The sequence below is a fragment of the Priestia megaterium genome (genome assembly GCF_023824195.1).
GTDB classification, from domain to species: Bacteria; Bacillota; Bacilli; order Bacillales; family Bacillaceae_H; genus Priestia; species Priestia megaterium_D.
Window position 1 is genome coordinate 1,505,201 of record NZ_CP085442.1, and the last position, 461,373, is coordinate 1,966,573.

Sequence of the window (461,373 nt, forward strand, 5' to 3'; positions counted from 1 at the left end):
GATAGAAGGGCACTCCTTTCCAAAGCTCATGATCAATCCATACCCGGACTGCTATAAATGTGTCATTAACGGAAGCAGCATTGATGCCGGGCTCTTCTTTATATCCTATAACGGAACGATCTTGGATTTTTCCCGCTTCATATTGACCTCTTATGACGTTCGAATGAATAAACTCTTTTTGTAGAGAGCGAAGGCTTTTCATAATTTTTATCTTTTGTTGGCGAGTTTTTGCGATGTTAAGCGTCTTTGGTAGCTGCATGGCAGTCATCATAAGCATTTGAAGCATATGGTTTTGGAACATATCCCTAATTGCACCGGACTGATCATAGTAATGCGCTCTTTCTTCTACACCAACTGTTTCACTAGCTGTAATTTGAACATTTGCAACGTAGTGATGATTCCATAGTGCTTGTAAAATAGGGTTTGCAGATGCTAAAGCCTCCAAATTTTGAATCATCGGTTTTCCTAGATAGTGGTCGATACGGTAAATCTCTTCTTCATTGAACGTTTCAGTAAGCTTTTGATTTAACACTTGAGCAGATTGTAAATCGTGTCCGAAAGGCTTTTCGATAATAAGACGTTTCCAGCCTTTTGTAGATCCTAATCCGCCGCTATTTATATTTGAAGCAATAACATCTACAAATTCAGGAGCCACTGATAAATAGAAAAGACGATTTTCAGGAATATTTAATTCTGCTTCGCCTTCTTGAATGGCATGAAGCAACTGGTCATATCCATCACTATTGTTGACATCCATTTTATGATAGCGAACTGTCTGAAGAAATTCTTTTATCTTGGATTCACCTTGTCTAAAGCGCCTTGAAAAAGTCTTTACTGATTCTTCTACATAGATTTGAAAGGCATCATCAGACCAGTTGCTTCTACCAGTACAAACAATAGAAAAGGAAGAAGGCAGCTTTTTATCTAAAAATAAATTATATAACGCAGGAAAAATTTTTCTTTTAGCCAAATCTCCTGTTGCTCCAAATAAGATAAAGGTCATAGAATCCACTTCTAACGCTTGTGGTGAATGAGACTTAAGACAATTATTACGTGAACGAGCTACACTGCCCAATTGATCTCCTCCTTTATTTTAACGGTCTATTGCAGTGAATATAGTCTTTTACCATCTTTACAGATTACAGTATAGCAGGTACAATTTTCCTTTATAAGTAGACACTTTATTTTCATATAGTGTCTAAAACTATACTATTACGCATAAAAAGGGAGGAAAAAGGATTGAGCAGACTTTTTAACAAAACGTTTAACTGTGAAAAGGAATTAACGTTAACGATTATTGGAGGCAAGTGGAAAATGTTGATTATGTGGCACTTAGGAAAAGAAGGGACGAAACGGTTTGGTGAGTTAAAGTCCATGATGCCGGGAATTACTCAGCGAATGTTAGTAAGTCAGCTGCGAGAATTAGAAGAAGATCAAATCGTTCACCGAAAAGTCTATCCGGTTGTACCTCCAAAAGTTGAGTATTCCTTGACTGAACACGGAAGAAGCTTGATGCCCATTCTTGAGAGCATGGATGAGTGGGGAAAAAATTATATGCAAACCGTTATAGAGCCTGAAATGAATAATTCCAGCCATATGGGTTAAAATCTTTTGTTGAAAAGATAAAACTAACCTAATTATTCAGAATTTTCTAAAATAAACACAAATGATACGCTGCATCGAAGCGTCCATAGTATATTTTTAGTGACTATATGTTTTAAAAGTGCCTACTTCTTTTTTGAAAGTAACGGTTTTACAATGAATTCATGCTAGACAACCCCATTTAATGAAGGAGTGAAGTAGGTATGGAACTTCAATTAGCATTGGATCTTGTAAATATTTCAGAGGCAAAAGAAGTAGTGCAGGAGGTTCAAGAGTATATCGATATTGTAGAAATTGGTACTCCAGTTGTGATTAACGAAGGGCTAAAAGCAGTCAAAGAAATCAAGGAAGCCTTTCCGTCTTTAAAGGTATTAGCTGATTTGAAAATTATGGATGCAGGTGCTTATGAAGTAATGAAAGCTTCTGAAGCGGGTGCTAGTATTATTACCATTCTTGGCGCTACTGATGATTCGACTATAAAAGGCGCTGTAGAAGAGGCCAAAAAACAAGGAACACAAATTCTTGTTGATATGATTAATATAAAAAACCTTGAACAACGTGCAAAAGAAGTCGATGCACTCGGTGTAGACTATATTTGTGTACACACGGGATATGATCTTCAAGCCGAAGGAGAAACCCCGTTCGAGCAGCTGCAAACGATTAAACGAGTTGTGAAAAATGCAAAAACAGCGGTGGCAGGAGGCATTAAACTGAATACACTTCCAGAAGTTGTGCAGTCAAAGCCTGATCTTGTGATTGTAGGCGGGGGGATTACAAGTGAAAAAGACAAAAGAAACGTTGCAGAAGAAATGAAAAAAGTAGTCAAACAAGCAACTTTGGTCTAAAAATAAGCAAAAGTATTTAAGCGTTCAAAATCAATTAATCGGTAAATGGTTTAAAAAGAAGATAGCTAAGTTATTTTAGCTATCTTCTTTCCGGCATTTTTAGTATAACCATTCATTGATAAGAGTCATTTTGACAGATAGATAGTTTCTTTAAAATTCGTTATTCGAAAGAAAAAAACGGCGGTTTTTCTGAGATTTTAAAGTTAAGAAAGCGTTATCCGAACATTAGCGGAAGAAAGTGCAAAAAAAATCTATGTCACACTTTTTAACAAAATACTTTAAAAATTCTTAATATTAAAAATATAATTAACTATCGACAATATTTAACATCTTTAAATGAAAAAAGGAGGGAGATATGAAGTGATGGAACATAAGAGGATAGTAGTGATAGGAGCTGGAATTGTCGGGTGCAGCATTGCCTACTATTTAAGTAAAATGGGGCAAAGAAACATAACAGTGATTGAGCAAGGCCCTTTGTTTGAAACGGGAGGATCTACTTCTCACGCTCCGGGGCTTGTATTTCAGCTTAGCTTTTCAAAAATCCTGACAACACTAGCTTCTCAAACAGTCGAGACCTTTAAAGAGTTGAGTATAGATGAACAGCGCTCTTTTTACCCAGTCGGCAGTTTAGAAGTTGCCCGTACACCCGAGCGATTAGAAGATCTAAAGAGAAAGGCTGGTGTTGCCAGCTCATGGGGAATCGAAGCTTTTCTTCTTTCACCGCAGGAATGCGCGGAAAAAAATTCGCTGATTTGTCCTGAGCGTATTTGCGGAGGTCTCTATGTTCCGTCAGACGGTATTGCCAAACCTTTGCATGCTGTTGATAAAATGACTCGCTTTTCTAAGGAATGCGGCGTAGAATTTTACGGTCATACAGAAGTGACGAATATTGAAGTGGCAAATGGTCAAGTAAAAGCAGTGTACACGAGTGCTGGAAAGTTTGAAGCAGATGTAATCGTCTGCTGTGCCGGATTTTGGGGGCCACGCATCGGAGAAATGGTCGGTGTAACAATCCCTCTTCAACCAATGGCTCATCAATATGTGTTTACAAATGATTTACTTGAATTGAATGGAGAAACGGAAGAAGCTGCGACTCCTCTTATTCGAGATCAGGATAATGCAATTTATTTTCGTCAGGTAGACAAAGGGCTTGGGATTGGATCATATCAGCATGACCCGTTTCCGGTCGAACTCAGTGACATCACCAAATACGGAGAAACAAAAGAAATGCCTTCTGTTAAACCTTTTACGCCAAAAGATTTTGAAAAACCATGGGAAGATGCAATGGAATTAATTCCGGCATTAAAACAAGCGGGAATAAAAAAAGGAATGAATGGTATTTTTTCCTTCACGCCCGATGGCATGCCGCTGCTTGGCGAAGCACAAGCAGTAGGGGGATTTTGGGTAGCCGAAGCCATATGGGTAACGCACTCTGCAGGTGTCGCGAAGCAAATGGCTGAATGGATGATGAATGGTGCACCGACTGTGGATTTAGAGCTATGCGATATTAATCGTTTCGATACGTATGCATGCAGCCCAGTTTATTACAAACAGCGGTCTATTGAAGAGTATGAAGAAGTTTATAGCATTCATCATCCATTTATGCAGCGAAAAGTATCGCGAAACATGCGCGTAAGTCCATTTTATATGCGTCAGCAAGAACTAAAAGCGTATTTTAACGAAAAAGCAGGGTGGGAGCAGCCGCAGTGGTATGAAGCTAACTATTCGCTTATATCCATATATGAAAAGATGATGTTAATAAGAAATGGGTGGTCCGCTGAATATTGGTCACCGATTATCGAGGCTGAACAGTTGCATACTCGTCAGTACGCAGCGATTTACGATACAACGGCAGCAAAGAAAAGGTTGGAAATTAAAGGGAAAGGAGCTCTCCAGTTTTTACAGAAACTAACGACAGGAAATATAGACATTGCAGTAGGTCAAAGCATACGTACATGTATGTTGCATGAGCTAGGCGGCATAAAAGATCAAATAATGGTTATTCGCAAAAGTATATCAACTTTTTTGATTGTTTGTACAGGAGCTGTAGAAGCAAGCTGGATTCAAAAACACGTGCCTCAAAACGGTCAAGTTGTTTTTCAAGATGTAACGTCAGGGACATGCAGTGTAGCATTAATCGGCCCTAAAGCTACAGAAGTAATGGAGTCCGTGATTCAGCGTTCAGACCTTCGTGGCGATTGGATTCAAGGGCAAGCGAAAACCCTGTTTATTGAAAATAGTTCAGTTCTTGCTCTGCGTGATTCCTACGGGGGAATGGAGAGATGGGAATTGATTACTACTTCTGATCAAGGCCTGAATTTATGGGATTTATTAATTGAACAAGGACAGCCTTATCAGCTGATTGCTGGGGGAGACCGAGCTCTTGAAAACCTTCGAATTGAATTTTTTTCGTTAAAAAGCGGGAAAGACTTTTGGAGCGAACATCATCCATATGAAGTCAACCTTCATGAAATGGTTGATTTAACAAAACCAGTTTTTATTGGAAAAGAAGCATTACTTGATCGTCAGCGAAAAGATTCTGAAACAGTATTAGCGACGCTCATATTAGATGATCCTTCAGCGATAGTAATGGGATATGAACCGGTCTTTTATGGAGAAACGGCCCTCGGATTTGTGACAAGTGCTGGCTATTCATACAGCTTAGGCAAAGGAATTGTACACACCTTATTATCTCAAGCTGTAAATGAAGAAATGGTTTTAGAAGTTGAATACTTTGGTCAGCGTTATAAAGCAACAATGATGACACACTCCCCAGCGGTAGTTTAATTGATCAATCGAAAGGTAGGAGGAATGCAGATGTCAACATATTATGATGTCATTATTATCGGATTAGGAGCTATGGGGAGTACGGCTGCTTATCAGCTCGCCAAAAAAGGTCAGCGGGTATTGGGGTTAGAACAATACGGTCCCGCCCATGACCTGGGATCGAGCCACGGCGGCTCTAGAATCATTCGACAGTCGTATTTTGAAGACCCTGCTTATGTTCCATTATTGCTTCGCGCCTACGAATTGTGGGAGGAAATTGAAAGAGAAAGCGGTCAAGAAATTCTGACGGTTACCGGTGGACTTATGATGGGACCTACTGATAGCTTGACGGTCTCTGGAAGCATTGAAAGCTCTAAACAGTGGAATCTTGCGTATGAGATTCTAGAAGCAAAGGATATTTACAAACGGTTTCCGGCGTTTACACCTTCACCTGCTACAATCGCCCTGTACGAAGAAAAAGCTGGATTTGTTAGGCCGGAAGCGAGCGTATATACTCACCTTCTTCAAGCAGAAAAGTACGGAGCTGAGCTTCACTTTTTTGAGGAAGTGGTGTCGTGGGAAGCTCATCCTTCTGGTGAAGGTGTGCGCGTTGTAACAGCTAATGGAATATATGAAGCTGGAAAAATCATTATTTCTGCAGGCGCTTGGGCACCCGATTTATTACGAGATTTAGGCGTTAGCTTACAAGTAGAGCGTCATGTGCAAATGTTTTTTGAACCAACACAAGGAATAGATGTTTTTTCAGTGGGAAAACAGCCGATTTATATTTGGGAAGCAGATGATTATGTGCAGTTGTATGGTTTCCCTTCTTTTGGATTAAAGGCTGAAGGAGCAAAAGTGGCGTTTTTCCGAAAAGGAACAGCGTGTACGCCGGAAACGATTGATCGAAATATATATGAAGACGAAGTGAACATGATGCGGCACTATCTAGCTCAAGGTCTTCCGCAGCTTAACGGTCGATTTTTACAAGGGAAAACGTGCATGTATACCAATACACCAGATGAACATTTTGTCATTTCACTGCATCCTGAATATCCTCAAGTAGCGATTGCAGCGGGATTTTCTGGACATGGGTTTAAGTTTGCAAGCGTAGTAGGAGAGATTTTAGCAGATTTAGTGATAGAGGGAAAAACCAATCACCCAATTGATTTGTTTACTCCGCAGCGATTTGCGGCGAATAAAATAGTATAAATCGTCGTCAGCTCTTGCGAATGGTTCTATTTAAATGTTTCTAAAGAAGCGAAGGAGGAATAGTAGATGGTTATGGAACATGGTTTAGTGAATGATAATGGGAGACTTGAGCCCACGTTGAAAGGAGAGCTGTATACATCTTCCGACATTTTTAAGTTAGAAAAAGATCATATATTTTCTAAATCATGGAGTTTAGTTGCATTTGAATACGAAATAGCAGAACCAGGACAATATATTACGACGAGAGTTGAAGGCGAAAATATTTTAATTACTAGAGGAAAAGATCACGTGCTGCGTGGATTCTTGAACGTATGTCGGCATCGAGGAGCTAAGCTGTGCAGCCAAGCATCCGATAAAGCAGGTGTCATTCGCTGTCCATATCATTCATGGAGCTATAGCTTAGATGGTGATTTAGTAGGTGTTCCTAACACAAGCCACTGTCGAGAAGAACTCGTGCATAACGAAAATTACGGACTAACATCCGTTCACATTGAAGTGTGGCACGGCATGGTTTGGGTTAATTTATCAGACAATCCTATGTCTGTTGAATATCAGCTAGACACACAAATTTTTGATCGTTTTGGAGAACTTTATACGTTTGCTAGATATGAAATTCAAAACTTAAAATCCGCTCATCGTGAAGAATATGAAGTCGAGGCAAACTGGAAGCTTATTGTAGAAAACTTTCAAGAGTGTTATCACTGTTCCTCTATTCACCCTGAACTTACGGCAACGCTGCCTGAATTTCGTTCGGGAGTCGGTACTCAAAGTTCCGTGGGAGGCGGAGCTAAGTTTGGGGATGAATTAGAAGCTTTTTCAATCAGCGGGAAAGGAAGCCGTCCTATGTTAAAAGGATTGCTTCCTGAAGATGACCGCACGTATTTTGGCATTACCGTTCTGCCGCTTGTATTTATCAATTTAACACCGGATCACGTTATTATTCATCGTATTATTCCAATTAGTGCGGAAAAGTCTAAAGTGATTTGTGAATGGTTATTCGACCCGGAAGAAATGGCTAAGCCTGATTTTGACCCAAAAGATGCCGTGGAATTATTTCACCGCGTTAATTTACAAGACTTTGAAGCGTGTGAGTGGTGTCAAGAAAATATGAGTTCAAAATCTTATAAAGAAGGAGGTATTTTAGTACCTATCGAACAGCACGTTTCTCATTTTTACAATTATGTATTGGAAGCAATCGGTATGAAGGTCGAATAGTAAGTAGAAGTGGCCTGACACGTTACCTCGAGGTGTCAGACCACTTCTAACAATCTAATTTAAAATAAGGGGGAAATAAATTGAGTACAAGCTCTAAACTAACAGAACCCATTATCCGCGTTACCGATGTTTCAAAAGTATTTGGTCACCAAAAAGAACAGGCTCTTAAGCTACGAGAAGCTGGACAAAGTAAATATGAAGTCGAACAAGCTACTAAGACAACCGTTGCTATTTACAATGCTTATTTCGAAGTGAAAAAGGGAGAAACCTTTGTGTTAATTGGATTATCAGGAAGCGGTAAATCTACTTTACTTCGATGCTTGAACGGGCTTGTAGAACCAACAGAAGGGACGGTATATCTAGAAAATACAGATATTTCTCATATGCCAAAAAGGCAGCTTCAGGAAGTCCGGAGAAATAAAATTGGGATGGTCTTTCAAAATGTGGGCCTCCTTCCAAACCGCACCGTGATTGACAATATTACGTTCGGTCTAGAGATACAAGGCGTATCGGCAAACGAAAGGGAAAAGCGAGGTAAAAAGGCGCTTGAAATGGTGGGCTTAAATGGACAAGCTTATAAAAGAGTTTATGAATTATCAGGAGGTATGCAGCAGCGGGTTGGATTAGCAAGAGCTCTTGCTTCTGAACAGGAGATTTTGTTGATGGATGAGCCTTTTTCAGCTTTAGATCCTCTTATTCGAAGAGATATGCAAAAGCTATTTCTTGATATTCAGGGAGAAGTACAAAAAACAGTTATTTTTGTGACGCATGATTTGGATGAAGCATTAACTTTAGGCCACCGGGCTGCCGTGATGAAAGACGGGGAAATTGTACAACTTGGAACCGCTGAAGATATTTTAAGTCAACCGGCAACTGATTATGTAAAGCTGCTTGTTCAAGACGTTAATTACGGCAAAATTCGCCTTGCTAAAGACGCGGTGGTTCCGGTAGAAACGGCAGCCTATGAGTATGAATCACCGCAAGTTGTATTAAGAAGAATGAGAACCAATCATTTATCTACTATTTTTGTTCTTGATAGTGCTGACCGCTTATTGGGCTTAATGAGCATTTATACAGTGATGGAGCTGATAGAAGCTCATAAGCATGATTTAAAAGGAAAAGAAATGACACAGCCGCATTGTGTTAATCCTGATATGTCTTTACAAGAAATGATTCCTCTATTTACAGACAGTCATTCGCCTGTAGTTATTGTTGATAATCATCATCGCCTACAAGGTATGATTTCCCCAAGCACTCTTATTGCAAATCTCACTGAACGCACTGCAGTGACCGAGCAACAAGAAGTTAAGTCATATCAAATGGAGGTCCGATAAATATGATGGTAAATTCCGCGACGATTCCTCGTATTCCTTTAGATAAATGGGCAAACTCATTTGTTGATTACATGATTGATAGTTTTTCAGGTGTATTTACTGGAATCAACCAGATAATGACGAGCTTAATAAGCAGTCTCGAATGGGTATTGACCGCTTCTCCTCCGCTAGTAACGGTCGTTGTTTTTGTTCTATTAGCGCTATGGTTAACAGATTGGAAGATAGCTGTATTTACGGGTTTTGGTTTACTTCTTATTATTAGCTTAAATTTATGGGAAGCATCGATGCTGACCTTATCTCTCGTTTTAGCTTCTACTATTATCTCACTTCTATTTGGCGTTCCTTTAGGCATATTATCACACCGCTTTAACAAAGTTGGAGCAGTGATAAAGCCCATTCTTGATATTATGCAAACAATGCCTGCTTTTGTTTACTTAATTCCGTCCGTACTTTTATTTGGATTAGGGAATGTTACAGCTCTTATTGCTACTTTTATTTTCGCAATGCCGCCTGCCGTTCGTCTGACACTGCTTGGACTTCAGCAAGTTCCCCAAACTACTTTAGAAGCGGCAGAAGCTTTTGGAGCGACGGAATGGCAAAAATTAATTAAAGTCCAGCTGCCGCTCGCTTTGCCTATGATTATGTCGGGTATAAACCAAGTTATTATGCTATCTCTTTCGATGGTTGTTATTTCTTCAATGGTCGGTGCAGGAGGCTTGGGTGCTGAGGTGTTAAGAAGCATCAGTATGTTGGATGTAGGCTTAGGATTTATCGGTGGGATTGCTGTTGTCATTATTGCCGTTATTTTAGATCGTCTGACGCACCTTTCTACTCAAAAAAGAAAAGGTATTCAATCAAGTAAATAAAATGAATAAAGGTGGGAGTATATGAAACAATCAAAAAAAGTTTCTTTTATTATGCTAACAATCGTCATTATGCTGCTTGTCTCCGCATGCGGCAATAGCAATACGGCAAGCAGCACGACGACTAAAAAAGAAATTACAATTGGATACATACCATGGGACGAAGCCGTAGCTGTTACGTTTTTATGGAAGGAATTATTAGAGGAAAAAGGCTATAAAGTTAAAGCAGTTCAAAGCGACGTAGCTCCGCTTTTCTCAGGAGTTGCTCAAGGAAACATTGATTTATTTTTGGATGTATGGATGCCGACCACCCATAGTTCTTATATGGAAAGATTTGGAAAACAAGTTGACGTTCTCGGCACTTGGTATGATCAAGCAGATAGCGGATTGGCCGTTCCCGACTACGTAGACGCGCAGTCAATAGCTGATTTGAAAAATAAGAAAGATGAGTTTAACGAAAAGATTATTAGTATTGAACCGGGATCTGGAATAAACGGTCTTACTAAAGATCATGCGATGCCAAGCTATGGGTTAACAGACTGGAGTTTAGTAGAAAGCAGCACAGCCGCCATGTTATCGGAATTAGATAAAGCCATTGCTAATGAAGAACCCATTGTTGTTACGTTATGGCGCCCGCACTGGGCTTTTGAAAAGTATAATCTCAGATACTTAAAAGATCCCAAAAATACGATGAATCCAACTGGACCTGAAAAAATACAGTCGATTAGCAAAAAGGCATTTAAAGAAGATTATCCAGAAGCAGCAAAGTGGCTGAAAGATTTTTCTATTAGTGCTGATCAATTGGCATCGTTGGAATCAGAAATTAACAGTGCAAAAGACGAAACAAAAGGCGTAAAAAACTGGATTTCTAAAAATAAAAAAGTGGCTGGAAGCTGGGTGAAATAAAGAAGAGAACGAAAATAAAAGAGCTGTCTCATAAGTGAAGCTATTGACTTAGAGACGGCTTTTTTGTGGGAATATAACTATTTTTATATGAAGCTTATCTCTTTCATTGAAGTGGGCATCCTATGTTAAAAGGATGGTGAAAGGCGATGGCAATCGACCGAATCTGTACAATTGGGCCTGCTAGTAATAAAGAAGATGTACTAGCGAAACTGTTAGAAAAAGGAATGACAATAGCTCGGCTGAACCTATCTCATGGGTCGCATGAAAGCCACAAGAAAATTATAGATACAGTAAGGTTTTTAGATCCCTCTATTCAAATCCTAGGAGATTTGCAAGGTCCTAAAATTAGGCTTGGAGTGATGAAACTAAAAGAAGTGGTGTTAAAAGAAGGAACCTCTTTTGTTTTGTATACAGAGGAGGTATCAGGAAATGAAAAGGGAGCCAGCGTTGATTACAAGGGTATCGTGCAGGATGTTCAAAAAGGAAGCAAAATCTTAATGAATGACGGCCAAGTAGAGCTAATTGTTGAAAGAGTAGAAGAAGATAAACTTGTCACAAAAGTAAAAAAAGGCGGCGTTATTTCTTCACATAAAGGAGTAAATTTACCAGCTACTCGCGTGCGTTTACCAGCCATTACTGAAAAGGATAAACAAGATATCAGATTCTTGGTGAAAGAAAAAGTAGATTTTCTTGCTTGTTCATTCGTAAGAACCCCTGAGCATTTAAAAGAAATTAAAGATTTTATCCATTTAAAACATCCAAATACCCCAAAGCTAATTGCAAAAGTAGAAACGATGGAAGCTATAGAAAATTTTCAGAGAATATGTGAAGAAGGCGACGGAATTATGATTGCACGAGGAGATTTAGGAGTAGAGCTTCCATATGAATGGATTCCCTTACTGCAAAAAATATTAATTCACGAGTGCCGGTTGCACGATAAATACGTAATCACAGCGACACAAATGCTTCAATCAATGGTAGACAGCACGATTCCCACAAGAGCTGAAGTGACAGATGTGTTTCAAGCGGTGTTTGACGGAACGAATGCAGTGATGCTTTCTGCTGAAACAGCAGCTGGAAAATATCCGATTGAAAGCATAGAAACTCTTTATAAAATATCTTATTTTGCTGAAACTATTTTAAATAAAAACGCCCCTAGCCTCTCAGAGTTTTTAACAATGTTAAAGAGCTCGAGATAAAAAGTGCAGCAAGTAAATATGTAAATTAAAAAAAGTGGCATTGCTTTCTACTGTCCAAGTACAATTTAAATAATGAATGCTTTACGTTTCGTATGTAAGTATTTATTTATACCTATGTTGTCATAATTTATGTGATTCCCCAAAGCATAAATTACTTTTCATTACCTTATTGTGTACAAATATATTACGAGATAAGCCTATGCCTTTAAAGGCATGGGCTTATCTTTATATGGAGTTTTAAAACGTCAATTTCTAATTGGGGAATTAATCTTCACCTCTTGCACAATAAATATTCTTCTGTACAAAAATAGAGTGTATAATAGGAATGTTGACTTGATAGGAAAAAGAGAGAAGCCTTATCAAGTAAAGGAAGATGGAGTGGAGAGTGTGTACTGAAAGTGAAATTGTCCAGCGGCAAAAATAAACATGTTTTTCGAATGCTTCTAGAAGAATATCTAGAATGAAAGTAGGAACATTATGGAAAAGAAAATGAGGTTTGGCATCAAATCCAAAATTATTATTGGATATTTAATTGTTATTGTCTGTTTATTTATTGCATTTATTGTTTTAAACAGTCAAATTTCATCTTTGCAAAAAGAGCGAAATTTTATCATTGATCATGATATTGAAGTGCATGATCTGACCAATCGAATTGAAAAACACCTGCTCGATATGGAAACCGGACAAAGAGGCTATATTATTACAGGAGAAGCGAGTTACTTAGAACCTTATAACAGCGCAGCATCAAGTTGGGAAAAAGATTATAATGCGCTGTATCAGCTTCTAAATAATAATCCAAATCAGCAGGAGAAACTGGAGAAGATTAAAGGGAGCATTCAAGACTGGATTGAAGCTGCTGGTGAACCGACCATTGCATTAAAAAAAGAAAATAATACAAAAGAGCTTCAGCAATTTTTTGAGAAAGATCCTGGGCGCCAGTATATGGACGATATACGCAGCCAGTTTACTTCTTTTAGAAATGTAGAGAAAAAATCGACTGAAACAAGAGCAGCAGAGTTAGACGAGAAAAATAAAAAAATTAAAATTGGACTTTACGGTTTGCTGTTATTTGTTACGCTTATTTCACTTGCTATCGCTATTGTTTTGTCCAATTCCATTGTGAATACGATTAAAGAAGTTACGCAAACGATCAAACGAATTACGGCTTCAAAAGGCGAGTTAAAAGGAAGAATTAAAGTTAGATCTAATGATGAAATTAAAGATTTAGGGCTAGCCACGAACGCGTTGTTAGAAAATATTGAAGAGCGAAACTGGCTTCAAACGAACATTGCTCATGCTGTAACGATGTACCAAGGCATAGCATCTGTAGACAAGCTTGCGGAAAAATTTCTCTTTACGGTTTCAGAAATGACAGGAGCTTCTTTCGGAGCATTTTATGTTCGAGAGGAAAATGATAAAGGAAACCTATTCGTCAAACAAGCTGCTTTTGCAGATAGAAAAGGCGACGCGGGAAGAGAGAGCTTTTTGATAGGCGAAGGGCTCATTGGACAAGCTGCTTTAGAAAAAAGAACCTTTGTCATAAACGATGTACCTGACACGTACCAGCTCATTACTTCAGGATTAGGAGACGTAAAACCTAAGAGTATTTTTATTGTACCCGTCTTGTTTGAAAATGAAGTAATTGCTGTTATCGAGCTTGCATCGCTGCACGAATTTACAGTTTTAGAGCAAGAACTTATTAGTCAAGTGATTGAAACGTTTGGTCTCACTATCAATGGTGTAATCAGACGTATGGAAATTGCTCGTCTATTAAAAGAATCTCAGGCGATGACAGAAGAGCTCCAGGCTCAGTCTGAAGAACTTCAAACACAGTCAGAAGAACTGCAAATGCAGTCTGAAGAGCTGCGTATGATTAATGAACAGCTAGAAGAAAGAACAAAAGATGCAGAAGAAAAATCGGTTGAATTAGAGGCTGCAAAAGAAGATTTAGAAGAAAAAGCGCATCAGCTGGAATTGAATTCTCAATACAAATCTGAATTCCTTGCTAATATGTCGCACGAGCTTCGAACACCGCTTAACAGCATTCTTATTCTGTCTGAAATGCTTGAGGAAAACGCGGCTAAAACGCTATCTGAAGATGAAGAAGAATATGCTCGTATTATTCATTCTTCAGGAAAAGACTTGTTGGCATTAATCAACGACATCTTGGATTTATCAAAAGTAGAGTCTGGAAAACTAGATGTCTTGCTTGCTGAGATGAATATGAGTGAGCTTCCAGATCAAATTGAACGTAATTTCAGCCACGTTGCTGAACAGAAAAAAGTACAATTGAAAATTAATAAAGCACAAGATGTACCGGACATCATTCACACAGATGAAAAGAGATTCCAGCAAATTGTGAAAAATCTTTTATCAAATGCATTTAAATTTACGGAATCGGGATCTGTCACAGTATCCATTCAACGAGTAGCTGACCATCGTCTTACAACAGCTATGCGTACAGTCGATACGGATTGCTGGCTAGAAATAGCTGTAGCTGATACAGGGATTGGTATACCAAAAGAAAAGCATCAGCTTATCTTTGAAGCGTTTCAGCAGGCGGATGGAGCTACGGTTCGCAAGTACGGAGGAACGGGACTTGGCTTATCTATTTGCAGTGAGTTTGCAAAATTATTGGGGGGCTGGATTTCCCTAAGCAGTGAAGTAGGAAAAGGAAGTACGTTTACCCTCTACCTTCCTAGTCTCTCTAACGGTCTTATTGACTATGAGAAAGTGAATTTTGCATATGAAGAAGTAGCAGTATCTGTAGAAGAAGCTGAACCTGAAGCAGAAATAACTGAAATTGATCATCCTGTACAACCAGTTGAACCTCCATTGCAAGATGATGAAAATGTGTTTCAGGATAAGCGAGTGCTCATCGTAGATGATGACCAGCGCAACATCTTTGCCTTAAAAACTGCGCTAGCTAAACAAGGTATGACCATTATGACAGCTCATAACGGAATAGAGTGTCTTGAAATGATGGAGAATAGTGAACCATTTGATCTCATTTTAATGGATATTATGATGCCGCAAATGGACGGGTATGAAGCGATGCAGAAAATTAGAGGAGAGCTAAAGCTTGTTGATTTGCCTATTATTGCACTAACCGCTAAAGCGATGAAAAATGATCGTGAAAAATGCTTGGAAGCTGGAGCATCAGATTATATCAGCAAACCTTTAGATTTAAATCAGCTGTTCTCCGTTATGCGTGTATGGCTAGTAAATTAAGCGGGGTATGAAACATAAATGGATATGAAGCACCTAGATTTAAGTGAAGACTTAGTTATGAATAAAAAAACAGATTTAGAGATAGATTTACTGCTGACGGCTATTTATCGATTAACAGGATTCGATTTCAGACAGTACGCTAAATCTTCTATCTGTCGCCGAGTCTATAATCGAATGAAAATTGAACGTATTCCAACCGTGTCTCGATTGTTAGAAAAAGCGATTCACGAAGAAGAATTTATGAACCAGCTTTTAAATGATTTTTCGATAAATGTAACAGAGATGTTTCGCGATCCAAGCTTTTTTAAAGCATTTCGCACAAAAGTGATTCCGGTATTAAAGGATTATCCGGAAATTCGCATTTGGCACGCTGGCTGTGCAACGGGCGAAGAGGTATTTTCTATGGCGATTCTTTTAGAAGAAGAAGGGTTAATGGATAAAACGGTCATTTACGCAACCGATATGAACGAAGATGTATTAGAAAAAGCAAAACAAGGTGCCTTTTCTTTACGTAAAATGAAGTCATATACAAAAAATTATATTCAAGCCGGTGGAAAGAATGCCTTCTCGGAATATTATCAGACGGATCATCACTATGCATATTTTCATCCGTCGCTGTTAAAAAATATTATCTTTGCTCAGCATAATTTAGTGACGGATCAGTCATTTAATGAATTTCACGTCATCATTTGCCGAAACGTCCTTATTTATTTTACAGCTCAGCTGCAAAATCAAGTGTATAATTTATTTTCAGAAAGCCTGTGTGCAAAAGGATTTCTTGGGCTTGGCGATAAAGAAACGCTTCGCTTTGCTGAAGGAGCAGCTTCTTATATCGAGTTTGCAGGGAACGAGCGCATCTATCAAAAGCAATAAAAAAAGACCTCATTTGTGAGGTCTTTTTTTATTGCGCTTGTGCTTGAATCATAAGCACGCACATGTCATCAGGCTGATTTAACTTTTGTTCTTCTGAAAAAATTTCATTCATAAATGCCTGCGGATTTGTCCATTTTTGTTCAGTAAGTTTTTGAAGACGAAGAGCAGATTCATTTTCGCAAGGGCCCATCGATTCAAGAGCTCCGTCTGTAAATAGCAAAATTTGCACATCGTTCTCAAAGCTGACAACAGATTTCTGAACGTCCATTTCTTCAAAAAACCCTACAGGGCAGCTTCCTCGTTGAAGAGGAACGAGCGTATGTTCATCCACTAACATATAACCTTCTGGGTGCCCGGCATTCACATATTCTACTGTCTTAGCTTCCGTATCAATCACTAAATAAATAGCAGTGAAATAGTAAGGGATCTCATCTTTTTCGCTGTGCAATAATTCCATGTAGCGATTCAACTCTGTAATAACCTGCTCAGGGTCTATGAGGGACTTGATAGCTTCTCTGAGCACAGACGAAATAAACATACAAACAAGCGAGGCAGAGATGCCGTGCCCCATCATATCAAAAAGAATAACTCCGTACCGGTGCTCGTCAATTTTGTGCCAATAGTACATATCACCTGCTAATTTAAAAGAAGGATAATATGAAACTTCCATTTGAATATCTTTCTCTCGTAAAGGAGGACTAAGTAAGTTTTGCTGTACGTGCGTAGCTAAATCTAACTCAGTTTGAATTTTCTTTTCATGTTCCGTGTGCCAGTCAATTTCTGCTTTAAGGCGTAAGGCTACCCGCATACGAGCCAGCAGTTCCACTTTATTAATCGGCTTTGTGACGTAATCTGTTCCACCGGCGTCTAGAGCTTCTACTAATTTGCTGCTGTCTTCTAGGGCTGTGACAAAGATAATTGGAATATGTTTTAAGCGTTCTACCTGTTGAATTCGCCTGCAGGCTTCGATTCCATCAATTTCGGGCATCATAATATCAAGTAAAATCAAATCGACCGAATTCGTTTTTGAGTTCTCATCGTCCAGGTTAAGATAGTCAAAAAGGGCATGGGCAGACGTAAGAGACACACAGTTATCGTAGCCAGCGCCTTTTAAAATTTTTTCAATCACAAATAGATTGACTTGATTGTCATCTACTAGAAGAATGGTCATGCGTTATTTCCCCTTATTATGTTTGAAGACTAATGATTGAGTATGTAGTTTTCAAGCATATTTTATACTTTTTCTGTTTTTCTATTTATCTATTATACAGAAAACACAGCGTTTAGGGTATTTTTTAAGATTATTCTTTTCTATTTAAAAAGTCATTCGTCCCCGTAAAAGGAGAAAAATGACTTTTTATAGCAACTTGTATAACGCAAATATCCCGAAAGTCAGTACAACGGCTCCCGAAATACGATTTACCCAGATCAAGCTGTTATTCGTAAACTTCGACCGGGCAAGACTAATAGCAAAACTGAGCGAAAGCCACCAGCAGGCCGATCCTAAAAATACGCCTGCAACCATTGTCAAAGCAGAAGCAACATCAAATGCTGATTTACTAATGCCTACACCAGAAAACACGCCAATAAAAAATAAGATCGTCATTGGATTCGTAACCGTTAAAAAAAGAACGGATGTATAAGAACGAAGCAAACCTTCTCCTTTAGCAGCAGCAGCGTGCTCTGCAGGTTGAGAACGAAAAGTTTGTACACCTAAATAACATAAAAATAATCCCCCAATCAGCTGAAGCCAAATCTTTTGGGTTAGTAAAAAGGTTGTAATGAACGTTAGGCCAAACGCAGCGATGCATCCATAAAGAGCATCTGCTGTAGCTGCTCCCAGCCCGGATACAAATCCGTATAATCGCCCTTTAGATAACGTGCGATTGATACATAAAATACCAATGGGACCGACGGGAGCAGCAACGGAAAAACCGATCACTAACCCCTTTAGAAAATAAAATAAGTTCATCTTTTACGTCGCTCCTATAAATTTTTTCTTTAGTATAGTACAAAAGCAATCGTGAATGAAGCCAATTTTGAGAAAGTTGTTAACACATGTTTTTAGTCTGTTCGGGTACATCATAGTGGGATTATAAAAAACATCACTAGCGAATTTATTTTAATCATTAAAAAGTTAAAAAACTAAATTATTTTACACAGAAAATTAAATGTAGTAAAATAATTCACTGTTGCATATATAGAAAGATCTACCACTAAAAAGTAGTCATTCGTAATGAGATGAAGAGAGGTTAGTCATCATGAGTAATCTGTTTGCAAAAAAAGATGTTAACAAGCTGTTAGAGGAAAATGCAGCAAAAGAATCAACTAAGACACTAGGGTTATTTGATGTGATTTTGATGGGAGTAGGAGCAACTATTGGGACAGGAGTTCTGGTTATAGCAGGGCTAGTTGCCGCCAGGGATGCAGGGCCGTCGGTCTCCATTTCCTTTGTTATTTCTGCAGTAGCCTGTATTCTTGTTGCGCTGTGTTATGCAGAATTTGGTTCAGCTGTTCCAAGTTCAGGAGGCGCATATACATACATATATGTTTCATTAGGAAAATTTGTAGCGCATTTGATAGGATGGTCTATTGTGGGCTGTTACACGGTATCTTTAGCTTCTGTAGCGGGCGGATGGTCATCTTATGTGAATAATGTGCTTACTGAATTTGGTATTAGACTTCCTGAATCGTTCACGGCTATACCGAGCGATGGAGGTATTATTAATCTTCCGGCAGTATTTATTGTACTGTGCATGTCGTTTTTATTAACAAGAGGGGTAAAAGAAAGTAAAAAAATAAATAACTTAATGGTTTTAATCAAGATAGGTATTGTTCTTTTATTTGTAGCCGTCGGCGTCTTTTTTATTCATACAAATAACTGGCACCCATTTACCCCTTTTGGTGTGAAAGGAATCTTTGCAGGCGCAGCTTCCGTCTTTTTTGCTTATAACGGATTTGATGCCATTTCTACTTCGGCAGAAGAAGTGAAAAATCCGCAAAGAAACTTGCCGCTAGGCATTTTGATTGCACTAAGTGTTTGTGCAGTCATTTACGTAGTAATTGCATTAGTATTAACAGGAATGGTTTCTTATAAAGAGCTAAACGTAGGCGATGCGTTGTCATATGCGCTCAATAGTGTAGGACAAGAATGGGCAGCGCTCATTGTATCTATAGGAGCGGTTATTGGTATTATGGCCGTCGTATTTGCTTATTTGTTTGTGGTGCCTCGCATACTGATGTCAATGAGCCATGATGGATTACTGCCGTCTCTTTTTGCGAAAGTAAACCGAAAAAACAGCGAACCTGTTATATCCACATGGCTTGTGGGCGCGTTAGGCGCTGTTGTAGCTGGTTTTGTTGATTTAAAACAGCTGGCAGATTTAGCGAATATGCTAGCGATTGTCACGTTTGCTGCCGTTTCATTTTCGATTTTGGCTCTTCGAAAAACTCAGCCTAACCTAAAGCGCGGTTTCAAAGTACCTTTTGTGCCATTTATTCCAATTCTTTCTATTCTTTGCTGTATCTTTCTTATGTTCAACTTATCAATAAAAACGTGGATGTATTCAATCGGCTGGATGCTGATTGGCGTCTTTATTTACGTTGGATACGCCAGAAAGAACAAGAGCGCTTAACAAAAAGACTCTAAGCCACGGGCTAGAGTCTTTTTTGTGTATATATTTCTCTTGAAAGTGAGCTATGAACATAACGTGAAAATTAAAATTTTATTTGAGACATATGTCCTTTTTATTTTAGGAAGTGTTATTGTTTAATAAAAAGAAACCGTTATGATGGAGAGGAAAACATGAGGGAAATTACGAGTGAGAAACAGCTGATGGAGTATATAAATACTTATAAATTAGAGTCGGTTTTCAAGAAAGAGTTAATACCGCATTTGTCACTGTATGATGTCGAGGCAGGAGAGCGTCTTTGTTCTCAAGGAGATGCGTCTCACTGTTTGTACATATTGATGAAAGGCAAGGTTAAAGTTTATACCATATCGCCCGAAGGCAAGACGCTTGTTCTTTCCTTTAAACAGCCCCTTGAAGTAATAGGCGATATTGAGTATGTACAAGATGTTGATATTATGAATACGGTTGAAGCCGTTTCACCTTTAGTTGTTATCGGTATACCATACAAACGATTAAAACAGCATGCGAGCAATGATCCACAGCTGCTGACGTTTTTACTGGAAATGCTCACAAAAAAGTTTTGCGCAAAATCGAACTCGCTAAGCTTTAATTTAATGTACCCAGTTGAAGTGCGGCTGGCTAGTTATTTGCTCTCTATTTTTTGTGAAGAATCGCATTTGGTTATGAACCAAAAAACAGAAAGCTTAAAAGATATAGCTAATTTAATCGGAACGACTTACCGGCATTTAAATCGTGTTCTTCAGAAATTTGTAGCACAAGGAGTTATTGAAAAAAAGAAAGGCTCCATTATTCTCAAAGATAAGGAAAAACTGAGCTGTCTAGCAAACGACAATATATACGAGTAGAAAAAGTAATAGATTAGTTGAAGGGGAGAGAGAAGAATGAAAACATACCGAACACTGCTATTTGACATTGATAATACGCTTTTAGATTTTAACGCAGCCGAAGAGCAGGCTTTACAGCTTCTTTTTGCTAACCACGATATTCCGCTGACTGAGGAAAGCAAAAAACGTTATAGTTTGATAAACCAGGGGTTATGGACAGCTTTTGAAGAAAATAAAATAAGCCGTGAGCAAGTTGTAAATACTCGCTTTTCTACTCTATGTAAAGAATATGGAATAGAGAAGGACGGAAAGCTACTTGAAGCGGAGTACCGAACGTATTTGAACAATGGCCATCAGCTAATTGACGGAGCAATTGAGGTAATTAATAACCTGAGCTGTCACTATGAGTTATATGTTGTTACAAATGGCGTATCGGCTACGCAATATAAGCGCCTTCAGGACTCAGGTCTATATCCTTATTTTAAAGAAGTATTTGTTTCAGAAGATACGGGCTTTCAAAAACCTATGAAGGAATATTTTGATTATGTTTTTTCACGTATAAAAGAGCTGTCCGTACATGAAACACTAATTGTTGGAGATTCTTTGAGTGCAGACATTCAAGGCGGGCAGCTAGCGGGTATTGATACGTGCTGGTTTAATCCTCAGGAAAAAAAGAATGATACAAATTGGAATTCAACCTATGAAATAGGAAGGCTTCAAGAGCTTTATGACCTGCTGAACGTAAATAATGAAGTAGCTTCGGTACAAGTGTAAAAGTGTATAAACGTTAGAAAACGCAAAAAGTGCTAACCTTTTCTTTAAACAAAAAGGGTTGGCGCTTTTTCTATTTTATGGCTTTCAAAGGCTTAAAATACTCTAGGGATATTGGTCTATAAATAGGATGGCCAAAGTAATCAATACAAATTTAAACAGTTTTATCTCAAAAGCAATAGGGTATTTTACCAATATCCCAGATAAAGTAAGTAACTAGGAGGTCGTAAAAGATGATTAATGGAAAAAGTTTATCTCGTTCAGGAAAGAGTTCATATAGAAGAGAAACAGCGGTTGGAAAAACAGGAATGGTAGCCAGTGCTCATCCAATTGCAACAGACGCCGGAGAACAGGTGCTAAGAGCTGGAGGCAATGCAATTGATGCAGCAATTGCTGTTCAGTTTGGTCTCAACGTTGGAGAACCGATGATGACCGGTATTGGAGGCAGCGGCTTTTTTATGGTATACCACAATGAAAGCAAAACAACTAAAATTTTTGACGGGCATTCTCAGGCTCCTAAAGCAGCTTATCCTGAAATGTTTCTTGATGAAAATAAAGAAGTTATTCCGTTTAGAAAGCGTTCCACTCATGCAACAGCAATTGGAATTCCAGGGATTTTAAAGGCGATGGAAGCAGCTCGTAAAGAGTATGGAACAAAACCCCTTGCTGAATTAATTGAACCGGCTGCCAAAGCAGCAGAAGCAGGTGTGGAAACAAACTGGGTTCTTGGAGATATTTTAAAAACATATGCCTATCGACTAGGAGAACATGCTAAGCAGCTATATTCCCCAAATGGCAAGCCTATGCAAGAAGGAGATATGATCAATAAAAAAGATCTTGCTAAAACATTCCGCATTCTTCAAGAAAAAGGTATCGAGGCTTTTTATGAAGGTGAAATTGCAGAAGCCATTATTTCAACGATCAAAGAGCACGGCGGTTTTATGGAACTGTCGGATTTGAAAGAATACCAGATTAAGATCGATGAGCCCGTGTGGGGAGATTATAAAGGATACCGAATTGCTTCTTCCAACATGCCTAGCGCAGGAGGAACCACCGTGCTGCAAATCTTAAAGCTATTAGAGGACTTTGATGTGTCTCAGTACGACGTGAAATCTTGGGAAAAGTATTATTTGTTTGCAGAAGCTATGCGCATTGCATTTTCAGATAAAATTGCATTCTCTGGAGATCCAGCCTACAGTGACATTCCATTAAAAGGGCTTTTAAATGACGAATATATAAAGGAACGTCAAAAATTAATTAATTGGAAGCATAAAAATGAGAAAGTTGATTTTGGCAACCCGTGGGATTATGAGAAAGGCCAAAAAGTGAACGTTGTGCGTCAGCCTTATGAACCTGAACGTGAGCTTAGCGAAACAACTCACTTCACGGTAGTTGACCGCTGGGGCAATATTGTCGCTTGTACATCGACTGTGGAACATCCTTTTGGTACAGGAATTATGGTTAAAGACCATGGATTTTTACTTAACAACGAGCTTACTGATTTTGATGCTATTCCTGGAGGATTAAATCAAGCGGATGCAGGAAAGCGTCCGGTTAGCTGTAAAAGTCCAACCATCGTTTTTAAAGACAGTGAACCCGTACTCACTTTAGGGTCTCCAGGCGGACCAACGATTGTAGGGTCTGTGTTTCAAACGCTTATTAATGTCTTAGACTATGGAATGGATATAAAAGAAGCGATTGAAGAACCAAGAATTTTTAATAGTACAGGATCACTTATCGGTTGGGAAGCCGGAGTGGACATGAATGCCAAAGGAGAGCTAGAAGCCATGGGATTTAATTTTGGAGATGAGCCATTCCCAATCGGAAATGTTCAAGGTATTCAAATTGATAAAGAAAACGGCCGTTTATTTGGAGCAGCTGATTCCAGCCGTGAAGGAAAAGCAACCGGCTTAGACTCTTAATATTTAAAAAATGCATTATACGCTCTCTCTTTTGTAAAAAGGGAGAGCGTATAATGCATTAAAAAAGATAAAAATGAGTAGGTAAAAAGAAGGAATATTTTTTTTCGAAAACATACTTTAGACCTTTATTATTATCATCCTAATATCCAGAAAGGAAAAAGAATAGAACGTTTTCATGTCCGAATAATAAAAAAAAAGTACTGATTTTTCAAGGGATTGATGAAAACATAATGGTCGGAAAGCATAAAAAACGGAATAGCGCTTTCAATGCCGGAAAGATAAAGTGTTTAATCATGTAAAAAGTATAAAACGCAACGACTGGAAATCGTGGTTTGGAATGTAAAAAAAGCCGTACACTTTTTTTGAAAAACGGTTACATAAAAAAGGCTCTTACACGTAAACTTTGGTCCTAGTTACAGCTCAATGAAAAAGATGAAAATGAGAAATAGCTACATTTGGCATGTTTGACTTTCGTCATTTATCCAAGTAATCTTTTGGTTGAACGGAACCGGTTCTGTTTTCGGATTTTTGATAGCTAATTGAATTAATAAATTTATATTCTTTACTAACACAAAAGGAGAAAACATATGAAAATGAAACGAGTTGCTAAGCATACAACTGCTGCTACATTGGCTGCAGCCCTACTAGTAGGCGGGGGATATCAAACATTTGCTAAAGGAAATGACAGCAAAGACTTTAATAATAGCTACGGAATTTCGCATATTACTCGCGATAATATGGTGAAAATTCCACAGCAGCAAAACAGTGATCAGTTTAAAGTTCCTGCTTTTGATGAATCAACTATTAAAAACATTGCTTCTGCTAAGGGGAAAGATGCATCGGGAAATACGATTGACTTAGATGTATGGGACAGCTGGCCATTACAAAATGCTGATGGAACAGTAGCAACTTATCATGGATATCAAATTGTGTTTGCCCTAGCAGGTGATCCAAAAGATTCGAATGACACGTCTGTTTATCTTTTCTATAAAAAAGCTGGAGACAAATCTATTGACAGCTGGAAAAACGCTGGAAGAGTGTTTAAAGACAGCGATAAATTCGTTCCAAATGACCCGCATCTTAAAAATCAAACACAAGAATGGTCTGGTTCTGCCACGTTAACGAAAGATGGTAAAGTTCGTTTATTCTACACGGATTATTCAGGTAAACAATATGGAAAACAAACGTTAACGACAGCTCAAGTAAACATGTCTCAGCCAAACGATAATACGTTAAAAGTTGACGGAGTAGAAGATTACAAGTCAATCTTTGACGGTGACGGAAAGATTTATCAAACGGTTCAGCAGTTTATTGATGAAGGCGGTTATGACACAGGGGATAACCATACGCTAAGAGATCCTCATTACATAGAAGACAACGGACATAAGTACCTTGTTTTCGAAGCTAACACTGGAACAGAAGATGGCTACCAAGGTGAAGACTCTCTATATAACAGAGCATACTACGGAGGAAATAATCCTTTCTTCCAATCTGAAAAGAAAAAGCTTCTTGAAGGATCTAATAAAGAAAAAGCTTCTTTAGCAAACGGGGCTTTAGGCATTATTGAGTTAAATGATGACTATACGCTCAAAAAAGTAATGAAGCCGCTTATTACATCAAACACAGTTACAGACGAAATTGAACGTGCAAACATTTTCAAAAAAGATGGAAAATGGTACTTGTTCACCGATTCTCGCGGATCTAAAATGACGATTGATGGAATCGGACAAGATGACGTTTATATGCTAGGCTATGTTTCAAATACGTTAACAGGAAAATACAAGCCTTTAAATGATACGGGATTAGTTCTTCACATGAATTTAGATCCTAAAGATAAAACATTTACGTATTCTCACTTTGCCGTACCGCAAACAAAAGGTGATAATGTCGTTATTACAAGCTACATGACAAACAGAGGCTTTTATGAAGACAACCACTCTACATTTGCACCAAGCTTCTTAGTAAATATTGACGGTTCAAAAACATCTGTTGTAAAAGATAGTGTTCTTGAACAAGGTCAGTTAACAGTGGATGAAGACTAAGCGCTTTGCAATAGCAACAAAAGAAAATGGTGATTGTAATCACCATTTTCTTTTGTTTTATTCGATGTAGACAAAAAAGAGAAAGGCGGGGTTTGTTTGAAGAAAAAAGGTGCTTATAAATGGCTAACGCTTGCCGTTCTTTTAGTTGTAATAGCTGGACTCATTATAGCAGCCGTATCCAAAAAAGAGGATACAAAAGACCAAGGAAAAGAAAAAGAGAATAAAAGTGAATCCACTTATCGCCCCGTGTATCACTTTAGCACACCTGATAAATGGAAAAATGATCCTCAAAAGCCCATTTATTTTGACGGGAAATATCATTACTATTACTTATACAATCATGATTATCCTAAAGGGAACGGGACGGAATGGCGACATGCAACATCTAAAGATTTGGTTCATTGGAAAGATGAAGGAGTAGCTATTCCAAAGTATACAAATAAAAATGGCGATATATGGTCCGGATCCGTTGTAGAGGATAAAGAGAACACAGCAGGCTTTGGTAAAGGCGCAATTGTAGCGATTATGACCCAGCCTTCTGCCGATGGACAAAAGCAAGAACAGTATCTATGGTATAGTACCGATAGAGGAAAAACCTTTAAATCATATAGCGAAAATCCTATCATGCCTAATCCAGGCACCAAAGATTTTAGAGATCCCAAAGTCATATGGGATAATGAACATGACAAGTGGGTTCTCGTCATGTCAGAAGGTGAAAAAATCGGATTTTATGAATCTTCTAATCTAAAGGATTGGACGTATACGGGAGGATTTGTAACTAAAGATATTGGCATTACCGAATGTCCAGATCTTTTTCAAATGAAGGCAGATGACGGGACAGTTAAGTGGGTTCTCGGGACAAGTGCAAATGGAAAAGAAAGCGGAAAGCCAAATACCTATGCTTATTGGACAGGAAATTACGATGGAACAACATTCACTCCCGATATGGACGAGCCGCAATGGCTCGATCATGGCTTCGATTGGTACGGAGCAGTCACGTTTGAAGACGGTAAAAATAAAGGTTCCTTAGAAAAACGCTACGCTTTTGCATGGATGAACAACTGGGATTATCCAGATAAGTCGCCAACGATGAAAGAAGGGTTTAACGGCTTCGATTCAGTAACCCGTGAAATTACGCTTTCAAAACAAGACGACGATCAGTACAGCCTGTTATCAAAGCCTGTAGAAGAATTAAATCAGCTAACTGATTCAACAAACTCTCTTGAACAAGTAGAAGTAAACGGAGAGAAAAAGTTAAAGATAAAAGGTGAAGCTTATCAGCTTGATACAGATATTTCATGGTCAGATGCAGAAAATGTAGGCTTACGACTTCGGGAGTCCGCAGATCAAAAGCGGCACATTGATGTGGGCATTTTTGCAAAAGATAACGTCTTATATGTGAACAGAAGCTATAGCAATCAGCCTGATAAAAGCAAAAAGTATGTGGAAAGCCGTGATTACTTTGATGCAGGCAAGAAAAATGTTCATTTGAAGATATTGGTAGATAAAACAAGCATTGAAGTCTTTGTTGATGATGGAAAAACCGTGCATTCTAGCGAGGTGTTTCCGCGTCACAACGACCAAGGAATTACGCTTTTCTCTCAAGGAGGAACGTCTCTCTTTAAAAATATAGAAATCAAACATCTGCGCTCCATTCAGTAATTTCCCTATTTTTAAAAAGGAGGAGCAGAATATCGCCTTATTGTGGTTTAGGACTAGGCAGAAAGGGTACATGTCTACTAACAGCAAATGAAAGGGTGTTTATTCAAATGGAAGAGAAAATGAGACAACTAATAGAGGGACTTAATACCGATTTAGCGGGTGAATATTCGGCGGTTATTCAGTACACTTACTATGCGTCTACAGTAACCGGCCTAGAATATCAAATTTTAAAACCTTTCTTTGAAGGAGAAATTCCTGACGAGCAAGGACATGCCCTTTATTTATCAGAAAAAATCAAAAACCTTGGCGGTGAGCCAACAACAAAGCCGGCTGAGGTGAAGCACGTCTCAAACGTGACGGAAATGCTTAAAGAAGCGAGCAAGGCTGAAAAAGAAACTATCCAGCGCTACGAAGAGCGTAAAAAGCAAGCAGAAGAGTTAGGGTTAACAGAGCTTGTTGTAAAGCTTGAAGATATGATTGCAGATGAAACAAATCATATGGAAGAAATGGAACGTTTATTAAAAGATCCCCGACTAAGTTAATCATACAAAATACGTAAAAAGCATCCCGTACTAGGTGTTACGGGATGCTTTTTTGTAATTTAAAAAGGAAATAAAACATCATGTACGCATGTTTCTATCAATGAGAGGAAAGTAATATTTTTGAAATTATCTATCGCTTTGAAAAAATTTATAGTAAAATAATTATTTGGCTGCATATGGCAGCAACTATTTGCGGGGCATCACATACATATAAAGGCTAAAAGGGTATCCGTATATTGAAACCGCTTTTATCTTCTGTAAGAAAAACCATGGTATGCCCGCAGTTGCAAGGAGAGAGAAAGATGAGGAAACGAATCATGACAGCGCTGCTGCTTGTCACTGTTTTAGCTGCAATGGAAGGAACCATTGTCAGTACGGCTGTTCCAAGAATTACAAGTGATTTGTCGGGCATTGAGCTAGTTAGCTGGGTATATGCCATTTATATGCTGACAACTGCTGTATCTACACCTATATACGGAAAGTTAGCGGATCTATTCGGCCGCAAAAAAGTTATGCTTGTTGGAATCATTATTTTCTTAATCGGATCGATACTTTGCGGACTTAGCTTTTCGATGCAACAATTAATTGTCTATAGAGCTATCCAAGGGCTAGGCGCCGGGGTCGTTATGCCGCTTACAATGATTATTATTGGCGACTTGTATGAAGAAGCAAAAGAAAGAGCCAAAGCGCAAGGATGGATTAGCGCAGTTTGGGGAGTTGCGGGAGTTCTCGGGCCTCTTCTTGGGGGATTCTTAGTGGATACGCTGTCTTGGCGCTATATTTTCTTTTTAAATATACCGTTTGGACTAATGGCTTTTTTTGTTCTTTTAGTAAACTATAAAGAAGAAGTGGTAAAAGAAAAACGCTATATCGATTATATTGGAGCGGTGACGTTTTCAGTGGGAACAATTGCGTTTTTATACGCGCTTTTAACCGGAAGTCAGCATCAAAACTGGGGAGATCCGACCATTATAGGGTTATTTGTTCTAGCTGTTCTAACATTCATTGGCTTTATTTATATAGAAAAGAAATCGCCCGAACCTCTTATCCCGCTTGAACTGTTTTCCATTCGAAGTGTATCTGTTATAAACTTATTAACACTTCTTGTCGGATCAGTAGTTATTAGTATTACGGTCTACCTTCCAATTTGGAGTCAAGGAGTTCTGGGGAAAAGTGCAACCGCTGCAGGTTTTGTGTTAATGCCTATGCCCGTATGCTGGACGATTGGTTCATTGCTTTCAGGGAATTTAGTAGGGCGTCTTAAAACGCACTCCATTCTTACGCTAGGTACGGCAATCGTAAGTACGGCATGTTTTATGCTGTTTTTAGTCTCCACCCACTCACCCGTATTTTTAATTTATGTAGCCGTTGGGGTCCTTGGGTTAGGAATGGGTATTATTACGCCTATTTTTATGTTAGTTATTCAATCAGCGGTCCCAGCTAGCAAAAGAGGAGTAGCGGTGGCTCTTAATACGTTTACAAACACATTTAGTCAAACGCTAGGTTCCGCAGTGTTTGGTACAATCTTCAACTTAGTAACGCTGTCGCAAGCAAAGAAATTAGGGCAAGAAAATTTAAATGCTTCGTTTGAGACAGGCGGGGTACCAGCAGAAGAACTGTCAAAGCTGCATGAAATTCTTGCATCAGGTGTTCATATTATTTACAGTGGAACGTTTTTAGCTGCTTTACTAAGTTTTGCTGCCTCATGCTTATTAGTAAGAAACGAACATAAAAAAATAAAGACCATATCTATGCAAAAGTAACGGAAGAGGCTGTTACAAAAGTATTTTAGTTGAAGGACAAACCGAACGAGTTTGATTGAGAATCAAACTCGTTCGGATTTTTTTATGGGTATGGTGAATGTAGCTTTCATGCATATAGTTGCTTCTAGCTGTTGATTGGAGGGCAAGACGAAGACTCCTGCGTGGAAAGCGGAATAGGTGAGACCCCGCAGGAGCATATGCGACGAGGAGGCTCAGCGCCCGCCCGCGGAAAGCGAAGTCTTGCACGGAAATCAACAGCGGTGTAACAAGCGATTCATACGAACTTATTTATCCCATTTGTTCGTCTTTAGATTGGATTGATTTAGTTATGTCTCAGTCTCTTTTTTTAAAGAATTATTAAAGAGAGAAAAGAAAAAAGATATTGTCTAATAACGTTCTCGAAAGCTCATTAATAGAAACAAGGATTTTTATCAGTACAGAAAATTTTTTATTTTTTGTTTTTTTAGTATGGACATTTACCTAGTTGTTTATTATTATGAATTCTATAAGTATTGAATTTTAAGCGCTTTCAAAATAAACATTTGTCTTTCTCAGGAATACACTTGATTTTTAACTCATATACTGTAAGTGCTTAGATTAATCTTTTAATGGGGAAAAGAGAAGTTTATAAGAGGTGTTGAACAATAATGAGGGGGTATAGAAGATGACAAGCAGACGTTTAAAAGAATTCTTGAATAATAATTTAGAAGATTTAAAAGATAAAGGGCTATACAATGTCATTAATCCGGTAGAGGGGCCAAACGGACCTGTGATTCAAATTGACGGAAAGCAATTAATTAATTTATCATCCAACAATTATTTGGGTCTTGCTACAGACGAAAGGCTTATTAACGCGTGCAACGAAGCCACTGAAAAATACGGAGTGGGGGCTGGCGCTGTCCGAACGATTAATGGAACTCTAGATATTCATATTAAGCTAGAGGAAAAGCTAGCCGAGTTTAAGCATACAGAAGCAGCTATAGCTTACCAGTCTGGCTTTAACTGTAATATGGCAGCCATCTCCGCGGTTATGGATAAACATGATGCGATTTTATCAGATGAGCTGAATCACGCTTCAATTATTGACGGATGCCGGCTATCAAAAGCAAAAATTATTCCTTTTAAGCATTCGGATATGAAAGATCTTCGTGCAAAAGCAGGCGAAGCACAAAAATCCGGTTCATATAATAAAATAATGGTAATTACCGATGGTGTATTCTCAATGGATGGAGACATTGCTAAGCTTCCGGAAATTGTAGAAATCGCAGAGGAATTTGACTTAATCACATACGTAGATGATGCTCACGGGTCGGGCGTATTAGGGAACGGCATGGGCACAGTCAAACATTTTGGCTTATCTGAAAAAGTAGACTTCCAGATTGGAACATTGTCAAAAGCGATTGGAGCTGTAGGTGGGTATGTAGCGGGAAAAAAAGACTTAATTGACTGGTTAAAAGTAAGAAGCCGTCCGTTTTTGTTCTCGACTGCTATTACACCAGGCACGGCTGCTGCTTGTATTAAAGCAATCGAAATCCTAAGCACAAGTACAGAGCTGCAGCAGCAAATGTGGGAAAACAGTCGTTATTTAAAGCAAGGATTAAAAGAACTAGGTTTTAACATTGGAGAAAGTGAAACGCCTATCACTCCGTGCATCATAGGAGATGAAAACCAAACGCAGATTTTTAGTGAGAAATTAATAGAAGAAGGGGTATACGCTAAATCAATTGTTTTCCCAACCGTTCCAAGAGGGACAGGACGCGTTCGCAATATGCCGACGGCTGCTCATACAAAAGAAATGTTAGATGAAGCACTTCGTATCTACAAAAAAGTAGGCAAGGAAATGAAATTAATCTAAACGTTGAATCTAGGCAGTACACGAGGAGGATATTGACATGAAAAAAGTATTAATAACGGGTTCTTTAGGGCAAATCGGTTCTGAGTTAACGGCGAAAATGAGAGAGATATATGGTTCAGAAAATATTATTGCCACTGATATTCGCAAAACGACGAGCGATGTCGTGACTTCAGGTCCATTCGAGATTTTAGATGTAACAGATCAGACTGCGTTATTTACGATCGCTAAAAAGCATAAAGTCGATACTATTATTCACTTGGCTGCGCTGTTATCAGCGACAGCCGAGCAAAAACCGCTTCTAGCTTGGAATCTAAATATGGGCGGATTAGTAAACGCGCTCGAAGTAGCGCGCGAGCTTCAGTGTCAATTTTTTACTCCAAGTTCTATTGGCGCATTTGGTCCAACGACTCCAAAAGACTGGACGCCGCAGGATACAATTCAACGTCCTACCACGATGTATGGGGTTAATAAAGTAGCGGGTGAATTACTTTGCGATTACTACCACCATAAATTCGGAGTAGATACACGAGGGCTACGTTTTCCAGGCTTAATTTCATATGTAACGCCTCCAGGTGGAGGAACAACGGACTACGCTGTTGAAATTTATTATGAAGCCGTTAAGCATAAGCGATATACGTCTTATATTGACAAAGGAACATATATGGATATGATGTATATGCCTGATGCATTAAATGCTGTTATCCAACTAATGGAAGCAGACGGTTCTAAGCTGAAGCACCGAAATTCATTTAACGTTTCTGCCATGAGCTTTGATCCAGAACAAATGGCGACTGAAATCAGAAAAACGATTCCGGAATTTGTGCTGAATTATCAAGTAGATCCTGTTCGACAAGCAATTGCTGAAAGCTGGCCTAACCATATAGATTCCAGCTGTGCGATAGAAGAGTGGGGATTTAAAGCAGAATATAACCTAGAAAAAATGACGAGAGAGATGCTGGGAAAGTTAAAAGTTGAATCACAGCTTGTCTTAACGTAAGTAGAGAAAAATGATTTCTTCCTTGAAAATAAAGTAAGCGCTTACCAAAAGGTGGGTTACTTATTTATGCAAGTTCTACTTCGTAACAGTGGTGGACAGTACAAGTAGATCTCCTAACCCTTTAAGTGAGCGCTCGTTCGTTGAATAATCAGCACCCTTTTAGGTACCGTCTGTTAAAATAATAAGGGGATAGAAGGGAGGGAATGACAGTTGAGCAATAAATTTCAACAAGTTAATGATTTTTCAATGGGAAGATTAACATCTTTACTCGTTCTTTTACATAATACGGAACTAGCTGAAGGTATTGAAAAGGAAATCAATGAGAGAGGATACAGCTACACAGTAGGAAAAGTCGGAGCGATGGAGCTGTCTAAAGTCGTGGCGGCAATTGAAACGAGCGCCAAGACAAACAAAATTATTAATGCCCAGTCGTACCGGGAAGTTCACGCTCTTTATCATGCTATACTTGAAGCCATTCAAGGAGTTAGTCGAGGAACGCTGCAGCTGGGTGATATTTTACGGACGGTAGGACTCACATTTTCAATCGTGCGCGGAAAAATTGAGTTTTCAGGATCAAGCGACGAATGGATTAGCGTTTGTGTGTATGGAACGATAGGTGCGCCTAAAAAAGGCTTTGAACATGATACATTAGGCTTTGGTTTTAACCATATTTAAAAAATAATGAACGAAATAGTATGAATGTAAAAAGTGAGAGATGTACATAGCTGCTTTAAAGAAGATATTTTTCTTATTGAAAGGTTCTGTGCGGCGTGTTAACATAATGATTAATATAATAACTGCCTTTAAGACGGTCCAGAGAGGCCGAAAAGGACGGATCACTCATTTACTGCTTCTATGCCTATCTGTGCCCTTTTGCCCTCTGCGACAAAAGGGCTTTTATGTGTTACTTACCTCTTTTAAACGAAGTCCAGAGAGGCTTCAAAAGAGAATGGAGATATGTTATTTATCCATTCCTTCAAAAAAGAAAGAGCGTTGATACAGAAAGAATACACTGGAGGGTGGAACAACATGAATTATCGTAACAAGACAGTTGTAGCATCAGTAGCAGGTTTGACGTTAGAAGGGATGGACATTATGTTTATCTCGTTTGCTATGTCAATGATTATTGCTGAATTTCACATTGATTTAGCAACAGGTGGACTTATTTCTTCTATTACGAATATAGGAATGCTGATAGGTGGAGTCATCTTCGGAATTTTAGCAGATAAATTTGGAAGAGTACGGGTTTTTACCTACACGGTTCTTCTATTTGCAGTCGGAACGGCATTAACAGGTTTTGCAGCAAATGTTGAACAAGTGTATGCTTCACGTTTTATTGCCGGAATTGGGGCTGGAGGAGAGTACGGGATCGGTATGGCTCTTGTTGCAGAAGCGTGGCCGAAACATAAGCAAGGACGAGCTTCATCCTATGTTAGTATTGGCGCACAATTTGGAGTGATCCTTGCGGCGCTTTTAAGTTCTCTGATCCTGCCGATTTTCGGATGGAGAGCGCTGTTTTTTGTCGGAATTATCCCCGTCATTTTCGCTTTTATCGTACGAAAAAATTTAAACGAATCTCCTGAGTGGCTAAAAGCTCAAAAAGAGAAAACAGCGGTTGTTAAAAATAATGGCAAGCTTCGTCAATTATTCGCTACGCCTAGGACGGCGATGACGACTATTTCGCTGGCAGTGATGGCTACAGTTCAAATTGCAGGCTATAACGGACTCATGATATGGCTTCCGTCTATGCTTCAGCAATCACAAGGCCTTTCTGTTTCAAGTTCAGCTCTTTGGACAATCAGTACAGCCGTTGGAATGATTATAGGCATGCTAACATTTGGTCAATTTATGGATCGTTTTGGATCGAAACGTACTTTTGGAATCTTTCTTCTGGCTTCAGCTTGTGCGGTATTTTTATACTCTTATGCCGAAGGAAGTGCAGGGCTGCTTATAGGAGGAGCTGTGGTCGGATTTTTCTCAAACGGAATGTTCGCGGGATACGGAGCATTGATAAGCAGCCACTATTCAGTAGAAGTTCGCAGTACTGCAACGAACACCATTTTTAACTTTGGGCGAGCGCTCGGAGGATTATCACCCATTCTTGTCGGCTATCTTTTGCAAAGCTATGACATGACGGTAGCGATGACGTACTTGGCGGGGCTGTACTGTATTTCGTTTATTTTTATGGTGAGTCTTAAAAAAACGGGCGAAAAGAAAGTGAAACAAATGAACGCTCAATCTGTTCTTTAAAATAAAAGATAGATTCTATGCTTTTCTGGAAAAACCGCGCTTACTCAAAAGGGCGGTTTTTTGAGTGTATAAAAAAATAAGTTTAGGTGTTGTATCGTTGTTTTTTTCGCAGATACTTTATTAACAAAGACCTCTACATTATCTATAAAAATATTTATGGATAGGCAGATATTTTCTAATTTGTATTATAGTAATTTCTCTCTTACAATATGTTGTGTAAGGCGGAAACAGAAAATACTATCTTTATTTACAGGAGGACGTTACTATGTCTAAACATATATTAATGGTCGTAACAACGGCTGACAAAATGAAAGAAAATCATCCAACAGGTCTTTGGCTTTCAGAATTTGGTGAAGCGTACGTAGAGTTTGAAAAAGCTGGATTTACGATTACTGTAGCAAGTCCTCTAGGAGGAAAAGCGCCGGTGGATGCTCGCAGCCTTGAAGGAGAGACTTCTCAAGAAATCTTAAATACAGCTAAGCATCTAGAGAATACCCTAAAACTTGATACAATTACAGACAGTGCTAAATTCGATGCTGTTTTCTTACCAGGCGGTCACGGCACAATGTTTGATCTGCCAGATAATCAAACGCTCCACGCTTTAATCCGTGAACTATACGAAGGAGACAAAGTAGTAGCCGCTGTATGCCACGGACCCGCAGGCTTAGTAGGTGTTACGTTATCAGATGAAAAGCCGTTGGTCGAAGGAAAAGATGTCGCTGCGTTTACAGATGATGAAGAACGTGAAACAACATTGGACCGCTTCATGCCGTTTCTTTTGGAAACACGTCTGCGTGAACTTGGGGCAAATGTAGTAACTGCTCCAAACTGGACCGATAATATACAAGCAGATGGCAATCTAATAACAGGTCAAAATCCTCAGTCAACAATCAGTGTAGCAAAAGCAGTCGTTAACCAACTATTGAAATAACATGTAAAAAATCCTGTAGACTAATCAGCCTGCAGGATTTTTTAATAGTAGCAAGAAAAGTAGCTGCATATAGCGCGTACGCTTTATTACATTCAGCTAAAGAAATCAATCATCATGCAAAAAATGATAATTGTCAGTGTAATGAATACAAAAAGAGGGAAGCTTTTTACGGAGAATATTTTTTAAGAAATGAGGAAAAACAATGTCAGAAATTATTATCAACGCCATTTTGCAAGCTAAACCAGGAAAAGAAGAAGAGCTTCGATTAGAGTTAGTAAAAGTCATTGAACCGTCAAGAGAAGAAAAAGGATGTGTTCAATACACTCTCCACGAGGATACAGACAAAACAGGCTCGTTTGTTTTTTATGAGAAATGGAAAAGCAAAGAAGATGTTGAAGCGCATCTTGAAACACCTCATTATCAACAATACAGACAGCAAACGGAGCCATTAATTGAAAGCAGAGTGGTACATCGTTTACAAGAAGTACGTTGATGCGTAAACACCGTTCATATATGAACGGTGTTTTTTATGTAGAGAGTTAAGAAGTTATAAAGTAAAAATAGTTTCAGCTATGAAAAGCCGATCGGAAAAGGGATAAGACAGTGAAAAAAACGAAAAATCATATAAGCGGTGTTTGAGAAGCAGACAGGCGGGTAGATAAAAACTAGATGACATAGTTCAACAATTAACAAACTAAAAGGAGAGATCAAATCAATGCGTACAAACTTAAAACACTTTATTAACGGAGAATGGGTTGAATCAACAGGAAACGAAACGTCAGATGTGATCAATCCTGCTACTGAAAAATCAATTGGTAAAATTAGCTTAGGTACAAAAGAAGATCTAGATAAAGCCGTGGCAGCAGCTAAAGCAGCTCTTCCAACATTTTCAAGAACAACAAAAGAAGAGCGAATTAAAATGCTTCGCAATATTGCAAAAGGGTATGAAAAGCGTAAACAGGAGCTTATTGAGGTTATGACTGAAGAGCTTGGCGCTCCTTTAAAGATTTCAGAAGAAGTTCACTATGAAATGGGACTTAGCCACTTTAAAGAAGCAGCTAATGCACTTGAAGATTACACATTTGAAAAAGATCATGGAAGCTACAAGGTCGTGAAAGAATCTATTGGAGTAAGCGGACTTATTACACCATGGAACTTCCCAACAAATCAGACGTCTACTAAAATTGCAGGAGCTATCGCAGCAGGAAGTCCAATGGTATTAAAACCATCAGAACTTACACCGTATGCAGCGATGATATTAGCAGAGATCATTGAGGAAGCTGGTGTACCAAAAGGTGCCTTTAACCTTGTAAACGGAACGGGAAGCACAATTGGTGACGGTATTAGTTCTCACCCGGACATTGATTTTGTATCATTTACAGGATCAGGTGCTGTAGGCGAGAAAATTATGCAAAACGCGGCTAAAACAATCAAAAAAGTAGCGCTTGAGCTAGGCGGGAAATCACCGCTAGTTGTATTAGAGGATGCGGATGTAGAAGAAGCGGCTAAAATAGCAGTTTCACACATTGCAATGAATACAGGGCAAGTATGTACGGCGGCAACGCGCATTATCATTCCTGCCTCTATGAAAGAAAAATTTGAAGAAGCAGTGAAGAAGGTTCTACCATCATTCCCAGTTGGTGATCCGTTAAATAAAGACAACGTAACTGGACCGCTCGTAGCGGAAAAACAGTGGGATCGCGTACAGGATTATATTAAAAAAGGAATGGACGAAGGTGCAAAGCTTCTTACTGGCGGAACGGGCAAACCAGACGGCTTAGAGACAGGATACTTTGTTAAACCGACAGTCTTTACTGACGTTTCAAATGATATGGTTATTGCACAAGAAGAAATCTTTGGACCTGTAACAACTATTATTACGTATGATGATCTAGAGCAAGCTCTTGAAATTGCAAACGATACAATTTATGGACTTGCAGGCTATGCCGTCGGAAAAGACCAAGAAACACTTGACTATGTTGCTAAAAATATTAGAGCTGGTCAAATCATCGTCAACGATGCCGAGCAAGACAGAGCTGCACCATTCGGTGGATTCAAACAATCTGGTATTGGACGCGAGTGGGGAGCATTTGGTATTGAAGAATATCTAGAGCCAAAAGCGATCATGGGCGTTAAAGTTCCGGCAAAAGTATAATTGATGTAAAAAAAGAAAGGAGTTTTTCTCCTTTCTTTTTTTATGGATACATAAAAGAGAGCTATTTAAAAAAAGAATAACGAAAGCAAAGGTGGATAGCATAAACGTGTATCACGTATATGAAGTGACACGCTAAAGGAGGGAATTATAAATTGAATAGGGATATGCACGGAAGTTCATCAACGGAAAGTTTTATTCCCATGAGCTCTATAGCCAGTGGAAAAGGAGTCGAAGTGACGCCGGACGTCTACAGCTATACTACACAGATTGTTAACGTATGTTTTATAGGAAATCCAGACAAAGACAATAGTTTTGTACTTGTGGATGCGGGAATGCCTAATTCGGCTTCTATGATTATCAAAGAGGCAGAGGAAAGGTTTGGAAAAGGAAAAAAACCAAAAGCAATTATTCTTACACATGCACATTTTGATCATATTGGATCTATTATTGAACTAGTGGAGAAGTGGAAAATACCGGTATATGCACATCCACTTGAACTTCCATATGTGACGGGTAAAAAAAATTATCCTACACCAGATGGCACAGTCGAAGGCGGGCTTGTAGCAAAGCTTTCTCCACTATTTCCAACGGAAGCCATCGATTTAGGCTCTCATGTGCAAGCTTTACCAGCCGACGGCTCTGTACCCCATATGCCGCAATGGGAATGGATTCACACCCCTGGTCATTCTCCAGGACATATTTCTCTTTTTAGAAAGCAAGATCTTGCGCTTATCGCTGGAGATGCTTTTGTTACCACTAAGCAAGAATATTTACTGGATGTACTAGAGCAAGAACTGGAGATTAGCGGTCCTCCTCGTTATTTAACTACGGACTGGGCATCTGCCAAAAAATCAGTTGAAGTGCTTCAGTCACTTCATCCGTCTGTGGCGGTGACAGGACATGGAAAACCGGTTTCCGGCGAATGGCTTTCAACTAATTTATTGAGGCTTACGAAGAATTTCAATGAAATTGCTCGTCCTGATTACGGAAAGTATGTATAAGACTAAAGAAAAAATGTTAATCTTTACGCAGCTTTTAAAAGCTGCAGGTGAAGATCAAAAGCTCTACGAACTCAGTGAGTTCATAGAGCTTTTTTTATTTTTCGTATAAAAGTGAAAAAAGGTGGTTATTATCCTTATTAAAAATTTTGTTGAATAGCCTGCTGCGCTTCACGTAAATGTCTTAAGTGTTCTTCCATTCGTCTTAATTCTTTATCACCAGACGCCGCTTCTTTTTGTTCATTAATTTGCTGCTGAACCATATTCAAATGCATTTGAGCTTTTTGAAAATTGGCTGCATCCAAATTCATCTGCCCTTGATAAACAGCCTGTTCAGCTAATTGTAATGCTTCTTTAATATGAGTGTATGAATTCATGCTTCTCATCCTTCTGTATAGTATTTACAGTTAACATGCGCTGGTTTTTCGTAGCTATACAAAAAGATTTAGAAATAAAATAAAAATTACGTAGTACAAGCTAAGTAGGCTGCATACATTTATCATAGTTCAATTTATAAAACCTCAGAAGCAGGGAGGGATGCATGTGGGAGCTTTTTTCAGCTATATGTTATTAGGGCTATCGTTAGCCGCACCAATCGGTCCAATTAACGCCGCTCAGCTTGATAAAGGAATCAAAAATGGTTTTTTACATGCTTGGTTCTTAGGGATAGGAGCAACATCGGTTGACGCTCTTTATATGCTTGTGGTTTATTTTGGGTCCGTTCATTTTTTAAGCAGCGATTTTATGAAAACGTTTCTTTTTTCGTTTGGATGTTTCGTATTAATTTATACCGGTATTGAAGGGTTAATGAGCACAGGGAAAATTACACAGCATCGGAACGCAAAAGGAGATTCGGTATTAAAGTGTTTTTTTTCAGGTTTTTTAATTTCATTAACAAACCCGCTTACTATTCTTTTTTGGCTTGGTATTTATGGCTCTGTTTTAGCCAAAACAGCTAATACATACGAAACAGAACAGCTCATTTTATACAGCTGTGCTATTTTTACAGGGATTTTATGCTGGGATATTGCTATGGCAGCTTTAGCAAGCACTTTTCGAAGGTACTTAGCAGCGACATTTTTGACTGCAGTTTCCGTTATATCCGGCCTTTCTCTAATAGGATTTGGTATATATTTCGGCTGGCAAGCTGTACAGCAATTCATTATTTAAAAGGGGAGAAAGCAGAACTGAATTTAAAGCGTTTTCTATCTGCTGAAAAATAGTAGAAAGCTGCCTCTTTTTACGCATAAATTTTTCAAACTATCACACACTACATCGAGGTGTAAGGAGTGATAGTATGAAAAAGAAAATAGGCTGCGGAAGTCAGGTTGAAGGGAAATTAAAATGGTGGCAGCTGTCTTTAATCGGAGTAGGGTGCATAATCGGTACAGGCTATTTTTTAGGATCAAGTATTGCAATAAAAGCCACGGGTCCCTCTGTATTAATTGCTTTTTTACTAGCAGCAGTATGTACATTTATTGTATTTGACGCTCTGGCTAAAATGAGTGCTCAAGATCCTCAAAAAGGTTCGTTTCGCTCCTATGCTAAAAAAGCTTATGGAAGATGGGCAGGATTTAGCAGCGGATGGGTGTACTGGAGTTCAGAGATGCTGATCATGGGGAGTCAGCTCACGGCTTTATCTCTTTTTACACGTTTTTGGTTTGACGGTATTCCACTGTGGGTCTTTGCCTCTATTTATGCTGTTTTAGGCATTGCTGTTGTATTAATCGGAACAAAAGGCTTTGAACGAATGGAAAATGTATTTGCTGTCACAAAAGTGGCTGCCATTTTAATGTTTATTGTATTAGCTAGTCTCGCTTTATTTGGATTTCTTGACCAAGGTGCCAAACAAGGATTGCCGCGAACGATAAGTGAAGTACTTCCTCACGGGTTTTTAGGTTTATGGGGCGCTTTGCTTTATGCCTTTTATGCTTTCGGCGGCATCGAAGTCATGGGGATCATGACGGTTCGTTTAGAAAAAAAAGAAGACGCACCGAAAGCGGGAAGAAGTATGCTTATTCTCCTTGGAATTATTTATATTGTTTCACTGAGTTTAGCTATTTTAATTGTGCCATTTCATGATTTTCATGGAAATCAAAGTCCATTTATAACGGCTTTAGAAACATACCATCTTCCATTTTTTCCTCATGTTTTTAATGGAGCAATGATTGTTGCTGGGTTTTCAACAATGTCGGCGTCTTTCTTTTCTGTAACAACAATGATTGTCACTCTTTCAGAAGATGGAGATGCTCCTGCATTGTTTTCAAAACAAAAAAAGAAAAAGCTGCAATTTCCTTTACCGGCTTTACTTTTAACAACAGCGGGATTAGTTGTTTCTATTGTTCTTTCCTTGCTATTGCCCGGGAAAATTTATGAGTACATTACAACAGCAGCGGGACTGATGCTGATTTATAACTGGTTCTTTATTTTAATTTCTTTTCATCGCTTAATCAAACAAACCGTTTGGGATAAAGTAAAACAAGCTGTTGGCCTCTTATTAATCCTGCTTGCAGTAAGCGGTACGCTGTTAGAATCTGCAAGCAGGCCAGGTTTCTTTGCAAGCTTAGGCTTTTTAATTGTTATAAGCCTCGTTATTTTAAAACTGCGCCATAAGTGGAAAGAAGAAGAAGCCGCTAGCTAACATATATTTAATCTTTATGAGGGACACTATGCACGTTGTACAATTACAAAAATAAAAGGTGGTTATGATTATGCCAAAAAACAAGCAGACTCCTTCTTCACAAGTAGATCAAAAACAAATAGTAGATGACAAAGCAAAAGCGCTACGAGAAAATAATTATGAAGATGGTCATATTCGCAAGATAACTCAAAGCGGGGCAGACGGCCAATAATAAAAAAAAAGACGCGTTCGCGTCTTTTTTTGTTGAAGTGTATCCTTACCAACGATGAGCTTTTGCATTACTTCGCAAGATGATGTTCGTTTGAGACATCTCTGTATGTCCATTTACTTGGGACTTTGAACGCTTCGGTCTCGTCCAGTTGTGGCGGAATAGTTCTGAATGCTGATCTACTTGATTTTTATCATTCATCATAATCACCTCAAGGATAGGATACTTTCACAAGATATTCACGGTGAAATATCTCTCTTATAGAATGGGATAAAAAAGAAGAAATACACCTAACACTTTTAACCATACATATAAAGGGAGTGCCTATTCATAAACTATAAAGGGCAACTTCTAACTTTGGGCTAAGCTTCGGATTTATAAAGTAAAACTGCCTTAGTGGGGACTAAGGCAGTTTTACTTGAGTAATCAAACTTCAATAATGATGGGAAGGATCATAGGTCTTCTTTTGGTTTGGTTATATAAAAATTGGCCAAGCGTTGTCTTGATTTCTTTTTTCATAATGCTCCATTGGTGAACATGAGTTTTTTGTAATTGATTTACAATTTTAGTCACTTGTCGATTAACATCTTTCAATAACTGCTCTGAATCTCTTGTATAAACAAAGCCTCGTGAAATGGTATCTGGACCAGACACAATTTTCCCTTCCGCTTTATTCAGAGTAACAACAATAACCAGCATACCATCTTCTGAAAGCTGTTTGCGGTCACGTAAAATCGCGTTGCCAACATCTCCAATGCCAAACCCATCTACATATACATTGCCTGCAGGGATTTTTCTTGTTTGAACAGCTGTTTCGCCCTTGATGTCAACAATATCACCGTTATTTATAATAAAAATGTTCTCTTTTTCCACCCCTACAGATTCTGCTAATAAGCTGTGGTGATGAAGCATTCGAAACTCACCGTGAATCGGGATAAAGTACTTTGGTTTCATCAATGTAGCCATTAATTTTAGTTCTTCTTGATAGCCATGTCCTGATACGTGCATACCTGTTGCGCTTCCTGAACCATAAATCACATGAGCCCCGAGTGTGAAAAGACTGTCGACAATACGAGAGATATTACGTTCATTGCCAGGAATAGGCCCTGCTGATAAAATGACCGTGTCTTCAGGAAGAATCTCTACTTGTCGATGATTTCCGCTGGCTAATCTAGATAGAGCGGCCATCGGCTCGCCTTGGCTTCCAGTGCAGAGAATAGCGACTTGTTCAGGCGCAAGTGAATGTACTTCATAAGGTTCAATTAGCATCCCTTCAGGAATGGTTAAATACCCTTTCTCTAACGCAACTGATACAACGTTAACCATGCTTCTTCCTAGCAGCGCAAGTTTTCTGTTCGTTTTAATCGCTGCATCTACAATTTGCTGTACGCGGTTAACATTCGAGGCGAAAGTAGAAATAATTACTTTTCGCTTTGCTTTACGAAAAGCTTCTTCTACATGTTTGCCAACTAGCTTTTCTGAAGGCGTAAATCCAGGGCGTTCAGCATTTGTACTTTCTGATATTAAAGCCAGTACACCTTCACTGCCGATTTTTGCCATTTTATGAAGATCTGGATATTGGTCGTTAACAGGAGTTAAATCAAACTTAAAATCCCCGGTATGCACAACAGCTCCTTCAGGCGTATGAAAGACAATTCCAAGACAATCTGGAATGCTGTGATTCGTTTTAAAAAAAGAAAGCGGAATATTGCCTAATGTAATTTCTGACTCTTCGTTGATTTCAATAAGCTCCGTCTCTGCAGATAATTGATGTTCCTGGAGTTTAATGTCAATTAATCCAAGGGTAAGGCTTGTTGCATAAATTGGAAGGTTCAACTGTTTTAAAAGATAAGGAATACCTCCAATATGATCTTCATGGCCATGCGTAACAACCAGTGCTCGAACTTTTTCTCGATTCTCTTGCAAGTATGTAATATCAGGTATAATCAAATCAATTCCTAATAAACTTTCATCAGGAAATTTAGAGCCGCAGTCGATTACAATGATGTCATCATCATATTGAACGGCATACATATTTTTTCCTATTTCATTAATGCCGCCTAAAGCAAAAATGGATAGTGTGTTTCTATTTGTACTCAAACTTATTTCCTCCTATATTTTCAAAATGAATATGCAGAATTTCTACTCTTAGTATGAACATTTATTTCTGGTGCATTCTGTTAAATATGGAGATTTTATTTTTTATTCAATTTGAGGATGCAAGCAAAAAGAAAAGCAGGTCATTTTCCTAATACTACCTCTTATTTTCTTTTTATAACTCCATAAAATATAGATGTTACACATGGAGGTGGATGGAATGAGTAAACAAAATAAAAGCACAAACCAAGGAGTCAGCAGCAGTGCAGCTGCTGTCGATAATGTGAATAAAAGTATTTTATCAAACGATATTCATACAGATGAGCTTCAAAAAGCAAAGGTAAGCCGTCATAACAAATAAAAGATTGACAACAAAAAGAGCAGCTTTGAGCTGCTCTGGATAAAATAGAGATAGGGAAGTGAAAAAACGTGTCAGAAAACAAAAATTCTCAATATAAAGAAGAAAATAAGTCAACTCCTAGTCGCCCTCTTGAATATAAAGAACGCACAAATGAATCACAGAGTACAAGTCAAATGCTGCGCAGCATTCTCGAATATTCGAGTCGATATCGTTAATAAAATTTTACATATAAAACTGTAAGGATACGTGGGCAATATAAAAGTTGAAGCACCGCTTTAATACATAAAAAAGCAAGCAGCCATGCTTGCTTTTTTTTATGTATAGCTGTGTACATATTGAAAAAAAACCATACATACGTTATTTTAGATAAACGTATGTATAATGGTAAACCTGTACATGTATTTTTGGGAAAAAATTAAAGTTTGGAGAAAAGAAGTGGGGGATTTTATGAATTTACATGATTTTGTTCATGGAGTAGATCCAACAATAAAGCTAGTTATTGAAGATGAGTTTCCTGGAACGCGGTGTGTAGGCGGAAAGTACGTTCCTAGCACGCATTCTATTTTTTTATATGAAAAAGATATTAAAATACAGTGTCGGCACTTGTTTGGTTCAAATGAGTGTTTAGAATCTTATCAATGGATTATTTTAGCTCACGAATTAGGTCATGCGCTAGATGAAGACCTTTTATCTTTGAGTGCAAAATTTGATCAGACAGAAGATATAGGGCTTTTGTATCAAATTGAATGTAATGCTTGGAAGATAGGAAAGAAATTGATTCCTTTTATTAATTCAGAGCTATTCTCATCCATAAAAGATCAATCGTTAGCCCATTACCATAAAGAGATGGAGAAGATTAGTTAGAAGAAGAAAAGTTCCTGTGGCTTATACTATAAGGAACTTTTCTTCTTCGAGTTGTTTATATACTTCAAATACTAGTTAATTATTACGCTGGCTGCTGCTGGATCTGCCGCCTTTTTTTCCAATTTCCTCGTAAAATTCTTTACCTTGATTTTTGGAAGTAGCTTCTCCGCCTTTTTCACCAATTTCTTGGTAAAACTCTTTGTCATGATTTTTGGAAGTAGCTTTTCCACCTTTTCTTCCTGCTTCTTCACGGCTCATTTTTTCATTCTTTTTATTAGTTGCCATCTTGCATCCCTCCTAATAAATTTGAATTCATAGTCTGTCTTCCCGGTCAAAAAAGGATTAAACTGGTTATTTTATATTTTTTCTAAAAATTAGATTTTTCTCAAAATTATCAGACCACGAAGCCCTGTATAGTAGTATTTATTAAGTTAAAATTAATCTTAAAAAAATTTATATGAAATATGATATGGTTAATAGAAATAAGAAAAAGGAGCTTAGAAACATGTCAAAATATGTAGAAATGGATAACGCATCGCTGCGACAGAAAATACAAGAATACAAAGAATTAATTTGGAGAGTAGGGCCAGGAAGTGAAAGAACTATAGAAGCTGTTCAAGAGATTCAAGGAATGGAAAAAGAGTTAAAAGCACGCAATGCAGAATTTGAAGCTACGGATTGGAAAGCTTTTACTCGGGAAATAAAAGAAAACTACGATTTTACTTATTAAGAAGACACATTCATAATAATGTGATTAGGATAAATGTCTCCAAGTAGAAGGCTTTCTGCTTTCTACTTGGAAACGATAGAAGTAGTATGAAGACGATTAAGAAAAATGATCCAGTATCAGTGAAGCAAGTAATCCAAGTGCAGCAATTAATCCTGTAATAGAACCTCCTTCTTCATAGGCCTCTGGCATCATTGTAGAACCTACCATAGCAATAATACCACCGCCGGCAAAAGCAGCAATAGCAGCCATAAGTGTCTCAGATGCATGGTCTAAAAAAACAAATCCTGTCCATGAACTAAAAGCTGAAATGAACAAAACAGCTGCCCATAGTAAAAAAATTTTCTTTTTAGAGAATCCGCTTTTCACTAGACCGGTCGTACTGGACAGTCCTTCAGGAATATTACTTATAAAAATAGCGATAACAAGAAGCCAGCTAACGGTTGCATTTTCAATTAAGCTAGCTCCAATCATAATGGACTCTGGGATTGCATCCATTACGGTTCCTATAAATATAGCAATTCCAGAACTATTCGCAGCCATTTGTTTTGTAGACCTCTTTCTTTTATTCGCTCCTTGACGTGAAATTAGATAGTCTAAAAAAGTAAAAACGACAGCCCCCCCAAGGAACCCAAGAGAAGTAGCTTTTAACCCGCCGTTATGAACCGAGTCTCCAAGCAGCTCATAGGTAGATGCTCCGATTAATACACCCGTCCCAAAAGCCATAATATAACCAATTATCTTTTTGCCGATGGGCAAAAAAACTGCTGCCAAAGCACCAAGAAGGACAGCTGATCCTGAAATTCCGCCCCACATCGCAGCTTGCCACATGAAAAATCCCTCCTCATCTCTATTTTCTATGGATACTTTCCCTAAGAAGAGAAAGAAAAAACGTAAAAGTAGAAGAAAGGAATTTGTTCGATTAAGTAGCGGTTTCATTTCCTTATCTTTAAGAAATAGAGTGTTCCAGCATCCTACGCCTGTATTTATTTTTAATATTCATAAAATTTAAATTATACTGAAATAAAAAACTATTTTACTGAGATGATTGATTTAACAAAGGTGAAAGGTTTTGTTGAGTGTTTTTCTGAAAAAAACAATTGTATTTCTGGGGAAAATTTATTATTATAAAATAAGTAATTATACAGTCGAATAGCTAAAAATAGAAAAAATAGTTTAGTTGTAAAGGTACTAGGTAAAAATGGAAGGTTTTAAAAACGATAGCTGTTCCATCAGACACAAAAAGTATCTTTCCTAACAGAGCTATAACAAGTTTAGGAGGAGGAAATGGAATGGCAGACAAAGAGCTAAAAAGAGGCTTAGAATCCCGTCACATTCAAATGATCGCGCTAGGCGGAACAATTGGCGTTGGATTATTTATGGGATCAGCAAGCACAATTCAGTGGACGGGTCCATCGGTATTACTTGCTTACGCAATCTGCGGAATGTTTATTTTCTTTATCATGCGTGCAATGGGCGAAATGTTGTACATGGAACCAAGTACAGGTTCATTCGCTACATTTGGCCACAAATATATTCATCCATTAGCAGGTTATATGACTGCATGGAGCAACTGGTTTCAATGGGTAATTGTAGGGATGTCCGAAATTATAGCGGTAGGAGCATATATGCAGTACTGGTTCCCGCATCTACCTGCTTGGGTACCAGGTATTATCGCCATGTTGATTTTAGGCGCAGCAAACTTAATTTCAGTGAAATCATTTGGAGAATTTGAATTTTGGTTTGCGATGATTAAGATTGTAACGATTATTTTGATGATTATTGCAGGCCTCGGGTTGATTTTCTTCGGCTTTGGAAATGGCGGAGACGCAATTGGGTTATCAAACCTTTGGGCGCACGGCGGCTTCTTTGCAGGCGGATGGTCAGGCTTTTTCTTTGCACTATCTCTTGTTATTGCAGCTTATCAAGGAGTCGAGCTAATTGGTATTACAGCTGGTGAAGCAAAGGATCCTAAAAAAACGTTAACAAGCGCGATTCAAAGCATCATTTGGCGAATCTTAATTTTTTATATTGGAGCAATTTTTGTCATCGTGACGGTATATCCGTGGAATGAGTTAGATTCTTTAGGAAGTCCATTTGTATCTACATTTGCTAAAGTTGGCGTTACGGCAGCTGCAGGTATTATTAACTTCGTAGTTATTACAGCAGCGATGTCAGGCTGTAACAGTGGAATCTTTAGTGCAGGACGCATGCTTTATACGCTTGGTGTAAACGGTCAAGCACCTAAATTCTTTACAAAAATTTCCCGTAACGGTGTTCCAATTTACAGTACACTCGCTGTTATGATTGGATTAGTAATTGGCGTTATTTTAAACTACATCGCTCCACCGAATGTATTTGTTTATGTATACAGTGCTAGCGTGCTTCCGGGAATGATTCCTTGGTTTATTATTCTTATCAGCCAAATTCGTTTCCGTAAAGCTAAAGGTGCTGAAATGGACAGTCATCCTTTCAAAATGCCTTTTGCGCCTGTAACAAACTATGTAACCATTGCTTTTTTACTAATGGTGCTTGTAGGCATGTGGTTTAATGATGAAACGCGTATTTCACTTATTGTAGGGATTATTTTCCTCGCTCTCGTTGTCATTAGTTTTTACGCATTCGGAATAAATAAGCGTATGATACCCGATACAGAGAACGGTCAAATAAAGAAATAAATATGCTTTTTCATAAGTGAAAGGCAAAACAAAAAAACGGCTGAGAAAAGCCGTTTTTTTGTTTTGTTTAAATGAAAGATACAAGAAAAATGTCATTGAGCGCTGATAGTTTGGATAAACTATATTCGTTCATATAACGTAAAGGAGCGAATGTTATGAGAAGCCACAGATATATTATCAAAGATTCACTAAAAGCTGATGAAGTTGCCAGAGATTTGGAACTGCAGCTGGATATAAACCGAATGTCGGATGTCAGAATCCTTTCGGTAAATGCACAAAACGAAATACTCGTTCAAATGCAGGAGGAGAACGAGGAAGCAGGAGATGTTATTGATGTATTTATGAAAGAGTATAAAACAGGAGAAATTATTGAATAGCATGTAATTGAGAAGAATATTGAGGGGTTTCGTTGAATAAATAAAAAGAAAACACCTTTATTTTTTATTGAAAAAGGAACGCACGAAGAAAACTTCTTGTTTATCAAGAAGTTTCTTTTGTATCTGAACATTCGTTTGTATAGGTAGGGAGAGGTGATGAAGGTGAAAAGAAATAGTGAGGGTCACGTCTTTTTTATTATTCTCGGAGGCCTGTTTATTTTAATAGGCACACTCTTTGCAAATACTTCCGTTTATTTTCTCATCTCCGGATGGATAGCAGCTGTCTGTTGTTTAGGAATCAGCGCTGTACTAAAGAAAGGAAAAACAAAATCAGTCAGTAAAGAGGAGGAAGAATAATAATTTTTATATAAAGATGGAAAGTAAATATATGAAAAGGAAGAATGGATATCCATTCTTCCTTAAGTCATGGTGTGTATGAAATTGTCTTAGAAACGTCCGCCGCCAAGTTGTTGCTCAGCTAATTGTACAAGACGTTTTGTGATTTCGCCGCCTACTGATCCGTTTGCACGTGCAGTAGTGTCAGCTCCTAAATTTACTCCGAACTCGCTAGCGATTTCATATTTCATTTGATCGATTGCTTGTTCAGCTCCGTATACTAATAATTCATTATTATTGCTGCTTTTGTTGTTTGCCATTGTATTCAACTCCTTTCTGTAACGTTAAGGTGTGAATAAAGGAAGAAGAATATGCAACAAACTGATATTTATTTTATAAAAAACGTATTTTTACGTTGTTTTTCCTTCTAGAAGCTTAACTGGAAGACAGATTTCATGGGGTACATTACTAAATTCTCCTTCAATTTCTTTGAGTAAAATATCAATGGCTGTTTGAGCAATCGATTCAATGGGCTGTTGAATTGTAGTTAGACCAGGTAACAAAGTCTGACTGGCCTCCGTTCCGTCATAGCCCACGATTTTTAAATCTCTTGGGATGTTTTTTCCTCTTTTTTGTGCTTCCGCAACTACTAAAGCTGCAAGTAAGTCATCACTTGCAAAGATCCCATCTACTTCCGGATTTTCTTCAAAAACCTTAGAAATAGTTTCCCGCTGGATGTTGCGGTCGAAGGTATTTGAAATTTCATACGTAATAGGATGTTTTCCGTACTTTTTCATCACGTTTTCATAAGCTTTCCTTCTTAAGTTAGCTGGAGTTTCGAGTTTAAGGGGGCCGTTAATATGAATAATATGCTTACAATCTTTTGAAATGAGCAATTCCGTGGCTTGTTTTCCTCCAGAATAGTTATCAGAAGATACGGTAGGAATATTTTTTGATAAATAATGATCCACTGCTACCACAGGAAGACTTTGACTTTCTGAATCAAAAATACCTCTATTATAAGTAACGGCAATAACACCATCTACCTGATTTCTGATGAGCATCTCTACATATTTTTTTTCTTTATCAATTCGATTAAGGCTGTTACAAAGAAGTACTTTGTAGTTAAGGGAAGCACATATACTTTCAATGTGAAAGGCTAACTCTCCGAAAAAAGGATTGCTCGTTTGCGGAACAATCATACCGATTAAATTTGTTCGCTTATTAAATAATGAACGCGCAATATCATTTGGGAAATAATTAATTTCTTTCATTGCTTTATAAACATTTTCTCGCGTTTCTTTGCTTATGTAACCACGGTTATTTAATACACGAGAAACGGTAGTCGGTGAAACACCTGCAATTTTTGCTACATCACTAATTTTGGCTTTCATCTAGTTTCCTCCTAATTTCTCCAAAACCTTGCTTTTATAGTATATATCAGACATGTAAAAGCCTTAAAACAAATGCAATCAAGCAAGCAGCTTTCCAGTCGTTACGTTTTATTTTGATTGATAAAAATCTATGTAATAATTGTAAACGGTTTATTAAACAATTTAAACATACCACAAAGCCTACTTTTACACCTAATACAATCTTTTTGCAATATAAAATATGAAACCGGTTGACATATGAAACCGGTTGACATAAAATCAAATTGAAAGTGCTTTCATTTTGTTAGATAAAAGATTTTATATCTTAAGCTAAAGGGGTAACTAAAATGAAAAGTTCAAAAAGTTTATATTGGAAGCTGAGTGCATATTTTTTCTTCTTCTTTTTTACGTGGTCGTCGAGCTACTCTTTATTTTCTATTTGGTTAGGGCAAGAGATTAAGTTGAACGGATCAGCTACAGGCTTAATCTTTTCTGTAAACGCTATCTTTGCTTTGTGTATGCAGCCTTTGTACGGATATATATCTGATAGGATCGGTTTAAAGAAACACATTTTATTTTTTATTAGCTGTCTTTTAGTGTTTGTAGGACCATTTTATATTTTTGTTTATGGGCCTTTGCTTCAATACAATGTGTTGATAGGAGCTATTATTGGAGGCTTATATTTAGGAGTAGCGTTTTTGGCGGGCATCGGAGCGATTGAAACATACATAGAGAAAGTCAGCCGAAAATATAAATTTGAGTACGGGAAATCTAGAATGTGGGGGTCATTAGGCTGGGCTGCAGCTACATTTTTTGCAGGACAACTATTTAATATTAATCCTCATATTAATTTTTGGGTGGCATCCGTTTCAGCGGTTATCCTAGTGGCTATTATTTTTTCTGTGAAGGTAGAAATGAGCAGCTATGAAATGGAAAAAGCTGAATCCGTCACGCTGAGAGATGTAGGTAATTTATTCTTATTGAAGGAATTTTGGTTTTTTATGATTTATGTTGTTGGCGTTACGTGCGTGTATGGGGTATACGATCAGCAATTTCCTATCTATTATGCATCTTTGTTTCCTACTGAATCGATAGGTAACCAAGTATTTGGCTACTTAAATTCGTTTCAAGTATTTTTAGAAGCTGGAATGATGTTCGCAGCACCGTTTATTGTAAATAAGATCGGTGCAAAAAATAGTTTAATTTTAGCAGGATTTCTAATGGGATTTCGTATTATTGGGTCAGGGCTTGTTGTTGGTCCAATTGGAATATCTTCGATGAAGCTTATTCATGCATTAGAACTTCCTATTATGCTTATTGCCATCTTCAAATATTTGGCAACTAACTTTGACACGCGCCTATCTTCTATACTTTATTTGGTGGGATTCCAATTCGCTTCACAAATAGGTGCTTCAGTTCTTTCACCCATAGCGGGAGGATTATATGATAGCGTAGGTTTTTCCCGTACCTATTTAATTATGGGAGGTATGGTTTTGGTATTTAACGTTATTTCCATGTTTACACTACTAAACTCTAAAAAACATAGATTTATAAGAAAAGATGTACAAGAAAACACGCAGATTATATAGGGGGATATGATGATGTTAACGATAAATAAAATCGAGCAAGCTCAAAATTCATTAAATGAAGCAGAGAAAAAGGTAAATCATCAATATCGGTTAGGGTATCATATTATGGCGCCAGCGAACTGGATTAATGATCCGAATGGGTTGGTTCAGTATAAAGGAGAATATCATGTTTTTTATCAACATCATCCTTATGACGAGAATTGGGGGCCGATGCATTGGGGGCATGTAAAAAGCAAAGATCTTGTCCATTGGGAGCATTTACCGATTGCTTTAGCTCCTGGCGATACATTTGATAAAGATGGATGTTTTTCGGGAAGTGCTGTGGATAACGAAGGAGAGCTTACGTTAATTTATACTGGACATAATTATATAGACAAAGAACTGGATACTTTTTTTCAAAACCAAAATATAGCTGTTAGTAAAGACGGCATTACCTTTGAAAAAGCAGAGGCTAATCCAGTTATTGCGGAGCCACCAGCAGACAGCTCTCATCACTTTCGAGACCCTAAAGTATGGAAGCATAAAGATTTATGGTATATGATTCTAGGAAACTCAACAAAGAAACAAGAGGGACGTGTTATCTTATACCGTTCTTCGAATCTACGAGAATGGGAATATGTTGGTGTCCTTGCTAAAAGCGATGGGAATCTAGGATATATGTGGGAGTGTCCAGACTTTTTTGAGTTAGATGGAAAGCATGTTTTAATGATTTCTCCTCAAGGGATAGAAGCAAAAGTTGATTCCTATCACAACCTTTTCCAAACGGGATATTTAGTTGGAGAATATAGTTATGAAACCAATACATTTCATCATGGGTCATTTACTGAATTAGATTACGGCCACGATTTTTATGCTGTTCAAACGCTTTTAGATGATAAAGGGCGGCGAATTGCAATTGGCTGGATGGACATGTGGGAAGCTAATATGCCAACGAAAGAGGATGGATGGTGCGGTGCGCTAACGCTTCCGAGAGAACTAACTTTAAGAGGGGATAAAGTGTTAATGAACCCCGTCCAAGAGCTTACATCACTTCGGAAAACTCAATATAATATGCTAACCAATAAAGCTCTTTCTGAAAGCTATATAGTAGAAGTAAATGAGGACTTGCTAGAGATACAAGCTGTATTTGATTTAGCGGAATGCCAAGCTTCATCAGTAGGAATAAAAATTCGTGGAATAAACAATGAAGAAACGCTTATGTATTATAACCTTAATGAGCAAAAGCTATTGCTTGACTGTACTCACTCGGGAAAAGAAGATGGAGTTAGGAAAGTAGCGTTACAAGCAGGTGAGACACTAGCTTTACGAATATTTGTGGACCGTTCTTCCATTGAAGTATTTGCAAACGAAGGACAAGCTACCATGACGAGCCGTATTTATCCAAAAGAAAGCAGGCTTGGAATTGAGTTATTTATTGAAGGAGGAGATGTAATCGTAAAAGAGTTAACGTATTGGAATTTAAAAGATATTTGGAAGTAAAATATAGAGGAGGCTGGGACAAAAAGTATTTTAGCTAAAGTGAATGACGAACTATTGATCAAAATGTTTGATTAATAGTTCGTTTTTTGTTGGTATGGTGAACGTAGGTTTCATCTGTTTCGTTGCTTCTAGCGGTTGATTGGAGGGCAAGGCGAAGACTCCTGCGGGAAAAGCGGAATAGATGAGACCCCGCAGGAGCGAAAGCGACGAGGAGGCTCACCGGCCGCCCGCGGAAAGCGAAGACTTGCACGGAAATCAACCGCGGTGTAACAGGCGATTCATACTAGAGTATTTATTCCTTTTGTTCGTCTTTAGATGGGAGTAATTTAGTTATGTCTCAACCTCTTTTTTTGAGTATTTAATAGTCTTTTATCGAATTGGAGATAAATAAATGGATAAGGCACTTTAGATTAAAAGTATGTGCAAATGCGATATAATAATAAAAGACATATTGAAAGAGAAAATATCGTGCTTGAAGATGCCCAGAAGAAAGCAGGACAGAGAAGGGCTGCTGCGCTTATAAAACAACGATCAGTAATGAAAAGAATTATGTTTTAAGACACAAGAAGAAAAGGAGATACGATGACTAATCAAAAAGAAACAGGATGGAATTTACGTAATAGCTATGCGGAGTTACCAAACATTTTTTTTACGCCTCTTGATCCTAATCCAGTGAGTTCACCTAAAATAGTTAAATTTAACGACTCTTTAGCCGCATCTCTAGGGTTACAAAAAGAACAGCTGCAAAGCCAAGAAGGAGTTAGCATTTTGGGTGGAAACAGTGTCCCAAAAGGTGCTTTCCCACTTGCACAAGCTTATGCAGGGCATCAATTTGGCCACTTTAACATGCTAGGAGACGGACGGGCTATGCTGATAGGGGAGCAAGTTACGCCTTCGGGTGAGAAAGTAGACCTTCAGCTTAAAGGCTCAGGCCGAACTTCGTATTCCCGCGGAGGAGACGGTCGGGCAGCTCTAGGACCTATGCTGCGTGAGTATATTATTAGTGAGGCCATGCATGCTTTAGGTATTCCGACTACTAGGAGCCTAGCGGTTGTAACAACAGGCGAATCCATTGTTCGTGAAAAAGAACTGCCGGGGGCGATTTTGACGCGTGTAGCTTCCAGCCACCTTCGTTTTGGCACATTTCAGTTCGCTGCAAAATGGGGAACGGTCGAAAACCTTCAAGCTTTAGCTGACTATACATTAGAACGTCACTTTTCCCACATAGAAAAGAATGAAAAAAAATATTTATCATTGCTTCAAGAAGTGATTAAGCGTCACGCTACCCTAGTTGCTAAATGGCAGCTTATTGGTTTTATTCATGGCGTCATGAATACGGATAATATGACAATTAGTGGAGAAACAATTGATTATGGACCATGTGCATTTATGGATACCTATGATCCAGAAACTGTATTTAGTTCAATTGATGTACAAGGGCGCTATGCATATCAAAATCAACCAGGCATTACAGGGTGGAATCTTGCGAGGTTCGCTGAGGCTTTATTACCGCTATTGGATCAAGATATAGAAAAAGCAGTTGAAATAGCGCAAAGCGCCGTGACGGAATTTCCAAAATTCTATCGGGAAAACTGGCTGGCAGGTATGCAGGCTAAACTTGGGCTTTTTAACGAAGAAAAAGAAGATGAAGCATTATTCCAAGAGCTTCTTACAATAATGAAAACCTATAAAGCTGACTATACAAATACGTTTCGTGCATTAACTTTCGATAAGCTAGGAAATAGTGATCTGTTTGAAAGCAAAGAATTTGCACAGTGGCATGAGTTATGGCAGAAAAGACTAGGTAGACAAAAACAATCTAAAGCGGAGTGGCAAGAGCTTATGAAAAATAACAATCCGGCTGTCATTCCTCGAAATCACCGAGTGGAAGAAGCGTTAGACGCAGCACAAAAAGAAGACTACAGCGTCATGGAAACCCTTCTTGAAGTGCTTTCTAGCCCATATGAATCTCCGGGGAAGCCAGAGTATTGTACACCGTCTGCTCCGTCTAATCAGCCTTATCAAACGTACTGCGGAACTTGATTTGTTTAAATAAGAACTGCTATTTAAAAACAGCATAAATGACATCAAAAAGAGCTCTTTATAAAGAGCTCTTTTTGATTTTCTGAAAAATGTATTATTGATTCATTAAAATGATAGCGTTTTTTTTGTGAAAAGCTACATAAAATTTAACAGTATAAAAGAATCAAAATAAAAAGTAATTATCTGATTCTTTTGTCTCTTATTATTGCCAATAGAAACTATTATATAATAAATTATTCCACTATTTCACAAAAAATACATTAACGATATTTTTTTGCAAATGGCTTACTTTAACAGCTGTAGAAGAGCTTATAAAAAATAGCAGGTTAAATATGATGATGAATTTGCCTATTTAATCAAAAAGTTGAAGGTTTAAGACTTTATAACCAAATTAAAAATATAAGGGGAGAAAAATGAGAAGAGTACTCCATTTTACCTATTTGACTTTTCAATATTATGCAAGTAATCTTGGAAAGGTAATGGAACCGGTTCTGTTATTTCGCCAGATTGATATGACTTCTCGATACATAGAAAATGAATTGCTTGTGAGTGACACAAGACAAGGTATTATACAAAAGGGAGAAAAACAGATGAATATTAAGAAAATCGCAAAGCAAACTACAGCTTTATCTTTTGCTACAGCTCTGTTAGTAGGTGCTGGATCTCAAACATGGGCTGCTGAAAGCAATCATAAAGATACCAATAATAATTATGGAGTTTCCCATATTACGCGTGATAACATGCTGAAAATTCCTCAGCAGCAAAAAAGCGAACAGTTTAAAGTTCCAGCTTTTGATAAATCAACAATCAAAAATATTGCCTCTGCAAAAGGGTATGATAAATCGGGCAATTTAATTGATTTAGACGTATGGGACAGCTGGCCTCTGCAAAATGCTGACGGAACAGTAGCCAACTATCATGGTTACCAAGTTGTATTTGCACTAGCAGGTGATCCGAAAGATGCTGATGATACATCTATTTATGTGTTTTATCAAAAAATCGGTGAAGATTCGATTGACAGTTGGAAAAATGCAGGAAGAGTGTTCAAAGACAGTGACAAATTTGTACCGAATGATCCTCATTTGAAAAAGCAAACACAAGAATGGTCAGGATCTGCTACTTTAACATCAGACGGAAAAATACGCTTATTCTATACTAACTTTTCAGGTACAAACTATGGAAAACAAACCTTAACAACAGCTCAAGTAAATGTATCCCAGCCAAGTGGAGATACGTTAAAAATTGAAGGTGTTGAAGATCATAAATCCATTTTTGATGGTGATGGTAAAAAGTATCAAAATGTTCAGCAGTTTATTGACGAAGGCGCATATGGTTCAGGAGATAATCATACGTTGAGAGATCCTCACTATGTAGAGGATAAAGGGCATAAATACCTTGTGTTTGAAGCAAACACAGGAACTGAAGATGGTTATCAAGGTGAAGATTCCCTTTACAATCGAGCTTACTACGGTGGAAATAATCCATTTTTCCAATCAGAAAAAGAGAAATTACTGCAGAGCTCTAATAAAAAGAAAGCCTCTTTAGCAAACGGTGCATTAGGCATTGTTGAACTAAATAACGATTATACCTTGAAAAAAGTAATGGATCCACTGATTACTTCAAACACGGTGACAGATGAAATTGAACGCGCAAATGTATTTAAAAAAGATGGGAAATGGTACTTATTCACAGATTCTCGCGGATCTAAAATGACTATTGATGGTATCGGCCAAGATGACGTATATATGCTAGGGTACGTATCAAATACGCTGACAGGAAAATACAAACCGCTAAATGATACAGGACTTGTTTTACATATGAACCTCGATCCTAATGACAAAACGTTTACGTATTCACATTTTGCAGTTCCACAAGTGAAAGGAGACAATGTCGTAATTACAAGTTACATGACAAACAGAGGCTTCTATTCAGAGGAACATTCTACTTTTGCTCCTAGCTTCTTGTTAAATATTAAAGGATCAAAAACAGCTGTTGTGAAAAATAGTATTTTACCACAAGGGCAATTAAGTACGGATAAATAATTTTTAAAAACGAAAGAAGATGGCGGTAACTGCTGCTGTTTTCTTTCGTTTTATTATTTAATCAAAAATGTGCTGTAACCGCAGTGCTGATTAAAATAAAAAAGCAGTATATACATTAATAGTTATTTAAAGAAAATGAAACATTCAGACAGACTATAACTTTAAGAATGAAACCGGTTGACATGCAGGATTGACTAACTTAATATATTTACATATAATGGTTTGAAACGTTTTCATAGATTAGTATGACATGAGGGTACTTGTAGATGAAATAACTTGTAGTAGTAGGGAATGATCATTTCTTTGAAAGAGAAAATCCCAATCGTGAACTGAAAATAAAGAAGGTGCTTCTAATGAAACGAATTGATAAGGTATACAATCAGCTGTTGAGTAATTTTCAAGAGTTTACAGAAGTGGAACTTTTACATAAACAAGGAAGCTCAGCGATTGAAATTGCTGAACAGTTAGATTTAGAGAGATCTAATGTAAGCCTTGAACTTAACAAACTTGTCCGCATGCAAAAAGTAATCAAAATTAAAATGTTCCCCGTTCGCTACGTTCCGCTAGAGGTTGTCGAAACAATTTGTCGTCAAAAGTGGGATACGAATAAGATGGAAGTAGAAAAACTAGAGCAGCTATCTAATGGGGGAAAAGAAGAAGCTCTTCCTGCGAATCCTTTTGAATTAATGATTGGAGCTACAGGCAGTTTGAAAAAATCGATTTCTCAAGCAAAAGCTGCTGTTCTTTACCCGCCCAATGGATTACATATGCTGCTATTAGGTCCCACGGGATCAGGAAAATCTCTTTTTGCAAAACGAATCTATCAATTTGCCTTATATTCAGAGAGGCTAAAAACAGATGCCCCGTTCATTACCTTTAACTGCGCTGATTATTACCATAATCCTCAATTACTTCTTTCTCAGTTATTTGGTCATAAGCAAGGGAGTTTCACTGGAGCAACTGAAAGTAAAGTAGGTTTAGTAGAACAAGCAAATGAAGGTATTCTCTTTATGGATGAAGTACACCGGCTTCCTCCCGAAGGCCAAGAAATGCTTTTTTACCTCATTGATCAAGGTACGTACAATCGCCTAGGGGAAACAGATCATAAGCGAACGTCTAAGGTATTAATTATTTGTGCTACAACTGAAAATCCCGGTTCAGCCTTACTGCAAACTTTCTTAAGAAGAATTCCGATGACTATCCATATTCCTTCATTAGAAGAGAGGTCTTTAAAAGAAAAAATTCGCCTCACCACGTTTCTTTTAGAACAAGAAGCTAAACGAATTAATAAAAAGCTAAGTGTCCACATTGATGTATTAAATGCTTTAATCCACACTGAAAAATTCGGGAATGTAGGGCAGTTAAAGTCGAATGTGCAGCTCGTTTGCGCACACGGATTTTTAAATAACCTTGATAGTAAACATATGGTGGAACTTACAGTGCGAGATTTGCCTGATGATATTAAACAAGATTGGATTTCGAATAGTAAAAATATGGAGCGCAGCAAAAAAATTTCTGAATATGTAAACCTTAAAACGATTATCTCCCCGGCTATGGAGAGCCAAGAAATAAAAATGGAGGAAGACGTATCATTTAATTTATATCAGTTAATAGAAGAAAAAGTAGATGTTTTAACAAAAGAAGGTTTATCTCAAGAAGACATCAATCAGTATATTCTTACCGACATTCATTTGAATGTTCGGAGCTTTTTTAATCAGAAAAATGGCCAGAGCTCTAATTTAATGAAATTCGTAGAAGACGATGTGATTCAGCTTACAAAAGAATTAAAACATTTGGCTGAAAAAGAATTGAACTGTAAATTTGATCGCAGGTTTATTCATTTTTTAAGTATGCATATGGAATCCTTTTTAAAGCGAAAAAAACAAGTAGACGTATTAAATACAAAGGAGATAGATGAAATTCGCGAAACATATCCAAAAGAATATGCGGTAGCACTGCTTTTTAAAAATCGAATTGAAAAGTGGTTTAACATTATCGTGCCAGAAATAGAAGTCATTTATCTCACAATGGTTATTCAATCGATTCGAACGTTAGAAGAAAATAAACGAGTAGGGATTGTAGTTGCTGCGCATGGAAACAGCACGGCAACTTCTATGGTTGAAGTTGCTACGGAGCTTTTAGGAAGCACTCCTATTATAGCAATTGATGTGCCTTTGACGGTATCTCCGGTTGAAATTGTAGACAGGTTAATCCAAGGAATTAAGAAAGTAGATGAAGGAGAAGGCGTATTAATGCTTGTGGACATGGGTTCGCTTGCCATGTTAGAAAGCAAGTTGGAACAAAAAACAGGGACTAAAATTAAAACGATCAGCAATGTGACGACGTCTATGGTGTTAGACACCGTTAGAAAAGTAAATTATTTAGATTTAAATTTATATGCCATATTTGATTCGGTGCAAAAAGATTTTATGGAATTTATAGATAAGCAGCAGCACGTGTTTGGAAAAAAGAAAGCACTTGTTTCTATTTGTACAACAGGAAGCGGTACAGCAAAGCAATTAGAAAAAATCTTAACGATTATTTCACGCAAAGTATCTCAAGAACCTATTAAAATTCTAACCGTTTCTTCTATTAAATTAGCAGCAAACATTCGAGAAATTCAAAAAGAATATGAAATTGTTGCAACGGCAGGTACTAAAAATCCAAAGATTGATGCGCCTCATGTATCACTAGAAGTCCTCATTGAAGGGCAGGGAGAGCGAATACTTCAACAGGCAATTACAAAAGAAACGATACGCTATGATGACGAGAAAACCGAAGCGAATATTGTGGTGCGTGAACTTTGCGAGGAAAACTTGCGAAAGTACCTTCTATTTATTAATCCGTACCTCATAAGTGAAATTCTGTTAGAGTGGCTAAGTCACGTACAAGATGAGTTAGAAATGGAATTAAGCAACACCGTTATGATTCGAATTGTGATGCATACAGCCTTTGCTTTAGAAAGAATGATAAAAAATGAACCTCTTACTTTTCCAGAGGATGAAGAAATCACTCATCAATTAGAAAATATTTATCATAAAACGGAAAAAACATTACAAGTCGTCGAAAAAAAGCTGAAACTTACCTTAACAAGAGATGAAAAATTATTTATTGCCACTATTTTTGCGGATGAAATGTAAAAATCATATTATAACCCTAAGAAACTAGTTTGATTTATATGCCACTAGTTTCTTTTTTTATCCCACTTTTTAAATAACAGAAAAACCTGTATTAAAACGCATGACGTTTTGATACAGGTTTGTTTATTTTAAGAAACCTGTATCAACAACAAAGAAAAAGGTATTGAAAAATAAATGAAAGCGCTTAATACTCTTTGTTGGCACGATACTTGCAATAAATAAGTATAGAACGTAAAAGAGAGGAGCAAGTGTACATGATTTCAGTCATTATTAGTGGACATGGTGATTTCGCGCCAGCGTTAGAGGGGTCTTCCAAAATGATATTTGGTGAAGAGAATCACGTAGTAGCCGTACCTTTTCTAAAAGGAGAGGGTATCCAAACCCTTGAAGAAAAATATAAGCAGGCACTAGAGGAAATGCCCTTAGAAAATGAAGTGCTTTTTCTAGTCGATATTTTCGGAGGTACACCCTACAATGCGGCTACTCCATATATCCTTAAAAATAAAACAGCGGATATGGTATCCGGAGTTAACTTGCCTATGCTATTAGAAGTGTTAGCCATGAGGGAACACGTTACATTAAAAGAGATGCTAGGAAGATTAAAGCAAGTGAATGAAGAAAGTTTTCAAGTGTGCAGTGAACATTTGGAGAAAATCCAGCAAGCAAACCAAATCGGAGAGGATGGATTATTATGAAAATCGTTTTAGCAAGAATTGATGACCGCTTTATTCACGGGCAGGTATTAACAAGATGGATCAAAACAAATGCAGCAGATCGAATTATCATTGTTTCAGATGAGGTGGCAGCGGATGAAATGCGAAAAACGCTTATTCTTTCTGTGGCTCCTTCGAATGTAAAAGCGAGCGCTGTCTCGATTTCTAAAATGACAAAAGCATTTCACAGCCTTCGTTATCAGGATACAACAGCCATGCTGCTGTTTGAAAACCCCACAGATATTGTCGCTCTTGTTCAAGCGGGCGTACCTATTGAGACAGTAAACGTAGGGGGCATGCGTTTTGCTAATGACCGAAAACAAATCACTAAATCTGTAAGCGTTACCGAAAAAGATATCGATGCTTTTGAGAAACTGCAGGAACTAGGCGTAAAGCTTGAGCTGCGCCAATTACCTTCAGATTCTAGTGAAAATTTTATTCAACTACTGAGAAACGAAACAAAAATCAAATAAGGAGATGAGTTTATGTCTTCCATACAAATTATTTTATTATTAGTCATTGCAGCGGTAACTGGCATCGCAAGCGTGTTGGACGAAGGGCAATCCCATCGTCCTCTCATTGCCTGCACGTTAGTAGGCTTGGTGCTTGGAGATTTAAAAACCGGCATTATTTTAGGTGGAACACTGGAATTAATGGCTCTTGGATGGATGAATGTTGGATTGGCGATGGCACCTGATACGGCTATTGCTTCTGTTATTTCAACTATTTTAGTTATCACAGCTGGTCAGGGTATTGGTGAAGGCATTGCGGTAGCCATAGCTTTAGCAGCTGCAGGGCAAGTACTCACCATTTTTGTTCGTACCATCACAGTATTTTTAATTCATCGAGCTGATAAGTACGCGGAAGAAGGAAACTTTAAAGGAATTGAAATTATGCATATTACTGCTATGGGTTTTCAGGCTCTCCGCGTTATGATTCCAACTTTAATTGTTACATTAATCAGCGTAAGCGCCGTGCAAACTTTCCTCGGAAATATTCCGGAAGTTATTACAAAAGGCCTGCAAATTGGAGGAGGCATTATCGTGGTCGTAGGATATGCCATGGTTATCAATATGATGAACATTCCTCATTTAAAGCCCTTTTTCTATATCGGGTTCTTATTGGCGGCATTTACAGGGTTTAACCTGGTAGGATTTGGGGCGCTAGGTCTTTGTTTAGCACTTCTTTATCAGCAAGTAATGCAGCAGCGAAATCAAATGCAGCCGGCAGGCGTTCCCGCAGCTACAGGGAGCGAACAAGTATATGATGATGACGATGATGATTTAGATGCCTAAACGGCAAACTTAAGGGAGGGATAGAGATGGAAAATGAAAAAAGATTAACGAAAAAAGATATCTTTAGCATGTTCATTCGTTCGAATTTTTTACTCGGTTCATTTAACTTTGAGCGTGTTCAAGCAATGGGCTACTGTTATGTTATGATTCCAGCAATCAAGCGCTTATATGGACCAGGAGCTCAGCGAAATGCAGCATTAAAGCGTCATTTAGAATGGTTCAATACACACCCATGGATTTCCGCACCTATATTTGGCGTCACGGCAGCAATGGAAGAAGAAATGGCAAACAAAAAAGATTTTGATGAAAAAGCTATCAGCGGAATGAAAATTGGATTAATGGGCCCGCTTGCTGGTGTAGGAGACCCTATTTTCTGGGGAACGCTTCGACCAGTTCTCGCAGCCCTAGGCGCATCTCTTGCGTTAGGCGGGAATATTGCCGGGCCACTGCTGTTTTTCATCTTAATTAATGCAATTCGATTAAGTACAAAATATTATGGATTAAAATATGGCTACTTAAAAGGAACAGAAATTTTAAAAGATTTAGTAGGCAATCGAATTCAAAAACTGACGGAAGGTGCATCCATTTTAGGACTCTTCGTAATGGGAGCGCTGGTTTCGAAATGGACCACTATTAATATACCAGTGGTTGTTTCTAGGATCAAAGATGATTCTGGTAAAGTTGTGGTAAAAACCGTGCAAGACGTACTTGATAGTATTCTACCGGGGCTGCTTCCTTTAGCGCTGACTTTATTAGTAGCATGGATGCTTCGAAAAGGTACAAATCCGCTGCTTATTATCTTCGGTATTTTCTTAATTGGTATAGGGGGTTATTGGATCGGCTTTTTAGGGTGATAAATAAGAGGAGTCATCTATTCTTCTAGCATCTGCTGGTGAAAATGTTTTACATAACCAGTATGCAAATAAAGGAGGAAAGGAAGATGAAAAGAACCGTCAGAAAGTTATTGATGATTGGAGTCGCTTGTTCCATAAGCTTGTTTTCTGCATGCCCTGTATTAGCTGATAATACAGGGTATTATCAAGAAAAATACCGGAATCAATTTCATTTTTCTCCAGAAGCGAACTGGATGAACGATCCAAATGGAATGGTCTATTATAACGGAGAGTATCACCTTTTTTATCAGTATTATCCTTACGGTACCACTTGGGGACCTATGCACTGGGGGCATGCAGTTAGTACAGATTTAGTGAAATGGAAACACCTGCCGATTGCTCTTTCTCCAGACGAGAACGGAGAGATCTTTTCAGGAAGTGCCGTTATCGATTGGAATAATACCGCAGGGTTTGGAAAAGAAGCAATGGTAGCTATCTTTACACACTCGGGCAGCAAAGGACAAGTGCAAAGTCTAGCATACAGCAAGGACAGCGGAAGAACGTGGACCAAATATGAAGGAAATCCTGTTATGCCGAATCCCCCAGTTCCTGACTGGCGCGACCCAAAAGTGTTTTGGCACGAACAAACCAAGCAGTGGGTGATGTCTTTAGCAGCTAAAGATAAAATTATGTTTTATACATCACCTGACTTGAAAAATTGGAAATACGCAAGTGAGTTTGGACCTGATGGAGGCATCCAAGCAAACGGTCAAAGCGGTGCCTACTCATATACTTTATCCGAACAAAAAGGTCAATCCTTTACTCTAGAGGGAGAAATTACGCTTGTAGAAAAGAATGGACGCGCAGGCGCAGGCGGTCTTGTTTTTCGTTCTAATAAAGACGCAACAAACGCATATACCGTCAATTTAGATGCTGAAAAGAACCTCTTAACACTTAACAAAGTAGAGAAAGGAAACGTAACGCCCGTTGTTTCAAAGTCGATGAGGCTTGATACATCACAAGCATATCATGTAAAAGTAGAAGCAAACAGTCACTACTTTAAGGTATTGCTAAATGGAAAACAGGTTCTAGAAGGCAGTGATGCATCTTTTGAAAATGGTCAGTTTGGATTAACAGCATGGAATTCCACAGCTGTCTTTCGTCATGTTAAATTTACGAATCAATCTAATTTTATAACCAATCTATCTAACTGGAAACCTGTTACTGGAACGTGGAATGATACTGCTGCTGGAAAACTCGGTAAATCTGACAGTGATGGATATATTATAAGTGAAGAACAGGGTGTCCAGTTCATTTACGAGTCAAATATGACATTTTTAGATGCAAATGGTTCAGGTGCACTACTCTTTCGAGCAGACGCGGAAGCCAAAAACGGATATATAGCTAGCGTGGATGCTTCTAAGGATACAATCAAACTAGTAAAGCTTCAAAATGGCATTTCAACTGTCCTTGCCGAAACAAACGAAAAAATTGATACGAGCAAATCACATCAAGTGAAAATAACTGCATCGGGAAATAAACTTGATTTGCATATAGACGATAAATTCACTCTTACTGCAAAAGATGAAACTTTTTCAAAAGGATTGTTTGGATTACATGTTCATCAATCTTCAGTCCGGTTCCAAGACGTTAACATGACCAAGTTTATTGATACAGATGAAAAGGAAATTAAAAATGAAAGTTTTGAAACAGGCGATCTCACCGGCTGGAAAACGATAAAAGGAAATGCATTCACAAACGATCATATAACGGATGCAACCGCAAATTGGAGCGGTCTCTTTGAACAAAAAGGAAAGTATCATTTATGGGGGTTTTCTGATAAGCAAGATGGCGATAATGCCACTGGAGAATTACATTCATCTTATTTTAAATTGAGCGGCTCAGGTGAAATCAATTTGTTAATGGGAGGCGGAAACGACCCCACAAACCGCTATGTCTCCTTAGTCAGGGCATCTGACGGTAAAGAATTGATTCGTCAAGCGAATACAAAGTTTGCAGATGAAAAGTATCAGCGCTACGTGTGGGATGCTTCTAAGTATAGAGGAGAAGTACTGTACATTAAAGCCGTTGATCAAGCTGTAGGCGGATGGGGGCATATTAATCTAGATGATGTTAATGTATTTAATACAGAAAAAATGCCGGAGAAAGTAGACAGTGTAGCAAAAGAACCGGAGGAAGTTAAACAAAGGGAAGGGGGAGAGCTTTCAGATTGGAATACGGTGTCAGGAGAATGGGTGAATTCAACTCATGGAAGCAACGGAGGCATTTGGGAGTGTCCTACTTTACTCGAACTGCCGGTTGATGGAGACAGCATGAAGAAAAAATGGGTGCTGCAAGTAAGCATTAATGATGGAGCGGCAGCTGGAGGTTCAGGTATGCAGTACTTTGTTGGTGACTTTGATGGGAAAATGTTTAAAAATGAAAATCCACCAGAGGAAGTGCTGTGGACAGATTATGGCGCTGACTTTTATGCTGCTGTAGATTGGAGCGGAGTTGAAGCAGATAACGGAGAAAAGTATTGGCTAGGATGGATGAGTAACTGGCAATATGCAAACAATACCCCAACTACTACTTGGAGAAGCTCTATGTCAATTCCAAGAAAAATAGAACTAACCAACACAGCAGAAGGGCTTCGTTTAAAACAAATCCCTGTTTCAATTGATTCAATTCGCAATAAGCAAGAAAAAAAGGTGTTGAAGAATCTGATGGTCGTTGAAAATAAAAATCTTCTTTCAGGCATACAGGAAAACAAATATGAAATCATTGCAGAATTCGATGTTTCTAATATAGATGCACAAGAATTTGGTTTTCAAATTCAAAAAGAAGGCAGTGAAAATACAAAAGTCAGCTATAACGTAAACAAGCAGCGATTATTTGTTGACCGAACAAACTCTGGAAGTTTTGATTTTGGTGAAAATGTGAAAGGCAAACACTCTGCTTCTATGCTTCCAAAAGACGGAAAGGTTAAGCTTCATATGTTTGTAGACCAGTCATCTGTAGAAGTATTTGGTAATGACGGCACGGAAGTAATAACAGATCAGCTCTTTCCAACGCTTTCAAGCAATAAAATAAGGCTTTATAGCAAAGGAGGAGCTGTAAAATTGAATTCTCTGAAGATGTATCCATTAAAATCTATTTGGAATAAAAGTCCTGTTGAGACAAACTTATCAGGATGGAAAAGCATTAGCGGACTATGGGCCGATACGATTAATGGAAAACAAGGACGAAGCAAAGAAGATGCCTTTGCTTTATCATCAGAAAAAGCAAAGAATTTTATATATGAGGCAAAGATAAAGGTGTTAGACGATCCTGTTTCAAATTCTACAGGAGCAGGAGCGCTAGTATTCCGTTCGGATGAACAGGCAAATAATGCTTACGCTGCGAATGTAGATGTGCTTAATAATCAAGTGAAACTAATTGCGTTTAGAGACGGAATAGGCAAGGATCTCATTATTTACGATGATGGGGGAAAGCTGGATTTAAAGACAAATACGGATTATCGCTTGAAAGTAACGGCTGAAGGGGAACACATCCAAGTTTATCTCGATGATAAGCTTGTGATTGATGCAGTGGACCATACCTTTTCAGAAGGCTATGCGGGGTTGAATGTGTGGAATTGTACTAGTTTGTTTAATGAAGTGAAGTTTGAAACAGTGGATTAAGGGATTGTGAAAGCTGCCATGTACTAAGGCAGCTTTCTTAATCAGTTTATAGTAATTTTTCTAGGGGAATTAAGAAGCTGAACGCACTTCTTCTCTTAATTCATAATAACTAAGTTTTTTCTCAATGACTACAAATAGCCTTTCAAAGAAAAAGCAAAGAATCCAGTAAATAAGTGAAGCGACCAGATACATTTCTAAATATCTATACCCATCATTGGCGATGACTTTAGATATCGCCATAATTTCAACTACTTTTACCGCAAAAGCAAGAGAAGTGGCTTTAATTAAACTAATAAAAATGTTTCCAAGGTTAGGAATAGCGGCTACTAAAGACTGAGGGAAGATAATTCTTTTAATAGCTTGAAAAGTAGTCATTCCTATTGAATATGCAGCTTCAAATTGACCACGGTCAATGGTTTGAATAGAAGAACGGAATACCTCTGATTGATAAGCAGAGGTATTTAATGTGTACGCAATTAAAGCATAAATTAAAGGTGAAATAGTATCCCCACCTAAGTCCCATCCTTGAGTCTCGTTTAGAAATTCTATAAAAATAGGGATTCCGTAGAAAAATACATAGAGCTGTACGAGCAGTGGAGTGCCTCTCATAAATGAGACGTATATAACAGCTGTTTGCTTTAGCAGTGGAATTTTATATATTCTGCATAGCGCAATGAAAAGACCAAAAATACTTCCTAACGCCATTGAAATGATCGCTATGGTTAGTGTTAAAGGCACACCTTTTAAGACTTCAGGAGTTTGCTCCAAAGCAAATCGCAAATCAATAATAGGCAATCATGTTCACTCCTTTACTAGTGCAGGTTATTTAGAGATGCTGACGCCGCCTTTTTTAAAATGTTTCTCTAAGTAACTGACCGTGATTTCAATTACGATACACATGCTCCAATAAACAAGTGAGATCGTAATATAAATTTCAAACATTCCTATTCCATAGTTGTTGCCCAAGATAAGGCGAACTTGCCCCATGATATCAATAATCCCGATAGTAAAAGCAAGTGCAGTATCTTTTAATAATGAAATCGTAGCATTTCCTAAATTAGGTAGTGCTGCTACAAACGCTTGAGGAAGGATAATTCTTCTTAAGGTTTGAAAATAGTTCATGCCAATACTATAAGCTGCTTCGAACTGCCCTTTATCAATCGAAAAATATGCTGAACGAATAATTTCTGATAAAGGGGCGGCAGTATGTAATGAAAAAGCAATAACCAAGAAAGTGATGCGGCTCCAGCTGTTAATGTCGATATGGACAAGCAGCAGCAGCTGAGGAAGGCCAAAGTATACAAGAAACAGCTGAACAAGCAGCGGTGTACAGCGCATAAAAGATAAATAGATGGTTGCCATTTTAGAAAGAACAGGCTTTTTTTGAATGCGTATAAGGGCAATCAAGAAACCTAAAAGCAACGAAAAAAGTAGAGAAAGACCTAACATAAATAGTGTTAAAGGAAGTTTATCTACCACTTGCCACAATAGTTTTAACCAATCATGAAAATCAGTACTAATCATATCTCACCCCGCCTTAATGATGAATTCTTTTACTCATTTAATCTTGGAAATTGAAGTTTTGTTGATTAATATACTTTAAGTCTTTAAAGAAATTTACTTTAAACCATTCTTTAGCCAAGCTTTCTAGCGTTCCGTCATTTTGTAGTTTGACTGTCGCTTTATCAATCTCGTCAGCAAGTTTTTGATTATTTTTATTAAAGACTAACCAAGTTGGTTCTTTTGATACAATGCCCCCTACTTTTAAATTTAATTTGAGCTGTTTTTGTACTTCGTTAAATGTTGTTACGTTTAAAAAAATAGCATCCGATTTACCTTTATTTACCAACTTTAAATTTTCTGCCGTAGAAGGGTTATCAATGCTTTCTAATGTTAAAGGCTTAGTGGCATGTTCTTTGTTATAAGCATTCAAAATAGCGCGCAATCCACCCGTAGCCGATACAGGTGGAAACTTTTTACCTACCATATCGTCAAGTGTTTTGATATCGTTTCGTGATTTTTGTGTCACTAAAGCCGTTAAAGAATAACCATATTCATGTGCAGGATAAAGAAACTTTTCTTCACGTTCAGGGTTTTTAAAGAACCAGTTGATGGCGAAATCATATTTTCCCGTCGAGACACCTACCAAATTTGTTTCTTCTTCTCCAAGGGTATATTCAAATTTGTACTCTGGAAGCTTTTTTTCAAGCTCCTTTAAATAATCCATATCATATCCAATGGGCTCATTCTGTTCGTCCGTAAATAGAAAAGGCGGATTTACTTCATCACTCAAAGCAACTTTGACTACTTTTTTATCGCTATTTTCTGAGCTAGAGCTTTGAGAGCATCCTCCTAAAGCCATAATAAGTCCAATTGCCAAAGCTAAAGTAAAACATAATTTTTTCATCGTTTTATTCCTCCCGATACTAATTTCTGTGTGACGAATAATAAAAAAGCTTTTTCGGTGCCATTGGTGATCCCAGTAGGCAAGCATACTTTAGATTGCAAAACAAAAGAGGCTCCTCAAACGCTATGGATACGTTTGAAGAGCCTCTGGTTGACCAGACGGCCTGATTAATATGAAGTCTATATTAAGTTAATTATTCCTATTTGTAAAGTCAGTTTTTTGGGTAACATAAACATTTTGGTTAGGTTTTTTAGACTTTCTATCTAATGCTCGATTGAGGCACTCAAGTACAGCCAGCACAAATAAAATATGTAATCTCAAGGTTTAAAAATACTAAATTGACAGTCAAAAAGATGTTTGGTATATTTTTCAAAAGATTTAAAATTCTTATTGGAATTATCGGATTTAAAAATGTTTGTTAAACCTATAGCGGAAATAGAACAGTCGACCAGACGAATGGAGACAAAAATGACGGGGATTACCTCAGATTTTTTGTCTTTTTTAGTGGCCGCAGATTAACGCCATATGTTTAATACATCACAAATGATGGAGGTAGAGAGAGAAATGAAGAAATTTGTATGGCTTTTTGCATTATTAGCAGTGATTACTGTTGTGGGAGGGTGTGGAAATAAAGAAAAAGCATCTGGCCAAAATAGTGACAAGAAAGAAGATATAGTTCTTAAAGTGGGAGCAGCTTCCACGCCGCATGCCGAAATTTTAAAGTATGTGGAACCCGATTTGAAAAAAGAAGGTATAAAGTTGGACATTGTAAATATTAAAGACGGCATACAGACAAATGAACAAACAGCAAATGGAGAATTAGATGCCAACTATTTTCAGCATACGCCATACTTAGAGCAAACGAATAAAGACAGTGGATTGAATCTTGTCAGCGTGACAAATGTTCATATTGAACCGTTTGGAGTGTATTCTAAAAAAATAAAATCAATTGACGATTTATCCAAAGGAGCAAAGGTTGCTGTTCCTAATGATCCGGTGAATTTTTCACGTGCACTAGAGCTTTTCGAGGCTAATGGAATTATTAAATTAAATAAGAAACCTGGTGGCAGTTCTTATACGGTTGAAGATATTTCAAAGAATAAAAAGAAGCTAGACTTTGTTGCAGTAGATGGTCCGCTTCTTGTCCGTTCTCTTGATGATGTAGAAGCTTCAGCTATCAATACGAATTACGCTCTTGAAGGCGGATTTAAACCAACTAAAGATGCGTTAATTATTGAAAAGAAAGAGTCTCCTTATGTGAACATTCTAGTGACTACGAAAGAGAAAAAAGATGATAAAAATATCCAACGTTTAGCAAAAGCACTTACGACAGACAAGGTTAAAAAGTTTATTAATGACAAATACGATGGCGCAGTCGTTCCAGCTTTCTAAGTATAGGAGTAAAAGAGAAATAGGAATGACAGTTTGAAAGAAAAGGAGGGGTTCTTTTGATAACGTTTCAAGGTGTTTCAAAAGTATTCGAGAGTGGTTCAAAGAAGGTTGAAGCTCTCAAAGACATTGAATTAACCATACAAAAAGGAGACATATTTGGGGTAATTGGATTAAGCGGGGCAGGAAAAAGTACACTTCTTCGAACGATTAATCTGCTGGAGTACCCGACGTCAGGTGAAGTGATCGTAGATGGAGAAAACTTAGCAACGTTGTCTGAAACGGAGCTAAGAAAAAACAAAAAAAGAATCGGCATGATCTTTCAACACTTTAATCTATTAAATTCAAAAACGGTGTTTGAAAATATAGCAATGCCGCTTATATTAAGTGGAAAACCAAAAAAAGACATAAAGCTACGTGTAGAAGAACTTCTTCATTTTGTAGGTTTAGAAGACAAAACAGGTGTATATCCCGATCATCTGTCAGGAGGTCAAAAACAGAGAGTGGGCATTGCACGTGCATTAGCAACAAACCCTTCTATTTTATTATGTGATGAAGCAACTTCGGCATTGGATCCGCATACAACAGAATCTATTTTGAAATTGCTGAAAAGAGTTAATGAAGAATATCAAATTACGATAGTAATAATCACACACGAAATGGAAGTCATTAAGCAAATTTGTAATCGTGTCGCTGTGATGAAAGACGGGAAAATTATTGAAACAGGAAATGTATTTGATATTTTTTCAAATCCACGTACTGAAATTGCTAAAAATTTTGTTCAGTCCGTTGTTCGAGATGACATTCCGCAAAACGTGTATGAATTAGTACAAACTACAAATTCAAATCAGAAGATTTTTAAGATTAACTTTCTCGGCAGCAATTCTGGTCAATCTGTGATTTCAACCTTATCAAAGCGCTTTAATGTACAGGTGAACATTTTACTTGGAAACATTACGGAGCTACAGGGCATTCCATTTGGGCATTTAATTATTGAATTAATTGGCACGCAAGAAGAAATAGACAGAGCTGAACTATATGCACTGCAGCAAAATATAAAAATGGAAGAGGTGGTTGCAAATGTTAGAAGTAAGCCAAGAGTTGATATTAGCGGCTTTGTGGGAAACACTGTACATGGTTAGTGCTTCCCTGCTTTTCGGGGCTTTAATTGGAATTCCTTTAGGGATTTTACTTGTTGTAACACGCAAGGGTCATATTCTTGAAAATCGAGTTATTTTTTCAATTCTAAATCCTATTGTAAACATTTTTCGTTCGATTCCGTTCATTATTTTACTTGTAGCAATTATCCCATTTACAAGGTTCGTCGTCGGAACAACTATTGGTACAACGGCGGCTATTGTTCCGCTGGTTTTACATATTGGACCTTATATGGCTAGGCTCGTTGAAAATTCTTTGCTTGAAGTAAATGAAGGCATTATTGAAGCAGCGCAAGCGATGGGCGCTTCTAAAACCCAAATTGTATTCCGTTTTTTAATTCCAGAGGCCTTTCCCTCTCTTATTTTAAGCTTAACAACTGTCACAATTGGGTTAATTGGAGCAACTGCAATGGCCGGTGCTATCGGAGGCGGGGGGCTTGGTGATTTAGCTATTACTTACGGCTACCAGCGCTTCAGCACGATTACGATTGTAGTCACCGTTGTGCTCCTTATTATTATTGTTCAAGGTATTCAATCTTTAGGAAACGTTATCGAACGCAAGATTAGAAGAGTGTAAGGACGTATTTGAAGCAAGCTTTTTAAAAGGGGAGTTATAAATGAAAAAACCGATATTCCTGCTTTTGCTGTTGTTCATCCTCGCCATAACAGGATGTTCTAATTCCCTATCTAGTGCCGATAGTAAAGAAGCTAAAATTAAAATAGGCATCCGAAGCTCTGAACTTAGGACGTGGGAATTTATAAAAGAGAAAGCAAAAAAACAAGGGCTGGATATAGAACTTGTGAATTTTTCTTCAGCTTACGATCCTAATCAAGCCTTAGCTGAAGGAGAAATAGATGTAAATGCGTTTCAGCACGTTGCGTATTTAGATTCATTTAATCAAAAGAACGGAACGGATATTGTGCCAATCGGAACGACGATCATTGCGCCTCTAGGTCTTTATTCCGAAAAATATAAATCATTAAAAGACATTCCAAATGGTGCTCAAATTGCTGTTCCAAATGATCCTTCCAACTGGGGAAGAGCATTAGTTTTGCTGCAAGAAGCGGATTTAATTACGGTGGTCGAAGGCTTTGACGGTAACGGAGGAGAGGATAAAATTAAAAGCAACCCTAAAAATTTAAAGATTGTTCCCGTCGATTCTGCAAGCACTCCCCGCGTTATGCAAGATACCGCGGCTTCCATTATTAACAACGGTGTAGCTGTGGAAGCGGGTCTAAGCTTAAAGGACGCACTTATTCATGAAAATAAAACAGCGAAGCCCTATATTAATGTCATCGCTGCAAGAAAAAAAGATCAGGATAAAGCGTATTTAAAGAAGCTAGTAAAAGTGTATCAATCAAAAAATACGGCTGCCTTTATTAAAAAAGCATACAAAGGAAATTATATTCCGACGTTTATTAGTTTGAAAGAATTGAATACGTACAAAGACACGTATAAAACAAAATAAGTACTAAATAGGGGGTGGAAAAATGGCCAAGGAACGAAAAATGAAACTTGCCGCTTATTTGATTGGCACAGGCATGCATGTAGCTTCATGGCGTCATCCTGATTCAAAGCCTAACGCAAGTATCGACGTTTCTGTGTATCAAAAGCTTGCACAAACCGCTGAAAGAGGAAAATTTGATATCGCATTTATTGCCGACAGTTTAGCAGTAAATACGGAGTCACATCCTCAGATTTTAAATCGATTTGATCCTATTGTAATCATTACAGCAATGGCAGCAGCTACTGAGAAAATTGGCATTGTTGCCACATCTTCAACTACTTACAATGAACCTTATACACTAGCGCGACAGTTCGCCTCTGTCGATCATGTAAGTGGAGGGAGGGCGGGCTGGAATGTTGTGACGACAGCAGATGCAACAGGTGAAACGGCGTTAAACTTTAGCCGGGATACTCATTGGGAACATGATCACCGTTATGAACGTGCGGAAGAATTTATTGATGTTGTTCAAGGGTTATGGGATTCGTGGGAAGATGCTGCCTTTTTATATGATAAAGAAAACGGAGCGTTTTTTGATGCTAAAAAGGTACATGAACTTAACTATAAAGGTAAGTATTTTTCTGTAAAAGGGCCGTTAAATATCGCTCGTTCCGTCCAAGGACAGCCAGTTATCGTTCAGGCCGGTTCTTCTGAGCCGGGACAGCGCTTAGCGGCAAGAACGGCAGAAGTGGTATTTGCTCACCGAGATAACATAGAAGAAGCCAAAAGTTTTTATAAATCCCTTAAATCAAGGCTTTCTGAATACAATAGAACAGAAGCGGATTTACATATTCTTCACGGCATTTCCCCTATTGTAGGAGAAACAGAAGAAGAAGCGATTCAAAAATACAACGATTTACAAAAGCTAGTGAATCCGTATGAAGGATTAAAGTTCGTTTCTGGGTATATGGGGAACGTTGATTTTACGAAGTATACCCTTAATACTCCTGCATCAGAGGTGGAGTTTTCATCGGTGAATGGCATCCAAAGTCAGTTTGATGAAATGCTAAGAATTATAGCGAAAGAAAAACTAACGGTAGGGGATCTTTACACGCGATTTTTCGGTGCTGCAAGAAGAGATAACTTTGTAGGGACCCCCATTCAAATTGCGGACGAAATGGAAAAATGGTTTCAGGAAAAAGCAGCGGACGGATTTATGCTGCAGTTTCCTTTGCTTCCAGCTGGCTTAGATGATTTTGTGAATTTTGTTGTACCAATCTTACAAGAAAGAGGTTTGTTTCGGATAGACTACGAAGGAAACACTTTAAGAGATCATTTGGAGCTTAAGAAACCTAGAAATAGGTTTGTTGGTGAAAGTGTAAGACCTATAGTGTAGAGAAGAATGCTGCCTTATAGCAGCATTCTTTTCTTTGTGAATTTAATCGGTTAAGAAACGAAAGTTTAACATATGATAAATATCTTACTAGTCTAATTAATCGTACATTTTAGTTCTTAAAAGGTCTTTTGAAAAATCCTCATAAAAATATGATAAAATCGGATAGGATATATATTTCGAGGAAGGAAAGTGTTTTTTTATGATTATTGGTAACGAACAAGATTTAGAAAGTTTACGTAAAATTGGACGCATCGTTGCACTTGCACGCGAAGAGATGAAAAACCAAGCAAAAGCTGGCATGACAACGAAAGAGCTTGATATGATCGGTAAAAAAATATTGGATGAACACGGTGCTACTTCTGCACCTGAAAAAGAATATAATTTCCCAGGTGTAACGTGCATTAGTGTAAACGAAGAAGTGGCTCACGGTATTCCGGGAGATCGAGTATTACAAGATGGCGATTTAGTAAATGTGGATGTATCTGCCGTACTTGATGGCTATTATTCAGATACGGGCATTTCATTTGTCATTGGGCAAGACGAAGAAAAAGAAAAGCTGTGCCAAGCTGCAGTTGATGCATTTTGGGCAGCCATGAAAAAAGTAAAAGCTGGTTCAAAACAAAATCAAATTGGTCGTGCTGTATCTAACTTTGCACACAAAAACGGATATGCTGTTATTGAGAACTTAACAGGTCATGGTGTTGGCCGCAGCTTGCATGACGCTCCTAACCACATTTTAAACTATTATGATCCAATGGATAAAGCACTTTTGAAAAAAGGTCTTGTTATTGCTGTCGAGCCATTTATTTCTATGAAAGCTGATCATATCATTGAACGCGGAGACGACGGCTGGACATTTGTTACGCCGGATAATAGTCTTGTGGCACAATGTGAACATACCATTGTTGTCACAAATGGTGAACCAATTATTCTAACTGAACTATGAGAGTGCAGCATATTACCCCACGCACCTGCTAATTTCTAAAGATTTTATTAGCAAAAGCTACCTCACTGCAATGATCGTTCATTGCAGTGAGGTGGCTTTTTTCAGGAAAACTTAAAATGTAACTTCTTATTCAAGTGGTCTGCTCCGCATCAAGTAGACACTAGTAAAAAACTACACAGATATTTCGATGTTGATTAATTAATAAAACTCCCTTCGTTCGAATAATAGACAGATATTATATACTTTGTTCTCGGAACCTGTGTTTACACGTTACCTGTTAAATAACGATGGATAGAAGTAAACACTTTTTCTCTTATCAGCTCTTTTTCATTAAATAAATGATGTTTTCCATTCTCTATAAGTTCAATATCTATATTTGGAAACTTCTTCAGTAAGAAACCAACATTATACCTCCAATCCACTGTTGTATCTTTTTTTCCTTGAAGGATGAGAATAGGAATAGGACTGGGGCTCCCTTCCTTAATTAATTCATTCCATCTTATCAAGGCTTCTACCCAACCGAGGGGGAGCTGATCATACTGTAACGGATCATTCTTCACAAAATGCAAAAACTTTGAATCTGATGAATTGTTTCGAATTATCCTTTTCAAATTCGTGGTGAACACTTTTAAGAACTTTATACAAATGGTGATTGCATTCCAGTGATAAGGACGAACGAGGGGACAGACAAGGACCGCCTTTCGAACTTGAGATGCTTCATGGTTATTCAGTATATAATCGACTGCAGCAGCAGCGCCAGTACTATGAGCTACAATATAGATAGGTAGAGAGCTTGAAGACAGGTGTCTACGCATGACTTCTCGAATACTTTCTACATAGAGAGAAAACTCCGATACGGCTCCTCGTTCTCCTGTTGACAATCCATGTCCTGGTAAATCAAATGTCAACACATGAAACCCTTTTTGAATCAAAAAACGAATAACCGTACTTAGTACTCCAGCATGATCATAATAGCCATGAAGAAGGAGTATATGAGCTTTTATCTGTAAGGGACGAAAAGATTGGATAAACAACCGTTCATGAGCAACCGTTTCAAATCCGTAGCGATACATTAGCCCCTCTGTTGGAAGATTGTAAAACTCACTGTAACGTTTCATATTTTCAGTCATGGGGCGTGAATCGTATGTAAAAAGCAAATGCTGATCGTTTTGAATATTTTTAATAACTTGTTTCATATTCCACCTCTGTATCTCAGTAATTTATCTCATTGAATAATATTATATTCCCCATTTAATAACAGAAAATGAAGAACCAAATGATTGTATTAGAGAATAAAAAGTTTAAGTAAGTTTGAAAAGCCCCTAGATTTAACAAAAATCTAGGGGCTTTTATTTTTTGTAATCAGCATGGTGAACTATTAATACAGGTGTACATTAAGTATATTATTCCCATAATTAAACTGATCGTTAGTCTTTAATTTATATATCGTAGAGAAAGTATGAGTGTCTATTATTGGTTAGATAAACCGTTTTTCATTTGGCTTCTACTCTTCATTGTTTGCATGGTTGGAGATGCCATTTTGTTCCCCGTCCCTCTTATTAGCCAAATGGCCAAAGTCCCAATTCCTACACCTAAAAGTGAAAGTAGTATGCCTCTGTTATTATTTCTCTTTCCAAACATTCCATTAAAATTAAATAAAGAAGTTAGCCACTGTAAGTTGTTCATTATGCAAATCCCTCTTTTATAGTTGTTTGAAAGAAACCGTTCTTCCAACGGCTTTATTTTTTGACGATGTTACTTATATATACGCGGAAAATGATACTATCCCTATTTGGGATTTTAAATTATTACCTGTAATTATTAAAAGAATAATGTGGATCTTAATAGATATACGACTACTGTAAGGGGTGAAGAATAAGTGAAGAAAATATTTATTTGGTCTCCTATCAACCATTTTATCAGTAGGGTTTCTTTTTGGTTGTAATGATAAAAAGGATGAAGCTGAACCTGATCCAACTGAAGAACCTTCTGAACAAAAGGCAGAAAATGCTCGTAACAACAATGGACCACGAGATGTTGGATACCAACCCGATAGGGATCAGAATGATAATTTAGATAATGATAACCAAATACGATTAGAGGTAGCGGATGAGGCTGCAGATCGTATTGCTAAATTAGACGAAGTAGACAGTGCGAACGTGATCGTTACAAACCAAAATGCCTATGTGGCAGTTGTTTTACAGGATGGAACAAAAGGAGAAGTAACAGATCGTTTAGAAAAGAAGATTGCAGATCAAGTAAGAGCTACAGATCCAGATATTCGGGACGTATTTGTATCATCCAATCCTGATTTCGTGAATCGTATGAAAGATTATGGAAATAAAATTAATAAAGGTGCTCCAGTAAAAGGGTTATTTGAAGAGTTTACTGAAACCGTTCGAAGAGTATTTCCTAACGCTCGTTAAATAAAAACGATTAAGCGTAACAAGTCAATTTACTATGTTCTAGAAAAGGAAACCTCCTTATAAATTAAGGAGGTTTCCTATGTATTTATCTCTACGTTAAATGTAATATTCTAACAATTATTTTGTGTTCAACTCTTTTTGTCGTCGTAAAAACACAGTTCATATAACAGGTTCCTCTTCAGAAAAAAAATCTTACATATAACTAAAAAGTAAGGAGAAAATGTTTATGGATTATAAAGTATTTAGGACAATCAATCAACTGGCTGGTCGCTATTCTTCATTAGATATGCTGATGATATTGATTTCAAAAAAGGTTCGTTATGTTTTCATGTTTGTGTTGATTTTTATGTGGTTTCGAAACTATTCACAAAAAAAAGTGACATTATATGCAGTGATATCTGCGGCCTTTACGTTATTTATTAATACGTTGATTAAATGTTTTTATTTTAAGCCTCGTCCATTTATGGAGCGCCGTGTCGGTATACTCATTCCTTCAAAGATGGATTCTTCATTCTTAAGTAAACATACGTTGCTTGCTTTTGCTGTATCCACTTCTATCTTTCTCCATAAACGTATTCTTGGGTCAGTTATGTTGGGATTGTCCTTGTTAACGGGATTCTCAAGGATTTGGCTAGGACATCATTATCCTTCTGATATTATCCGAAGCGTCTTCATTGGTAGCTTGACAAGCACTATCGTTGACAAATTCCCAGGTGCTTTAAAGGTAATGAAACGAAAAATAAAAGTATCATCATGTTCCAATATATAAATGAAGCGTTTTGAATATCTAATTGTGGTAGACTCGGTTCTGGATTAGCTTTATAAGTCACATTGTTTATCCTTTTAGTGATTATTATATAGTTGTTATGGTGGAGACTTTTGTGGATAGTGATGATAATAAGCTAAAGCGGCTAAGGGATTTTCCGAAGCGTCTTATTTTTAATTGTGAAATATATATTCAGACTGATGAGCTGAGCAACCTTATCAGTCTTCGTAGTTTATCATCCGTTCTTATACATATGAGATTTTAGGATTCTTCATTTTTTAAGTGCCTTTTAGCTTTATAAACTGGATTTATTTAAGACAAACCCTGTAATTAGTTCATTAAACTGAATCCCTTTTTTTGTAGGCAGTTGGTGACCCTGCTGTGTAAAAATAAAGAATTCAGCATGTTTACATTTATTTTTATACTCTTTCATATAGCGGATAGTCCAATCCTTTTTTCCACCATACATAAACAACAAAGGTACTGTTAAACGATGAAGTTTGTCTAAACAGTTATATTGTAATGAATGATTATAATACTGATACCATGATTCTTGATCGGCTTTTTTCATATAATTAACTAGGTTTCTTCTTAGTGTCTTGTCTCTGGTATGACTTCTAGCAATGCTTGTTATTAATATATTTAGGTGTTCTCTTACCATATATAATCCTATTTTATGTAATAATTGTCCAGGCATATCTCTTACTATAGGATATGCTCCTGAGAAAATTAATAATTCTATTCTATCGGAATGATAAATAGCAAGCTCTTGAGCAATTAGACAGCCAGCAGAATAGCCACATATAATGGCCTTGTTTAAATGTAATGCATCCATAAAGCGTAATATTTCGTTTGCGTAGAAGGGAATTGATACAGTTTGTGCAGCTTTTGGGCTTTGTCCATGACCACTTAAATCAGGAAAGATGACTCTCATATGCTTGGATAAATCGTATTGATAGTAAAACACTTTATTTCCCATCCCAGGTGGATGAATAAAGATGATAGGTATACCCTGTCCATACTCTTCATAATACAAATATTGATTAGTGTCTATTTCAACAAAAGGCATGCTTATTTCTCACTCCAAAATCGATTAATAACTACTTTTTAGTTAAAGTTAATTCGGTTGATGAAAACTGAAATTTTTCTTCATCTTACATTTAACTTAATACAATTAACTATTTGTTCTGTATTGTTTAATCTCAAATAACTTCTTTTAGTATTTAGTATGGGATTAGTATAGTGGCACTATACACACTAAAAAAGATTTAGATTTAACAATTACTAATAAGATTTCCTATAATGTCCATTATACAGATTGGAAATAAATACTTTATACAGGCTAAAAATAGAAAAAACTGCTCTTATCTAAGCTTTACTATCTATATAATTTGTAACGAAAAAACATACAAACAGAGTTAAGTTTTAATAATCAATGAAATTTTTAACTAGATATAATAATTTTGGAAAATACAACAAAAGATAAGGATAGGTTTCATTACGCTTTTCTATGCAACCTTACATAAAAGGAAGGAGCTGTCTATGTTGTTTCGAAAGGTTCGAAGAAGATTCCATAAGCTAAAACAACTCTATACGGATCAACAGATTAACGAGCAACAAGTACTGCTTTCTTTAGACTTAGATGAAAACCTACAGGTTCTTCGCTCCATCTATCAGGACTGTTTTGATGTAGTCTTTCGGACGTTTTTAATAGGTGGACAAACAAAAGCCGTCCTTATCTATATAGAGGGTTTATCTAATATTGAGGAGATTGATGAGAATGTTCTCGCCCCACTTACGTCAGAAACAGAAGAAAGGGTTCGTAGTTTACGTGAAATGTTAAAGAAAAAGATACACATTTCAAAGATGAAAGAAGTTAAGACGTTCGCAGATTGTATAGAGAATATCTCCATCGGGAACCCTGTGCTTTTCGTACAACATGAAGCATCTGGACTTGCCTTGGGGTTGGCAAAGTGGGAAAAGAGATCGATTGAAGAACCAACCGCAGAAAGTGTTGTACGGGGACCAAGGGAAGGTTTTGTGGAAACATTAGGAGTCAGTACTTCCCTCCTCCGACGGAAGATCAAAAGTCCTCACCTCAAAATGAAATCGATGAAAATCGGGAGTTATACTAACACCGATGTTGTAATTGCCTACATAGAAGGACTTGCGGATCACACCCTTATTGAGGAAGTCGAAAATCGATTGCAGCGCATCGAAATAGATAGTGTATTGGAAAGTGGATATATTGAAGAACTGATTGAAGACAATTCCTATTCTCCTTTTCCTCAACTTGTCAATACAGAACGGCCGGATGTAGCTGCTGCTAATCTCTTAGAGGGGCGTGTAGTGATTCTAGTGGATGGTACTCCTTTTGTCTTAATTGCGCCTATTAGTTTTTTTTCCCTACTTCAGTCGCCAGAAGACTATTACCAACGCTACATGATTAGTTCAATCATCCGCATTTTACGCTTTGTATTTATGGTACTTTCTCTTCTTTTACCTTCGCTCTATGTAGCAGTCCTTACCTACCATCAAGAGATGGTGCCGACGGCCTTGCTGATTAGCGTGGCATCCTCACGGGAAAGTGTTCCCTTTCCAGCACTTGTTGAAGCATTAATGATGGAGGTTACATTTGAAGCACTACGTGAAGCAGGAGTCAGACTTCCAAAACAGGTCGGTGCCGCTGTTAGTATTGTCGGTGCTTTGGTCATCGGTCAAGCTGCAGTTCAGGCCGGTCTGGTTTCTGCTCCAATGGTCATTGTTGTTGCGATTACAGGAGTTTCGTCCTTTATGGTGCCACACTATACGCAAGGAATTGCGTTAAGAATGCTACGCTTTCCTATCATTCTGCTTGCTGGAACGTTGGGTTTGCTTGGAGTTATGCTTGGGGTGATTACAATCGTCGTTCACCTATGTACGTTGCGTTCTTTTGGGATTCCATACTTGACACCAATCGCTCCGATGAAGGGGCGTGAGTTGAAAGATGCCTTGATTCGAGCTCCATGGTGGAAAATGGACACACGCCCCCATTTAACCGGGGAGTTCAACTCATACCGACAGTCCCCTGGACAAAAACCAAATTCCAGTAAAGGAGACGAATAGTAGAGTAAATACATGATGAGAAGGATGTGAACAAGAATGAATCTCTTTCTATCTCGAAACGTCATAAAAACGTTGACCATTCTTCTCTTTTTTTTGGCTAGCTTTCTACTGAGCGGTTGCTGGGACAGAAGGGAAGTAAATGACACAGCGCTTGTGTTAGGGGCTGCTATTGATAAAGAAAAAGGGGGGGGAATTAGGCTTACTGTTCAAATTTTGATTCCTAAGGCTGTGAATGGTCAGCAGCAGGGAGGAGGAGCAGCAGGAACAGGCTCCGAGAGCTTGGTGAGATCGGCAATTGGAGAAAATATAGCAGATGCTATGTCAAAGGTGCAGACAAAAATCCCACGTAAAATCTTCTGGGGTCACTGCAAAGCGTATATTATCGGTGAGAAGTTTGCTAGAAATGGTGGTATTCATAAGCAAATTGACTATTTACTTCGCCATCCAGAACCTCGGGAACGTGCTCATTTGTTTGTCAGTTATGGAGAGGCAGCCGATGTTCTAGCATTACAGCCACCTTTAGAATCATACGAGGGAGAAGTGCTACGAAAGTTATCTGAGATGAAGATTGGTATGGATGTTACAGTGAAAGATTTTGAACAGATGTTAACAGGGGATTCTGGAGTGGCTCTCCTACCTTTAATTAAAAAGTTACCGCCGTTTCTTGGGAGGAAACCACAGGAAACGATTGCTTATATAATGGGGACTGCTATTTTTAAGAAAGATAAAATGATCGGTCAAGTTGATATTAAGGCTACCAGAGGACTTTTATGGTTACGAAATGAAATCGAAGTGACTTCGGTTACAGTAAACCCTAAAAAAGGAGAATCCATCTCGCTAGACCCTATTCGACAAACGACGAAACTCATCCCTATCCTTAAGAATGGAAAATGGAAGATCCTAGCGAAGATTACATCGGAAGGGACAATTGTGCAAAATGGCAGTGATCTTGATGTTATGAGTCCACAAATTACGAAGAGAGTGGAGAAAGACGTAGAAAAAGATATCAAAAAACGCATTAACCAGTCTCTTAAACAGGTGAAGAAAGGGATGAATGTGGACGCATTTGGTTTCGCAGATGCGTTTCATCGAAAATACCCTAAAGAATGGTCGAAAGTCAAAGATCATTGGGATACAGTCCTTCCGGATGTGGAAGTGAAAATAGATATTAAAACGCGTGTACGCCGACCTGGTTTATCTACTACGCCGGCGGGCTTGAAAGAAAAAGAGGTAGAAAAGAAATGAAGTGGATAACGGTAATAGGAATAACCGTATGCGTGGTTCTTATCTTTTTGTATGAATGGCCAAAAATGGATCGAAATCAGAAAAAGGAGAAAGCAGCCTTTGTGATCTTAACAACGATGGGATGGCTGCTTGCCATCCTCCTTCTGTTCTTTCCGGATATGCCAGGTCCTACACAGATGATTGACATGCTTTTCAAACCACTTGGTAAGATGTTGGAGAAATAGCAGGGGCATAGAAGATACGGAAAAAGAAGGAGAAAAGAGAATGATCGAAAAAGGGAAAATTTCTTCATTTCAGATGGCGCTTATGATCGTACCAACGATAGTAGCAACCGCTATTCTTACCATCCCAGCCATTACGGGCAAGTATGCAGGGCGTGATATGTGGATTTCGCCAATTTTAGGTTCACTCAATGGATTTTTTACGGCGTTTATTGTGTATCAATTACATAAACTCTATCCGAAGGAATCGATCATCCAATACAGTAGACATATTATTGGTCGGATTCTAGGAAAAGTGCTTGGGTTTGTCTACTTGTTCTTTTTTTTGCATATATGTGGCACCATATCCAGGCAGTATATAGATTTCATTATTAATGCTTTTTTGCCTAAAACCCCGATGATTGTAGTTATTGGGAGCATGGTTCTTGTATGTGCTTTCGCTGTACGAGGCGGCGTGGAAGTATTGGGAAGATCTGCCCAACTGTTCGTTCCAATCTTTATACTTCTTCCCCTGTTACTATTTATACTACTCATACCTCAATTCAAACCAGAGAATATGTTTCCAATTATGGAGCATGGTATGATGCCTTCGATCCTTGGAGCAGCTGTACCACAGTCTTGGTTTAGCGAAATGTTTCTTATCTCCATGCTTCTTCCTTTTTTGACAGATCATAAAAAAGGAAAGAAGTGGAGTATGATCTCGGTGGTTATCACTATGTTAGTCATGGTTTACACCAATATAGTGAACATATTCTTATTTGGAGAATCAGCAACCAGTTATATCTATCCGGTGTTTACTGCTTTCCGATACATTAGTGTTGCTACTTTTTTTGAACATCTTGAAGCCTTTGTAATTACTATTTGGGTAATGGGAATATTTATTAAACTTTCAGTATTTTACTATGCACTTGTCTTAGGAACGGCCCAATGGCTACATCTATCTGACTACCGCCCCCTTGTATTTCCACTTGGTTTTCTGGTGATTATATTCGGTATATGGGTAACTCCTAGCATGTATGAATTAACTCGATTTTTAGGTAATATATTTCCTTTTTACGGAACATTCATTATGACGTTCATTCCGGTTTTACTACTACTCATCGCTATTATCCGGAAAAAATAATTAGAAAGGAAAATGTAATCATATGCCTATAAATCAATAACATACACAATATTTTGTCGATTTAAATATTTGTTAGAGATAATAAAAAAATAGAATGGGGTAAAAAGAAATGATTGAAAAAGGGAAAATATCATCTCTTCAGATGGCGATGTTACTATACTTTATTGTATTAGCTACAGCTATTCTGACTCTTCCATCAGTCGCCGGAAAAGATGCGAAGCAAGATCTTTGGCTATCACCAATATGGGCCTCCCTCATTGGTTTTCTGACATTAGGTATTTTTTTAAAATTAAACAAGTTTTATCCTAATGAAAATATTATTCAGTACAGTGAGCGTATTATTGGAAAGCTTGCCGGAAAGACTCTTGGATTTATATATTTGTTTTTTCATCTTTATTTGAATGGTATTGTTCTACGACAGTACGCGGAGTTCATTGCAAACTTTCTTCCGAAAACCCCTATACCTGTAGTAATAGCCAGTATGGTGTTAGTTTGCATGTTTGTTGTATACGGAGGAGTAGAGGTGCTAGCACGTGCCACACAAGTTTTTCTTCCATTATTTATTCTTCCTCTTCTTCTGATGGTACTTCTACTGCTACCTGATATAGAAATTGATAATATATTTCCTATCATGGGGAATGGTGTTTTACCATCTCTACAAGGAGCTACTTCTATTCAGTCATGGTTTAACGATTTTTTTTATATTTCTTTTTTTCTTCCTTTTTTGAAAGATCGAAGTAAGGCAAGAAAATTGGGTGTGATTTCTATTGTAGCTGTTGTACTAACTATGGTGATTACAAATTTAATTACCATTCTTGTATTAGGCAGCACTACTCAAGAGTACATTTATCCCGTAATAAGTGTTTCAAGGTATATCAGCATAGCTAATTTTTTTGAACATGTCGAATCAATGGTGATGGCAGTCTGGGTTACAGGTATTTTTGTTAAAGTTTCAGCCATTTATTATGTACTTACACTTGGGACAGCGCAGTGTCTAAACGTACGTGATTATAAGCCATTTGTGCTTCCATTTGGTTTTCTCCAAGTTATAGTTGCTTTGTGGATATCTTCTAATTTTCAACAACTTGTTTCCTTTTTGTCTACAAGTGGCATTGTTTTCTTTTTTTCTCTAGAAATTGTAATTCCACTTTTTCTCCTCCTTATTGCTTTTATAAAAAAAGGGAGAAATGGGGGGCTTAATAGCAATGGAACTAAAAATCAAAAGAATCATTAGCGAAGATTTGGTAAAGCAGCTGCTTTCTGCAGAAACCCGGCGCTTTGCTTCTACACGTTATAAAAGAATTGAAAAATAGAAAGACCAGAAAAATCCATGAAAAAGTTACGCGGAAAAAATGGTCAAGAGACGTGAACTACGTACTTCTACTTCCTCGATTCTCCAATCCTTGTGTTTCCACGCAATTCCGTAATCCTCTTCATGTAAACAGATTGCATCAGAAATCGTTTTTATAGTGCCTTTACTACCTGGCATCTTAGTGTCGAAATAGCGAATTCCCCCTAGACAGCCACAGCCAAGCATTAAAGAATCAGCTACTTGCTCATCTTAATTTTTTAACTCTTTATAAAACCTTAAAAGTTAATAATAGGGTCATTTTGCTTGATATTTGTTTTATACATTTAATGAAATTGATTCTTACTTTACACTAGATAAGAAGAAAATTTATTCTAAACAAGGTTAGTATATTTATTTGCTGAGAAACTGAGGGAGTTAGATGGCAAATGTTCTTTTTTTCAACTTTCCCGGTGAAGGGCACGTTAATCCTACCATTGCATTAGTAGAAGAGCTTGTGAAAAAGGGAGAAAAGGTGGTCTATTACTGCATAGAAGAATATAGACACAAGATTGAAAAAACAGGCGCTTTATTTCGTCCTTATGAAAACTTTCTACTCCATATAAATACAGAAAAAGGATGGCAGAGAAAATAGATCCTCTTGAAATGCTTTTGCATATGGGAAGGGCTATGGATAAGATTATAGAAGAGGTTTTAAAAGAAATAAGAGCGGAAAAGTACGATTATGTTATTTATGATAATAATTTCGCTGCCGGATGGATTATAGCTGATATATTACGAATACCCAAAGTATGTTCTTGTACAACTTTTGCAATTAATAGCCAAATTTTTTCTGTGTTTATGAAGAACAGGGGAGAAATAGATAAGGAATCTCCAAGATACATGGAAATCGAACAAATTTCAAAAAAGTGGAAAGGTCAATATGGAGTTATTCTTACTGATAGAAAAAATACCATGACGTGTCCTGGAGATATAACGATTGTATTTACCTCCAAGCTATATCAACCCATGGCCGAAGAATTTGACGACTCTTTCATATTTGTTGGCCCTTCTATTGCGCCAGGTAAAGATGTCGAAGCTTTTACGTTGGAGAACATTCGACAAAACAAACTCATCTTTATTTCGATGGGAACGGTATTTAATCATCAGCCTGAATTTTATACTACTTGCTTTGAAGCATTTGGAGATACTCAGGTCACAGTCATTCTATCTGTAGGAAGGCAGACAGATATTTGCCAATTTAATAATATTCCCCCTAATTTTATAGTGCGTAATTATGTACCCCAATTAGAAATTCTACAACAGGCAGACGTTTTCATTACCCACGGCGGAATGAACAGCTCCAGTGAAGGACTCTATTTTGGTGTTCCTCTTGTTGTCATTCCTATCATGGCCGATCAACCAATAGTAGCCAAGCAAATTGAAAATTTAGGAGCTGGATTACAGCTTAATCGTAAAAAGTTAGACGCTGCTACATTACGAAATACAACAGAAAAAGTGTTACTAAATAAATCATTTAAAGAAAGCAGCTGCAAAATTGGAGAATCTTTAAAAGAGGCTGGAGGATATAAAAAAGCAGTAGAAACAATTTTAAAATTCAAGAAGGGCATTAACAAAAACACCTCTAGTTAACGAAATAAAGTGTATTAATTTATTTTTTTATATCAATTATCAATTATAAACAAATGTGCATTTTGAATGAAGAATCCTTTGGTAATAACGTTTTTTTCCTAAATTAATATAATATTATTAAAACGAGGAATAGCAAAAGTTTTAAAAAACTTAAAATCGCTTGTAATGGGTTATCCTGCTGTTCCCACAGAGTATGGTCTTTATTTATATGTGAAAACGAAAGTTTAATAACGATGAGAGTTATTATAAAGCGTTAATCCGTCATATTAATAAATAGCCTGTTTTGATCAATTTTTTCAAAGCAGGCTTTTCTATTTGTTCTTTTATCAGGTATGAGTAAGATAACGAAATTTTTCTTTAAATTAGAGAAAAATAAAAAGGTCTTTGTATTACATTTTTTGTAGTCAAATGCAAAAAATAAGTATATAATCAATATTAAATTTGTACCTATAAATTTAATATATTGGAATGAATTTAAAAAGTCAGTATGAAAATAAGGAGTGCTATAATGAAATTCGCAAAGGATTTTTTATTTGGAGCTGCATCAGCTTCTTATCAAATAGAAGGAGCTTGGAATGAAGACGGTAAAGGCGAAACAAACTGGGATGTTTTTTCAAAGATTCCTGGAAAAACATATAAAGGCACAAACGGAGATGTAGCCATTGATCATTACCATCGCTACAAAGAAGATATTAAGTTAATGGCAGAGATGGGACTAGAATCGTACCGCTTTTCTATTTCATGGGCACGTATCTTGCCAACTGGCGATGGAGAAGTGAATGAAAAAGGCTTGGAATTTTATAATCAAGTGATTAATGAATGCTTAAAGTATGGAATTGTTCCATTTGTAACGCTGTATCACTGGGATCTGCCTTTGACGCTTGAAGAAGACGGCGGATGGACAAATAAACGAACAGCCGATGCTTTCGTTAAGTATGCAGAGGTTTGTTTTAAGGCATTTGGAGACCGTGTTAAACATTGGATTACGTTCAATGAAACCGTTATGTTTTGCGGATTAGGCTATTTAAAAGGAGCACATCCGCCTGGTATCCAAAACGATGAAAAAAAGTACTTTCAAGCTACACATTATGTGTTTTATGCACATGCAAAAGCCGTAGAGATCTATAAGCAGCTGGAGCAGTATGGAGAAATTGGTATTACACATGTCTTCTTACCGGCTTACAGTGTTGATGATAAAAAGGAAAATATCTTAGCTGCTAGACACGCGAATGAATACGAAACGTTTTGGTATTATGATCCGATTTTAAAAGGCGAATATCCATCTTACGTCGTACAGCAATTAAAAGAAAACGGATGGACCCCAAGCTGGACGGAAGAAGAGCTAGATACATTAAAAAGAAATGCCGAAAACAATGATTTCATTGGTCTTAATTATTATCAACCGATTCGAGTAGAGAAAAATCAAGAAGTTGTTTCGTCTATGGAGCACTCGAGGGAAACATCTACTTTAGCTCCTGGAAATCCATCGTTTGACGGCTTTTATCGCACAGTAAAGATGACAGATAAAACCTATACAAAATGGGGATGGGAAATTTCACCTCAAGGATTTTTAGACGGGCTGCATATGTTAAAAGAGCGTTATGGTGATATTAAAATGTACGTAACAGAAAATGGTCTTGGTGATGAAGATCCGATTATTGATGGTGAAATTGTAGACGTTCCCCGTATTAAATATATTGAAGAACATTTAAAAGTGATTAAGCGCGCAATAAAAGAAGGCATTCATCTAAAAGGATATTACGCTTGGTCTGTTATCGATTTATTAAGCTGGTTAAATGGTTATAAAAAACAATACGGATTCATTTACGTAGATCATGACGATAACTTAAATCGAAAGAAAAAACTGTCGTTTCATTGGTACAAGCATATTATTGAAACGAGAGGAGAAGAGCTATAAGTAAAAAGAAAACCTCTTGATTTTGATCAAGAGGTTTTGTATATAATAGAAGCAGTAAATGATTGAGAATGTAAACTAGGGAGATTATATGGCTATAAAATATAAAGAAATTGCAGATCGTTTAGAAAGGGAAATTCGAGAAGGGACGTTTGATCAAACAAAAAAGCTACCGACGGAAGAAGAACTGATAAAAAAATTTGAAGTGAGCCGTAATACAATTCGAAAAGCAGTGACTCAGCTCGTCAATCGCGGCTATATCTATCAAGTCCAAGGAAGCGGCATGTTTTTGCGTGAGGAATCAGTCACAGATTATATTAATTTAGGCAGTCTTAGAGGATTAACGAAAGACTTAACGTCGAAAACAATTGAGACAAAAATTCTTTCTTTGCACGTGGTAGAAGCTGATGAATTAACCGCAAAAGGTTTACGGTGTGAAGGAGGAACCAAGCTATATTATGTGAAGCGGCTGCGAATTGTAGATGAAGAACCTTTTTCTATTGAAATCAGTTACTTTAAAAAAGATGTGGTACCTTATCTAAATGAAGATATTGCATCAAATTCTATTTATAGTTACCTGATAGATCACTTAAAATTAAACATTGGGTTTGCTGACAAAGTCATTAACTGCGAAAAAATTGATGAAGAAAGTGCTGAACTCCTTCATATCGACCCATTCGACCCAGCACTGATTATCGAAAATACGGTGTGCTTAACGAACGGAACGATCTTTGAGTTGTCAAAATCTATCTTTCACTTTCAAAAAGCAAAAATCTTAAATCGTATCAATTTTAAATAACATCAGCATTAACCGGTTAAGTTTATTTTTCTTAACCGGTTTTTGATTGTTTAAGAATGGAATGAGGTCGTGGATATGAGGGTCTTTTCTATGATAACTAATTGGAGATACGAAAGAGAAAAATGATTTTTCTTTACAAGAAGGTAAGAGGAGGTAGATTAAATTTCTTTATATCAAATGACAAGCCGTAGCTTCTTTAATGCCGATACAGGGGAAATTTCACATAATGAATGGTTTGAAATATAGTGTAATTGAATATGTTCAAGGGAATGCTAAACATAAATCAAAATGAAAAGGGGTATAAAATGTGGAATATGTAAGAAGAGAATCGGCTATAAATGAACTGACCCATCATATGGATGACATTTTAACCAAATACAACCTTCAAGGCGTCTCCGTATATGAAGAAGAAGGAGAAGGTAATCACTATTATCTTGGCTACACAGTAAAAAAGAATGATCATGTGTTTATGATTAACAGACCTTATATAAAAGATAAAGACGGGAAACTAGCAATAGAAAAGCAAGAATGGACCGTTCAAGGTAACGAAGGAGAAACAGATGGACACACTTCACTTGAAGATGCATTTCAAAAAATTGATGAAATCATACATTAAATAAATTTGATGAATTTCAGTACGGATGTTCTTCTTTGAATGCGTGAGTATGAGCAGTAGAGGCGCTAATAGTTGACGTGCTTCTTTCACCTATAATATTTAAATGGTCTTTGCTTTGAAGTCTAGAAAATTACATGTAATAAAAAATTGTTTTTTAAGGTTTTACTATATAAATACGGGGTACATATATAGTACAGCAGCTATCATGCAAATGGTTGTTGTGAAAGGTTAAATACTTAGCGTATGAAGGGACTGATTGGTTTTGAAAGGCTTAACAGCGACTTCAGCAAACGTATTACCGCAAATTGAAAGTAGATATTCGTATCTCACGCAAGGCACTTTGGTTATGAACCGATATACGTAACGAAAGGGCCTGACTAGGCAAACAAAGGAAAGACTGAATCAACGAGAAGAAGCCTGCATCTAAAAATGTAGGCTTCTTCTTTTTTACAGATGAAACTAAGATGATGAATGAGTACATAACGGGTATAAATTAAGAAGATTCACATTCAGTCAATTTTCCGTGCACGTTTTTCTTGAAAAAAGGTCATAAGTTGAAGATACTGTATATAACTATGTAAAAGAATTTTTGAATGCAAAATAGTAAATCTGCTTGAGGTGAAAAGGATGAGAAAAGCAAATAAAAGTGAATTTCTGTGGAATACGTTAGACGGCTGGCTTTTTATCCCTAGGAACATTCCTTTACTATTTCTTTTTGTATTTCTCTTAGGGGTTTCTTACCTAGGTTGGGTTAAGCTGTTTCATAAATTCGTTTAGATACACCAATGAGCTGAAACAAAAAACTGTTTCAGCTTGTTGGCGTGCTGATTGATTTATTTATTTTCTGTATAGCTGTACCGTAATTTACCTAAATTATTCATTCCATCCCTTGCATACATCAACCCATTTTAAGTATTTCGAAAATTCTTCTAGTTCGGGTATTGTTAATTCGATTGCACTGTTTCCACTTCCACAGGCAGGGAAAACGGTGACAAAACGTTTCAGCGATTCGTCTAGATACACGTTAACACCTTCATTAACGGCAAACGGGCATACTCCGCCTACAGCATGACCAATCAGAGTTTCTACTTCACTTGCTCCAAGCATTTTTGCTTTGGTTCCAAACTCTTCTTTATATTTTCTGTTATCAATTTTCGCATCTCCTGCTGCCACAATCAGTAAAACAGTTCCTTCTGCGTTAAAAGAAAGACTTTTTGCAATCCGTTGCGGCTCGCATTTTAAAGCTTGCGCTGCCAGTTCTACAGTAGCACTGGACTCATCCATTTCGATAATTCGATTCTCCATACCATATTGTTTAAAATATGCTTTTACTTTTTCAATCGCCATTTTTTATATCCATTCCTTTCGTTAACTCGGGTAAATATGTATGATTGCCTTACAGAGAATGTGCAGTTGTTCTTTACAGTGAAAAATTCTTATTATTTTAATATACAGAAATTATACACAACTTTGAAGCTAAAAGCACATATTCGTTTTAATTAAAAAAGTTACGTAGGTAAAGTATTTTTAACTGATTAAAGCAGGATTACGGAACCCTTTGACGAATGTAACTATGTCGGCTGCGAAAACATAGGCATTAGAACGAAAGATAAATGATGAAATTGAAAAGGCGCAAACGTTCTAGTGAAATGAGGAGAAGTAATGCCAACTTTACACACTGTCGTCAGTTTTTTTAGCAGTACATGTATGGCAACGATGAGTATGATTTATTTGTTTTCCCTTGTGCCGCGCGCATGGTCTTTTAAATTTCGATTTGGAGCCATGATTATAGGAATCCCAGTCGGCATTATAATGGGACAGGTTGCTATGCTGATCGGCTGGCACCATCATTAAAACTTTGAACTTTTTAACAAAAAAGGAGACGTGTAAAATGAATATTGTTACATTAAACAACGGTTTAAAAATGCCTCAGCTTGGATTTGGCGTATGGCAAGTAGAAGATAACCAAGCAGCCTCTGCAGTGTCAAAAGCAATTGAAGTTGGGTATACCTCTATTGACACAGCCATGATTTATAAAAATGAAGAAGGAGTAGGTCAAGCGATTAAAGAATCTTCTGTTCCTCGAGAACAGCTGTTTATTACAACAAAAGTTTGGAACAGCGACCAAGGCTATGAAAATGCATTACGTGCGTTTGATGAAAGCTTAGAACGATTAGGACTTGATTATGTCGATTTATATTTGATTCACTGGCCTACGCCTCAATATGATGAGTATGTGGAGACGTATAAAGCATTAGAAAAGCTTTATCACGATGGAAAAGTAAAAGCAATTGGCGTCTGCAACTTTGAAATTGAGCATCTGGAGCGCTTGTTAAACGAATGTGATGTAACGCCTGTTTTAAACCAAATTGAGTGCCATCCGTATCTTGCTCAAAATGAATTAAAAGAGTTTTGTGCCAAACATAACATTTTCGTGGAAGCATGGAGTCCTCTTGATCAAGGAGGAGAAGTGCTACAAGACGAGGTTATTCAAAAAATTGCTGAAGTACATAGCAAAACTCCGGCTCAAGTTGTATTGCGCTGGCACTTACAGAACAACACAATTGTCATCCCTAAGTCAGTTACACCGTCTAGAATAGAAGAAAACTTTAACGTGTTTGATTTTGAACTAACTGCCGATGATATGGCAGATATTAATGGATTAAACCGCAATCGCCGCAAAGGTCCGCACCCAAGTGACATGAACGTCCGATAACGTTTAAAGAAATAAGAATGTGCAGCCGTGAATCATCGCTGCTATAAGAAATAACGATTTTATTTCAGATTATTTTAAATTTTCTTAAAAAACAATTGACAAATGATTAATTCGACGTAATACTAAGTGTAAGTACCCTAGTTGCTTTAAGTTGTACAGCTTAAAGTTTATAGTGATTTAGTCATTTAGCGATTGTTTGTATGTATAAGGTGAAATGCTGATTATTAATAAAAGCCCATAGTGTAAGTAGGTTAGTTTATAGGGGGCTATATCAAAAGGAGCTTGTTTCCTCTTTGATATAGCCCCTTTTTGTGTTCAAAAAGAAAAGGTAGTCTACAGTTTAACAAGGGAGCGGGTATGATGTTTATTCAAATCGACGGAAATTCACTGACGTTCGACCAAATCTACAAAGTTATTTATCAAGGATACTCCGTAAAAATTAGCGATCACGCAGTTGAACATATACAAAAAAGCAGAACGTTAGTTGAAGAGAGTATTACGAACAACAACGTAATTTACGGAGTAAATACTGGATTTGGAAAGTTTAGCGATACGGTTATTTCAAAAACGGACTTAGCTGATCTGCAGATTAACTTGATTCGCAGTCATGCCTGCGGACTAGGAGAACCATTCTCTTTAGAGGTAAGCAGAGTCATGCTGCTGTTACGAGCGAATGCATTAGCTAAAGGGTATTCAGGCATACGACTGGAAACCCTGCAGCTGCTTATCAATTGCTTAAACCAAAATGTAGTGCCGGTTATCCCAAGTCAAGGTTCACTTGGAGCTAGCGGTGACTTAGCTCCATTATCACATCTAGCGCTGCTGTTAGTTGGAGAAGGAGAAGCTGTATATAATGGTCAGCGAATGCAAGGAGAAGAAGCTTTAAAGCTAGCGGGGCTTGAACCTATCCAATTACAAGCGAAAGAAGGGCTAGCTTTAATCAACGGGACTCAGGCAATGACAGCTGTAGGAGTAGTTTCGTACCTTGAAGCTCAAAAGCTAGCAGATCTTGCTGACGGGATTGCAGCACTGACGTTAGAAGGTCTGCGAGGCATTTTAGATGCATTCATGCCCGAGTCTCATGCGGTAAGACCTTATCCGGAACAACAGCAGATAGCTGCCCGAATTCTTTCGTATTTAGAAGGCAGTCAATTAACTACTTCTCAAGGTCAAATAAGAGTGCAAGATGCGTATTCACTGCGCTGCATTCCTCAAGTTCATGGTGCTATTTATCAAGTTTTAAATTATGTAAAAGAAAAGCTGTTAATTGAAATTAATTCAGCAACCGATAATCCGCTCATCTTTGCCGACAGCGGCAAAGTAATTTCTGGAGGGAACTTTCACGGGCAGCCCATTGCGTTTGCTATGGATTTTCTAGGAATTGCAATGGCGGAGCTTGGGAATATTTCTGAACGGCGCATTGAACGAATAGTAAACCCTCAGCTTAGCGGGCTGCCGGCATTTTTAAGTGCAGATCCTGGTTTAGAGTCCGGGCTCATGATTACTCAATACGCTGCTGCTTCATTAGTTTCCGAAAATAAAGTATTAGCGCATCCATCAAGTGTCGATTCTATCCCTTCTTCAGCGAATCAAGAAGATCATGTCAGCATGGGAACGACTGCTGCACGTCATGCTTATCAAATTATCCAAAATACACGAAGAGTTCTATCGATTGAAGCAATTTGTGCGGCTCAAGCAGCCGATATTCAAGGAGTGGATAAACTTGCTTCGGAAACAAGAAAAGTTTATTCGAAAATTAGAAAAACCGTACCAACCATTACTAAAGATCGAATTTTCTCACGTGATATTGAGGCGTTAGCAGCTGATTTCAAAACCTTTGTACAAGATACTAATTATGAACTAGCGCTGTAATAAAAATGTTAGTTTAACAGTTTTTCATTTTTATAGAGGAGGAAAACAAAATGGAGACAAAACAAAGTGGAATGAAGGCACCTCGTGGAACAGAACTAACGACAAAAGGCTGGGTACAAGAAGCTGCTCTTCGCATGCTTTTGAACAATTTAGATTCCGAAGTAGCGGAGCATCCAGAAAAGTTAGTCGTATACGGAGGAATAGGAAAAGCAGCCCGGAACTGGGAAGCATTTGATCGTATCGTTGCAGCGTTAAAAGAACTAGAAAAAGATGAAACGCTTCTCATACAGTCCGGCAAGCCTGTTGCGGTTTTTAAAACGCACAGTGATGCGCCTCGTGTTTTATTAGCAAATTCAAACCTTGTTCCCGCTTTTGCAAATTGGGAGACGTTCCATGAGCTTGATAAAAAAGGGTTAATGATGTACGGACAGATGACTGCAGGAAGCTGGATTTATATTGGAAGCCAAGGCATTGTTCAAGGAACGTATGAAACATTTGCTGAGTGTGCCAACCAGCATTTTAACGGAAGTTTGAAAGGAACGATTACGGTAACAGCTGGATTAGGAGGAATGGGAGGTGCACAGCCATTAGCCGTTACGATGGCAGGCGGCGTTGTAATTGGAATTGATGTTGATCGCACGCGTATTGAAAAACGTATCGAAACAAAATATTGCGATATGGTAGTCGAAAGTGTAGCTGATGCAATCACGTTAGCTGAAGATGCAAAAAGATTGGGCAAAGCGCTTTCCATTGGATTAGTTGGAAATGCAGCCGAGATTCTTCCTGAAATGATAGAGCGAGGATTTATCCCAGATATTGTGACGGATCAAACATCGGCACATGATCCGCTTAACGGATATTTGCCGATTGGAGTCAGCTTAGCAGAAGGAGAAAGATTGCGGAATACAAATCCAAATGAATATATAAAACAATCAAAAGCGAGTATGGCTATTCACGTTCAAGCTATGTTAGAGATGCAAAGAAAAGGCGCGGTTGCTTTTGACTATGGCAATAATATTCGCCAAGTGGCGTTGGATGAAGGTGTCACGAATGCATTTGATTTCCCGGGATTTGTCCCAGCGTACATCCGCCCGCAGTTCTGTGAAGGAAAAGGACCGTTTCGATGGGTCGCTTTGTCAGGAAATCCAGAAGATATTTATAAAACAGATGAAGTCATTTTACGTGAGTTTTCGGATAATACGCATCTTTGCAACTGGATTAAAATGGCGAGAGAAAAAATTGAGTTCCAAGGATTGCCGGCTCGTATTTGCTGGCTAGGCTACGGAGAAAGAGCGCGCTTTGGAAAAATTATTAATGATATGGTAGCAAACGGAGAACTGTCAGCGCCTATCGTTATTGGCAGAGATCATCTAGATGCCGGTTCTGTGGCGTCGCCAAATCGTGAAACTGAAGCAATGAAAGATGGCAGTGATGCAGTAGCAGACTGGCCTATTTTAAATGCATTAGTAAATACGGCAGCAGGCGCAAGCTGGGTATCTGTTCACCACGGAGGAGGAGTAGGTATGGGGTATTCTCTTCACGCTGGAATGGTTGTAGTAGCAGATGGGACGGAAGAAGCCTCCAAACGTCTAGAACGTGTTTTAACAACAGACCCAGGCATGGGTGTTGTTCGTCATGTAGACGCCGGCTATGATAAGGCCATTCAAACTGCAAAAGAAAAAGGAATACAAATTCCCGCGTTAAATGAATAAAAAAGGAGGGATACGTATGACTATTACGTATATCAAATGCGCTGAACAAGTCATTACGCTTAAAGGAGGAAGTCAGCCTAGACGAGCGGAGGAAATGTCAGATCTAGGAATTATTGAAAATGGCAGTGTACTCGTGAAAAATGGAAGAATTGTATTTGTTGGGCCTGACGTCAAAGCACAGGAATACCTTGAGCATATCCATGAACCTATTAATATAATTGATGCCGAAGGAAAAATCGTAACGCCTGGGCTGATTGATCCCCACACTCACCTTGTGTTTGGCGGCAGTCGTGAAAAAGAATTAGAAATGCGCTTAAACGGGGCAAAGTATATTGATATTTTAAAAGCGGGAGGAGGAATTTTACAAACAACCGTTAGTACACGACAAGCAACAGAAGAGGAGCTAATCAAGCAATCTACAAAACGTTTAAATAAATTTCTGCAGTACGGAGTTACAACTGTCGAAGCCAAAAGCGGGTACGGTTTAAATCTTAAAGATGAAATCAAACAATTAAAAGTAGCGAAGAAACTGAATGAACAGCATCCAGTAGATGTTGTTTCAACCTTTATGGGAGCTCATGCGGTGCCAGTTGAGTACAAAGGAAATGAAGATGAGTTTGTTCGTTTGGTTATCGAAGAAATGATACCAGTCGTTGCAAAAGAAGCGCTAGCGGAGTTTTGTGATGTATTTTGTGAAGAAGGCGTGTTTACAGTTGAACAGTCAGATCGTATTTTACAAGCTGGAAAAGCATACGGACTAAAACCTAAAATCCACGCCGATGAAATTGTGTCTTTTGGCGGGGCAGAATTAGCGGCTAAAGTGGGAGCTGTGTCCGCGGATCATTTGTTAAAAGCATCAGATCAAGGAATTAAGCAAATGGCTGAAAGCGGAGTTATAGCCGTCCTATTGCCGGGTACTGCATTCTTTTTAATGGAAGAGCCGGCGCGTGCTAGAAAAATGATCGAAGCAGGAGTGCCTGTTGCTTTGTCTACAGATCGAAACCCAGGGTCTTCTCCTACGGAATCGCTGCCGTTTATTATGAATTTAGCTTGTTTAACGATGAAGATGACGCCAGCAGAAGTCTTAACAGCCTGTACGATTAACGCGGCTCATGCCATTTGCAAAGCAGATCAAATCGGAAGTATTGAAGTAGGTAAAAAAGGCGATTTAGTGCTATTTGATGCTCTCAATTACCAAACGTTGCAATACAACTATGCAGTAAATCTTGTAGATACGGTATTAAAAGATGGAAAAGTAGTGGTTAAAGGCGGTGCGTTGCATGAACTATCCGTACCCACAGCTTGATCGTCCGCCTTTTTGCTGGCAGCGTCAAAGCACTCATGACCCAAAAGTAAGCGACTGGATTCAAACAGTTGAAGACCCAAGTAACTTCGACTTTACACCGGTAGATATTACGGTCTTGGGCGTACCTCTTTCAAGATCTTCCATTAGCGCTTCTGGAGCCAGTGAGACGCCAATGGCCATGAGGAAGCTCTGGAAATCCTTTAACCCGTATCATATTGAGTATGATACGGATTTGACTTCCTTGTCAGTGTTGGACTTAGGAGACGTCAAACAGCACGTAACGGATATAGGGAAGTCTCATCAGTATATAAAAGAAGCGATGATGTCTATGCGGAAATGTCATCCGCATGCGCTGCCTATTATGCTTGGAGGAGATCATTCTATTACAGCTATGTTGGTAAAAGGGTGGAAAGAGTCACATCCCGAACAGAAAATAGGGATTTTACAGTTTGATACGCACTTTGACTTACGCAGCTTAGAAGACAATGGACCTTCTAACGGCACGCCTATACGAAATTTAATCGAAAGCGGCACTATTGACGCAAGACATGTATGGAATATCGGGCTTCATGGATTTTATAATTCAAAATCTTTAAAGGAATATGCAGATAGCAAAGGCGTTCATTATGTAACGTTACTGCAAGCAAGAAAAGCAGGAATAAATCATACCGTGAAAGAAGCATTAAAACAGCTGAGTAAAGAGGTAGACATGATCTATTTAACAGTTGATATGGACGTGTTAGATATTGCTTACGCACCGGGAGTTCCAGCAGGAACGACAGGCGGAATGAGGACAGATGAGTTGTTTGAAGCAGTATACACCGCCGGGAGTCATCCGTTTGTTCAAGCGATGGATATTGTTTGTTTAGATCCGCTGCGTGATGTAAGAGAAATTACCGTGAAAGCAGGCGTACACGTATTTTTGAATTTTTTAACGGGCGTTGCGAACAGAAAGTAAGAATGTACGTACTATCACTTGGTTATTCCTATAAGTGTTTCATTAAAAAGTTAGGTGGTATGGCTGAACGGGAGAAAGGCAGCACTAGCAAGCCGTGAATACGGCTATCTGGTGCTGCCTTTCTGCCATGAAAATTTATTGTCTAAATGAACTTTACGAAGCAGAATACTTTCTAAGAGCTTCAAGCATTAGATTCCAAAACCCATCTACATCAAGGGTTAAACCAAACTTCGCATTGGTTTTCCTTCCTGTAACTCCAAGCAAATCAACTGAAGTCGTTCCAGCCGTGTATTCTCCGCGTGTTTCTACTACAATATTAACTTCTTTGAGCGTAAATAGTTCTGGAGCTACACAATAAGCAACGGTCAACACATCGTGAACGGGAGGGCCGTCAAAGCCAAAGGTTTCTTTATAGGTAGATTTAAAAAATGCTAATAGTTCACCGACCTTTTTTGCTACATTATTATTAATGCTTATCACTTGGTTAATAACGTCATCTGTTGCAACAGCTTGATGCGTAATATCTAATCCCATTACTACGAGTGGAATGCCACTATTGAATACTTTTTTAGCAGCTTCTGGATCTGCCCAAATATTAAACTCAGCCGTTGGCGTCCAGTTTCCGAATGTTCCACCGCCCATAAGGATAATCTCTTCAATGTTTTCTTTAATTTCTGGAGCTTTCATTAAAGCTAAGGCAATGTTTGTTAAGGGACCGGTAGGCAAAAGCGTAACAGGATCTTTTGACTCTTTTACCATTCTTATAATAGTATCTACCCCGTGTTCTTCGCTCCAACTGCGAGAGAGCTCAGGGAACTCAGGGCCATCTAATCCTGAATCACCGTGTATGCTAGGCGCGTTTTCACGCATGCGAATTAATGGTTCGCTTGCGCCTTTTGAGACAATCACGTTATGTAACGATACTAAATCACAAACTTTCAAAGCATTCATCGTCGTTTTTTCTATTTCTGCATTTCCTGAGACAGTTGTGATCGCTAAAATATCTAATTCTGGTCTTGCGGCTGCTAAAATAATTGCGATGGCATCATCATGACCTGGATCACAGTCCATAATAATCTTTCTTTTTTTCATTATGATCACCTCTATAGAATGGATAAATTACTGTTAATTTTGCAGGAATTTTATTTTTTCTAAAATAGCTTCTGTAAACTCCGACGTAGAGGCATGTCCGCCTAAATCTTTTGTTTTTACTTCATCTTGGAGCGTTTCATAAAGAGCGTGTTCTACTGTGGTTGCCACTTCTGCAAGTTTGTGATCCGTATGTTTTTCAGCAAGCCATTTCAGTAGCATGACCGCTGAAGAGATAATACCGGTTGGGTTTGCTATGTTCAAACCTGCAATATCCGGTGCAGAACCGTGAGCTGCTTGTGCCATAGCGATACGTTCATTTGAGTTAAGAGAAGGAGCTAACCCTAAACTGCCTACAAGCTCGCCAGCTAAATCTGACAGAATATCACCGTACATGTTTTCGGTTACAATGACATCAAAATCGGCTGCACGGCGTACTAGATGAGCAGCCATGGCATCAATATGATAGTCATCCACCTGTACTTCAGGATATTGGGCAGCTATTTCTCGACAAACGTTTAGAAATAATCCTGTACTTAATCTCAAAACATTTGCTTTATGTACGATTGTTACTTTTTTACGGCGCTGCATAGCCAACCTAAAAGCTTCATGCGCAATTCTTTCTACGGCTTTTCGCGTAAATACGCCTGATGTCACCACGACGTCTTGTGTAATTTGCCATTCCCCGTGTCCAGAAAACATATTACGATCGGCATAAAATCCTTCTGTATTTTCTCGGACAATCACTAAATCAGCTTCTTTCACGACGCTTTTAATGCCTGGCATTGTTTTAGCAGGCCGTATATTTGCGTAAAGATCTAAACTGTGACGAAGCTCTCCGCTAGGATTACGCTTTTCTTTGTGCTCGGGAGGGTAAGTTGCAGAATCGTGCGGGCCAAGTATCCAACCATGCGTATGTTTTAAAGCATTTATCGTTATTTCTGGAAGAGGATTGTTGTATTGTTTAATTCCTTCCCATCCCATAGGCAGATAAACCCATTCAATTTTAACTCCTGCTTTGCAAAAAGCATTTTTAACTATCTTAACTGCGGCGTCAACAATTTCTGGCCCGATACCATCACCGGCCAATACCCCTATACGATAAACAGTCACTTTTTTGAACACCCTTTCATTATGCGCAATGCCTTTATAAATAGATTGAAGGTTTATAGTATTAATCTACTTAAAGAAAAGACAATAATAAAATAGTATTTTTTTATGTTTATAGATTGAATTTTTTTATTGTTCTTTCGGCTGCTTATGGAAAGAAAGAACTAGCTAACGCTTATGCTCTAGATTTTCTATCAATCAGCTTCTTAATTGGCGCTATTCCATTAAACAAAACACCCAATTACCACCTAAAACACGATTTAATTATACCATAATTCAGAAAATTAAGCGGTTATACGATTGGCACGAAAATTGCTTGTACTATATATGAAGAACACAAAAGAAAGGGGACATAGATAGTTGCAGACAGGAAAGCTATTTTTAAAGAATGAGGTATCTGCTTAAAGTTGTTATTTGATAACGAAGGGGAGAAGAAGAATGAGTGAACCGCAAAAGGAAATGAGTTCATTAAATAAGGTAAGAAAAAAAGAGAGAAAAATAAACGTTTTTGCTTTATTGTTAGGTTTTCTTGTAATTGCTACTATTTTAACGTATATCTTGCCAGCTGGAGAATACGCACGTGTGGAAGTAGACGGACGAACAACGGTAGATCCTCAGTCGTTTAAATGGATTGATTCTACGCCAGTTGGATTCTTTGATATGGTCAAAGCGATACATACAGGAATGGTAGAAGGAGCCGACATTATCTTTTTTGTATTAATTATTGGCGGTTTCTTTGGTGTACTAAGTGCTACGGGTACAGTAGATGTATTAATTACAACGATGGCTAAAAAGCTTGCTACCCGAGAGAAGTTATTAATTCCTGTTATGATGCTATTTTTTGCGGTAGGGGGCTCTTTAATGGGAATGGCGGAAGAAACGCTAGCCTATATTCCTCTTTTAATTCCGCTCGCACTTGCTCTTGGGTTCGACGCATTAACGGGAACTGCCATTGTTTTAATTGGAGCATCAGCTGGTTTTACTACGGCAGTTATGAATCCGTTTACAGTGGGTGTTGCACAAGGAGTAGCAGAGCTTCCTATGTTTTCTGGAATGGGCTTTCGCCTTATCTTATTCGTAGTTGTTTACGCTGTTTCAGTATGGTTTGTCTATCGATATGCCATGAAAGTTAAAAAAAGTCCTTCGATTGGAACATACGGAAAATACAGCATAACTAATGCAAATAAACTTTTAAATTCCGATGCCAAGTTAACTAGAAAGCATAAATGGATTATGGCAGCATTTCTTGTTAACTATGTAATTCTTGCTTTTGGCGTTATTAAGTATAAATGGTACATTACTGAAATTGCTTCTTTATTTGTGATTTTGACAGTTGTGATTGGGATTATTGGAAGACTCTCTGTCGAAAATACGGTTAAGCCATTTACAAACGGGGCAGCGGCACTAGTTGGAGGAGCGCTAGTTATTGGAGTTTCCCGTGCGGTTCTTGTTGTTTTAAATGAAGGTCATATTGTAGATCCCATGCTTCATCAAGTATCTGGAGCCATTCAACATATTCCAGGATATTTAAGTGTCATCGGAATCTATAACTTCCAAGCATTGATTCATCTTATCTTAGCATCTGGAACAGGTCATGCGATGCTGACAATGCCTATCATGACGCCGCTTGCAGATTTGCTTGATATTACGCGACAAACGGCTGTATTATCTTTTTCTTTTGCAGACGGTATCGGAAATATTATCTTCCCGACGGCTGGAACATTGATGGCTGGTTTAGCTATTGCGGGAATTTCGTGGACAAAGTGGGCAAAGTGGGTGCTCCCGTTAGTCCTCATTCAATATGTAATTGGTCTAATAGCTGTTGTGATTGCTTATTTTATCAATTATGGGCCATTTTAAAAGTTGGAAGTATATAGAAAAATGTTATTCGTAAGTCGAGCTTACTAGTAGGAGGAATAGAAGTTGTTAACCTTAATTAAAAACGCAGAAGTATATGCACCAGAGTATTTAGGAAAAAAAGACGTATTACTTGCAGATAGCAAAATCATACTGATAGAAGATTGTATTGATCATTTAAATACGTCCATTCCAATTGATGTTGTAGACGCCGATAATCACATTATAGCTCCTGGCTTTATTGACTCGCACGTTCATATTATTGGCGGAGGAGGAGAAGGAGGATATAAAACACGCACGCCTGAACTCATGTTAACCGATGCAACGACTGCTGGTGTTACAACTATTGTAGGTGTACTTGGAACAGACGGTACAACAAGAAGAATGGAAAATCTTCTGGCCAAAGCAAGAGGATTAGAAGAAGAAGGGATTAGCTGCTTCATTCACACAGGTTCCTATCAAATACCAGTAAAAACATTGACCAGCAGCATCGAAGAAGATCTTATTTTAATTGATAAAACTATTGGAGTAGGTGAAATTGCAATTTCTGACCACCGCTCCTCCGAACCGACATTTGAAGAACTGGTAAAGGTGGCTTCTGCTGCCCGCAATGGAGGGATTTTATCAGGAAAAGCCGGGATATTAGAAGTTCACGTAGGAGACGGAGAAAGAAAATTATCTTTATTAAATCAAATCGCAGATGAAACAGACCTGCCAATTCGTCAGTTTCATCCTACACATATTAATCGAAATGAAGAACTGTTTAAAGAAGGAATTCAATTTGCAAAACGAGGCGGATATGTAGATTTTACGACCAGCACCATTCCCCATTTTTTAGAAGAAGGCGAAGTTAAGTGCAGCAAAGGGTTACGCATCATGCTTGAAGAAGGAGTTTCGATCTCGAGTATTACGTTTTCATCCGATGGACAAGCGAGCCTGCCGTTTTTTGATGATAACGGAGACTATAAAGGTCTTCAAGTTGGAAAAGTGTCTTCTTTATTTCACGAAGTCCGAGATGCAGTACTAGAAGAATCAGTACCGTTAGAAACAGCTCTTCAAGTCATTACATCTAACCCGGCCAAAGTATTAAAACTGTCCAACAAAGGGCATATTCAACCCGGGAAAGATGCAGATTTAGTCCTTTTAGATAAAGAAACGCTAACGATTAAAACGGTTTTTGCTCAAGGTAAGATGATGCTAAAAGATGGTGTTCCTCTTGTGAAAGGAATGTTTGAATAACAGATTTTAGACTCTAAGCAGCGAAGCATCATTTAACGAGCGTATCGCGGAAAGGATACGAGCTAACTAGAAAAAGCTATTAAAATTTGCGTGGAAAGGGGCTTTCGAATGAAAAAGAAACTTGTTTCATGTCTTATCAGCTTTACGTTGCTTTCTTCTTTAAGTACACCGCTTCTTGCAAAAGCACAAGAAAATACCGGGGACATTAAAGGTAGCCTTGTTATTGCAGGCGGAGGTGTAGGAACATCCAATCACGATATATATGAAAAATTTCTCTTGCTTGCTGGGGGAAAAGAAAAAGCCAAAGTAGGGATTATTCCAGCTGCTAGCACAACGCTGCAGTCTTCTGAAAAGTTTAAGGAAGACCTCGTGAAATACGGAGTAAACTCAGATTCTATTAAAATTCTTCCCGTTTCCAATCACGATTTTTCTGACACACAAAAAGATGAATCAACTTGGAAGAATCAAGTGAACGACAAGAAGTTATCCCGTACGATTAAAGGACTAACGGCAGTTTGGTTTGTTGGAGGAGACCAAACAAAAATTGTGGATTCCCTTCGTCAAAATAATGGAAACGATTCTGAAGCGTTAAAAGCTATCTGGGATATATATCGTAAGGGAGCAGTTATCGGAGGTACAAGTGCAGGAGCTGCAATTATGAGTGACGTCATGATTACAGGAGGAGACAGTCTAGGAGCTTTAAAAGAAAGTATAGGAAGCAAGGAAAATAAACATGTAAACGAAAACCAACACAATAAAAAAGAATACGAGCCTCTATCAGTTCAAAAAGGGCTGGGATTTTTCCAACACGGCATAATTGATCAGCATATGGATGAACGAGCACGACTTGGGCGACTTGCAGTAGCTGCGTATAATTCTGAACGCGACAAAGAAAAAAACTTTGCATACGGTGTAGACGAAGATACTGCTATGGTCGTTAACAATAAAGATCAAAAGGTTGAAGTCGTTGGAAGAAGCGGATTAGCTGTATTAGATATGAGCAAAGCTAAGCTTATATCTAAGCAAAAAGCGCGTTCAGGCTTAGAGAACATAAAGGTTAGTTACTTATCTCCTGGAGATAAAATTAACTATCATTTAAAATCATTTGAATTTCCAAAAGAGAAAGTAGAAACGAAGGGATTTGAATATTACTCGTTTAACGCACTACCTGCTACTGGTGTTTTTACGCCATATGGAAGATTAAAGGCTTATTTATCATATTCTTTCGTTGATAATAAATTGATGAAATCTGCCAACAGCTATGTTTATGACAGTAAAGGGTCTGGGTACGAAATTGCTTTTCAAAAGGACAATGATACAAACGGCTACTGGCGGTATACTGATGGACAAAAAGATGACTATTCTATTGTCAATGTAAGAATGGATATTACGCCCAAGACCGTCAAATTCCAACCGGATAAAAAAACTAGTTTAACTTATAAAAAATCTACCTTTTCTCCATCTGAAAGTCCTGCATACGATTCGATTAAAGGTAATCTCTTAATTGCAGGCGGAGCGCTTGGCAGCAGCAATTCAAGCGTGTATAACAAGTTTATTAATCTTGCAGGAGGAAAACAGGCCAAAATAGGAATTGTGCCTGCAGCCAGTACTAAGTTCGACTCTTCTAATCAGTTTAAAGCTGATTTAGTTAAATACGGATTGAAAGCGGAAAATATAGAAATTTTACCTATTTCAAATCACGACTTCAAAGGAACTTCTGAAAATGAGTCGGATTGGAAAACAAATATGAACAGTGATAAACTAGCGCAAAAAGTTAAAGGGCTAACAGGCATTTGGTTTGTAGGAGGAGATCAAACCTTGATTACGAGCTCGTTGCGTAATGAAAATGGTTCGGACTCAAAAGTCTTACAAGCCATATGGCATACGTATAAGAACGGGGCAGTACTTGGTGGCACGAGCGCTGGAGCCGCGATTATGAGTAATACTATGCTTGCTGGCGGAGATAGCTACGGAGCTCTTTCGTACGGGTTTACAGACACATACGATGATATGACTCAGCAAGAAGGCGGGCCTGCTTATTTAGAAAAAGGTCTTGGCTTTTTTCAATACGGTCTTGTAGATCAGCATTTTGACAACAAAGCAAGACTGGGACGTCTTATTGCAACAGCATATGAAAAAGGAAATAAAAATCAGCTTGCTTACGGAATTGATGAAGATACTGCCATGGTGGTGAACAATGAAGAAAAACAAATAGAAGTTGTTGGAAGAGGCGGTATTACACTAGTTGATTTAGCAAAGGTACAGGCAGATGACAAATTTCCGAGTGACTACAAAAATATTCTTATCTCTTGTATTACTCCAGGTGACAAAGTAAATATTACAACAAAAGAAATCGTAATAAACCCAGCTAAAACATCTACTAGAAAAAATGAATATTACAGTGAAAAGGTTGGACCAAATACGGGTCTTTTCTCTTCGCATGGTGTATTAAGAAAATTTTTAGCTTACGATCTTATTGATAATGCTCAGAGCAAAGAAATAAAAAGCTATACGTTTAACCAAAACAAAGGTTTTGAGCTTACCTTCCGAAAAAGCGCTGAAAGCAATGGGTATTGGGCTTATACCGACGGTCAAAAAGACGATTACTCCATTGTAAAAGTAGCCTTAGATATCAAACCAATAAACGTAGACATTAAATAAAAAGAAAGTAATTTAACTAGCACTTTAGCATATCGTGCCTCCACCTATTAAAGGGGAGGCGCTTTTTTCTACTTATTTTTATTTACAATAGGGACAAACGTCCGCTAGATGAAATGCACAGCAAAGTATAAAATGATAGGTACAGTATTCCAAAAGCTAATCTCTGAAGGCAAGTCAAGTTAAAGGCCTGTAGAAAGGTGTCCATACGATGAAAAAGAAATTAGTTTTAATAACAGGAAGCAAGCAAACTAGAATCATTTTACACAATCAATTAAAAGAGTTACTGGGCGATTATATTTCCATTGAATGTTTTGCGATTGATGAAGAATTACCCGCAAAAATTGATGGCGATGTTGTCATTTATTCATCAGAGAGTATAAAGCACGAAATGAAGGACAGATTAGACGTTCAGCATGCACATGAAATTGTAGGAAATAGAACGATTCACCATAAACATATAAATGAATTGCTGCAAATCCCTGCCCATACAAAAGTATTAATTGTAAACGATGACGATAAAGAAACCTTTAAATTAATAGAATCTCTCTATCAAGTAGGTATTAATCATGTTCAGTTTATTCCTTTTAAAAAACAAAAGACCTATTACGAAGGTGTTGAAATTGCTGTTTCTCCAGGTGAGATTCACTTATGCCCGCCATATGTAAAACATGTAATTGATATAGGCGTTAGGCTTTTTGATATGGCGACCATTTTTGAACTTATAAAATCATTTGGTTTTAATCAGTCTAATCATTCAATTATTTGGGATCGCTATTTACGAAATATTATTGAGCTGCAAAAAAAACTAATAGAAGCAGAAGGGCAAATGAAAGAACTTCACCTCCATGTAAAGAGTGTTGTAAATGTAGTAGAAGATGGTATTCTTGCCGTGGATTTCAATAAAAGAATTACGTTATTTAATAAAAGGTTAGAATCATTGTTTCAGCTATCTTCTTCTGATGTTGTAGATCGTGAAATTCAACATGTCATTTCTAACGAAGGCCTTGTGGAGTTTATTACATCGTCCGACGAGAAAAGTCAGTACTTTAACGTAAACGGGTACGAAATGGTTATCTATAAGTCTATGATTCAGGAAAGCAATACTACGGTAGCAACGTTTAAAAGTGTTAATCAAGCTGTTGAAATAGAAGGAAAAGCACAGTCAGAACTTAGAAAAAACGGCTTTTCTGCTAAGTATGATTATCAAGATATTATCGGAGAACACCCAGCTTTGCTTAAAACGATTGAAATTTCCCGGAAAATGGCGGTTACTGAGTATCCTATTTTAATTCAAGGAGAAACCGGTACAGGAAAAGAGCTGTTTGCTCAGGCTATCCATAATTATTCCACACGTAAAAATGGACCGTTTCTTGCCGTGAATTGTAGTGCCATGACCGATACATTGCTAGAAAGTGAGCTGTTTGGGTACGAAGAAGCCAGCTTTACAGGAGCCCAAAAAGGCGGCAAAAAAGGGCTGTTTGAGAGCGCTGATAAAGGTACGATCTTTCTGGATGAAATTGGTGATATCAGTCTGCGTTTACAAACTCAGCTTTTAAGAGTGCTTCAAGAAAAAGAAATTAGACGGGTAGGAGGGACAAGAGTTATTCCGATCAATGTAAGAATAATAGCAGCTACTCACAACAATTTACTACATAAAATGAAAGAAGGGTTGTTTCGAGAAGATTTGTACTATCGTTTACATGTATTATCTTTAACGATTCCTCCTTTAAGATATAGAAGAACCGATATTCCTTTACTAATTCATCATTTTATTTCTAAATCAAAAACGTGGACGCATATCCATCCAGAAGCGCTGAAGCTGCTTATCGAATATGAATGGTTAGGAAACATAAGAGAATTAAAAGGAGTCATCGAGTATTTGCTTACTGTCTGCGATGAAAACGAAGTGAAAGCAAAAGACGTAGAGTATAGGCTTAGTAGTCAAAAAGAGGAGCATACTTTACATGAAGTTGAAAATGAATCGGTTGACTTAATCGAACTTCAAGAAAATCACGCTCTGTTAGAAACGATAAAACAGTGTAATGATACAGGAAAAGCAGCAAGCAGAAAGTGGATTACACAGCATCTAAAAGGCTTTACTCTTACAGAACAGCAGGTGAGAAATCGTTTGGATGTACTAGAAGAAAAAGAGTATATTATAAAACGCAGAGGCAGAGCAGGAACGAAAATAACAGAAAAAGGACTGCATTATCTATATTATTTAAAAACAAAACAGCACTTAATCAATCCTTAATATACGGAAGAAAGGGAAACTTCACTAATCAAGTTTCCCTTTTCTATAAAATAGTGTCGTCATAGACTTGGCGTTTACGGCTGATTTCCTCCGTATACTTTTCCTGTAGAGGAAGTAATGACACCGCCGTTTACGTTTAAAGTATAAGCTAACCCTCCAGAACCCGTCCAAGTGGAAAGATTAAAAGTGCTGCCATTAAATAGTTTATAGATAGAAATATTATTAAACGTCAGCGGCTGACCACTTATACAAGTAGTAGGCGCCTTATTCGTTTTAGCTAGATAAACAGCTGCGTTTGTAGAGCCTGGCTGTGTTACTACTTTAGCTGAACCATCTTTTTCTACCAGAAGCGCTGACTGTTCATTAACAGCAATTCCTTTGGCGCTTGTTCCAGTTTCTTCTCCGTCTTGGATATTACGTGCAAGAAATGTTAAAAAGCGTCCCATTCTATCTCGTTGTTCAAAATGAGTGTCTGTTTGAATGTTATTATTATGGGGTGTTTGAATCAAATAATCTGTAAAAGAAATAAGAGAACTATAGGGATTGTTTAGCGCTGTTTTCGAATCTAAAGTTGTAGAGCCTGCTGAGATAGAGTCATAAATGTGATCACCTTGAATCATGGTGCCAGCACTCGTTCCTCCAAAAGGAATGCCTTGGTTAATACGATTATTTAAGGCTGTAAGAGCCGGGGATCCTTCTAAGAAATCTACGTAATCAGCTTGATTGCCTCCAGCAAAAAAGATGCCTTCTGCTTTGTTAATTTTATCAATCAAAGAAGAGTCTGAGCCTGCTCTTATTAAATCATCAACAACAATTGTGCTAACAGAGTTAAGGGGCTTACCTATGCTTTTGGCTAGGTCATAGATATATGAATTATAGGCATCAGTACCCGTCGCTCTTATAACCAAGAAATCACCGCCGTTTGCCTTTTGAATCATCCATTTGAATGCTTCATCTACATCGGTGCTTCCTCCCATATAGACTTGTCCAAAGCTTGTACTAGTCGCTTTGTCTGCAGTACTTCCGACTTGATAAAGCGTATAAGGTGCAGAAGCAGCAGAAGCTGAAATGGGGAGTAAAAGAGATGTTGCGAGAACAGCACAAGTAATGACCTGCTTTTGAATGCTTTTTTTACGTTTAGTTTCTTTCATAAAGCGCTCCTCCTTTAATAGGTGTTCATACATGAATATGCAAGTTTTATACCAACTTATTGAACACCGGCAAAACAGTGAAAGAAGGATTTTTTTAAAAGCTCTATGCGTAATATAGGTTATTTATGGGTCATTATTAAGTTTTTTTACACCCGAAAAATGGCGAGAACGACTCTAACTTGGATGTCTAATAGTGAAAAGAAAATTGTAAAAGGTATATTACAAGATTACATCCCTCATTGAAAAATAACGTTTAAAAACTTAAAATTATAATAGAAAGGAAAAACAAGGATAAAAAGAAGAGCTGTCCGCAATAGCGCCTTATTTATCAAACAGACCTTCATTCTATCAATATCTTCATCTCTTAAACGTTTTCCACCAGCATTTCTACGCAGAAAAAATTATACATGAGAGGATCTGTCAAAATGAACAAACAGGAAAGTAGCTACAGATGGGTTGTTTTTGGAACCGCTTTATTGGCATATTATTTGATTGTCAGTCAACGAACAGCCCCTGGACTTATTACAGAACAGTTAATGAAAGATTTTCACGTTTCAGCGTCTGTTATAGGATTAATGACTAGTATACAATTTTTAGCATATGCAGGTCTTCAGATTCCTATTGGTTTACTTTCTGACCGATACGGTCCCAATCGATTTTTGATTATAGGGTCGCTTTTAACTGGAATAGGAAGTCTTATCTACAGCACGGCTCCTAATGAATATGTGTTAATTTGCTCTCGTTTACTAGTCGGTACGGGAGACTCAATGATTTTTGTCAATTTAGTGTTAATTTTAAGTCAGTGGTTTAAGGGAAATGAGTTTGTAAAGCTATTAGGTTTAATTGGGCTGGTAGGAAGTGTAGGTTCATTATCAGCTACCGTGCCTTTGTCTATGTGGATTTCATTTTCAGGCTGGAGAGTTCCTTTTCTTAGCATAGGTCTAGTTTTAATGGCGGTATGCTACCTGCTTTATGTCGTTTTAGTGATAAAACCTAAACGATTATTTCAAGATGATGCTAAAACAAATAAATCCTCTGTTAAGACTCCAGAAAGCGTATGGGCGATCCTAAGGAGAGTGATGACGACTCGTCAAGCCTGGGCAACATTTCTTTGTCATTTTGGTGTAGTCGGTACATATATCGGTTTTATTGGTTCTTGGGGAGTTCCTTATGGAATGAATGTGTTCCATTTATCTCGCGCTGATGCAAGTCAGCTTATTATGTATGGTCTGTTTGGCGCTATGATCGGTGGACCTTTAATCAGCTGGATAACAAGCAGGTTAAATTCTATTAAAAAAATCTACTCACTTGTTCATCTTATTGTGGTGCTTAGCTGGACTGGATTATTACTGTCCGGCGTGAAACCTTCATTCATGCTAGTAGTTATTTTGCTTTTTATCATCGGCTTTGGAAACGGCGCAAGCGCTTTGACATTTGCCGTAGTACGTCAATCCTTCTCGGTAAAAGAAGTAGGGGTTGTATCAGGTTTTGCCAATATGGGAGGATTTTTAAGCGCCGTATTATTACCTAGTATTTTCGGAAATGTCCTGGATTTATTCCCCGAGCGTTCGCTGCATGTTGGTTATCATTATGCTTTTATGATTCCCATTTTGTTTTCACTGATGGGGTTGTTAGGTGTCTTACTAATTAAAGAAAAGGGAAAAAAGGAGCAGAAGGTGCTGAAGGCTTCTTAATGTCTTTAAATAAGCAATTTTTATCCAATAAGTTTGTATTTGTAGTATAAGACATATATTTTGTGTAGTTATTCGTTCTCGATATAGATCATAAAAAGCGTAACAGGTAAAGCTTACTTTAATGTATAGCCGGGGAGACAACAGAAAATGGCGAGCTAAATGTAAATGAAAGGAATCTGTAAGAAGTCAAAAAGGTGTTTGTCAGAAGAAAAACAGCAGGTCATAGACTTGCTTTGCTTCAGGATAAAAAGAAAGTGGAAGCTGACATGTCGCAAACCTATCTGCATATAGAACCAATTAATTATAAATTAGCGCTGTATGACACATTGGAAGCCGAGTTGAACAATAAACAAATAAAAATTTAGATGCTGATACTAATGGGGCTTCAACTTATACACAAGCTATAGATCTCAGGTGTGAAAAGCTACGAACCAAACAAAACAAGATAACTGCGCAGTTATCTTGTTTTGTTTGGTCTATTTTAGTATGTACTGCTTAAATAAAGAGCTACATCGCGAATTGCTTTATCAGTTTCACTTTCTATTAACTCTCTGTTCTTTGTATACGAATAAAGAGTATCACCGTGAAGAAGGTGGTCTGATAAATTTAATAAGCCGACAGCGCGCTTGTTGAATTTATGAGCAATGGCTAAAGTGGTAGCTGTCTCCATATCCACGCCGAGAAAATTTGCAAGCGACCATTCTTTAACCATGTCATGCGTCTCCATAAGCATGGCGCCCATACTGACCACATGTCCTTTTATATATTTGTAGCCTTTTTGTTCACAATATCTACAGGCGGCTTCCACTAACTCTTTGTCAGCTTCTACAAGCGTTTGTTCTGGCAAATACCAGTGTGATACGCCATCTTCCATTTGTGCTGCAGATACAATTAAGATATCTCCATATTGTATAGTAGAAGATAAGCCTCCAAAATATCCCGTTTGAATAAATAAGTCGGTCCCGCTGCCGGCAAATTGATGTACAATGTTTGATGCCATCGGACTGCCGTATACATTCGCAAATCCTATATTTCTGTTATTGAACTTGCCTATTACCGTGTTCCATTTAGGCGTATGAACATTAGTGGATAAGATCTCTTTCCATAAATTTATATTATCTTGGAATTCCCACTCACCATGAATAATAAATGCATTAGGCACCTCTTTTTCTGATAGCTTTAATACGTTTAGCCAATCTTCTTTTTCAAAATCGCCATACAGCTTCATCTTTTTCTCCTTATTTTCTCATTTAGACTAGTTAGAAAAGAATTCTTCATTACTAGCTTTCATTCCTTTAATTTTTAGAACTAACAAATATAAAAGAAATGACGGTTCTGATTTAAAAATGAAGTTATGCGTGCTTTTTTTTACTCATTTCTCGACAAATATTTAGGATTAAAAAGGAATTCAGTAATAATAAAAGAAATTTCTTACTAACGGTTATTTAAATTAGATAAAGCTGTGAGAAAAGCTCCGTTTAGTTAATGAATGGATAAGAGGAGGGAAGGTACAGGTGTCAAATTATTTTCCCATAATTAAAACAAAAAGGCTTACCCTAAGGGAAATTGTAGCAGAAGACGCAGGCAATATTTTAAAATACCTATCCGATAAAGAAGTAATGAAACACTACGGTTTAAAGCCTTTTACAACGGTTGAGGATGCTTTAAATGAGATTGCATGGTATAAATCGATCTTAAACGAAAAATCTGGAATAAGATGGGGTATTACTCTTAAAGAACAGGATGACATTATTGGCAGCTGCGGGTTTCTTAATAGAGTTCATAACCATTACCGTACAGAAATTGGATATGAGCTAAGCAAAGATTACTGGGGGAATGGGATTGCTAATGAGGCATTGGGCGCTGTCATAAAATATGGCTTTACACATTTTTATTTGCGGAGGATTGAAGCATTAATAGAACCTGCTAATGCTGCTTCACAAAAATTAATAAAAAAACAGGGCTTTATAAAAGAAGGCTTATTAAGAAGCTATGAATTTACGTGTGGAAAATTTGATGATTTGTATATGTATTCTTTATTAAAACAAGATTTTGACAGGCTTCAACCACATGAAGGGAATATCTAGACATTGTTATTAAGAATACGGATAGCACAATGACAGATAAGGGGAAAATGTATGGCCCATTTTAATTTTGATATTGTTCACTATCATCCTCAATTTGCTGAGCAAACGGTAAAAATGTGGAGAGATAGTAAAGAAAAAGCGATTGGACAAAAGGAAATGCACAGTTTTGAGGGTCATGTTTATTTTTTAAATCATATATTGTCAGCACACTATAAAATTGAATTAGCTTTAATAGATGAACAAATAGTAGGAATGATTGCTTATAATGCTGACGAAATTAGCCAGCTGTACGTTCATGTAGATTATCAAGGAGAAGGAATTGGACAGCGTTTACTCGAAAGAGCCAAAACAGAATCAAATGGAAAATTAACATTACGTACATTTGAACGAAATAAAAACGCCCAGCGATTTTACGAGAAGCACGGATTCAGTATTATAAAGAGAGGATGTGAAAATGAAGAGAAATTACCTGATATTACATACGAATGGACAAATAAATGAAAAATACGTAATTCTAATGAAGGAGAGGTTATTGTGAATAAGTTGGCGCATGAAACATAACAACGCTGCCTGTATGTTCGTGGCCCGCCTTTTACTAGTTTAGGATAGATGATTAATCTGACTATTAAAAGGAGGAGTTTAACATGATAACAGACAAACATTTTTTAAACGCTGTAAACAATACAAATATTGATTTTACTGGATGGGATTTTTCTGCTATCACTCAGACTGGTCGTATGGATAGTGACATACTTTCGTGGTCATATGGAAGTGAAGCTTTTCACCTTATTCAAAACGCTCACGCTGCTTTAGATATGGGAACAGGAGGAGGAGAGTTTTTATCTCTACTACAACCTTTCCCTCATGTTATGTATGCTACAGAAGGATATAAACCTAACGTTCCAATCGCTAAAAAACGTTTAGAACCGCTTGGTGTCAAAGTTGTTGAACGAACTGAAGACACAAATTTACCGTTTAAAGAGGGTACATTCAATTTGATTTTGAACCAGCATGAATCTTTTTGTGCTTCGGAAGTACGCCGAATTTTATCAACCCAAGGCACGTTCTTCACTCAGCAAGTGGGCGGGTTAGACTGTTCGCGAATTAATGAATGTGTAGGAGTTCCAATAAATAAAGAGTTTTCTAACTGGAATTTAAAGAAAGCAATAGAGGAGCTTAGACAAAGTGCTTTTAACATCGTCTTTTGCAAAGAAGAGTTTCCTGTACAGAGATTTTATGATATTGGGGCGTTAGTTTTTTATCTAAAAGCAATTCCTTGGCAAGTTCCTAATTTTGATGTAGAAACACATATCGAAGGATTGTATAACATACATGGCATTATACAGTCTCAAGGTTTTTTTGACGTAAAACAACATCGTTTTATTATCAAAGCTGAGGCAAAATAAATAGTGTAAGCTGATCATATATAAAAATCGGATCTCTAACTGGAGATCCGATTTTTATATATGAATGATGATTGTACATAAACGTTCTATTTCAGTTATGTAATGGAGCGTTTATGATCTTTAGTATGATTTTGTGATATACGAGAGTTTGTTAAAATGCATTCTAATGCTCTGTTAGTAATGGGCATAAAAAAATTAAGCAGCACGCCGCCTAAAAATACGGTTAATAACGTTCCGACACCAATTGGTCCGTTTAAAATCATTGCAGCTAGTAAAAATGTGAAGTAAATCAATGTTCTTGAAAGCAATAAATTTGTTTTAGCTAGTTTTTGTATGATTAATGTTAAGCGGTCAATTGGAATGGGTGCAAAGTTTGTATGTAAATAGGCTGAGGTTCCTACTCCTATGATAATTAAACCGATTCCAAAACAACATACTTTGCTGTACCAACTTTCGAACGTAACCCAGTTCTGTAATAAAAAAAGCCATACATCAATACCAAGACCCGTTATGAATGCTGTTAACAGTCCCAGTACTTCTGGCTTTTGTTTGCTTAAAAGGGCATTACCACAAATTAAAACACATGCAAGTATAATTTCCCAGCTTCCAACGCTAAGACCTACGTTTAGGGATAGTCCAACTAACAGTGCATCAAAAGGTGAAGCTCCTAGGTTGGATTGTATCGTCAAAGCAATTCCCAGAGTTAATAGTAAAATTCCTCCTACATAAACAACATATTTCACTGTAATCAGCTCCTTTATTCATTATTTTTTGTTGCAAATGCAACTATTTTAAGGTACATTAAACTTATATTATTTTTATTGTATTTGCAACAAAAATATGCACAAAGGAGACATTTATGAGTGAAATTCTGCGTGAAATTGGAATGATAGCAAGAGCATTGGATTCAATTAGTAATATAGAATTTAAAGAGTATGACCTGACAAAGGGGCAGTATTTGTATTTAGTGCGAATATGTGAAAATCCCGGAATCATTCAGGAAAAATTAGCTGAGATGATAAAAGTAGATCGAACAACAGCGGCTCGGGCTATAAAAAAGCTTGAAATGAATGGTTTTATTGAGAAGAAAGACGATCTCCACAATAAAAAAAATAAAAACCTTTTTCCCACTGAAAAAGGGAAGAACGTATATCCGTTTATAAAAAGAGAAAATGATTATTCGGATAAAGTGGCATTAGAAGGTTTTACCCAGGAAGAAGCAGATACCATTCTTAAGCTGGTTCAAAGAGTAAGAAAAAATATAGAAACAGACTGGGAGTTTGTCAAAAAAGGAAACAAGAGAAATTATTGATGATATAAAGGAGAGGCGCATGTCAGTGATGATGCATATAAAAAAGTGTACTCTTGAAGATGTAAAACACCTTCAAGATATTAGTTACAAAACATTCAATGAAACATTTAAAGATCAAAATTCACCTGAAAACATGAAAGCTTATTTAGAAAAAGCATTTACAGTCGAACAGTTAGAAAAAGAACTATCAAATACGTCCTCGCAATTCTTTTTTATGTATGTCAATCATGAAATTGCAGGTTATTTAAAGGTTAATACGGATGATGCTCAGTCTGAAGAGATGGGGAAAGAAGCGCTTGAAATTGAAAGAATTTATATAGGTAACAGCTTTCAAAAACAAGGGCTTGGTAAACATTTATTTAATAAAGCAGTAGAGATAGCAACGACACTTAATAAAAAGAAAATTTGGTTAGGCGTATGGGAAAAAAATGAAAATGCGATTGCTTTTTATAAGAAACAGGGATTTGTTCAAACTGGATCTCACTCGTTTTATATGGGAGACGAAGAACAAATAGACTTCATTATGGTTAAAACACTTTTATAGTTTTTTTAAGATAAATAAAGTACGATAAGGATTATTCACTAATTTAGCTGGTAGAGAATAATCCTTATTACAGAGATTTTATGAATTTTTTAAAGCTGATGCTCGCAGGGTAATACTCGTGGAAGCGTAATAGCTATCAAGATAATTCCTAGTGAGCTCTTTACGTGTAAGTAATTAACTGCATGCCATTGTTCAGCGGTTACATACATGAAAATCGAAAGGCTTGAGAACATGTTTGCCACCCATAAATAAATAAATAAATAAATAAATAAACTTTCCGTGCCAGACGCTCGTTATAATGTTAGCTTCTTTCGTTTTGGAAATCACATTTGCACCTCAACTTTATTCGAAATGATGACAAACTAATTAGATGTGTATCGAATTAGAAAGCTTAAAAAATGAACTTTTTTACGTTCATTTTAAAAAATAACGGGCCACATCTCTTTCGGATTTAACTCGTATTCTCCATTTTGCCTATACATAAAATGCTGCATAATTAACTCTCTGCGAATAGTTGCATAATCTTCATGGTATTTTTTTATATATTCATTTAATTCTTTTTCTGGATACCTTTTTCCATGCTGTAAATCACGTATTAAATAAGCTAATATCACGTTCTTTTTCTTTCTTTGGCTCGGAATGATTTTTAAAGTGCCATCACTATTTATAAAGTTTTTAACAATAGATAATTTATCTTTATCGTGTAATTGATTATCTTGATTTTCCATCACGTCATCTCCAATCCTCAAAATAGCCTTTGAGTTATATTCAAGCCTTTCAAGATTTAGATAAAAATAAATAATATTTCCTTGTCTTCTTTGATAAATGATTCCTACATCTCTTAGCTTTGAAATATGATGAGTAATAGTTGAAGGCTGCAACCCCAATTTGTAAGCAATTGCTTGCCCGTGAAGAGGTCCTTTTTTTAATAGTGAAATAATTCTAATTCTGGTCGGATCGCCAACGGCTTTATGGTAATTCACCAACTTATCCAATTGCATAGCTTAATACCTTCTTTCTTTAATTCGATATGCATCTAATTAGATATTAATCGAATTAGATGTATATGTCAAAAAAGTGAAAATATTTAATGTGATTACTTGTTACATTGCATATATATAAAATCTGCTCCACATGATCTTCAAACTTTTTTGAAAAAAGAGCCTGTTTCTTCGTATAATTTAACCATTATTTTTACCTGCTTTTTTATTATAAAGAAAAAGTTACCACGTTTTCATCAAATGATACCGGGGAACATATTCAAAGAGATAAATGCGGAAAGCTTAAAAATGGTGAATCAATTGTAAAAGGAAAACGTATTACAGCTTTTACAGACTCAGAAGAGAAAGATACAGCCTTAGATAAATACATGCCGTTTCTTCTTGAAACAAAACTTCGTGAGTTAGGCGCTGAGTTTATTGCAAAAGATAACTGGACGGATTACATTGAAGTGGATAGAAAGCTTTTAACAGGGCAAAATCCAAAATCTACAATCAGCCTAGCAAAAGAATTTGTACGTGCTTTAAATGCGTAAAAGTGTATAACCCTAATGTGGATGTCTCATAATTATTTGAGACATCCCTATTTTCTTTGGGGTGAAATAATAGGGGATTTTAGGGAATTAAAAAGGCGGCTATATATAAATAGCTACCTTTTAATTATTAGAAGATTTATTTCTGAAAATGTAGGTAGTAATTCCTGTTACAATTATAACAGCTACAATACAAATGATCAGACGCACAATCTGTGTCACAAGAATATTATCTGCAATGCTCATGTTTTTCGTTAGAATTAACGTTCCATAGGCAGCTAAAACAGATAGAAACATATTGACGATTCGTTGGGCCATGTTGTCATTACTCCTTTCGTTCCACTCCTTTACACTTTAACATATGTGTTCACTATAAAAAATATTGAATTACAAGTAGGTTATAAATAAGAACTCTAGTAAAAGAATCTACGTCAAAAAATAATTTTGTAATGTATTCATTGAGATTATATTAGCTGTTCCGACTAATCGGAGTACAAAGGAGGAAATGAGAGTTCTTCACTGGAATTTTAACATGCTTATATTACTTTTTAGGTAGGTGGAAAAATTTGTTTGGTGAATTAAAAAAGCTATTTATGGATAAAGATGATCTCGAAACAAATGACAAATACATTTCAGTCCCAGAGAGTGAAATGAATGAGAATTTAAAAAGAGATATAGTGAAGTTGGAAAGATTAGGAGAAGTATATAGTGAAAGTCTGCAAAAAAAATATAAAAGTAAATTTGAGCGTGATGGTAAGCGGAACTTAAAAATATGGGTGTGTAGAGATATTGATGGCGACCACATATCAAATCTAAGTTCAGAGCAGTGTCTAGAAAAAGAATACCGTTCTCAGGTTGCGATAAACTTTGAAGGTTTTACAGATGAAGAAGATGCATACATTTATTACATTCAATTGTGGTATTACTTTGGTGGTTATTTTAAAGGGTCAGGCGCTTTGTATGATCTGTCAAAAAATCATTTAGAAACTGATATTAAAGAAAAGGTGGAAGAAATACTTAAACAACAGTAACCACGGAAAACTGGTACGATTCTTTTCATCGTGCTAGTGGAGATCTGAAATGGGTATCTTTGCATACAATGCCGTATAGGACCGGCTAGGTCATAACCCCAGCTGATAAAGAAAATTATCGTATTTACGATGGACACTGTTGGGCTTACCGAGAAAAGTAATAATAACTATACAGTAAGGAGAAAACGAATGAAAAAGCATTGCTGCGATTATATGGATTATCATGCGAACTTTACATGTGACATTCATAGTGATCCATTTGAGTGTCCAGATAACTTTATTTTATTTAATCAAACAGACAACGAATACGGTTTAATTGTCCATGATGGCGGTTCGTCCATTATTGGGATTTCATTTTGTCCATGGTGTGGTACGAAGCTATGAATTAAGAAATGAAGAGGTATCTTTTGCTTTAGTACTGTTGATAAACGGTATTATGTAAACGAAAAACCTGTTGAATATGTAGCAGAGAAATAAAAAAGAAAATTATATGTTATAATACTTATAAATATCCAAATAAAGGAACTGGAATCTTTAATAGACTACGGGAGCGGTACTGGCTTAGTTAGCTTAGAATTGTCGGATTTAGTTGATTCTATTTTGTTGGTTGATTCATCTCAACAAATGTTGGAAGTTGCGAAAGCTAAAATTTTTCACAAAGGAATCACGAACTCAAAAGTCCTTTGTTCAGATTTCACTGAAGAAACCCCTGAATTCAAGGCAGATATAGTTTTAATGTCATTAGTCCTCCTTCATATCCCAGATACTAAAAAAATCTTACAAGAATTATTTGATATTTTAAATGATAACGGGAAGCTAATTATTGTTGATTTTGATAAAAATCTTAGCATTAGTCATCCGAAAGTTCACAATGGTTTTTTACATAATGAACTGAAAGAATTCTTAGCTGAAGTTGGGTTTAAATCAATAAAAATAAAGACCTTCCATCATGGTCATAAAATCTTTATGAATCAAGATGCTTCTATGTTTATTTCTAGCGGTATAAAGTAATTCTTCAATATAGGTGTCTGTAATTTTATAGAATTTATGATTGGGTGAAAGGCTTAATAATTTAGAGAATAAGAGCATTTTGGGAATTATATTATTGACAATAAAGGTTCCGTTAGAGCTAATGTATGTATTAATTCAATAAACATTAAAAAGGATCTTCCATTGAAGGTTCTTTTTTACGTTTATTTAACATCCACCATATTAAATAAACGTTTATATCCTATACAAGAATAGAATTACGATGACCTTTAAGTGTAAATCCTTTAATTACCATTTTAACAATAATATGTTATAATGTTTTAAAAATGGTGGTGTGACAATGAGCGAAAATAAAGAAGCGCCTGAAAAAAGAAGAGAGAGGCTGAAACAAGAAGAGTTAAACAAAAATCCAGCGGGGGATATTAATGATGCATTTAACAGAAATGAAGCCGGAAACCTATCTGGTTTAGCAGGCAGCTTAGGATGGAAGGGGCTAGGTATACTTATTGCTGTAATAATTATAGGTTTTATCGTGGCGTCCCTATTTTTAAAATAATATGAGGTTTATAAATTAAAAGTACTGGAGGAGTCATTTTGAAAAATTATGCAGTGTTTATTGGTAGTTTTATAGTGTTACTGTTTGCTTTTCAAATTGTTTCTGGGCTATTTCTTACACTTACATATGTACCTGAAACTTCACAGCATTTGAGTAGCTCAACGGTCAGTATTTTTTCTTTTAATTATCCATTTTTAAGTTCTATTATAGCGGCCACCTTTTCATTTATTATTTCAAACAAAGTATGTAAAGTTAAAAAGAGTACCTACAAATAATTAGGTGCTTTTTTTGTGTGCTAAGAACATTGATGACGGTATTGATTACAATAGTATTTTTTACAAGATTTCTATTTCCTTTTTATGGTATTGTATAGATGCGTATTCAGTACTGCCGAAAGAAGGGGATAATTAATGTTGCAATCACTGATTTTTGATATGGATGGAACGCTGTTTCAAACAGATAAAATTTTAGAATTATCGCTTGACGATACCTTTAACCATTTACGTGCACTCAATCAATGGGATACTGGTACTCCTATTGATAAGTATCGTGAGATTATGGGTGTACCTTTACCAAAAGTATGGGAAGCTTTATTACCTATTCATTCAGATGAAATAAGAAAGTATACGGATGACTATTTTTTGAAAAGCTTAGTGGAGAATATAAGAAAAGGGAAAGGTGCTTTATATCCCAATGTAAAAGAGGTTTTTAGCTATTTAAAAGAAAATAATTGTTCCATTTACATAGCAAGTAACGGTTTAAAGGAATATTTAGAAGCTATTGTAGAACATTACAATTTGAATAATTGGGTAACAGAGACATTTAGTATCCAACAAATCCAAACCCTCGATAAAGGAGATTTAGTCAAAACGATTATAAAGAAATATGATATTAAATACGCAGCCGTAGTGGGAGACCGTCTATCTGACATAAATGCTGCAAGGGATAATAGTTTAATGGCAGTGGGGTGCAATTTTGATTTTGCTCAAGAGGGTGAGCTTGCGCAGGCTGATGTGGTAATAGATGATTTGAAGGAATTAAAAACTATTGTATCTAACATAAATAGTAGCTTGTCAATCTAATAGACTGATCCTCGAACATAATCATTATAGATGGTTAATGTCGCAATTTTATTAAGAGAATAAATTTTTTATATGCTATGTAAAAGGATAGGCCTTTAAAGGGCTATCCTTTTAATTTACCTTACAGTATTGGAATCCACTTGATTTTGAATCTTCACTGCAGTTTCTGCTCCGTCAATGAACTCACACATATATAGACCTAAATCTACTGAAGTTGAAACATAAATAATGAGCGGTTCCCCTGCAATTTAAAATGTTTACATAATCTTTTCTTGTCATTAATAAATGGTTTACAATCCTGAGCTATGCTTAGGTTAAGATTTCCAAAATAGTTTTATATTAAAAATAATTCTATGAGAAAGGAGATTTTTGATTATGACTTCGCATATGATTCGTAAATCTGATAGCGCTCACTTATGTATTAGGGGGTATAAGATAAAATTGACACTCAGCCAGTGGAAGCTTGTAAGCACTCCGAGATAATGGTTAACCCAACTATAAAAAGAGGAAAACCTCCATCTTAATTTAGATGGGGTTTTTTGCATTTCTTTTATTAACCTTTTAATTAGCTAACTATTTAGACTTTATAATAAAAAAGACTAATAAAAGTTAAAAAATGTAATAAAAAAGAGGAATATTATTTAAGTGAAATTAAAATAAAGCACAACTAAATATGCATTTTTTAAATGTTTTACCACTTTTTATTGACCATAAAAATTTAAAAGAATTAAAATAAATATAAAGTAAGTGATTACTTACATTTTAAAATTGTTTTGTAGGAGGATGAATATTTTTAATGTATAGTTTAAGTTTTCAAAAGGTGGACGAGGCGAATGAAAAAGTTGGAGCAAAAGCTTTAAACCTTATAAAAATGAAAAGAAAAAATTTACCGATTCCAGATGGGTTTGTTATTCAAACGGAAGCTTTAAAGCGATATATCGAATGGAACGGGATTGATCGTCAAACGGATAATATACACGAGAGAATTTTACACGGGGAAATTCCTATTGAAATTGAATCGGATCTCATAGAGGCATTTCGAAACCTAAAGTGCTCTTATACGTCAGTAGCTGTTCGTTCATCATCTAGTGCTGAAGATTTAGAAGGTGCATCTTTTGCTGGCCAGTATGAAACCTATCTTAATGTGAAAAGTACCGAGGATTTTTTGAGTAAAGTGAAAGCGTGCTGGGCCTCATTTTTCACTGAAAGAGTCGAACAATATACTCAAAATATGTATGCTGATTTTGATGAAGTTTCAATGGCAGTTGTTGTTCAAGGGTTAATTGAGTCCGAAACATCGGGAGTCATATTCAGTCAAAACCCCGTCACTCATAATACAAAAGAAATGATGATTAATGCCAGCTATGGACTAGGAGAAGCAATCGTATCGGGCTTAGTAACACCTGATGTTTACCTGGTTAATAAACAAACCTTTGAGATAGAGAAAGAAAAAGGGCTAAAGGAAGTAAAAATAATTCCACTTGTTGAAGGCGTTGAAGAAATCGAAACAACGGAAGATGAGCAGCAAAGGTTTTGTTTAACAGACGAGAAAATCATTGAATTGACCGAAATAACAAAAGAAGTAGAAGCTCTTTACCAACATCCCGTAGACATAGAGTTTGGTGTTCAAGACAATCAAGTATATCTATTACAGGCAAGAGCTATTACCACATTAACAGAGGCCAAAGAATTAACTCCTTTCCAAAAAGATATATCTTTAAGTTTCGAGGATATGGAAGAGTTTTGGATTTTAAATGACACAAGTTTTTCTCATGCTGTTAGTCCATTGTACGCTTCATTTATTATTCCGGCATTTTCTGAAGGAACAGCTTCTAGTTTTCAAAAGTTAAACTTTATATTTAATAGACTTAATTTAAAAGTGTATAAAGGACATATCTATACAAGAACGGAGCTTTTTAAAGGAGATTCTGATAAGAGAAGCCAAGAACATAAGGAATTAATGGAAAGTATTTATCCAGTCTTAACAAAGCGAATGAATCAAATTATTAAGGAACAATTTTTACCTTACTATGACAAATTAGATAGCTCTACCTGGGAAAATCTCAACCTTCAGAGAGGAAAAGAGATTCTTCAAAGTTTGACTGATTTTTATAAAACGGCATATGATTTGCATTTTGACATTGTTATGCCTCAAATGTCTTTAAATACTATAGTTGAAGAATACTATAAAAACCTTACAAATAAAAAATCCGGACATGATGTTTATGAGCTATTGACTGGGAAAATGAACAAATCGTTGGAAACGGATCAACAACTTTCTAGACTTGCTTTAACAGTTAAAGGCGATGCGGAACTTACTAAGATCTTTCAAGAAGAATGCACAGAAACTTTATTAAAGAAATTAGAGGGAAATAAAGCAGCAAAAAGCTTTATGGCTGAAGTAGATACTTTTCTAAAACAGTATGGATATCGAAGCGTTGTAAGTCACGATTTTGTAGGAGAAACTTGGCTAGAGAACCCTCTTCACGCATTGTCCCTTATTCAAGGATATGTTAATGACGGTTACAACTTTGATGAGAATTTCAAACAGACGGTCAAGAAACGTGAACAGAACTATAATGAGTTTCTGGAACAGATAGCGGATAGCAAACACAAAGAAGAGTTTGAAAAATATTATCAGTGGGCATTAGATGCATCCGTTATAAGAGATGACCATCATTTTTATATCGATGCAATGTTGGATGCAAAAGCCCGTTTATTCCTACTCAAGCTAGGTAATTTACTAGTTAATCATCATGTTTTTCTAGTGAAAGAAGATATTTTCTTCTTATATCTTGATGAGCTAGAGTCTCTTTTAGAAAATCCAGTAGACATGACAGAATTAATTGAGAAGCGTAAAAAAGAACACGCAGAACATGAGCAAATGTCTAATTTGCCTAGATACTTCGGCGTCCCTGAACCAGCTCAGCTGAAAGAAGCTGAGAAATATATGGGAGCTATTGAGGAAAATGACGCTAACAGCGAACATTCTATTAAAGGGTTAGCCTCTTCCTCGGGAACATATACCGGAAAAGTAAAAGTCATTTCAAATACGAAGGAATTTTCCAAGCTGGAAAAAGGTGATGTTTTAGTATGTAAGACCACTACTCCACTTTGGACTACTTTATTTCAGACTGCGGGGGCTGTTATTACTGACGCTGGAGGTATTCTTTCTCATTCGGCAATAATTGCACGTGAATATGAAATTCCTGCAGTGGTTGGTACGAAAATAAGTACGGATAAGCTAAAAGATGGCGATATTGTTATGGTCGATGGTACAAATGGAATTGTCACGCGCTTAAATGAATAAATAATTCTCTTCGATTCCATTTGACAACAGCTCTTTTTCCTTTATATACTGCCTAATGGAAAGTAAATACTTACATTCAGGAAGCATAAAGGATGATTAACATGAAAAAAGATGAAACAAAAAGGAAGATAACAAAAGCTACAATAGAACTGCTTAAAGAAAAAGGCTATAAAGGTACTACCACTAGAGAAATTGCAGAACAAGCTGGCGTTAATGAATTGACTGTTTTTCGCCACTTTGGCAATAAAGAAGGCATTATTCAAGCTATTGTCAAAACAACAAGCTTTTCACTTGAGATCTTTGATAAATCAATTGAATGGGAGCTTGAAAAAGATTTGACGAATTTCGGTTACCTGTTACTAAAAGACTTTGATAATAACCGAGACATGATTTCAATTGCTTTAAAAGACCCTTTAATTTTCTCACAGGCGCACGAAGAAATTATAAAAAAAATTAATGATGCGAAAGAAATACTAAAAGAATACTTTGAAGAAATGCAAAAGAAAGGATATATCAAAGAATTAGATTGCTGTACACAAGCGGAGCTTTTCCTAAGTACGTATTGGGGATATTTTATGTATAAACTAAATTTTGGAGACAAAGCCTTACATGCAGATTATCAAGATATGATAAAAAACAGTATAAAAACGTTTATAAAAGGAATTTCTGTCCATTAAAAGGAGGCAATAATGTTTGGGTAAACATAAAGAGCTTATCTTGATTATTTCATTACTAATTGGGACATTTCTTGTACCAATAAATTCGACAATGATTGCCGTTGCTCTATCAACCATATCAGCTCATTTTAATGAACCACTTGCAAATATTTCTTGGGTAGTAACTATTTATTTAATTGTAATGGCTGTTACTCAGCCTATCGCTGGAAAGCTAGGAGATCTATATGGGAACAGAAATATCTATTTATGGGGCGTAGTGTTCTTTCTTATAGCATCTTTAGGCTGTATATTTTCAACTAATCTCATTTCCCTTATTATCTTTCGATCACTGCAGGCAGTAGGAGGAGCTTTACTTACTCCAAACACTATAGCAATCATTAGATATGTGGTACCAAAAGAACGACTCCCTAAAGTTTTAGGTATATTTGGAATGGGGATGGGTTTGGGTGCTGCAATTGGACCTTTACTAGGGTCTGTACTGCTTGAAAACTTCAACTTGGAAGCTATATTCTGGGTCAACGTTCCTTTTCTTTTCTTAGCTTTAATCAGTGGAATAGTGATGATTCCTAAATTTAATGTTAAAAAGCAAACAAGTACTTTAGATATTCAAGGCTCCATTTATTTAGCAATTAGCATTTCTTTATTGATCTTGTTGACACACGGTATGGAATTTACTAAGGCTTTAATAATGGGAATAATATTTATTCTATCTACAATCTTGTTTATCAAAAGAGAAAATACGGCAGAAAACCCGATTATCGATTTTTCTTTATTTAAAAATTCCACCTTTACAAGCGCTAATTTATCTATTATGCTTAGCAATTTTGTTATGTATGTGATTCTGTTAATTATGCCTCTGTTGATGAAGTCTCAATTTCACTTATCTACAGCGCAAACAGGGCTTATTTTATCGGTTTTTTCGATTTCAATGTCTTTAAGCGGCTGGATAGGAGGATTATTAAACAATAAGTTTAGTTCTAAAAAAGTTATTGGATTTTCTTTTGCTATGATCCTTTTCTCCAATATTGTCTTTCTATCCTTAGAGAGCGTTGGATCTATTCTTTTTCTTATAGTGGCTTTAATTATTGGAGGTTTTTCTACGGGAGTAGGTTTAACAAGCATGCAGGTTGCCTCGCTTGACTCCGTAAGTAAAGAGCAATCAGGCACAGCATCTGGCATTTACTCAACGTTTCGCTATTTCGGAAGTATTATTTCGTCCACGCTTATTGCTCTCGTTACAAGCTATAACTACATCTTTATTATTTTAGGGATATCAGGGATAGTAGGTTTACTAGTAGCTAGAAGCATTAAATCTAGTAGCCAAGATGTAATAAGCAGCAATAATTCTAGTGCAAAAGCATAGTCGGTTTTTATAAAGCTGCTGGTTATATATACGATTTACTAATTAATCGATAAAAAATAAGTAATGCTTCTGAAATAGGAGCATTACTTATTTTTTTGCTTAAAAATCTTAGAGAAAACGGCAGATGAATTCATCTGTTGCTCTTCAAAAATTAATTTATTTTAAATAAAAAATTCTAATAATTCAATCTTGTTATTGACGAACTCGCATTTCAGATGTACACTTAAGTCACAAAGCTACTTAGTATACAAGTTACCTAAGTATACTAAATTATATTTTAATGGATATATCATTTGGAAAACAGCAAGTCATAAATTAATGAGGTGACTAAAATGAAAGAAATTAGTATTGAAGAATTAAAAGAAAAAGCCATTCAATTAAGAAAAACAGCTCTTACAATGATTTATGGAGCACAATCTGGCCATCCAGGAGGTTCACTTTCTGCAGCTGATATTATGGCAGCGCTTTATTTTAAAGAAATGAATGTTGATCCACACAATCCTAACTGGGAAGATCGCGATAGATTTGTACTTTCCAAAGGTCACGTTTGTCCCATTCAATATTCAGCTTTAGCTTTACGAGGGTTTGTACCCTATGAAACGATATACACGTTGAGAGAATATGGTTCTCCGTTTCAAGGGCATCCAGATATGAAAAAGTGCAAAGGTATTGATATCTCAACAGGTTCACTAGGACAAGGACTTTCTTGTGGCGTAGGTATGGCAATAGCAGGGAAACGAGATTTTAAAGACTATAGAGTTTTTGCCTTAGTAGGCGACGGAGAATGTCAAGAAGGACAAATTTGGGAAGCTGCTCAAACAGCAGTTAAGTACCAATTAGATAATTTAGTTGTATTTGTAGATAATAACAGACTTCAAATCGATGGATTTTGTGATGAAATTATGCCATTGCAAGATTTAGAGAAAAAATTTGATGCGTTTGGTTTTGAAACAAAGCGAATTAATGGACACTCCATGGAAGAGATTGTAGAAACATTGGATGAAGTAAAAGTAGCGAAGAATGGAAGACCAAAATGTATCATTTGTGACACGGTAAAAGGTAAAGGAGTTTCGTTCATGGAGGATGTGGCTGATTGGCACGGGGTTGCTCCTAATGAAGAGCAATATCATCAAGCAATGGAAGAAGTAGCAGGAGGTTTAAGATAATGAGCATACTGGAAAAAGATCTTACAGTAAAAAAAGCTACGAGAGAAGCCTTTGGAGATGAAATCGTAAAATTAGGGAAAGAAAATAAAAATATTTATGTCATTGATGTGGATATTGCAAAGTCTTGTAAAACAGTAAACTTTATCAAACAATTACCTGACCAGCATATTAATGTCGGGATCGCAGAACAAAATGCAGCTGGGTTAGCAGCTGGACTTGCTACGACTGGTAAAATTCCTTTTGTAAGCACTTACGCGGTCTTTGGTTCATTAAGAATGCTTGAACAAATTAGACAAGAAGTCTGCTATCCTAACTTAAATGTAAAGATTGCTTGTTCACACGGTGGTCTAACGCCAGCTAATGATGGAGGAAGTCATCAGGCTATAGAAGATATGGGTGTATTGAGATCGGTTCCTAATATGACTGTCATTATGGGAGCTGACTATTATTCTACTAGAAAGTTAGTAGAACAAGCTGCTAAAGTATATGGACCTGTATATCTTCGTTTCACTCGAGATACGGTTCCAATTATTTATGATGAAAATGAAGAGTTTACAATTGGAAAAGCAAAGAAAATTAAAGATGGAAGCGACATAGCTATTATTGCCAATGGCGATACAGTACGACTCGCTTTAGAAGCAACTAAAGAATTAGAAAAACAAGGAATATCTGTAAAGCTACTAGATATGCATACTATTAAGCCGTTGGATCGAGAAGCAGTAGTTGACTGCTTAAATATCGGGAAAATTATCACGGTTGAGGACCATAACATTCTAAATGGCCTTGGCAGTGCCGTATGTGAAGTAGTTGCAGAAGAGGGAAAAGGTACAGTTCGAAGAATTGGTGTACAGGATCAATTTGGACAATCTGCGCCTTATGAAAAACTATTAGAGTTAAATGGAATTACTACAGAAAATATTATCAAAACAGCTAAAGAACTGATTTAAGACTAACTATATTAAATAGACAAAGCTAACAAGATGGGGGAAATATAATATGTTTGATTTAAAAGAGAGAGTAGCAATTATTACTGGTAGCGGTTCCAAAAAAGGGATTGGACGTACAATCGCCCTGACACTTGCAGAACAAGGAGCTGCAGTTGTTATAGCAGATATCAATTTTGATGGTGTACAGGATACAGTAAATGAAATAAAAGAAGCTGGTGGCAAAGCCTTAGGAATAGAGTTAAATGTAACAAGTAAAGATTCTTGCGATGCGATGGTTAGAAAAACACTTGAAGAATTCGGCAGAATTGATATTTTGATTAATAATGCAGGAATTTCTCAAAAAGTTACAGTTCAAGATATGACGCTCGAGGATATTACAAGAGTGTTTAACGTCAATATGTTTGGATTGTTTCTATGTACGCAAGCAGTATTAGAAACAATGAAAAATCAAAAGTATGGTCGAATTATAAGCCTGTCCTCTGTTTCAGCTAAAAGAGGTGGAGGAGTGTTTGGCGGACCGCACTACTCGGCATCTAAGGCAGCGGTATTAGGTTTTTCAAAGAACTTAGCGCGCGAGGTAGCTTTAGATGGTATTACAGTTAACTGCGTAGCTCCTGGATTGGTTAATACAGAAATTTGGAAGTCCCTTCCCGAAGAAGATGCAAAGTCTGTGATCGATAGTATTCCTATGGGGAGACCAGGTGAAGTGAAAGAAATCGCGGCTACAATTGCATTCTTAGCTTCAGAAGAAGCTTCGTATATTACAGGAGAAGAAATTGATATAAACGGTGGCTCACATATGGATTGATATTCAAGTTCGTTATACAGGCATGCCATTATGGTATGCCTGTATGGCTGTTTATTGATAAAATCATTAGTAAAATGGGAAACTGACTACATAAATAAGGATTTTTTTGCTAGAAGATGCTAGGCTTGTTGCCCCTAAAAATAGAACAGTATATAATAAATTATGTCTACTTAATTATGAATAAAATGAGTTAATAATTATAGAGAGAAGTGATTTCCATTAGTTTTAATCCAGTTTCCAATAATAAATTATATATTCAAATTTATAATCAAATTCTTTCTGAAATTCAATCTGGAGCGTTTCAAGTAGGAGATAAACTCCCTGCTGAAAGGGAGTTGTGTGAACAATTTGGTGTAAGTCGAGTGCCTGTTAGACAAGCCCTTAGCGCCCTAGAATTGAACGGTTTTATTTATTCTCGTCAAGGAGAAGGTGTATATGTTAAAGAGTTTCAGACAGAAGCTGAAAATTCTCAATCAACACTTTTAACGGAGTCTACCTCCCCTGAAGACATTGTGGAAGCAAGAATGAACATAGAGCCTCTTATTGTACGCTTTGCAGCTTTGAGAGCTACAGAAGAAGATATTAAAGAACTGCGTGCAACAATTGATAAGATGGAGGAAGAAACGAACGCAGGTGTGTATGTACCAGAAACAGATGAAGCGCTACATAATGGTATAGCGAAGGCTTCTCATAATGATTTATTTATTAGTATTATGGCAGCTATTAGCAATGCGATGAAACAGCAGGAAATGTGGAAGTTTATAAGAGATCGAACCGTCACTAGACCTGACTACCGAGAAGTTAATTTTAATGAGCATAAATTACTCATTAATGCAATTGAACAACATAACGAAGAAGAAGCTGTGAGAATTATGAATTTTCACATGCATAATTTGTATGATCGTTATTGGAAAGCTTAATTCCAACTAATTTTTTATTAGAATAATACCAAATATAGAGTTAAAAGGCAGCTAAAGTGTAGCTGTCTTTTTGCTGTTGAAAAGACAGCATAAAATGAGCAAGATTCAGTGTTTTCTTTCCAAACAAACTGTATATTCCTTTTTCTTTTTAAGAAAGTTAAGAAAATATTTAATCTAATAATTATATTGACAATTGGTAGGTATGTAAGTACACTGTTTATATAAGGTAACTTAGTATACAAGTAGCTAAATCTATAAAACGGAGGTAATGTAAATCTTAAAATTCATTATTCTTTACAGCTCGATATTTTTTGAAGAGATTAGCAGAAGGGTTCGGAAATGTAAGCGTTTTTTACCGTTATTGTGCATTACAAATGTTTTGGATTATTAGGATAGAAATTAGAAAGTAGATTTATAGTGTTTGCATATCGCTAGTAAGGTTTTGGTGTATGATATTTTCTAATAGTTCTTACTTTTTTAAATGATAAATAATACAGGGGGATACTTCGCTTTTTCATTTTTTATATTTCCATATGAAAGGGATTACAGAAATAGGGACTAGATTTACTGAGACTTAGAAATAGATCAATCATCTTTTATATAAACTTTTAATTCTTTCTGTCAATTAGCCTAGAGTAAAGACTCGGGGCAAAGACCGAAGAACATGAAGAGTAGAAAGATGGCAACCCAAGGGAGGAATTATTTTGGATCCAATTAACTTAGAACGTTCAACTACTAAAAAAGTAACGTTAAGGCTCATTCCATTTCTATTTTTATGTTTTACCATATCTATACTTGATCGAGTAAATATTGGATTTGCTGCATTACAAATGAATGAAGATTTAGGTTTTTCTAATGCTGTTTTTGGATTAGGGGCAGGGATTTTCTTTCTTGGCTATTTCCTTTTAGAAGTACCTGGCAGTGCTATGATGACGAAGGTCGGGGCTAGAAGATGGATTAGTAGAATAATGATTACATGGGCTGTAATTGCTATTTTAATGGCTTTTATACAAACACCATGGCAGTTTTATACAGCAAGATTTCTTTTAGGAGTTGCTGAAGCTAGCTTTTATCCTTGTATGGTCTTTTATCTAAGTGGTTTTTATCAAACAAAACATCATGCAAAAGCAATTGCTGGATTTATGATTGCGATCCCTGGTGCTAATGCAATAGGATCTCCTCTTTCTACTTATTTATTAGGTATTGACTGGTTAAACATGGCTGGATGGCAATGGCTTTTCATTTTGGAAGCGATTCCAGCTTTAATCTTAGGTATTATATGTTTCTTCTATCTTGACGATAAGCTTGAGGATGTAAAATGGCTGACTAAAGAGGAGAAGAAATGGCTAATCGACGTTACAACAAAAGAAAAGTTAGAAAAACAGGAAGCCAAACACTATACATTCGCTCAGGCCTTAAAAGACCGTGACGTATTAACCTTATCCTTAGGGTACTTTTTCTGGATGGTTGGCTACTATGGCATCGTCATGTTTTTACCAACAATCTCAGAAGGTTTATCTAAAACTACTTCTCTTAGTACGCATGCTATGGGTTGGATTTTAGGATTAATGTATGTTTGTGCAATGGTAACAATGATTTTGGTTAGTAATCACTCTGACAAGAAAAATGAAAGACGCTTTCACGTAGTTGCTTGTTTAGTAACAAGTGGAGTGGCATTGATTATTAGTAGCTACGTTGCAAGTACGAACATTGTTTTATCATTTGTATTCTTAACGATCAGCCTTTGCGGAGCGTTCGGAGCATATTCTCCGTTTTGGGCAATTCCACCGTCTTTCCTAACGGAAGCTGCTGCTGCAGGTGCCATTGCCCTTATTAATAGTATTGGTAATCTAGGCGGTTTCTTCGGACCTTACATCGTGGGATATATTAAAGATATGACAGGATCTTTTAATGCTAGTATGACATTTCTAGGTATTAGCATGTTTGTAGCTTCCTTTATAGTAGCCTTTTTACTAAAACAGTCAGGAAGAGCTATTAAAAAAAATACAATCGATCCATTAGAAAAAACTAGTTGACTCTTGTTTGAAAGAAAATTTGTGCTACTAGGAGGGGCCGACAATTGGTTTTTAGCATCTGTCGGCCAACTTTCTTAAATGGATAAGAATAGCAGGGGTGTATGGCAATGATGAAGCTAGGAGTTTTAACAAGTGGCGGAGACGCTCCAGGAATGAATGCTGCTATTAGAGCAGTAGTAAAAACAGCTAACTATCATAGCATAGAGGTAATGGGAATCGAGGGTGGTTACCAAGGGTTAATAGAAGGTAAAATTCATAGATTAACCTCTACAGATGTAGATTATATTGCGGATAAAGGAGGGACATTTTTAAAAACCTCCCGGTGCGCAGAGTTTATGAAAGAGTCGGGCAGAATGAAAGCCTTAATTATATTAAAGGATTATGGAATTAATCATTTAGTGGTAATCGGTGGTGAAGGCTCTTTTAAAGGAACACAAAAATTACATCAATTAGGTGTAAATGTCATTGCTATACCGGCAACGATTGATAATGATTTATCTTACACAGATTATTCAATTGGATTTGATACTACATTAAACACGATATTAGAATGCCTCGGTAAAATTAAGGATACAGATTTATCTCATGAAAAGACTACGATTGTAGAAGTTATGGGAAGATATTGCGGAGATTTAGCCCTGTACTCTGCTTTAGCAGGAGCTGGAGAAATTATTTCAACCCCAGAGAGAAAATTGGGCTTTGAAGAGATCTGCTTCAAGCTTAATGAGAAAATTAAAAATGGTAAAAAAGATAACCTAATCCTGATTACTGAAAAAATGTACGATATTCAAGACCTACAAAAATATGTCGAGGATAGATTAGATATTAGCGTAAGGACAAGTATATTGGGTTTCATTCAAAGAGGAGGACAACCGTCCGCATTTGATCGTATATTAGCAAGTAAAATGGGGATCACAGCAGTAGAATTATTACTCAAAGGGTATTCTGGTAGAGCTGTAGGAATCAAAGAAAATGACTTAATTAATGTAGATATTGAAAAAGTTCATTCGAAGTTATCTAGTAACGATGATAAATACAGCTTACTGGATACCATTCTAGCTTAAGGATATCTTTTCTAACATACAATGATTTATCAAAATAGAGATAAAACGAATTTGTCTCTAAAGAAATGTATTTGAATACAAACGAATTTTTCTAATAAAAAGGAGGAAATAGACATGAATAAGCAGGTTAATGTAAAACAGGGAACTATCGTTTGTCAAGTATGTGGGAAAGTTATTGAGAATGTAGACAACTCTGAAGGGGTTAAAACATGGTACGGGAAGTGTTCTGAGGATTGTTCTAGGAAATAACGTATCGGTAAAAATAGACTCCAAAAATCATTAGAATTTTAATTAAGACTATAGCTGAACAAGGAGAGTAATCTTATGAAAGTCATAATTGCTTCAGATCATGGTGGAATAAACATTCGTAAAGAGATTATAAATCTACTAGAAGAAATGTCCATAATATATGAAGATCTAGGCTGTGAATGCAGTAGTTCAGTCGATTATCCGGATTATGCGATTCCAGCTGCCCAAAAAGTAGCAAATGGAGAAGCCGATTTTGGAATTTTAATCTGCGGTACAGGAATTGGCATGAGTATTGCCGCTAATAAAGTAAAAGGAATTCGTTGCGCACTCGTTCATGACGTGTTTTCAGCTAAAATGACGCGTGAACATAACGATACGAACATTTTAGCCATGGGGGAACGAGTAATTGGACCAGGTTTAGCTCGCAAAATTGCGAAGACTTGGTTAACAACCCAATTTGTCGGGGGCCGTCATGAAAATCGCATCTGTAAAATTACAGAATACGAAAATGTATCAGAATCTTCTCTTGAAAGAAAATAAAGACAGAAAAGGCAAGAATCAATTTGATTCTTGCCTTTTCCTATTATTTCACTTACTGATATGATGATTATAGACCCTAACAGAATAGCAAAACTAACCATTCCAATTTCCATACCAGTTAACCTTCCGTAAAAGCAGCTTATTATGACAACACTGAGACTAATTATTTTTGCAATTAAAATAGATGTAATAAAATATGCCTGATTTATTCTTGGGAGTTAAAGAAGTTTGTTTGCTGATGAAGAAATCTGTACGGTTAGTATCTACATATAGGAGGAAGCGAATATGCAGGATAAAACGATTATAACAAAAGTTATGGCTTACATAACTAGGTTTAATGGTCATCATACAGAGTTATTAGTTTGCAAACACAAAGATTATCCAGAAGCAGGAATTCAAGTTCCAGCAGGTACTGTAGAACAGGGAGAAACAATTGAAGAAGCTTTATATAGGGAGGTCAAAGAAGAATCTGGATTAATGGAGTTTTTATCGGTAACAAAATTGAAAACATATGTTTATCATCATGAAGGTAAAAGCCAGTATCATGAACGACATGTTTTTCAGTTAGAAGTTAAAGAAAAAACTGCAGAACGGTGGGAATATAAGGTTAATTCTAAAGGGGAAGATGCAGGATTAATCTTTTCGTACTATTGGGTTCCTATTCAAGCTATTCCCAAACTAGCTGTAAATCAAGATGATTGCATTAATCAGTTATTTTTATAGTTCTAAATTTATTAATAAGAGAAATATGTAGGTATCAAAGAGAATAAAAGTAATTTTTATATTACATCAAACCGTCCAGATATACAGCAACGTTTTTTATCCATTTTCAATAAATTAGTGATGTTAAAAATGGTGTCGCTAAGTCAAATGATTACCAAAATAAATGCAATGTTTTCTTAAGTTGTAAAATGAAAATATCTATCTCTTGATATACTTATCTAAAATCCCTACTAAAAGGAGAATAGGAAACATGCTTAATCAATTAAAGCGGTGGGCTAAAAAGTTAAAAAAGCAGCTATTTATCTTATACTTAGCTTATAAAGATGAACGAGTATCTTGGTATACCAAATTATTTACTGCTTGTGTTGTTGCATATGCCTTCAGTCCAATCGATTTAATTCCTGATTTTATACCGGTTTTAGGCTATATTGACGATATAATCATTGTTCCTTTAGGAATTATGCTTGCTTTGAAGATGCTACCTACAAGTGTAATAGAGGACTGCGCAATAAAAGCAGAAGAGCTCATTCAAAATGAACGACCTAAAAATTGGGTTGCGGGTTCAATTATTATCATAGTATGGCTACTTATTTTTACGTGGAGCTGTTTTACTGTTTTTAAATTATTAAATTGAATGAACTCTTATCAAGAAAAAATATATTAGGTTTACTATCGATCGTTATGATACAAAAAGGAAGCTAAACAATCTCTAGAGAGTTTATTTAGATATCAGGAAAACGTTAATGCGAAAAAAGACAGCCTGTTATTGCTGATTTTGACTCTTTATTCCGTAGTGGGTCAAATGCTTGGAATGGGGCTTGTAGTAAATGATTTTATCGGGAGAATCAAATGGAGAAATATACTTGCATACAATCCTGTAGAATATTTTGCATTAATCCTAGCAGCTAGCGGTGTCATAATCTCTCTGATACTAGGTATACAAAGTTTGTATGGATGGATAATTGATCAAAGAAACCGAAAAAAATGGGTGAAACAGACTGTATTATCTTCAACAAAGGAATGAGAGCAGTCCTTTATTTCCTCCATATTTATCTTAAAACAGAAACAAAGATCGTACCTTAACCCATAGTTGATAACCATAGATATCAATTATGGGCTAATTTATCTCTATCCCTTTTTAAAAAATGTTCAGTTATATCGCTTTACAATTAAAAATAAATGTTGAAATTGAGCTAATAATCCGTTTTTTTAGTGCGTTTTTTTACTATCCATTTCTTATAGATGTAGTGTAAGAGGAAGCCTCTGAGTAACTAACAATATAAAGTATACTTCCAAATAAGAAGCTATTAAGAACCATTCCTGTTAAAAAATTCTTTCCTAATTTTGCTCCTAGTTCTAGTCGATTATCCAAATCTTCATCTGCATTCTGAAGCAAAGTTTGATCAAGGTCGATTGGAAATATATATCCTCCAACTACTGTATTCAAGTAAAACATCAACGGAAAGGCCCACATAAAAAACATTCCACCAATGAGGCCTGCTATGCTGTTTCCTTTACATAATTTAGCTAAACCTACGGATATTATAAGGCCCAATCCAAAGGTAGGAACAAAGTTCACAACAGAACCTAGACTAAAACCTAGCGCAACTTTATGTGAATGATCTTTTAATCTTAATAGTTTAATAAGTAAGTATTTAAACCGGCGCTTCAAAAACACTAATTTGCTCACATTATTCCTCCTATCTCTTTACGCTGGCATCCTATCTTTCCTTTAGGTGTCCACCATTATAGAAAGGTGTTTTATTGTATTCAAGATTTAGCGTCATATAAGTAAAAAGAAAAATGAGGTTAAAGAACAACAGGCTTAACCATTATAAGTATATTTATACTTTATATGACAAAACAAATAATTACCTCCTAATAAATCAAGTGATTTTTGAAAATGTCACAAAAAATTCATAAATAGGTTGTTTCTTTTCTATTTCTCCCTGCTAAAATTTTATAGTCAAGAACAAGAAAAATATAACATCGGGGGATATACTTAGTGAAAAAGATAATTTCTTCATTAGCTCTATGCTCGTCATTAATTGTTTTACCAACAATAAGCCATGCAGCTTTAGGAGACAAGCTATTAAAAGAAGGTATGACAGATCCAGACGTAAAAGAATTACAGGATGTTTTAAGACAGAAGGGGATATTTCCAGCTACTTCGACTGGCTATTTTGGTTCAATTACAAAAGATTCAGTTCTAAGCTTTCAGCGTTCTCATAGTTTAACCGCTGATGGAATTGTAGGATCTAATACATATCAAGCGTTAATAGCTAATTCAACAAGTACGGTTACAAACGGTACACTTTTAAAATATGGAATGACTAGTAATGAAGTTGAAAAAGTACAGCAATTGTTAAAGGAAAAAGGTTACTTTAATGCCACACCAACAGGATATTTTGGTACAATTACTCAAACTGCGGTTATGAATTTCCAACGGGATTATGGCTTAGCTGTGGATGGAATAGTAGGTCCGGCTACTTTAAATGCCTTAAATAAAGTATCTAGCAGCTCCACTGGTTCTTCAACTGTCAATAGTTCAACGCAAGCGACAGCTAGTGATATTGTTGCTTATTCTAAAAAATTCATAGGTGTACCATATGTTTGGGGAGGAACGTCACCGAGTGGTTTCGATTGCAGTGGTTTCATTTATTATGTATTTAAAAATGGAGGTGGAGTAACTGTACCGCGAACAGTAGCTACCTTGTATCAGTCAGGAAAAAGTACATCTACTCCAAATGTAGGGGATATTGTGTTCTTTGATACTACTGGAGGGCCTTCACATGCTGGAATTTATATTGGAAACGGGCAGTTTATTCATGCTGGAAGTTCAACTGGTGTAACTATTGCATCGTTAAGCAATTCTTACTGGGCCCCTCGTTATTTAGGAAGTAAATCTGTATTCTAATAAACTACAAAGCACTAGTTACCAAGAACGAGAAAACTAAGACCAAGGTTAAGAATTAAAATTTTTTTGAAGATTACCTTTTTATTTTTATGAATATTGAGCTTTATGATACGATATGAAGTGAACTTTTTAAATGAGGGTCTATATGCAAAAAATTAAAGGTAAAAGGATAAAAATTAGTATATTTATGCTGGGATTAGGGATTATTTTTTTTCTGTTTGCCGGGAAAGAGCTTGTGGTAAACGAAAAGCCTGTAAAATCTGACGTGATTATTGTGTTAAGTGGTGATAATGATCGACTGGAGAAGGGAATTGAATTATATAAAAAAGGCTATGCGGCTCATTTAATCCTTTCGAATGGTCAAGAGAATAATTTTTATCATCAAGCCAAGGACTCAGGGATACCTGAGGATTCAATTATATTAGAAAATCACGCTACAAGTACTACGGAAAACGCTAAATTCACAAAAAGGCTAATGATGAACTATCATTTTCAATCCGCTATCGTTGTTTCTTCCAACTATCATATGAAAAGGGTAGAAAAAAATTTTAATAAAGAATTTAAGGATACCCAAATACAATTAACCTATTGTTCTAGTGGAAGTCGTTATTATAATCCAAAGAGATGGTGGGAAACTGCTTTAAATAGAAAAGTTACCTACACAGAATACGTCAAACTTATTGGCAATTATTTTGGTTTTAGCGGAAAGAAATCGAAAGAATTATTAAGAGAATTTATCTAAAAAAATCGCAAAAAAAGTCCATAGGGATGCCTCTATGGACTTTTTGCTTTTTGAGATTACGAGGAGTAGTTCAACATAGTCCTGTGAGGATAGATTATTTGTTTAAAATAAAGGAAAGCACGGTGCCCCATATAAAGATTACTAAATAGAATAATCTTTGCAGCAGACCGGTAGGCATAGGAACAAAAAATACAAAAATAATGAGTATAAGGATGACTAGTAAGGAGAGCAAGCAGCCATAAGTCCAATACTTGCCGCTTGTTAAGGATGATGCATATATCCAAAGACCAGCTAAAATAGTAATCATGCCAAGTTGAGCGAGTATTGAATGCCAAAATAAATTTATATCAGCCGGTATAAAACCTGAAACAATGTTACCTAAAGCTAATATAAGGATAAAAGCTGTTGCTAGTTGGGTTATTTTTGTTTTCTTTAGGCTTTGTGAAATGTACAAAACACCAATTGAAAGTGTTAATCCGTTTATAATAAACAATAAGTTCATCCAAAAATGGTGAGGAGAACAAATTTCATGAGGTGCAATTGAATAGGTGTAGTTTCCACAAGAAGTTACGCCAAGATCACTCATTGCGTGATTTAAAAAACTGTAGGGAGCGGTTGAAGTCAAAATGAAGAACGGTTCAATTAAAAAATACAAGCAAGTAGCAAACCAGCTTAAAATGCCAAGCTTTTTCGATATATACAGAATCATCACCTCTTAAAAAGCGTTATATATGAATTATATATCCAAATAATGTTAAATGAAATGGTCTTGGAGCCTATTTTTAAGTAGGGCTCGAGGTTGATGCAAGGAAGGAGGACAAAGTGTTTAAACTTGGAGGTGCTTACAGTAGGTTAAGAATGGAAGGACCTCTTTACTAATTCTTTGTAGCAGTAAAGAGGTCCGAAAGCGTCTTAATTAGAAATGAATAACTGCTGATTGTGCGGCCTTTTTATAAAACATACATAAAGTTAATGTATTCTAAACGTAGTGACATTCAAGATGTTTTCTCTAGAATTTTATAATCTGATGTTTTTTGAATATCTACATTATTTTCACCTGCAAATGTTTCTAACTCCTTAAAAATATTTGGTGGATTAAATAACGATATCCGCATATTCCAGCCTTTTTCCACTCGGACTATGGCCAATTTTGCTTTCCAACTTAAGCGCTTAAATACGATTTTTTTAATGTCCATAGGTTTAACTGTTTTTTGATATACTTTAAGCCTTAAAATATACGTTCTATAGGTTAAGGTATCTTTGTCTATCTGAAATTCATATCTGAGGAAAAGGGCAAGAAACGAACAAAGGATAGCAACAAGAAGTAAAAAAGCACCTATTTTATTATGTTGAAACATTTGAACAAATAGTAAAACCTTTAACAGCAATAAAGGAAAAATTATATTTTTTTGAGTAGCAGCTTTAAATAACATAGAGTCTCCTTCCTTTAGTAAATAAGACAACTTATTTTTCTTCTATGATATTATTTAATTATCAATTTAGATTAGATTTATATTGGGAGGTCTTTTACATGTATAACACCATTTCAGATTTTATCAAAGAATGGAACAACGAAGCCATGCTAACTCAAAAAGTTTTGGATAGCTTAACAGATGATTCGTTAGAACAACAAGTGTATCCTGAAGGACGTACGTTAGGGAGAATTGCTTGGCATTTTACAACAAATATTCCAGATTACCTAACTGAGTTTGGATTGAACATAGACAGAATAGAAAGTACAGCAAGCGTTCCATCTTCTGCACAGGAAATTGCTATAACTTTCAAAAATGTAAGTTCTCACGCTGCTAAAATTATCGAACAGCAATGGACAGATGAATCCTTAGAACATATACAAGAAGCGTTTGGTAGAAAGCAATCAAATGCTGCAATCTTAATGGGGCTAATCAAGCATATTGTTCATCACCGAGGTCAGATCACAGTTCTTATGCGTCAAGCAGGAATAAAACCCCCTGGAGTTTATGGGCCTCCAAAAGAAGATTGGGCTCAGTTAGGTGTGGAAAATCCACCGCTTTAATAATATCAAATAAATAAAAAAGAGGTTGTCCATAGAAAATGCTATAAAACTATTTTCCGGATAACCTCTTTTTACGTAAAACCTAATTAATTAGTTAGTACTTATTCTGAAAAAGGCTTTGAATAATGCACAACACCTTGCGCATTTTTTAGTGATCCCTCTGTTAACTCTAAGGCCATAAAGAATTCTTCAGGTACGTCAAATGGAGCATATATATTCCATAAGCTAGCTGGTTTAAATCCAAACTTTGGATAGTAATCTTTATGTCCTAAAACGATTACTGAATGATAACCAAGCTCTTTTGCACGTTTTAACGCAGCGTGAATTAATTGACTTCCAACTCCTTGTTTCTGATACTGAGGAAAAACGGAAATTGGAGCAAGTGCCAAAGAATCGATAGCGGTATCAACATCTATAATTGTTATTTTAGATAAAAGAATATGACCTACAGGGTCTGCATTCTGATTGAATGCGACCAATGAAAGTTCAGGAATAAAGGCATCTGACTTTCTAATCCGTTTTACAAGTAAATGTTCTTTCTTATCGCTGTATTCTTCATTTAAAAAAGCGCTTTTAACAACTTCTTCAGTTTTATTATATTCTTCAGTGAGTTCTTGTTTAATTAAGATATCCATTTATAGTCTCCTGTTCATTTGGTAAATTACCGCTTTTTATACTCCATAAATGGGACTTCCTTTATGCACACAGTCATCAAGGAAGCTTACTCACCCAGCTCTAAAAATAAGTTTAACAACCAAAAACCTCCAAAATTAGTATGTATATATTTTATAGTGTTATATTTTATGAGTTCACCTTTAATACATAATATTTGTAAGTTATTTATGGTAAAATATACTATATATGTTAAATGAGAGTGTGTAAAGAAGAGGTAATATCTGATGTTGAACGTATTATTTATATGTTTAGTAAGCTGCTTCATTATTTATATTGGGAAACGTGTATGGAAAAAAGGTAGTACTAATTTCATTGCTGGGTATGGAAAGGTATTTACACCTAGAAATGAAAAACAGCTCGCTAAAGGAATTGGGCTTATTATTATGTTATTTGGCTTTGAATCTATGATATTTCCTATTCTCTCTTTGTTTTTTGAAGGGATTGGCTTTTATTATGGATTGCTGGTTGTTTTGAACTTCTTCCGGAAGGTCGTTGTGTAGTTATGACAAAGACGACTTAAGGCATCCAATCTCTTTTTAGGAGAAGTCAATTCAAATAATATTCGTTGCTGTATCCTCTTTTCAAAAAATGCTTTAACAATTATTTCTTCTTGCTCTCTGTTCATTATACTGCCCCCCTAGAATGCGAACATGATAGAGTTTGTTCCATACGTCGAATACACATTAACCTTACAAAAAGTGATTTTGTATGCTGATGCTGTGATCGCTTTTTAGTACGCTTCAAAATGATTCAAAAATCAAGAAAATAATAGCAAGCTCTAAAAATCCTAAGGTTATAGAAGCCATGTATTAGTAGAGCGGATAAGCCATGCACCAGCTAGTATGACCATTAATTACTTTGAAACAGTCTGATTTACATGCAAAATTTCAGGTGAAATATAAATGGATAAATAAAAACCAAGAGCTAATATCTAAGATTTTCTAAATAAAACTAACAATTATTAAGTTAATTTATTATACAGTGTAATGGTAAAATGAAACAATACTATTACAAATGAAGAAATTTATGTAATTATTTTCTTCTAATTAACTAAAGATAAGAATACAGGAGATACTTTATACCTAAGTATAGAGTTAAACTAAAGAAAATTTAGGAAGATAAAACGCTACTAGAATTAAATATGATAATTGATGATTTTGTATATAAAGTAGAGGGATTAATAGACGGGATTACAGATAGTCTAGAAAGTATATCAGAAGCAAGAATATGAAGTTTATGAACATCAGATTAAAGAAGGTGAAGTTTTGAAAAAAGAATTTTATCAGGGAGATAGTTTTTGGAGCGACGATAGTGAATATGAGCGTATAGATTATCCGATAAATGATGAAATCATAAAGCAAGCTGAAGCTAGTTTAGGTTTTAAGTTACCTAGTTCATTATTAGATTTAATGAAAATAAAAAATGGTGGGGGATTAAACTACCCATACTTTATGTTACCTGATGGAGATACCGAAAGTATTCCTTATGGGCAAAGAACAAGGATTAGTGATATTGACCCTATACATTTTGAAAATGATGATATGAGTATCTTATCTTCCGAAGAATTATTAAAAGAAGTGGAACTCTCCGGTGAATTTGTGGTTTTGTCGACAGACTTTCACTATTGGGTCGTGTTGGATTATCGTAATAGATTACAAGATCCCGCTGTAATGTATATCGCAGAAAACTATGCGGCTTCAACATATGATAATACAGAATGGGAGTATATCAAAATAGCAGACACTTTTGATGATTTTCTAAAGCAATTATTTCGTGTACCACCATTAGATTCAAAACAATTAAAAAGTAGCTATAGTCGCAAATAATGATTAAGGTAAAGCAACTACAAGCTAATGCATTAAAGGGTCCACTCATTATCTCCCAAGATGGCAAGGATATTGCGAAGTATAGGTTAGATTCAAACCAATGAACATGATTATAAATTTAATTAGATTAATAGCTTGCTAACTCTGAGGGTATTCAGAATTACCAAGCTATTGTTTTTATATTGAAACGTTTGTATGTCGATTTACTTTATATAGCTTTTTTAAGCAAAATAAAATTGATTAGCCCAATTATTTAGTCACGATAAGCGCTCGAACAATTTCATTCCAATAGTATTTGAAGTTTTTTTCACTGGTATCTTTTTGCGTTAGACTCATTGATTCCTTTGTATTCTCTTTTTTTATAGACATTATGATTTCCCCTTATCTCTTTATATTTAGTATGTTGTGGTTTGATTTACCATATTTTATAATGAAATTAACAATCGTTACAGATGAACATTACGATTGAATCGATCGGAATATCCGATTATACAGAGGTGAGGACAATCGAAATAAAACAACTAATTACATTTAAAACAGCTGCAGAAAATTTAAATTTTACATATACAGCTAAAATTTTGAACTTTGCTCAATCAAGCGTTACCGCTCAAATAAAAGCTCTTGAGAATGAACTTGAAACGCCTTTATTTGAACGTTTAGGGAAGCGCTTGGTTTTAACAGAGGCAGGTAGAGAATTTAAAAGGTACGCCGATAAAATGATTCAACTGACTAAGGAAGCAAAAAACGCTGTAAGTGGAGTGGAGGAACCTGCGGGTACGCTTATTATTGGATCTTCTGAAAGCCAGTGCACGTATAGATTGCCTCCAATATTAAAAGAGTTTAAGGATCAATTTCCAAAGGTTAAAATGATTTTTAAACCCATTTACTCTCAAGAACAAACGAGAGCGCAGCTACTAGATGGAACTCTTGATATTGCCTTTACATTGGAGCCTATTCAGCATGAGGATGCAAATCTACATACGCAATGTCTTGTTGCAGAAAACTTAAAAATTATAGCTTCTCCTCAGCATCCTTTAGCTGATAAAGCGGAAATCTACTTAGAAGACCTTGAGGATGAGACTCTTTTGTATACTGAGTCGGGGTGTTCATATCGGGTAGTATTGGAAAACTTGTTTCGTGAAGCGGGTATTTGTACATCAACTAAATTTGAATTTGTAAGCGTAGAAGCTATTAAGCAGTGTGTAATGTTAGATTTAGGTATTGCCATACTACCTGAAGTAGTAGTAAAAGCGGAGGTTGAGAAAGGTATATTAAAAGAATTAGTGTGCACTAAAGTTGATACACCTCTTTATACACAAATGTTTTGGCATAAAGATAAATTCATGTCTCTTCCTTTGCAATCTTTTATTCAATTAGCTTGTAATACCTTTGGGTTAAATTATAAGGGGATTGAAAGTAAGAATCTCTAAGTACATTACACTGACTAAAGACTTATAAAGGGTATATAAAATAATCTCACATTATTTTTAATAAGATAAGAGGTGAAGGGAATTTTCATTACTTCACTAATATATAGATGAACCTTAATAATCTAGATTTTAATCGATGAAATCTGAGTTAGGAGTTGATCTGATTTGGAAATGAGAGTAAATAAAATTGAACTAAATGGTTTAACATTTCAATATCGAGAGGTTGGAGAAGCTTCGGCACCTGCCATTGTTGCACTTCATGCTTTGGGAATGAGTGCAGAGTCTTGGGACGAAGTAGCAGGTGTATTAGGAAAGGAATATCGGTTTTTAGCTTTAGATCAGCGAGGACACGGTGGAAGTGAGAGAACTGACGCGTATACGTTTGAACTCATGTGTGATGACTTGCTTCAGTTTGTAAATACGATGAATTTGGAGCGCTTTACGTTAATTGGGCATTCTATGGGTGGTACGGTGTCCTATCTTTTTTCTGAAACATTTCCAGAAAGGGTAGATCGGCTGATTGTTGAAGATACTCCTCCACCTTTTACAGGAGAGAAGTTCGAAACTCCTTCCAAACCTCCTGGTTCTTTACCGTTTGACTGGGAGGTTGTACCTTCAATTCTTAACCAGTTGAATAACCCGAATCCTAAATGGTGGGGAAGTCTTACAGAGATAATTGCACCTACTCTCATCGTAGGAGGAGGTGCCAGCCATATTCCTCAAGATAAATTGCAGGAAGTTTCTAAGCGCATTCCAAATTGCAAATTAGTAACGGTAGAAGGGGCTGGACATGAGGTGCATGCAGGAAACTTAACAGCCTTCTTAACTGCTGTGAAAAGCTTCCTTGATTCGTGACTTACTGGAGCTTTTATTTAATTGGAAAGATTGTTTAAGTAAATAGCATTTTTAAAAGTTATTAAACTTTTATAGAAAGGGAGACTATACGTTAGTCTCCCTTTTGATCTACGTATATGTTAATATATAGATTATATGTAATAAAATTCATAATTAAATAATTTTTATGGAAGATAAATAAATGCCTTTTAATAGTAATAGGGAATGCTATAACTCATTAAATGAGCATGTTTGAAAGGAGGAGAGTTTCTTGTTGAAATTTATAGAAAAAGGTTTTTTCTATGGCCTTATTTTAGGAGGATCATTAGGTTTCTTTGTGATTCCATATAAAGAAGTTGAATCAGTCGGTGATGGTGTAACAGAAACAACCTATTTAAACCTTATTGATTTTATTATTCATCTAATTCGGTTTAGTGTAGTTATAGCTATACTGGGAGCGGTAATAGGTTTCTTTCTTTATAGAAAAAAGAGTTTGGAGTGATTCACCCAAGCTTTTTCCTACTGGTGATTAAATACATTATGGTAGCTGATAATTAAATGGTGCCATATAAACATATATCTAGTTCGTGGAGGACTAAATTGAAAAAACGTTTTAGTCAACATTCACTGTGGTTATCGTTGCTTGGGATGGTTGTTGGTATTGGACAATATTTTACACCCATACATAGCCCCAACATTTTGTATGTATGTATCACTGTTTACTTGATAGGATTCTCATGTGGAATAATAGCTTTTGGGAAACAAGAAAAAGGGCTGATGAAATATTTTAGTTTAATCTCTTTTGTAGTAATCCCAATATTTATTATGGCGAGCTTTTTATTTTTTGCAATGAATTTTGGTGAAAAATAAAAGAAGCAGGCACATTATGTTTGCTTCTATTTGTTCACCAAATCCGTGATTATAGAAATGATTTTAGAAGAAGGTATTTATATCAAATATTTTTATGTTAAAATTTGTATGTGAGATGTAAAAACACAGTTCGGTTGGTAGTCCGGATGCATTGATATGTATCAATGTCAGTAACCTTCCCCTCCTCGGGATGTCCATCATTTCATAGTATGTTTAGAGGAGGGAATCGTTATGTCACTAACGATTTACCATGATGGTCAGTTTTGGGTAGGAATTATTGAAGTTGTAGAAGGCGGTAAATTAAAAGTATTTCGCTATGTATTTGGAGCAGAACCAAAAGATACAGAGATATTAGACTTTATTTATTACAGATTGCTAGATGTGATTAATCAATCGTTTCATTCAGGTCTTGATGTAAAAAGAAAATCTAACAAAAAGGTAAATCCAAAACGTTTACAGCGCCAAGTAGCAAAAGAAATAAATAAAATTGGTATTTCAACTAAAGCTCAAGAGGCTATGAAGCAAGAGTACGAAGAAAAGAAAAAAAGTAGAAAAAAGAAAGCTAAGCAATACCGTGAAGAACTAAAGGAACAAAAGTATTTGATGAAGAAACTAAAGGCGAAAGCTAGGCACAAAGGTAAATAGAGAGGCTGGGACAAAAGTATTTTAGACGAAGTGAAAAACGAACTATTGATCAAGATGTTTGATTAGTGGTTCGTTTTCTTTGTTAGGGTAAACGTAGGTTTCATGTGTGTAGGTCTTTCTAGCAGTTGATTGGAGGGCAAGGCGAAGACTCCTGCCGGAAAAGCGGAACAGGTGAGACCCCATAGGAGCGTATGCGACGAGGAGGCTCAGCGGCCGCCCGCGGAAAGCGAAGTCTCGCACGGAAATCAACTGCAGTGTCACAAACGGTTCAGCTCATGTATCCTATTTGTTCGTCTTTAGATTGGATTCATTTAGTTATGTCTCAACCTCTTATTCTTTTACTATAGGAACATTATCAAAAAAATGTTCTCCAATAGCTGCCGTTTTAACTGTTTTATTTATCTTTTCTTTATTATCATCTATAAATTGTTGCGTTTTTTCTTTATCAAATAACTCATTGCTCCTTGGTAAAGTTTGAATGTTTGTGGAAATAAACTGTTCCATTTCTTCTCTAGACACTGAAAATTTTTGATTGTCTACTCTAAAGCTGTAACCTTCAGCATTAGGCACTAATATTGTTAAATAAATAGCATTATAAAGAAAATTTTTTTCTAATGTATTCTTACCGTCAAACCAATATTTTAACATTTCATCTTCTGATAAAGAGCCCTCTTTAGCACCATAAATTATTTTTGGTGTTTTATTATGTAAATCAATTTCTTTAAATGTTTCTCCTTCAGGCAATGCTCTTACGATAGCTACCACGTTAGAATTATCTCCAACATAAGTTCCGCTATGCTCTTTAAGCTCTTTTACATCAACAGTGTTAATGCTTGTGACTTCTTCTTTTGAAGAACAGCCGGTTATACCTACAAGGATTAATAAGATTAAACAAAAAAACATCTTAAAATACTCCATAAAAACCTCCATTTTCTTACTAAAATACCCTTATATGGATATTTTACGAATTATCAGTGTATCGTAAATATGATGTTTTGAAAAGATGTAGGTACTTTCGTACAAAATACCCTTGCTATAGGAGACGTTTTGTCTACTGTAAGTAGAAGGAAGGAACTTTGAAACATGAAAAGACCCCAAAGCTTTCTTAAAAAAGCGCTTTGAAGTCTTCATGTCTCATGTTTTGCTAATCCCTACAATTGATTCGATAATTTGTGCCCAGTCCTCACTATGAACTTCATGTCCTGTACCATCAAGAGCTATTAATTTAGCATGAGAAATACCTTTTGCAAGAGCAAGCCCATGTTCGTATGGCAGTGCCGGATCTTCTGTCCCATGAATAATCAGTGTAGGTATAGTAATTTCACTGAATCTGTTATAATATTGGCCTCCTCCTTGAAGCAAAGCATGGTTAAATCTACTCGGCAGCTGTTTGGCGCGGGCAGCTTCTCTTTCTGCTAGCTTATACATTCTTTCCTCTTCATAAGGTTTTGTCCCACTTAAAATTTTCCATCCACCTGCAAGGTAGGGAACGGTTGCCTCTTGATTTGACCAGTCTATGGAAGTGCTCTTCGTGTGGTAATCAAGTATATGCTGATCCATTGGGGGCAATTTTTCCGCCTCCGTTCCAAATACGCTTGATGCAATTAAAGTAAGGGAGTCTATGCGATCCGGATATCTAAGAGCAAGGATTTGTCCTATCATCCCTCCCAAAGACATTCCAACAATATGAGCTTTTTCTATAGAGTAAGCATCTAAAACACCAATTGCATCGTCAGCCATATCCGTTATTGTATAGTTAGAAGTACCGGGTGGATAAGTGGTAGACCGACCTAAATCACGATGGTCGTAACGAATAACAAATCTCTCCCGTTCAGCGAGGCGAAGACAGAAGTCTTCATCCCACCAATCTAATGAGGACATTGCTCCCATTATTAAAAGTACAGTAGGGTTTTTGGGGTTTCCAAAACTTTCTGTACAAATCTCAACGTTATCAATTTTTATTATCTCTTCATTCATTTGTGTACCTCCTTTTAAGTGTTAGAGAAATGAAAAGCAGTCCTTTATTCAGTTCTCTAAAATGAGGATATTTCCTTTTGAAATTTTATTTAGGAAATCCATTATTCTGCCTATCTCTTTACCTTTTTACTAAAAAGTAAAATATAACGTTCTTGAAAATGTAACTAAGGGAAGAGCCTAAACTTGTTGGAGACCAGAGAGATTCAGCGTTTGCTGTCTGTAACATGTTGATAAGGCAGGAAAGTTGAATGCACGTATGGAAAACTACTTATGTGAGGTGAAACAAGAATGAATGATTACTATGGAGAGCTCTGCACAAGGTTGTACGAGATTGATAAATCTTTTGCAAATAGAAAAGAGCTGGAGTTTTATCTTTCTTTTGTAAAAGACCAAAATATGAAAGTGTTAGAACCAAAGTGTGGTAATGGTAGAATGCTTATTCCATTTATGCAAAAAGGAATCGATATTGAAGGGTTCGATGTTTCTAAGGATATGCTTAAAGCATGTGTGGAAAAAGCTGAAAGAATGAACCACAAACCTAATGTATGGTATCAAGACATTGGGAATTTTAAGAGCAGCAAAAAGTATGATCTTATTATGATACCTTTCGGCTCCTTTTCGCTGTTAGCTGATAATGTAGCTGCTAAGAGTCTTCAAAACATGAAAGCAGTTTTAAAAGAGGACGGGAAAATAATTTTAACTATTATAAAGAAAAAAAGTGAAATTGAAGAACTAGTAGATTGGACTGAAACGAATAGAGTATCTTTTAATAAAGAAATCATCGTCGTTTACAAAAAAAGCTTCTACGATAAAAGAACTAGCTCTTTGAATACTAAGATAAGATATGAATTGCTTCAAGGAAATAAAACAAAAAAGGTGGAGATAATGGATTTTCCTCTTCGACTTTATGGCTCAGAAGAATTTGAAAGTATCCTTAATTCTAATGGGTTTAACAACCTCACTGTTCATGAAGTAAAAGATGGCTACGGAGAAGGCATCTCATTTTTTGTCTATGAGTGCCGAATATAGACATTGTAATGCCTTTTAAACTTTAATTACATTTTTTCATTCATTACAACTTGATAGATTAATATACATATACAGGATTGCTGAATTCTTGTGCTATTGGTGAGCATATGAATTCAGCGTTCCCATGAGGAGATGCTTTATGAAGCGGTTAATAAATAAAATTGCGATTGTTACTGGTGCTAGTCGGGCAAAAGGTATTGGTACTGAAATATGCAGGGAATTAGCTAGAGAAGGCGCAGATATTTTTTTCACTCATTGGTCAAAGTATGATCGTTTAATGGATTATTGCAATGAGGATGATTTTAATTGGTCGAAACATCTTATGGAAGAGATTCGCAGTCTGGGAGTGCGATGTGAATCAATGGAATTGGATTTATCGCAACCCGATGCACCAAGAAAGCTTCTTGATACAGTTCAAAACAAACTAGGTTCTCCATCAATCCTTGTAAATAATGCAACACATTCTGTGGACGTAGATTTTCGTTCTATAGATGCTGATATGCTTGATGCTCATTATAACGTGAATGTTAGAGGGACGTGTCTTTTGACTGTTGAGTTTGCACGTCTAATCGAAGGTAAGCATGGCGGTCGAATTATTAATATGGTGTCAGGTCAAGATAAGTCACCTGAGCCTGGGAATTTGGCTTATGTTGCAACAAAAGGGGCTGTTTCTACGTTTACTAAATCAGTTGCTATTGAATTAGCACCTCTTAAAATTACTGTTAATGCTGTAGATCCTGGACCAACTAACACTGGCTGGATGAGCAGTGAGTTAAAGGAAGAGTTACTGCCAAAGTTCCCAATGGGTCGACTTGGTGAGCCCCGGGATGTCGCAAAATTAGTTATCTTTTTAGCAAGTGAAGAATCAGAATGGATTACCGGACAAATTATTCACTCAGATGGAGGCTTTTGGTGATTTAACATAGTAGCGGTCTTCCACTTTTTTAGCGGATTTTTGTATGAAACAAGTAGTTAAAAGGATCTTCGAATGAAGATTTTTTTTTATAATGTTAAGTAACATCACAATAACCGAGTTTCTACACCTTATCAGTCAGTCCCAAAGGATTGTTGATAGGCTATAAAGGAAAAAGTACGGGCTTTTCTAAATTAGTAGTAAAATGAGGTATTTCATTTATGATGAATGCTTTATCACTTTCACTTATTGACGACAAATAGGATATGTTCAGAGGGAATGTTTATATGTCAAGCTTTGAGGACGAAGAAGTGCTAACAGGAGGGAATGTCTCTAACGTTTATCGCTCGGGAAATACTGTACGACGAGAATTAAAATCAGATAGTTATAAATTTCATAGGCTATTAAAGCATTTAGAGAACAAAGGTTTTAGCTATGCACCGAAATTTTTAGGCATTGATGAAAAAGGGAGAGAGGTCTTGTCATTTGTTTTAAAGGCTATTGGCATAATCAAGAGGCGACTGACAAAGTCCTTAGAGATGGTTGGTTTCATATGGGACGCTGGAAAGATAGATCAAGACGGCTTTTTATATATTATGGGACGTTATAAAGATGTTATCGTATACGGCGGTGATAATATCTATCCTGATCAGGTCGAAGAAATAATTGAGCAAATAGATACAGTTATAGAAGCTGCTGTAGTAGGAGTAGAAGACCCAGTTTATGGAGAAAAACCTAGAGCATATGTGGTAAAAGATCCTCATTCTTCTTTAACAAAAGAAGATATCCTAAAATATTGTAGAGATCGTCTAGCAAGCTACAAAGTTCCAGAAGTTTATTTTATTGATAAACTTCCTAAAAATCAGCTCGGTAAAGTATTAAAAAGAGAACTAAAATGAAGATAGTTAAAAGCGTGGGCTGAATGCAGTCCACGCTTTTAGGATGGGGGAGATCATACATAACAAAAGCTTCATCATTTTAACGCAAAAATGTTAAGTAGACAGTTTCTTGATATCAGTGTAACAAACACGAAGTGTATTCTCATACTCAGATTCGTAGCCTGTAAATACCACCTTTTTTTCTTTATTATCATATTGAAATCCGAAATTTTTTAAATCATTTCTCAATATATCTTCACTAATTTTCATGGAAGAAGCAATCTCCTCATAAGTATCACCATTATTTAGCTTTTGAATAATCTCACCAATTAACAAATTACGACCTCCAGTAGTATACGTGTCTTAAGTAATACTTTATCCTGAATAGCTGCTTTTATGAAATGCAAGTAAAGGTTAACAATTTAAATGAATTTGGTATTAAAAGAAGTGTAGAAAGCCACACGTTTCTACTGAGAAATTATTCTTCTTGTCCTTGCATTTCTCACTAATAATAGTAAGTATCACCCTATGTTATTACCTGGGTTTGCTGAAAAAGCAAAGAGAATATTCTCTTTGCTTTTTTCTTGGCTTTAATATTTACTGCTCTTTTTCTGGTGCCATTTCAACTTTACCTGGCCAGAAAGCAAATCTTCCTAAAACCGTAGTGATCGCAGGTACAAGGAATGGTCGCACAATAAATGTATCTAACAGAACACCTAAAGCCGTGATAATTCCGAACTGAACCAGAACTTGAATAGGCAGTGTTGCTAGAACCGCGAAGGTAGCAGCTAAAATGATTCCAGCTGATGTGATAACACCGCTTGTTTCGCTTACGCCTTCTTTAATTGCTTGCTTTAATGGCATGTGCTTCTTTTTCTGCCAGATGCTTGAGATCATAAAGATATTATAATCCTCACCAAGCGCCACTAAAAATACAAATGCGTATAAAGGAATCGCTCCTTGGATAGCATCTGCCCCCATGATGTTGTGAATAATGAGCCAGCCTAATCCTAAGGCTGCACTGTAGGACAAGATAACCGTTCCAACCAAGTAAAGCATGGCTACAATGGAACGCAAGTAAGCCAATAGCAGGAGTGATATAAAAATAATAATTAATGGGACAATAATACTGTCGTCTTTATCACTCGTGGTCATTGTGTCATACTGTGTTGCTGTTTGACCGCCGATCCATACTTTGGATTTGACTGCGGAAACTCCGGACTGTGACAGTGCCTTTTCAGCTGCATCTCTCAAGTCTGGAATAGCTTCCATTGCTTCTATACTATATGGATTCACATTAAACGTGACGTCATATATTTTTAAATCCTCATTATTTGTACCACTTTGAGGTGCAGAAACGGTACTAATAAGATCATTTTTCTTTAATGCTTTTTCAAGGTCTACCGATTTTCCTTCCGTATCAATGACTACTTGTGCTGGTGCTAGTTCACCAGGGGAGTAAGCATCAGAGATAATCGCAAATCCTTCACGGGAAGGCATATCTTCAGGGAAGGAAGACAATAAATCATACGTATACTTGATTTGACTAGAATAAATGGATAAAGCTCCAAAAAAGACTAGACAAGCTACAATGATTGTCCATGGTTTAGTCGTAACCACATTACCAATCCAATTTCCGAAACGGTTTTTCTCTTTTCGGTCACGCACCGGCTTTCCTTTCTTTTTCGCCAATTCTTCTTCCATTTCAGGAGTACGAGGGACGAAGGGATAAAAAGAACCTCTTCCCATAACCGAAAGCAGGGCGGGGATAAGTGTTAAACTTGCTAATCCCATAACTAGAATAGATAAGCTAAAAGGGATTGCAAAACGATGGTAAGCACCGTATTTTGCTACAATCAAGGCCAGAAGAGAGATGACAACTGTAAATCCACTCATAGCTATAGCACCTGAAGCACCTTTAAAGGCGTTGATAAGTGCTTGTCTCTTATCTTTTACTTTGCGAAGCTCATCGCGATAATGGGAAATTAAAAATAAGCAATAGTCTGTTCCTGCTCCAAATAACAAGACCGTCATAATGGATATGGACTGCGAGTCGACCGTAATCCATCCTTTATCTGCTAAAATACCGAGAATTGGACTCAGAACCCCATAGGCAAAACCTACACCGATTAAAGGAATAATCGCTAAAATTGGGGAACGATAAATAACAAGAAGTAAAATTAAGACTAATAAAACTGTTGCAATTAGTAACGAAACGTCTGCTCCTTCAAATAGGCTGGTTGCATCTACTTGAATTCCTACAGGCCCCGTAACACGCGTGCTTAGTTTATCTTTTTCATCTATATCTGTCGCAAAAGAATCATATGAAACGTTTTCTTTTACTTGTTTTTTAACAGCGTCTAGATTTTTTTCTAGTACATCCGTTTCAACGTTTTCTTTAAAGAAAATGGGCTGTACAAGCGTTGTACCGTCTTTCGAAATCATTTTTTGTAGAGCTGCTAACGGTAATTTATGCAAAGGCGGAGTAGACGTTTGTTCTTCTAATGGTTTCTTTTCTAAACCTGCCGCCACTTGCTGAATAGCTTTTAGATCATCGTTGTTCAAACCTGATTCTTTGTGCCATGTAAGTAAGGCAGGAACCCCTGATGAGTTAGGGAATTCTTTCTTTATGAGATTTTCAGCTTCTACGGAAGGTGAATTCTCACTTAAGTTTGGTGCATTGTTCACTTCTGTCTTATTCACGGCAGGCCAAGCAATCGTTAGGACTACAGTTGCCAGAATCCATACGGCAATCACAACCCATCGACTCACTTTCCCAGTCATAAATCGGCTGAATGTTGCTAAAGGTGATTCTTTCATTAATTCTCCCTCATTTCCAAATCTGTTTGTTTCTATTACAATATATATAGAACCTTCAATAATTATATATACCAGAAGGTTAATTAATCAACTAGTTTAAATGTGGCAATTTCTTGAACTAGAAGGAGGGCCCTTATGAATACGAATCAGACACCGAAAAAAAAGCCAGGCAGACCCAAAATAACAACTGAAAATAATATAACAAGAGAGCAAATTTTAAAGACTGCTGCCCATTTATTTATGGCATATGGATATGAAAGAGTCTCAATGGAGCAAGTGGCTGAGGCTAGCGATGTGACTAAGGCTAGTGTTTACTACTACTTTAAAAATAAGGCAACTTTATTTACCGTTTCGGTATCAAGTATGTTCCAACGTATTACAAAACAGACAGAGAAATTATTACAAAATTCCAAAGGGCTAAAACACAGATTATATGAGGTAACATTGGATCATTTAAAGAGACCACATATTGATTTTGAAACATTATTGCAGGAAGCGACTTCTTCGCTTACAGAAGATCATATTCATGAAATTCGTGAGGCAGAGAAAGCCATACATCAGGCATTGGAGAACGTATTCAAACAAGCTGTAAACAACGGTGAAATTGTCACAACAAGCCCTCGCTTGCTTGCGCATACATTTTCTATGGTCACAATGATTCGGAATAAAAAAGAATTAATAGCTGAATTAGGAGGACCTGAAAAAACGGCTAAGGCTCTAGTAGATCTTTTTTGGATAGGGATTGGTCCTAATTGACCTTTTTTATTTCGTACAAAGAAGAAGTAAAGAACTGCTAAAAAGTATTAATTAATACTTTTTAGCAGTTCTTTTAATTGATCGCAATTACTTTGTAAGGTAAGCCGCAAATAATAACGATTACATATTAACTGGCCACCTTATATGGAAACGTTAGCTCAAAGTGTTTATTAACAATCTAAAAAAGCGAGGTTAGACGATAAAAACGTAAAAATTTAATAATTTGGTTTTTATTTGTATTTTAAGAAATATTTTATAGAAGGTTAGTGTTAAAATAATGAAAATCCTAGCTTTTAGGGTTGCCTTTAGTATATATGGTTATTCTATTGTAAACACAACCTTTAGCATAACAGCTTACATTTTGGAAAGGGGAAAAGCGGATGGAATCTATTTGGCTCGAATACGTATGGGCATTATTGATTCTAATCGGGTTAGAGGGGTTATTGTCAGCCGATAATGCTCTGGTACTAGCAGTTATAGCCAAACATTTACCCGATGATCAGAAAAAAAGAGCGATTAATTACGGAATTCTTATGGCATTTATTTTTCGATTTGGAGCTCTTTTTGCCATTTCATTTATTGCCAACGTCTGGTGGATACAGGCCATAGGAGCAGCTTATCTTCTGTATTTGGGTTTGAAGCATGTCATTAAGGCCAGGTTTGGGAAACATAATGAGAATATTCATAATGATGATGAAAAGGAGTCTGCTGGAAAGGGATTCTGGCCGACAGTGGGGAAAATTGCGTTAGCCGACCTTGCTTTTGCCATTGATTCTATTTTAGCTGCGGTCGCTATAGCCCTTGGACTTCCGGATTCACAATTTGGAGAAATCGGTGGTATGGACGGAGGGCAGTTTGCAGTTGTAGTTCTTGGAGGGATTGCAGGTCTTATTTTAATCAAGTTTGCAGCGACCTGGTTTGTAAAGCTCCTTGAAAAACGACCTGCCTTAGAAACTACAGCATATGCCATTGTTGCCTGGGTAGGTGTGAAACTTGCTGTTATTACTCTTGCGCATAAAGATATTGGTGTCCTAGATCCTCATTTTCCCCATAGCACCACTTGGACCCTAATTTTCTATGGAGTATTAGTTGGTATCGCTCTATTGGGTTGGTTTGCACCGGGTAATAAGTCATCAGAGAAACCATCGGCCTAAAAGGTAATCGAGTGTAATAAGCAACCGTAAATTAGACTTCTATTTGAACATCGTTTTCTCTCATTATTTGGCCGTAAATTACTCTGAATATAACACCAACAAAAGAGAGAACAGCAGCCGTGATGGTAATGCGTAAAAAGTTAATAAAATCACACCTTTTTATAAAGTGTATTACCCTTTTTTACACTATTAAAAAGGTCTAGAAATAAATGCTTACACTTTGACAATTATATAGTTAGAAAGAAAATAACCTAAGAACATAAGCGAGTTAAGGTTATATAAAAAGTTCATTTTCGGTATGTCTAAAGAGGAAAAGAAGTCTATATTTTATTCTCTTGAAAATAGATAATTTACCCCATTTTATACAATATTCAGCCGATATTTTATAGTCTTTTATCCCATATCCCAATAAATTGGTTTTAATTGGCTGGTGAAGGATACACCTATTAGTAGAACGACATATTCTATGGGGATAGAGGAGGAGAAAATAGTGAAAGAAATTAAAGTAGCAGAAAATAGCGGTCAGGCAAATAAATTCATTGAAGATTTCTTTAAAAACGGGTTTAGTAAAAGTGAAATTTATTTATTAACCTATAACAAAGAGCGCTCGGAATATTTAACAGCTACAACAAATACAAAAGCATATCGAGTTTCTGATCAAGGAGTTTTTGAATCTGCAGTTAATAAGTTATTTTCTCGTGAAGATGAACTTCATTCTAAAATGGCCTCTTTAGGTTTAACCCGAGAAGAAGCTGAACAATGTGTCGGTGAAATGAAACAGGAACGTATAATCATTATCGCAAAGAAAGATATGTAATGGTTTTCTTATACAATAACCTTTGAAAGAACTAAGTGATCGAGAAAAATTAGTAAACCTTGCTAGCATGTTGCTTTATATATAATATTTGTTCTTCTGTATGAATGTTTTATGAATCGGAAAGATACTGAATTAAAAGTATCTTACAAGAATCGTTTACTAATCTCATATGGAGGTGAAAGGATAATGATTCAATTTCTTGGTATTCACATAGGGACGTTATACTTTCCTACAAGTATCCTTCTAATTACTTTATTAGTTTTAGTAGGTTTTATTATTTATTTTCTTAGTAAAAGAAAAAGAAATAGAGATCAAACGATTCATTCGAATGAGAATAGGGTAAAGGGGAAAAGAGGACAAGATAAAATTCTGTAAATAACCTAAAAGAAGAATTACTGTGTTTTGTCATCAAAAAGAATTGCAGTTTGAAGTGAAAGTAGATCATCCTAGTCCTAAAATTTCTGATACAGCCTTACACGACGGTTTAATCCGGTAAGAAAGTAATTTTTAAATAAATGTAGAGAGGGCCCTTGAATTCATTTCTAAGGGCTGTTTTTATTTTTATTATGTAAAAAACAGATGATCTTTTAACCTTCTATTTTTTACTATTTTCTATTTATAAATTCAAAGAGCAGTTTATTAGCGTTTTTTAAAATCCTAAACAAGCCATTGAACCCTTGATAAATTTGAAATAGTAGTCTAACCTTCTTAATAAGGAGTGAAAATTATGAATGAAAACATTTCGGGTATCGATTATCAGGAAGTCATTGAATATGCATTAGATCCACTTATTATTCATTCAAATCATAAAATTATATATGTTAACCACGCAGCTGAACATTTTTTTAGAGGAAAAAGGGAAGATATTATAGGTGCAAGTCCTTTAGATATATTTCAAGAAACATCTAAGGCAGCGATAAGGAAAAGAATTCAATCGGCTTACGAGCGCCCAGCAGAGCTCATTGAGGAAACCATATTTAGAATGGATGGAACAACCGTTAATGTTGAATTATATTGTCATCCCTTGCTGCTGGGAGATAAAAAAGTAATCCAAACCTATGTGAGAGATATTACGGTAAAAAAAGAGAGTGAAACAAGACAAAAAGAAATAATAAAGCAAATAAATGAACTGTCTACAACCCTTGTTCCTCTTTTAGAGGGAATCGCTGTACTTCCCTTAGTAGGATCCATAGATGAGGAAAGAGCAAACCAACTTTTAATGGCTGTTCCAGTAAAAGTGCAGACCCAAAATATAAATTGTTTAATTATAGATTTTTCAGGTATTTATACATTGAATTCAATTGTAACGGAGCATCTTTTTAAAATTAATAGCGTTATGTCACTACTTGGAGTGCAATGTATCTTAACAGGATTAAGACCAGAATTATCTCGCTCTGCTGTACAGCTAGGTATTAATTTAGATTCTACCCAGACAATGGCTACTGTAAAAAATGCACTTCATTTTTTGGGAATTACTTCTAGTAAATAACCGGTGAAATGAAAATAACCAAAGCAACTTTTACGTTTTTAAAGATACATATTATATGAATCTTTAGATGGTATTAAACCTTTCAGAGGAATTTTCTAATTAAAGGAATAGTGGCATCATCTTTATGGTTTCGTGCTGTTTTAAATATTTTTAGGTGGATTTTTTAAATTAGATTTGTATCTTGTATACATTAGAAAAACAAAAGAAACTCCTGAACATATACCAGGAGTTTCTTTTGTTTAAAATAACATATTGTGAAATCGCACGTTTGTTAAATAAAAGATAGAAGAATCATTGAATCGCTTTCTTCAGTTTAAGATCTTGTATAAAGCTTCAGAAGCGTTATCTATATCATAATCGTTATAATTTAAGGTTTTTTGATCCGTAAGTGTAGTGATTTGAAAAATCTTAGATGTTTTACAATACGACAATTCCAGTAATTCAGGAATGGTATGAGTAATAGCACTATCCTCATATTGAATAAGAGTATAAAGCGTTTTTTTTATTTCAAGTATATTCATAAAAGTACCTCTTTCCATTATAAGGAAACTCAGGGTACAAAGAGACCACATAATTTAAATTTATGTTCTTTCTCTATTGTAACATATGAACGTATAGAAAAATACCTGCCGAGAACAGACAGTATGGTAACTGCAATTGTAAATTCTATGCACTTCTAATCCTGCTAGCTGATCAGTTAAAAAGGCGGCTATCAATAGAACATGTTCTTCTTATAATAGAATTACCTTAAATAAATTTAGTAATAAAAAAGGGTAGATTATTAATCTATTTTATTGCTTTATAAACAACTGGTGAGGAAAGTTTAATCAATGTAGATGGCTGCCCAAAAGACATAGATTCATCAATAAATGTTTCAAGAGATTGAACGGAATTAGTTAAAACTTTTACTAAATAGTTGTATTGACCTGCCAAACGGTGACATTCGATAACTTCAGGGTGTTCTTTGCAATATTCTACAAATTGTCTGCATTTTGTATTGCTGTATAAAATAAAAGCAGTTACAGGTTTGTTGAAATTTTCAGGGTTAATTATTGCTCTATATCCATCTATTATATTTTTTTCTTCAAGTTTTTTTACTCTTTCATTAACAGCAGGGGTAGATAAACCAACCAGCTTTCCCAACTGTGTAACGGACAAACGAGCATTCTCTTGTAGATGTAGTAATATATTTTTATCAATTTCATCCATAAAACATACCCCGCTTTAAATTATAAATTAAAATAATAAATTTTCCGTCAATATTAAAGTTATTAATTAGTAATACAATAAGAAAGATATGTAAAAATAGAAATTTATAGAATACAATTTAATTATATCAAAAGGAGGGATTTAATGGCTTTAGAAATGAGAAATACATGCGAAAAGTGCAATAAGAAACTCCATAATAGCTCTGTTGCTTATATCTGTACACATGAATGTACATTTTGTGATAAATGTAGTGAAAACGCGATGTATATTTGTCCTAACTGTGGAGGAGAACTAGTTAAAAGACCAAGGGGTAAAGAAAATTCGTTAAGTTGCTCACTGAGCTTATCATAAATTTAGACACAACACTGTATAGATAGTGCAGTCAAAACAGCTACGATCAATGGGGTGGGCATTCAACAGCAAACCGTAACGGGTTTAAGTACGGAACAAATTATAAAACATCATAGTGAAAGTCTACATGGTCATTACAATGTTGGACACTTTTCAATTGTCAGAAATGCAGAAGAAGAATTGTTTCGTCCCACACATTGTTCTTATAGGTAACTATTGCACGAAGACAAAGATTTTTAGAGTACTGAAAATCGAATTCAGTAATCGATTGATTTATAGATAAAACAAAAGGTAATAGTACATAACTAAAATAAAGCCCTAAAAGTGTTTAATCGACGCTTCTTAAGGCTTTATTTCTGCCAATCATTGTGTCTCAATCGTTCTTTATTAAGCAGGAAAGCCTCCTGTTGGCGGTGGCCATGCTCCATTTAACCTTCTCATAATGACAATTTCACCTAGATGATAGCTGTTGTGAGAAGCAACGTTACGCAGTAATCCCCCTGGGGTTTCACTTGGCCAAGCATCCAGAGGTTCTTCGATTGCTAATGTATCAGCTAAGTGACAAGCTTCGTCAATTCCATCACAAAAATGCTCGATCGTCTTTTTCCATTCTTGCTCATCAGATGGAGCTGGATGTTCGGGCCAGCTTTCACTCACACTTTTCGGTTTTTCGGGTTTTTCTCCTTTAGCAAGGGCAAGTAAAAAGTCTTGCCAATAGCTCATATGCTTTACTAATTGATAAATAGAATAAGGTAATTCCTTTTGTTTATGTGAAGCAAGTTCCATATTAATATCGGTTATTGCGTTAATCGTTGGAAGATGACCTCTTTCACCTCGCAGTGATTTGATAAGTGCATCACGAAATGCTGTATTCGTTTTTGTCATGTTTTTTCAGGCCTTTCTTTTTCAAAGTACTAAGCTTGTAACAGTCTAACACAAATCAGTTTAATATATGTACTTCCGCGATTATAGAAATACAAAATTCCAAACAATAGGTGAAATGTGCTTGGGCGCATACAAATTTACAAATAGACGATTTTTCGTTTATAAGCCACCTTTGTATCATGAAATGTGGTTTAATATAAATTATATAGAAATAAGTAGAAAAAGGTATCTTTATGGAAAGTGAAAAAGACTATGTAATTTTGAGAAAGACGATAACCACCCTTTCTACAAGTTTTATTGTAGCTTACCTCTTGGCAATAACAGGTCCGGTTCTACAACTAATTGAGGGAGAAGAAATTTTAGATAATACCAGAATTGGCATGGCAGGATGGCTGCTCGTGTACCTTTTTTATGTAGGTGCAATCATTGCAGTATACGGAAATTTTGTCTCAGTTATACTAGACACCATTCGGAAGAAATGGTTTTCAAAAATGAGATGGCTATTTGTCTTCTTCCACGGCATGTTGGGCTTGGTTAACGGTATATTTTTTCAGGATATACACTTAGCTTATTATGGGATGGTAGCTGCCATGTTATATGCATGTATAGATTGGTGGGTAGAAAGAAGAATTGACAGGGAAAAAAGTACAAAAGTATTACTAATTATACCTCTTATTCTTTTACTGCTCAGTTGGAGTATATTAGAAGCGATATCACCTAATCTTCCGTCATTTACCAAAGAAGATGCCATAGAGTTTGCGACAAGTGGTGAAGGAACAGATATTGATTTATTTCCTGATAAAGCCGGAACATGGAAAGGAACTTTTGAAGGGTATCAAATCGAAAGAAAAACTCGTGCTAAAAAATTAAATAAAGAGTTTTATCTAGTGACGTTTGAAGAAAAGTGGACTAAAGGTAAACAAAAAGGACGCTATGTAATGTCTTATAAAGTAGATCGCAGCAGTGTCTCAGGGTATGGCGGAAGTGGCACAATACCTCCTTATTATGAGAAGGTATTAGAACAATAAAATAGTAAAAATTAAGTTTATGAATAAAGGAGCTTTGATCTATGTCTAAAATTTCTCTAGCAGAGGCTGTGAAATTGAAAAGTGTATTATCAAAACGAATACATGAATTAGAAGAAGAGATGGACCGAGTTGCATTTGTAGAGATTGAAAAAGGGGAGAAGATTCCTCCTCAAGCTCGATCACTATCTCATGTTGAACAGGATTTAGAGGATATTCGAAAGGATTTGCGACTGCTTGATAAATTAATGTATGAGGCCAATATTCAAAATAATATTACTTATAATGAACACAAACTAACAATTGTAGAAGCAATTGAATATGCCACTCAATTACGTGCCAAAGCAAGAAAATACAAGGAGTTTGGTTCATCATCTAAAGAAGAATATCCTTACTATGGAGAAGGGGTATCCATTATTAAAGTGGCTACATTTGATCCTGAAGAATATCGTCTAAGAGGTCTAGAGGTTGAAAAGAAAGCAAATAGATTATCGAATTTAATTAACGCTAAAAACTATCAAATAGAGTTAGAGTTTGATGGAGATAAATATTTTTAATCCTTGAAGAGGTGAGACTCCCTTCAAGGCATAGAAGGAGAATGTTTAGTGTACTCAAAGTACTATTGTGATGGCAAGTGATAAAACCAATAATCCAATGACCCATTACACTGTTACTATTTACCAATAACCAACTATAGCAATGGACGGTCGATGACCAATACCTCCTTGTTTTTAACTCCTTCTATGGTGCCCTTACTTATAAGTTAAGTAAGGGTCTTATTTATCTTATTTTTATTAGAAAGCTTTAAGTATAATAACACCTGTAATAATAAGAGTAACCGAGATAATCTTTCTTTTGTTTTTTGATTCCTTAAATATATAAATACCTAACAGCGTTGTACTAACAATCGTCAGCCCTGCCCATATAGCAAAAACGATTCCCATTTCAAAATAGTGTGTCGTTAGAGAAATAAAATAAATACAAGCAATGAAGAGTAGAAATGCGCCTATAGTGGGAACAGTTTTTCTAAAGCCTTTAGATAGTTTTACACACATTTGCCCTGCAATGCCTAAAATTAAACCAATCGTTAAAAATAAGTATCCCATTACGCTGTCCTTCTTTCTTTAGAGCTCCCTTTAATGTTAAGAGAAACTGCACCGATTATAATAAGAGAAACTCCTAAAATTTTAGGTAAAGAAATAGTTTCATCAAAAAAGATAATACCTGTGACAACAACAAGTACGGTTGCTCCTCCTGCATACAAAGCACTTGCTACTCCTACTTCACCTTTGGCGTTAAGTAGCATATAAGCAGCAATTGAAGAACAATAAAATAGTATGGCGAAAACAGTAGGAACAAAGTTTGTGAATCCATTTGTAAGATTAAGAAAAAATACTGCGATTACCTCCAAGATGATGGCAAGAAACAATAGTAAATAAAACAATCAGATTTCCTCCTTTCAGTCACCTCATTTTAAGAACTTTACGCAATTGCTACTAAATAGTTGCAGTAGCACTCGGATGTCATTATTTTATCTAGAGGTTGATATCTTGTAAAATAATGATAAATGATTGTACATATCACTATTATTAATACCTAAATGAATGTAAGGGGAAAGGAGGATGTTTATGGAAGTAGAAGATATACGTATATTTATGGCTGTAGCAGAATACGGCAGTGTAAGCCTTGCCGCTGATAAGCTAGGTTATGTCCAACCAAATGTAACAGCACGTATTCGGTCTCTTGAACGAAAAATTGGACACCCATTGTTTCATCGTCACAGACGCGGAATGACATTAAATGTAGAAGGTCGAAAACTTTTAACGTATGGAGAACAAATGATGAGGCTAATGGATGAAATACAGAAAGCATTTCAAGATGAGCGTAACCTTGTTGGATCATTATGTATTGGATTAGTTGAAACGGTAGTAGGGTTTCCTGAAATCATTTCTTCCTATCATAATAAGTACAAAAATGTAGATATTTCTCTAGTATCAGGAGTAAGTACACAATTAATAGAGAAAGTTCTTAAGTTTCAGTTAGACGGGGCATTTGTAGCAGAACCAGTAAATGTGTTAACGCTTGATCAAATTCCGGCTTTTGATGAAGAAATTGTACTTGTATGCAGTACAAACGAAAAAGGTAAGAAGCAGATTCAGTCTGCCAAAGAGTTACTACACTTACCATTCATTTTATTTAATGAAGGCTGCCAATATAGAGAAAAACTACAGCAGTGGTTAAAAGACGAACAAATAGTATCACCAAAAATTATGGAATTTGCTACACTTGAAACGATTATGGGGACAGTAGTTTCTGGTCTTGGTGTGACACTTATAGCCCGGTCATTAGCGGAGAGATATGAGAGGGAAGGATTAGTACAACTCTTTTCAATACCTGAGCCTTACAGAAACCTCAGGATTGTGTATGTTCGTCGCTCCGACTCCTATCTAGGAGTAACTGAGCGTGAATTTATAAAGACAATCAGCGAAGTAAGAGAAGGGAAAAATCAGAAATAAACAGACTGTTTTTCATAAAGAGCTTTTTTATTTAGCCTATGTTTAATATGAATGCACCAAGTGTTAAAATGCACCAAGTGTTAACTAGAAAGGTAAAAGTGAGCTTTTTAGCTCACTTTTTATATGGCATAAATCAAAAATACTTTTAAAGGAGAAAGCACAGCTGAAGCATCAAGCTGCACTTATTTACTGTTGCTGAAATCGTTTCCTAGCGTTGGTCTAGAAAACAGTAGAGTAGACATTATTTACATGTATAAGAATAAGCATTGGTAATTGGATTATGTATTTTAAGTATGACTTCTCCGCCTTGGTCGTAACATTGTGAACTAAAGCTTTGTATTTCTTTGCTATTAAAATAAGCAGAGCAATTTACTAAAACAGAGATTACGAATAATAAGGTTAGAAGAACAATACATAGTTCTTTAATTTTTCCTTGAATCATTGATTTAATTTTGAATTCTCCTTTCTAATCAATAAGATCATAGTAGCCTTTTATTTCTACAGGTTTCACTATCTAAACTTTAACAGCAAGGTATTAGCGAACGGTCATTAAAAAAGTAATGCAGCAAATCTATGGTGTGGTGCATTACCTTTTTGTACTTTCATTCTTTCCATATCTGTTCCAAATAATATTTAGTACAATCAAAACTAAAAATACGGATAAAGTGTAATACCCTGGCCAACTTTTATCTCCCCAAGTCAGATTGAAGACTGTACTGGATAATATTAGTATAGTTAGAACCCAAAAATAATTTCTTTTTAACTGTCTCATTAATAACTCCTTCAAAGTAGTACTCAACATTACTTCCTTATTTATCCATAATAACATACTTTAATTAGCTATCTATTTGTAAACTAGAAATGCTTTGTATAACTCTTATAACATTTGTCTTCTAAAAATCATACACTTTTACAGACGTATTTGGTAGACTAATAGGAAATAAATGGAAAAAGCTCATCGAAAATAATTTTGTATGCGAAATTATTTAAAGAAAGGAGATTTCTTATTGTCTAAATATATAGGTATTTTCTTCGTATACCTTTTTATAGGGATTATACTATATTTCGTGTCAGGTTCTTTTTTAATGACTGGTGATAATGCAGCAGAGGAGGCCATTAATACCTTTGGATTCATCATCATTGTATTTCTTTCGTTTTTAATTGCACAAATGTATTACTTAATACATTCTATTTGTTTACTTAGCTACTTACCAAGAAAGCTTTAACTGCAAATAAAAGGAGAAAAGCATGAGAGAAGCAACTACATCAAAATTAGACAACTTAGTGGGCTTGAATTTAAGATACGCGGGGAGAGCCTCAAATTTGTTTTGGCTAGGATTTGGAGAAATAATTTTAGTAACCAGAAGGGAGAAAACGGAAGAAGCAGCTGAATACGCTTTACATATTCAATGTTCTTGGCGTATTGCCAAAGGTAATAAAATTTTAGTAGGCTCACGGGATTGCTATTCTCCAAGAACAGGATTGGATAATGAAAATGAGCACTTTGAATGGGATGTCCAAGGAAATAATCGATTCGATGAACGAATTGAATCGATTATAAACGATATAAACGAATACACGATTGTAGAAAGAGTTGACTCGGACGAAGTAGGAGGGCTAAAGATCTTTTTATCTCAAGGCTATTTATTAGAGGTGTTTCCGGATACGTCAGAAGACGATGAATATAGTGAGTTCTGGAGACTTTTCAACCGAAAGGAAGACAGCCCTCACTTTGTTGTCACAGGAAACGGTATTAAAAACGAGTAGTCTTATAATTAAAGAAAAGAAAAAAGCACAAACCCGTTGGAAACAAACGTTTTTGTGCTTTTTTGTTATTTTATAATTGAGTTACATATAATCATAAGCGGAATCATCAAAATAGAGCCAGTGATAATATTCAACCTGCGGATCTGTCATCTTCGAAACTTCTTCTTCATTGAATTTTTGATACTCAACTAATTTCTGCACTTTAGAATTTCTTTCCACTTGGCTCATTTTAAATCCTCCTTATAGTTTGAGAAGTAACAATGTATTTGAATTTAGAAAGCGTTTTCTTTTGTTCTTGTTTTTATTATATATCTCAATATGAGATTAAAACAATATCAATTATAGATGGTTTTTCAAAAAACAATATAGAAATGGTATTATGGCGTCGGATTGGGACAACAAGGCTTCTGCAATCGAAATTAAATAATAGGTGATTGCCAACGGCCAGGCTAAAGATTTTTTGTTAGTATCGTTGCTTAATTCCTAAAAAAACCATTATGATAACTAGCTCTATAAAATAGAAATAAAGCTAGCTGTGTTAAGCTAGCTTTATATTTTTTATGCTGTTTTCCAGAGCTGTAAATTTTCAACTGTCGTTCACTTTGTTATAAAAACTCTTTAACATTTTCATCATGTTACGCCCTGAAGTTCTTGACATTTGATCATTATCTTCATCATCACGCGTACTCAGGTACCAGCTTCCCCTGTTATCTTCATTTAATCTATATACCTTATTGGTTCTACTATCTGTATAAAAGTTTCCATCCTTCAGTCTCAAACAATCCCCCCTCTACCAAGTATCTATCCTGTATTATGCCCAAGATATCAATTTTATGAAAAATTTCATATACACAAAAACAGCAGGTTTCTTAATACGCTTATTATTTTGTACGTAATCTACAGAGGTCCAAAAATGATGATAGTCCATTGAATTTATGTACTGATAGTAAACTTTAAATTAGGGCTTATTTTGATACATATCTTTCCATTTTAAAATTTTATCTATTTTTCTGTATTTGCTATCTTCGGTTCTGTGTGTTACGCTTAGGTTAATTATTTTTGTTCGGTGTAGGATTGAGAGAAGAGAAATCTCTTCCATAGAAATTTTCATCTTAAGATAGTATGGTTGGACAAGGGTAGTAATACAAGTGTGGAGTATTCCACACCAGGAGGCAATATTATGGAACAAGGTACAGTAAAATGGTTTAATGCAGACAAAGGCTTCGGTTTTATCGAAATTGAAGGCGGAGACGATGTATTCGTACATTTCAGCTCTATTCAAGGTGAAGGCTTTAAATCATTAGAAGAAGGTCAAAAAGTAACGTTTGACATCGAACAAGGCCAACGTGGAGCACAAGCTGCTAACGTTCATAAAGTAGCATAATTAAAATGAGTAAAAAAGACTCCACCTAGGAGTCTTTTTTTACTTTTGATTTCACTAGCTAGCAAAAGACATATTATATCTCATTTTAAAATCTCGTTATAATAGAAAAACCAGAGTTTTAAGTCTGATTTCTGGATAATACGAAGGGTACAAGGTATGGACTAGTTATACCATACACTAGAAATACAAAGCAAATATGGCATGTTTGTTTGGTAAGAAGTTTACCTTCAGTTAAAGAAGTGCCGTAAGTTTTTTATAGATTTATACAACAGACGGGCATAAATTATTTTTGATGAGGATTAGGAGACGCATCTAAAAGCCGTTCTCCTGTTCTCATTTTATGGCCACATAAAGGACACTTTTGCTGTTTTTGATAAGAGAAATTTTTTCTCATCCAACCATTACATTCTTCTGATTCACATTCCCAAATCTCTATTTGTTCTTTAGGTAAGGGCTCTTGATTTTTCTTCCTATGGTTATAATACATAACTACATCATCCCTCCTCCTAAATAGTATACCTTTTAAAAAAGAAATAGTAAGAACCATATCTTTCTAAATTAAACCACACTTTATAGATCCTATAAAAATTTATAAATACACGGAAGCGCGGATAAAATAAGATGTTCGTGAATAATAACACTGATTTCCAATACGCAGAAATGAATAAATAACATCTCTGGTTAAAGAGTACTTTTCTCATTTCTGAATTTAAGTAAGAGAAGGAGCACGAAAAAAATGAAAAAATTTTCTGATTTTAATTTAAGCAAGGACATTGAAAAGGCAGTTCATAACTTGGGTTTTGAAGAGGCTACGCCGATTCAGGCTGAAGCTATTCCGATAGCTATGACGGGTAAAGATCTAATTGGACAAGCTCAAACCGGTACTGGAAAGACAACAGCTTTTGGCATCCCCCTTATAGAGCGGGTTGAGCTTGGTGAAGAAGGGATTCAGGGAATAGTCTTAGCACCGACACGTGAACTGGCTATTCAAGTAGCAGAGGAGTTAAATCGAATTGGACAGGTAAAAGGAGTTAAAACGCTACCCATTTATGGAGGCCAGGATATTAATCGTCAGATCAAAGCCCTTAAAAACAGACCGCATATTATCTCGGCAACCCCAGGACGCCTTAAGGACCACATGAAAAGAAGAACCATTCGTTTAAATCATATTCGTACAGCTGTTCTGGATGAAGCAGATGAGATGTTAAATATGGGCTTTATTGAAGATATCCAAACGATTCTTGGTGGCATCTCTTCTCCCCATCAAACCTTACTATTTTCAGCAACTATGTCGAAGCAAGTACAAAGTCTAGCCCAGAAATTTATGAACGATCCTGAACTCGTAAAAGTAAAAGCGAAGGAGTTAACGGTAAAGAACATTGAACAGCAATATATGGAAATTCCAGAGAATCGAAAATTTGATGTTCTTTGTAATCTCGTAGACCTTCAATCACCAGACCTTGCTATTGTGTTTGGACGCACAAAAAAACGTGTGGATGAACTTGCTGAAGGGCTAAAAAAGCGTGGGTATTCAGCAGAAGGCATTCATGGAGATCTTACACAATCCAAACGTGCCGATGTGATTCGTCAATTCAAGAGTCATACGATTGAGATTATGGTTGCAACCGACGTTGCAGCAAGAGGACTTGATATTACAGGTGTTAGCCATGTCTACAATTTTGATATTCCTCAGGACCCTGAAAGCTATGTTCATCGTATTGGCCGAACAGGACGGGCAGGTACTAAGGGATTGGCAGTTACATTTATAACTCCAAGAGAACGTAATCACTTAAAAGTGATTGAAGATGTCACGAAAACCAAAATGTCTAGACAATCACCTCCTACTTCTAGTGAGGTAATGGCAGGGCATCAGGAAGCAATCATTCACCAGGTTTTGACCGCTATCGACAAGGGGGAGTTTGTGGAATATAAGCCAATGGCGGAAAAGTTATTAGAAGAAGTGGATTCTGTTTCTTTACTGTCAGCCACTTTAAAGCTCTTAACAAAAGAATCAAATATGACCTCTGTCCAATTGACTGAAGTGGCACCACTTCGTAATAAAAAGGCAAAAACAGAGCGTAAGAGAAATAGAGGGAGAAAAGAAACAGTAGGCCGTAAAAAAACATATAGAAAATAATCCCTGATTATTTTTGATGCGAGAAAGGATAAGGGCTATGAGTGAGAAGATATTTAGTAATGGAGAAATAGTAAATATAAGAGTATCGAATGAATTAGTGACAATCTTAAAAAGTCATTATGTAAAAAACATGAAAAGATACTCTTATACAGTCGACAAATACCCAAGTACCTTTTTCTTTGAAGAAGAATTAAAAAAACATGAACTATAATTATTGATGAATAAGTGTTGATATAAAAATCTTTTTAAGTAAAAAACAGACTCTGAAAATAGAGTCTGTTTTTTACTATGGTTTCTTATGCTTTATTTACGTTTGTTGCTTGTGGTCCACGTTGTCCCTGTTCGATATCAAAAGTCACTTCTTGACCTTCATCCAAGGATTTAAAGCCTTCACCTTGAATAGCTGAGAAGTGAACAAATACATCTTCTCCACCTTCACGCTCAATAAATCCAAAACCTTTGTCAGCATTAAACCATTTCACTTTACCGTGTTCCATTTTTTATTGCCTCCTAAAATATAGAAAATAAACCAGATTATCATTAAATCTAGCTTATTTATTATATTATCCCAATAGAGACATCTTAAACTTAAATTAATTTGATCTTTTTAACTTTCTTTATCATCACTCATTCCATTAAAAGGTAATAAGGTATGACTATATACATCATAATGAAGTTCTCGTGCAAAAACTTCAAAATATTTATAAGTGATCTTCTAAACATGGAAATGATAGAAGTCGAAAATTAGCCACTGTTCACACAATCATTAGGGGCATTGCATTCATAAATATGAACCTAAATTAGATGAGAGAGCACAATGGAACCGGTCTATCCTAAAGAAAAGGAAGTTCACTCAAAAAATTTTTGAATAGTGGCGTAAAAATACATTCTATTAGATAGGAATCTACATACCTTTTTCATATAAATACAACCTTCGCACTAGAATCCGTAAACTTGTTTCCAAATAAAAAATGACGCCGTTTTAGGCGCCATTTTTTATAGAATAGAGAAGGACACACCCTAGGCACGGGCGGTACTCTTAACACATCGTCTTGATTTGATAATACCCAGTGTTTAAATTTAATAAACCTTTGGTTATGACGCTTTATGCAGAATATCTACGTGTACCTTTTTAGTGAACATAAGGTTTCTTAGAGTCATCAAGCAAAAGAACCCTTACAGATGCAGTGTTTTATGAAGAAATTTCAAATAATCTCCAGCACCCTACTGAAAATTATTAAAATTATTTATTAAATTTCTTTGGAAACTGCTTCACAACTCCCGCAGATATGGTATCTGCCATTAAGATAATATGTGAGACTCCTTCATCAATTGCAACGATTCTTGCCTCCCAATCTTTTTCTAAGCTTGCAGATAAATCATTTGTCACTAATTTTAGATGCATATATAGCAATTTTTTCAAATCTTCATTTTTCAAATAAGGGTTGGCCTGGCTAAGAAACGCTGCTATATCATCAGCATTTCTATACCATTCTTTGTTTAATTGATTCACCAAGGCTTTCTTTCCCGCTTTAGCTGCGTCTACAATCTTACCTGCAATCACAATATGTTCCTTGAGCAAATCCGTAAGTTTGTTCCCGGCTTTTTCTCCGTATATGGGCTTCACAGCATTCCCAATATCTTCTTGATTTTTTAATAATCTTGCCAAGACCTGTTTTTGGTCTTCTGATCCTGCGGTTGTTGCACTTGTAATATAATTGCTTGTCCACAATACATGATCCATCCAAAGTCTTCTGAATTCATTTTCAAACTTTACCTGAGATTGACTAACACGATGTTCTTGTGTTTGAGCACGAGCACTACTTGGGTCAACCAGCATGTTTAGCGAAAATAACAAAATAAATCCCATCCATAACAATTTTTTCATAAAAGCTGCTCCTTCCAATTTAAATGATCCGTCTTATTATTTGTATATGGGATTTTTTACATTCCTCAAAATGTTATTTTCTAATAATAATTCTTTATAGAGTACTACCACACTCCCAATCAGCTCACACGGATGGAGAGTTACAGAGGATACCTTTCTATAAAGTGATAGTAGAGAATTCGAAATTTTAGGCTCTTGTATTTATGCATTCATAAATATTATTGCTTGTCTCATATGTTTATATAAAACTCTAGAAGAAAAAGAGGTGAAAAATGTGAAGCATATGCTAATGGTATGTAATCAGCATGTGAAGGAGGGACTTATTGGTCTTAAAACCCCCCATGTAAAGAAGATTCACTACTCTACATGTACCTGTTCTTTTTGTGAGAGAAGGGCTGAAATCAAAATCTTTTATTCCATTCCTCAAAAATATAGTAAAACCAATTTTTAGATATAAGAATACATAAAAAAGCTCAAGTCTGAAAAGCTTGAGCTTTTTTATGTGAGCCTAAGCATGTCCAGACATAAAGCAGAATAACTTAGAATGAAACTAATTTACAATTATAGGAGGATTAATAATGACTAATGCATTTGTTGCACAATCCTTAGATGAAATTCGTTTTTGGTCAAGGATTATGAAGGAACACTCATTGTTTCTTCGATTAGGTTTTAGATGTGAGGATACACAATTAATACAGGAAGCGAATCAATTTTATCGTTTGTTTGAAGATATTGAACAACGGTCTCATTCATTTACTAATCAAACAGATCCGGAGCAAATGAGAAGATTTAATTCAGAAGTCCAACAAGCAGCCACAGGTATATTTGCATTTAAGAGAAAAATTTTAGGTTTAATCTTAACCTGTCAACTACCGGGCTCAAATAACTTTCCTCTTTTGGTTGATCATACTAGTAGAGAAGCCAACTATTTTAGAAAACGATTAATTGAATTAAACGAAGGGAAATTGAAGCCACTCGCTGATGCCATTATAAAGGAAAATGTCTTCTTTTTAAGAATTATGGCTGATCATGCCCAGTTTATAGGCCATCTTCTTGATCCATCAGAAAGAAAACTTGTAGATATGGCGAGAAACTTCAGTCACGATTTTGATCAATTAGTTTTTCAAGCAAGAGATTTAGAGTCTATGAAGCCTCAATCTCAAACGGTACCTCTTTTGGATCAATTTCTTGATCAGAATCGTGTTTCCGTGGCTTCCCTTAGAGACTTTAAAAAAACAGCAAGAGATTTAATTGAGGAATGTAGAATTAAAAGTATTATTCATCCTCTTTTAGCTGATCATGTTTTTCGAGAGGCTGAAAGGTTCCTTCATATTATCGATATGTTTGAAAAGAATCTTCAAACACAAAAATAATACATTGATGTTTCCTCTTTACAAATCTTAATGACTTAATTTAAAAGGCTTCAGCTTTTGAGGGAGCCTTTTTTTGTTAATTAACAAAGAAACAGTCATTGAAGCGTCCTTTCATTACAATTTTTGATTCATCCAATTATTTATATATTATCTAAAAAATATATTTAACATAAGAACCTAATGGTAACACTATAAACAATAGTTAGTGAGTATGATTTCCTTGCATACATTTGGGATTTCGGTTAGTTAAAAATAGAAAAAAACGAGATAAGAATTAATGAGCTATTCCTTTCACATAAGCTTGTCAGAATACTATCTAGAGAGAGGGCGAACGATATGAAAGTAACGGATACACTTGTTCAATGTTTAGAAAATGAGGGAGTTGAATATATTTTCGGAATACCCGGTAAAGAGACCTTGGATTTTATTGATTCTTTATCCAACTCTAAACAGATTCAATTCGTGAATGTTCGGCATGAGCAAGGAGCTGCTTTTATGGCAGATGTATACGGAAGATTAACAAACAAAGTAGGAGTATGTTTATCAACATTAGGCCCTGGAGCTACTAATTTATTGACAGGTATATCTAGTGCAAAGCTAGACCACTCTCCTGTTGTAGCATTAACGGGACAGGCTGCTTTGGGGAGACAACATAAAGAGTCACATCAATATATGGACATTATTAAAATGGTAGAACCGGCAACGAAGTGGCGTGTTCAAATAAAAGATTCACAAACGCTTTCTGAGATTATTCGAAAAGCATTTAAAGTTGCACAAATGGAAAAGCCAGGACCCGTAGTAGTAGAATTGCCAGAAGACTTAGCAACTCAAATCGTTCCCATTAAACCTATTTCACCTGCATCTATACCCGTAAGTATACCTATAATGGAGTCAATTCAGGCTGCCAATACTCTTATTAAGCAGTATGAGAGACCTTTTGTTATTATCGGTAACGGCGTTGTAAGACAGGGAGCCGTGGATGAGCTTCAACCATTTATTGAACGCCTTCAATCACCGGTTATCCATAGTTATATGGCTAAAGGTGTATTGTCTAAAGATCATCCACAAAATTTCTTTACGTTTGGATTTAATGAAAAAGATGAAGTGCTCGCAGGCTTAAAGGAAGCTGACCTACTTATTGTAATTGGGTTTGATTTTGTCGAAAGGTTACCCAAAGAATGGAACACGGAAAAAACACCAATTTTACATATAGATACTTTACCGGCAGAAATAGATGAATATTATCCTATAGAAGTCGAATTGGTTGGAGATATAAAGCAGACTTTACGAGTATTCAATCAGCTGGATATTCCTTCTAAACCATGGATTCCCTCTGGCAATCTCCAGAAACAAATTAAGCAATCCTATCACATTGAAGAGAAAAAGATAGACAGCAATTTGCTGCCTTTGACAATCGAGAATATCTTGCATATTATCGACAAGCTCTCTTCAGAGAAAACAATTGTGATTTCAGATGTAGGAGCTCATAAAGTATCTATAGCCCGAACTTACCAACCCAAAAACCCTAACAAGTTCATTATATCAAATGGTCTAGCTTCCATGGGTATTGCTTTACCAGGCTCAATTGGAGCTAAACTAGCCTGCCCTAATGATCCAGTTATTTGTATTACTGGAGATGGAGGAGCTTTAATGAATTTTGCTGAAATAGAGACGGCAAAGCGCTTAGGGCTTTCATTCATCATTATTGTTTTAAACGACTCTACATTAAAAATAGAGCAGGAAATGATGAACAAAAAGTTTGGTAAGAGCTATGGAGTAACTTTTACAAACCCAGATTTTGTTCAACTGGCAACCAGCTTTGGAATTAAAGGAGAACGGGCAAATAGTTTAGTTGAATTTGAAAATATAATGAAAAGAGCCTTAAAAAATTCAGATGAGATTGTCCTAATTGATGTTCTTCTAAAAAGCTGATTGCGATTTCTCCATTATTTTAACGAGTTATCTCTGTTACGGGATTAATTTGTAGATTCACTAGGAAATAAATGTTTTTAATTTTTTTAAATAAGCTAAGCTGAGTTCAACCCAAATCCAACTATAGAGGAAAGCAAATAAAAAAATAAAGCCAGCAGTAGAAAGAGAAAAATTCTTGGAAATCACGGGACCTAGTACTGGGAATTTGAAAACGCACAATAAGGTAATAATCCCAACAGTTAATAGGGTGGCACCACTTATAATAATGTACAATCTCTTTTTAAAAAAGTAAAAAGCTGCTCCTATGCCCATTCCCAATATTCCTGTTGTAAAAGGAAAAATAATAAGTTCACTTGGCTGGATAATCAGAAGAAGCAGATTTGTTAGCGTATAAGTAATAAATCCTAGAGGGAGCGAAAGTATAAAACAAAAAAGAATGGGTGCAGTAGACAATGGACTAATAAAAACTCCTATTCCTGGTAAGAAACCTCCTGCTGATTGAAAAAAGGCTGCTAAGCTGGCGAAAAGAGCGCCTGATACAAGCTGCTTAGTTTTAGATAGTCTATTAAAAAAAAGCTGCGCAGATTTTACTTCATTTGAAAGAGACTTTAAAAAGTACATGAATTTCACCTCGGTTAACTGTTTTTACATTATAAGGGGTTAAAGAATAAGGGGTTAAAGAGAGATTTAGATCATTGTCCGATATATCAACTCTTACATGTAATATTCGAAGAAATTAAGAGGGAGGACTAATAAGTCGCATTTATTTTTACAGGAATAGGTTGTATCCATTAAGATAAATTTCTTTATCTTTCTAAAGGTATGTACTGTAGCCCATAAAATGAATCTTTTATGGGCTTTATTGATTAAAGGCTTTCTTATTTTCTAGAAAGTTCATTTGTTCATTCCTATAAAATAACTGGTGAAAAAATTAAGCTGTAATTTTTGGAAGAAAATCAATGCCCAGTCGAATTTTATAAATATAAATCATGGAACAATTTCAAAAACAGTACCTTGATTAAAGTCAGACACTTTCATAGAGCCATAAACTCCTAAATAAAGCCTGGTTTGATCCAGGTTCGTTCCCAAACTAACGTAGTAAGCTGATTGAGAACCAAAATTATAATCAATTTCCACAACACTAAAATCATTTAGCTTACAATCTGTACCTGCCCTGGTATAAGCCAAAACTCCTCTAACTGGGGATTGAGATTCTTTAACCTGTGCAATATCCGTAAACATAACGCTTCCTGTTAAGTAAGGGATTTTATTCCCCATATATGGCTGAACTCCTGTAAGGGAGGTCCCCCCAAATTTATTGGGGCGGGGATCTTTATGAAAATAACTAGTTAAAGGCTGAAGACGTCTCACTGAAGTTTTTACCGCTTCATTGTAATAAGCAATTATTTTCTCATCCAAGGCCGGATTTTCAGAACACCTTTTTATAAACGAAGTTGGAAAATCTCCTTCCCATCCCCGCCACCCAAGGTTAATAAATCCTTCTTGGCTGGGTTTAGCTCTCATTAAAGAAGCTTGAATAAGTTGAGGAACAGGTATTGGCTTATAATGAACGAATGAAAAAATCGACTCTACTACATCCTGTCCAACATTTCCCACATATTTGATGTACTGATTATAAAATCTTTGAAATGAAATGCCCGTTATATTGCGAACTCCTTTGGCAATGAGCGTAAGAGTTTCCTGAATAGATGAGGGGAGTTCACTAAAGCGTGTGACTACGGGCGGATTATGAATAAATGTATTCTTATCTACATCAATTTCAATTATTTTCCCGTAAATTTCCATATCATCCTGACTTAAATTAAAGGGGTCATAGCCTGATCCACCATCTCCAATTGTTAAGATAAGTTTTCCAGTTTCAGGTGAAAAGTTTAAGCTGTTGACACCATTATGATTAAAAAATGGTCTTCTTAAGTTAAGTAACGTCCGTCTTTTTTGAGGCTTAGCATTTGGTTGGAAAATCCATTCTTCCACTGTATCAATATGATCATATTTAGTTTCTCTATTCATCCACCTTAAGTTTGAAGTTTTAGGATCACACGGGTTAGGCCTAAAATGTTCGGAAAGTGCACCTGGGCCTTGTGTTCCAGCTACTGAGTAATGAAGATAAAACAGACCGTTATAATAAAATTCTGGATGAAACGCTAGCCCTAGCAATCCTCGTTCATCATATCCCCCGCGAGAAACACCTGGTTCAGACGTACCTAATTTTATGATTCGTGAGCGAATATCTAAAAAAGTCCCTATAGCTTCGTCTCTTATGTAAAAGATCTCTCCTACTTGGGTTGCAATAAATAAGCTTTCAAATGAGTCACCAGGCAGTATAGCTGTTTTCAAAACGGTAGGTAAATTTATCTTACTAACAATAGGCCGTAAACTAACCTTAGCTTTTATCAACTAACTTGACACTCCTTTTTATTGTTTTCTCTTATAAGAATATGATTGTAACTGTTCTATTAGTATCAATACTATTTTATAAAGTTAGGCAATTTAATGGAGAGACCTAATTGAGAGGCTCTTTTTATAAAACTTATCCATTCCTGATTACGCCTGCTATTTTCTTCTCTTAGCACTCAAGATTATCCCAACGTTCATAACTATTTGTAATTTCCAGAAATTGAAATTAAGGAAAAATAATACTTAATTCACAAAAAATATTGATATTTTTTTATGAATTGGAAAAGAATATGGCTTATGAAAGGAGTGAATGCAAATGTCTATGAAAAACTGGTTAACGGGATTAGTCGTTTTGTTTGCGATGGTTATCGGTGTGATGACTTCAGGATCACTCGGTGTTTTGGCCGAATCCGACGTGGTAAGACAGAAAATCATGGAGGTTCAGTTGAACGATGATTACTTTAATCCAGAAACCATCACTATCCCGAGTGGAAAAACGACAACATTGATATTGAAAAATGAAGGTCAGAAAGAGCATACCTTCACAGTAGAAAAGCTCGGAATTGACGCTGAAGTCCAGCCTGGAAAAGAAAAAACCATTACCGTGAAACCACAAAACCCCGGTACATATGAACTGATATGTAGGTATCATTTTAATAGTGGAATGGTGGGGAAAGTGATAGTCAAATAACAAGCAGGGCCAATCGGTCTCTGCTTTTTGAAGTGAATATAGCATACTTTCTTAGTTAACATAATGGATTTTAAAGGTATAAATAAATCGTTCACAATTTCAAAAAAGTAATAAATATTTATTTCAAATATATACTAAATGAAGAAAAGGCACAGGAAAGTATAGAATAAAAACAGCATTTATATCCAGGTTATTAAAAAACGTATCCTTAATGAGCAATGAGCATTGTTTAATTAAAAGGAGGAATTTTATATGGGCGATAATCAATCAAATAATTTAGAACAGGTATCAGAGAACAATATAGAGGAAACCAAATTAGGTGATCTTGAGAAAGAGTTTGTAACAAAGCCTGCTAAGCCTTCTGATCCTTATCCGCATAAGTATTATACTGGAGACACTTCTATGGTTTCTAATGCTGTGTCAAGAAACGATAAAGAATAAAAGTTTCTTTTATATTAATATATAAGAGAAACTTTAGAACATTTAAGCTTAAGCTCTGTATTTTTTCAGAACCAAAATACATCTCATAAAAAACTGTTATATTTCATTTATTATTTTAAATTAAAAGTAATCGCTTTCATTTTTTACTTTCTCGAAATCATTTGATAGGTTATAATAAATATCTACAAAAATATTAAATGATATGTAAGTAACAAGCAATTACACCCTTAATATTTAACTAAAAAGAAAAACTCCCTTAACGCACTAGGGGAGTTTTTCTTTTTTTTTCGATATCCAATATCTTCTGTTCAAACTCGTCAAAAAAGAAGTGTTCACTATTTTGAAGCCTGTTAACCATTCTACTTCATGGTTAAGCGATGTAATAGAGTTATAACGAATTTTTATTTGGTCTTCAAAAGCTAACTTTGCTAAAGTCCCGCATCCAACTCCATCTAAATCGGTATGGGATAACAGTTTATACATATCTTTCACCCCGAAATCATTATGATACGAGAGGGAGGTTTTTAACCACTAAAGCTTTAGATTGCTGAAGATCACTTAATAGAATTAACTTTTCATTGGTTAAGTATGTGAGCTTCTAAGGGGCATAACGTATAAACATTTCTTCTAATTGGTCTGGCTGAATATAAGCTTCTTAATCATGTTATAGGAGTTTTTAGTTCACATAATTTATCTTTTAGATATTAAAATGGAATGAAAAAGGAGTGACTTTTGATATTGAACAAGGGTAACGTGGCCCACAAGCGACAAATGTACGTAAAGCATAAGAAACCATAGTAAAAGCTATTTCACTCCGGCGCCAATAAGATTGAAATAGCTTTTTTGTTTTCATATTTTTATTGTAGGTTATATATACGAAAAAACTTACCAGCATAATAGGGCGAACTCATTTTTCAATTCTAACTAATGTTTTTTCCCGCATGTCAATATCGTCAATGTCAAAGTAATGGATGTTTAACGTCAATTTCCTCTCTTGCTCTTCAGCTTCTTCTCCTACCCAACAACTATACTGATGTTTCTTTATGTTCAATCGATTTCTTTCATCTGAAAAGCAACTCCCAATAGTAACTAAATCATCTAATTCCTTATTAATAGGTAATTCTACGTTCGAACCTATATAAGTAGCTAAACTCATTTGTATTCACTCCGTTCTCATCTAAATAACCCATTAAATTTTGTGGAACTAACCTAGGTTGTTAATATCCTAAGAAATACATCCTGTTATCAAAAAGGTTTTTCACTAAACTTTATTACAAATAATCGAGTTTTATTCAAGGTTCACTATTATTCTACTTAATATATGAGTAGGCTACGAAATGTTTATATACTTGTAAATGGGGGATTTACCATATAAGAACATTAATACTTAATTGGAAGGAGAATGAAAAATGAACAATAATACTGAAACCGTTGAAAATAAAGTAGAGGATAAACTAAATGAAATGAGTCAAGAGAAGAAAGACAACATCCTTTCTAGTTTTAACGAATTTAAAAGTTACTTAGGAGATAAAGTCACAAAAGGTGAGAAACTAGGGTTAAATGATAATCAATTAGCTCTAGCAGCTAAAAAAATAGCTGATTATCTCGCAACACATGAGGAGCCACAAAATGAAGAGCAATACTTGTTACATGAGTTATGGAAAGTTGGAAACGAGGAAGAACAACATCATCTTGCTCATATGCTTGTCAAATTAGTTAAAGAATAATCTAAATCACTTATAGATTGCTTTTTTCCATTATTTATTAGGGATTCAAGTGTATTCAATCAACGTAGCAAAGAGCCACTTGCGTAAAACAAGTGGCTCTTTATATTCGTTATGTGTTAGGTAATATCGTTGCAGAAGCAAGAATAAGCCGAGATTGAAATATGTTATCTGCAACCCCTTCTATTGACAACTTATTAAAAATGTATAACTAAAGAAAAGAAATAAAGATCGGTTATTTTCTTCCCTCTTTATTCATTTTCTTTAGAATCTTCCTGGTAATGTTCATTTAAGTATGGGTTATCTGTCGTAGCAAAATTAACAGATTGAAGGCTAGTTTCAGGATCCATTCCATAATAGCCTTTTAGTTCCGCATTTTCTAGCTCGCCACTTCTGAAGTGTGGTTCTTTTTTCTCTTTCATGCTACACCTCTTTTTCTTATAAATAAAGCTTAGAGAAATATGGTATCAGTTATTGGGTTCTATTTGGAGATAGAAGAAAAGAATGTAAAAAGACTACATTCTTCCTTTCCAACTTTTTATTTTTCTTCTAAATCAAGGACTGGAACCATACGGTCTTCATCATGTGTTCCTCTCGCATGAACGGTAGCCATACTTGATGTTTCATCTACACTTTTAATCCAAATAGGAACTCCGTGGTAATGAACATCAATTTCCTTGGGTGAAGAAAGAATTTGTTTAGCTCGATTTATTTCCATATTATCACCTCATTTTTTAGTATGTCCCTGCGCTGCATCAATTAAAAGATAAAGATATATTTCCCCAACAATAATTTGACTACACGCTATAACTCATTCCCTTAAAAATGAATCTACCCTCTAATCTAACAAAACATCTATTAATAGGAGGTTTGCAGTTGCCAATAAAAGAATCAATATATTTATTCCGAAAATCTTCATATTTTCCCCTCAATTAAGTCAAAGTAAATATATTATTTGTCAAAAACAAGGTTTTTAACAACAAACCTGTATAAACAAAGTGGTTGATAAAAGGAATTTTCACCCAATATAATATGTTAAAAGAGGATATAATACATAAGCCATAATTGAGAATATCTAAAGTAGACAATTTAAAGATATACACCTTTTTATACAAACAAACGCAAATGAAAAAACAGTAAATGCTAAAAATTAGGAAATATCTATTTATACAAAGAAGATATAGCATTAATTTTATATTAAGCAATAATTAAATTTATATCATACATATAAATAATGATTAGCTTATTTTATTAAAAAGTTACTTTCACAGATAGATAACAATATTGAAAATAAAGTTTTCAATATTACATTGACAAGAATGCGAATCCTGCTTACAATTGAAAACGATTATCAACATCAAGTAGGAGGAGACACCGTTATGTCTAAGGGTAAAATTAGTCTGAAAATTAAGTTAGCTTCTATGTTTATTTTAATTTTGTCAACATTATTAGTTGGTTGTTCAAATACTAATAATCGGGAATCAACATCGAAAGGCGGTCATGATAATATGCTTACGATTGCTTGGCCGAGAGATGTAGGGGAAATGAATCCACATGTCTACAACCCTTCACAATTATTTGCTCAATCTATGGTGTATGAACCATTAGTAAGCTATCAAGCGGGCGGTAAGATAAAACCAAATCTAGCTAAGTCATGGGAAATCTCTGAGGACGGTAAAGTATACACGTTTCATTTGCGTGAAGGTGTAAAATTTTCTGATGGGACAGATTTTAATGCAGAAATTGTTAAAAAGAATTTTGATACTATTTTGAATAATGCCGAATTACATAGTTGGTTGGGTTTCATTACAAAAGTATCTCAAACAGAAGTAGTGGACAAAAACACTTTTAAACTAACATTGACTGAGCCATATTATCCAACAATTCAGGAGCTAGCTGTAGTTCGACCAGTTCGTTTTTTAGGTGAAGCTGGTTTTCCTAAAGATGGTGATACTTCAAAAGGTATTGTTAAACCCGTAGGTACAGGTCCATGGATTTTAGAAAAGTATAAAGCTGACGAATATGCTATTTACAAACGCAATGAAAATTATTGGGGAGAGCTTCCAAAATTAGAAAAAATCAAAGTGAAAGTTATTCCGGATGCGGAAACGAGAGTACTGGCATTTGAAAAAGGTGATTTGGACATGATTTATGGAGAAGGAGTTATCAGTCTAGATACGTTTAAGCAATTAAAGTCTACTGGAAAATACGAAACTAGCGTTTCTGAACCAATTGCGACAAGACAGCTTGTTATGAATACAAAAACAGAACAGCTTTCAGATGAGCGTGTACGTCAAGCGCTACATTATGGTTTTAACAGAGATGCAATGGTTGAAGGAGTTACTTCAGGTTTAGAAGAGAAAGCAGACCATATCTTACCTACAAATTTACCTTATACTAAAGATGTGGATATTACGTCGGTAGGGTATGATGTAGAAAAAGCAAAGACATTATTAGACAAAGCAGGATGGAAACTTCCTAAAGGAAAAACAGTTCGTGAAAAAGATGGAAAGTTACTCGAAGTTGAGCTAATGTATGATTCAGCAGAATCTATCCAGAAAGCAATGGCAGAAACTCTTCAATCTGAGTGGGCGGCAATTGGAGTAAAATTAAACATTGTGGGAGTTGAATTAGCAGATCAAGTCCAGAGATTTAAAGATAATAAATTCGATATTAATTTCTTTAGTAATTATGGTGCTCCTTACGATCCTCATACATTTTTAAACATTGTCGCATCAAAAGGGTTTGGGTTTAATGAAGCTATTTCAGCATATCCAAATAAAGATGAGTTAATCAAACAAATGGTGAAGGTGCCTCAAACAACAGATGAAAAAGAACGTCAGCAGCTCTATTCGTCTATTTTAAAGTCACTACAAGACCAAGGAGCTATTATTCCTGTTTCGTATATTAAGAAAACAGCCATTTATCAAAAAAATGTAACGAACTTTAATTTCCCTGCTAATCGTGACGAGAATCCATTCACAGGAATTAGCATCAAACAGTAAATAGCAGGAGGTTTTCATGGGCAATTATATACTAAAACGAATTATGTCCATCATTCCAGTTTTTCTTTTGGCTGCACTTCTCACGACTGGGATGATTCATCTTTCACCAGTGGATCCAGCTGAAGCTTATTTAACGGCAGCACATATCCAGCCGACTGATGAGATCTTGGCTCAAAAAAGACATGAGTTTGGTTTAGATCAGCCGTTCTTTATTCAATATGTAAAATCTATTATGAAGATATGCCAACTTGACTTTGGCATATCTTATGTTTCAAATAAGCCGGTTTGGAATGAAGTTATATATCGAATACCAGCTACCGTTCAACTAGCTATAGCAAGTATATTGATAGCGGTGTTTGTCAGCGTGCCTCTTGGGTTTCTGGCGGGAGTAAAGAAAGGCAGCGTTATTGATCATTTTAGTCGTTTACTCTCCTTTTTTGGTGCGTCTATTCCAACTTTTTGGCTGGGCTACATACTGGTTTTTTTCTTTTCTGTTAAGCTTAATCTTTTTCCAGTAGAGGGAATCGGAACATGGCAGCATCTTGTACTTCCTTCCATTACGCTAGCTCTTCCTTTAATAGCAATGTATACAAGATTGTTACGTGCGAGTGTTCTTGAAAACTTGCAACAACCGTATGTGCTATTTGCTCGAACTAGAGGACTTAAAGAAAAAACGATTATGACAAAACATGTGCTGAGAATTGCTATTTCCCCAATGATAACTGGGCTTGGAATGAATCTTGGGAAATTACTTACGGGCACAATTATCGTTGAATCGGTTTTTTCTTGGCCTGGATTTGGGCGTTATTTCATTGAAGCTATTTTTAATCGTGATATACCTGTTATACAATGCTATGTGTTAATAGCGGCTAGTTTATTTATTTTGAGTAACTTAATTGTAGATATAGTTCAGATGTATGTAGACCCGCGTATTTCCAGGAAAGAAGGACAGCATCGATGATGACAAGTATACGTACGATATTTAAAAGTCAAAAAGTAATTCCCATATGTTCAACGATATTAGGTATTCTTTTTATCATCGCCATATTGGCCCCTTGGATTACACCAAATGATCCCATTGCCGTCAATTTAGCTTATAAATTGCAGCCTCCAAGCTGGAATTTCCCACTAGGAACCGATCATTTAGGAAGGTGTAACTTGTCACGTATTTTACATGGGGCACGCATCTCATTAGGTTTTGCTATACTTATTTTCATTTCATCGTTAGCAATTGGTTTAATTATTGGAACGTTTTCAGGTTATAAAGGTGGCTGGATTGATCATGTTTTAATGAGGTTTTGCGATGGTGTTATGGCTTTTCCAAGCCTTATCCTTGTACTAGGATTGGTTGGTATATTTGGACCTGGACTGTCACAAGTAATCTTAGCGCTGATGCTTGTACAATGGGTTTATTACGCGAGAATGTTCCGAGGAATGGTCCTTAGTTTGAAGGAACAGAACTTCATCTCCGCTGCGAAGATCAGCGGTTCTTCTCAATGGAAGATCATTAAAAATCATATTATCCCCAATGTGTTACCTCCGCTTGTCGTAATGGGTACATTGGAAATGGGATGGGCTATCATGGATATATCTGCTATGTCTTTTCTGGGATTAGGAGTTCAGTCTCCTACACCTGAATGGGGAGCAATGATTCACGAAGGAAAATCATATATTCGGACAAATCCAGAACTGATGCTTTATCCAGGTTTGTCTATTATGCTTGTTATTGTTACATTCAATCTATTAGGCGAAGCTTTATCAGAACGTTACGGTGTCAAACGTCGATTTTGAAAAGGAATGAAGAAAGTTGGGAACAGAAGAGTCAAAAGTGTTACAAGTTAGAGATCTACGTGTTCAAATAAAAACAAAAAATGGTGTTACAACTCTTGTTCAAGATATAAACTTTGAACTGAAGCCTGGGGAGATTCTTGGTCTTATTGGTGAAAGTGGTTGTGGTAAAACCGTTACAAGCATGTCCATTCTTCAGCTCCTCAATCGTAAGGAAACAACAATTGAAGGGAGCATAATGCTAAAAGGCCAAGAATTAAATGGTTTAGCTGAGAAAGAAATGCGTAAGATTCGTGGTAAGGATATAGCCTTTATTATGCAAAACCCGATGAATGCTTTTACGCCAGTTTTTACTATTGGACACCAATTTATTGAGACTATTCGCTCTCATACGCGTTGGAATAAAAAACAGGCAACAGAGCTTGCCATTGAGTCAATGAAACAAGTCAATTTACCCGACCCTGACAAGCTTTTGAAATACTATCCTTTTCAACTGAGTGGGGGTATGCTTCAGCGAGTAATGATTGCTATTGCCGCAAGCTTGCATCCAGCTATTATTATTGCTGATGAACCGACAACCGCCTTAGATGTAAATAATCAGAAGAATGTACTACGTCATTTGGATACAATTCGTTCTGAATATGGTTCAGCAATTTTATTAATATCTCATGACCTAGGAGTTATCTCTGAAATGGCAGATGAAGTAGCCGTTATGCAACATGGAAAAATAGTAGAAAAAGCAGGTGTATTTCAACTATTTGATTCACCCAAGCATGAGTATACAAAGAAGCTGTTAAATGCAAGACCGACATTGTATTTAGAGGAACCTGTAATCAACTTAATTTGATATGTGAAAAGCATTTTATAAGAGGTGAACAAGTGAGTTTATTACAAGTAAATGAAGTCACTCATAGCTACGGAACTCGAACATTTTTTAAATGGCAAAATCGTTCTAAGAAAGTACTTTCTGATATCTCCTTCTCTATTGAAGAAGGGACATGCTTAGGAATGCTGGGTACGAGTGGGGCCGGTAAAAGTACTTTAGGAAAAGTAATTCTCGGCTTGGAAAGGCCACAGCATGGACAGATTCTCTTTCAAGGACATGATATCTATACTGTAGATAAGCATACTCGCCAAAAAATCCGGCGTGATCTTCAAGTTGTTTTTCAAGATTCATACTCAGCGGTTAATCCCCGAATGACCGCTGAACGTATTATTGCAGAACCGTTAGAAAACTATGAGAAATTAACATTAGCTGAACAAAAACGAACCGTGATTGAATTATTAGAAAGAGTAGGGCTTGGTGAAAAGGACTTAAAAAAATATCCGCATCAATTTAGTGGCGGTCAGCTGCAAAGGATTAATATTGCAAGGGCAGTCTCTCTTAAGCCGAAGCTCATTGTCTTAGACGAATCTGTAAGCAGTCTAGACATGGTTACGCAAACTCTCATTCTAGAACTATTAAGAGAGTTAAAAGAAGACTTTGGCTTATCATATTTTTTTATCACACATGATATCAAAGCTGCTTATATGATTAGCGATACATTAGGTGTATTAGAAAAAGGAGAATTAATTGAACATTATACTTCGAAAAATGAGTTTTTTACTTCAGAAAATCCCGTGGTAAAAGAGATGAGAGGTTCTATACTTGCCGAGCATCCGCGTTTTCGTTCAATTGGAGCAAGGAATAATCATATTTAATTTAAAGGTATACCTATATGTATTTAAAGGCCTCGATTTCATCCACATAATCGAGGCTATTGCTTTTATGTTCAACTCAAAATGATAGAAGGAGGCCAGTTGGATGAATCATCGTACGTATCTTACTTTGGCGATTCCCCTGACAATCTCAACGATGACTACGCCTTTATTAGGTGCGGTTGATACCGCTGTTGTAGGGCAACTTCCAGCTCCAGCTTATATTGCAGGAGTTGCGGTAGGAACTCTTATTTTTAATACGTTATATTGGGTATTTGGTTTTTTACGAGTTAGTACATCCGCCTTTGCCGCACAAGCAAATGGGGCAAACAATCCAGATCAAGGAGTACTTGCTTTATCCCGGCCATTTTTATTAGCTGTAATAGTAGGAATGCTTTTTATTCTTTTACAACGGCCAATTGAACGTGCGGCTCTCCTAGTAATTTCTCCCGATTCTTATGTAAGTAGGTTTACAGTAGAATATTTCAGAATTAGAATATGGGGAGCACCCTTTACATTGATGAACTATGTTATTCTTGGTTGGTTAATGGGAATGGCTAAGATTAAAGAATCTTTATGTTTACAGATACTTACAAATGTTTTAAATATGGTTTTAGCTATTCTTTTTGTCCATGTTTTTTCTTTTGATGTACAAGGAGTCGCTACAGCAACCTTGATTGCTGAAGTTACAGCCTTCATACTAGGATTAGTCATTATTTTGAAAGCATCTCCGTTTAAATGGAAGATGCCATCAATTCAGGCACTTATGGATACAGATGCTATGAAGAGGATGTTTAATGTTAACAAGGATTTGTTTATTCGAACTATTTGTTTATTGGTCGTTATTAATATGTTTACAGCCAAAGGTGCTTCGTTTGGTACAGAATTTCTAGCTGCAAATGCTGTATTATTTCAAATCCACTACATAATGGCTTATTTTTTTGATGGATTTGCTAATGCTTCCAGTATTCTTGTTGGTAAAGCAGTAGGTTCAAATGATAAAGAGCTATATAAAAAAATACTTACTTTATCTAGACAGTGGTCGGTAATAACAGCTGTTACTATAGCTAGTTTATATGCACTTTTTCAAGAGCAGGTTATAGGGCTATTTACAAATTTGCCTGATGTGATTGAACTTTCACTTACGTACGGAGTATGGCTTATCATCTACCCCTTTGTTGCTTGTTTTGGCCTTGTCCTTTATGGGGTTTTTACAGGAGCAACTGAAATTGCTCCCGTTCGAAATTCTATGATTTACGCGATGGTTGTCTATATCATTATACAGATTACAGCAACTCCTATCTGGCATAATCATGGCCTATGGCTGGCTTTCATCATCTATACTATCGGGCGATCAGGGTTCCTAGTTATGTACACTCCTCGATTAAATAAAAAATTGTTAGAGCTAAAGGGAGAGGGCTGAAAAATTTATAACAAAATAGTTCCGGTTCAGTCATGGAGGAATCCATCAAACGCCGATGTACTACCGGTGCTGCTACTCTCTTAAATAGATGGGGTTATTAAGAAAGAAAGCGGTCAGGGAGGACGGCCTTCTTTCTTAATAAAGGTCTGTTAAATGATTAGTAGATTTTTATTTAAGTAAAGCAAGAAATAAGCAAGCAGCCAAGTGCTTTTTTAAGAAAGCTTTGGCTTTTTTGCACGTTTCCAAAGCTTAATTCTCTTTTACAAACAATCGTCCTTCCTTAAAAAATATATAGATTTCTACTAAGAAATAAAAAAATTCGTTATCTGTCCACGACTGAATAAAAAAATTTCGTTCATCATCGTATAATAAATTTCTTTATTGAAAACAGCAATACGAATCTAACGGATTCGTATTTTCCGGTGACATTCAAAATACATCCTAAGCAATAGAAAGAAGAGGTTTTGCACGTTTATAATTAGGTTAAACATACTGTAACAATTATTTTTTATTTATTCTGTATATTTAAATTATTCGTTCGTAATGGTACAATAAAAGGATGGAAAGAGGATATGATGCTTCTTTCTTAATAAAGGATGAAGAAATATGGATATTAAGGCTCAGCAAACAAAGCTGGCGAATAATTTGGGCAAATTGTTACGAGATAACTTTGGAAAAGGCCCCGAGGCTGTTCATGTTACGATTTATGAACCTTATGTTGTTATTTATGTCAGTGGCTTCGTATCACCTATGGAGCAAGTACTGTTAAACCAGAATGAAGAACTTCAGGTTATGACTACAAGAGAGCTTTTAGTAAAGACTCTTGAACCTCAAATCACTGGGCAAATTAAAGGGATTACAGACCTTGACATACAGCACTTATATTATGATTGGAATTTAGATCATCACTCCGGAATTTTTGTGGGAGTGTGTCTGGACGATTTGAAAGCCGATTTGACTGAGGGTGACCCTTACCCAGGAAAACAAGCAATTCATGATCGAATTATAAAGATGAGTGAGATTGCACAAAAAGGACCTGAAAAAATCTCTTCATATAAATTAAGCGATCGTACATTGGTCATCGTACGCGAAGGAATACTGGTGGCTATTGAAAAGCAGCTAATTTCGTTGGGTTTTGATGACACCTTACGCATCTCTAAACGTCCTTTGGAAAAAGGAATCTTACGCCAAAACGATGACTATGATGAGATATTAAATGCAGACATTCTTGATATTTTTGTGGATTGGGATTTTGAAAAGGATAATAGTATTATTACGCTTATCCTAAAACCAAAAAATTAATGAGGCAGTAATGAATTGGACACACTGTGCCAAACATAAGCCGAGGAAGCAAAGGACATACCTTTTCTTTTTCGGCTTATTTTTGTTGTCTAAAAAGAGTAAGTCCTTTTGTAACGGAATAATTCCCTAAAATAGCACCTGAAAATAGGATGTGCCAACAGAAAGGATTTGGTCGGTATGGCTGATAATCATGAGATTGTATTGTTTATAAATGAGCTTCGTCGATTGTTGCAGGATTACCAAAAGTATGACAATGAAGTATACAAAGAAGAAATTAGCAAGGATATAATACTTTTAAGTACCATTATCTATGGAAGCAAAATTGGAATTTTAAATAAAAGAAGAATCTTTAAACACAGGAAATATAAAGGTAAACAGAAACCAATCTATTAAAGATATATTAGTATGCCTCGTTTACACCTTGTAAAAAGTGAATTCTTATTACTGAAAATGATCTTATGATGAAGAAGGATTTTTCATAAAACATCACGAATAGTATACCATATGAAACTAGAAACTAGGTGCACCATCTATGGATAAAACGAAACTGGAAAAAGAATTAAGTAGCTATATGGGAAGGTTACTTCGTGAAAACTTTGGAAGAGGTCCTGGAGGTGTATTCACCGTCATTTCTCCTCCTTTTATAACCGTTTATTTTAAAGCCTTTTTATTACCTTTAGAAAAGGCTTTGTTAGACAAGGGACAAGTTATCTATGTTCAAAAAACACGTGATTTGTTAATGGAGACTTTAATTGAAGAGATAAAAGGATATATACAATTAAATATACATTTAGATATTGAAGAATTTTATTATGATTGGAATTTAGAGCTGCAGTCTGGCATGTTTATCATGATCCATTCTGATAAAGAAAACATAGTTAATCATTCCTATAAAAATCAGAAATTGCTGCATAAAGAAGTTGAGGAAGTGACTCAAAAAGCAGAAAAACTCCCTCAAGATGTTTCTTCTTATTTATTAGATCAGAGAACACTCCTTATAATCAGGCAAGGTATTATGGTAAGTGTAGAGAAAGAATTAGTCCAATTAGGATTTGAAGAAAATCTTACATTGGCTAAAAGAAATCTTGAAAAAAGGCTACTTCATGAACATAGTCAATCAGTAGAAGTGATTTTAGATTCAAAGGTAACAGATATACTAGTCGCATGGGACTTTCATAAAGATAAAAGTACAATTCTTCTGATTTTAAACCCAACTTCATAACGGCACTGATAAGCTAGGCACTGAACTAGATGTAGGCCAAAAAGAAAGGTTATATAACCTTTCTTTTTGGCCTATTGTTTTTTTACTACTACTATTAAAATAAAGAAAGTGGTGATAATTATGCTATTTCAATCGGATGAAGGAAAGGAACCTTTAACTGTTGAGATACACACTGAAGTGGATATAGTAGAAGCGCGTCAGAAAGGGCGAATGTTCTCTAACTGCTTAGGCTTCAGCACACTCGATCAGGCCCGAATTATTACGACTATTTCAGAATTGTCCAGAAATATATATAAATATGCCACTACGGGAAAAATTATAATGGAAATAATAGAGAATCAACTTGGAATAGGAATCAAAATAATAGCTATAGATAAAGGACCAGGCATTGAAAATATTCAAAAAGCGCTAGAAAGTGGCTATACAACGTCAGGAGGGTTAGGCGTTGGTTTATCAGGGGTAAAAAAATTAATGGACGAATTCACCATATCATCTCAAGAAGACCATGGCGTTAACATCCAGGTTATAAAATGGAAAAAAAAGAAATAAAAGAAAACGTTTATCTAGATTATGTAGGAAGGGGTATGGATTTAGTAGCCGCTAAAAGAAGAAATATCTAGATAAAGAAGATGAAGGAAAACTGCATTCCCTCTTCACGAAAGAACCCTCTACTAAATAGCAGATATCTCCTGAAGAATATGATCCCCTTGGTTTACTTTGGCCTATGGTCTAAAAAAACTGTGATTAAACTAGTAACTCTATTCTCAGTTTTACGCTTTATCCTACAAACTCCCTTGGTTTTTATATAAGGTATGTATTACAGTCGCTGATTACAGACAGACGTATGTAAGTATTTGTTAAAAAAGAAATTATTTGCAGGTGGTCTCATAACCATGATTTCTGAAACAGTTCTCTATTTGTAGTTCATCAAAAGCTTTAGGAGAGCAATGGAGAAGATGGAGTACGTACGGACACTTACCATCACTTAACACAGTTATATAAACAAACAATACTCATATACATTTATTGAATGGCTTCTTTAAACTTGTCACGAAATAAAACATAATTCGATAAAGAGTACATAGGAGGAGAAAACATGTTTGTTTATATAGTTCAACCTGGTGATACCCTGTCTTCAATAAGCAGTAGATATGATTATCCCATTGCGCAGCTTAGGAGGGTAAATGGGTTAGAAGAAACAAATATTGTTCCAGGTCAAGCCTTACTTATAGCTTCTTATGTATACACAGTTCAACCTGGTGATACGATGAGGAGTATTGCTAAAAAAGCTTATGTATCCTTAGAACAATTAAAAAGAGCTAATCCTTCAGTCCATTATAATTATTTGCAGGTGGGAATGAAAATAAAAATTCCTAATATATCAGATTATATTGCAGGTACACTGGAGTATTATGCCGTTCGAAATCCAGAATTAGACCGCGATTTAATTACTGATTTTGCAACTTATTCCTCGTCCATTTCTATCTTTGAATATCATTTTGGCAGCAATGGAGATATTATGAATGATTTAAACGACTTAGTAGCAATTGAAACGACTTGGAAAAACCGAGTTACACCGTTAGTTACGATTACTAATCTAACTTCTGAAGGATTTAGTTCTGATCTTGCCCATCAAGTTTTAAATAATCCTCAGGCAAGAAACAATCTTGTTAATAATATTTTTTATTTAGTATCTAGGAAAGGATACGGCGGGGTGAATATTGATTTTGAACGTGTAAAGGCCGAGGATAGAGATCTTTTTACAGGATTTTTACGTCAGCTGGGTGAACGTTTAAAACCTGCAGGATACGTGCTGACCATAGCGGTTCCAGCGAAGACAAGCGAAGATATTCCTTGGTTAAAAGGATATGATTACGGGGGAATAGGTGCCGTTGTTAACTATATGTTCATTATGGCATATGATTGGCATCATGCAGGCAGCGAACCAGGGCCTGTTGTACCTATTACTGAAGTAAAAAGAACAATAGAATTTGCGATAAAAAGTGTTCCGCGAAGAAAACTTATCATTGGAGTCCCTTTGTATGGATATAACTGGTCAATTCCTTACAAGCCTGGTACTGTAGCATCTGCTATATCCAATCAAGATGCGATTAAAACAGCGATGAGATATCAGTCTCCCATCCAATATTCTAAGGAGTATAAATCCCCATTTTTTCAGTATAGAGATCAAGCGGGACAGATGCATGAAGTATGGTTTGAAGATGTAAGAAGCATGAGTGAAAAAATGGTGTTAGTTCGTAAATTTGGTTTGCAAGCAATAGGAGCTTGGCAATTAACACTTGGATTTACGCCAGGGCCTTGGCTTTTAAAGAAATTTTTCACTATTAGAACGGTATAAATAGCACTAGTTTTTATGGATCAATTTAGATATTTTTCAGTTAATAGTTATTTGATATATGTTGTTAACAATAAAAAAATTCTATTTATAGTAACTTATAAGAAGTTGGAGGTACTGCCATGGCAAAAAGGATAGATGTCTCAATAAAGCAGCATCAATTAAAACTATATGATGGAGCTAAATTAGTAAAGACATATCCTATTGCTGTAGGAAAAATGATCACTCCAACTCCAACTGGAAAATTTAAAATCATTAATAAAGATACTACTCCTCCAGCTGTATTTGGCCCTTTATGGATGGGACTGTCAAAACCCACATATGGAATACACGGGACTAATGATCCAGCTTCTATTGGCAGAGATATGTCACATGGATGTGTCAGAATGGACAATGAAGATATTCTAGAACTTTCCTCTGCAGTTCCCATTGGAACGCCGGTTTATATACATAAATAATAGTTTAAGAAGAGCACGACTGTTTACATGTAGCTAATTGTCGAGATCGAGGTTATCAAAGTTTATGTATATACTATACAATCATGGTTTTTTTGTGTAATAACAAAAAAGTACCCCGATTAACAGAGGTACTTTTAGCATTTTAACTTATTTTGATGCTGGAGACGTAGTAACTTCTGGAGACGTTACTTTGTCATAAAAATCTACGAATTTGTCACGATCCTCGCTATCACGGTAAGCCATAGCAACACGTGGGTGTTCATTCAGTACACCAGAAATCATGTAAGGAATGATATAGCCCCACTCCCACTTTTGACGCATTTCAAGCATATGCTTTTCAATCACGCCAAGAATCGGCTTCATCTCATAGCTTGGTTTTGGTATGTAGCTAACAAGTAGCTCTGTGTTACAGTTACCAGCTGCACGGCCCATACCATAAACAGATGAATCAAGGAATGTAACTCCATTGCGCATCGCAGTTAATGTATTAGCAAAAGCTAGCTGCATGTTGTTATGCGTATGAATCCCAAGCTGTTTGCTAGGAATCATGGCTTGGAACTTTTTTACTTGATGCTCAATATCCGCAGGATCTAGGCTTCCAAAGGAGTCAACGATATATACAACATCTACGGGGCTTTTCTTTACCATTTCAAATGCTTCAATAAGCTGATTTTCCGGTACGCTAGATAGTGCCATAATATTAAGTGAAGTCTCATACCCTAAATCGTGGAACATTTTTATAAGCTCTAAGCCTTTATCTACTTCGCGAATATAGCATGCCACTCGAATCATATCTAACATACTTTGTTCACGCGGTAGGATGTCATTCGGATCTACACGCCCAATATCTACTAAGGCAGATAGCTTCGTGAACTTTTTCTCAGGGATAATTTCTTTGAGGAAGTTATCGTCAAGAAATCTCCATGGATTGGGCTCAGTTGCTTGAAGAAGCTTAGGTGAATTTTTATAACCAATCTCCATATATTCAACGCTGGCTGCGCTTAGGCCGTTATATAAGTCTTGCACAAATTCAACGCTAAAATCCCAATTATTAATTAAACCTCCGTCACGAATGGTACAGTCTATAATTTTGCTATTATGTTCCATGGTGTTTATTTCCTCCTATGTATTCTATTTATATGAGTATTATTTTAAATTTTATCGCTTTTATGCTTTTAAGCACTAAACTCTCCTATTGTGTTTATACCATGACTGATTCAGAGGCGTCAATGTATTTTCTAAATGTGTCTCTGCTTTACTGTATTTCATGGGTAGGAGATGCTTTGGCTTTTCATCCGCTTGATGCTCTTAAAACAACATCAAGTTCAGCAGTACAACCCCTAGTATATACAAACCCAGCGCATCTTACATCACTACTTACTGCAATAAAGGTTGTTTTTAAGTGAAACTGTTTATTAGGGAGGCAACTACCATTAGTATCTAGGTTGTAGGTTTAGATTGCTTTATAATTAATCCATAAATTTGGGAAGAGGTTTAAAACATGAGAAACAAGAGACTTTTTTCACATTAACAGTTGTATAGGAAGTATTAGTTGTTGCTTAATCATTTCAATTCACTTGTCTTTACATCGTCCAAAATGTAAGGAACGATAAGAGTATAGAGGTAATAAACATCGCAATCAACGGCTTTAATGCTTTTGTTCGAAGAGCCTTCATGCTTACATTTAACCCTAACCCGACCATAGCCATTGTTAAAAGAAAGGTAGTTAGAGTTGAAATATCATTCATGATCGTTTTAGGTATGATAAGGTGCTTACCAACGACATAACTCCCAAAAATACTCATGATTATAAAACCTATTAAAAACCAAGGGAATTCAATCTTCGTATCTTTTTCAATTTTTCCTGTTCGCTTCATCCAGTACATTAAGATAAAGCTTAATGGCACAAGTAAGAGCACTCTGCCTAACTTAGCCAATAGGCCAATAGCTAGGGCGTCGCGTCCAGCCGGTGCTGCAGCTAGAGCTACATGGGCAATTTCATGGAGGCCTACGCCTGACCAAATTCCATATTGAATATCCGTTAAATGTATATAAGGTCTTAAAATGGTATATCCAATCGCAAATAGGGTCCCCACTAAAGCAATAACACCAGCTCCGATAGCTGTATCTTCTTCTTTTGCTTTTACAATTGGAGAAACAGCTGCAATAGCTGCTGCACCGCATATTCCTGTTCCTATCCCTAAAAGAAGGGATAAACCACTATCAGCCTTCATCCATTTGGCTAGAAAAACCGTTAAAACAATCGCAAATACAGCCGTTCCCACATCGTGAAGTAACAATCCTAACCCATGATGAATAACAACATCAATATTAAGCTTTAGTCCATATAAAACAATCGCATAGCGTAACAGCTTTTTAGAAGAAAACTCAATTCCAAATCTTATTTTTTCAGGGTACCCCCAAATTTGACGATAAATGACTGCTATTATAATTGAACAGGCTAGTGGACCAATATGATCGAATCCCGGGACTTTCGCTAATCCATAAGCAAGTAAAGCAAAAAGAAAAGTAAAAGCAATTCCTCCAGCCCATAAAGAAACATTAGATGACGTCTGGGCATTTGTTCGTGAGAATAGAGTCCGCTTTTGGGCTTTATTTATAGTTATCATACATTTCATCTCCAATATGAATTCTTATCAAGCGCAGCTTCACACAAGAAGTGTATACTTTAACTATAAAAGACGGTTTATTATTAGTAAAATATAGATAAATCATGATTATAATTAAAAATATTAATGAACAATACAAAAAAACAGCAATTTGATTTTCAGTGACTCTGAAGATCAACTTGCTGCTTTTATTGGTTTTTATCCCTCAATACACCTTTTGATATCTGATTTAAAGGTTGTGTGTGTTGGTTCATGTTTTTTCTCCTTTACTTCATATCGGTTTTCTTACATTTTTTTAGAGTAATATTAAATTAGATTGCCTTTTTAGTTATCTAATTAGATAAAGAAAGGACAACTTTTGCTTAAGAGCGGCCACTATTTCTTTGCCTAATTTAGTGTAACAGAATAGTCTCCTTAGAATTGTCAAAATTAAAATAAGATAAAAAGCAACCTCTGGTGATAGGGAGTTTGCTTTTTTATTTGTTCACATAATCCGAATGTTCCTAAAATAAAATAGACAATATATTGACTAAATTCTCAAAGTGTAATACTCTTATTTTAGACATTATATTGTCTAAAATGGAGGCTGAATATGGATATTTATAAAGAGCTTTTCTTAATGCAGCAAACTTACGCTACTTTATTTTCTCTGGCAAATAAAATCCAAGTAAAGGGTGATAAATCTCTTGAACTTTTAACATCAAGACAGCATATGGCGATGGTGGCAATTGCTCATTTACCTGAAGATGAAACAACATTGAATAATATCGCTAGAAAATTAGGAACCACAAAACAAAGCGTCAAACAGTTAATTACCATTATGGAAAAGAAGGGTTATGTTGACGTAGTTCCTAGCAGTAAAGACAAGCGTGCAGTTAACGTAAAAATTACAAAAGCGGGAAAAGAGGCACTGCTTGTTGTCTCAGAAAAAGGAATTTTCTTTTTGGAAGAACTTTTTAAAAAGTTCTCAACTGAAGAGTTGGAAATAATGTGGAAGCTTTTAAAGAAACTTTATAGCTTTGATGGGGAAGAACATGATGGATTTGAAGAAGAAGGCAACATCAAAATGGATGATGATCACAATGAATTACAGTTGAGAGTAATAAGGGAGCTTGAAAGTCGAAGAGTTCAAGCAATTGATAATATGAGAAAGAATATATAAAACAACTCGATAGGCTAATCTAACTTAAAGCATATCGTAATCCTTTTGAAATTTTAAAAATAAAGGATAAGGGAGAGCAATCATTATGTTTGAAATCAGCGATGAAACATTACGGTTAATTAATAAAACCTGTAAAGGAAAAAAACACTTAAAATTAACCGTTGGCTACTTAAAGGACAATGATCCTGTTACAAAAACTTATAACGAAGGCGGTGAAATAGATTCATCAAAAAAACATCATTATGAAATTGGTTCTATTACGAAAACTTTCACTGTATCGCTGCTCTCAAAGTATGTATCTGAAAACAAGCTGTCAATAAATGACTCTATACAAAAATACATAAAAGAAATTAAAGAAGACACGTATTATCCCACATTGCTTCGCCTTGCTACTCACTCTTCTGGATATTCAGGAAGCTTACCTTTAAATACACAGGAATATTTTAAAATAATTTTAGGTTTGATTTTTGGCGGAAGTGATTTGAACAAAAATAATCCGCTGCATATGGATTTTAACAAAATGAAGATGCTAATCGAAAGTAATAAATTGAAAGAAGTAGATTATTCATGGAAATATTCCAATTTCGGCATCTCACTTATTGGGTACGTGTTGGGAATGGTATCGGGCAGGGGATATTGGGATACTATGAATGACTTTTTTCATAATGAGCTTGGACTAAAGGATACTTGTTTAGGCAGCTCAAATAATAATCTACAGGGTTATGACCGCAAAAATAATAATTGTGGCAACTGGCAGTGGGACAAGGAAAATTTTATATCACCTGCCGGGGCGGTATCCTCAACCGCTGACGATTTACTTAAATACGCAAAAATAAATATGTATGAAGATAAACCATATCTTTCTTTTTGTCATAAAAAACACGGTGATGGAACAAAGAAGTTTGATATGGGTCTTGGATGGTTGCTTTTAAAGAAAAACAATAATGTAGTGTTGCACGGCGGTGGAACAGGATGCTTCAGCTCATTTTTAGGGATTGATAAAGAAAAGAAAGTTGCGTCCGTCGTTTTAGCTAATTATAGACTAGGTAGAAATAATGATGAACATATAGGAATGTCTTTATTAGAAAGCCTGCAAAAGTCAAAAGATATATAAGAATAGTCTACAAAAAAACGAAGAAAATTAGTCTATTACAGTTCACCTTACCCCTTTAATTTCAATTAATTGAGAGATTATCATCAATATACCCAACTTCAAGAAGCATAGATTACGCTTCTTTTTTTGATGAAACCGTGCTATTATCATTAAGGTTTGTGAAGAACAGAAGATTTTTGTTTTTATGTACATTCTTTTGGTATAGTGTTAGAAATAAGGAGTGGGTAGGTTGGTTTTTACTGAATTCTTCCAGCAGTTTCCCGTAAAGGTTTTAACGGTAGCGCTGCTGATTATACTTATTGTTTATTTTATCCGCAAATTTATTAAGCTCTTCTTTGACAAAACGAGCTTTTTAGATGAAAAACGAGAAGAGACGCTGATGCATTTTTCTAATCAGGTGACAAGGGTAGTAGGGCTGGCTTTTTTCTTTATTTATGTGCTTAGCCATTTCTTTGACTTCGGAAAGATTCTCACTAGTTCTGTAGTGTTGGCCAGTGCCCTGGCGATAATCCTTCAGCATATCATCCGTGATTACATAATGGGACTGACTTACTTGTTTGAACGCCAGATCCATCACGGAGATTATGTTATTCTCAACGGGAATCGCCAAGGGAAAATAGAAGAAATTACTATGCGCTACTTGAAGATTCGCCAGTATGATGGCTACCTCTATACAGTTTCATATAGCAACATTACGGAACTTCAGAACGGAACCCGAGGAAGACGCCGGGTAAATGAAAGTCTTATTCTCAACTATAGGCAAAACCCGGACGATGCGTTCAAAGTATTGGAGCAAGTAGCCCAAACATGTAACGAGAAGTATGGTCAATATTTGTTGAAAGATGTGAATGGAATTCCTATAGAAAGTTTTCGATTCAATCAAATTACTGAATTGAACGTAGGTTTTAAAGGTCACCAATATTCGTTATCGGGGCTTGTGAAGGAAGCTGATTTTGTGGAAGCGAGCCAAAAGGTGAGATATGAACTCGCAATGGCTGCCTACAAAAATGACCTAATGATGGCTGAAAGCTTCGACACAAGCCATTGAAAATAAAACTCGTACCTTGTTTATATATATTAAGATACAAACACCCTTTTAATTTTTTAAAAGGGTGTTTGTGTTTCTAAAGATCTCTATAAATACTTCCCTGGTCCGAATTAATTATCTAATGCAGAATCAACAAAACAAATTATTAGTACATATAAATTCTTCTTCTAGTAACATGGTAAAATTAAGCAAAATACTAAAGAAGGTAGAGGGGGAGTAACTATGTCACAAAAAGCTAGTTATACAAAAATTAACTCCGAAATGTGGGATGAATGGGCTTCAGCCGGGGGAGAATGGTCATTGGCTATTAATCATTAAGATTTTGTAAAGGCAACTGAAGGTAATTTTGATATCTACTTAACGCCTTGTAAACCTGTTCCATATAACTGGTTTATTCCATTTAAAGAAGCAAAAATATTAGGACTTGCTAGCGGAGGAGGACAGCAATGCCCAGTATTTGCAGCACAGAATGCAGAAGTTACAGTGTTTGACTACTCTGATAAACAATTAGAATTAGAAAAAATGGTGTCCACTAGAGAAGGCTATAGTATTGATTTAGTTAAAGGAGATATGAGTAAGACATTTCCATTTGAAGATGAGACATTCGATATGATTTTTAATCCTGTATCAAACTGCTATATTCAAGATGTTGAACACGTTTGGCAAGAATGCTTTAGAGTTCTTAAAAAAGGTGGCGTTCTGCTATCTGGCTTTGCAAACCCTGCTCTTTATTTATTTGGAGAAGATGAGAAAGCATTACAAGTGGTTCATAAATTACCTTATGACGGAACTGAAAGTATGGTAGAAAATGATGAAGAACTTATAAAGAATGGCGGTGTACAGTTTAGTCATTCTTTAGAAACTCAAATTGGGGGACAGCTAAAAGCTGGATTCACCTTACAAGATCTTTATGAAGATCATCACCACAAGGGGAAAATCACTGAATATATGCCTTGCTATTTGGCAACTAAATCTATTAAATAATAGTTGGTTATCATGTTGAATAAGCTACCTCAACTTTTTCTAAAAGAGGATCAAAAGGGGACAAGCAATCGATATAATGACAGAGCGGTTTCTTGTATAAGCTTAATGAATTAGTATTTGCAGCTGATGAATAATATAGCATGAAATTTGAGATACACAACTTTGTTCATTCCTATACCAGCGGAATAGATTAGAGGAATACATTTTAGAAAAGAGATTTCCACATAAACATAAGACAATAGAAAAAACTTTCTATTGTCTTATGTTAGGAGTTTGATTCTTCATTTGGATAAAGAACAAAATCATATAATTCGCCTCTTAACCGATCGTTATAAAATTCAATTTTACGATTTAAAATATCTAGGCTCTGTTGTAAAGTTTGTATCTCTTGCTGTACAAGGTGTTTGCGATTTTCAAGCAGATCTAGTCTCTCTTGGATTGTTTTATCACCTATTGCATGCCATTTAGTATATTGTTTCAACTCTGTTATTAACATACCTGAATCTTTTAAATGGAGAAGAAATTTCACCCATTCAATATCATCATCCGTATATCTTCGTAAATTATTCTCATCTCGTTTAGGTGTAAGTAACCCTTGTCTTTCATAATATCTTAGCGAACTTGCTGTTACACCAAGAATTTTTGCAAATTCTCCAATTGAATAAGCCATTGTATCCACCTTTTCTATCATTTATTTGTACTCATACCGAATGCTTAAAGTCAGTTATATATAATTGTATTTTCTTTAAAGTTTGTTTAGACAGGCTTTTTCTTTAGTATTGTCTCCTTATATCTATTAAATTTATCATTTAAAGTCGACTTCAAGTCAATGGTGAGTTTCTCATCAAAACATCGACATTTTTCTGTTGACTTAAACCTAAGTTTAAGTCTTATACTACCTGTTGTAACGACCAAAATATAAAGAAAGGATGGGAGAAACATGCCGGAAAAACAAACCGCAGGACGAGAACTATTAGGGGATTTTGCTCCAAAGTTTGGTCAGCTTAATGATGATGTGTTATTCGGAGAAGTATGGGCGCGAGAGAAAGAGTTATCTCCACGTGATCGAAGTATGATTACAGTTTCTGCCCTAATTGCGGGTGGAAACTTTGAGCAATTAACGCCGCATCTTCAAAAAGCAAAGAAAAACGGAGTAACCAAAGATGAAATTGTAGAAGTGATTACTCATCTTTCATTTTATGCAGGATGGCCCAAAGCATGGTCTGCTTTTAATATTGCTAAACAAATTTATAACGATTAAAAGAGGAGAGAATAAAGATGAAGCATGAAGAATTAAGTAATAGCACAATCTTTCCATTAGGACAAAAAGTGAAAGCCAACTTTATTGGAGACGCCTATTTAAGAATGGTATTTACAGACGAAAAGCCGCTTAACACATCTATTGGAAATGTAACTTTTGCTCCAGGAGCTCGTAATAACTGGCACTCTCACAAAGTCGGACAAGTATTATTAGTAACAGGTGGGGAAGGCTGGTATCAGGAAGAAGGTAAAGCAGCACAATTAATTAAAAAAGGTGATGTCGTGAACATCCCACCAAATGTGAAACATTGGCATGGCGCCACAAAGGATAGCTGGTTTGTGCACTTAGCAATGACACCAGGAGAAACAGAATGGCTAGAACCTGTCGATGATGAATGGTTTAATATGTTATAAGCATAACGTATATATGCCGTTTTAAGAAACTGATCACATGATTACTCGCTTTTCTGCTTTCAAACTCAATATCTTATTTCCAACTAAATGATTTTGCAAAAAAGTAAAGAAACTAATTGTCTTTAAGCATGTTTAATTGTGTGCTAGCATTTGTAGAATTCTATAAAATGTGGAGGGGTATAAATGTCGGATGAAAAACAAGTTGCGCTTGTTACAGGAGGCAATCGAGGAATTGGATATGAGTTGGTCAAACAATTAGCTTCGAGTGGATTTAAAGTTATTTTGACTAGCCGAAGTTCAGAAACGGGCAATAAAGTTACGGGAGAACTTAGAGAATTAAATGTGGATGTTTCATTCGTCTTAATGGATGTAGATGACCCAAAAAGTATCGAGCAAGCAGCTACTAAAGTGTATGAGCAATACGGAAGAATAGACGTATTAATTAATAATGCTGGCGTGTATCTGGATGAAAATAAACACTTGTTAGATATGGATCCCTCTGTCATAGAGAAAACAATGAAAACCAATTTTTTTGGTCCACTCTATGTTATGCGCTCTTTTATCCCGCTCATGGAAAAGAGAGGGTATGGAAGAATCATCAATATATCTTCAGAATATGGAGAAATGAGAGCGTTGTCCAGTCAAGGAGTGGGCGCTTATAAATTATCTAAGTTTTCCTTAAATGGATTGACCCAATTGATAGCTGCAGAAGTAAAAGGAGATATTAAAATAAATGCTGCTGATCCGGGGTGGGTCAGCACGGATATGGGAGGCCCCTCTGCTCCAAGAACGCCTGAAGAAACGGCTAAATCTATTTTATGGCTAGCAACAATTGGCTCTGAAGGACCCAACGGAAAGTTTTTCAGAGATAAGAAACAAATCGATTGGTAACACACGTGAGTAAAGATCAAAAAGGATTTATAAAGAGAAAAGCTGTATGTAAAACTAAATTAATTATTACTTAAAAACCAAGCCCTTTCTCCAGAAAGGGCTTGGTTTTTAGATAGCTCATTTAGAGAGTTTTTGTACAGGTGCGAATCTGTAGACTCTTAGAAAGATAGTTATTAAGCTTAGGATTAACGATAGAATTCCCACTAATATAACGTATTGGGTACCTAATTGTGAAATAAACACTCCACCTACAGCTGTACCAACTGTGGTTCCTATATTAGCGGATGTTACAAATAATCCATTAGCAAAATCCGGAGCTTCTGGAGCTGCAGATGTAATCCAATACTGATTAATGTTATTCCCGATACCAGCGAATATTCCCCAAACTAATGTAATGATAACCATGGGTACAGTGAATTGTCCTGTTAAGAAAAGAATAATATAAACGATTCCTAATAAGAATGGGTAAGAAACAACAGGCTTGATCACATCTTTTGTCAGTAATTTTCCTGCCACAATATTTCCTATAATGTTTGATAAGCCAAATACCACTAATATTAAACTAATAATAGTAGGAGACAGCTCCGTAACCGTTTTTAGATACTCGGCAAGGTAACTATATACGCCAAATATGGCTGAATTGATTAAAACAACAGTTCCTATAGAAAGCCACGTGATTTTTTTGCGTAATACACTCACTTGTGCACCGTAAGAAAGACTTTCTTTAACAGGCATGGAAGGGAAATGTAGTAGTGTAGCCATGAATGTTAAAGCATTCACAATAGCGAAAAACAACATAGCTGTTTGAAGCGAAACGCTACTTGCTAAAAAACTTGCGATTGGCACACCCAGTACCATACCAGCAGAGACGCCCATAAGTACCTTAGCAACAGCTTTTGGAGATTCTTCCTTCTTAACCGTGTTAGCAGCTATCGTAAACGCTGCAGAAAAATAAATAGGGTGAAAGATGGCTGGGATGACACGAGCAATTAGTGCAACGGTAAAGTTTGTTGCAAATAAAGAAACAATGTTACCTACGAGAAAAATACCGAGTACAAGTAGCATAACCGTCTTTCGATTTATTTTTGAAAATAATAGCGGCATCGTTGGCCCGCACAGTGCAACAGTAAGTGCAAAGGCACTCACTAGCCAGCCAGCCTTGGAAACACTGATATCAAAGTGTTCAGCAATGGCAGGTAGTATTCCGATTACTCCCATCTCGGTATTAATGATTCCAAAAACTCCTACGGTCAATATTAAGATAAGCAATTTATTTCGTTTAATCAAAAGAAAACTCCTCTCATTATCTATGTGTAATATAGTATCAGTGTTGATACATATTCTTTTTCAAACATGACATCTGATCAAAGCGTGAATCTATTCAGCGTTAACCTCTAGATAGCGGAAATAAGAATTTATAAGCATTAAGAAGTTGTAAAAAGAAAGAGTCCAATTTCTCAGCCTTAAGGTTGAGAAATTGGACTTTTTTATCGTGCCTTTTAATTATTACCAAGGTTGGCTTGTCGGTCCAATTGTGAACTCATTTACGTTCGTATCTTCCGGCTGATCAATCGCAAATACAACAACATTGGCAACACGATCTGGTGAAATACCATATTGTTCGTACAACGCAGTCATACCTTCAGAGCTATTTTTATCCGTAATGGTATCCAACAATTCCGTGTTGATTGCGGCTGGATAAATCGTTGCGGTGCGGATATTCGTACCTTCTTGGGCAGATTCCATACGCAAAACTTCCATCAAATCACGAACAGCCCACTTTGTTGCACCATAAACTGCTCCGCCTGGATAAGCTTTAAGACCTGCTACTGATGAAGTAGTAATAATATGTCCAGATTTTTGCGATGTAAATGTTGGTAACACTGCTGCAATACCATTCAATACACCTTTAATATTAACGTCGACCATACTGTTCCATTCATCCGTTTTTAATTCTGAAAGTGGTGAATTAGGCATTAATCCAGCATTCAAGAAGATTACATCGACACCACCGAAAGTGTCTTTAGCTAGTTGAACAAGATGCTTGCTATCCTCTGGATCAACAACATCTGTGACGCGATACGCAACTTGACCGCCATTCGATTTGATTTCTTCAGCTAATGTTACTAAACGCTCTTCACGTCTCGCACCAAGTACAACTTTTGCACCTTTCTCAGCTAACAGCTTAGCTGTAGCTTCACCAATACCTGAACTTGCGCCTGTAATTACAACTACTTTGTTTTCAATTGTCATTTCGTTTTTTCATCCTTTCAAACATTATTAATGTCGTTTTAGTAAATCTTCCTCTTTGAAGTAACCACTACTTCAAATTCTCGGTAAAGAATGTCTCCAGCTTATCGAATGGAATAAGGTTCGTTTTATCGTATAAGTCAACGTGTCCTGCATTTGGAACAACGTATAGTTCTTTAGGTTCTGCTGCCATTTCATACGCATCTTCACTAAAATAACGTGAGTGAGCCTGCTCTCCTATAATGAATAAAATCGGTCTTGGCGAAATCGATTTAATATACGTCATAAGAGGGAAGTTCATAAATGACATGCTGCTTGTCATAGTAAATTGCGTAATTGAATTTGGATGATATCCGCGAGGTGTAGAATAAAAATCACCAAACTCACGACCGATAGGATCTGTATTGTCGTCAAATCCAATTGGTGCTCCTCTTGGGGTCAGCACTGGTTGGCCGCCTTCAAACTCCGCATAACGTTGTTCAGCAATTGCATCAAGCATCTCGTTACGCTCTTTTTCAGTTAATGTATCGTTGAAACCTTGAGATTGCGCACGAGAGATATCGTACATGCTAACCGTAGCTACAGCCTTGATTCGTCTGTCAACCTGCGCTGCACTAATTGCAAAACCGCCGCTTCCACACATACCGATAGCACCAATTTGATTTCTATCTACGAATGGACGTGTACCTACATAATCAACAGCTGCACTAAAATCTTCTACGAACAACTCCGGTGAAGAAAGGTGTCTAGGCTCTCCGCCACTATATCCGTTATACGATGGATCAAATGTTAGAGCGACAAATCCACGCTCTGCCATGTTTTGAGCATAAATACCAGCACCTTGTTCTTTAACGCCACCATAAGGCGAACCGATAATAACGGCTGCATGCTTTTTTGAATCATCAAAGTCTTTTGGTAAGTAAAGATCTGCTGCAATGTTAATTCCAAATCTGTTCGTGTATGAAACAGACTTTCTGATTACATTCTCGCTTAGTTCAAAAATATAGTTCCCTGTCGATGCCATAGTTTACAACCCTCTTCCTTTATTTTTTTGTTTCATCTAGAATGAACACCTTTGTTCATACCATCTGTCTATGAGATTGTTTATTCAGCTACTATCATATTTATCTATACGGGTTATGGTATATAATTTGTGTATACCAGGTCTACAATCTGCTTGGAGCTTAGAGCTTAGAAAGTACGAATAAAGGGTCTCATCCCAAAATAAGTAGTATATTCAGTTGATAAAAGGTGACTAGTAGTGCTCTTTCAGCTGTAGCCCCATATGCGTACTAATGAATCCAAAAACCCTTTAAAATAATTTGCTGGTTGAGCCGAAGAAAACATTTTTCGTCTTTTATGCAACTTTTCTAGTCACTAAACAAAAAATACAATTGATGCTTTAACAACATCTGTCTATAATTTATAATACAAATATACGCAAAACAAGGGATGAAAATCGTTGATTTCATTGGATTTGTTGCTTAGACAACAAATGAATAAAAATTGTCGACTATCTTGAGAAAGAAAGGGGATTCACAATATGGTGAAAGTAGATAGAAGAATAGCTAGAACCCAAGAAGCGATTAAAAAAGCGTTCCTTGAGTTAATGTCAGAAAAAAATTTCGATAGTATTACAATTCAAGACATTGCTGATCGAGCAAATATCAATCGGGCAACTGTTTATCTTCATTATTTAGATAAATTTGATCTGTTAGATAAGGTTATGGAAGAGCATATTACAAACATGAGTGATTTTTGTGAATCAGAAGCTGAAATGGATTGGATTGAATCAACTGTACACTGCATGGAATATCTTGAAAGCAACTATTTGTTTTTTTCAACGATGTTAGCAAGTGAAGGCGCTCGGTATTTCCGCAGTCGGTTTGTTCAACATAATATCGAAGAGTTTAAAAAAGATGTTGATATAACAAAAGGAAAAAACTTAGGTCAAAATGAAGAGATAGTGGTTGAATTTGTTGCTAATGCGTACGTCGGCGTAGTGGAGTGGTGGCTCAAAAATGAGATGCCATATTCACCAAGAGAAATGGCAGAAAAAGTAGGGGAGCTTTTAGAAAGAAACTTATAAGCTTAGGTTTAGTTGAACAAAAGCTTTAAAAGAATAAAATTATCCATCTCCTATTCTTAATTATAGTATCTTTTTTGTTTTAATTTGGTAATAAAGGGTAAATGTTCTAAGAATCACCTAAAAATAGGAGGAGATCAAATGAGAAAAGCGAAACAAGCTGTTGTAGCTTCTGCTGTAGGTTTAGCTGTGTTAGCGACGCCATTAGCTCTACCGAATTTAGGAGGTTCTGCAGGCTCCGCAGAAGCTGCAGAAGTTGGAGGAGACGTAACAGTTGATCCCGTAGCCATAGGACAAGCGATTGCAGATGCGGCTAAAACAGCCGACAATCGAAGTGGGTTCGTTAAGGGAGCAATGGAAAAAGCATTCTTTGAATCAGGTCAACAATATAATGTAATGGTTATGAATTTGAGCCAAGGGTATAATTCAGATCAATTACAAGGTGTTCAATATTTTGATACCGTAGATTATGATGGTATTACGTATGGTGTCTGGGTATTTGAAGAAGGAACATTTATTAATGAAGGCGATGGAGGTTATGATAACTGGGCTTTCAGAGGATGGTTTGAACGAACAGGAGATGACGAAAAAACAGTCGATTTTCATAGACCTTAATTAAAAATAGAGATAAAGATAACAAGAGATTCCCATTAGGGAAGAGCGTATGAAGAGCCTTTACCGTCATGGTAAAGGCTCTTCTCATTTAATAAGTTTTCGTTTTAATTAAAGAAGAGGTGGAGTTAGTATAGTTTCATGGACACCACTTAATTAAGTCCTTACATTATAAAAAACAAGGCATCATTAAAAAGAAGTAAAATATAGTTAAGGAGTTTATTTAAAGCGTTAAGATTTTTTTAATTCTTCTTCCTGCTGACTTATATAAGCATTGCCCCACTTCTCTAAAGATTTTAGTATTGGAATAAAACTTTCTCCAAGATCTGTTAAATAATATAAAACCCTTTTAGGGTTATCGTTTGTTTCTTCCCTTTCAATCAATCCGTTTTTTTCCATATCCCTAAGCTGCAGTGTAAGGATGCGCTGGGTAATACCCGGTATTTCACGGCGCATTGCATTATAATACATGGGTGATTTTGATAACAAAGATAAAATAATACCTTTCCATTTACCACCCATAATATGCATCGTTAACTCAATTGGACAAGCATGTTTTACAGTTAACGTACAAGGACCGTATTGATCACTTTTAAAGTCTGACATTTTCTCACCTCAATGGCTAGTAACAAAATTGTGCCTTCTTGTTACGTTTATTTTTTCTTACTAAACTTATATTGTCAAATAAAACAAAAGAAGGTGCATCAATTGGAATTTGTCCAAATCTCTAGACATATTTACAAACTTACTTACAAAACCATTGTGGGAATTCCAGTCAAAATCAATACATGGTACGTGCTAGATGGTGAGAATGTTTATATCATTGATACTGGGATGGAAGACTATGCACATATTCAGTTAAGCATAGCAAAATCTTTAGGTATCCCCAAACGTATCTTACTGACACATGGCCATTTGGATCACATTAATGGTGCCAAGTATTTAAAAGATAATTTAAATGTTCCTATTTATGCGCACGAAATTGAAACGCCGTTTATCAATGGTGAAAAGCCATATCCAAACAAGGCAGAAAAGGAAACAACAGGCGTGGAACATCAAGTTGAAAGTTTAAGTGATAACATCATTAAAACTTTACCTTTAGATGTATATTTAACACCCGGTCATACACCAGGGCATGTGATATACCACCATAAAGATGACAATGTGCTGCTAACGGGAGACTTATTCTTTTCTAATGCTGAATCCTTACATCCACCGATTCGAAAATTCACAGTTGATATGGGCGAAAATGTTAATAGTGGGCGAATTATAGATGAAATTAAACCGTCTATTATTTCTTCATCACATGGCGAAGATGTCAAATACAACTGTGATTTATATCCTATTTATAAATTTATATATGAATAAGAGGGAGAAAAATGAAAATACAATTATTTCAAATGGAGATTATAGAAGGAGAAGTTAAGCAAAACGAAAACCGCATTGAGTCCTTATTTGAAGAAAAGCTGGATATAGATACTGAGATTGTAGTGATACCTGAAATGTGGAATACAGGTTATGATTTAAAAAATGTAGCAGAAAAAGCAGATATTGATTTAAAGAGAGCTTTTCCTTTTATTCAACGTTTAGCAATCAAACATCAAGTGAATATCATTGCAGGTTCAGTTTCAAATAAAAAAAATGAAAATATTTATAATACAGCCTTTGCTGTATCAAAAACGGGTAAGCTGCTCTATCAAAAAGATAAGATACATCTCGTGCCGATGTTGGATGAACATCATTATTTAACAGGTGGAGATGAAGTCCCAGATGTCTTTGAGCTTAACGATATCAAAGCCAGTCAAATTATATGCTACGATTTACGTTTTCCAGAAATCACACGCTACCCAACGTCTCAAGGTGCAAAAGTCATATTCTACGTTGCACAATGGACTGCCAAAAATATAAACCATTGGAGAACACTACTAAGGGCAAGAGCTATAGAAAATTGTGTCTATGTCATTGCATGTAACAGTGTAGGAAATGTAAATAATAAAAATCATGTCGGCAACACATACGCGGGGCATTCAATGGTCATTGATCCAAATGGAAACATTGTAGAAGAGGGGGCAGATCAAGAAGAGATTATAACATCTGAAATCCATATACAAAAAGTTACAGAACAACAAAAATACATTCCAATATTTGAAAGCCTGAGACCGGATGTTTATAAGTATGCGGAATAGAAATTTGTATATCATATCCAGCCTAAAAACAGAAAAAATGGGTTGCAAATGCCCAAGGTCGGAAGGCATTCTAATTGTATTTTGTTCCAAAATGTACTAACAGCAAATAAAAAGTAAATCCATGAAAAAAGAAAGCAATCTCATTCACAGGTATTGAAGTAAGGTTGCTTTCTGATCTATTAACGGATTAATCCGTTAATAGATCATCATCTCAATTTTGAGTGTTATCAGAATATCTTATGAAAGTTTACTAAAAAAGAGGCAATTTCATCTGGAAATACTATATTTTTTAAAATTAACATATGTATAAAAGGTGCACTTCTTATACATTAGTTTCTCATCCACCTACTGAGAAAACGTTGATCAGTCAACAATGTATAAAAAGCTGCATACTCCGGAAAAAGGGCCCTTGGCAGAACCGTCCTTCATCAAGGGTTCTTTTTTATGATATTTTCTGGAAGAGTGATTATATTAACAAATTATGTATGAATTATACATACGTTTTTACAAGGATTTTAATATATAATTATGGTTAAAAAAGAATTATTTTAGGAAGAGGAAAATGTGTGAAACATAGTCGATTGTTGCTTTTATCGTTAGTTAGTAGTTTGTTAGTTATTGTAGTGTCATTGTTCCAGTGGGATCTGGTTGATATTATAACAGAATTTTTAATGTTACCTATTTGGTTATTTGTATATGCTTTTTTTATCATAATGACTATATGGACATTGATTCATCTTTTTAAAAATAGAAAGTGGCAGCCGTTTGTTATTCAGCTCATTACTATCTCATTATGGTTTTTCTTTCCATTCAATCAAGTCAACTTAGATCTCAACTTTAAAATCCATCAAGATAAGAGAGAAGAGGTTGCAACTAAAATAGAAAATGGTGTTATTAAACCTAATGTACCTGATAGTCCATCACTTATTCAATTGCCTGAAGAGTATACTCAATTGTCTAAAGGTGGCGGCGACATCGTAGTAGAAACAAAAGGAAAGGCTAAATCAATTCTTTTCTTTACATACCGTGGGATGCTAGACAATTATTCGGGATTTGTATATAACCCAAACATAATAAACCTTCAAAAAGCGATTTTAACGGAGATTTTAAACAAATAAAAAAAGTACATAAAAACTGGTATTATGTATCTTCTTATTAAAAAGAACCTGCTGTTTTGATAGCAGGTCCTTCTTGTTACTTATTTCTTTTTTAACCTTTTAACAACTTTAAAAGCTAGGAATCCTATTAAACCAATAATTATTAAGAATAATAGCAATCCTGTTGGACTAAATGTACTCATAATACCATCCTTATGATTTCTATAATTTACAATGTTATCATATTTAAATGGTTTGCACATTTCTCCTCCAGGATTTTTCACCCCTATAGCAGAAGCCCAATTTCATTCTTTCTTCTTTTTTTAGTGACCAGGACTCTTATACTAGTTCAACCTTAGTTTTTATTTTTGGTTTGTAAATATTCTTTTTGAAACATACACATTCTTATAGCGTTATGATAGCTTCCATCAACAAAAAATTCATCTTTTAACTCGCCTTCAATAGAAAAACCAACCTTCTTATAGATATGAATTGCTTTTTCATTTTCCTTGTCTACAATTAAGTAAAGTTTATGCATATTCAATACCGAAAAGGCATAATTCATTGCTAGGTTTGTGGCAACCATGGCGTAACCATGACCTTGATACGTAGGGTCAATGATAATTTGAAACTCTGCTCTACGATGAATATAATCAATTTCGACTAATTCCACTAATCCAAGCATATCCCCGTCCTTTTCAAGTATGAAACGACGCTCACCTTGATCGTGAATATGTTTATCATATAAGTCCTGTAGCTCTACAAAAGCTTCATAAGGCTCTTCAAACCAATAAGACATAATGTTTGCATCATTATTGAGTTCATGGACAAATTTTAAATCTTCTCTTTCCAAAGGACGTAACTTAAGTTCCTTATTCATTTCTCAAACCTCCACATTCTAGCATTACTTTAGCACTTTCCGTTTTAAATGTAAAAATTGCTGTAGTATTAAAAAATAATAAGACATAGTGCGATTATTTACATCCTTATTAAAAGAACTATAGTACAATTTAAAAATCTTGCAAGTGAAATTCATTAACTTTAAGGAGTATCTTATGAAAAAAGCAGTTGGTATTCTTCTTATTTTACTGTGTTGTATAAACCAAAGGGTTGAGGCAGCTAATCAACCTTCAGCAGCTCCTATAATACATCATGAAATTTATGTTTCTCCTACAGGGGATGACAAAAACCTAGGTACTAAAAGCAAACCTTTTAGAACATTAAGAAAAGCAAGTGAAATAGCTCAGCCCGGAACTACCGTTTACATCAGAGGCGGTATCTATTATGAACAATTAATTATTAGCCGTTCAGGTACTAAACAAGAGCCTATTATCTTCAGGAACTATAAAAGTGAAAAGCCCCTTATTAGTGGAGAAAAAATAAAAAGCCGTTCTACAGATGGAGGGCTAGTTAGCATAAAAAATAAGAGCTACATAACAATTCAAGGTTTGAATATAGGTCATTTTTCTACTTCTAAGAAACAAAATACACCATGTGGTATTTTAGTAGAGGGAAGTGGAAAGAACCTTCGAATTATTAATAATCATATTTTCGATATTAAGACTGCACATAAAAATGGAAACGCTCATGGAATAGCCTTTTATGGATCCAAAGCGCCGCGTTCATTACAAAACATTGAAATATCGCGAAACCTACTTGAAAACCTGACCTTAGGTTTTAGTGAAGCGCTGACTCTAAATGGGAATGTTAAAGATTTTATGGTCAATGCCAATACAATTCGAAACGTTGATAATATTGGGATTGACGTAATTGGCTTTGAAAAAGTAGCTCCTATTGAGAAATATGACCAAGCCCGTGAAGGACTTATTAGTGAAAACCATATTTACAACGTCAGCAGTTATTCAAACCCTGCTTACAAACATGAATACTCCGCTGGCGGAATCTACGTAGACGGAGGAAAAGATGTTATTATCGAGCATAACGTTTCAAGTCATAACGATATAGGAATAGAAATTGCAAGTGAACACTATGGTAAACAAACTAGCAATGTTCAAGTTATACGGAATATGATTTATAAGAATCGGTTTACAGGAATTTCAATTGGAGGCTATGATAAAAAACGTGGAGGAACGATAAATACTCTTATTGAACATAATATTTTATATGGAAATGATACGATGAACATGGATGGTGGTCAATTACTGATGCAATATCATGCAAATCATAACACTATCAACAATAATGTTATGGTTTCAGTAAAATCTAATTTGCTTCTGGCCAATCTTCATTACTCAAATAAATATAATCAACTTAATCATAATGTGTATCTAAATAAAAGTAGAGATACAGCAAATCGATGGATATGGAAGGGGCAAGAAATAGAAAGTCCTACTATCCTATCCCCTAGGCTTTTTTAATAAGAATTTCTTTTCAGAAGATATTCTTTATTGAGTTGCTTGCTGGGATTCTATTTGAGGCTGGAAAATTATTCACTGCACTATCTGCTGGTTATACTTTTTATTTCATTGATTATAAATAATTAACTTGTTTATAATCGGTCTATTAATGATTTTTTATATTTATCATAGGAAATAAAGAGAAAGAGGCGTTCGTTGTAAATATACCAATGGATTGCAAGAAGATTTACGCTGTTTCTCTATATGAGTTGCGCTTATTTAGGTGCAAATCAATAGCCTTGACATAAAAACACTCCAATCATTAGAGTTTTTTTATCTAATAATTGGGGTGCAGTTCAAGCCGTGGGAAAGGTGTTTTATGCTTTTATTGGTTTTCTTTTTCGCTATCATTATCGTTGTTAGTATTATTACTATATTTGAAATCAATAATTCTTTTTCTAATTTCTTCTCTAATTTCAGGGTTTTCTTTTAAGAAAATCTTAGCATTTTCTCGTCCTTGTCCTAAACGTTCTTCATTGTAAGCAAACCAAGATCCAGACTTTTTAACAATATCTACTTCTGAACCGATATCTAAGATTTCCCCTTCTTTTGAGATACCTTCTCCATACATAATATCTACTTCAGCAATGCGGAAAGGAGGTGCCATTTTATTTTTGACTACTTTAATTCTTGTTTTATTACCAACTATGTCATTTCCTAGTTTAAGTTGTTCAGCGCGGCGAACCTCAAGACGAACGGAAGAATAGAATTTTAGTGCTCTTCCACCTGGCGTTGTTTCCGGATTTCCAAACATAACGCCTACTTTCTCCCTGATTTGGTTGATGAAGATAGCGATGGTTTTAGACTTATTGATTGCTCCAGATAGTTTACGAAGAGCTTGAGACATTAAACGAGCTTGTAGACCTACGTGAGAATCTCCCATTTCTCCTTCAATTTCTTTTTGTGGAACTAATGCTGCTACTGAGTCAACAACAATAATATCTACAGCACCACTTCTAACTAATGCTTCAGCAATTTCAAGCGCCTGTTCACCAGTATCTGGTTGAGATAACAGTAACTCATCAATATCTACACCTAGTTTTCTTGCATAAACTGGATCAAGCGCGTGTTCAGCATCAATAAAGGCAGCTCGACCTCCATTTTTTTGTACTTCTGCAATTGCGTGTAAGGAAACGGTTGTTTTACCTGAACTTTCGGGTCCGTAAACTTCCATAATTCTTCCTTTGGGATAACCATTAATTCCAAGAGCTATATCTAAAGCTAATGAGCCTGAGCTAGATGCCTCAACTTTTGTATGTGTGCCTTCTCCCATTTTAATAATTGATCCTGTACCGAATTGTTTTTCAATTTGTTTTAGAGCCATATCTAGTGCTGCTTTTTTATCATTCATAATTTGAAACCTCCGATTGTTATTACATTTACAATAAACGACAATGTATTTCGATAAATAATAAGAATTGGCTCAAATGTTTTTGCTTCATGCGAAGACATTTTGTGTTTAACTGTCTTGGTTTGTGCTGTTATCCCTTTATTCCGCTCTAAACCCTTATTATCGAACATTTGTTCTTGAGGTGTAATCATACAATAAACGCATCTAGTTGTAAAGGCAAAAGTTTTCTACAAACTAGCTAAAAGAATATCTTATATTTATAAAAAGTAAGTTTATACTTTTACTTTTATATAAGTTAAATTAAATAAGTAACAATAAGTGACGTTTTTTATATCAATGAACTATTTTTACAATTTACATTTAGTGACGACAAACGATGTATTTGTCGTCAGTAAGAGTATATATAAAATACTTTAGCAATTACTTATCAAATGATAGAAATTAGGGGAAAGGTAGGTTTTTATATAAGTAGAATCGATTACAATCTGCATCTTTAAATTTGTATGTATATGAATCTACAAATCTGGTTAGACTGATAACGTAATATTCCTAGTTACTATAAAACAGATTTTGGGAAGAAATAAAGCAGTCTACACAAATAGACTGCTTCTTGATTAATTATTTACCAGTTTCAACAAAACGTTGAATACGTTCAGCGATTTCATCACGGACACGCTGGAAAAACGCCCATTTTTCTTCTTCTGTTCCTTCAGCTTTTGCTGGATCATCAAATCCCCAGTGTTCACGTTTAACATGGGGAGGCGTTACTGGGCAGTGATCTGCTGCATGGCCACATAATGTAACTACCAAATCCGCATTATTTAAAATTTCAGGGTCAATGACATCAGATGTTTGGTTTGAGATATCAACGCCAGCTTCTTTCATTGCTCTTACGGCGTTAGGATTTAATCCATGAGCTTCTAACCCTGCACTGCGTACATCCCATTCATCATTACTTAGATATTTTTTTGCCCATCCTTCAGCCATTTGACTGCGGCAAGAGTTACCTGTACATAAGAAATAAAGTGTTTTTTTAGACATGTGTAAAATCTCCTTTATAATGTGTTATGAAATAATTGATAACCAAATATATAAACCAACAAGCGTAATAAACAATGTTGGGATGGCTAAGATAATACCTGTTTTAAAATAAGTTCCCCAAGAAATTTTAACTCCTTTTGTCGAGAGAACGTGCAGCCATAAGAGCGTTGCTAGGGAGCCAATAGGTGTAATCTTTGGCCCTAAATCCGAACCAATGACATTTGCATAAATCAAGGCTTCTTTAATCGTACCTGTTGCAGAAGTTGCATCAATAGCCAAGGCATCAATCATCACGGTGGGCATATTGTTCATAATCGATGAAAGTATGGCTGCAATGAATCCCATACCAATGGTTGCCGCAAACAATCCATGGTCAGCCGTTGCTTGGATTAGGCTTGCTAATACTTCAGTTAGCCCTACATTACGTAATCCATAGACAACAACATACATACCAATCGAAAAGAAAACAATCGCCCACGGAGCTCCTGCCAACACTTTTTTAGTGTGAACAGCCGGACTCTTTCTTGCTATTCCTAAGAATAAAATCGCAATAATACCTGCGATAATAGAAACAGGAACATCGAAAAACTCACCAATAAAGTAACCAAGAACTAAAATGAATAAAACGATTCCTGATAAACGGAACATTTTCTTATCTTTAATGGCCTCAACCGGTTTCTGTAAATCATCTAGATTGTATTTCTTAGGGATGCTTTTACGAAAGTACAAATACAAAACAGCAATACTTGCCAAAAGTGAAAATAAATCTGGCACAATCATGCGTGATGCAAATTCAGAAAAACGAATACCAAAGAAATCAGCTGATACAATGTTGACCAAGTTACTTACCACAAGAGGTAACGATGTTGTATCCGCAATGAATCCACTGGCGATAATAAAAGGAAAGACCATTTTATCTTCAAATTTAAGTGCTCGCACCATGGCAAGTACGATAGGTGTTAGAATTAAGGCTGCCCCATCATTAGCGAACAGTGCGGCTACTACAGCTCCAAGGAGGGATACATATACAAACATGCGAACGCCATTACCTCCTGCAGCTCGTGCCATATGTAAAGCTGCCCACTCAAAAAATCCAATTTCATCTAAAATTAAGGAAATAATAATAACTGCAATAAACGTCAACGTTGCATTCCATACAATTTGAGTTACATTTAGCACGTCATGGAAATCAACCACACCTGCTAAAAGAGCTAAAACTGCGCCTCCACACGCTGACCAACCAATAGACAAGTTCTTTGGCTGCCAAATGACAAAAATCAATGTCACTAAGAAGATGAGGGAGGCTACTATAACTGATATCACTTTACAAACCTCCTACTATTAGCAACAACTAATGCGTAATCCTTGCTTTTCTAGTTCTTTTAATCGTTCATCTTCGCTTGGTAAAGATTCAAGTATATTCAGGACAAACTGATAATAGCTGTTTTCTTTATTTAACGAATAGAAGATCCAATGTCCTTTTCGTCTTTCACTTACAAGTTCGATATCTCTTAATTTACGTAAATGTTGGCTAATAGCCGGTTGACTTGCTTTATAAATTTCAACTAGCTCACAAACACAGCACTCGTTATTTTGGAGCAGTTTCATCATAGATAATCTTGTCTTATCGCCAAGCAGTTTCAGTATCTGTGCTGCTTTCTCCATTTCTATTTGCACTTTTACATCCAATCTAACTCACCTCCTTGTTTCCGAATATAATTATATAAGTATTTTATTATACATTCAATAAAAATATACACTGCCATTAATCAAAAAAAATTGATTAATGTCTTGATTTATCTAAATTTCCCAGATATGATGAATACATCAAAAAAAATTGATTTATAAAAGTGAGGGTGAAAGCAGTGAGAGTCAACAACTCTGGAAACTTATCTGTTACGTACTTTCGAGCCTATTTTCATTTAGTTATGAACACTCAAGGGATGAACCATAAGGAAGCACAAAGCCTAATCTTTCAGCGTTTTTTTCATCAAGATCCTATGCTAAGAGGGGAAACTACATATAGTAACTTTAAAAAAGCTGCCGAAAGCTTTGAACTTTAAATCAAAAAAAATTGATGAAGGGGAATGACAATGGAAACAGTTAAGGAAGAAAAGCACCCATTTAAACAGTACGAACAAAAATTTAAAGCTCTTGCTGATCAAAAGAGATTAGAAATTATGTATGAGCTCTGTCAGCGAGGACAGACATGCGTATGTGATCTAACTGAATTCTTTGGGATGTCTCAATCTAAACTTTCCTACCATTTAAAGATTTTATTAGAAGCAAGCCTCATCACAAAAGAAACAAAAGGGACATGGAGTTATTATGATTTAAATGATAAAGAGGTGAACCATCTCTTATCAGAAGAACTTTGCTGCTTGTTTAGAAAAGATGCAAGTAAAAGCGCTCATGCTCTTAATTTAATACATTCAAAATAATATTGTTTATCATACAAAGGAGGAAGTGTAAATGAAATATGTTCACGTAGGAATTAATGTAACGAATCTAGAGGTGTCCATTGATTTTTATCAAAAGGTATTTGGCGTTCATCCTGTGAAAACGAAAGTAGATTATGCTAAATTCTTATTAGATGTGCCAGGATTAAATTTCACTTTAAATGTACGGGACGAAGTAAAAGGTAATCAAGTGAATCATTTCGGCTTCCAAGTAGAAACTCCCCAAGAAATCTATTCCCATAAATCACGATTAGAAAAAGAAGGCTTCTTTGCCCGTCAAGAAATGGATACAACTTGCTGCTACGCTGTGCAAGATAAGTTTTGGGTAACAGATCCTGACGGGAACGAGTGGGAATTCTTTTATACGAAATCTGATAGTGAGGTTCATAAGGGTGAGGATAGCGTTGGGCCAAATGAAAAGCTACCTGTAAATAATGCTTGTTGTTGATTCTCCATTTAAAAATACAGATCTTATTAGAGAAGATTACAAATTTGATTCTTGAACAAACTGTCCAAGATGCTCCAACGCGTCAACCTATATGATAGATAATTCTTGTAGTAGAAAAACTCTCTACGGAAATAGGGAGTTTTTTTACTTTTGAAGTGAATGTCATCTACAACTTTGGTTAACATAAAACCGATTTTAGATAACCAAAAGGAATATAAAATTAATAAGTCATTGTCTATTTGCTAAATAAAGACTCGTATGTTGTAACAACCTATTGTAAATCAATCAACTTTTTTATTAATTAAAAGGTGTAAGATTACATGTGATGAAAATAAAACCCTCGCCACAAACATAGATGTGACAAGGGTTTTATTTTTTAGCCGATTAAATTTTTTAAATGATATATTAGATCACACTGTGGCATATAAAACATCATTAGCTTTCATAATCACTTTTAAGAAGTAATTCTTTGGGAATTTCTGTACCACGTGAGCCTCGAATATCTGTTTCCTTCATTTCTGTTGGGTAGAACACGATGAAGTTCTCAAGATTCATTGAAGCTAGCTTTTTAGGTAATGTTTCTAATTCCGGGTGCCATGCCACAGTACCTTTTCTAGCACTTAATAAAATCACAAGATCAGTTGACTTAATATCATTCAAACCATTTTTGTAAACGGAATTCCAGCAATCAATGGATTGGAACTCGACTTCGACATTAGGGTGTACCTGTTCCGAAGCTTTTCTATAAGCTTCTAAGTCATCACGAATGACAAGGCCTTGAATTGTCGCATTGAGTTGGGATACAATACCTTTAATAATTGCAATTGAATCTTCAAATCCTGGCTTGTGTACGATATTATTTGGCAGAACAAGAATCACTCGTTCTATCGTATTCAACGGATGCTTAATTGTTGTAATGAGTGAGCGTTGATAGGTATGTTCAAGGAAATTATCAATAACTCTACCGAAGACCTTTTGGCTTCCTTTCACTGAACCATCCCATCCCACGATAATTGTTGTGATTCGTTCTTCTGTAGCAGCACGTTCAATACCCCATCCAATATTATGATCTACGCGTGTCAATAACCTAACGGGAACATCTGCTCCTGATGCATACGTGAGAGCGTGTCCAAGCATTTTTTCAGCTTGTGCTACTTCATGATCTGCTTGCTTTAAATCCTTTTGAATAACTGTTAGGGGATAAATCGGTTCTTCTGTCTTTTTCGCCTTCTTAAGAACAAATCCTAAATCAAGTAAAGATTCCATTGTGTCTGAATTCGTAATGGTTATTAATATACGTTCTGGAAGTGTATCATCCAGTGATTCTTTATCTTGTGCAACAGCTAGTTTTCTTCCATGTTTTTCACACAAGTAAGGGCCAAGAATACACGTAACTAAAATAACAATAATTACAGCATTGATGATCTGTTGGTCAAATAATCCAAATTCATATCCAACCAGTGTGATGGCTAGTGTTGCTGCTGCATGAGTAGTGGAAAGACCAAATATAACGTTACGTTCAGTCTTGGAATAACCATATACTTTACTGGTAACCCAACTGGCAAGTAGTTTGCTTCCAATTGCTACAATGGTAATTAATGCGATGGTTAACAATGTTTTGGGACTGGATATAAGAACGCCAAGATCCATCAACATACCTACAGATAACAAGAAAAATGGAATAAATAAGGCATTTGCCGTAAAACGAATTCGATTCATTAACGGACCATGGTCATAAATGTACCGATTTAAAGCCAGACCAGCCAAGAATGCGCCGATAATTGGTTCTAATCCAACAAATAAAGAGATTGCTCCTGCAACAAATAAAATGGCTAGAACAAAATTAAATTCTGTTGTTCCTTCATTATTAGAACGTTTAAAGAACCACTTTGTCAGGTAAGGAGTTAAGAATAGAACAACTACCGCAAAAAGAGCCGTTGCAACAATCAAGTATACAAAAAATCCAACTGTTAAATGACCTTCAGACGCCCCCGTTATGACGGCAAGAAAAAGTAATGCCAAGCTATCGGTTAATAATGTACCGCCAACTGCTGTGGTGACAGCTTGGTTTTTCGCCACGCCTAGCCGGCTAATGGCAGGATATCCTAAAAGGGTATGGGTAGAGAAAATACTACCGAATAGAATGGCTGAAAGCATGCTGAGATGAAGCCATAACCCTATGAGTACTCCAAGAACTAATGGAATTAAAAACGAGAGCATTCCAAACAAAATGCTGCGATTTCGGTATTTTTTGAAACCATCAAGATCCAACTCAAGCCCTGCTATGAACATGATAAACAGCAATCCAACTGTTCCAAGCAATTGAATAGTCGAATCTCGTTCTAATATTTCTAGCCCATTTGGTCCAACGATAATACCTGCAATAATGGGACCAATAATAGCAGGTATTCTTAATTTCCCCATGAGTATAGGGAACAATAAAAAAATTAATACAGCAAAACCAAATATAAGAACTGGTTCCTTAAGAGGGAAGTGCATAGATATTTCGACCTCACTTTCTACTTCCTCACTTTATCATGAGCTTTTTCAGAAACACCAATAGTACTATATATAATTTAAAAGTTCTAGTCTTAAAACTTATTTTATAAACATTTCTTTTTCTCCTTAACTTCTCCTAGAAGTATAATTTTATTTATAAAATTCAATGTCTTGAGCAAACTATTTGGGACGCTGGGAAGTGTCTATTTGGAAATCTTCATTCTGTTTTCGAGTTGACGACATGCATTCATTGCAAAAAAAGCCACTGATATAGGACAGTTGCTTTTTTCTTCTTAAAATGTAAATACTATATATTTTTAGTTAACATAAAACACGATATAGGAACCAAAAAAGCCATGAATATGTAGATTCTTGGCCATACTTTTAATAACTTCACCCATTGTAAAAGGGGGAAATAAAAAAGTTATGATCTGTCATAATGTATTGATGTAATTGCTGCAGAGTAGTATCCAAAGTACAAGATAAAGAATCAGCAGCATATGCACAAACTGAAACCATACCTTCCTCCTTAACAAAATTATCGGCAGTTGATTCAAATTCTTCTAGTAAAAGAACATCTGGTTTCTCTGAAGCCCATTCTACGTGAGCCCATGTTTTTATCATTGTATTTTTCATTTTCAACATAGACAAATCTTCTTGAAAATGAGTAAGAATAGTTTTGGTGTGAAAATCACCATTTGCCAAGTAATAATCAAAATTATTAACTAAAGGAAGTAATAAAGAAAGATAAGATGTCAATAGATACTGTATTTGAAGTAGGCGGAATTATTGATCCTCTTCTCGATCATGCAGCTTATTCCTTTAGTTTAAGTTATGTGCATTTCTATCAATTAACTCTTGAACGTGCGCAAAGTACATTTCTTGAATTATCGGTTCCTGTGGTACCTTTAGCCAAAGAAACCGCTGTGTTACCTCTTATTGGAAATATAGATACGGAAAGAGCCAATTATCTAATGGAAGAAACGTTGAAATCAGCAAACAGACTGCAGCTTCAACGTTTAATAGTAGATTTGTCGGGTGTTTATATTATAGATACCATGGTAGCAGATCAAATTTTTAAAGTGATAGACTCTTTAAGATTTCTCGGTGTAGAAACAATTTTGACAGGAATTCGTCCGGAAGTTGCACAGACCATTGTAAGTATAGGTATTGATTTTAGTAGCTTGACTATAAAATCAAGTTTACAAAAGGCGATAGAAGATCTACTTATTCGTGTCAAAAACAATAAATAGAGAAAGCAAGAGATAAAATGACTAACTAAACGTATTCATGAATAAGAAGATGAGGAAGTGACAATTATTGAAAGGGATTATAGGCGTTGCTAGATACTTAAATGATAACGCAGAAATGTTAGCAAATGAAATTGTTCAAAAAATTTCTCAAAGCCCTAACTTTGAGGCTCTAAAGGAGGAACTTGAACAAGCAATTATCGTCTATACTGAATTTATTAGGTTTTTAGGAAAAAGTCTCCATAGCAGTGAAAACAACGTACCTGAAGGACTTGTTGAATGGAGTAAGACCAATGGTAAGCGTACAGCATCTCAAGGGGAGAGAGTCTCTATTATTATTACACGCTATCCTCCTACGCGCCTAGTCTTCATCGATTACCTTACTAAAATAAGTATAGAGCATGGACTTTCTTCAGAAGAATTTGTATTTATTAATAAACGATTTAACTATTTGCTCGATATAAGTATTAATGAAACGATTGTAGTATTTGAACAAGTGAAAGATAAAATTATTCAAAAGGCGCAACAAGAAGTATTGAAATTATCTGTTCCTGTGGTCCCCATTCAAGATAAAACCGCTGTTCTCCCACTAATTGGCTCTATTGATTCAGAAAGAGCTGAATATATCTTAGAGAATGTTATCTTGAAAATTATTGAAATGAAGGTAGAGTATCTAATTGTTGATTTTTCAGGTATTTTAAATATAGACAGTATAGCTGAACGTTACCTCTTTGATATTTACAGTGTTCTTCGCTTACAAGGTATTGAGGTAGTGATGACAGGTATACGACCTGAACTTGCCCAAACAGTTGTTAGAAATGGCATTGATTTCTCCTCTATTAAAACTTATGCAACCGTTAAACAAGCAATAGCAACTCAAGAAAGCTAGGGGATTAAAGTTCCTAGCTTTCTTGAGTTAAGTTGATTTAAGATATATATCATATAAGAGATTAGTTACCATAATGTAAATTATCAGAGATCATGTGTCAATATGTGTCGAAGGGGTAATGTAAAAGATATAACATCAGGAGGGGAGGAGATGCTCGATAACTATGAACGTTTCCTATTGTATAGGGAAATTAAATGTTTAATTGCGGATTATGATAAGTGTAGGCATCTACCTACTAAGAACGAGTTATACAATCAGATAGTATTTTAAAAAAAAGTACTTAAATATGGATATGAAAAGAGAATATCTAGATAGTAGAAGTTATATATTTGTCGAGAAAAACAATTGATCTTTAAATAATGCTCTCAAATCATGATCAAATACAAGTCCTTGCATTAGTTTTGATTTCGCTAAGCAAAGAGTTTTAAAATTAATAACTTCATGTAGATCCAATGACTCATGATCGGCTAATTTTTGAATATCCATTTCTGATTACCCTCCTTTTTACGTAAATACAATGTTATTGTTCCGAATATAGGAGGAAACATTCTATAATGTTTTTTATAGGTGAATTATATTAAGCAGTTGTAATATCTATATAATTCGGAAAATTCATTTATTTGTGATAGCTGAGGCTGACCGCTGCGATGGCCTTTTTTCTTGTTAGCTAACTGTTAGTTGAACAAGAACTCTTTTGATTTAAATTTGGTATGGCAGAAGGTTAGGCTAAAAAGTATCAAGGGGAATAGTGGGAGGTAAAAAGTGCTGAACTTGAAGCTCATGCTTTAAATCCTAATGCCGTAAAAACAATGAAAGAAGTAGGAATCGATATCTCAAACCAAACATCTGATGTAATAAATCCTGAAATTCTTAATAATGCTGCTTTAGTTGTGACACTATGCGAACACGCAGTAGAGCTTTGATCTGTAACTCCTCTACATGTGAAACGAGTTCACTGGGGCTTTCATGACCCGTCAAAAGCAGAAGGAACAGATGAAGAAAAATGGCATTCATAATTCGATGCTTTTATGTAACGCTCCATAGAAGGATTAACCACATAAATATCTTTCCTTTTAAGAATGTCAAAAAGACGACTCCCTGTTTTGATCCCTTCCTTCTTTAATAAAGGCGTGGCAGCCCCATGGGTAAGTATTGTTAGACTAATCAATATAGTGAAGCTTATAATAAGAAAAGTATAATTTGTAAAGCGATTACAATAATCATTAGAAATGAATAATCGTTTTCAAATTAATCTTCAAGCACTGTAAAGAACGTAAAGTAAGGGATTTCATCATATAGAATCCATATTATATTTTTTTAACTAACTAGGGGCGAAACAAATGAAGGATTCCAGATATATTTCACAACCAGGCTTTACTGATACTGGGATGATTTTTAAGTTTGTACAAAAAAGTAACGAGTTTATTCATACTTTTGCCGAGGGAGAATTACTGTATAGATTGGGGTTTAATCGAGAGGATGTCGTCGGAAAGACGCTTCATGATTTTTATTGGGATGATATTGACACTGCCGATTTACTAAACGGTTATTACAAAAAAGCATGGGAAGGACAGTACATTGAATATGAAGGTGAATTTAGAGGTATCTATTATGTAATTTATTTAAGACCTTTATTTTATAAGGATAAAGTAGCTGAAGTAGTCGGAACTTGTGTGGACATTACTAACAAAAAGATTATGGAAGAGGACATTCTTCAAAAAGAACAAGAACGAAAATTAATGAATTCCTATGCATTCCAGCGTAGTTTGATTGATCGGTTAGAAAGTGGAATTGCAGTAACAGATTGTAATAAAAAAATAAGGCTCTTAAATAAGAAATTTTATGAGCTTTTCCAGTTGAAGGGGGAAATTGATTGCCATATTGGGATGCATGCGCCGGATTTACATTATCTTTTTGATAAGGAAATCAATAAAAATAAGATCAAAAATACAGAAAAACGAACGAGAACTACGAAAGAAATTAAAATAGATACAGGTATGACACTACGCTACAATTGTTTTCCTTTTAATGGGGAAAATGATTTTGTAGGCTACTTGTGGGAGTTTGAGGATATTACAGAACGAAAAAAAATGGAAAGAGTCATTATTCAGGAAAAAGAAGAAGCTGAAAAAGTGAACATGGCCAAATCAAGTTTTTTGTCTAAGATGAGTCATGAACTGCGTACGCCGCTGAATGGAATTCTGGGTTTTGCTCAGCTATTGGAGATGGATGAATCTTTAAATGAAGAACAGCGTGATTTTGTACAGGAGATTTTAAATGGAGGAAGCCATTTATTAAGTTTAATTAATGATATTTTAGACGTGTCAAGAATAGAAACAGGAAATTTAAAAATTTCTATAGAGGAAGTTCATCTTCTAACTGTCATTAAGGAATGTATCAATATTGTACAACCATTGGCTAAGAAGAAGAATATCAGCATTTATAGTCAACTGGATCAATGGGAAAGTATGATAGTTCTTGCTGATCCTATACGTCTTAAACAAATATTGCTGAACCTACTTGATAATGCTATTAAATACAATCAAGAAAATGGAAAAGTCATCGTTTTCTGTCGTTTACAAGAGAATAAGCAGTACATTCATATCGTAGATACAGGTGTGGGTTTTTCTATAGAAGAATATACTAAAGTGTTTGTTCCATTTTATCGAATTGAAAGTACAAAAGAAGAAGGTACAGGCATTGGATTGTCTTTAGTTAAACAGCTCGTGCATCTAATGGGGGGGGAGATTAATGTAACAAGCAATAAAGGAACAGGAAGTGAGTTTTGCTTTAGCCTTCCTCTTCCAAATGATTTAAAGACTGTCATACAATGGGGGGAACAAACTGAATTTCCTTCAACAAATAATAGTAAGGAAGATAACTATCGTTTGCTATATATTGAAGATAACGAATCCAACTTGCACTTAGTAAGTAACATCATTAAATCGCAGCCTTCCTATACGCTCTTATCAGCCCGCACAGGAAAAGAAGGAATAGAAATTGTAGCAAACGAAAAAATAGATTTGGTTCTTCTTGATATTAACCTCCCGGATATTAGCGGATATGAAGTATTTGAAATTTTAAAAGCAGGCAAAGAAACGAAAGATATTGCTGTCATCGCTGTAAGTGCAAATGCAATGCCACAGGATATTCAATATACATTGGATAAAGGATTTGATAACTATTTAACAAAGCCCATTCATGTACAAGAGTTTTTGACAATCCTAAGTGAAACGCTAAACAATACAATTAATCAAAATATTCCAGATCATAAAATTTTAAGTACAGGACCACATGGAGAGGAAGCTGTCTCAGCAAAAACACTTCGGTTATCTTTGGAAGAGCTAAAAAAGATTAAGAAAAAGAAATATAAGGCTGCTATTGCCATGCATTATACTGGAAGTGATTGGTCAAGGTCTCAATTGGAAGGAATGCAAACTACTTTTGAGAAAATGGGCATTGAGGTAGTAGCTGTGACAAATGCAGAATTTAAATGGAAAAAGCAAGTAGCCGACATTGAAAGCATTTTAGCCCAAAATCCGGATATCCTGGTGAGCATTCCAGTTGATCCAGAATTGACTGCAAGCGTATATCAAAAAGCGGCCCAAGCTGGTGTGAAGCTGGTGTTTATGGACAATACACCGAATGGTTTGCAGTATGGGAAGGATTATGTAAGTATTGTTTCTGCTGACAATTATGGAAATGGCATTGAATCGGCCAATATCATGGCTGAGAAATTAGGTGGAAAAGGTAAGGTTGGGATTATCTATCATGATGCTGATTTTTTTGCAACCAAACAAAGAACGGAAGCATTTGAAAAAACTATAAAGGAAAAGTACCCTGACATTCAAATTGTCGATCGCAGGGGGATTACTGATTCGAATGATGGAGAAAAAGTGGCATCCGCTATGATTGCTGAACATCGGGATTTAAATGGTATTTTTGTTGTATGGGATGTACCGGCTGAAGGAGCTTTGAGGGCAACTCGTACTGCAAGAAAAAGCAATTTAGTCATTACGACAATGGATTTGGGTATGAATGTCGCCTTGGAAATTGCACAGGATGGACCTATTAAAGGACTAGGTGCCCAGCTACCATACCAGCAAGGAGTCGCCGAAGCGATTCTAGCAGGGTATGCCTTACTTGGAAAGCAAGCACCACCTTATGTAGCCGTTCCGTCTCTAAAAGTAATGAAAGAAAATATAATTGATGCTTGGCAGCTCGTTTATCATGAGGATGCTCCAGATATTATTCAAAGTGTTGCGAAATCAAGAAACGCTAGGGAAAAGGGGGAACAACAAGATGAAAGTATTGATCGCAGACGATGATGCTACCTCAAGAAAATTGTTAAGGTACTTTATTGGCAGTTTATCCAAATATAAAATTGTCGGAGAGGCCGCCAACGGTGAAGAATTGATACACTATGTTACGAAGGAAAAGCCGGATCTTGCTTTAGTAGATATCGGAATGCCTTTATTGAATGGAATGGAAGCGGTTAAAGCATGCAAAGAACTTTTCCCGCCTTTACAAGTTATTTTTATTACTGGCCATGATGATTATGCGCTTGAGGCATTTAACGTAAAGGCAGTGGACTATATTTTAAAGCCAATTGATAGAAATCGTTTATATGGTGCTTTAGAGAGGGTCTTACAAGCGTCTACTTCACCAGTTGATAAAGAACATTCATTTAAAAAGGATTTAATGATTAAACAGCAGAAAAATATAATTTTTATTCCTTTAGAAGAAATTATCTTTATTGAAAGACTTGATCGGAAATCTGTCATTCATACTAAAAATGGTAAATTCGAGACAAATGAAGCTTTAACTAGCTTAGAAGGTGCCGTTGATTCTAGGTTTATGGTATCTCATAGATCTTATATTATAAATGTGGAACTTTTAACAAGAATCGAAGCAACGGGTCAGATGTATAAAGCCTATTTTAAAGATTATAAGGAAAACGCAAGGATTTCCAAGCATAAAGTAGACAATTTGCAAAGGTACAAATTATTATAAAACATCGAGCTCAGCAATAAGTGCTGAGTTTTTTTAATTTGTTGTTTTTTTGTTTATATGGATAAAAACGACGCTTAAAAGGAAATTTAAAGAGTTTGAATCTCAGAAAACATTGTCTGAATCCAATTAGACAATATTTTTGTATGCGATTACAATTCTATTATAGAGAAAGAACAAGAAAAGAGAGTCGTAAAATGGTGCGAATAATAGATGTAGCAAAAAGGGCAAATGTTTCAACTGCTACAGTGTCAAGAGTACTAAGTAAACCTAACACTGTAACGGAAGAAACGACTGAGAAAGTATTACAAGTAATTAAAGAATTAAACTATCAGCCAAATGCATTAGCTCGCCAGTTAAGAACATTAGAAACCAACACCATTCTAGTCATTGTACCTGATATAACAAATCCTTTTTTTTCTAAGGTACTAAGAGGAATTGAGTCTGTAGCCGTAATAAACGGATATCAAGTTCTGCTTGGGGATACGGGCAATGATTTGGAAAGAGAAAATGGGTATTTAAACATACTTCTCCAAAAAAAAGCTGATGGAATGGTTTTACTAACGGCAAGAATGAAATCGAAGAACATTGAGGAAATGGCTCTCAAATATCCTGTAGTTTTGGCATGTGAATATATAGAAGGTTCAGCCATCCCCACCGTTTCTATTAATAATATCAGTGGGGCTCAAAAAGCAACAGAATATTTGGTTAAGCTGGGACATAAAAGAATAGGATTTATATCAGGTCCTCTAGGTGGAGTGATAGGACAGGATCGATTAAAAGGATTTTATCAGACAATGGCCCGATATAACCTTACAATTGAATCCGTTCTAGTGCAGGAGGGTAATTTCTCTTATGAAAGCGGTTTTAATATAATGAACCAATTTTTAGCTCTTAATCATCCTCCGACAGCCGTGTTTGCAGCCAATGATGAGATGGCATTTGGAGCTATAAATGCTATTTCTTTAAAAGGATTAAGTGTTCCTCATGATATTTCCGTAGTAGGATTTGATGATATAAAATTTTCATCTATTTTCAAACCGGCTCTTACAACCATCTCGCAGCCAGCTTTTGAGATAGGCACGATGGCAATGAAATTACTTATAAAGTTGATGAATAAGGAAGAAATTGAAAGACATCAATATCTGATGGAAGATCAACTTATCATACGTGATTCATGCTCAACACATACTTCATAAGGGAATAAGAGTTCTTTTGAAAATGTATACGGTAATTTAAATCTTCTTGTTTTTTTAAAATTAAGATGTAATCGATTACAAATGGTTAGAAAAAGAATTGTTTAATATCCGATTAAAAAGGGACTTTTAGTCTGGATTTCCGATAAGTACAATTGATTACAAGTACAGGCAGTAAAAACACCCTCTTCTTCTAATAAACAAAAAAATATAGTCTTTGTCTAGAATACTTTGTAATCGATTACATGTATTTCGGTTCAATTATTTCTTTTCTAAATTATTTTAGGGAGGTGATGAAATCCCAGTATTAATACACCATGTACTAACAAGTAATCTTTAAAGATAGGGGAGAAACCATGAAACTAGGATATCAAACAAATACGTGGGGCGGGGTAGTAGGGCACCCTGCCGGAGTCACTTCGATAAAAGATCTTTATTACCTTGCAAATGGATCAACAGAAGAAGCTTTAAAAGATATTGCAGAAGTTGGATATAAAGGGTTTGAAATGTTTGACGGAAATCTAATGGGATTTAAAGATAAAAAAGAAGAATTTAGAGCGTTGCTGAACCGTTATTCTTTAGACTTTATTGGAGTTTACACTGGAGGGAATTTTATTTTCCCGGATATTTTGGAAGAGGAATTATTAAAAATTGAAGAGGTTGCAGCTCTTGCTTCTGAACTAGGAGCGCAGCATCTAGTAATTGGCGGAGGAGCTATCCGTGCGAATGGTATTTTAGAAAGCGATTACGCTGATTTAGGCAATGCTCTTAATCGAGTAGTAGTAATTGCAGATAAATATAATCTTATTCCAAGCTATCACCCGCATTTAGGAACAAACGTAGAGGCCCCAGACCAGCTGGACAAATTAATGGCACTAACAACGATTAATCTATGTCCGGATACAGCGCATATCGAAGCAGGCGGAGGTAATCCGGTAGAAGTAATTAAAAAATATGCAGATCGCATTAAATACATTCATTTCAAAGATTATTATAATGGAGAATTTCTTCCTTTAGGAGAAGGACATCAAAAGTTTGACCAGATGATCCAAGTGCTGGATGGGATTGGGTATGATGAATGGCTTACAGTAGAATTAGACAGCTATAATGATCCGAAAAAAGGAGCAGAAATCAGCTTTAACTTCTTATTAAGTTTTGAAACGGCAAATAAGTCTTAAGGTCAAGGAGAAAGTAACAGAGATAATATATTAGAAACTTGGAATCTGATTTACCATAACGATATAGCAGATGTTATTTAAAAGATAGTAGATCCGAATAAATAGACTACTTTTATAGGAGGAGAATAAAAATGAAAAAGTTAAACGTAGGTATGATTGGCGGAGGATTTATGGGGAAGGCGCATGCACTTGCTTATGCAGGTATGCCAATGTTTTTTTGGCCGGCACCAGCAATTCCTCATCGACACACAGTCGTTGATGTGACCGAAGAGTTAGCAAAAGATGCAGCGGAACGTTTAGGATTTGAAAACTATTCATCTGATTGGAGAAAGGTAGTAGAAGATCCTGAAATTGATATTATTGATATTGTAACACCAAATGACTCTCATGCAGAGATTGCCATCGCAGCTGCCAAAGCAGGTAAACATATCATTTCAGAAAAACCGTTAGCACGAACTGCAGCAGAAGCAAAAACAATGCTTGACGCAGTAAAAGAAGCAGGTGTTAAACATATGGTGGCATTTAACTATCGCAGAACACCAGCCGTTGCTCTAGCAAAAAAATATATTGAAGAAGGAAGAATTGGAAAAATTTTAAACTTCCGAGGTACGTACCTGCAAGACTGGTCTGCGGATCCTAACTCACCTTTATCATGGCGCTTCCAAAAAGAACGAGCTGGTTCAGGTGCATTAGGTGATATCGGAACACATGTGATCGACTATGCAAGATATCTTGTGGGTGACATTTCAGAGGTAATGGCTGTTGCAAAGACATGGATTGGTGAAAGACCGATTCAAAGTGGCGGTGTAGATAAACTAGGAACAGTAAAAGCAGAAGCTGATGTACCAAAGGGTAAAGTTGATGTAGACGATGAGTTTTCAACTTTAATTAAATTTGATAACGGCGCAGTAGGAAGTATTGAAGCGACTCGTAATGCCTGGGGTCGCAACAACTTCTTAACATTTGAAATTCACGGAGAGAAAGGTTCATTATACTTTAACTATGAACGCCGTGATGAGCTTCAAGTATGTTTCTCTGATGATCCAAGTGATAGCCGCGGATTCAGAACGGTTTATACAGGACCTGCACATCCATATGGAGAAGGTCTATGGCCAATCCCAGCATTAGGGATTGGCTACGGGGAAACAAAAATTATTGAAACATATGATTTCCTCAAATCAATCGCTGAAGATACAAGCGTATCACCAGATTTTGAAGACGGTTATCAAATCGCTGTTATTTCAGATGCTATCCTTGAATCAGCTGAAAAAGGTGTATGGGTTAATCTTACAGAAAATTTAGTGAAAGCTTAAATAATAGTTTAGTAGTGGCTAGTCCTAGTAGACTAGCCTTTATTAGAAATAGAGTTGTTGATTTGTGATTCGGATCAATAAAGACAAGTCAACAAACAGCTATAAAGGTTTTAATTCTCTTTTTAGCTACTACGTAAACAACAGAAATTATAGAAAATACAGTTTATTAAGGTGGAGAAAGAAATGGAAAAAATAAAAGTTGGAGTTATTGGGACAGGGTTTATTGGACCTACTCATATTGAGGCTATCAGAAGACTTGGTTTTGTAGAAGTAGTTGGATTAGCAGAACATGGTCAAGAAGTAGCGGAACAAAAAGCGGTTGAACTTGGAATTCCGAAAGCTTATGGGGATTATCGTGACATGTTAAAAGACAGTGATATTCAAGTTGTTCATAACTGTACACCTAATCACCTTCACTTTCAAATTAATAAAGAGATTATTCAAGCAGGCAAACATGTGTTATCGGAGAAACCATTAGCTATGTCTAGTGAAGAGTCGGCCGAGCTATTGAAATTAGCTAAAGAGCACCAGGTCGTACATGGCGTAAACTTTAACTACCGACAATTTCCGATTGTAAAACAATTAGAAACGATGATCAAAAACGGTGAGTTAGGGAAAGTCAACTTAGTGCACGGAAGTTATTTACAAGACTGGTTATTGTTCGAAACAGACTTTAATTGGCGTTTAGCTCCCGAAGTCGGAGGGAAATCACGAGCGGTAGCGGATATCGGTTCTCATTGGTGTGATACAGTTCAATATGTAACAGGTAAAAAAATTGTCGAAGTTTTTGCTGATCTAGCAACTGTTATACCAGTAAGAAAAAAATCTACTTCTCAAGGATCTACTTTTGGGGGACAAAAAGGACAAGAAGAAGCATATGAAGATGTTCCGATTAACACAGAAGACTATGCATCTGTTCTTGTACGTTTTGAAGACGGGGTAAAAGGCTTATTTACTGTGTCTCAAGTAAGTGCAGGGCGAAAAAATAGGCTAAGTTTCGAAATCGCTTGCAGTCAAAATTCTGCTTTTTGGAATCAAGAAGAACCAGAAAAGCTCTGGATCGGCTATCGAGATCAACCAAATCAAACTCTTCTTGCAGATCCTGCTTTATTTAATCCTGAAGCAAAATCGTCCATTCATCATCCGGGGGGCCATAATGAAGGCTGGCCAGATGCATTAAAAAATGGATTGTTGAATTTCTATACCTTTATTCGAGAAGGTAAAAATCCTTTAAGTGATAAAGCCACTTTCGCGACATTTAAAGATGGACATATGTCCATGTGCATTACCGACGCCATTTTAGCAAGTCATGAACAACAAAAATGGATGAAAGTGAAGGTAAAGCAGGAGGTACGTGCATGAAATTAGGTGTGTTTACAGTTCTTTATCAAAACTTGCCTTTTGAAGAGATGCTGGACAAACTATGTGAAATGGGTGTAGAGGCCGTTGAATTGGGCACAGGCAATTATCCAGGAAACAGTCATTGCAATCCGGATGAATTACTAGAGAACCCGGAAAAATTAAAAACATTTCAAGTTGCCCTTACAAGTAGAGGACTTACAATAAGTAGTCTAAGTTGTCATGGCAATTTACTGCACCCAAATAAGATGGTTGCCAAAAAGGCTCATGATGTGTGGAGAAAAACAGTTTTATTAGCTGAACGTTTAGAAGTGCCGGTGATTAATGGATTTTCTGGGTGCCCAGGTGACCACCCAGGTGCCAAAAATCCGAACTGGGTAACCTGTTCTTGGCCGCCGGAATATACGGAAATCCTAGATTGGCAATGGAATGAAGTAGTCATTCCTTACTGGAAAGAGGAAGTGAAATTTGCAGAGTCACACGGTATCCATCAAATTGCGCTTGAAATGCACCCGGGTTTTGTTGTGTATAACCCTGAAACTCTCTTGAAATTAAGAGAACATGCTGGGCCAAGTATTGGAGCTAATTTTGATCCAAGCCATTTAATTTGGCAAGGGATCAATCCAGTAGAAGCCATTAAAAAACTTGGTCGAGAAGAGGCTATCTTTCATTTTCATGCCAAAGATACGTATTTGGATCAGGCAAATATTAGTGTTAATGGAGTATTAGATACAAAACATTACAGTGATACTTTGAATCGTTCATGGACATTTAGATCAGTAGGATATGGTCAAAATGAAAAAATATGGAAAGATATGGTGAGTGCGCTTCGTGCGGTAGGATATGATTATGTGATATCCATTGAACATGAAGATATGCTAGCTTCGTTAGATGAAGGATTAAGTAAGGCCATCTCTTTATTAAAAGGCGCACAATTTAAAGAACAATTAACTGAAATGTGGTGGGCGTAAGAGTATATTTCCTATATAGTTAATGATAAATACCCGGTTGGGTATTTATCATTAAACATTGAAGAGAACCATCTAATGAGTAAATGTGACTATCAGCATTGTTAAATATATAATTTTGAGGTGATTAAAATGAATGCGATTTCAAAAAGAGAGCAAAACACCAAAGGTCTTCCATCAGCTATGATTTGGGGCTATATCGCAACTCTAATTTTTATGGTAGGAGATGGTCTCGAACATGGTTGGCTTTCACCGTATCTTATCGAACATGGCTTAACCGTTCAACAATCTTCTACTCTCTTTGCAGCATACGGAGCTATATTAGCAATCGCCTCCTACTTTTCGGGTGTCCTTACAGAAGCATGGGGACCGAGAAAGGTTATGATAGCAGGCTTGGTTATCTGGTTAGTTGGTCAAATTCTTTTTATTGAGTATGGTCTAAAACCGCATAATTATGCAGTTATGTTACCGACTTATGCTATTCGAGGATTTGGTTATCCTTTATTTTGCTATTCGTTTTTAGTTTGGGTTACGTATCGCAGTCCTGACCGTATTTTAGCTACGGCAATAGGGCTATTTTGGGCAGCATGGAGTGGCGGTCTTTATGTTGTTGGAAGTTATTTTCCAGCGTATATGATTCCGAAAATCGGATATATCGGATTAATGTGGAGTGCGGTCGTGTGGGTGTTAATCGGTGGATTAATTGGAGTTGTTGTTGTAAAAGGCCAAGTACATGAACGTGAGGGTAACGGCAAGGAAAAATTGAAAAGTTTACTCAGTGGACTAACTATTTGTATTGAAAATCCAAAAATCGCAATAGGAGGAGTTGTTCGTATAATAAACTCGACCGGCGTAGGTGCTCTTCCAATCTTTTTCCCTCTATACTTGTCCTCTGAATATGGATACAGTACAGAAGAATGGTTACAAGTATGGGGAACTATGTGGGTGGCCAATATCTCTTTTAACTTAGTCATTCCCTATATCAGTGACAAATGGTTAGGTTGGCGAAAGACAATTATGTGGATTGGCAGTGTCGGTTGCGGTGTAATGACTCTGGTTATGCTTTATACTCCTCAAATGTTCGGGCATAATTTCTGGGCATTAACTGTGGTAGGCATATTTTTTGGAATCGTTCTATGTGGTTATGTACCACTCTCTGCTCTAGTAAGTTCATTAGCACCTGAAAAGAAAGGCTCAGCTATGGCTATTGTAAGTTTTGGGGCTGGAATGTCTTACTTTATTGCACCTGCAATTGTGGGAACATTCATTGGTAGCATGGGTGTACACGGAGTCATGTGGATATTTGCTGGTTTGTATTTTGTTAGTGCTATTTTGATGGTATTTATGAAATTACCAGGTGAAGAAAAACAAAACAAAAGCAGTTATTCATCTGAGAAACAAGTCGGTTGAAAGTAAGGACAATCTTTTCCTATTAAAACATTGTTGTATACTTATACTTAGATAAAAAAATAAACCTACTCAGTTAATGACTAATTAATTAAAGGGAAATTGTATAGGTTTTAGATCGGTAATCTATTTTATATACAAGAGAAAAGACAAAAACTAACTTCTGAAAATTAATATTTTACACTTTATTCTTTATGACGACAAATACATCCTTTTTTTACGTTATATGTAATAATCAAAACTTATTTTAATGAAACATTTTAATCCTTACATTGATTAAATATCCAACCCTTTCGACTGAATAGAAGTAAAACGTTGAGTGCATCCTCATGAAATAATGTGAACATGAGCATACTAAACCTATCCAACCCAAACTAGGAGGTACATGATGAAAAATCAGTCTAACAATTCTCAGCCTGTAATAGGGGATGACAGATTTAACACTGCTGGATATACTTCTGATGAAGCCAATATCAATATCAATAATGTTCATGGAAAACATCTACCTAACTTCAAAGAGAAAGATTCTACCCCTGAGAATGAGGGTGCTTCTTCTACGAAATAATAAAGTCCTTTCAACGAGAACTTAAAAGGTTTCTCGCCAGTCTGAAAAGAAGGTTAATATTTATTAACCTTCTTTCTTTATTATTATTAATTATGACAATACCTAAAAGTATACTTTTTAGTAGCAAGATGAACTACTTATTACTTATAGATTTAGCATAAAGAGTGGGTTTTTCACCATAGTTATAATAAGGATAAATTACATCTATTAAGCAACCTAAAGGTGGTGAGTTTTTATGAAAAACAGGGATAAAAGACGAAAAAAGAAACGTGATTTTTTAAAGGATTACTTAAAAAACAAGTTAGGAAATTGGAAGCCTAGACTTGGCAAAGAGCCTACCTCTAACTCTAAGACGACGACTCAAGAAAATAGAAACCTTGATTAGATAATATTTAGGTGGAGGTATTTAAAGATTTTTCACCATAAAAAATAGCCCCCTTTAGAAGTCTAGCTCTAGAGGGGACTTGCTTATAAGGAATATTTATTTAACAGCTTCTTTTAATTCTTTTCCTGGTTTAAAAGCAGGAACCTTTGAAGCCGGAATTGTCATTTCCTCACCTGTTTGAGGGTTACGACCTGTACGAGCTGCACGTTCACGTACTTCAAATGTTCCAAATCCAATCAACTGAATTTTTTCCTCTTTCGCAAGTGTGTTAGAAATCGTTTCAAACAACGCTTCCACAGCTTTTTTAGCATCTTGCTTTGATAGTTCTGCTTGTGTTACAACTGCATCTACTAGTTCAGTTTTATTCATATTCAAACACCTCATCCTCTTATTTTTAGATAATATGTAGAGATGCTAACATATCATAGCTTCTACAAGCTTGTCACTTAATAAGATTAGATAAAAAGAAGAAGAATTCCTATTTTTCCGGGAATCTTCATACTAAGATTTGCTCTGTGGCGAAATGAAGTCCATTATAAAAATAATAAACGTTAGATAATTTTAAAATAACTTGTTAAATGAATCTTTAATACCTTTTAATTTTAAAATATAGATAATATTTGTTGTTACATTATTCATAAGAGTAAATAATAATATAAGTAATAGTTAAAAATAGTTTAACTATTACTTATATTGTCGAAAAACAATATATTTGTCGTCATATAGAGTAAACGATAAAACTATAATTTTTATAACGTTTATTCATTTACTCCTTTCTCTGGAAGACGTTTATGCATTTTAAAAAAAGCTCTCCATTTTATATGAATGGGGATGAGTCGGGGAAAAACCAAAGGTGATGGTGATCCTCATACATTGGAAAGTCTGCAGAAACAGGTTGATGGCAGTTATATCGAGACAATCAGGTTAGGAGCTGGGATTGTCCTTATCATCGATGAGGAAGGGAAATTGAACGGCAGCAAGCCCAATTTTGACATCATTGATGATGTTGTCATGGGCGATGCTTTCTTTGTTGGTGAAGGAATGGTGTATAGCGAAATGGATTTCATCGATTTGAAAGATTGGCAGATTAAATTGATTCTATCTGAAAATGGCATCAAGTTTGATGAACCGAAGAATGAACCTGATTTCAGTTTTGATTTTATATCATGGAAATAATCAGCAAATGGACCAAATGGGGGCTGAAAGGGATGAAGAGATTGCTAACGGTGGTGAATCATAGGGAAGCGATGTTTATTATCGATACAAGGTTTCCTCGCGACTTATTTTTAGAGCCATCGGGAGGATGTTGGATTGGTATCGATAATTCAACAGGAGAAGCCCGGACGGAAGAATTCAATTCGCTACGGGAGTGCGTGGCATGGTTAAGGGGAGAAGATGAGGAATGAAAGAGTTAATCGGATTATTGGGGGATTTGGTACCAGAAGGGAAAACCGTTATCTGTCTGGATAATGAAACAAGGGCTCGTCTGGACGAGATTTATGAGGAAATGAACGAATTACTTATATCTGCCGATGAAATCAATGCAGAGAGGGGCATGAGTACGGTCGCTATGGGCTTTAGTCCCTATTATATAGAGAGAATTCAGAACGGATCCTTGGTTTAATTCATGAGGTTGAGAACAGCTCTAAAAAGTTGAATGAAATGATGAAAATAACCTATCCAGATTATTGGGATATCGATGATGAGGAATTACCATTCTAGGGGGAAATATAGATGATGAAAAAATATAGTGAAAGAATATACTTAAAGTAATGGGGCAGGTTAGTTGAAGAAGAAATTCTTGCCTTGGCTATGGATAACAGATGTTATAAAACTATGCAGAACCCGAAGGAACAAAAGCGGAAGCGTGTAGATGAGAGGCGTGAGTCTAGACAAGCTGGCGAGAAGGTTTGCTCTTTAGTCTTCTTGACGGATTGGCTTATAACCGCGCTGGAGCTGGACATCTCATAAAATATAAAAGAATAAGCACAGGGACAGCTCTACTTCTTCAAAGAGGAAAGAATCCGTCCCTGTGATTAAAAACTTATTTTCTTTTGAGAAGCCAGTCTTGAAAATCGGTGGCAACTATTCTTTCACCTGTGATTCCCTCTGCAGCAGCTGATGCTAAAAAAACAATCGGCTCGGCCATAACCCTTGGATCTAATAGCTGGAATTTTGATTCAATCTCTTTTCGAACTTCGTCCGGAATCATCCCGGTAGTAGTGGCACCACCCGGTAAAAGCATATTCACCATAATTCCATATTCCTTTAAATCTTCGGCCATTATATATGAGAGTGATTCAGTGGCTGCCCTTGATGGTCCATAAGGTACAAAACCCTTTCTTTTCATAGTCTCATGATTCATAGAAATATTAATGATTCGCCCATGACCTTGTTCCATCATTAAAGGAGCAAACCCTCGAGCTACTAAAAAATATCCTGTGAGATTGGTATCAATTAAATCTCGAAACCCCTCTGGTGTTACTTTAAAAAATGGCTGAGGCTCGACTAAAAAACGCGGGTTTACTGTCCTCATCCCAATTCCCGCATTATTGACGAGAACATCGAGCTTCCCCCATTCTCTTTTCACCCATTCGATCGCATTATTGACGGATTGTTCTGATCGAACATCCAAAGGAATTCCAACAGCAGGATAACCCTCGCGCTTTAATTTCTCTACTGCTTGATCCAATTTAGTTCCAACTCTAGAAGCTAACGCCACCGTGGCTCCAACTTGAAGCAAAGCCTCCGCCATGGAAAATCCCAGGCCGCTTGAAGCACCTGTTACGAGGGCATGGATATTTCTTAACTCTTTTGTATTCATTGGCATTTTTCCTCCGAAATGTTATTAAACCACTGACTGATACAGTATTCTAGGTAATCATCACTTTATACGAAATTTCTTTAAAAAGCAAAGCTATGATAAAAGAGTAGTGGACTTAAATTGCTAAAGGTTGAAGTGCTTATTGTGCTAAAGAGGCAGTTTAGCTTAAATACATTTCTTCATAAAGTTAAAAAAGAAAATTTTCCTAATTTCTTATTTATAACAGCTTAATGTTGATTCGGGAATATTGAACTTCGCTACCTGCTAATTGAATTCTACTTCATCTGGAGACCTTTAAATTAAAATGTTTCCTTTCTTCTGACAGACTTATTAAATTTCGAAAACAATCAATTCAATCATCTTTTCGTATAGAAAAACTTATTAAGAAACATGCATTAGAAAAAATATAAACCATATAAATGAGATATCCCGTTTGAATGTTTGAGGAGGATATTATGAAACCTATGTTACCTAGTGAAAAATATTTCGGTAATTTAGAACTAGTTTATGCATTTTATGGGGCTATGCCTACAGGTGTTACTGTTTCAGAAACCGGTCGTATTTTCATTTGCTTTCGGAAATGGGGAGACGATGTTAAATTTACAGTGGCGGAAATTGTTCAGGATAAATTGCAGTCTTATCCTAATTTACAAACCAATTTGGTTAACTCCGAAAATATCACAATGACTTTCATCAGTGTCCAAAGTGTAGTTGCTGATGGAAGGGGAACGCTTTGGATATTAGATACAGCGGCACCCAATTTTTCTGAACCTATTAAAGGGGGAGCCAAATTAGTCGCTGTTGATTTAGAAACCAATACAATAAGAAAAGTATATACCTTTACAGAAGATGTTATTCTACCTACAACTTATCTGAATGATGTCCGTTTTGATTTTCGTGTTGGAAAAGCAGGTTATGCCTATATAACAGATTCTTCTTCAAGAGGACCAGGAGCTATTATTGTCGTAGATTTATCAAATGGAAACGCGTTTAGACGGTTAAATGGAGCAAAATCAACTTCACCCGATCCCTATTTTTTACCGAAGGTAGAAGGTGAAATTTTGATGAATAGAAACATAGATGGCTCAACTTCCCCATTTAGATTGGCTTCTGATGGAATAGCAATTTCTCCCGATGGCAAAGTTTTATTTTTTTGTCCACTAACCAGTCGTCATCTTTTCTCGATTTCAACAGAAGTTCTAAGAGACCGAACTATACCAGACAAAGATTTAATTTATCATGTGGAGTATTGGGGAGAAAAAGGTGCGTCTGATGGAATGATCACCGATGCAAAGGGAACTGTTTATGCTGGAGATTACGAAAACAACAGTATTCGTAAGATATTGCCAAATGGCATAATGGAAACTATCGCACATGATCCGAGAATTTTGTGGCCGGATACTTTTTCAATTGGCCCGGATCAATATTTGTATGTCATTGTAAACCAATTACATCAGCAGCCTAGATTTCATTATGGAAAAGACTTACGAGAGAAACCTTATAGTTTACTTCGTATCAAAATTGATGAATTTCCTGCTCCAACCTTTTCATAATAAAAATAGTCAATTAATTGTTTTCATTATATAGTGTAAAACAAACACGAGTAAGCAAGAAGTATTAACTTTATTTACTTCTGCCAAATAAAATCAAAATGGTTTAATAGAAACAGTTTATTTGGTTAGTGTTAAACTGTTCCAGGAAATTTTTCATAATATCGGTAAATTCAATGCTGTATTGATATTATTTAAATCCAAACTGATCTGTTCGTTTGTATCCCAAGCATGGTAATCCTTATAAGCTTATTTAATAACATGAATACCGTATACATATCTAGTTAACATAATCACCATTTATCGGTAGTTACTTAATCCTGTGTTTGAGTATGGATAGGTCTGCACAGTTTCTCCACATCTATTTGATATAAATAGTGGACAGCAGTACTTATTACAATGAAAGGGTGTATATATGAAAAAGTTCCTATTTGTCGTGGTATCTCTCTTAACTATGATTGCTTTGGTAGCATGTAATAAGGATTCTGAACATAAGCAGATGAAACACGACATGGCAAACATGGACCATAACGATTCTTCAAAAGAAAAACAACAAGTTGCAGTACAAACCGATTGGAAGTTTGAACACTATCCTCAGGCTAATACAACCAACCACTTAACAATCACAATCAAAGATAATAAAGGGAAGCCTATTTCCGAATTTGAGGTAAATCACGAAAAGAAAATGCATCTGATTGTTGCAAGCAAAGACTTGTCAAAATATCAACACATCCATCCTACTTATAAGGGAAAAGGTGTGTTCACAGTACCTGTTACGTTTACTCAGGGAGGATCATTTCAGTTAATTGCTGACTTTGTACCGAAAGGACAATCGGATACAGTTCAAATGCATACGGTTTCTGTTAAAGGAAATACACCACCTCCTGTTAGCCTTACACCTGATAAGAAATTAGTAAAAACTGTTAATAGGAATCAAGTGTCTCTTAAAATAGATAGCCAGCTAAAAGCGAGTCAGGAAACTATGCTAAATTTTCATTTTGAAGACGCTCAAACCAAACAGCCTATTCAGGATTTACAACCATACCTTGGAGCTGTAGGACACGTCGTCATTCTAAATCAAGACGCAACAAAATATCTGCACGTACACCCGATGGATGAAAGGGTAAAAGGATCTAATGCTATGTTCCATACAACATTCCCTTCACCTGGCGTCTATAAAGTTTGGGGAGAGTTTCAGCGCAGTAACAAAGTCTTTATAGTTCCATTCGTAGTGGAAGTTAGTAAATAACTAAAAAAGAATCTATCTCTGTGAGTTATTCGTCAATCATTCTTTCTGTATAAACTACTTCAGATAAATTAGATCATCCAAAATACATTTATATTACAGCAAGGAACTACTGTTGAGGGACAGTAGTTCCTTCTTTTTTTTGACTCTATAACCTATGAATGTTCAGTTAACATAATGCCTCTTTCCGGTACACAACCCAAAAAGAACTCTTTGTGCCATAAGGAGTTTCAGATAGGATGACTACTTCCTTTATGTAGCTTTTTATACATCCTTAATTTATCAGGCTTTTTATTAGGAGGATCAACCTTTTTAACGAATAAAAAGCGCACCTTTTATTCGTATGTAGCCATACATTAAGAATAGTCTTTGATTACAAAAAAATGGTAATATAAATATGTTTCATACTTCGAATATGTATGGACAAACCCTGATGAAAAAGCAACCTTGTCTGCCATACCAAGGTTGCTTTTTATTTTATTAACGATAATAATTACTTTAACATCTTGTAATAGTTTTAAAAGTCAAGTCCGTAAAAGTATAAGTTTCTAGTCCATAAAAGAACAGGAAGAATACATGATATAAAACACCAACATATTTAAATTGAACTGTACTCTAATCATTAGAAATAACCTAATGATTAGAGTACAGTTTTTTAATTTATTAAGGAATGTCTTCCTCCTCTTGTTAGTTAATATAAAGTTTCTATTACTGTATAGAGTATTTCTATAATCTATCCCATAAAACAAAACCTATAATAAAGAAAAATAGCTCAAACAAACTAACCCTAAAGAACAAAAGTTTACTAAATTTTCATTTTAAAATAATTTTAAAAGTGGTGAAGATGATGCAAAAAGTAGTAGGAATTATAGGTGGGATGGGGCCGTTAGCAACAGTAGATTTGATGAAGAAGGTGATTTTGCATACACCAGCAACAAAGGATCAAGATCATATCCATATCATTGCTGACAACTTTTCTCAAATACCTGATCGAACAACAGCAATTTTAGGGAAAGGTGTAGATCCTTGCCCATACATGATCCAGTCAGCGCAACGTTTGGAAAAAGCAGGCGCAGATTTTCTAGTAATTGCATGTAATACAGCTCATTTCTTCTTTGAGTCAGTAAAAAAATCTGTTCATATTCCTATTTTGCATATGCCTGTAGAAACAGCTAAATATCTACAAGAAAATCATTTTAAAAAAGTAGGGTTGTTAGCTACGGATGGAACCATTAATACAAAATTGTATCAACATAGCTGCCAGAACTATGCTATAGAGGTTATGGAGCCAGATATGATCATGCAAAAAGAAGTAATGGAAGGAATATATGCTATTAAAGGTGGAAAATCAGCAATAGGATTTATGAGCCTTTCCACAGTAGCTAACAAATTGATAGAAGCAGGCGCGGAAGCTATTATAGCAGGCTGTACGGAAATTCCTCTTGTACTTAAATCCTCTGGTGAAATGGTTATTATTGATCCAACAGAAATTTTAGCTAAAACCATTATTAAAACAGCTAATGAGACAAGTAAGAGGGTTGAATTAGTGTAATATTTAAAATTGCTTCCTCTCTTTCTTTTAAGTATTGTATGGAGAAGTGTTATAGTAGATAAAAATAATGATGAACGAAACTAAGGAGCAGTTAAAGATGAATATTGAAAATATTGAGGCTTTCATCTATGTATGTCAACTAGGTAGTTTCAATAAAGCAGCAGAAGCTCTTTATTTAACTCAACCTTCTGTAACAGCACGGATTCAGTCCCTAGAACGTGAAATTAACATAAAGCTTTTTCATCGAAATGGAAATAAAATTTCTTTAACTGAAAAAGGGGAATATTTTTTCCCACATGCACAAAAAATTCTTCAGTCTTATCAGGAAGCAAAGTACGGTTTACAACAAGTAAATATCCCTTATGAGTTGGTGATTGGAAGTGCTTTGTCAATCTCTAATAATATTCTTCCGGATATTTTGCCAGCATTTATTTCAGAATTTAAGGACGTTCGAATAAAGATTTTAACAGGCCATTCTAAAGATATTTTACACAAGGTAATTAATAAAGAGGTGGACTTTGGCATTGTACGAACAGAAACCCATCCTCAAGTAGAATCAATTCGTCTTTATAATGATCCAATCAGTCTTTTCGTTCCTAAAAATCATATTTTTTTAAAAGAAGAGAGTGTAACAGTTGAAGATGTAAGTAAGCAGCCACTTATCTTTTTTGATTATGGATCGATAGATTGGCTTGCCATTCATCGCTTATTCTTGAGTAAGGGGTTAAATCCGAATATATACTTAGAAGTTGATAATATGGAAACAGCAAAAAATCTTGTACTTCAAGGCGTAGGCATCTGCTTTTTACCTGAGCATTGTGTAAAAAAGGAATTAGAAAATGAAGAGTTATTCCGAGTAGAAATGACTCCTCCTGTGAAAACAAACATTAGCATTGATTTCATTTATTTAAAAGGGAAACCTACATCTGTTTTCATGGATTTCTTAAAAGAGAAAATGTTTGAACAGCACTAAACCCATTAACACTCAATGGGTTTAGTGTTTTTTTATGTAGAAAATGATTACTTTATCTACCTACAATTAATATCTTCTATAACCTTATAGCTTTCTTCTATAACTTAACTTACTAAAAGGAATTTATAATGATTACATTGGATGATTAAATTTAAAGAAAATTATGATTATTAACATTAAAATTATCCAATATTCATCATAATCATTATCATCACTAAAAGAAGGGGTTGACCAATAGTTATATCTATACTGGAAATTATTGTTGCTAGTTAAACGATAAGTTAAGTGATAAGTTTTATGGTGAAAGTCCTTGCTTCATCAAGAAAAGTAAAAATGAAAGGGGTTTCATTTATGAGAAAGTTTGGATTAGCTACACAGATATTTATTGGGCTTGCTTTAGGTATTATCGTAGGTGCAGTTTTCTATGGTAATGAAACAGCGATGTCTATTCTTCAACCAATGGGTGATATCTTTCTTCATTTAATCAAAATGATTGTTATTCCAATTGTTGTAGCCGCCCTTGTGGTATCAATAGCAGGTGTAGGTGATATAAAAAAATTAGGAAAACTAGGTGGAAAAACGATTCTTTATTTTGAAATCGTTACTACAGTTGCATTAGCGATTGGTCTACTTGCTGCAAATATATTTCATCCAGGTACTGGAATTGATATGGGGAATCTGGAAAAAGGTAATATCTCGACATATGAAGAAACAGCTAAAGCAAGTGAAAGTGGTAGTATTGCTGATAAATTTGTTCATATCATACCAAGTAACATCTTTCAATCGATGGCAGAGGGAGATCTACTTGCTATAGTCTTTTTTTCTGTACTGTTTGGAGTAGCTGTTGCAGTTATCGGAGAAAAAGGAAAGCCTGTTTTAAGTTTCTTTGATGGTGTATTAGAGGCCATGTTCTGGATGACAAACTTAGTTATGAAGTTTGCTCCATTTGGTGTATTTGCATTAATTGGTGTCAACGTAGCAAAGTTTGGAATTGGTTCATTAATACCTTTAGGGAAACTGGTATTAGTTATATATGCTACAATGTTTTTCTTTGTATTTGTTGTACTAGGGATTATTGCGAAATTTGCTGGTACAAACATATTTACCCTTATGAAAATTTTAAAAGATGAGCTAATTTTAGCATTTACAACTGCAAGCTCAGAATCGGTATTACCAAGGTTGATGGCTAAAATGGAGAAGTTCGGATGTCCAAAGGCTGTTACTTCCTTCGTTATTCCTACAGGTTACACCTTTAACCTTGATGGATCGTCTATTTATCAAGCAATTGCTGCAGTCTTTATTGCTCAAATGTACGGCATTCATTTATCTATTGCAGAACAGATTACACTTTTACTCGTATTGATGTTGACTTCTAAGGGAATGGCAGGCGTTACAGGTGCTTCGTTTGTAGTGGTGTTGACAACACTCAGCTCAATGGGTCTTCCATTAGAAGGCATGGCCTTCATTGCAGGGATCGATCGTATTTTAGATATGCTTCGTACATCTGTAAATGTAATAGGAAATGCATTAGCTACTATTGTAATGTCTAAATGGGAAGGCGAGTTTGATCAAGAAAAGGCAGCACGTTATACAGCATCTATAAAACAATCTGATGTCGCATAACTAGTGGTAATGACTAATAAATAGGAGGAAACATCGTGGTGAATACTGAAGTAAAAGAACAAAAAGATGTACGAATTGAAAAAGATTTTTTAGGTGCAAAGCAAGTTCCAAATGAAGCATATTATGGAATACAAACACTACGTGCGGTTGAGAATTTTCCAATAACAGGTTACAGAGTGCATGAAGAGCTTATTAAAGCTTTAGCCATTGTAAAGAAAGCTGCGGCTCTTGCTAATATGGACGTGAAACGTTTGTATGAAGGACTCGGTAATGCCATTGTAAAAGCTGCCGATGAAATCATTGAAGGAAAAAGAAATGAAGAGTTTATTGTTGATCCTATCCAAGGCGGAGCCGGTACATCAATGAATATGAATATAAATGAAATGATCGCTAATCGTGCTCTGGAGTTACTTGGACATGAAAAAGGATCATATGTGCATCTAAGTCCAAATAGTCATGTAAATATGTCGCAATCTACAAATGATGTATTCCCGACTGCGATTCATATAGCAACGCTCAATTTACTAGAAAAGCTAGTAAAAACCATGGGCGAGATGAAATCTGTATTTCAAAAAAAGGCCCAACAATTCGACCATATTATAAAAATGGGTCGTACTCACTTACAAGATGCTGTTCCAATCAGACTCGGTCAAGAGTTTGAAGCATATAGTCGTGTTTTAGAGCGTGATATAAGACGTATCAAGCAATCACGTGAGCATTTATACGAGATAAATATGGGAGCAACAGCCGTAGGAACTGGGTTAAATGCAGATCCTCGTTATATCGAAAATGTTGTGAGACATCTAGCTTATATTAGCGAGTTACCATTGCAAGGTGCGGATCATCTTGTAGATGCTACTCAAAATACAGATGCTTATACAGAAGTCTCTGCTGCCTTAAAAGTTTGTATGATTAATATGTCTAAAATCGCAAATGATATTCGGTTAATGGCATCAGGTCCTCGTGCGGGATTAGCTGAACTTATATTACCAGCTCGTCAACCTGGTTCATCTATTATGCCTGGAAAAGTCAATCCAGTTATGCCTGAAATGATTAATCAAGTGGCTTTTCAAGTAATAGGTAACGATCATACAATATGTCTAGCTTCGGAAGCAGGGCAGCTTGAGCTAAATGTAATGGAGCCTGTTCTCGTGTTTAGCCTACTTCAGTCAATCAGCATTATGAATAACGCATTTCATGTTTTTACAGAACATTGCTTAGAAGGCATCGAAGCAAATGAAGAACGTTTAAAAGAGTACGTAGAAAAAAGTGTAGGGATTATTACAGCGGTAAATCCACATATCGGATATGAAGTAGCAGCACGAATAGCTAGAGAAGCTATATTAAATGGAAGGTCGGTACGAGAACTATGTTTGCAATATGACGTATTGACTGAGGAGGAACTTGAATTAATTTTAAATCCGTATGAGATGACAAACCCAGGAATCGCTGGTAATTCTCTTTTTAGCAGAAGTTAAATAAACATCCGCAAAGCAAAGGAAGCCTTTTTCAAAAGGCTTCCTTTGCTTTGCGTACAAACAAATATAGCTTTTTTTAAGATTAATGAAATTTACTTTTTTCATTTTTACTTAGGCTAAATTAATTTCAATAATTCACAGAAAATCTTTGACTTTATTCTTTTAACATTTTAAAACAGAATCAAATCAGATTTCCCTAAAAGTATAACTTTTTAGAAACACGAAAGCTACAATAAAAGAAATAACTGTAAAAAAGCATTGGTATTCTCTGATTCAGAAATCAAATAAATTGTAGAAAAAGAACTGATTTTTCTACATTATTCCGTTGAATACGGAAATCCCTTGCCTCTAAAAGCAAAGGATTCTTTTTTCGGGTTAAGAGCATTTTATTATAAGCTTTAGTATTCATGTAGAGTTGAATTCACTAAAATGATAAGAAGTATGAAGAACCATAATATTAACTTATAATTTATCTACATAATTAAATTGTATTTAAAAAAGATTGAACGAATGGTATAGCAGCCCCGATAGGAACTCCATTTTTAGGTGAACGGCTAATATGAATAAATGACTCATTATTTGGAAATGGGGTTTTATCATAAACTTTTTTATGAAGAAATTCAATATCTTTTTCTTTTAAGTAAGGAGAGATATGTCCACCTAAAATAAATTCTCTGTTAATAACAAGATTAATATTATTGATTGAAAATGCTAAATCATCTAAAAATGAGGTCCACCTCTCTTGATAAGAAGCGTTCCCAGATCGTAATTCTTCAAAGAAAAATTCTAATGATTCATCTTCTTCTAGCAGGGCACTAACAGAACAAAATGTTTCCATACATCCTTTTTTCCCACAGTAACACGGGTCTCCATGAGGGTCGACCGTCATATGTTCTACCGTACCACTATGCCCTTCTCTTCCCATATAAATTTGATTATTTATAATAAGAGCCCCCCCAAGATGGGTACCAATTGACAAATAGATAATGTCTCCAATATCATTTCTAATCCACAGTTCTGTAGTAGCTGCACACTTTGCATCATGGAAAAACACACAACGATAATCTAGGTGCTGTGAAAATACCTCAATATCTAAACCTGTACAGTTTAATATTTTTCCATATGTAATACTCTTCCCATCAGTTGATGTTAAAGCTTGTACTGCAAAACCAATACCAAGGACTTGTTCCTTTTCTACATTAAGAGATGAGATAAAATCATCTACAGCATTGCTTACTTCTTTGAAATAACGATCTGTATTTAAATATTCAATTGATAGTTCTCTCTTTGCAAATGCAATACCAAGCAAATCAATTGCTAAAATGCAATCATTGAAAAAATGAGATTGGATGAAAAGAAAATCTTTGTCACAGGTGGAGCAAGGGGTATTGGAAAGAGTGTTGCAATCGCTTTCGCTGAAGCAGGAGCCGATGTAGCGATTGTGGATCTGGATTTTGAAGCAGCTCAAAAAACCGCAGCTGAGTTAAAAGAACATCATGAGGTTGAAACGATTGCTATTGAAGCCGATGTTACAAAACCAGAAGATGTAGATGGCATGATTGAAAAAATACTTAACGTTTTTGGTCGTATAGATGTTGCCTTCTGTAATGCTGGAATCTGTATGAATGTACCTGCAGAAGAAATGACTTTTGATCAGTGGAAAAAGGTCATTGATATTAATCTAACTGGTGTATTTTTAACAGCTCAAGCAGCTGGAAAAGTAATGTTAAAGCAAGGTGGCGGTTCTATTATTAATACGGCTTCTATGTCAGGCCATATTGTAAACGTGCCTCAGCCGCAGTGTTCCTATAACGCCTCTAAAGCAGGAGTAATTCAGTTGACAAAATCTCTGGCAGTAGAATGGGCTACAAGAAATGTACGTGTAAATTGTATTAGTCCAGGCTATATGGGTACGGAACTTACATTAAATTCTCCAAGTTTGCAGCCCTTAATCGAGCAATGGAATCAAATGGCACCTCTTAAGAGAATGGGAAGACCAGAAGAACTTCAATCTATATGTGTCTATCTTGCTGGAGATACTAGCAGCTTTACCACAGGAGCAGACTTTGTAGTAGACGGCGCCTTTACTTGTATTTAATAGTATAGTGGCTGATGCTCATCCAGGCATCTTAGTTAGTTTACTTAAAACATTGAATAATATTCATAGATAAATTTACCTTTTGTATATCTAGAAGAATAATAAAACAAGATATGGAGATGTTAAGCATGTGCATAGCAAGGAAGGTGGCACACTATAATGAATTTTATAAGGAGGATAACAATGGGTATTTTAAGTGGCAATCCTACAGACGAACCAATGCATTATGGTGAGGTGTTTGGAACATGGTCGTATCTTTCTACCTCAAAAGGGTTAGTGTCTGGCTATCAAACATTTCTAAATCATGTAGGAGACAAGGATCTACATAAGTTGGTACAAGAAACTATCGAGCAGTGTCAGCAAGAAATGAAAGGCATAGAAACGCTGTTAAAAGAAAATGGAGTAGGTTTACCGCCGACCCCACCTGAACGACCTGAAGCTTGTTTAGATGATATTCCAGTAGGTGCACGCGTTCAGGATCCAGAAATTGCAGCTGCAATTTCATTGGATATAGCTGCTGGTCTAGTGGGTTGTAGTCAACTGATTGGACAATGTATTCGTGAAGATATTGCAGCCATGTTTGCACAAATTCATATGCAAAAGGTAGCTCTTGGAGGAAAGTTTCTACGACTTAATAAAGAAAAAGGTTGGTTAATTCCGCCACCTCTTCATAAGTCTAAAAAATCTGATTGTTAACGATTAGCATTCTATAGAATACAAAAAGGTGTTTCTTAGCAAATAGGGACACTTTTTTCATTTCCTATAGTCGACATTATGATAACTAAAAATAACTTATGCAAGCAGACTAAAAAGTATAAGTTGGGGCAAATGGTTATACTAATCCCATCTTTCACAATCCATTAGGAGGGATGAAAATGAATAACATTAACCATGAAACTAAAATTACTGCATCAGAACTTGCAAGTCTTTGGATGCAATATGAAAATGACAGTTTGTCACGTTGTATTCTTCTCTATTTTATAAATCATGCAAAAGACGAAAACATTCGTGAGGTACTTCAATATGCTCTTGAATTAGCAGAAAATCATCTTGAAAAAGTTAAACAATTTTTAACGCAAGAAAATTATCCGATTCCTATAGGTTTTACAAATGAAGACGTTACAGTAGAAGCACCTCCTTTATTTACTGATACATATATGATTGTTTATTTACAAATCATGGCTATTCACGGCATGACTAGATACTCTGGCGCAGTCAGCATCAGCATAAGAGAAGACCAGAGACAATACTTTATTAAATGTAGTTATGAGACGATGGAATTGTATAATAGAGCAACGAATATTTTGTTACACAAAGGGATTATCAGTAAACCTCCAACACTAAACAATAAACAGAAAATCGATTTTGTAAAGGAACAAAACTTTTTAAGAGGTTGGTTTGGTAAACGTAGACCGATTAATGCAGTCGAAATCAGTGCTGCCTACCTTAATATGCAGAAAACACTAATGAAAATAGTACTCGAGTTAGGCTTTAGTCAAGTTGCTCGATCTACAGAGGTCCGAGATTATATGGAACGGGGTAGGAAGCTTTGCGAAAAACACTTTAATATCCTAACATCAATGTTAGAAGAAGATAATTTGCATGCGCCAAGAACATTTGAGTCAGAAGTAACTGATTCAACAGTGCCTCCTTTTTCAGATAAGCTGATGCTGTACCACGTAGTGACACTACTTTCTGCTGCCATAGCTTATTATGGTGAGGCCTTATCAGTTTGTCAAAGAAGAGACTTGTCAGTTGATTACGCACGTATGATTACAGAAATGGGGCTATTAGCTGAAGATGGGGCAAATCTTTTAATAGATAATGGATGGATGGAACAGCCACCCACTGCCACAGATCGTGAAGACTTGGCAAAAAATAAATGATGTGAATGTTATGAAAAAAAAGGATAAAGTCGTGGAAAGAATTTTGTGGAGTATTGCATTACCTGGCTTTGCCCAAATATTAAACGGTAAACTTTTTAAAGGCATTCTTTTTATTGCACTTGAATTTATGATAAATGTAAATTCTCATTTTAATGAAATTATTCGTTTAAGTTTTATTGGAAAAATAGAGGATTCAATTACTCAAACAAATTATCAATGGCTTATGTTTTATCCTTGTGTTTACTTTCTTGCAATGTGGGACGCAATTAAAGATGCGGGTGGAGGAAAAGAACCTTATTCTTATCTTCCTTTTGTATTCTCTGCATGTTTTGTTACCATAGGAATTATATATTCATCAAAAATCACGTTGTTTGGGATTATGCTAGGGACTGTATGGTTTCCAATGATTTGTGTGATACCGGGATTAATTATAGGCTTTTTCTTAAAAACAATCATAAAAAAAAGGATGTATAACTAAGTCATCTTTGTTTATTGAATACCGAGAAAGGTGATTATGTAAAATAGCTTTGTATATAGTATACATCTTCATTTATTGAATTAGATGAATTAAACTAACAAATAAATGGGGGTAAAAATATGAATAAAAAAATCTTAGGTTCTTTCTAAGTGAAAGGAAATCAACTTATTGTTTCAGATCCGTGTTATCCAGTAGAAGATGCGTTTGACGAAAGTGACATATTATCTTGGGTATTGGAGCCAGCTAAAAGTGGAGAATGGGAATCGACTGTCTTCTTCACTGAAGATTTTACGATAACTAAATTAATGGCCTGTCACCGCGATATTGAACTGGGTTCAGAATGGATAGAAACAGGTAAAGATATCGGCGTTGATTCTGCTATGGCGGGTATATTTGATGCATCCGTTTTCGGAAGAGATGAAGCTATTTCATATGAAGTAAAGAATATTTATGAGATAGAAATGGACGAAGAAGGCATGAAATATTATGTCGCGTGCTCAGACATCATCGCTTCTTCTGATGACGAAGCTGGCATCGTAGCAGGTGGTACAGTTTCAATGTCTGGTATAGGTGATGGATACTATCCCGTTTTTGTTCAATACAATGATCAACATGAAATTGTAGCTGTGTTGTTGGAATTTTACGTAGAAGAGGAAGAAGAATAGAATGAAGCAGTAAGAGACTTTCAATAAAGGAAGTCTCTTACTGCTATCTAGAATGGTGATTATGTTAACTAAAATTGTATACGATATACATAAACTTAGCGTCTCTTTTTATCATGATCTTTTTGAGTGTCTTTTATTGTTTTAGCCATAGCGAAAAATATAATTAATACTATAATCAGGCCAAGTACAATTCCTCCAAACAATAGGCCTACCCCTTCCTACCTTCCTATTTTTGTTAATTATATCATATAGGTTAATAAGAAGTTCTATGTCGCTTAGGCGCCGAGAAAAAACATTATGTTAATTTAGAATATATAGACTATACATCTTTAGTAAGGAGATTTAATGAGGAAATACATAATATTAGATATGCCTATAAATGATATTAAAAAAGTTATGATAGTGAAGATCAAAGACGAAGTAAATATGTTTCTTTACGATACGTTAGATGATGTGCCTTCAATTGGAGACTATAGTTTTGAAACATTACAAGAAGCTGAAGACTTTTTTAACAAGGAATTTTCAAAAGAAAAAGATAGTAAAGCTTCTTGGATTTATGTACCAAATCCAATCGAGGAGTGTCAGGAAGATATTATTAAACCAGTAAGAATTAAGGCTATAAATACTTGTACGCCTCAATGGGGAACTTATGAGGAATTCGTAAACGGAAAGTGGATAGACATTAAGTTTTAGCATACTTACTACCGATAAGCCGTTTTATGTTAAGTAAGTTTAAATCTCCTATATATTATAATTGGACAATATCTTCTTAAGACAGGACAAAATTGTGTCTTTTGCTTATGGTACAATCATTAAAGTCCAAAGGGATAAATTGAAATTTTTTAGAGTGTATCTCGAAATAATAAAAGTATAGGTGATAATAATGGCAACAATTGAGGATTTTTTTAAATTAGATATTCGTATTGGTACGATAGTAAAAGCCGAACCATTTCCAGAAGCAAGGAAGCCTGCAATAAAACTAGAGATAGACTTTGGTGAGCTTGGAGTAAAATGTTCTTCAGCTCAGATTACACGACGTTATAAGCCGGAACAATTAATTGGATCTCAAGTAGTTGCTGTGGTGAATTTTCCTCCTATGCGTATTGCTGGTTTTAAGTCTGAGGTGCTAGTTATGGGTGGAATTCCGAAAGAAGGAGATGTAGTACTATTAAAGCCTAGTGAGGTTGTTAAAAATGGTACACCCATTGCTTAATAATGTTATTATTTAGGCCTTTTAAATAAACAGTGCGGTATACGTGTAGGAATACATTGTAATGGGAAAATACGCCTATAAAGAATTCTGTCTTTTATTCAAAAAAGGTTTAAGCTAAAATCAAATAATATATGTTCATGATACTAGACTAAATTTGAGGTGAAATAAATGTTCTTAGCTCCATTATTTGAAAATGATGTACCAGTAGCACTTCTCCGTCCTTAATGGAGTAAAGTGACTACTTCTCTCCGTTGGGGCATACATTGACCTACTTTTTAAATACGGAGGGTACAAAAAATGAAAAACACCTTATTAGGTTCTATATATTTAGCTTTAGCTGCCAGCATTTGGGGCGGCATGTACGTTGTCGTTAAAGTTGTTGTAGCAGCTATCCCACCATTAGAATTGGTTTGGATACGATATGTAATTGCTATTCTTGCACTTGTTATCATCGGTTTGATAAAAAGACAATCTTGGAGAATTAATAAACGCCATATCCCTTTGATTGTCGTTATTGGTGTAATTGGTAATGCCATCTCAATTGTCACCCAAGAATACGGCACAATGCTATCTTCAGCGCAAATGGGGGCCATTATTACATCATCCACACCAGCTTTTATGGTGATTTTTGCTCGGTTAATTCTTAAAGAGAAATTGAATATGAAAAAAGGAATATCTATTTGTTTGGCTACAATAGGCGTATTACTAATTGTCGGAAATGGACACATAAATATGTCTAGCCAGCTTGGTGGTATTTCACTACTCATGGCGGCTTTAACATGGGCTTTAATGTCTATTCTTATAAAACGTGTGCCAAACAGTTATTCTCCAGTCGTCATTACAACTTATTCAATTTTAGTTGCTATTTTGGTACTCACTCCCTTTGTGTACAAAGGCTTAGGTGAGATTCATATTTCCAAGTTAACTGATCCGACTATCGGAGGAGGACTATTATATTTAGGTATCGTTTCAACAGCTTTAGCATTTATACTTTGGAATCGCGGATTACAGTTATTAAATGCTTCAAGTGGAGGTTTATTTTTCTTTTTTCAACCTCTAGTAGGAACGTTACTTGGCTGGCTCCTCCTAGGAGAAAGTATCGGTGGAACGTTTTGGATAGGTTCATTCTTAATTCTTAGTGGTGTTTTATTAGTTATCAAAGGAAAAACGAACTAATTTATAGTTAAAATAAAGAGCACCAGTTCAAAACTGGTGCTCTTTATTTTAATGTAAACCTTTTGTCAATAACTTCAATATATATGTGTAAATATTAAAGTATTAATAATATATTTATAGTTTCACTATTTACTTTCCCTTACGATAAATTGTTTATTTTACTTCTTATGGAATGCCCACCTATCTTTTAATTTCCTTCTAAGAAATTTTTATATTAACTATAACCAAACGGAAAATTTATAAATATTTAATGTTACTATATTTTTAATAATATATATTTACTTCTTTATACAAAAGTAATGTATTTTATATAAAGAAATAAAAGTTAAAACTACCTTATAAAAATTATGGTTTTAGCTTTTATTCTAAATGACGACAAATAGGGGATTTTTCTACAAACGATATAAATAATAAACTATATTTATAGAAAGTAAGTTTATACTTTTACTTTTAAATAAGTTACAATTAATAAGCAATAAATATAATAAGTAACTTTAAATAAATATTTAATTACGGAAACATTAAATATTTATTTAAAATAATTAGTAGTTTAGCTATCGTTAGTAACGCTATTATTACGTTTTAAAGGTTTTTTATCATCTATATACATATAAATACAAACTTAAACCTTACGTAGAGAAGAAAATATCTTAACGCAAGGAAGATCTATAAATAAGAAGACATGTTTTGCGAAAGGAGAGGTTTTATGCGAGATTTCTCATTAGTACATATAGGAACAGAAGTAAGGGAAAGAAAAGGGGATTTCAATAAAATCGTTTCATTGTTGCTAGATAGTAAATATTATGATGCATTAGAAGAAAGAAATGAGCATCACCAGCGAAAAAGTGAAGATATGTTCAGTGATTTTACGGATGAAGAAATGATGTACTACTATGTCCACCAGCGAAAGCATATTCGAAAGGACCGAGAACGAAAAGAAAATACAAAAACCGAATACGTACGGATTTTATTGCAGTTTTATCAATATGCTGTAGAAAGTGAATCGTTCTTACGACAGGATGTAGACAGTTATATAGAAGAAACTATTTTTAAAAACCTACGTCCTTGGCATATACGGAACTACCAGGATTATTTAAGCACCGCATTGTTAGGAAAGGGCGGGAAACCTTATTCACCTGCAACTTTAGACGCTAAAATGACGATTTTAAAAAGTTTTATGAAATGGCTACATGAAACGAAGTATATTCAGCATCCATTACATGAAGAAATCTTAAGCACGTCACTATCTGAGCAAGAAATTCCAAATCGAGATTTGTATTACCATGAAGTCAAACAGCTTCTAGACTACTACAAAGACCATCCTATCAACTATGGATTGTTAACGATGCTGGCCATGACAGGTCTTCGTGTACAAGAAATAGCCAAAGCTTCATGGGGAGATGTATATCTAGACAGTTTAAGTGGCCATTATCGACTAAGAGGAGTAGGTAAGGGTGGAAAGAAATTTGATAAGTTACTTCATCCATCGCTATATGAACGCATTCTTGCTTTTCGAGAACGACGTCATGTTAATACAGCATTAAATTCAAGTGATCAAGGTCCATTATTTCCAACTAAAGATGGAGACTATTATCAATATAAAAACTTAAGTAATTATATTGTTCGTATCATTGAACGAACAGAATTACCTTTTGTAAAAGAACGGACTGACAGGGTTACACCTCATTATTTTCGTCATTTTTATGCGATTTATAGTAGGCAGCAGGGAGCCGATATTTTCTTAATTCAAAAGGAACTTGGCCATAGTGACCGTAAAACAACCGAGCGTTATCTGGAGAAGGTTTTGCAAAGAGAACAAGAAATTGGGCTCATGTGGAAGGAAGAGGAATTCTAACATTTTCATCAAAAAGAGCAATACCACATCTTTAACATGGTATTGCTCCTTTTGATTATTAAAAAAACTACTCCCTAAATGAGGATACTTTCGATCTCTTTCTTAGTTGGAAAGGAATGTTGTCCACCTTCTTTTGTGACAGTTATTGCACCGATATGAGTAGCAAATTTCATACATTGATCAATAGATAAACCTTCAGACATTGCATAGATAAGTGCTCCAATAAAAGAATCTCCTGCACCTGTAGCATCTACAGCTTGGACATTTTCAGCAGGGAAGAAATTACTGTATGATTCAGTTACTACTACAGATCCGTCTTTTCCTAATGTAATGACAACCATCCCACCAGTTAGAGGGAGCATTTCTTTCCCTATATTAATTGCGTCAGAGGCAGAGTTTATAGATTTTCCTGACATAAAGGAGGCTTCCGTTTCATTCACCACTAAAACATCGACGCATTTTAATATATTTTCTTTTACTTTCCGAGCCGGGGCATTATTTAACACTATTTTTAAGTTAGCGCTTTCGTATTTAGTAATAATATACTCTATAACTTCTTCAGGAATTTCCTGTTGTAAGACTATAAAAGAAGAGGAATCTAATAAATGAGCTATTTCATCAATATCATTTATTGTAATTAAATCGTTTGCCCCTTTAACAATCGTACTATAATAATCGCCGTCGGGCATTACATGAACAAGACCCATACCAGTTGAACCGAGTTTTTTTATATAAGAAGTATTGACTCTTATGCTATTCCAATAACAGAGATAAATGAAGCTCTCTTTGAAGTTAGTGAGTATTTCCATACGTCGTGTCATCAATTTATGAAGGCTCTTGAAAAATCATCTTTACATAATTTAGACGTCTTTAAACCCTTTTACTACTGCTAGGTACAAAAAATGGTACTAGAGCAATTAAAATTGCCCTCTTCATAAATGAGAGTAATGATTTTATTATAGTCAATGCAAGTAGAATTTACTTTTACAAATAGTTCCAATAAAACTCAATAAGCATGACAAAATTAGTTGTGAATTTAATATTTAGGAAAGAAAGGAAGAATGTCAATATGAATAATACAATTGAATTACTTTGTAATCATACCTCTATTCGTTCTTTTATAGATCAACCACTGACAGAGGAACAACGAAATACAATCTTTAAGGCGGCTAACCAAACTTCATCATTCAGCCTACTACAAGTGGTTTCTATCATTAGAATTACTGATTCAGATCTTCGAAAAAAGATGACGCAACTATCTGGTAATCAACCGTATATTGAAGATGCTGCCGAGTTTTGGATTTTTTGTGCTGATTTTAACCGAAATCATCAGATTGCTCCCAAGGTAGACCTTGACTATATAGAATACCTTTTAATTGGTTCATTCGATGCTGGGCTCATGGCTCAAAATGCTTTAACGGCAGCTGAATCAATGGGACTCGGTGGTGTATATATTGGTGGAGTAAGACTTAATATTGCAGAATTAACTGAGGTATTAAATTTACCAAAGCATGTGGTTCCTTTAGTGGGACTATGCATAGGCCATCCTTCTGGAGAGAAACCTGGACTAAAACCACGTTTACCTCAATCAATGGTTATGTTTGATAATCAGTATCAACCACTAAATGAAGAAAAATTAGCAATGTATGACCAACAGATGCGTGAGTATTACCAAGATCGTCCTGTTAAAGCTCCTTTCACAGTAAAGAAAGTAAAGGGATGGAAAGATCATATTGAAGATCATCTTGAAAGAAGTAAACTGCCCTTTACGCTTGATTATTTAAACAAACAAGGATTTGCTAAAAAATAAACTTTTACAACTCACGTAAAATAAACTGGATTCCGGATTGTTACCTACTTTTTAATGTTATCTGGATTAGAACCTACTCACATTAAAGTAAAGGACTTTTGTACAAATAGAATTCGTTTTCCATAAAACTATATCTAAAGGGAAAGAAAGAGCGTGAGCCCAATGAACGACAAAGGTTTTACGCTCTTTCTTCTAACGTTTTTATATAAATTAGCATTCCTGCTTACATATATAAGGTCCTTCTATTTATTATTTCCCTCAGGTTTCTCCCCGAATTTTTTGCCGAAATTCTCCATCATATCAAGTATTGGGATAAATTCACACCCTTTAGTTGTTAAGGAATATTCAACACGTGGAGGCACCTCAGGAAAAACCTCCCGTTTAATTAGTCCATCTGTTTCTAGTTCTCTCAACTGTTTTGTAAGAGAACCTTGTGAAATGTCCCATAAAAAAGCTTTAATTTCGCTATAACGACGTTCTTTTGTTTTTAAAAACCAAAGGATAATATACTTCCAGCGTCCTGAAAGCATATTTTGAGTATAAGCAATGCCATATACTTCTCTTTGTTCCTTTATACACTCTTTGTTAAATCCATCCTTACATATTCTCGACACCTTTTCACCTGCTTTCTACTGTTAAGTACAAAAAAATGTACTACGGCAATTTTTATTGCCTACTTTAAAAAAATGAGAAATGATTTTATTCTAGTATATGTAACAGAAATACTCAATACGTGTTTAATATCTAATGAATATATGTTTACGGTTTGATAAACATATCATTGTGCAACTTTAAACAAAGCAATTCTTTTATATACAAATTCTTGAGGAGGAACAATAATGAGATTTGGAATTATAGGTGCAGGATCAATTGGTTCAATTATTTCTAAAAAATTAGTTAAGAATGGGCATGATGTCAAAATTGCAGATGCAAGAGGAATTGAACGTTTAGAAGGAAAAGAGCTTGCTGGAACACCTGTACGTGTAGAGGATGCAATTAAAAATATTGAAGTTCTTATAATATCTCTCCCTATAGAAGCAATGCCAAGCATTCGGAACATTATCGATCAAGTCGAGGAGGAAGTAATCATTGTAGATACTTCAAATTATTATCCTTTTAGAGACGGTAAAATTGAAGAAATCGAGAACGGGATGGTTGAAAGTGTTTGGGTTTCAAATCAATTAGGCAGACCTGTCATTAAAGCTTTCAACAACTTATTAGCCTATACTTTAGAAAATGAAGGAACATCCGAAGAATCTAGTGGACGAATCGCGATGGCGGTTTCTGGCAATGACCCATCACATAAACAAGTAATCATGGACGTAGTACACGAGCTAGGCTTCGATTCAGTAGACAATGGTTCTTTAAGTGACTCTTGGAGACAACAGCCAGGAACTCCTGCTTACTGCACAGAGCTAACAAAAGATGAACTCACGAAAGCGTTGAAAAAGGCAGATAAAGAAAAAGCACCATTACTACGTGATAAAGTGATGGAAAGTTTTGCAGAGATCCATGCAGAAAAAAAGGAAGTTGAATTTTCACATAAGGATGTTGTGAATCTAAACAGAGAAATATATAATTCATAAAAACAAAAGGTGCACTCAGTTAGAGCGCACCTTTTGTTATATAAGACACATCGTAATCGTCTACTTTCTGGAAAATGGCTATTTAAATTAATTTTATATCTAGTAAGTATCCGAAGGAGGCAGAAAGAAATGTTTTTTGGTATTTTATTTACGATTCTATGGGCATCTGGGGCGGTGTCTGTTAAATTTGGTCTTTTATCGGCCCCGCCATTAATAATGGGGACTATTCGCTTTCTTTTAGCCGGTAGTTTATTGTTAGTATATATTTATTTGTTTAGGAAAGGTAAATACCGCATGCCCCAAAAACATGAGTGGAAACCACTGATACTATTAGGTTTATTTAATACTTCTTTGTATCTCGGTTGTGGTTTTTGGGCACTAAAAACCGTATCATCTGGCTTTTTTAATTTAGCAGTCGTTGTTAATCCTTTTCTTGTTGCAATTCTGTCCTCAATTTTCATGAATCGTTTCATTCAGAAGAAAGAGTGGATGGGGATGCTTGTTTCAGCCATTGGCTTAGTAATTGCTACATATCCTTTATTGCAAGATGGACATTCTACATTGAGTGGAATACTCTTGCTCCTAATTGGCATGATATCCATGGCCATTGGCAGTATTTATTTTCAAAAACAAAAGTTGCAACTGCCTAGCTTAGTAATTAATGCCTGGCAGGTTTTATTTGGTGGAATTATTTTAATTATACCTTCTATGCTTTTAGAATTAGATGAACCCGTCCTATTTGATATGAATCTGGTTCTATATCTAGTGTGGTCCGTTTTAGGTGTTTCAATCTTTGCCATGATCCTATGGTTTTATTTACTTAAACAAGATGCCGTTAAAGCAAATATCTGGCTATTTCTAACACCTATTGCAGGTTACCTTTTAGCCTCTATCTTATTAGGTGAAAAGATTACAATATACGATGCTATTGCTTCCCTGTTTGTCTTTACTGGGTTATATTTATCAGGTAATTTACGGCTAAATAAATTACCTAAACCTCCATTAGAGAAAAAAGTGGAAGCATAGCATAGCAAAACTAATAATTTAATTAAGAACGCTTTTAAGAGATATACTTCTTAAAAGCTTTTTTAATTTCGATAAAATTCCATTATGTTAATTAGACTTGTTATATCGTATACACAGTGACTTTGATGTTAGAGCCGACTATATCAATCTTTGTTATTCAATTATTTTACCTGTAGCTAAAATAGGTTAGAATAAATGTATGAGGTGTTAAGAGAAAAGAGGGAAAGGGAATGAAACCAACAATATATGATGTAGCAAAGGAAGCTGGAGTGTCCATTTCAACCGTTTCTAAAGTATTAAATAATACGGGGAGTATTGCAGAGAAAACCAGAAAAAAGGTTAGGGATACCATGCATCAGTTAGACTATCAACCTAGTGTCGTAGCATCCGTTAAAAAGCGTATTCAAACTATTGGGCTTTTAATACCTAATATTGCTAATCCTTTCATGGCAGAAATAGCAAGGGGTATTGAAAATCATGTTAAGAAATTCGGTTTTAGTTTGATGATTTGTAGTACCGATAATGATTTAAAAAATGAAATCGAATATATTTCCATATTAAAGCAAAAGTACATAGATGGTATTATAATTGCTACAGGATTAAAAGAGGATAAAGCTATCAAGGAGCTGCTTAAAGCCGAGATTCCGGTTGCATTACTTTCCAGAGACGTATCTTCGCTTGCTGTGGATGCAGTATTAGTAGATGATTTTCTAGGAGGATATGAGGCTACAGAATACTTGATAAGCTTAGGGCATAAAAGAATTGCAATGATTACTGAAGACATTAAGTTTCCGACGATAAGAGCAAGATTTGAGGGATATAAACAAGCCCTTGAGAAAGCAGGATTGCAATATGATGAAAGTTTAGTGTCTCTCAATAATACTTCACTTGATGAAGGAAAACAGTCTACACGTAAACTTCTACATTTGCCTGTTCCCCCGACAGCTATTTTTGCCTCAACCGAATTTCTTGCGATTGGAGCAATACAAGGTGCGCGTGAACTTAAAATAAAAGTTCCGCAAGATCTATCAATTATTGGGTTTGACGACACTGTCCTTTCGACAATTTGTGATCCTCCTTTAACTACAATAGCTCAACCTATTCATGAAATGAGTAAGAAGGTTGTTGAACTATTAATAGAGGAGATTGAAGATTCAAAGGAGACGAAGCAACGAATCGTTTTATCTCCAAAATTAGTGGTTCGTGCATCTACTTCTCATAATAAAACGAATACATGAATGTAAATAAAATAATTAAACCTTGCAGTAATTAATACCGTTATTAAAGTTTAAATTTAGACATTTATGTATTGTATAATCAATTTTCAGAAGTAAAAAAGGCTACATAGCTTCCTTTGAAGCTATGTAGCCTTTTTTTGCTATCTTTTTTTAAAAGAAGAAAATCAATAATCCTAAATCATAAGAACATTTATAAATATCTTCCACAATATCTATAGAGAATTTATCTTGTTTGAGATGGTCTTGTGTTTCATTACCCCAACTAACGATGTATTAATCTATCACTACTTGTCTTTACTCTTCTCTAAAATCTTCGTTTGACATAGGTAAAATATTGCTGTTTATTCTATATAATGAAATCCATCTTACCAAAAAAATATAGTTATTGATGGGCAATCCATTTAGAGCTTTCCTATTAACTTTATTAATTTATCGTGGTAACTACTTATTGACTTTAAGGAAACCCCAAAAGGAAAGAACTTTCCTTACTTTCGAGAGTAACTGAATTTAGTTTACTGGTACTTATAAAAAAATATAGAATTGTCTTACTATTGTTAAGACGCTTAAGAGGGACATTTAATCTAAAAATCAAGTTATAAGATATAAGTTTGTGTTATTGTTTAAATTTTTAAAAAATTATTGACAATAAAAAAACTAAAAGATAAACTCATTATCAAGGAAAGTGCTTTCCTTAACTTCTAGCTTACAAATCATAAAAGGGTTGGTTAAACCAAAATATGAAAGCGCTACAAAAAAGAAATAGCAAGAGGAAGGTAACTTTATTTAATCTTAAGGGGGAAGAAAGATGAAAGAAGTTAGAATTGGTCTGGTTGGTGCAGGACGTATGGGAAGTTTTCACGGAAGAACAGTTGCTCGTAAAATCTATGGAGCAAAGCTTAACGCGATTGCTGATCCAGTTTCAGGAGCTGCTGAAAGACTTGCGAAAGAACTCGGAGTATCAAAGGCATATACAGATCCAAAGGAAATGTTCCAAGATCCACATATTGACGCAGTAGTTATTGCAGCTCCTGCCCGTTCACATGCAGATCTTGTTGTTGCTGCTGCTAATGCAGGGAAAGCAGTTTTTTGTGAAAAGCCAATGGCAATTACTCTAGAAGAAGCAGATAAAGCCATATTGGCAGCTCAGAACGCAAAAGTTCCCTTACAAGTCGGCTTTAATCGTCGTTTTGCTTCAGATTTTAGAGCTGCTCATAACGATATTGTTGAAGGTAGAATCGGAACTCCACAGTTATTGAGATCGTTAACGCGTGATCCGGGATTAGGGGATCCAACTCCAATTCCAGAATGGACTATTTTTTTAGAAACTCTAATCCATGATTTTGATACATTACTCTATTTAAATCCAGGTGCAGAACCAATTGAAGTTTACGCAGTAGCTGATGCACTTGTACGTCCAGATTTTAAAGATAAAGGTCTCCTTGACACTGCGGTTGTTAACATCCGTTTTGATAACGGAGCAATTGCAACAGCTGAAGCAAATTTCCAAGCAGTTTATGGATATGATGTTCGCGGTGAAGTATTTGGTTCAGCCGGAATGGTGACAGCTGGAGGTGTTCAACAAACAAATATGATTCGCTACACTGCAGAAGGAATAAGTAGCGATACATACCGAAAAGACACTGAATTATTACATGATGCTTACGTCACAGAACTCACTTCTTTTGTAGAATGTGTGCGTAATGAGAGTACTCCTTATGTAACAGGTAAAGATGCTCGCAGAGCTCTTTCAATTGCACTTGCTTGTATTGAATCTGTTAAGACAAATGCACCAGTGAAAATTAAGGAAAGTGTACAGTTGATTTAATTAAACTATCTCAATTACAAAATTACTATTTTATCTGACCTGAAAAGAAAGCGATAACATTAGGGATTTGATTCTTCTTTTTAGGTTTAGATTTCTGAAAGGCATCACTTCTAAAATAAATTAAATGTGTAAAAAGGAGAATAGAGATGAAATTTTCAATTTGTAGTTGGACTTTTGGAGATATTCCTTTAGAAAAGACAATGGAGTTTGTTGCAAAAACCGGGTATGACGCAATAGAAATTAGAGCTGCAGTAGATGATTATAACTGGCGCGATATTAAACAATTAGCGAAAAATTTAGATCTAGAAATAAGTGGTTTGACAGGTGATACTGGTTGGCCAAACGAAGAACAAGATTTAGCTAATCGAAGCGAAGATAACCGAAAAAAAGCAGTCGCATCCTTTGAAAGGCAAATTGAAGCTGTTAAAGAGGTAGGAGCAGAATATTTAGTTGTTTGTCCTTCTGCAGTTGGAAAAACAGCTCCAATGGGCAACACTGGAGAGGATTGGAAATGGGCTATTGACTCTGTACAAAGATTAACGAAAAAAGCAGAGGAATTAAATATTACTCTTGTAATAGAGCCTTTAAACAGATATGAGAGTTGTATTGTTAACACAGGAGCCGATGCTACAAAATTTGTTAAAGAAGTTAATCACCCTAAAGTGAAAATGTTGCTAGATTCCTATCATATGAATATTGAAGAGCGAGATCTTGAATTTCCCTTTTTAGATGCACAGGACAAACTGCATATTCTTCATGTAGCTGACAGTAATCGAAGAGGCATGGGGCGTGGCCACATAGACTTTAAACCATTTATCTCTGGAATACAGAAGATAAACTTTGATGGATATGTTGTAGTAGAAGCAACAGCTCCTGGTCCAAATCCTTTTCAAGCGAATAAGGGAGAAAATATGAATATGATTTATACGTTCGCGGAAGAAAGTTTATCGTTTTTACAAAATAATTTCAAGCTCGTGAAACAACTCTAAATAGTATTTCTTTGCTAAAAAAGATTCAACTAAAGGGGCGGATGGGTGGACCATGAATAAACAAAAAATGTATAGGTGGGTAATTTATTGTTTTGGTGCTTTAGGTGGGCTTTTATTTGGTTATGATACAGGGGTTATTTCAGGTGCTCTTCTTTTTATAAAAAAAGACATGGGGCTAACACCTTTTCTTGAAGGGTTAGTTGTAAGTGGAGTTTTAATTGGTGCCCTTGTGGGCGCAGCTTTTAGTGGACCTGTAGCCGATAAATATGGAAGAAAGAAAACAATTATTATGTTAGGTGTACTATTTACAATTGGCGCAATTGGAACAGCTATTTCTCCTAATGTACATACTTTAATTGCGTTTCGTATTGAACTGGGAATAGCAGTTGGAGGGGCTTCAGGTATTGTCCCTCTCTATTTAGCTGAAATGGCTCCAGCAAATATTCGTGGTAAGGTCTCTTCATTAAACACGATTATGAATGCTCTTGGTATTTTTATGGCCTATCTCGTAAATTACATGTTTGCAGCTTCAGAAAATTGGCATTGGATGCTAGGGTTAGCTGTTATTCCTTCTGTTTTACTAATGTTAGGGATGTTCTTTATGCCCGAAAGTCCAAGGTGGCTTTGGCAGAATGTAGGTGAAAATGAAGCACGTAGAGTATTATCTCTAACAAGGTATTCACACCAAGTGGAAGAAGAAATAAGAAGTATTATGCAGGTAAAGGCTGAAAAAAAGGTAAGCTTAAAGCTGCTCTTTGCACCTGGCTTACGCTCTATTTTATTTATTGGAATCGGTATTGCCGTATTTCAGCAGATCATCGGAACCAATACAATTATTTACTATACGCCAACCATTCTAAGTACAGCTGGATTTGGATCTACAGCAGCCATTGCCGGAACAATAGGTATCGGAGTTTTTAATATTTTGTTTACGATTCTCGGAATGCTTCTTATTGATAAAATTGGCCGCAAAAAGCTGTTATTAATCGGAAACATCGGTATGACGATTGCGCTTGGTACACTAGGAGTTGGTATGACATGGGTTGAGGTGCCTGTATGGCTATTACTAACTTGCCTTTCTTTGTTTATTGTTGCATATTCAGCAAGTTGGGGTATGGTCGTATGGGTCATTCTTGGTGAAATCTTCCCTATGAATGTGCGGGGCGTAGCAATGGGAGTAGCAAGCACAGCTTTATGGCTTTCAAACATCGTCATCTCAATGTCATTCCCAGTACTTGTTGAGGCTGTTGGGGTAGGAGTCCTATTCTTAACATATGCAGTTATTGGTGTTTTTGCTTTCCTCTTTGTTATAAAATATGTTCCCGAGACAAAAGGTCGAACGCTAGAAGAAATTGAATTAGAGATAGCATTTAAAAATAAACAAGCTGTTAGCTAATATAGGTTGATTGCCTATCAGGAATAGATTCAAAAATTAACAAGAAAATTTAAATTCTGAGTAAAAATAAGTCACGCCTTTTTATAAGATGTGACTTATTTTTGTATTTATATAATGTCTCTTAAAAAAAGCAGACAAAAGAATCCATACTGAAGGCCTCTAACAAGAGTTCTTTTGCTGGTGTATGAAACTTTTTATACACCCTTGATTTCTCAACCTTTCTGAGACAACCAAGCTCGAAATCTCTGGGGAAAAGTAGTTATTTTAATCACTCTAAATTAAAAATAAATTGCTTTCAGGTCTTTAAAGAGAAAACTTTTTCCTATGTAAATGTTATGAATTTATTTAAGTAGTTCCATCTTCTAAAAGCTTAACAGGCAGATATGTTTCAAGTTCTATATTGGTGAATTCGCCCTCAATCTCTTTAGATAAAATGTCAATTGCTACCTTTGCAATAGAATCAATAGGTTGTTGTATGGTCGTTAATTCCGGTAGTATAGCTTTTACTGTTTCTGTTCCATCGTAACCAATCACTTTTAATTGAGTAGGTATATCTTTTCCTCTTTTTCTAGATTCTGTTATGACGGCAGCCGCAATTAGATCATCACTTGCAAAAATACCGTCTACTTCTGGATGTTCATCAAAAAGCTTAGCGATTACCTCCTCCCGGCTCTTTTGAGGAGAGACTTCATATGTAATTGGTAATTTTCCGTATTCCTTCATAACATCCTCATACGCTTTTCTTCTTAAGTTTGCTGGTGTTTCCAGATCAAGTGGGCCATTAATATGAATAATATTTTCACACTGTTTCTTTATTAATAATTCTGTAGCTTTTTTCCCTCCATCATAATTATCGGATCCTACAACAGGAATCTTTTTAGACAAATAATGATCAATTGCTACGATGGGTAAATTTTGTTTATGATAATCTAGGACTCCTCGGTTGTATGTTACAACAATGACCCCATCTACCTGGTTTCGTATAAGCATTTCTAAGTATCTTTCCTCTTTATCCATACGGTTTAAACTGTTACAAAGCAATAATTTATAACCTAGTGATGTACAAACACTTTCAATATGAAAGGCAAGTTCACCGAAAAACGGGTTACTTGAATTGGGTATAATTAACCCTATTAAATTTGTTTTTTTATGAAATAAGGAACGCGCTAAATCGTTTGGGAAATAATTAATTTCCTCCATTGCTTTATAAACTTTATCCTTTGTTTTCTCACTTATGTAACCTCGATTATTTAAGACACGTGAAACTGTTGTTGATGAAACTCCTGCAACCTTTGCTACGTCATGGATATTAGGTTTCATTATCTTTCCTCCTATCCCACTAAATATCACTTGTTAATATTATATTAGGATTTTTTTATCTTTATTATTTAAAAAAGCTTTTATATTTTTTAGTCACATAATAATTTTTTGATTAGGTTAGGAAAATAGCTTGTTATACATTATGTAGACACTTTATAACAATTAAAATTAATTCCTCCTTTGATAGCTTTACAATTTCCTGATTAATAAAAAATTCATATTGTGAAATAGTTTATTTTGAGGAATACTTTAATTAATTAAAGTTTATTTGTTACGGACTTATTGTAGAAAATATCTCTAACATGTGCAAGAATTAGGGGTTAATTACTATTAGCTTATATCGAACAAACATTAACTTTTATTATGAACGAGATATTGATAATACATATATTCTAATATATTATACCTCCATTTTAAGGGTAGGAGCGAAAAGTTTGATATTTCAAAAAAAACATGTCAACCGATTGACATATGTAAACGGTTGACATAAAATACTCCTTGAAAGCGCTTTTATATATTTGTTGTGAATAAGGAAAAATAAGGGGGACTGGAACGTATGAAGAAATGGTTTTTAGTAGGTATATCTTTATTACTAATTCTTGCTGTAGCAGGTTGTAGTAAGGGTAAAAGCGTAAATAGTGACGGCAAACAAATGGTTACAATGTGGGTACACGTATCAGACGATAGTGAAGAAGGTAAGGTGTATAAAAAACGAGTAGACGCTTTTAACAAGAAGTATGCATCTAAAAATGTTAAAGCTAAAATTGAATTTATTCCACGTAGTGGGAACGGTGGAGGGTATGAAGATAAAGTAAACGCAGCGTTGACAACTGATACATTACCCGATGTTATTACGTTGGATGGTCCAAATACAGCTGCTTATGCAAAATCTGGCATCATTGCTCCACTAGATGATTACGTAAAAGATCAAGATGATTTACTACCGAGTATCAAGCAACAAGGAACATACAAAGACAAATTGTATGCGATTGGTGCGAGTGAATCATCCGTGGGAATTTACTACAATAAAAAAATGCTACAAGAGGCAGGCATTGATTTAAGTACGTTACCGACAGTTGATAATCCTTGGACATGGGATCAATTCATGACCCTTTGTAAAACGTTGAAAGAAAAATATAATAAACCGGCTATTGATATGCAATTACAATCAAAAGATGAAATGTTAACGTATGCACTAACGCCATTTGTATGGTCTGCAGGTGGAGAAATTCTCTCGAAAGACGGTACTAAAGCAAAAGGTGTATTTAATAAAAAGCCTAGTGTTGAAGCCATGACTTTTATTCAAACGATGTTAAAAGAAGGTTATACAACGCGTACTCCAGTCAAACAAGCTTTTGAAACAGAAAAGTACCCAATGAAGTTTAGTGGTGTATGGACAGTAACGGATATGGAAACAAACTTTCAAAAAGTTGATTATGGTGTTATGCCTTATCCAGTATCACCAAAGACAAAGAAACTAGTTTCACCTTCAGGAAGTTGGCAGTTTGCAATGACACAAAAGTCTGAAAATAAAGAATGGTCTGCAAAATTAGTGGATTGGATGACAAATAAAGATTCGAATTTAGAATTAAGTCGCACAATTGCAGCATTGCCAGTTCGTTACTCTTCCGAGAAAATACTTACAAAAGAATTTTCTGATCAAATGAATGTATTCATGCAGCAATTAAAGGAATCAGGACATGCAAGGCCGGTAACACCAGCGTATCCTCAAGTAACACGTGCTTTCCAACAAACAATTGATGACATCAGCTTTTATGATCAAAACAAAAATATCAAAAAAGTCTTAGATACACGTGCTACAGAAATGCAGGCAGCTATCGATAAGGCAAATCGATAATAGCAGCTAGAAGGAGGCATTATGAATAAAGTCGGAATGAAAGATAATAAGACTGTTTATATATTTCCAAGAGCAGAAAAAGGAACAAAAAACAAAATTCAGTGGAAAGAAAATATAGTGGCTTATACGTTTTTGGGACCGGCATTATTACTTTTGTTGCTGTTCCTCATTATCCCAGCTATTATGTCTGTCTACTATGCATTTACAGATTATTACCTATTAACACCCGATATGCGTAAATTTGTAGGATTAGACAACTTCATCAATCTATTCAAAGATCCTATTTTCTTGAAAAGTTTGGTGAATACCTTGAAATTTGTCGTTTGGGTAATTCCTTTACAGATAGGGGCAGCTCTTGGGCTGGCCCTCCTGTTAAACAAACAACGTAAAGCTAACACATTTTTTAAAGTAGCTTACTTTAGTCCTGTGGTGATGTCGCTCGTTGTTATCTCTGTTCTGTGGCTGTATTTGTTAAACCCAAATGAAGGAATCATCAACAATTTACTCACGTACTTTGGCATCTCAGCTCAACCGTTCTTAACAAGCCCTAAACAGGCAATGTTTACAATTGTTTTCGTTTCAGCTTGGCAAGGAGCTGGCTTTCAGATGCTAATTTTTCTAGCAGGTTTGCAGAACATCCCTGGAGATGTCTATGAAGCTGCACAGCTAGATGGAATGAATAAATGGCAACGGTTTATTTACATTACATTACCTTTATTAAAGCCTACTTCCATCTTTATCTTTATTACGACATTAATTGGTGCATTTAAACTATTGGTTCAACCAATGGTTATGACGCAAGGGGGGCCGGTAAACTCCACCATGACAGTTGTATATTACATTTATCAAACTGGCTTTACGGATCGAATGGTTGGATATGCTAGTTCCATTGCTCTTCTATTTGGAACAATTATTGGATTGGTTACACTAGCCCAACGGAAATTAGTGAAGGAGGAAGATGACTAATGAGACGGAAATTCGGGCCCTTAACAATTTTAGAATACATTTGTTTAGTTCTGCTCGCGGTATTATTTATATTTCCATTGTTTTGGATGATCGCATCATCGATGAAACCTGAAGCAGAAGTTTATAATAATATGAACAGTATCAAGGCTTTCCTACCTTCTATTCATCCGTCGGATTGGTTTATATCCTATAAGCAAGTTCTGTCACGCTTTCATTTACTTGGTTATATAGTAAACAGCTTGTTTTATGGTTTATGTGTAGCAGCAGGTTCTGTCATTATCAATGGGATGGCAGGTTATGCGTTCGCTAAATTGAATTTTAATGGAAAAAGAGTACTGTTTGGTCTTTTATTAGCTCTTTTAATCGTGCCACTGGAAACAATCTTAATCTCACAATTTACTATAGTTCACAAACTGGGATTAGTAGATACTCGTCTTGCAGTAATTCTGCCTGCCTTAGCAGGGGCATTTAATATCTATTTATTCCGAAACTTTTTTATGGCCATTCCAGCAGAGATTATTGAATCAGCCAAATTGGATGGAGCAAATACGTGGCAAATATTCCTGAGGATTATGTTACCAATGTCTAAACCGGCTGTTGCTACAGTTGGAACCTTAGCTTTTATCGGAAGTTGGAATGATTATATCTGGCCTTTGATGGTCTTGACGGACAAGTCAAAATTTCCGATCCAAGTAGCAATTACGGCAATCAATAGTACGGAGCCAGTTTACACGAATCAAGTTATGGCAGTGTTAACAATATCCACCATTCCATTAATTCTTATCTATATAGTGGCTCAACGTTATATTTTAGAAGGAATTGGTGGTTCCGGCACAGGCATTAAATAAGAAAGAAATTAGGTTACTGTTGCGAAAGTAATACCTATGTACGGATAATTTTTCACCTTAGTGTCAACCGGTTGACATAAAAATATTGACTTGTGAAACCGGTTGACATAAAATGAATCTGAAAGTGCTTTCAGTTTTTGTTTCAAAGATTTTACATATCTAGTTAAAGGAGCAACAAACATGAAAAGTTCAAAAGTTCTCTATTGGAAGTTAAGTGCTTATTTTTTCTTTTTCTTTTTTACTTGGTCTTCTAGCGCCTCTTTATTTCCTATTTGGTTAAAGCAAGAGTTACATTTAAGTGGATCAGCTACAGGTTTAATTTTCTCTGTAAACGCTATCTTCGCATTGTGTATACAGCCTGTATATGGTTATATCTCTGACAAGATAGGTTTAAAGAAAAATATATTATCTTTTATTAGTTTACTGCTTGTATTGGTAGGACCATTCTATATTTATATATATGGACCACTATTAAAATATAATGTAATTTTAGGCGCGGCTGTTGGAGCTATTTATTTAGGAGTTGGTATTTCTGCTGGTATTGGCGCCATTGAAACCTATGTTGAAAAAGTTAGCCGTAAATACGGTTTTGAATACGGAAAGTCTAGAATGTGGGGTTCGTTAGGGTGGGCATCAGCCACTTTTTTTGCAGGTCAGCTGTTTAATATTAATCCCAATATAAACTTTTGGGTGGCATCTGTTTCAGCAATTATCTTAGTTGCTATTATTCTATCTGTGAAAATAGAAGTCACAAATTATGAATTGGAAAAAGCTGAATCTGTGAAATTAAAAGATGTTGGACAACTTTTTCTCTTAAAGAAATTTTGGTTTTTGATGATGTATGTGATTGGGGTAACGTGTGTTTATAGTGTTTACGATCAACAATTTCCAATTTATTATACATCTTTATTCCAAAATGAAGCCATGGGAAATCAAGTATTTGGATATTTAAGTTCTTTTCAAGTATTTTTAGAGGCTGGAATGATGTTTATTGCACCTTTTATTGTAAATAAAATTGGAGCCAAAAACGGATTATTATTGGCTGGTCTTCTAATGGCACTTCGTATCATTGGGTCAGGACTTGTAGTGGGCCCAATTGGTATTTCCTCAATGAAATTAATACATGCATTAGAATTACCAATTATGTTGATTGCTATTTTTAAATATTTTGCAGCTAACTTCGATACACGACTATCTTCTGTTCTATATTTAGTTGGATTTCAGGCTGCCTCTCAAATTGGTGCATCTCTATTATCACCTTTTGCGGGTAAATTATACGATATGATAGGGTTTCGTCATACCTATCTTATTCTTGGAATAATGGTCCTTTGTTTTACTATTATTTCAATGTTCACTTTATTAAATCCTAATAAAAGTAAAGATTTAGAAGGAAATATAAAAGACATAAAACAAGTTATATAAGGAGATGTTAGAATGTTCACAATAAACAAACTTCAACAAGCGCAAGAAGCATTGAATGCTGCAAAAGAAAGAGTAAATAACCGTTATCGGTTAGGTTATCATATTATGGCCCCTGCCAACTGGATTAATGATCCGAATGGTTTGGTACAGTACAAAGGAGAATATCATGTATTTTATCAACATCACCCTTACGATGAAAACTGGGGTCCAATGCACTGGGGACATGTAAAAAGTAAAGATCTTGTGCATTGGGAACACTTACCCATTGCCCTTGCACCTGGAGATATTTGTGATGCAGATGGATGTTTTTCTGGAAGTGCAGTAGATAACAATGGTGAATTAACTTTAATCTATACAGGTCATCACTATATGGACAAAGAAAAAGATCTATTTTACCAAAATCAAAATCTTGCTGTTAGTACCGATGGTTTAACATTTCATAAGATTGTAGAAAATCCAGTAATTCCTGAACCACCTATGGATAGTAGTCATCATTTCCGTGATCCTAAAGTATGGAAACACAAAGATAGTTGGTATATGGTAGTAGGAAATTCAACAAAGGAAAATATAGGAAGAGTAATTTTATACCGTTCTCCAGATTTACGTAAGTGGTCATACATTGGTGTATTGGCAAAAGGAAATGAAAAACTCGGATTCATGTGGGAATGTCCAGATTTCTTTGAATTAGATGGAAAATACGTTCTTATGATTTCTCCACAAGGTATTAAAAAAGATGGAGATTTGTATAACAACCTATTCCAGACGGGATATTTAATTGGAGATTACAATTACGAAACAAACGAGTTTATCCACGGATCATTTAATGAGTTAGACAATGGACATGATTTTTATGCCGTTCAAACGTTATTAGATGAAAAAGGGCGTCGAATTGCTATTGGTTGGATGGATATGTGGGAATCAGATATGCCAACAAAAGAAGATGGATGGTGTGGAGCACTTACATTACCACGTGAAGTTACCTTAGGAGAGAATGATAAAGTTCTAATGAATCCTGTGGAAGAATTAAAATTATTGCGTGAGGTTGAACATAATACACTTACCAATGTGATTTCTAATAGTTATTTAATAGAAACAAACGAAGATTTGCTTGAAATAAAAGCTGTGTTTGACTTAACTAATTGTAACGCTCAGTCGGTTGGAATAAGAATTCGTGGAATTAACCAGGAAGAGACTGTATTAACGTATCACTTAGACAAACAAACACTGAAACTCGATTGTTCTAAGTGTGGTAAAGTTGAAGACGGTGTGAGAAATACCATTCTTACAGCAAATCAAGAGCTTTCCTTACGCATATTCATTGATCGATCCTCTATTGAAGTATTTGCAAATGAAGGACAAGCAACTATGACAAGTCGGATTTATCCAACTGAAGATAGATTAGGCATTGAAGTGTTTGCAGATGTTGAGGATGTAAGGATTAAGGAATTAACATATTGGAAGTTAAAAGATATCTGGAAATAAATTATGAATGAACAAGTGTACAAACACTTGTTCATTGTTTTGGGGTGAAGATGTTGAAAAGAGTTTTTTGTATTGGTGAAACACTAATTGATTTTATTCCTGTTCAAAAAGAAAAGTCTTTAAAAGAAGTTACTAGTTTTGAACGTGTGGCTGGGGGAGCTCCTATGAACGTTGCAATTGCGATTGCAAAATATGGAGGGAATTCTGTTATGCTAACGAAAATAGCTAATGATAGCTTTGGTGATTATTTAGTAGATGTGCTTGAAGGAAATGGAGTAGATACTTCATACATTATCCGATGTAATGAAGGAGAGACCGGTTTGGCATTCGTATCTGTAGATAAATTGGGAGATAGGGACTTCAGTTTTTACAGAAAGAATTCAGCTGACTTATTACTTTTACCAAACGAGGTGAAAGTAGAATGGTTTGATAAGGGAGACCTTCTTCATTTTTGTTCTGTAGATTTAGTCGAAAGTCCAATGAAACAAACTCATATAAAAGTAATAGATAGTTTTCAAAAAATAGGGGGGATTGTCAGTTTTGATCCCAACGTTCGTCTTCCCTTGTGGCCTGATAAAGAAAGCTGTCGTCGAACAATTCTAGACTTTTTACCTTTAGCAAATATCGTGAAAGTATCGGATGAAGAATTATTTTTCATAACCAATATTAAGCGAGAAAGAGAAGCTATTAACTCTCTTTTTGTTGGCAATGTAAAAGTAGTAGTTTATACAAAAGGAAAAGATGGAGCCATTATTTATTTGAAAAATGGAGAACAATTTGAGGATAAAGGATTTAAAGTAACTGTTTCAGATACAACCGGGGCAGGTGATGCATTTATAGGTGGTTTTTTATCTGAATTGCTTGCAATTGATATATCGAGCGAAAATCTATGTCAAAAAGTGAGTGAACACCATCAACAATTGCTTACCTTTGCTAATGCAAGTGGGGCACTTACTGCTTCAGTAAAAGGAGCGATTCACGCAGCACCTGGAAAACAACATATAATGAACTTTATTGCTACTCAAAGAGGCAGATTAGCTTAAGAAAATATGTATTTATAATTAGGAATTAGTTTGGAATTCACAATATAAGTAAGGGTTAAAAGAAAGGATTTAAATAATGAGGACTGAAAAAGAAAAGATGTTAGGTGGAGAAATGTATAATCCTGCAGACGCACAATTAAGAAAGGATCGAGAACATGCTAGAAGGCAGGTTAGAATATATAATGAAACTTTAGAGAGTGAAGGTAATAAGCGTATTAAATTATTAAAAGGTTTATTCGGTTCTACTGGGGAAAACGTATATGTTGAACCAAATATTAGAGTTGACTACGGCTATAACATATTTGTTGGCGAAAACTTTTTTGCAAACTTTGATTGTGTCATCCTAGACATTTGTAAAGTGAGGTTTGGAGATAATTGTTTACTTGGTCCTGGTGTACATATCTATACAGCAACTCATCCAATTGACCCAAATGAACGGAATTCAGGACAGGAATACGCAAAACCAATTATTTTTGGAGATAATGTATGGATTGGTGGAAGTTCAGTGATAAATCCAGGAGTGACGATAGGAGACAATGTTGTTATTGCATCTGGCTCAGTAGTGACTAAAGACGTACCTAACAATGTAGTGATGGGAGGGAATCCAGCGAAAATTATTAAAAAGATTGGAAATTAAGTTCATAAGAATATTTCACTGAATTTTAGTAATAGTACTTCAAATGAGATTTGAAGTACTAACTTATTAGTTAATTGGTGATTAAATTGGATATATGGATGGGGAAAATTAGAGATTATAATGATTTGGGTCATTATCTAGGGACCTATCAAGCAATTATAGAGAAACAAGATAAGATGCTTTATAAAATGACATTATCATTTAATCCAGCATATACACTAAAAAAGCGAGATAAAAATAATCATTTAAAAGATAAAATATTGTACAGTCAAGTGTAGAGGTACTTAAAAGAAAATTTAGAAATAAAATCCCTCTTTTAAAGAACCAAACAAAAGTAGTATGGATAAAAAGAGGGCTAAATATTTAATTTTCAAGTGAAAGGTCATGATGACAAGAGAACATGCTGGTAAAGCTAGTTTTATTGGTCCAAGGGCAAATCAAACCATGATTATGCATTTTTAAATAAATACAGAGTAAAAAACTTAGAAGGGTATATCTTATGATATGTCCTTTTAGTGTGGTTAATTTTCATCTTTTCTTCACTATTAAATGATAAATTAATTGTTCATCATGCTGTAAAGCATTTTTTCATAGATATTCCTCTTCACAAGCTTACCTAAAAAAGGTGAGCTTTTTTTATGACCTGAATTATATTTACATTATTACTTCTAAACTAACTATAGTCCCTTTGATTAACCCATGTAGTTTATTAATTCCCCGGTATTCTTCTTGAAACGCAGGTAAGAGTTCTTGCTTAATATACTTATTCACCGTTGTGACCGAGATATTAAATTCATAACGACCTTCGATATGCCAATCATCTTTATTAATAGGATTTAATTTTCCTTGTTGTATATATATATAAATGAATTTCTTTAATAAAACAGATAACATGTCTATCGTATCTTCAATGTTAATAATTTTGCTATGATTATCAATCATAAAAACAATTCTTTTATTTCTAGATTAATTAATAGTTTATTATATCATATTCATACATGGTTAAAGATTAAAAGTTTTAACAACTTATATATAAATGATAAAACATTTTATAAAAATAAGTTTTATTATTTATATATATTGTAGAAAAACAATTAATACGAAGCAGCGTTCCTTGCTTTATCAAGGGATGCTGCTTCGTTATTTCTATGATCTTCTAGCTATCATTTCTATTTCAATCTGTGCACCTAGAGGTAAGGATGCTACGCCTATAGTTGTACGAGCAGGATATGGTGCAGAAAATTGTTGTACATACACTTCATTCATTGCTGTAAAGTTATCCATATTAGTTAAAAACACATTTACTTTTTTAACATCGTCAGGGACTAAACCAGCTGCTTCCAATACATTAAAAAGGTTCTTAAAGCATTGCTTTGTCTGTTTAACAATATCACCTTCTACAAGCTTTCCAGTCTGTGAGTCTATAGGGGTTTGCCCGGATAAAAATAGTAAATCCCCTGATTCAACTGCATGTGAGTATGGGCCAACAGCAACAGCTCCATCTGCATTAAAAGCCTTTCTTGACATATAAAACTCCTCCTTTAATTATAAAATATTTATATAGAAGCATCGATTTTAATAAAAATCGATTTAGGTGACCACTTTCTTATTATAGAAAGGGCTTCTTTTCCTTTTTCAGCACTTCGAGAGGCTACGATACGATGACATGCATGCCCTCTTTTGCTAATAATCCTGCTGTAGCTAGACCAATCTCCGATATCCCACCAGTAATAATACCTACTTTTCATTTGAACATACATTCCTCTTAGAAAGATAGTATGTAAAGCAAGAGCACGGAGAATGCCCCTAGAACAATATAAAAATAACCAGTTATCCGAAGGCATCCAATTTTGTAACTTTGAACGTACTTTACTAAACAGGGGCCACGATATGAACTAACCCAAAAAATACTAAACCAATCATTTAAATAACTCTTTACGTTGCTCACGCATCCACTGTGCAACCTGAACTTCCTCTTGTTTATGTGACTTTTCAAGCTCTGCAACAATCGATTTATAATCGGTCTCATTTCGGTTCTGACTCATTTTAGCTGCACCTTGAATAGATGTGATTTCAATTTCAAAGCCAACTATTCCCTTCATTTCACGCTTAAGCAACTCTGGGTCAAATGTATCCCAGGTCCGACCATCTTCTCGGTGAGACTCATAGTGTTTAAGCATAGTATCCAAAGACGATTTCAGCTCATCTCCAGAGATTATACGTACTGTTCCATAAGCATGGACAGCTAGATAGTCCCATGTAGGAACCTCTTCACCTTGATACCAACTAGAAGAAATGTAAGCGTGAGGTCCTTGAAAAATGAGTAACACATCGTTATTATTGTCTAAAGTTTTTTTCTGCATGTTTCCGTATGCAATGTGCCCAGTTGCATAGATTTTCCCTTCATCTTCCCGAATTTCCAAGGGGATATGCGTAGCCAAGGGACGATGTTCATTAACAGTAATCAATAAAGCAAACGAGTTAGACTTCATAATTTGAACTGCCTCATCATGATTCATACGATATTGCTTAGGAATGTACACCATAATCATCCTTTCAACTTATATTTAAGTTTTTTAATATAAACATTAAAAATAAATATTCGATAAAAAAATAATATTATACAAACTGACATAAAAAAAGGTACAATACCAAACAAATATACATGACAGAGGGGATGCAAATGAATAATACTATTTTTACGTTTGAAGATAATTATCCAAAATACAAACAAATCTATGAGAAATTTAAATTATTTATTGAACAAGGAGACATTTTGGCAAATGAGCAATTGCCCTCCGTTCGTCAACTTGCAGATTCCTTACAAGTAAGCCGAAATACAACTTTAATGGCATATGAACAACTGGTTGCTGAAGGGTATATTCGCGGGGAGGGACGAAAAGGTTATTTTGCAAATGAGTTAGAACCTCTAATGTTTCAGGAGTCATTAATCTCCCATGATAAAAAGCAAAAAGAGTCAAAGAAACCTCCAGTATTTAATTTTAGAGCAGATGCCGTTGATCAAACACATTTTCCACTGAAGATTTGGAGGCGAATTTCCAATCAAGTATTAACATTACAGGACAGCTTTAGATACGGAGAACCATTTGGAGAAGAATGCCTGCGCGAACAAATTTCCGCGTACTTGCTCCAATCTAGAGGAGTAAAAGCAGATGCAGATTCTATTATCATCGGTAGTAGTACCCAACAAATGCTTGTATATCTTGGACATATAATGAAAGATGAATTCCAGAGTATTATAGTTGAAGACCCTGGTTATGACGGTGCTAGAGAAGCTTTTCAATTTCATCGTTTTATGTTTGAAACTTTGCCCGTTTATGAAACAGGTGCTGATCTTTCACAACTAGAACAAATGAAATCACGATTAATATATGTAACCCCTTCCCATCAAAGTCCAATTGGAGTAAGCATGTCTATTCAACAACGGCAAATGCTTATTCATTGGGTTAATGAGATGCATGGATATATTATTGAAGATGATTATGATAGTGAATTTCGCTATACGCAAAAGCCATTTCCTGCTCTTGCCTCTATTGATTCTGCAAGAGTCATCTATCTAGGAAATTTTTCGAAGGCTTTTCTTCCAGGAATCCGTTTAAGTTATATGGTATTGCCTCAACCCATTTTAAATCATTACAAAAATAAATTTCTTCAATTCGAAAGTACCACTTCAATTCTTAGCCAACTCACAATGGCTAAATTTATGGAAGAGGGAGAATGGAGTCGTCATATCAAACGCATGCGTCTGGTTTATAAACGAAAAATGCAGCACTTAGTATCAGTATTAAAAAAAGAGTTTGATCAAAGTATATCCATTATTGGTGAACAGTCTGGTTTATATTTATTAGTGAAAGTACATCTGAATCACTCAGAAGAATGGCTAATCAGACAAGCTTCCCTTTATGGTGTTAGAGTGTATCCCATCTCACTTTACGTGATTAAAAACAATCCCGATAGACCAATTATTAAGCTTGGCTTTAGCAATCTTTCTCGCGATGAAATTACGAGAGGTGTGGAACTCTTAAAAAAGGCTTGGTCATAAAAATCCTATCATAATCCTTTTAGTACCTTGATACAGATGGTACATTTCCCATTAACGAAGAGTCTATTGCAAAACAGACCGCAGATGAATGTGGCGATCATATTGTAGTTAGAAATGCTACGTTTGAAGATTATATTAGACAATGAGAACATTGGAGTAAATATATAGATTATAAAGAGAAATATATATGCAAACTCTATAACATTAAGTAAATAGTAAATTACTTTATCTATAATACTTTTAACATTTACACATATTGTAGAAAAACGTTGTATTTGTCGTCACTAAGAGTAAAAGATAAAACTTTGATTTTTATAACAGAGTTTATTCATTTACTTCTCACTACAAAAGATGTTTATTTTTTATTTTTAATAAAAATTATATTATCAAATATATATTAACATCAAATAATTTTAAATTTTTTATCCGATTATTATAAATAAAACAATTTCTTAAAAGGTAAGTAGAAGATAGAGTAGCATATTACAAGAATTAAAAATGATTATTTTTAGAATGTGAATAAATGTTAAAATATTTATGAACATCTTTATTTTTTATCGAAATAGAACATAACTAGATAGAATATAGAGGAACAAAAGATGTTGCTCACTAAAATATCTTTTGTTCCTCATCATTAATTGTGGATAAAATTATTCCTCAATCTTAAACCATGGTCCTGAAGCTTGAATGACATTCCAAAGTTTTTCTGGAATCTCAATCTCATTGATTTCAGAAGCCTTAAGTGCTGTTTCAATTTCGCCTTCTTTTCCGTTTTGAACCTTTTCTACCCAGTCTGGATTCATAATTAATGTATGACCAATTGCTGCTAGAGAGAGTCCCTTATCTAATGCCATTCTAACATCATCTGCAGTGACCAGAGATCCAGCAGCTATAACAGGAACTCTGTCGTTTACGTGCTCACCAATTAATTCAAGATACGTTTTGTCATCTTGACTATCAACCGGTTTTGAAGAGAGGGCGTTAGCCAACGAAGCGTGTACATAATCAACATTCGTTTCAATGAGTCGATTAATTAATTCATAAGTATCCTTCATTCTTAAACCACCTGCTTGATGTTCATCAGGTGATATTCTGTATCCTAAAATAAACGGTTTAGTTGCATGCTTTTTAATAACATTTTTAATTTCCTGAACGACCGCAAGTGGGAAACGCAAGCGATTCTCTAGTGAACCTCCCCATTCATCCTCACGTCTATTGAAGAAAGGAGAGAAGAAGTTTTGAAGTAAAAACCCATGTGCACCATGAATTTCAACTCCATCAAAACCAGCTTCAATGGCTCTTCTTGTTGTTTCTCCAAAGGCATGAATTACTTCTAGTATTTCATCATGCGAAAGTTCTCTTGGTAATATTGAAGGAGCAAAGTCGGAAGCTTCAGTCTCTAAAGCACTAGAACTAACCACTTCACCATTTGGAGTTAAAGTCGGTAGTGCTTTGTTTCCTGCATGGAAAATCTGAAGTATTGCAGGAGCTCCACCACTTTTCGCAGCTTCTGCTAATTTACGTAAACTTGGAATAAATTTATCGTCATATCCTGCGAATTCATGCGTAAAACCTATACCGTTTGGCTGCACATGAGTACAACCAGTTATAACAAGTCCTACTCCATTGACTCTTCTTTTGTAATATTTCACTTCTTCATCTGAAATGGTGTAATCATCATTACTTGACCAAGTTGTCATCGGTGCCATAACAACTCTATTTTTAAGGGTAACTCCATTTTTAAATGTGAATGTTTCAAATAAGTTGTTACATTTTTCGTTCATGTTTTAACCTCTTTCTTAAGTATTTATTTATCTTATGTTGTAGTTTGTTTTATTTTATAAAAGCATAGCCACGTTTTCCTTTATTCTTCATCACCACCTTTCAAGATAATCGAACGTTCGTTCATTTTACATCTTAAAAAAAACAATCTTAAACATCTGACTAAACTTGACAACTGTTCTAATAAACGATCGTTCGATTATTTTCAAGTCGTTCATATTAAGAGGGAGCATTTTTTTAATAAACCTTTGTTATCACTGCTTTCTCCCTCTGTTTAAAAGTCGGATAGACTCTTAAGCTTTTATAGCATCCCAACTCATTTGAATAACTTTATTTAAATTAGCTTCATCTATAGTAGATGTTCCATTAAAATGTTCCTTAACAAATTGCATCACTGGTTGGAGAGTAAAAATAGCTAACAGGTTTGTATCAACTTGTTTGAACACATATTGTTTTTTTCCTTTCTCAAATAAACTATAGAGAGGCTCACACATGTCCGTGATTTCATCACGAGATATTTTGTTGAGAAGTGGTGAATTTTGAAACTGTTCTATAAATAAAAAGTAATCCTTATTAGCCAAAGTAAAATCAACAAATTTTCTTAAAGCGTCTTCAAATGCCTCTTGTAGCGGTAGGGAAGCATCAAAATTATTAAAAATTGCTTCAGTCATCATCTTCTTAACATTCAAATATAATTTGTTAAGTAGATCCTCCTTGTTTTCGAAATAAACATAAATCGTTGAAGCAGATACTTTAGCCTTCTTGGCAATCTTCGACATAGAAGTCTCAGCAAGACCAATTTCATTTATAAGTTGGATAGTTGCATTAAAAATATTTTCGTTTTTGTTTTCGTCTTTATGTCTCATGCGCCAATAATAAACGTTCGTTCGATTAATGTCAACTCGAAGAGTATAACGAGACTATCCGTTAATAACCTTATAAACCGGAGGAGTAAAAAAGAACACAGCTTAAAGTTAGTTGAGATTTCAATCTTTACGTAAATAAATGACAGAGCTCATTAGCCTTCAAGATGTCTAATCCTACTTGGTACTTCCTATCATTATTTAGGGTTATTTACGATATGGTTCAAACCCCAATTCTCTATTTGAAGAAGTATAGAATAAAGGCTCTTCCCGGTCTCTGATAGCGAATACTCTACCTTGGGTGGAATTTCAGGATACACTTGTCGATTAATTAGCCCATCGCTTTCGAGCTCACGTAGCTGGCGAGTAAGTGTACGCGGCGTAATATTGGCTAATTCCCTTCTTAATTCATTGAACCGCCTAACCTCATGAATCGCAAGCTGGTGCAAAATGACTAGCTTATACTTGCCTCCAACCATATTGACCGTAAATTCAACCGGGCATGGTGAGCATTGGGAGTTTTGTTTATCCACTCTATTTCCCTCCTTTTTAAGGTATCTTTTAGGATAGTATATATCTCCAATGTGCGTACTTACAACTTTGGTATTATACATCTACAATGTAACTATAATCGTTAAATTAATCTTAGTAAACGATTAAATTACTTTTAGTAAACGAAAGGATGATGAACAATGGAAACGAAGGATAAAGTGCTGGTTTATGGAGCTGGGGGCGTGCAAGGAGGTGCAGTCGCTCGCAAGCTTCTGAAAGAAGGATACACCGTTCATACCATCACAAGAAGTTCGGACAAGGCTGCTCAACTTCAAGAACAAGGCATTACTGCCTTTGTTGGCGATCTGTCAGATGCAGAGAGTCTCACTTCAGCTCATGACGGAGTAAGCAAAGTGTTTCTGCTGTTGCCGGTGGACTATGACCTAGAGCATAATCGCCAATTCATCCGCAATACCGTCGATGCTGCTAAAGATGCAAATATTAAGCTTCTCGTTGTTAATACCAGCAGTTTCGTTCCGGATGACGCTACAAGTGTAGCTGGCTTTGAGATTAAGAGAGAATTAATTACTTATGTGAAGCAAAGTGGCATTCCGTCCATCATCCTTCAACCTACATTTTATATGGGAAATTTCCTCATTCCTGGTGTTTTAGGCAATCAAACACTGGCTTATCCTGTACCAGCTGATTCTGCAATCGCTTGGATTAGCATGGAAGACGTAGCTGCTTATGGAGTATATGCGCTTAACCATCCAGAGCTGGCAGGACAGACATTGCCTATCGTAGGACCTGAGGCGCTGACAGGAAATCAACTGGCTGAACAATTCAGTGCTGCATTGGATCGAGAGATACAGTTTTACTCTCTCCCAGTGGAAGCGTTCGAAGAATCGTTAGCTCCAGTATTAGGAAAGGAAACAGCAGGAGGCCTGGCCGACTCGTACAAATGGGTGGGATTAAATACTGAATTACTGCCCAAGCCTGATCAAGTCACTAACGAGATGCGAGCTGCTGTACCCGGCACCCCATTCGCAGAGTGGGTGAAACAAGCTATTCAGCAAGGATTTTTCGCACCCGTCACTGAGTAAACGGTAATAGGTAATTCATGAAAAGAACCTTCAAAGTGTAGAACTAGCAACTGGACGACGAAACATAATTTTCAAAAAATAGTAATGAGACAATTCATGTTTGAGGGGGCATAGAACAAGGCACTTGATAATAGTGTTTAAGCAAGTATTGTTGGATAGTCGTAGGTTAAGAAAATTGTAACTCATAAATAATAGTGAAAATGATATTCTTCAACCACTGATTATATTTTCACTTTTGTACTTTTTCGAACATAACTTTTTGCGTAAATACGATATATTTGAGCGTGAAAATAGTAAATCAATTTAAAAATGATAGGAGGATTTTAGTATGAAAACAGAAGTGAAAACCGCGAGCGAGTTGGCCCGATCGACACCTCCCTCACCGTTGCAGGTTGCTTTCCGTGAACTGGAGTTCTTCGACGTCGGCGACCCTGCAAGGGTAGAGGATGTGTTTTCTCCGGATCTGATCGACCATAACCCCGCCAATCCCGAGAAACCGGGTATCGAAGGTATGCGAGCATTGATTGAGGGCTTGCGCGCCGGGTTCACCAATTCGGTGCACCGAATCCTTTTTTACCGTGAGCTTCCCGATGACTGGGTGCTCGTTCATTGGGAGATGACCGCAACCCACACAGGAGAATTCTTGGGGGTCCCCGCGACCGGCAAACCTGTGGCTCTGAAGGGTATTGACATCTTCCACATCGTTGGTGGCAAGGTCGCCGAGATTTATCACGTCGAAGAAATGCTCAAGTTGGCCCAGCAACTCGGCGTACAGTCGGCCTAAGACCGAGATCCACTAGGACGAAGCCAGGTGCAAGGCCCTAATCGGCAAGCGTCGCTCGCCCCGGCGCTTGCCGACAGATGTCAAAGATAGGAATTTGCTTTTTTCCCTGAATTCTTTCCCCAACAATAGAATCGGCAGAAGAATTTGCTTGTTTGCCCTGAACTAAAATGATGACTCCAATTATGGATACAATTGCGCCAATCCAGCCTTTAGTTTTGATATTCTCTCTAAGTAAAAACGGGGTAAAAAGTAAGATAATAATAGGAATACCAGCAGAAATCATTCCAGCTTGTGAGGCACTAACGGATTTTAATCCAAGGTAGTTTAATGTGGAAAAAGCAAATACGCCTAGAAAACCTAATACTAAAAATTCTTTCCACTTAGATAGTATAGGGAGGTTCTTTTTATTGAAAGCTAATAAGCCCCAAAGTATTAGAGTAGAAATTGCCCAACGTATTGTATTAAGCAAGGTAGCCGGTAAAGCGGGAGCTAAAAAGCGACCACAAATATAATTGCCTGCCCAAAGAAGTGTATCTACTACTAATAGTAAAATTCCTTTTTTCATTGCTTTAATCCTTTCCTATGTATCTTTTTGTTTTCATGCTTATGGAGAATAATGTTCTTAATGAAATGGATCGAGTCGATCCAAATTTACGTGATGAAATGTTGGCTGAATTATTTTTGGAACAAATCGTGAAGGATTTCAAAAAAAGTAAGATCCTTGAGAAAATTGATCATTCCTTAAAAAAGAAAGATAAAAAAGCTTTTTTGCTTTTAACAGAGGAACTTAAACCTTTATCTTGATAAAAACATTATATATTATATAATAGAAGAAACTCGTCAAAAAAAGCCTTTGCTCCTCATGAGCAAAGGCTTTTTTTAATGATAAAGAGTTTATTGTGTCCCAGATAAGTAGTTAGTTATTCAAATATTGGATAGCTGACAATAGTTTTTAACTATTTTTCTATTTAAAATTTAAACGGTAAAATTTAAATATTCTTAATTAAGAATTTTTTGTGAACTTCATCCATAAATGTTAGCGCTATCTTTTGTGGATTCTTTATTAATTATTTTTTAGGAGGCCTATTTAGTGAAAAAAAAACAAGGCAAAGCACGTTGGTTGATTCTCCTGGTAATTTGTTTTATGTATTTGATTACTTTTATGGATAGAACAAATATTTCAATAGCTGCTCCATACATTTCAAAGGAGTTTGAATTCAATCAAGTCACCATGGGTTTTATATTTAGTGCATTTACATGGGCATATGCTATTGGACAAGTGCCCGGCGGCTGGCTTGGAGATAAATTTGGCCCTAGAAATATCCTCACCATAATAGTCTCTTTTTGGTCCCTAATGACCATGGTAACTGCTCATGCTGTAGGTTACTATTCCTTTTTAATTATTCGTTTTTTATTTGGCTTAGGAGAGGCCGGAGCTTTTCCTACTGCTACAAGAGCTATGCAGCTATGGTTTGCTAAGGAAGAACGAGGATTTGTTCAAGGGCTTACACATGCATTTAGCCGTTTAGGTGCTGCCATTGTTCCTCCTCTTGCAGTTAGTATCATTGCATTGTGGGGGTGGAGATCTTTATTTTATATATTTGGTGCTGCAGGTATTATCTGGGCTATTCTTTTCTTTATTGTTTATAGAAATATTCCTGAAGAACATAAATGGGTCAAAAGAGAAGAATTGATATATATTCGAGGACTAGATGAAAAAGGTAATGTAAATAAACCAATCAACTTAAAAAACAATGCCAAAGTACCCTGGAAAGCTATTTTTTCATCTTCTAATATGTGGTTTCTTATGATTGTATGGTTCTGCTGGAATTACGCAAATTACTTTTTTATTACATGGCTACCGACTTATCTGCTTGAATATCGACATTTTTCAATTGTTAAGATGGGTTTTTTAGCATCATTACCTTTATTAGCTGGTATGGTGGGGGATCTTGTTGGTGGGTTTGTTAGTGACAAGGTCTTGAAGAAATCCAATAGTATAAAGTTAGCTCGTAAGATAGTGGCTATACCAGGGCTAGTTGGTGCAGCTATCTGTCTCATTCCTGCGGCTACAATTGAAAATCCACTTATGTCTGTATATTGCCTTTCAGCATCTGCTTTTTTCTTGGAGTGTGTAAATTCAACTACATGGGCAACAGCTATGGATGTGGGGGGAGAATACTCTGGAACCGTATCTGGAGTAATGAATATGGCCGGTAATATTGCAGGTGCACTATCTCCAATTATTTTTGGAATTCTGGTGCAAGGGGGTTCTTGGAATCTACCATTTTATATTTCAACAGGGATACTATTAGTTGGATCATTTATTTGGGCTTTTTTCCTTAACCCTAATAGATCTGTAGTTGAAAAGCTAAATTTGAAGGAAAAAATAACTTTAAAGGAACACGTAAAGTAATATCGTATAGTATAGGGGCGAGAATATCATGGATTTTCATTATAAACAACAAGATAAGAGTTCAATTAAAAATACACATCCTATATATGCTTATGTAGGATGCCGTACAACTAAGGAGCGTAACGCCAGGGGAAAAGGAATTAATGTGTATCGAATGAACCAAGTCACAGGGACCTGGACTCATTTACAACTGGTAGAAAATATTATTAATCCTACATTTCTCGCATTTGATCGTAATGAACAATTTCTGTATGTGGTTCACGGGGATTATAGTGAAGTAAGTTCATTCCATGTCGATAAGTTAACTGGAAGACTTACATTTATAAATCAACAATCAACTGAAGGAAGAAATCCTGTACACTTAGTTGTGGATCCTACCAACCAATTTTTAATTGTAGCAAATTATATGACAGGCACATTAGGTGTTCTTCCTATTAATTCCAATGGATCTTTAAATCCAGTTTGTGACTTAGTTAAGATGCCTGCTGCTCTTAAACATTCTACCGTCGATTTATTTTCCAAACAAGGTGTATCGCACCCTCATCACACACCATTCGATCGCGACGGGCGTTTTGTTATAGTACCTGACTTAGGATTAAATAAAATTTTTATTTTTACAATAGATACTTCTTTAGGAAAACTTATTTCTCATAATCCAGCTTTTGTAGAAACACCTATAGGATCAGGGCCTCGGCATATAGATTTTCATCCCACTTCCTCATATGCATACGTGGCAAACGAGCTTGATTCCACGATAGGCGTCTATCATTATGATTCAGAAAATGGGGAATTTAAACAAGCTCAAATAGTTGAAGCCCTAAAAGATGGGAATTCTGAAAATACTTTAGCTGAAATTGTTGTAGCGCCCTCTGGTAATTTTTTATATGTATCAAATCGTGGACAAGATAGTATAACTACGTTTTCTATTAATCAAAAGACTGGATTAATTTCATATGAGAACTCTGAATCAACATTAGGAAAGACTCCACGTTTCTTCACAATAGATCCAAACGGTAATTTTCTTTATGTCGCAAATGAAGATAGTGATACCATCATCACATTTAAAGTGGATAAAGAAACAGGAAAACTTACTAACACTGGAAAAATTATAGAAAGTGAAAGCCCGGTATGTATTGTTTTTTCTGGTAATCAAAATGAAAAAATTTAGAGGTAAGGAATTAGGTATTGGAGATATACTGCAGCGTATTGGGGCTTTAATAGCCATGATGACAATAATTCTTAACATCTTTATCGGAAATTTCACTATAGCTACTCTAATAATTATTACTTGTGAAGCTCTTATTGTGATTGGGTATTTTTTAAATAAGAAAAAAGTTAAGAAGTCATTACCAAGTAATAATTGTAAAAAATTATAAGTGGTAGACAATCTAAATAATAAGTTTATAACCCATAGAATAAATTTCTATGGGTTCTGTACGCAAAATAAGTCTGTCAGTAACATTAACTCCCTTAAATACTTAATTATAATAAATAACATAGGTTAATAAAATATTTAAATAAATTTGGTTACTTAACAATACTTATATTACAATATAAAAAGGAATGAGATAATAACATTATTATTACTTAATTATAAAATACTTCTATATTAAGGGAAGGATAAGGCATGGATTATAGAGATTGGGAAATAATAAAAGTCCTCTACCAACAAAAGAATATTACAAAGGCATCTCAGGTTTTGTTTATTTCTCAACCTGCTCTAACAAATAGGTTAAAACAAATAGAAGAAGAGCTTGGAGTTAAATTATTTAATCGAGGTAGATGGGGAGTCCAATTTACTCCTCAAGGTGATTACCTTGCGGGTTGCGCTGAAGAAGCTCTTAAATATTATCGACAGGTAAAAGAAAACTTAAGTAACATGAGTAATGACTATACAGGTACATTAAGACTAGGCGTTTCTAATTTTTTTACTAAGTATAAACTTCCATATATTTTAAAATTATTTCAAAAGCAGTATCCCCGTGTAGAATTCAAGGTAATGACTGGCTGGAGTAGTCAAGTGTTTAAGGCTATCTATAATCAGGATGTCCATATAGGATTTGTTAGGGGCGATTACAATTGGAAGGAACAAAAGCACTTACTATTTGAAGAAAACGTGTGCATAGCTTCTAAAAAAAAGCTCGATATAAATGATCTCCCTAATTTACCAAGAATTGATTACAAAACTGACTATGTACTAAAATCTCTAATGGATAATTGGTGGACAGAGAACTATTCGCAGGCTCCTCTAATCAGTATAGAGGTTGATCAGGTTGATACATGTAAAGAAATGGTGGTCAATGGCTTAGGTTACGGTATTTTGCCTAACCTGATACTTAATGGGATTGAAGGATTACATAAAATTAATTTGACAGACGCCAAAGGAAATCCTATCTTACGTCGAACATGGATGTATTATCATGAACAATCATTAGAGTTAAATTTAGTAAAAGCATTTGTTAATTTCATCAGGGACTTAGACTTAAACGATGATTAATAATTATTGAGAAGATAAAAACGATTTTAAGCTATTCGTCTGAATAGCTTAAAATCGTTTTTTATTTAACTTAGCTATTTTAAAATGAACTATAGTTATTTAAATAATTGATAGTTAGCCATAAAGTATAGATATTTTTTTAATGTCTTATCCTGTGATAGGATTTTTACATAAGCAAATGTTTATTTTTAATAAACTCCTTATACAAGCAGGATTAACAGTATTAAATACTTTCAAAGGGAGAGCAATAATATGGAAGAAACTAAATATCGAGTTGGACTTATTCACGCCACAATGAACTCCGTCCAACCAATACTTAAAGCATTTAGTGATTATGCACCTCATATTACATTAAAGAATTTTATGGATGAGAGTCTTATTTTTGAATTGAATGAGACAGGAATTGTCACAAAAGATATGAAAAGACGGTTATTAAATCTAATAGAAAAAGCCGTAAAAAGTGAAGTAGATGGGGTTCTGCTAACCTGCTCATCTTTTACTCCTGTTGTGGCAGAAATCAGCCACCTATTCGATGTACCTATCTTAAGCGCAGATTTAAGTATGTTAGAAAAAGCAGTTGATATGGGTAGTCAGATTGGTGTAATTGCTACAGTAGAAGCTGCAGGTCCAACTACAACTAGATTGCTAGAAGGAGTCGCTAAGGAAAGAGGCAAGAACGTTAGAATCGAAACTAAGGTCATTACGGAAGCCTTTCAAGCCCTCCAAAATGGAGATCGTCATAAACATGATGAACTGATTCAAAAAGAAATACTTATGTTGTCTGATGATTGCGATGTAATTATATTAGCTCAATTCTCTATGGCTCGAGCGTTAGAGACTTTAGGAACGGCTTCAAAACCCGTATTGACTAGTCCAGAAATCAGTGTTAAGGCAATCGTTGATAGAGTATCAAAAATAGAATTAACAAAGTAGGGCAAACAAATTCAGTTTGAATAAACAACAGTTAATATCAACATTTATAAATCTGAAAATTCAATCTTCGGAAGTGTGTGTTTCAAAAAAAGGAGGATTTTAAAGTGATCAGTACCGACTTAAAACATATAAGCTCCCTAATTGATGGAGAAGAAATCGTTCGTTCAGGCATGAAAACAATGGATGTTACTAGTCCTTTTGACGGAAAAGTAGTAGGAACAGTTAGTTTAGCTACTCGTGAAGATGCAGAAAGAGCTATTGAAACAGCATATCGAGTATTCCACAAAACAATGAAAGCCCTACCATCGTATCGACGTTCTGATATTCTTCGTAAAGTAGGAAAGTTGTTAGAAGAAAGAACAGAGGAATTTGCTCAAGTTTTAGCATTAGAGGCTGGAAAGCCTATTCGTGACGGTCGAGGGGAAGTTGGAAGAGCTGTACAAGTATTGCTCTTCGCAGCTGATGAGGCTAAGAAAATCGAAGGTGAAGTTGTTCCAATGGATGCTGCTATTGGTGGAGAAAATCGGATTGGTATGGTTCGTCGTAATCCTATCGGAGTTATTTCAGCTATCACACCTTTTAACTTCCCATTAAACCTAGCTTTACATAAATTAGCTCCAGCCTTTGCCGCAGGCAATACAGTAGTATTAAAACCAGCAGGGAAAACACCACTTTCTTCTTACATGCTTGTTAAATTATTTGAGGAAGCTGGGTTACCTAAAGGGGCTTTAAACTTAGTAATTGGAAATGGTTCAGAAATAGGGGACGTGTTAGTAACAGATCCTCGTATCAGTAAGGTTACTTTTACAGGAAGTCCATCTGTAGGGATTAACCTTCGTCAAAAAGCCGGATTGAAAAAAGTAACATTAGAGCTGGGATCAAACTCTCCAAATATTATCTTTAATGATGGTGATGTAAACGAGGCAGCAAAAGGATTGGTTCGTGGAGCTTTTGCATTCTCAGGCCAAGTTTGTATCTCGGCTCAACGAATTTATGTTCAGCGTGATGTGTATCAAAAATTCTTAGACCAGTACGTATCTTTAGTACAAGACTTAATTATTGGAGATCCAGTCGAAGAAAGAACGGATATTGGTCCAATGATAACTGAAAAAGAAGCAATTCGAGCAGAAGAATGGATACGGGAAGCAAAAAAATCTGGTGCAAAGGTAGTCACTGGAGGAAATCGTGAGGGAACTTTACTAGAGCCTACGATTCTTGTAGATGTAACCCCTGAAATGAAGGTAGTGTGTCAGGAAACATTTGCTCCAATTGTTTCAGTTATTCCTTTTGATACTGAAGAAGAAGTTGTTGCTTTTGCTAATGATTCTGATTTTGGATTACAAGCAGGTGTATTTACTTCTGATATTAACCGTGCCATGCGTGTAGCTGACAGCCTAGAAACAGGAGGAGTTTGGATTAATGAGACTTCTACGTACCGTCAAGATAATTACCCTTATGGTGGCGTGAAATTAAGTGGAGTGGGAAAAGAAGGCGTGAAGTATGCAATTGAAGATATGACTGAAATTAAGTTTGTTGGAATTAAATTAACCTAAGGAGGAAGGAACATGACAATTTCTTATTTTCGTACAGCTGAAACATTAGTTACTGGATCTGGGTCTATTTCAAAAATAGGAGAAGAAGCTAAAAAGTTAAATGCAACAAAAGTAATTATTATTACAGATAAAGTCATTCGTCAGACGGGACTATTATCGAAAGTAATAAATCCTTTAGAAGAGGCTGGTTTGGCAACAGATATTATTGATGATGTAGTACCAGAGCCTCCTTTTGAGAATTTAGAACAAATGATTACTCAAATTGAAGGCAAAGGCTATGATCTTCTAGTTGGTGTAGGGGGAGGAAGTGCACTTGACATTGCCAAGGTCCTTTCTATCATGCTAACAAACAATGAAGATGTAAGAGATTTAGTCGGCATTGAGAAAGTGAAAAACCCAGGAGTGCCTACTATCTTAGTACCTACTACCTCTGGAACAGGTTCCGAGGTTACCTACAATGCTATTTTCACTGATATTCGTGACAAAGTTAAAAAGGGAATTGTAAGTCCATATTTACTTCCTAAAGTAGCGATTGTAGATCCAGAATTGACGTTAACCGTTCCCCCTTCAGTTACGGCAGCAACTGGAATGGATGCCCTTGTTCATGCGGTTGAATCCTACACAGCTATCCGTGCTGGCGAACTAACGGATGGAATTGCTTTACAAGCTATTAAGTTAATTTCTGGTTCGATACGTAAGGCTGTATACAATGGCAAAGATCTCAAAGCACGCGAGGATATGGCAATGGGAAGTCTACTGGCTGGTATTTCTCTTGGCAACGCTGGAGTAGGTGCAGTACATGCTTTAGCTTATCCACTTGGCGGTAAGTTTAAGGTCCCTCACGGCGTAGCAAACTCTCTTTTACTTCCATTTGTAATGAAATACAATGCCGTTGCAGATTTGGAGAAATTTGCAGAAGTAGCTAAAGCAATGGGAGAAAATGTAGATGGTCTTTCATTACGTGAGGCTGCAGATCGTGCTGTTCAAGCATTGGCACAGTTATCTAAAGATGTAGGTATTCCATCAAGCCTGAAGGAGGTGGGGGTCACAGCATCAGATATTTCAGATCTTGCAGAAGAGGCAAGCAAAATTGATCGTCTGCTTAATAATAATCCGCGATGGTTAACGGTAAAAGAGATTAAGAAGATTTATGAAGAAGCATATGGTTCAGTAGAGGTTCCAGCCTTAGCCACAACATAATTGAAAAGTATAGGTAAAATTTTTGTTCCATCATACTAGGAGGCAAGGAAATGAGCTATTTCTCTGAGCTAGAAGGAAAAAAAATTCTGGTTGTGGGTGGAAGTAAGGGCATTGGGAAAGATATTGCCCTTGCTTTTGCCAAACTTAAAGCCGATGTTATCATCACCGGTAGAAATGAGGAAGACTTAAAAAAGGCTAGTGATGAAATTGGTGAATTCAATTCTAATTGTTCTTACCTTACGGCTGATATTCAAAATGTGAACCAAATTTATACCATGATTGATCAGGCGTATGAACGATTAGGTGGAATTGATGTACTTATTAATAATGCGGGAGTTAACATTCCAAAACCTGCGCTGGAAGTTACCGAAGAAGATTGGGATCAAGTATTAGATACAAATTTAAAAGGCACCTTCTTTTGCTCTCAACGGGCCGGAAAGTATATGATTGAGCAAGGAAGAAAAGGAAGAATTATCAATATCGTTTCGCAAATGGCTTTTGTAGGTTATATTAAACGCGCAGCTTATTGTTCGAGTAAAGGTGGCGCAGTACAATTAACAAAAGCACTAGCTATTGAATGGGCTGATAAGCAAATCAAGGTGAACGCGGTGGCACCAACCTTCATAGAAACTGACTTTACTAAAAAAATGTTTGACAACAAAGATTTTTATAATGATGTATTAAGTAGAATTCCATTAGGAACACTCGCTAAACCTAATGATGTGACAGGCGCCGTATTATTTTTGGCATCTGATATGGCTAGCTTTATTACAGGAGAAACAATCCGTGTCGACGGCGGATGGACTGCAATCTAAGTTTCCAATGTTACCTTTATCGTATCCTACCTAACTAGACTGATTTAAATATATGTAAAACTTAAATAATCCCCCCTTGAGTAAACAGTCCCCCTCTCTGTTTATTTGAGGGGGGATTAATATTAGTAGGAAAATAGGAGGTTTTACTAAATGTATGCAGTTATTGTTACTGATTATGGAGATACTGAAGTACTTAGATATCAACAGGTTGAGCAACCAAAACCAGGACTAAATCAGGTATTGATAAAAGTTGAGGCAACTAGCGTTAACTTCGCAGATATTAAGGCGCGATGTGGAAAAAAGGGGAAAGAATCCCTTCCTTTTATTCCCGGTCTCGATGTTACTGGAACAATTGTTGAAGTAGGAGAAGATGTAAAGGATTTTAAAATTAACCAACGTGTTATTGCATTTCCTCAAGGGGGATCTTATGCAGAGTATGTTATTGCTAATACTGATTTAACTTTTTTAATTCCGGAAAAGTTGGATTTTGTAACCGCAGGCGCTTGCCCAATTGTTTCTTTTACGGCTCATAAGTTGCTATATGATATAGGACGAATCATGCTTGGTGAAACAGTTTTAGTTCATGCAGCTGCTGGAGGAATTGGTACCACGGCTATCCAACTGGCTAAAATTTTAGGAGCAGGTAAAGTTATTGGAACTGTGAGTAAGGAAGAAAAAGTATCTGCTGCCCGTCAAGCTGGAGCAGATTATGTATTTAACACCTCTAAAAGGAATTTTGTTCAGGATGTCCTAGAGATTACAGAAGGAGAAGGAGTAGATTTAACATTAGATTCTATTGGGGGAAGAGTAACTGAAAACAGTTTATTATGCCTAGCGAGATATGGCAGAATAGTTCACTTTGGAAATGCTAGTGGTGAAACTGCTAATATCCAAACAAAAGATCTTCATGCTAGTTGTCGATCCATATTAGGATTTAGTTTAGGCACAACCAGAAAATATCGACCTTATCTTTTACGTGATACTGCTGAAAAAGTACTGGGTTATATAGAAAGTGGGAAATTAAAAATCACTATTGGAAATCAATTTCCCCTTAAAGAGGCTAAAATTGCCCAAGAATTAATGGAGTCTAGAAACAGCATAGGTAAAATTCTTTTAATTCCACCCTCTTCCAGTCTAAATCAAACTAAAGAATAAATTTTCTATTTGAATAAGTCCAGTTTAGAATTTATAGATAATACAAGGTGGGGGACTCTCCTGTTAAGAAAAAGGTGTGCAGTGACGTTATGATCTCTTTATATTGGACTCAATATATCTTATTAAGAGTAAGCATCTTTTATCTTTTATTATAAAAAAGACAAGTAAATAGTAATTATATAACGGTAACGGGGAGATTATTTTTCCAAAATACTCGTGACATTGCAATCTTTGCCTGGTCTTCATCTGGACCGTGAACTTCTATTTTAAACGTTTGTGAGTCAAGTACAGCATAGGTTAGACAAAGCATACTTTTTGCGTCTATATTTTTGTTATCTGTCCTTATTACAATACTTGAATCAAACTTATTAGCTGTATCATTAATTTCTACTAATACTTTAGCTAAAGCTTTATTTAAAGTCATATTTTCACTCCTAAATAGATATTGTAGATCTACAAATAAATAAAGAAATGATACTAATAAACAGTCCTTTATGTATTCTCTTCTTTTCTACATAAAAGACTGTTTTCTTTTAAGTAAAGACCAGCAATATTTACCTTGAAAATTAGGAATTACTTACACGAATAAATTATTGAACTGTTCTTTTGAATAAATATATTACAAAGGATAAGAAAATAAAAATACAAAAAGTGTATCGGTAAGCATAATTAAAATGTATTTCTGTATATTGCTCTGAAAAATTAAAATAAAAAGGTACCTGCAACTTAAATTTTCTTAAAGAAATTATTTTTAGGAGGTACTGATTTGAAGAAAACAAAAGTGAATTCAATGGAGGTTGCTAAGCTAGCCGGAGTTTCCCAATCAACAGTCTCACGTGTTTTTAGTTCTAGAGGAACTGTATCTGAGAAAACACGCAATCGTGTATGGGAAGCAGCTGAAGAGTTAGGTTATCGTCCGAATGCTCTGGCCAGGGGATTAATTATGAATGAAACAAAAATGATAGGTGTCGTGGTTAGAGATAAACAAAACTTGCTATACCCAGAAATCTTAGATAAGTTTTCGAAGGGGTTGCGTGAAAAAGGCTATTATGTTCTTTTTTCTTATGTGGAAAATGATGAGGTGCAACAAGATGATGTCTTTCAATTTCTCGAATACAACGTAGATGGTGTAATTGCAGTGGATGTTTCATTATCTTCAGCTACTGTCTTAAACCTTTCAAAATCTAACATACCGATTATATTCTTTAATCGTTACAATAAAGATTTTTCTGGTTCTTATCATTTTATAGGTTGTGATAACTATTCAGCTGGTAAATATATTGGAGAGTACTTAATTAGACAAAATCATAATCGGTATGCTTATATTTCAGGTCATTTGATTGACGGAATAGAGGATTATTGTAAAAACGGTTTCTGCGACTCACTTCAACAACATGGTAAAGAAGCCGTTATTACTTTAGAAGATCATACATATGAAGGGGGGTATAGAGCTGCCTTACGAGTATTGAATTGTGATTCCCCTTCAGACGCTATATTTTGTGCTAATAACATTATGGCATTCGGAGCAATCGATGCCATTAAAACTTTAGGATTATCAATACCTAAAGATGTATCAATTGTAGGAATGCACGATTCTATTATGGCCTCATGGGGACGGTATTCTTTAACAACGTGGCACCAACCATTAGATGAGATGATTGATTTAACAATTAACACATTATTAAATAACATTGAGGGGAAAGTTAAAACTTTTGTTTCTACTCTGCTCTGTGGAACATTAGTAAAAAGAAGCTCAGTAAGAATTTCATTAGAGACATGAGCAAAAGTGTCATGTTTATTGAGGGGCTTAAAGGAACATATATTAATTCATATTAAACAGGTATTGAAATAATGAAAGGCCATGCTTTTTATGAAGAAAGCATGGCCTTTTATTATTTTTAAAATGAGAACCTTAAGTAGAGGGCTAAAGTTTAGTTATTTATTTTTTGTATGGTCAGCTATGGTTTATTTGTATTTTATTTATATCTAAAACTAGTTTACGATTTATTTAGATAGCCTAAGCAAGTAGTTAAATTGATAGATAACATAAGGAGGTAACTACACTCCAATGAAAGCCCTATCACTTTAAAGGTTTTATGTCTAGAGAAACTAAGTTGCTAACGAACATGACTGGAGGAAATGTATTATGAGTGCAAACTTGGCTAAAGCGACTATTAATTATAAGGACTTAATTGATGTTGCATCAAAACTATTTGAAGGAGAAGGATTGAGCAATGCTGATGCAAATATAATCGCTGAAGATCTTGTGGCAGCAAATTTACGTGGTTTAGATTCTCACGGAATTTCACGTATTCCTATGTACCTAGAGCGTATTAGACGTAAAGTTGTAAATCCACAACCGAATATTACTATTAAGAATATTACACCCGCAGTCTCTTTAGTTGATGGAGACGATGGGATGGGATTCCTTGCTGCGCATAAGGCAATGGATGAAGCAGTTAGGTTAGCAAAACAGAGTGGGATTGGTCTTGTTGGTGTTCGTCGAAGTACACATTATGGAATGGCAGCTCTTTATGTAAAGCAAGCAATTGAAGCAGGTTATATCTCACTTGCTTATACCAACTCTTCACCTGCCATTCCACCTTGGGGAGGAAGAAGTACTTTTCTTGGAGCTAGTCCATTTGCAGCTGGTGTTCCAGGTGGAAAGGAAGTACCATACGTGTTAGATATGGCTATGACTGTTATTGCACGTGGTAAGATTCGTCTTGCTGCTACTCATGGGGAGCCTATTCCACCTGGATTAGCACTTGATTCAGAAGGAGCACCAACGACGGATGCAAAGAAAGCATTTGAAGGTGTTTGTCTACCATTTGGTGGAGCTAAGGGTTCTGCTCTTGCCATGTTAATGGATTTACTTGCGGGAGTTCTTACAGGTGCAAATTATGCAGGAGAGGTAAAAAGCCTTTACTTTGATCATTCTGAACCACAAAATGTTGGTCATCTTTTCGTAGCGATCCGCCCAGATCTTTTTGTGCCACAAGAAGAATTTGAAGATAGAATGGATAATTTCGTTAATAAAACTAAAGAGGTACCATTAGCACAAGGATTTGATGAAATCTTAATTCCTGGTGAACCAGAGGAACGGACAGCTATCCAACGCTTGAAGAATGGTATCCCATTGACTTCCGAAGTAATTCAAAGTCTTTGTGAAGAGGGAACTCGACAAGGAATAGACCTCTCTTCCATTTTCGATAATGCTAAATAATAAAATACCTTATTTAGTGCCGGCCTTATCACAAGGTCGGCAACCACTATATTAAATTAATGCTTAGATGAAAAATTACAATATTTTGCTTATATAAATTCCATGGTTTTTTAGTGTTTATACCACATGAATATTTCTGAATATTTAGTTACTTTTTATTTAAAGTTATTTGTTAAGGAGATGCTAGAGAAAATGAAGTTGGCTTATCCGTTTTTAACCGAGGAAACCGAAAAAAAATTACTTGGCTTTAAAGGTAATATGGAAGAGGTTTTTCCGACTCTTAAGGATCTAGGATACATAGGTATAGAACCACTAATTCGTAATCCTAGAAAAATTAATACCTTATTATTTACTAAATTGGTTGATAAGTACAATTTGGAGATTGCTGCTATAGGAACAGGACCAATTGTGAGTGATGATCAACTTACTTTTACCTCAAACTCTGCAAATAAAAGGAAAGCAGCAATAGATAGAGCAAAAGAAGTTGTAGAATTTGCCTCTTTATTCGACTGTCCAATTAATATTGGGAAATTAAGAGGTGATATTCATAAAGATCAACCGGAACAATCATGGCTTTGGCTGCGTGAAGGCATTGAGCAAGTATGTGAACATGCTGACAAATATAAAGTTAAAGTGGCACTCGAACCTCAGAACAGAAAAGTCATAAATAATTTAAATACTACTCAAGAAGCACTAACATTTATTCAAAAAACAAACATGGCAAACCTTAAGCTTATGCTTGATATATACCATATGTATATCGAAGATCAGTCTATTGAAGAAAGCCTCGTAGCTGCTAAAGATTACTTTATTTATATTCATATAGCTGATCATAACCGAAAAGCTCCTGGAAAAGGTAACCTTGGCTTCAATAAGATATTTCAGGTCTTAAAAGAGTTGAATTATGGAGGGTTTATAACACCTGAAATTCTTCAAGAATTAAGTAGTTATGAAGAGGCAAAATCTGCGTCCAATTACTTATCAACACTTAATCTTGAAGAAAATATCATTTAAAAATCAATACTCTGAAACACGTTAGATGTAAATGTTTTAATTGAGCATACTCATTAAGCATACGAATAGGTGCAGGGCAGGCTAATTATGGCCCAATTTTAATTGAAAAATCATCGATGAGGAGAGCTTCTATTTGAAAAGGGAGTATCAATACTTTATTTAACATTGATGCTTCTTTTCTAATGCAAATATATAACATTGGAAATAATTGAAAGCGTATACAAATGTAAGGGGGATTAAAATGTTAGCAGTGCTAGGCTACGTAATGATTGTTGTATTTATGTTTTTAATTATGACAAAGCGCCTTTCGGCCTTAATTGCTCTAATGGTTGTACCAGCTGTGTTTGCTATAATTGGAGGATTCACAAAGGATTTAGGAGAAATGGCTTTAACAGGAATTGAACAACTTGCTCCTACCGGAGTAATGTTAATGTTTGCTATTTTGTATTTTGGTATTATGATTGATGCTGGTTTATTTGATCCTGTAGTTGATAAAATACTGAAAATTGTAAAAGGAGATCCTTTAAAGATTACCATTGGTACTGCTGTATTAGTTTTAATTATATCTTTAGATGGGGATGGAACAACTACGTACATGATCACAATTTCAGCCATGCTACCTCTCTACAAAAGGCTTGGAATGAGTCCTTTGATTCTAGCAAGTATAGCTGTGTTAGGTAATGCTGTAATGAATATTACACCTTGGGCAGGTGCAATGGCAAGGGTAGTAAGTGCTTTACATTTAGAAATGTCAGACGTATTTGTTCCACTAATCCCAGCAATGGTAGGTGGGGCTGTATGGGTTATATTTACAGCTTATATTTTTGGAGCGAGAGAACGTAAACGATTGGGAGTTATCAATTTAACAGATTTGCATGCAGAAGGGACAGCATATGTGGAACAAGCAGCTACTGTAGAACAAATAGAACATAAACGACCAAAACTATTGTGGGTGAATTTTGGTCTAACAGTTCTTCTAATGGTAGGGCTAGTTATGGGCGTAATGCCTTTGCAAGTTCTATTTATGATTGGATTTGCACTTGCTATCTTGATCAACTATCCCAATATGGAATTACAAAAAGAACGTATTACAGCTCATGCAGGAAATGTTTTAGCAGTAGTGTCATTAGTTTTTGCGGCCGGTATTTTTACGGGTATTTTATCAGGAACGAAAATGGTAGATGCAATGGCTAAAAGTTTAGTATCTCTAATACCAGATGCCCTAGGGCCGCATTTCCCTGTTATTACAGCTATCATTAGCTTACCCTTTACTTTCTTTATGTCTAATGATGCATATTACTTTGGAATTCTACCAATAATTGCCGAAGCTGCTAGTAATTATGGAGTGGATTCTGGGGAGATTGCTCGAGCTGCTCTTATGGGACCTGGCGTTCATCTATTAAGTCCACTCGTTGCCTCAACCTATCTATTAGTAGGGATGGCGAAAGTTGATTTCGGGGAATTCCAAAAATTCACTTTACCATGGGCTGTTGGAACATCGGTTATAATGATTCTTGTATCTATTGCAGTGGGAGCTTTTTCTTTATAAGAGGAAATCCGATTAAATAAAAAGCCTTTGCTTTAATAGGTTAAGCAAAGGCTTTTGTGTTATGTCTGAACTTGAAGCTCATTTACAACCTATTTTTGATCATTTTTAATAAGACAATTTCAATAATTCAAAGAAAAACCTTGACTTTATTCCTTTAGCAGTTTGAAACAGAATCAAACCTACCTGCCGTAGAAGTATACGTTTGTAGTTAACATAAAACGTGTTATCGGAAATAAAAATCAAAGGTGCTTTATGCTACCTTTGATTTTTCAATTGCACACCTATGAATTATCTCACTTAACATCACCATATTGGCTCAAAAATGCTTTTAATTCATTTAATGTAGCTAAAATAAAGCTTTGATCACTTTCTATCTCAAATTGTAGTACGTTTTCCAGATAAGGCTTTTCTCTATAGTAACCTTGTATGAAGACTTGACCCAAATTATTAAATTCAAATTCAATTTGAAGAGACGTTTCATAGTTTATAAAAGTCGCTACACCTTGAAGGGTGTTATAGCATTTGTTTAAAGCTTGATAAAATTCATTCATATCGTTTGTAGTGAACCACAATTCTCCAAGCACATAATAATTTCCACTTTTTATTTCAACTGTGCCTTCAATATCATAACCTCCGAAATGACTTTTTCTATTTGAAAAACCGTATTTATCCCCTGACTTAATTTGAATAGATCCCTGCTTACCTCGTATAGTAATTTGATTCATAATTTCAGCTCACTTCTAACTAATCTTTGCTAAAGAATAACAAAACTAGTGAAAAAGAAAAATACGTTACATACAATTTCTACTTACCATAATGTAGTTTATAGGCACTCTTCTCAAAAAAATAAAGCTCATCTTACAAAATTGTAAGTCCATCTTACATTATTGTTAGGTGAGCTTTATTAAATCTCGTTTTATAATTGTTTATAGAAGATATTTACAATTAGCTAAGGGAATGAAATATATTGAAGGTTAAAAAAGACAATCATCCTATTATTATGTTTGATGGTATATGTAACGTATGTAATCATTGGGTTCAATTTGTTATAAAAAGGGATCCTAAAGGCATATTTAAATTTTTGTCTCTTCAATCAGATTTAGCATGCTCATTGATAACAGATCACAATCTGAATAATAAGCAATTGGATTCCATTATCTTAATTGATAAAGATCAAATATATACTGAATCTACAGCAATCTTACATATCATAAATAAGCTTACGGGACCTATAAGGTTCTTCGTTCTCTTTTGGATAATACCTAAAAAAATCAGAGATAAAGTGTACCGTTTTATTGCAAAGAACCGATATCGATTCTTTTTGAAAAAAGAAAGTTGTCTCGTTCCTAGTAAAGAAATACAAAATAGGTTTATTAAAATGGAAACAGAAAGTGGGAAAACCGATGAATAGAAGTACATTTCTAAAAAAGCTTAGAATGACGATTATTACTACTTTTAGATGGTCTTTAGCATTAACTTTCTTGATTTACGGCATTGCCAAAATCTATCCAGGTCAGTTTTCTACTGGCGACTTTATATATGATTCGACAAAGGACTCAGCAATGCAATTGGCATGGCATTTCTTTGGATATTCGAATACATATAATCTTTTTATTGCTTTTGGAGAAATAACAGCAGCCTTACTATTAGTAATTCCAAAGACAGCAACTTTGGGGAACATTATTTACTTACCTATCACAGTAAATATTACTATTCTTGACTTTTGTTTTGAGATACCAGCTCGTTCTGTTACTACCTTATTAACCTGTATGAGTATAGCTTTACTTTTCTTTGAATATAAAAAATTAAAAAGAGTGTTTTTTGACTCCCCAGTAGCAGCTGAAACGTCTATCCCAACAAACCTTATAAAAAAGAAGGTGAACGTACAATGATTGTACTACCTATTATGTTTGTCAGTTTGGGAATTTCTGCTTTTTACTATTTTATTATTAAAAAAGAAGCTTGAGATGAATACAATATACAGATCCAGTTAACATAATCACAGTTATCGGAATTTATTTAAGGAATTAATAAGATAAATAAAAGGCAGTTAGAAATAGTTCTTAGCTACCTTTTATCTATTTAAAGACTCTGTTTGAATTATCATTATCCTTAAGAAAACAATAGAATATATTTTTTTAATAGTTTATGTTTATATACTCTGTGGAAAAACTGGCAATCCATATTTCCCTTTATAAACTTCTAGTTACCGAGTTTGCCCGTTTCCGTAAATAATGTATTTCGTAGTTGTTAATTCCTTCAATCCCATTGGGCCCCTAGCATGTATTTTTTGAGTACTAATACCAATCTCAGCTCCAAACCCGAACTCTTCTCCATCAGTAAAACGAGTCGATGCATTAACATACACAGCTGATGAATTCACAAGTTTTAGAAAGTGTTGAGCATGATTATAATCGTTTGTGATAATCGCTTCTGAATGGCTTGAGCTATAGTTATTAATATGTGAAATAGCTTCATCAATATCTTCTACCACTTTAATAGCTAAGATGTAGTCTAAGTATTCTTGTTTCCAGTCCTCTTCCGTTGCCAATTTTATATTTGGACAGATTTCAGCAACCCTTTCATCTCCACGTATCTCAACATTTTCTTCAATTAATGCTTGAGAGATGATTGGTAAGAATTTCTCAGCTATATTTTTATGTATAAGCACTTTTTCAACTGCATTGCATGCAGAAGGACGAGATGTTTTTGCATTAATAATAATGGATTTCGCCATTTCGATATTACAAGATTCATCTACATAAATGTGACAGTTACCAGTACCAGTTTCGATTACTGGTACTGTTGCATTCTTCACGACGTTCTGAATTAACCCTGAACCTCCACGAGGAATAAGCACATCTACATATTCATTAAGTTGCATTAATGATATTGCGGTTTCACGTCGAGTATCTTCAATTAGTTGAAGAGCGCCTGACGGTAAATTTGCATCAGAAATAGCTTTTGATAATATATTTACAATAGCTATATTAGAGTATATTGCTTCACTTCCACCTCGTAATATAGCTGCATTACCAGATTTTAAACATAATCCGGCTGCATCACAAGTTACATTTGGACGAGCTTCATAAATGATTCCTATAACTCCTAATGGCACACTTTGCTGTCCAATTTGTAAACCATTTGGACGTACAGACATATTCTGTATTTCACCAATAGGATCTGGTAAAGTAGCCACTTGTCGTAAACCGTTTGCCATTTCTTCAATACGATTTTCATTTAACAATAGACGATCTAACATTATTTTTGATGTTCCATTCTCCAAAGCATTGTTTAAATCTATTTGATTTGCCTTTAAGATATCTTGCTTATATTTAAGTAAATAATCAGCCATTTTAAATAGAGCATCTTGTTTACATTTACTACTTATATTTGCTAGGATGTAGGATGCTTGTTTTGCTTGTCTTCCTTTTATCTGTAATTCAGTCATTGTAATGTAGTCTCCTTTAATCAAAAATTTTTAATTTTATAATATTTATGCAGATACTGATGCAAATTAAGCTTATTGTAAGAGTATATACAACTAAAACCAGCCTTACTTATTAAGATTACTAATATAAAATTACCTATTTCCATAGGAGGCGAAATAGTACATATTGAACAGGTGTTACATCCTACAAAGAAAGTCTGGGTTTATTAACTTGCTTCACTCTTTGTAAAGCTTTGCCTAGAAAAAAAATGAATACAGATATCGTAGTTTTTAATGAATATCTCACCATCTTTAGCTGTGATTTTTTGATTAGAAAAAATATAACATATTCAAAATCTTTTGCATACAAGTGATTTTGTAGAATCATTAGAGGCTTAGCATGTTTTCTTTTATGTATTAATTAGTACCTGTTCCTTTAATGTTACCGCGTTCAGATAGACTTACTGTCTTTTTATATGCCTATTATTTTTTGTGCTTTACAAAGATACTACCTAATTGTACAATAAAAAAAGACCGAACGGTCTTATAAATTTTATAAACCTTTTTTAAACGGAGGCAAATAGATTCATGGTTAATCGCAAGGGAGAACAGACTAAAGCCCTAATCTTAGAAAAAGCATCGAAACTTTTTAATAGCCAAGGATATAGGGCATCTTCTATATCCGACATCATGCACGAGACTGGTCTTCGAAAAGGAGGGATTTATAACCATTTCGAAAATAAAGAGGAAATAATGCTGAGCGCTTTTTCCTTTTCCATTGACACGATGAGGCATCTTTTTTCTGAAGCAATGGCAGGCAAACAAGGATGCATGGAACGTCTTTTTTCCATTGTTTCCGTATTCGAGGGGATTGCTGAAAAGGAATTGTTCCCTGGAGGGTGCCCGATTATGAATGCTGCCATTGAGGCGGATGACGCAGACCCATTGCTTCAAGAAAAAGTCCGTGAAGCAATGGATAGCTTGCTCGGAATGGTTCGTAATATTGTTCAGGAAGGCATAAAGAAGGGTGAGGTTAAACAAGGAGTGGATCCCGAGTTTGTGGCGACTGTGTTTATCTCCACGTTGGAGGGAGCGCTAGCACTTAGCAAACTTTACAAGAGCCAAGAGTACATGAAAAGAGCTGTGCATCATCTTAGATCGTTTCTTGATCAGAACTGTTCCTAACAGTCTAAAAAAGAAGCCAACGATGGCTTTTTTTTAGACTTAAAAAAGACCGTTCGGTCTCTTTAACTACCTATAATACTTAGAACGATACTACGAAATCTGATAAGGGTGCTGTCATAGTTGATATCACCTGATCATCGATGAGCAAGAGGAAAGAAACTTTAAGTCTTGACCGTTCCGATAAGCTTTCCGTACAAGTTCTGTCAGCCTTAGTAGAAAGTTTCACAACGGTGTACTTTGCGATGCTACTAATACAGCGATCAGAATAGCCTGCGCATCTACCTTCAGTGAAGGGGGAGGCATTCACAACGCTAGAACTAAAAATCAATTTTACCAAGTCAGTATGGAATGTACGACTTCAAATGATTGGGCAGGCCACCAAACAGAGTAGTACTAACAGATAGGCGTTAAATTGAATGACTAAGGAGTTGAGTGCCATGAAAAAGGTGACAATAAATGATCACCCTTCTGTAAAACAATATTACAAGAAAAAGGAAACTATGCAGGGAACCGAAGGCAGGCGCATAGATACACAATGGTTGCGGAATTTATGTCTACATGCAGGAGCCGACGATGTTGGATTCGTCTCTATTGACCGAAACGAACTTGGGGACCAACGAGAAGAGATTTTGAATCTGTTTCCTGAAGCTAGGACGCTTATTAGTTTCGTCTGCAAAATGAACCGCGAGCCCTTGCGTTCCACGGCTCGATCCATTGCAAATACCGAATTTCATCATGTTGTCGATAACGTAACGCATATCGGACATGAAATCGTGAAAAAGCTTGAAGAACAAGGCATCAAAGCATTGAATCCGCCAGCAGGATTCCCGATGGAACAGGAAAGTGCCGGAAAACCATGGGTCATCTCACATAAACCAATCGCGGTTGCGGCTGGACTCGGACAAATCGGCATCCATAGAAATGTCATTCATCCCAAGTTCGGCAACTTTATTTTGTTAGGTACAATCCTTACAAATGCAGATATGACTTCGGAAAGTCAGCCCATTGATTATAATCCGTGTTTAGAGTGTAAATTGTGCGTAGCTGCCTGTCCGGTAGGAGCCATTGGTGCTGATGGTCATTTTAATTTCTCCGCCTGTTATACGCACAACTATAGAGAATTTTCCGGTGGCTTCACCGACTGGGTGGAGAAGATTACCGACAGCAAAAATTCTAAAGCATATAAGGACAAAGTAAATGATGCAGAAACAGCATCTATGTGGCAGAGCCTTTCTTTTGGTGCTAGCTATAAAGCAGCCTACTGTTTGTCTGTTTGTCCTGCCGGAGAAGATGTAATTGGTGAGTTTCTTGAAGATCGTAAGAAATTTTTGAAAGATGTTGTCAAACCACTGCAGGATAAAAGCGAAATGGTGTATGTAGTACCGAATTCCGACGCTGAGGATTATGTAAAAAAGCGTTTTCCTCATAAACAAGTTCGGCCGGTGAGCAACGGCTTACGATCGAAATCAATTCAGGCGTTTTTGCAAGTGCTTCCTCATATGTTTCAAAGAAATCAAGCAAAAGATTTAGCTGCTACCTATCATTTTACATTTACCGGGCAAGAAAATGCTCAAGCAACGGTTATCATTAAGAACAAGACCCTTACTGTGGAAAAGGGACATATCGGGGATTCAGATTTCCAACTTATTGCAGACAGTCAAACATGGATTCGGCTGATGGCCAAAGAAACAGGGGTGTTATCAGCAGTCATGTCAGGTAAAATTCGCACAAAAGGCCAATTAAAGCTGTTCAAGGCTTTCAGCAAGTGCTTTCCGTCATAAAAGAGGAGAAGATTTTAATAAAAAGTGGAAAATAACCTAATCATTTTGTTAGGTTCGATACATTATTTCTTTACCGATACAGTTCATAGAAAAATCTCTTAAAAAACTGCCCTCCCTGCAAAAGGAGGTAGTTTTATTAGGTTCTTATAATGTATGAAATCCATATTAACAATGTCAATATACACAACGTTAATATGGATTTTAAAAAGCATAAGTAAATTTAAGGGGAATTACTGAAATGAAAAATTTATATTTATCCTTATTAAAAACACGGAGCGTTATTATTGGTTTAATAACTGCAATTATATTTCAAATATTATTTAGCATTATCTGGATTACGGGATATGATCATGTTACTGATCGCATTGATCAATTTAAAATTATTATTGTAAATGAAGACTCTAAAATAGGAGCACAAGTAGCAAATAATTTAGAAGAAAACTTAAAATTTAAAATTACTCAGTCTTCAGTCTTAAAAAGTGCAATGGATAAGCTAGATGATCGTAAAGTTCAAATGGTAATCTATATACCAGAAGATTTTAGTTCTACGCTTCAAAATAATGAAAAAAAGGCGAAAATCATTTACTCTTTAAATGAATCAAATCCAAGTATGTTAAAAAGTGTAATGCAAACAGTTGAGAAAAAAGTAACTAGTACGATTAATAAGGAATCGGTGAAGTCAGGCTTACAATTTACTTTTGAGCAAATGCATGTACCTTCTAATCAAGCTATTGGATTGTCTCAAGGACTATCAGAACGTATACATCCCGTTGTTAACAATATTAATAAAGTTTCAAATTTTTCAAGATTGATGGTTCCTATGATGTTAGTAATGGCATCCTTTACGGGTTCAATGCTATTTATTATGGAAATGAACAAAGCTGCTAAAGCTTTCAAGACTTTATACAATCGTTGGCAAAGGTTTGGGGCAAGAGTTCTTTTAATTATTACGGCTACCATCCTGATTTCTACCATTGGATCCATTATGGTTTATGTAATGGGCGTACATTCTCATCAAGGGTTTATAACAATGTGGTATTTTCAAATGATATATGTATTAACATTCCTATTCCTTGCCCAGGTTCCATTTTTTATTGTGGGTGATGCAGGTGGATGGGTAAATATTGCTATGTTATCTATTCAACTGTTATCATCTGGTTCAACTATACCAAGGGAGTTATTGTCAAATTTTTACCAAAATGTAAGTAACTTTCTACCAGCGACTTATGCAGTTGACGGAATCATGAAACTGGTTACTGGAGGTCCATCCATTTCTCATGAGATAATTATGCTTTTTAGAATTTTAATGGGAATTATCGTCATTACATTAATACTAGTGGCTCTACAATGGGAAAATAAAAAAGAAAAAAGTTCAAACTTAACAAATATATAAAAATGGCTTTTATAAACTTTTAAAAACGGAAAAATATCAAAAAAAGAGGTAAAAACAATGAACATCCAAGTTGAACAAACTAATTTCCATCGTGAAAAACTTGGAGTACTTGGAGTACTTGGAGTACTTGGAGTACTTGGAGTTATCGAACTTTCGGGAAGAGTGGTTATGCGGAGACCTGGACTGCAAGCACCTCCAGGCATAATCGGGGTAAATTCTATACTAAATTAACCACCGCGTAGTCAAGAGTGAACTATGCTTAAGCGAATAACTGATTTAAAAATAATAGTAGAGGTGGGTTACAAGATGAGCAAAACTGTACTTATTACTGGAGCGTCGGGCGGAATTGGCAAAGAGTTGGCGAATCGTTTCGTCAAGGATGGATACCATATGGTGCTGGTAGCGCGAAGTGAGGGCAAACTTGCGGAACTTGCAAAGGAATATCGGGAAGGATACGGTGTGCAAGTGACGGTCTATGCCAAGGATATCTCGTTACCTGGCGTGGCAGAAGAAATTGCCTCGGATCTTAAGAAGAAAGGTATTACTGTCGACTATCTCGTCAATAATGCGGGATTTGGTTTGTATGGGGAATTTTTGGAGACGCAGTTGGAACAAGAAATGAATATGATTGATGTCAATATCAAGGCTTTAACTATTATGACGAAGTTGTTCTTGCCAGATATGGTTAAACGAAGCCGAGGGGGTGTGATGAATGTGGCTTCGGTAGGAGCTTTTTATCCGGGACCTCTAATGTCAGTTTACTTCGCGACGAAGGCGTACGTGCTTTCGTTCACCGAAGCTCTGGAGAACGAACTAAGTGGCACAGGCGTTACTGTGACAGCACTTTGTCCGGGTCCGACAGCAACCGGCTTTATTGGTCGTGCGGAATTGGGATCTTCGAAGCTATACAAAAGTGGCGTCATGGGGGTCGGGGAGGTGGCGGACGAAGCGTATCGCGATTTCTTACGCGGAAAGACGTTAATTATTCCAGGAGCTGTCCATCGGTTCGTAACATCTCTGCCGAGGTTGCTACCTCGCAAGGTGATGGCTCGTTCGATTAGAGAACGTACAGCGCGAGTCGAGCGATGAGCAAATGAGGGTGCTAAAAAAACTAGCCACGGTCCTTCCTCGAATTATGTATAGAATGGCACGGTTTATCTAGGCTAGGTTATTCGCTGCATTCTCTTGACACCACCTCAAGGAGACGAAGTCCAAACTTGTAGATAATCTTACAAAAGCAATGTTAGAAGCTTCGGGTGCATGGGGTAGGCGATAACCATTATTATCAGAGAAAACAATATTCATAACGTAGGAGTAGGTACAAAACTCCTTATCGAGGCAATGCCAGCAATACTTGCAAGTAGAGATTGAATTGTATGTAAAAAAGAAGGTTAGAGGAGGAGTGTTTTTGATGTCACGAAGAGTTGTAGTCACAGGATATGGAGTCGTTTCACCGTTAGGGAATACGGTTCAAGCGTTCTGGGAGAATATTAAAGAAGGTAAGTCAGGTATCAAAAAAATTAAGTCTGATGACTTTAATAATATTAACACCCAAATTGCAGGTTATATTACCGACTTTGATGGAGAGCAATATCTCGATAAAAAAGAATTAGGAAAATATGACTTATTCGCACAATATGCTGTTGCTGCTGCTCAACAAGCTTTAGAACAGGCGAATCTAGATTTACAAAGTTTGAATAAGGAGCGATTAGGGGTCTATATTGGTTCCGGTATTGGGGGAATTAATACTTCATTAGATAATCATAAGGCTTTAATTGAAAGAGGACCAAGAAAAGTTTCTCCATTTATGGTTCCTATGATGATTAGTAATATGGCCTCGGGAATTATTTCTATAAAAACGGGTTTTAAGGGACCTAGCTTTTCACCTGTTTCTGCTTGTGCAACAGGAAATCAAGCAATTGGTGAGGCTTTTCTAAATATTCGACATGGATATTCCGATGGCATATTAGCTGGAGGGGCTGAGGCTCCTATTAACCCACTGGCTTTTGCTGGGTTCTCAAGAATGAGAGCAATGTCCACTTTTAATGATTTTCCAGAAAAGGCAAGTCGCCCATTTGACAGAGGTCGTGATGGCTTTGTCATGTCTGAAGGAGCAGGTGTTTTATTCTTGGAAGAGTATGAACACGCAAGAGAACGAGGAGCAACAATTTTAGGAGAAATCGTAGGCTATGGTTCCACAACAGATGCCTATCATATAACTTCCCCTGATTATACCGGAGCTGCAAATGCCATGAGATTGGCTTTAGACATGGGGAATATAAAATCCACTGAAGTGGATTATATAAATGCGCATGGGACAAGCACCCCTGAAGGAGATAAATCAGAGACTAAAGCGATTAAAAGTGTTTTTGGTGCTCATGCTTATAACTTAAAGGTAAGTTCCACGAAATCAATGACTGGACATCTTTTTGGGGCAGCTGGTGGGATTGAGGCTGTAATAACCCTCAGAAGTATTATGGAAGATATAGTTCCTCCTACTATTAATTATGAAACACCGGATGAGGATTGTGATTTAGATTATTCGCCAAATCATGCAACTAAGACAAAGATAAACTATGCTATTTCTAATGGTTTTGGTTTTGGCGGACATAATGCTGTGTTGCTATTTAAAAAATTGTCGATATAGATAAAAATGTAGTAAAAGGACTAATTGATAGGTTAAATATTATTTTAACGTTTAATCCTTAACTATCTCGGGATTTATTCAAATAAAAGGAGCAGTACATTAACAATACTGCTCCTTTTGATTTAACTTATTGTCGACAAAGTTTTTGGATTTCTTCTTTTTCAATAAGAACTTATCTTTTAATCAGTACCGACAACTCACCTTCAAATACTTTTTGCTCTTTATTATAAGTAGATAATAAGACAGTAAGGATTCCCGTTTCACTTTTTTTCGTTTTTTTATCAATAACTTTGACAATAGTATGCAATTCATCGCCTGGATAAACGGGTTTTATAAATTTAATATTATTCATCTCTGTTCCAGCAATAACATCTTCCTCGTACATACCTTGTTCAATCCAAAGCTTAAATGAAAGCGCCATTGTATGTATTCCAGAAGCAATAATTCCATTAAATCTCCCTTGTTTCGCTTTTTCTTCATCTAAATGCATATATTGAGGGTCAAATTCCTTTGCAAATCTCATAATATCTTCTTTTGTTAATTTAAGGGACTTAGTTTCAAATACTTGTCCAATTGTAAACTCATCTAGCTTCATTGATACACCTCTTATTTAAAAATCAATTGTTGTACCTGTCAATATTAGTGTAGTATTACTTCCTTAGCAAGTTGAAAGAAAGATGAGCGATTTAAATACTCTATTATAATTCAAGGAGTATAACAAAGCATTAAAATAATTTCATTAGCTCAAAGAAAACCCTTAACTTTATTTCTTTAACGTTTAAAACAGAATCGAATAGAAAAAAGAGAAGGGCTTGCCCTTCTCTTTCTTACTGAAGACAGTCGTTTTTTCTGATTTTTAGGGTATATATCTAATACAAAATTAGTTAACATAAAACGTATTATCGGAAATAATTTTTTTGTAGTAAAAGAAGCTTATTTTGTAAAATTAATCCCAGAAGTTGAACATAACTTCCCCAACAGTCTTTGGTTTCCAATAAAAGATTTGCTCTAATTCACTGTTGTCCAGGTTATGTTTATTTTCTAAGCTTACTTTTCCTTTGCTTCTTCTTATATCTAAAGGTTCATTAAGTTCTTCTTTACTTAAAACTTTATAGAATGGCATAAAATCCTTTGATAAGACAGGAACATCAATAAAATTGATATGTTGAAATTCAACAGTAGAAGCAAGAGCTAGAAAAGGATAATATGCATTGAGTAACACATAGATCTCTCGGTTAAAAACATCCACTTTTACCTTTGAAAAATTACTTGCTAAATTTGCCTCATCAATCTTTAGTATTTTCCCTTGATTTTTTCTAACCAAATTGAAGCATATACTTTTAAAATGATTTTTATCTATTTCATTCGGTTTATTATCTATTGAACTATAAAAACCAGTTACTCCATTAGGGAGATTCATTAAGTGAATAACTCCTTTCAAAATGCTTAGATACGTGTATTTTATATGTATAAAGCGTTTAATTCTAGTTACCATAATGTGCTTTATAGCTATTAATTGTTAACAAACTAAAAAGGTTATCAATACTTAAAAATGAATACATAGGTTAACTATAAAAAATTAATATATGAGGTGAGTATATGGCTACCTTTGTCCTTTGTGATGGAGCTTTTGGTGGAGCCTGGGCATGGAGGGAAGTTGAAAAAGAACTAACAAAACAAGGAAACGCAGTTTTTGCCTTGACCTTAACCGGATTAGGCGATCGAAATCATCTTTTAACACCTGATATTAACTTAGAAACATATATTACTGACGTAGTAAACACCATACTCTTTGAGAATTTAAACAACATCTACTTAGTAGGACACAGCTACGGTGGTGGTATCATTATTGGTGCTGCAGATCAATTACTACATCGTATTTCCAAACTAATCTTTTTTGACGCTCTAATACTTGAAGATAATCAATCAATTAATGATCTATACTCAGAATCATTCGTAAAACAAACAAAAGAGATTGTTCAATCAAAAGGAGAAGGGTTCAAACTTCCAAAATCTGATAGTGGACCAATCTATAATACGGATCATCCCTTTAAAACATTTGAACAAAAGATTAAATTAATGAATAAAGCAGAACTGAGACAAATTCCGCGTGCATTTATTAACTGCACCCAAAAAAGTAGTCATCCTGTTCTGGAACCCATCAATCAATTTGCTGAGAGAGCTAAACAAGAAAACTGGGAATACGTTGAAATTTCTGCCGGACATAATGCACATTGGGAAAAACCTGTGGAATTAGCTAAAATATTTATAAATTTGACTGATAAGAACGACGTAACCAGTTGACATAATCACTTTTACAGGAAGGAATTATTTTAAGTATTACTATATTTCAGGGAACAAAAAAACCAGCTATATAAAATAGCTGGTTTTTTCGGTTAATGAAAACCCTCTATAAGGGTATTATCATTATAACATAAAAATATAATCATAAATTATTTATTTACCATTATTTTCTCAAGTTCATCTAACATTTGATTAGCTGCAATTACCCCACCAGCAGTGTTCCAAACTGCATCACTAACCTTATGCACATTTCCAGTCTTAGAAACTTTTAAGTTTTTCCAAAGTGGATCCTTAGTCCATTCTTTTTCCATAGTTACACCTTCATTGTCACCTTTTGGAGCATATGTAAAGTAGAACATAACATCCCCGTCCATTTTAGGTATAACTTCTTTTCCAACATCTATAGCAAGGTTACCTAGTTTGCTATTATCTTTAAACATTTTTTCTTGCTCTGGAGTACGTTTAAATCCTAATTGTTTAAAAATTACTCCTGAGAAAGAATCGGTGTAGTAAATACGAGCTGTTCCTGGCATAAAGCGAACAACTGATACTTCTTGATTCACTTTATCACCAAGCTTTTCTTTAACATCATTAACATGTTGATCAAAGTCAGCTAATACTCTCTTTCCTTTTTCTTCTTTGTTTACAGCCTTAGCATATAGCTCAAAGTTTTCTTTCCAATCTCCTCTTAATGTCTCCGAGAATACGGTTGGTGCAATTTGACTTAATTGATCATAAACAGCTTCTTGACGCATTTTATTCCCGATAATTAAATCTGGTTTCAATGCTGCAATCTTTTCAATGCTAACTTCACTTTCAGTACCGACAACTTGAACACCTTTCATATCATCCTTAATATGGTCATACCAAGGATCACCTAACCAAGATTGCACGGCCCCGACAGGTTTAATACCCATTGCTAGCAAGGCTTCTGTTCCTTCATTTGTTAAAACCACAACACGCTTAGGTGTTTTAGGGATCTCTGTTTTTCCCATTGCATGCTTGATTGTGTAAGTTTGCTCTTTCTTTGAACTTGACTCTTCTTTTGAAGCTCCATTACTGCCACAAGCAGCCATGAAAACTAAAAAGAGAGCAGTTAACAAGGCAAGTACAACTTTTGAATATGTACGCATATTTTATCCCCCAGTAAATATGATAATGATTTTCATTCTTATTTATAATGCTACATTCACATATAAACTGTCAATAAGATTAGGAAATAATTTATATTTTTAATAGAATTACTTATAGCTTGACGAAATTAATCAAGTAATTTCCTCTGTTTTCAAACTGTATATCGTATACATTTCTAGTTTGTATAAGGTCGCTTTTCGGAAGACACCATCAAAAAGAACGCTTATATGAATAAGAGGTTTGCAGAGAATTATAACCTTTAGGCAATAGTATTTATGTATTCATAAATACTATTGCTTGTCTCATATATTTATATAAAATTCTAGAAGAAAAAGAGGTGGAAAATGTGAAGCATATGCTGATGGTATGTAATCAACATGTGAAGGAGGGACTTATACGCCTTGAAATTCCCCATGTAAAGAAGATTCACTACTCTAAACATACCTGTTCTTTTTGTAATAAAAAGGCTGAAATAAAAATTTTTTATTCCATCCCTCAAAAATATAGTAAAAACAATTTTATAGTATGAGAAAAATAGTATGAGAAGCCTAAAACCCTGTGTGCTTTTAGCAAAAATAACGCCGCAATACTCAATTTACATTTGTTGATCTATTACCAATATGTAGTGTTAAAAATTAAAGAGGGCTAATTAATATATCTTCTTTCTATACAGTAGTTCCATTCATTTACTAATCAAACAGGTCCGGAGCAAATAAAAAGATTCAATTCAGAAGTCCAACAAGCAGCCACAGGTATATTTGCTTTTAAGAGAAAAGTGTAGGTTTAATCTTAACCTGTCAACTACCAGGTACAAATAATTTTCCTCTTCTGGCTGATCATGTTTTTCGAGGAGCTGAAAGGCTCCTTCATATTATCGATATGTTTGAAGAGAGTCTTCAAGCACGTAAGTAGTGTATTAGTGTCAAATTTTAAATTTCCTCTTTACGGCTCTTAATGACTTAAATTAAAGGGCTTCGAGTTTTAAGGAAGCCTTTTTTATTACCTTTCTTGGAAAATACTATATTTTTTAAGAAGGCTGTCGGAGTTTTTACATATTTTTTATAAAATGATAATGATATTCATTTTCAATCATGCTATTATATTTTAGTACTTATATTTTTATTTATTGGAGGAAACAACATGTTTATTGAGGTTTTAAGACAAAACAAGAAGGTCTCTATACTTTTGGCTGTGTTACGTGTATATCTTGGATATACATGGTTAATGGCTGGATGGGGGAAAATAGCAGGCGGACAGTTTGATGCTTCTGGTTTTTTGAAAGGAACATTAGCACAAGCAACTGGAGATCACCCGGCAGTTCAGGGATGGTGGGTTGTCTTTCTAGAAAACCTAGCGATTCCTCATGTAGAACTATTTAATACATTAGTACCTTGGGGAGAATTACTAGTCGGGATAGGTTTATTGATTGGTTGCTTTACTAAAACAGCCGTATTCTTTGGCCTTGTTATGAATTTTTCTTATTTGTTTAGTGGTTCAACAAGTACCAATGTACAACTTGTTTTATTGTCTATGTTTATTCTTGTTTCTGCTTTAAATGCAGGTAGATATGGAGTAGATGGTGTGTTGCTATCACGACTTAAAGATAAACTATTTATTAATAAAATCACTGAGATTAAGGATGTGGCTTAGTTTCTTTAGATAAGTTCAAAAGATCGCCGATATTGGCGGTCTTTTTTGTTACTAGTCTTAGATTTATGGAGGTATGCAAACTTGATAAAAGGCCAGTATTAACAACCTCCAATTTGTTAATCATAACAAAAGAGGAGGTGTGATAATATGGAGCAAAATATTCTTTGTGAAGTAAACAACTGTAAATATTGGTATTCTGGCAACAAATGTACTGCGGATGAGATTTATGTTGTCAGCCATAAAGGCAAACAGGCTTCAAATAGTCAAGATACAGATTGCAAAACATTTATACCAGAAGTTTGATAAATAAGGGTAACCATAAGGAAGATGGTTACCCTTATTTATTAATAGTATTGATACTAATAATCATTTTCATTCATGACAATTTAATTTTAACTTCTTTTCATTTTTAAATAATAAGTAATGTGCTTTCTCTACTTTTTCTTCTACGTATTCAAGTGAATAGTTCCCAAAGTAACACATTGTGTCGAACTAGATGCTACAGTTGTAATTGGAACTCAAATCAGTAGAGTAAATACAGCTTGCAAAGCATTAACATAAATAAAAGTGATTATGTTAACTGATTTGGCATACTATGTATTAATTAACTGTAATATTCACAATTATCATACTTTTCATATTCATTACTCTTAAGATAAAATTGAAGTAAGAATAACGAGAGGAATGGGTTATTTTGCCTAATAAATTAGAAGTAGATAATGATATTCGAAATAATTTACGTTCCGACTGTTTAAATTGTTTTGGCTTATGTTGTGTAGCTTTACGGTATACAAGGTCTACTGATTTTGCATTTGACAAAGATAGTGGAACACCCTGTCGTCATTTACAGTCAAACTATTCATGTTCAATTCACAGAAACCTTATAACTACAGGCTTTCGAGGTTGTGTGGCATATGAATGTTTCGGAGCTGGTCAAAGAGTTTCTCAAATTATTTATGGGGGAAATGATTGGAGAGATAATAAAGCTAGGGCGAAGGAAATGTTTGATGTATTTCTAATTATTCAACAGCTTCATGAAATGCTTTGGTATTTAAGTGAGGCACTTGAATTTCAGACTACAAAGCCGATTCACAACGATTTAAGAGTTTCCTTTGAAGAAACTGAACATCTGACAAAACAAAGTCCAGGGGATATTTTAAAAATTGATGTACATGAACATAGAATGAAAGTTAAGGACTTACTTTTACGTACAAGTGAATTAGTACGTCCTAAAACAGCTAATAAAAAGTTGGGAAAGAAATTCAAGCGTGGTAGTGACTATATTGGTGCTAAGCTCAGAAAAGCTAATCTTAGAGGAGCCAATTTAAGGGGAGCATTATTTATAGCTGCCGATCTTAGAGATGCTGATCTTCGATTAACGGACCTTATTGGTGCTGACTTCAGAGATGCCGATTTAAGTGGTGCGAACCTTATAGGAAGCATCTTTCTTACACAGGCACAGGTGAATGCAGCAAAGGGAAATATACATACACAATTACCACCTACCTTAAAAGTTCCAGAACATTGGAGAAAATCCAGTATGGTAACGGACTCTGGAGAGAATAAATGGTCAATTTTTTGAATGAAAATCATTTATAGCAATAAAATTAAAGTTTCTAAAGCGCTGAAATTTGCATTGAATGATTCCTAATGTAAGAACAAAGTTAATTTCCTCAGAGAGCGTTTCTCTGCATATTAAATCCCTATATTTGATGTTTTTCTCTCCAAAAATAGTGGGTTTTTCATTTAGTGAATATATTATGCGCTTGAGAGGGCTACTTAATTAAGCTTGTTGCTTACTTTATTAATATCACGTAGAAATTAGGATAAAGATATATGGAATAGTGTGTGATACAGTGTAATCTATACAATTTTCTTAAGGTTTAGCAGGTAAACAAAGAAAAACTTGCTTTAGGTGAAAAGCAAGTTAAAAAAGGATAATCAAGTTGGTAGTTCCATTATATTCCAATAAGTATAACAAAGCATTAAAATATGGTTAAAAACAAATTAAAAGTAAGTTAATCCACAAAAAGGATTAATTTACTTTTTTTATTTTGATGGTGTTAATATATTTTCAACAATTTAAAGAAAACCCTCGACTGTATTCCTTTAACGTTTTAAAGCAGAATCAAATATACCGTATAAAATTAATGAAACATTTTTATTGTTCTATCTACAAAGGAAAGTGAATATATTAGGAGAATTATCAAGAAATTATTATTTGAGTAACGATTGAAATTATAACATTTACATCATTTATAAAGAAACAAAAAATAAGAAATGGATGTTTCTTGCATTTGTAATTTCTACTGAAATATCCGTAGGGGTTACATTTATTATTGCACAAGTAGTAAAAAGGCTTACTCTTATCTAATTTATAAACATTTAAAAGTCCTAATACAAACAAATTAGAGAAAGTTGGAGAGAATGTTATGGGAGCGCATTTATCATTTCAATTAACAGACGAAAAGTGGATGGAAATTAGAAGATGTACTCATAATATAATCGAAATAAAAATCCGTCCCGATTCAGTATTGAAGCCACTTGAATCTTATTGCAGTATTTCAGAAAAAGAATTTATTAAAATCATTATGGATGGGCTAGGAGAACGTTTGAAAAAAAATGAAAAAAAAGAGTGACTTACAAGACTTTTATACTTTTAGGTAAAACACCAGTATGAAAGTTTTTGTAAAGGGACTAGCTATTTCCTTGAGTTATGAATTAACAGCAGTCTATATTATTTGCTTTTTATATGAATTAAAACATCGTAACCAGAGCAAACTATTCAAGAAGCTGTAACGTTTTGATCCTTCAATGAAATAAATGTAGCAGAAAAACTTCCTTAACGCATTCAGGGAGTTTTTCTGTTTTTAATGTATACCATATATGCCCGTAGTTAACATAATCACGCTTTCCGGAACACATGAAAAAGGAACCCCTTTAGCGTAGAAGGATTTTACCTTTTTAGGTCCAAGTAAGATAGTAATAGTGACTTATAAAGCAATTGAAGGATGCAGAAATGGAGGGAAGTAAGTTGCCTAACAGAGAGTATCCATACTATTTTATAAAGTTAGGTAAATTATATTATGTATATCATTCGTATAAGAACGTAAAAAAGAAAGAGGTATCCAGTTACGAATTTACTAATGATGAATCGTTAGCATTTCCCATCGATGAAGAGTCTGCTAAACAATTGGCAGATGAATGTGGAGGTCATATTGTAGTAAAGAATGCTACGTTTAATGATTATATCAGCCAGGGAGAAAGATGGAGTAATTTTATAGATAGCAAAAAGAAGAACATATGGAGAATCTATATCATTAATTGAATGATAAAACCCTTTAACTACTATTTATTTTGAAGAAAAACAATTAATAACTAAGCAGCATATCAAACATAGGGATGCTACTTGTACTAATACTTCCTCTGCAGTCATTTATTTTCATAATAAAGGAATATGAGAGAAGGGGTTCCTGCGAATGATGATCCGGGAATATAAGGAAAAATTACAGTTGTTGGTTTGTAAAAAAGTTTGATCATTTTCATCCAATAAAAGCATGATAGAAGCCACTTTTTTTAAAACAGTTCTACTTTATTCAAAAGCAACATATATTCCAATGCTCAAGTGGTGCATTGGAATATATAAGAAAGGATAAGGGGGAACAAGAAGTACCTAAAGATAAGACAAATATAGAAGTCACATCAAATGGGATAATATATCTCAAAGGTAACTTAGCCATTAATCAGGGGGACGATACGATTCAATGCTAGCCATTTAAAAAGTTTATGAGGATTAAAAAAGAGCCATAATATAAAAAAACTTATCTTATTAGAGGGAGGAAATATTAAAATGATCAATATTAAAAAAGATACCAACACTTTTTATATAGGAGAGCAGGGTAAAAAAGATGCAGAAATACATTATGTTCCAACTGGGAAAGATAAAATTATAGTAGATCACACATTTGTTTCAGACAGTCTGCGGGGTCAAGGAGTTGGAGAAGCATTAGTTAAAAGAATAGTCGAATTTGCTCGGGAAGAAGGGAAAAAGATTATCCCATCATGTTCTTTTGTAAAGGGTAAAATTGAGCATAATGAAGATTATCATGACGTTTTAGCAAAATGATCATATCCCTGTGAAGTCGACAGTGGTAAAAATCCTCTTCTTCAGCTTTCATGATAGTAGTTGGTAGTAAGTTGAAGAAGGAGCCTTTATATATCATGCGTTTCCAGCTAACATAAAACATTTTATTGGAAATCACATGCAAAAAACCCCTTTTATAAGGGGTTTTTTGTTATGTTTTCACTGATACTATTTTGAAGTTAAATTTTCTCTATCTATAGCCTCTAAGTTATTATTATGGGATTGCATAAACTTCGACAGTGAAGCTTTTTCCATCGGTGTTTTCCGGTCTGGCAATGTAGAAATCTTCGCTCGTTTTGATTTCTGTCTCGGATCCGTCTGTAAGGTCATTGAAAATCGTTTCGTCGATGCCGAAGCTGATGTCTTTCATGACATCGAATTTCGCATTAGTAGGGCCGTCGACGATTTTCCATTGTAACTTGGTCGCATAAGAAGGGATATTCCCGATCGTGAAGTTATCACTTGATCGGTTATCCTGTCCGTCCTGAGGCTGGCCTTGCGATCGGATCGTCGCTATTTTCTCAGGGGCTTCGACCTGCACATTGAAAGTATCCCCATCCAGAATCCTATCATAGGCGTACCAGGCACCAAGCCATGTCCCTGCAGCGCCGTTCGATTCGGTTGAAATCATTTTTACTGAAAAATTATCCGATCCATTGGTCGCCGAACCTTCCCAGGTGGAAGCAAACGGATATTCGTCACACTGCTTGCCGGTCCGATCCTCATCTCCGAATTCCCTATCACAAGTCCTTCTTGTCTTGTTCCTATTGCGATTATATTCATCCTGATGACGTTTCGTATACATCCGTGTCAGTGTGCTGTCTCCCACAGCTCCCGGTATTTTCTTTCCAACCATTTGAGGCTTCGTCTGTTCCGGGTGATCCATCGCAAGCTTCCAATGCTGGCCAGCTTCGGCTAACATCGAAAATTCCGGCTTCGTGACCGGAACATTGAAGATTGGTGTGGCTTTACTGAATACGGCTCCTTGCCAGAAATATTGATCAGGGAAAGCAAACATATATTTTGCAGAATCGTAACGAACGGTCTGTTTAATACCATCAATGCTCTTTTTGAATTTCCTTGGCGCATGTGTAAGGGTAAGTTTTGGCCAAAATTCCATGTACCCTAACTGATCAGGGTTTGCATCAGTTGGTGGGGGTGCTTCTGATGTGAAAATTTCTGTACTGAAGTTCGTGTTTTTCCATTGGGCGATTGTTCGTTCCGTCGGCGGAAAGTCGGGATCCTCTTTACAGTCACCTGCGTTCACCTTGGATTCACATACCATATCAATTTTCAACTTGGCTCCATTCAAGGATGGATGGGTCACGAGGATATCATCAAGTGTATAATAGACCCTCATTTTCCGGCTTTGGTTGGAGCCATAACCTATTTCAGTGAATTGAAATTGAACGCCTTCGTAAAAACAGAACCCACCAATGCATTTTACTGGGACTTGATATGTTGCGACGTGGGACCAACAGAAGGAATACCGGTTCTTGATATACCCTGTTTCTGAACTGCTGTCTGGATTTCTCTGGCATTCTTCTGTAGTCAGGATATGATCATAGTCGAAGTCAGGGGGTGTCCATCCGTCTGCCGTCTTGATAGGAGGCGCCATGTTCGCTCTGTATGTTGTGTCACTTTGCTGGTCTTCTTCCATCAATTTATCTAATGTCTGGATGCCTTCTTTTTTCTGGATCAAATCTTGCTTGATCCCAAGTTCTTCAACAGACTTGCCTTGCTTCATAAGTTTAGTTGCCTTTTCAATCTTCTCCTTGTTGTTTGGGAGCCAATAACCTCCGCCATTTGAATCAGACTGTGCTTGTGCCGGTGAAATCATTCCCGTGACCAAAAACAAAAAAAGTACAGATAAAACGATATGTCTATAAAACCTGGACATCCTATCCCTCCCTTATTTTTTGATTTGGAATATAATGTTGTCTCTGAAACAAATAGAGGAATTTTCTTTGCAAACAATAAACTAGGTTCATTACTTCGACGGCATCCAAATCGATGATAGGATACTACAAAAAAAATTTTCTCACAATATACTATAAGGAAAATGAAACCAAAAACCTACAATAATTCCCATATTAATTAGCGTGCTAGGAAAAATGGGTCATATAAAGAATCCTTTTATTTATAAAAATTCTCCACAATCGGGTGCCGTTGTGAAACAATGCAGACAGATAATAATCTAACTTTTTGTAAATGCTGAATAATCAATCTCAAAATGAATTCTTTTTGTTTACAGTCCAATGTAGGGTGGACATTTGATTAAACCTTATTTCATACTAAAGAGGTAGATTTTTTGTTGTAGCCCCAAGTAAAGGTTCACATGATGTGAATTAGGTTAAAAAGCCACAATATATTAATAAATAAAAGGTATTTTAGATTAGTATTAAGAGTAATCAATAAAGTATTTTGTTAAAACTCTGCTAAGTATTATTCGTCCTGTAGAAAAACAAAAATTTAACCTATCAGATCCTTCTACAAAAAACAAGATTGACTCTCCTCTTAGGGTAGACATTAAACTTAAGTTATAAATTAATAGAAGGGGTGTTTGGATATGGATTGTGTTATATTGTAAAGTTCGAAAAAGTTTTTATCCAGAGATAAAGCAACTCATTAATACGACGGAAAACGTTGATAAATTCATAACAGATATGCATTTCATCAATAAAACCTTATCGGCATACCTTCGTACGGTACTATCAGACAGTAGCTATTGACAAGTCCTGTGACATACAGAAGGTTAGTATATTTCTAACGGAGAATATACCTGTCACTAGTTATGTGCTGTCGTGATTTAAGGAAAAGAATGCTTAAACATGCAGATATGATAAAAGGACGGAGTTTAGAAAAGGAGGGCAATATTTATGGATATTAAATCGCTTGATTTATTTTCACAACAGTTCCACCAAAACCCTTATGATTATTATGAAAAAATTCGCCCACACCAACCTTTCGCAAAAGTGAAGATGCTTAACGACGGAAACAATACATGGATGGCTTTTACGTATAAGGCAGCAGAAGCCGTATTAAAAGATAAGAGGTTTATAAAAGATATGCGGACCGTCTTTCCTGACGAGATGACAGATGAAAATTTACCTCCAATGGCTCAAAGCATGCTTTTTGTTGACCCGCCAGATCACCATCGCTTACGCAGCCTAGTACAAAGTGGATTTACACCAAAAAGGATTGAGAAGTTAAGAGGGCGCATTGAGGAAATTGCAAGAGAACAAGCTAAGCTCATGTGGAACAAGGGAACAGTTGATTTTATTAAAGCTTATGCCTTTCCGATTCCAATTAGAGTCATCTGTGAATTGCTTGGCATCCCATCTGGAGATCAGCTTGATTTCCAACGCTGGTCCAACGTACTAGTGGATATAAATGATGATTCTCAGTATGACGAAGTTAATATGGAATTTATGGCTTATTTGGAGAAATTGACCGAACAAAAGCGTGTTTCTCCTCAAGAAGATCTAATGTCTTATTTAATTCAAGTTGAGGAAGGAGGAGAACGGTTAACCGTAAGTGAATTGTATGGAGTCGTTATGCTTCTTATTGTGGCGGGACATGAAACGACTGTAAATCTCATTGCTAACGGTTTACTGGCTCTGCTTACACATCCAGAGCAACTTGCGTTGCTAAAAGCAGACCCTTCCCTTGTGGCTCAGGCTATTGAAGAATTGCTACGTTTTAACGGACCGGTTGAGTTCAGTACAGACCGTTGGGCGAAAGAATCCTTTACGTTTATGGGCCAGCAGGTTGAGAAGGGGGACCACGTTATTGTTTCACTTGCATCAGCTGATCATGATCCGGCGGTGTTTGCGAAACCTGATACTCTCGATATTACAAGAGAGAAAAGTCCGCATCTTGCGTTTGGTAAAGGTCTTCACTATTGCCTAGGTGCTCCACTGGCACGACTTGAAGGGGAAATTGCCATTCGGGTTTTGCTCGAGGAATACCCGGATCTTACTCTTGCAGCTGAACTGCCTGAATTAGAATGGCGGCAAAGTCTTATAATTCGTGGTTTGAAACAGTTACCTGTTAAGCTCTTTTAAGGAGATATGTTAGAATCAACCCAGTTGAAGGTATTTATCAACTGGGTTGTGTCAGATTGTCACAATATAAATTTCAATAAACACCTACCTATATCTTTTAATTAGAGGAATTCTTATTTAAAACCTGTCAATATCATAATTGCTATGACTAATTAGGATTTTATGCGAGGGGTAATATGAAAAAAAGGTCTAAACTATATTCCATAGGTGAAACTTCCAAACTTAAGAATTTATCCATTAAAGCTTTAAGATATTATCATAAAGAAAAAATTCTTATGCCTGCATACATTAATGAAAGTACTGGCTATAGATATTATTCTGCTGAACAATTTATCCATATTGATATTATTAAGGCTGGACGTCAATTGAATGTAAGTATTGAAGAAATGCGAAAAATTTTTTCTTCTGCAAATACTGAAGAATTGCTATTTTTCTTAGAGCAAAAGAAGAAGGATATTGATGCACAAATAAATCAATTAAACTCAGCTAAAAATAAAATCGATATTCTCAGGAAGAGAATCGATGATTCATTCAATATAATGAATGATGAAGATTTTAAAGTAACACATTTTCAAGAGCGTTACTTGATGACTACACCTTCTACTGAAGGAACAGAGTCGTCGGATTTATTAGACTATTCGACTTTAGATTGTTTAATGGAGAACTATAAAATAAAAAGCATTTATGAGAGTGGAACTCTATACTATATTGATGAAACAGGTCATCCAACACCAACATTTGTTTTTGAATTAATAAATAAAGAGGATTATCTTAAAAATAAAGATTTGTTCTCTATCCTTCCCACAGGAAATTACTTAACTTTATCCTACACAAATAAAAATCGAAATGAGAAAATGCTTCAATTAAAGAACTTTATACTTGAAAACAAATTACATGTAATTCACTGTTTAGAATTATATCTACTTACCGATATTTTTGATTTAAATGCGTTTTCCTGTCAACTCCAGGTTTATATAAAGGAATACAATTAGGATTGACCTTGTAGTTTTAACAAACATGCCATTTTTGAAGAGCAGACGACCTTCTGGTCGTCTGTTTTTTAAAGTTGTTCTTAATAGTGACAAAAAGACCCTTTTTTAGCAGCGTATTTTAAAATATAGATTATTATAATATGTAATATAAATAAAAAAACTATAGCATTGCTGAATATATAGATAATTTTATATCATTAATAATTACTTTTTGGAAGAGCTTAATATTTGATGAAATAACTATAAATGGATAAAATAGTTTTCAATCACAACCTTGTGTTGGTTCTTTTTATTTAGCATTGTGAAATTAGAAGCAAGAGCAAAAAAGGTGATACATCTGAGAAAGATATTTTACTTTTAAGTGCGGTTATTTATAATGACAAAGGTGATATACATTAGAAAAAGAATCGTCTTATTTTGTAATGTTTTGATATATTTTGTAGAAACTGTTTTCATTTTGTCTTTCCTTATTCATACTAGTTTTATTGTCTCTATTTCATAACCTACAAGATGCTTTACTAGGGACTAACAAATTCTAATGGGGTGAGAAGAGATAATGTTAACGAAAGTAAGTGAAGTAGGTCAATTGATTGATTTATCAGAGTGTATTCTTAACAAGAGAAGAGAATTAATAGATTTAGGTATGAACTATGGACTTTTAAATAAAAAAACAATCCAATGTAGTCAAGATCTTGATAAGCTTATCAATTTGTATATGAAGAAACGAATATCCGCACATTATTTTTTACTTAAGGCCATTTATATAAACAACCATTAAAAAGTAAAATTTCACAAGCGAGTAACCACAAATTAACTACATTCAACTCTTAAGGACTTTTCCTTTTTAGAATAGAAGAAAATCTTTATAAATTCAAAAGGGAGCTGATTTGATGTCTAAGCAAACAGAAGCCATAAAAGAAATAAATCTCTTAAATCCTGAAATTGACTTGTGTAATCGTATTAGAAATTTATTGAATCAAGGAGGAGGCTGGAGAGAGTTACAGCTAAAAAAAGAGCATACGGAGTATGAAATTTTACAAATTGCTTTGAATAGATTAATGAATGAATTAACTTTTAGGTACTAAAAGCCGAAGGGCTTTTTAAGAAAATGTTCTTATTTGAAAATATATACTTTTATGGATTACTTTTCATCATTCAAGTTAATAGATAAAACTTTTTCTAAAACAAGTGAATGATTATCTATATTCACGAACAACTACTTATTTTTGTCATAATCATATAGCATGAATACAGTTAAGACCGCCTGATACACTAAAATTAATGGGCGGTCTTTGTTATGAATATTCATCTGGAATAAGGTTTTCTTGTACTGCCATCCGTACAATGAATTAGTGTTTCTTAAGATTATTAAAATAATCTTCTAATGCTTGGAATGAGGGAGCTGTTTTATAATAAAACGTATGGTCTTCATTCGTGATTTCATATTCAGGCCAAGGAATAGATTGATATAATTCATTCATTGAATTTCTAGACCCAGCTAATATAAATTTAGTTGTATCAGGTTGAGTAATAGCTATATAAGCTAGCCCACTTTTACGACTTAAAGTTTGAAAAACAGAGTATTTCCCTTGAATTCCTAAGGTAGCTAAGTTAGCAGGATAGTAGATAACATCATTACAAGGTGTTGGTAAAACAATTAAGTCTTTAACTAAAGTAAATGGAGTTAAATCTTCTGTTACCATTTTTATCACCTTTTCTATATAAGATAGACTAATTATTAATCATAATCGTGAATTTTACAACTAAATCTTCTGTTTGTAATTATTTTTTTAAAAAAAGGACAAAGAACTTCTTCCGAGTGATTCTATTTGAATTTATAAAATGAAATACCCATAATTTAAAAGAAGTGAAGGACAAGGATTTTAACTGGTCAATTTCTTTTTGCGTAATCGGTTTAATCTTCGTTGAACCCCATGCCTTGATCGTCCTATTAGTTGGCCGATTTCTTGTTGAGTACGACCTTCCTCGTAGAACATATACCATAGACGAGCATCTTCTTCTTCTGTCCATTTTTTATTTTCATGTTTAGGACGATTAGAATAATCACATCTTCTTTGTTTCTTTACCCAATCAGGCTCTGGAATTAGAGTATTTCTAGGTATCTTAGAAAAGTTAAGAAGTTCTTTATTCTGTTCAGCCCATTTCCAAAAGGCCAATACATCGATCCCTATAAATTTTCGTGTTTTTGCCCTCGTGATTTTATAGGGCAATCTATTTTTCTGAATCCAGTTATAAATGGTATGAACATCAATTTGAAGGCACTTTGCTAGTTCATACACCGTAATATTTCCTGTATGAGCCCTTACTCCATATATACCTAAGCGATTTAATCTAGACTCTAACGCTGGTATACTTCGCTGTAGGCGTCTGGATATGTGTCCAAGAGATTTGGATCCATAATATTTTAGTAAATATTCATCCTCTTGCTCCGTCCATCTACGAAGTGTTTCTTTTCGTGTTAGTTTTAAAATTTTAATACGAGTAGCAACAGAAGCAGGGCTCTTACCTAAACGATTTCCTATTTCACGATTGTTCATGAGATGAATGTTTTCTTTTAGGAAAGTATCTTGCTCCGTTGTCCATTTTTTTCGTAAGCAAGTCTCTTCATTACGAAGATTTAATCGTATGATCCGTTTATTAACCGATTCTTTGCTACGATTTAAATGTTCACCAATTCTTTGGAACGTCATCTGTCCATATTGTTCTTCCAGGAATAAATCTTCCTCCTTGGTCCATAGCTTTTGATTTTCACTCAATGTTATCTCCCTCCAGTTCGTGTAGAAATCTAAAGTGAAGAAGACAGTAAAAAGGGCGTTAGTAACCTGTACTAACGCTCCTAATGGTATTCATATTTTATGGATTAGTAGAGCTTTTATTTGTGATTATCTAGATTAGTTATAATATGTCGTGTTATAGATATGTATATAATATATCATATTTTCACATGGACAAATAAACATAAATTCCTATTTATAAAGCTATAAAGTGCTATGGTGAAAATAAATACCTAGTTCTTCTCTATGTTGGAAAATGGGTTCAGTTCAGACAGTAGGAATTCTAGATCAGGCTATTTTCTCGTTTATGTAGTTTTTTATACATTCTTGATATGTCAACGTTTTTCAGAAAGATGATTAATTAGTAAAACCTATTTTAAATAAAAGTATTAATCATTATGTCTGTACTAAGAATTGTCATTATTTTAAATATAAATGTAAATTTATAATTTATCCTTGGCGAAAACGTTTCCTAAATTATACAATAATCTCAAGAGCAAAATTACATTTTGTTACGCAACTCTTAGGAACACCTTGCCCTTTATCATGTTTTTAGCCATCATGAGTAGTTAATCTATATTTAAACGGTTTTTTACTAGGATGATAGGATTAAAAAACATAGGAGGTTTATGAATAAGTATGACAATTCATAAGGTTGACACAGAGGTTTTGTATATGGATAAACGTTTTAAAGTTATTCATGTTTATAATTCTGGTTATTGTGAAATTCGTAAAATCAGTAATTCTTATCAAGTAGAACTAGCATTATTAACCGATTTGGATACCATAAAATAAAAACGTCTATTAATTATATCAGTACTTTCGATAAAATTATGTAACCTCCACTGGTTTAGGTGGAGGTTTATTTAGAATAGTATAGCAAAATTATCGATTGAAATTAGGGGTTAAGGAAATTTTCAATGATTTTTCTAGGTGTTTTTTTTGCTTTTCCATTCGATGCTCTTCAGGTTTATAATCACCATGACATCGTATATCCATGACCCAACCATCATTTTTAGAGGAAATTTTTATATCATCAACCACATTACGTTTAGTGATGTTTAAGCTCTGAGCTACTTTTAAGATAGAACCTAGTAAACACATCTTTTTTTGTTCCTCTTTTGTGTACCAATCTTTAAAAGGCTCTATATATTGGCGAAAGGTTCTCTTTCCTTTATACGAAGCTACAAGAGCGAGTTTCACACGCTCTCGATGAGATAAACCTAAAATTGATCGATTAGAAAGTAAATAGAAAGTATGATGGCTACTGGATTCTTCGTTCAAGTATTTTCCTAGGTGGAAAATACTTGATGCTTGCTCTAACAACATTCTATCTTGTTTCGTTATGTACCCTTCCATCTTGTTTATTTTATTAACTTGTTCTACGATGACATTTGCTATTTTGATCATTTGTCTACTATTATCAATATTGATATGGAAATCATAAATAATTTCTTCAATACCTATGTCTACTAAGGATGTGGAGCTATCATCTTGTTTGTCGATTTTGTTGTATAGAATTCCTTCTCTTAACCCTTTTTTGCTTATGATAAATTGGGTCGCTTTAGATGCCTCCAGTAATATATCAAATACTTCTATAGAGGGTAATATCGTGTCAGCACGCTCCTTAGACAGACCTTCTAACTTTTGCAATTCAGTCAATGTTAACGATTTAAGTTTTTCTTTTATTTCTTGAATAGTTGATACATCCATTTCATATTGATGGATACCGGATAGAGGATAATTAATTAAGTGTTGATGAAGTTGTGCAAGATTTCGTGCACTTCCTCCCATTCCAATAAGAGGGACCGTTTTATTAAAAATCCATGGAATCCCTTCAAGTTGCGCTCGTACATATTGACGAATTTGTTTTTTCTCCTCATCATTAGGAACCGAACCCTTCACAAAATCAAGTGTTAAAGACAAAGATCCAAATGGAAAGCTGCAATATTCAATCAGTTCACGATTGCGGAAATAGGTTATTTCTGTACTTCCTCCCCCCATGTCAACCGTGATTCCTTCTTTTATATCAGTAGAATGGGTAACAGCTGTATAACCATAAAAAGCTTCTTCATATTCGTTTAAAAGCGTGAGAGTAAAGTCTGTCTTCTCTTGAACGATATGCAAGATCTCTTCCTTATTTTTTGCCTGACGAATGGTTGCAGTAGCTACGCAAGTTATATCTGTCACTTTATAATGATGAAGCAGTGACTGGAAACTATGAAGAGTGTCTATTAATAAAGAAATTCCTTCATTACTTACTATTTTTTCATCATTTAAATACGTTCGTAAACGCACGCCCATTTTTATATTTTCTACCTCTTTGAAAGGTACCCCCTTCTGTGGCTGTACATATATGACTAGTCTCGTCGTATTAGAACCAATGTCGATAATTCCAACTTTTCTTTTCAATTTATCTATCACTCTTTTCATTAGAAGTTTATGTGTATCTTGCATGTGAAATGTGAATATTTTCTTTGGTATAGTCTTTTAACTGAGAGTGATGAACCAGTTCCACTTCAGAGTAACGTTCTTTTTGGGCATCTCTTACTTCCCAATAACCTGAGGAATATTTAAATAAAACAATGTATTCCGTTTCGTTATATAATACCCTTTCCCGTTTCATATAACCACTTCACCCCACATTTTTTATTGTTATTAAGGATAATCAAAGACACCTTCTAATTGTTAAAATACACATATTATTAACATAAAATTTACAATAATACATGAACTGAACAATTGTTAACAGAAGTAAAACTTATCCATTAACCATAATTATAATTTACAAATTTACATTATCTTTACAAAAAATTCACTTCATATTCATATACTGGTGTTATTTTCTAAATATACACATAATGATACTTGGATAAGGGAGAGGTTTATATCATGGAAACATCAAGTACAGACAACAGATTAATGGATTTAGAGAGTCCTTCTTTTTATAATAACCGCGAACTAAGTTGGCTGGATTTTAATAAACGTGTATTAGAAGAAGCAATGGATGAGCGAAATGCTTTATTAGAACGATATAAATTTTTATCTATTTTCAGCTCGAATTTAGATGAGTTTTTTATGGTCCGTGTAGCTGGTTTACTGGATCAAGTAAAAGCTGGATTTAATCTACCTGAAAACAAGGCTGGGTTAACACCAAAGGAGCAACTAAATGCTATCTCTGAGATAACGCATACTCTTGTAGACAAGCAAGATGACGTATACATATATGAATTAGCCCCTCTATTAGCGAAGGAACATGTGAAATTTGTATCAATTACAAAAATAACCTCTACAGCATTATCTTTTTTAGAAGCCTACTTTGATAAGCAGATTTTTCCTACTTTAACTCCTATGGCTATTGATGCCTACCGGCCTTTTCCTATGCTTTTAAATAAATCTTTAAATCTTGCCATTCGAATTGAAGGGAAGATGCAAGAGAGCACAGGCGATACAGCGTCTAAGATTGAAAAGTTAGCAATTGTACAAGTTCCTGCAGGACTAAATCGTTATATCGAGTTGCCTGGGGATGAGGGGACAAGAACCTTCGTCTTAATAGAACAAGTTATCACCCAATTTATTCACAAATTATTTAAAGGCTATCAGGTTAAATCTGTAACGCCTTTCCGTATTACGCGAAATGCAGACTTAACCATCCACGAAGATGAAGCAGAAGATCTTCTAAAAGAAATAGAAGAGGAACTAAAGAAGCGTAAATGGGGGGCAGCTGTAAGATTAGAAGTACAAAAGCACTGCCACGATCAGCAAATGGTTAATTACTTAAAAGACGAACTAGAAATCCATGATAAAGATATTTATTACATTCAGGCACCTCTTGATTTGACGTTTCTTTTTTCATTCTATAAGTCTATTCAATCGACTCATGAACATTTAGTTGTCCCTTCATTTATCCCTCAACCCCCTCAAGACTTAGAAGGGGAGAAAGATATTTTTGAAAAAGTACTTAACGAAGATGTTTTACTTCATCATCCTTACGAGTCCTTTGAACCTGTCGTTAATTTTATTTCACAGGCTGCAGATGATCCAGACGTATTGGCTATCAAACAAACTCTTTACCGGGTAAGTGGAGATTCTCCTATTATTAAAAGTCTGGAACGAGCTGCAGAAAAGGGAAAACAGGTAACGGTTCTTGTAGAACTTAAGGCAAGGTTTGATGAAGAAAATAATGTACAATGGGCCAAGGAATTAGAAAAAGCAGGGTGCCATGTACTATATGGAATGACCGGTTTAAAAACACATAGTAAAATCACCCTGGTTCTGCGCCAAAAAAAAGGGGTAATTCAACGATTTGTCCATCTAGGAACAGGTAATTACAATGATGCTACGGCAAGGATTTACACGGATTTAGGTTTAATTACATCAGACGAACAGATAGGAATTGATGCAACCAACTTTTTTAATTACTTAAGTGGCTATACGGAGAAACCAGAGTATCATCATTTATCGGTTTCTCCATTTGACATAAGAGATACATTTTTAGATTTAATCAATGAAGAAATTGCTTATCATCATCAATATGGAAATGGCCATATTATTGCTAAAATGAATTCCCTAACAGATAAAAAAATTATCATAAAACTTTATGAGGCATCAAATGCAGGGGTGAAAGTTGATCTTATTGTACGTGGAGTTTGTTGCTTACGTTCAGGAATCAAAGGGGTTAGTGAAAATATCAAAGTCCGAAGTATTGTAGGGACATTCTTAGAGCATACGCGAATCTACTGTTTTCACCATAACGGAGAACAAAAAGTATTTTTATCATCTGCGGATCTCATGACACGGAATATGGAAAATCGAGTAGAAATTCTCTTCCCTATTTTAAAAGATCATTTAAAGCAAAGAATTTATACATGGTTAGATCTCATGCTAAAAGATAATTCAAAGGCTCGTGAACAAGATTCACAGGGACAGTATCATTATATGGAGCGCGGGGGTGAAACAGAAGTAGTTAACAGTCAAGAATTACTTTGTAAAATGGCTTATACCGCAAAGAGCTCTAAGGAAATGAATAATCGATCAGTAAATGAATTTAAGCACAAGTTAGTTAAACTAGGTAATGCCTCGTTAGGTAGCTTACGTAAATTAATGCTTTTATAACTTTATAGCCTCTTTAGTCAAAAAGGATTGCGATTCTCTAATCGTAATCCTTTTATTTTTTCTTCTTTTACATCCTACTAAAAATTTACATATATGTACAAGTTATAAATTTGTATGACAAAAAGGCGAAAATATCTAGAAATATAATATGAAATTGTATACAATATTGTAAAGAATGTGTAAATAACATGTAAATTTATTGTAAATTTGTACTTTCTAAGGAGATTAGTTGTGAATTAATATAGAAAAGGTGTTATAAAATGGATGACTTTTTTAATGGAATTGAACTTTCGTTTCTTTTATTAATGGTACTTATTGTGTATATATTAGTTTGGCATCTACCCCTTCATGGATCGCAGATCATGATGGTGTATTTTTTAGTGATGTTTATATATACAGTCAGTAAGTTTCTTTTAAACCCCCAGTTTAGGCAATTTCCCCTCGTTAAAAGCTTGATTACCATTTTATTCGTTTTAATCTTTTCAGAATATCTTATAATCTATGATTATCATTCAATCCACATTTCTTTTCTCCGATCTCTCATTGAATACATAAGTAATTTAGATATGTATTTAATTTTCACCACTAAATAAGTTAGAGTAATTGATTCTTTCATATCATTAAGAATGCATAGTTGATTTAATTTATTGTTTATATGCATCTGCATAAGTATAGAGAATCCTAATTTTATAAAAAGCTAATAATGGTAGAGGTGAGCATATGGTTACTAAAGCTAATGAAAATGATTTAGAAGAGATTATAAGGAATGCTGTAGACGCTGTTCAGGAAGCGACTGCTTATACCTTTGAACCTTCTCATGGACAAATGGAAAATATCATTCGAAAAATTTTAGATCATGGGGGATATTACCTTATATTAAAAGAAAAGGGCTATTTAAAAGGTTGGATTTTATTAGATATCAGTAGGGATTACTTCAAACAGCAAAATATTGGTTTCATTTATGAAGTATATGTTCTGCCTAACCATCGGGGAAAAGGTTATTCCAAAGAATTAATCAAGGCAGCCTTAGAAGAACTGTACATTCAAGGGTGTAATGAAATAGAGAGGAATACTCGCAGCACAAACTTTTATAAAGAAATAGGGTTTGTACATCATCAGAGGTAAACAATCCTTTAATTATTTCTATAGTCAAATGAGGCTGTCTTCTAAGTATGTATCATGAGATGCATACTTACTCAAACTAACTTTACAATGGATTAATGTTCCTTTAAACAAAAATTCACGTCTGATTGCTATCGTATTATATGTGTCCCATTTTATTTTAAAAATTCGGGAGGTTATTATGAATAAGCAAAAATCAGGCAATTACTTTAAAGTCTTGAGTATTATGGCATTAGGTTCCTTTTTAGCTATATCTACTCCTGCGAATGCAGCTAAAAATAATAAAGAAAAAGCTGATCAACCATTTCAAAATAAAAATTGGGAATACAATATAAAAGAAACGCATAATATTGGAAGCCTAAAAATGATTGGAGAGCAAAGGATCCCTTTTAAGAAAGAATTTCAAGGTACTGTTGTAGGAGGGCTATCAGGACTTTCCTATAACGCTAAGCAAGGTACATGGATGATGATAAGTGATGACAAATCGGATAACAGTCCTGCCCGTTTTTATACAGCTCAATTGAACTACAATAATAAGAATTTTGATTCGGTTAAACTGACAGGAACGAACTTTTTAAAACAAGCCAATGGTACAAACTATCCTAATCAAACGCAATATGCTGTAAAGGGAGGAGAAGTACCAGATTTTGAATCTATACGTCTAGATCCAAAAGACGGAAGTGTTTGGTATACAAGCGAGGGAAATCGTTCTCTTGGCTTAAATCCTTTCGTAAGGCATGCGACTGGAGAAGGGAAATATTTGGGTAATTTACCTTTAGCGAAACAATTTAACATGATACCAGAACACGAGATTGGACCACGTGATAATTTAACTTTTGAAGGAATTACCTTTGCAAACGACGGTAATTCCTTATGGGTTTCCATGGAAGCCCCTTCATATCAGGATGGGCCTGTACCTACAACAACTAATGGGGCGCTTTCACGAATTACACAATATGACCGTAATGGAAAGCTATTAGCACAATATGCATATCCTATTGATGCTATTCCGGAGAAGCCTGGCCCTGGTAAGTATGCAGATAACGGAGTATCAGAAATTTTATCTGTAAATAAACACAAACTTCTAACTATTGAACGTTCTGGTGTACAAAGCGCGGATGGAACATTTAAAAATTATATCCGTATTTATGAATTAGATACACGCGGGGCTAGTGATATCAGTAATATTCATTCACTACAAGGACACAAATTTAAACCTGTGAAAAAGCGTCTTATTCTGGATTTGACAACATTAGGTTTATCGGTACTGGACAATATTGAAGGGATATCCTGGGGGCCAAAACTTCTCAATGGACATGACAGTTTAGTTCTAGTTTCAGATGATAATTTCAATCGTAACCAAGTAACCCAACTCTTAGCATTTGAAGTATTGCCAAAATAGAGATTCTAGTGCAAAAAACACTCTCTAGAAACATAGGGTGTTAGTTTCATACAGCAGGTCTAACTAACTTCAAAGAGAAAGTTTCTACCTCTGAGAACGAGGATGCTTCTTCTACGAAATCATACAGTCCTTTCTAACGAGAACTTAAAAGGTTTCTCATTAGTCTGAAAAGCAGGTTAATATTTATTAACCTGCTTTCTTTATTATTGATTATGACAATACATATGAGAATCACCTGATTGTTCTTCACGTTCTAATTTTGTTATTTTTACAATAGGAAGCGTCTTCTGGAATACGTTGAAACAATCCAAAAGTATACCTTTTACCAGTAAGATGAACTACTTATTACTTATAGATTTAGCATAAAGAATGAGTTTTTCACCATAGTTATAATAAGAATAAATTGCATCTATTAAGTAACCTAAAGGTGGTGAGTTTTTATGAAAAACAGGGATAAAAGACGAAAAAAGAAACGTGATTTTTTAAAGGATTACTTAAAAAATAAGTTAGGAAATTGGAAGCCTAGACTTGGCAAAGAACCTACCTCTAACTCTAAGACGACGACTCAAGAAAATAGAAACCTTGATTAGATAATAGTTAGGTGTAGGTATTTAGAAGTTTTTCACCATGAAAAATAGCCCCCGTTAGAAGTCTAGCTCTAGAGGGGACTTGCTTATAAGGTATATTTATTTAACAGCTGTTTTTAATTCTTTTCCCGGTTTAAAAGCAGGAACCTTTGTTGCTGGAATCGTCATTTCCTCTCCTGTTTGAGGATTACGGCCTGTACGCTCTGCACGTTCACGCACTTCAAATGTGCCAAACCCTACAAGTTGAACTTTTTTGCCTTTTGCAAGGGTCATAGAAATGGTTTCAAATAACGCGTCTATAGCTTCTTTCGTATCTTGTTTTGTTAATTCTGATCTTTAAGAAACTTCCTCCATGAATTCAGCATTTTTCACAGATAACTACCTCATCTCTTCGTATATATAGAATATGTAGACCAAAAATATATCATATGGTTTAGGGAAACAGAACGTAGGTTCTTTTATAAATGAAAGTGAAGAGAAATGCATAACAATAAGAAAAGAAGAAATGGAAACCCATTTCTTCTTTGTATACACATTTAGTTAGAAGAATCACATTATCGGTTGCTATTGCCACCAAGCTGTTGTTCCGCCATTTGTACAAGACGTTTTGTAATCTCTCCACCTACTGATCCATTTGCACGGGCAGTTGTATCAGGACCAAGATTGACGCCAAACTCACTAGCAATTTCATATTTCATTTGGTCAATTGCTTGCTGAGCGCCATATACTAACAGTTCATTTGTGTTGCTATTTTTATTGTTTGCCATTATATGCAACTCCTTTACTTTTTATAAAGTTAAAATGTGTAAAAGAAGGACCGTTTATTCATAAAATAAGAAATTATTTTTTAAAAGTAGTCTAGTTCATAAATTTGTATAGAAAGCAGGAAAAACTACTATTTGCTCGTGAACTTCTCCTCAATCGTTAGACAAAAATTAATAATTGAAGTTGCAATTACAGGTGGCTTTTATTCTTTATTGTTTGAGTCTCTTTGTTTTATAGCATGCTCATGACGATAGTCAATACGTTCATCAATTTGATCCATTAACCTTTTGTCTTGTTGGATCTTGTTTTTATTTTCATTAATGAGATTTTGTGTAATGTCTCTCTTCTTTCTATTTAAATATTCTTTTTACTCATTGCTTTTTCGACATTTTTTATAACTTCTCTTTTTTATAATATAAAGTACACAGAAAGCATAAGAGAAGAGGAGGAACGCAAATGAACATATTAGCTGACGTAAAACCAAGAGAAGAAAAGACAATTTTAAGTGATGAAGAGAGTGTTCAAGCGTTTCAACTGGGCGACGAGGTTGCTTTCAACTTACTAGTAAAGAAATATGAATATTTAGTCGGTTCGAAGGTAAAAGTATACTTCCTATTAGGAGGAGATCGAGAGGATCTCTTACAGGAGGCAAAGTTAGGATTATATAAAGCTGCGCGAGATTTTAGAATAGAAGGGAAGAGTTCATTTAGAGGCTTTGCGGAGCTATGCATTACACGTCAACTTATTACAGCTATAAAGGCAGGGAATCGTCAAAAACATTCGCCTTTAAATAATGCTCTTTCTTTAAACACATCTAGAAATTCAAAACGAGCAGAAGACGACATAACCCTTATGGAAATACTTCCTCATCCTTACGCAGTAAGTCCGGAAAAGGCGGCTGTAGAAAGCGAGAATAAAAAAGAGAGAGAATACATCTTGCAAGAAATGTTATCAGCCATCGAACAAGAAGTGTTTGCCCTATATATGAAGGGTCAAACCTATATCCAAATCTCTAAAAACCTAGATATTCCTCACAAAACAGTGGATAATGCACTTTGCCGAATTAAGAAAAAGATGAGGCATCAAATGAAACACCTTTATTTACAGGAATCATCCTGACAAACACAGAATAAAAGCATGAAGTTACTACAAGTAATGATGTCTAAAGGTGGAAAATATCTAGTACGTAAGTGTTTCTTTTTTCTTTTATGTGTTCTTTTGATTTATCATAAAGATACTATTGATTAAGCTAACAGAAGATGATGGGAATGGAAGAGCAACAATGGAGTACAACGTTTAATACCACCTTCCTAATGGATTTGAGTCAATAATTTGGACACAAAAAAGTTAAGTCTTAAGCTGTTTTTCTCATTTGATCCTCAATCGCTTGAGGGGTTTGATAGCCGAGGCTACTATGGATTCTGTTTCGGTTATACCATCCTTCTATAAACTGAAACATAGCTAATTTTGCAGCTGAATAGTCTGTGTATTGCGTATGATACACTTCTTCTTTCTTTAATATGGCATGAAACTCCACTATACAGGCATTATCATAAGGGCAACCTTTCTGGCTGAAAGACTGCTTCATCTCGTATTTGTGGACATGCTGAGTAAACTCACTACTGGTGTATTGTGAGCCAAGATCCGTATGAAGAAGTAAGTCCTTTCGGGGCTTCTGAGCAGTGTAGGCGTTTTGAAGTGCTTCAATGACCAGTTCAGATGTCATTGAACGAGAAAAAGAATACCCAACGATTTTTTTAGAATGTAAATCTAATACCGACGCTAAATAGCACCAACCATCTCTTACTGTAGGAATATACGTAATATCTGCCACCCATTTCTCATTAATCGTCCGGGTAGAGAAATCTCGTTTTAACAGATTATTCAGTTGTATAACTTTTTCTTTTGACGGATAGGGACGGTATTTTTTCTTCGTAATCGAACGAATTCCTGCCCGTTTCATTAAGCGCTGAACACGCTTTAGACTTAGATAACACCCATTGTTTACTAAGGTCTTATGAATTTTCGGAGCACCATAACGCTCTCTACTTTTCAAATGAATTCGTTGGATTTCTTTCGTCAGCTTCTGATTTTCCTGTTCGCGGTTTGATACCGTTTTTTTGAACGAGTTGTAGTAGCTACTTCTTGGAATCGTTAACACTTCGCACATTTTCTGAACGCTGTATTGCTCTTTATATGTCTCGATAAAATGGTTGAGCTCTGCTTCTGTTACTTTTTCGCGAATATGGCCATAGCCTTTTTTAGAATATCTAATTCTTGTTTTAACCGAAGGTTTTCCTTCTGAATCTCAGCTAATTCTTTCGGTGTTAGAGAACCTTCTTCTGAACTGATAGGCGTAAATGCCTTCACCCATTTATAGATTGTTACTTCTGATACGCCATATTCGCTGCTTAAATCTTTAACCGAGTTTCCCGCATGATATAAATCCACAATGGTTTTCTTAAACTCATCATTGTATTTTTTGCCTGCACGTTTATGTTCCATTTCGGACACATCCTCTCAAAAATAATTGTAAGGACTTAATTAAATGGTGTCCATGAAACTATACTAACTCCAATCTTTAATTTCTAAAAAACACTTTAAGTGAATAAATAAGCAGTATTAAGTTAACTGGATTTGTATATCGTACACAATTCTATTATGTACGGGTCTTAAAGTGATTCAAGATTTTCAAACAATGTTATAAATACTCATTGCAATAATAGTTTGAACTACTGAAATGATACTTAATTGTATAAAAGAACTATTTCTTTTAGTAATATACGTATCGTATAAAATATTGACAATAAAGAAGCAAATGAGGCCTACAATAGTTTCAATTATAAACATTTTTTTATACCCCTCCACTTATTAAAAGCTCAATATTGTTATAAATATTAGATTCAACTAACTTCTACTTCCATGTAACGGATTCCAAAAAACGTGTAATATGTAACGCGATAATTTTTAATTGATTTTTGTTTCACACTGTCCCACTGGTGTCCATTCGGTTTTGCTTGGTAACTTTGCACCATAAATTTATCTAGTGGTCTAAGTGACCATTTTCGGAAATCTCCTTCAAGTTGTTCTACCTTCTTTTCTTCTTTTGGTGAACTTAAAGAGCGTGCTTCATTACTTGTTATTCTTGGTATACCAATAGCTAGAAGAATAATAATCCCGATGAGAATGCCACAATTCCACAAGCGTTTTTTCATTTTGGATATTTCTCCCTTTTCGTTTTGTTATATCTGTCAATATATCACTAATATATTATGTCAATTAAATGAGTAACGCTTCTTTGTTGTCTTTGTTCCTAGAAATCACATTATTTTAACTAACTTTGTATAGAGTATACAACGTAATTGTTCCGAGAGTTATGAAAGAACATCCAATTAGGATCGTCAATGCTTTAGTTATACGCCAAGGGAACTTGTTCAATAATTTGATTAAAAATTCAAACTCAATATAACCACTTACTCCGATAGGGCTCTCACTTTTATAATCATTTCTTTTCATTTTAAATAAAGATGAGTAGAAAATGACAATTCCCCATAAAATGGCCAATCCTGCTATAAAGGTTAACAAAAGTATTCACCTCGCGTTTAATTTTGGTTTGTACATCTCAAAAAAGAAAATTATGGTAATTGAAGTATACTACATATAATGCTGGTTTTGAACGTAATTTGTTAAATCTTGTTTGTACCGATAAAGCACATTATGGTAACTAAAGATGTATAGTGTATACACCTTAAAAACAGAAAAACCTACTGATCCTGTATTCAGTAGGTTTTTCTGTTACATTTATTCAACCAGATGATTGAAGCCTTGCGACGTCTTGAGTAGTTTGCTCAATTAAGCTATGAAACATTTATGTATCAAAAGCAGGCTTAAGCCTGCTACTACTTTGGGTAGTTACTTTATTTATTAACAAATAATATTAGAATATTTTAAGCATAGCTTGTCAAAAATACCAGAAAATATCTTTTACATAAAAGGAGATAAATACATATGGAACTAAAGAAGATATTAGGAATCACCTTTTTATCAGGCGTCATATTATTTTCTGGGACTTTATCATCTGTTAATGCTTCTAAAATGACAGTAAAAAATTCAGTAAAAAACGATTTACCGAACGTGAAGATTTTGGCTACGGGCGGTACCATTGCAGGTGCTTCTAAGAGTAGTACGGATACAACTGGATACCAATCAGGAGCTCTTGATATTGAAACAGTAATTAAGGCTGTTCCTCAGCTGAAAAAACTAGCAAATGTGAGTGGAGAACAAATCGTAAATATCGGCAGTCAAAATATGAGTAATTCAATTTTGTTAAAGTTAGCCAAACGAATTAATACTTTATTAGCGTCTAAGGAGGTTGACGGGATTGTAGTGACACACGGATCAGATACTATGGAGGAGACAGCTTATTTTCTAAATTTAGTAGTAGAGAGTGAAAAGCCTGTGATTGTGGTCGGCTCAATGAGACCAGCTACAGCTATAAGTGCAGATGGGCCACTAAACTTATATAATGCAGTGAAAGTTGCTTCTACTAAAGAGGCAAGAGATAAAGGCGTTTTAGTAGCGCTTAACGACCGAATTGGTGCAGCTCGTTATATTACGAAAACCCATACAACAGCAGTTGATACATTTAAGTCTCCAGAACAGGGATACGTAGGAGAAATAGCTGGGGATAAGGTATTATTTTATAATGAACCGACTCGTAAACATACAACACAGTCAGTATTTGATGTGTCAAAATTTGATAAACTTCCTCAAGTAGACATCATATATGGGTATCAAAATGATTCTAGATATTTTTATGATACAGCTGTAAAAGCAGGTGCAAAAGGAATAATAGTTGCAGGAGCTGGAAATGGGTTATTATCTGATGCTGCTTTAGCAGGTGCTAGGGATGCAGTTAAAAAAGGAGTCGTTATTACTAGATCTAGCCGTGTAGGAAGTGGGGTTGTAACGCATGAAACATCAGATGATAAGGATCAGTTTGTTACGTCCGATTCGTTAAATCCGCAAAAAGCACGTATTCTCTTAATGCTTGCTTTAACTAAAACAAAGGATCCTAAAAAGATCCAAGAATATTTTAATGAGTATTAATAAAATTAATTATAAAGTTAGCTCTCTAAGCGATAATGTGCATTTTCGGCAATTTCCTCAATGGTCATCAAATAACGGAGTTGTAGAGCATTATTTGATAGGGAAAATTTAAAAATGTCAGAAACTTTATGATGACATATATGACAAAAAACCGTATAATAACCTTTATAACCTTATTTAAGGTCACCTATTCGGTCTCATGAAACAACAAAAAGCTATCTCACCATCTTTGAGATAGCTTTTTGTTGTTTACAATAATGAAATTTGTAAATACAGCTCCTATAATATTTTAACATAAGATTGTAAATTGTCATACAAATTAAGTCTTCTCTCATCTTTATTTCTCCTTAAGTCTTTTTTACATATTTTAATATTTTTATTAGAAGGGTCTATTAAAAATCAGGATTTCATTTAGGCTTCCTAGAAAAACCATTACGTTAAGTAAATGATAAAGTATCTCGTTAAATTGATTAGTTTTAGCATTTACTTTAATGTATATGTTATCCATAAGTTTTACTCTTTGTATTTTATATAATTATTCCATTTTTCTCCTTGACGAATATAATCCTTAAACGTACCATTTTTCACTAAAATATTGCCTTCACATTCATCTGCCATTTGTTTAGCAATGGACTCTTCGTTAATGGGAAATGCTACAGATTCATCATTTGTAAATTCATAACTGGATATCTCTTTCCTTTTTACGTTTCTCCACGAATCCTTTACATAATATTACTTACCTAACTTTATAAAATAGTATGGATACTTTTTGTTAGGCAACTTACTTCCCTCCATTTCTATACTCTTCAATCGCTTTATAAGTCAATATAACACCTTATTTGGACTTATAAAGGTAAAATCCTTCTAAAAAAGCCACTCTGATTGTCATAAATATAAAGATTTAGGGCAACATATTGCGTAGCATTTATATACTATTGGAGGTAACAAATTTGGCTAAGGACGACATGAGATTGACATCCTCAGAAATAACAAGTCTGTGGGTGCAATATATTCAGGAGACAATGGCAATTTGTATCAGTAAATATGTGTTAGCAACAGTTAAAGATAATGAAGTTCGTTCTCTTTTTAAATTTTGCCTAGAATTATCCGAAAAGCATCTTAAAACGCTAAAAAAACTTTTAAATGACGAGAGTTTTCCTCTACCAAATGGTTTTACGGAAAAAGATGTAAATCTGAAAGCCCCTCCTTTATTTACAGATTTTTTTTGGTTAGAGTACATACATGATATGACGACGCATGGATTATCTGGATACAGCACGTCCTACAGACGTTCAATTCGGAAGGATATTCGAAATTATTATTATCAATGTAATATGGATGCGATGAATGTTTATGACAAATCAATTGATATTCTCTTATCTAAGGGATTTTATGAAAAAGCCCCTTATTTTTCTACACCACAAAAAACTGAATTCATTACAGATATAGCATATGCGATGAATATCTTTGGGAAGAAAAGACCTTTAAATTCGATGGAAGTCGGAAATATATACTCTAATCTAAGAAAGAGTATTTTAGTAAAAGGTCTTCTTCTTGGATTTCAGCAAGTAACCAAGGATAAAAAAGTACATAAATTTATGAATGATGGTTTAAATATATGTGCTAAACATATTGATATTTTTTCTTCAATCCTACATGAAGAAAATCTTCATTCTCCAAGATTATTGGACACACAGGTTACAACTTCCACTATTTCACCTTTCTCAGACAAGTTGATGCTATTTCATATAGGTTTTATGTTTAATTTAGCTATGGTCTATTATGCTACGGCGATGGCTGAAAGTATGAGGATTGACATAATAGGACATTGTGAGGCATCTATGCTAAGAGATTTGAAAATTGCTACAACCTGGGGGAATATTATGATTGAAAAGGGTTGGATAGAAAAACCACCAGAAGCAAATGATCGAAAGGAATTACCTAATAATTAAAGAGGTGTACCTGGGGAATTTACGTTTGTATTTTAAATATAATTTCATACTACATACGTTATTCGTTTTTCCTGGATTAATTTTTTTAAAAAAGGTTGGATTGTTTCCTTGGTAAGGATAAATAAACTACAGTATTTCTTAATACTTTTCTTTAGAGAAACTCTATTATATTCCTTTCAATTCATTAAAGAGTATATAGTAGGTATTAAAGAGTCGGATATACTTCATATGCGATTAATGAAACAAAAAGAGAACTAACGAAATTAACACATGCTGGGGGAGCGTCAGGATTATGCGGATTTACAACGTTAAGATAGAAAAACTCTTTATCAATAGGATTTACTCTATTGATATTGTGAAGGTATCTACTTAAACTAACGGTGCAGGTTAGTTTCAAAAGTAATTCAAATCAGTTAACCATGAATGAATACTTTTTTTAAAAAAAGACACTCTAAATAAAAAAGTAAAAGGAATTTTAAATATGTCAATGAAAAATAAGTGGTTATTTAATATTGCAATGATATTACTCTCATGGATATCAATATCATTTTTGGAATGGCGTAGTATAAAGAGATTTTTCCCAGCCTTTATCTTTGTGTTTTTAATAAATTGTATTGATGTTCCTATTGGAAAGAAACGTAGATGGTGGTCTTTCTATAATAAACCACATTCCTTTATTCATAATGAATTTCCTTTTTTAATAGGTCCAATGTTGGCTGTGGCTTTATGGTCATTAAAATGGACATACGGAAATTTCAAAAAGTTTATCATGCTAAATGCTCTTTTCCAATTATTTTTTACATTTCTAGCTAAAAGTTTATTTACAAAGATAAAATTATTTAAATTAGTTCGACTAAATGCATTTCAATTCTTCCTATACTTCTTTTACAAGGCTTTTTTCTTATATGGATTTCAATACATTTTTGAAAATAAAAAGAGATTAACATAATTCATTTAAAGATAGAAGAACATATACTTATTACTGTCGAATAGATAAGAAAAACTTCTTCAACTAACGGAGGCGTTCAACAAGATTCACCTTAAAAAAGAGGTTGGGTACCCTTTGGATACCCAACCTCTTTGATTGCCGATAATATTTGTTATGTAAACTTTAAAAGTGGATTATTACTCAGTGACTTCTTTTTCCACAATACTTATTATTCTATACAAAGCTAAAGATGTAGTCTCTACATCCGGAAAATGTTCAACATGGCCCGTTTCAATATTCTTCACTTGAAAATTCTTTAGTTCTTTAGAATAACTGAGAGAAAAGGTATTATTTCCACTACAAAAGGTATGAGTGATGTCACTATCTTCATACCGTAATAAAGTTTCTAACATTTCTTTGATCTTTATTATTGTCATTTATCAGCAAACCCCTTTCTCACTATTTAAAGAAATTTTACAAATTAAAGTTTAATCCATTTTAACATAGGGTATATTTATAAGTTATTACCTCCAATAATTGAAATAAAGATTTCAAAAATGAAATAAATTTGTAAAAAAACAAAAAAATGTAATGTTGTATTGAGATTAGGTGCTATATGACGAATGCAACATAGTTAGCAATTCTCAATATATATGGTAAAAAAGATGGATATAAAATATATGTTTTAAGGGTAAAAAATAAAAAGAGTCTTATTTAAAAATGATATTTTTGAGGAGGTAGAAGGTATCTGAAATTGAGTAGTGCATCTAGATTCAAAATGCAAATATACAGTCCTCTGTGGGGGTATAAGGACCTTTATCATTTTAAAAAAACAACAGATGGTTGGACGTTTGAAAACTATAGATGTAAGGGTGAAGTAGATAAAGGCGGTAATCCTTTATTTTATAAAGCCCTTATTACTGAATCCATTTCCTATCCCGATCATCTAGAGGTTTATATTTCTAGTGCATGGGAGAATGTTAACACATTAAATAAAGAACAAGTGCAGAACATTTTTGATGAACTATCTGAATGGATATCAGCCAGTGAAAATAACCTCCATTGACCCTTTATCATGGTGAAAGAAGTGGCACTACCATGGTTATGTTCAAGATTTACAAATTGGTTATAAAAGAATTAGCATTTTTTATCTAAGCCATATCTATTGCGGATCGTACAAGGAAGACTTTTCTTTATAGACAATGAAAAAATGACATTTTACTTTGGGATATTGATTATTTAAAGCTAATTATAATCAAAAAATAAGGGGGAGAATTTAAAATGGAGATTATTTATAATCAGAGAGAGAAAATGACTGATTTTATCAGAGACAACAAACAGAATTTTGAGGATAAACTCTTATCAGAGGCAGTTAACGTTGCCTCTAAGATTAATGACATTTTAGAAACTGGAAATATTGATCTTTTAAAAAATGCTCAAAAGCTAGCTCTATATGTCGTAGAGCAAAAAGAAGAACAACTCATTGCTTTCGCTCAGCAAGAAGGGGTAGCCTGGGCGGAGCACACCTTAACTCTTGCCTTCAAACTAGAATGGGTACAGGCCATTAGGCGAACGTTGTGGCATTTTCTCTACCAATATGATCGAATAAATAACCAATTTAGCAGCCGTGAAGAATTTTATGCCTTGGAGAAGCGTATTAATGATAGGATTGATCAATTTCTTAACACTTTTCTCATTAGTTATTCCAAATATAAAGATGAATTAATTGCCTCCCAGAGGGACTTAGTTGAACATCTATCGGTGCCTATTATACCACTTAGCCAATCTGTAGCTGTATTACCGTTGATCGGAATGGTGGACACATATCGTATCCAAACGATTGAGGAGAAAGTATTGATAGGCATATCAGATTTAAGGATTCAAACATTAGTTATAGACCTTTCTGGAATTGCCAACATGGAGATGCATGTTATTGACCATTTTCAAAAAATATTAACTGGAATTTCAATGATGGGATGTAAAGCTATTCTTACAGGTTTACGTGCTGACCTGGTGCGGACAATGATTCACTCAGGAATCTCTTTTGAGGACAAGGCAGAAGCAAAAGGGACATTACAGCAAACATTAAAAGAATATCTAGAGCTGAACCAAATTTAGGGAAAATACAGGAATTTACCCTGCAGACAGAAATGAAAATGAGTTTATGAAATTAGAAGCGTTGTTAAAAAAATAAATAAAGTTTATTCTATCTTAGCAATGGTTACTTAGATAGCCCTAGAGTTATAACTCTAGGGTTGTTTTGCGATAATACCGATAAGCAATATTATGGTAACTAAAAAATGAATAACGTACACAGCGTAAAAACATAGAAAACGCCTTGGCGTATTAGTGAAATTTTTTTCTTAAGGAAAGATTAGGCTTGTAATTCTTAGTTATATTTCTTCACCAGATATAGCTATATTCTGTCGATTAAGATTAAATATCTGTCCGTTCCATTTCAATACGGTCTGTACAAACCCAAGGGAGTCAGCGTTGTATCTCCCGGCTATCCTTTGATATCCTTCGAGTTCATATGTACCATCTCTATCAAAATCAACAGGATATAAGCCGGACAAAGGATTGACCCAACCTTCTATCGCTGATTTCAAAATGCCATTTTTGCTATAAATATCAGTTAAATATTCTTTACCCTTATAAGTGAGATCAATAATGTACTTTTCTTGTGGATTATGACTAATTACAGTTGCTTTGTATTGATCTTGATAGGTCACAGTATACTTATAGTCTTCATTGAATGCATCGGAGTTAAAAATCTGTCTTATTTGACCCTCAATATAAGAAAATACATAGGCATAAATAGCGCCTCCACTTCCTCCTGTATCAATGACCACTAAAATGTCATCCACCTTGTTGCCTGTAAAATCACCAAGAAAAAGGGTTGGATTATATCCTGAGTTATTTTTAAATGAAATTATCTGAGATTGATTTGTTCTCCCATTTTGAACGACGAGATTTATATCTTTCCAAAAAGGACTATCAGGAGTTTGATTTGCGGTAAGAAGGACGTTGTCAATAATGCCATCACCGTGAATATCACCGTGTTTTATGTTCACAATTGATGGTCTGTTTAGATCCATTTCTCTTGAAGAAAGAGGCTGGATCTTTGATTGCATCTTCAGTAGCTTCTGTCTTAAAGGATAGGGGATTGGGAACGATAAAACATTATCAATCGTTTGCGGTGCTTCGTTTATTAATCCAGCTCTCATTTGAACATCAGCGAGATAGAACCAATAGTAGGGATTATTCGTTTCTTGTATTTTTATATAATAGTAATGGAGTGCTCTTCCAAGATAATAGGAGTCCATGTTCTTCCACCTTTTTTTATTTTTGGCATAGGAAATTATATGCAAAAACTTAAGGAAATAATCTTTAAAGTTTTTTAGACAATGATGTTATTACTGTAAGTATGAAAAGTCTAATAGGTTCTTTATCTATTAAGACTATTAACATCCAGTTTAGTGGTGAATACATTTTATTTTGTATATGGACAAAATAAAATGGGGTATACATTAAATTTCCGTAAGGTCCAATAGGTTTTAGCTCCGAAGGATGAGAGATGTTATATACAGCATAACCGAGCCGTATTTGAGTATCAAATGCAAAGCTTAGTTCCATATAGTAATAGTATTTATTTGCTTTTTTAATAAATGCTTTCATATTCACTTATAATAAATGTATATTATATTCGGTTATCCACAATGTTTCACAAAAGGATAGTATGGGGGAGGAAAAATGAAAATAGTAGAACTACCAATTGAATTTGAATTTAATGGACAAAAAAATTACATTTATCCTAGCTTAATTATATTGAATAATGAACTAACCTTGGTCGATACAGGGTATACAGATTTTTTAACTTTAATTAGTAAAAAAATTACAAAAAATGGATATAGAATAGAGAGGTTAAAGAATATAATCATTACCCATTATGATGATGACCATATAGGTTCCTTATATGACTTCAAAGAAAAGTATCCTTGGATCAACATTATAGCTAGTGAAATCGAATCAAAATACATAAGTGGTGCAATGAAGTCAGAAAGGTTGATTCAAGCCGAAGAAATGCTCAAAAATATGTCAAATGAAGAAATTGAATTTGGTAAATGGTTTATACAGCAATTAAAGAATTTGAAGCATGTTTCAATTGATGAAAAGGTACATGATGGTGATATGATTTTAGATAACAAATGTAGAGTAGTAGCAACACCGGGACATACTTCCGGGCATATTTCATTATATTTTCCAAGTTTAAAGAGTGTAATTACAGGTGATGCAGCTGTTAATGAGAATCATGAATTAACTATTGCTAATCCATACTTTTGTTTAAATATTGAGGAAGCAGAAAAGTCTTTGAGAAAGATTAAAAATCTTAAAGCCGAAACTTATTATTGTTATCATGGAGGGAAAGTAACTTTATAGTTGGAGGTTAAAAGAAAATAGGCCTACTTAGCAGGCTCTACCTTTTTGATTTATATTAAATTATCAGCGAATTTTATATATCTTAATCGGTACCTATAATTGTGATTATGTTAACTAAACATGTATATCATATACAGCATAAAAAGAGAAAAAACTCCTGTCGTTGGTCAGGAGTTTTTTCAGTAACGTATCAAGGTATTAAAAGTGATACCTAACGTATCTTGAGTAGTTTGCTCAAATTATTAGGTATTATTCATATAGACAATTACTACTTAGGTTCTATGAGTATCGATGAAGTTTCTTATTTAAATAAAAAACGTCTGCAACATACATACAAATCATCTAGCATATATTTTCAAAGTAACTTTAACAAAGAATATTATAGGAGGTGTCTGTTATGAAGTGGGTTACAAGAATTATCCAGGGACTATTAGTTATTGATTTTTTATTATCTGGAATTATGAAATTAACAGGTAATAATACGGTGGTGCAGGAATTTACAAAGGTCTACAATTTTTCACTAGGATTTATGTATACTATTGGTATTCTTGAAGTCTTGGGTGCACTTGGACTATTTATTGGTTATTGGAAGCCAAAACTTGCAATAGCTGCTTCTGGAGGATTAGGGCTAATCATGATAGGTGCGATATTCACTCTTTTTAATGCCGGACAAGGATTAATAGCTCTAATGCCTTTAGTAGTTCTTATTTTAAGCATTATTGTATTTATAAGAAATCAAGCAGTTTTGAAACAGAAATCAATAATTAAAGAAGGATAATTGATTATACAAATAGATATTTAAACATTCTTGTTTTTCAAACTCACATACATCAAAAGCCCTTAGAATCATTAATTCTAAGGGCTTTTGATTCGTATAATCCACATTATGTGAACTAACTTTGTATATCATACACAGTTTGAAAATAGAAAAACTACTGGGCCTGACACCAGTAGCTTTTTAAATAGCGCATATGGAATCGTGATGATGCTTCATTGCATCTTGAGTAATTTGCCCAAGATATTAAAATTTATTCGTTTATAAAAAAAAGAAAACTTAACAACAAGAAAACCCCTTACATTTGAGGGGTTTTCTTGTAGCTGAATATTAAGGGTGTGATTGCTTGTTACTTACATATCATTTAATATTTTTGTAGATATTTATTATAACCTATCAAACCATTTTGAAAAAGCTAAAAATGAAAACGTTTACTTAATATTTAAATTAAAAGGCGCCTTTTCTAATTCATATCGATAAAATCCATTATGTAAACTGATTTTGTATATGGTTCACGTTTATCTTTAGGGTTATATTAGGTAGAATTGAATTAAAAAGGTGAGTATATGATAAGGGATTTTAATGAAAATGATAAAGATTATATAATCGACTCCCACTATAAAATCTATAATAAAGAGTATAACTATGATTTATCATTTAAAGAGTTTATTTCTAATAGCATAAATCAATACATTAAAAACGCAAATAGCCTGTTAGAGAATATATGGATTTTAGATATTGATGGATGCCCTAAAGGATCAATAAGTATTAAAAGAGTGAATGAAGATGTAGCTCAATTAGGGTTGTTTCTTGTTGATCCTAGTTTAAGAGGGACAGGGTTAGGCAAACAATTAGTCCAAACAGCTATAGATTTTTGTAAGGAAAAAAACTATAAAAAAGTTGTTCTCTGGACTAATAGTGAGCTTGTTGCTGCAAGACGAATTTATAAGAATAAAGGGTTTCAATTAATTGAAACTAGGAAGCAATTTTTATCAAATAAAGAACTAGTTGAAGAACAATGGGAATTATCTTTATAGGTTATTTGTAATTATGTTAACCTGTTTTGTACATGGTATATAATTTTATATAACGTACAACGTAGAAAGAATATCTTTGTGAGAAAATTCTTTTACACTTTTCAATAAAGTTTGACGTAAAAGAGGTTTAATAGAATTAGTTAAGGTTTGAAGAGCTTGGTGAACAAAGCCATCCTCAAATTGGTTTAAAGACACAGGTAGCTCATCTTCATCTAATATAAAATATTCTCCATTAGGTAGGATCAAAATATCAATAATTAAATCTTCAAAAGATACAATTGTATCTGCAATGACTGTATTTTTAACAATATTAAAATAAGAGCCTAAATAAGAGCCATTCTTGTCTCTCCATATATATAAATTATAGGGTTTTTCTTTCCAATAATATGCAAGTGTATAACTGTCTTTTGGAATTGTTAATTCGTGTTGAGTACCTTTCATTGTAAAGGGAACAAGAACTTTATGAAAAAGAATGATATCTTGTTCGTTAATATTTAGTAATTTACAATCTGTTTCCACAATAGTTGAGTCGTAACGGATTTTTCTCTCCACTATTTTCTTACCAGTTTGTATGGTCGACTTAGTAAGATTGCACATAGTTATCCTTCCCCATTCTCCTATAGTTTATCTTATGCTAATTACTAGCATAGGATAAACTAAAACTTTAATCCATTTATTAAGTGAAATATATAGTAGTAGCTTAGATATTGAGCAAAGACCTAATTTCTAAAATCGTGATTATGTTAACTAAAACTGTATATGATATACAACATAAAAATTGTAGATATAGTAAAATAATAGGTATTTACTAATAAAGGGAAGTGAGGGGATGACATGGAAGATAAAATAATATTTAATCAAATACTATTTACACGAAAACAAACAATTAAGCTTATTAAAGAGATACCAGATGATTTTATGGATATCATTCCAGAAAGCCATAATAACTCAATTCGTTGGAATATTGGACATATATTTACAGACCAAGAAATATGGCTGTATGAGCGAATAAAGAATTCTTTAAAGCTTCCTCCATTTTATAGGGAGTACTTTGCATATGGTTCTAGTCCATATACTTGGAACGATTGTGTTCCTTCAAAAAGTGAGTTAATTAATCATTTAGAGAAGCAGCCCTACCGTATCATGAAAGACTTTAGTAGAGAATTAGATCAAGATCTTATTGATCCCGTATTATTAGGATTTAATAATACAGGACAGATATTATTACATACTTTGTATCATGAAGGTTTACATGTGGGAGTAATTCAATCTATAAAGAAACTATTAACTAAAAAGATTTGAAGTCTACAACTTTTTGTATTTACAGATAATATTATTTTCGTTAATAGGACATGTAGTAGAATAAAAGATGAAAATTAATAAGTACCAAGGGGGAATTGTAATGGTAGAGAAATTAGATTTAGAAAAGATTAATCTTCAGGAAATTACAAAAGATATTAAAGATCAACATGTAAATTTTGCTGTATCAAATATTAATAACCACTGCCTTCGTATCGCTGTATTTTCAGGTGAATACAAATGGCACTACCATTCTAATTCAGATGAGCTATTTATGGTTTTAGAAGGGGAATTATTAATTGACTTTAAAGACAAGGATACAGCTGTTTTAAAACCGAATGATACATTACTTATTCCAGCCGGAACTGTACATAGAACTAGAGCTGAACAAAGAACAGTAAACCTTTGTTTCGAGGATAAGAATGCTGATACTATCATCATTGATGGGTAAATAAAAGAAGAAAGAACATAGATACTGTGATTATGTGAATTAGAAATAAACTGAATTTACAGCCATATTATAATGAAAGTAATTAGGCGATTAACTATAAAAGGGGATGTCTTTTTGATTGCAGTAAGTTCATGTTTAGCAGGAATAGAATGTAGGTACAACGGATCTCATAGTCTAGTCGCAAAAATCAAAGAATTAGTTGCGCAAAACAAAGCTGTATTAATATGCCCCGAACTTTTAGGAGGATTTTCAACCCCACGTGAGTCTGCAGAAATTGTAGGTGGTACTGGGGAAGATGTATTAGTTGGAAAAGCTAAAGTAATAGAGAGGTCTGGAAAGGATGTAACAGAATTATATATAAAAGGGGCCTACAAAGCATTAAACATTGTTCAAGAGATTAATGCTCAGTATGTTGTATTAAAAGAAAATAGCCCTTCCTGTGGAAGTAATATGATTTATAGTGGAGAGTTTTCTAATACAAAAACAGCCGGTAAAGGGGTTACAGCTGCTTTATTTAAAAAAGAAGGGATTAAAGTCATTTCTGAAGAACAGTTTTTAAATACTAATTTAGTTTAACTTCTGATAATATCTGTTCTTTATATTAATTAAAATTCAATATCACTTAGAGGTAAAACTTAAAAGGCACCAACCATTAGTACATGGTTAGTGCTTTTTGAGTTAAGGAATAACAATAAAAGAAGAAATGTCTAATAACAGTTTAATAATTTAACACTTTAAATCTTTAAAGTAAAGGTCAATTTGATTGTTTGTGAAGTAAATAGTAAATCATTTAATAAATAGAAAAGGTTCATATTTGTCGTCAGTAAGAGTAAATGATAAAACTTTAATTTTTGTTACAATTTTAATATAGACCCCTTATGTCTTGGATATATGTGTTATAATATCCAAGCAATGTTTTGTTATTTCAAAAAGATCTGAAAAATATTCGGAGCTTTATCAACATAAAATTTAATAAAAATACCAACAGATTAGGGGCTCTTATGTTAGATAAGAGGTAACAGGGAACCGAGTGAAAATCTCGGGCGGTCCAGCCACTGTAATTAGGGAATTTTTTAGCTTATGCCACTCGATTTTCTTCTTGGGGAAGGCGGTAAATAATGATGATCTAGAGCCAGGATACCTACCTAAACTGTACACTCAACTCTTCTAGGAAAGGGATTGGTGTATTGGGTATGCAACATTTATTGGTTCTATTTATGCTGTTTACTTTTATACATAACCCTCAACCCGAAAAAGGTTGGGGGATTTTTTATTTATATGTTTATCTACACACTTTAAAGGAGGAAATAATGCTTAAAAAATCATGTTTGTTACTTGTTATTCTCATAGTTTCCTTATTAGCAGCCTGCTCAGCAGATACAAAAACAGATGCTAATCACTCTGGAAAAAAGACAATTTCAATTGGATGGCCACTTGATATAGGTCCACTAAATCCACATACCTACTTGCCTAACCAGATGACTGCTCAGGCAATGGTTTACGAGTCACTTGTTGAATACAATGATGACGGTACCATTTCACCTAAGCTCGCTGAAAAATGGAAGGTTTCAGACGATCAAACAACTTATACTTTCTATTTACGTGAGGGTGTAAAGTACTCCGATGGATCCATCTTTAATGCAGACAATGTCATTCGCAACTTTAATGCCATTTTAGAAAATCGAAAAGCTCATTCATGGATGGGAATGGTTAAACATATTGATTATGTTAAAAAAATAGATGATTACACAGTTGCTTTAAAGCTGGATGAACCATATTATCCTGTTCTGAATGAACTAGCATTTGTTAGGCCATTTCGATTTCTTGGGGATGCAGGATTTCCTAAGAATAATGCAACCTCAAAAGGTATTAAGACAGCCGTTGGAACAGGTCCATGGGTTCTAAAAGAGTACAAAAAAGATAAATATGCTATTTTCAAACGCAATGATAATTATTGGGGTGAAAAGCCAAAGGTTGATGAAGTAAAAATAAAAATTATTCCTGATTCAGAATCAATTGCTCTGGCGTTTGAAAATCAAGAGTTAGATTTAATCTATGGTCGAGGCATTGTTAGTTTAGATAATTACACGTATTTAAAAGATAGTGGTAATTACGAGACAGCCATTTCAGAACCGTTATCCACAAAAGCATTACTATTTAATACTCAATCAGGACCATTACAGCAATTAAAGGTACGTCAAGCCATTCATTATGCAATTAATAAGCAATCATTAGTAAGTACTGTGACACATGGTACAGAAAAAGTAGCAGATACTTTGTTTTGGGATGCCATCCCCTACGCTGATATTGATTTAAAAGCATTAAAATTTGATTCCAAAAAAGCAAAATCTCTATTAAATGAAGCTGGTTGGAAATTAGAGAATGGACAAACTATCCGTACAAAAGATGGGCAGAAACTAGAATTAGATTTAACCTATATTGCAACAGATGCCATTCAAAAGCCAATGGCTGAAATGATACAAGGTGAACTAGCAAAAGTAGGCATCAAATTAGATATTAAGGGAACAGATGTAATGGTGGGTTTACATCAGTTAATGAATGATGAAACCGACATTAACTTTTGGAGAACAAACGGTCCACCAACCGATCCACATAATTTTATTAATGAATCAGCAATCCCAAACGCAAGTGGAGTCTATGAAGCAAAACGAGGATTAGCAGAAGCTAAAGATTTAAATAAAAAAATTCAGCAAGTACTTGTTAGTACAGACGAAGAAAAACGTTCACAATTATATAAAGAGATTTTAACAACTATGCATGATGAAGCGTTATTCTATCCGATTTCATATGAAACTAACAATGTAATTTATCAGAAGTCAATGCAAAAATTCGTACCACGCGCTTCTGAATATGATATTCCATATACTATTATGGACTTCAAGAAATAAATTGTAAAAAGACCGATGAAATCCGTTTCATCGGTTTCTTTTAGTCTAAATCGAGGTGTACATATATGAAAAAAACTTTATGGCTATTTTGTTTAAAACGGTTAGCATCTCTACCAATTATTCTTTTAGGTGTATCATTACTTACCTTTTTCTTAATGCGTATTGTACCTATAGAGCCGGCTGAAGTGATCTTACGATTATCCGGTGTTACACCTACTACAGAATCAATACGCTCGTTAGAAAAAGAAATGGGGTTGAATTTACCACTTTTTGAACAATATTGGCTGTGGTTAAAAGATGTTTTAAGTTTACAATTTGGCACGTCCTTTGTTAGTAAATTACCCGTTGCCGAAGAACTATTGAGTAAATTTCCTGCTACGGTATTACTAGCTATCAGCTCTTTTGTTCTTGCCCTTACTATTAGTGTTCCTTCAGGGATTATTAGTGCGCTTTATCCATATTCACTTATTAATAAGTTTGTACGAATGCTATCAATTATCTCTGTTTCACTCCCGACCTTTTGGTTAGGATTTATGCTCATTTATATTTTTAGTATTCAACTTAATCTATTTCCTACAAATGGTACAGGTTCCTTGGCACATTTAATCTTACCTACTTGTACCTTAGCTATACCGATTATTGGGTTATTTACACAAACTATTCAAACAGCTGTGACACAAGAGTTGACGAAACCTTATATAGATTATGCATATCAACGTGGTCTTTCTAAAAAAACTATTATAATGAAACATGTTCTCAAGCATACATTAACTCCATTATTGTCGTTATTTGGTTTGACACTAGGTAATTTAATGGCTGGTGCAATTGTTGTTGAACAAGTATTTAGTTGGCCCGGGGTTGGTAGGTACTTAATTGAATCTATTATTAATCGTGACTATCCAGTAATACAAAGTTATGTATTAATCGTTGCTACATTATATGTTTGTATTAATCTATGCACTGATATTTTGCAGAGAATTTTTGACCCACGTATAAAGGAGAGTACATATGATTAAAAAAATATGCCTTTTATTGCTTAGTCTTATAGGTATCATTAGCCTTTTTGCGCCATGGATTGTACCAAATGACCCATATTTAATTGATACAACCAAACGCTTTTTTAATCCATCGTGGCAGTATCCTTTAGGTACAGATCATTTAGGTCGTTGTATCTTCTCAAGAATACTAATTGGAATGCGTTACTCTGTTGGTTCAGCACTCATTATTCAGCTCATTTCAAGTGGTTTTTCATTAGCCATTGCTACAATTGTTACATTTAGACAAGGTATTACTAAAAGGATATTTATACGTTTATGGGATATTCTACTTTCTTTCCCTATCATTATTCTTGCCTTTGCATTAATCAGTGTGTTTGGTCCAGGGTTAAGAAGTGTAATTATCGCCCTTGTTTTTGCACAAACAATTTATTATTCGCGTATCTTCCATAATGCCATGATCAGTTTAAGTGAGATGAACTATATAAAAGCAGCGTGTGTTAGTGGCACAACTGGGATAAAACTATTAAAAACACATTTTATTCCTCATATTTTACCCACTCTTTATACATTATTATCCTTAGATTTAGGGAAAGTTATTTTGGAAATTGCGGGTTTTTCATTTATAGGATTAGGTGTACAAGCACCTATACCTGAATGGGGCATGATGATTGATGAAGGTAAACAATATATGAGGCAATATCCAGCACTTATTATCTATCCAGGTATATCAATTTTCATGATAGTACTATTATTGCATCAGGTAGGTGTTAAAAAACATGCAAACTGACATTTTATTAAACATTGAAAATTTATGTATCAATATAGGTCAAGAAAAGGTTCTAAAAAACATTTGCTTGCAAGCAAAAAGAGGAAGAATTCTCGGTATTATTGGGGAAAGTGGTAGTGGTAAATCAACACTTTGTCGTGCTATTATGCAACAGCTCCCACCCTCTTTTCAACAAACAGATGGCGATATTTTATTCAATGAGTATCCATTAACAAAAGAAAGTACAGATATTGGTACAGCAATTACTAGCATTCTTCAAAACCCAATGATGGCTTTTGATACAATTCAAACAATTGAAGGGCACTTTTTCGAAACAATAAAGGCTAAGTATAAAATGAAACCTATTCAAATGCGCCAACTTACTGAACGATATTTAGAGAAAGTGCAATTATATGATACCCATCGTATTTTAAAATCATATCCTTTTGAGTTAAGTGGTGGTATGTTACAACGTATCATGATAGCATTAGCACTTATTTCAAAACCTCAACTAATAATTGCAGATGAACCGACAACTGCTTTAGATATGATAAACCAGCATAATATTGTAACACTGTTAAAGACACTACAAAGTCAAGAACAGCTAACAATACTTTTAATTACACATGATCTTGGGGTAATTGCAGCATTAGCAGATGATGTTGCACTCATTCATAATGGCGAAATTGTTGAATGTGCCGATGTATATACTTGTTTTGATTCTCCTAAACATGCATATACGAAACAGCTACTTGAAGCGCGATTGTAGGAGGAAACGTGATGAATATATTGGACGTGACAGCAATTAACAAAACATACACGAAACAAAGATGGTTAAAAAAAAATGTGCATCCTATATTGAAAAATGTCACATTTTCATTAGCTCCTGGTGAGTGTATTGCAATTGTTGGTAAAAGTGGTTCTGGAAAAAGTACGTTAGCAAACATTATGTTAGGTATTGAATCTGCAACGTCTGGTGAAATGATATTTAGGGAAAAGACATTAACAAAGTCTTATTACAAACAAATACGTAAAGAAATTCAAGGAGTTTTTCAAAATAGTTATGCTTCCCTTAACCCATTGCAAAAAGTTGAAGATATTTTGAAAGAACCACTAAGAAACTTTGATTTACCTTTCAATAAAAGCAAATTACTTTATTTATTAGATATCGTCGGTTTAGAACCCTCTTTACTCCAGCACTATCCAGGAGAATTAAGTGGGGGACAACAACAGCGTCTCGCCATTGCTAGAGCCATAGCTACTGAACCATCAATACTTATTTTAGACGAAGTAACAAGTAACTTAGATATGGTGTTACAAAAAAAAATATTACAACTTCTTCAACATTTACAGCAGACACAAGGACTAAGTTTATTATTTATTACACACGATATACAAGTGGCTCGTTTTGTAGCTTCACGTATTCTCATAATGAATGAGGGTGAGATTATTGATCAGTTTTCTAAGTATCAACAACCCCGCCATTCGTTGGCTAAACAACTGTTTCGAGCTGTATTACCTAGCCATCCATCTAAGCGTTAAAAAATTGACTTATGATTGTAACTAGTATCATACATAAGGTTTTACAAAAATACATACCTTTTGTTATGTTGCATATGTATAAAAGGAGCGCTTTTTATACATTCTCGTTTCTTTCAACTACCCAAAGAACGTAGTCATATCAACGATGTATAAAAAGCTGCATACTCCGGAAAAAGAACCCTCGGCGGAACCGTTCTGCGACAAGGGTTCTTTTTGGTGGTGTGTTCCGGAAAGAGTGTTTATGGTGCGACAAGAAGTCGCTTTCTTACAGTGTAGCTAACGCTACTCATCTAGACGCGGAGATGATCTCCATCCAAAACGGCATTCTTGGTAACGAGTCTGTCGGTTGCATGAGGAAATGCGGAAACAGAGGACAAATGCATGGTCCAGAATACTGCTAGGAGAAGATAGGTATGGTAAACGAAAGTGAAGGTTTGTAAGCTTCGTTACTCTTAGCCCAAGATAATGCATAGATTGGCTTGGGTCTTGGTAAGAGGAAAAGTAGAATCATAAGGCTACTCTGATGCGTCCCGCATCTTACCCGGAGTAAAGAACCTACCTCCCCCCTATCGCATCTGTAGAATGTGGAACTTGGTAAGCCCTATGTCATCTGCATAAGCAGTAGGATGACTGCAAAGTCAAACGATGTGGCAGAGGGTATGGGATATGAGAAAAGCGAAAGCCGTTACCCTGAAAAGGGACAGGAAAGCAGAAACGTTGTATAACTGGACGGATACTGTCGTCTTTATAGACAATGACAGGCTCGAAAGAGCGCCTACTTCTCATGGGTCTTCAACACGAAAATAAATTTGTGGCTATCTTTTAACGACAAGGAGCGTGCTGTTATGAATACCTCTCCACGAGCGTCGGCGCACGTCTCGCATAAAGGTTGGTACTCTATTGATTGGAATACTGTACAAAAATATGTAACGAAGTTACGACAAAGAATTTATCGTGCCGAACAACAGAATCAACAAAGGAAAGTAAGGAAGCTTCAACGCTTACTCCTTCGGAGTAAAGCAAATCTACTACTTTCTATTCGCAGAGTGACACAACAAAATAACGGTAAGCGAACACCTGGAGTAGACGGCTACACGGCCTCAAATCCAAACGAACGTATCAAACTTTATCAACAATTAGTTAAATGTAATGTCTTTCAGCATCGCCCAAAGCCAGCGAAGCGAATGTTTATTCCTAAGAAAAATGGAAAACTAAGACCTCTCGGTATTCCGACAATGCGAGATCGAGTGTACCAAAATGTCGTGAAGAATGCACTCGAACCGCAATGGGAAGGCAGATTCGAGTCTATCGCTTATGGTTTTCGTCCTAAACGAAGCACACACGATGCTATAAGTAATCTCTTTAACAAGCTTAACACCAACAGTAAGAAAAAGTGGGTTTTTGAGGGGGATTTCTTAGGATGTTTTGACCACCTCAAACATGATTGGATAGTAGAACAAATATCTACGTTTCCAGGAACCCCTCTTATCAAAAGGTGGCTCAAGATGGGATACATAGAGCAGGATATGCTCCGTCCAACAAAGGAAGGAACTCCGCAAGGAGGCATTGTGTCCCCCCTCCTAGCCAATATCGCCTTATGCGGTATGGAAAAAGAGATTGGTATTATCTATAAAAAGACATACAAACCAAACGGAGGATATAAAATCGACCCCAAGTGTAAGATAGGACGTGTTCTCTACGCAGATGACTTCGTCATCGTAACAGAAACGAAGGAACAAGCTGAAAGTATGTATCAAAACCTAATTCCTTATTTACAAAAACGAGGAATTACACTCAGCACGGATAAAACTAGGGTTACACATATCGAGAATGGGTTCGATTTTCTTGGCTTCTCGCTGCGTCAATACAACACAGGACAAGGAAAGAAGTTATTGATCAAACCTAGCAAAGACAGTATCAAAAAAGCTAAAAACAAGATAAAAGATACGTTCACAGTAATGAGAGGACGACCAGTAAAAGAAATTATACGTGTCTTAAACCCTATTATTAGAGGTTACGGACAGTATTGGAAACATGTCGTTTCCAAAAGACGTTTAGTTATATGGACTATTATGTTTTCTCTAAATTAATCAAACATCTTAAACAATTACATCCAAAAATCGTGGAAATGGATTACCAGGCGTTATTTTAAGAAGCCCAACCACGGTGGAAATGATAAATGGACTCTCACCTGTCCACTTACTAATATTCAATTGTTGAAGATGGCCTGGATTAAAATAGAACGACATGTGATGGTAGCCTATAAAAACAGTCCAGATGATCCGAACCTAAAAGGATATTGGGAAAAGCGAGACCGTAAGGTCTTCAATAGCGAAAATACGCTAGATAGGATAAAACTCGCAAGGAAACAAGGTTACCGTTGCACATTATGTAAACACACTCTACAAAATGGCGAAAAAGTTACTGTACAACACTTAGAAGTTTCTACAGGCAAAGTTGCTAAATTAGTACATGTACCGTGTATTAAATAAAGAAGTTGTTTGGATAAAAAGAAGGCTTGAGCCGTATGACGGGAAATCTGTCACGTACGGTTCTTAGGGGGGCGGGCGCTCGTGAGAGTGCCCGCCTACCCGACTAAATTAGTTAATTAATAAGTCAGCTTTAATTTTTAATAATAAGGATATTCATATTTTTGCATAATGACAGAATCCCATAACCAGTATATAATCCCTGCACCGATTGCCCATACAATCATCCTCCTAGGATTAAAGATTGGTGTAGACCACCCTCCCTCAAGTTTATAAGAAACATAAAGAAAAACGATTGCCACGACACAATATATTAGTAAATAAAAGATATTAAACCTTTTTGGGCACTTATTTAGAAGAAACTGCAAGGGTACTGCAGCAATAGAGTAAGGAATGAGTGTAACAAATGGAATAATGAAACATGCAATAATAGCTCTATAACTCGGTTCGATGATTACCATGAATATAGCATAAGAAACACTAGAACAAATGACTGTTAATATATGATAAGGAAAAAAATCTTTAAATGTCAATGATTGAGCACGCCCTTCTTGTCTATAGTCAAGCACGTACTGTTACTATAATGCACGAATGAAAAGGAAACAATTACTTAAGGGGAATTATTTCCGATAACATCCATTATGGTAACTAAAAATGTATACCTTTTTAGACTGTCTAAATTGGACAGCCTTAATCATAGATTATGAATTTTGTCCTCAATGAATCAATGTAACAAAATGTTCATTTTTGTTGCGGTGTTTACATACAAAAGACTACTTTTCTAAAAGTAGCGATAAACTTTTGGAATGAGTTTAATATTCCTTATTGCGGGCAGTGGCAGCTTAGTTGGTATTACACCGTATTTACGTTTTTTAAATCATAACAAGTCATCAGCATGATTAAAAAATATTCTTGAAAGAGAGAGGAGTCCTTAAATTCTCTTATTAATCCAACACTTGTGTAGTCATTTACCTTCGTTCGTTTTTGATACACATAAAGTAACCGTCCATACGGACACAAAAATAGTGAAAAATATATTTATTTACGCTTCTTTCTAGATCCTATTATGAAAATAAAAGCTGATGGATTGGACAAACAAAGAACGGATTTACAAACACTTAATATTGGATTAATGTGGGTTTAATAGTGTTAAACTACGATTAAATCGTAATAAACAGTAATAAACAGTAAAAATACCACATTAAGAGGAGACACTTTTTATAAATTGTTGATGATTGTGGAGGAAGAAATATGTCTATTTTACCAGAAGAAAGAAAGAACGACATTTTAAAACAACTTAACAAAGTGGGAAAAGTAAAAGTCATGGAATTAGTTGATCAATTTAATGTTTCAGAAGAAACGATTCGACGGGATTTGATGATATTAGAGGAAAAAGGACTTTTAAAAAGGGTTTATGGCGGAGCGATTAAAACAGTCTTTGAATTTGAGGAACCTCCATTCACACAGCGTACAACGGTGAATCAAGAAGCGAAAGTTAAGGTTGGAAAAAAAGCAGTAGAACTCATTTCGAACGGAGATGTGATTGTCATTGATGTAGGAACAACCATGCTTGAATTTGCGCACTGTATTGAAAATAAAAAAGACATTACGATTTTAACCAATTCTCTTCCTGTGTCATCTGTGTTGACCGAATCGCTCAATCAAAATAGATTTACAGGCCAAATTCTATTACTAGGTGGACAAATTGATCCAAAGCAGCAATCTATAAACGGCGGTATCACCGAACAAATGTTAAGTCAATTTAATATTGATAAAGCGTTCATTTCAGCTGGCGGTGTTTCTATTCAAAGCGGGGTTAGTAATTATCATTTACATGAAACATTAGTTTCACGCAAGATGGTCGAGGTATCAAAGCACATTATAGTGCTAACGGATTACTCTAAAATTGGTGTCAACACATTTTGTAAAGTTTGTCCTCTAGAAAAAGTCGATGTGGTTGTCTGCGAACAACCATTTCCAGAGGAATGGAGAAATCATTCAAAATTAGAGCAAATCAATTGGATTCAAGCATAGTCAATCCATAAAAGGGAAGATCGAGACGGAAGACGGATTTCTCTCTCTTTTTTGATTAGATTTTTATTGATAGAAAGAAAATTTAATAGATTGAATGAGAAAAGGAGCTATATTATCGGTGATCGTCCTTTTTAACTTAGACTTGTCAATTTCTTTGAGGACAAAAGTGGTTTTACATCTCTATCTCAAAGCTTTTAGATTAACATAATGGATCTTTCCGGTACACATCACCCAAAAGAACCCTTATGGGAGTAAGGTTCTCGATGAGACCTTGTTTCTTCTTTATACGTACGCAATATCCCAGCAGATATGGTCTTCTTTAGAAATAAATGTTAATATATAAGAGATAAATTCCAAGATGATGTTCGAAAAAGCTACTTCACTCCATCACTAAACTACTATTAGTAAAAAGGAGGTAGCTTTTTTGTTTTGCTTACCTTTTGACTGGACAAATTATAACCTAATATTATATTTTAGATGTGTACATGTATATATTTCACTTTTATCAACTATTAAAAGCAGCTATGATCAACCACACATGTAAGAAAAGCCCTCAATTAATTTTGAGGGCTTTTCTTATATGTGTCGTTAGGTAGAGTAAATAGTAAAATTTTTAATAATACATAAATTACTTTAGTATTTACTTAATAAAACATAGGTGAAAGAACAAGGTTGCTTTTTTCTAAGAAGAGTCGATTACAGTAATTATTTTTAAAGTTATATGTATATGAATCTACAAATCTGGCCAGACTAATAAGGTATTCCCCCTATTCCAATAAATTTGCAAATCCTTTGCTTTTGAAGCGAAGGGTTATTTTTTTGCTTCAAAAAGGTTTTTTGCTCCCTCTATCTAAAACTACAAATAAATAAATTAAATTTCACTAAAAACTGTAACTTTTGCTCTCGTTCATGCGAATATAGGGTGCATGGAAAAAGGAGGGAACTTGGTGAATCATTACTCAGATGAGGAGCAGCGTATTGCTCAAATTTATGATCGCTATTATTTAGACGTATATCGCTTTATTATGTGCTTCACAGGTCATAAGAATGAGGCAGAGGACCTCACTCAAGAAACGTTTATTCAAGTATTAAAGTCTCTTCCTACCTACAATTCATCTTATCCACTTAAATCCTGGGTCTTATCTATCGCGAAACATGTCACAATTGATCAACACCGTCGAAGAAAGTTCTACCATTTATTTAAGGATTCATATTTTCATCAGCTAATATCTTCTGAAAGATCTCCTTCTCAATGGATGGAGATAAGAACAGAAAGACAAATGGTGGAGAAAGCTTTACTTAAAGTGAAGCCTACCTATCGGGCAGTTTTTATTCTTCGTGCCATAAATGAACTATCCATAAAAGAAACAGCCGAAGTTTTGAGTTATTCAGAGTCGAAGGTAAAAGTAACGTATCTTAGAGCTATCAAAAAACTACAAACGCTATTACAGATCGAATGGGAGGAGTGGAAACATGAGAGCACGAACTGAGCAAGAATGGATTCGTTTATTAAAAGACGATGGCAAATTAAAACCAGATCAAGAGTATGTTCATCAAACAAGAAAGAAACTCCTTTATGAAGCAAGGAAGCTTCGTTCGAAACGAGAGAAGAGGAAAGTATGGAGAACAATTTGGCCTAGTATGATGGCAGTTGCTCTTGCTGCTGTTCTTGTCGTGACTGTTGTAAGTCAAACAGAGGCGCCTAAACCTCATTCTTCCACTTACAGTAGCCTTGAAACAGCTAGCAAACCTTCTCAAATTGACAAGAATACAAAAGTCTTCATTTATAACACCCATAGTCGTGAATCATTTGAAACGAAAGAAATAGCCGGTTATAACCAAACTAAGAATGTCCAAACAGTAGCAAAGGAATTAGGTCGCTATTTAAAACAACAATCTATACCGAATACAATCGATGATACAGATTATGTGAAATTATTATTAAAGAAAGACATGGAATTTAAAGATATTTATAAGCTATCTCGAAAATCTGTTAAGAAGGCTGTAAAAGACTATCCAAATGTTCAGTTAATGTTAGACATTCATAGGGATGCAGGAGTAGGAGAAAGAGAAATTACAACAACCAAAATAAAGGGGAAAAGCGTTGCAAAAGTTCAATTTTTTGTTTCAAATAGTCATCTTGATTATAGTGAAAATTTAAAAATGGCTGTGGAATTAGATCATATGTTAAACGAGATGTACCCACGCATTTCTAGGGGGATTATTCAAGAAAAAAAGGATGGATATCGTAACTCGCTATCTTATAATCAGGACCTACACCCTGGTGCCTTAATGATTAATATTGGGGGAGTAGAAAACACCTTAAAAGAAGAGGAACGTACGGCAAAAATGTTAGCAACTGCTATTAGACGTGTATTAAATAGACATCCAAATTAATGATTATAAGAAGATCCTGGCTCATAAAAAGAGCAGGACCTTCTTGTTAAGTTGCTAATTTTTTAGTTACCATAATGTAATTTATCAGAAGTACTTAAAGAAAATAATAGTATGATTAATGTCTTATATTTTTGGTAAAGTATCTATGATGCTGAGAGACATCCACACCATTTTCCCCTTTTAGAAAAAAGAAAAACTACTGTACAGGAGCAGTAGTTTTTCTATATGCAAAGAAGATGAAAGAAAAGCACGTAATCAAGAGAATGTACTCTGATTCTTATAAGATAACAAATGATTGCTCCAATAGCTGTGAGAAAATTCACAGCTTTAAAGTCTGGAGAATGTTACGATGTATTTGACCTTTCTAACAAAGGACCAGTCATCCTTTGCATTATATAAGAACAATCACTCTGTAATAATCTCTGTTCTTCTATGTTCAGAGATTTTTTTCTGTGTTGAGAATACTTTCTGGTTGCCATAATCACTATTATCGGAAAGAACATGGTAAAAGGCTCTATTTCTTCTATGATAAGGAGCTTTTTATTTGTGAATCTATACTTTTACAAATAGGGAAAAGTATACGTAATTTTGAGCGATACATTTCTAATCTATAACTACTTACATTTAGGCTCAAAAGCATTTCGAGTAGAGAAAAAAAAGATAAAATTATTTAATAATTTTTTTGAAAAATAGGACTATGAGGGATTATCTTTTTTTACTATAATCTATCTGTATAATCTTACGATGCAAATTTCCCACTTGATCCATGTAATACAAATCAGTTTTTACTTTTTATTTTTATGATTACATGTAAGTCAAATTAAATATAGACTGAAGGAGCGTAAACAACCCTTGGTATTCGCAATTATTTATGAATTTTTATCCTCCCTGCTAATAAAGCCTGAACCAAAAATTAAAAAACGCGTTAGTTAGTTTAACAATTCATATAGGAAAGATAAAGCCCATCCACTTAGGTCGATGGGCTTTTTTATCTATTTCATACTATGTTATCCCAACCATTCTCTTCTTCTCTTTCTTCTATTATGGCGTAGAAGCACTTTTGTTCACTTTCACATAAAAATTCGATATATGGTTAAAATATCCAAAGGTAAGAAAGTGCTGAAACTATGTCTTTATCCTTTGAAAATCAAAACATAATAAAGAACTGTCACCATGATACTACAAATAAATGTATGGATTATACAGTAGAACATATACAGGATTCATTATGAATGAATCTTAATATCATTAAACAGTTCAGACTTCGTCGTTCATCAAGTGAAAGTGGGGAGAAGTTTCGATATTAAAGGATTCATTTTTTATGCGTTCAAACAACGACCGCGAAGAAGGTGACAATAATGAAGCGTAAAGGGGCTTTTCTTTTACTGCTGATGACGATGGTGGTCTTGCTCTCCAGTTGTTGGAGTAAAAAGGAGTTAACTGACCTGGCCTTTGTATCAGCAATGGGCGTCGACAAAACCAAAGGTGGAAAATATCATCTAACGCTCCAAATTATTAATCCTGGGAACGTAGCAGGAGGTACACAAGGTCCACCTGTTACGATCTATTCAGCTTCGGGAGACAATCTAGTCGAAGCAAGTAGACGGGCTTCAAGTAGGATTTCCCGGAGACTTTATTATGCCCATGCAAACTTAATCGTTATTGGTGAGAGGATGGCAAGAGAAGATGGGGTTAACTCATTAATGGATGCTTTTGACCGTGACCCTGAGTTTCGGAATACTTCAACCATGGTGATTGCAAATCGCACAAGTGCAGCAGATTTGGTTAAAACATTAACACCCGTTGATAAGATTCCAGCGAATAAAGTAAGGAAAACATTAGAATTCACCCAAAGAAAATGGGGAGAGACTGTAAAAGTGTCGCTCCAAGACGTAATGAAGGGACTTCAATCTCCTGGAGGAGAAACCGTCGTATCAGGATTTCGTCTGGTTGGGAATCCTCAGGAAGCACAAAAGCTGGAGAATCTTCAACGAAGTGCGCCTGAAGCAACACTTCGAGCTTCCGGACTCGCCATTTTAAGAAAAGGAAAATTAATAGATTGGCTTTATGGAGGCACAGCAAGAGGAACGGTATGGATTCTGGATAAAATCCAAGGAACCGATATCAACATCGATTGGGGTGGAAAAAAAGAGGCAATTTCCTATCAAACCGTACGTCAAAAAACTAGTATGTCTGCCCAATTGAAGAATGGACAACCTCATATTTCTGTTCATACGCGTGTTGAAGGAGACATTGGTGAAATGGAGGTACCTGTAGATATAACCAATCCAAAGGTAATTACAAAGATTGAACAAACAGTGAAGAAAGAAATTAAAAAAGAGCTAAAAAAAGCCATTGAACATGCGCAGAAAGATAAAGCTGATATCTTTGGATTCGGCGAAGTCGTTCACCGTACTAGACCAAATCAATGGAGAAAAATGGAACACAAATGGAGTAATTTGTACTTTCCAAAATTAAAAGTCGACATCACCGTAGAAGCCTATGTGCGTCGTGCTGGCTTACGAAACAAGTCGTTCCTTTCAGGAGTGAAAGAGAACCAATAATAATAAAAGGGACGCTCCTGTATGTTGAGTGTTCTTTTTTATCTATTTATTCACTCATCTCAAGGAAGATTTTCATATAGAAAAAATAGCTGATAAGTTATTGAAATAAGAGATGGAAGTATAACTTGAGCAACTAGGTTATCTAGTCTGTTTTCTATAAAATGGGAGATAATAATGATAATAATTTCTAATTAGTATACTGTAGAGTGGGTTCTTTCTGCAGTATTAAGGGAGTATAACTAATTGTTTAAACTAAGTTCTATAGGTAGTTTTTTTACTTTACCTGCCTTATGGTTTTAAAGGAGCATGCGTTTATGTATATAGGGAATAACCATTTTGTGATTATTGGTTGGAATGAACGAGTCAAGAATCTTCTTTCTTGTTTTGGCGAATCTTTATCTCTAACTAAGATTGTTTTGATTGATAGCACACTGGAAGAAACTCACTTGTTACCTGACCATATTTATTTTATTAAGGGAGATCCCAAAGATCTCGAAACATTAGTAAAAGCGAATATTCAACATGCTAAAAAAATACTTATAACAGCCGATCCAGACCAGACAGAGGAACATGCTGATATAAATTCAATTTTATCTCTTATTGCTTGTAAAGGAATAAAGCCTTCTATTTACAGTATTGTTGAAATTCTAACATCTAAACACAGTATCAATGCAAAGCATGCTGGTGCTGATTACATCATTTACAGAAGCTTGCCAATCAGTAATCGCATGTACGATAAATTGTTCAGTAAAGAAATGCTTAATTAAGCTGGTGTAATGTTGGTTATTCTAAATGTCCTCTGTTTTTCTTAACACAAAGTGAATGATCGAATTAAAACCCCTTTTTATATGTATAAAAAGGGGTTTGCTTTTTTATTTCTTAAATTTATAAGGCAATGTTGTCACAATGACATTTTTTCGATAAAGAAGGTGTGCCTTTAGTAATAAACTTGATTGGTTATGCAATGCGTTATGCCAGCTTTTTCTTGTGATAAATTGCGGAATTAACACTGTGACAGCCATATGGCTATCATCAGCGCGCTCTTCTACACGATCAATAAAGCGTAAAAGAGGTCCAACTAAGCTTCGATATTGTGAGTAGAATGTAACTAAGCGTATATCGGGATATCGTTCGTTCCATATCTCTTCCATTTTCTTTTCACTTTCACGATCAAATGCCACATGGACCGCAATCACTGTGTCTCCAATAATTTTTGCATAGTTAATGGAATTCTCGACAGCTCTTGTTAAGCCTGCAACTGGTATAATGACTACATTTCCTTCTAATCCTAATGCCTCTTTATCTCCGGGCTTAATACGAAGCTGTTTTCCTACCTCTACATAATGGTTCTTAATACGGTGGAACAGATAGACGATAAGAGGTAAGAAGATTAACACAGCCCATACTTGCGAGAATTTTGTTGTAAAGAAAATAATTAGTACAGTAAAGCTAATAAAAGCTCCTATAAAGTTGGTAATTAACTTACCCTGCCAGCCAGCTGGCTTTTCTCTGAACCATTTTACAATCATACCCGTTTGAGATAGTGTAAATGGAATAAATACTCCAACCGCGTATAGAGGAATTAACCTTTCTGTATCACCATGAAACGCTATAATGAGTACAATAGAGGCAATCCCAAGTGTCAAAATCCCATTTGAATAGCCTAAACGATCACCACGTATCGTAAACATACGAGGAATATACTTATCTACAGCTAAATTGACAGCGAGTAAAGGGAAAGCTGAAAAGCCTGTATTGGCAGCCAAGACTAAAATTAAAGCTGTCGTACCTTGAACAAAATAATAGAAACCATTTCGTCCAAACACTTGGGAAGCAAGCTGTGAAACAACCGTCTCCTCTGCTTTAGGTACGATTCCAAACCAATAAGCCAAGAACATGACACCTGAAAATAAAATAGCTAAAATAATGCCCATTGCAACAAGCGTACGTACCGCATTTCTTGCAGCTTACCGTAAGAAAAATCACAGAATCCAATGAGAAAAAGAGTTGATTATCTAAGACATTTATTTATGATCGCTTATATTTCTTTAAAAGAAAAAGAACGTATTTATGAAAGTACATTAAAATTAGATAAAGAATAGGATAGATTATTAATGAATACCAGTATTTCCAACCGTTATAGTAATATGTCTTACTCCATAGGAAAAGTAATTCATATATATAAGCAAAAACTGACCATCCTATAATATATATATAATCTTGCTCATTAATTTTTTGTTATAAGGAAAATAATTTAAGTATACTATGCTTACCTGTCCAAAAATACCACACCCATAAAGTAAACCTCTCCAATCGACACCTTTGCTAAAGTACCCATACAAATCATATTTAAAGTCTAAAAAAAACATTGACTAGGGCTTCTAAATATAAAGCAAATAAAGTCGTAGTTATGAGCTCAATACCAGACATACGTTTCGGTATAAATAATGCAATTAAACTAAATACTATAACAGAAAGAATAAGAAATAGCATGATTGTAGCTCCAATCTATAATCAGTTGCTATTTCTCACTCTTTCCCTTTCTATCGAAATATAATAAAAAACTTTTAAAGGTTTGTTCAATTTAGACTTTTCTTTTATGTAGATAAATAAATTTTGATATCTTGAGCAAACTACTCAAGATGGATAGCGTCCTTTCTTAGCTAATACTCCCTTACACCTAACAAACTACCTCGCCACCTTTCTAAACGGCTTAGGGGTAGTTTGTTTTTTTATAGAAGAGAAGTCATATAGCTTTAAAAACAGGCATATGATTTATAAAGACCTCGCGTGCTTATAAATTGAACTAGTAGATAACCCATGGATACATTTATTCGTGGGTCATCTGCTTTTTATATGAATTAAAACATTATAACCAGAGCAAACTACTCAAGATGTTCCCAAGCATCAGCAGAAAAGTATTGATATGTATAACAGAAAAAAACTACCTAGGGTGCAAAGGTAGTTTTTTCTGTTGGAGTGACGTAATTAGAATAAGGATTAAAGTGATTGGTGCCTCATGACCTCTTGTATAGTTTGCTCAAGCAAATACTTATTATTAATTTTGTAATTATTAAATAAAAAGCTTCTGGTACAAAAAGATTCAGATGAATTTTATTATCTAACTTTTTTACATCAGAACCAGGCGAATTACTTACCAGTTATAGATTTAGCATAAATGGTGAATTTCTTAGCATAGTTATATACGGATAAATTGAATCTCTTAAATGACGTAAAGGTGGTAATTTCTTATGAAAAACAGGAATAAAAGACGCAGAAAGAAACGTGATTTTTTAAAGGATTACTTGAAAAACAAGTTAGGAAATTGGAAACCTAGACTTGGTAAAGCACCTAAACCTACTTCTACCTCTAAGACATTAACCCAACAAAATAGAAATCTTGATTAAAGAGTAGTTGGATTAGTCAGCTACTTTTTTATCATTTATAATATTTTGCGCAACATAATAAGGTTCTGGTGTAAAAAGGACTAGAGTCTTTGGAAATTCTAGTTCTACTTTCTAACTTTCTGAATTATTTTTCCCTTTTTCGATAAAACGGTCCTTGTAATAATCTAGATACAGATTGCCTAAATGATCGACTTGACCAAAAAAAACTTCTTCCACAGTCGATTCTCGTTGTTGAAGTTGAGTTTTAAGCCATTCTAAGCTATAGCCCATTTCATAAATAGCTTCTTTTATAAAATTCCCATCTATAATAATGGTTTGTGGTAATTTTACCTTTTGGCCAGCTCCAAAAAGGTCTCCCCATCTCACAGGCTGTTTTTCTTTTTTTAATAAAATACTAAATTCCCCATTTGTTTCAAGCGTTGCAAATTCTACGTCGTTAACGTGAAAAACATCTTTTTTTCTTAGCTGTTCCATTAATTCATCTATTGTATATTTCTCACGCTTTAAGTTTTCTTCTAAAATCTTTCCATCCTTTATAAAAGTAGTTGGCGTACCCTCAACTACTTTTCGAAAAACTATGCTTTTTAAGGAAACATACGAAATAATGATTGGGAACAATGACCAGACCAAGATTGAGGTGACTCCATTCACAGCATTTAATTCAAGATCCATCGAAATTGTTCCAGCAATGTCGCCAACTGTAATTCCTACTATGTATTCAAAAAAAGATAACTTCGATAATTGCTTTTTCCCTAATATTTTTGTGATAAAGAATAATCCTAATATAATAAGAACAGAACGAATAATAACTTCTATCCAGCTTGGCATAACCAGTGTACCTCCACATTCACTAAAATAGTATGTATAGTTTCATTTCCATGAGGGGTGTTTTTTATGTATACGATGCCATAAAGGTGATTTTTATATTTTCCCCACCATAATTAATTGAAATTATTAGAGGTTTATCACCTGTTAAAGGTTAACCCAATATATTATTATTTCCTTTTTTATTATTGTTATGTAAAAAATATGTGTAAGTAAAATGGTAAGGTAAAATTATAGAATAGATTCTTCAAAGTAAAAATGGCCAACCAGAAAGTCTGGTTAACCTTATCATAAAATTGAAATCCGTAATTTTAATACTCATTCAGATAAATACACTGTTAAACGTGAAAAATTACATGGCTTTATTGGTAATTCAACATCTTTATTATCAGCAAATTCCATTAGTTTCTTAAAAGGGGGGTCACTTTATCAATGACTTCTTGTAGCTTTTGACTGTTTTTACTATACGTATGTTTCGCTTTTTCTACTTCTGTTCCAAGCGCAAACAATTCTAAGTCTGCCTGACATTTTTTCATGGTTGAAAGTAATAAAGGTTTTTCTTGAGGAGATGGAACTTGAAGTTTATCATCAAAAAGGTCAACAGTTAATTGCCCGTAAGAATCTATCTGCCCAAGAAAGACATTTTCAATGGTAACCCCTAATTTTTCTAGTTCAGTGTGTAACCACCTTCTGCTTTGACCGATTGTCGATAGTGGTTCATCCAATATTTCACCGTCCATAATAACTGTCTGAGGTTCCTTACTTGGAGCAACGGCCACACCTAAATCTTTTGCAGTTAACGGTTGATTTTCTTTCTTTAATAATACATTGAAATCACCGGTTGCCTCTAATACCGCAAATTCTACATCAGCCGCCTGATAGACATTTTTCTTTCGAAGTAACTCTAACAACTCATCAGCTGTGTACTTTTCCTTTTTTAAATTGTCTTCCATGATTTTTCCATCTTTGATAAAAACAGTTCCTTTCCCTTCTATAAAGTCGCGAAAAGGTTTGTTTTTTAGAGAAATGATGCCTGCTAAAAAGGGCACTGCTGCAAAGGTTACGATGCTGAGTATCCCATTAGCAATGCTTTTCTCAATTCCCGTGGCCATTTCTGCTCCTATATTACCAATGGTAATACCGGTCACATATTCAAAGAAGGAAAGCTCAGATATTTGTTTTTTGCCTAACCATTTTGTAATAGCAAAAAGAACAACTAAAAACAATAAAGACCGCAAAACTACAATTAACCAATCTGGCATTTCTTAATACCTCCTACAATTCTAAAAAAGCTTCCTTTATCCTAAAAACCTTTGTATTGAGCTTCTTCTCGCTCTAATTCTCCCACTCGTTCTTTTAAATCTGTTACGATTTCATTGACGACATTCATCGTTTCGTGCAATGTCTGTTTTGATTGATCATCTTGAGTTCGTAATGCTAAATTGGATAAACCAGCTTCTACTCCTTTAAGACTGGCAAGACATTGTTTCACATCTGATGCAATGGTCATTTTACATTCTCCTTATCCTTTTGGTTTAAAAAGTATGGCGCCAATCATTCCAAAAATAATGGCAGCTGAAATTCCGGCACTTGTTACTTCAAACATTCCTGAAATAACACCGACTAACCCATGTTTTTCTGCTTCAGCCATTGCCCCATGCACAAGAGAATTTCCGAAACTTGTAATAGGAATGGTCGCTCCTGCTCCTGCAAAATCGATAAAAGGTTCGTATAAACCAAACCCATCTAGAAGAGCACCAATCACTACAAATGCACTTAAGGTATGTGCTGGTGTAAGTTTAAATACATCAAACATAATTTGCCCAATAACGCAGATCAACCCACCTACAACAAAAGCCCAAAAGAAAATCATGACTATTATTCACCTCCATATTCAATTGATACCGCATGGGCGATACAAGGAATTGTTTCACTTTGTTGAAAGCTTAATGGTGATAATAAAGCACCTGTTGCTACCACTAGTATTCGTTTAAATTCGCCTTTTTTCATTCGATTTAATAAATGACCATATACAACGGTTGCTGAACAACCTGGACCACTAGCCCCTGATAGGACCGGCTGGCTTTCCCGGTAAATCATAAGCCCGCAATCCTGATATTGTTCTTCACGTATTGGAGTCCCATGTTTTTTAAATAAATCTAGTGAGACTGCACGCCCAATTTGACCAAGATCGCCTGTTACAATCAAATCATAATAAGATGGCTTAAGATTTCGCTCAGTGAGGTGTGCTTCAATGGTATCAACAGCCGCCGGAGCCATTGCTCCTCCCATATTAAATGGATCCGTCATTCCCATATCGATCACACGGCCAATCGTGGCGGATGTAACACAAGGTCCATCTCCAGCATCACTTAACAAAGCAACGCCAGCACCTGTCACCGTCCATTGAGCAGTAGGTGGCTTTTGTCCACCGTATTCAGTTGGATAACGAAATTGTTTTTCGACGGCGGTGTTGTGACTGGAAGCACCCGTTAGTAAATAATTTGCTCCTTTTGTGTTAACTAGATAAGCACCAAGAGCTAGTCCTTCCATAGACGTAGAACAAGCGCCAAATAATCCAAGATACGGTGTGCCAAGTGTTCGGCAAGCAAAACTAGTAGGCGTAATTTGATTAATCAGATCTCCTCCAAGGAAAAATTGAATTTGCTCTTTTTGAAGACCTGCTTTTTCGATGGCTTTTTGACTCGCTTCTTCTAACAAAACTTTGTGGGCTTTTTCATAAGAATCCTGTCCTAACCATAAATCGGAATGGAGCAAATCAAAATCTTCAGCAAGCGCTCCATTAGCCTCAAAAGGACCTCCAACCGTCCCAGTAGAGACAATGACAGGTTTTTGATCAAAGACCCATGTGCGGTGTCCTGTAAGCATTATAAATCACCCCACTGTATGAGAATCGTCTTAATGGTCGCAATGACAAACGCTGAAAAGGTACCAAATAAAATGACGGAGCCAGCTAACTTAAACATATTACCACCTACACCTAAGACAAACCCTTCCGTTCGATGTTCAATACATGCTGATATGACCGCATTTCCGAAGCCGGTAACAGGAACTGCAGAACCAGCTCCTCCAAATTGAGCAATTCGATCATAAACGCCGAAACCTGTCAGAAGCATAGAGATAAAAATCATGGTTCCTACTGTTGGGTTTCCGGCTGTTTGATCTGTAAAATCAAAATAATAAATATAAAACAGTTGAATGGCTTGGCCAATAAGGCAAATGATGCCACCTGTAAAAAAAGCTTTGATACAATTTTTAACTACTGGTCTCTTGGTTTCTTTCTGTTTTTCAAGGTCCTGATATTCCTGTTGTACAGGTGTTAATTGTTTCTTTTGATTATTTGACATATGTACACCTCTTTCATCACGCTTTTTCTCTCATAAGGTTTTGAATGTTGTTGAATTCTTTTTGTAATGTTTTTTTCTTTGTTTTATCTTTTTGCAGTTTTTCTTCTAATCGTTCCAACTCCCAATAGATTTTTTGATCCGTTGAAACCAAGACTTTATAATCGGGATATGCTTTTTCTACGTCCATTTTCACATTCTTTTTAATTTTTTTTAATTGAAAGCGATGAAATTGATCCACTTTTATCGCCATTAACAGTTCCTTATCTGTATTTACTGCTTTCACAGCCGAAACTTCTTCTTCTTTTATGATTTTTTCTTTTGCTTGATTGGCAACTGTTTGATCAATTGAGTTGTTTGTATGTACCTTTACAATAGTTGTGTCATTACTGTCATTAGCCGACTGATTCTGTTGCCCAATACACCCAGAGATATATATAATAATCGTTACCAAAAAAAGACAACTATTTAATCTTCTTATCTTTTCTTTCATACAATCACCTGTCCGTTTCTACTCAAGAATTGAATTCGAAAAAAGGCTGGTTAATGGACCAGCCTTTTTTCATGTTCTTATTGTTTGTATTGAGGCTCTTCTTGTTCAATTTGTTGAACACGTGGAGAGAGACTGTCAACAATCGCTTGCGTTTGTTGAGCAGCATCTTGATACAGTTGTTTTGCTTGTTCATTATCAGTTGCTAAAGCAAAACCTTCAAAACTTGCTTGTGCGCTCTTTAATCCAGCTAGTGTCTGTTTAACTTGATTGATTACTGTCATGATGAATTTCTCCTTTTTATGAATATAATTTTAGAATGGAGAAACAACTGGATTTTATGTCTGTTAAATTAATACATTATACCTAGACGAGTCCTATTCGAATTGGGAAAAGTGATTCATCTTTCTTTGTACGATGGCATTTGAACATTCATATAATTACTCATTTATTTTTTAAAACAATAATAGAACTTTTTGAACTACCTCATCGTGATAGTTAGACAATATATAAGAAAAGCTCGTATACTCTCTTTTCTTTAAACGGATAATAACGACAGAAATGTTATCTAAAAATGAAGGGAGTAAGAAACGATGAAAACAAAAAAATATTTAGTGGGACTCTTATCAACCATTTTATCCGTAGGGTTCCTTTTTGGTTGTAATGATAAAAAGGATGAAGCCGAACCCGATCCAACTGAAGAGCCTTCTGAACAAAGGGCACAAAACGCTCGTAACAACAATGACTTACGAGATGTTGGCTATCAACCCGACGGAAATCGAAATGATAATGTAGATAATAATAACCAAACGCGATTAGAAGTAGCTGATGAGGCTGCAGATCGAATTGCTAAACTAGACGAAGTAGACAATGCAAATGTGATTGTTACAAACCGAAATGCTTACGTGGCTGTTGTTTTAAAGAATGGGGCAAAAGGAGAAGTAACAGATCGTATAGAAAAGAAGATTGCTGATCAAGTAAGAGCTACAGATCCAGATATTCGGGACGTATTTGTATCATCCAATCCTGATTTTGTAAATCGTATGGAAGATTACGGAAATAGAATTAATGAAGGCGCTCCAGTAAGAGGGTTATTTGAAGAGTTTACTGAAACCGTTCGAAGAGTATTTCCTAACACTCGTTAAATTAGAGTGATTGAGTGCAACAAATTCATTTACTATGTGCTAAAAAAGAGAAACCCTTGTTCATTCAATGGGTTTCCTTTTTTAGTTACTAGGAATAGTAGGGTTTATCAAATTATATTTTTTTCCTTTTGTAGAGAAGTAAAAAGCGTACTAAAGTTTGTTTTTATAGATTTAGCTGTAAGATTTGAATAGCCACATACTCATTAAGAGGAAAAGTCAAGTTATCGAGACGAACCTCCTGATCCCGTATCTTTATTAAAAAGTTGGGAAAACCCTTTGAAACCGAAGATTCCAGTTGATAACACACCAAGAATCATTCCACCAGATACAGCTATCCATTTGTTAATCAAAATAATCACCTCTAATATAACTGTTTTCTTGTGATAATCGTACATCTCTTAAAATAAGCATTATTTTCAAAATCATAACAGGTAATAATTAGAGGATGAAAACAGTGTCATTTTTCCAGTATGGATAAGTCAAGTTGTCAAAGAATAAAGACGTTGGAAAACCATTTTCTTTCAAATAAATATTAAAGGGGTATTCACATAATGAACAACTTACGTTGGTTAACGTCCTTATTTAATGTTGGACGCAACAATAGAGGGATATTTGGAAAGAGACGTAATAACAGAGGCATGCTGTTTTCATTATTGGGTTTAGGAGTTGGAGCTGTTACGACTTATGGAATGACAAGAGGGCGTGGCAATAAAATGGCACCGGCAACTGTACAAACAATGATGAATAGATTCAATAAATAAAAAAGGCTTTATGAAGAAAGTTGAAACGATAAATATAAAGATATACAAATTAAACCTACCTATATCACTTTGTATTATTACTTATCTAAACGAGAAGAACGGATACTCTTTACAAGCTGTATAAATAAGGAGATTTTAGTGAGTACTGCCTCTCATAAAATGCTTTTTTCACCCTATACTAAATAAGCACTAACTTTTAAAAGGAGTGTTAGGAAAATGGCAAAACGTACAAAAAAGAACGATGCTGATCAAAAAAATAAAAAAGGTTTTGATTCAGCAGTGATTAATTCTGAGTTCAGCCATGAATTCGGAAGTGCTGCAGCAAACAAAATTCATAAAGATAAAGCCAAGAAAGAAAAAGCATCTAAAAATGCTGGAAAATATAAAGGCGGTCTATAAAATAAAATTCTAAAAAAGAGAAGGCTCAGCCTTCTCTTTTTTAATTCAATCTTGTTTTCACTCTTTTTTAAACTCCAGGCATACGATTTACAATACTGTTGCCACTGATCCGCATTACTTTATATCCTTGTTTCCTCAAATAAGCATTTTTCTTTCGGTCATGAGCCTTTTGCGATGGAAAAGAATGAGACTCTTTTCCATCGCATTCAATCGCAAGCTTACCTATTACAAGGTCAATTCGATAAGGGCCACATTTTACTTGTGCTTGGACACAATAGCCATTTAGCACCAACGCATTATATAAACGTCTTTCAATTGGTGACGCTAATTTGCTGTATTCAGTCGGTAGGACATCTTTCGATCTGTCGTCTATTTCATGAAAAATAAAGGCCAATAGTCCAACCCCTAGCATATAAAAAAAGAGAACATGTTCCGTTATCATTTACTTATCACCTACTGCAGTAGGATACCCAGCGCGTGAAACCTTGGCGATGCATACGAGCCAAGTAATTATTGGTATGAAACTATTTTGTATATATGAGCATACTAACACGGTGAAAGGGAGGTTTAAAACAATGACAAAGCAAACAAAAAAAGGTGGAAGTAGTACGAAGCAAAATAAAAAAAGCCATCCAAAACACAAAACGAGCAACAGCCAAAATGGACAAAATGGTTATCATTAAGCATATATGATAAACAAAAACAGCCTAACATATTAAGGACTCTTTCGCTTGCTTGGTTTCGAAAGAAGTGATTATGTGAACTAGATCTGTATACGGTATACAGATCTAGTTCACATATAAGTTTGTTTACACTTATATAAATTGTTCATTCAATATTTTTGAAATATGGGGTCTTACATCTCCTCTAAAAATTCCCCTGTGGTAGCAAATTACTGCTTCAATGTCGTAATTTGCTACCACAGGGGAATTTTTTTTAAGATTCTGTAGCTGTTTTTATATCGAAAGTAGTCTGTTTAACAGGCCCGAGAAGCTGCTGCCACTGCTTCTCCTTACATTGTACTTTAGTCGTTGGTACAACTTTCGATTTCTCGTCCATTTCATAAAAAATATAGGCCACTAGGCCAATCCCCGACATATAAAAAGAGCACATATTCTATGACCATCTAATCATCCCCTACTGCGGTAAACTTAGTGGCGCAATATCAGAAAGAATTAAATGATGTAGATTGTATTGTTGTTTCAACAACAACACCTGACTATGCATTCCCAAGTGTAGCCAGTCAGGTACAAGATTACTTCGATATTCCTCAGACAGGTGCTTTAGATTTTAATGCTACTTGTGCTGGCTTTACATATGGACTACATATGGCAAATGGGTTTATTACATCTGGACTTCATCAGAAAGTTTTAGTTGTTACAGCAGAAACCTTGTCCAAGGTTACGGATTATACAGATCGTACTACTTGTGTCTTATTTGGTGATGGAGCTGCGGCTGTTTTAGTGGAAAAAGACACAGAGAACCCAAGTTTTATAGCTACTCATATTGGGACGAATGGAAAAGGAGGTAAACATGTATACCGTACAAATTTATCTACTACTATGCATGGGCAACCTTTAAGTTCTAGTGGCAAGATGGTTCAAAACGGAAGGGAAGTGTATAAGTGGGCTTCTCGAACAATCCCTTTAGGCATATCGGCGTTGCTTGAACAAGCGAATCTTCAAAAGGATGACGTAAATTGGTTTGTTCCACACAGTGCCAATTTACGAATGATTGAATCCATATGTGAAAGATCAGACTTTTCGTTAGATAAAACGTTAACTAGTGTCGAGTATATGGGAAATACCTCATCTGTTTCGATTCCATTAGCATTACAAATAGGGATAAATGATGGAAAGTTAATCAATGGAGATATTCTTTTACTTTACGGATTCGGAGGAGGCCTTACTCATGCAGGGCATATTATTAAATGGGATTTAGCAAAGTAGTAAGAATTTATAAAAAGCTGCCTCTTCTTACGCTCCGGGGCAGCTTTTTATTTTGCTAACGATAATAGTTACTTTAACATCTTGTAATAGATTTAAACATAGCGTCCGTAAACGTATACCTTTACGGACTTTTCTGTTATATAGAAAATCTATCATTTCCATCGTTCGTTTAAGTTGAAAAACGAATTACGAACGTCTTTTGAAAACTATAAACTTTTATGAACATTTTTTTAGAATGATATAGATATAAGTTTAAAATAAGTATAAAAGTGGTAAGAGAACTTGTCTAAATATATAATAAGAGGTTTTAAATAAATGACTGAATTATTCTTAGATCAATTTATAACTAATTTCAAAAAGGTAAGATCCTTAAGAGATTTGATTGATCTTTACAAAAAGGGGGATATAGAAGCTTTTTTATGTCTAAGAGCAGAAATCTAATAATATCTTAACAAAACATATATAATAAAAGAAACGCGTAAAAAGAGTCTTTTACTTCGTATAAGTAAAAGACTCTTTTTACATTTGCTTTATTATTTAAGAGAATTTTTAAGTAATTCATCTTCTTCGATTAAATTTTCTTTAATCTTATCCAAATACTAATGCATCCATACAACTATAATCTTGTGACGTTTTCTCCATAATTATACTCCCTTATTTAGAAGTTAATTAAAAATTCATTTTGTACTAAGTGCCAAATAGCAATAAAATTAGGCTTCAAAGTGTTCATCTAAATACTTTAATTTAACCAGAGGATTGAAGTAGAATTATTATTTATTTATTTAACCTTGTTGATTTAGAAATGAATTGCTCTTTATTTTTAAACAAGTTAACTCCATAACCCAAAAGACCTCCAATAATCGCAGGGAATATCCAACCTAATCCAATATGATAAAGAGGGAGATAGGAAGTAAATAATTGATTAATACCAGAGATGTGTAAGCCAAAATCATTTAATCCATCTACTAGGCTTATAACAAATGTTAAGAATAGGCTACCCTGGTATACCTCAGCACGTCCTTTAAATAAAGAATGAAAGAAAGTCAAAAAGATTAGAACAATTGCTAATGGATAGAGAACTGTTAAAACAGGTACTGAAAAAGAAATTAATTGATTTAATCCAACATTTGCGATTATTGCGCTAAATACAGATAAGCTGATCGCAATTTTCTTATAAGAGATAGATGGTAATAATTTATGGAAATAAGAAGAGCATGAAGTGATAAGACCCACACTGGTTGTCAGACAAGCTACTGTAATCATTAAGCCTAGTAGTACTCCTCCATATTCTCCAAAATAATAATCAGATACTTTTGCTAACACCGCACCTCCGTTATCTAAATGTCCAAGCTTTTCTACACTTGAAGCGCCCATATATGAAAGAGCAGAATAGATAGTTGCGAGAATAACAGCGGCAATTCCCGTCGCTTTTAGGCAAACAGTTATAATTTGCTTCTTTGTTTTAGCGCCTTTCTCTTTAATTGCATTGATAATAATGATTCCGAAAACAAAAGATGCAAGAGTATCCATTGTTAGGTATCCTTCTTGGAACCCATTAAAAAAAGAGTTTGTTATATATTTTTCTGTAGGTGCTTGAAATTTTCCAATAGGATGAATAAAAGCTACTAGAACTAGAATTCCAATGAATGTTAATTTAATGGGTGTTAAGAATTTTCCGACAATATCGACAATTTTCGCGGGATTGAGAGAAAAAAAGCATGTAATACTGAAAAATATAATGGTAAATACGAGTAAAGCGATAGAACTAGAGCTTTCAGAAATGAAAGGTTTGAGTCCAATTTCAAAAGAGACGTTACCTGTTCGTGGAATAGCAAATAAAGGCCCAATAGCTAGATAAAGAACAGTTGTAAATACTAAACCAAAGATAGGATGTACGCGACTTGCTAATGATTGTAAATCTTCCTTTCCAGAGAATCCAAAAGCTAGTACACCGAGTAAAGGCAAGCCTACACCAGTAACTAAAAAACCCGCATTTGCTGACCAGATATTTACTCCGGCTGACTGACCAAGCATAGCAGGGAATATTAAATTTCCAGCTCCGAAAAATAATGCAAATAACATTAAACCAATGATTACTATAAAGGAAAACGGTACTTTGTTTGACACGGTGAAACCCCCATTAATAATATTCTGCATAAAAAATTAAATTTTCAGATAACTTACATTGCAAATAACTTATCTTTTTTGTATTATAAACAGTCAAATTACATATTTCAATATAAAAAATAAACTTTTTTGAAAAAATTTAAAAAATTATTAATTTTCCGTTCGTTATCTATTATTAAAATAAAAATAATATTATAAACCAAGCTTTTTATTCAAAACGCGTACATTAAGTATTGCAAAAGCAAAAATTTTAAATAAAATCACAAATCGTGTTCAAAAAGCGTACGTTATCCTGTTAATTGATTTAATTGGATAATATGTAAGTATGTCAAGAAAGTTTGTAAATATAGTACTACGAAACTTATAAAGCTTTTTAATATGAGCTAAACATCTAAAGGGAAAAAGTAATTGATTTATTACTTCAAGAAATGGAGCATTCTAAGCCTTATAAAGAACGCTTACTTCTATCTCCTGAGCTAGTTATTAGACAATCAACAGCTTATCTTTAATCAAAGTACTTTTCTAATGTAAAATTACTGTCTAGAATCACAAATGTTTCTGTTTTCTTTGAATCATTATCTTATGGTACTCCACTCAAGCATTTAGAGGATAAGTAATAATGACCATTTTTTCTTTTTTCAAATACGTCATAAATTTTATATATACTGAAAAGACCTTATTAACAAATTAATTAAGGTCTTTTTATCTTTATTGCTTATTGCGATTAAATTTAATGATGTATATTACCTTAAAAGCACTCTTTTATTAAGAAGCACTTTATTTAACCTTATCTTTATCTTTTTCTTTTGAAGCCAAAACTCACCATATAAGCTATTACCAAGGAGATAACAGCAGCAATACTGATTTTTATGTAAGAAACCTCTAAAGTCCAAGGACCATATTTCTTTATATTTAAACGATACATAGACCACCACTGTCCATTTTCACCTTTAAAAAATGAGAAGATAATCCATAAAAGAACTAAGAACAAAAACCATGATAAAAAAATAATATAATTAGGCATTTTTCTATTCATAGGTCACCCCTCCATTCTTCCGATTTATATGCAATGTTCTTTTCTCTTATTATAGTAACAATAATCGGGAAAAATTTAGAGTTTTTATTGAATAAAGAACATTTGTTCTTATATAATAGAGAACAAATGTTCTTTATTTGAGGAGTTATTCCAATGGGTTATGAATATCTACCAAACAGAGTCATTATTTGTATTGATATGAAAGCATTCTTTGCTTCTGTTTCATGCGTGATACGTAGGCTAGATCCATTAAAAACAAAGTTGGCAGTTGTAGGAGATACAAAGCGGTCGGGATCAGTTGTGTTAGCTGCCACACCCTTATTAAAGAAAGAAGGGATCAAAACAGTCAGCCGTCTTTTCGACATTCCTAGAAGGAAAGATATCTATGTTGTAAATCCATCCATGGAGAGGGATATCAAGGCTTCGAACTATATTTCTAGTTTAGTGTTACAGTATGTTGCTCCTGAAGATTTCCATGCGTATAGCATTGATGAGTTGTTTATTGATGCGACAGCTTCTTTACATTTATTCGCTCGCACACCAGAAGAATTAGCCCGTAAAATCATCAACGAGATTTATCGTAAGACACGGCTTACAGCCACTGCAGGAATCGGTCCAAATCTCTTACTGGCTAAGGTGAGCTTAGATCATGAGGCCAAGAATAGCCCAACAGGGGTAGCTTATTGGCGATACGAAGATATTCCTTTTAAATTATGGTCGATTCACCCAATGAAGGATTTCTGGGGCATCTCGTCTGCTACAGAAAGGCGCTTAAATCGTTTGGGCATTCACTCCATAAAAGAACTCGCTTTTTCTTCTGTAGAGATGTTACGTAAAGAATTTGGTGTCTTGGGGGAGGAAATCCACCAACATGCAAATGGAATTGATTTTAGTCGCATTTCTGATGTGTATATTCCGAGTTCTCGATCATTCGGGAAGAGTCAAATTCTGTTTCGAGACTATACAAATCGAAAAGAAGTGGAATTGTTGCTACTAGAGCTGTTAGACGATGTGTGCTTTCGTTTACGTATGCATCAAGTCGTGGCACAAACTATACATTTATCCATTGGATATAGCAAACAAACAGGTGGGAGCTTCTCAAGGCAAAAAAAAAATGGGACGAGCTTCGAATTTAAGTCAAGATATTTTTCCTTATTGTTTAACGATTTTACATACGTTTGATAGCGGAATGCCAATTCGTTCTATTGGGATTTCATTATCGAACACCCGTATTCAAGAAGAGGAGCAAATGAGTTTATTTGAAGATATTGACCAGCGCGAAAGAGCCTATGCACTTGCTAAAACGATTGATGAAATACGGATGCGTTATGGGAAGAATAGTGTTCTGCGAGCTTCAAGCCATCTCGAGCATTCAACAGCTCGTTATCGAAACGGCCTTTTAGGAGGTCATAAAGCATAAAGGAGGAAGATGATATGCAAAACAGAGAAATGAAAAAATGGCGACCATTCGCCACTATGCCAGAGCAATACAGAGGATTACAAGAAGTTATAAAAAAGCAATCAGAAATACCTCAACCTTTTTTAACAGAAGATCAAATGGAACAAATTAATTTCATCTTGATTGAAGCCTTACATACAAATAAACAAGTCTACCTTACATATTATAAGAGAGGTCAATGCATAACAGAGACAGGATTCATTCAGTTTGTTGACTCCCTAGGGGAACTAATTGTCTTCATTGATGATGTATTTATGTTAAAGAATAAAATGAGGTTAAACGTACTTATTGATGTTCGATTCGTATAGGTTAGATGCATGAAGGCAGTAAATATAAACGATTATCAAAAGCTAGCTTTTTCTTTGAGCGTACCCAACTATGCTGTTACTTTATTGAGAAGAAATCAAATTTATAAGCGTTCTTTTTTAACAAACAGAAGATTTATGTATTAGATCTTTTGTGAAAAATTAGGTCTAAACTTTTACTAATCATTAATTTATAATAAAAGGGAAAAACCATGTGTTTTTCCTTAATTAGATCATATCGGAAATATAATGCGTGCATAATCTAAAATTAGTTTTTTAGGGGAGAAACAACAATGAATTCTACATACAACCATTTAGAGAATACAAAAAAAGAAGAAGGACAAAAAGAGTTACTTGAAAGAAACCTTGAAGCTCATAGAAATAGAAGATGGGTAATCAACTCCATTTACGCTATGTCCCTACTTATAGTCATACTGTGTTTCTATTTTGATGTACCACAAGCTGTAATTATTACTATAATCTTATTTTGCATATGCACAACTAGTGAAATACTATATAGAGCGTTAGATAAAAAGATAGAACTACGCTTAAAACGGATTAAACAGGAGAAAAGAAAGATTATATTTAAAGGGAATAAACCCTAACAGCTTTTCTATAAATTCCTTTCTACTATACAAGTTTCAGATGATTTTTTATATGGGAATGAAGAAGAAAGAGGTAGCCTTGGTGTAGAATAAAGTGAAGAAGCAACCCTTTCATTATTTAAGGTTTCAGCAGAGAAACTAATGCGAGTATCATTCATGGTTTTTGAGACTGCTTGGGCCCTGCCATTCCTTGTAATATTGATTACACACACATATTAGAATAAAAAGAAGTTACCGAGGGGTGACTTCTTTTTTATTTATGGTTATTCACGCCATTCTTATCTCTCATTATGAAGGATCTGCTTTAATCGTTAGGGAATATTATAACTTCTCGTCCAATTTATAAAGAGATATGTGGGGACAATGATAAGCATATAAAAGACAGGTACAACTTGCATCACTACCTACTCTTTATTTACTTAAATAGCTACATAGTATCTAAAGAATTACGACTTCGTTACCTACTCATTCGGCCTTTATGGTGGCTAGAGTTCTATATCATATACAGAACTAATTTAAATAAAGATATTATCAAATTAAAATAAAAAGCCACCTCTAATTACTATAGAGAGGTAGCCCATAATGAAAGTTTAATAGAGATAGAAACACGTTAATCTATCATAATTAATTGTGACCAACTGTTGAGTGTGGTACATATGGCTCTTCAAGAAACGCAATTTCCTCAGCTGTTAGCTTAACCGATAAGGCACCTACAGCATCTTCAAGATGTGATATTTTCGTAGCACCAATTATAGGAGCTGCTACTAATTCTTTCTGTAGTAACCAGGCAAGTGCGATGTGTGTACGAGGTATACCATGTTTTTCTGCCATGCATGCTACTCGCTCTACAACCAATCGATCTGCGTCCACAGTCGCATCGTATTTAGATTTTTGAATTTGATCTGTCTCGGAACGATGTGTTGTTACTGACCAGTCACGTGTTAATCTCCCGGATGCAAGAGGGCTATATGGAGTGACACCAATTTTCTCTTCCTTACAAAGAGGCAACATTTCTCGTTCTTCTTCACGGTATATTAGATTTAAATGGTTCTGCATGGACACAAACTTAGTCCAACCATTTTTTTCAGCCATATGTAATGCCTTTTGGAACTGCCAAGCATACATGGCAGAAGCACCAATATATCTTGCTTTGCCAGCCTTCACCACGTCATGTAATGCTTCCATCGTTTCTTCAATAGGGGTAGTGTAATCCCAGCGATGGATGATATAAAGGTCTACATAATCAGTTTCCAACCTCTTAAGACTTTTATCAATTTCACCCATAATTGCTTTTCGGGAAAGACCAGAGCCGTTTGGACCTTTATGCATTTGTCCGTGTACTTTAGTTGCTATGACAACTTCATCACGATTAGCATAATCTTTAAGAGCTCGTCCAAGATATTCCTCACTTGTACCCAGTGAGTATACATTTGCTGTATCAAAAAAATTAATCCCTAAGTCCAGGGCTTTTTTTATAACAAGGCGAGAGTCCTCTTCATTAAGCACCCATTGGTGAAGCCATTTGGTGGCGTCCCCAAAACCCATACATCCAAGACAAAGTCGAGATACATCTAAGCCTGTATTACCAAGTTTTACATACTCCATTCGATTGCTCCCTCTCTCTTGATTATTTGCCACTTTTACCGTGACTTATTTATTATTAATTATGTCATAAATAGTAAAGAAACTCTTAGCACATTACTATCAAGTTTTTGCCTAATCCTCTTAAACCCTCTTACTCATTTAATGAATATCCGGTATAATGAACCGAAAATAAAGAAAAGGAGAATAAGTTATGTCTAGCAAACCCTATAAACAGCAACATGAACTTTCTAAACTCATTGAACGCCTTTGCAAGCAGGACGGTGTTCATCCTACCACTATTCCTTCTTTATTTCTCATCCGCGAATCCATTATTACTGAACCCATCTCTAGAGTTAACGAGCCATCTTTTTGCATTATCCTCCAAGGAGAGAAGGAGGTATTATTGGGAGAAGAACGCTTTTTATACGGTTCTGGTCATTATATTGTGGCATCTGTTGACTTGCCAGTTACAGGTCAAGTCATCAAAGCCTCAGCCGAGTCTCCATATTTAGCCTTGAAACTTGAATTTACCTCCAGTCAGATTTTAGAGGTTTTAAATGGCACAGATATTAAAACGGGGCAAGGAAAGAACGTAAAACGAGCTATGTATGTTAGCAAAATAGAACCATCTTTGTTGGACGCAGTAGTAAGGTTAGCATCTTTGCTAGACGCTCCAAAACATATCCCTGTTCTCGCCCCTTTATTAAAAAAAGAAATTCTCTATTGGACTCTACAAGGTCCACATGGCGAAGCACTTGAACAAATGGTATTAGAAGGTAGCAATGCCTCTAGAATAAGAGAGGTTATAGACCATATTATTAATAACTATGAAGAGCCTTTTCGTATTGAAGAGCTTGCTAAAATAGCGAATATGAGTGTTTCATCGCTACACCGGCATTTTAAAGAGGTAACGGCAATGAGCCCCATTCAGTTTCAAAAACAACTGAGATTGCAGGAGGCAAGGCGCTTGTTATTAACAGAATCAACAGATGTAGCCCAGGCCGCATTCAGGGTGGGATACGAAAGTCAATCGCAATTTAGTCGAGAATATTCCCGAATGTTTGGCTTTCCACCTAGAGTAGATATAAGCCGAATAAGAGAAAACTACGTTTATTAAATGGAAAAACACTGCAGGTTGTGAAAGGTTGTACTTAAAGTAAAGGATGCTTTAGTGCGATAAGAAATAGTAATTTTAAGATCTTCAAAAATCCGGCGTTTTAATGGAATAAAGAACACAAAATGATTATTGATGCAGTCGTAAATGCAGTGGTAAAAACCATTAAAACAACAGATTTTTTAAATGAGATTAAGTGAACTAATTGATGTTCATTTCACGTAATAAAAAAGTTTATTTACATATGATTTCCATACATAATTAGTATAAGCTTAAAAAGTATCCAATCATTTTTCATAGATTCATTTAAAGATGTTATATAAGGAGGAGTCTAGTATGAAGCAGGTTTGGAATGAGCTTGACCAGTGGTTGAAGATAAATCGACCAGAAGCAGTAGGAACACTTAATGAAGCAGCTGCTGAATCAGAAATTGCAGAGGTTGAACAAAAGATGGGACTAACCTTCCCCAAAAACCTTAAGAACTGGTTAATGATACATAATGGACAGCGTGATGAATATATAGCAGCTATCGAAAATTATACTCTATTACCTTTAGAGGAGATTCTGTATACGTGGCAAACATTAAAAGAGCTTTTAGAAGGAGGAGAATTTGAAGATTTTCCAGAAATTGAACCTATTGGGCCTGTAAAAAAAGAATTTTGGTGGAACCCACGTTGGATTCCGATTGCCACGAATGGGAGAGGAGATGATATTTGTATAGACTTGGATCCTGATGAAGGAGGAAAAGTCGGCCAAATTATCACCTTTTGGCACGATTGGGAACAGCGTGAAGTAATAGCAGACAGCTTAGAAGAATGGGTAATAGCCACGATAAACTATACAGATAATTAAAGGGGAGAAGCAAATGATAAAGCCGGATATAGAGAAGATCTATAAAATTCTTAAAGCACTTCCAGGTACGTCGGTGAAAGTAGAATTTGAAGATGAAGTGGGAGAAATTCTTTCTACTCCTTATTATATCTACCTTAAAAGCGAGTTTCTAGATGGACAATTAGGCTACAGAGAAGATTTAGAAGCAAATCCCCTTATAGGAAATCAAGAAGGAGATTGGCAAGAAAACTGGTTTGTCATAGGATATGATGAAGAAATAGGCGGTGACCCGCTCTTTATTGATATAGCGAATGAAGATTATCCAGTTTTTACAGCTGAACATGGCATGGGTGAATGGGACCCTTTAGAAATGTATGATTCTCTGGAACAGTTTGTAGAAGATGTTACTTAATTATTGCTTCGTTAAAAGATTTTGATAAGGGTACTGCCAGAAGAGGACAGATAGTAGTTTAGTATCTGTCCTCTTTTTTAGTCCCTATTAAACTTAGAAAGAATGTAGAGGAAGGGAAAGAATAATAGTAGAAATCGATTTCTGTATCACCGATATACGAAGACGCAAAGGCATTCCTATCCTTTGCGTTCTTTTATCGTTGAAAACTGCTAACAATTGAATAGTATATGGCTGCAATAATCAAAAGCATGCCAATGATGTATAAGGTATATCTTAAAGTTTTGGTCATAGAGATATTCACCTTTCTGATTTAATTCTAATTCAATAAATTTTTATTAGTTTGTTTAATCAAAGAAAATATAATGCACAAAAAGTATAGATTTTTCTTTTGTTTCTTAAAGAACCTCGTCCTTATGGTAACTAGAGTTAGTATTCTCATTCCTGTATAGGATAATCCAAATTTAGCCATATTAAATGTAGGACTAAATAATACATATGAAAAATTCTTAAAAGGTGGATGTTATATGCTTGATTCTAAAACGATTGAAATTGTCCAATCAACAGTGCCAATTTTGAAGGAACATAGTAAACAAATAGGAAAGAGATTTTATGAATTGTTATTTGAAAAAGCACCAGATTTGTATAATATGTTCAATCAAACGAATCAAAAAAGAGGAATTCAGCAGGAAGCATTAGGCTATGCCGTGTATGCTGCTGGGGAACATATTACAAACTTAGAAGCCATTAAACCTGTAATTGAAAGGATTTCACAAAAACATCGTGCGATAGGGGTAAAGGCAGAACAATATCCAGTCGTTGGTGAAACCTTACTTCAAGCAGTAAAGGATGTTTTGGGAGATACAGCTTCAGATGAGATTATTGAAGCATGGGGAAAAGCGTACGGATATATTGCAAATGCTTTTATTGAGCTAGAAGAAGCTCTCTACGAAGAGACAGAGAGTCAACCTGGAGGCTGGGAAGGATATCGAAGCTTTTATATAGATAAGAAGGTAGAGGAAAGTGATAATGTAACATCTTTTTATTTAAAAGCTAAAAATGAGAAAGAAATCGCCTCTTATAAAGCAGGACAATACCTTACATTAGCAGCAAATGTTCCGGGAGAAAAGTACACGCATATTCGTCACTATAGTCTTTCTGAAGCCCCTGGAAAGGATTATTATCGAATCAGTGTAAAACGAGAAGATGCACATGACGGTGCGCCAGCAGGAATCGTGTCAAACTATTTACATAAACAAGTTCAAACAGGAGATACTCTTAAGTTCTCAGCTCCTGCTGGAGATTTTGTACTTGATCACAGTGAACTTCCTATTGTGCTAATTAGTGGAGGTATAGGTATTACACCTTTGCTTAGTATGCTGAATACCATTGTAGAAAAACAACCTACACGTAAGGTTACCTTTCTTCATGCAAGTATTAATGGGAAAACGCATGCTTTTAAAGAACATGTGGCTCGACTAAATAGAAATAACGAAAATGTTACCTCCTTCATCTGTTATAGCTCGCCTAATGAAGGGGATCGACTTGGTACTGATTTTGATAAAGAGGGTTATATTGATTTAGAATTGTTACAATTCGTTGTTCCTTCAAAAGAAGCTGTCTTTTATTTCTGTGGATCGATTCCGTTTATGGAAGCTATTTTTAAAGCATTACGTAGATGGGATATACCAAACGAACGTATTCATTACGAGGTATTTAGCCCTGTAGCCATTTTAGGAGAAAAATAAAGAAGTAATTGTCACCAGTAAACAGAAAATGTTCGATTAAAACACACGTCCTGTTTAAATAAATATGTTGTAAAAAAGCACTCTTGTGAGTGCTTTTTTACTTTGCCTTAAGGAGCAATTCTAAAAAAGATCATTTTTATATACAGGAATTTCGACACTCTCTATGTACAAAAAACTGAAAAAAATTATCTTTGGTAATTTATAATAATAGAGAATTATGTCGAATCCTAAATATTGAAGAGATTACTATATGAGAAGACTACTCCCTTTTATAATTTTTATAATTTATTGCATTCCATGCGTTTATTTATCTATGCGAAAAGATTTTGAGGATGATTCAAAGGTAAACTATATAATCATGGCCATAGTTACAGTAGCACTGTCTTGTATAAGTGGGCTTATTAGAGCGGATTTATCACTTATTTTAGGAAATATATTTTCTTTTAGTACTTCATATTTTATAACGCATTAAGGCTTCCTGATTCTAAATGGGAAAAATATTTTACACCTTTTAATTCTGTCGAACAAATCATACTGATAAGCCTTGGGGGGCTTGTCCTGCAGGTAATTATTTATACACTTGCTAGAAAACGAGCGAAGAGATACATCCGTAACGCTATGATTTCAAAATAGCAAAAAAGAGAGTTAGTCATTTGATGCGCTAGACTCTTCAGGTGACTAGCTGAAAGAAGGGTTAAAAAGAAATTTATTCTGTCTTAGAAAATGTGGTAAAAAGCATTGAAAATTATTCTCTTGGAGTCAAACGAGGCGGGGAGAATAGAAGCGTTATGAAGCGTATACTTACCTGCTTTAAAAAGGATACGAATCAATTAGATAAGTTAGTTATACAACTTTCAAATATGTAACCGCAAACAAAAAGGTGTGTATTTCTCTTCCTACTTTAATTATATCACATAAAAAAACGCCGATATAGACTGTTTATTCTCATTTACTGCTGGTAAAATCAATAAAACATTACCGGTTAGGAGAGATGTAGAATGAACTCTTTAGTTCTTAGCTTTCAAGAAATAGAAGAAACACAGCTTTCACTTGTTGGAGGAAAAGGCTTGAATTTAGGGGCGTTATCAAAAATTCAAGGAATACAAGTACCGGAAGGATTTTGTGTTACAGCGGTTGGGTATCAAAAAGCCCTTGAACAAAATGAAACGTTTCAAGCGTTACTGAACCAGTTAACGATGCTAAAAGCTGATGACCGAGATCAAATTGGTGAAATTAGCGAAAAAATTCGCCAAATCATTCTGGAAATAAAAATTCCTTCTGACGTTGTAAAAGCAGTTATTCATTATCTCTCTCAGTTTGGGGAAGAGCATGCTTATGCAGTTCGTTCAAGTGCGACTGCTGAAGATTTGCCATATGCTTCTTTTGCTGGTCAGCATGACACCTATTTAAACATCAGAGGCAAAGAAGCCATTCTGCAGCACATTAGCAAGTGCTGGGCTTCCCTGTTTACAAATCGCGCGGTAACCTACCGTATTAAAAATGGATTTGACCATAGTCAAGTGCACGTATCGGTTATTGTTCAACGAATGGTTTTTCCGCAGGCTTCAGGTATTTTATTTACCGCTGACCCAGTCACTTCTAACCGAAAGCTGTTATCAATCGATGCGGGATTTGGACTTGGAGAAGCACTAGTGTCTGGTTTGGTATCTGCCGATTGCTATAAAGTAAAAGAAGGAGAAATCGTCGATAAAAAAATAGCAGCTAAAAAGGTAGCTATCTACGGATTAAAAGAAGGCGGAACAGAAACCAAGGAAGTTCATTCTGATCTGCAAAAAACGCAAGCGCTCATTGACCGTCAAATTTTACAGCTAGAACGCGTTGGAAGACAGCTTGAAGCTTATTTTGATTGTCCTCAAGATATTGAATGGTGCTTGGCTGATGATACATTTTATATTGTCCAAAGTCGTCCAATCACTACTTTATATCCAATTCCTGAAGCACATGATCAGGAAAATCGCGTTTATGTATCTGTCGGACACCAACAAATGATGACCGATGCCATGAAACCACTGGGATTGTCTTTCTTTCTATTAACGACTAATGCACCGATGCGTACAGCCGGTGGAAGGCTGTTTGTTGATGTCACCCCTATGCTGGCTTCACCTGACAGCAGAAAAATGATGTTAGGTGCCATGGGACAACATGATCCGCTCATGAAAGACGCACTTACAAGCATAATAGAGCGAGGAGACTTTATAAAACCTTTACCAAATGATCAAAGTTCCGGTAAAAGCAATAAAAGCGTGCCGCCTACGAAGCCTAAGGCGCAAATCGAAAACGACTCGACAATCGTTTCTGACTTGATCAAGAAGAATCAAGCATCAATAGAAGAGCTAAAACAAACCATCCAAACGAAATCAGGGTTGGAATTAGTCGATTTTATTTCAGAAGATATCGGGACATTAAAGAAGATTTTATTTGACCCACAAAGTTCAGCTGTGTTTATGGCCGCTATGGATGCTTCATCATGGATCAATGAAAAAATGGAGACATGGCTAGGTGAAAAAAACGCAGCAGACGCGCTTTCTCAATCTGTACCAAACAATATTACTTCAGAAATGGGTCTGGCGCTATTGGATGTCGCAGATGTGATTCGTCCTTATCCTGAAGTCATCCATTATTTACAGCACGTAAAAGATGATAACTTTTTGGAGAAAGTGGTTGAGTTTGATGGTGGACAGGAAATCCAAGACGCCATCTATGATTATCTCAGCAAATACGGCATGCGGTGTCCCGGAGAAATCGATATTACGAAAACTCGCTGGAGTGAAAAACCATCTGCACTTATCCCTATAATTCTTGGTAATATTAAAAACTTTGAGCCTAATGCCAGTAAACAAAAATTTGAAAAAGGCCTGCATGAAGCCTTGAAAAAAGAGCAAGAGCTATTAAATCGATTAAAGCAATTGCCGGATGGCGAACAAAAAGCAAAAGAAGCAAAAGAAAAGATTGACCTCATTCGAAATTTCATTGGTTATCGTGAATATCCCAAATACGGCATGATTAATCGCTATTTTGTTTATAAACAGGCTCTGCTGAAAGAAGCCACTCAGCTCGTAAAAGACGACCTTATTTATGAAACAGAAGATATATACTATCTGACATTTGAAGAACTTCAAGAAGTCGTACGCACACATAAACTGAATGATCAAATCATCACCAAGCGAAAAGAAGAATACCGATTATACAAAAAGCTAACACCTCCGCGTGTAATCACGTCTCATGGTGAAATTGTTACAGGTGCGTACAAACGAGAAAATCTCCCGTCCCAAGCAATTGTAGGTTTACCGGTTTCTTCAGGAGTGATAGAAGGGCGAGCGCGCGTCATTTTAAACATGGAAAATGCTAATCTATCAGAGGGAGATATATTAGTCACTTCCTTTACTGACCCTAGCTGGACCCCGTTATTTGTAGGGATAAAGGGGCTTGTTACGGAAGTTGGCGGACTGATGACTCATGGAGCAGTCATTGCACGTGAATATGGATTGCCAGCGGTTGTCGGAGTAGAGAATGCTACTCGGCTGATAAAAGAGGGGCAGCGAATTCGCGTACATGGAACGGAAGGGTATATTGAAATATTGTAAAAGCTAAAGATGCTTGCGCTGTTTTTCTTCTTTTTACCTAATTAATAGATGAAAATTTGTCTAGATTCCTATGCGTATCTTCAGTTAATACAAAAAGGCAGGCCATTATAACGGCCTGCCTTTTTGTATTGGTGACGCAGTAGATTGAAACGTCAAATGCTGACTTTTTTTACAGCCGACTGCTGCACATGCTCCATAAACAGTTTAAACAAGTTTAGCATTGAAGTATGTTCTTTTGCCATCATTTCTGGATGCCACTGGACGCCGACTACAAATTGCTCTCCTTGTTTTTCAATGGCTTCAATGACTCCATCTTTTGCCCATGCGGAAACTTCAAAACCTGGCGCTACGTCTTTAATAGCTTGGTGGTGAAATGAATTAATAAGAGCTTGATTACCGTAAAGGTCATGTAGGCGTGTTCCGTCTTTAATCATGATGGAATGAGAAGGGTCGCTTGTATTGTTGTATTGATCATGTTTGATAAATGACTCTTTAATGTCTGACATGTCTTGATAAAGAGTGCCTCCGTAAGCAACGTTTAAAATTTGTAAGCCGCGGCAAATCGCTAATACCGGCTTTCCTTGATCAATCACATGCTTTAACAATAGCTGTTCAGACTGATCTCGTGCTAAAAAAGGTGAGCCTGTTTTAGTTGTCGGTTCTTCTCCGTATAAAAGGGGATTAACGTCTTGTCCACCTGATAAAATCAACCCGTCTATACTTTCTGCCTGCGCTTTAATCATTTCTTCGTCTTTTAGCACTGGCAAGATAAAAGGAACTCCGCCGCTGAGCGCTGTTGATTCGATATAGTCGTTATTCACATACGCTCGCTTATAGCCTGGAAAGCGTCCTCCTTGATCCACAATAATGCTTCCTGATATACCAATTAAAAATCCCACTGTTGTTTTCTCCTTTTTTGTTAAATTACCATTTCTTGAGATGTTTTTTCTTTTTTACTGCTTTGATAAAGTGTTCTCAATCGCTTGCTTTATAAGAAATAAATGGTTCTTTTGTTCAACTATTATACATATATACCATATTTATTTAACAGAAAATGGTATAATAGCCTCTGTATGTTAAAAATACTAATTGCCAAAGGTAGAAGGTAGTGCTACAATTGTTCACATTCCTACTATTCTTCTTATTATAGTCGGATTAAAATTTTATACAAGGAAATAGGAGTGATTTTAGTGAAAAGGACTTATTTACTTTTCATCTCTCTTTTAACCATTGTCCTCATGGTAGCAGGGTGCAGTGGTAACGCAAGTAAAAATACTTCTAGTGAAAAAGAAGGAAAAGAAGGCGGAACGCTAAACGTCGCGTCTCAAAGTGAGCCAGCAACGCTAGATGCTCAAATCACTGGGGACTCAGATGTGAAAGATGCAACGCGCAGTATCTATGAAGGGTTAATGATTTTAGACGACAAAGGAAATCCTAAGCCTGACTTAGCGTCTAAAGTAGATATTAGCGATGATAAAAAAACATACACGTTCCATTTAAGAAAAGGGGTTAAATTCCATAACGGTAAAGAAATGACTGCAGATGACGTTGTCGCTTCTATTAACCGCTGGATTAAGCTATCATCCCTTGGGAAAACAAACTTCTCTGGTGCTGAAATGACAAAAACCAATGCTGATACGGTGGAGCTTCATTTACCATCACCAAATGTTAACACGCTATCTTTATTAGCTGATCCAATCCCCGCAGCAGCTATTTTACCAAAAGAAGTGGTTGACAATGCATCTGATGAAGGGATCAAAGACTACATAGGAACAGGTCCATATAAAGTAAAAGAATGGAAGAAAAATCAATATCTTTTATTAGAGAAATTTAAAGATTATTCTTCGAAAGGCCGCGAAGTTAAGAAAACTCCTCACGTCGATGAAATTAAGATTAGTTTCGTAAGCGATGAGTCAACTAGGATTTCTGGTATTACAACCGGACAATTTGACGTTGCGCTATCTGTATCAAGCGATAATGCCAAACAAGTTGAAGGCAGTCAAAATGCAAAAGTAGAAACATCACCAGGCGGATTTATGGGACTTTTCTACAACGCAGATAAAGGCGTCTTTAAAGACATCAATGCACGAAAAGCAGTTAACGCAGCTCTTAACTCAAAAGATATTTTAGATAGTTCTTACGGAAGCTCAGATTATTACAAGCTTTCTTCATCCATTGTGAACAAAGAGTATCCAAATTACTACAGTACAGCTGGAAAAGAAGAATATAACCAGCATGATAAGAAAAAAGCAAAAGAATATTTGAAGAAATCTGGTTATAACGGGGAAGAAATTCGCTTAATGGCGTCTCGTGATTATCAAGATCAATACAATACAGCGGTTGTGGTTCAACAAGAATTAAAAGACATTGGTATGAATGTAAAGCTAGAAGTATACGACTGGGCGACATTCAGCGATAAAATGAGCGATACAAACCAATGGGACATTTATCCTGTTGACTGGAATGCTCGTTCTACCATTTTCCAAGGATTCTGGACTACAAAAGGTACATCAGTTGAAAAATCAATGGACTACTTAAACAAAATTAAAGCTGCTCCTTCTGTTAAAGAAGCTCGCGGTGACATTGATGCAATTCAGCAATACGTATGGGACGAGCTTCCGTTTACGCTTATTGGTCATAAAGTGAACATCAATGCCGTTTCTAACAATGCAAAAGGCTATGAGTATAATTTAGGTCCAATTTTCTACAATATGAGTTTAACAAAATAATATCTTATTATTCTAATAAACAGAGGGCTTATGCTCTCTGTTTTAGAAAGGAGTTTACGATGGGAGCTTATACACTTAAGAGACTTTTTGCACTAATTCCTGTTTTATTCATTGTATCTATTGTTGTGTTCTTAATTACGCGCTTAACGCCTGGGAGTCCCGCAGCAATCATTTTAGGACAAGGCGCAAGTCCGGAACAAATTGCAGCACTGAGCAAAGAAATGGGATTGGATGAGCCTGTGGTAAATCAATACTTTATCTGGCTATCTAACATGTTTCACGGAGATTTTGGCTATTCCTACTTTTTAAATAAACCTGTGCTCGGGGCAATTTGGGATAATGTAGGTCCTACGGTTTCTCTAGCTATACTCGCGCAAATTTTTGGCGTGGCGTTTGCTTTACTATTTGGTATATATGCAGCTAAACATAAAGGAACGATTCGTGATGAAAGCATTATGGGAGCCAGCCTTTTAGGTATTTCCATTCCTAGCTTTCTTCTCGGTTCATTCCTTATTTTGCTTTTTGCGGTACAGCTTCGAATTTTTCCTGTTTCAGGATACGTTCCGTTAAATACTGGATTATTTGAGTATTTAAAGTACTTAGTTTTACCAATGATTACGCTTGGAGCGATTCAAGCTGCATTAATTACGCGTATGACGCGTTCATCTTTGCTCGATACCATTTCTGAGAACTTTGTTAAAACAGCAAAAGCAAAAGGATTAAATGAACGCACAATTATGCTTAAGCATACGCTGCGCGTGAGTTTTTTACCGATTTTAACAGTTATCGGAGAATCATTTGCGGGGCTTGTGACCGGAGCGGCGGTAACAGAATCATTATTTAACATCCCGGGGTTAGGTCAGCTGATTGTTTCATCAATTGAACGCCGTGATTACGCGCTTATTCAAGGAGCCGTACTTTTAATTACGGTTGCTTATGTGGTCATCAATTTAGTTGTTGATTTGCTGTATGCAGTGATCGATCCGCGTGTACGCAATTCTTATCATGATTAAAGGAGGGTGATGAATGTGAACGCACAACAAAATACAGAGACCATTTCAGTAATTGCAAAGAAAAAAAGAAACCCAGCGGTAGCGCGCTTTTTCTCAAATCGTTTGCTAGTAAGAGGAGCTATACTTATTTTATTATCTATTTTGATTGCTGTTTTTGCTCCGCTCATTTCTCCTTTTGGCAGCTTACAAATCGACCCTGCAAATCGATTAGCACCGCCGTCAAGCACGCACTGGTTTGGAACGGATAACTTTGGACGAGATGTATTTAGTAGGACAATGTACGGCGTCAGAATATCGTTAATGATTGGAGCCGCAGTAACGATTATTGCTACTGTACTTGGTTTAATCGTTGGACTTTTATCTTCTTATTATAAAATTCTTGATTATATTTTAATGAGAATTTGTGACGGCTTGTTTGCTTTTCCATCTATTTTACTAGCAATTGCCATTATGTCTGCTTTAGGACCTAAAACAAGCAACGTTATTATCGCACTGAGCCTTGTATTTATTCCTTCGATTGCGAGAATTGTTCGTTCAGCTGCGCTTGTTGTAAAAGAAAAAACGTTTATTGAAGCGCTAAAAGCTCAAGGAGCAAGCTCACTTCGAATCATTTGTTTTCATATGGCGCCAAACGTCTTATCGCCTTTAATCGTTCAAGTAACATACGTGTTTGCCGTGACGATTTTAACAGAGGCTTCGCTAAGCTTTTTAGGAGCCGGAATTCCTGCGCCGACACCAAGCTTAGGAAATATGCTGTATGACGGAAAGCTTGCGATTTACAACGCGTGGTGGATGACCGTGTTTCCGGGTGTATTCATCATTTTAATTGTACTTGGCCTTAATTTATTTGGTGACGGTCTGCGCGACTGGTTAAATCCGAAAAACGTAATGCTGAAGAAAAGGAGGAAAAAACGTTGAGTAACGCCCTTTTAAAATTAGAAGACTTACAAGTAACTTTTACAACGTATAGCGGAGAAGTAACGGCTGTTGACAATGTATCTCTTCAATTAAATAAAGGAGAAGTATTAGGCATTGTCGGTGAATCCGGATCAGGAAAAAGCGTAACGTCCGAATCTATTCTTCAGCTATTAGATGAAGACTTAACAAGCTACGATGGCAAGATTTTGTTTGAAGGAAAAAACTTATTAGACATGTCTTCAAAGCAAATTCAGAAGCTAAGAGGAAACGAAATCTCAATGATTTTCCAAGATCCAATGTCGTCATTAAATCCCGTTATGCCAATTGGAAAACAAATTGCTGAAGTGATTCGTCTGCATCAGAAAGTCTCTAAAAAAGAAGCGCAAAAGAAAGTCGTAGAGCTTTTGAGACTAACTGGCATTCCGTCTCCAGAACAGCGAGCAAAAGAGTATCCGCATGAAATTTCCGGTGGGATGAGGCAGCGCATTATGATTGCGATGGCTTTAGCCTGTGAGCCAAAGCTTCTTATTGCCGATGAGCCAACAACGGCTTTAGACGTAACCATTCAAGCGCAAATCCTTGACCTCATGATGGATTTAAAAGATAAGCTCAACATGGGCGTGCTTTTCATCACCCATGATTTAGGCGTTGTAGCTAATATTTGTACAAAAGTAGCCGTGATGTATTTAGGACAAGTGATGGAAGAAACGGACGTTAAAACGCTGTTTTCAAAGCCGCTTCATCCTTATACAATGGGCCTAATTAAGTCGGTTCCTCACTTAGATGGCGACAGAACACAAGAGCTTTCGTCCATTCCCGGAACGGTTCCGCCGCTTTCAAACGTGCCAGACGGCTGTCGTTTTGCACCAAGATGCCCATTTGCAACGGAAAAATGCCATAAAGAAGTACCTGTTTTAGAGCATGCCGATGATACACATCGCGTTCGATGCTGGCACTATGAAAAAATTCAAGAAGGAGAGGTTGCGTATGTCTAGTGAAGCAAAGCAGCAAAGCGTGAAGCCCTTGCTTGAAGTTCGCAACCTGCAAAAATATTATCCGGTTCGTTCTGCCTTAGGAAAAGCGAAAGGCCAAATCAAAGCAGTTCAAGATTTATCCTTTGATATTTATGAAGGCGAAACGTACGGATTAGTAGGTGAATCTGGCTGCGGGAAAAGTACAGCGGGGCGCACGCTTTTAAAATTAGTAGAACCAACGGGCGGAGAAGCACAGTTTAATGGAGAAAGTATTTTCGAATCTAAAGCATCACGCTTACGAACAATTCGTAAAGATTTACAAATGATTTTCCAAGATCCGCATACTTCTCTTAATCCAAGGAAAAAAATTGGTGCTTCCATCCAAGAAACATTAACAATTCATAATGCAGGCGCAAAAAGCGAACGAAAGCAACTTGTCATTGAGTTATTAAAAAAGCTTGGATTTAACGAAGAAGATTACAACCGCTATCCGCACGAATTTTCAGGCGGTCAGCGCCAGCGCATAGGCATTGCGCGTTCATTGATTTTAAACCCCAAGCTTATCATTTGTGATGAGCCGGTTTCAGCACTGGACGTATCCATTCAAGCACAAATCTTAAACTTACTGCGCAGTTTGCAAAGAGAAATGAAGCTTTCATATCTTTTTATCTCCCACGATTTAAGCGTCGTAAGACATATTGCAGACCGCGTTGGTGTGATGTATTTAGGAAGATTAGTAGAAGAAGGGCCAACAGATGAGATTTTTTCAAATCCTCGTCATCCTTACACAAAACTTCTTTTATCATCTGTCCCGGCAATTCACGAACATGAAAAACGCGAAAAAATTGAGGTTAAAGGTGAAATTCCTTCTCCTCTTAATCCACCTTCAGGCTGTGCGTTTCATAAAAGATGCCCGTTCGCATTTGACCGCTGCATGAAAGAAACACCTGAAGATAAAGTGATTGACAGCAAGCATAAAGTAAAATGTCATCTTTATAATTAAGATGACAAGCTGTAGCGATATAGAAAACAAACGTATTGATGCAGCAGAACAATCGAATATATAGAAATGAAAAAAGTCACTAGTGCCTCTAGTGGCTTTTTTGTGTGAAAACAGCGGGTTTAAAGGGTGGACAAAAGTCATTATTTAACATAATAGATTCATTTTTATGTAAAAAAACGAATATTTTAATGATAATATAGTTCTATAAATATACATAAAAAGGGGTTTTTAGATGAAAAAGGAAACTTTTGTTTTGGGGATTTCGTTACTGTTATGTGTAGGCAGCTTAACCGGGTGTGGCTTTTTAGATGAAAAGGAAACTGCTACAAGCAGTCAAGCAATTGAGGAGAGCGCAACAAAGAAAAATGTAGAAACAACAGGAGAAAGTAACCAAGCAATCAAGAAGAAAGAGCCTCAAGACAATGCTACGAAAGAGTCAGATAAAGAAACAAATAAAGTCGCAGAAAAAGAGAAAGACTCCTCAAAGCAAGGGAATAAACAGGAAGAAAATTCTACGAAAGTAGCAGATAAAACTGAACAAGCACCTAGTCGAGTTGACTGGGGTAGCACATGGAGCAGAAATATTGATACTGATCCTGCTGGAATAGATATTACTAATCTAAAAGGCGACACGTTTAAGTTTAAATTAAACGCGAATCATTTTGATAACCCAGAAGATGTTAGTTCGGGGATTGCGAGCGCAGGGGACGTGGAAGGAACAGCGAAGATTGAAGGAAATGTCGCTACTCAAATAACGGATGATATAGAAAGCGGTTGTATGATTACGATGACTAACCATACGAGTTATATCCAAGTTAAAGAGATTTCTAATTGTTCAAGAGCTGGAGGGATAGGCGTTTACTACGAAGGTACATATCAAAAAGGTGATATAGCGTCACAAGAAGAGAGAACGGATGACAATACGACTTCAGAGGATGCCGAAGAAGGTAAGCAAGACCAAGAAAAGAGCGAAGAATCAACCACAGAAGAAATTCCATCAGGAAAATCACAAAATCTGTTGACACACGAAGAGGCAGAACAGCGTGTAAAAGAATTTCTGAGTTTATCAATGGATAATATGTATTATGTATATGATGGGGATACTCCGGAAGGGAACTATTCAATACGTGTCTATCAATACCAAGAAGCAACAGCCGATTCTACTGAGCATGAGGCTTATTATGGATTCTATTCAGTAGATCCAAGGTCGGGGGAAGTTAAAGATTATTCGCAGTAACTCGTAGATGAAAACTAATGGTAAAAGAGAACAACGGTTGTATCACAATAAAAGATATGACTAATCCTTGCTAAGCTACCTATCCTAATATATGGAGATATGAAAACAAAACGTGTTATGATGGTAGCGGTGATAATTATGGGTAAAAAAGCAGATAAAACGAATGTAATGCGAATTTTAGATCAGAAAAAAATTGAGTACAACTATTATTCTTATGACACTAAAAATCTGAGTGGGGTACAGGTAGCTATTTCGCTTGGAGAAGACCTTTCTAAAGTATTTAAGACACTGGTGACCGTGGGGAAATCAAAAGAACATTATGTCTTCATGGTGCCGGTTGAAAAGGAGCTTGATTTAAAGAAAGCGGCAAAAGCGGCTGGTGAAAAGTCCTTAGAAATGATTCCTCAAAGAGAGCTGTTACCTCTTACAGGATATGTTCACGGCGGGTGTTCTCCTATCGGAATGAAAAAGCAGTTTACAACCTTCATTGACTCTACCGCAGAAGATTGTGAAACGATTTATTTTTCCGGTGGGCGTGTAGGTCACCAGATACAGTTACCACTAAGTGACCTATCAAAAGTAATGCGTATACGTTCGGCAGACATCACAAAAGATAATTGAAATTTAGCGGCCTTGAGCGAAACGCTTTTAGACATAAGCGTTTCGCTTTTTTAGTTGCTTTAATTACTGCCTTTTTACTTGTTGGGATAACAAAAACAAAAGTAAAAATATAGAAAAAATGATATTATATTGTTAATATGTGAAAAATTTATAAAAAGGCTAGGAGGAAGACAAAAATGATTAAATCAATTATTGGCGGGTTCATTTTATCTTTTATTCTTTTAGTAGCATGTACAATAGCTAACGTAAACTCAGAAACAGTACTTTTCACAGCTTTCATTATATTAGCGGGGCTAGCTCTTATCATATCTGGAGCAGCTGTAAGCGGTGATCGAATGAGAGCTAATCTAGCCACAGAATCAAAAACAGACAAGAAGTGGAGAATTACAAATTCAATAAACCTTATGTTAGCTGCCACTCCAGTTCTAGCCGTGCTTCTTCTTATTCATTACTTCGTGTAGTTTATTCTTTGTCATGTGAGGGCAAGCCACAAAGGCCCTAAGAAATAAACTAATTATTCATAAGATAATGAGGAAAGGCGGTGCCAGGATGAAAGAAATCACTTCAACTGTGGTGAATCCGGCAATAAAAAAACTCTTATCTTATGCAACTTTAGAAGAGAAGGTTAATGAGGAGTATAAAAAATACACTTGTTTGCCAAGTCGGAAATTGTATAGTATTGAAGCCAATGGAGAGACAGTTAGCTGTATGGGAGTTGAATTTCTTAATTCCAAAGAAGCTGTTATAAAACATATAGGTGTTTTACCAAGAGAAAGAGTTAAGGGAATAGGAAGCAGTATGATTAGCTTTTTTTGTAAAAAACATGATATACACTCTATTTTTGCTGAGACAGATAAAGAGGCAGTTAACTTCTATTCTAAGTTTGGTTTCCAAATAACAAGCTTAGGTGAAAAATATCTTGGAATGGAACGCTTTTTGTGTGAATTTAAAGTTAAATGAAATAGATCAAGATCGGTGTATGGCAAAATCAAGTAGAGTAAACACAAACGAATAGGTGTTTACTGCATACTACGGTGATTATAAAGAAAATGGAGGTATAAATATGGAATTTTTAACGGCAGTCGCAGTAACGATTTCAATTTTGTCTTTAGCTTGGATTGCAGGACAAAGAGAGCAGCAGGATGACCAATAACGAAAGCAAATAAAAGGCAGTTAAAATATGATATAATAAGTTTAGCAGCCCCTTATATTTATAGAGTTAAAATTACGTTACATACAACTTAACATCAAAGAAGCTAAAGGCGGAGCGTAAAAGAATATTAATCACCGGACAAATATGTTTTGTTTGCGATAATAAAAAGCCTCTAGAAAGAGGCTTTTCTTTATAAAAATGATTGACAGAATATTTCAATATCATTTTGTTTTAGTTCTTAAAATTTGAATACTTTATGCAATACATAATAATAAAAGAAATTTTTCATCTACTTAACGAAAGGTTTTTAAAAAGGAGACAGCTATATCTTATGCATGTTACACTCCGTCCACTTTGTTTTATTTTATCTATTATCTTACTTCTAGCTTATCTTCCGCCTTCTGTAAAAGCCGAAACTGTACCCGGTGAAAAAGCCAATCACGCAGACGAAAAAAAAATATACCGCATTGCTGGAGAAAAGCATCTTGCGCCTTTTTCTTACGTGAATGATGAAGGAGTGTTTACTGGTTTTAGTATTGATATGCTCAATCAAATAGCGAAAGAAGAAAATGTGAAATTCACATATATTCCAATGGACCTTTATCAAGCAACAAAAGCACTGCAAGAAGGCAAAATTGATGCCATTATGGGCTTGGAGTATTCAGCTAACCAAAATCAAGTGTTTAAATTTTCCGATCCATATTTTACGATGGCAGATGCCGTAGTTATCCCGAACTCCTTGAAATCTTCGGTTACATCTTTAACTGATTTACGAGGTAAAACAGTTGCCATGCGAGAAGACAAAATTTCCTTTGAGCTGCTGATGAATGTAAGAAACATAGAGTTTCAGATGGCTTTGAATCCAGAAAATGCGCTCAATCTCCTGTTTTTAAATCGGGCCGATGCGTTTTTTTCAAACAAATGGACTGCGGAGTTTTATCTTGAGAAATCAAAGAAAAAGGGACAGTACACTATACTCGATAATGTAGGGATACCTTCAGAGTTTGCAGTTGCAACCCGGCCTGAAAATACAAAACTTTTATCGGTCATTAACCGTTCGATTTCACATATGCAAGCGGATGGAACATATCAAGAATTATATAGAAAATGGTTTGTTTCTTCTTCAGAAGAACGCTTAAAAGAATTGCGTAATTGGATTATCGTGCTTCTTGTTATAGTTGTATTAACACTAGGTAGTTTATTTATCATATATCTTTGGAACAAGCGATTAAAAAAAGAAGTGAAAAAGCGTACATCCGCGCTTGCTGATGCGAATCAAAAGCTGCAGGTTCAGCAAAAAGCAATTTCACAGGCTCATGCATTTCAGACACAAGTTATTAACCATATGTATTATGGAATTCTTACATTTGATCAATCGCTAAATCTTACAACTATCAATCAACGGGCAAAAGAAATTCTTCTTATAAAGGATGAAACATTTCAATCTAGTCATATTCATAAACATCCGCTTATCCAGCAAATTTTTAAAACGTATAAAACGATAAAGCAATCGCAAATGGCATTGCCATTTACAAAAGAAATTCAGCATAAACAAAATGGAGAAATCTATTTTGTATTGTATCGAGTGATTCCACTTTATGAAGATACAAATAAAATGAACGGTTATTTACTTACACTAGCCGATCGTTCTGAAGAAAGATTGCTTGAGAAGAAGTTAGCTACTCAAGAGAAAATGCGTGCTCTAGGTCAGCTCGTAGCAGGCGTAGCGCATGAAATTCGCAATCCGCTTACATCCGTAAAAACATTTATTGATTTGCTGCCAAATAAATATGAAAATCCAGAGTTTCGAAAAGAGCTGTCTAAGCATGTTCCAGAAGCACTAAGAAGAATGAATCGTATTGTTGAAAGTTTAGTAGATTATGCCCGGCCTAAATACCCTCAGAAAGCAGCTTTTGATGTAGAAACGTTTATAAACTCTGTAGCGGTTATTATTAGTCCTACGTTAAAAAAGAAAGCGGTTCACTTATCCCTTGATATCGAATCAGGTATGCAGCTTTACAGTGATCCTGATCAAATCAAACAAATTATGCTAAATCTTATGTTAAATGCGCTGGACGCGATGGAAAACAGTCCTCGCAAGCAGCTCTCTATCAGAGCTGTAACAGAAAATGGGTTAGGTTTTATTGATGTTAGTGATACAGGAAAAGGCATAGATGAAAAAGACGTACCGCATATTATGGAACCTTTCTATACAACAAAAAAGCAGGGAGTAGGCCTTGGTTTATCGCTATGCTATCAATGGATAGAAGAGAATAACGGAGAAATTACGATGCAAACAAAACAAGGAAATGGTACCACATTTACAATTATCTTGCCTGTTACGAAAGAAAAAGGAGGACATTCATATGAAACCGACCGTTCTCATACTCGATGACGAACCTGCTATTGGTTCATCTCTTCGTTTCGCTCTAGAAACGAACTATGAAGTGACCAATCTTACAGAAGTACCGGAAGCTTATCAATTTTTACGCAGTCAGCCTGTGCATGTTGTTTTGTTGGATTGGCGCCTGGGCGAATACAATGGGCTTGAAGTGCTGAGTGAAATTAAAGATATTCAGCCTCAAACATCCATTATTATGATGACAGCTTATGGCACGATTGAATCTTCTATAGAAGCTATTAAGAGAGGAGCTTATCATTACATTACGAAGCCTCTTGATATTGAAGAGCTTCATATCTTAATCGAAAAAACGCTTGAACACCAGGAACTTCATGATAAAGTTCGTGAACTAAGTGAAACGATTGAGAAAATAAAAGGCTACGATCAAATGATTGGTGAAAGTGCAGCCATGAAACAAGTTTTTTCGATTATTAATAGAGTAAAAGACATTGATTCGAACGTACTTATATTTGGGGAAAGCGGCACTGGAAAAGAACTAGTAGCGCGAGGGATTCACCGGCAGGGAAAGAGAGCAAACGGACCATTTATTTCTGTTAACTGTGCGGCTATTCCAGAGACTTTACTCGAAAGTGAACTTTTTGGTTTTGTAAAAGGTGCTTTTACAGGAGCTACTCGCAATCAAAGCGGGAAAGTAGCCGCAGCTGATGGAGGAACTCTTTTTTTAGATGAAATTGGTGAAATGCCTCCGTCCTTGCAAGCAAAAATGCTTCGATTTTTACAAGAAAAAGAAATAACACCTCTTGGCTCATCGGAAACAAGAAAAGTAGATGTTCGTATTGTGAGTGCCACTAATAAAGAATTAAATCGTATGGTAAAGGAAAATGGCTTTCGCGAAGATTTATATTTCCGCTTAAATGTCATTCCTATCACACTACCGCCATTACGTGAACGAAAGGAAGATATAGCGCTTCTTATTCCATACTTTTTGCAGAAATACTCAGAAGAAATGGAGAAACCGCTTTGTGTGCTTTCTTCAGGTGCATATAAAAAGCTTTTAACGTATGATTACCCCGGAAATATAAGACAGCTAGGAAACATTCTTGAATATGCCGTTGCTATGACCAAAGATGGAACGATTATGGAAAAAGATTTACCTATAACTGTTCAACACGAACAAGAGACTTCTTTGTCACGCTATGAGAATGAGAACTTCACTGAAGAAACAAAATTAATTAATATTCCAATTAACTACACGATGAAAGAAGCAGAACAGCTAATCATCGAGTCAGTCCTTGAAGAGTGTGGAGGCAACCGCAGAAAAACAGCTCAGGCACTGGGTATCAGTGAACGAAGTATCCGTAACAAACTTCATCTTTATCGCACAATTCAACAAAAGGAGGCAAAAAATGCCGAGTAGGAACATATTTCCGTTTCTACCCGGCATTTTTTGCCGGGTTCTTGTTAGTTTCTCTGCCATTTAAGTGATTTTTTGTTGGCACGAAACTTGCAGTATATTATTGTAAGCGCCCACATTAAAGAAAATAGAGGTGAATAAATGAAAAGATATATAGCGGCGGCGCTCGTTTTCTGTTTGATATTTATCATTGCGGTCTTAAATAGAGATCTACTAACTATTCATCATGAAAAAGAAAACAGCACTAACTCTAACATAAAAACTAGTGAAAAGGTTGATGACAAACCACTTACAATTTTGACCGGAGGCCCTACAGGTGTTTACTTTCAGTTAGGCAATGCTCTAGCCAGAATTTATGGAGAAAAACTAGGAATCCAAGCCAGTGTACAAACAACGGAAGCTTCTGTAGAAAATATTAGTAAAATTGCACACAAAAAAGCCGAGCTTGGTTTTTCTATGGCAGATATGCTGGCAAGTTCTCAGGGAAAAGAAGAAGCCATAATTGATAAGAAAGATTTATCCAATGTAAGAGCAGTGGCTTCTTTATATCCAAACTATATGCAAATTGTAGCTCTTAAGTCGGCTAAAATCCATACGCTTCAAGACTTAAAAGGAAAAAACGTGGTGGTAGGAGCGCTTGGCAGCGGTACAGAGGTATTGGCTATGCGAATTCTAAATGAAATGGACATCAATACTCAAGATTTTCATGCACGGTTCTTACCTTTTTCTGAAGGAATTGAAGGAATTAAAAATGGGACCGCAGATGCAGCTTTTCTTTCTTCTGGATATCCTAACTCGGGAATTACAGAGTTAGCTTCAACGAACGAAATTGAACTGATTTCAGTACCCGAAGAAGTGACAGAAAAACTAAAAAAATCATATCCGCCGCTAGGAGTTGGGGTCATCCCGGCTGATACGTATAAGGATATCAACACAGAAACAAAAACAGTTATGGTCAATAACCTTTTGATTACCAATAAAGATATGCCTCAAAAAAAAGTATATGAACTGACAAAAGCTTTGTTTGAGAACGCAGAAGAACTTGAGCAAACAAATAGCTCTGCTGAAAAAATAACGTTAGCAAAAGCGGCAGAACAACTTCCTTTACCGTTGCACTCAGGTGCCAAAAAGTACTACAAAGAAAAAGGCATTATAAAATAAGCTAAATCTCTACCAAAATAGTATAGAAGATACTAATCAAAGAAAAGAGGGATCACTCATGGCTCATACCAGTGAAGCTGCAAACAACAGGCGTATTACGAGTAATATTTTCAAAGGATCTGTTGGGAACTTAATTGAATGGTACGATTGGTACGTTTACTCTGCTTTTGCCGTCTATTTTTCATCGCAATTCTTCCCGGAAGGTGACCCAACAAGTCAGCTGCTTAACACAGCGGCAATCTTTGCTGTCGGTTTCTTAATGCGTCCAATCGGAAGTTTATTAATGGGGCGCTATGCGGATCGATATGGTCGTCGGGCTGCGCTTACCTTATCTATTACCATTATGGCGAGCGGTTCTTTTATTATCGCTTGTACTCCTAGCTATGGCACGATAGGGTTATTATCTCCTATTATTCTAGTACTAGCGCGTTTACTGCAAGGAATCTCCTTAGGAGGAGAATACGGAACTTCTGCAACTTACCTTTCTGAAATGGCAAGCAGCGGGCGAAGAGGATTTTATTCAAGCTTTCAGTATGTGACGCTTGTTGCTGGTCAGCTGGTGGCATTAGGTGTTCAAATTATTCTGCAAAACGTTCTTAGTGAAGCAGATATGATTTCATGGGGCTGGCGTATTCCTTTTGTTATTGGAGCAATCGGCGCGCTAAGCGTTTTATGGTTGCGCCGTACAATGGATGAGTCAGAACAATTTTCTAAAATGGACTCTGAAAGCCGTGAAAATGCAGGGACTATTAAAGCACTTATGAAGCATCCTAAAGCAGTGTTAACCGTTATTGGCTTAACATTAGGAGGAACGGTCGCTTTTTATACGTATACAACGTATTTGCAAAAATTTATGGTAAACAGTGTAGGGCTGGATAAAGGAGTTGTAAGCTGGATTAACTTCTGTGCGCTGCTTGTATTTGTTGTCATTCAGCCAATAGCAGGTATGCTATCGGATAAAATTGGACGCAGACCTCTGTTAATGAGCTTTGGTATTTTAGGAACATTACTGACAGTACCGCTGTTTCTTTTTATGAAACAAGCTCACAACCCAGTCATGGCTTTTTTATTAATGACAATTGGACTTATCATTGTAACAGGTTATACATCGATTAACGCTATTGTAAAAGCTGAGCTTTTCCCAACAGAAATTCGAGCTCTTGGTGTTGGGTTACCGTACGGACTTACAGTTGCCATATTTGGAGGTACTGCAGAATTTATTGCCCTATGGCTGAAAAGTATCGGCCATGAATCACTTTTCTTTTTCTATGTAGCAGGATGTATCGCCATCAGCTTTGTTGTTTATTGGCGTATGGGAGAATCCTCTAAAGATTCATACATAGAGTCTGAGCTGAAGACAGATGACAAAGACGACAGCATCCCGCCAAATAATATCAGTTTTTAATTTTGTTTAAACAAATAAGCGTTTGATAACATAAAAAAGGACTGGCTTTTTATAGCCAGTCCTTTTTTATTCTCTTAAAAGACACTTATTTTGTAGTTGGTTCAGAATATGGAAAGATAGGTTCTTTTAAGCTAAACTCACGCGTGCCTTCTTCGATAAGACCCACTGCTTTATCGCTATAGTAAAGAGCTAATAGAAACTCAGCCATTTCTTTTGACGTATGGTACTTAGAAACTTTCCCCTTTTATCACAAATTTATCCTACCCATTAGTTTAGTAGCAGGATACATTCGAAATTACGTTCATTATCCTTTGTCTACTATTCCACGCGTATACTTGTATTAAACATACTAAATCACTTAAAGTTGTTATCCAGCGCAGAGCGTAACTTACTCTATGAATTTGTACCACTAAAGAGTGAAGAGGAAAATGATGGAAGGCATATAAGAAAGATGAGATACATAATAAAAGGATTATTTTGTGATATAACGAAATAAAGAGTATATATATCAGAAATAGAGAGAGGGTAAACTCCGTGAATACTTTATATTCCTTTTTTACGAATCCAGTTTTAACTGCTTCTACGTTTTTAATAGAATTACAGAGCGTGTTCTTTCAACCTATTTGGAAAGAGTATAATTATGATGATTATTTTACCTACAAGGTGTATATTCCAAGTACATATACTGGGTTAAGTAAAGTACCATTAATCGTTATGCTTCATGGATGTCAACAAGATGCAGATGATTTTGCTGCGGGTACGGAGATGAATAAGCTAGCGGAAGAAAAAGGGTTTATTGTTCTCTACCCTCAAATGAATTACTTTGCTAATTCCAACGGGTGCTGGAATTGGTTTTATGAGTATAACCAGTTTCGCGGTAATGGAGAACCAGACATAATAAAAGATATGATTGATCACATAACCGCTAAATATGCAATTGATTCTGCTAATATATACCTTGCTGGCATGTCAGCGGGAGGCTTTATGGCAAATGTGATGGCTATTGCTTATCCTGATGTATTTAAAGCGGTAGGCATTCATTCAGCAGGCAGTAATGCGTATGCTGTAGACCTCATCACAGCTGGAGAAGTCATGCTATATGGATCTCTAAATCCTGAACTTGACGGTGATGAAGCTTATAAAAAAATGGGACCTTATGCACGGCCTGTTCCCATCATTACGTTTCATGGTCAATCAGATACAACAGTCACTCCAATTAATGCGTCTACATTAATCCAGCAGTGGATTTATACATATAAGAATTTCGGTATAAACCTACATGAAAATGCTGTTTTTTATACGTCACAAGACAACGGAAATCATTATAGCTACATAATGTCTGACTACGTAGATGCAGAAAATAAAATCTGGATGAAAAAAATTATGGTAGAGGATATGGGGCATGCATGGTCAGGAGGAAATGACAATGGATCAGATACTGATTCAAAAGGTCCTAATGCTTCAAAAATGATGTGGGATTTTTTTGAAGCACAGAATGATTAAATAGAGTATGAACGAGCGATCAAGATGTACTACTAAATAACATCAGCCTTCATTTTTTTTTGAAACAAATAATTGTCTGCCAACAGCAAAAAAGGATCTTATCGAAAGATCCTTTTTCTGTTATCCACCAGCATTTCTTAACAAGTAGCTTCAAACCGATTTAACAATACATCTAGATCCTGACTGATTTTAATCGTATTACTACTTGTAAACCCTTCTTCTAGGGCAATCATCATCATCATTTTTCGTATAAATTCTATCTTTATCAGCAGTAGTCTACATTTGGAACACATTAAGTTTCCTCCACTTGCCACGTCATTTTAAAAGCTTAAATTATTGAATTATTTATGTAAAAATGGTTCCAATCTAAAAATAGAACCTAAAAAATATAGTAACAAATAGATAGTGTCGAAGTCTGTCGTATTTTGAATTCGGATGTTTTCATTTAAAAAGAATTAGCTCTTAAACGTTTTGCTGGAAGCTGTGCTCTGTCTTAATCATGATTGTTCCACCGGTTGTAAATAACTCACAGAGCAACAGAGCTTATCCTGTTTTTTGGATATAGGCATAATCCGATTACATTTAGGCATGTTAACATAAGAAAGGAGAATTTACTGATATGCCCAATGTCATCAGAATTCTTCAATTGTTTCTTCCGTGGATTTCCCTTGTTTTTATGCCGAAAAAATCAATTAGAACCTATTTTCCCGCTTTTCTTTTTGCCTCATCTTTAGTAATTGGAATGTGCTCATTAGCTATTCCTTACAAGTGGTGGAGTGTAAAAGGAGGGTGGAAAGGGAAAATTCTAAACGATAGCAGTTTTATTTTTGGCCCCTTTTTGATAGGGACACTGTGGATCTTTCATTTTACGTTTGGCAGCTTTAAGAGATTTTTTTTCGTTAATTTACTTATGGATTCACTATTTGCTTTTCCGCTAAGTTACTTGTATCAAAAATTGGACTTATTTAAGTTAGTTAACTTTAAGCCAAAACATATCTTTTTTTCGTTTATTAGTTTCTGCTTAACTATTTATGGCTATCAGGCACTGACAAATAAAGATAAATGATAGGTGAGGGCCGTTTCTAACCGCTATAGACTTTGTAAAAAGCGCAACAAAAAAGCGTCTGTTAAGACGCTTTATATATAATACATATACTGCTCTTCTTTATTGGCATTTGTTGTTTCATGGATTATTTCTTCCGGGATATTGGACGTCCGGTTAGTAAAAAGCATAAACAAAGCAATAATTGATGCCACAAAACCTAAAGTAACAATCACAATAAATCCCTCCCTTTAGAATATATATTCTACTTTTATCTTCATTTTCCTATATTTATTTTATACCCTTATTTCATTTTTTCAACACATAGAATAAAAAGAGTATATGCATCGCCTGGATACCTCATCTAAAGTAAATACAATCAAAGGAACTTAAAACAGCCATTTCACTTAAAAAGGTAGAAAGCCATAAAGATTTCTTCATATTTGGGATATAAATCATTAAAATTATTAATCGTTGAGATAACTTATTTGTATTGTACGAATGAAAGAAATTTATATATATTAAAAATACAAAATATTCATTAAATTATACAAGGCTTTGTTTTGGAGTTAAAAAGAAAAAAGCTGCTGCTTTAAAGGCAACAAGTTTAAGGAAGTTACAAGCGATATAAAAAGTTATAGAAATGGATACAGCTAGAATTCTTTTTTGCTCAGATATTCACAGAGTTTTCATTCGTGAAAAAGACTGAAAATTTTGATAATAAATTTTACTTTTATTAAGGGGGACTTTTTATGACAACAACGGTATTAAATGTATCAACTTATTCTTTTTATCTTAACGGTGAGTGGAAAGAAAGCAAATCAGAGCAGACGATCGATATTGTTTCTCCATACCGTCATGACGTGATTGGAAAAGTGCAGGCTATCACAAAAGAAGAGGTCGATGAAGCAGTACATGCCGCACAGAAAGCTCAGAAAGTGTGGGCAGAAATTTCTCTGCAAGAACGTGCCAAATATTTATACAAGTGGGCAGATGAGCTGGTGAAAATGCAGAGTGAAATTGCCGAAATTATTATGAAGGAAGTTGGAAAAAGCTTAAAAGATGCAAGGAATGAAGTAGTGCGCACAGCTGATTTCATTCGCTATACAGTTGAAGAAGCACTTCATATGAACGGAGAAAGCATGAAGGGAGATAGTTTTCCTGGCGGTTCTAAGTCTAAAGTTGCCATTGTTGAACGCGTGCCTTTAGGTGTTGTACTCGCAATTCCTCCTTTTAATTATCCGGTAAATTTAGCAGCTGCTAAACTGGCGCCTGCGCTTATTTCAGGAAATGCAGTTATCTTTAAACCTGCAACGCAAGGAGCGATCAGCGGTATTAAGATGATTGAAGCTCTTCATCAAGCAGGTATTCCACAAGGTCTTGTAAACGTCGTAACGGGTCGCGGATCTGTTATTGGGGATTATTTGGTTGAACATAAAGGCATTAACATGATTTCATTTACCGGAGGAACAAACACGGGTACTAAATTAGCTAAAAAGGCAGGCATGATTCCTCTTGTACTAGAACTTGGAGGAAAAGACCCGGGTATTGTATGTGAAGATGCAGATCTACAGGAAGCAGCAAAACATATTATAAGCGGAGCATTTTCTTATTCCGGTCAGCGCTGTACAGCCATTAAACGTGTACTTGTGCATGAAAAAGTGGCAAACGAGCTCGTAAATATTTTAAAAGAAGAAGTACATAAACTATCAGTCGGTTCTCCTGAAGATGGATGTACGATCGTTCCATTAATTGATAGCAAGGCAGCGGACTTTATTCAGATTTTAATTGCAGATGCACTAGGAAAAGGTGCAACAGTTGTGACTGGAAACAAGCGTGAAGGAAACCTTATCTATCCTACGCTTTTAGATGACGTGAATGATACTATGCGCGTGGCATGGGAAGAACCATTTGGTCCTGTTTTACCAATTATCCGCGTCGCTTCTGATCAAGAAGCCGTTGACATCGCAAATGAATCAGAATTTGGCTTACAAGCAAGCGTTTTTACAAAAGATATTAATAAAGCCTTCTCAATTGCAAATAAAATTGAAGTTGGCTCCGTTCAAATCAACGGTCGTACAGAACGCGGCCCTGATCATTTTCCTTTTATCGGCGTAAAAGGATCCGGTATGGGCGCTCAAGGTATTCGTAAAAGCATTGAATCCATGACTCGTGAAAAAGTAACGGTATTAAACCTTCAATGATTGAATTCCAAGAGCTCTCCAAATCGAGCAGCAGAGTGTAGAGAATCTCATGGAAAAAAGCCTGTGCTCCAAAAAGCACAGGCTTTCAAACGTCTTATTTATCTATCACTCGATTCCATCTTTATAGTTCTTATGCCAGTTTTTATCACCTTTGTGCTCGATATCCTCAACGGTTTTTTCAAGCTCTGACATAATGAGTGTTTTCACTTGATAAATGGTATCAAAAAAAGCTTTCTCTTCATCCGGATTCGGCTTTATTTTGGCTGCTGCCGAAATATCAACATATCTGCGATGTTCAGTTGTTAATTTATCAAGCGCATCAAAAATATGAGAGGTCAGAACAGCAACCTCCTTATGATTATCAGGCAGCTTTTCTTTTAATGTTTCAATTCTCTTATCCATGTTAACATCCCCTTATTTCTAACTTGTTGTATTTATGTAACTTTCCCACTAATAAAAATGAATAACCTTAAATAGCAAAAATTTATAGGAATTAGCACGTGAAACAAAAGTATACTACAGGATATCATGTTAAAGTGAAAAAACGGTGAAACGAGTGGGTATATTTTTGCAGAGAGGGTATGTAATAAAAGTCGGTTTTTTTTTTGAAAAGGTAATTACCTTAAGATACATTGAAGCACGCAATCAACATAAAAGTTCATCTATTTTTAATAGATAATGACCTTTTTTGACTACTTTTTTTCGATTTTATGACTTTTTTTGAATGAATTTGATTGTTTTTGATGATTTTTCGAATAATCTGATATATAATGAAAGCGTAAACAGTAAAACATGTCGGCTGGTTAAGAAAAACATCCACAAAACTGGATTCGTTATTACATAAAATCAGACCTCTGTTTTTTATAAAAATAAATAGAATTTGAGAAAAGGAGAATGAGGATGGACATATTGGATGCAAAAGTAGTGAATACAAAGTACGGTTTAGAAACATATCTGGATGTACCAGAAAGCGTAGAAATAAAAGAAATTCATATGCCGAGTTCAGAGAACCAATCTCATAAAATTAAATTTGGAATCAAATATTTTCTTTTAAGAGAAGGAAAGTATTACGATAGCCAAAAAGGTTATTTTTGGCTTTGTATGAATCACGATTTTAGCAGCCTTATGCTGAGTGAAACGGAAACAGAGAGTTTGTTTGCGGTTAAAAGTGATGAAGAAAGAGAAGCAACAAAAACACTATTAGCAGAATGGTTTATCGAAACGAAAGCGTACAAAGAAGTCATCAACGAATGTATCCATCAGATTAAAACGGAGAATATTCGTACAGAAGAAGACATTGAAGACCGTGTGGACGCCATACAATTTTTAGAAAAATTAAAAGTATTAACTGCAAAAGAGATTGAAAACGCTTCTATAGAAAACCTATATGCGCTGCAGCAAATTGGCTAGGCTATAGTTAGCATACGTTGAAATATAGATTTATGTACAACAATAAGGAGGAATAGTGAGATGAAATTTTTTATTGATACAGCAAACCTTGAGGATATTAAGAAAGCATACAAAGTAGGTGTTCTAGCTGGTGTGACAACCAATCCATCTCTAGTAGCAAAAGAAGGCGTAAGATTTGAAGACCGCATCGAAGAAATTCTTCAAATGGTACCGGAAGTTGAATCCGTTTCCGCTGAAGTAACTCCTGACGCACTTTCTGCTGAAGACATGATTGCTCAAGCTGAAGAACTGATTAAAATTAACGACGGAGATAAAAACATTACGATTAAGCTGCCTATGACATTAGCTGGCTTGGAAGCGACACGTTACCTTGCAAAAAAAGGCGTAAAAACAAATGTAACCCTGATCTTTACAGTAAACCAAGCACTTCTAGCAGCTCGTGCTGGAGCAACATATGTTTCTCCATTTTTAGGGCGTCTTGATGATATTTCAGAAGACGGGGTACAGCTAGTATCTAAAATCGCTGAGTTATTCCGCGTTCAAAACATTGACTCTCAAATTATTGCGGCATCTGTAAGACATCCGGATCATGTAACGCGCGTAGCACTTGCAGGGGCTCATATTGCCACAATTCCATACGCTGTTATTGAGCAATTAGCAAAACATCCGTTAACTGACCAAGGAATGGAAAAATTTGCAGCAGATTGGGAAAAAGCAGTTAAAGCTTAAAAAAAAGTCATATCAATAAAAAAGCTTGGGGTAAGCATAGCTTATTCCAAGCTTTTTATCGTTTAACTAGCTAGTTTCTTTTTACGTAAACGCTCTAAGCGTCGCTGCACGCTATTTCTCGAACGCCCGAGCAGCTGCCCAATTTCTCGCTGATTGCGCTTTTCCTGATAAAACATACGCCACAATCTGGCATCTTCTTCTGCTGTCCACTTTTTATGCTCGTATTTAGGGCGCTTTACATAGTCTAGTTTTCTTTGTGCATCTACCCACGCTGGTTCTGGAATAAGCGTATTTTTAGGTATTTTAAAAAAATTAAGGCACGATTTATTTTGTTCAGCCCACTTCCAAAAAGATTGAATGTCAATTCCCATGAATGTTCTGGTCTTGGCGATGATCATTTTATACGGTAGATTCTCTTTATGAATCCACTTGTAAATTGTATGAACATCTACTTCAAGGCAGGCTGCTAGTTCACACGCTGTAATGTGTCCTACGTGCGCTTTGGCTCCATACACCTCTAAACGATTTAACCTCGATTCTAGTGCTTGCACACTTCGCTGTAATTTAGCTGATATGTGTGAAAGAGGTTTTACCCCGTAATACCTTAGCAAATATTCGTCTTCTTGTACTGTCCATCTTCGCATCGCAGTTTTTCGTGTTAGTCCCAAAACTTTTATGCGCGTAGCAATAGAAGAAGGACTTCTGCCTAAGGATTGTGCCATTTCATGGTTATTCATGATATCAATGTTCTCCTGTAAAAAAGCATCTTGTTCAAGCGTCCATTTTTTACGTAAAGCTGTATCCGAAGCACGAAGATTTAATCGAGTAAGTCGTTTATTAACTGATTCCTTGCTTCTATGTAAATGCTCACCCATCTTTTGAAGCGTCATAGCGCCATAGTGTTGGATAAGAAATCTATCTTCTTCTTTTGTCCATCGCTTTTGATTTTTACTCACTGTTGTCTCACTCCAATTCACACGGAAAGCTCAAGATGAAAAAAGTCGCTAGCAATTTATTTTACCGATGAGCAGAGTCTATTCAGACTGATACTCACTGCGTTCTAGCCTATATATATTTTATCATACCTTTACAGAAAAACCAAACGTGTGTTCTTATTTTGTTTTAGTCAGCATAAAAGGAATTAGAAAAATAGTTGGCTCCTTTAATAGAAGCGAATTATGGTAAAATTGACTATAATCTCTAAAGGATTTACATAAGTGACAGCTCAGCATCATTACGTTGAGAAAGGGGAATTTATATGAATTTTAATTTAAAAGAAGCGATTGAAATACTTGAGCATACGCCACAAACGCTTGAAAAACTTTTGTCTGGTCTATCTGCAGGGTGGCTGCAATGCAATGAAGGAGAAGGAACGTGGAATACCTCCGAAGTCATAGAACATTTAATAGAAGCAGAAAAAAACAATTGGATACCAAGGCTAGAATTTATTCTTGAAGAAGGAAGAAAGGGAGCTTTTCCTCCGTTTGACCGCTATGCCCATTTAAACAAGGAATCTACTAGTTCTATTGAAGAGAAGCTTCTTGAATTCAACATGATAAGAATGCAGAATTTACAACAACTAAAGCTGCTAGTTAAGGATGAAAAGCACCTTGAAGTGAGAGGAGAACACCCGGAGTTTGGGGAAGTAAAAGTCAGAGAGCTGCTCTCGACTTGGGTTGCTCATGATTTAACGCATATTGCGCAAATTGTTCGAGTAATGGCAGAACGATACAGAGAAGATGTAGGACCTTGGGAAGAATACTTAGGAATACTGAAGAAATAGCAATGACAAACAGTAGCCAGCCTTTATCATTCAAGCTTGAATTAGGAAATGTACGCGATTACAATAAAATGAGAATAATGAAGATTCAGGAAGGATTGCAGAGGGAACTATATGAACATATCCGAGGTTTATAACATGTAGGGTCCGTTAAGCAATTTACGAATAAAAAGAGGATTGGACTGATTAAAAGTGAAAGTGAACTCAGAGAAATTTGGCGAACTAAACAATCAAGCTGTACATGCTTATACCTTATTAAATGATGAAGGACTTAAAATCACCTGCCTTGACTATGGATGTGTGATATCAAATATTGAAATGACGGATTCTGAAGGGAAGATTGAAAGTGTTGTATTGGGATTTGATTCAATAGAAGAATACCAAAAGTATTCTCCTTATTTCGGAGCTGTGGTCGGACGCGTAGCAGGGCGTATAGGGGGAGCAGCTTTTGAGCTTAATAATGAAACCTATCGTCTAGAGAAAAATGAAGGAAACAACCATTTGCATGGCGGATCAGAAGGATTTAGTCACAAAATATGGAATGCCAAAACAATTGAAGCAAGTGATCATGTAGGTGTTGAATTTACATATTTAAGTAAAGACGGAGAAGAAGGGTATCCCGGTAACCTTGAAGTGAAAGTTACGTATACATTAACGAATAAAAATGAGTTCCATATTTCTTATGAGGGAACAACAGATCAAGATACTCTTATCAATTTAACAAATCATACGTATTTCAATTTAAGCGGAAATTTAAAAGATACGGTCTTGGATCATGTTTTGAAGCTGAAAAGCAACGAATTCTTAGAGCTGAATGATGATCTTTTACCTACTGGAGAAACGATAAACGTCACAGATACCCCATTTGATTTTAGAGAAGGACATAGTCTCAAGGAAGGAGTGGAATCCACACATCCGCAAAATATATTAGTGGGTAAAGGATACGATCATCCATTTCTTTTAGAAGCAGCAGCTGAAAATCAGATGTCATTATTTGATCCTGCAAGCGGCCGCAAAATAGAAGTCAAAACGGATCAGCCTTCAGTTGTTCTCTATACTGGAAATCATCTAGACGAAGAATTCGAAATTAGAGGGGTTCACTCAGAGAAATACCTCGGTGTTTGCCTAGAAACACAAGGTTTACCAGACGCTATTCATCATAAGCATTTTCCTACTTGTGTATTAAAGCCAGGTGAGAAGTATGAAGCATATACTCACTATACATTTATAACTGATCGCAGCCTGTAACAAAGCGGGATGATAAAAAGGATTACAAACGAGCCTCTGCCGATTGTAATCCTTTTTTATTGTTATTTTTTCTTTTGGCTTTTTGCACGATTAGCGTCAAGCTCAGCCGCATATTCCTCTTGAGACTTTCCTTGCTTTTGACTCTCAGACTGAATCTTTTTAAATTTGTTATCGTTTAAATTTGGCATATTAGCACCTCCTTGCAGACAGGGTTATTTTGTACAAGCATTAAGGATTTATATGCTGAAAAGTTTTAATGAACTTGGTTAGAAATTTCGCTTAATGCTGCACCGGCTTCATCAACATATACGTTCACTGTCGCAAGGTCGCCGATTGCGCAGATTCCAACCATATTATTATTCTCCACTACAATAATGCGGCGAATTTGATGGTCAGCCATCATACGTGCACACTCATGAATATCCGTATCCGGAGAACAAGTAATTACATCTTTAGTCATACAATCATGGCAATGCACAGTGTTGCAATCTTTTCCGTCCGCGACGCAATTTAACACGATATCACGGTCTGTAATCATTCCCATTACTCGATTTTCTTGACAAACAGGTACAGAGCCACAATTAATATCACGCATTAATTTTGCTGCTGCTGTTACTGGGTCGTGTGGTGCACAAGCTTTCACATCTTTAGTCATAACTTCACGTACTGTAGTCATTTTTAATTCCTCCTTTTAAACATTCACCTCCGTATTTTCTCCATGCACATGCAGAATATGAGAATCAATAATTTCCTGAAAGCAAAAAAATACAGGATTAAAATAAAGAAAGGAAAAAATCTTGTAATAAAAGGCGAATAAAAGAACTAACACAGTGTAATAAGCACATAAAAAAGAGCCTATTACGTAAACTAAAGAGGATATGATCTAGCTTACATTTTCGTAACGGCAGGAGTTGGGTACATAATGAAAGGAAAGTTAGTGCTTTTGGCAGTACTTTTATTGCCTTGGCTGTCTATAGTAAAAGTTGATAAATTTGTCTTTAAAAAATACCTACCTGTTTTGACCTTTAGTTCATTGGTGATTGCCTTTATCAGTGAGTTATCTAAAAGCTTTACTTGGTGGAAAGTGAGAAAACCTCTTTTTCCTAAACTTTCAAGCGACATTTCTTTTATCTTTGGACCATTTTTTGTAGCTAATTTTTGGGTATTCAAGCTGACCTATGGGAATTTCAAAAAATATTTGCTGATTAACGTTCTATTTGATTATCTATTTGCTTATCCTTTGACGAGTCTGGCAGAAAAACTAAAGGTATACAAAATGGTCAACATGACGCGTTTTCAACTTTTTATCATCTCGATTGCGACTGCCCTTATTAATTATTTGTATCAGTATTTTATAGAAGATGCTTTAAGGCAGAGAAGGCAATAGCTGATATTTCGTTAACCAGCTCATCGTCACTTAAATTTCGGTACTGCTACCTTTAAATTATATTGAAGCCCTCTCAAATTTGGTACATAAATCCTTAAACGAGATAATAAAAGCGTAGTAAATAACATGATAAAAGAAAAGAGAAACATGAGAGAGAAGATAAACCTCTTTCACGTTTCTCTGCTTTGTCATGTACACAAACTTTATCTGTACACCGTCATGGGCAAGTATGTTAAAGATTGCCCCGTAGCTGAAGCTGTTAAATGCGACTCTAATTCAAAATCTTCAAATGGTTCGATGTGAGAAAATGCCTCTAAAAACGCTTCTAATATGATTTTCATTTCAAGTCGGGCAAGAGGGGCGCCCAAACAAAAATGAGGTCCGTTACCGAATGTTAAGTGCTTTTTATTAGATGGACGGTGAATATCTACAGAAAAAGGGTTTTTAAACATATTTTCATCCATATTACATGCACTCATCCACGCAATAACCACATCTCCTTTTTTTAGCTTAACGCCTAATAACTCGTTATCTCGTTTAACCGTCCGATCTCGTCTGGAGATGTGAAACCGATATCGAAGCATTTCTTCTACTGCTTTTGGAGCTAATTCTCTATTCTTTCTCAGCTCGCTATATAACGACTCGTCGTCATATAAAAAAGAATAAAACATATTTGCAATGGCATGACTTGTGGTTTCAACTCCTGCACCTAAAAGCAGCATGGTAGCGTGCACAATTTCTTCATCTGTGAATGTTTCACCATCAACTTCCGCTTGAATTAAGTCTGAGATAATATCATCAGAAAGGTTGGAGCGCTTTTCAATGACAATCGGGTAGAGGTATTGAAAATATTCAGCTCCTGCACGTTGCTTTTCTTGTTCAATCTCTTCTAATCTTTCTTGGTCATAAGGCTGAAAAAGAATATCTACCCATTTTTTAAACTGATATCGGTCTTTTACCGGTACGCCGAATAAATCTGCTATAACTAAACTAGGAAAAGGAGAAGATAAATCTTCAATAATATTAATAGTTGAATTCTTTTGTATCGCTTCTACAAGGTCTGCTGCAATTTGCTTGATTCGCGGTTCCCAGTTCTTTAAACTGCGAGGAGTAAAGGCTGCAGCAAGCAAAGATCGCGCTTTCCGGTGGTCAGGAGGATCTAAGTTTGTAAGATTGGTGATTGGAGATGTGCTTTTTTTCTTACTATTATCTCCAACGAAAATAGTGGTTCTTTGTCCATCGCTTGAAAAAAATTCGTAGTTGCTCAAGACTTGTTTAACATGGTCGTATTGGAATACATTCCATGTGTTTGTTTCTTCATGAAAATAAACAGGGTGGTTGTTCAGCATTTCTTTATACCATTGGATAGGGAAAAACTCTTCTGCACGTGATTGGAATTTTGGAATTTCTGTAACGGGAATGACTTCTTTATTCATATGATCTTATTCCTCCTTCAGAATAGGTATAAATTTGGAATCTACTAGCTACATAGCGCTCAGTAGTTGTCACTTGCTAGATAAATAGTTACTTTGTTGAATTGTACTTTTTAGATGTTTTAAAAAATAACCGGCAATGAAGTTACTCCTTGTGAGCTCAGTGTAAAATGTAAATTTACTTCTTCCCGAGGAATGGAAAGGCGCAGATTAGGCATACGTCTTAGTAGAGTAGAAAAGGCAACATCTGCTTCTATGCGAGCTAGCGGAGCTCCTAAGCACATATGAATACCATGACCAAAGGCCAAGTGGCGCTTCATAGTACGTGTAATATCAAGTTCCTCTGAATCTACAAACTGCTGCTCATCACGATTTGCTGACTTTAAGACAGGAATCACCATATCGCCTTTTTTAATGTGCTGACCGCCCAATTCAAGATCTTTTTTAGCATAACGAGGTCCTGAAATAGTGGCTGGCCCGTTAAAGCGAAGCAATTCTTCAACAGCTGATGATACTAAATCAGGGTGGGCTTTAATTTTTTCCAGCTGTTCAGGATGATCAAATAACATTAAAGATCCGGTCGCGATTAAATTTGATGTAGTCTCATGACCAGCAAAAATTAATAATGTAATCATTGAAAGCAATTCTGTTTCACTCAAGCGATCTCCTTCTTCTTCAATCAAGACTAACTGACTTATTAAGTCGTCGGCAGGGTGCTTACGCTTAGCATCTACTAGCTGCATGGTGTACGTTCCAAAAGCTTTTATTTGCTTTTCCACGCCAGGATCTCTTCTCCCTAAGCTCAGTCCTTTTGCAATAGCAGCAGACCAGCCGTGAATTTTTTCTTTGTCTTCTTTTGGAACACCGAGCATGTCAGAAATAACGTTGATGGGTAACGGATAGGCGTAGTCTTTAACAAGATCCATTTTCCCTTTGTCCTGTACTTCATCGAGTAGCTCATCGGCTATTTCTTGTACACGCGGACGTAAGCTTTCCATATATCTTGGCGTGAATGCTTTTGATACAAGCTTGCGTAGGCGCCGGTGATCTGGATTATCAACAGAAAGCATCGATTGTCCGCCAAAAAATGTAGGGGGATCAGACTCATCAGCTTTATGTTTTCGCGTATCATGAGTTGTGCTAATAGAACTTTGGTCTACCGTAAAATGATGGTGATCTTTCAGAACTTGCATAGCCTCTTCCATACGAGTCACTACCCATGCCTGCGTTTTTATTTCTTCCATCGGAGAAGGAATAGGAATAACAGCTCCCATCTTCCGCATTTTCGAAAATAACACAAATGGATTTTCACGGCTCTTACCACTAAATAAGTCTAAAACTTCCTTGTCTTCTACGGTCTTATCTAGGTTTTTCACAAAAACATTCCTTTCTCCATATAGTTGTAGCCGGATATAGCTTTTTTTACGGGTATACTATCAGTACATTTTTATACTAACTGTATAAAAATGTACTGATAGTATATAATTATTTTTACTTGTTTATCAAGGAAAAAGGATAAAATTCACGTAGGAAAAGACAGATAAGTTATACTAAATAAAAAGTAAATTGTAAACAGAGGAGTAACAGCAATGAATCAAAAACAGCTCGATATTTTAGGGCATACACACCAGCTTTTTATGGAAAAAGGATACGTAGACACTTCGGTACAAGATATATTAGAAAGAAGCGGTATTTCAAAAGGAACATTTTATAAATATTTCTCATCTAAAAGCGAACTGCTTATCTCATTACTTTCATCTTTGCAAGAATCACTTATTCTACAAAGAGAAAAAGTAGCCATTGAATATAGAGGGGATAATCAGAAGGTATTTCAAGAACAGATGATCTTTATGCTGAACTTTGCAGAGCAAAACAAAATTCCTGAAATTATTGAAAGTACACTCGTTTTAAATGAAGTTAAAACATTTCATTATATAGAGGAATTAAAAGCTGCAACATTCAACTGGATATATGAACGTTTTCAGCAGATTTTTCCGTCTAAGACTTCTGCTTATTTATTTGATGGAGCTGTGCTGTTAGAAGGAATGCTTAATAATATGTTTAAAATGAATAAAGCACTAAATTATCCATTGCCTATTGAACAAATTGTCACTTATTGTATGAAGCGTACAGAGGAAATCGTAATCGAAGTAGCAGAACAAAAAGAACAATTATTTAATCCTTCCATTTACTCTGCGGTATTTAATGAAAAAACGGAAAGTCATTTTTCGACGGATCTGACACGTGTAACCGCGAAGTTAAAACGGGTGATTGAAAATAAACTAACAAACGAAGAGGAGCGGAGAAAGAGTCTAGAATTTGTTACGTTTATATCTGATGAATTACTGCAAAATGATACGGAGCCTCGCACATTTATTATTCAGAGCTCTCTTTTATCGCTAGAGAAAATTAAAAATCTTGCACAGAGCAAAGAGCTAGAGGAATACAAGGAAGTTATAACTGTCTTAACAGAAAATAATTGATTGAGTATTTGGGCAGGTCAAGCAAACAAATTAGTACAAATTAAAGCTCCATATCTTATCTATTACTCATAAAAAAGCTCTTCCAGTTAATAAGAACTGGAAGAGCTTTTTGCTTTTATTAGGCTAGTCGCAAGGCAATGCTGACCTTCCTTCTACACACCACATTTAACCAAATATGTGACGAAATTATGGTAAAGGCGTTCAAACTACATAAAAATCGCTTCAAGTGTGATAAATATCACACCCTTTAACAACCCAACATGATAATTTTTTAGGAGTAAGCAATATGTCATGACAAACTTCAATATGTTAGGAGGTTATTAGCCTTTTGATCTGTTGAGATGCATCTCTAATATGAACGTTTATATACCATTATTATGTACAGAGATTTAAAGGAAGGGAGCCTGAGCTTAGGTGAGAAAGCAAAAATCAATGCATATTGGCAAGTTAATCATTCTCTCCATATTCATTACAATTTTTTTAGCAGGCTGTGATAGTCGTTATTTGATTTTAAATCCACAGGGGGCGGTGGCTCAAAAAGAATACCATTTAATTATTTTTTCCATATTTTTATGCGCAATTGTCGTTATTCCTGTTTTAGGTCTGCTTGTGTATATCGTTTTACGCTACCGTGATAAGCCTGGAAACAAGGCTCCGTATCGACCGGACTGGGACGATAGTAAGCGTCTTGAATTTATTTGGTGGGGGATCCCCATTATTATTATTGGTATTTTAGGTTTCGCTACGGCCAAGACGACGTATGACTTAGTAGATCCGCCGAAAAAAGATGTAAAGCCGCTAACAATTGAAGTAACATCCCTTGATTGGAAATGGTTATTTCAGTATCCGGATCAAAATATTGCGACAGTCAACTATGTCGAAATTCCAAAAGATGTGCCCGTTCAATTCGTTCTAACGTCAGATGCACCTATGAATTCTTTTTGGGTACCCCAGCTGGGAGGACAATTATATACCATGCCGGGAATGGCAATGGGGCTTTGGCTGCAAGCTGATCGCAAGGGAGAATATTTTGGTTCAGGTGCTAATTTTACGGGTGAAGGATTTGCTCATATGAACTTTAAAGTTAAATCTACATCGACAAAAGAATTTAATCAATGGGTAAAGCAAGTGAAAGAAACCGCACCAGCTTTAACAAAAGCTGATTATAACAGTCTTGCCAAACAAGGTCTTTCCTTGGAAAAATCGTATTCTACTATTCCTAAAGGTTTATTCCAAGAAATTGTCATTAAAAACGGTGGTCAATATTATAGTCAGCATCACCATATGAAAAATGAAGACATGAAGACCATGAATGTGGCTTCTGATGAACAAACACATACACAGCACGAGCACCAGGAAGGAGGAAAATAAGTTGTTAGACAAATTAAAAGATTTTTCATCTCGTTTTTTTGTGACAGGGGAGCCGATGATTTACGGAGCTGATGTCGCCATTTTGTTAACACTAGCCGGTATTATTTTTGTTCTTACGTATCTTAAAAAGTGGAAGTGGCTATGGCGTGAGTGGCTTACAACGGTAGATCATAAAAAAATTGGAATCATGTATATGCTTTCTTCATTATTAATGCTGTTTCGAGGCGGAGTAGATGCACTATTAATGCGTATTCAACTAGCATTTCCTCAGTGGCATTTTCTAGATTCTAATCATTACAATGAAATTTTTACTACGCACGGAACCATTATGATTCTATTTATGGCAATGCCGCTTATGTTTGCTTTCTTTAATATTGTTGTGCCGCTTCAAATTGGAGCAAGAGATGTCGCCTATCCTTTTTTAAACGCGGTAAGCTTTTGGCTATTTTTCTTTGGCGCCATGCTTTTCAATTTGTCGTTTGTAATCGGCGGCTCGCCAGATGCAGGATGGTTGAGTTATCCGCCGCTTTCTGGCATGCAGTTCAGTCCTGGACCAGGTCAAGATTTTTATATTTGGGGTATTCAAATATCAGGTATTGGCAGCTTGGCTTCTGGAATTAATTTTATTATGACTATTTTAAAAATGCGTGCGCCGGGCATGAAACTTATGCATATGCCGTTATTCACGTGGTCCGTTCTAGCAAGCTGTATTATTATTATTTTTGCATTCCCTGTATTAACCGTAACGCTTGCTTTATTGTTTATCGACCGCTTCTTTGACGGACACTTATTTACTATGACCGGCGGAGGAAATCCGATGATGTACATTAACTTAATTTGGATGTGGGGACATCCTGAAGTGTATATCGTTGTACTTCCTGCATTCGGCATTTTTTCTGAAATCGTTGCAACGTTTTCTCAAAAGAAAATATTTGGCTATAAATCTATGGTTTTTTCAATGATGATTATTAGCGTTCTATCGTATTTCACATGGGTGCATCATTTCTTTACGATGGGTGCAGGCGCTAATGTGAATGTGTTTTTTGCTATTACCACGATGGCCATCGGAATTCCAACGGGTGTTAAAGTGTTCAACTGGTTATTTACGATGTTCCGCGGCCGTATTCAAATGACGCAGCCAATGTTATGGACAATTGCTTTTATCCCGTGCTTTGTTGTGGGAGGAGCAACGGGTGTTATGCTTTCAGCAGCTCCCGCAGACTATCAGTATCATAATAGCTACTTTTTAGTTGCACACTTTCACCAAGTGTTAATCGGAGGCGTTGTATTCGGCTTTTTTGCAGGTTTGTACTATTGGTGGCCAAAAATGTTTGGCTTTAAACTAAATGACCGTCTTGGTAAATGGGCGTTTTGGACGTGGAATATTGGTTTTTATGTATGTTTCATGCCTCAATACGCATTAGGGTTTATGGGAATGACGCGCCGTATTTATACGTACGACTTTGACATGGGATGGGGACCGCTGAACGTTATCTCTACAGTCGGAGCTTTCTTTATGGGCATAGGGTTTATCTTTCAAGCATGGCAGATTCTTCATGGCATTAAGTACGGAGAACGAGATGTAACAGGGGATCCGTGGAATGGACGTACATTAGAATGGTCCATCCCTTCACCGCCGCCGCACTACAATTTTGCAGTGATTCCAACAGTAACGGGGCAAGATGCGTGGTGGACAATAAAAGAAGAAAGAAAAAAGAAAAAAGCGAAGGAAACAGCTGTTTTTTCTCCGATTCATATGCCTAAGAATTCAGGTATTCCATTTATCATGTCGGTTTTCTGGTTCATTGCTGGTTTTGGCTTAACGTTCCACTGGGTGTGGATGGCGATATTCGGTTTGACAGGAGTAGGAGCCTGTTTACTAGCTCGTTCCTTTCAATACAACTCGGACTATTATATTCCCGTGGATGAAATTCGACATACAGAAGATTCAGTAGGGAGGGTTGGCTGACATGGCTTATGCGACAGCGCACCACGAAGAACATCATCATGAACATGATGAAGGAATCAAAGTTATGGGTTTTTGGCTTTTCCTCGTAACGGACTGCATCTTATTTGGAGCATTATTTGCTACGTATGCCGTTCTTGTTAATCATACTGCGGGAGGCCTTACAGGAAAGGAATTTTTTGAAGTTCCAGGATTTGTTTCTGAAACGTTTATCTTATTAACGAGCAGCTTTACGAGCGGATTAGCTGTGCTGAGCATGCACAAGGAAAAAATAAAGCCTTTAATTGGCTGGCTAATCGTAACTCTGCTTTTAGGTATGTGCTTTGTTGGCCTTGAAATTCATGAATTTCAAACAATGGTTCATGAAGGAGCAACCATTTCCACCAGCGCATTTTTTACAGCTTTCTATACGCTAGTTAGTACGCACGGACTGCACGTTTCTGTCGGCATCATTTGGATGATTTCAATTACAATCCAATTAAAACGATACGGAATTACCTCTGTAACAAAGCGAAAAGTGACGATTATCAGCTTATACTGGCATTTTCTTGATGCTGTCTGGATCTTCCTTTACACGGTTGTGTATTTAATGGGGGTGATGTAGATGGAGAACCATGGGTCGTTAAAAGCTTATACAATAGGATTTATTTTCTCGATTATTTTAACCGTTATTCCTCTGATGCTGGTATTAAACCATGTATTTGCTAAAAATATATTACTAGCTGGCATTCTAGGAATGGCCGTGCTTCAATTTTTCATTCAACTGTTTTTCTTTATGCATATTAAAGACGGAGAGAAGCCTCGTTATAATGTGATGGCTTTAATACTTGGAATCGTTTTTGTTATTACGATTGTAGCAGGATCGATTTGGATAATGACTTTTAACTCTCAAGTTCAATAAAAATGGAGCCGTGCACTACACACGGCTCTATTTTTTAAATTTCTCTACCTTGTGATAAAAATCACATACTTTCGTTTGCGCAAGAAGTAAAATAAAAGTGTAGCAAGGAAAGTTCTTTATAAACGAAAGACAAAGGAGAGAGTATGATGAATATGGCTTATCGTAACATCCTCGTAGCAGTAGATGGTTCTGTAGAAGCAGAGTGGGCATTCAAAAAAGCAGTTAACAGTGCGAAAAAAAATAACGCTCATTTGATAATTTGTCACGTTATCGACATACAGGCGCTAAGTCCATCACCTTATGCATTCTATACGGATACACGCTTTCAAGATGCAGAGAAATTTGCTGAAGAACTTTTAACTAACTATAGTAAGCTAGCCACGAAGGCCGGAGTAACGAAAGTCGAGACATTAATTGAACACGGCTCCCCTAAAACAAAAATATCTAAAAAAATTGCCCCTGAAAAACACGTTGATTTAATTGTGTGCGGTGCAACCGGGTTAAACGCCGTAGAGCGTATCTTAATCGGAAGCGTATCTCAGCATATTTTACGCTATGCCAAATGTGATGTGTTAATCGTTCGCACTCCTAAAGAGGCCGAAGAAGAATCAAAGCCTTTACAAGTGGAACTAACAGAGTAGCAGGACAGAAGAGAAAGAAAGCTTATTGTTCACAGCAAAATACAAAGCTCTCACCATTTATTTAAAGAGGGGGGATAAACGTATTTTAGTTGAAAGCAGATCCGAACGAGGAATCGAGATTCTTAAGGGAGAATCCAAATCGTTCGGATTTTTTCATGGTAATGGTGAACGTAGGTTTCATGTATGCAGCTGTTTCTAGCTTTTGATTGAAAGGCACGGGGAAGGGCAATGAAAGAAACGTGAGGATAATAGAGCACATCAAACATGTTTACTAAAGAAGCAGACGGGAAGAACAAGTATATAGAAAACTTTTCCTTAGTTGGTTAAGGATTCATTCATAAAGGAGTGACGAATATGTCAAAACTAAACAATCCATTAACTCAGTATTTTCATGAAGACTATCCAAAACAGTATCAAGAACCGCCTGGTGTACAAAAAGAAATGAACGTCATTCCAGACTGCGGGGAGAATAGTTACATAGGTGCAGGTAAATTAAAAGGTAGAAAAGCTCTTGTGACAGGTGGAGATTCAGGTATTGGCCGAGCAGCAGCTATCGCTTACGCAAGAGAAGGGGCAGACGTTGCGCTTAATTACTTGCCACAAGAGCAAGCAGATGCAGAAGAAGTACAAAAGCTTATTGAAGCAGAAGGAAGAAAAGCCGTGCTCATACCTGGCGATGTAGGCGAAGAATCTTTTTGCAAGGAGCTAGTAGAAAAAGCTTATAAAGAATTAGATGGTTTAGATGTTCTAGCGCTCGTAGCAGGCAAACAGCAGGCAGTAGAAGATCTTGCTGATTTAGAAACGGACCAACTGCGCAAAACCTTTGAAGTGAATGTTTTCTCTTTATATTGGACCGTAAAAGCAGCGCTGCCTTATTTACCGGCAGGTGCTTCTATTATTACAACAAGTTCTGTACAAGGCTATAGCCCAAGCCCTAATTTATTAGATTATGCAGCTACAAAGTTTGCCATTAACGGATTCACTCGCGGACTAGCCAAGCAATTAGCTCCAAAAGGTATTCGCGTCAACTCCGTTGCTCCAGGACCTATCTGGACGCCGCTGCAAATTTCTGGAGGGCAGCCAAGCGATGCTATTCCAGGCTTTGGACAAGATACACCTTTGCAGCGTGCTGGTCAGCCGGTAGAGTTAGCAAATGTATACGTATTTTTAGCTTCAACGGATGCAAGCTACGTAACAGCTCAAGTTTACGGGATTACAGGCGGAATAGAACTAGCTTAACTCAAAAAAACACGTGCAGCTATGAACTGCACGTGTTTTTTTGAGCTATTTCTGTTTTATTGTCTTTTTCCTTTTAAAGTCTGTACACAAATGTAGCTAAGCGTAGCGAATAAAGCTGTAATGAATGCCGAGTGAGACAGTGTAGCAAAGACATTTAAACGAGACATTACAACAAAGATACCGCTAAATATTTGAGCAATGGTTAAAGCAACCGCAATGATGGACGCGTAGTAAATATCACGGCGGGTTTCTTTATACTGTTTGATGGCAGATACCATAATCCAAATGATAAGAACAAACAGCACAAGAGCAGCAAATCGGTGGGCAAAATGAATACCTGTTGTTCCTGAAAGTTTTGGAATAAGAGTATTGCCATAACAAGCAGGAAAGCTTGTACATGCTAAGCTTGCACCTTTGTGACGTACATATGCCCCTAAATAAATATCGCAGTAAGTAAACAGAAGCGTAAACCATGCGAGCCATTTAAATTTGCCTGTAACCGCTCCTTTAATAAAATGATCCGAACGGTCTTTTTGAATAACAAACATTGAAAGTAAAAATACGCCGGTAAACGCAATAAGCGAAAGACCGAAATGAAGCGCTAGCGCTTCAGCTGACTGAGGCCAGATAACTGCAGAAGCTCCGAGTAATGACTCAATAACGATAAATGCAATACTCATAATCGCTAAAATTTTCACTTCACGGTTTCTGCGATAACGAATCCAAGCCCAAATAGAAAACGCTAAAACAAGAAGACCTGCAAATGCGGTAATCAAACGATGCGTATATTCAATCATTGTTGCTACTGCGTATTCGGGTATTAACTGCCCGTTACACAGTGGCCACTCGTTGCCGCATCCTAATCCAGATCCTGTGGTTGTTACAAGGCTGCCGGCAATCATCAAAATAAACATAACAATCGTTGTAAATATAGCTGTTATTTTAAATAAATTTCTCATACGCTGACTCCCTTTGCTGAGTTACTAATTATGACTATAGATTTGATGAATACGATAGTCAAGTAGTAGAGCGTAATTAACAAATAACTGTCACAAACTTACACACGCTCTCCTTAAAATTGATGTCAGAAAAGCTTTCTTCATTAAACTTTGTAATGGTTTTTTCCTTTTAAACGATGTAAATATGATTCCATACATAAGATATAAAAAAATATATTAGTGATTTTATACAATTTGTAAAAAAAACTTTAGAGAGAATGGAGATACAATCATATTCCAAAAGTGATAATATAAATATAAATCAAATGATGTTATAAAACCTATCATTTTATGTTAGGTATAAAATAAACTTTTTATCACAGAGAAACTTTATTGAAAGGAGAGATAACGATGAGCTTAGAAGCTTTAAATAAAAGAGTAGAAACCGATCTTTCTTACCTTTCCTTCAGGAAACCAACAGAGGTCCAGCCAATTATCCCTAAGAGCGGACACGTATACGATGTAATCATTATTGGAGGAGGTCAAAGCGGTTTAGGAACGGCCTTTGGCTTGCTGCGAGAACGCGTGTCGAATATTCTTGTTATTGATGAAAACCGTTCGGGTTTAGAAGGGCCGTGGGAAACGTATGCGCGAATGATCACGTTAAGAACGCCCAAAAACTTAACGTCTATCGATTTAGGTATGCCTTCGCTTACGTTTCAAGCGTGGTGGGAAGCACAATTCGGCTCAGAAGGCTGGGAAGCTCTTGACAAAATCCCAAGAGGAGACTGGATGAATTATTTGCGCTGGTATCGGAATATTCTTAACCTTCCTGTGGCAAATGAAATAAAATTAACCTTAATTGAGCCTGCAGAAACAGGTATCCATCGCTTGCATATTGAAGGAAATGGAGCCGTGTGTCCTACACTGATGGCACGTAAAGTTATACTAGCTACAGGAATTCAAGGAGGAGGAGAGTGGCATGTCCCGCCTATGATTTCTGAAAAATTGCCGCCTCATCTTTATTCTCACACTTCACAAACCATTGATTTTACTACGTTGAAGAACAAAAAAGTAGCTGTTTTGGGAGGAGGAGCTTCAGCGTTTGATAACGCCAACTATGCGCTTTCCGAAGGGGTTGCTGAAGCTCATGTATTTGTTCGACGAAAAGAACTCCCGCGTATTAATCCAATCAGACAAATGGAAGCTTCAGGAATGATTGAACGTTTCCATGCTCTGTCAGATGCTGAAAAATATGAAGTGATGGCTCATTTTTCCGAATACAATCAGCCGCCTACGAATGATACATTTGGACGCGCTTCCTCATGGCCAGGTTTTCATTTGCACGTACATGCCCCATGGCTCGATGTCGAGGAAAAACACGACAAAGCAGTTGTAACGACTCCTCAGGGAACGTTTACGTTTGACTATTTAATTATTAGCACCGGGCTTCTAACAGATCCGGCTCTGCGTCCAGAATTGCTACTTGTTGAAAGACACATCGCCCGCTGGAGCGATCATTACAAAGCACCACATGAAATCGCCAACCCAGTATTGGATGCCCATCCTTACCTCAGTAACGGCTTTGCTTTTTTAAATCGCGATAAAGAAGGTCAAAAAATGGTATATGGCCTTTTTGCTTTTAATTATTCCGCTTTAATTAGCTGTGGAATTTCTGCATCCGCTCTTTCAGGGCTAAAATATGCGATACCAAAGCTCGTATCAGAAGTCGCCAATCAGCTTTTTATTGATAACCGCCACGAGAATTTAACCAATTTCTTTGACTATGATGAGCCTGAATTTGTCGGCAGCTGGTCAAAGGACAATAATCAAGTGAAAACAATATAGCAAAAACATATTTTTAACAATGAAAAAGGTGAAGCATATGGAGCCGATCTCTAAAAAGAAGATAGCTACTTTGTATACTCAAATTAGCCAAGAAATTTTTAATGTAGGCGTGAATACTCAAAAAATAGATATTATTGATAATAAAATTCTTATACTAGCTCAATCAAAAAGAATGCCGGCACTAGAAGCCCTAAGTGAAGAATATAGAGAATTAGTGATGTCTCTTGATGCCGCTTTGTCGACTATATATAAAAAAATGCTAAAGCAAAAAGTGGAGCTTTTATTTGATATCCAGGTCACTTCTTTATTTAGAGATTATGATCCTGTTACAGAGAATTCTTGTACGGTTATTTGCTTTAAATAACTTCTCTATATAAATTGCAAAACGTTCGATGAAATCGTTTGTTTTGCAAAACACGTAAAAGACGGATGCTTATCTTCTGTTTACAGAAGCAAAGAGCCGTGAAGATAGAAGGATTTCCTTCTGTTTTCACGGCTCTTTTTATAGATATTTTCATAAAAAAGAGAGGCGAAATGGCTAAAAACACACTGTTTTATAGAGGAGCTGTAAAAGCGAGTTAAAAGAAGATGAATCGAAAATTAAAGGAGTGAAAAGCAAGTGGCGATGAATGAAAAAGTTGAAGCTCAGCATATGGAACTAACAAAAAAATCAGCACCTAATCCTTCATGGTTGGATAAGCTGTTTCATTTAACCGAACGCAAAACAGATGTAAAAACAGAAATTCTTGCTGGAATTACTACTTTTGTGACGATGAGCTATATTATCTTTGTTAATCCGACGATTTTAGCAGATGCAGGCATTCCAAAAGAAGCGGCAATTGCGGCGACGATTTTTGCCACTGTCTTTGCAACTCTTTTGTTTGCATTGTGGGCGAACATGCCTATTGCAGTAGCACCCGGGATGGGGCTAAACGCTTTTTTTACGTATACAGTGGTATTGGGTGAAGGGTTAACGTGGCAAACAGGTTTAGGAGCCGTATTTATTTCAGGGGTTGTGTTTTTTATTTTAACAATAACAGGCTTACGCAAGAAGATTATTGAAGGGATACCCGCTATTTTAAAAAGTGCTATTTCTGTTGGAATCGGTCTATTTATTGCTTTTATCGGTTTTAAGCAAGCAGGAATTATTGTAAGCAACAAAGAAAATTTAGTAGCCCTTGGTCAACTTACAAAATCGGGCCCATTACTTGCTTTATTAGGTTTTATCGCGGTAACTGTATTAACTGCTCGAAAAATTAAAGGAGCTGCCCTAATTAGCATTTTGCTAGTATCAATTGCCGGGATGGTGCTGGGCATAGTAGAAGCACCTAAAAGCATCAGCAGCGTGGTGTCGTTTTCAATGCCGAGCATGTCAGAAACTTTTTTACAAATGGATATTAAATCTGCTCTTCATTACGGTCTTTTCTCTATTATTTTTTCATTTACACTTGTGGAGCTATTTGATAATTTAGGATCGATGATTGGATTATCTAAAAAAGCTGGATTAATGGATGAAAAAGGAGAAATTAAAGGGTTAGATAAAGCGCTTATGGCAGATTCTCTTGCGACTGTAGCCAGTGCTGCTATGGGATCTACTGCAATGAATGCGTATGTAGAAAATGCTGCGGGAATTGCAGAAGGAGGCAAAACGGGCCTTAAAGCACTGGTCGTTGCCATGTTGTTTTTAGTGAGCATTTTATTTACGCCATTAATTAGCATTATTCCTGCTTTTGCTACAGCGCCTATTTTAATTATGGTTGGAGCTCTCATGTTAACGGAAATCAAAAACATTCCTTTAGACGAGATAACAGATGCTGTGCCTGCTTTTTGTACCATTATTTTGATGCCGTTAACGTTTAGTATCGGCGAAGGCTTAGCGCTAGGATTTTTATCTTATACATTCGTTAAATTGTTAGCCGGCAGGGCAAAGGAAATTCATTGGATTATGTACATTATTAGCGCCGCTTTTATTATCAACTTCGTTTGGGCCGCCTGAGTGCATATACCTAGAGCAAAAAAGACTTCTCAATTGAGAAGTCTTTTTTACTGTTCTTGTAGATTTCAATTTCTCTTCCCTTACAGGAATAAAAGATAGCGAAGGAAGATATATAACGTTGAAATCAAAAGAGATACGAGCGTGATGGGAGCTCCAATTTTCAAAAAGTCCATAAACGAAAATTTATGTCCTTTTTTTACAGCCATGCCAGCTACAATTACGTTAGCAGACGCTCCAATTAACGTACCGTTTCCTCCCAAACATGCTCCTAGAGCCAGTGACCACCATAGTACACTGATTTGAGCAGAATCAGGGCTCATTCCCATCCCATGAGCCATATCTTGAATAAGTGGAATCATTGTAGCAACAAAAGGAATATTGTCAATAACAGCTGAAGCAATTCCGCTAATCCATAAAATGAGATAGGCTGACAGTGCGATGTTGCCGTCTGTAACGTTTAACGCGCCTGCAGCAAGTTTTTTGATGATGCCTACATCGATTAATCCTCCGACAAGAACAAACAAACCTGCAAAGAAGATAATGGTTGTCCATTCAACAGAATCAAACGCGCTTTCTACTTCATCATGAGTTCTTAATCCAATTACCAATAATACAGCAGCACCTGTAATGGCTACCATAGCGGCATCGATATGTAAAACGGAATGCAGGGTAAAACCCAAAATCGTTAATACTAATACAGTTAACGATTTTTTCATTAAAACGGAATCTTGAATATAATCTTTTTCATTTAAACTCATTAGCTCTTGCTTTTTACTATCTTCTACTTTTAACTTTTTACGATAGATAAGAACAAGAATCCCCAGCGTAACAACACCGATAATCAGTACTGCAGGAGTTAAATTTAATAAAAAAGCATTAAAATCAAGGTGAGGGTTCGCTGCCCCAATCATGATATTAGGCGGGTCTCCTATTAAAGTTGCCGTTCCTCCAATATTTGAAAACAGTACTTCTGATATAAGAAACGGAAAAGGATTAATATTTAAAATAGTAGTAATTGAAAAGGTAACGGGAACAATTAATAAAACCGTTGTTACATTGTCTAAAAAAGCTGATCCCACGCCTGTTAAGATCGATAAAATAACTAGAATTCGAACTGGATCACCTTTAGCGATTTTAGCAGACTTGATGGCTGCGTATTGAAACACGCCTGTTTTATTTGTAATGCCGACTAAAATCATCATACCCATAAGAAGGACAATCGTTTCCCACTGAATGTGTTCGGTAATAGCATTATTAAAATCAACAATACCTAATAAAATCATTAATATAGCACCTAAAAGAGCTGCTGAAGCGCGATTGATCTTTTCAGTCATAATCAGAAAATATGTAATGATAAATATAATAATGGCTGCGTATACATGAAAACTTGTAATGTGTTGAATTGCATTGTGCATAACAGTAACCTGGCGATATGTCATCTAGTGACGAGAACTTTGGATGTTGTCCAGGTTTTCACCTCATCTTTCCTCGATTAATTTACATCCAGCTTTACGGTAAAACTTTTATAAAACCCGTTTTACTTTAACCAACCTCCTTTAAAAGCTTTGGTGTTCTTCAAAATTAAGACGATTCCTTCAGCATTATATCATATTTACATAAAAGCTTTCTTGTTGATTATTCAATGTTGTTTTCGTCACGCAAGCTTATTATGTACCTTAAATTCAGTTTACATGATTTATCTGTCTAATTTTGGACAAAGTTAGACAAAGCTGGAATGGTGTCCAATTTTGTCTAACTTTACGAGACAAAATAAAACAATAGATTGCTAGTACAAGGCGATTTCAATGTTGGCACGGTACTTGCAAGAATAGTTAAGTGAAGTCTAGAAATCAAATGAGGAGGCTCACTATAATGAAAACTGCTCAAAATAAAACAGAAAAGCTCACGAAAGAAAAAGCCAGCTGGATGTATCAGAAAATGGTAGAAATTCGAAAGTTTGAAGATGAAGTACATCAAATTTTCGCAAAAGGAGTACTGCCTGGTTTTGTTCATTTGTATGCAGGTGAAGAAGCAGTCGCGGTTGGAATGTGCGCTCATCTTAACGATAGTGACAGTATTACGAGCACTCATCGCGGACACGGCCATTGTATTGCTAAAGGCGGCGATTTAGATGGAATGATGGCTGAACTTTTTGGAAAGGTAACCGGGTTAGGCAAAGGAAAAGGCGGATCCATGCATATCGCGGATTTGGATAAAGGAATTTTAGGAGCAAATGGAATTGTCGGAGGAGGCTTTCCGCTTGCATGTGGTTCTGCTTTAACCTCTAAGTATAAAAAGACAAAAGATGTAAGCGTTTGCTTTTTTGGCGACGGAGCGGGCAATGAAGGAACGTTTCATGAAGGAATTAACTTAGCAGCCATTTGGAAACTGCCGGTTGTTTTTGTTGCTGAAAATAATGGCTACGGAGAGGCAACTCCATTTTCTTATGCTTCAAGCTGCAGCGCAATTGCAGACCGTGCAGCATCTTATAACATTCCAGGCGTACGAGTGGATGGAAAAGACGTGATGGCTGTTTATGAAGCAGCTGCAGAAGCTATCCAAAGAGCTCGCAGAGGGGAAGGTCCAACATTAATTGAATGTGTAACGTATCGAAATTACGGGCATTTCGAAGGCGACGCACAAACGTATAAATCAGGAAATGAAAAGAAAGAACATCTTCAGGAAAAAGATGCTATTGCTCTTTTTGAAAACTATTTGCTTTCAGAACAAGTAGTAACAGAAAAAGAGCTAAGAGATATTGATGATGATGTAGAAAAAGCAGTAAAACGCGCAGTGGAGCTAGCAGAAACAAGCGATTATCCTGATGCTTCGGAACTATTAACGGATGTTTATATATCTTACTAATTGAAGGGGGAAAAGAAAATGACTAGAAAATTAAGCATGTCTGAAGCTATTAACGAAGCTATGAAACTAGCGATGCGAAAAGATGAGAATGTGATTCTTTTGGGAGAAGATGTAGCTGGCGGAGCGGAAATTGACCACCTGCAAGATGATGAGGCGTGGGGCGGGGTCCTTGGAGTTACGAAGGGGCTTGTACAAGAATTTGGACGTGAAAGAATTCTTGATACGCCTATTTCAGAAGCAGCTTATATAGGAGCTGCAATGGGAGCGGCAGCTACAGGGTTAAGACCGGTTGCAGAATTAATGTTTAATGACTTTATTGGCTGCTGTTTAGATCAAGTGCTAAATCAAGGTGCTAAATTTAGATACATGTTTGGAGGAAAAGCAGAAGTGCCCGTCACGATTCGAACGACTCATGGAGCAGGATTTAGGGCTGCAGCTCAGCATTCTCAGAGCTTGTACGCTTTGTTCACTAGCATTCCTGGCATTAAAGTAGTGGTGCCTTCTAACCCTTACGATGCAAAAGGATTATTGTTGGCAGCAATCGAAGACAATGATCCGGTTATCTTTTTTGAAGACAAAACATTGTACAACATGAAAGGAGAGGTTCCTGAAGGCTACTATACGATTCCGTTAGGGAAAGCTGACGTGAAACGCGAAGGAACAGATTTAACCATTGTAGCAATTGGAAAACAAGTAAATACTGCACTTACGGCAGCAGATCAATTATCTCACAAGGGAATTGACGTAGAAGTAGTCGATCCGCGAAGTCTATCACCTTTTGATGAAGAGACCATTCTTTCGTCTGTAGAAAAAACAAATCGATTAATTGTCATTGATGAAGCCAATCCAAGATGCAGCATAGCAACAGATATTGCTGCGCTAGTTGCCGATAAAGGATTTGACATGCTTGATGCACCTATTAAACGAATTACAGCACCACATACACCTGTGCCATTTTCTCCTCCATTAGAAGATATTTATCTGCCAACGCCACAAAAAGTAATTGAAGTTGTATCGGAGTTACTAGGAGATAAATCGCTTCTAAGCGTGTAATTAAAGAAAAGGAGGAGGAAGAAAATGGCTGCAGAGGTTGTAATGCCAAAACTAGGCATGGCAATGAAAGAAGGAACCGTTTCGACATGGAACAAAAAAGTTGGAGACTCCGTTTCAAAAGGAGATATGATTGCAAGCATTAATTCTGAAAAAATAGAAATGGAGATTGAAGCTCCGCAGGACGGCGTGATTCTTGATATTCTTGTGCAAGAAGATGTAGGAGTGCCTCCTGGAACGATTATCTGTTATGTTGGAAAGCCAAACGAGCAGCTTACTGAGCAAAACAGTTCAGCAAATGAGCTGCAAGCGCCTAAAAACGAGGTAGCGGCTGCTGTCTCTTTAGAAGAGCCACCAGCAAACGCAGCTCCATCAAAAAAGAGGAAAGAAACTGTGCTTATTTCACCAATTGCACGGAAAATAGCAGAATCTGAAAACCTTAATGTTGAAACGATTAAAGGCACAGGACCAAAAGGAAGAATCACAAAAGCAGATGTGGAGAAAGTGCTGGCGGAAAGAGCTTCAGAAGCGAGTCCCCCATCGGTAGAAAGAGATAACCTCGCTATAAACAAAGAAACGCTTCCAGTAGCGGGCATGAGGAAAGTCATTGCAGGTCGAATGCATAATAGTTTATTAAACAGTGCCCAATTAACGATTAATATGAAAGCTGACGTGACGGATTTACTGTCTCTTCAGAGAGAAATCAAAGATGTGATCCAACAACGCCATAAGGTGAAAATCTCTCTAACCGATTTTATTGCTCGCGCTGTTGTTCTTTCACTTCAAGAACATAAACAAATGAACAGTGCCTATATAGATAACGAAATTCATCTCTATAACCATGTTCATCTTGGAATGGCCGTAGCTTTAGAAAATGGGTTAGTTGTTCCTGTTATACAACATGCTGAAAAGATGTCGTTAGTTGAATTAGCTGCAGAGCTTAAAACACGAGCAGCGAATGCTCGGCAAGGTCAGCTGAGTGCTGATAGAATGCAAGGTTCTACATTTACTATTACTAATCTAGGTGCTTACGGAGTAGAGTATTTTACACCTGTATTAAACCCGCCTGAAACAGGAATTCTTGGTGTTGGAGCTACTGAAGATGTACCGATGTATCAAGGAGACGAATTACAAAAAAGAAACTTGCTGCCTTTAAGCCTGACGTTTGATCATCGCGTACTGGACGGAGCACCTGCAGCTAATTTCCTTGGAACCATCAAACAATACTTAGAACAGCCTATTTTACTACTCTTATAGAAAGGGGTGCATCCCGTGAATAATTTAGTTGTGATTGGCGGCGGTCCTGCAGGATATGTGGCTGCAATCACTGCCGCCCGGCAAGGAAAAAAAGTTACGTTAATTGAACAAAAAGATTTAGGGGGAACATGTTTAAATGAGGGCTGTATGCCAACAAAGTCATTATTAGCAAGCGCGGAAACCTATGAGAAAATTAAGAAAGCTGAGCAATTCGGCATCACTCTTCCTTTAGAACAAGTGAAAATTAACTGGGATGGCGTTCAGCATCATAAAACAAACATTGTTAAAAAACTGGTTCAGGGAATTGGCTATTTGATGAAAAAAAACAGTATTAAAGTCATGAAAGGAGAAGCTTCCTTTTTGACAAATCATCGTCTAGCCGTGCGGAACGAAAATCAAGTAGAAGAGGTAGAGGCTGAACAGTTTATTATTGCTGCGGGTTCAGAACCTGCTAGCCTGCCATTTTCTCCATTTGATGGAAAATGGATCATTCACAGTGGACAAGCGATGTCGCTGCCTGCTATCCCTTCATCTCTTTTAATAGTAGGAGGGGGTGTAATTGGGTGTGAATTTGCAAGCATTTACAGCCAAATGGGAACAAAAGTAACGATTGTGGAAGCGGCAGAACAGCTGCTTCCTGGTGAAGATCCCGATATCGCATTTACGTTACGGGAAGAGTTAGAGAAAAAAGGCGTAGCGATTTATACATCCTCTTCGTTAACAGAAATGCAGCCAGAAGATAAAACAGCTCTATTTAAACATAAAGAAGAGCTGCATGAACTGCAATCTGACTATGCATTAATTTCAATTGGAAGAAAACCTAGAGTGCTAGGTTTAGGTTTAGAAAAGGTTGGCATACATTTTTCAAAACAAGGAATTGATGTTAATGAGCATATGCAAACGAATATACCTAATATCTATGCTTGTGGAGATGTAGTTGGCGGAATTCAGCTTGCTCATGTAGCCTTTCATGAAGGCACAGTTGCTGCTTTGCACGCATGTGGAAAAGATAAGAACGTAAATTACCGAGCTGTACCACGCTGCATCTATACTCATCCTGAAATTGCAAGTGTCGGTATGACAGAAAAGCAGGCCCGAGACGCATACGGCGATATTCGTGTCGGAGAATTCTCGTTTACGGCAAACGGCAAAGCAATGATTGCAAATGAGTCCGTTGGAAAAGTGAAGGTAATAGTAGAACCACAGTTTAATGAAATTATTGGGCTTTCCATTGTAGGTTCACATGCTACAGAATTAATTGGACAAGGAACCATCATGCTGCACGGAGAATTGACCACAGATGTAATGGAAGATTTTATTGCTGCTCATCCTACATTATCCGAAGCAATTCATGAAGCTCTTTTGCATTCAGCGGGTCAGGCCGTTCACTCCTGATTACGCAGGTGCCCAAGTTATTAAACTCTTTAAGGATGAAAAGTAAAAATGAATAATTCAAAAAGATAAACTAGAGGATGAAGGAATCACAGAAGAGGTATAGGAGTTTTCCTGCATCCTCGTCTAGTTTCTTTATTAATTTTTACATAACGTGAGTTTAAAAATCTATCTTTGATAATGATAACGTTTTCTTTGTGATTTATAATAATGGTAACAAGCCTTGATTTACTATATTCAATTAAGTTTATAGGGGAGAGGTATAGAATGGAATCCACACTTTCTTTAAACACATGGAAACGTTTTGTAAACGAAGGGGCACTTGAATCCTCAAGGTTAAACGACATTATTGTAAAGTCATGGCATCGTTGTAAAAGCGCAGATGTTAATCCTTACCTAGATAAAGGCAGATCGATTCTAAGAAATGAAGCCTTTCATTCTCGAAAACAAATGAACTCTTTATTTCTTGATACGGCTTTGCCGCACTTAGAAAGAATAAAACAGTCAACGGCGGATTTAGGAATGGTTGCTCTATTAATTGACCCAGAAGGCTATATTCTATCTATTACAGGAAATAGACTTACATTGAATGAAGCAAGGAAAATTAATTTTGTGGAAGGAGCCTGTTGGACAGAGAAAGAAGTAGGAACAAATGCAATCGGCACGGCTCTGCAAACTGAAGAGCCCATTATGATAACGGGTACAGAACATTATTCGATTGCTTCGCATCAATGGAGCTGTTCAGCAGCGCCTGTTCGAAATGACGACGGAAATTTAATTGGGATTATTAATATTTCTTGTCCTGTAAACAGAGCTCACCCTTATATGCTTGGAATGGTTACGTCCATCGCGTATACAATTGAGCGGGAATTAAGCATTCGAATGCACAAAGACGAAATTGAGTTGGTTCATGCTTCTATGAATTTTGTTGATAGCAAGCAGCTCTTGCTGCTTTGCAATTACAAAGAAGTGATTGTAGGAGCAAGTACAACCGTTCGGGAATGTATACCAAAATGGTCAGGCCTGCAGTTGAACACGATTGTACAACAGGGATTTCGTATAGTGATGGAAGTGCCTGTAATTTCAAAAAGACACGGTCATTCTATTGGAAAGATTATTTATTTATCAGAAGAAGCAACTCATAACCAAACAACTAAACAGATCTCTGCTCAATCATTTTGTTTTAAAGGAGAAGCAGGCATAAGCCGTTCCTTTCAGCAAACACTAGAAGAAATAAAGCATGCGGCTCCTACGGATACAACGGTCTATATTTTAGGGGAAACAGGTACTGGAAAAGAAGTAGTAGCCCGAACGATTCATGAAAACAGTTCGCGTAAAAACGGGCCTTTTATTGCTCTTAATTGTGGTGCCATTCCGAAGGAACTTATGGAAAGTGAATTATTTGGCTATGTGGAAGGAGCGTTTACAGGAGCACGGCGTCAAGGATATCAAGGAAAGTTTGAGCAGGCTAATCACGGTACGATTTTTCTTGATGAAATAGGTGAACTTCCTCATTCTATGCAAGTTTCTTTGTTAAGAGTATTGCAAGAGCGCAAGGTAACGCCTGTTGGAAGCAATCAGGAAATTTCGGTAGACATCCGGATTATTACCGCTACTCATCGAGATCTTCGTCAACTTGTCAGTGAAGGGAAGTTTCGAGAAGATTTATACTATCGACTTCACGTGTATCCCGTGCATGTTCCGCCTTTGCGAGAAAGGAAAGAAGATATTCCACATCTGATGCGCTACTTTTGTCAAAAGAATGCTTGGAATATGAATTTCCCCAAGGAATTAGTAGATAAATTAATAGATTACCAGTGGCCCGGCAATATTCGAGAATTATTTAATGTACTTGAACGCTTGAAGATCTCGCTTAAAACAGAAGCAGAAAAAGAGAGGATATTGAATTATTTAAGTTCTTTAAATCTTGGTGGCCAGAAGAACATCTCTCACTCTGATACTTCACAAGAAATAGAAGACAATGATTCTACGTCCCTACCCGCACTCACATTTCGTGAAAAAGTTCAAAAAGACCTAATGATGGATGCTTTACGTAAAACACAGGGAAATGTGTCACTTGCCGCTAAGCTGTTAGATATACCAAGAAGTACATTTTATAACAGATTAAAAAAATTCAATTTGTAAGCTGAGAGTTCGTAGCTGTTTTAAACTTTTAAATAAGGATAGGAGCTGAGTAGAATGAAAGCATTAAGATGGCATGGCGTTAAAGATGTAAGGTTAGAACATATTGCAGAACCTACCGTCTCTCAAGGGAAAGTGAAAATTAAAGTAGAATGGTGTGGAATTTGCGGAAGTGATTTGCATGAGTACACGGCAGGACCAATTTTTATTCCTACAGAAGAATCCCATCCATTAAGCAAAGATAAAGCGCCGGTTGTGCTGGGGCATGAATTTTCTGGACAAGTTGTAGAAATCGGAGAAGGTATTACGAATGTAAAAGTCGGAGACAGAGTAGTAGTAGAACCTATCTATGCATGCGGAGAGTGTGAAGGCTGTAAACAAGGAAAGTATAATCTTTGTAATAAAATGGGGTTTTATGGTCTTGCAGGAGGAGGCGGAGGTTTTTCTGAGTATGCCTCCATACCGGTAGAAATGATTCATAAAATACCGGAAACGGTGTCTTACGAGCAAGGAGCTCTGGTAGAGCCTTCAGCTGTGGCTCTTCATGCTGTGCGCCAAAGCAAACTAAAGGTAGGGGATAAAGCCGCTGTATTTGGGACGGGGCCAATCGGTTTGTTAGTCATTGAAGCGTTAAAGGCATCGGGTGCATCTGAAATTTATGCCATTGAACTATCGGAACAGCGTAGACAGAAAGCAGAAGAACTTGGGGCGATTGTCATTAACCCGCAAGAATACGATCCCGTAGCAGAAGTACATAAGCGCACAGGCGGAGGTGCAGATGTTTCATACGAAGTTACAGGTGTTCCCTTAGTTTTAACTCAAGCCATTAACTCTACCAAAAGTGGCGGAGAGACAATGATTGTTAGTATATTTGAAAAAGAAGCGTCCATTCATCCCCAAACAATCGTTTTACAGGAGCGTACAGTAACAGGTATTATTGGCTACCGCGATGTATTTCCAGCGGTTATTAGTTTAATGGCAAAAGGATATTTTTCTGCTGATAAACTGGTGACAAAACGTATCAAGCTAGAGAATGTGATTGAAGAAGGTTTTGAGACATTGTTAAAAGAAAGAGAACAGGTGAAAATTTTGGTGAAAGCTGAATAATAAATAAGAGACGGGGACAAAAGTAGTTTAGTTGAAGGAAGATCCGAACGAGTTTGATTCTTCATGGAGAATCAACTTCGTTCGGATTTTTTCATTGGTATGGGAAACGTAGGCTTCATGTATGTAAGTGCTTCTAACGGTTGATTGAAGGGCAAGGTCCACCCGCCGCCCGCGGAAAGCGAAGTCATGTACGGAAATCAACAGCGGTGTCACAAGCACTCCAGATCATTTATTCAATTCGTTCGTCCTTGGATTGGATTGATTTCGTTATGTCTTGATCTATTTTAAATTTAATGAGGAATGTACGTATATTTTATTATCAGATTATTCTGTACTATATACAGTATATTGTATACAATATATAATCTAATCATTATCTAATTAATAAAACCAGAGGTGATGAGTGAATGACAGACAAACAGTTTAGAAATGTACAAGACGGAACAAAAGCGGTATGGGCAGGAGAAAAAGAATCGCTTGCTTACAATGCCACTCAAGTTCCTGTCGTCTTCAGCGTAGCTTATAATTATGATGATGTAGACGAATGGCAAGAAGTTGCGTTAGGAAACAAACCAGGCTATACGTATAATCGCATGAGTAATCCTACGGTTAAAGCTTTTGAAGAAAAAGTAAGGATACTTGAAGAAGCAGAAGAAGCGGTCGCATTTTCCTCCGGAATGGCGGCTATTAGCAGCACATTATACACTTTTTTAAAACCGGGAGACCGCGTCGTATCGGTAAAAGATACATATGGAGGAACAAATAAAATCTTCACTGAGTTCCTTCCTAACATCGGAGTTGATGTAACCTTATGCAATACGGGAAATCATGAAGAAATTGAAGCGGAAGTAAATAAAGGATGTAAAGTGCTATATTTAGAGTCGCCTACAAATCCTACGATGAAAATTATTGATATTGAAAGAACAGCGAAAGCAGGAAAATCGGTAGGGGCAGTCGTCATTATTGATAATACATTTGCGACACCCATTAATCAAAACCCTCTTCAATTAGGGGTAGATTTTGTCATTCACAGCGCAACAAAATTTTTAAGCGGACATGCGGATGCCTTAGGAGGGGTAGTATGCGGCTCTAAAGAATTAATGCAGCATGTGTATCACTACCGTGAGATCAATGGCGCGACCATGGATCCCATGTCAGCGTATCTTATTTTAAGAGGAATGAAAACGTTAAAATTACGTATACGTCAACAAGAACGAAGTGCTTTGGAAATTGCTAAATTTCTTCAAAAGAAAGAAGCTGTTGAAGCCGTCTATTATCCTGGATTGGAAACACACCCTCATCATCATATTGCCAAAAAACAAATGAAAGGCTTTGGCGGAATATTAAGCTTTGTTTTAAAAGGAGAAATGGAAGCTATTAAAATTTTGCTGCCAAAGTTAACGTATGCAAATAAAGCCGGCAATTTAGGAGCGGTTGAAACGATTTATGGACCAGCAAGAACGACTAGTCACGTAGAATGTACGCTTGAAGAACGTAAAGCCCTTGGAATATCTGAAGGACTGGTTCGCATATCTGTAGGAATTGAAGATACGGAAGATTTAATTGCAGACTTAGAACAAGCATTTGCTCACTTAGAATCCGCATCATCTATTAGTAATTAAAAAGACACGTATTACTTTTTTTAATAAAAATAAAGTAAGCACCTCTTTTTAGTTGGTAGACACTTCTTCAAAATTGCAGAGGTTTTGTGGAATAAAGCTGATAAATTAAACTGTACGTGTATTTTTTCGTCTGATTTTGTAGGTATACTGATAAATTAGATGAAATAAAAATGTTTTTTCGCGTTTTAAAAATAAACTAACTTAAAACAGCCTACAAATAAGGAATGATAGTATGTCGAAACAAGAAAGTGAATACACAATAAAAGACGCATCATTGTTTGGATTAAAATTAATGCAGGTAAGTAAAGCCATCTGGAGAGCTGCGGAAGATGACTGGGAGCAATGGGTGAAACCTTATGGTCTGAATGTAAATGAGCATCATATTTTATGTTTAGCTAGTAACACGGGAGAAATCTCTATGTCAGAGTTAGCTAATTTAGGAGCTATGCATATCTCTACAGCATTTAATTTTTCGAAAAAATTAGAAAATCAAGGGTATCTGCATTTGTCCAAAAGAGAAAATGATAAAAGAAACACCTACATCAAATTGACTGAAAGCGGAGAACAATTATTGCTTGATACGCTCAAAGGGTATGAACCACATAACAGTAAGATATGTAAAGGCGCACTTCCTTTAAAAACGTTATACGGCAAATTTCCCGCTTTTCCAGAGCTAGTAACCGTTGTTCGCCATGTTTGCGGCGGCGAGCTTGTGACCGTTGCTGATCAACCTTTTGTGAATATAGAAGAAGTGGGAATAGAAGAAAATGAAGAAAATGAAGAAAAGAAAGAAGTCCAGCTAACTAGTAATTGAACGTAGTGAATAGGGCTTCGTGAAAATATGTGAATAACAGGCTGAGCTGTTTTATACGTGAGAAATTTGACGTATAAAACAGCTTTTTTTATCAGCTGAATTAAATCAACTCATGATTATATCTCATAGATTAGCTTCATCATTTCATATATATACCTGCTATTTATTTGATGCCCTTTATTTTAGAGACATTACTATACATTTATAAGAGATTAAAAAGAAATTAAAGAAATTAAAAACATTGTTAAAACTTATATTGGTAAAAGCCTTCTGCTGACTGAGATTAAAGGGAATTAAGCAATCAAAAAAATTGCAGTTTGCTACAAGAATTTTCACGAAAAAATATAGGCTTTTTTTATACTAGCTATATTTTTTACGCAGTAGTTTGAAAAATAACGTTTATTTATTGTATTTTTTGTTCATTTAGTTGATTTTTTTCATGAAAACGAAAATCATTATCATTTAAAAAGGTTCATTAGAGTTGATAGGCAAATATGTTTTAGTAAGTTAAAGAGAAAAGAAGAATATGAGGAAAATAGAGTAGAAATGAGTAAAAAAAGGCATAACAAAAAAGAGTATTATAGAGCGTTAATTTTTGCCTGATAATACCCGTTGGCAATTTTTCGTATATACGTAAAGAAATTGGACTCCATTTCATGCACAAGAGGGCGAAATGTATCCATCCTTTCTTCTATGTAAGTTTGTTGTAAGTAACGCTGAACGGACGTTAATGATTTTTCGATTATATCTATACCAAACTCATGTACAATGGAATGAATATCTTCCTTTTTAATTGAATAATGGCCAAAAGATTTAAAGAAATTCTTAAACTGAGCAAATGCATGCTCTCCACGGATTTTTTCGATTTCTTTTTGTTTTTTACTATCATGAGCACCAGTTAAATTAAAGCTTAAAATAAAACCATCCTTGATTTTTTCAATAATTGATTTTCTTGGCTGCTTTTCTTCTAATAATGTTTTGACACAATCATCTTTTTCTAGTACATCGATACGGAAAATTGTACTCAATTTACTAGCCATTTCTTTAATAGCAGCTTTATAGCCAATGTATTTTGGAAGAATGTGTTTTACCTCGGTGTAAGATAAAAGTGCTTCTGAATCTTTCTTTACGTTTACATCAGATTCGTATACATACAACGCACGTAAAGCCAGACGCAGCATGTTGATATTTTTAATAGCCAGCAATTGATAAATCACTTCCATCGAAACAGAAGTATAACCACCTTTTGAAGTATATGTACTGTGATCTTCATCAAGCATTTCAGGATTATATGATATGTTTTGAACATCAGCAGCTTCTTTTATATGTAAATCTAAAAAATCCTCTAAATAGTTGTTTAAAGAAACTTGAATATAGTCTCCCCATAAACGATCCCAGCGAATGATGTCATAGTCTTCTAAAAGCTTATTATTATTTTGGACGGTCCGAACGGAACATTGGATTGTATTAGCCAGTTCTTGCTCAGAAATAATTGAAATATGCCCTTGGCTGTTACATTTGGCTACGTAAGCTAAAATTTGCTTCATCAGAGAACCCGTCCACTTTATGTCTACAAAGTTTTTTGCAAGACCAAATGAATGTTTTTCATAGTAATAGCTATTGTCTCGTTTAGTGTTTCTATTCAAGCCGCTCATAACAATCAGCAGTTTATTTGCTACAAGGGTGTGCCGTTTTAGTGACAGCTTTTGTATACTCATGTAGTTACCTCCTTTCTAAAACTATATACGTCGTCTTTTACAGTATAGACACAGTCATATAGGCTGTAAAATGACATATTTACACGGAAAATTGGTGCATTTTTTTACAAGACTAGTGATACCAAGGGACGAGACATCTATTTAAAAGGTGACATATTTGCACGGAGATGTGGAGCAAAAATAGCGTTATATTTCATAAACGTTGATAAAACAGCATTCTGAAAACAAATGTCGTATTATGACGGATGAAATACACAAAATGCGACAAATTCAAAAAAATTTTTGATGTAAAAATGACATATTCGCACGGAGAATAGGAGCAAAAATGATAAAAATAAAAATTCGAGTGGCAAAGTGACACATTTGCACGGAAAATAGGGACAAAAAAAAGAAAAATGCCCTTTTTGAGACACAAAAAGTTCACATTTTTAGAGGGGATAAACAAACATTTGCAGCAAAAATAGTGTTTTTTTAAGAAAGTGGCATGTTTACACGGGAATCTGGAGCAAAAAACACTTTTGCACGGAGGTGTGGAGCAAAAATTGGAGAAAACGAAGAGGGAAAGTCGCTGTCACAAGAAAATTTATGTAAAAGTGGCATATTTGCACGGAAGATTGGAGCCAAACTTATAGTAAATGCAGTATAGGAAGAAAAACGACACATTTGCACGGGAATCTGGAGCAAAAAACAATTATAATACTTTTTTCAGACACAAAAAGTTCACAAAATGATGAGGAAAGTGAAGTTTAATAGCTATATTAGCAGGGGAAATAATATGTTTACATGGAGAATTGGAGCAAAAAAACACTTTTGCACGGAAATGTGGAGCAAAAAATGCAGTGATTAATAGTAGATAGATAAAAAGAATGCCCTTATAAAGATTATAAGAGCATTCTTTTTTAGCCTATAGAACTTGTTACGTTTTGATAAATAGAAAGGGGAGCATATTCGTAATCACCAGCTAATAAGTCTTTTACTTCACTTTCTCCCACAGGAATAAAGGTAATCTGAAACACTTGGCCTACTCTTTTATAAGATTGGACAGCTAGTTTTTGTTCGACTAGCTCATCTAAGGCTGTTTCAATTTCGACAAGGTTTTCTTTTTTTCGTCTTTTTCGAAAGCGGACTCTTGTCGAAAAATATAAATAATCTCTTGTGACATTGTATGAAGATTTTGTTTCATAGCAAATGAGGCGCTCTTTTTGCATAACGAATAGCAAATGATAAGCGGCGTCTAAACTTAACTTTTCTACTTTATTTTTGTAAATGCGCACCGTTTGGCGTTGAATATAGTCTCTATATATCACTTCATTGACGTGAATTTCAGCAATTCGCGTTCCGTTCGGCATCGTAGTAATATCCACAAAGTCAAAAATACCATAGGCAATTTTCTTATTATGCTGTACTTTTGTCATGCTGTAGTGTTTCATTTTCGTAATTCTTTCTTCTATCATCTGATAGTTGCGCTTACTATCTGTTTTATAAAGTGCTTTCACAAGGTCACCAATTTTTACGTTAATGATTTTCTGTGTAGCGAACAATTCGTCGCGTTGGCTCATGATCTCTAAAAACACTTTATAATCAAACCGATCTAAATCACTAATTTTATTTCCATTTTCTTCAGCGTATTCTTTTTCTATTAACAATTCGTAATCTGTCCCGTCTTCAGAGTTATAAGTACTTAAGAAATATTCTTTTCCTTCTTTCTCTAATAGGGGTTGCTCGACGAGAAGCTTTGCTCTTGAGTTAGAGAAAAAAGGATTCTCTACAGTTGAAAAAGGGCTTTCAATAATACTATGATTTCCGTTTTGGAAGCTTGGGTCCAATATAGTCAGTCCAATAATAATAGATATATCCGTGTGGATCGCTTTTTCTCGCTGCGTTTTGGTTTTTTGGTGAATATAGGGATAATCCGTTAAGAAGAAGCTATCTTCTTGACTCCATTCACGTAGAATATCAATTCGTTTATTAATGACTTCTTCCGGAGACGATACGTTTTCAAACTGTTTGCAAAAGAGTTCTTTTCCGTTCGTTTTATAATAAGCTGTTAGCGCTTTGTATTCTCCAATCAGCTCTTTATTCTTCTTAGGCTTTTTTTGCTCATAGTCCCGTATAGCAGCATCTAACCATCTGCGTTTCGTACGATTGAGAAAGTCTTTTTTTAAAATTCTCAACGCTTCGTTTACATCTTTATTTTCAAAGTGCTGCTGATAAAGAGGGAGGATGGTGCTTTCTAAATCACCTTTTATACTTTCATTATAAACAGATAAGAGGCGTAATTTAGATACTCTATCAATGACTTCGCGTATGAGTAAAGATGAATAATCCATACACATCTAACCTCCTTAACCTTAAGTTAGTCATTTTAATTCTTAGCTGGATAGTGGCTTTAAATCTATTGTAATGCACTAAAGTTCCATGCTACAAACAAAAGACGGCTACTATCTATAGTCTATTTTTCATTATACACGTGCAAAGCAGGGGAAGGGGGAGATTTTCTCATTTTCTTTTTTAGTAATCTACATTTGGTCATGAAGTATATACATTTGCCGTGTAGCTTATGTATGGAGTATAACCGTGTCCGCAAGACTACTAATTCTGCTACCGAGTTTAGTGGACTGATAGAAAGTATCTCAAAATAAAAGGATATCAGCGATTAAAAGAGAATACTTTGTAAAACTACTAAACACATACCGGAGGTCATAAATGAACCCTATATTAAATGAAGTAGGCACCGTTTTTATTCCTGTAAAGAATATAAAAAAAGCACGAGATTGGTATTGTGACATACTAGGTTTGATAGCAGGTGGAGACATTTTATATGATCATTTATATGTGATACCTATGAATGGAACAGGAATTGTATTAGATAGCAAAACTTATTCAAAAAATACGCTTTTTAAAACGCCAGCTTTTCATTTGAATACAAACGATATCAAAGAAGCTTATGAATATATGAAAAAGAAAAAAGTAGAGCTAACGACAGGAATTCAACACAATCATTGGTTTACATTTAAAGATCCGGATGGAAATCATCTGATGGTGTGTCAGTGCTGAACCCATGGGAAGATAAAAGACATTAGGACATAACGAAATTACCCCAATCTAAAGACGAACAAATGGGATAAAGGAGCTGAACCGCTTGTGACACCGCTGTTGATTTCCGTGCAAAACTTCGCTTTCTGGGGGCAGCCGATGAGCCTCCTCGTCGCTTGCGTTCCTGCGGGGTCTCATCCCTTCCGCTTTTCCCGCAGGAGTCTTCGCCTTGCCCTCCAATCCACAGCTAGAAGCAGCTGCACGAAAACTACGTTCAATATAACAACAAAAAATCCGAACCATTAATCAGATTAATAGTTCGGATTTAATTTCAACTAAAATACTTTTGTACCAGCTTCTTTATTGTATTGCCTTTGCATTTTACAACTTGATAGATTTGTTTCTGAATTGAATCATTCTTACAATATTTATCACAATTGTTTTTGTTACAGCATAAGCCGGAATCGCTAAGATCATTCCGAGTATTCCTGCAATATTACCCGCAACCAGCAATAAAATAATAATCGTTAAAGGATGAGTGTTTAATTTCTTTCCAATTACCAGCGGAGAAATAATGTTCCCATCGAGCTGTTGAACGATTACGACGACGATAATTACTAATATCGCTTTTGTAGGAGAGTATAATAAACCTACGATTAAAGCGGGTGCTACGCCAATAAAAGGGCCGACGTACGGGATAATATTAGTAAGGGCTCCTATTAGTGCAAGTATCAATGCATAAGGCAACCCGATGATGAGGTAACCAATGAATGTACTAATACCGACAAACAAACAAACGAGCATTTGGCCTTGAATATAAGTAGCTAGCGTATTTGTTGTTTCTTTCATTGTACGTAAAGTTTCTTTTCGATAAGAAGCAGGAACCATACGCAGCGTATTTTTACGAAGTTTATGGCTGTCTTTCAGCATGTAAAAAAGAATGAAAGGAACGGTTACAACTGTAAGCGTAATATTTGTTACGACGCTTAAAACAGATGAAATACTGTTTGTGAGATTCGTAGGTAAAGTAGATGCATAGTTTAAAAGTGACTCTTCAATATGATCGAGCGACACATATTTTTGTTCAACGAGCCAGTTAAACCATCTTGAGTTAGATAAGTCATTTATGTACTCTCTTGTTTCTACAATGTAAGACGGAATATTCTTAGCCAAATCAGTTAATTGTTTAGATAAAGTAGGTCCCACACCGCCCACAATAGAAGCAATTACGCCGATAAAAACAACGTATAATAGTAAAATGGCCAGTGTTTTTGGCACTTTTTTTCTTGTGAGAAATGACACAATTGGTTCGAATAAAAAGAAAAGAAAACCAGCTACAAGAATAGGGAAAAACAAAGTGGAGATAAACACACCGATTGGTAGAAAAACAAACGAAATATGTTTACAAATGTAAATCAGTAAAGCAATCATTAATAGTTCTAATGTCCAAAAATGCAGTTTCGATTTAAACAAAAAGTTACCCTCTTTCTTTACTATTTTTTACTATCATACATCAAAAAAGAAACCCACTGCACGTTAAAAGTGGGCTTTTTAGTGTGTATAACTTTTATTTACATAAAAATTAGGATTTTTCCTCTTTATCTTCAGCGGTATTCTCTGGAGTTTGTTTGTCGTCATCCTGTATAATTCCTTCCGCCGCATTTTTAAATTCTCGCAGGGAATGGCCAAATGCTCGTCCTATGTCCGGCAATTTACTCGGTCCAAATACAATTAAGGCAGTAATCCCGATTACGACCATGCTTGTGGCTCCTGGCATGATATCCTCTCCTTTAGAAGCAATGAATATATGAAAATTAAAAAGAGATAGTAAATAAAGTGCATGTTTATACTATTCACTTTTCTCTTTAAAATTCCTTTATTTTAAATGATACGAAAATAAGGTGCAGCGGCTATGTATGATTTAAATGCTAGTAGTGATATTTTGCATACGAAGTTAATTATAGCATTAAAGACAGCCGTTCGCCTTATTAACCCTGTATAAGCTCTATGCAAAAAAACTTGTTTTAATTCTTTTAGAAACATGTCATAAATCCTGTTTTTTAAAAATGAAGAATCAGTATATGAAAATAAAGAGAGAAAAAAATTGAAAAATATAAAGATAAATTGTTGTAAAATTTAGAAATAAGTAATAGAATTAAATAAAATGTTAACGTTAACATTTTTGGCATTGAAGATTATATCTTATTAATATAGTTATCTATAAATAAGAATATTAATCAATTTATGTAATTTTGTTAACGTTAACAAAAAAGTGAAGGAGTGAATGGGAATGAAAAAGTTTATGGATGACAATTTTTTATTAACAAATGAAACAGCAGCACACTTGTATAATACTTACGCAAAAGATA

435 protein-coding genes, 17 pseudogenes and 1 riboswitch (2 of these 453 only partly in view) are annotated in these 461,373 nt (G+C 35.7%); of the genes and pseudogenes, 325 read left to right on the forward strand and 127 right to left on the reverse strand.

Features of this window, described 5'->3' with window-relative positions; translation table 11 throughout:
- A protein-coding gene (gene zwf / locus LIS78_RS07705) for a glucose-6-phosphate dehydrogenase (RefSeq protein WP_195780690.1) crosses the window boundary here: on the reverse strand, nt 1–1,075 show its 5' portion. 440 nt of this gene lie to the left of the window's left edge; 1,075 of the gene's 1,515 nt are visible here — the first part of the coding sequence; the start codon lies at nt 1,073–1,075; the stop codon falls past the left edge of the window.
- Nucleotides 1,076–1,239: 164 nt separating this feature from the next.
- On the opposite strand from zwf, the gene hxlR reads away from it, so the two are divergent.
- The 11 genes from hxlR (at nt 1,240) to LIS78_RS07760 (ending at nt 16,046) form a co-directional block, all read left to right on the forward strand.
- The gene (hxlR, locus tag LIS78_RS07710; RefSeq protein ID WP_195780689.1) at nt 1,240–1,605 is read left to right on the forward strand and encodes a transcriptional activator HxlR; all 366 of its coding nucleotides are present in this window, start codon (nt 1,240–1,242) and stop codon (nt 1,603–1,605) included.
- A 200-nt stretch (nt 1,606–1,805) separates the two neighbouring features.
- Nucleotides 1,806–2,447, forward strand: a complete 642-nt coding sequence (gene hxlA, locus LIS78_RS07715) for a 3-hexulose-6-phosphate synthase (protein WP_252284917.1) — start codon at nt 1,806–1,808, stop codon at nt 2,445–2,447.
- Nucleotides 2,448–2,810: 363 nt separating this feature from the next.
- Entirely contained in the window at nt 2,811–5,234 is a 2,424-nt protein-coding gene (locus LIS78_RS07720) for a GcvT family protein (protein ID WP_252285328.1), read from the forward strand.
- Between the two features lie 30 nt (nt 5,235–5,264).
- Complete coding sequence (solA, locus tag LIS78_RS07725; protein ID WP_252284918.1) at nt 5,265–6,425, forward strand: N-methyl-L-tryptophan oxidase; 1,161 nt, start codon at nt 5,265–5,267, stop codon at nt 6,423–6,425.
- A 66-nt stretch (nt 6,426–6,491) separates the two neighbouring features.
- Nucleotides 6,492–7,640 carry an aromatic ring-hydroxylating oxygenase subunit alpha gene (locus LIS78_RS07730; protein ID WP_252284919.1) on the forward strand — a complete coding sequence of 383 codons (1,149 nt, stop codon included), beginning with the start codon at nt 6,492–6,494 and terminating at the stop codon, nt 7,638–7,640.
- Between the two features lie 80 nt (nt 7,641–7,720).
- A complete protein-coding gene (locus tag LIS78_RS07735) occupies nt 7,721–8,974 on the forward strand; it encodes a quaternary amine ABC transporter ATP-binding protein (RefSeq protein ID WP_252284920.1) in 1,254 nt (417 codons plus the stop codon).
- 2 nt (nt 8,975–8,976) lie between these two features.
- On the forward strand, nt 8,977–9,840 hold the full coding sequence (locus LIS78_RS07740) for an ABC transporter permease (protein ID WP_252284921.1): 864 nt from the start codon (nt 8,977–8,979) through the stop codon (nt 9,838–9,840).
- A 21-nt stretch (nt 9,841–9,861) separates the two neighbouring features.
- A complete protein-coding gene (locus tag LIS78_RS07745) occupies nt 9,862–10,743 on the forward strand; it encodes a glycine betaine ABC transporter substrate-binding protein (RefSeq protein ID WP_057274625.1) in 882 nt (293 codons plus the stop codon).
- 146 nt (nt 10,744–10,889) lie between these two features.
- Nucleotides 10,890–11,942, forward strand: a complete 1,053-nt coding sequence (locus tag LIS78_RS07750) for a pyruvate kinase (RefSeq protein WP_195780683.1) — start codon at nt 10,890–10,892, stop codon at nt 11,940–11,942.
- Between the two features lie 477 nt (nt 11,943–12,419).
- On the forward strand, nt 12,420–15,173 hold the full coding sequence (locus LIS78_RS07755; protein WP_252284922.1) for a CHASE3 domain-containing protein: 2,754 nt from the start codon (nt 12,420–12,422) through the stop codon (nt 15,171–15,173).
- Between the two features lie 18 nt (nt 15,174–15,191).
- Nucleotides 15,192–16,046, forward strand: a complete 855-nt coding sequence (locus LIS78_RS07760; protein ID WP_013056253.1) for a CheR family methyltransferase — start codon at nt 15,192–15,194, stop codon at nt 16,044–16,046.
- Nucleotides 16,047–16,074: 28 nt separating this feature from the next.
- Here LIS78_RS07760 and LIS78_RS07765 read toward each other — a convergent pair whose 3' ends face one another.
- Together LIS78_RS07765 and LIS78_RS07770 are read right to left on the reverse strand one after the other, a co-directional pair.
- The gene (locus LIS78_RS07765; protein ID WP_195780681.1) at nt 16,075–17,217 is read right to left on the reverse strand and encodes a SpoIIE family protein phosphatase; all 1,143 of its coding nucleotides are present in this window, start codon (nt 17,215–17,217) and stop codon (nt 16,075–16,077) included.
- 186 nt (nt 17,218–17,403) lie between these two features.
- Entirely contained in the window at nt 17,404–18,018 is a 615-nt protein-coding gene (locus tag LIS78_RS07770; RefSeq protein ID WP_195780680.1) for a LysE family translocator, read from the reverse strand.
- A 289-nt stretch (nt 18,019–18,307) separates the two neighbouring features.
- On the opposite strand from LIS78_RS07770, the gene LIS78_RS07775 reads away from it, so the two are divergent.
- From LIS78_RS07775 to LIS78_RS07850, 17 genes are all read left to right on the forward strand, one after another.
- A complete protein-coding gene (locus LIS78_RS07775; RefSeq protein ID WP_209151301.1) occupies nt 18,308–19,681 on the forward strand; it encodes an amino acid permease in 1,374 nt (457 codons plus the stop codon).
- Nucleotides 19,682–19,851: 170 nt separating this feature from the next.
- Entirely contained in the window at nt 19,852–20,544 is a 693-nt protein-coding gene (locus tag LIS78_RS07780; protein ID WP_252284923.1) for a Crp/Fnr family transcriptional regulator, read from the forward strand.
- A gap of 36 nt (nt 20,545–20,580) precedes the next feature.
- Nucleotides 20,581–21,297, forward strand: coding sequence for a YjjG family noncanonical pyrimidine nucleotidase (locus LIS78_RS07785; RefSeq protein WP_209151303.1), 717 nt, complete (start codon nt 20,581–20,583; stop codon nt 21,295–21,297).
- A gap of 230 nt (nt 21,298–21,527) precedes the next feature.
- On the forward strand, nt 21,528–23,216 hold the full coding sequence (ggt, locus tag LIS78_RS07790) for a gamma-glutamyltransferase (RefSeq protein WP_252284924.1): 1,689 nt from the start codon (nt 21,528–21,530) through the stop codon (nt 23,214–23,216).
- A gap of 587 nt (nt 23,217–23,803) precedes the next feature.
- Nucleotides 23,804–25,258, forward strand: a complete 1,455-nt coding sequence (locus tag LIS78_RS07795; protein WP_013056261.1) for a glycoside hydrolase family 68 protein — start codon at nt 23,804–23,806, stop codon at nt 25,256–25,258.
- 96 nt (nt 25,259–25,354) lie between these two features.
- Nucleotides 25,355–26,920, forward strand: coding sequence for a glycoside hydrolase family 32 protein (locus LIS78_RS07800; RefSeq protein ID WP_209151305.1), 1,566 nt, complete (start codon nt 25,355–25,357; stop codon nt 26,918–26,920).
- Between the two features lie 107 nt (nt 26,921–27,027).
- Nucleotides 27,028–27,462 (forward strand): ferritin-like domain-containing protein, encoded by a 435-nt coding sequence (locus tag LIS78_RS07805; protein WP_013056263.1) that lies wholly within the window; start codon nt 27,028–27,030, stop codon nt 27,460–27,462.
- 302 nt (nt 27,463–27,764) lie between these two features.
- Complete coding sequence (locus LIS78_RS07810) at nt 27,765–29,225, forward strand: MDR family MFS transporter (protein WP_195780673.1); 1,461 nt, start codon at nt 27,765–27,767, stop codon at nt 29,223–29,225.
- A 131-nt stretch (nt 29,226–29,356) separates the two neighbouring features.
- Entirely contained in the window at nt 29,357–29,491 is a 135-nt protein-coding gene (locus LIS78_RS31310) for a hypothetical protein (protein ID WP_268241073.1), read from the forward strand.
- A 398-nt stretch (nt 29,492–29,889) separates the two neighbouring features.
- On the forward strand, nt 29,890–31,080 hold the full coding sequence (locus LIS78_RS07815; RefSeq protein WP_252284925.1) for a glycine C-acetyltransferase: 1,191 nt from the start codon (nt 29,890–29,892) through the stop codon (nt 31,078–31,080).
- Nucleotides 31,081–31,117: 37 nt separating this feature from the next.
- Nucleotides 31,118–32,077: an L-threonine 3-dehydrogenase gene (locus LIS78_RS07820; protein WP_195780671.1), complete on the forward strand. Its 960-nt coding sequence runs from the start codon at nt 31,118–31,120 to the stop codon at nt 32,075–32,077.
- A 210-nt stretch (nt 32,078–32,287) separates the two neighbouring features.
- Complete coding sequence (gene hutP / locus LIS78_RS07825) at nt 32,288–32,752, forward strand: histidine utilization transcription antiterminator HutP (protein ID WP_013056267.1); 465 nt, start codon at nt 32,288–32,290, stop codon at nt 32,750–32,752.
- A 354-nt stretch (nt 32,753–33,106) separates the two neighbouring features.
- Nucleotides 33,107–34,327, forward strand: a complete 1,221-nt coding sequence (locus tag LIS78_RS07830; RefSeq protein WP_195780670.1) for an MFS transporter — start codon at nt 33,107–33,109, stop codon at nt 34,325–34,327.
- 265 nt (nt 34,328–34,592) lie between these two features.
- On the forward strand, nt 34,593–35,258 hold the full coding sequence (locus tag LIS78_RS07835; protein WP_195780669.1) for a type 1 glutamine amidotransferase domain-containing protein: 666 nt from the start codon (nt 34,593–34,595) through the stop codon (nt 35,256–35,258).
- 202 nt (nt 35,259–35,460) lie between these two features.
- Nucleotides 35,461–35,751, forward strand: coding sequence for a putative quinol monooxygenase (locus LIS78_RS07840; RefSeq protein ID WP_209151309.1), 291 nt, complete (start codon nt 35,461–35,463; stop codon nt 35,749–35,751).
- A 222-nt stretch (nt 35,752–35,973) separates the two neighbouring features.
- Nucleotides 35,974–37,413: an aldehyde dehydrogenase family protein gene (locus tag LIS78_RS07845; RefSeq protein ID WP_252284926.1), complete on the forward strand. Its 1,440-nt coding sequence runs from the start codon at nt 35,974–35,976 to the stop codon at nt 37,411–37,413.
- A 152-nt stretch (nt 37,414–37,565) separates the two neighbouring features.
- Complete coding sequence (locus LIS78_RS07850) at nt 37,566–38,414, forward strand: MBL fold metallo-hydrolase (RefSeq protein WP_252284927.1); 849 nt, start codon at nt 37,566–37,568, stop codon at nt 38,412–38,414.
- A 137-nt stretch (nt 38,415–38,551) separates the two neighbouring features.
- On the opposite strand, the gene LIS78_RS07855 is transcribed toward LIS78_RS07850, so the two are convergent.
- Nucleotides 38,552–38,788, reverse strand: coding sequence for a hypothetical protein (locus LIS78_RS07855; protein WP_013056274.1), 237 nt, complete (start codon nt 38,786–38,788; stop codon nt 38,552–38,554).
- 166 nt (nt 38,789–38,954) lie between these two features.
- Between LIS78_RS07855 and LIS78_RS07860 the strand changes: the two genes are divergently transcribed.
- The 3 genes from LIS78_RS07860 to LIS78_RS07870 all read left to right on the forward strand — a co-directional run bounded on the left by LIS78_RS07860 (nt 38,955) and on the right by LIS78_RS07870 (nt 41,263).
- A complete protein-coding gene (locus tag LIS78_RS07860; RefSeq protein ID WP_013056275.1) occupies nt 38,955–39,581 on the forward strand; it encodes a LysE family transporter in 627 nt (208 codons plus the stop codon).
- 127 nt (nt 39,582–39,708) lie between these two features.
- Nucleotides 39,709–41,052 carry an amino acid permease gene (locus LIS78_RS07865; RefSeq protein ID WP_195780665.1) on the forward strand — a complete coding sequence of 448 codons (1,344 nt, stop codon included), beginning with the start codon at nt 39,709–39,711 and terminating at the stop codon, nt 41,050–41,052.
- Between the two features lie 70 nt (nt 41,053–41,122).
- Complete coding sequence (locus LIS78_RS07870) at nt 41,123–41,263, forward strand: hypothetical protein (protein ID WP_013056277.1); 141 nt, start codon at nt 41,123–41,125, stop codon at nt 41,261–41,263.
- A gap of 45 nt (nt 41,264–41,308) precedes the next feature.
- On the opposite strand, the gene LIS78_RS07875 is transcribed toward LIS78_RS07870, so the two are convergent.
- Together LIS78_RS07875 and LIS78_RS07880 are read right to left on the reverse strand one after the other, a co-directional pair.
- Entirely contained in the window at nt 41,309–41,461 is a 153-nt protein-coding gene (locus LIS78_RS07875) for a YpzG family protein (RefSeq protein WP_013056278.1), read from the reverse strand.
- 225 nt (nt 41,462–41,686) lie between these two features.
- Nucleotides 41,687–43,360 carry a ribonuclease J gene (locus LIS78_RS07880; RefSeq protein WP_252284928.1) on the reverse strand — a complete coding sequence of 558 codons (1,674 nt, stop codon included), beginning with the start codon at nt 43,358–43,360 and terminating at the stop codon, nt 41,687–41,689.
- 217 nt (nt 43,361–43,577) lie between these two features.
- Here LIS78_RS07880 and LIS78_RS07885 point away from each other — a divergent pair, with 217 nt between their 5' ends.
- The 3 genes from LIS78_RS07885 (at nt 43,578) to LIS78_RS07895 (ending at nt 44,582) form a co-directional block, all read left to right on the forward strand.
- Complete coding sequence (locus LIS78_RS07885; RefSeq protein ID WP_013056280.1) at nt 43,578–43,718, forward strand: hypothetical protein; 141 nt, start codon at nt 43,578–43,580, stop codon at nt 43,716–43,718.
- A 68-nt stretch (nt 43,719–43,786) separates the two neighbouring features.
- On the forward strand, nt 43,787–43,933 hold the full coding sequence (locus LIS78_RS07890; protein ID WP_155660526.1) for a hypothetical protein: 147 nt from the start codon (nt 43,787–43,789) through the stop codon (nt 43,931–43,933).
- A 232-nt stretch (nt 43,934–44,165) separates the two neighbouring features.
- Nucleotides 44,166–44,582, forward strand: coding sequence for a hypothetical protein (locus LIS78_RS07895; protein WP_252284929.1), 417 nt, complete (start codon nt 44,166–44,168; stop codon nt 44,580–44,582).
- Between the two features lie 81 nt (nt 44,583–44,663).
- On the opposite strand, the pseudogene LIS78_RS07900 reads toward LIS78_RS07895, so the two are convergent.
- A pseudogene (locus tag LIS78_RS07900) lies at nt 44,664–44,867 on the reverse strand (KGG domain-containing protein); the annotation flags it as partial.
- Between the two features lie 220 nt (nt 44,868–45,087).
- On the opposite strand from LIS78_RS07900, the gene LIS78_RS07905 reads away from it, so the two are divergent.
- Nucleotides 45,088–45,312, forward strand: a complete 225-nt coding sequence (locus LIS78_RS07905) for a hypothetical protein (protein WP_013056283.1) — start codon at nt 45,088–45,090, stop codon at nt 45,310–45,312.
- A gap of 96 nt (nt 45,313–45,408) precedes the next feature.
- Here the strand turns inward: LIS78_RS07905 and LIS78_RS07910 are convergent, their stop codons facing one another.
- A complete protein-coding gene (locus LIS78_RS07910; RefSeq protein WP_055988946.1) occupies nt 45,409–46,140 on the reverse strand; it encodes a ZIP family metal transporter in 732 nt (243 codons plus the stop codon).
- Between the two features lie 461 nt (nt 46,141–46,601).
- Here LIS78_RS07910 and LIS78_RS07915 point away from each other — a divergent pair, with 461 nt between their 5' ends.
- From LIS78_RS07915 to LIS78_RS07925, 3 genes are all read left to right on the forward strand, one after another.
- Complete coding sequence (locus tag LIS78_RS07915) at nt 46,602–47,987, forward strand: amino acid permease (protein WP_013056285.1); 1,386 nt, start codon at nt 46,602–46,604, stop codon at nt 47,985–47,987.
- 155 nt (nt 47,988–48,142) lie between these two features.
- Nucleotides 48,143–48,364: a hypothetical protein gene (locus LIS78_RS07920; protein ID WP_195780660.1), complete on the forward strand. Its 222-nt coding sequence runs from the start codon at nt 48,143–48,145 to the stop codon at nt 48,362–48,364.
- Between the two features lie 156 nt (nt 48,365–48,520).
- On the forward strand, nt 48,521–48,721 hold the full coding sequence (locus LIS78_RS07925; RefSeq protein WP_028408123.1) for a hypothetical protein: 201 nt from the start codon (nt 48,521–48,523) through the stop codon (nt 48,719–48,721).
- Nucleotides 48,722–48,810: 89 nt separating this feature from the next.
- Here LIS78_RS07925 and LIS78_RS07930 read toward each other — a convergent pair whose 3' ends face one another.
- A complete protein-coding gene (locus LIS78_RS07930; protein WP_013058452.1) occupies nt 48,811–49,020 on the reverse strand; it encodes an alpha/beta-type small acid-soluble spore protein in 210 nt (69 codons plus the stop codon).
- Nucleotides 49,021–49,110: 90 nt separating this feature from the next.
- A complete protein-coding gene (locus tag LIS78_RS07935) occupies nt 49,111–50,094 on the reverse strand; it encodes a LacI family DNA-binding transcriptional regulator (RefSeq protein WP_252284930.1) in 984 nt (327 codons plus the stop codon).
- A 326-nt stretch (nt 50,095–50,420) separates the two neighbouring features.
- Here LIS78_RS07935 and LIS78_RS07940 point away from each other — a divergent pair, with 326 nt between their 5' ends.
- The 11 genes from LIS78_RS07940 (at nt 50,421) to LIS78_RS07985 (ending at nt 66,890) form a co-directional block, all read left to right on the forward strand.
- A complete protein-coding gene (locus LIS78_RS07940) occupies nt 50,421–51,662 on the forward strand; it encodes an MFS transporter (protein WP_209151311.1) in 1,242 nt (413 codons plus the stop codon).
- 21 nt (nt 51,663–51,683) lie between these two features.
- Nucleotides 51,684–53,141 (forward strand): glycoside hydrolase family 32 protein, encoded by a 1,458-nt coding sequence (locus LIS78_RS07945; RefSeq protein WP_209151717.1) that lies wholly within the window; start codon nt 51,684–51,686, stop codon nt 53,139–53,141.
- Between the two features lie 135 nt (nt 53,142–53,276).
- Entirely contained in the window at nt 53,277–53,411 is a 135-nt protein-coding gene (locus LIS78_RS31315) for a hypothetical protein (RefSeq protein ID WP_280640308.1), read from the forward strand.
- A gap of 312 nt (nt 53,412–53,723) precedes the next feature.
- On the forward strand, nt 53,724–55,184 hold the full coding sequence (locus LIS78_RS07950; protein WP_252284931.1) for a protein adenylyltransferase SelO: 1,461 nt from the start codon (nt 53,724–53,726) through the stop codon (nt 55,182–55,184).
- Nucleotides 55,185–55,774: 590 nt separating this feature from the next.
- Nucleotides 55,775–57,226, forward strand: coding sequence for a glycoside hydrolase family 68 protein (locus tag LIS78_RS07955; RefSeq protein ID WP_209151313.1), 1,452 nt, complete (start codon nt 55,775–55,777; stop codon nt 57,224–57,226).
- Between the two features lie 353 nt (nt 57,227–57,579).
- Nucleotides 57,580–60,366: a sigma-54-dependent transcriptional regulator gene (locus tag LIS78_RS07960; protein ID WP_252284932.1), complete on the forward strand. Its 2,787-nt coding sequence runs from the start codon at nt 57,580–57,582 to the stop codon at nt 60,364–60,366.
- A gap of 254 nt (nt 60,367–60,620) precedes the next feature.
- Nucleotides 60,621–61,061 (forward strand): mannose/fructose/sorbose PTS transporter subunit IIA, encoded by a 441-nt coding sequence (locus LIS78_RS07965; RefSeq protein WP_014460796.1) that lies wholly within the window; start codon nt 60,621–60,623, stop codon nt 61,059–61,061.
- The gene (locus LIS78_RS07970; protein ID WP_195780654.1) at nt 61,058–61,552 is read left to right on the forward strand and encodes a PTS sugar transporter subunit IIB; all 495 of its coding nucleotides are present in this window, start codon (nt 61,058–61,060) and stop codon (nt 61,550–61,552) included. Before LIS78_RS07965 ends, LIS78_RS07970 begins: the two co-directional genes overlap by 4 nt.
- A 12-nt stretch (nt 61,553–61,564) precedes the next feature.
- Nucleotides 61,565–62,374 carry a PTS mannose/fructose/sorbose transporter subunit IIC gene (locus LIS78_RS07975; RefSeq protein WP_028408130.1) on the forward strand — a complete coding sequence of 270 codons (810 nt, stop codon included), beginning with the start codon at nt 61,565–61,567 and terminating at the stop codon, nt 62,372–62,374.
- Nucleotides 62,375–62,400: 26 nt separating this feature from the next.
- Complete coding sequence (locus LIS78_RS07980; protein WP_013056298.1) at nt 62,401–63,228, forward strand: mannose/fructose/sorbose PTS transporter subunit IID; 828 nt, start codon at nt 62,401–62,403, stop codon at nt 63,226–63,228.
- Between the two features lie 86 nt (nt 63,229–63,314).
- A complete protein-coding gene (locus tag LIS78_RS07985; protein ID WP_252284933.1) occupies nt 63,315–66,890 on the forward strand; it encodes a glycoside hydrolase family 32 protein in 3,576 nt (1,191 codons plus the stop codon).
- Nucleotides 66,891–66,959: 69 nt separating this feature from the next.
- Here the strand turns inward: LIS78_RS07985 and LIS78_RS07990 are convergent, their stop codons facing one another.
- Genes LIS78_RS07990 through LIS78_RS08000 form a run of 3 tightly spaced genes read right to left on the reverse strand, consistent with a single transcriptional unit; the run spans nt 66,960 to nt 69,297 of the window.
- Nucleotides 66,960–67,685, reverse strand: a complete 726-nt coding sequence (locus LIS78_RS07990) for an amino acid ABC transporter permease (protein WP_252284934.1) — start codon at nt 67,683–67,685, stop codon at nt 66,960–66,962.
- A gap of 27 nt (nt 67,686–67,712) precedes the next feature.
- Nucleotides 67,713–68,414 (reverse strand): amino acid ABC transporter permease, encoded by a 702-nt coding sequence (locus tag LIS78_RS07995; protein WP_252284935.1) that lies wholly within the window; start codon nt 68,412–68,414, stop codon nt 67,713–67,715.
- Between the two features lie 37 nt (nt 68,415–68,451).
- Nucleotides 68,452–69,297: a transporter substrate-binding domain-containing protein gene (locus LIS78_RS08000; protein ID WP_252284936.1), complete on the reverse strand. Its 846-nt coding sequence runs from the start codon at nt 69,295–69,297 to the stop codon at nt 68,452–68,454.
- Between the two features lie 564 nt (nt 69,298–69,861).
- Between LIS78_RS08000 and LIS78_RS08005 the strand changes: the two genes are divergently transcribed.
- The 6 genes from LIS78_RS08005 to map all read left to right on the forward strand — a co-directional run bounded on the left by LIS78_RS08005 (nt 69,862) and on the right by map (nt 75,630).
- Nucleotides 69,862–70,689, forward strand: a complete 828-nt coding sequence (locus tag LIS78_RS08005) for a MetQ/NlpA family ABC transporter substrate-binding protein (RefSeq protein ID WP_252284937.1) — start codon at nt 69,862–69,864, stop codon at nt 70,687–70,689.
- Nucleotides 70,690–70,745: 56 nt separating this feature from the next.
- On the forward strand, nt 70,746–71,828 hold the full coding sequence (locus LIS78_RS08010; RefSeq protein WP_252284938.1) for a methionine ABC transporter ATP-binding protein: 1,083 nt from the start codon (nt 70,746–70,748) through the stop codon (nt 71,826–71,828).
- Entirely contained in the window at nt 71,767–72,420 is a 654-nt protein-coding gene (locus tag LIS78_RS08015) for a methionine ABC transporter permease (RefSeq protein WP_195780647.1), read from the forward strand. The genes LIS78_RS08010 and LIS78_RS08015 overlap by 62 nt, the downstream gene beginning before the upstream one ends.
- A 40-nt stretch (nt 72,421–72,460) precedes the next feature.
- Complete coding sequence (locus LIS78_RS08020) at nt 72,461–73,312, forward strand: MetQ/NlpA family ABC transporter substrate-binding protein (RefSeq protein ID WP_195780646.1); 852 nt, start codon at nt 72,461–72,463, stop codon at nt 73,310–73,312.
- Nucleotides 73,313–73,334: 22 nt separating this feature from the next.
- Nucleotides 73,335–74,684, forward strand: coding sequence for an LLM class flavin-dependent oxidoreductase (locus LIS78_RS08025; protein WP_252284939.1), 1,350 nt, complete (start codon nt 73,335–73,337; stop codon nt 74,682–74,684).
- A gap of 199 nt (nt 74,685–74,883) precedes the next feature.
- The gene (map, locus tag LIS78_RS08030; protein ID WP_252284940.1) at nt 74,884–75,630 is read left to right on the forward strand and encodes a type I methionyl aminopeptidase; all 747 of its coding nucleotides are present in this window, start codon (nt 74,884–74,886) and stop codon (nt 75,628–75,630) included.
- Between the two features lie 263 nt (nt 75,631–75,893).
- Here the strand turns inward: map and LIS78_RS08035 are convergent, their stop codons facing one another.
- Entirely contained in the window at nt 75,894–76,826 is a 933-nt protein-coding gene (locus tag LIS78_RS08035; protein WP_252284941.1) for an alpha/beta hydrolase, read from the reverse strand.
- Between the two features lie 274 nt (nt 76,827–77,100).
- Nucleotides 77,101–77,316, reverse strand: coding sequence for a hypothetical protein (locus tag LIS78_RS08040; protein WP_195780643.1), 216 nt, complete (start codon nt 77,314–77,316; stop codon nt 77,101–77,103).
- Nucleotides 77,317–77,543: 227 nt separating this feature from the next.
- Here LIS78_RS08040 and LIS78_RS08045 point away from each other — a divergent pair, with 227 nt between their 5' ends.
- Both LIS78_RS08045 and LIS78_RS08050 read left to right on the forward strand, forming a co-directional pair.
- Nucleotides 77,544–78,056 (forward strand): YhcN/YlaJ family sporulation lipoprotein, encoded by a 513-nt coding sequence (locus tag LIS78_RS08045; RefSeq protein ID WP_252285329.1) that lies wholly within the window; start codon nt 77,544–77,546, stop codon nt 78,054–78,056.
- Nucleotides 78,057–78,282: 226 nt separating this feature from the next.
- Nucleotides 78,283–78,825 carry an undecaprenyl-diphosphatase gene (locus tag LIS78_RS08050; RefSeq protein ID WP_252284942.1) on the forward strand — a complete coding sequence of 181 codons (543 nt, stop codon included), beginning with the start codon at nt 78,283–78,285 and terminating at the stop codon, nt 78,823–78,825.
- A gap of 292 nt (nt 78,826–79,117) precedes the next feature.
- Here LIS78_RS08050 and LIS78_RS08055 read toward each other — a convergent pair whose 3' ends face one another.
- Entirely contained in the window at nt 79,118–79,891 is a 774-nt protein-coding gene (locus LIS78_RS08055; RefSeq protein ID WP_013056312.1) for an alpha/beta fold hydrolase, read from the reverse strand.
- Nucleotides 79,892–80,364: 473 nt separating this feature from the next.
- Between LIS78_RS08055 and LIS78_RS08060 the strand changes: the two genes are divergently transcribed.
- The 5 genes from LIS78_RS08060 (at nt 80,365) to LIS78_RS08080 (ending at nt 85,750) form a co-directional block, all read left to right on the forward strand.
- A complete protein-coding gene (locus LIS78_RS08060) occupies nt 80,365–81,927 on the forward strand; it encodes a spore germination protein (protein WP_252284943.1) in 1,563 nt (520 codons plus the stop codon).
- 36 nt (nt 81,928–81,963) lie between these two features.
- Complete coding sequence (locus tag LIS78_RS08065) at nt 81,964–83,172, forward strand: Ger(x)C family spore germination protein (protein WP_252284944.1); 1,209 nt, start codon at nt 81,964–81,966, stop codon at nt 83,170–83,172.
- A complete protein-coding gene (locus LIS78_RS08070) occupies nt 83,169–83,396 on the forward strand; it encodes a hypothetical protein (RefSeq protein WP_057274661.1) in 228 nt (75 codons plus the stop codon). The genes LIS78_RS08065 and LIS78_RS08070 overlap by 4 nt, the downstream gene beginning before the upstream one ends.
- Before the next feature lie 40 nt (nt 83,397–83,436).
- Nucleotides 83,437–84,516 carry a GerAB/ArcD/ProY family transporter gene (locus tag LIS78_RS08075; RefSeq protein WP_252284945.1) on the forward strand — a complete coding sequence of 360 codons (1,080 nt, stop codon included), beginning with the start codon at nt 83,437–83,439 and terminating at the stop codon, nt 84,514–84,516.
- A gap of 109 nt (nt 84,517–84,625) precedes the next feature.
- Nucleotides 84,626–85,750 carry a GerAB/ArcD/ProY family transporter gene (locus LIS78_RS08080; RefSeq protein WP_195780637.1) on the forward strand — a complete coding sequence of 375 codons (1,125 nt, stop codon included), beginning with the start codon at nt 84,626–84,628 and terminating at the stop codon, nt 85,748–85,750.
- A 105-nt stretch (nt 85,751–85,855) separates the two neighbouring features.
- On the opposite strand, the pseudogene LIS78_RS08085 reads toward LIS78_RS08080, so the two are convergent.
- Nucleotides 85,856–86,056 (reverse strand): annotated as a pseudogene (locus tag LIS78_RS08085) (copper amine oxidase); the annotation flags it as partial.
- A 190-nt stretch (nt 86,057–86,246) separates the two neighbouring features.
- Between LIS78_RS08085 and LIS78_RS08090 the strand changes: the two are divergent.
- The 4 genes and pseudogenes from LIS78_RS08090 (at nt 86,247) to LIS78_RS08105 (ending at nt 90,787) form a co-directional block, all read left to right on the forward strand.
- Nucleotides 86,247–87,457, forward strand: a pseudogene (locus LIS78_RS08090) (macrolide family glycosyltransferase).
- Nucleotides 87,458–87,965: 508 nt separating this feature from the next.
- Complete coding sequence (locus LIS78_RS08095) at nt 87,966–89,375, forward strand: GH1 family beta-glucosidase (protein WP_195780636.1); 1,410 nt, start codon at nt 87,966–87,968, stop codon at nt 89,373–89,375.
- A gap of 88 nt (nt 89,376–89,463) precedes the next feature.
- The gene (locus LIS78_RS08100) at nt 89,464–90,171 is read left to right on the forward strand and encodes a GntR family transcriptional regulator (protein ID WP_013056315.1); all 708 of its coding nucleotides are present in this window, start codon (nt 89,464–89,466) and stop codon (nt 90,169–90,171) included.
- A gap of 307 nt (nt 90,172–90,478) precedes the next feature.
- On the forward strand, nt 90,479–90,787 hold the full coding sequence (locus LIS78_RS08105; protein WP_195780635.1) for a DUF5634 family protein: 309 nt from the start codon (nt 90,479–90,481) through the stop codon (nt 90,785–90,787).
- A gap of 873 nt (nt 90,788–91,660) precedes the next feature.
- On the opposite strand, the gene LIS78_RS08110 is transcribed toward LIS78_RS08105, so the two are convergent.
- Nucleotides 91,661–92,134, reverse strand: coding sequence for a YbaK/EbsC family protein (locus LIS78_RS08110; protein ID WP_252284946.1), 474 nt, complete (start codon nt 92,132–92,134; stop codon nt 91,661–91,663).
- A gap of 315 nt (nt 92,135–92,449) precedes the next feature.
- Between LIS78_RS08110 and LIS78_RS08115 the strand changes: the two genes are divergently transcribed.
- From LIS78_RS08115 to LIS78_RS08140, 6 genes are all read left to right on the forward strand, one after another.
- The gene (locus LIS78_RS08115) at nt 92,450–92,641 is read left to right on the forward strand and encodes a hypothetical protein (RefSeq protein WP_195783337.1); all 192 of its coding nucleotides are present in this window, start codon (nt 92,450–92,452) and stop codon (nt 92,639–92,641) included.
- A gap of 37 nt (nt 92,642–92,678) precedes the next feature.
- Entirely contained in the window at nt 92,679–93,503 is an 825-nt protein-coding gene (locus LIS78_RS08120) for an aldo/keto reductase (RefSeq protein WP_252284947.1), read from the forward strand.
- A gap of 360 nt (nt 93,504–93,863) precedes the next feature.
- On the forward strand, nt 93,864–95,375 hold the full coding sequence (gene hutH / locus LIS78_RS08125) for a histidine ammonia-lyase (protein ID WP_252284948.1): 1,512 nt from the start codon (nt 93,864–93,866) through the stop codon (nt 95,373–95,375).
- Nucleotides 95,376–95,425: 50 nt separating this feature from the next.
- On the forward strand, nt 95,426–97,087 hold the full coding sequence (gene hutU / locus LIS78_RS08130) for a urocanate hydratase (protein ID WP_252284949.1): 1,662 nt from the start codon (nt 95,426–95,428) through the stop codon (nt 97,085–97,087).
- Nucleotides 97,088–97,103: 16 nt separating this feature from the next.
- On the forward strand, nt 97,104–98,393 hold the full coding sequence (hutI, locus tag LIS78_RS08135; RefSeq protein WP_252284950.1) for an imidazolonepropionase: 1,290 nt from the start codon (nt 97,104–97,106) through the stop codon (nt 98,391–98,393).
- A complete protein-coding gene (locus tag LIS78_RS08140; protein WP_252284951.1) occupies nt 98,368–99,351 on the forward strand; it encodes an agmatinase family protein in 984 nt (327 codons plus the stop codon). Before hutI ends, LIS78_RS08140 begins: the two co-directional genes overlap by 26 nt.
- A 153-nt stretch (nt 99,352–99,504) precedes the next feature.
- On the opposite strand, the gene LIS78_RS08145 is transcribed toward LIS78_RS08140, so the two are convergent.
- Together LIS78_RS08145 and LIS78_RS08150 are read right to left on the reverse strand one after the other, a co-directional pair.
- Nucleotides 99,505–100,443, reverse strand: a complete 939-nt coding sequence (locus LIS78_RS08145; RefSeq protein ID WP_252284952.1) for a nucleoside hydrolase — start codon at nt 100,441–100,443, stop codon at nt 99,505–99,507.
- Nucleotides 100,444–100,476: 33 nt separating this feature from the next.
- Entirely contained in the window at nt 100,477–101,553 is a 1,077-nt protein-coding gene (locus LIS78_RS08150; protein WP_252284953.1) for an isocitrate/isopropylmalate dehydrogenase family protein, read from the reverse strand.
- Nucleotides 101,554–101,988: 435 nt separating this feature from the next.
- Between LIS78_RS08150 and LIS78_RS08155 the strand changes: the two genes are divergently transcribed.
- The 4 genes from LIS78_RS08155 (at nt 101,989) to LIS78_RS08170 (ending at nt 109,561) form a co-directional block, all read left to right on the forward strand.
- Nucleotides 101,989–103,410 (forward strand): YfcC family protein, encoded by a 1,422-nt coding sequence (locus LIS78_RS08155; protein WP_252284954.1) that lies wholly within the window; start codon nt 101,989–101,991, stop codon nt 103,408–103,410.
- Between the two features lie 63 nt (nt 103,411–103,473).
- Complete coding sequence (iadA, locus tag LIS78_RS08160; RefSeq protein WP_252284955.1) at nt 103,474–104,646, forward strand: beta-aspartyl-peptidase; 1,173 nt, start codon at nt 103,474–103,476, stop codon at nt 104,644–104,646.
- Nucleotides 104,647–104,754: 108 nt separating this feature from the next.
- Nucleotides 104,755–107,307 (forward strand): cyanophycinase, encoded by a 2,553-nt coding sequence (locus LIS78_RS08165; protein WP_252284956.1) that lies wholly within the window; start codon nt 104,755–104,757, stop codon nt 107,305–107,307.
- A 208-nt stretch (nt 107,308–107,515) separates the two neighbouring features.
- Complete coding sequence (locus LIS78_RS08170) at nt 107,516–109,561, forward strand: sigma 54-interacting transcriptional regulator (protein ID WP_252284957.1); 2,046 nt, start codon at nt 107,516–107,518, stop codon at nt 109,559–109,561.
- A 74-nt stretch (nt 109,562–109,635) separates the two neighbouring features.
- Here the strand turns inward: LIS78_RS08170 and LIS78_RS08175 are convergent, their stop codons facing one another.
- Entirely contained in the window at nt 109,636–110,712 is a 1,077-nt protein-coding gene (locus LIS78_RS08175) for a cyanophycinase (RefSeq protein ID WP_252284958.1), read from the reverse strand.
- A 425-nt stretch (nt 110,713–111,137) separates the two neighbouring features.
- On the opposite strand from LIS78_RS08175, the gene LIS78_RS08180 reads away from it, so the two are divergent.
- Nucleotides 111,138–112,406: an MFS transporter gene (locus tag LIS78_RS08180; protein WP_195780624.1), complete on the forward strand. Its 1,269-nt coding sequence runs from the start codon at nt 111,138–111,140 to the stop codon at nt 112,404–112,406.
- A 481-nt stretch (nt 112,407–112,887) separates the two neighbouring features.
- Here the strand turns inward: LIS78_RS08180 and LIS78_RS08185 are convergent, their stop codons facing one another.
- Entirely contained in the window at nt 112,888–113,634 is a 747-nt protein-coding gene (locus LIS78_RS08185; RefSeq protein WP_209151318.1) for a phosphorylase family protein, read from the reverse strand.
- A gap of 286 nt (nt 113,635–113,920) precedes the next feature.
- Here LIS78_RS08185 and LIS78_RS08190 point away from each other — a divergent pair, with 286 nt between their 5' ends.
- The 3 genes from LIS78_RS08190 to LIS78_RS08200 all read left to right on the forward strand — a co-directional run bounded on the left by LIS78_RS08190 (nt 113,921) and on the right by LIS78_RS08200 (nt 115,899).
- On the forward strand, nt 113,921–114,493 hold the full coding sequence (locus LIS78_RS08190; RefSeq protein WP_195780623.1) for a GNAT family N-acetyltransferase: 573 nt from the start codon (nt 113,921–113,923) through the stop codon (nt 114,491–114,493).
- Nucleotides 114,494–114,544: 51 nt separating this feature from the next.
- A complete protein-coding gene (locus LIS78_RS08195; RefSeq protein ID WP_209151319.1) occupies nt 114,545–114,994 on the forward strand; it encodes a GNAT family N-acetyltransferase in 450 nt (149 codons plus the stop codon).
- Nucleotides 114,995–115,137: 143 nt separating this feature from the next.
- Complete coding sequence (locus LIS78_RS08200) at nt 115,138–115,899, forward strand: methyltransferase domain-containing protein (RefSeq protein ID WP_209151320.1); 762 nt, start codon at nt 115,138–115,140, stop codon at nt 115,897–115,899.
- Between the two features lie 95 nt (nt 115,900–115,994).
- Here the strand turns inward: LIS78_RS08200 and LIS78_RS08205 are convergent, their stop codons facing one another.
- The gene (locus LIS78_RS08205; RefSeq protein ID WP_195780620.1) at nt 115,995–116,642 is read right to left on the reverse strand and encodes a YczE/YyaS/YitT family protein; all 648 of its coding nucleotides are present in this window, start codon (nt 116,640–116,642) and stop codon (nt 115,995–115,997) included.
- Nucleotides 116,643–116,758: 116 nt separating this feature from the next.
- Between LIS78_RS08205 and LIS78_RS08210 the strand changes: the two genes are divergently transcribed.
- Both LIS78_RS08210 and paiA read left to right on the forward strand, forming a co-directional pair.
- A complete protein-coding gene (locus LIS78_RS08210; protein ID WP_013056339.1) occupies nt 116,759–117,211 on the forward strand; it encodes a MarR family winged helix-turn-helix transcriptional regulator in 453 nt (150 codons plus the stop codon).
- A 19-nt stretch (nt 117,212–117,230) separates the two neighbouring features.
- A complete protein-coding gene (gene paiA / locus LIS78_RS08215) occupies nt 117,231–117,755 on the forward strand; it encodes a spermidine/spermine N(1)-acetyltransferase (RefSeq protein ID WP_209151321.1) in 525 nt (174 codons plus the stop codon).
- A gap of 419 nt (nt 117,756–118,174) precedes the next feature.
- Here paiA and LIS78_RS08220 read toward each other — a convergent pair whose 3' ends face one another.
- Entirely contained in the window at nt 118,175–118,756 is a 582-nt protein-coding gene (locus LIS78_RS08220; protein WP_195780617.1) for a DUF2087 domain-containing protein, read from the reverse strand.
- A gap of 368 nt (nt 118,757–119,124) precedes the next feature.
- Between LIS78_RS08220 and LIS78_RS08225 the strand changes: the two genes are divergently transcribed.
- Nucleotides 119,125–119,289 carry a type 1 glutamine amidotransferase family protein gene (locus LIS78_RS08225; protein ID WP_245210670.1) on the forward strand — a complete coding sequence of 55 codons (165 nt, stop codon included), beginning with the start codon at nt 119,125–119,127 and terminating at the stop codon, nt 119,287–119,289.
- 120 nt (nt 119,290–119,409) lie between these two features.
- Here the strand turns inward: LIS78_RS08225 and LIS78_RS08230 are convergent, their stop codons facing one another.
- Nucleotides 119,410–119,604, reverse strand: coding sequence for a hypothetical protein (locus LIS78_RS08230; protein WP_209151323.1), 195 nt, complete (start codon nt 119,602–119,604; stop codon nt 119,410–119,412).
- Between the two features lie 248 nt (nt 119,605–119,852).
- Here LIS78_RS08230 and LIS78_RS08235 point away from each other — a divergent pair, with 248 nt between their 5' ends.
- From LIS78_RS08235 to LIS78_RS08325, 19 genes and pseudogenes are all read left to right on the forward strand, one after another.
- Nucleotides 119,853–120,317: a hypothetical protein gene (locus tag LIS78_RS08235; RefSeq protein WP_195780615.1), complete on the forward strand. Its 465-nt coding sequence runs from the start codon at nt 119,853–119,855 to the stop codon at nt 120,315–120,317.
- 189 nt (nt 120,318–120,506) lie between these two features.
- A complete protein-coding gene (locus LIS78_RS08240; RefSeq protein WP_195780614.1) occupies nt 120,507–120,701 on the forward strand; it encodes a DUF6980 family protein in 195 nt (64 codons plus the stop codon).
- Between the two features lie 111 nt (nt 120,702–120,812).
- Nucleotides 120,813–121,328, forward strand: coding sequence for a class I SAM-dependent methyltransferase (locus tag LIS78_RS08245; RefSeq protein ID WP_434092358.1), 516 nt, complete (start codon nt 120,813–120,815; stop codon nt 121,326–121,328).
- Between the two features lie 319 nt (nt 121,329–121,647).
- Complete coding sequence (locus LIS78_RS08250) at nt 121,648–121,863, forward strand: DUF6366 family protein (RefSeq protein WP_209151325.1); 216 nt, start codon at nt 121,648–121,650, stop codon at nt 121,861–121,863.
- Nucleotides 121,864–122,273: 410 nt separating this feature from the next.
- Nucleotides 122,274–122,945: an HAD family hydrolase gene (locus LIS78_RS08255; RefSeq protein WP_252284959.1), complete on the forward strand. Its 672-nt coding sequence runs from the start codon at nt 122,274–122,276 to the stop codon at nt 122,943–122,945.
- 796 nt (nt 122,946–123,741) lie between these two features.
- Complete coding sequence (locus LIS78_RS08260) at nt 123,742–126,255, forward strand: PEP/pyruvate-binding domain-containing protein (protein ID WP_252284960.1); 2,514 nt, start codon at nt 123,742–123,744, stop codon at nt 126,253–126,255.
- A gap of 92 nt (nt 126,256–126,347) precedes the next feature.
- Nucleotides 126,348–126,932: a TetR/AcrR family transcriptional regulator gene (locus tag LIS78_RS08265; RefSeq protein ID WP_252284961.1), complete on the forward strand. Its 585-nt coding sequence runs from the start codon at nt 126,348–126,350 to the stop codon at nt 126,930–126,932.
- Between the two features lie 16 nt (nt 126,933–126,948).
- On the forward strand, nt 126,949–128,295 hold the full coding sequence (locus tag LIS78_RS08270) for an MFS transporter (RefSeq protein ID WP_195780608.1): 1,347 nt from the start codon (nt 126,949–126,951) through the stop codon (nt 128,293–128,295).
- A 314-nt stretch (nt 128,296–128,609) separates the two neighbouring features.
- Nucleotides 128,610–129,461 carry a transketolase gene (locus tag LIS78_RS08275; protein WP_286676966.1) on the forward strand — a complete coding sequence of 284 codons (852 nt, stop codon included), beginning with the start codon at nt 128,610–128,612 and terminating at the stop codon, nt 129,459–129,461.
- Nucleotides 129,461–130,408, forward strand: coding sequence for a transketolase family protein (locus LIS78_RS08280; RefSeq protein WP_195780606.1), 948 nt, complete (start codon nt 129,461–129,463; stop codon nt 130,406–130,408). Before LIS78_RS08275 ends, LIS78_RS08280 begins: the two co-directional genes overlap by 1 nt.
- 49 nt (nt 130,409–130,457) lie before the next feature.
- Nucleotides 130,458–131,216 carry an SDR family NAD(P)-dependent oxidoreductase gene (locus tag LIS78_RS08285; protein ID WP_116073000.1) on the forward strand — a complete coding sequence of 253 codons (759 nt, stop codon included), beginning with the start codon at nt 130,458–130,460 and terminating at the stop codon, nt 131,214–131,216.
- A 209-nt stretch (nt 131,217–131,425) separates the two neighbouring features.
- Nucleotides 131,426–132,136 carry a FadR/GntR family transcriptional regulator gene (locus tag LIS78_RS08290; protein WP_195780605.1) on the forward strand — a complete coding sequence of 237 codons (711 nt, stop codon included), beginning with the start codon at nt 131,426–131,428 and terminating at the stop codon, nt 132,134–132,136.
- Between the two features lie 704 nt (nt 132,137–132,840).
- A complete protein-coding gene (locus tag LIS78_RS08295; protein WP_195780604.1) occupies nt 132,841–134,172 on the forward strand; it encodes an MFS transporter in 1,332 nt (443 codons plus the stop codon).
- Nucleotides 134,173–134,279: 107 nt separating this feature from the next.
- Nucleotides 134,280–135,236, forward strand: a complete 957-nt coding sequence (pfkA, locus tag LIS78_RS08300) for a 6-phosphofructokinase (protein ID WP_195780603.1) — start codon at nt 134,280–134,282, stop codon at nt 135,234–135,236.
- A 114-nt stretch (nt 135,237–135,350) separates the two neighbouring features.
- Complete coding sequence (locus LIS78_RS08305; RefSeq protein WP_107917869.1) at nt 135,351–135,485, forward strand: GapA-binding peptide SR1P; 135 nt, start codon at nt 135,351–135,353, stop codon at nt 135,483–135,485.
- 75 nt (nt 135,486–135,560) lie between these two features.
- A complete protein-coding gene (gene rpiB, locus LIS78_RS08310) occupies nt 135,561–136,025 on the forward strand; it encodes a ribose 5-phosphate isomerase B (RefSeq protein ID WP_252284962.1) in 465 nt (154 codons plus the stop codon).
- Nucleotides 136,026–136,310: 285 nt separating this feature from the next.
- Complete coding sequence (locus tag LIS78_RS08315; protein ID WP_252284963.1) at nt 136,311–136,748, forward strand: NUDIX hydrolase; 438 nt, start codon at nt 136,311–136,313, stop codon at nt 136,746–136,748.
- A 250-nt stretch (nt 136,749–136,998) separates the two neighbouring features.
- Complete coding sequence (locus LIS78_RS08320; RefSeq protein ID WP_252284964.1) at nt 136,999–137,382, forward strand: YkvA family protein; 384 nt, start codon at nt 136,999–137,001, stop codon at nt 137,380–137,382.
- A 63-nt stretch (nt 137,383–137,445) separates the two neighbouring features.
- Nucleotides 137,446–137,772: pseudogene (locus tag LIS78_RS08325) on the forward strand (hypothetical protein); the annotation flags it as partial.
- Between the two features lie 201 nt (nt 137,773–137,973).
- On the opposite strand, the gene LIS78_RS08330 reads toward LIS78_RS08325, so the two are convergent.
- On the reverse strand, nt 137,974–138,438 hold the full coding sequence (locus tag LIS78_RS08330; RefSeq protein WP_252284965.1) for a DUF2062 domain-containing protein: 465 nt from the start codon (nt 138,436–138,438) through the stop codon (nt 137,974–137,976).
- Nucleotides 138,439–138,753: 315 nt separating this feature from the next.
- On the opposite strand from LIS78_RS08330, the gene LIS78_RS08335 reads away from it, so the two are divergent.
- Nucleotides 138,754–139,665, forward strand: a complete 912-nt coding sequence (locus LIS78_RS08335; RefSeq protein ID WP_195780598.1) for a C40 family peptidase — start codon at nt 138,754–138,756, stop codon at nt 139,663–139,665.
- Between the two features lie 145 nt (nt 139,666–139,810).
- Nucleotides 139,811–140,407 carry a YdcF family protein gene (locus LIS78_RS08340; protein ID WP_116072987.1) on the forward strand — a complete coding sequence of 199 codons (597 nt, stop codon included), beginning with the start codon at nt 139,811–139,813 and terminating at the stop codon, nt 140,405–140,407.
- A 94-nt stretch (nt 140,408–140,501) separates the two neighbouring features.
- Here the strand turns inward: LIS78_RS08340 and LIS78_RS08345 are convergent, their stop codons facing one another.
- Both LIS78_RS08345 and LIS78_RS08350 read right to left on the reverse strand, forming a co-directional pair.
- Entirely contained in the window at nt 140,502–141,116 is a 615-nt protein-coding gene (locus tag LIS78_RS08345) for a DUF998 domain-containing protein (protein ID WP_252284966.1), read from the reverse strand.
- Between the two features lie 286 nt (nt 141,117–141,402).
- Nucleotides 141,403–141,840 carry a diguanylate cyclase gene (locus tag LIS78_RS08350; RefSeq protein ID WP_252284967.1) on the reverse strand — a complete coding sequence of 146 codons (438 nt, stop codon included), beginning with the start codon at nt 141,838–141,840 and terminating at the stop codon, nt 141,403–141,405.
- 98 nt (nt 141,841–141,938) lie between these two features.
- Here LIS78_RS08350 and LIS78_RS08355 point away from each other — a divergent pair, with 98 nt between their 5' ends.
- On the forward strand, nt 141,939–142,442 hold the full coding sequence (locus LIS78_RS08355; protein WP_195780595.1) for a DinB family protein: 504 nt from the start codon (nt 141,939–141,941) through the stop codon (nt 142,440–142,442).
- 101 nt (nt 142,443–142,543) lie between these two features.
- On the opposite strand, the gene LIS78_RS08360 is transcribed toward LIS78_RS08355, so the two are convergent.
- On the reverse strand, nt 142,544–143,077 hold the full coding sequence (locus LIS78_RS08360) for a GNAT family N-acetyltransferase (protein WP_252284968.1): 534 nt from the start codon (nt 143,075–143,077) through the stop codon (nt 142,544–142,546).
- A gap of 264 nt (nt 143,078–143,341) precedes the next feature.
- Between LIS78_RS08360 and LIS78_RS08365 the strand changes: the two genes are divergently transcribed.
- From LIS78_RS08365 to LIS78_RS08400, 8 genes and pseudogenes are all read left to right on the forward strand, one after another.
- The gene (locus LIS78_RS08365) at nt 143,342–143,617 is read left to right on the forward strand and encodes a hypothetical protein (protein ID WP_252284969.1); all 276 of its coding nucleotides are present in this window, start codon (nt 143,342–143,344) and stop codon (nt 143,615–143,617) included.
- A 765-nt stretch (nt 143,618–144,382) separates the two neighbouring features.
- On the forward strand, nt 144,383–144,943 hold the full coding sequence (locus LIS78_RS08370) for an SMI1/KNR4 family protein (protein WP_252284970.1): 561 nt from the start codon (nt 144,383–144,385) through the stop codon (nt 144,941–144,943).
- Between the two features lie 506 nt (nt 144,944–145,449).
- Nucleotides 145,450–146,373, forward strand: a complete 924-nt coding sequence (locus tag LIS78_RS08375) for a LysR family transcriptional regulator (RefSeq protein WP_195783297.1) — start codon at nt 145,450–145,452, stop codon at nt 146,371–146,373.
- Nucleotides 146,374–146,538: 165 nt separating this feature from the next.
- Nucleotides 146,539–147,228 carry an alpha/beta fold hydrolase gene (locus tag LIS78_RS08380; RefSeq protein WP_116072968.1) on the forward strand — a complete coding sequence of 230 codons (690 nt, stop codon included), beginning with the start codon at nt 146,539–146,541 and terminating at the stop codon, nt 147,226–147,228.
- Between the two features lie 250 nt (nt 147,229–147,478).
- Complete coding sequence (locus LIS78_RS08385) at nt 147,479–147,709, forward strand: hypothetical protein (protein WP_195780591.1); 231 nt, start codon at nt 147,479–147,481, stop codon at nt 147,707–147,709.
- A gap of 98 nt (nt 147,710–147,807) precedes the next feature.
- The gene (locus LIS78_RS08390; protein WP_195780590.1) at nt 147,808–148,077 is read left to right on the forward strand and encodes a hypothetical protein; all 270 of its coding nucleotides are present in this window, start codon (nt 147,808–147,810) and stop codon (nt 148,075–148,077) included.
- 231 nt (nt 148,078–148,308) lie between these two features.
- Entirely contained in the window at nt 148,309–148,722 is a 414-nt protein-coding gene (locus tag LIS78_RS08395; protein WP_195780589.1) for a YjdF family protein, read from the forward strand.
- Between the two features lie 125 nt (nt 148,723–148,847).
- Nucleotides 148,848–149,069 (forward strand): annotated as a pseudogene (locus LIS78_RS08400) (hypothetical protein).
- Here LIS78_RS08400 and LIS78_RS08405 read toward each other — a convergent pair.
- Complete coding sequence (locus tag LIS78_RS08405; protein WP_252284971.1) at nt 149,053–149,640, reverse strand: DUF4825 domain-containing protein; 588 nt, start codon at nt 149,638–149,640, stop codon at nt 149,053–149,055. The pseudogene LIS78_RS08400 and the gene LIS78_RS08405 sit on opposite strands and share 17 nt — an antisense overlap.
- A 216-nt stretch (nt 149,641–149,856) precedes the next feature.
- Nucleotides 149,857–150,699 carry an alpha/beta fold macrolide esterase gene (mle, locus tag LIS78_RS08410; protein WP_252284972.1) on the reverse strand — a complete coding sequence of 281 codons (843 nt, stop codon included), beginning with the start codon at nt 150,697–150,699 and terminating at the stop codon, nt 149,857–149,859.
- A gap of 288 nt (nt 150,700–150,987) precedes the next feature.
- Between mle and LIS78_RS08415 the strand changes: the two genes are divergently transcribed.
- The 3 genes and pseudogenes from LIS78_RS08415 to LIS78_RS08425 form a co-directional block, all read left to right on the forward strand.
- Nucleotides 150,988–151,728 (forward strand): methyltransferase domain-containing protein, encoded by a 741-nt coding sequence (locus LIS78_RS08415; RefSeq protein ID WP_252284973.1) that lies wholly within the window; start codon nt 150,988–150,990, stop codon nt 151,726–151,728.
- Between the two features lie 139 nt (nt 151,729–151,867).
- Nucleotides 151,868–152,644 carry an SDR family oxidoreductase gene (locus LIS78_RS08420; RefSeq protein WP_209151335.1) on the forward strand — a complete coding sequence of 259 codons (777 nt, stop codon included), beginning with the start codon at nt 151,868–151,870 and terminating at the stop codon, nt 152,642–152,644.
- Between the two features lie 487 nt (nt 152,645–153,131).
- A pseudogene (locus tag LIS78_RS08425) lies at nt 153,132–153,540 on the forward strand (class I adenylate-forming enzyme family protein); the annotation flags it as partial.
- A 93-nt stretch (nt 153,541–153,633) separates the two neighbouring features.
- Here the strand turns inward: LIS78_RS08425 and LIS78_RS08430 are convergent.
- Both LIS78_RS08430 and LIS78_RS08435 read right to left on the reverse strand, forming a co-directional pair.
- Nucleotides 153,634–153,855: a hypothetical protein gene (locus LIS78_RS08430; RefSeq protein ID WP_195780584.1), complete on the reverse strand. Its 222-nt coding sequence runs from the start codon at nt 153,853–153,855 to the stop codon at nt 153,634–153,636.
- Between the two features lie 261 nt (nt 153,856–154,116).
- Nucleotides 154,117–156,339: an MMPL family transporter gene (locus LIS78_RS08435; protein ID WP_209151336.1), complete on the reverse strand. Its 2,223-nt coding sequence runs from the start codon at nt 156,337–156,339 to the stop codon at nt 154,117–154,119.
- Between the two features lie 135 nt (nt 156,340–156,474).
- Between LIS78_RS08435 and LIS78_RS08440 the strand changes: the two genes are divergently transcribed.
- The 4 genes from LIS78_RS08440 to LIS78_RS08455 all read left to right on the forward strand — a co-directional run bounded on the left by LIS78_RS08440 (nt 156,475) and on the right by LIS78_RS08455 (nt 160,555).
- Nucleotides 156,475–157,095: a TetR/AcrR family transcriptional regulator gene (locus LIS78_RS08440; RefSeq protein ID WP_209151337.1), complete on the forward strand. Its 621-nt coding sequence runs from the start codon at nt 156,475–156,477 to the stop codon at nt 157,093–157,095.
- Nucleotides 157,096–157,475: 380 nt separating this feature from the next.
- A complete protein-coding gene (locus tag LIS78_RS08445; RefSeq protein WP_209151338.1) occupies nt 157,476–158,249 on the forward strand; it encodes a TerC family protein in 774 nt (257 codons plus the stop codon).
- A gap of 490 nt (nt 158,250–158,739) precedes the next feature.
- Nucleotides 158,740–159,066, forward strand: a complete 327-nt coding sequence (locus tag LIS78_RS08450; RefSeq protein WP_209151339.1) for a YflT domain-containing protein — start codon at nt 158,740–158,742, stop codon at nt 159,064–159,066.
- A 727-nt stretch (nt 159,067–159,793) separates the two neighbouring features.
- A complete protein-coding gene (locus LIS78_RS08455) occupies nt 159,794–160,555 on the forward strand; it encodes a PAS domain S-box protein (protein WP_195780579.1) in 762 nt (253 codons plus the stop codon).
- A gap of 308 nt (nt 160,556–160,863) precedes the next feature.
- Here LIS78_RS08455 and LIS78_RS08460 read toward each other — a convergent pair whose 3' ends face one another.
- Both LIS78_RS08460 and LIS78_RS08465 read right to left on the reverse strand, forming a co-directional pair.
- Nucleotides 160,864–161,076 carry a hypothetical protein gene (locus LIS78_RS08460; RefSeq protein ID WP_195780578.1) on the reverse strand — a complete coding sequence of 71 codons (213 nt, stop codon included), beginning with the start codon at nt 161,074–161,076 and terminating at the stop codon, nt 160,864–160,866.
- A gap of 265 nt (nt 161,077–161,341) precedes the next feature.
- Complete coding sequence (locus LIS78_RS08465) at nt 161,342–161,764, reverse strand: Lrp/AsnC family transcriptional regulator (protein WP_195780577.1); 423 nt, start codon at nt 161,762–161,764, stop codon at nt 161,342–161,344.
- 144 nt (nt 161,765–161,908) lie between these two features.
- On the opposite strand from LIS78_RS08465, the gene LIS78_RS08470 reads away from it, so the two are divergent.
- Both LIS78_RS08470 and LIS78_RS08475 read left to right on the forward strand, forming a co-directional pair.
- Entirely contained in the window at nt 161,909–162,115 is a 207-nt protein-coding gene (locus LIS78_RS08470) for a DUF1272 domain-containing protein (RefSeq protein ID WP_116072923.1), read from the forward strand.
- Between the two features lie 6 nt (nt 162,116–162,121).
- Nucleotides 162,122–162,328, forward strand: a pseudogene (locus LIS78_RS08475) (cysteine hydrolase); the annotation flags it as partial.
- Nucleotides 162,329–162,502: 174 nt separating this feature from the next.
- Here LIS78_RS08475 and LIS78_RS08480 read toward each other — a convergent pair.
- A complete protein-coding gene (locus tag LIS78_RS08480; protein WP_195780575.1) occupies nt 162,503–163,000 on the reverse strand; it encodes a DinB family protein in 498 nt (165 codons plus the stop codon).
- A 233-nt stretch (nt 163,001–163,233) separates the two neighbouring features.
- Between LIS78_RS08480 and LIS78_RS08485 the strand changes: the two genes are divergently transcribed.
- Both LIS78_RS08485 and LIS78_RS08490 read left to right on the forward strand, forming a co-directional pair.
- Entirely contained in the window at nt 163,234–164,028 is a 795-nt protein-coding gene (locus tag LIS78_RS08485; protein WP_209151341.1) for a hypothetical protein, read from the forward strand.
- A 41-nt stretch (nt 164,029–164,069) separates the two neighbouring features.
- Nucleotides 164,070–164,582 carry a DIP1984 family protein gene (locus LIS78_RS08490; RefSeq protein WP_195780573.1) on the forward strand — a complete coding sequence of 171 codons (513 nt, stop codon included), beginning with the start codon at nt 164,070–164,072 and terminating at the stop codon, nt 164,580–164,582.
- 237 nt (nt 164,583–164,819) lie between these two features.
- On the opposite strand, the gene LIS78_RS08495 is transcribed toward LIS78_RS08490, so the two are convergent.
- Together LIS78_RS08495 and LIS78_RS08500 are read right to left on the reverse strand one after the other, a co-directional pair.
- The gene (locus LIS78_RS08495; protein WP_195780572.1) at nt 164,820–165,131 is read right to left on the reverse strand and encodes a DMT family transporter; all 312 of its coding nucleotides are present in this window, start codon (nt 165,129–165,131) and stop codon (nt 164,820–164,822) included.
- Nucleotides 165,131–165,469, reverse strand: coding sequence for a DMT family transporter (locus LIS78_RS08500; protein ID WP_195780571.1), 339 nt, complete (start codon nt 165,467–165,469; stop codon nt 165,131–165,133). The genes LIS78_RS08495 and LIS78_RS08500 overlap by 1 nt, the downstream gene beginning before the upstream one ends.
- Before the next feature lie 184 nt (nt 165,470–165,653).
- Between LIS78_RS08500 and LIS78_RS08505 the strand changes: the two genes are divergently transcribed.
- From LIS78_RS08505 to LIS78_RS08515, 3 genes are all read left to right on the forward strand, one after another.
- The gene (locus LIS78_RS08505; protein WP_209151342.1) at nt 165,654–166,541 is read left to right on the forward strand and encodes a LysR family transcriptional regulator; all 888 of its coding nucleotides are present in this window, start codon (nt 165,654–165,656) and stop codon (nt 166,539–166,541) included.
- Nucleotides 166,542–167,548: 1,007 nt separating this feature from the next.
- Nucleotides 167,549–167,767 (forward strand): hypothetical protein, encoded by a 219-nt coding sequence (locus tag LIS78_RS08510; RefSeq protein WP_252284974.1) that lies wholly within the window; start codon nt 167,549–167,551, stop codon nt 167,765–167,767.
- A 22-nt stretch (nt 167,768–167,789) separates the two neighbouring features.
- Nucleotides 167,790–168,308: a hypothetical protein gene (locus LIS78_RS08515; protein ID WP_252284975.1), complete on the forward strand. Its 519-nt coding sequence runs from the start codon at nt 167,790–167,792 to the stop codon at nt 168,306–168,308.
- Nucleotides 168,309–168,389: 81 nt separating this feature from the next.
- Here the strand turns inward: LIS78_RS08515 and LIS78_RS08520 are convergent, their stop codons facing one another.
- A complete protein-coding gene (locus LIS78_RS08520; protein WP_013056404.1) occupies nt 168,390–168,536 on the reverse strand; it encodes a BH0509 family protein in 147 nt (48 codons plus the stop codon).
- A gap of 952 nt (nt 168,537–169,488) precedes the next feature.
- Between LIS78_RS08520 and LIS78_RS08525 the strand changes: the two genes are divergently transcribed.
- Nucleotides 169,489–169,692 (forward strand): cold-shock protein, encoded by a 204-nt coding sequence (locus LIS78_RS08525; protein ID WP_013056405.1) that lies wholly within the window; start codon nt 169,489–169,491, stop codon nt 169,690–169,692.
- 283 nt (nt 169,693–169,975) lie between these two features.
- Here the strand turns inward: LIS78_RS08525 and LIS78_RS08530 are convergent, their stop codons facing one another.
- A complete protein-coding gene (locus LIS78_RS08530) occupies nt 169,976–170,179 on the reverse strand; it encodes a cold-shock protein (protein WP_013056406.1) in 204 nt (67 codons plus the stop codon).
- Nucleotides 170,180–170,428: 249 nt separating this feature from the next.
- On the opposite strand from LIS78_RS08530, the gene cshA reads away from it, so the two are divergent.
- Nucleotides 170,429–171,829 carry a degradosome RNA helicase CshA gene (cshA, locus tag LIS78_RS08535; protein WP_252284976.1) on the forward strand — a complete coding sequence of 467 codons (1,401 nt, stop codon included), beginning with the start codon at nt 170,429–170,431 and terminating at the stop codon, nt 171,827–171,829.
- 296 nt (nt 171,830–172,125) lie between these two features.
- On the opposite strand, the gene LIS78_RS08540 is transcribed toward cshA, so the two are convergent.
- Nucleotides 172,126–172,326: a cold-shock protein gene (locus tag LIS78_RS08540; protein WP_013056409.1), complete on the reverse strand. Its 201-nt coding sequence runs from the start codon at nt 172,324–172,326 to the stop codon at nt 172,126–172,128.
- Between the two features lie 746 nt (nt 172,327–173,072).
- Nucleotides 173,073–173,717, reverse strand: a complete 645-nt coding sequence (locus LIS78_RS08545) for a glycosyltransferase (RefSeq protein WP_195780566.1) — start codon at nt 173,715–173,717, stop codon at nt 173,073–173,075.
- Between the two features lie 578 nt (nt 173,718–174,295).
- On the opposite strand from LIS78_RS08545, the gene LIS78_RS08550 reads away from it, so the two are divergent.
- Both LIS78_RS08550 and LIS78_RS08555 read left to right on the forward strand, forming a co-directional pair.
- A complete protein-coding gene (locus tag LIS78_RS08550) occupies nt 174,296–175,090 on the forward strand; it encodes a DUF2935 domain-containing protein (protein ID WP_013056411.1) in 795 nt (264 codons plus the stop codon).
- A gap of 336 nt (nt 175,091–175,426) precedes the next feature.
- Nucleotides 175,427–177,022, forward strand: coding sequence for an acetolactate synthase large subunit (locus LIS78_RS08555; RefSeq protein WP_252284977.1), 1,596 nt, complete (start codon nt 175,427–175,429; stop codon nt 177,020–177,022).
- A 60-nt stretch (nt 177,023–177,082) separates the two neighbouring features.
- Here the strand turns inward: LIS78_RS08555 and LIS78_RS08560 are convergent, their stop codons facing one another.
- Both LIS78_RS08560 and LIS78_RS08565 read right to left on the reverse strand, forming a co-directional pair.
- Nucleotides 177,083–177,643 (reverse strand): hypothetical protein, encoded by a 561-nt coding sequence (locus tag LIS78_RS08560; RefSeq protein WP_252284978.1) that lies wholly within the window; start codon nt 177,641–177,643, stop codon nt 177,083–177,085.
- 366 nt (nt 177,644–178,009) lie between these two features.
- The gene (locus LIS78_RS08565; RefSeq protein ID WP_252284979.1) at nt 178,010–179,440 is read right to left on the reverse strand and encodes a PQQ-dependent sugar dehydrogenase; all 1,431 of its coding nucleotides are present in this window, start codon (nt 179,438–179,440) and stop codon (nt 178,010–178,012) included.
- A 316-nt stretch (nt 179,441–179,756) separates the two neighbouring features.
- On the opposite strand from LIS78_RS08565, the gene LIS78_RS08570 reads away from it, so the two are divergent.
- Together LIS78_RS08570 and LIS78_RS08575 are read left to right on the forward strand one after the other, a co-directional pair.
- Nucleotides 179,757–180,131 carry a cupredoxin domain-containing protein gene (locus LIS78_RS08570; protein WP_252284980.1) on the forward strand — a complete coding sequence of 125 codons (375 nt, stop codon included), beginning with the start codon at nt 179,757–179,759 and terminating at the stop codon, nt 180,129–180,131.
- Between the two features lie 252 nt (nt 180,132–180,383).
- Nucleotides 180,384–180,572 carry a hypothetical protein gene (locus tag LIS78_RS08575; protein ID WP_252284981.1) on the forward strand — a complete coding sequence of 63 codons (189 nt, stop codon included), beginning with the start codon at nt 180,384–180,386 and terminating at the stop codon, nt 180,570–180,572.
- Between the two features lie 354 nt (nt 180,573–180,926).
- Here LIS78_RS08575 and LIS78_RS08580 read toward each other — a convergent pair.
- Together LIS78_RS08580 and LIS78_RS08585 are read right to left on the reverse strand one after the other, a co-directional pair.
- A pseudogene (locus LIS78_RS08580) lies at nt 180,927–181,055 on the reverse strand (oligoribonuclease); the annotation flags it as partial.
- A 424-nt stretch (nt 181,056–181,479) separates the two neighbouring features.
- On the reverse strand, nt 181,480–181,728 hold the full coding sequence (locus LIS78_RS08585; RefSeq protein WP_252284982.1) for a hypothetical protein: 249 nt from the start codon (nt 181,726–181,728) through the stop codon (nt 181,480–181,482).
- Nucleotides 181,729–181,981: 253 nt separating this feature from the next.
- On the opposite strand from LIS78_RS08585, the gene LIS78_RS08590 reads away from it, so the two are divergent.
- Entirely contained in the window at nt 181,982–182,299 is a 318-nt protein-coding gene (locus tag LIS78_RS08590) for a DUF3243 domain-containing protein (protein WP_014460657.1), read from the forward strand.
- 248 nt (nt 182,300–182,547) lie between these two features.
- Here the strand turns inward: LIS78_RS08590 and LIS78_RS08595 are convergent, their stop codons facing one another.
- Both LIS78_RS08595 and LIS78_RS08600 read right to left on the reverse strand, forming a co-directional pair.
- Complete coding sequence (locus tag LIS78_RS08595; protein WP_252284983.1) at nt 182,548–182,718, reverse strand: hypothetical protein; 171 nt, start codon at nt 182,716–182,718, stop codon at nt 182,548–182,550.
- A gap of 116 nt (nt 182,719–182,834) precedes the next feature.
- The gene (locus LIS78_RS08600) at nt 182,835–183,014 is read right to left on the reverse strand and encodes an H-type small acid-soluble spore protein (RefSeq protein WP_013056420.1); all 180 of its coding nucleotides are present in this window, start codon (nt 183,012–183,014) and stop codon (nt 182,835–182,837) included.
- Between the two features lie 661 nt (nt 183,015–183,675).
- On the opposite strand from LIS78_RS08600, the gene nikA (LIS78_RS08605) reads away from it, so the two are divergent.
- The 13 genes and pseudogenes from nikA (LIS78_RS08605) (at nt 183,676) to LIS78_RS08665 (ending at nt 195,548) form a co-directional block, all read left to right on the forward strand.
- Nucleotides 183,676–185,301 carry a nickel ABC transporter substrate-binding protein gene (gene nikA / locus LIS78_RS08605; protein ID WP_252284984.1) on the forward strand — a complete coding sequence of 542 codons (1,626 nt, stop codon included), beginning with the start codon at nt 183,676–183,678 and terminating at the stop codon, nt 185,299–185,301.
- A 16-nt stretch (nt 185,302–185,317) separates the two neighbouring features.
- Entirely contained in the window at nt 185,318–186,262 is a 945-nt protein-coding gene (nikB, locus tag LIS78_RS08610; RefSeq protein ID WP_195780557.1) for a nickel ABC transporter permease subunit NikB, read from the forward strand.
- Complete coding sequence (gene nikC / locus LIS78_RS08615) at nt 186,259–187,092, forward strand: nickel ABC transporter permease subunit NikC (RefSeq protein WP_195780556.1); 834 nt, start codon at nt 186,259–186,261, stop codon at nt 187,090–187,092. Before nikB ends, nikC begins: the two co-directional genes overlap by 4 nt.
- A 16-nt stretch (nt 187,093–187,108) precedes the next feature.
- On the forward strand, nt 187,109–187,936 hold the full coding sequence (gene nikD / locus LIS78_RS08620) for a nickel import ATP-binding protein NikD (protein ID WP_195780555.1): 828 nt from the start codon (nt 187,109–187,111) through the stop codon (nt 187,934–187,936).
- A gap of 32 nt (nt 187,937–187,968) precedes the next feature.
- A complete protein-coding gene (gene nikE / locus LIS78_RS08625) occupies nt 187,969–188,790 on the forward strand; it encodes a nickel import ATP-binding protein NikE (protein ID WP_195780554.1) in 822 nt (273 codons plus the stop codon).
- A 103-nt stretch (nt 188,791–188,893) separates the two neighbouring features.
- Nucleotides 188,894–190,210: an MATE family efflux transporter gene (locus tag LIS78_RS08630; protein ID WP_209151348.1), complete on the forward strand. Its 1,317-nt coding sequence runs from the start codon at nt 188,894–188,896 to the stop codon at nt 190,208–190,210.
- A gap of 160 nt (nt 190,211–190,370) precedes the next feature.
- A pseudogene (locus tag LIS78_RS08635) lies at nt 190,371–190,457 on the forward strand (IS6 family transposase); the annotation flags it as partial.
- A 359-nt stretch (nt 190,458–190,816) separates the two neighbouring features.
- The gene (locus tag LIS78_RS08640; protein ID WP_014460656.1) at nt 190,817–191,512 is read left to right on the forward strand and encodes a Na-translocating system protein MpsC family protein; all 696 of its coding nucleotides are present in this window, start codon (nt 190,817–190,819) and stop codon (nt 191,510–191,512) included.
- Nucleotides 191,513–191,689: 177 nt separating this feature from the next.
- Nucleotides 191,690–191,905: a hypothetical protein gene (locus LIS78_RS08645; RefSeq protein WP_195780552.1), complete on the forward strand. Its 216-nt coding sequence runs from the start codon at nt 191,690–191,692 to the stop codon at nt 191,903–191,905.
- 139 nt (nt 191,906–192,044) lie between these two features.
- The gene (locus LIS78_RS08650) at nt 192,045–192,734 is read left to right on the forward strand and encodes a Na-translocating system protein MpsC family protein (RefSeq protein ID WP_209151349.1); all 690 of its coding nucleotides are present in this window, start codon (nt 192,045–192,047) and stop codon (nt 192,732–192,734) included.
- Nucleotides 192,735–192,854: 120 nt separating this feature from the next.
- Nucleotides 192,855–193,283, forward strand: a complete 429-nt coding sequence (locus LIS78_RS08655) for an ATP-binding protein (RefSeq protein WP_252284985.1) — start codon at nt 192,855–192,857, stop codon at nt 193,281–193,283.
- A gap of 547 nt (nt 193,284–193,830) precedes the next feature.
- Entirely contained in the window at nt 193,831–195,093 is a 1,263-nt protein-coding gene (locus LIS78_RS08660) for a glycoside hydrolase family 18 protein (protein WP_252284986.1), read from the forward strand.
- A gap of 119 nt (nt 195,094–195,212) precedes the next feature.
- Nucleotides 195,213–195,548, forward strand: coding sequence for a L,D-transpeptidase (locus LIS78_RS08665; RefSeq protein WP_013056432.1), 336 nt, complete (start codon nt 195,213–195,215; stop codon nt 195,546–195,548).
- 147 nt (nt 195,549–195,695) lie between these two features.
- Here LIS78_RS08665 and LIS78_RS08670 read toward each other — a convergent pair whose 3' ends face one another.
- Both LIS78_RS08670 and LIS78_RS08675 read right to left on the reverse strand, forming a co-directional pair.
- Nucleotides 195,696–196,655, reverse strand: coding sequence for an aldolase catalytic domain-containing protein (locus LIS78_RS08670; protein ID WP_209151352.1), 960 nt, complete (start codon nt 196,653–196,655; stop codon nt 195,696–195,698).
- Between the two features lie 476 nt (nt 196,656–197,131).
- Nucleotides 197,132–198,178, reverse strand: a complete 1,047-nt coding sequence (locus tag LIS78_RS08675) for a YeiH family protein (protein ID WP_195780548.1) — start codon at nt 198,176–198,178, stop codon at nt 197,132–197,134.
- Between the two features lie 592 nt (nt 198,179–198,770).
- Between LIS78_RS08675 and LIS78_RS08680 the strand changes: the two genes are divergently transcribed.
- The 4 genes from LIS78_RS08680 to LIS78_RS08695 all read left to right on the forward strand — a co-directional run bounded on the left by LIS78_RS08680 (nt 198,771) and on the right by LIS78_RS08695 (nt 202,486).
- The gene (locus LIS78_RS08680; protein WP_195780547.1) at nt 198,771–199,340 is read left to right on the forward strand and encodes a MarR family winged helix-turn-helix transcriptional regulator; all 570 of its coding nucleotides are present in this window, start codon (nt 198,771–198,773) and stop codon (nt 199,338–199,340) included.
- A gap of 85 nt (nt 199,341–199,425) precedes the next feature.
- The gene (locus LIS78_RS08685) at nt 199,426–200,454 is read left to right on the forward strand and encodes a serine hydrolase domain-containing protein (RefSeq protein WP_209151353.1); all 1,029 of its coding nucleotides are present in this window, start codon (nt 199,426–199,428) and stop codon (nt 200,452–200,454) included.
- A 220-nt stretch (nt 200,455–200,674) separates the two neighbouring features.
- A complete protein-coding gene (locus tag LIS78_RS08690) occupies nt 200,675–201,502 on the forward strand; it encodes a mechanosensitive ion channel family protein (RefSeq protein ID WP_252284987.1) in 828 nt (275 codons plus the stop codon).
- 414 nt (nt 201,503–201,916) lie between these two features.
- Nucleotides 201,917–202,486, forward strand: a complete 570-nt coding sequence (locus tag LIS78_RS08695) for a class I SAM-dependent methyltransferase (RefSeq protein ID WP_252285330.1) — start codon at nt 201,917–201,919, stop codon at nt 202,484–202,486.
- Between the two features lie 265 nt (nt 202,487–202,751).
- Here LIS78_RS08695 and LIS78_RS08700 read toward each other — a convergent pair whose 3' ends face one another.
- Nucleotides 202,752–203,156 (reverse strand): MerR family transcriptional regulator, encoded by a 405-nt coding sequence (locus tag LIS78_RS08700; protein WP_195780543.1) that lies wholly within the window; start codon nt 203,154–203,156, stop codon nt 202,752–202,754.
- A gap of 270 nt (nt 203,157–203,426) precedes the next feature.
- On the opposite strand from LIS78_RS08700, the gene LIS78_RS08705 reads away from it, so the two are divergent.
- The 3 genes from LIS78_RS08705 to LIS78_RS08715 all read left to right on the forward strand — a co-directional run bounded on the left by LIS78_RS08705 (nt 203,427) and on the right by LIS78_RS08715 (nt 205,051).
- On the forward strand, nt 203,427–203,747 hold the full coding sequence (locus LIS78_RS08705) for a carboxymuconolactone decarboxylase family protein (protein ID WP_209151354.1): 321 nt from the start codon (nt 203,427–203,429) through the stop codon (nt 203,745–203,747).
- Nucleotides 203,748–203,764: 17 nt separating this feature from the next.
- Nucleotides 203,765–204,160, forward strand: coding sequence for a cupin domain-containing protein (locus LIS78_RS08710; RefSeq protein ID WP_209151355.1), 396 nt, complete (start codon nt 203,765–203,767; stop codon nt 204,158–204,160).
- Nucleotides 204,161–204,343: 183 nt separating this feature from the next.
- Entirely contained in the window at nt 204,344–205,051 is a 708-nt protein-coding gene (locus tag LIS78_RS08715) for an SDR family oxidoreductase (RefSeq protein WP_209151356.1), read from the forward strand.
- A 117-nt stretch (nt 205,052–205,168) separates the two neighbouring features.
- Here the strand turns inward: LIS78_RS08715 and LIS78_RS08720 are convergent, their stop codons facing one another.
- The 3 genes from LIS78_RS08720 to LIS78_RS08730 all read right to left on the reverse strand — a co-directional run bounded on the left by LIS78_RS08720 (nt 205,169) and on the right by LIS78_RS08730 (nt 208,325).
- Nucleotides 205,169–206,338, reverse strand: a complete 1,170-nt coding sequence (locus LIS78_RS08720; protein ID WP_209151357.1) for an MFS transporter — start codon at nt 206,336–206,338, stop codon at nt 205,169–205,171.
- A gap of 219 nt (nt 206,339–206,557) precedes the next feature.
- On the reverse strand, nt 206,558–207,304 hold the full coding sequence (locus LIS78_RS08725; RefSeq protein WP_195780538.1) for an SDR family oxidoreductase: 747 nt from the start codon (nt 207,302–207,304) through the stop codon (nt 206,558–206,560).
- A 67-nt stretch (nt 207,305–207,371) separates the two neighbouring features.
- Nucleotides 207,372–208,325, reverse strand: a complete 954-nt coding sequence (locus LIS78_RS08730; protein ID WP_252284988.1) for an alpha/beta hydrolase — start codon at nt 208,323–208,325, stop codon at nt 207,372–207,374.
- A 519-nt stretch (nt 208,326–208,844) separates the two neighbouring features.
- On the opposite strand from LIS78_RS08730, the gene LIS78_RS08735 reads away from it, so the two are divergent.
- Both LIS78_RS08735 and LIS78_RS08740 read left to right on the forward strand, forming a co-directional pair.
- A complete protein-coding gene (locus LIS78_RS08735) occupies nt 208,845–209,390 on the forward strand; it encodes a TetR/AcrR family transcriptional regulator (RefSeq protein WP_195780536.1) in 546 nt (181 codons plus the stop codon).
- 138 nt (nt 209,391–209,528) lie between these two features.
- Nucleotides 209,529–210,002: a stress protein gene (locus LIS78_RS08740; RefSeq protein WP_098197171.1), complete on the forward strand. Its 474-nt coding sequence runs from the start codon at nt 209,529–209,531 to the stop codon at nt 210,000–210,002.
- 228 nt (nt 210,003–210,230) lie between these two features.
- Here LIS78_RS08740 and LIS78_RS08745 read toward each other — a convergent pair whose 3' ends face one another.
- Nucleotides 210,231–210,605: a winged helix-turn-helix transcriptional regulator gene (locus LIS78_RS08745; protein ID WP_209151359.1), complete on the reverse strand. Its 375-nt coding sequence runs from the start codon at nt 210,603–210,605 to the stop codon at nt 210,231–210,233.
- Between the two features lie 102 nt (nt 210,606–210,707).
- Between LIS78_RS08745 and LIS78_RS08750 the strand changes: the two genes are divergently transcribed.
- From LIS78_RS08750 to LIS78_RS08760, 3 genes are all read left to right on the forward strand, one after another.
- Nucleotides 210,708–211,367 (forward strand): MBL fold metallo-hydrolase, encoded by a 660-nt coding sequence (locus tag LIS78_RS08750; protein WP_209151360.1) that lies wholly within the window; start codon nt 210,708–210,710, stop codon nt 211,365–211,367.
- 11 nt (nt 211,368–211,378) lie between these two features.
- Nucleotides 211,379–212,185 carry a carbon-nitrogen family hydrolase gene (locus tag LIS78_RS08755; RefSeq protein ID WP_209151361.1) on the forward strand — a complete coding sequence of 269 codons (807 nt, stop codon included), beginning with the start codon at nt 211,379–211,381 and terminating at the stop codon, nt 212,183–212,185.
- 566 nt (nt 212,186–212,751) lie between these two features.
- On the forward strand, nt 212,752–213,303 hold the full coding sequence (locus LIS78_RS08760; RefSeq protein ID WP_245210672.1) for a hypothetical protein: 552 nt from the start codon (nt 212,752–212,754) through the stop codon (nt 213,301–213,303).
- Between the two features lie 334 nt (nt 213,304–213,637).
- On the opposite strand, the gene speG is transcribed toward LIS78_RS08760, so the two are convergent.
- On the reverse strand, nt 213,638–214,162 hold the full coding sequence (gene speG, locus LIS78_RS08765; RefSeq protein ID WP_013056444.1) for a spermidine N1-acetyltransferase: 525 nt from the start codon (nt 214,160–214,162) through the stop codon (nt 213,638–213,640).
- A gap of 175 nt (nt 214,163–214,337) precedes the next feature.
- On the opposite strand from speG, the gene LIS78_RS08770 reads away from it, so the two are divergent.
- Entirely contained in the window at nt 214,338–215,660 is a 1,323-nt protein-coding gene (locus tag LIS78_RS08770) for a right-handed parallel beta-helix repeat-containing protein (RefSeq protein WP_209151362.1), read from the forward strand.
- A 364-nt stretch (nt 215,661–216,024) separates the two neighbouring features.
- Here the strand turns inward: LIS78_RS08770 and recA are convergent, their stop codons facing one another.
- The 4 genes from recA to LIS78_RS08790 form a co-directional block, all read right to left on the reverse strand.
- The gene (recA, locus tag LIS78_RS08775) at nt 216,025–217,050 is read right to left on the reverse strand and encodes a recombinase RecA (RefSeq protein ID WP_195780531.1); all 1,026 of its coding nucleotides are present in this window, start codon (nt 217,048–217,050) and stop codon (nt 216,025–216,027) included.
- Nucleotides 217,051–217,668: 618 nt separating this feature from the next.
- Nucleotides 217,669–218,091 (reverse strand): arsenate reductase (thioredoxin), encoded by a 423-nt coding sequence (gene arsC / locus LIS78_RS08780; protein WP_209151363.1) that lies wholly within the window; start codon nt 218,089–218,091, stop codon nt 217,669–217,671.
- A 24-nt stretch (nt 218,092–218,115) separates the two neighbouring features.
- On the reverse strand, nt 218,116–219,414 hold the full coding sequence (locus LIS78_RS08785; RefSeq protein ID WP_252284989.1) for an arsenic transporter: 1,299 nt from the start codon (nt 219,412–219,414) through the stop codon (nt 218,116–218,118).
- Between the two features lie 18 nt (nt 219,415–219,432).
- Nucleotides 219,433–219,780 carry an ArsR/SmtB family transcription factor gene (locus LIS78_RS08790; protein ID WP_209151365.1) on the reverse strand — a complete coding sequence of 116 codons (348 nt, stop codon included), beginning with the start codon at nt 219,778–219,780 and terminating at the stop codon, nt 219,433–219,435.
- Between the two features lie 404 nt (nt 219,781–220,184).
- Between LIS78_RS08790 and LIS78_RS08795 the strand changes: the two genes are divergently transcribed.
- Together LIS78_RS08795 and LIS78_RS08800 are read left to right on the forward strand one after the other, a co-directional pair.
- Complete coding sequence (locus tag LIS78_RS08795) at nt 220,185–220,532, forward strand: ArsR/SmtB family transcription factor (RefSeq protein WP_209151366.1); 348 nt, start codon at nt 220,185–220,187, stop codon at nt 220,530–220,532.
- A gap of 31 nt (nt 220,533–220,563) precedes the next feature.
- Nucleotides 220,564–220,998 (forward strand): ArsI/CadI family heavy metal resistance metalloenzyme, encoded by a 435-nt coding sequence (locus LIS78_RS08800; RefSeq protein WP_209151367.1) that lies wholly within the window; start codon nt 220,564–220,566, stop codon nt 220,996–220,998.
- Between the two features lie 435 nt (nt 220,999–221,433).
- Here LIS78_RS08800 and LIS78_RS08805 read toward each other — a convergent pair whose 3' ends face one another.
- Nucleotides 221,434–223,497, reverse strand: a complete 2,064-nt coding sequence (locus LIS78_RS08805; RefSeq protein WP_209151368.1) for a cation:proton antiporter — start codon at nt 223,495–223,497, stop codon at nt 221,434–221,436.
- Between the two features lie 393 nt (nt 223,498–223,890).
- Nucleotides 223,891–224,256: an MEDS domain-containing protein gene (locus LIS78_RS08810; RefSeq protein ID WP_350495071.1), complete on the reverse strand. Its 366-nt coding sequence runs from the start codon at nt 224,254–224,256 to the stop codon at nt 223,891–223,893.
- On the opposite strand from LIS78_RS08810, the gene LIS78_RS08815 reads away from it, so the two are divergent.
- The gene (locus LIS78_RS08815) at nt 224,250–224,750 is read left to right on the forward strand and encodes an STAS domain-containing protein (protein ID WP_245210674.1); all 501 of its coding nucleotides are present in this window, start codon (nt 224,250–224,252) and stop codon (nt 224,748–224,750) included. The two genes, LIS78_RS08810 and LIS78_RS08815, sit on opposite strands and share 7 nt — an antisense overlap.
- 67 nt (nt 224,751–224,817) lie before the next feature.
- A complete protein-coding gene (locus LIS78_RS08820) occupies nt 224,818–225,636 on the forward strand; it encodes an STAS domain-containing protein (RefSeq protein ID WP_013056464.1) in 819 nt (272 codons plus the stop codon).
- A 351-nt stretch (nt 225,637–225,987) separates the two neighbouring features.
- Here LIS78_RS08820 and LIS78_RS08825 read toward each other — a convergent pair.
- Nucleotides 225,988–226,122 (reverse strand): annotated as a pseudogene (locus LIS78_RS08825) (spore gernimation protein GerQ); the annotation flags it as partial.
- A gap of 263 nt (nt 226,123–226,385) precedes the next feature.
- Here LIS78_RS08825 and LIS78_RS08830 point away from each other — a divergent pair.
- The 11 genes and pseudogenes from LIS78_RS08830 to LIS78_RS08880 form a co-directional block, all read left to right on the forward strand.
- A pseudogene (locus LIS78_RS08830) lies at nt 226,386–226,643 on the forward strand (low molecular weight phosphatase family protein); the annotation flags it as partial.
- Nucleotides 226,644–226,976: 333 nt separating this feature from the next.
- Nucleotides 226,977–229,964 (forward strand): substrate-binding domain-containing protein, encoded by a 2,988-nt coding sequence (locus tag LIS78_RS08835; RefSeq protein WP_209151369.1) that lies wholly within the window; start codon nt 226,977–226,979, stop codon nt 229,962–229,964.
- Nucleotides 229,939–230,649, forward strand: coding sequence for a LytR/AlgR family response regulator transcription factor (locus LIS78_RS08840; protein ID WP_209151370.1), 711 nt, complete (start codon nt 229,939–229,941; stop codon nt 230,647–230,649). Before LIS78_RS08835 ends, LIS78_RS08840 begins: the two co-directional genes overlap by 26 nt.
- A 194-nt stretch (nt 230,650–230,843) precedes the next feature.
- On the forward strand, nt 230,844–231,845 hold the full coding sequence (locus tag LIS78_RS08845; protein WP_209151371.1) for a LacI family DNA-binding transcriptional regulator: 1,002 nt from the start codon (nt 230,844–230,846) through the stop codon (nt 231,843–231,845).
- 353 nt (nt 231,846–232,198) lie between these two features.
- A complete protein-coding gene (locus LIS78_RS08850; protein WP_209151372.1) occupies nt 232,199–233,020 on the forward strand; it encodes a sugar phosphate isomerase/epimerase family protein in 822 nt (273 codons plus the stop codon).
- Nucleotides 233,021–233,151: 131 nt separating this feature from the next.
- On the forward strand, nt 233,152–234,333 hold the full coding sequence (locus tag LIS78_RS08855) for a levoglucosan dehydrogenase (protein ID WP_209151373.1): 1,182 nt from the start codon (nt 233,152–233,154) through the stop codon (nt 234,331–234,333).
- A gap of 183 nt (nt 234,334–234,516) precedes the next feature.
- On the forward strand, nt 234,517–235,695 hold the full coding sequence (locus LIS78_RS08860; RefSeq protein ID WP_209151374.1) for a Gfo/Idh/MocA family protein: 1,179 nt from the start codon (nt 234,517–234,519) through the stop codon (nt 235,693–235,695).
- Nucleotides 235,692–236,663 (forward strand): sugar phosphate isomerase/epimerase family protein, encoded by a 972-nt coding sequence (locus tag LIS78_RS08865; RefSeq protein ID WP_209151375.1) that lies wholly within the window; start codon nt 235,692–235,694, stop codon nt 236,661–236,663. Before LIS78_RS08860 ends, LIS78_RS08865 begins: the two co-directional genes overlap by 4 nt.
- 129 nt (nt 236,664–236,792) lie before the next feature.
- Nucleotides 236,793–238,070 carry an MFS transporter gene (locus tag LIS78_RS08870; protein ID WP_209151376.1) on the forward strand — a complete coding sequence of 426 codons (1,278 nt, stop codon included), beginning with the start codon at nt 236,793–236,795 and terminating at the stop codon, nt 238,068–238,070.
- Nucleotides 238,071–238,455: 385 nt separating this feature from the next.
- Complete coding sequence (locus LIS78_RS08875) at nt 238,456–238,632, forward strand: hypothetical protein (RefSeq protein WP_209151377.1); 177 nt, start codon at nt 238,456–238,458, stop codon at nt 238,630–238,632.
- Nucleotides 238,633–238,867: 235 nt separating this feature from the next.
- The gene (locus LIS78_RS08880; protein WP_168797094.1) at nt 238,868–239,017 is read left to right on the forward strand and encodes a hypothetical protein; all 150 of its coding nucleotides are present in this window, start codon (nt 238,868–238,870) and stop codon (nt 239,015–239,017) included.
- A gap of 96 nt (nt 239,018–239,113) precedes the next feature.
- On the opposite strand, the gene LIS78_RS08885 is transcribed toward LIS78_RS08880, so the two are convergent.
- Nucleotides 239,114–239,386: an HU family DNA-binding protein gene (locus LIS78_RS08885; RefSeq protein ID WP_209151378.1), complete on the reverse strand. Its 273-nt coding sequence runs from the start codon at nt 239,384–239,386 to the stop codon at nt 239,114–239,116.
- Nucleotides 239,387–239,890: 504 nt separating this feature from the next.
- Between LIS78_RS08885 and LIS78_RS08890 the strand changes: the two genes are divergently transcribed.
- The 3 genes from LIS78_RS08890 to LIS78_RS08900 are packed head-to-tail and all read left to right on the forward strand — an operon-like array spanning nt 239,891 to nt 240,641.
- A complete protein-coding gene (locus LIS78_RS08890; RefSeq protein WP_252284991.1) occupies nt 239,891–240,193 on the forward strand; it encodes a DUF3846 domain-containing protein in 303 nt (100 codons plus the stop codon).
- A gap of 32 nt (nt 240,194–240,225) precedes the next feature.
- Nucleotides 240,226–240,423 (forward strand): hypothetical protein, encoded by a 198-nt coding sequence (locus LIS78_RS08895; protein WP_195780523.1) that lies wholly within the window; start codon nt 240,226–240,228, stop codon nt 240,421–240,423.
- Entirely contained in the window at nt 240,420–240,641 is a 222-nt protein-coding gene (locus tag LIS78_RS08900; protein ID WP_195780522.1) for a hypothetical protein, read from the forward strand. Before LIS78_RS08895 ends, LIS78_RS08900 begins: the two co-directional genes overlap by 4 nt.
- Nucleotides 240,642–241,061: 420 nt before the next feature.
- On the opposite strand, the gene LIS78_RS08905 is transcribed toward LIS78_RS08900, so the two are convergent.
- The gene (locus LIS78_RS08905; protein WP_245210675.1) at nt 241,062–241,841 is read right to left on the reverse strand and encodes an SDR family NAD(P)-dependent oxidoreductase; all 780 of its coding nucleotides are present in this window, start codon (nt 241,839–241,841) and stop codon (nt 241,062–241,064) included.
- 455 nt (nt 241,842–242,296) lie between these two features.
- Between LIS78_RS08905 and LIS78_RS08910 the strand changes: the two genes are divergently transcribed.
- From LIS78_RS08910 to aspA, 6 genes are all read left to right on the forward strand, one after another.
- Complete coding sequence (locus tag LIS78_RS08910; RefSeq protein WP_252284992.1) at nt 242,297–243,394, forward strand: L-dopachrome tautomerase-related protein; 1,098 nt, start codon at nt 242,297–242,299, stop codon at nt 243,392–243,394.
- A 412-nt stretch (nt 243,395–243,806) separates the two neighbouring features.
- Nucleotides 243,807–244,640 (forward strand): DUF8832 domain-containing protein, encoded by an 834-nt coding sequence (locus tag LIS78_RS08915; protein WP_209151381.1) that lies wholly within the window; start codon nt 243,807–243,809, stop codon nt 244,638–244,640.
- Between the two features lie 844 nt (nt 244,641–245,484).
- Nucleotides 245,485–246,189: a cysteate racemase gene (gene cuyB, locus LIS78_RS08920; protein WP_252284993.1), complete on the forward strand. Its 705-nt coding sequence runs from the start codon at nt 245,485–245,487 to the stop codon at nt 246,187–246,189.
- Between the two features lie 97 nt (nt 246,190–246,286).
- Entirely contained in the window at nt 246,287–247,162 is an 876-nt protein-coding gene (locus LIS78_RS08925) for a LysR family transcriptional regulator (protein ID WP_252284994.1), read from the forward strand.
- A 351-nt stretch (nt 247,163–247,513) separates the two neighbouring features.
- Nucleotides 247,514–248,785, forward strand: coding sequence for a cation:dicarboxylate symporter family transporter (locus LIS78_RS08930; RefSeq protein ID WP_209151383.1), 1,272 nt, complete (start codon nt 247,514–247,516; stop codon nt 248,783–248,785).
- Between the two features lie 38 nt (nt 248,786–248,823).
- On the forward strand, nt 248,824–250,263 hold the full coding sequence (aspA, locus tag LIS78_RS08935; protein ID WP_434092359.1) for an aspartate ammonia-lyase: 1,440 nt from the start codon (nt 248,824–248,826) through the stop codon (nt 250,261–250,263).
- Between the two features lie 481 nt (nt 250,264–250,744).
- Here the strand turns inward: aspA and LIS78_RS08940 are convergent, their stop codons facing one another.
- Complete coding sequence (locus LIS78_RS08940) at nt 250,745–251,572, reverse strand: ROK family protein (RefSeq protein ID WP_245210676.1); 828 nt, start codon at nt 251,570–251,572, stop codon at nt 250,745–250,747.
- A gap of 30 nt (nt 251,573–251,602) precedes the next feature.
- On the opposite strand from LIS78_RS08940, the gene LIS78_RS08945 reads away from it, so the two are divergent.
- From LIS78_RS08945 to LIS78_RS08985, 9 genes are all read left to right on the forward strand, one after another.
- Nucleotides 251,603–252,361, forward strand: a complete 759-nt coding sequence (locus tag LIS78_RS08945) for an SDR family oxidoreductase (RefSeq protein WP_195780515.1) — start codon at nt 251,603–251,605, stop codon at nt 252,359–252,361.
- 183 nt (nt 252,362–252,544) lie between these two features.
- A complete protein-coding gene (locus LIS78_RS08950) occupies nt 252,545–253,057 on the forward strand; it encodes a DUF3231 family protein (RefSeq protein ID WP_195780514.1) in 513 nt (170 codons plus the stop codon).
- 179 nt (nt 253,058–253,236) lie between these two features.
- Complete coding sequence (locus tag LIS78_RS08955; protein WP_195780513.1) at nt 253,237–254,247, forward strand: DUF3231 family protein; 1,011 nt, start codon at nt 253,237–253,239, stop codon at nt 254,245–254,247.
- A gap of 10 nt (nt 254,248–254,257) precedes the next feature.
- Nucleotides 254,258–254,725 (forward strand): hypothetical protein, encoded by a 468-nt coding sequence (locus tag LIS78_RS08960; protein ID WP_195780512.1) that lies wholly within the window; start codon nt 254,258–254,260, stop codon nt 254,723–254,725.
- 149 nt (nt 254,726–254,874) lie between these two features.
- Entirely contained in the window at nt 254,875–255,390 is a 516-nt protein-coding gene (locus tag LIS78_RS08965; protein WP_209151384.1) for a DUF4241 domain-containing protein, read from the forward strand.
- Between the two features lie 345 nt (nt 255,391–255,735).
- Nucleotides 255,736–256,083: a hypothetical protein gene (locus tag LIS78_RS08970; RefSeq protein ID WP_209151385.1), complete on the forward strand. Its 348-nt coding sequence runs from the start codon at nt 255,736–255,738 to the stop codon at nt 256,081–256,083.
- Between the two features lie 190 nt (nt 256,084–256,273).
- Nucleotides 256,274–256,603: a chaperone CsaA gene (gene csaA, locus LIS78_RS08975; protein WP_195780509.1), complete on the forward strand. Its 330-nt coding sequence runs from the start codon at nt 256,274–256,276 to the stop codon at nt 256,601–256,603.
- Nucleotides 256,604–256,900: 297 nt separating this feature from the next.
- The gene (locus LIS78_RS08980; protein ID WP_195780508.1) at nt 256,901–257,779 is read left to right on the forward strand and encodes a DMT family transporter; all 879 of its coding nucleotides are present in this window, start codon (nt 256,901–256,903) and stop codon (nt 257,777–257,779) included.
- Nucleotides 257,780–258,485: 706 nt separating this feature from the next.
- The gene (locus LIS78_RS08985) at nt 258,486–259,634 is read left to right on the forward strand and encodes a tyrosine-type recombinase/integrase (protein WP_209151386.1); all 1,149 of its coding nucleotides are present in this window, start codon (nt 258,486–258,488) and stop codon (nt 259,632–259,634) included.
- Between the two features lie 74 nt (nt 259,635–259,708).
- Here LIS78_RS08985 and LIS78_RS08990 read toward each other — a convergent pair whose 3' ends face one another.
- A complete protein-coding gene (locus LIS78_RS08990) occupies nt 259,709–260,455 on the reverse strand; it encodes a PfkB family carbohydrate kinase (RefSeq protein WP_245210705.1) in 747 nt (248 codons plus the stop codon).
- Nucleotides 260,456–260,703: 248 nt separating this feature from the next.
- Between LIS78_RS08990 and nfsA the strand changes: the two genes are divergently transcribed.
- Nucleotides 260,704–261,444 (forward strand): oxygen-insensitive NADPH nitroreductase, encoded by a 741-nt coding sequence (gene nfsA, locus LIS78_RS08995; RefSeq protein WP_209151388.1) that lies wholly within the window; start codon nt 260,704–260,706, stop codon nt 261,442–261,444.
- Nucleotides 261,445–261,686: 242 nt separating this feature from the next.
- Here the strand turns inward: nfsA and LIS78_RS09000 are convergent, their stop codons facing one another.
- Entirely contained in the window at nt 261,687–262,058 is a 372-nt protein-coding gene (locus LIS78_RS09000) for a winged helix-turn-helix transcriptional regulator (protein ID WP_209151389.1), read from the reverse strand.
- A 225-nt stretch (nt 262,059–262,283) separates the two neighbouring features.
- Between LIS78_RS09000 and LIS78_RS09005 the strand changes: the two genes are divergently transcribed.
- From LIS78_RS09005 to LIS78_RS09030, 6 genes are all read left to right on the forward strand, one after another.
- The gene (locus LIS78_RS09005; RefSeq protein WP_209151390.1) at nt 262,284–263,030 is read left to right on the forward strand and encodes an NADPH-dependent F420 reductase; all 747 of its coding nucleotides are present in this window, start codon (nt 262,284–262,286) and stop codon (nt 263,028–263,030) included.
- 129 nt (nt 263,031–263,159) lie between these two features.
- The gene (locus tag LIS78_RS09010; protein ID WP_209151391.1) at nt 263,160–264,056 is read left to right on the forward strand and encodes a DMT family transporter; all 897 of its coding nucleotides are present in this window, start codon (nt 263,160–263,162) and stop codon (nt 264,054–264,056) included.
- A 230-nt stretch (nt 264,057–264,286) separates the two neighbouring features.
- Nucleotides 264,287–265,294 carry a LacI family DNA-binding transcriptional regulator gene (locus LIS78_RS09015; protein WP_209151392.1) on the forward strand — a complete coding sequence of 336 codons (1,008 nt, stop codon included), beginning with the start codon at nt 264,287–264,289 and terminating at the stop codon, nt 265,292–265,294.
- A gap of 805 nt (nt 265,295–266,099) precedes the next feature.
- Nucleotides 266,100–267,119 (forward strand): Gfo/Idh/MocA family oxidoreductase, encoded by a 1,020-nt coding sequence (locus LIS78_RS09020; protein ID WP_252284996.1) that lies wholly within the window; start codon nt 266,100–266,102, stop codon nt 267,117–267,119.
- Between the two features lie 146 nt (nt 267,120–267,265).
- A complete protein-coding gene (locus LIS78_RS09025; protein ID WP_209151394.1) occupies nt 267,266–268,108 on the forward strand; it encodes a sugar phosphate isomerase/epimerase family protein in 843 nt (280 codons plus the stop codon).
- Nucleotides 268,109–268,160: 52 nt separating this feature from the next.
- Nucleotides 268,161–269,504, forward strand: coding sequence for a sugar porter family MFS transporter (locus LIS78_RS09030; protein WP_209151395.1), 1,344 nt, complete (start codon nt 268,161–268,163; stop codon nt 269,502–269,504).
- 345 nt (nt 269,505–269,849) lie between these two features.
- On the opposite strand, the gene LIS78_RS09035 is transcribed toward LIS78_RS09030, so the two are convergent.
- Complete coding sequence (locus tag LIS78_RS09035; protein ID WP_209151396.1) at nt 269,850–270,824, reverse strand: LacI family DNA-binding transcriptional regulator; 975 nt, start codon at nt 270,822–270,824, stop codon at nt 269,850–269,852.
- A gap of 556 nt (nt 270,825–271,380) precedes the next feature.
- On the opposite strand from LIS78_RS09035, the gene LIS78_RS09040 reads away from it, so the two are divergent.
- From LIS78_RS09040 to LIS78_RS09070, 7 genes are all read left to right on the forward strand, one after another.
- Complete coding sequence (locus tag LIS78_RS09040; RefSeq protein WP_209151397.1) at nt 271,381–272,682, forward strand: ABC transporter substrate-binding protein; 1,302 nt, start codon at nt 271,381–271,383, stop codon at nt 272,680–272,682.
- A 21-nt stretch (nt 272,683–272,703) separates the two neighbouring features.
- Nucleotides 272,704–273,648, forward strand: coding sequence for a carbohydrate ABC transporter permease (locus LIS78_RS09045; RefSeq protein ID WP_252284997.1), 945 nt, complete (start codon nt 272,704–272,706; stop codon nt 273,646–273,648).
- Nucleotides 273,649–273,749: 101 nt separating this feature from the next.
- Nucleotides 273,750–274,496, forward strand: coding sequence for a carbohydrate ABC transporter permease (locus LIS78_RS09050; protein WP_229754455.1), 747 nt, complete (start codon nt 273,750–273,752; stop codon nt 274,494–274,496).
- A gap of 180 nt (nt 274,497–274,676) precedes the next feature.
- Nucleotides 274,677–275,918: an MFS transporter gene (locus LIS78_RS09055; protein ID WP_195780488.1), complete on the forward strand. Its 1,242-nt coding sequence runs from the start codon at nt 274,677–274,679 to the stop codon at nt 275,916–275,918.
- Between the two features lie 21 nt (nt 275,919–275,939).
- Nucleotides 275,940–277,400 (forward strand): glycoside hydrolase family 32 protein, encoded by a 1,461-nt coding sequence (locus LIS78_RS09060; protein ID WP_195783294.1) that lies wholly within the window; start codon nt 275,940–275,942, stop codon nt 277,398–277,400.
- 53 nt (nt 277,401–277,453) lie between these two features.
- Nucleotides 277,454–278,443 carry a carbohydrate kinase family protein gene (locus LIS78_RS09065; RefSeq protein ID WP_195783293.1) on the forward strand — a complete coding sequence of 330 codons (990 nt, stop codon included), beginning with the start codon at nt 277,454–277,456 and terminating at the stop codon, nt 278,441–278,443.
- A gap of 76 nt (nt 278,444–278,519) precedes the next feature.
- Entirely contained in the window at nt 278,520–279,080 is a 561-nt protein-coding gene (locus LIS78_RS09070) for a maltose acetyltransferase domain-containing protein (protein ID WP_195780487.1), read from the forward strand.
- A 654-nt stretch (nt 279,081–279,734) separates the two neighbouring features.
- On the opposite strand, the gene LIS78_RS09075 is transcribed toward LIS78_RS09070, so the two are convergent.
- The 4 genes from LIS78_RS09075 to LIS78_RS09090 all read right to left on the reverse strand — a co-directional run bounded on the left by LIS78_RS09075 (nt 279,735) and on the right by LIS78_RS09090 (nt 281,626).
- On the reverse strand, nt 279,735–280,022 hold the full coding sequence (locus LIS78_RS09075; RefSeq protein WP_195780485.1) for a hypothetical protein: 288 nt from the start codon (nt 280,020–280,022) through the stop codon (nt 279,735–279,737).
- A 204-nt stretch (nt 280,023–280,226) separates the two neighbouring features.
- A complete protein-coding gene (locus LIS78_RS09080; protein WP_129542515.1) occupies nt 280,227–280,607 on the reverse strand; it encodes a RidA family protein in 381 nt (126 codons plus the stop codon).
- A 29-nt stretch (nt 280,608–280,636) separates the two neighbouring features.
- Nucleotides 280,637–280,828, reverse strand: a complete 192-nt coding sequence (locus tag LIS78_RS09085) for a hypothetical protein (RefSeq protein ID WP_245210677.1) — start codon at nt 280,826–280,828, stop codon at nt 280,637–280,639.
- Between the two features lie 171 nt (nt 280,829–280,999).
- Nucleotides 281,000–281,626, reverse strand: a complete 627-nt coding sequence (locus LIS78_RS09090) for an FMN-binding negative transcriptional regulator (protein WP_425334721.1) — start codon at nt 281,624–281,626, stop codon at nt 281,000–281,002.
- A 137-nt stretch (nt 281,627–281,763) separates the two neighbouring features.
- Between LIS78_RS09090 and pdxR the strand changes: the two genes are divergently transcribed.
- The gene (pdxR, locus tag LIS78_RS09095) at nt 281,764–283,143 is read left to right on the forward strand and encodes a MocR-like pyridoxine biosynthesis transcription factor PdxR (protein WP_209151402.1); all 1,380 of its coding nucleotides are present in this window, start codon (nt 281,764–281,766) and stop codon (nt 283,141–283,143) included.
- A 650-nt stretch (nt 283,144–283,793) separates the two neighbouring features.
- Here the strand turns inward: pdxR and LIS78_RS09100 are convergent.
- The 3 genes from LIS78_RS09100 to LIS78_RS09110 form a co-directional block, all read right to left on the reverse strand.
- Entirely contained in the window at nt 283,794–284,927 is a 1,134-nt protein-coding gene (locus LIS78_RS09100) for an NADH-dependent flavin oxidoreductase (protein WP_252284998.1), read from the reverse strand.
- A 291-nt stretch (nt 284,928–285,218) separates the two neighbouring features.
- Nucleotides 285,219–285,791 (reverse strand): TetR/AcrR family transcriptional regulator, encoded by a 573-nt coding sequence (locus LIS78_RS09105; RefSeq protein ID WP_195780482.1) that lies wholly within the window; start codon nt 285,789–285,791, stop codon nt 285,219–285,221.
- A 194-nt stretch (nt 285,792–285,985) separates the two neighbouring features.
- On the reverse strand, nt 285,986–286,321 hold the full coding sequence (locus tag LIS78_RS09110) for a winged helix-turn-helix transcriptional regulator (protein ID WP_195780481.1): 336 nt from the start codon (nt 286,319–286,321) through the stop codon (nt 285,986–285,988).
- A gap of 159 nt (nt 286,322–286,480) precedes the next feature.
- Between LIS78_RS09110 and LIS78_RS09115 the strand changes: the two genes are divergently transcribed.
- Nucleotides 286,481–287,383, forward strand: a complete 903-nt coding sequence (locus LIS78_RS09115) for an SDR family oxidoreductase (RefSeq protein ID WP_252284999.1) — start codon at nt 286,481–286,483, stop codon at nt 287,381–287,383.
- 328 nt (nt 287,384–287,711) lie between these two features.
- Nucleotides 287,712–288,167 (forward strand): ester cyclase, encoded by a 456-nt coding sequence (locus LIS78_RS09120; RefSeq protein ID WP_209151406.1) that lies wholly within the window; start codon nt 287,712–287,714, stop codon nt 288,165–288,167.
- Nucleotides 288,168–288,204: 37 nt separating this feature from the next.
- Here the strand turns inward: LIS78_RS09120 and LIS78_RS09125 are convergent, their stop codons facing one another.
- On the reverse strand, nt 288,205–288,732 hold the full coding sequence (locus LIS78_RS09125) for a DMT family transporter (RefSeq protein WP_252285000.1): 528 nt from the start codon (nt 288,730–288,732) through the stop codon (nt 288,205–288,207).
- Nucleotides 288,733–288,797: 65 nt separating this feature from the next.
- On the opposite strand from LIS78_RS09125, the gene LIS78_RS09130 reads away from it, so the two are divergent.
- The 10 genes from LIS78_RS09130 to LIS78_RS09175 all read left to right on the forward strand — a co-directional run bounded on the left by LIS78_RS09130 (nt 288,798) and on the right by LIS78_RS09175 (nt 298,736).
- Entirely contained in the window at nt 288,798–288,971 is a 174-nt protein-coding gene (locus tag LIS78_RS09130; protein ID WP_229754454.1) for an IDEAL domain-containing protein, read from the forward strand.
- Nucleotides 288,972–289,257: 286 nt separating this feature from the next.
- Nucleotides 289,258–290,583: an MFS transporter gene (locus LIS78_RS09135; RefSeq protein WP_252285001.1), complete on the forward strand. Its 1,326-nt coding sequence runs from the start codon at nt 289,258–289,260 to the stop codon at nt 290,581–290,583.
- A gap of 28 nt (nt 290,584–290,611) precedes the next feature.
- The gene (locus tag LIS78_RS09140; protein ID WP_252285002.1) at nt 290,612–291,751 is read left to right on the forward strand and encodes a lactonase family protein; all 1,140 of its coding nucleotides are present in this window, start codon (nt 290,612–290,614) and stop codon (nt 291,749–291,751) included.
- Nucleotides 291,738–291,959, forward strand: a complete 222-nt coding sequence (locus LIS78_RS09145; protein ID WP_252285003.1) for a hypothetical protein — start codon at nt 291,738–291,740, stop codon at nt 291,957–291,959. Before LIS78_RS09140 ends, LIS78_RS09145 begins: the two co-directional genes overlap by 14 nt.
- 251 nt (nt 291,960–292,210) lie before the next feature.
- Nucleotides 292,211–293,080: a LysR family transcriptional regulator gene (locus LIS78_RS09150; protein WP_195780473.1), complete on the forward strand. Its 870-nt coding sequence runs from the start codon at nt 292,211–292,213 to the stop codon at nt 293,078–293,080.
- A 252-nt stretch (nt 293,081–293,332) separates the two neighbouring features.
- A complete protein-coding gene (locus LIS78_RS09155; RefSeq protein ID WP_195780472.1) occupies nt 293,333–294,013 on the forward strand; it encodes an aspartate/glutamate racemase family protein in 681 nt (226 codons plus the stop codon).
- A 170-nt stretch (nt 294,014–294,183) separates the two neighbouring features.
- Nucleotides 294,184–295,566: an aldehyde dehydrogenase family protein gene (locus LIS78_RS09160; protein ID WP_195783291.1), complete on the forward strand. Its 1,383-nt coding sequence runs from the start codon at nt 294,184–294,186 to the stop codon at nt 295,564–295,566.
- A gap of 12 nt (nt 295,567–295,578) precedes the next feature.
- A complete protein-coding gene (locus LIS78_RS09165) occupies nt 295,579–296,766 on the forward strand; it encodes an iron-containing alcohol dehydrogenase (protein ID WP_252285004.1) in 1,188 nt (395 codons plus the stop codon).
- A 50-nt stretch (nt 296,767–296,816) separates the two neighbouring features.
- Nucleotides 296,817–297,581 (forward strand): SDR family NAD(P)-dependent oxidoreductase, encoded by a 765-nt coding sequence (locus tag LIS78_RS09170; protein ID WP_195780470.1) that lies wholly within the window; start codon nt 296,817–296,819, stop codon nt 297,579–297,581.
- A gap of 150 nt (nt 297,582–297,731) precedes the next feature.
- Entirely contained in the window at nt 297,732–298,736 is a 1,005-nt protein-coding gene (locus LIS78_RS09175; protein ID WP_252285005.1) for a quinone oxidoreductase family protein, read from the forward strand.
- 175 nt (nt 298,737–298,911) lie between these two features.
- On the opposite strand, the gene LIS78_RS09180 is transcribed toward LIS78_RS09175, so the two are convergent.
- Nucleotides 298,912–299,160, reverse strand: a complete 249-nt coding sequence (locus LIS78_RS09180) for an HPr family phosphocarrier protein (protein ID WP_252285006.1) — start codon at nt 299,158–299,160, stop codon at nt 298,912–298,914.
- Between the two features lie 342 nt (nt 299,161–299,502).
- Here LIS78_RS09180 and LIS78_RS09185 point away from each other — a divergent pair, with 342 nt between their 5' ends.
- The 4 genes from LIS78_RS09185 (at nt 299,503) to LIS78_RS09200 (ending at nt 304,525) form a co-directional block, all read left to right on the forward strand.
- On the forward strand, nt 299,503–300,516 hold the full coding sequence (locus LIS78_RS09185) for a LacI family DNA-binding transcriptional regulator (RefSeq protein ID WP_252285007.1): 1,014 nt from the start codon (nt 299,503–299,505) through the stop codon (nt 300,514–300,516).
- A 366-nt stretch (nt 300,517–300,882) separates the two neighbouring features.
- The gene (locus tag LIS78_RS09190; RefSeq protein WP_286676952.1) at nt 300,883–301,962 is read left to right on the forward strand and encodes an Ldh family oxidoreductase; all 1,080 of its coding nucleotides are present in this window, start codon (nt 300,883–300,885) and stop codon (nt 301,960–301,962) included.
- Nucleotides 301,963–302,154: 192 nt separating this feature from the next.
- Nucleotides 302,155–302,976 carry a sugar phosphate isomerase/epimerase family protein gene (locus LIS78_RS09195; protein WP_252285009.1) on the forward strand — a complete coding sequence of 274 codons (822 nt, stop codon included), beginning with the start codon at nt 302,155–302,157 and terminating at the stop codon, nt 302,974–302,976.
- Between the two features lie 241 nt (nt 302,977–303,217).
- Nucleotides 303,218–304,525 (forward strand): CitMHS family transporter, encoded by a 1,308-nt coding sequence (locus tag LIS78_RS09200; RefSeq protein WP_252285010.1) that lies wholly within the window; start codon nt 303,218–303,220, stop codon nt 304,523–304,525.
- Between the two features lie 293 nt (nt 304,526–304,818).
- Here LIS78_RS09200 and LIS78_RS09205 read toward each other — a convergent pair whose 3' ends face one another.
- Nucleotides 304,819–305,250, reverse strand: a complete 432-nt coding sequence (locus LIS78_RS09205; RefSeq protein ID WP_252285011.1) for a WapI family immunity protein — start codon at nt 305,248–305,250, stop codon at nt 304,819–304,821.
- 275 nt (nt 305,251–305,525) lie between these two features.
- Here LIS78_RS09205 and LIS78_RS09210 point away from each other — a divergent pair, with 275 nt between their 5' ends.
- The gene (locus tag LIS78_RS09210; RefSeq protein ID WP_195783290.1) at nt 305,526–305,936 is read left to right on the forward strand and encodes a thiol-disulfide oxidoreductase DCC family protein; all 411 of its coding nucleotides are present in this window, start codon (nt 305,526–305,528) and stop codon (nt 305,934–305,936) included.
- Nucleotides 305,929–306,417, forward strand: coding sequence for a hypothetical protein (locus LIS78_RS09215; protein WP_195780464.1), 489 nt, complete (start codon nt 305,929–305,931; stop codon nt 306,415–306,417). The genes LIS78_RS09210 and LIS78_RS09215 overlap by 8 nt, the downstream gene beginning before the upstream one ends.
- A 314-nt stretch (nt 306,418–306,731) precedes the next feature.
- Here the strand turns inward: LIS78_RS09215 and LIS78_RS09220 are convergent, their stop codons facing one another.
- Nucleotides 306,732–307,976 (reverse strand): glutamate-5-semialdehyde dehydrogenase, encoded by a 1,245-nt coding sequence (locus tag LIS78_RS09220; RefSeq protein WP_209151412.1) that lies wholly within the window; start codon nt 307,974–307,976, stop codon nt 306,732–306,734.
- 567 nt (nt 307,977–308,543) lie between these two features.
- On the opposite strand from LIS78_RS09220, the gene LIS78_RS09225 reads away from it, so the two are divergent.
- The 6 genes from LIS78_RS09225 (at nt 308,544) to fabF (ending at nt 314,961) form a co-directional block, all read left to right on the forward strand.
- Nucleotides 308,544–309,140 (forward strand): TetR/AcrR family transcriptional regulator, encoded by a 597-nt coding sequence (locus LIS78_RS09225; protein WP_098322451.1) that lies wholly within the window; start codon nt 308,544–308,546, stop codon nt 309,138–309,140.
- Nucleotides 309,141–309,577: 437 nt separating this feature from the next.
- Nucleotides 309,578–310,921 carry an SCP2 sterol-binding domain-containing protein gene (locus LIS78_RS09230; protein ID WP_252285012.1) on the forward strand — a complete coding sequence of 448 codons (1,344 nt, stop codon included), beginning with the start codon at nt 309,578–309,580 and terminating at the stop codon, nt 310,919–310,921.
- Between the two features lie 238 nt (nt 310,922–311,159).
- A complete protein-coding gene (locus LIS78_RS09235; RefSeq protein ID WP_209151413.1) occupies nt 311,160–312,314 on the forward strand; it encodes a YhgE/Pip domain-containing protein in 1,155 nt (384 codons plus the stop codon).
- A 57-nt stretch (nt 312,315–312,371) separates the two neighbouring features.
- The gene (locus LIS78_RS09240) at nt 312,372–312,545 is read left to right on the forward strand and encodes a hypothetical protein (protein WP_252285013.1); all 174 of its coding nucleotides are present in this window, start codon (nt 312,372–312,374) and stop codon (nt 312,543–312,545) included.
- A 75-nt stretch (nt 312,546–312,620) separates the two neighbouring features.
- Nucleotides 312,621–313,403: an SDR family NAD(P)-dependent oxidoreductase gene (locus LIS78_RS09245; protein ID WP_195780457.1), complete on the forward strand. Its 783-nt coding sequence runs from the start codon at nt 312,621–312,623 to the stop codon at nt 313,401–313,403.
- Nucleotides 313,404–313,725: 322 nt separating this feature from the next.
- Nucleotides 313,726–314,961, forward strand: a complete 1,236-nt coding sequence (gene fabF / locus LIS78_RS09250) for a beta-ketoacyl-ACP synthase II (protein WP_195780456.1) — start codon at nt 313,726–313,728, stop codon at nt 314,959–314,961.
- A 172-nt stretch (nt 314,962–315,133) separates the two neighbouring features.
- Here fabF and LIS78_RS09255 read toward each other — a convergent pair whose 3' ends face one another.
- Entirely contained in the window at nt 315,134–315,556 is a 423-nt protein-coding gene (locus tag LIS78_RS09255) for a MaoC family dehydratase (RefSeq protein WP_098239714.1), read from the reverse strand.
- A 351-nt stretch (nt 315,557–315,907) separates the two neighbouring features.
- Nucleotides 315,908–316,381, reverse strand: a complete 474-nt coding sequence (locus LIS78_RS09260) for a hypothetical protein (RefSeq protein WP_252285014.1) — start codon at nt 316,379–316,381, stop codon at nt 315,908–315,910.
- A gap of 179 nt (nt 316,382–316,560) precedes the next feature.
- Here LIS78_RS09260 and LIS78_RS09265 point away from each other — a divergent pair, with 179 nt between their 5' ends.
- Complete coding sequence (locus LIS78_RS09265) at nt 316,561–317,265, forward strand: alpha/beta fold hydrolase (protein ID WP_252285017.1); 705 nt, start codon at nt 316,561–316,563, stop codon at nt 317,263–317,265.
- Nucleotides 317,266–317,414: 149 nt separating this feature from the next.
- On the opposite strand, the gene LIS78_RS09270 is transcribed toward LIS78_RS09265, so the two are convergent.
- Entirely contained in the window at nt 317,415–318,398 is a 984-nt protein-coding gene (locus LIS78_RS09270; protein ID WP_209151418.1) for an ABC transporter substrate-binding protein, read from the reverse strand.
- A 680-nt stretch (nt 318,399–319,078) separates the two neighbouring features.
- On the opposite strand from LIS78_RS09270, the pseudogene LIS78_RS09275 reads away from it, so the two are divergent.
- The 7 genes and pseudogenes from LIS78_RS09275 to LIS78_RS09305 form a co-directional block, all read left to right on the forward strand.
- A pseudogene (locus tag LIS78_RS09275) lies at nt 319,079–319,257 on the forward strand (DUF2935 domain-containing protein); the annotation flags it as partial.
- Nucleotides 319,258–319,539: 282 nt separating this feature from the next.
- Nucleotides 319,540–320,049 carry a DoxX family protein gene (locus LIS78_RS09280; RefSeq protein WP_252285018.1) on the forward strand — a complete coding sequence of 170 codons (510 nt, stop codon included), beginning with the start codon at nt 319,540–319,542 and terminating at the stop codon, nt 320,047–320,049.
- A gap of 147 nt (nt 320,050–320,196) precedes the next feature.
- The gene (locus LIS78_RS09285; RefSeq protein WP_209151420.1) at nt 320,197–320,352 is read left to right on the forward strand and encodes a DUF1540 domain-containing protein; all 156 of its coding nucleotides are present in this window, start codon (nt 320,197–320,199) and stop codon (nt 320,350–320,352) included.
- Nucleotides 320,353–320,743: 391 nt separating this feature from the next.
- The gene (locus LIS78_RS09290) at nt 320,744–321,631 is read left to right on the forward strand and encodes a pentapeptide repeat-containing protein (protein ID WP_252285019.1); all 888 of its coding nucleotides are present in this window, start codon (nt 320,744–320,746) and stop codon (nt 321,629–321,631) included.
- A gap of 850 nt (nt 321,632–322,481) precedes the next feature.
- Nucleotides 322,482–322,688 (forward strand): hypothetical protein, encoded by a 207-nt coding sequence (locus LIS78_RS09295; RefSeq protein WP_195780449.1) that lies wholly within the window; start codon nt 322,482–322,484, stop codon nt 322,686–322,688.
- A 380-nt stretch (nt 322,689–323,068) separates the two neighbouring features.
- Nucleotides 323,069–323,377, forward strand: coding sequence for a hypothetical protein (locus LIS78_RS09300; protein ID WP_195780448.1), 309 nt, complete (start codon nt 323,069–323,071; stop codon nt 323,375–323,377).
- A 522-nt stretch (nt 323,378–323,899) separates the two neighbouring features.
- Nucleotides 323,900–324,175: a GNAT family N-acetyltransferase gene (locus tag LIS78_RS09305; RefSeq protein ID WP_195780447.1), complete on the forward strand. Its 276-nt coding sequence runs from the start codon at nt 323,900–323,902 to the stop codon at nt 324,173–324,175.
- A gap of 232 nt (nt 324,176–324,407) precedes the next feature.
- Here LIS78_RS09305 and LIS78_RS09310 read toward each other — a convergent pair whose 3' ends face one another.
- The gene (locus LIS78_RS09310; RefSeq protein ID WP_252285020.1) at nt 324,408–326,093 is read right to left on the reverse strand and encodes a NucA/NucB deoxyribonuclease domain-containing protein; all 1,686 of its coding nucleotides are present in this window, start codon (nt 326,091–326,093) and stop codon (nt 324,408–324,410) included.
- Between the two features lie 979 nt (nt 326,094–327,072).
- Here LIS78_RS09310 and LIS78_RS09315 point away from each other — a divergent pair.
- The 4 genes from LIS78_RS09315 to LIS78_RS09330 all read left to right on the forward strand — a co-directional run bounded on the left by LIS78_RS09315 (nt 327,073) and on the right by LIS78_RS09330 (nt 330,337).
- Nucleotides 327,073–328,260 (forward strand): cytochrome P450 family protein, encoded by a 1,188-nt coding sequence (locus tag LIS78_RS09315; protein WP_252285022.1) that lies wholly within the window; start codon nt 327,073–327,075, stop codon nt 328,258–328,260.
- 176 nt (nt 328,261–328,436) lie between these two features.
- Entirely contained in the window at nt 328,437–329,252 is an 816-nt protein-coding gene (locus tag LIS78_RS09320; protein WP_252285023.1) for a MerR family transcriptional regulator, read from the forward strand.
- 556 nt (nt 329,253–329,808) lie between these two features.
- The gene (locus LIS78_RS31320) at nt 329,809–330,030 is read left to right on the forward strand and encodes an aspartyl-phosphate phosphatase Spo0E family protein (RefSeq protein ID WP_209151425.1); all 222 of its coding nucleotides are present in this window, start codon (nt 329,809–329,811) and stop codon (nt 330,028–330,030) included.
- A gap of 112 nt (nt 330,031–330,142) precedes the next feature.
- Nucleotides 330,143–330,337 carry a hypothetical protein gene (locus LIS78_RS09330; RefSeq protein ID WP_209151426.1) on the forward strand — a complete coding sequence of 65 codons (195 nt, stop codon included), beginning with the start codon at nt 330,143–330,145 and terminating at the stop codon, nt 330,335–330,337.
- 264 nt (nt 330,338–330,601) lie between these two features.
- On the opposite strand, the gene LIS78_RS09335 is transcribed toward LIS78_RS09330, so the two are convergent.
- The 4 genes from LIS78_RS09335 to LIS78_RS09350 all read right to left on the reverse strand — a co-directional run bounded on the left by LIS78_RS09335 (nt 330,602) and on the right by LIS78_RS09350 (nt 334,673).
- On the reverse strand, nt 330,602–330,955 hold the full coding sequence (locus LIS78_RS09335; protein ID WP_209151427.1) for a hypothetical protein: 354 nt from the start codon (nt 330,953–330,955) through the stop codon (nt 330,602–330,604).
- Between the two features lie 180 nt (nt 330,956–331,135).
- Nucleotides 331,136–332,029: a MarR family transcriptional regulator gene (locus LIS78_RS09340; protein WP_209151428.1), complete on the reverse strand. Its 894-nt coding sequence runs from the start codon at nt 332,027–332,029 to the stop codon at nt 331,136–331,138.
- A gap of 903 nt (nt 332,030–332,932) precedes the next feature.
- Nucleotides 332,933–334,459: a Ppx/GppA family phosphatase gene (locus tag LIS78_RS09345; protein WP_209151429.1), complete on the reverse strand. Its 1,527-nt coding sequence runs from the start codon at nt 334,457–334,459 to the stop codon at nt 332,933–332,935.
- A gap of 28 nt (nt 334,460–334,487) precedes the next feature.
- Nucleotides 334,488–334,673 (reverse strand): hypothetical protein, encoded by a 186-nt coding sequence (locus LIS78_RS09350; RefSeq protein ID WP_209151430.1) that lies wholly within the window; start codon nt 334,671–334,673, stop codon nt 334,488–334,490.
- A 266-nt stretch (nt 334,674–334,939) separates the two neighbouring features.
- Between LIS78_RS09350 and LIS78_RS09355 the strand changes: the two genes are divergently transcribed.
- The 4 genes from LIS78_RS09355 to LIS78_RS09370 all read left to right on the forward strand — a co-directional run bounded on the left by LIS78_RS09355 (nt 334,940) and on the right by LIS78_RS09370 (nt 340,276).
- Nucleotides 334,940–337,162 carry an RNA degradosome polyphosphate kinase gene (locus LIS78_RS09355; protein ID WP_252285025.1) on the forward strand — a complete coding sequence of 741 codons (2,223 nt, stop codon included), beginning with the start codon at nt 334,940–334,942 and terminating at the stop codon, nt 337,160–337,162.
- 720 nt (nt 337,163–337,882) lie between these two features.
- Nucleotides 337,883–338,287, forward strand: a complete 405-nt coding sequence (locus tag LIS78_RS09360; RefSeq protein ID WP_209151432.1) for a GNAT family N-acetyltransferase — start codon at nt 337,883–337,885, stop codon at nt 338,285–338,287.
- A 178-nt stretch (nt 338,288–338,465) separates the two neighbouring features.
- Nucleotides 338,466–339,686: an esterase-like activity of phytase family protein gene (locus tag LIS78_RS09365; protein ID WP_252285027.1), complete on the forward strand. Its 1,221-nt coding sequence runs from the start codon at nt 338,466–338,468 to the stop codon at nt 339,684–339,686.
- 440 nt (nt 339,687–340,126) lie between these two features.
- Nucleotides 340,127–340,276 carry a hypothetical protein gene (locus LIS78_RS09370; RefSeq protein WP_168797094.1) on the forward strand — a complete coding sequence of 50 codons (150 nt, stop codon included), beginning with the start codon at nt 340,127–340,129 and terminating at the stop codon, nt 340,274–340,276.
- A 96-nt stretch (nt 340,277–340,372) separates the two neighbouring features.
- On the opposite strand, the pseudogene LIS78_RS09375 reads toward LIS78_RS09370, so the two are convergent.
- From LIS78_RS09375 to LIS78_RS31585, 3 genes and pseudogenes are all read right to left on the reverse strand, one after another.
- A pseudogene (locus LIS78_RS09375) lies at nt 340,373–340,609 on the reverse strand (HU family DNA-binding protein); the annotation flags it as partial.
- A gap of 218 nt (nt 340,610–340,827) precedes the next feature.
- Complete coding sequence (locus LIS78_RS09380; protein WP_209151433.1) at nt 340,828–341,040, reverse strand: alpha/beta-type small acid-soluble spore protein; 213 nt, start codon at nt 341,038–341,040, stop codon at nt 340,828–340,830.
- Between the two features lie 200 nt (nt 341,041–341,240).
- Entirely contained in the window at nt 341,241–341,375 is a 135-nt protein-coding gene (locus LIS78_RS31585) for an FbpB family small basic protein (RefSeq protein WP_350495074.1), read from the reverse strand.
- A 119-nt stretch (nt 341,376–341,494) separates the two neighbouring features.
- Here LIS78_RS31585 and LIS78_RS09385 point away from each other — a divergent pair, with 119 nt between their 5' ends.
- The gene (locus tag LIS78_RS09385) at nt 341,495–342,157 is read left to right on the forward strand and encodes a sigma-70 family RNA polymerase sigma factor (RefSeq protein ID WP_209151435.1); all 663 of its coding nucleotides are present in this window, start codon (nt 341,495–341,497) and stop codon (nt 342,155–342,157) included.
- A gap of 235 nt (nt 342,158–342,392) precedes the next feature.
- Here the strand turns inward: LIS78_RS09385 and LIS78_RS09390 are convergent.
- Together LIS78_RS09390 and LIS78_RS09395 are read right to left on the reverse strand one after the other, a co-directional pair.
- Nucleotides 342,393–343,543 (reverse strand): IS3 family transposase gene (locus tag LIS78_RS09390; RefSeq protein ID WP_434092341.1). Its coding sequence is split into 2 segments (ribosomal slippage): nt 342,393–343,303 and nt 343,303–343,543, totalling 1,152 coding nucleotides; the frame shifts between segments, so codons are not numbered across the junction.
- Nucleotides 343,544–343,941: 398 nt separating this feature from the next.
- Nucleotides 343,942–344,253, reverse strand: coding sequence for a hypothetical protein (locus LIS78_RS09395; protein WP_209151436.1), 312 nt, complete (start codon nt 344,251–344,253; stop codon nt 343,942–343,944).
- 793 nt (nt 344,254–345,046) lie between these two features.
- On the opposite strand from LIS78_RS09395, the gene LIS78_RS09400 reads away from it, so the two are divergent.
- The 3 genes from LIS78_RS09400 (at nt 345,047) to LIS78_RS09410 (ending at nt 349,048) form a co-directional block, all read left to right on the forward strand.
- A complete protein-coding gene (locus LIS78_RS09400) occupies nt 345,047–346,147 on the forward strand; it encodes a type II asparaginase (RefSeq protein ID WP_252285030.1) in 1,101 nt (366 codons plus the stop codon).
- A gap of 950 nt (nt 346,148–347,097) precedes the next feature.
- A complete protein-coding gene (locus LIS78_RS09405) occupies nt 347,098–348,099 on the forward strand; it encodes a DUF3231 family protein (RefSeq protein WP_252285032.1) in 1,002 nt (333 codons plus the stop codon).
- Nucleotides 348,100–348,580: 481 nt separating this feature from the next.
- Nucleotides 348,581–349,048, forward strand: a complete 468-nt coding sequence (locus tag LIS78_RS09410) for a hypothetical protein (protein ID WP_209151439.1) — start codon at nt 348,581–348,583, stop codon at nt 349,046–349,048.
- A gap of 176 nt (nt 349,049–349,224) precedes the next feature.
- On the opposite strand, the gene LIS78_RS09415 is transcribed toward LIS78_RS09410, so the two are convergent.
- A complete protein-coding gene (locus LIS78_RS09415) occupies nt 349,225–349,464 on the reverse strand; it encodes a hypothetical protein (RefSeq protein WP_252285033.1) in 240 nt (79 codons plus the stop codon).
- Between the two features lie 317 nt (nt 349,465–349,781).
- On the opposite strand from LIS78_RS09415, the gene LIS78_RS09420 reads away from it, so the two are divergent.
- Together LIS78_RS09420 and LIS78_RS09425 are read left to right on the forward strand one after the other, a co-directional pair.
- Nucleotides 349,782–350,093, forward strand: a complete 312-nt coding sequence (locus LIS78_RS09420) for a hypothetical protein (protein WP_245210680.1) — start codon at nt 349,782–349,784, stop codon at nt 350,091–350,093.
- Nucleotides 350,094–350,308: 215 nt separating this feature from the next.
- Nucleotides 350,309–351,145 (forward strand): STAS domain-containing protein, encoded by an 837-nt coding sequence (locus LIS78_RS09425; RefSeq protein ID WP_209151441.1) that lies wholly within the window; start codon nt 350,309–350,311, stop codon nt 351,143–351,145.
- Nucleotides 351,146–351,420: 275 nt separating this feature from the next.
- On the opposite strand, the gene LIS78_RS09430 is transcribed toward LIS78_RS09425, so the two are convergent.
- Complete coding sequence (locus LIS78_RS09430) at nt 351,421–352,161, reverse strand: YybI family spore inner coat protein (protein WP_425334722.1); 741 nt, start codon at nt 352,159–352,161, stop codon at nt 351,421–351,423.
- A 619-nt stretch (nt 352,162–352,780) separates the two neighbouring features.
- Between LIS78_RS09430 and LIS78_RS09435 the strand changes: the two genes are divergently transcribed.
- The 3 genes from LIS78_RS09435 to LIS78_RS09445 all read left to right on the forward strand — a co-directional run bounded on the left by LIS78_RS09435 (nt 352,781) and on the right by LIS78_RS09445 (nt 355,279).
- The gene (locus LIS78_RS09435; RefSeq protein ID WP_209151443.1) at nt 352,781–353,467 is read left to right on the forward strand and encodes an MBL fold metallo-hydrolase; all 687 of its coding nucleotides are present in this window, start codon (nt 352,781–352,783) and stop codon (nt 353,465–353,467) included.
- 397 nt (nt 353,468–353,864) lie between these two features.
- Nucleotides 353,865–354,245: a DoxX family protein gene (locus LIS78_RS09440; protein WP_209151444.1), complete on the forward strand. Its 381-nt coding sequence runs from the start codon at nt 353,865–353,867 to the stop codon at nt 354,243–354,245.
- A 563-nt stretch (nt 354,246–354,808) separates the two neighbouring features.
- Complete coding sequence (locus tag LIS78_RS09445; RefSeq protein ID WP_209151445.1) at nt 354,809–355,279, forward strand: GNAT family N-acetyltransferase; 471 nt, start codon at nt 354,809–354,811, stop codon at nt 355,277–355,279.
- Between the two features lie 45 nt (nt 355,280–355,324).
- Here the strand turns inward: LIS78_RS09445 and LIS78_RS09450 are convergent, their stop codons facing one another.
- On the reverse strand, nt 355,325–355,876 hold the full coding sequence (locus LIS78_RS09450; protein ID WP_252285036.1) for a ribonuclease FAU-1 family protein: 552 nt from the start codon (nt 355,874–355,876) through the stop codon (nt 355,325–355,327).
- 237 nt (nt 355,877–356,113) lie between these two features.
- On the opposite strand from LIS78_RS09450, the gene LIS78_RS09455 reads away from it, so the two are divergent.
- The 9 genes and pseudogenes from LIS78_RS09455 to ltrA all read left to right on the forward strand — a co-directional run bounded on the left by LIS78_RS09455 (nt 356,114) and on the right by ltrA (nt 365,736).
- Nucleotides 356,114–356,581 carry a DinB family protein gene (locus LIS78_RS09455; protein ID WP_209151447.1) on the forward strand — a complete coding sequence of 156 codons (468 nt, stop codon included), beginning with the start codon at nt 356,114–356,116 and terminating at the stop codon, nt 356,579–356,581.
- A gap of 100 nt (nt 356,582–356,681) precedes the next feature.
- Nucleotides 356,682–357,029 carry a cupin domain-containing protein gene (locus LIS78_RS09460; protein WP_209151448.1) on the forward strand — a complete coding sequence of 116 codons (348 nt, stop codon included), beginning with the start codon at nt 356,682–356,684 and terminating at the stop codon, nt 357,027–357,029.
- 114 nt (nt 357,030–357,143) lie between these two features.
- Nucleotides 357,144–357,605, forward strand: a complete 462-nt coding sequence (locus tag LIS78_RS09465; RefSeq protein ID WP_209151449.1) for a 2-thiouracil desulfurase family protein — start codon at nt 357,144–357,146, stop codon at nt 357,603–357,605.
- Nucleotides 357,606–358,003: 398 nt separating this feature from the next.
- Nucleotides 358,004–358,192, forward strand: a riboswitch (cobalamin riboswitch).
- 30 nt (nt 358,193–358,222) lie between these two features.
- Nucleotides 358,223–359,938, forward strand: a complete 1,716-nt coding sequence (gene nikA / locus LIS78_RS09470) for a nickel ABC transporter substrate-binding protein (protein WP_252285037.1) — start codon at nt 358,223–358,225, stop codon at nt 359,936–359,938.
- A 65-nt stretch (nt 359,939–360,003) separates the two neighbouring features.
- Nucleotides 360,004–360,954, forward strand: coding sequence for an ABC transporter permease (locus tag LIS78_RS09475; RefSeq protein ID WP_252285038.1), 951 nt, complete (start codon nt 360,004–360,006; stop codon nt 360,952–360,954).
- Nucleotides 360,947–361,723, forward strand: a complete 777-nt coding sequence (locus LIS78_RS09480) for an ABC transporter permease subunit (RefSeq protein ID WP_252285039.1) — start codon at nt 360,947–360,949, stop codon at nt 361,721–361,723. Before LIS78_RS09475 ends, LIS78_RS09480 begins: the two co-directional genes overlap by 8 nt.
- Entirely contained in the window at nt 361,713–362,471 is a 759-nt protein-coding gene (locus LIS78_RS09485) for an ATP-binding cassette domain-containing protein (RefSeq protein ID WP_252285040.1), read from the forward strand. Before LIS78_RS09480 ends, LIS78_RS09485 begins: the two co-directional genes overlap by 11 nt.
- An 11-nt stretch (nt 362,472–362,482) precedes the next feature.
- Nucleotides 362,483–363,244: an ABC transporter ATP-binding protein gene (locus tag LIS78_RS09490; RefSeq protein WP_209151451.1), complete on the forward strand. Its 762-nt coding sequence runs from the start codon at nt 362,483–362,485 to the stop codon at nt 363,242–363,244.
- An 845-nt stretch (nt 363,245–364,089) separates the two neighbouring features.
- Nucleotides 364,090–365,736 (forward strand): annotated as a pseudogene (gene ltrA / locus LIS78_RS09495) (group II intron reverse transcriptase/maturase).
- Nucleotides 365,737–365,873: 137 nt separating this feature from the next.
- Here the strand turns inward: ltrA and LIS78_RS09500 are convergent.
- Nucleotides 365,874–366,302 carry a UPF0715 family protein gene (locus LIS78_RS09500; protein ID WP_280640309.1) on the reverse strand — a complete coding sequence of 143 codons (429 nt, stop codon included), beginning with the start codon at nt 366,300–366,302 and terminating at the stop codon, nt 365,874–365,876.
- A gap of 682 nt (nt 366,303–366,984) precedes the next feature.
- On the opposite strand from LIS78_RS09500, the gene LIS78_RS09505 reads away from it, so the two are divergent.
- The 5 genes from LIS78_RS09505 (at nt 366,985) to LIS78_RS09525 (ending at nt 373,495) form a co-directional block, all read left to right on the forward strand.
- Nucleotides 366,985–367,767 (forward strand): DeoR/GlpR family DNA-binding transcription regulator, encoded by a 783-nt coding sequence (locus LIS78_RS09505; protein ID WP_252285042.1) that lies wholly within the window; start codon nt 366,985–366,987, stop codon nt 367,765–367,767.
- A gap of 947 nt (nt 367,768–368,714) precedes the next feature.
- Nucleotides 368,715–369,257, forward strand: coding sequence for an RNA polymerase sigma factor (locus LIS78_RS09510; protein ID WP_252285043.1), 543 nt, complete (start codon nt 368,715–368,717; stop codon nt 369,255–369,257).
- Complete coding sequence (gene spoIIP / locus LIS78_RS09515) at nt 369,241–370,164, forward strand: stage II sporulation protein P (RefSeq protein WP_252285044.1); 924 nt, start codon at nt 369,241–369,243, stop codon at nt 370,162–370,164. The genes LIS78_RS09510 and spoIIP overlap by 17 nt, the downstream gene beginning before the upstream one ends.
- A gap of 1,358 nt (nt 370,165–371,522) precedes the next feature.
- Entirely contained in the window at nt 371,523–372,728 is a 1,206-nt protein-coding gene (locus LIS78_RS09520) for a Ger(x)C family spore germination protein (protein ID WP_209151479.1), read from the forward strand.
- Between the two features lie 314 nt (nt 372,729–373,042).
- The gene (locus LIS78_RS09525; RefSeq protein WP_252285046.1) at nt 373,043–373,495 is read left to right on the forward strand and encodes an NAD-binding protein; all 453 of its coding nucleotides are present in this window, start codon (nt 373,043–373,045) and stop codon (nt 373,493–373,495) included.
- 105 nt (nt 373,496–373,600) lie between these two features.
- Here the strand turns inward: LIS78_RS09525 and LIS78_RS09530 are convergent.
- Nucleotides 373,601–374,695 (reverse strand): annotated as a pseudogene (locus tag LIS78_RS09530) (APC family permease); the annotation flags it as partial.
- A gap of 1,284 nt (nt 374,696–375,979) precedes the next feature.
- On the opposite strand from LIS78_RS09530, the gene LIS78_RS09535 reads away from it, so the two are divergent.
- Nucleotides 375,980–376,135 carry a hypothetical protein gene (locus LIS78_RS09535; protein WP_252285047.1) on the forward strand — a complete coding sequence of 52 codons (156 nt, stop codon included), beginning with the start codon at nt 375,980–375,982 and terminating at the stop codon, nt 376,133–376,135.
- 111 nt (nt 376,136–376,246) lie between these two features.
- Here LIS78_RS09535 and LIS78_RS09540 read toward each other — a convergent pair whose 3' ends face one another.
- The 8 genes from LIS78_RS09540 to LIS78_RS09575 form a co-directional block, all read right to left on the reverse strand.
- A complete protein-coding gene (locus LIS78_RS09540; protein ID WP_209151482.1) occupies nt 376,247–376,963 on the reverse strand; it encodes a DUF421 domain-containing protein in 717 nt (238 codons plus the stop codon).
- Nucleotides 376,964–377,361: 398 nt separating this feature from the next.
- Nucleotides 377,362–378,222, reverse strand: coding sequence for a DUF421 domain-containing protein (locus LIS78_RS09545; protein WP_209151483.1), 861 nt, complete (start codon nt 378,220–378,222; stop codon nt 377,362–377,364).
- A gap of 41 nt (nt 378,223–378,263) precedes the next feature.
- Nucleotides 378,264–378,470, reverse strand: a complete 207-nt coding sequence (locus tag LIS78_RS09550) for a DUF1657 domain-containing protein (RefSeq protein WP_098278829.1) — start codon at nt 378,468–378,470, stop codon at nt 378,264–378,266.
- A gap of 12 nt (nt 378,471–378,482) precedes the next feature.
- On the reverse strand, nt 378,483–378,833 hold the full coding sequence (gene spoVAE / locus LIS78_RS09555) for a stage V sporulation protein AE (protein WP_098278830.1): 351 nt from the start codon (nt 378,831–378,833) through the stop codon (nt 378,483–378,485).
- A gap of 5 nt (nt 378,834–378,838) precedes the next feature.
- Nucleotides 378,839–379,849, reverse strand: a complete 1,011-nt coding sequence (gene spoVAD / locus LIS78_RS09560; protein ID WP_098278831.1) for a stage V sporulation protein AD — start codon at nt 379,847–379,849, stop codon at nt 378,839–378,841.
- Nucleotides 379,849–380,328, reverse strand: a complete 480-nt coding sequence (spoVAC, locus tag LIS78_RS09565) for a stage V sporulation protein AC (protein ID WP_209151484.1) — start codon at nt 380,326–380,328, stop codon at nt 379,849–379,851. Before spoVAC ends, spoVAD begins: the two co-directional genes overlap by 1 nt.
- Before the next feature lie 16 nt (nt 380,329–380,344).
- Nucleotides 380,345–380,818, reverse strand: coding sequence for a YhcN/YlaJ family sporulation lipoprotein (locus LIS78_RS09570; RefSeq protein WP_252285048.1), 474 nt, complete (start codon nt 380,816–380,818; stop codon nt 380,345–380,347).
- 77 nt (nt 380,819–380,895) lie between these two features.
- Nucleotides 380,896–381,099, reverse strand: coding sequence for a DUF1657 domain-containing protein (locus tag LIS78_RS09575; protein ID WP_098278834.1), 204 nt, complete (start codon nt 381,097–381,099; stop codon nt 380,896–380,898).
- 309 nt (nt 381,100–381,408) lie between these two features.
- Here LIS78_RS09575 and LIS78_RS09580 point away from each other — a divergent pair, with 309 nt between their 5' ends.
- Nucleotides 381,409–381,960, forward strand: a complete 552-nt coding sequence (locus LIS78_RS09580) for a YhcN/YlaJ family sporulation lipoprotein (protein ID WP_098278835.1) — start codon at nt 381,409–381,411, stop codon at nt 381,958–381,960.
- 221 nt (nt 381,961–382,181) lie between these two features.
- Here the strand turns inward: LIS78_RS09580 and LIS78_RS31325 are convergent, their stop codons facing one another.
- Nucleotides 382,182–382,310, reverse strand: coding sequence for a hypothetical protein (locus tag LIS78_RS31325; protein WP_013056633.1), 129 nt, complete (start codon nt 382,308–382,310; stop codon nt 382,182–382,184).
- A gap of 201 nt (nt 382,311–382,511) precedes the next feature.
- Here LIS78_RS31325 and LIS78_RS09585 point away from each other — a divergent pair, with 201 nt between their 5' ends.
- A complete protein-coding gene (locus LIS78_RS09585; RefSeq protein WP_049787035.1) occupies nt 382,512–382,721 on the forward strand; it encodes a hypothetical protein in 210 nt (69 codons plus the stop codon).
- A gap of 216 nt (nt 382,722–382,937) precedes the next feature.
- Nucleotides 382,938–383,120: a hypothetical protein gene (locus LIS78_RS09590; protein ID WP_016766705.1), complete on the forward strand. Its 183-nt coding sequence runs from the start codon at nt 382,938–382,940 to the stop codon at nt 383,118–383,120.
- 67 nt (nt 383,121–383,187) lie between these two features.
- Here the strand turns inward: LIS78_RS09590 and LIS78_RS09595 are convergent, their stop codons facing one another.
- Complete coding sequence (locus LIS78_RS09595) at nt 383,188–383,562, reverse strand: endonuclease domain-containing protein (protein WP_098322504.1); 375 nt, start codon at nt 383,560–383,562, stop codon at nt 383,188–383,190.
- A gap of 494 nt (nt 383,563–384,056) precedes the next feature.
- Entirely contained in the window at nt 384,057–384,200 is a 144-nt protein-coding gene (locus LIS78_RS09600) for a hypothetical protein (RefSeq protein ID WP_209151488.1), read from the reverse strand.
- 68 nt (nt 384,201–384,268) lie between these two features.
- Here LIS78_RS09600 and LIS78_RS09605 point away from each other — a divergent pair.
- Nucleotides 384,269–385,069, forward strand: a pseudogene (locus LIS78_RS09605) (ketoacyl-ACP synthase III); the annotation flags it as partial.
- Between the two features lie 774 nt (nt 385,070–385,843).
- On the opposite strand, the gene brnQ reads toward LIS78_RS09605, so the two are convergent.
- A complete protein-coding gene (brnQ, locus tag LIS78_RS09610) occupies nt 385,844–387,196 on the reverse strand; it encodes a branched-chain amino acid transport system II carrier protein (RefSeq protein ID WP_195780437.1) in 1,353 nt (450 codons plus the stop codon).
- Nucleotides 387,197–387,989: 793 nt separating this feature from the next.
- Complete coding sequence (locus LIS78_RS09615) at nt 387,990–388,232, reverse strand: hypothetical protein (protein ID WP_252285049.1); 243 nt, start codon at nt 388,230–388,232, stop codon at nt 387,990–387,992.
- A 153-nt stretch (nt 388,233–388,385) separates the two neighbouring features.
- Here LIS78_RS09615 and LIS78_RS09620 point away from each other — a divergent pair.
- The 3 genes and pseudogenes from LIS78_RS09620 to LIS78_RS09630 all read left to right on the forward strand — a co-directional run bounded on the left by LIS78_RS09620 (nt 388,386) and on the right by LIS78_RS09630 (nt 390,601).
- Nucleotides 388,386–389,652 (forward strand): annotated as a pseudogene (locus tag LIS78_RS09620) (Y-family DNA polymerase).
- Nucleotides 389,653–389,666: 14 nt separating this feature from the next.
- Nucleotides 389,667–389,999: a YolD-like family protein gene (locus tag LIS78_RS09625; RefSeq protein ID WP_195780436.1), complete on the forward strand. Its 333-nt coding sequence runs from the start codon at nt 389,667–389,669 to the stop codon at nt 389,997–389,999.
- A gap of 290 nt (nt 390,000–390,289) precedes the next feature.
- Entirely contained in the window at nt 390,290–390,601 is a 312-nt protein-coding gene (locus LIS78_RS09630) for a hypothetical protein (protein WP_116076081.1), read from the forward strand.
- Between the two features lie 624 nt (nt 390,602–391,225).
- On the opposite strand, the gene LIS78_RS09635 is transcribed toward LIS78_RS09630, so the two are convergent.
- Nucleotides 391,226–392,206 (reverse strand): aldo/keto reductase, encoded by a 981-nt coding sequence (locus tag LIS78_RS09635; protein WP_195780434.1) that lies wholly within the window; start codon nt 392,204–392,206, stop codon nt 391,226–391,228.
- A 190-nt stretch (nt 392,207–392,396) separates the two neighbouring features.
- On the opposite strand from LIS78_RS09635, the gene LIS78_RS09640 reads away from it, so the two are divergent.
- The 5 genes from LIS78_RS09640 to ppsA all read left to right on the forward strand — a co-directional run bounded on the left by LIS78_RS09640 (nt 392,397) and on the right by ppsA (nt 399,892).
- Nucleotides 392,397–393,302 (forward strand): AraC family transcriptional regulator, encoded by a 906-nt coding sequence (locus LIS78_RS09640; protein ID WP_252285050.1) that lies wholly within the window; start codon nt 392,397–392,399, stop codon nt 393,300–393,302.
- Nucleotides 393,303–393,635: 333 nt separating this feature from the next.
- Nucleotides 393,636–394,151: an SMI1/KNR4 family protein gene (locus tag LIS78_RS09645; protein WP_209151491.1), complete on the forward strand. Its 516-nt coding sequence runs from the start codon at nt 393,636–393,638 to the stop codon at nt 394,149–394,151.
- A gap of 13 nt (nt 394,152–394,164) precedes the next feature.
- Nucleotides 394,165–394,542 (forward strand): SMI1/KNR4 family protein, encoded by a 378-nt coding sequence (locus LIS78_RS09650; protein ID WP_209151492.1) that lies wholly within the window; start codon nt 394,165–394,167, stop codon nt 394,540–394,542.
- 524 nt (nt 394,543–395,066) lie between these two features.
- The gene (gene hmpA, locus LIS78_RS09655) at nt 395,067–396,287 is read left to right on the forward strand and encodes an NO-inducible flavohemoprotein (protein ID WP_209151493.1); all 1,221 of its coding nucleotides are present in this window, start codon (nt 395,067–395,069) and stop codon (nt 396,285–396,287) included.
- 998 nt (nt 396,288–397,285) lie between these two features.
- Nucleotides 397,286–399,892: a phosphoenolpyruvate synthase gene (gene ppsA, locus LIS78_RS09660; RefSeq protein ID WP_252285051.1), complete on the forward strand. Its 2,607-nt coding sequence runs from the start codon at nt 397,286–397,288 to the stop codon at nt 399,890–399,892.
- Nucleotides 399,893–400,044: 152 nt separating this feature from the next.
- Here the strand turns inward: ppsA and LIS78_RS09665 are convergent, their stop codons facing one another.
- A complete protein-coding gene (locus LIS78_RS09665) occupies nt 400,045–400,791 on the reverse strand; it encodes a gamma-glutamyl-gamma-aminobutyrate hydrolase family protein (RefSeq protein ID WP_060747493.1) in 747 nt (248 codons plus the stop codon).
- Nucleotides 400,792–401,082: 291 nt separating this feature from the next.
- On the opposite strand from LIS78_RS09665, the gene LIS78_RS09670 reads away from it, so the two are divergent.
- The 14 genes from LIS78_RS09670 to LIS78_RS09735 all read left to right on the forward strand — a co-directional run bounded on the left by LIS78_RS09670 (nt 401,083) and on the right by LIS78_RS09735 (nt 417,385).
- Nucleotides 401,083–402,621: an ABC transporter substrate-binding protein gene (locus tag LIS78_RS09670; RefSeq protein ID WP_195780427.1), complete on the forward strand. Its 1,539-nt coding sequence runs from the start codon at nt 401,083–401,085 to the stop codon at nt 402,619–402,621.
- 59 nt (nt 402,622–402,680) lie between these two features.
- Entirely contained in the window at nt 402,681–403,634 is a 954-nt protein-coding gene (locus tag LIS78_RS09675; RefSeq protein WP_252285053.1) for an ABC transporter permease, read from the forward strand.
- Nucleotides 403,635–403,643: 9 nt separating this feature from the next.
- Nucleotides 403,644–404,552 carry an ABC transporter permease gene (locus LIS78_RS09680; RefSeq protein ID WP_209151724.1) on the forward strand — a complete coding sequence of 303 codons (909 nt, stop codon included), beginning with the start codon at nt 403,644–403,646 and terminating at the stop codon, nt 404,550–404,552.
- A complete protein-coding gene (locus LIS78_RS09685) occupies nt 404,549–405,547 on the forward strand; it encodes an ABC transporter ATP-binding protein (protein WP_075420261.1) in 999 nt (332 codons plus the stop codon). The genes LIS78_RS09680 and LIS78_RS09685 overlap by 4 nt, the downstream gene beginning before the upstream one ends.
- Nucleotides 405,540–406,529 (forward strand): ABC transporter ATP-binding protein, encoded by a 990-nt coding sequence (locus tag LIS78_RS09690; RefSeq protein ID WP_195780423.1) that lies wholly within the window; start codon nt 405,540–405,542, stop codon nt 406,527–406,529. Before LIS78_RS09685 ends, LIS78_RS09690 begins: the two co-directional genes overlap by 8 nt.
- 232 nt (nt 406,530–406,761) lie before the next feature.
- Nucleotides 406,762–407,766, forward strand: coding sequence for a hypothetical protein (locus LIS78_RS09695; protein WP_209151495.1), 1,005 nt, complete (start codon nt 406,762–406,764; stop codon nt 407,764–407,766).
- Between the two features lie 138 nt (nt 407,767–407,904).
- Nucleotides 407,905–408,387 carry a Cys-tRNA(Pro) deacylase gene (gene ybaK, locus LIS78_RS09700; RefSeq protein WP_252285331.1) on the forward strand — a complete coding sequence of 161 codons (483 nt, stop codon included), beginning with the start codon at nt 407,905–407,907 and terminating at the stop codon, nt 408,385–408,387.
- A gap of 176 nt (nt 408,388–408,563) precedes the next feature.
- Complete coding sequence (locus tag LIS78_RS09705; RefSeq protein WP_252285054.1) at nt 408,564–408,848, forward strand: DUF5316 family protein; 285 nt, start codon at nt 408,564–408,566, stop codon at nt 408,846–408,848.
- A gap of 88 nt (nt 408,849–408,936) precedes the next feature.
- Nucleotides 408,937–409,347 carry a GNAT family N-acetyltransferase gene (locus tag LIS78_RS09710; RefSeq protein ID WP_252285055.1) on the forward strand — a complete coding sequence of 137 codons (411 nt, stop codon included), beginning with the start codon at nt 408,937–408,939 and terminating at the stop codon, nt 409,345–409,347.
- A gap of 524 nt (nt 409,348–409,871) precedes the next feature.
- Nucleotides 409,872–411,935 (forward strand): transporter substrate-binding domain-containing protein, encoded by a 2,064-nt coding sequence (locus LIS78_RS09715; protein WP_209151497.1) that lies wholly within the window; start codon nt 409,872–409,874, stop codon nt 411,933–411,935.
- Entirely contained in the window at nt 411,907–413,319 is a 1,413-nt protein-coding gene (locus LIS78_RS09720) for a sigma-54-dependent transcriptional regulator (protein WP_209151498.1), read from the forward strand. The genes LIS78_RS09715 and LIS78_RS09720 overlap by 29 nt, the downstream gene beginning before the upstream one ends.
- A gap of 138 nt (nt 413,320–413,457) precedes the next feature.
- On the forward strand, nt 413,458–414,477 hold the full coding sequence (locus tag LIS78_RS09725) for a TAXI family TRAP transporter solute-binding subunit (protein ID WP_209151499.1): 1,020 nt from the start codon (nt 413,458–413,460) through the stop codon (nt 414,475–414,477).
- Nucleotides 414,478–414,535: 58 nt separating this feature from the next.
- Nucleotides 414,536–415,882 carry an MFS transporter gene (locus LIS78_RS09730; RefSeq protein ID WP_209151500.1) on the forward strand — a complete coding sequence of 449 codons (1,347 nt, stop codon included), beginning with the start codon at nt 414,536–414,538 and terminating at the stop codon, nt 415,880–415,882.
- A gap of 534 nt (nt 415,883–416,416) precedes the next feature.
- Nucleotides 416,417–417,385: an extracellular catalytic domain type 1 short-chain-length polyhydroxyalkanoate depolymerase gene (locus LIS78_RS09735; RefSeq protein WP_209151501.1), complete on the forward strand. Its 969-nt coding sequence runs from the start codon at nt 416,417–416,419 to the stop codon at nt 417,383–417,385.
- 137 nt (nt 417,386–417,522) lie between these two features.
- Here LIS78_RS09735 and LIS78_RS09740 read toward each other — a convergent pair whose 3' ends face one another.
- A complete protein-coding gene (locus LIS78_RS09740) occupies nt 417,523–417,678 on the reverse strand; it encodes an aspartyl-phosphate phosphatase Spo0E family protein (RefSeq protein WP_209151502.1) in 156 nt (51 codons plus the stop codon).
- A gap of 844 nt (nt 417,679–418,522) precedes the next feature.
- Nucleotides 418,523–418,663: a hypothetical protein gene (locus LIS78_RS09745; RefSeq protein WP_165573386.1), complete on the reverse strand. Its 141-nt coding sequence runs from the start codon at nt 418,661–418,663 to the stop codon at nt 418,523–418,525.
- Between the two features lie 516 nt (nt 418,664–419,179).
- Here LIS78_RS09745 and LIS78_RS09750 point away from each other — a divergent pair.
- A complete protein-coding gene (locus LIS78_RS09750; protein WP_209151503.1) occupies nt 419,180–420,631 on the forward strand; it encodes an NADP-dependent glyceraldehyde-3-phosphate dehydrogenase in 1,452 nt (483 codons plus the stop codon).
- Between the two features lie 105 nt (nt 420,632–420,736).
- Here the strand turns inward: LIS78_RS09750 and LIS78_RS09755 are convergent, their stop codons facing one another.
- A complete protein-coding gene (locus LIS78_RS09755; RefSeq protein WP_013082749.1) occupies nt 420,737–421,033 on the reverse strand; it encodes a hypothetical protein in 297 nt (98 codons plus the stop codon).
- 498 nt (nt 421,034–421,531) lie between these two features.
- Between LIS78_RS09755 and LIS78_RS09760 the strand changes: the two genes are divergently transcribed.
- Complete coding sequence (locus LIS78_RS09760; protein ID WP_252285056.1) at nt 421,532–422,041, forward strand: hypothetical protein; 510 nt, start codon at nt 421,532–421,534, stop codon at nt 422,039–422,041.
- 60 nt (nt 422,042–422,101) lie between these two features.
- Entirely contained in the window at nt 422,102–422,770 is a 669-nt protein-coding gene (fsa, locus tag LIS78_RS09765; RefSeq protein ID WP_013082751.1) for a fructose-6-phosphate aldolase, read from the forward strand.
- 62 nt (nt 422,771–422,832) lie between these two features.
- On the opposite strand, the gene LIS78_RS09770 is transcribed toward fsa, so the two are convergent.
- Nucleotides 422,833–423,726 carry a sigma-70 RNA polymerase sigma factor region 4 domain-containing protein gene (locus LIS78_RS09770; protein WP_252285057.1) on the reverse strand — a complete coding sequence of 298 codons (894 nt, stop codon included), beginning with the start codon at nt 423,724–423,726 and terminating at the stop codon, nt 422,833–422,835.
- A 302-nt stretch (nt 423,727–424,028) separates the two neighbouring features.
- On the opposite strand from LIS78_RS09770, the gene LIS78_RS09775 reads away from it, so the two are divergent.
- Nucleotides 424,029–424,553, forward strand: a complete 525-nt coding sequence (locus LIS78_RS09775) for a DinB family protein (protein WP_209151505.1) — start codon at nt 424,029–424,031, stop codon at nt 424,551–424,553.
- Between the two features lie 189 nt (nt 424,554–424,742).
- On the forward strand, nt 424,743–425,798 hold the full coding sequence (locus tag LIS78_RS09780; RefSeq protein WP_195780412.1) for an aldose epimerase family protein: 1,056 nt from the start codon (nt 424,743–424,745) through the stop codon (nt 425,796–425,798).
- A gap of 62 nt (nt 425,799–425,860) precedes the next feature.
- Here LIS78_RS09780 and LIS78_RS31330 read toward each other — a convergent pair whose 3' ends face one another.
- Both LIS78_RS31330 and LIS78_RS09785 read right to left on the reverse strand, forming a co-directional pair.
- Nucleotides 425,861–425,986, reverse strand: a complete 126-nt coding sequence (locus tag LIS78_RS31330) for a hypothetical protein (RefSeq protein ID WP_013056562.1) — start codon at nt 425,984–425,986, stop codon at nt 425,861–425,863.
- 65 nt (nt 425,987–426,051) lie between these two features.
- Nucleotides 426,052–426,474, reverse strand: a complete 423-nt coding sequence (locus LIS78_RS09785; RefSeq protein WP_013056563.1) for a CBS domain-containing protein — start codon at nt 426,472–426,474, stop codon at nt 426,052–426,054.
- 246 nt (nt 426,475–426,720) lie between these two features.
- Here LIS78_RS09785 and LIS78_RS09790 point away from each other — a divergent pair, with 246 nt between their 5' ends.
- Entirely contained in the window at nt 426,721–427,185 is a 465-nt protein-coding gene (locus tag LIS78_RS09790; protein ID WP_195780411.1) for a hypothetical protein, read from the forward strand.
- 203 nt (nt 427,186–427,388) lie between these two features.
- On the opposite strand, the gene LIS78_RS09795 is transcribed toward LIS78_RS09790, so the two are convergent.
- On the reverse strand, nt 427,389–428,621 hold the full coding sequence (locus tag LIS78_RS09795) for a cytochrome P450 (protein WP_252285058.1): 1,233 nt from the start codon (nt 428,619–428,621) through the stop codon (nt 427,389–427,391).
- 119 nt (nt 428,622–428,740) lie between these two features.
- A complete protein-coding gene (locus LIS78_RS09800) occupies nt 428,741–429,994 on the reverse strand; it encodes a cytochrome P450 family protein (protein ID WP_252285059.1) in 1,254 nt (417 codons plus the stop codon).
- Nucleotides 429,995–430,207: 213 nt separating this feature from the next.
- Between LIS78_RS09800 and LIS78_RS09805 the strand changes: the two genes are divergently transcribed.
- The 7 genes from LIS78_RS09805 (at nt 430,208) to LIS78_RS09835 (ending at nt 437,219) form a co-directional block, all read left to right on the forward strand.
- Nucleotides 430,208–431,101 (forward strand): TetR/AcrR family transcriptional regulator, encoded by an 894-nt coding sequence (locus LIS78_RS09805; protein WP_252285060.1) that lies wholly within the window; start codon nt 430,208–430,210, stop codon nt 431,099–431,101.
- A 432-nt stretch (nt 431,102–431,533) separates the two neighbouring features.
- On the forward strand, nt 431,534–432,472 hold the full coding sequence (locus tag LIS78_RS09810) for a ubiquinol oxidase subunit II (protein ID WP_374726309.1): 939 nt from the start codon (nt 431,534–431,536) through the stop codon (nt 432,470–432,472).
- Between the two features lies 1 nt (nt 432,473).
- A complete protein-coding gene (qoxB, locus tag LIS78_RS09815; RefSeq protein WP_252285062.1) occupies nt 432,474–434,441 on the forward strand; it encodes a cytochrome aa3 quinol oxidase subunit I in 1,968 nt (655 codons plus the stop codon).
- A gap of 1 nt (nt 434,442) precedes the next feature.
- Nucleotides 434,443–435,042, forward strand: a complete 600-nt coding sequence (gene cyoC / locus LIS78_RS09820; protein WP_195780399.1) for a cytochrome o ubiquinol oxidase subunit III — start codon at nt 434,443–434,445, stop codon at nt 435,040–435,042.
- Nucleotides 435,043–435,339, forward strand: a complete 297-nt coding sequence (cyoD, locus tag LIS78_RS09825; RefSeq protein WP_252285063.1) for a cytochrome o ubiquinol oxidase subunit IV — start codon at nt 435,043–435,045, stop codon at nt 435,337–435,339. It begins immediately after the preceding gene.
- Nucleotides 435,340–435,485: 146 nt separating this feature from the next.
- Nucleotides 435,486–435,980, forward strand: a complete 495-nt coding sequence (locus LIS78_RS09830; protein ID WP_252285064.1) for a universal stress protein — start codon at nt 435,486–435,488, stop codon at nt 435,978–435,980.
- Between the two features lie 354 nt (nt 435,981–436,334).
- A complete protein-coding gene (locus LIS78_RS09835) occupies nt 436,335–437,219 on the forward strand; it encodes an SDR family oxidoreductase (RefSeq protein WP_035335612.1) in 885 nt (294 codons plus the stop codon).
- Between the two features lie 56 nt (nt 437,220–437,275).
- On the opposite strand, the gene LIS78_RS09840 is transcribed toward LIS78_RS09835, so the two are convergent.
- Nucleotides 437,276–438,178, reverse strand: coding sequence for a COX15/CtaA family protein (locus LIS78_RS09840; RefSeq protein ID WP_116075985.1), 903 nt, complete (start codon nt 438,176–438,178; stop codon nt 437,276–437,278).
- Nucleotides 438,179–438,568: 390 nt separating this feature from the next.
- Here LIS78_RS09840 and LIS78_RS09845 point away from each other — a divergent pair, with 390 nt between their 5' ends.
- The 3 genes from LIS78_RS09845 to LIS78_RS09855 all read left to right on the forward strand — a co-directional run bounded on the left by LIS78_RS09845 (nt 438,569) and on the right by LIS78_RS09855 (nt 442,001).
- A complete protein-coding gene (locus LIS78_RS09845; protein WP_252285065.1) occupies nt 438,569–440,005 on the forward strand; it encodes an NAD(P)-binding domain-containing protein in 1,437 nt (478 codons plus the stop codon).
- Nucleotides 440,006–440,042: 37 nt separating this feature from the next.
- Nucleotides 440,043–440,369, forward strand: a complete 327-nt coding sequence (locus tag LIS78_RS09850; protein ID WP_195780396.1) for a Na-translocating system protein MpsC family protein — start codon at nt 440,043–440,045, stop codon at nt 440,367–440,369.
- Nucleotides 440,370–440,624: 255 nt separating this feature from the next.
- On the forward strand, nt 440,625–442,001 hold the full coding sequence (locus LIS78_RS09855) for an NCS2 family permease (RefSeq protein ID WP_252285066.1): 1,377 nt from the start codon (nt 440,625–440,627) through the stop codon (nt 441,999–442,001).
- A gap of 80 nt (nt 442,002–442,081) precedes the next feature.
- Here the strand turns inward: LIS78_RS09855 and LIS78_RS09860 are convergent, their stop codons facing one another.
- The gene (locus tag LIS78_RS09860; RefSeq protein WP_209151511.1) at nt 442,082–443,416 is read right to left on the reverse strand and encodes an ArsB/NhaD family transporter; all 1,335 of its coding nucleotides are present in this window, start codon (nt 443,414–443,416) and stop codon (nt 442,082–442,084) included.
- A gap of 457 nt (nt 443,417–443,873) precedes the next feature.
- Here LIS78_RS09860 and LIS78_RS09865 point away from each other — a divergent pair, with 457 nt between their 5' ends.
- From LIS78_RS09865 to LIS78_RS09905, 9 genes are all read left to right on the forward strand, one after another.
- On the forward strand, nt 443,874–444,866 hold the full coding sequence (locus LIS78_RS09865) for a thiamine pyrophosphate-dependent dehydrogenase E1 component subunit alpha (protein WP_425334720.1): 993 nt from the start codon (nt 443,874–443,876) through the stop codon (nt 444,864–444,866).
- Between the two features lie 18 nt (nt 444,867–444,884).
- Nucleotides 444,885–445,919, forward strand: a complete 1,035-nt coding sequence (locus LIS78_RS09870; RefSeq protein ID WP_013082775.1) for an alpha-ketoacid dehydrogenase subunit beta — start codon at nt 444,885–444,887, stop codon at nt 445,917–445,919.
- A gap of 24 nt (nt 445,920–445,943) precedes the next feature.
- Nucleotides 445,944–447,173 carry a dihydrolipoamide acetyltransferase family protein gene (locus LIS78_RS09875; protein WP_209151512.1) on the forward strand — a complete coding sequence of 410 codons (1,230 nt, stop codon included), beginning with the start codon at nt 445,944–445,946 and terminating at the stop codon, nt 447,171–447,173.
- 15 nt (nt 447,174–447,188) lie between these two features.
- Nucleotides 447,189–448,568, forward strand: coding sequence for a dihydrolipoyl dehydrogenase (gene lpdA / locus LIS78_RS09880; protein ID WP_252285067.1), 1,380 nt, complete (start codon nt 447,189–447,191; stop codon nt 448,566–448,568).
- A 264-nt stretch (nt 448,569–448,832) separates the two neighbouring features.
- Nucleotides 448,833–450,710, forward strand: a complete 1,878-nt coding sequence (locus tag LIS78_RS09885) for a sigma-54-dependent Fis family transcriptional regulator (protein ID WP_209151514.1) — start codon at nt 448,833–448,835, stop codon at nt 450,708–450,710.
- A gap of 54 nt (nt 450,711–450,764) precedes the next feature.
- Nucleotides 450,765–451,814, forward strand: coding sequence for a 2,3-butanediol dehydrogenase (locus LIS78_RS09890; RefSeq protein WP_252285069.1), 1,050 nt, complete (start codon nt 450,765–450,767; stop codon nt 451,812–451,814).
- Between the two features lie 140 nt (nt 451,815–451,954).
- Entirely contained in the window at nt 451,955–452,092 is a 138-nt protein-coding gene (locus tag LIS78_RS09895) for a hypothetical protein (protein ID WP_195780388.1), read from the forward strand.
- 129 nt (nt 452,093–452,221) lie between these two features.
- Nucleotides 452,222–453,436 carry a cystathionine gamma-synthase family protein gene (locus LIS78_RS09900; protein WP_252285070.1) on the forward strand — a complete coding sequence of 405 codons (1,215 nt, stop codon included), beginning with the start codon at nt 452,222–452,224 and terminating at the stop codon, nt 453,434–453,436.
- Between the two features lie 232 nt (nt 453,437–453,668).
- A complete protein-coding gene (locus LIS78_RS09905) occupies nt 453,669–454,250 on the forward strand; it encodes an HTH-type transcriptional regulator Hpr (protein ID WP_252285071.1) in 582 nt (193 codons plus the stop codon).
- A 578-nt stretch (nt 454,251–454,828) separates the two neighbouring features.
- On the opposite strand, the gene LIS78_RS09910 is transcribed toward LIS78_RS09905, so the two are convergent.
- On the reverse strand, nt 454,829–455,968 hold the full coding sequence (locus LIS78_RS09910) for a hypothetical protein (protein ID WP_195780385.1): 1,140 nt from the start codon (nt 455,966–455,968) through the stop codon (nt 454,829–454,831).
- Nucleotides 455,969–456,867: 899 nt separating this feature from the next.
- Complete coding sequence (locus LIS78_RS09915; RefSeq protein WP_252285072.1) at nt 456,868–458,298, reverse strand: hypothetical protein; 1,431 nt, start codon at nt 458,296–458,298, stop codon at nt 456,868–456,870.
- 376 nt (nt 458,299–458,674) lie between these two features.
- Here LIS78_RS09915 and LIS78_RS09920 point away from each other — a divergent pair, with 376 nt between their 5' ends.
- A complete protein-coding gene (locus tag LIS78_RS09920) occupies nt 458,675–459,025 on the forward strand; it encodes a VOC family protein (protein ID WP_252285073.1) in 351 nt (116 codons plus the stop codon).
- Between the two features lie 360 nt (nt 459,026–459,385).
- On the opposite strand, the gene LIS78_RS09930 is transcribed toward LIS78_RS09920, so the two are convergent.
- Nucleotides 459,386–460,477: an AI-2E family transporter gene (locus LIS78_RS09930; protein ID WP_025751972.1), complete on the reverse strand. Its 1,092-nt coding sequence runs from the start codon at nt 460,475–460,477 to the stop codon at nt 459,386–459,388.
- A gap of 109 nt (nt 460,478–460,586) precedes the next feature.
- Nucleotides 460,587–460,781: a twin-arginine translocase TatA/TatE family subunit gene (locus LIS78_RS09935; RefSeq protein WP_252285074.1), complete on the reverse strand. Its 195-nt coding sequence runs from the start codon at nt 460,779–460,781 to the stop codon at nt 460,587–460,589.
- Between the two features lie 513 nt (nt 460,782–461,294).
- Between LIS78_RS09935 and uxaC the strand changes: the two genes are divergently transcribed.
- Nucleotides 461,295–461,373: the 5' end (the start) of a glucuronate isomerase gene (gene uxaC / locus LIS78_RS09940; RefSeq protein ID WP_252285075.1), read on the forward strand. The gene runs 1,343 nt beyond the window's last position; 79 of the gene's 1,422 nt are visible here — the first part of the coding sequence; the start codon lies at nt 461,295–461,297; its stop codon lies off the right edge, out of view.

What these genes read in the sequence shown, in the direction of transcription:
- hxlA (WP_252284917.1), top strand. Translation starts at nt 1,806, where the DNA reads ATGGAACTTCAATTAGCATTGGATCTTGTAAATATTTCAGAGGCAAAA.
- LIS78_RS07720 (WP_252285328.1), top strand. Translation starts at nt 2,811, where the DNA reads ATGGAACATAAGAGGATAGTAGTGATAGGAGCTGGAATTGTCGGGTGC.
- solA (WP_252284918.1), top strand. Translation starts at nt 5,265, where the DNA reads ATGTCAACATATTATGATGTCATTATTATCGGATTAGGAGCTATGGGG.
- LIS78_RS07730 (WP_252284919.1), top strand. Translation starts at nt 6,492, where the DNA reads ATGGTTATGGAACATGGTTTAGTGAATGATAATGGGAGACTTGAGCCC.
- LIS78_RS07740 (WP_252284921.1), top strand. Translation starts at nt 8,977, where the DNA reads ATGATGGTAAATTCCGCGACGATTCCTCGTATTCCTTTAGATAAATGG.
- LIS78_RS07745 (WP_057274625.1), top strand. Translation starts at nt 9,862, where the DNA reads ATGAAACAATCAAAAAAAGTTTCTTTTATTATGCTAACAATCGTCATT.
- LIS78_RS07750 (WP_195780683.1), top strand. Translation starts at nt 10,890, where the DNA reads ATGGCAATCGACCGAATCTGTACAATTGGGCCTGCTAGTAATAAAGAA.
- LIS78_RS07755 (WP_252284922.1), top strand. Translation starts at nt 12,420, where the DNA reads ATGGAAAAGAAAATGAGGTTTGGCATCAAATCCAAAATTATTATTGGA.
- LIS78_RS07760 (WP_013056253.1), top strand. Translation starts at nt 15,192, where the DNA reads ATGGATATGAAGCACCTAGATTTAAGTGAAGACTTAGTTATGAATAAA.
- LIS78_RS07765 (WP_195780681.1), bottom strand. Translation starts at nt 17,217, where the DNA reads ATGACCATTCTTCTAGTAGATGACAATCAAGTCAATCTATTTGTGATT.
- LIS78_RS07770 (WP_195780680.1), bottom strand. Translation starts at nt 18,018, where the DNA reads ATGAACTTATTTTATTTTCTAAAGGGGTTAGTGATCGGTTTTTCCGTT.
- LIS78_RS07775 (WP_209151301.1), top strand. Translation starts at nt 18,308, where the DNA reads ATGAGTAATCTGTTTGCAAAAAAAGATGTTAACAAGCTGTTAGAGGAA.
- LIS78_RS07780 (WP_252284923.1), top strand. Translation starts at nt 19,852, where the DNA reads ATGAGGGAAATTACGAGTGAGAAACAGCTGATGGAGTATATAAATACT.
- LIS78_RS07785 (WP_209151303.1), top strand. Translation starts at nt 20,581, where the DNA reads ATGAAAACATACCGAACACTGCTATTTGACATTGATAATACGCTTTTA.
- ggt (WP_252284924.1), top strand. Translation starts at nt 21,528, where the DNA reads ATGATTAATGGAAAAAGTTTATCTCGTTCAGGAAAGAGTTCATATAGA.
- LIS78_RS07795 (WP_013056261.1), top strand. Translation starts at nt 23,804, where the DNA reads ATGAAAATGAAACGAGTTGCTAAGCATACAACTGCTGCTACATTGGCT.
- LIS78_RS07805 (WP_013056263.1), top strand. Translation starts at nt 27,028, where the DNA reads ATGGAAGAGAAAATGAGACAACTAATAGAGGGACTTAATACCGATTTA.
- LIS78_RS07810 (WP_195780673.1), top strand. Translation starts at nt 27,765, where the DNA reads ATGAGGAAACGAATCATGACAGCGCTGCTGCTTGTCACTGTTTTAGCT.
- LIS78_RS07815 (WP_252284925.1), top strand. Translation starts at nt 29,890, where the DNA reads ATGACAAGCAGACGTTTAAAAGAATTCTTGAATAATAATTTAGAAGAT.
- LIS78_RS07820 (WP_195780671.1), top strand. Translation starts at nt 31,118, where the DNA reads ATGAAAAAAGTATTAATAACGGGTTCTTTAGGGCAAATCGGTTCTGAG.
- LIS78_RS07830 (WP_195780670.1), top strand. Translation starts at nt 33,107, where the DNA reads ATGAATTATCGTAACAAGACAGTTGTAGCATCAGTAGCAGGTTTGACG.
- LIS78_RS07835 (WP_195780669.1), top strand. Translation starts at nt 34,593, where the DNA reads ATGTCTAAACATATATTAATGGTCGTAACAACGGCTGACAAAATGAAA.
- LIS78_RS07840 (WP_209151309.1), top strand. Translation starts at nt 35,461, where the DNA reads ATGTCAGAAATTATTATCAACGCCATTTTGCAAGCTAAACCAGGAAAA.
- LIS78_RS07845 (WP_252284926.1), top strand. Translation starts at nt 35,974, where the DNA reads ATGCGTACAAACTTAAAACACTTTATTAACGGAGAATGGGTTGAATCA.
- LIS78_RS07855 (WP_013056274.1), bottom strand. Translation starts at nt 38,788, where the DNA reads ATGAATTCATACACTCATATTAAAGAAGCATTACAATTAGCTGAACAG.
- LIS78_RS07865 (WP_195780665.1), top strand. Translation starts at nt 39,709, where the DNA reads ATGAAAAAGAAAATAGGCTGCGGAAGTCAGGTTGAAGGGAAATTAAAA.
- LIS78_RS07870 (WP_013056277.1), top strand. Translation starts at nt 41,123, where the DNA reads ATGCCAAAAAACAAGCAGACTCCTTCTTCACAAGTAGATCAAAAACAA.
- LIS78_RS07875 (WP_013056278.1), bottom strand. Translation starts at nt 41,461, where the DNA reads ATGAATGATAAAAATCAAGTAGATCAGCATTCAGAACTATTCCGCCAC.
- LIS78_RS07885 (WP_013056280.1), top strand. Translation starts at nt 43,578, where the DNA reads ATGAGTAAACAAAATAAAAGCACAAACCAAGGAGTCAGCAGCAGTGCA.
- LIS78_RS07895 (WP_252284929.1), top strand. Translation starts at nt 44,166, where the DNA reads ATGAATTTACATGATTTTGTTCATGGAGTAGATCCAACAATAAAGCTA.
- LIS78_RS07905 (WP_013056283.1), top strand. Translation starts at nt 45,088, where the DNA reads ATGTCAAAATATGTAGAAATGGATAACGCATCGCTGCGACAGAAAATA.
- LIS78_RS07910 (WP_055988946.1), bottom strand. Translation starts at nt 46,140, where the DNA reads ATGTGGCAAGCTGCGATGTGGGGCGGAATTTCAGGATCAGCTGTCCTT.
- LIS78_RS07915 (WP_013056285.1), top strand. Translation starts at nt 46,602, where the DNA reads ATGGCAGACAAAGAGCTAAAAAGAGGCTTAGAATCCCGTCACATTCAA.
- LIS78_RS07920 (WP_195780660.1), top strand. Translation starts at nt 48,143, where the DNA reads ATGAGAAGCCACAGATATATTATCAAAGATTCACTAAAAGCTGATGAA.
- LIS78_RS07925 (WP_028408123.1), top strand. Translation starts at nt 48,521, where the DNA reads ATGAAGGTGAAAAGAAATAGTGAGGGTCACGTCTTTTTTATTATTCTC.
- LIS78_RS07930 (WP_013058452.1), bottom strand. Translation starts at nt 49,020, where the DNA reads ATGGCAAACAACAAAAGCAGCAATAATAATGAATTATTAGTATACGGA.
- LIS78_RS07935 (WP_252284930.1), bottom strand. Translation starts at nt 50,094, where the DNA reads ATGAAAGCCAAAATTAGTGATGTAGCAAAAATTGCAGGTGTTTCACCG.
- LIS78_RS07940 (WP_209151311.1), top strand. Translation starts at nt 50,421, where the DNA reads ATGAAAAGTTCAAAAAGTTTATATTGGAAGCTGAGTGCATATTTTTTC.
- LIS78_RS07950 (WP_252284931.1), top strand. Translation starts at nt 53,724, where the DNA reads ATGACTAATCAAAAAGAAACAGGATGGAATTTACGTAATAGCTATGCG.
- LIS78_RS07955 (WP_209151313.1), top strand. Translation starts at nt 55,775, where the DNA reads ATGAATATTAAGAAAATCGCAAAGCAAACTACAGCTTTATCTTTTGCT.
- LIS78_RS07960 (WP_252284932.1), top strand. Translation starts at nt 57,580, where the DNA reads ATGAAACGAATTGATAAGGTATACAATCAGCTGTTGAGTAATTTTCAA.
- LIS78_RS07965 (WP_014460796.1), top strand. Translation starts at nt 60,621, where the DNA reads ATGATTTCAGTCATTATTAGTGGACATGGTGATTTCGCGCCAGCGTTA.
- LIS78_RS07970 (WP_195780654.1), top strand. Translation starts at nt 61,058, where the DNA reads ATGAAAATCGTTTTAGCAAGAATTGATGACCGCTTTATTCACGGGCAG.
- LIS78_RS07975 (WP_028408130.1), top strand. Translation starts at nt 61,565, where the DNA reads ATGTCTTCCATACAAATTATTTTATTATTAGTCATTGCAGCGGTAACT.
- LIS78_RS07980 (WP_013056298.1), top strand. Translation starts at nt 62,401, where the DNA reads ATGGAAAATGAAAAAAGATTAACGAAAAAAGATATCTTTAGCATGTTC.
- LIS78_RS07985 (WP_252284933.1), top strand. Translation starts at nt 63,315, where the DNA reads ATGAAAAGAACCGTCAGAAAGTTATTGATGATTGGAGTCGCTTGTTCC.
- LIS78_RS07995 (WP_252284935.1), bottom strand. Translation starts at nt 68,414, where the DNA reads ATGATTAGTACTGATTTTCATGATTGGTTAAAACTATTGTGGCAAGTG.
- LIS78_RS08000 (WP_252284936.1), bottom strand. Translation starts at nt 69,297, where the DNA reads ATGAAAAAATTATGTTTTACTTTAGCTTTGGCAATTGGACTTATTATG.
- LIS78_RS08005 (WP_252284937.1), top strand. Translation starts at nt 69,862, where the DNA reads ATGAAGAAATTTGTATGGCTTTTTGCATTATTAGCAGTGATTACTGTT.
- LIS78_RS08015 (WP_195780647.1), top strand. Translation starts at nt 71,767, where the DNA reads ATGTTAGAAGTAAGCCAAGAGTTGATATTAGCGGCTTTGTGGGAAACA.
- LIS78_RS08020 (WP_195780646.1), top strand. Translation starts at nt 72,461, where the DNA reads ATGAAAAAACCGATATTCCTGCTTTTGCTGTTGTTCATCCTCGCCATA.
- LIS78_RS08025 (WP_252284939.1), top strand. Translation starts at nt 73,335, where the DNA reads ATGGCCAAGGAACGAAAAATGAAACTTGCCGCTTATTTGATTGGCACA.
- map (WP_252284940.1), top strand. Translation starts at nt 74,884, where the DNA reads ATGATTATTGGTAACGAACAAGATTTAGAAAGTTTACGTAAAATTGGA.
- LIS78_RS08035 (WP_252284941.1), bottom strand. Translation starts at nt 76,826, where the DNA reads ATGAAACAAGTTATTAAAAATATTCAAAACGATCAGCATTTGCTTTTT.
- LIS78_RS08040 (WP_195780643.1), bottom strand. Translation starts at nt 77,316, where the DNA reads ATGAACAACTTACAGTGGCTAACTTCTTTATTTAATTTTAATGGAATG.
- LIS78_RS08050 (WP_252284942.1), top strand. Translation starts at nt 78,283, where the DNA reads ATGGATTATAAAGTATTTAGGACAATCAATCAACTGGCTGGTCGCTAT.
- LIS78_RS08055 (WP_013056312.1), bottom strand. Translation starts at nt 79,891, where the DNA reads ATGCCTTTTGTTGAAATAGACACTAATCAATATTTGTATTATGAAGAG.
- LIS78_RS08060 (WP_252284943.1), top strand. Translation starts at nt 80,365, where the DNA reads ATGTTGTTTCGAAAGGTTCGAAGAAGATTCCATAAGCTAAAACAACTC.
- LIS78_RS08065 (WP_252284944.1), top strand. Translation starts at nt 81,964, where the DNA reads ATGAATCTCTTTCTATCTCGAAACGTCATAAAAACGTTGACCATTCTT.
- LIS78_RS08070 (WP_057274661.1), top strand. Translation starts at nt 83,169, where the DNA reads ATGAAGTGGATAACGGTAATAGGAATAACCGTATGCGTGGTTCTTATC.
- LIS78_RS08075 (WP_252284945.1), top strand. Translation starts at nt 83,437, where the DNA reads ATGATCGAAAAAGGGAAAATTTCTTCATTTCAGATGGCGCTTATGATC.
- LIS78_RS08080 (WP_195780637.1), top strand. Translation starts at nt 84,626, where the DNA reads ATGATTGAAAAAGGGAAAATATCATCTCTTCAGATGGCGATGTTACTA.
- LIS78_RS08095 (WP_195780636.1), top strand. Translation starts at nt 87,966, where the DNA reads ATGAAATTCGCAAAGGATTTTTTATTTGGAGCTGCATCAGCTTCTTAT.
- LIS78_RS08100 (WP_013056315.1), top strand. Translation starts at nt 89,464, where the DNA reads ATGGCTATAAAATATAAAGAAATTGCAGATCGTTTAGAAAGGGAAATT.
- LIS78_RS08110 (WP_252284946.1), bottom strand. Translation starts at nt 92,134, where the DNA reads ATGGCGATTGAAAAAGTAAAAGCATATTTTAAACAATATGGTATGGAG.
- LIS78_RS08115 (WP_195783337.1), top strand. Translation starts at nt 92,450, where the DNA reads ATGCCAACTTTACACACTGTCGTCAGTTTTTTTAGCAGTACATGTATG.
- LIS78_RS08120 (WP_252284947.1), top strand. Translation starts at nt 92,679, where the DNA reads ATGAATATTGTTACATTAAACAACGGTTTAAAAATGCCTCAGCTTGGA.
- hutH (WP_252284948.1), top strand. Translation starts at nt 93,864, where the DNA reads ATGTTTATTCAAATCGACGGAAATTCACTGACGTTCGACCAAATCTAC.
- hutU (WP_252284949.1), top strand. Translation starts at nt 95,426, where the DNA reads ATGGAGACAAAACAAAGTGGAATGAAGGCACCTCGTGGAACAGAACTA.
- hutI (WP_252284950.1), top strand. Translation starts at nt 97,104, where the DNA reads ATGACTATTACGTATATCAAATGCGCTGAACAAGTCATTACGCTTAAA.
- LIS78_RS08140 (WP_252284951.1), top strand. Translation starts at nt 98,368, where the DNA reads ATGAACTATCCGTACCCACAGCTTGATCGTCCGCCTTTTTGCTGGCAG.
- LIS78_RS08145 (WP_252284952.1), bottom strand. Translation starts at nt 100,443, where the DNA reads ATGAAAAAAAGAAAGATTATTATGGACTGTGATCCAGGTCATGATGAT.
- LIS78_RS08155 (WP_252284954.1), top strand. Translation starts at nt 101,989, where the DNA reads ATGAGTGAACCGCAAAAGGAAATGAGTTCATTAAATAAGGTAAGAAAA.
- LIS78_RS08165 (WP_252284956.1), top strand. Translation starts at nt 104,755, where the DNA reads ATGAAAAAGAAACTTGTTTCATGTCTTATCAGCTTTACGTTGCTTTCT.
- LIS78_RS08170 (WP_252284957.1), top strand. Translation starts at nt 107,516, where the DNA reads ATGAAAAAGAAATTAGTTTTAATAACAGGAAGCAAGCAAACTAGAATC.
- LIS78_RS08175 (WP_252284958.1), bottom strand. Translation starts at nt 110,712, where the DNA reads ATGAAAGAAACTAAACGTAAAAAAAGCATTCAAAAGCAGGTCATTACT.
- LIS78_RS08180 (WP_195780624.1), top strand. Translation starts at nt 111,138, where the DNA reads ATGAACAAACAGGAAAGTAGCTACAGATGGGTTGTTTTTGGAACCGCT.
- LIS78_RS08185 (WP_209151318.1), bottom strand. Translation starts at nt 113,634, where the DNA reads ATGAAGCTGTATGGCGATTTTGAAAAAGAAGATTGGCTAAACGTATTA.
- LIS78_RS08195 (WP_209151319.1), top strand. Translation starts at nt 114,545, where the DNA reads ATGGCCCATTTTAATTTTGATATTGTTCACTATCATCCTCAATTTGCT.
- LIS78_RS08200 (WP_209151320.1), top strand. Translation starts at nt 115,138, where the DNA reads ATGATAACAGACAAACATTTTTTAAACGCTGTAAACAATACAAATATT.
- LIS78_RS08210 (WP_013056339.1), top strand. Translation starts at nt 116,759, where the DNA reads ATGAGTGAAATTCTGCGTGAAATTGGAATGATAGCAAGAGCATTGGAT.
- paiA (WP_209151321.1), top strand. Translation starts at nt 117,231, where the DNA reads ATGTCAGTGATGATGCATATAAAAAAGTGTACTCTTGAAGATGTAAAA.
- LIS78_RS08220 (WP_195780617.1), bottom strand. Translation starts at nt 118,756, where the DNA reads ATGCAATTGGATAAGTTGGTGAATTACCATAAAGCCGTTGGCGATCCG.
- LIS78_RS08225 (WP_245210670.1), top strand. Translation starts at nt 119,125, where the DNA reads ATGCCGTTTCTTCTTGAAACAAAACTTCGTGAGTTAGGCGCTGAGTTT.
- LIS78_RS08230 (WP_209151323.1), bottom strand. Translation starts at nt 119,604, where the DNA reads ATGGCCCAACGAATCGTCAATATGTTTCTATCTGTTTTAGCTGCCTAT.
- LIS78_RS08240 (WP_195780614.1), top strand. Translation starts at nt 120,507, where the DNA reads ATGAAAAAGCATTGCTGCGATTATATGGATTATCATGCGAACTTTACA.
- LIS78_RS08250 (WP_209151325.1), top strand. Translation starts at nt 121,648, where the DNA reads ATGAGCGAAAATAAAGAAGCGCCTGAAAAAAGAAGAGAGAGGCTGAAA.
- LIS78_RS08255 (WP_252284959.1), top strand. Translation starts at nt 122,274, where the DNA reads ATGTTGCAATCACTGATTTTTGATATGGATGGAACGCTGTTTCAAACA.
- LIS78_RS08260 (WP_252284960.1), top strand. Translation starts at nt 123,742, where the DNA reads ATGTATAGTTTAAGTTTTCAAAAGGTGGACGAGGCGAATGAAAAAGTT.
- LIS78_RS08265 (WP_252284961.1), top strand. Translation starts at nt 126,348, where the DNA reads ATGATTAACATGAAAAAAGATGAAACAAAAAGGAAGATAACAAAAGCT.
- LIS78_RS08280 (WP_195780606.1), top strand. Translation starts at nt 129,461, where the DNA reads ATGAGCATACTGGAAAAAGATCTTACAGTAAAAAAAGCTACGAGAGAA.
- LIS78_RS08285 (WP_116073000.1), top strand. Translation starts at nt 130,458, where the DNA reads ATGTTTGATTTAAAAGAGAGAGTAGCAATTATTACTGGTAGCGGTTCC.
- pfkA (WP_195780603.1), top strand. Translation starts at nt 134,280, where the DNA reads ATGATGAAGCTAGGAGTTTTAACAAGTGGCGGAGACGCTCCAGGAATG.
- LIS78_RS08305 (WP_107917869.1), top strand. Translation starts at nt 135,351, where the DNA reads ATGAATAAGCAGGTTAATGTAAAACAGGGAACTATCGTTTGTCAAGTA.
- rpiB (WP_252284962.1), top strand. Translation starts at nt 135,561, where the DNA reads ATGAAAGTCATAATTGCTTCAGATCATGGTGGAATAAACATTCGTAAA.
- LIS78_RS08315 (WP_252284963.1), top strand. Translation starts at nt 136,311, where the DNA reads ATGCAGGATAAAACGATTATAACAAAAGTTATGGCTTACATAACTAGG.
- LIS78_RS08320 (WP_252284964.1), top strand. Translation starts at nt 136,999, where the DNA reads ATGCTTAATCAATTAAAGCGGTGGGCTAAAAAGTTAAAAAAGCAGCTA.
- LIS78_RS08340 (WP_116072987.1), top strand. Translation starts at nt 139,811, where the DNA reads ATGCAAAAAATTAAAGGTAAAAGGATAAAAATTAGTATATTTATGCTG.
- LIS78_RS08345 (WP_252284966.1), bottom strand. Translation starts at nt 141,116, where the DNA reads ATGATTCTGTATATATCGAAAAAGCTTGGCATTTTAAGCTGGTTTGCT.
- LIS78_RS08350 (WP_252284967.1), bottom strand. Translation starts at nt 141,840, where the DNA reads ATGTTATTTAAAGCTGCTACTCAAAAAAATATAATTTTTCCTTTATTG.
- LIS78_RS08355 (WP_195780595.1), top strand. Translation starts at nt 141,939, where the DNA reads ATGTATAACACCATTTCAGATTTTATCAAAGAATGGAACAACGAAGCC.
- LIS78_RS08360 (WP_252284968.1), bottom strand. Translation starts at nt 143,077, where the DNA reads ATGGATATCTTAATTAAACAAGAACTCACTGAAGAATATAATAAAACT.
- LIS78_RS08365 (WP_252284969.1), top strand. Translation starts at nt 143,342, where the DNA reads ATGTTGAACGTATTATTTATATGTTTAGTAAGCTGCTTCATTATTTAT.
- LIS78_RS08395 (WP_195780589.1), top strand. Translation starts at nt 148,309, where the DNA reads ATGTCACTAACGATTTACCATGATGGTCAGTTTTGGGTAGGAATTATT.
- LIS78_RS08405 (WP_252284971.1), bottom strand. Translation starts at nt 149,640, where the DNA reads ATGGAGTATTTTAAGATGTTTTTTTGTTTAATCTTATTAATCCTTGTA.
- mle (WP_252284972.1), bottom strand. Translation starts at nt 150,699, where the DNA reads ATGAATGAAGAGATAATAAAAATTGATAACGTTGAGATTTGTACAGAA.
- LIS78_RS08415 (WP_252284973.1), top strand. Translation starts at nt 150,988, where the DNA reads ATGAATGATTACTATGGAGAGCTCTGCACAAGGTTGTACGAGATTGAT.
- LIS78_RS08420 (WP_209151335.1), top strand. Translation starts at nt 151,868, where the DNA reads ATGAAGCGGTTAATAAATAAAATTGCGATTGTTACTGGTGCTAGTCGG.
- LIS78_RS08435 (WP_209151336.1), bottom strand. Translation starts at nt 156,339, where the DNA reads ATGAAAGAATCACCTTTAGCAACATTCAGCCGATTTATGACTGGGAAA.
- LIS78_RS08440 (WP_209151337.1), top strand. Translation starts at nt 156,475, where the DNA reads ATGAATACGAATCAGACACCGAAAAAAAAGCCAGGCAGACCCAAAATA.
- LIS78_RS08445 (WP_209151338.1), top strand. Translation starts at nt 157,476, where the DNA reads ATGGAATCTATTTGGCTCGAATACGTATGGGCATTATTGATTCTAATC.
- LIS78_RS08455 (WP_195780579.1), top strand. Translation starts at nt 159,794, where the DNA reads ATGAATGAAAACATTTCGGGTATCGATTATCAGGAAGTCATTGAATAT.
- LIS78_RS08460 (WP_195780578.1), bottom strand. Translation starts at nt 161,076, where the DNA reads ATGAATATACTTGAAATAAAAAAAACGCTTTATACTCTTATTCAATAT.
- LIS78_RS08465 (WP_195780577.1), bottom strand. Translation starts at nt 161,764, where the DNA reads ATGGATGAAATTGATAAAAATATATTACTACATCTACAAGAGAATGCT.
- LIS78_RS08470 (WP_116072923.1), top strand. Translation starts at nt 161,909, where the DNA reads ATGGCTTTAGAAATGAGAAATACATGCGAAAAGTGCAATAAGAAACTC.
- LIS78_RS08480 (WP_195780575.1), bottom strand. Translation starts at nt 163,000, where the DNA reads ATGACAAAAACGAATACAGCATTTCGTGATGCACTTATCAAATCACTG.
- LIS78_RS08485 (WP_209151341.1), top strand. Translation starts at nt 163,234, where the DNA reads ATGGAAAGTGAAAAAGACTATGTAATTTTGAGAAAGACGATAACCACC.
- LIS78_RS08490 (WP_195780573.1), top strand. Translation starts at nt 164,070, where the DNA reads ATGTCTAAAATTTCTCTAGCAGAGGCTGTGAAATTGAAAAGTGTATTA.
- LIS78_RS08495 (WP_195780572.1), bottom strand. Translation starts at nt 165,131, where the DNA reads ATGGGATACTTATTTTTAACGATTGGTTTAATTTTAGGCATTGCAGGG.
- LIS78_RS08505 (WP_209151342.1), top strand. Translation starts at nt 165,654, where the DNA reads ATGGAAGTAGAAGATATACGTATATTTATGGCTGTAGCAGAATACGGC.
- LIS78_RS08515 (WP_252284975.1), top strand. Translation starts at nt 167,790, where the DNA reads ATGAGAGAAGCAACTACATCAAAATTAGACAACTTAGTGGGCTTGAAT.
- LIS78_RS08520 (WP_013056404.1), bottom strand. Translation starts at nt 168,536, where the DNA reads ATGAGCCAAGTGGAAAGAAATTCTAAAGTGCAGAAATTAGTTGAGTAT.
- LIS78_RS08525 (WP_013056405.1), top strand. Translation starts at nt 169,489, where the DNA reads ATGGAACAAGGTACAGTAAAATGGTTTAATGCAGACAAAGGCTTCGGT.
- LIS78_RS08530 (WP_013056406.1), bottom strand. Translation starts at nt 170,179, where the DNA reads ATGTATTATAACCATAGGAAGAAAAATCAAGAGCCCTTACCTAAAGAA.
- cshA (WP_252284976.1), top strand. Translation starts at nt 170,429, where the DNA reads ATGAAAAAATTTTCTGATTTTAATTTAAGCAAGGACATTGAAAAGGCA.
- LIS78_RS08540 (WP_013056409.1), bottom strand. Translation starts at nt 172,326, where the DNA reads ATGGAACACGGTAAAGTGAAATGGTTTAATGCTGACAAAGGTTTTGGA.
- LIS78_RS08545 (WP_195780566.1), bottom strand. Translation starts at nt 173,717, where the DNA reads ATGAAAAAATTGTTATGGATGGGATTTATTTTGTTATTTTCGCTAAAC.
- LIS78_RS08550 (WP_013056411.1), top strand. Translation starts at nt 174,296, where the DNA reads ATGACTAATGCATTTGTTGCACAATCCTTAGATGAAATTCGTTTTTGG.
- LIS78_RS08555 (WP_252284977.1), top strand. Translation starts at nt 175,427, where the DNA reads ATGAAAGTAACGGATACACTTGTTCAATGTTTAGAAAATGAGGGAGTT.
- LIS78_RS08560 (WP_252284978.1), bottom strand. Translation starts at nt 177,643, where the DNA reads ATGTACTTTTTAAAGTCTCTTTCAAATGAAGTAAAATCTGCGCAGCTT.
- LIS78_RS08570 (WP_252284980.1), top strand. Translation starts at nt 179,757, where the DNA reads ATGTCTATGAAAAACTGGTTAACGGGATTAGTCGTTTTGTTTGCGATG.
- LIS78_RS08575 (WP_252284981.1), top strand. Translation starts at nt 180,384, where the DNA reads ATGGGCGATAATCAATCAAATAATTTAGAACAGGTATCAGAGAACAAT.
- LIS78_RS08585 (WP_252284982.1), bottom strand. Translation starts at nt 181,728, where the DNA reads ATGAGTTTAGCTACTTATATAGGTTCGAACGTAGAATTACCTATTAAT.
- LIS78_RS08590 (WP_014460657.1), top strand. Translation starts at nt 181,982, where the DNA reads ATGAACAATAATACTGAAACCGTTGAAAATAAAGTAGAGGATAAACTA.
- LIS78_RS08595 (WP_252284983.1), bottom strand. Translation starts at nt 182,718, where the DNA reads ATGAAAGAGAAAAAAGAACCACACTTCAGAAGTGGCGAGCTAGAAAAT.
- LIS78_RS08600 (WP_013056420.1), bottom strand. Translation starts at nt 183,014, where the DNA reads ATGGAAATAAATCGAGCTAAACAAATTCTTTCTTCACCCAAGGAAATT.
- nikA (WP_252284984.1), top strand. Translation starts at nt 183,676, where the DNA reads ATGTCTAAGGGTAAAATTAGTCTGAAAATTAAGTTAGCTTCTATGTTT.
- nikB (WP_195780557.1), top strand. Translation starts at nt 185,318, where the DNA reads ATGGGCAATTATATACTAAAACGAATTATGTCCATCATTCCAGTTTTT.
- nikC (WP_195780556.1), top strand. Translation starts at nt 186,259, where the DNA reads ATGATGACAAGTATACGTACGATATTTAAAAGTCAAAAAGTAATTCCC.
- LIS78_RS08630 (WP_209151348.1), top strand. Translation starts at nt 188,894, where the DNA reads ATGAATCATCGTACGTATCTTACTTTGGCGATTCCCCTGACAATCTCA.
- LIS78_RS08640 (WP_014460656.1), top strand. Translation starts at nt 190,817, where the DNA reads ATGGATATTAAGGCTCAGCAAACAAAGCTGGCGAATAATTTGGGCAAA.
- LIS78_RS08645 (WP_195780552.1), top strand. Translation starts at nt 191,690, where the DNA reads ATGGCTGATAATCATGAGATTGTATTGTTTATAAATGAGCTTCGTCGA.
- LIS78_RS08650 (WP_209151349.1), top strand. Translation starts at nt 192,045, where the DNA reads ATGGATAAAACGAAACTGGAAAAAGAATTAAGTAGCTATATGGGAAGG.
- LIS78_RS08655 (WP_252284985.1), top strand. Translation starts at nt 192,855, where the DNA reads ATGCTATTTCAATCGGATGAAGGAAAGGAACCTTTAACTGTTGAGATA.
- LIS78_RS08660 (WP_252284986.1), top strand. Translation starts at nt 193,831, where the DNA reads ATGTTTGTTTATATAGTTCAACCTGGTGATACCCTGTCTTCAATAAGC.
- LIS78_RS08665 (WP_013056432.1), top strand. Translation starts at nt 195,213, where the DNA reads ATGGCAAAAAGGATAGATGTCTCAATAAAGCAGCATCAATTAAAACTA.
- LIS78_RS08670 (WP_209151352.1), bottom strand. Translation starts at nt 196,655, where the DNA reads ATGGAACATAATAGCAAAATTATAGACTGTACCATTCGTGACGGAGGT.
- LIS78_RS08675 (WP_195780548.1), bottom strand. Translation starts at nt 198,178, where the DNA reads ATGATAACTATAAATAAAGCCCAAAAGCGGACTCTATTCTCACGAACA.
- LIS78_RS08680 (WP_195780547.1), top strand. Translation starts at nt 198,771, where the DNA reads ATGGATATTTATAAAGAGCTTTTCTTAATGCAGCAAACTTACGCTACT.
- LIS78_RS08685 (WP_209151353.1), top strand. Translation starts at nt 199,426, where the DNA reads ATGTTTGAAATCAGCGATGAAACATTACGGTTAATTAATAAAACCTGT.
- LIS78_RS08700 (WP_195780543.1), bottom strand. Translation starts at nt 203,156, where the DNA reads ATGGCTTATTCAATTGGAGAATTTGCAAAAATTCTTGGTGTAACAGCA.
- LIS78_RS08705 (WP_209151354.1), top strand. Translation starts at nt 203,427, where the DNA reads ATGCCGGAAAAACAAACCGCAGGACGAGAACTATTAGGGGATTTTGCT.
- LIS78_RS08710 (WP_209151355.1), top strand. Translation starts at nt 203,765, where the DNA reads ATGAAGCATGAAGAATTAAGTAATAGCACAATCTTTCCATTAGGACAA.
- LIS78_RS08715 (WP_209151356.1), top strand. Translation starts at nt 204,344, where the DNA reads ATGTCGGATGAAAAACAAGTTGCGCTTGTTACAGGAGGCAATCGAGGA.
- LIS78_RS08725 (WP_195780538.1), bottom strand. Translation starts at nt 207,304, where the DNA reads ATGACAATTGAAAACAAAGTAGTTGTAATTACAGGCGCAAGTTCAGGT.
- LIS78_RS08730 (WP_252284988.1), bottom strand. Translation starts at nt 208,325, where the DNA reads ATGGCATCGACAGGGAACTATATTTTTGAACTAAGCGAGAATGTAATC.
- LIS78_RS08735 (WP_195780536.1), top strand. Translation starts at nt 208,845, where the DNA reads ATGGTGAAAGTAGATAGAAGAATAGCTAGAACCCAAGAAGCGATTAAA.
- LIS78_RS08740 (WP_098197171.1), top strand. Translation starts at nt 209,529, where the DNA reads ATGAGAAAAGCGAAACAAGCTGTTGTAGCTTCTGCTGTAGGTTTAGCT.
- LIS78_RS08745 (WP_209151359.1), bottom strand. Translation starts at nt 210,605, where the DNA reads ATGTCAGACTTTAAAAGTGATCAATACGGTCCTTGTACGTTAACTGTA.
- LIS78_RS08755 (WP_209151361.1), top strand. Translation starts at nt 211,379, where the DNA reads ATGAAAATACAATTATTTCAAATGGAGATTATAGAAGGAGAAGTTAAG.
- speG (WP_013056444.1), bottom strand. Translation starts at nt 214,162, where the DNA reads ATGAATAAGGAACTTAAGTTACGTCCTTTGGAAAGAGAAGATTTAAAA.
- LIS78_RS08770 (WP_209151362.1), top strand. Translation starts at nt 214,338, where the DNA reads ATGAAAAAAGCAGTTGGTATTCTTCTTATTTTACTGTGTTGTATAAAC.
- recA (WP_195780531.1), bottom strand. Translation starts at nt 217,050, where the DNA reads ATGAATGATAAAAAAGCAGCACTAGATATGGCTCTAAAACAAATTGAA.
- arsC (WP_209151363.1), bottom strand. Translation starts at nt 218,091, where the DNA reads ATGTCTAAAAAAACACTTTATTTCTTATGTACAGGTAACTCTTGCCGC.
- LIS78_RS08795 (WP_209151366.1), top strand. Translation starts at nt 220,185, where the DNA reads ATGGAAACAGTTAAGGAAGAAAAGCACCCATTTAAACAGTACGAACAA.
- LIS78_RS08800 (WP_209151367.1), top strand. Translation starts at nt 220,564, where the DNA reads ATGAAATATGTTCACGTAGGAATTAATGTAACGAATCTAGAGGTGTCC.
- LIS78_RS08805 (WP_209151368.1), bottom strand. Translation starts at nt 223,497, where the DNA reads ATGCACTTCCCTCTTAAGGAACCAGTTCTTATATTTGGTTTTGCTGTA.
- LIS78_RS08815 (WP_245210674.1), top strand. Translation starts at nt 224,250, where the DNA reads ATGTCAATAGATACTGTATTTGAAGTAGGCGGAATTATTGATCCTCTT.
- LIS78_RS08835 (WP_209151369.1), top strand. Translation starts at nt 226,977, where the DNA reads ATGAAGGATTCCAGATATATTTCACAACCAGGCTTTACTGATACTGGG.
- LIS78_RS08840 (WP_209151370.1), top strand. Translation starts at nt 229,939, where the DNA reads ATGAAAGTATTGATCGCAGACGATGATGCTACCTCAAGAAAATTGTTA.
- LIS78_RS08845 (WP_209151371.1), top strand. Translation starts at nt 230,844, where the DNA reads ATGGTGCGAATAATAGATGTAGCAAAAAGGGCAAATGTTTCAACTGCT.
- LIS78_RS08850 (WP_209151372.1), top strand. Translation starts at nt 232,199, where the DNA reads ATGAAACTAGGATATCAAACAAATACGTGGGGCGGGGTAGTAGGGCAC.
- LIS78_RS08855 (WP_209151373.1), top strand. Translation starts at nt 233,152, where the DNA reads ATGAAAAAGTTAAACGTAGGTATGATTGGCGGAGGATTTATGGGGAAG.
- LIS78_RS08860 (WP_209151374.1), top strand. Translation starts at nt 234,517, where the DNA reads ATGGAAAAAATAAAAGTTGGAGTTATTGGGACAGGGTTTATTGGACCT.
- LIS78_RS08865 (WP_209151375.1), top strand. Translation starts at nt 235,692, where the DNA reads ATGAAATTAGGTGTGTTTACAGTTCTTTATCAAAACTTGCCTTTTGAA.
- LIS78_RS08870 (WP_209151376.1), top strand. Translation starts at nt 236,793, where the DNA reads ATGAATGCGATTTCAAAAAGAGAGCAAAACACCAAAGGTCTTCCATCA.
- LIS78_RS08875 (WP_209151377.1), top strand. Translation starts at nt 238,456, where the DNA reads ATGAAAAATCAGTCTAACAATTCTCAGCCTGTAATAGGGGATGACAGA.
- LIS78_RS08880 (WP_168797094.1), top strand. Translation starts at nt 238,868, where the DNA reads ATGAAAAACAGGGATAAAAGACGAAAAAAGAAACGTGATTTTTTAAAG.
- LIS78_RS08885 (WP_209151378.1), bottom strand. Translation starts at nt 239,386, where the DNA reads ATGAATAAAACTGAACTAGTAGATGCAGTTGTAACACAAGCAGAACTA.
- LIS78_RS08895 (WP_195780523.1), top strand. Translation starts at nt 240,226, where the DNA reads ATGAAGAGATTGCTAACGGTGGTGAATCATAGGGAAGCGATGTTTATT.
- LIS78_RS08900 (WP_195780522.1), top strand. Translation starts at nt 240,420, where the DNA reads ATGAAAGAGTTAATCGGATTATTGGGGGATTTGGTACCAGAAGGGAAA.
- LIS78_RS08905 (WP_245210675.1), bottom strand. Translation starts at nt 241,841, where the DNA reads ATGAATACAAAAGAGTTAAGAAATATCCATGCCCTCGTAACAGGTGCT.
- LIS78_RS08910 (WP_252284992.1), top strand. Translation starts at nt 242,297, where the DNA reads ATGAAACCTATGTTACCTAGTGAAAAATATTTCGGTAATTTAGAACTA.
- LIS78_RS08915 (WP_209151381.1), top strand. Translation starts at nt 243,807, where the DNA reads ATGAAAAAGTTCCTATTTGTCGTGGTATCTCTCTTAACTATGATTGCT.
- cuyB (WP_252284993.1), top strand. Translation starts at nt 245,485, where the DNA reads ATGCAAAAAGTAGTAGGAATTATAGGTGGGATGGGGCCGTTAGCAACA.
- LIS78_RS08925 (WP_252284994.1), top strand. Translation starts at nt 246,287, where the DNA reads ATGAATATTGAAAATATTGAGGCTTTCATCTATGTATGTCAACTAGGT.
- LIS78_RS08930 (WP_209151383.1), top strand. Translation starts at nt 247,514, where the DNA reads ATGAGAAAGTTTGGATTAGCTACACAGATATTTATTGGGCTTGCTTTA.
- LIS78_RS08945 (WP_195780515.1), top strand. Translation starts at nt 251,603, where the DNA reads ATGAGATTGGATGAAAAGAAAATCTTTGTCACAGGTGGAGCAAGGGGT.
- LIS78_RS08950 (WP_195780514.1), top strand. Translation starts at nt 252,545, where the DNA reads ATGGGTATTTTAAGTGGCAATCCTACAGACGAACCAATGCATTATGGT.
- LIS78_RS08955 (WP_195780513.1), top strand. Translation starts at nt 253,237, where the DNA reads ATGAATAACATTAACCATGAAACTAAAATTACTGCATCAGAACTTGCA.
- LIS78_RS08960 (WP_195780512.1), top strand. Translation starts at nt 254,258, where the DNA reads ATGAAAAAAAAGGATAAAGTCGTGGAAAGAATTTTGTGGAGTATTGCA.
- LIS78_RS08970 (WP_209151385.1), top strand. Translation starts at nt 255,736, where the DNA reads ATGAGGAAATACATAATATTAGATATGCCTATAAATGATATTAAAAAA.
- csaA (WP_195780509.1), top strand. Translation starts at nt 256,274, where the DNA reads ATGGCAACAATTGAGGATTTTTTTAAATTAGATATTCGTATTGGTACG.
- LIS78_RS08980 (WP_195780508.1), top strand. Translation starts at nt 256,901, where the DNA reads ATGAAAAACACCTTATTAGGTTCTATATATTTAGCTTTAGCTGCCAGC.
- LIS78_RS08985 (WP_209151386.1), top strand. Translation starts at nt 258,486, where the DNA reads ATGCGAGATTTCTCATTAGTACATATAGGAACAGAAGTAAGGGAAAGA.
- LIS78_RS08990 (WP_245210705.1), bottom strand. Translation starts at nt 260,455, where the DNA reads ATGACACGACGTATGGAAATACTCACTAACTTCAAAGAGAGCTTCATT.
- nfsA (WP_209151388.1), top strand. Translation starts at nt 260,704, where the DNA reads ATGAATAATACAATTGAATTACTTTGTAATCATACCTCTATTCGTTCT.
- LIS78_RS09005 (WP_209151390.1), top strand. Translation starts at nt 262,284, where the DNA reads ATGAGATTTGGAATTATAGGTGCAGGATCAATTGGTTCAATTATTTCT.
- LIS78_RS09010 (WP_209151391.1), top strand. Translation starts at nt 263,160, where the DNA reads ATGTTTTTTGGTATTTTATTTACGATTCTATGGGCATCTGGGGCGGTG.
- LIS78_RS09015 (WP_209151392.1), top strand. Translation starts at nt 264,287, where the DNA reads ATGAAACCAACAATATATGATGTAGCAAAGGAAGCTGGAGTGTCCATT.
- LIS78_RS09020 (WP_252284996.1), top strand. Translation starts at nt 266,100, where the DNA reads ATGAAAGAAGTTAGAATTGGTCTGGTTGGTGCAGGACGTATGGGAAGT.
- LIS78_RS09025 (WP_209151394.1), top strand. Translation starts at nt 267,266, where the DNA reads ATGAAATTTTCAATTTGTAGTTGGACTTTTGGAGATATTCCTTTAGAA.
- LIS78_RS09030 (WP_209151395.1), top strand. Translation starts at nt 268,161, where the DNA reads ATGAATAAACAAAAAATGTATAGGTGGGTAATTTATTGTTTTGGTGCT.
- LIS78_RS09035 (WP_209151396.1), bottom strand. Translation starts at nt 270,824, where the DNA reads ATGAAACCTAATATCCATGACGTAGCAAAGGTTGCAGGAGTTTCATCA.
- LIS78_RS09040 (WP_209151397.1), top strand. Translation starts at nt 271,381, where the DNA reads ATGAAGAAATGGTTTTTAGTAGGTATATCTTTATTACTAATTCTTGCT.
- LIS78_RS09045 (WP_252284997.1), top strand. Translation starts at nt 272,704, where the DNA reads ATGAATAAAGTCGGAATGAAAGATAATAAGACTGTTTATATATTTCCA.
- LIS78_RS09050 (WP_229754455.1), top strand. Translation starts at nt 273,750, where the DNA reads ATGAAACCTGAAGCAGAAGTTTATAATAATATGAACAGTATCAAGGCT.
- LIS78_RS09055 (WP_195780488.1), top strand. Translation starts at nt 274,677, where the DNA reads ATGAAAAGTTCAAAAGTTCTCTATTGGAAGTTAAGTGCTTATTTTTTC.
- LIS78_RS09070 (WP_195780487.1), top strand. Translation starts at nt 278,520, where the DNA reads ATGAGGACTGAAAAAGAAAAGATGTTAGGTGGAGAAATGTATAATCCT.
- LIS78_RS09075 (WP_195780485.1), bottom strand. Translation starts at nt 280,022, where the DNA reads ATGATTGATAATCATAGCAAAATTATTAACATTGAAGATACGATAGAC.
- LIS78_RS09080 (WP_129542515.1), bottom strand. Translation starts at nt 280,607, where the DNA reads ATGTCAAGAAAGGCTTTTAATGCAGATGGAGCTGTTGCTGTTGGCCCA.
- LIS78_RS09085 (WP_245210677.1), bottom strand. Translation starts at nt 280,828, where the DNA reads ATGAAAAGTAGGTATTATTACTGGTGGGATATCGGAGATTGGTCTAGC.
- LIS78_RS09090 (WP_425334721.1), bottom strand. Translation starts at nt 281,626, where the DNA reads ATGGTGTACATTCCTAAGCAATATCGTATGAATCATGATGAGGCAGTT.
- pdxR (WP_209151402.1), top strand. Translation starts at nt 281,764, where the DNA reads ATGAATAATACTATTTTTACGTTTGAAGATAATTATCCAAAATACAAA.
- LIS78_RS09100 (WP_252284998.1), bottom strand. Translation starts at nt 284,927, where the DNA reads ATGAACGAAAAATGTAACAACTTATTTGAAACATTCACATTTAAAAAT.
- LIS78_RS09105 (WP_195780482.1), bottom strand. Translation starts at nt 285,791, where the DNA reads ATGAGACATAAAGACGAAAACAAAAACGAAAATATTTTTAATGCAACT.
- LIS78_RS09115 (WP_252284999.1), top strand. Translation starts at nt 286,481, where the DNA reads ATGGAAACGAAGGATAAAGTGCTGGTTTATGGAGCTGGGGGCGTGCAA.
- LIS78_RS09120 (WP_209151406.1), top strand. Translation starts at nt 287,712, where the DNA reads ATGAAAACAGAAGTGAAAACCGCGAGCGAGTTGGCCCGATCGACACCT.
- LIS78_RS09125 (WP_252285000.1), bottom strand. Translation starts at nt 288,732, where the DNA reads ATGAAAAAAGGAATTTTACTATTAGTAGTAGATACACTTCTTTGGGCA.
- LIS78_RS09130 (WP_229754454.1), top strand. Translation starts at nt 288,798, where the DNA reads ATGGATCGAGTCGATCCAAATTTACGTGATGAAATGTTGGCTGAATTA.
- LIS78_RS09140 (WP_252285002.1), top strand. Translation starts at nt 290,612, where the DNA reads ATGGATTTTCATTATAAACAACAAGATAAGAGTTCAATTAAAAATACA.
- LIS78_RS09145 (WP_252285003.1), top strand. Translation starts at nt 291,738, where the DNA reads ATGAAAAAATTTAGAGGTAAGGAATTAGGTATTGGAGATATACTGCAG.
- LIS78_RS09150 (WP_195780473.1), top strand. Translation starts at nt 292,211, where the DNA reads ATGGATTATAGAGATTGGGAAATAATAAAAGTCCTCTACCAACAAAAG.
- LIS78_RS09155 (WP_195780472.1), top strand. Translation starts at nt 293,333, where the DNA reads ATGGAAGAAACTAAATATCGAGTTGGACTTATTCACGCCACAATGAAC.
- LIS78_RS09160 (WP_195783291.1), top strand. Translation starts at nt 294,184, where the DNA reads ATGAAAACAATGGATGTTACTAGTCCTTTTGACGGAAAAGTAGTAGGA.
- LIS78_RS09165 (WP_252285004.1), top strand. Translation starts at nt 295,579, where the DNA reads ATGACAATTTCTTATTTTCGTACAGCTGAAACATTAGTTACTGGATCT.
- LIS78_RS09170 (WP_195780470.1), top strand. Translation starts at nt 296,817, where the DNA reads ATGAGCTATTTCTCTGAGCTAGAAGGAAAAAAAATTCTGGTTGTGGGT.
- LIS78_RS09175 (WP_252285005.1), top strand. Translation starts at nt 297,732, where the DNA reads ATGTATGCAGTTATTGTTACTGATTATGGAGATACTGAAGTACTTAGA.
- LIS78_RS09180 (WP_252285006.1), bottom strand. Translation starts at nt 299,160, where the DNA reads ATGACTTTAAATAAAGCTTTAGCTAAAGTATTAGTAGAAATTAATGAT.
- LIS78_RS09190 (WP_286676952.1), top strand. Translation starts at nt 300,883, where the DNA reads ATGAGTGCAAACTTGGCTAAAGCGACTATTAATTATAAGGACTTAATT.
- LIS78_RS09195 (WP_252285009.1), top strand. Translation starts at nt 302,155, where the DNA reads ATGAAGTTGGCTTATCCGTTTTTAACCGAGGAAACCGAAAAAAAATTA.
- LIS78_RS09200 (WP_252285010.1), top strand. Translation starts at nt 303,218, where the DNA reads ATGTTAGCAGTGCTAGGCTACGTAATGATTGTTGTATTTATGTTTTTA.
- LIS78_RS09205 (WP_252285011.1), bottom strand. Translation starts at nt 305,250, where the DNA reads ATGAATCAAATTACTATACGAGGTAAGCAGGGATCTATTCAAATTAAG.
- LIS78_RS09210 (WP_195783290.1), top strand. Translation starts at nt 305,526, where the DNA reads ATGTTTGATGGTATATGTAACGTATGTAATCATTGGGTTCAATTTGTT.
- LIS78_RS09215 (WP_195780464.1), top strand. Translation starts at nt 305,929, where the DNA reads ATGAATAGAAGTACATTTCTAAAAAAGCTTAGAATGACGATTATTACT.
- LIS78_RS09220 (WP_209151412.1), bottom strand. Translation starts at nt 307,976, where the DNA reads ATGACTGAATTACAGATAAAAGGAAGACAAGCAAAACAAGCATCCTAC.
- LIS78_RS09225 (WP_098322451.1), top strand. Translation starts at nt 308,544, where the DNA reads ATGGTTAATCGCAAGGGAGAACAGACTAAAGCCCTAATCTTAGAAAAA.
- LIS78_RS09230 (WP_252285012.1), top strand. Translation starts at nt 309,578, where the DNA reads ATGAAAAAGGTGACAATAAATGATCACCCTTCTGTAAAACAATATTAC.
- LIS78_RS09235 (WP_209151413.1), top strand. Translation starts at nt 311,160, where the DNA reads ATGAAAAATTTATATTTATCCTTATTAAAAACACGGAGCGTTATTATT.
- LIS78_RS09240 (WP_252285013.1), top strand. Translation starts at nt 312,372, where the DNA reads ATGAACATCCAAGTTGAACAAACTAATTTCCATCGTGAAAAACTTGGA.
- LIS78_RS09245 (WP_195780457.1), top strand. Translation starts at nt 312,621, where the DNA reads ATGAGCAAAACTGTACTTATTACTGGAGCGTCGGGCGGAATTGGCAAA.
- fabF (WP_195780456.1), top strand. Translation starts at nt 313,726, where the DNA reads ATGTCACGAAGAGTTGTAGTCACAGGATATGGAGTCGTTTCACCGTTA.
- LIS78_RS09255 (WP_098239714.1), bottom strand. Translation starts at nt 315,556, where the DNA reads ATGAAGCTAGATGAGTTTACAATTGGACAAGTATTTGAAACTAAGTCC.
- LIS78_RS09260 (WP_252285014.1), bottom strand. Translation starts at nt 316,381, where the DNA reads ATGAATCTCCCTAATGGAGTAACTGGTTTTTATAGTTCAATAGATAAT.
- LIS78_RS09265 (WP_252285017.1), top strand. Translation starts at nt 316,561, where the DNA reads ATGGCTACCTTTGTCCTTTGTGATGGAGCTTTTGGTGGAGCCTGGGCA.
- LIS78_RS09270 (WP_209151418.1), bottom strand. Translation starts at nt 318,398, where the DNA reads ATGCGTACATATTCAAAAGTTGTACTTGCCTTGTTAACTGCTCTCTTT.
- LIS78_RS09280 (WP_252285018.1), top strand. Translation starts at nt 319,540, where the DNA reads ATGTTTATTGAGGTTTTAAGACAAAACAAGAAGGTCTCTATACTTTTG.
- LIS78_RS09285 (WP_209151420.1), top strand. Translation starts at nt 320,197, where the DNA reads ATGGAGCAAAATATTCTTTGTGAAGTAAACAACTGTAAATATTGGTAT.
- LIS78_RS09295 (WP_195780449.1), top strand. Translation starts at nt 322,482, where the DNA reads ATGGGAGCGCATTTATCATTTCAATTAACAGACGAAAAGTGGATGGAA.
- LIS78_RS09300 (WP_195780448.1), top strand. Translation starts at nt 323,069, where the DNA reads ATGGAGGGAAGTAAGTTGCCTAACAGAGAGTATCCATACTATTTTATA.
- LIS78_RS09305 (WP_195780447.1), top strand. Translation starts at nt 323,900, where the DNA reads ATGATCAATATTAAAAAAGATACCAACACTTTTTATATAGGAGAGCAG.
- LIS78_RS09310 (WP_252285020.1), bottom strand. Translation starts at nt 326,093, where the DNA reads ATGTCCAGGTTTTATAGACATATCGTTTTATCTGTACTTTTTTTGTTT.
- LIS78_RS09315 (WP_252285022.1), top strand. Translation starts at nt 327,073, where the DNA reads ATGGATATTAAATCGCTTGATTTATTTTCACAACAGTTCCACCAAAAC.
- LIS78_RS09320 (WP_252285023.1), top strand. Translation starts at nt 328,437, where the DNA reads ATGAAAAAAAGGTCTAAACTATATTCCATAGGTGAAACTTCCAAACTT.
- LIS78_RS31320 (WP_209151425.1), top strand. Translation starts at nt 329,809, where the DNA reads ATGTTAACGAAAGTAAGTGAAGTAGGTCAATTGATTGATTTATCAGAG.
- LIS78_RS09330 (WP_209151426.1), top strand. Translation starts at nt 330,143, where the DNA reads ATGTCTAAGCAAACAGAAGCCATAAAAGAAATAAATCTCTTAAATCCT.
- LIS78_RS09335 (WP_209151427.1), bottom strand. Translation starts at nt 330,955, where the DNA reads ATGGTAACAGAAGATTTAACTCCATTTACTTTAGTTAAAGACTTAATT.
- LIS78_RS09350 (WP_209151430.1), bottom strand. Translation starts at nt 334,673, where the DNA reads ATGAAACGGGAAAGGGTATTATATAACGAAACGGAATACATTGTTTTA.
- LIS78_RS09355 (WP_252285025.1), top strand. Translation starts at nt 334,940, where the DNA reads ATGGAAACATCAAGTACAGACAACAGATTAATGGATTTAGAGAGTCCT.
- LIS78_RS09360 (WP_209151432.1), top strand. Translation starts at nt 337,883, where the DNA reads ATGGTTACTAAAGCTAATGAAAATGATTTAGAAGAGATTATAAGGAAT.
- LIS78_RS09365 (WP_252285027.1), top strand. Translation starts at nt 338,466, where the DNA reads ATGAATAAGCAAAAATCAGGCAATTACTTTAAAGTCTTGAGTATTATG.
- LIS78_RS09370 (WP_168797094.1), top strand. Translation starts at nt 340,127, where the DNA reads ATGAAAAACAGGGATAAAAGACGAAAAAAGAAACGTGATTTTTTAAAG.
- LIS78_RS09380 (WP_209151433.1), bottom strand. Translation starts at nt 341,040, where the DNA reads ATGGCAAACAATAAAAATAGCAACACAAATGAACTGTTAGTATATGGC.
- LIS78_RS09385 (WP_209151435.1), top strand. Translation starts at nt 341,495, where the DNA reads ATGAACATATTAGCTGACGTAAAACCAAGAGAAGAAAAGACAATTTTA.
- LIS78_RS09395 (WP_209151436.1), bottom strand. Translation starts at nt 344,253, where the DNA reads ATGAAAAAACGCTTGTGGAATTGTGGCATTCTCATCGGGATTATTATT.
- LIS78_RS09400 (WP_252285030.1), top strand. Translation starts at nt 345,047, where the DNA reads ATGGAACTAAAGAAGATATTAGGAATCACCTTTTTATCAGGCGTCATA.
- LIS78_RS09410 (WP_209151439.1), top strand. Translation starts at nt 348,581, where the DNA reads ATGTCAATGAAAAATAAGTGGTTATTTAATATTGCAATGATATTACTC.
- LIS78_RS09415 (WP_252285033.1), bottom strand. Translation starts at nt 349,464, where the DNA reads ATGACAATAATAAAGATCAAAGAAATGTTAGAAACTTTATTACGGTAT.
- LIS78_RS09425 (WP_209151441.1), top strand. Translation starts at nt 350,309, where the DNA reads ATGGAGATTATTTATAATCAGAGAGAGAAAATGACTGATTTTATCAGA.
- LIS78_RS09430 (WP_425334722.1), bottom strand. Translation starts at nt 352,161, where the DNA reads ATGCAATCAAAGATCCAGCCTCTTTCTTCAAGAGAAATGGATCTAAAC.
- LIS78_RS09435 (WP_209151443.1), top strand. Translation starts at nt 352,781, where the DNA reads ATGAAAATAGTAGAACTACCAATTGAATTTGAATTTAATGGACAAAAA.
- LIS78_RS09440 (WP_209151444.1), top strand. Translation starts at nt 353,865, where the DNA reads ATGAAGTGGGTTACAAGAATTATCCAGGGACTATTAGTTATTGATTTT.
- LIS78_RS09445 (WP_209151445.1), top strand. Translation starts at nt 354,809, where the DNA reads ATGATAAGGGATTTTAATGAAAATGATAAAGATTATATAATCGACTCC.
- LIS78_RS09450 (WP_252285036.1), bottom strand. Translation starts at nt 355,876, where the DNA reads ATGTGCAATCTTACTAAGTCGACCATACAAACTGGTAAGAAAATAGTG.
- LIS78_RS09455 (WP_209151447.1), top strand. Translation starts at nt 356,114, where the DNA reads ATGGAAGATAAAATAATATTTAATCAAATACTATTTACACGAAAACAA.
- LIS78_RS09460 (WP_209151448.1), top strand. Translation starts at nt 356,682, where the DNA reads ATGGTAGAGAAATTAGATTTAGAAAAGATTAATCTTCAGGAAATTACA.
- nikA (WP_252285037.1), top strand. Translation starts at nt 358,223, where the DNA reads ATGCAACATTTATTGGTTCTATTTATGCTGTTTACTTTTATACATAAC.
- LIS78_RS09475 (WP_252285038.1), top strand. Translation starts at nt 360,004, where the DNA reads ATGAAAAAAACTTTATGGCTATTTTGTTTAAAACGGTTAGCATCTCTA.
- LIS78_RS09480 (WP_252285039.1), top strand. Translation starts at nt 360,947, where the DNA reads ATGATTAAAAAAATATGCCTTTTATTGCTTAGTCTTATAGGTATCATT.
- LIS78_RS09485 (WP_252285040.1), top strand. Translation starts at nt 361,713, where the DNA reads ATGCAAACTGACATTTTATTAAACATTGAAAATTTATGTATCAATATA.
- LIS78_RS09490 (WP_209151451.1), top strand. Translation starts at nt 362,483, where the DNA reads ATGAATATATTGGACGTGACAGCAATTAACAAAACATACACGAAACAA.
- LIS78_RS09505 (WP_252285042.1), top strand. Translation starts at nt 366,985, where the DNA reads ATGTCTATTTTACCAGAAGAAAGAAAGAACGACATTTTAAAACAACTT.
- spoIIP (WP_252285044.1), top strand. Translation starts at nt 369,241, where the DNA reads ATGAGAGCACGAACTGAGCAAGAATGGATTCGTTTATTAAAAGACGAT.
- LIS78_RS09520 (WP_209151479.1), top strand. Translation starts at nt 371,523, where the DNA reads ATGAAGCGTAAAGGGGCTTTTCTTTTACTGCTGATGACGATGGTGGTC.
- LIS78_RS09525 (WP_252285046.1), top strand. Translation starts at nt 373,043, where the DNA reads ATGTATATAGGGAATAACCATTTTGTGATTATTGGTTGGAATGAACGA.
- LIS78_RS09535 (WP_252285047.1), top strand. Translation starts at nt 375,980, where the DNA reads ATGAAAAACAGGAATAAAAGACGCAGAAAGAAACGTGATTTTTTAAAG.
- LIS78_RS09540 (WP_209151482.1), bottom strand. Translation starts at nt 376,963, where the DNA reads ATGCCAAGCTGGATAGAAGTTATTATTCGTTCTGTTCTTATTATATTA.
- LIS78_RS09545 (WP_209151483.1), bottom strand. Translation starts at nt 378,222, where the DNA reads ATGCCAGATTGGTTAATTGTAGTTTTGCGGTCTTTATTGTTTTTAGTT.
- LIS78_RS09550 (WP_098278829.1), bottom strand. Translation starts at nt 378,470, where the DNA reads ATGACCATTGCATCAGATGTGAAACAATGTCTTGCCAGTCTTAAAGGA.
- spoVAE (WP_098278830.1), bottom strand. Translation starts at nt 378,833, where the DNA reads ATGATTTTCTTTTGGGCTTTTGTTGTAGGTGGGTTGATCTGCGTTATT.
- spoVAD (WP_098278831.1), bottom strand. Translation starts at nt 379,849, where the DNA reads ATGCTTACAGGACACCGCACATGGGTCTTTGATCAAAAACCTGTCATT.
- spoVAC (WP_209151484.1), bottom strand. Translation starts at nt 380,328, where the DNA reads ATGTCAAATAATCAAAAGAAACAATTAACACCTGTACAACAGGAATAT.
- LIS78_RS09570 (WP_252285048.1), bottom strand. Translation starts at nt 380,818, where the DNA reads ATGAAAGAAAAGATAAGAAGATTAAATAGTTGTCTTTTTTTGGTAACG.
- LIS78_RS09575 (WP_098278834.1), bottom strand. Translation starts at nt 381,099, where the DNA reads ATGACAGTAATCAATCAAGTTAAACAGACACTAGCTGGATTAAAGAGC.
- LIS78_RS09580 (WP_098278835.1), top strand. Translation starts at nt 381,409, where the DNA reads ATGAAAACAAAAAAATATTTAGTGGGACTCTTATCAACCATTTTATCC.
- LIS78_RS09585 (WP_049787035.1), top strand. Translation starts at nt 382,512, where the DNA reads ATGAACAACTTACGTTGGTTAACGTCCTTATTTAATGTTGGACGCAAC.
- LIS78_RS09590 (WP_016766705.1), top strand. Translation starts at nt 382,938, where the DNA reads ATGGCAAAACGTACAAAAAAGAACGATGCTGATCAAAAAAATAAAAAA.
- LIS78_RS09595 (WP_098322504.1), bottom strand. Translation starts at nt 383,562, where the DNA reads ATGATAACGGAACATGTTCTCTTTTTTTATATGCTAGGGGTTGGACTA.
- LIS78_RS09615 (WP_252285049.1), bottom strand. Translation starts at nt 388,232, where the DNA reads ATGAATAGAAAAATGCCTAATTATATTATTTTTTTATCATGGTTTTTG.
- LIS78_RS09625 (WP_195780436.1), top strand. Translation starts at nt 389,667, where the DNA reads ATGCAAAACAGAGAAATGAAAAAATGGCGACCATTCGCCACTATGCCA.
- LIS78_RS09630 (WP_116076081.1), top strand. Translation starts at nt 390,290, where the DNA reads ATGAATTCTACATACAACCATTTAGAGAATACAAAAAAAGAAGAAGGA.
- LIS78_RS09635 (WP_195780434.1), bottom strand. Translation starts at nt 392,206, where the DNA reads ATGGAGTATGTAAAACTTGGTAATACAGGCTTAGATGTATCTCGACTT.
- LIS78_RS09640 (WP_252285050.1), top strand. Translation starts at nt 392,397, where the DNA reads ATGTCTAGCAAACCCTATAAACAGCAACATGAACTTTCTAAACTCATT.
- LIS78_RS09645 (WP_209151491.1), top strand. Translation starts at nt 393,636, where the DNA reads ATGAAGCAGGTTTGGAATGAGCTTGACCAGTGGTTGAAGATAAATCGA.
- LIS78_RS09650 (WP_209151492.1), top strand. Translation starts at nt 394,165, where the DNA reads ATGATAAAGCCGGATATAGAGAAGATCTATAAAATTCTTAAAGCACTT.
- hmpA (WP_209151493.1), top strand. Translation starts at nt 395,067, where the DNA reads ATGCTTGATTCTAAAACGATTGAAATTGTCCAATCAACAGTGCCAATT.
- ppsA (WP_252285051.1), top strand. Translation starts at nt 397,286, where the DNA reads ATGAACTCTTTAGTTCTTAGCTTTCAAGAAATAGAAGAAACACAGCTT.
- LIS78_RS09675 (WP_252285053.1), top strand. Translation starts at nt 402,681, where the DNA reads ATGGGAGCTTATACACTTAAGAGACTTTTTGCACTAATTCCTGTTTTA.
- LIS78_RS09680 (WP_209151724.1), top strand. Translation starts at nt 403,644, where the DNA reads ATGAATGTGAACGCACAACAAAATACAGAGACCATTTCAGTAATTGCA.
- LIS78_RS09690 (WP_195780423.1), top strand. Translation starts at nt 405,540, where the DNA reads ATGTCTAGTGAAGCAAAGCAGCAAAGCGTGAAGCCCTTGCTTGAAGTT.
- LIS78_RS09695 (WP_209151495.1), top strand. Translation starts at nt 406,762, where the DNA reads ATGAAAAAGGAAACTTTTGTTTTGGGGATTTCGTTACTGTTATGTGTA.
- ybaK (WP_252285331.1), top strand. Translation starts at nt 407,905, where the DNA reads ATGGGTAAAAAAGCAGATAAAACGAATGTAATGCGAATTTTAGATCAG.
- LIS78_RS09705 (WP_252285054.1), top strand. Translation starts at nt 408,564, where the DNA reads ATGATTAAATCAATTATTGGCGGGTTCATTTTATCTTTTATTCTTTTA.
- LIS78_RS09710 (WP_252285055.1), top strand. Translation starts at nt 408,937, where the DNA reads ATGAAAGAAATCACTTCAACTGTGGTGAATCCGGCAATAAAAAAACTC.
- LIS78_RS09715 (WP_209151497.1), top strand. Translation starts at nt 409,872, where the DNA reads ATGCATGTTACACTCCGTCCACTTTGTTTTATTTTATCTATTATCTTA.
- LIS78_RS09720 (WP_209151498.1), top strand. Translation starts at nt 411,907, where the DNA reads ATGAAACCGACCGTTCTCATACTCGATGACGAACCTGCTATTGGTTCA.
- LIS78_RS09725 (WP_209151499.1), top strand. Translation starts at nt 413,458, where the DNA reads ATGAAAAGATATATAGCGGCGGCGCTCGTTTTCTGTTTGATATTTATC.
- LIS78_RS09730 (WP_209151500.1), top strand. Translation starts at nt 414,536, where the DNA reads ATGGCTCATACCAGTGAAGCTGCAAACAACAGGCGTATTACGAGTAAT.
- LIS78_RS09740 (WP_209151502.1), bottom strand. Translation starts at nt 417,678, where the DNA reads ATGTGTTCCAAATGTAGACTACTGCTGATAAAGATAGAATTTATACGA.
- LIS78_RS09750 (WP_209151503.1), top strand. Translation starts at nt 419,180, where the DNA reads ATGACAACAACGGTATTAAATGTATCAACTTATTCTTTTTATCTTAAC.
- LIS78_RS09755 (WP_013082749.1), bottom strand. Translation starts at nt 421,033, where the DNA reads ATGGATAAGAGAATTGAAACATTAAAAGAAAAGCTGCCTGATAATCAT.
- LIS78_RS09760 (WP_252285056.1), top strand. Translation starts at nt 421,532, where the DNA reads ATGGACATATTGGATGCAAAAGTAGTGAATACAAAGTACGGTTTAGAA.
- fsa (WP_013082751.1), top strand. Translation starts at nt 422,102, where the DNA reads ATGAAATTTTTTATTGATACAGCAAACCTTGAGGATATTAAGAAAGCA.
- LIS78_RS09775 (WP_209151505.1), top strand. Translation starts at nt 424,029, where the DNA reads ATGAATTTTAATTTAAAAGAAGCGATTGAAATACTTGAGCATACGCCA.
- LIS78_RS31330 (WP_013056562.1), bottom strand. Translation starts at nt 425,986, where the DNA reads ATGCCAAATTTAAACGATAACAAATTTAAAAAGATTCAGTCTGAGAGT.
- LIS78_RS09785 (WP_013056563.1), bottom strand. Translation starts at nt 426,474, where the DNA reads ATGACTACAGTACGTGAAGTTATGACTAAAGATGTGAAAGCTTGTGCA.
- LIS78_RS09790 (WP_195780411.1), top strand. Translation starts at nt 426,721, where the DNA reads ATGAAAGGAAAGTTAGTGCTTTTGGCAGTACTTTTATTGCCTTGGCTG.
- LIS78_RS09795 (WP_252285058.1), bottom strand. Translation starts at nt 428,621, where the DNA reads ATGAATAAAGAAGTCATTCCCGTTACAGAAATTCCAAAATTCCAATCA.
- LIS78_RS09805 (WP_252285060.1), top strand. Translation starts at nt 430,208, where the DNA reads ATGAATCAAAAACAGCTCGATATTTTAGGGCATACACACCAGCTTTTT.
- LIS78_RS09810 (WP_374726309.1), top strand. Translation starts at nt 431,534, where the DNA reads ATGCATATTGGCAAGTTAATCATTCTCTCCATATTCATTACAATTTTT.
- cyoC (WP_195780399.1), top strand. Translation starts at nt 434,443, where the DNA reads ATGGCTTATGCGACAGCGCACCACGAAGAACATCATCATGAACATGAT.
- cyoD (WP_252285063.1), top strand. Translation starts at nt 435,043, where the DNA reads ATGGAGAACCATGGGTCGTTAAAAGCTTATACAATAGGATTTATTTTC.
- LIS78_RS09830 (WP_252285064.1), top strand. Translation starts at nt 435,486, where the DNA reads ATGAATATGGCTTATCGTAACATCCTCGTAGCAGTAGATGGTTCTGTA.
- LIS78_RS09835 (WP_035335612.1), top strand. Translation starts at nt 436,335, where the DNA reads ATGTCAAAACTAAACAATCCATTAACTCAGTATTTTCATGAAGACTAT.
- LIS78_RS09840 (WP_116075985.1), bottom strand. Translation starts at nt 438,178, where the DNA reads ATGAGAAATTTATTTAAAATAACAGCTATATTTACAACGATTGTTATG.
- LIS78_RS09845 (WP_252285065.1), top strand. Translation starts at nt 438,569, where the DNA reads ATGAGCTTAGAAGCTTTAAATAAAAGAGTAGAAACCGATCTTTCTTAC.
- LIS78_RS09850 (WP_195780396.1), top strand. Translation starts at nt 440,043, where the DNA reads ATGGAGCCGATCTCTAAAAAGAAGATAGCTACTTTGTATACTCAAATT.
- LIS78_RS09860 (WP_209151511.1), bottom strand. Translation starts at nt 443,416, where the DNA reads ATGCACAATGCAATTCAACACATTACAAGTTTTCATGTATACGCAGCC.
- LIS78_RS09865 (WP_425334720.1), top strand. Translation starts at nt 443,874, where the DNA reads ATGAAAACTGCTCAAAATAAAACAGAAAAGCTCACGAAAGAAAAAGCC.
- LIS78_RS09870 (WP_013082775.1), top strand. Translation starts at nt 444,885, where the DNA reads ATGACTAGAAAATTAAGCATGTCTGAAGCTATTAACGAAGCTATGAAA.
- LIS78_RS09875 (WP_209151512.1), top strand. Translation starts at nt 445,944, where the DNA reads ATGGCTGCAGAGGTTGTAATGCCAAAACTAGGCATGGCAATGAAAGAA.
- LIS78_RS09885 (WP_209151514.1), top strand. Translation starts at nt 448,833, where the DNA reads ATGGAATCCACACTTTCTTTAAACACATGGAAACGTTTTGTAAACGAA.
- LIS78_RS09890 (WP_252285069.1), top strand. Translation starts at nt 450,765, where the DNA reads ATGAAAGCATTAAGATGGCATGGCGTTAAAGATGTAAGGTTAGAACAT.
- LIS78_RS09900 (WP_252285070.1), top strand. Translation starts at nt 452,222, where the DNA reads ATGACAGACAAACAGTTTAGAAATGTACAAGACGGAACAAAAGCGGTA.
- LIS78_RS09905 (WP_252285071.1), top strand. Translation starts at nt 453,669, where the DNA reads ATGTCGAAACAAGAAAGTGAATACACAATAAAAGACGCATCATTGTTT.
- LIS78_RS09910 (WP_195780385.1), bottom strand. Translation starts at nt 455,968, where the DNA reads ATGAGTATACAAAAGCTGTCACTAAAACGGCACACCCTTGTAGCAAAT.
- LIS78_RS09915 (WP_252285072.1), bottom strand. Translation starts at nt 458,298, where the DNA reads ATGGATTATTCATCTTTACTCATACGCGAAGTCATTGATAGAGTATCT.
- LIS78_RS09920 (WP_252285073.1), top strand. Translation starts at nt 458,675, where the DNA reads ATGAACCCTATATTAAATGAAGTAGGCACCGTTTTTATTCCTGTAAAG.
- LIS78_RS09935 (WP_252285074.1), bottom strand. Translation starts at nt 460,781, where the DNA reads ATGCCAGGAGCCACAAGCATGGTCGTAATCGGGATTACTGCCTTAATT.